Source organism: Hydrogenophaga taeniospiralis CCUG 15921 (assembly GCF_001592305.1).
In the GTDB taxonomy this organism is placed as follows: domain Bacteria; phylum Pseudomonadota; class Gammaproteobacteria; order Burkholderiales; family Burkholderiaceae_C; genus Hydrogenophaga; species Hydrogenophaga taeniospiralis.
Genome location: NZ_BCWR01000004.1, coordinates 1 through 447,320, shown reverse-complemented (window position 1 = coordinate 447,320; position 447,320 = coordinate 1). Strand labels below are relative to the sequence as shown.

Below are 447,320 nucleotides of genomic sequence, written 5' to 3'. Positions count from 1 at the left end.
GGGCGAAGTACAAGGGCATCGCGCCAAGACAGGCCAGCCAGACCAGGGCCGGAACCCATGGGTTGAGTTCGCGCAGCCGATCGCGCAGGTGAAAGGCCACGGCACCCAGGCCGAAGTACACCAGCTGGGCGGGGAAGGCGGCGCCCATGAGCACGTTCAATTGACTGGGCGACCAGGGCCGGGTCATGGCTTCCAGCGACGGTCGGTACAAGGCGTCGAGCCCGTGGTGGCGGGCCATCCAGGTCCAGGCCACGGAGAGCAGCAACAGCCCCCCGAGCATCCACCAGGGTCGGCGGAGCCCGATCACCAGCAGCAGGGGCGCCAGCGCGTACCAGATCATCTCGACCGTCAGCGTCCAGGAGACGCTGAGCACGTTGAACTCCAACAAGGCCACCGCGTGCAGCTGCTGAAGGTTGATCAGGTTGAGGAAAAAGGGGAACGGGCTCTCACCGATGCGCTCCAGATCGAGCCGCCCGAACACCGTCCCGATCAGCAGGTAGGTCACCCAGTACGCCGGGAAAATCCGCAACACCCGGTGCAGCCAATAGACCGACGTGGGGTGCCTGCTGGCGCTGTCGGTGATCAGATAACCGCTGAGGACAAAAAACAGCTGGACCCCCAGCAGGCCCCCATACGTGCCCAGCATGGGCACTGAAATGCCCGTGTGGGCGAAGACATGGTGGGTCATGACCGCCAGGATCGCCATGCCCCTCAGGATGTCGATGTTCGGCGAGTGGTGGTGGGGCGTCATGCAGGCCAGGCGGAATGAGGGGCCCCGATTCTGGCCGATCGCAGAACGCATGCCCGTTGTCTGCGGCGCGCCATGAGCCCTTGGTCCACGCCGGGCAAGCGGGTTGGCGCACAATCACGGCCTGCACCAACAGCCCCATGCCGGCCTCGGGTCGATCGGCCCGAGGGCCGGCGTTTTGATCGTGTCCTCCACCCCCGCTCCTGCCATTTCTTCCCCCGCTCCCGCCGCCGATGCCACCCGCATGACGCCCGAAGAGCGCCGTGCCAGCGGTGCGCTGGCGCTGGTGTTCGCGCTGCGCATGCTGGGGCTGTTCATCGTGCTGCCGGTGTTCGCGCTGGAGGCCGCGCGACTGCCCGGGGGCGACGATGCGGCCCGCGTCGGCATGGCGATGGGGCTGTACGGCCTGACCCAGGCCTTCCTGCAGATTCCATTTGGCCTGGCCTCCGACCGCTTCGGCCGCAAGCCCACCATCGTGGCCGGCCTGCTGGTGTTCGCGCTGGGCAGCGCCATCGCGGCCTGGGCGCCCGACCTCACCTGGCTCTCCATCGGCCGTGCGGTGCAGGGCGCGGGCGCCATTTCGGCCGCCGTCACCGCCTTCCTGGCCGACGTGACGCGCGACAGCGTGCGCACCAAGGCCATGGCGATGGTGGGCGCGAGCATCGCGCTCATGTTCGCGCTCTCGCTGGTGATCGCCCCGCTGCTGGCGGGATGGGTCGGCCTGGCGGGCATCTTCACCTTGACCAGCGCGCTCGCGCTGGCCGGCATCGCGGTGGTGATCTGGGTCGCGCCGCCCGAGCCGCGCGTGCACAAGCCGGCCGACATCGGGCAGGTGAAGGGTGCGGGGCTGGGGCTGGTGCTGCGCGACAAGGGCCTGCTGCGGCTGAACCTGGGTGTGTTCGTGCTGCACGCGGTGCAGCTCGCCATGTGGATGGCCGTGCCCGCGATGCTGGTGCAGGCCGGGCTGCCCAAGCCCGAGCACTGGCAGGTCTACCTGCCCGCGGTGGCGGCTTCGCTGCTGGTCATGGGCGGCGTGCTGTTCCCCATGGAGCGCAAGGGCCATCTGCGCACGGCCTTCCTGATCGCCATCGGGCTCATCGGCGCGGTGCAGATCGGCCTGTGGTGGCTGGCCGGCAGCGGCGCAGCGCCGGGTCTGTGGACGCTGGGCGGGCTGATGTTCGTGTTTTTCATCGGCTTCAACACGCTCGAAGCCAGCCAGCCCAGCCTGGTGTCGAAGCTGGCGCCGGCGCATGCGCGCGGCGCGGCGCTGGGGGTCTACAACACGCTGCAGTCGGTCGGTTTTTTCGTGGGCGGCGCGGTCGGAGGCTGGCTGTCCCAGGCGCACGGCGCCACCGGGCTGTTCGCCGCCTGCGCGCTGGCCATGCTGGTCTGGCTGGTGGTGGCCTGGCCGATGCGGGCACCCATCGCGCAGCGCTGAGCCTCATACGGCTTTGCATTCAAGCGTAGAACAAGGCGAAGCAACGAAGTTATACGTTTGAAGGCAACGCCGTATCAGCCCGGGCCGGTGGCCCGGCTGTGACAGGTGCAATGGCCGCGACGCCACAGGCCGGCGTTGTGCGCGAGCTGCAAGGCGCCCGTCTGCAGCCAGAGGCCCCAGGTGCGTCGTCGGCTGCCGAAGAAGCCACTGAGCAACACGCTGGCTTCGAGGTTCACAACCTCGTGCCACCAGCCACGGGGCACGTACAACGCATCGCCGGGGCCCAAGTCCACCACCTGAGGGGCGGCCAGGCCCTGGGCTTCGAGCCGCTGCGCCAGGGCATCCACCCCCAACACCGACAGCCTGGCCCAGCGGTCGAACTTGCGCGACACCAGCTGCGCCGCCTCCACGCTGCCCGGCGGCAACAGGTAGAACCGTTTGCGCCCGCGAAGGGTCAGGGCCACGTTGTCCAGCAGGTCGTGGTGCAGGCCGGTGCGCGCATGGGCGGGCCCGATCCACGCCTGGTGCGAGACCACCGACCCACGCGGGAACAGCGCGGAGGGGTCGAGGTCGTCGCGCAAGGCCGGAAAGTGCTTCAGGAGATCGAACTCTTTCAGATGGCCCACGGGTTCGTGGGTGGCGCGCGGGTCCTGATCCAGCCGGGCCAGATGCTCGCCCCAGGTGGTGTTGACCAGGTGGGCAGCGTCGATTTCGCGGTTGCCCTGCACCACCTGGACGGTTCGATGGGGGTCGAGAGCGCCCAGGTGCGCGAAGGTCCAGCGCTGCAGGGCGGGCCAGTCCCGTGCGGCACCGCGCCACAGCTGCGGTGTGCGGCCCCATTCGCGGTGCGGTGAGGAAGGTTGTGTCAGCTTAGTTGCTCCACCGCGCAGCGCGCGACCCACGACGCATGAAACGGTCCAGTCCAGTGGCACCGCCGGGCCGGCTTTGCCGGACGGCCAGTGCCGCCCCCTTGAGGGGGTGACGCGAAGCGGCGCGGGGGTGTTTCTAGCGTCACGGCAGCCTGAACAGCCAGCGCTGCATCGCCTGAATGTGGCTCAACGGCAGGCGGCGCCACAGCGGCGCCCAGCGGGCGCCCGGCACCTGGCCGCGCAGCAACACCCCGTGGTCCAGCGAGCGGGCATGCGGAAAGTAGTTCGGCAGCACCGCTTCGATGTGCCGAAACCCTTTGCCGTGGTAGTAGCGCAGTTGGGGATCCAGCGGCAGCCCGCGGCGCCGCTGTTGGACGTAGGCGTGGGCATTACCCTGGGGGTGGCTTTGCAGCCAGCTCTTCAGACCGGGGATCGGTGAGCCCAGAAAGATGTAGCGCCAACCGCCCTTGAGCGCGTGGGGCCAGAAGTACCCGAAGATCGCTTTCACGGCCTCGGGGTCGATGCTGCTCAGGCTGATGCCGAACAAGGCATTGCCGGGCCCCGTGGCGGTGTTCACCGCGCGCCCTTCGATGCAGTCGCGCCATGTTCTGGCCTGCGACATGGCGTGGGTGCTGCTGGGTTTCATGAACAGCGAGGCCAGGGCTTTGCCGGTGCGCGGGCAAAACGCGCCCAGGCAATATTCGGGATGGCGGCGCATGCGGTCGAGCAGGTCCGAGGCTTGTGCGGCTTGCTCCGGCGTCCAGCACGCGTGCTCCAGCGCCATCAGGGCCGGAATATCGGTGGGCCGCAGCTCACGAACGGTGATCGGCGTCGCAGCCGCGGCTTTCATCGACGAGCGCCTGGGCAGCAGGTACGAGGCCCAACCCACTGTGGTGGACCACAGGTCCGGGAGCGCTTGCACCGCGCCAGCGAGGCTGGCGGCCCAGAACCGGGGCGCGCTCAGGCGCCCCGTCCCCACGTCGTGCCGGTAAAAGGCCCGCATGTGGCGCAGCACATCGCCCAGCATGACGGCCGAAGCCACCAGGAACCAGCCCACCCGGGCGCCGTAGGACAGGTCCCGGGCCGCCATCAGCTCGACCGTGACCCCCAGGTGGGCCATCTCTTCGGCGCAATGCCAGCGCCACAGACGCGTTTGCGCGTTGGGGGTCTTGGTCAGCATGCGCTCGCTGCGCAAGGCCACCGCTGAAATGGTGGCCGTGACGTGCTCGAAAGCCGCCGCCAGGCACAGGCGCTGGTCCACTGACAGGCGGGTCTGGATGGCGCGCAGATCGTGGGCGATGCGCGCTTCCATGGCCGCCACGCCGTGGCCTTGTTGGCCGAGCCGTGCGTTGTAGAGCCGGTGCGCGCGCTGGTGGGCCTCTTCTTCCTGGACGAACCGGGCGCATTCAAGGCGCAGTTCGCAGCCCGGGGGCAGGTGCTGGGCGGCTTCCGACACCGCATCCATCACAAAAGCTTCCCCTTCCGGCAGCATCACGGAAAACGCGTCGAAGAGATAGGTGCGGGCGGCGGTCTGGTTCCAGAAAGTCGTGGGTGAATCGGTGGTGGGCGCCGGGGCAGTCGTTGGCGGTGAAGGCATGTGCAAGCTGAGAAGGGCAGACAGAGCCTGTCACCCTAGCGTCGCCATGTTTCATTGGCGTGACGGTACACACCGTCACCGCCGGACCCGCACCGGCCCGGGGCGGTTGACCTGCCCCCGGCCTACCGGTCCGCGGGGGGTGTGGGCGCTGGTGCCCCCGCCAGCGGTGAGGGGTCGGTGCCGCCCTGTGCCGCGTTCACGTCGCCGCGCAGCGGCCGCATCATGATGTGCGACAGCGTGCTGTACAGCGGACGGCTGATCAGGCGCGAGATCAGGCTGGCCAGCATGGCCGCGGCCATCAGGCTGAGCACCATCGGCCGGCCGTCGATCATTTCCATGACGATGATGAACGAGGTCAGCGGGGCCTGCGTGGTCGCGGCGAGGAAGGCGGCCATGCCCATGGCGATCAGGGCGGGCGCCAGCGCGCTGGCGTTGCTGCCCGCGACGATCTGGGCCACGTCGTGACCCACCCCCGCACCGATGGACAAGGAGGGCGCAAAGATGCCGCCCGGTACGCCGCTCCAGCTCGTGATCCAGGTGGCCACGAATTTCAGCAGCACGTACAGCCGCGAGATGTCGCTCTCGCCGGCGAGCATGTTGCGCACTTCTTCTGCGCCGGCGCCGAAGGTGGCGCCACCCGACACCAGGCCGATGATCGCCACCATCAGGCCGCAGGCCGCGGCAAAGCGCACCGGGAAACGTTTGCGAAAGGCGCTGAAACGGTCGGGCATGCCGGCCAGTGACGCGGTGAGCAACCGCGAGAAGAGCCCTCCGAGCACGCCGCAGATCACGGTGACCAATACACCCGGCAGGATCGCACCCCAGTCCAGACGGGGCACCTCGATGGAACCGAAATAGGTGAGGTTGCCGAAGGCCGAGATACTGACCAGACCGGCCAGCACGATGGCGGCGATGATGAGGCCGTTGTTGCGCGCTTCGAGCTTGTTGGACAGCTCCTCGATGGCAAACACCACGCCCGCCAGCGGGGCATTGAAGGCTGCGGCGATGCCGGCCGCGCCACCGGCCACCAGCAGCGCCCGTTCGCTCATGACGGAGCCCGGGCGCAGCCAGCGCCGCGCGTCGTGCATGACGCCCGCGGCCACCTGCACCGAAGGCCCTTCGCGGCCGGCCGACAGGCCGCCCAGCAGGCTCAGCGAGCCCAGAACAATCTTCGCGAACGTCAGCCGCAGCGACACGAAACGGTGCCGCGAGTCCCTGGGCAGCAACGGATCCAGTGCCGTCATGACCTGGGGAATGCCCGAGCCCGCCGCTCCCGGGAAATAGCTGCGTGTGCACCACACGATGAACGCCGTCAGGGCCGGGGTCCAGACCAGCACCACCCAGGGCGCCGCAGCGTGCAGGTGCATGAACCACTCGAACGCGGTTTCGCTCAGCAGCGTGAACAGGACCACGCACAGGCCGGCCAGGATGGCATAGCCCAGGACCACGGTGCGGTCCAGCCACGCGCGACCGTCGGACAGTTCGTCCTGCAGATTCTGGAAAAAGTCTGGTTCACCCCGCATGTGCCCACAGTGTAGGCCGCCGGAAAAGCCGATTGGGTTCACCCGGGCAATTGCGGCACAATGGTTGACCGTTTTGCGGCCCGGGTTCCCGGCGCCGCCCGCTAATTCCCCCAAGGGCATACACATGGCATCCGTCAACAAAGTCATCCTCGTCGGCAACTGCGGCCGCGACCCCGAAATCCGCTACCTGCCCTCGGGCCAGGCCGTCGCCAACGTGAGCGTGGCCACCTCCAGCCGTCGCAAAGACAAGAACAGCGGCGAAACCATTGAAGACACCCAATGGCACCGCGTCACCTTCTACGACCGCCTGGCCGAGATCGCCGGCGAGTACGTGAAGAAAGGCCGCCCGATCTACGTCGAAGGCCGCCTGAAATACGGTACCTACGTGGACAAGACCACCGGCGTGGAAAAGAACACCGTGGACATCATCGCCACCGAACTGCAGCTGCTCGGCGGCCGCGAAGGCATGGGCGGGGGTGACGAAGGCGGCGGCGGTGGTGGCGGCTATTCGCGCCCGGCCCCGGCTCCGCGCCAGGCTCCGCCCGCGGCCCGTCCGGCACCGGCGCCTGCTGCGGCCCGCCCGGCCAGCGGTTTCGACGACATGGACGACGACATCCCGTTCTGACCCTTCCCGATCCCTGACGCCACGTCGGTCCCTGTGGACGTGGCCTTGTCCCCGCCCGACCCCCGGTCCGGCGGGATTTTTTTGATCTCTGTGTTCAGGCGGCTTCGGCGCCACTTCTGACGGCGCAGAGTGCCGGCGAGCGCCACACCGCCAGTCCGTAGGGACTGGAGCAGATCGGGTGGTCGGGCGCCGCGCGGCGCAGCCATGCGGCCTGCCCCCAGGGCGTGCGCCGCACGCGGTCCAGCAGGATGGACACACCCTGGCAGCCCATGGCCGCTGCGTGGTCCAGCGCCAGCAGCCATTCGGCGGCGTCGGGGTAGAAGGGCGACAGGCTGCTCGCGCGGGTTTCGTCATCACCCGCCCAGTCCAGGGCGCGGTTCAGCAGGTCCATCGACTCACGCGCGCCCGGGATGCCCTCCAGCCCGGTCGCGGTCAGCAGCGCCAGCACATTGGTGATCACGGTGCAGTCGACCATGTCCTGTCCCCCGGCCGAACGGCTCCAGGTCGCGAACACGCCCGTGCGCAGCCACGGCGGGCGCAGGACGGGCAGACGGGCGATGCGCCGCGTGCCGACGCGCTGACAGGCGATGCGCCGTGTCTCGGTCCGGGTCAGACGCCCGGCCAGATACAGCTCCAGCGCCATGATGGCGGTGTCGTCGGCGTCGTCCGGCAGCGGTGGCGCCCAATGCGGGCGCAGGCCCTGCGGCCAGAACCCGAAACCGCCCTGCGCCGAGCGGCAGCGTTCGAGCACGGCCAGCAGGGAGGGTGGCGCTGTGTGGCCCTGCTGGCGCAGGGAGCGCACCGCCAGGGCGGTGGCGAAGCCGTTGCAGTCGGGCTGCCGCTGTGCGCGGGCGTGCATCTCGCTGGCGATCAGGCCAGGCATCGGTGCGGGGTCCGCTGTCATGTGGGACGCAGGCCGCACTGCAGCCAGTGGGATGCACTGGCGTCGACGCCAGCGCCCACCATGCCGTGCCGCCAGCGGCCATCGGGGGGGGCAGCGCTGAGGGCAGCATAGATCTCGGCAGGCGCACCGCTCACGGCGCAGAGCAGGGTCTGGCGGACCTGTTCGTCGTCGCGGAACACCGCCTTGGCGAAACAGAACCAGGTCAGGGCGCGGGGCCGCAGGTCGCCGTCGAAGACCACGCTCAGGCCGGAAGGCCGCGGCAGGTCCTGTCCGCCGCAGAGCAGATCCAGGTGCCGGGACAAGGCGGTGCCGGGTGCGGGCGTTCCAAAGAACCCCTGGCAAAGATCCAGCAGCCGGTGCCGGTCGAGGTCGGCGCTCTGCGCGTACAGCTCCAGGCTCCGGTCGGCGTTCAGGCCGGCCATGCGCCAGTGCAGGCTGGGGCTGCGCAGCCAGGGGTGCGCAGCGACCAGCGCCGAGGGCAAGGCCGCACCGGGCGGCACGTCGATGTACAGCTTGGTGGCCCGATCGGCGGACGAAAAACGCACCCCCAGCCAGGCGCCAAAGCGCAGGGTCTGGTCCTGCTGCAGTGCCTGCCAGGGCGCGAGCGCGGGCTGCGGGTCGTGCGGCCAGTCGAGTTGCCGGGCGGCCAGGTGCAGGCGCTCCGGGTCGGGGGCCTCGGGCGGCGCCACCTCCACCGTGTAACGCAGCGCCGTCTCGCGTGAAGACCAGGCGAACTCGATCGGCAAGCCGGTGTTGGTGAGCCGGCTGAAGCGCCACGCCACCTCCGGCCAGACCGAGCGGCCGACCGGGCCCAGCTGCGACACCAGTGCCACGCGGGCGGCCGCAACGGCCCCGGGCAGCCACGGTGCCAGGCGGTCCAGCGTGGCCTCCACCGCGGCTGGGATCGCGGGAGAGCGCTCGGCGGGTCTTGTGGCGGTCGCCTCAGCCTGGATCATGTCACCGCCTCACAGGCTCACCGGCTGGATTTCCTCTGCCGTGTCCACCCAGGCCCGCTGCTGGAACAGGTTCGGACCGATGAAGGTCAGGCGGAAGCGGTACTGGCGCAGGTTCTTGTCGCGCAAGGCCATGCGCAGCTTGATGGAGTCGGTCGCGGTGCCCGGGATTTCCAGCCGTTCAATGCGTTCGTACTGGTTGGCCGGGTCGCGGTACTCGACGTCGACCAGCACCCGGTTCACGACGGCCGGATTGACCGCCGGGATGAACTCGATCCGCAGCGCACCCACGAACAGGTCGTGCACCACGATCTGCGACACCGTCAGATCGGTGGCGGGCAGGCGCGTGACGCTACCGTCCTTGAGGCGTTGCACCAGCTCCATCTCGACGCCACGGTCGGCGGGCGCCGGCTTGGCCCCGCGCAGGCGCCAGATCTGTGGTGCGCTGTCGCGGCGCAGCGTGAGCACGGTGCGGGGTTCCGGGCTGGCGTATCCGCGGGCCTTCAGGTTGAGCTCCATGGACTCGACAACCTCCCAGTCGATGTCGCCGGCGATCGCGCTGATCTCGCGGAACTCGATGTGCTCGTAGGGGTTCACGAACAGTGTGCGGTCCAGCGTGGGCCGGGCCGGTATGTCGTAGGAATGCCGGTCGGCGGCCCAGCCCGACTGCGGATCGAAGTGGAACTGGAAGCCGGCCTGGTAGTCGATGTCGCGCGTGCTGTTGAGAAACACCTTGAAGGTCTCGACCTTGTTGTCACCCGGCAGGAACACGAAGTCGGCGTGTTTGTGGTCCTGGGGTTTGGCCGGATCGCCGTAGTCCAGTGCGACCTGGGCCGACGCCAGGCCGATGGGCGCGAAGTCGATCGGCATGCTGGCCTCGACCTTGAACTCCCGGAAGAACGGATCGTCGAGATCGATCTCCTTGAAGTAGCGGGACTTGTCGCGCAGGTCGCCCAGCATGAGGCCGAAGAAGCCCTGTGGCGCATAGGTGCGGCGTGTCGCTTCGGCGCGGTTGTAGCGCAGGGTGAGCTTCTTGCGCTCCTCCTGGCGCACGAACTTCAGCTTGAAGCTCGCCACCACCGGCAGCGAGCTGCCGCCCTGGGCCGGCGGGGGCGGTGGCGGAGGAGGTGGCGGGGGTGGCGGAGGAGGCGGCGGTGGGGGAGGGGGAGGCACCGTCGACGCCGGCCGTCGCAGCACGCCGCGCCAGCGCGAGGGCGTGGTGCCGGTGCTGCGGCCGATGATGTGCGCCACGCGGTTGTCGGGGTCGCCCCCCATCGGCGAGTGGGTGCCGGGGCGGCTGGAGGCGGGGTGGTCGCCGTTGGCGGTGCCGCCGCTGACCGTGCCGCCGGCGCGCTGCACGATGGCCAGGGCCACGTCGCGGCGCCGGGTGGACAGACGCAGGTTGTAGGCCTCCCGCTGGGCCTCGGGGACGCCGGCCGCGTGTTCATGGCTGGCGTAGGCTTCCACGCGCACGTTGCGCGGGGCGGGCAGGCGCTGTATCCACGCGCGCAGCCGTTCGGCACCGCGCTCCGGTCCGCTCCAGTTGCCGTCGCCTTCGATGCGCAGCGTCCCCGACGCGTTCTGGAACCGCGGGTCGGTGGTGCTGTTGTCCACGTAGGCGCGGTACTCGGGCGAGGGCGGGTTGACCCGCCAGTTGGCTTCGGCGGGCTTGTCGAAGTCGAAGAACAGGCCGAAGGTTTCCTCGGTGGTCTGTGCGGGCCACTCCACCTCGATGGTCTTCTGCGCCGCCGGGTTCACCGTCACGGTGATGCGCCCGGCGGAATCGGGTGTGACCGGCTGACCGTCCACGCGCACCGTGGCGCCGGTACCCGTGATGCTCAGGGTCTCCGCCAGGCCGCTGGTCGCGGGCGTGTGCGTGACGCCCTGGCCCGCCGGCAGCGGCGTCGGGCTTTGCTGCTCCACGGTGAGCGTGGCGGGCTGCGTCCCGCTGGCGCTGGTGCCCTGGCCTGGGTTGGTGTTGGTGCCGGTTCCCGTGCCCGTGGCCGGATTGGTGTTGGTGTTGTTGGCGTCACGCAGCAGGTCGCGCCCGACGGAGATCACATCGCTCAACGGGTCGCTGGTGGCCTGTTGGGCGGCGAGCTGGCCCGGCGTCAGGGTGGGCTCGAACCACTTGGACAGGAGATCGTCCTTGAAGAAATCCAGCGCCCATTTCTCCTGTTCGCGCTCGTCGGCTTCGTCGGTGAAGTTCAGCACCTTGATCTGGATCGCGCCGCTCTGCACCAGCGACTCGAACGCGGCATCGATGCCGCCCCGCACGAACTGGTACTGGGCTTCGATGCTGGCGCTGAAGTGGTTGAAGATGCGCTCGAAGTCGGCCGTGATCTCGACGTCGATCGACGGCCGCATCGCCAGGTACTTCATGTTGTAGATCACGCCGATCGGCGCCATGCCGTCGCCAAAGGCCTGCTCCAGGATGGTCGCACCTTCCTTGGACAGCGACAGGCTGAACGCCGCGCCGTTCTCGCTGTCCATCGACGGCACCGACGCGCCGAGGATCAGCTCGACGGCGTTGAAGGCTCCCTCGGGTGGCGCGGTCGCGGCGGTGCCGCCCGAACCCTGCAGGTTCAGCGCCAGGCACTGCACCGTGCCCTCTTCAAATGGCGCAGCCGCCAGGCGCACCGGAGGCGTCACGCCCGGTTCGGCGTTGATGCGGCCCACGATGCGCGACTCGATCTGCGGCGTGAGCTTGAGCGTGGTCTTGAACATGAGAAAACCGCCACCGGTCTTGCCCACGTCCACGCTCGCGGCCTTGTATTTCAGGAAGCTGAATTCGGCGAGGTTGTCCGGGCCCACGCGGCGCGCCAGGCCGACCGGTCCGGGCAGGTACCAGAACTGATTCACATCGGCATGGTCGCGGTAGACGGTGATGCCGTCCACGGTGAGCGGTTTTTCGAGGCTGAGCATGGGGAACTCCTCGGTGTGGGGATGTCGGTGGCAACGCAGGCACGGATCAGCGCGAATCGCGCCAGCCGTCCAGGAAGGTCTCTTCCATGCGGTTGGCCTGGCCGCGCAGCTGCGGCGTCTGCTGCTGACCCGGGAAGTGCTGCGTCATCAGGGCGGCCACCGAGGTGGTGAGCGAATCGATCAGGCCATGGTGATCGATGCTGAAATTGCTGGCGTTGACCAGGTCGAGGAACGACTTGGTCAGCAGACCGTGGCCGATGGCTTCGGTCTCCATCGCGACCTGGGCGGCCGAGCTGGCGGCGATCAGCGTGGACTTGGCCTGCTGCACCAGGCGGCGCGTGTTGTCTTCCTCCACCACCACGCCGGTGTTGCGGGTGGTCACGCTGCGGATGTTGTTGTCCAGCACCGAGCGGCTGGCCGGCGGCAGGCAGATGCCGCAGGGCAGCAGGGTCCGGCACTGGCCCAGGCGCTGCAGCAGGTCGGCGCTGAACTGCGGCGAGCGCGCGCGGCGCGCGATCTCGCTCTCGTCGTGCATGCCGCCCGAGTGGCAGCTGTCCAGGATGATGGTGAAGTTGGCGACCGAGGGTTCCAGCGTATCGGCGAGCGCGTAGATCTCGTGGTCGCTGATGTGCTGCCCCGAGAACGGGATGATGGTCTCGAACATCTGGGTTGGCACCACCGGGTGCGGGGTCCGCCCGCCGTGCCCCGAGTAGTAGAAGCAGATCACGTCGCCCGGCTGCGACTGGGTCGCGCAATAGCGCAGCGCCTGGCGGATGCGGGTCGAGGTGGCGGCGCCGTCGGTCAGGTAGAAGATGTCCTGCGGCGCGAAGTCGAAGGCGTCGACCAGCATGTGGTACATCGCGGCCGCGTCGGCCACACAGAAACGCAGGCTGTTGTAGCCCTGCACGGAATAGTCGTTCACGCCGACAACGACGGCTCGTTTGGTGGTCATGGCAATCTCCTGGGTGCGAAAGGGTGGGGTGCGGTCTCAGATCACCACGGTGATCACGTCGTCTTCGGTCTCTACCGGTGCCGGGCGCTCGGTGCGCCCGTCGGTGTGGACCACGGTGAGCTGGTGGCTGAAGCGCTTCTTGGTCGGGTCGGGGGTGGAGAAGCGCACCCGCGCCTCGGTCATCTCGGGCGTCAGGCGCACGCGCTCGTGGCGGGTGTATCGGTGGGCCGGATCGGCGTAGTTCACGTCCAGCATCGCGGCGCGCACCGTGCTGAAGTCGACGATCGGGAAGATGGTCAGGTCCAGCGAGCCCGGGTAGGGGTCGTCCACGACCACCGAGGTGGCGCGCGTGGTGACCGGGGGCTGTTCGACCACGCTGCCGTTCTTGAGGTGGTGGCGCACCTGGTAGCGCCAGCTGCGTGGGGAGGTCGGCGAGATCCGCAGTTTCCATTCCAGCGCGGCGGGGGTCGCGGCGACGATGCGGCCGCTCTTTTCGCGTTTCCAGCCGCTCGGGTCCTCGTAGGCCATGTCGACCTCGGCGAAGTCGATCACGCCGGGGTCGAGGCGACCGGGTTCGACGCGCAGGTGCAGGAAGCCGATCGACTCCATCGGGTTGAGCACCAGGGTGCGGTCTTCGCTGGCCGCCACGCGAGGGGCGTCGTAGCTGAAGTGCTCGCCCTCCCAGTCGCTGGTGGGGTCGAAGTGGTACTGCGCCTGCCAGGCATAGGTCTGGTCCTTGCGCAGGTTGACGACCAACTCCACCGACTTGGCCGCGTGGTCGTCCGCGCTGAACACGAAGTCCTGGCGCCGGTGGTTGGTCGGGTCGCCGACCGGTCCGTAGTCCAGTTGCAGGTGGATCTCTTTCAGGCCCAGGGTCTCGAACGCGAACGGGGCCTTGGCCTCGATCCTGAGCGTCCGGAAGAACGGGTCGTCGAGGTCGATCTCCACGAAGTACGGCGGCCGGTTCAGCTCGCGTGCCATCAGGCCGATGAAGCCCTGCGGGGCGTAGCTGCGCTGCTGGGCCTCGGCGCGGTTGTACTCGAAGGTCGCCGTGCGGCGCTCCTCCTGCCGGATCGAGCGCAGGCGGAAAGCGGCCACGGCCTCGTCGCGCCGCGGTGTGCCGGGCTCGCTGCGGTCGGCGGCCGCGGCAACCGGGCTGGCGCCGCCGCGCGAGCCGGCGCCGCCGGGTGGCGGGGTGCTGGTCGCCGGTTCGCCCGAGCCTTCGGTCGGGCTGCTGCTGGCGCTGGCGCCTTCGGCCGCGCCGGTGGCGCCCAGACCGGTTGTGGCCGGGCCGTGTCCAGTGCCTTCGGTGGGGCTGGGGCCGGGGTCGGTGGTGGCGGGCGCCGCGGGCGTGGCGTCCGGGCGTTCGGGGGCCGGCGGTTGCGGCGGGCGCAGCTGCTCGCCCAGGGCACGCACCTGGTCGAGCGAGGCGGCGGTGGCCGCGGTGGCGGCCAGGGTGCCGGGCGTGAGCACCGGGGTGAACCAGGTGTTGAGCACCTGGGCCTTGAAGAAGTCCAGCGCTTCCTTGATGCGGGTTTCGTTCTCGGGCGTGCCGGTCATGTCGGCGACCTCGATCTTGATCGCGCCGCTGCGCACCAGCCGCTCGAAACCGGTGTCGATGCCGGCCCGCACAAAGCCCCGCTGGCCGTCGGCCGAGGTGCTGAAGTGGGTGAACACCTGGTTGAAGTCGGCCGTGATCTTGACGTTGAAGGCTGGACGCAGGCCGGTGTACTTCAGGTCGTAGATCACGCCGATCGGTGTCGTGCCGTCCTTGAGGGCTTTCTCCAGGATGGTCGCGCCTTCGGCCGACAGCTCCAGGCTGAACACCGCCGTGTTGTGACCCGCCAGCGAAGGTTTCCCCGCGCCGAGGATGCTCTCGACCGCGTTGAACGAGCCTTCGGGCGCGGTGGCCGAGGTGGTGGCCCGCGTGCCGCCCGAACCCTGGAGGTTGAGCGCCACGCAGCTCACCGTGCCGTCGTCGAACGGCACCGGTGCCAGGCGGGGCCGGCCGCGGCTGATCGACGCCAGCCGCTCCAGCACGCGGCGCTCCAGGTCGGGGTCCAGCCGGAGCTGGGTCTCGATCATCAGGAAGCCGCCGCCGCGCCGTGCCGTGCCGGCGCGGTTCTTGTATTTGAGGTAGGTGAACTGGGTGCGCTGGTCGGCGTCGCGCCTGGCCAGTGTCACCGGTCCCGGCAGGTACCAGAACTGGGACGCGTCGGCGTGGTCGCGAAACACCGTGACGCCTTCGATCGAGATCGAACGTGAATCGAGTTGCAGCATGGGAGCCTCTCGGAAGGTCAGTTGGGGATTTGCAGCGGGAGCTCGGTCGCGTCGCTGGCGGTCCAGTCGGTGACCTTGTTGAGGCCGTTCTCGAACAGCCAGCGCACGCTGTACTCGAAGCGCATGCGGGCGGGGTCGAGGTAGTCGTACTCGAACTCGCCCGAGCTCTGGCCGTTCTCGAACACCATCTCGTCGGCGAACGACAGGCCGCCGGCGAAGTCCTCGAAGCGCAACGAGACGGTCGCCTTGCGCAGGTGGCGGCGCTCGAAGGCCGACGGTGCCCGCACGGTGACGATGCGATGTCCCTTGGTATCGGTCTTGATCGCGATGCGGGTGGCGTTGGTCATCGACTCGGGCAGCTCGACGAAGCGGCTGTCCTTGTATTGCAGGCTGATCCGGTAGAACACCGACTTCAGCGCCGGGTTGCGCAGGTCCACGGCGAAGGCTTTGGAGCTGGTGCCCTCGGTGAAGCTCATCGACTCCTCGACCAGCACGTTGTTGGCCGGGTCTTCATAGCGGAAGTCGACGAAGGCCTCCTGCACCTGCGTCCAGTCGACGCTGGGCACCACCTGCACCACGCGCCGCGTGGGAAACGGGTTGCGCACCGTGACCTGGGTCTCGTCGCAGGCCTGCCAGCCATGCTCGACATCGCGGTGGTCGATCGCGCGGAAGACCTTCTTCACCTCGAACGTGGTCTTGTCCGGGTCGAGCACGAACATCTTCCAATTGGCCGAAGGCGCCTCCTTGGTCAGGCGCAGGGTGTCGTGCTGGGCGATCTCGTGCGCATCGTCGGCGTAGCGCAGCTGCACTTCCACCGAGCTGTAGCGCTCCCAGGGAAAGTTTTCCGCCATCACCGGGACCGTGATCAGGCTGTAGAGGTCGCGCGGCACGATCTCGACGTTGTCGATGTCCACGGTCCACGGCGGGCTCTTGAGCCGGGCCGGTCGCTTGGTGGTATCGACGTTCTTGAAGGTGACCTCGTATTCCATGGCCACGTCGCGCAAGGGCTTGCCGGCGTCGATCTGGCTGAACCATTCGAACTTCGTCTCCAGCGCGGCCGGCGTCAGCAGCGCGTTCTGCGGCTTGTCGCCGTAGGCCGCCCGGACGTTGATGCTGGCGATGTCGTCGGCGGCCAGGTCGTTGCGCGCGGTCACGCGCAGCTTGCGCTTCTTGAACCATTCGTTGTCGAGCGAGACCTGCTTGACGAAATGGTCCATCGGCACGCGACCGTCGCGCAGGGTCTTGAACAGCGACTGCAGATGGCCCTGCGGGTGGATGTGCTTCTTCACCGCCACGCGCTCGGAGAAGTTGACGTTGAGCGCCTTTTTGTCCATGCGCGTGTAGTCCATGCGCTTGTAGCTGAAGCTGGGCATCAGGCCGGCGGCCGGCCCGCCGGCGGCCTGCGCCGACTGGGCGGTGGCGAAGCGGCCCACGGCGTCCATGGCGCGTTCCCAGTCGGGTTTCTTCTCGGGCGTCCAGGGTGGCAGGCTGACGTTGAAGAAGGCCTCGGTGATCATCGAGCGCACCTGGGCCAGCGCGGCGTCGCGCCGGTCGATGATGCCCTTGGTGTCGTCGCCTTCGGCCACGAAGGTGTCGGACTCAAGCACGATGGCGCGCTTGTCGATCAGTTCGTCGACCGCCTTGCCGATCTCGGTCGAGAACACCAGGATGCTGGCCGAGAAGCTCTCGTCCATGTGTTTCTGCACCCGGTCCCAGTCCACCTTCAGGCGGATGTTGTAGGCCGGTCGCAGGCCCAGGAATTCGAGCGAATAGACCACCGCGATGGGCAGGATCTCGCCGTCGAGCACCTGCTGCATCACGGTGAAGCCGTCCTGGTCCAGCTGCACCGAAAACGCCGCCTGGTTGTCGCCGTAGAGCGAGGGGTTGGCGCTGTGGTCCATCTTCAGCACGAACTGCGGCCCGGCGGGCGTGGCCGGTGTGCCGGTCGGCGCAGGGGCCGCACTGTCCTTGCCCAGCATCATCAGCCGCACCGTGCCGCCCTCGAGCGGGATCGGGGCGATGCGCGGCGCGTTGCGCAGGTTCTCGGCGTTGGCGATCTCGCGCGCCAGGTCGTCGATCTGGGCCTGACTCGCCCCCACGTTGCAGTCGAAGTTCAGGAAGCCGCCGTTGCCGGCGTCGCCCCGGAAGCCCAGCAGCATGAACTGCGGGATGTCCACGCCGAGCGCGCTGTCGCGCCGGGTGGTCAGGTGGGGAGCCGTGGGCATGTAGTACCACTGCTCCGGGTCGGCGTGGTCGGGGAACACCGACAGGCCGTTGATGATGCGTGAGCGGGCGTCGAGCAGGAGCATGGTCGTTCTCCTGCTGCTCAGGCGGGCACTTCGAGGAACAGCGACAGATCAGACTGCCGGGTCGGCCCCACCACCTTCTTGCTGCCGTCCTGGAGGAAATAGGTGGTGGTGGCCTCGTACTCGGTTTTCGCCGCGTCCTTGAGTGCCACTTTCCAGCTCTTCTCGGCGTCGCCCGCCTTGAAGCGCAGCTCGGTGCGGCTGTTCACGCTGTTGGCCGTGTCCTGGTAGCTGAGGGCCACGTTGACCAGCTTGGCCTTGTCCCAGTCCATCAGGTCGGGCACCACGCTGATCTGCAGGAACTCCACCGTGCCGCTGCCCAGGGTGATGGTGGAGCGCTTGGCCACCGTCTCGGGCAGCTCCTTCATCTTGCCGTCCATGAACAGCACGGTGGCCGTGTAGCGCACCTCGCCCAGGGCGTCGTCGATCACCGGGAAGGTCCAGTCGTCGGCGGGGTTGTCCTTGTTGAGGTTCTTGTTCACGCGCTGGCGGTAGTTGTTGCCGGCGTCCTCGTAGACGGCGTCGACCGTGATGCCGGCGACTTCGTTGACCAGATCGCCGACCGCGCGGAAGCTGATGGTCTTCATGGCGCTGAAGGGATCGTCGATGTAGAGCTGGTTCGCGGTCTGCTCGTGCACGGGTCCCTTGATCTCGCGCCCGTCGGTCATCTGGTAGACCACCTGCACCCGCACCGGGCCGGTGCGGCGCTGTTCGATGACCTGGCGCACGCTGAAGGTGTTGCTGTCCTTGGTCATGTTGAACTTGGCCTCGAAGGGCCGGGCGCCGCCGGCGTAGCTCACCGTGATCTGGGCGCGGTCGACCTGGCCGAAGTTGATGTCGCCGGGAGCGATGTCGAGGGCCAGGATGCCCAGGTCGTCGACGTTGATGGTGAGGTTGGTGTCGTCGGTCTCGACCTCGGGGCTCTTGAAGACGAAGGCGCTGCCCTTGTAGTTGACCGTGTACGAGTACTTGAACTTGCGGATGCCCTGGTGCACGAAGCACTCGAACTTGGCCACCGTGTCGGGGCTGGTGAAGGTGAACTCCTGCGTCTTGGCGTTGGGGCCGTGCGGGTAGCTGATCTTCACTTCCACGCTGTGGATCGGCAGGTCGGCGAAGCTGGCGTTGACGCGCATGTTGACCTGCACCGTCTTGAGGAACTCGTCGACGCTGAGCTTGCTGTAATAGTCCTCCCACTTCACCGGCTTGCCGTCGGCGCCCTTGAGCGAGGTCACCGTGGGCAGCTGGCCCTGTGGCGCCTTGTTGGTGATGATGGTCTTGGCTTCATGCCACTCCACCCGCACGTTGGCGATCTGACTCTTGTTGATGGTGCGGCGGATGTCCTCGATGTCCTGCCCTTCCTGCAGCGCTTTCACGTTCGGATCGACCTCGGCGATCTCCTTGAGCAGGTTGCGCTGCACGGCGGCTTCGAGCTGCTTGTTGATCAGCGCGCGCACGTCGCTCTCGAGCTTGGCGTTTTCCTCGGGCGAGAGGTTGGGCGCCTGGGTGAACTCGAAGTGGGTCTTGGTGACGTCGTTCTTGTAGCGGCTGGAGTTGACCACCTCGGTGTAGCTGTCCTCGCTCCAGAAGTTGTCTTCCGTGTTGATGTCCTGGAAGAAGCTGTAGAACTCCGAGGCGTTCCAGGTGCCCCAGGCGCTCATCTCGGGCAGGCGGATGTAGTGATCGAGCTTGTAGACCACGGTCACGGCGCTGGCCGATCCGGTGCTCAGGGTTTCCTTGAAGATGGCGGTGCCGAGTTCCGACAGCTCCATCATGAAAGACGCCACGTTGCGGCCATACAGCGAGGGTTTGCCGGCGCCGCGCACCTTCTCCACCAGGGCGCCGCCTTCGCTGAGCAGCAGCTCCACCGTGCCCCCGGTCCAGAGGATGGGCGCGATCTTGACCTTGGGCGGTGGCGTACCGCGGTTCTTGTATTTCGCGTCCACTTCCTTCTGCAGCTCCGCCGTGATCTTGGCCAGGGCGTCGTCGGGCACGGTGAGCTCGGCGTCGAAGGCAACGAAGCCGCCGAACTTCTTGCCGCCGTCTTCGCGCAACTGTCCGTACTCCACGAAGCGCAGCGCCAGTCCGCCGCTGTCCATGCGCGCGAAGGTCGGGCGGTTGGGGTAGACGTAGAAGGTGTGGTCGTTCTGGTGGTCGCCGTGGACCTGGAAACCCAGCAGTTGGCGCACGTTGTCGAGTTGCATCATGGTGAAAGTCCTCGGGTGGTTGGAGGGAATGTGAACGGGAGGCTCAGGGGGTCGGCAGTCCCCAGTGCGCGGCGTCGCCGAAGCTTTCTTCGACGGCGGGCGCGCTGGGGGTGGTGGTGTGGGTGGCGGAGAGGCTGGCGCTGGCTTCGGTGCCCAGGCTGGCCGAGAGGTCCTCGGGGTCGGTGCTGTTCAGGCGGGCCTCGGCGGTGAACGTCGACTGGGCGTCCAGCGTGCTGTGGCGCACCGGCGCACGCGCGAGCGACAGCCGGTAGGCGACGCCCATCCAGCCGGTCTCGCCGGCGGCGGCCTTGGCCAGGTGCTCGGCCTGTTCGGGGCTCAGCATCACGCTGAACGCGGCCTGGAAGGGTGCGACGCCCGACGATGCGGTGGTGGCGGTGGTGGTCCAGTGGCCATCACCGTCGCCCCAACGCAGTTCGGCGGGGCTGGCGATCAAGGGCTCGGGCACCAGCTCGATCTGTTCCGGTGGGCATGCTTGCTGTGACGCCAGTTCGGCACGGGCCTGGTCCAGCGCGGCCTGGGGCGCTTCCCACACCGCGGTGAACGACAGCATGTTCACGCTGCCGGCGCGGATGAAGCTGAATTGCGCCTGGCCGTCGTCGGTGCGCGCCAGCGAAGGCCGCGCGGGCCGGTAGGCGAAGGTCCTGGGGTCGGGCAGGGCGGTCAGGACGAGACCGTGCATTTCTGCGCTCATGGCGTGCTCCTGGTGGGTGCCTGGCTGCTGCGAAGCTGCAGTGCCTGAGCGGGTGAGAGGGCGGCTGACCAGTCGGGCTGCCCGGCCCAGCGCCAGCGATAGCCGCTGCGCAAGGGGGACAGCGCGGTCCAGCTCCAGTCCGCCGCGGGGGTCGCGGGCGTGAGGCGCCGCAGGCTGCGCCGGCCGGGCTCGTCGGACCGGTCTTCGGGCGCCAGTTCGATCAGCGCCTGCGGCGCGTCGTCGTCGAACTCGCAGACCAGTGACAAGTGGCGTGCGCCGCTGCCCTCGAAGCTGAAGGCGTCCAGGTACATGCCGTTGTCGGTGAGCGCCTGTGGGGACGAGGTGCAGCTGCGGTCGCCGGCCAGTGCGGTGGCGGTCGCGGTCAGCGTGCCGTCCTGCAGGTCGCGCGGCAGTGCCAGGGCCAGGCGACTGCGTTCGCTGTCGACCTGTCCCCGGACGGTCCAGGGCCTGCCGTCGCGCAGCCCCTGGCAGCTCAGCTCGATGCGCGCTTCGCGCAGCAGGGCCGCGTCGACCTCCACACACCACAACCGGATTCCCAAGGCATCCGGGCCGATGACGAGATGGCGCTGGTCGGCGGTCTGCAGCGGTCCCTGCACCAGCTCGGGCTGGCCGCCGTTCAGGACAAACGCGCTGGTCTTCCACTGGTAGCGCAGCGGTTCGTCGGGCGCGAGCCGCAGGTTCAGCGCAAACGGGGCGTCGTCGGCTGGCAGGGGCGCCGACGCACGGCTGCTGAAAGGCCGGGCCGGGGGATGGGGCGGTGCGATCAGTTCCAGCTGCGTGCGCAGCAAGCCCGCGCGCGGGCCCGGCAGGTTGGGCAGCGCCGTGATGGCGTGCCACCCACTCCCCAGGGCCGGCACGCTGTGGCGGCGCACCAGTTGTCCGTTCCACAGCTCGGGCGCCAGTTCTCGCAGCGGTGCCAGCGGGTCGGCCTCGATCGCCAGCAGTCGGGGGCAGAGCAGCGGCTCCGCGAGATTCCACGACACCTGGCCCGCCGGCATCCGGTCTGCGTCGAACACCAGCTGCGTCTCGCCCGCCGGTCCGTCGGTCGGGCCGGGGCACAGCGTGCCGAAGCGCTCGACCAGCCGGTCCAGCACGGCATCGCAGGCCTGCGACCGGTGGGAGAGCGGCACGTCCAGCAGGGCCTGCAAGCCCAGGGTTTCAGGCGCTTCCAGCAGCCGGTCGTGCAGCGCCTTGAGCGGTCCTTCGAGCGCAGGCAGCGCAGCGCGCAAGGCCGCCGGGTCGAAGCTCAGCCTCAGGGGCCAGCGCTCGGCGACGCCGCGCGTGCGCACCCAGGCCTGCGCACCCACCGCGAGCAGGCCGGTCCGCAACGCGCCTTCGAACAGCGTGGTGGAGGGGCCATCGAGGCGCAGCGCGAGACCCATGGCGCCCAGCCCGGCCATGTCCAGGGTCTGCAGGGCCATCACCTCGGGGGGCAGCGAGAGCGCGCTGGCCGCGTGCAGGCGCAGCCAGGCGGCTTCGGCGGGCAAGGCACTCAAACCGGCCGCCCCGTCCGGCGCCCCCTCCCGCAGCGCGTCCAGTCCGAAATCGGCCTCGAAACCCAGCTGCAGCAGCGAAAAGCGCTCCAGGCCGGCGTCGCCGCGGTCCTGCTCGTAGATGTCGAGCCGGAACGACGCGGTGCGCAGCCGCTGCGGCGCGGCCATGAAACGCCCGGGTTGTTCGAACACCGCATAGACCGGCCGCCCCGCCCAGTGGGTGGGTGCGTGCCAGTCGGGGCGGCCTGCGAACATCTCAGTTCCCGCCGGTGAAGGGCACAAAGAGCAGACCGAGATCGCTCTTGCGCCAGCCGTCGCTTTGCTGCGCGCCGGAGGCGAAGACCACGGTCTGGCGGAACTCGTACTGGCCTTCGGTGTCGCGCCGCAGCAGCACGTCCATCAAGGCCACTGGAACCTCCACCGTTTCCTCCAGCTTGCTGGCGCTCAGGCGCACGCTCTTGTTGCCGCGGAACTCGATGATCACCAGCCGGATGGCCTTATCGGGCGCCTGCGCGCTGGCCAGCACCTCGGCGTCGGTCATGACGGTGATGGCCCGTGCGGTCTCCTGCGCCACGCTGTTGTCGAAGGTCTGTTCGAACAGAGCCTTGGCATCGGGCACGGCGGTGATGGACGAGGTGTCGAACACCGCGTCGGGGACACTGGTGGGTGCGACGGTCGCGGGCCAGGGTTCGGTCGGAAGCACCCGGAAACCGAGCTGTCCATCGGCGGGCAGCTCGACCGGCTGGCTCAAGTCCAGGCCTTCGGTGCGGGCCGCCAACATGAGGCCGTCGCGGCTCAGCCAGACCGGCAACGCCGGGATGCGCAGCGCACCGCCGGTCTGGTTCAGCAACTGCACCGCCACCGATCCGGTGACCGGATCGGGGGTCTCGGTGGTCTGGAACAGCTCGCCTTCCAGCGTGTGGAAGTTCAGCTCCACCGGCACCAGGATCTCGCCACCCAGCCCGGTGGACACGGCCACATTGCCTTGCAGCAGGGCGGCCGACTGCGGCGCCATCAGGGCGGCGAACACGTCCTGGAAATCGTCGAGCGCGAACCGCTCGCTCAGTTGAAAGCCGTTGGCCAGATCGACCTGCGCGGCCACTTCGACCGTCTGCATGCGACCGCCGCGCGGCAGGCCCAGCCGCAACACCGACGGCGCGAGCAGCGGCTCCAGCGAGATCTCGCCCGGTGGCACACCGGTCGTGGGCAGCTTGCCCTTCAGAGCCTCTTTCGCGAGCAGCAGACGTTTGCCGTCGGTCACCGGGCGCACGTCGGCGATCAGCTCGACGGCCGATTTCGGCGGGGTGGCGGGGGTCGCGTTGGGGTCGGCCTGCGGAGCATCGGGCGACTGGTCGACCACGAAGGCCAGCGCGGGTTTGAACGGTGCGTGTTCGGTGCGGGCCAGCCGGAAGGCGTCGGGCAGGAAGTAGAAGCGGGTGGGGTTGCTGCTGCTTTGCAGATAGCTGTGGTGGCGCGTGCTGCGGCCCGGGGCGGTGTACGGCACGCTGTGCATCTGCAGGCTGGCCACCGTGCCGGTGCTGGGGCTGCCGTTGGGGTAGACGTAGCTGTGCAGTCCGCTGTCGAACCACAGCGCCATGTCCACCGCCTGGTTCTGCGACAGGGCGCGGAATCGCCGCGCGGGAGTCGGCGAGGTGGTGGCGCTGGCCACCAGCGCCGGATCGATCTCGAACCGGCGCCGGAGCAAGAGCTGGCGGTCCACGGCCACGGCCATGGGCGCGCTGGCGAGGTGCATGGCAACGGGCCGGGCTTCCATGAGCTGGGGACGGAACACCCCGCCCGGTCGCGGCGGGCGCACCGGTATCGGTCGGGGCGGCCGAGGGATCGGCGTTCGCGTCGGCGGAGGGGGCGGGGGCGGCGCCGTTGCCGGCATCTCGACCGACACCGTGTAGCTCCGCTGCAGCCTCAGGCAAGCGCCAGCGCTCTGCGCCATGAACGCGCCCAGCAGCTCGTCGCGTTCGGAAAGACCCACACGAACCACCGCGACCGGGCCGCGCGCGTCGTTGATCAACTCGCTCACGGGCAGGCGCCGCTCGACCGACGAGCCGGGCATGCGGAAGTGCACGGCGGCGTTGAGCTGGTGCGGCAGCACCTGGGCCGTGCGCGCGGCATCGCCCAGCTCGGGCGCGGGAAAGGCCTCCAGCCCCAGACTGACGACCCAGAGGCCACTGGCCTGCGGATCGGCCACGACGTTCACGTCGTAGCGCCCCGGGGCGGTGGTGCGCAGCCGGTAGCGCGGCAGGTAGTAGCGCACGTCGCCGACGGCGCTCTCGAACAGCGTGGTGTCGGTGGGTTGCGCGGCGGGGCTAATGGGATTGGGCGAGTCGGCGCGCTCAAAACCCAGCGACGCCACGACGCCGAACAGCTCGGGGCGGATGCGGTCCAGGCGCATGCGCGCCACGCCCGGGTCCAGACGCACGGCGTGCATCACACCGGCCTTCGGCCGCTGAGGCGTGACCATGACGTGCTGAAGGTCGACAAATCGATCGGTGGGCATGGCAACAACTCCTGTCGAGAGCACCGCGGTATCAAACGTGGGCGGATTCTGGGAGTCGTGCTGGTGCGTCACAACCCTACATTGGGGGATGCACGACGTTCCTTCGGGGCGCGGAAAACCACCTGCCTCAAAGGCATGCAGACTGCGTTTCTTCCTCTGTGCAACAGGGCGCTGGAAGCCCCGCAGGATCGCGAAATCGGCGCGTCATTTCCGATCGCGGTGCATCCACTGGTTGGAGGATGTGAGGCCTGTGCTTCGCGCCTAGAGTGGCCCCCATTCCTCAACGTTGGCGGGGTGCGACCCGTCCCCTACATGGAGGCAGCGACATGGAACTCTCGGACATGATTCGCGCGGTGCAGGGCGCCCTGAACATCCAGGTCGACGGCCGTGCCGGAGCGGAAACCTGGGGCGCGATCTACGCGGCCCTGGTCAAGCCCACTGGCCATGGTGTGGCGCCCGCGGTGGCGATCTCCCGCGTCGATCCGCGCAGCGAAACCAATATCGCCACCTTGCAACCGCAGGTGCAGGGACTGGCCCGTGCCCTGGTGCAGAAGGCCGCGGACAACGGCATCAGCATCAAGGTGCTGAGCGGCACGCGCTCATACGCCGAACAGGAGGCGCTCTACGCGAAGGGCCGCACCGCGCCGGGACCCAAGGTCACCAACGCGCGTGGGGGTTACTCGAACCACAACTTCGGCATTGCCTTCGACATCGGGGTCTTCAGCGGCGGCAAGTTCCTGACCGACTCGCCCAAGTACAAGGCGGTCGGCGTGCTGGGCATGGAGCTGGGGCTGGAGTGGGGCGGCAACTGGACCTCGATCGTCGACCAGCCGCACTTCCAGTTGCGTCCGTCCTGGGCGGCGGGCATGTCCGAGCGCAGCATGCTGGCCGAGTTGCGCGACCACCAGTCCAAGGGGTTGCCGGTGTTTGCCTAACGGTACTGGTACTGGCGTTCGATCGCCCACCGACGGAGCCGGCGCGTTTTTCTTTTTTTGAGCCACTGGGTGGCGCTGTGTCGAGGCCCGTGACGCGGTGTTTCGGCACAATCGGGCCATGAACGCCACGCCCTCCCTGCTGCCCGCCAGCGACCCGCAGCGCGAGCTGCTGCACAACGAAGTGCACGCGCGCCCACCCGCGCGCGTTCGCCTGCCCACGCTGGTCACCTATGTGGCGGTTTTCAACGAGGACGTGACGCGCGAGCAGGAGTGTGAGCAGCTGCGCCGGCTGCCCGGGCAGGAGGCGCTCACCGTGGACCAGCTGCAGGGCAACTTCCTGCGCCTGCGCCTGCCGGGCTACACGCTCAAGTGGGAGCGCCACACCGAGTTCACCCGCTACTCCATCGTGCAGGCGCTGCCCGAGGGCTGCGGCCTGGGTACCCGTGAGCCCGACCTGCTGTCGCACATCGCCACGCCCGCGGGCTGGCTGGCGACCATTCCCGGGCGCACCTTCGCTGCCATCCAGCTCGCCATGGTGGTGGGCGATCTCCACCCGCTGGGCGCCGGGCTGGCGCAGGCACGCACCTGGCTGGGCGAGCACACCGTGGTGGCGTCACTCATGGGCAACAAAGGCCACTCGGTGGCCGTGACCGACTTCTGGCTGCGGCCCTGCGGCTTCGAGCGCATGCTGGTGATCGCGCCCACGGACACCTCCGAGACGCGTGCCGGGCGCATCGTGTCGCGCCTGTTCGAGCTCGAAACCTACCGTCTCATGGCCCTGCGCGCCCTGCCCGTGGTCAAGCAGCTCGCGCCGCTGCTCGCGTCGTCCGAGCGGCAACTGGCCGACATCACGGCGCAACTGGAAAACAAGGGCGCGTCCGACCAGGCGCTGCTCGACACCCTGGTCTCGCTGGCCGGCGGCGTGGAGCGCGCCACCGCCGAAAACGTCTACCGATTCTCGGCCACCCGCGCCTACGACACCCTGGTGGCCCAGCGCATCGCCGAACTGCGCGAACAGCCCATCCAGGGCACGCAGACCCTGGGCGAGTTCATGCAGCGCCGGCTCTCGCCGGCCATGGCCACCGTGGCCGCGACGGCGCAGCGCCTGGCCTCGCTCTCCGAACGCATCACCCGCACCAGCGCGCTGCTGCGCACCCGCGTGGACATTGCCACCGAAGAGCAGAACCAGCAACTGCTGGCCAAGCTCACCAAAGGGCAGGAACTGCAGCTGCGGCTGCAGAGCACGGTGGAAGGCCTGTCCATCGCGGCGATCTCGTACTACGTGATCAGCCTGCTGCTCTACCTGGGCAAGGCCGGCAAGGCCGCAGGCCTGCCGATCAACCCCGAGATGGCCGCCGGGGCCTTGATTCCTCTGGTGTTGTGGGCCGTGTGGCGCACCACCAAGCGCATCCACGAGAAGCTGCACGCTGGACATTGACCCCCCGCCTGACGGCGTCACTCCCCAGGGGGCGGCACTGGCGGCCCGGCGAAGCCGGTTCCGCGGTGCCCTGGAACCGACTCCCCCTCCGGCGCGAGGTGACTTCATCCGAGGATGCGGTGGAACGGTTTTGCCGGGCCACTCGCATCGCCCCTTGAGGGGCGGAGCGGTTACGCGAAGCGAACAAGCGACGGGGGTGGGCTCAGCCACACCCGTTGTGCCGCTTCCAGGTCTCTTCGTGGCCGATCGCCTTGGCGAAGGCGGGCACCTGGCAGCGTTCGGCGTCGGCCGCGCTTGCCTGGCCGGGTGTGGGCTTGAGCCCCATCTCTTCCAGCGTCGCCATGTCGTCAAAGCCGCCCAGCGGACCGGTTGCGTCCACCCAGCCCTTGGCCAGGGTGAGGGTGCCCACGAACAGCACCAGCACGGCCGCCTGCGGCAGTGAGACGCCCCAGCCTTTTTGCGCCGGCATCTCGCACACGCCGCCCGGGCAGAGCTGGGCCTTTTCCCGGTTGAACACGTTGTAGAGCTTGCAGCCCAGGCAGATGCCGAAGGCGGTTTCGAAGAACATCAGCGTCAGACAGCTGGCGCAGACCAGCATGTTCACCGGGCCCATGAAGCGGTTAAGCACCATCAGGTAGAGCATGGCCAGGCCCAGCAACAGGCCCAGGCCCCAGGCGAAGCGCTTTTGCGGCGCGCCGACCCAGTCGGGCGTCTGTTTGCGCACGATCCAGCCGCCCACGATCATGCTCGGCGCCCAGCGCGGGTTGAGCATGCGCAGCGTCATGTCGATCAGGAACACGATGACGAACAGCCGCGTGGGCTGGTAGTTGGCGGTCAGCAACGCGTTCATGAACGACACCCCCGCCGGGAAGAACAGCAGGCCGGCGGCGGCGCGCACGGTGCGCTCGTTGACCACGCGCACCGGGTAGCCGGCGACGGTTTCGCCGAATTGGAATGCTTGATACATGCTTGTCTCCGAATATTCGGATTGTCATGTTATATGGGTCTGAGGCCGCTGTCGTGGGGACATTCCCGCAGGCCCCCCCCGATCCACTCAGCTCACACCGCTGGGAATGCCATCCCGAACAGCGCTCATGTGTCTGGTGTGTTGGACGGCGATAGTGAAGCCAGTGCCTTGAGCTTGCGGTAGAGCGAGCGCTCACTGATACCCAGGCGCTCGGCCAGTTCGGCACGACTGCCGGCGTGGCGCTCCACCATCTCGCGCAGCGCGGCGCGTTCCAGCGCCTTGAGGGCGGCGGGCCGCCCGTCCGCTGTCCCGCCCGGGCCGCTGGCGGCGGGGCGCGGGTCGGGTGAAACGGCGGAGCGCGGCGCCAGGCGGCGCCCGGTGGCGAGCGCCTCGCGCACGTGTTCGGCTTCGATGCGCTCGCCGTCGCAGAGCAGGGCGGTGCGCTCCAGCAGGTTGCGCAGTTCGCGCACGTTGCCGGGGAAGTCCTGCGCTTCCAGCACCGCGAGCGCGGCCGGGCTGAGTTGCAGGCGGCGCGGTTCGGCCACGCGCTGCAGCAGAGCGGGCGCGAGCAGCGCCACGTCGCCATGGCGCTCGCGCAGCGAGGGCAGCTGGATCGGGAAGGTGCACAGGCGGTAGTACAGGTCTTCGCGAAAGCGGCCCTCGGCCACCATGCGCTCCAGGTCGCGGTGTGTGGCCGAGACCACGCGGATGTCGGCGTGGCGCAGCTCGGTGCTGCCCACGCGCCGGTAGGTGCCGGTTTCCAGCAGGCGCAGCAGCTTGACCTGCATGGGCAGCGGGATGTCGCCCACCTCGTCGAGGAACAGCGTGCCGCCGCTGGCCGCTTCCACCAGGCCGCCCTTGGCCGTGCTCGCGCCGGTGAAGGCGCCGCGTTCGTGGCCGAACAGCTCGGACTCGAACAGGTTTTCCGGCAGGCTGGAGCAGTCCACCGCCACCAGGGGCTTGCCCGCGCGCGGGCTGGTCTCGTGGATGGCGCGCGCCACCAGCTCCTTGCCGGTGCCCGACTCGCCCAGCAGCAGCACGGTGGCGCGCGAGGGCGCCACACGCGCCACCAGCGCGAGCATGCGCTGGAAGGCCTCGGAGCGGCCGATCAGGCCCTGGGCCGCGGGCTGGCTGCGGGCCACGCGCAGTGGCTCCATCTTCTCGACATAGAACGCGGGCTCACCGTCCGGCCCAGGCAGGGGCACGAGCTCGATGTTCACGTATTCCTCGCCCTGGGGCGTGTGGTGCAGGTGCATCACGCGCTCGCGCTGGCCCGAGCTGCGCGATTGCGCCAGCGGGCAGGACTCGCCCGCCTGGTCGCAGGGCACGGCGAAGTGGTGCGACACCTCGTAGCAGCAGCGCCCGACCACGCTGCGTTCCGGGCTGTACTGGCGCCGGTAGGCCGCGTTGGCCGCCAGGATGCGGTAGCGCGCGTCGAACAGGATGTGCGGCTCGGGCAGGCCTTCGAGAAAGGCGGTGAGTTCGGGCAGGGGTTTCAAGCGGGTTCCTCGGACTGCCGGCGGGTGGAATGGCAACTGCCATTTTCTGCCAGAACTGGCAGTTGTGTCAGCGCCGTGGCGGCGGGGCCCTGAACCCTGATGGCGCAAGTGCCTGATATGTAACCACTTTTTCTATTGGTAACGGTGGCACGTTTCTTGGGATGCAGCAGGCATCCCGTTGCCAAGCCATGAACCTTCAAGACCGATCCCTGACGCGCAAGCTCGCCATCGCCCTGGCGATCAAGCTGCTCGTGCTCAGCGGTCTGTGGTGGGGCTTCGTGCGGGAGCAGCGGGTGCCGGTGGACAGCGACGCCGCCGCCACGCAAATGCTCGGGTCCGCCCCGATGAAGACCTTGACCCCACAGGAGTGATGCCGTGATTTCGGAACAGCTTGTTGACCTCTCCCGCCTGCAGTTCGCTGCGACGGCCATGTACCACTTCCTCTTCGTGCCGCTGACGCTGGGCATGGTCTGGCTGCTGGTGATCATGGAAAGCGTGTACGTGATGACGGGCAACGTCGTCTGGAAGGACATGACCCGCTTCTGGGGCAAGCTCTTCGGCATCAACTTCGCGCTCGGCGTGACCACCGGCATCACGCTGGAGTTCCAGTTCGGCACCAACTGGGCCTACTACTCGCACTACGTGGGCGACATCTTCGGCGCGCCGCTGGCCATCGAGGGGTTGATGGCCTTCTTCCTTGAGTCGACCATGATCGGCCTGTTCTTCTTCGGCTGGGACCGGCTGAGCAAGACGCAGCACCTGATGGTCACCATCCTGATGGCGGTGGGCACCAACCTCAGCGCGCTGTGGATCCTGATCGCGAACGGCTGGATGCAGAACCCGGTGGGCGCGGAGTTCAGCTTCGAGACCATGCGCATGGAAATGACGGACTTCTGGGCTGTGCTCTTCAACCCGGACGCGCAGGCCAAGTTCGTGCACACCGTCTCGGCCGGCTACGTCACCGGCGCGATGTTCGTGCTGTCCATCTCCAGCTGGTATTTGCTCAAGGGCCGCGACATCGAGTTCGCCAAACGCAGCTTCCGCGTGGCCGCGGCCTTCGGCCTGGCCTCGGTGCTGAGCGTGATCGTGCTCGGCGACGAATCGGGCTACACCGTGGGCGAGGCGCAGCAGACCAAGATGGCCGCGCTCGAAGCCATGTGGGAAACCGAGCCCGCGCCGGCCGGTCTCAAGCTCATCGCCGGCATCAACGAAGCCGAGCAGAAGAACGACTGGGAGATCGAGATCCCTTGGGTGATGGGCCTGATCGGCACGCGCTCGGTGAGCCAGCAGATCCCTGGCATCCACGAGATCAAGGCCAAGAACCGTGAACGCATCCAGAGCGGCATCCACGCCGTGACCGCGCTCGAAGCCCTGCGCGCCAACCGCGACGACGCGGCGGCCAAGGCCCTGTTCGAACAGCACAAGGCCGACCTCGGCTTCGGACTGCTGCTCAAAAAATACGTGGTGGATGTGCGTCAGGCCACGCCAGAGATGATCCAGCAGGCGGTGGACAGCACCGTGCCGCGCGTGACGCCCATGTTCTGGACCTTCCGCCTCATGGTCGGCCTGGGCTTCCTGATGCTGGCGCTGTTCGGCCTGGCGTTCTGGAGCTCGCTCAAACTCGAATGCGCCAAGCGCCCCTGGCTGCTCAAGTGGGCGCTGTGGATGCTGCCCGCGCCCTGGATCGCCTGCGAGCTGGGCTGGTACGTCGCCGAGTACGGCCGCCAGCCCTGGACCATCTACGGCGTGTTGCCCACACACCTGTCGGTGTCCACGCTCAGCGTGGGCAGCCTTTACGGCTCGCTGGCCGGCTTCATCGGCTTCTACACCCTGCTGCTGGTGGTCGAGATGGTTTTGATGGTCAAGTTCGCGCGCCTCGGCCCGGGCAGCCTGGGCACGGGTCGCTATGAGCACGAACCCGTTCACCACACTGTCCAGCACGCCTGAAGGAGGTCACCATGTTCGACTACGAAACCCTCAAACTGATCTGGTGGCTGCTGGTCGGCGTGCTGCTCATCGGCTTCGCCATCATGGACGGCCACGACATGGGCGTGGGCACGCTGCTGCCCTTCGTCGGCCAAAGCGACATCGAGCGCCGTGTCGTCATCAACACCGTGGGCCCGCACTGGGACGGCAACCAGGTCTGGTTCATCACCGGCGGCGGCGCCATCTTCGCGGCCTGGCCGCTGGTCTACGCCACCGCCTTCAGCGGCTTCTACTGGGCCATGCTGGCGGTGCTGTGGGCGCTGTTCTTCCGCCCGGTGGGTTTCGACTACCGCAGCAAGATCCACAACGCCACCTGGCGCAGCACCTGGGACTGGGGCCTGTTCGTTGGCGGTTTCGTGCCGCCGGTGATCTTCGGCGTGGCCTTCGGCAACCTGCTGCAGGGCGTGCCGTTCCAGTTCGACAACTATCTGATCTCCACCTACACCGGCACGTTCTGGCAGCTGCTCAACCCCTTTGCCCTGCTGGCCGGCGTGGTCAGCAGCGCCATGATCACGCTGCAGGGCGGCGCCTACCTGGCGCACCGCACCGAAGGCGTGGTGCAGGCGCGAGCGATCAAGGGCGCCGTGGGCGCGGCGCTGGTGATGGTGCTGGGCTTCGTCGCCGCCGGGATCTGGCTGCAGGGCATAGCCGGCTACCGCATCAGCTCGGTGATCGACCCCTCGGCCCTGCCCAACCCCATGGGCAAGACCGTGGTGCGCGAGGCCGGCGCCTGGATGGCCAACTACGCCGCCCAGCCCCTGCTGTGGCTGCTGCCGGCCTCCGGGGTGGCGGGGGCCCTGCTGGCGGCTTTGCAGCTGTGGCGGCGCCGCACGCTCAGCGCCTTCGTGGCCTCGTCGCTGGCCATCGTCGGCGTGATCGGCACCGCCGGCGCCTCCATGTTTCCGTTCGTCATGCCATCGAGCAGCCAGCCCGCGGCCAGCCTCACGGTGTGGGACAGCGTCTCCAGCCACCTCACGCTGGCCATCATGTTCTGGGCCACGCTGCTCTTCATGCCGCTGATCGTGCTCTACACGTCCTGGGCCTACCGCGTCATGCGCGGCAAGGTGACGGCGGCGTATGTACGGGAAAACGAGCACGGCGCGTACTGAGCCTTTTGAGCCAAAACAAGAGGGATTCAAATACCCATGGCGGTATTGATCGAACGCAAGGACGGGCTGCATCCGCTGCGGTGAGATGCACCTTCCGTTCGATTCCATCCACCCCACGAGCAGGAGACAAAACATGAATCAACACAGGCATCTGTACCCGCCACCACGACAGCGCCGCAGCCCCTGGCGGGCGCTGGCCGCGGGGCTGGCGTTCGCGCTGGCCGCGCCCCTGGCCGGCGCCACGGCCGCCGTCCCAGCGCCCGAGCTCAGCGCCGCTCAGGCACTGGCCGCGGCGCCCATGTCGTCGAAATCCACCGCCGACCACAGCAAGTTCAAGGAGCTGCAGGGCCCGTTCGCCAGCGGCTCCGAAGTCACCAAGGTCTGCCTGAGCTGCCACACCGAAGCCGGCAAGCAGGTCATGGGCACGCGCCACTGGACCTGGGAGTACACCAACCCCGACACCGGGCAGAAGCTGGGCAAGAAGACCATGCTCAACAGCTTCTGCATCGGCGACCGTTCCAACGAAGCCTTCTGCCAGGCCTGCCACATCGGCTATGGCTGGAAGGACAAGACCTTCGACTTCCACAACGAGAGCAAGGTGGATTGCCTGGCCTGCCACAACAGCGGCGGCTACAAGAAGCCACCGGGCATGGCCGGCGAGGTGCCCACCGAGCGCACCGAGCTGCCGCCCGGCTCGGGCAAGTTCATCGACCCGGTGGACCTCGCCATGGTGGCCCAGCACGTGGGCAAGACCCGCACGGCCAACTGCGGCACCTGCCACTACAACGGTGGTGGTGGCGACGGCGTGAAACACGGCGACCTCGATTCCTCGCTCAACAAGGCCAGCAAGGAACTGGACGTGCACCTGGCGAGCAAGGCCGGTGGTGGCGCGGGCTTCACCTGTGCCACCTGCCACCAGTCGGACGGCCACCAGATCGCTGGCAGCCGCATCAGCATGACCGCCTCCGACCCGCACGGCCCGATGCTGCGCGGCGACACGGTGCACGCCGGGCGCAACGCCGCCACCTGCCAGAGCTGCCACGGCGACAAGCCGCACAAGCAGCCTTCGCTGAGCGTGGAGCTGCTCAACAACCACACCAACAAGCTGGCCTGCCAGAGCTGCCACATCCCCGAGTTCGCGCGTGGCGGTGTGGCCACCAAGATGTCGTGGGACTGGTCCACTGCCGGCCGGCTCACGCCCGAAGGCAAGCCGATCCAGAAGAAGGACGAACACGGCCACGTGATCTACGACAGCAAGAAGGGCGACTTCAAGCTCGCCGAGAACGTGGTGCCCGAGTACCTGTGGTTCAACGGCACAGTGAACTACACCACGCAGGACATGAAGATCGACCCGACCCAGGTGGTCAAGATCAACAGCTTCATGGGCAGCCCCGACGATCCGAAGGCGCGCATCTGGCCGGTCAAACGCTTCCAGGGCCAACAGCCCTACGACAAGGTGCACCTGCAGCTGCTGGTGCCGCACACCGCCGTGCCCGACGACACCGCGTTCTGGTTCAACTTCGACTGGAACAAGGCCTTGCAGACCGGCGCCACCGCCACCGGCCAGCCCTACAGCGGGCAACACGGCTTCGTGAAGACCGAGATGCGCTGGCCCATCACCCACATGGTCGCGCCTTCCAAGAACGCGGTGGCCTGCGCCTCCTGCCACACCGGCGCAACCAAGAGCCGCCTGGGCAGCCTGCCCGGCGTCTACCTGCCAGCGCGCGACAGCCAGCCCTGGATCGACCGCCTGGGCTGGCTCGCCGTGGTGGGCGCTCTGGGTGGTGTGCTCGTGCACTCCATCGCTCGCATCGTCACCCGTCGTCGTTCAACCACCGGAGGCCACTGACATGGAACACGCAACCATCGCCCAGCCCGCCGGTGACACCGCGCCGGCCCGCATCTACATCTACAAACGCTACGAGCGCTTCTGGCACTGGTCGCAGGCGCTGCTGATCATCACCATGCTCATCAGCGGCTTCGAGGTGCACGGCAGCTATGCGCTGCTGGGCTTCGAGCCGGCGGTGCGCCTGCACACGCTGGCGGCCTGGCTGCTGCTCATCCTCTGGGCCTTCACCATCTTCTGGCAGTTCACCACCGGCGAATGGCGCCAGTACCTGCCAACGCACAAGCGGGTGATGGCGATGGCGACCTACTACAGCTGGGGCATGTTCCGAGGCGAGCCGAATCCGTTCCACAAGACGGTGCAGAAGAAGCACAACCCGCTGCAGCGCCTGGCCTACCTGGGTCTGCTGGCCATGATCTCGCCGCTGATCTGGGGCTCGGGCCTGCTCTACCTGTTCCGCGCCTTCTGGCCCTCGCTCGGCATTGACCAGTGGCTCACGCTGGCGTGGGTGGCCTGGGCGCACACGGCGGGGGCTTTCCTGATGCTCAGCTTCTTCATCGTGCACGTCTACCTGACCACCACCGGCCACACACCGACCGCGCACATCAAGTCCATGGTGACCGGCTGGGAAGAACTGCACGACGACGACACCCATTCCGCGGACACCCCGTCCGCCACGCCGCAAGGCTGAGGAGTTCACCATGTCACACGCCGCTGCATATCCCCTGCCACCCCAGCCCGGCATGGACCCCGAGCGCCGCACCTGGCTGCTGGCCACCAGCGCCATGGGCGTGGCGGCCACCGCCGCCGTGGCGGTGCCCTTCGTGTCCAGCTTCGCGCCCAGCGAACGGGCCAAGGCGCAGGGCGCGGCCGTGAGCATGGACCCGGCGACGGTCGCGCCCGGGGAACTGAGAACCGTGGAATGGCGCGGCCAGCCGGTGTGGGTGATGCGGCGCACGCCCGAGATGCTCGCCAGCCTGGAGGGCATGAGCGACCTGGCCGACCCGGCGTCGGAGAAGCCGCAGCAGCCCGGCTACGCCACCAATACCCACCGCTCCATCCAGCCCGAGCTGTTCGTGACGGTGGGCATCTGCACGCACCTGGGCTGTTCGCCCGTGACCCTGCCCAAGGGCACGGCCAATCCCAGCGTGCCGGCCGACTGGAAGGGCGGTTTCTTCTGTCCCTGCCACGGCTCCACCTTTGATTTCGCGGGCCGCGTGTTCAGGAACAAGCCCGCACCCACCAACCTGGTCGTGCCGCCGCACAAATACCTGGCCGACGGTCGCCTGCTGATCGGTGAAGACGACAGCGGAGCGGCCTGAACTTCACCTTTTTGACTGGAGAAACACATGTGGTACTTCGCCTGGATGCTCGGGGTCGGCTTCGCGGTCCTGCTGGCCATTCTCAACGCCATGTGGGGCGAACACGAAGAGGCCCGCGCCCTGGCGCGCGGGACACCCGAGTGACCCCTGCGCCCGCACCAGCACCAGCCTCGGGTGGTCTGCCTGCGGCCCCGGTGGCCAGCCGCGTGCATGTGCCCAGCCTGCTGGCGGCGCTGGCCATCATGCTGGTGGGCAGCGTCTACCCGCTGCTGTTCGCCAACGCCAGCGGCCAGGCCGACCACGGCCTGGCCATGGCCCTGTTCTGGGCCATGAGCGCCGGGCTGGTGCGTGGCGTGGGCTTCGTGCCGCGCTGGTTCGGTTGGCGTTGGCTGTTCTCGGGCTGGGCCTGCGCCGCCGGCCTGCTGCTCGCGGCCTGGTTGCGCTCGGGTGTCTAGGATGAAACATCCCCCGCGCCGCTTCGCGTCACCCCCCTCAAGGGGGGCGGCACTGGCCGTCCGGCAAAGCCGGCTCGGCGGTGCCTCTGGGTGGCGTTGTGACATGCGCCGCGGGTGGCGCTCCGGCGCTGTGGAAAACTGACATGCTGTTCCGAATACTGCACGACGAGCGCGGCGGCGATCTGAGCTATCTGCTGGCCGACACCGGCGCGCGCGAGGCCGTGGTGGTCGATCCGCACAGCCGCGACCTGCCGGTGCTGCAGGCCCTGCTGAACGAGCGCGATCTGCGCCTGCGCTGGGTGCTGCGCACCCACCAGCACGACCACCTGCAGGCGCCGGAGTTTTCGAGCCTGGCCCGGCTGGGTGCGCCGGTGGTGCAGGGCGAGGCGCGCGACGGCGTGTTCCAGCCCGCCGAGGGGGCCCTGCTGCCCTTCGGCCACGAGTTCGTGCGCGTGCTGGCCACGCCCGGCCACACCGTCGACTGCCTGAGCTTCGTCTGGCGCGACCGCGTGTTTTGCGGCGGCCTGCTCGCGGTCGATGCCTGCCCGCGGCAACCCCGGCCGGCCGATCCGGCGGCACTCTGGGACAGCGTGACCCAGCGCGTCTTCACCCTGCCCGACGAAACCCTGCTGTTTGCCGGCCACGAGAAACGCGCGCGCGCCGTGAGCACCGTGCTGGAGCAGCGGCGCTGGCACCCGTTCTTCGCGGGGCTCACCCGCGACGAATATCTGGCCCGCGTGGCGGCGCTGGGTTCCCCGGCCGTCCGTCACCGGCCGGTCAAGTTGTTCAATCCCTGACCCCCTCCTGCCCACCATGAATCCCCATTACGCCTTCATCGTTGAAATCGACCAGTCCATCGCCGCTGCCACGGAGACCCTGCGCACGGCGCTGGTCCGCGAACAGATGGGTATCGTCAGTGAGGTGGACGTGCAAGCCACGCTCAAGAACAGACTCGGCCTGGACAGCCACCCCCAGCGCCTGCTGGGCATCTGCTCACCCGGCATCGCACACGCTCTGATGGCGGCCGAACCCGACATCGGCGCGCTGCTGCCCTGCGGTGCCTCGGTGGCCGAAGCCGTCGCCGGTCGCACCCGCATCGCGCTGCAGGACCCGTTGGTGATCGCCGCGCAGAGCCAGAACCCGCAGGTGCATGAGGCCTGCGAGCGCGCGAGTGCGGCCTTGCGCCGGGTGGTGGATCGGCTGGGCCAGGCGGTGGTGGCATGAGCGCCGCCCGGCCGTTCCGAAAGCGCTCAGCCCCGCAGTGCGCAGCACGGAGGGTAGTCCAGTGAGCGGGCCGGCCCGCATCACCGTCATCGGCGCTGGTTTCGGGGCCTTGTCCACCGTGCGAGAAATCCGCCGGCGAGACCGCGCGGCCGAGATCACGCTGATCGCGCCGAGCGCCGAGCTGCACTACCTGCCCGGCATCATCTGGATTCCCTGCGGCCTGCGCACGCGCGATCAGTTGATCGTTCCGCTGGACAACTTCTTGCGGCGCATGAACGTGCGCCACGTGATGGGCGAAGTCACCGGTCTGCGTGAGGGCGGTCGGGTGGTGGACACCACGGCTGGCGAAGTGGCGAACGATGCGCTGGTCATCGCCAGCGGTGGGCGTTTCATCAAAAAGCTGCCGGGCATCGAGCACGCCATCACGCCGTGCGAAGGCATCGCGGCGGCGGAAGCGATCCGCGACCGCCTGCGTGCCATGACCGGCGGAACCATCGCCGTCGGCTTCGCCGGCAACCCCAACGAACCCAGCGCCGTGCGCGGCGGCCCGATGTTCGAATTCCTCTTCGGCGTCGACGAACAGCTCAAGCGAGAAGGGCGGCGTGAGCACTTCAATCTCGTGTTCTTCAACCCCTCGACCGAACCGGGAAACCGGCTCGGCCCGAAAGCGGTGACGCACCTGCTGGCCGAGATGGAGCGCCGTGGCATCCTGACGCATCTGGGCCACAAGATGGTCCGATTCGAGGCCGACCGCGTGGTCACCGAAGGCGGCGAGTTCCCGGCCGACCTGATCCTGTTCATGCCCGGCATGACGGGCAACGCCTGGTTCGACCAGACCGAGCTGGCCCGATCACCCGGCGGCCTGCTCCAGGCCGATGCCCAGTGCCGTGTCAAAGGCAGCCAGCAGGTGTACGTGGTGGGCGACTCGGGCAGTTTTCCTGGGCCTGACTGGATGCCCAAGCAGGCCCACATGGCCGACCTGCAGGCCGCCGCCGCGGCCGAGAACCTGCTGGCGGGTCTGCGTGGGCAGCCCCCATCGGCCACTTTCAAGGTCGAGCTTCTCTGCATCATCGATGCCATCGACCACGGCACGCTGGTGTTCCGCAATGCGCAGCGCCAGATCATCCTGCCGTCCTCGCGCCTGTTCCACTGGGCCAAGCGCTTCTTTGAAGGTTCCTACCTGAGGAAATACCGATGACCACCGCCACCGCTGTCTCACCCTACGACGCCCTGGGCGGCGCCGAAGGCCTGCACCGCCTCGTCGACCGTTTCTACGAGCTGATGGACGAACTGCCCGAGGCCTACGCCGCGCGCCGCATCCACCCCGAGAGCCTGGCCGGCGCCAATCAAGCCCTGTTCGAATTTCTCTCCGGCTGGTTCGGCGGCCCACCGCTCTACACCGAAAAGAAAGGCCACCCGCGCCTGCGCATGCGCCACCTGCCTTATGCCATCGGCCCCACCGAGCGCGACGAGTGGATGCTCTGCATGCGCACCACGCTGACCGAACAGGTGGCCGACGAGAACCTGCGCGCCGGCTTGCTCAACGCCTTCACCCAGATGGCCGACCACATGGTCAACACCGGGGACCGTGCAGGTTGCGGCCACGGCCAGGCGCAAGGCCAGCATTGCGAGACCGCATGAAAAAGTCCTTCGTCACCCTGGCGCTGGCCATGGCGCTGCCCCTGTGCGCGCTCGCCGCCCCTCCGCCGAGCCGCACACGGCTGGAATAAAACCGCGCCCCGAAGGGGGCCGTTTTTCTGGGGCGAAGCCGATCAGAAGGCCAGGCTGTTCACACCAGGCTTGAGCAGGTGGGCTGCCACGTCGGCCGGCTTGGCCGGGGTCACGCCGGGAATCAGGTCGGTGGGCTTGAGGCCGGTGTTGGGCAGGTACAGCGCACACAGCTCCACCTTGGCACCGGCCTTGATCACGCCTTGCAGCATCTGCTGTGTGCTCATGTCGCGCGGCTTGAGCTTGGGGCCTTCCTTGCCCACCACGGCCATGTCGCCCGCGGCGTCGCACAGCAGCACGCGCACCGTGGCTTTCTGCTCCAGCGCCTGACCGGCGAGCACCAGGCCCGCGCCTTGCGCCATGGCGCTGCCGCTGTGGATGTTGACGAACAGCTCTTCGGCCTGTGCTGCGCCAGACAGCAGCAGGGCGGCGGCGCCCAGGGTGATCAGCTTCTTCATGTGCGAATTCCTTGAAAGGGGATGACGGTGACGTCGGGGGACAGGCTCTGGCTTCCGCCAGAGAGAAGCCACCATTCTTTCTATACTCATCAGGGTATCCATGAGAAATCGCAAGCCCCTGATACTTTTTTCGGCCTTGAGCCCCGCTGCCATGACCACCACCCACCCGACGCCTTCCGATCTTTTGCCCCTGGTGCGCGACGAGCTCGACGTGCTCGCCGAGCTGGTGCCGCTGCGCCAGCAGGCCATCATCGAACTCGGTTGTGGCAACGCGCGCCTGGCGCGTGATCTGCTGCGGCGCTGGCCGCTGTGCCAGGTCACGGGGCTGGAGGTGGACGCCACCCAGCACGCGAAAAACCTGGAGCGCCCGCAGGCGGGCCTGCACTTCGTCGCCGCGAGCGCCGAGGCCGTGCCCTTCGACGGCGGGTCGTTCGACCTGGCGCTGATGCTCAAGTCGCTGCACCACGTGCCCATCCCGGCCATGGACACGGCGCTCGCCGAGGTCGCGCGCGTGCTGCGCCCGGGGGGCCTGTTTTATGTAAGCGAGCCCATCTACGGCGGCGCGCTCAATGAGGTGGTTCGCCTGTACAACGACGAGGGGGTGGTGCGTCCGGCGGCGCAGGCCGCGCTGGACCGCGCGCTGGCCCGTGGCGGGCACTGGGAGCCCGTGGCCGAACGGCGCTTCGCGCAACCGGTGCACTTCAAGAGCTGGGACGAATTTGCGCAACGCATGCTTTATCCCAGCTTCGCCGACCACGGCATCACGCCCGCCATCGCCCTGCGCGTGCGCGCCGCGTTTGATCCGCACTGCGGCCCCGACGGCGCGGACTTCGTGCGGCCCATGCACGTGCGGCTGCTGCGCCGCAAAGGCTGATCGGCGTTCAGGCGGGTGCGGTGGCCGCTTCGGTGGTGATCACGCCGCCGCCCAGACAGACCTCACCGTCGTACACCACGGCGCTCTGGCCGGGCGTCACCGCCCACTGGGGGTCGGCAAAACGCAGCGTGAAACCCGTGTCGCCGTCGGCTTCGAAGCGGCAGGGCGCGTCGGCCTGGCGGTAGCGCGTCTTGGCCGCCAGATCGCCCGCAGCGGGCGCGTGGCCCGCCACCCAGCTCGCATCCTGCGCGCGCAGCGCGGGCGAGAGCAGCCAGGGGTGGTCGTGGCCTTGCACCACCCAGAGGGTGTTTTTTTCCATGTCCTTGCGGGCGACGAACCAGGGCTCGTGTTCGTTGCCGCCCTTCTGCGCGCCCTTTTCGCGCACGCCGCCGATGCCCAGGCCCTGGCGCTGGCCCAGCGTGTAGAAGCTCAAGCCGACGTGTTTCCCGATGGTGCGGCCGTTGGGCTCCTTGATCGGGCCCGGTTCCTTGGCGATGTAGCGGTTCAGGAAATCGCGGAACGGCCGCTCGCCAATGAAGCAGATGCCGGTGCTGTCTTTTTTCTTCGCGTTGGGCAGGCCGATCTCGGCGGCGATGCGGCGCACCTCGGTCTTGGGCAGCTCGCCGACCGGAAACAGCGTCTTGGAGAGCTGTGCCTGGTTCAGCCGGTGCAAAAAGTAGCTCTGGTCCTTCAGCGGGTCCAGGCCCTTGAGCAGCTCGTGCTTTCCCGTTGCTTCGTTCTGGCGCACGCGCGCGTAGTGCCCGGTGGCGATCTTTTGTGCGCCCAGGCGCATGGCGTGGTCCAGAAACGCCTTGAACTTGATCTCGGCGTTGCAGAGGATGTCGGGGTTGGGCGTGCGCCCGGCCGAGTACTCGCGCAGGAATTCGGCGAACACGCGGTCCTTGTACTCGGCCGCGAAGTTGACGTGTTCGATCTCGATGCCCAGCACGTCGGCCACGCTGGCCGCGTCCACGAAGTCGATGTTCGACGAGCAGTACTCGCTGTTGTCGTCGTCTTCCCAGTTCTTCATGAAGATGCCGATGACCTCGTAGCCCTGCTCCTTGAGCAGGTACGCGCTCACCGCGGAGTCCACGCCCCCGCTCAAACCGACCACCACACGCTGTTTGTTTGCCATGGGTGGGATTATCCCAGCGGCGTGCCGGGGCTGCTGGCCTGCTGCATGGCATCGGGTCGAAAGCCGGCTTGCGTCCTTGTGGCCGGAGAGCCCGGGTCGGGGATGACCCGATTCCGGTCGTGGGTACGGCTTCATGGGATCGGCGCCGTGGCGTAAGGTCGCACCGGAGCGCTGCCCCAGGGCAGTTGTCCGTGCGCGCAGCGCGGCGGGTGTTTCATCTCAGGAGAATCCCCATGACCAGCAAGAACACGACTTGCCTCTGGTACGACGGCACCGCGCTGGATGCCGCGACGTTCTACGCCAAAACCTTCCCGGACAGCGCCGTGGGCGCGGTCTATCGCGCGCCCGGCGACTATCCCTCGGGCAAGCAGGGCGATGTGTTGACGGTCGAGTTCACGGTGATGGGCATCCCGTGCCTCGGCCTGAACGGGGGGCCGGCGTTCAAGCACAGCGAAGCCTTCTCGTTCCAGGTCGCGACCGATGACCAGGCCGAAACGGACCGTTTGTGGAACGCGATCGTCGGCAACGGCGGTCAGGAAAGCGCCTGCGGCTGGTGCAAGGACAAATGGGGGCTGTCGTGGCAGATCACGCCCCGCGCCCTGACGGCCGCGATCGCCGATCCCGATCCGGCGGCGGCCAAGCGCTCGTTCGACGCCATGATGGAGATGAGAAAGATCGACATCGCAGTGATCGAAGCGGCTCGGCGCGGCTGAGGCGCGCCGTTGCCGACAGTCGTTCCCTGGCAGGCCACCATCAACAAATTTGACGCCAACCTGCAAACGCCTCGAATCTCTGCGGCCGTCTCGCGATCTACAGTTTGGGTCATCGCCACCGCCTGGTGGCTCTGCGAAAGACCCCGATGCCCCGCCTGCCCACGCTCTTCGTCTCCCACGGCTCACCCACCTTCGCCATCGAACCCGGCCTGGCCGGTCCGGCGCTCACCGCGTTGGGCAAGACCTTGCCGCGCCCCAAGGCTGTGCTGGTCGTTTCGCCGCACTGGATGACGCGCGAGCCGCGCGTGTCCATCAGCGCCGCGCCGCAGACCGTGCACGATTTCGGCGGCTTCCCGCCCGCGCTCTACCAGTTGCAGTACCCCGCGCCGGGTGCGCCAGCGGTGGCGCAGCGCGCCATCGAGGTGCTGCACGCCGCGGGCTGGGTGGCCGAGGCGGCTCCTCAGCAGGGGCTGGACCACGGCGCCTGGGTGCCGCTGCTGTACCTGTTGCCGCAGGCCGATGTGCCGGTGTTCCAGGTGTCGCTGCCGGCGCGGCTGGACGGCGAGCGGGCCTATGCCTTCGGTCAGGCGCTGGCGCCGCTGGCGGACGAGGGCGTGCTCATCGTCGGTTCGGGCAGCCTCACGCACAACCTCTACGAAGTCCGCTTCGGTGAACCGGGCGCCGATGGGGAGGGCTACGCCGCCGAGTTCGCGGCCTGGGTCGCCCAGACCGTGGCCGACCGCGACCACGCGCGGCTGCAGCAGACCATGGTGGTGGCGCCCCACGCACAGCGCGCCCACCCCACGGCCGAGCACCTGTGGCCGCTGATGGTGGCCGCGGGCGCCGCCGGTGCGCAGGTGCCGGCCACGCGCGTGTACGGTGGCATCACCCACGGCGTGCTCGCCATGGACGCGTACCTGTTCGGCGCGGTGCCCGACGCGTCTGCCGCCACGCTGGCGGCCTGAAGCGGGCCGCCATGGCACAGCCCGCCACGTCAACCACCCTGCGGCTGGACGTCGGCGTGCAGGAAACCGGCGTCGTGCTGCAGCGGCCGGGCATGGCCGACGAACGCTTCGCCCTGCCCATCGGGCTGAGCACCTTGTGGCCCACGAGCGGGGCGGGTGGTGGCCCGTCGCCGTGGGCGATCGAGCACGCGATCCAGGTGGTGGAGGACCAGATCGAAGGGCTGCACCCCCGCGTGCCGCCTGGCGCCCGGCTCTGGGTGGCGCGCGATGCAGTGGCGCCCTTGCGACGCGATGGGGCCATTCAGGGGGTGGAGCATGAGGCCATTTCACTGGCCACGGTCGAGCAGTGGTACCAGGCGCTGGCGGCGCGCGCCATGGGGGCTCCGTCGGCGCGCGGCACGGGCTTCGATGACCCCACGGGCGATGCCCTGGTGCTGATCCTGCGCGAGTTCATGCACCACCTGGGCTTTGACGCCGTGCACCTCGCCGCTTGAGCGGCGGCGCGGCGGGTGCCTGTCACACCACTTTCACAGCCTTGACTTATTCTGACCTTTACCGGATTCTGCGTGCTGCACATCCGGTGGGCGCCCGCGGCACGGTTCATGGGCGCCTTTCAGTTCCGATCTGTCACACACCCACTCTGAAAGCGAGTTCCTCCATGAAGAACAAGTTGTCCACCCTCGTCCTGGCCACGCTGGTGCTGGCCGCCGGCGGCGCCCAGGCGCAAGACAAGACCCTGCGCCTGCTGACCTGGGGCGGTTATGTGCCCAAGGACGTGGTGGAACAGTTCACCAAGGAAACCGGTTTCAAGGTCGAGGTGACCACCTCCAACAACGAAGAGATGATCTCCAAGCTGCGCGCCACCGCCGGTGCCGGCTTCGACCTCGCCCAGCCCAGCCAGGACCGCATCGCCGGCCCGCAGACCGAGTTCAGGATCTACAAGCCGCTGGACCTGTCCAAGATCAAGGCCGATCTGTTCATCCCGTCCATGCTCGACGCGACCAAGAAAAACACCACGGTCGGCGGCAAGGTCTACGGCCTGCCGCACATCTGGGGCACCGACGGCCTGGTGGTGAACACCAAGACCTCCAAGGCCACCGACTACGCCGACCTGTGCGCCGCCGAAAACGCCGGCAAGGTCAGCATGCGCCTGAAGCGCCCCACGCTGATCGCCATGGCCTTCGCCTCCGGCAAGGACCCGTTCGCTCTTTACGGCGACGCCAAGGCCTACAGCGCGCTGATGGACGACATGGGCAAGAAGCTCACCGAGTGCAAGAAGAATGTGAAGTTCTACTGGGACGGCAAGGACCAGCTGCTCGCCGGCATCCGCTCGGGTGAACTCACCACGGCCATGATGTGGGACACCGGCGGCTGGGAGCTGAACAAGGCCAATCCCGACGTGAAGTTCGTGGCGCCGAAATCGGGCGCGCTGGGCTGGGTGGACACCTTCGCCATCCCCGCCAAGGGCAAGAACGACGCCGCGGCCTACGCCTGGATCAACTTCAATATGCGCCCCGAGATCGCCGCCAAGGTGGCTTCCTCGGCCGGCAACTTCACCGCCAGCAAGGGCGCCGACCAGATGATGGACCCGGTGCTCAAGAAGCAGTTTGCCGAGAGCTTCCCCGAAGCCGCGCTGAAGAACATCAAGTGGTACCCGGCCGTGCCGGCCGGCATCGAAGACATCGAAGGCCGCGTGCTCGACCGCGTCAAGGCCGCCCAGTAAGTCGTGGCGGTGCCGACACCGGCCGCGGGCGGCCCCGCCACGCACGATCTCGACATCCAGTCCGTGCGCAAACGCTATGGCGCGTTTGCCGCGGTGGATGACCTGAGCTTTTCCGTGCGGCGGGGTTCGTTTTTCTCCATTCTCGGGCCTTCGGGCTGTGGCAAGACCACGCTGCTGCGCATGGTGGCGGGCTTCATCGCCCCCGATGCCGGCGACATCGTGATCAAGGGCGCGTCGATGCGCGGCGTGGCGCCCAACCGGCGCCCGGTCAACATGGTGTTCCAGCACCTCGCGCTGTTCCCCATGATGAGCGTGGGTGAGAACATCGCCTACGGCCTGGAGCGGCGCGGCATCAAGGGCGCCGCCGCCAAGGCCAAGGTGACCGACATGCTCAGGCGCGTGGGCCTGCCGGGCAGCGAAGGCAAGCGCATCGACCAGCTCTCGGGCGGGCAGAAGCAGCGCGTGGCCATTGCCCGCTCGCTGGTGCTGGAGCCCGCGCTGCTGCTGCTCGACGAACCGCTGGGCGCGCTCGACCTCAAGCTGCGCGAGCACATGAAGGTGGAGCTCAAGCAACTGCAGGCCGAGGTGGGCACCACCTTCGTCTACATCACGCACGACCAGTCGGAAGCGCTGGTCATGTCCGACCAGGTGGCGGTGATGAACCACGGCCGCTTCGAGCAACTGGGCACGCCGCAGCAGCTGTATTACCAGCCGCAGACCGCGTTCGTGGCGGGCTTCGTGGGCAACAACAACCGCTTCGAGGGCACCATCGAATCGCGCAACGGTGAGCAGGTGCTGCTGCGCACGGCTGGCGGCATGGCTCTCTGGTCGCAGCGCGTGGGCACGCTGGACGTGGGCCAGCCGGCCACCGTGTTCATCCGGCCCGAGGCCATCGAGATCGGGCGCAGTCCGCGCGAGCTGCCCGAGGGCGCCCCGGCCTGGAGCGCAGGCGTGCAGAGCGTGCTGTTCGATGGCGGCAACTCCACCGTGCAGGTGCTGGAAGACCGGAACCAGACGCCGTTGCACATCGCGCTGCCCCTCACCGGCCGCCTGGCCGATCTGAAGCACGGCGAGACGGTGCACTTCGCCTACCAGCCCGCGCAGGCCTGGTGCTTTGCAGCCTGAGCCATGAGTGCCGCCACCCACCGCCGTTTCCTTCTCGGGGTGCTGCTCGCGCCGGCGCTGCTGTGGCTGCTGGGGCTGGTGATCCTGCCGCATGTGGAGCTGCTTTTCCTGTCGCTGCAGGCGCGCGTGGGGCCGGGCGAATACGCGGCCAGCCTCGACCAGTTCCGCACCTTCGTGGACGAGCCGCTGTACTGGAACACCTTCGTGCGCACGGCGGTGATGTCGGTGCTAGCCACGGGGGTCACGCTGCTGTTGGCGTTCCCGGCCGCCTGGTACATCGCCAAGGTGGCCAAGGGCCGGGCCCGGCTGGTGCTGCTGGTGCTGTGCCTGCTGCCGTTCTGGGTCAGCGAGATGGTGCGCACCCTGGGCTGGCTGATCCTGCTGCGCGAAACCGGCGTGGTCTCGGGCCTGCTGCAGGCCGTGGGCCTGGCCGACCAGCCGGTGGAGCTGCTGTACCACGACGCCACCATCCTGGTGGGTCTGGTGTACGCCTCGCTGCTGTTCATGGTGATCCCGCTGGTGAACAGCCTGGAGAGCCTGGACGACAGCCTGATCGAAGCCGCCTACGACCTCGGTGGCAGCACGGCCAACATCGTGCGCCGCATCGTCATTCCGCACGCCGCGCCGGGCATCGCCGCCGGTTGCATCGTGGTCTTCATGCTCTGCCTGGGCAACTACCTCACACCCACGCTGCTGGGGGGCAAGAACTCGCTCTGGTTCACCGAGCAGATCTACACCCAGTTCATCACCCGCTTCAACTGGAACCAGGGCGCGGCCTTCGGATTCCTGTTGCTGTTCCTCTCCAGCCTGCTGGTGTGGGCCGGGCTCAAGCTCACGGGCCAGCGCTTCGGCGCCGTCATGAAAGCGAGCTGACATGATCCCGAGCCTGCCTCGCCCCCCGCTTCAGCGCTACGGCCTCGGTGCCTTCGTCACCGGCTTCTTCGTCTTCCTGTTCGTGCCGCTGCTGGTGGTGGCGCTGTTCGCGTTCAACAACGCCGATTACCCCACGCCCCCCTGGATGGGCTTCACGCTGGACTGGTTCACCGCGAACAGCGATGCGCGCACCGGCCTGCTGCACGACGCCGAGCTGCTGCAGAGCATGGGCGTGAGCGCCTGGGTGGCGCTGTGGGTCACGCTGCTCTCGGTCGGCGTGGGCACCTGCAACGCCTTTCTGCTGGAGCGCTTCGAGTTCCCGGGCAAGAGCGCCATTGCGCTGCTGAGCATGCTGCCGCTGGTGATTCCCGGCGTGATCCTGGGCATCTCCATCCTCGCCTTCGCCAGCCGCATCGCCAACTTCGCCGACGAGACCTGGGGCCTGGAGCTGGACTTCCTGCGTCCGGGGCTGCCACTGGTGATCCTGGGGCAGTTCTGCTACATCGTGACCATCGCCACGCTCACCATCTCGGCCAGCCTGCGCCGATTCGACCGCACGCTCGAAGAGGCCGCCTACAACCTGGGCGCGAGCCGCCTCGCGGTGCTCTGGACCATCACCTTGCCCTACCTGCGCCCGAGCATGATCGGGGCCGCGGCCATGGCCTTCCTGATGTCGTTCGAGAACTTCAACACCACGCTGATGCTGGTGGGCTCGGACTCGCCGCTCACCGTGCTCATGTTCAGTCGCATGCGGGAGGGCGCCACGCCGGTGCTCAATGCGATCAGTCTCTTCCTCATGATCGCCTCGGCCCTGCTGGCGTTGATGCTGCTGTGGCGCAGGGGCGCTCAACGGCCCGCCGAAGACGCCTGATACGGTTTCTCCGGCCCACGGTCTGTGCCGGTTCCTGACGCACTGCCCACCTGTAACGGTGCTCACGGGTCGTCACACTTTCACACAAGCCTCTTAAGGCTCACTTCATGTGAAGTCCTTTCAATACCCGCACCAGCACTTGCTGGGGTGCTATTGAAAAAGGATGTTTCATGAAATCAGTTGTCGTCTCCGCCCTGTTGATCGCTGCCTCCGGTGTCGCCCTGGCCGGCCCCACCTGCAATGTGCCCAAAGAGAAGTGGATGCCTGAAGCCACGTTCAAGAAGGGCCTGGAAGACAAGGGCTACCAGATCAAGACCTTTAAAGTCTCCAAGGGCGAGTGCTACGAGATCTACGGCTTCGACAAAGCCGGCAAAAAGGTCGAGATCTATTTCGATCCCGCCACCGCGGCCATCCTCGAAACCAAGTAATCCCGATTGAGCGATGAAGTCCTCTGCCACCCTGGAAGCCAGCCGACCGGTCTGGGATCTTTTTGTCCGCGTTTTCCACTGGACCCTGGTGGTCTGTGTGCTGTTGAACAGCTTCGTGCTCGACGACGGCGAGACCATCCACCAGTGGGCGGGCTACCTCGCTGCGGCCCTGGTGCTGGCGCGGGTGGTGTGGGGTTTCATCGGATCGCGCCATGCGCGCTTCACCGATTTTTTCCCGACGCCGGGGCGCATCGTGCGCCACGTGCGTGGCCTGTGGTCGGGTCACGCCGAGTTCCACTGGGGCCACAACCCGCTGGGCGCGTTGATGATGCTGGCGCTCATGGGCCTGGTGCTCGCGCTGGGCGTGACCGGTTGGATGCAGGGGCTTGACGCCTACTGGGGCGAAGAGTGGCTGCAGGAACTGCACGAGGTGATCGGCGAGACGCTGATCATTCTGGTGGGCCTGCACGCGGTGGCCGCTCTGCTCATGGGCCGCATCGAGCGCGCCCGCCTGTTGAAGGCCATGGTCACGGGGGTCAAAGAGCGCTATTGATCGAGCCCCCGCACAGCGTGGCACACTGCCGCGCATGCCCCGCATCGATCCTTCCGACGTCGAGTTCACCGCCATCCGCGCGCAGGGTGCGGGCGGGCAGAACGTGAACAAGGTGTCCAACGCGGTGCACCTGCGTTTTGCCATCCACGCGTCTTCGTTGCCCGAGGCCATCAAGGAGCGGTTGCTGGCCTTGAGCGACCAGCGCATCACCACCGAAGGTGTGGTGGTCATCAAGGCGCAGACCAGCCGCAGCCTGGAGCAGAACAAGGCCGAGGCGCTGGAGCGGCTGCAGGCGCTGGTGGACAGCGTGGCCACCCTGCCCAAGGCGCGCAAGCCCACCAAACCCAGTTTCGGATCGAAACAGCGCCGCCTCGAAGGCAAGGCCACGCGCGGGCAGGTCAAGCAGTTGCGCGGTCGCGTGCGCGGTCTGGACTGACTGCCGGTCCTTGGTGCGCGCTTAAGATTTTTTTAGGGTTCCTTTAAGCGCTATTTAGCAGCGCGCCGAAGGGCCGGTTCCTAGACTGCTTTCCATGGCAGGCAACGCACGGTGCGTTGCCGCCACCCACGAAGCAGCCGGGCCTGGCCCGCGAAAGGAATCCCATGCAATCGAACACCCACGAACTGGCGCAGGTCGCCGCCACCGCCCAGGCCGTCGAGGCCGGCACAGGCCGCGTCAATCTCTACGCCGGCATCCACAAGGCCCTGCGCGCCTTCATGGCCGACACCCTGCTGGCCGTGGGCCGGACCGACCCGGCCGACGCACAGGAGGTGGCCGCCACCCGCGAGCGCCTGGGCACGCTGCTGGACCTGTGCGCCGCGCACGTGCGCCACGAGGACGGTTTCGTGCACCCGGCCATCGAAGCGCGCAGCCCCGGTGTGGTCGAGGGCGTGGCCGACGAGCACGCCGGGCATCTGGCGCAGATCGCACGGCTCCGCGCCATGGCCGACGGCCTGGATGGGCTGGCGCCGGCCGCGTGCGCGCTGGCGCTGCAGAACATGTATCTGGCGCTCGCGCTGTTCGTGGCCGAGAACCTGCAGCACATGCACACCGAAGAGACCGTGCACAACACGGCCCTTTGGCAGGCCTTCAGCGACGCCGAGCTGGTGGGCATCCACGACGGCTTGCTGGCCACCGTGCCGCCGGCCGAGATGATGCTGGTGATGCGCTGGATGCTGCCGCAGATGAACGCGCCGGAGCGGCTGGAGCTGCTGGGCGGCATGCGCCAGGGCGCGCCGGCCCCGGTGTTCCAGGTGGTGCTGGACGGGGCGCGTGCGCAGCTGGCGGAGCGTGACTGGGCCAAGCTGGCTCGGGGGCTGGGTCTGGCGCCGGTGGACGGTCTGGTGATGGCCTGAAGCCCTGGCTTCAGGCGGCGACGTCTTCGAGGTTTACGGGACCGGCGGTGTCGAAGCGGAAACAGCCGCGGCCGGTTTTTTCGATGCGCAGCTGAGGGCATTGTTCGGCCAGTCGGCGCTGCAGCAGCAACAGGCGCGCTTCGAGGTTGTCGGCCACGTCCGGCAGGCGCAGCGCGCGGTCCAGCCGCAGTTCGCGGTTGGTGAACTCGTGGCGGCCCTGGCACTGCCGGTCCTGCAGCAATTTCCACAGGATGGCGCCGGCCACGCCCTTGATCAGGTAGGCGTTGTTCACGAACACGCTGTCGTTGCTGCGGTAGTGGCGCACCTGCAGGGGCGGGCCGGCCGGGGCCCTCGTGGGTGCGGCCGGGTGGTCCGTGCCGGGCGCGTCGGGGCAGGGCTCGGCGCTTTCCTGCATGAGGTCGATGCCGGCGGCGAGTTGCCCGCCCAGCGTGACCAGCAGGTCTTCGTCCTCGTAGCTGAACTGCAGGTCCAGCGGGCTTTCCACGAACAGCACGCCCAGCACCCGGCCGGCCGAGAGCAGGGGCACCGCCAGCTGGCTGTGCGGTTCGGGCAGGCCGGGGTAGGGGATGTCGGTGCTGATCGCCGCGCCGCCCTCGCCCGCCAGACTGTCGCGCAGCGCCCGGCTGTACCGGTAGGCGCTGGTCATGTGCATGATGCGCACCGGCGTGCGCTCGCGCGCGGCCACGCCGATAACGCCGTCGCCCAGGGCAATCTCCGAGCCCACGCCCGAGATGGCGTAGCCCCGGCTGGCCACGGTGTAGAGCCGCTCGGTGAGCGGGTCGAGGATGAGCACCATGGCGTGGGCAATGCCCAGGTCCTGCTCCAGCGTCTGCAGGGTGGCGTCCAGCAGCGCGTCGAGCGTGGCGCAGGCCGCCAGCTTGGCGCTGCCCCGGCGCAGCGCGCCCAGCAGGTTGCAGCGCGGGGGCGCCTGCGGCAACGGTGTGGGCGAGGGGTCGCAGGGCACGCGCTCGATCTCGCACACCTCGTGGATGTCCGAGCCCAGCAGGCGAAACACGTGGGCCATGCCGCTGTGCGAGGCGATGCCCGCCAACTGGGCCTTCATGCTTTCAAACACCGGGCCGCTGTCTTCGGTGCGCAGGTAGTGCAGGTGCAGGCGGTAGAAGCGCGCCGTCAGCGGATGCAGCAGCAGCACCGTGGAGCGCGGCTGGGCCAGCAGGTTCTTGCGCGTCTTGTTGAAGAACTGGAACGACAGCGCCACATGCCGCTCGTCCACGTAGAAAACCTGGGACAGGTAGGCGACGTTGGGCGTGCCATCGGCGGCGCAGGTGGCCATCATGGCCGGTATGGCCCCCTCCAGGCAGGGGCGCACCTCGGCGAGGTCCACCGCGGTCTCTGGAGTACCCCCGCGCTGGGGGCTGCGGTGCGAGTTTGCTTGGAAGCGGCCCGGCTCGGCGCTCACGGGACTGCCCTCCGTGCTGCGCACTGCGGGGCTGGGCGCCTTCGGAGCGGCCGGGCGCTCATGCCTCCGCTCCGCCCAGGGGCTGGCCGGCGCGCGGCCCGGGCGTCTGGTCAAAGGCTTCGTCCGGGGTGAACTCGACCGCCACCACGTCGTCGAGCGGGTGCGCGAACATCGCCGAGACGAACGCCGGCCCGAAGCCGATGCGGTCCAGCTCCTGCTGCATGGCGAGCAGGTAACGCTGCAGCACGGTGGCGTCTTCCGGGCGCGCCTCGCGCAGCCGGGCGCGGCGGGTCTTGAGCTGCACCGTGCGGTGGGAGCTGGGTTCGCTGAACACCACCGCCATGCGGCCGCTGGCGGCCACGTCGCGCAGCAACTGTGCCGAGGGGCGCTGGCCGAGGTAGACGGTGACGAGGTCGCCCGAAGCGCTGACCTGGCTGCCCAGCGCCCGCATGACGCTGGGGCGCAGGTCGTGCCCGCAGGCGCTGACGATGACCGACACCCCGCGGGCCATCATGTCGAGCAGGTCACGGTTGAGCTGGGGCGGGGTGGCGGGGTGTTCCAAGGTGTGTGAGCCGGAGGCACCAAACGCCGTCGATCATATCGACGGCGTGGCCCGCGGCAAAGGGTCGACACCACCGGGGGCGTTCACGGACGGCTCGGTGTGCACCAGTTCCATCGGATAGCGCTGGCCCGCCAGGTGGTCCTCCACGCAGCGCAGCACCAGCGGGCTGCGGTGGCGTCCGGCGCTGGCGCGGATCTCGTCCGGCGTCATCCACAGCGTGCGCACGATGCCGGTGTCAAGATGCCGTTGCGCATCGAAGTCGCCCAGCTCGCCACAGTAGGCAAAACGCAGGTAGGTGATGTCTTCGCCGGTGCTGGCCCGCTGGAAACGCGAGAGGTACACGCCCACCAGGGCCGTGGGGGTGAAGTGGTGGGCGGTTTCTTCCAGCGTTTCGCGCGCCACGCCTTCGGTGGGGCTCTCGCCGGGGTCGAGGTGGCCGGCCGGGTTGTTCAGGCGCAGGCCCTCGGGCGTGTGTTCTTCGACCAGCAGGTAGCGGCCCTCGCGCTCGATGATGGCCGCCACGGTGACACTGGGTTTCCATCGGGTGTTCATTCGGGCATTATCCCGGCCAGATCGTCTGGCTGTCCCTTGAAGTGGTAGCTCTTGTCGCATGGTGAAATATTGGGGTGAAAACGCGCGGGCAAGCATCACGAGGCCAGGCCCAAACCCTTGCGCGACATGGGTTTGCGCAAGGCGGGGGCGTGGATGCCGTCGGTTAAGCTGGCGCGCAACCCACGGGCGGTGAATTCTTGTGGGTCCAACGAACAACGCATATGGAGGGGTCACGTGCAGATGAACGGACAACGGTGGGGGTTGGGATCAATGCTCAAGGTGCTGGCCTTGGGTTGGTTGGCCCTGGGCGCACTGGTCGCCCAGGCGGCCGACTTTTCAGTGGGGCGCGTGGAGGTCGAGTTCGCTGAGGAGGGCTGGCGAGAAGTGCCCTTGCCGGACACATCGCGCGCCTTTGGGGGCGACAGGAACGGGGTGTTGGCTGTGCAGTCGAAGCTGTATATCTGGGGTGCGCCCGACAGCGATGAGCAGTCGCTGGTGTTGGTGAGTGCCAACTCTCAAGGTCTGGGTGGCGGTCGTGGTGGCTATATGACCTATTCGCCCAACTGTCGGTCCGATGACCAGAACTACCGTGAAGGCAATGAGGGCTTCAAGGCGTCGTTCATGCAGTGCTTGATGGTGACGCCCCTGTACGGCAGCAAAGGGGTGTTCGAGGCTTTGGCGCCTCAGGTTCTGGATTTGCAGACCTCGGGGCAGGTGTCTGTTCAGGGCCCCATCTACACCGTGTGGAGCCGCCACGCCATTTCCACGGGCTCGTTTCTGGACGTCCGTGTTTTCGTGAGGTCCCCCCTGGGTGCGGCGGGTGCTGTGGTGGAAGAGACGCTTCCCACTGGCATTCGGCCCGAGCAGGTGGCCTGGGGTCGACAGCTGAAGGATGCCGTCAAGAGCAGTGTGTATTCCTTGTCCGGCCGCCTTGCCATCCCCCCGATCCGACCGGCCCCACTTGTTCAGAATACCCCCGTCGGTGGGGGCTGAGCGGTGGCCGCGCCACCCCTGTTTTCTTGTCCGATTTCCAACACCCCTGCATCGAGGACTCTCCCATGACATCTGGCGCATCGAACGAGACAGCCACAACAGCGCAGCGCATTGGCGTGCCGCGCGAGATCTTCCCTGGCGAGAAACGGGTGGCCACCGTGCCCGAGGCCGTGGTCAAGCTGATCAAGTTGGGTTTCAGCGTGGTGGTGGAGCGCGGCGCGGGCGAGCCCGCCAATCTCAGCGATGACGACTACCGCGAGGCCGGCGCCAGCATCGCCGACTCCGCCGCCGAGCTCTGGCGTGGCAGCGACATCGTCTTCAAGGTGCGCGCCCCGACGCCCGACGAAGTGGAGTTGATGCACGAAGGCCAGACGCTGATCGGCTTCATCTGGCCGGCCCAGAACCCGGAGCTGATGCAGCAGCTGGCCGCACAAAAGGTCACCGCGCTGTCCATTGACGCGCTGCCGCGCACGCTGAGCCGGGCGCAGAAGATGGACGCGCTGACTTCGATGGCCGGCGTCAGCGGCTACCGCGCCGTGGTCGAGGCGGCCAACGCCTTTGGCCGTTTCTTCAACGGCCAGATCACGGCCGCGGGCAAGGTGCCGCCGGCCAAAGTGTTCATCGCCGGTGCGGGCGTGGCCGGCCTGGCCGCCATCGGCGCCGCCGCCAGCCTGGGCGCCATCGTACGGGCCAACGACACGCGCGCCGAGGTGGCCGACCAGGTGGTCTCGCTGGGTGGTGAATTCGTCAAGGTCGACTACGAAGAAGAGGGCTCGGGCGGCGGCGGATACGCCAAGGTGATGAGCGAGGGCTTCCAGCAGGCGCAGCGCGAGATGTACGCGAAACAGGCGCGCGAGGTGGACATCATCATCACCACCGCCCTGATCCCCGGCAAACCGGCGCCCAAGCTGATCACCGCCGAGATGGTCAGGAGCATGAAGCCCGGCAGCGTGATCGTCGACATGGCGGCCGAGCAGGGCGGCAACTGCGAATTGACCGTGCCCGGCGAAGCGGTGGTGCGCCACGGCGTGACCATCGTCGGCTACACCGATCTGGCCTCGCGCATGGCGCGCCAGTCGTCCACGCTGTACGCGACCAACCTGTTCCGCCTGAGCGAAGAGCTGTGCAAGACCAAGGACGGCGTCATCAACGTCAACATGGACGACGACGCCATCCGCGGCCTGACCGTGATCAAGAACGGCGAGATCACCTGGCCGGCCCCGCCGCTGGTCGCTGCGCCCAAACCGGCGCCCAAGCCCACTGCCGCGCCGGTGGCCAAGAAGGGCCATGGCGAGCCTTCGGGGCCGATGCCGGCGGGCAAGCTGGCCATCGTGGCCGGCGTCACGGCGGTGTTGTTCGCGCTGGTGGGGGCCTACGCACCCGCCGAGTTCCTGTCGCACTTCACGGTGTTCGTGCTGGCCTGCTTTGTGGGCTACATGGTGGTGTGGAACGTCAAGCCCGCGCTGCACACCCCGCTGATGAGCGTGACCAACGCCATCAGCTCCATCATCGCCATCGGGGCCCTGGTGCAGATCTCGCCCATGGCCAATGCGGCCGAGCGGCCCAACACGCTGATCGTCGCCCTGGCCGCGCTGGCGCTGGTGCTCACCGCCGTCAACATGTTCGGCGGCTTTGCCGTCACCCAGCGCATGCTGGCGATGTTCCGCAAATAAGAAGGAGACCCTGAATGTCTGCAAGTCTGGCCACGGTCTCCTACATCGGAGCAACGATTCTCTTCATCCTCAGCCTGGGCGGCCTGTCCAACCAGGAAACCTCGCGCCGCGGCAACCTGTACGGCATGGTCGGCATGGCGCTGGCCGTGGCGGCCACGGTGTTCGGCCCGCAGGTCACCGCCGCCGGCATCCCCTGGATCGTCGGCGCCATGGTGGTCGGCGGGGCCATCGGCCTGTACGCCGCGCGCACCGTGCAGATGACGCAGATGCCCGAGCTGGTGGCGCTGATGCACAGCATGGTCGGCATGGCCGCCGTGCTGGTCGGCTACGCCACCTACGTCGATCCGGAGGCCACCAAGGGCTTCGAGGGCGCGGCGCACACCATCCATGCGATGGAGATCTACGTCGGCATCTTCATCGGCGCGGTCACCTTCTCGGGCTCGGTCATCGCCTTCGGCAAACTCTCGGGCCGTGTCGGCGGCAAGCCCATGCTGCTGCCCGGTCGGCACTGGATGAACCTGGCCGGCCTGATCGCGGTGATCGTTTTCGGCCGCCTGTTCCTGCAAGCTGAGACGCTGCAGGACGGCATGCTCCCGCTGTTCGTGATGAGCGCCATCGCGCTGCTGTTTGGCGTGCACATGGTGATGGCCATCGGTGGCGCCGACATGCCGGTGGTGGTGTCCATGCTCAACAGCTACTCGGGTTGGGCGGCCGCGGCCACCGGCTTCATGCTGTCCAACGACCTGCTGATCGTGACAGGTGCCCTGGTGGGCTCCAGCGGCGCCATCCTGTCCTACATCATGTGCAACGCGATGAACCGCAGCTTCATCAGCGTGATCGCCGGCGGCTTCGGCACCACCAGCGCCGCGCCCAAGGCGACCGGCGGTGCGGCGGCCGAGCCGGCGGGCGAGGTGAACCCCATCCTCGCAGTCGAAACCGCAGAGATGCTGCGCGAGGCCAAGAACGTGATCATCGTGCCGGGTTACGGCATGGCGGTGGCGCAGGCGCAGCACACGGTGTTCGAGATCACGCGCCATCTGCGCGAGAAGGGTGTGAACGTGCGCTTCGGCATCCACCCGGTGGCCGGCCGCATGCCGGGCCACATGAACGTGCTGCTGGCCGAGGCCAAGGTGCCCTACGACATCGTGTTCGAGATGGACGAGCTCAACGAAGACTTTCCCGACACCGATGTGGCGATGGTGATCGGCGCCAACGACATCGTGAACCCGGCGGCGCAGGACGACCCGACCAGCCCCATCGCCGGCATGCCGGTGCTCGAAGTCTGGAAGGCGCGCACCTCCATCGTCATGAAGCGCAGCATGGCCTCGGGCTACGCCGGTGTGGACAACCCGCTCTTCTACAAGGACAACAACCGGATGCTGTTCGGCGACGCCAAGAAGATGCTGGACGAGGTGCTGGTGGCTTTGAAGAGCTGACCGCGTCGGTTTCCGGCACCGGAACAGACCTTGAGCCGGTGGTGACACCGGCTCCTTGTTTCTGTAGCACCGAGGCAAGGACACCACAGGTTTTAGAGTAGGCTGTCAGTGGTTCGTAAGGGAAAAACACGAGGTCGCGAGCCTTCGGCCCGGACGACAATGCGCAGTTGCCAATAACCCACAAGATATCTGGAGATACCGCATGACCGAACCGACGGCCGATCGCCCCTGGCTGGGCGTCTATCCCGCAGGAGTGCCCGCCGACATCAATGTGGCGCAGTACCCGTCGCTGGTGCATCTGATGGAGGAGAGTTTTCAGAAACACGCCAGCCGCCCCGCCTACAGCTTCATGGGCAAGGAGCTCAGCTTCGCCCAGGCCGACAGCCTGTCGCAGGCTTTCGCGGCCTACCTGCAGGGGCTGGGCCTGGTCAAGGGCGACCGCGTCGCCATCATGATGCCCAACGTGCCGCAGTACCCGGTGGCGGTGGCGGGCATCCTGCGCGCGGGTTTCGTGGTGGTCAACGTGAACCCGCTGTACACGCCGCGTGAGCTGGAGCACCAGCTCAAGGACTCGGGTGCCAAGGCCATCGTCATCATCGAAAACTTCGCGCACACGCTGGAGCAGTGCATCGCGAACACGCCGGTCAAACACGTGGTGCTCACGGCCATGGGCGACCTGCTCGGCCTGCTCAAGGGCGCGATCGTCAACTACGTGGTGCGCAACGTCAAGAAGATGGTGCCGGCGTTCAGCCTGCCACAGGCGGTGCGATTCAACGACGCCATCGCCAAGGGCACCCGGGGCAGCTTCAAGCGCCCCGAGATCCAGTCCGACGACGTGGCCGTGCTGCAGTACACCGGCGGTACCACCGGGGTGAGCAAGGGCGCCGTGCTGCTGCACAGCAACGTGATCGCCAACGTGCTGCAGTCCGAGGCCTGGAACGATCCGGTGATGAAGACCGTGCCGGCCGGCGAGCAGCCCACCAGCGTCTGCGCCTTGCCGCTGTACCACATCTTTGCCTTCACGGTGAACATGATGCTGTCCCTGCGCACCGGCGGCAAGACCATCCTGATCCCCAATCCGCGTGATCTGCCCGCGGTGTTGAAGGAGCTGAGCAAACACACCTTCCACAGCTTCCCGGCGGTCAACACGCTGTTCAACGGCCTGGCCAACCACCCCGATTTCAACACCGTCAACTGGAGCAACCTGAAGGTGTCGGTGGGTGGCGGCATGGCGGTGCAAGGCGCGGTGGCCAGGCTCTGGCTGGAGAAGACCGGCTGCCCGATCTGCGAAGGGTATGGCCTGTCGGAAACCAGTCCTTCGGCCAGTTGCAACCCGACCACCAGCACCGAATACAGCGGCACCATCGGTGTGCCCCTGCCCAACACCTGGATGAAGTGCCTGGATGACGACGGCAACGAAGTGCCCCAGGGCCAGCCCGGCGAGATCGCCATCAAGGGGCCGCAGGTGATGGCCGGTTATTGGCAACGACCCGACGAAACCGCCAAGGTCATGACGCCCGATGGCTACTTCAAGACCGGTGACGTGGGCGTGATGGATGCACGTGGCTACTTCAAGATCGTCGACCGCAAGAAGGACATGGTGCTGGTCAGCGGTTTCAACGTGTACCCCAACGAGGTGGAGGACGTGGTGGCCCAGCTCGACGGTGTCATGGAGTGCGCCGTGGTGGGCGTACCCGACGAGAAGTCGGGCGAGGCCGTCAAGCTGGTGATCGTGAAGAAGAACCCGGAGCTGACCGAAGAGCAGGTACGTACCTTCTGCAAGGCCAACCTCACCGGCTACAAGCAGCCCAAAGTGGTGGAATTCCGCACCGAGATGCCCAAGACCCCGGTGGGCAAGATCCTGCGCCGCGAACTCAGAGAAAAGAAGTAGCCCCCGCAATAAGTAGCCCCCCGCGCCGCCTGCGGCGTCACCCCCCCCAGGGGGCAACGCGAGTGGCCCGGCAAAGCCGGTTCCACCGCGTTCTGGTTGGAGTCACGCGGTCCGGCCGGATTGTTCAGCCCGGCCGGCTTCGAGCTCTTCTGGTCCAATGGCGGGCATGAGTACCACCGCCCCTCGCACCGCCATCGTCTCGGCCCTGCACGATGAACTCGCCAGTGTGCTGGCGCTGATGCCCGATGAGCACAGGCAGACCGTGGCGGGGCGAGAGTTCTGGGTCGGTCACCTGCATGGGCAGGACGTGGTCGCCGTGCTGTCCGGCATCGGCAAGGTCGCCGCCGCCACCACGGCCACGCTGCTGATCCAGCGTTTTGGCGTGGACCGCATGGTCTTCACCGGCGTGGCTGGTGGGCTGGGCGCCGGTGTGAACGTGGGCGATGTGGTGCTCGCGCGCCAGTTCCTGCAGCACGACATGGATGCATCGCCCCTGTTTCCGCGCCACGAGGTGCCCGGCTACGGACGCGCGCGCTTCGGTGCCGATGCGGCGCTGACCGATGCGCTGGAACTGGCCTGCGACCGCATGCTGCGCACCCTGCCGCAGCAACTCGGCGCCGAGACGGTGGCCGTGTTCGGCCTGCACACCCCGCGCCTGCACCAGGGGCTGCTCATCAGCGGCGACCGCTTCGTGGCCACCACGCTGGAGAGCCAAACCCTGCAGCGCGATCTGCCCGAGGCCCTGGCGGTGGAGATGGAAGGTGCGGCCTTCGCGCAGGTGTGCCACGACTTCGGCGTGCCCCTGGCCGTGGTGCGCACCATCTCCGACCGCGCCGACGACGCCGCACACGTGGACTTCCCACGTTTCCTGCGAGAAGTCGCCAGCCGCTACAGCGGTGCATTGATGGACACCCTGTTGCGCGCATGAATGCTCCGCACATCCTGATTGCTGGCACTGGAAAGCTGGCGCGTGAACTGCTGACCGGTCTGGCACCGGCGGCGCACCCGTGGAGCGACCGGGAGGCTGTGAGTGCGCCTGTTGCACAGGCGGTGGTGCATGCAGGGTCGGGGCGTGAACTGCCGGATATCCTTCGGTTCTGCCTTGAGCGCTCGGTCCCGTTGATTGAACTGTCCACCGGGACGGACGTGGTCCGCCTGGCTCACGGCGTGCCGGTCGTGGTGTGCCCCAACGCCAACCTGCTGATGCTCAAGTTCATGGCCATGTTGAGTCGCAGTGGATCCTGGTTTCGTCACGAGTTCATCCGCCTGACCGAATCACATCAGGCTGGCAAGACGTCGGTGCCGGGAACTGCGGTCGCCATGGCTGCGTCACTGAGCCTGCCGCCACAGGCCATCGTCTCGGTCCGCGATCCCGGCCGGCAGTCGCTGGAACTGGGTATTCCCGCTGAGACCCTTGGCCGCCATGCCTTTCACCGTATCGAGATCGGTGAAGGCGACTGCCGCTTGCGGCTGGAGACCTTGGTGACGGGTGGTGCGCCCTATGTCGATGGCGTCCGGCGCATCGTCGAAGCGTCGCTGTCCCATCCCCTGGAGCCACGCTGCCACGACGTGGTGGAGTTCATCGAACAAGGCTGGCTGTAGCCGGCCTACCTCAACCAGCCGCGCTTGCGGAAGTACAGCATGGGAACGACGGCCGACAGCACCATCAGCGCCAGCGCGAACGGATAGCCCCACTTCTGGCTCAGCTCGGGCATGTACTGGAAGTTCATGCCGTAGAGGCTGGCGATCAGCGTGGGGGGCAGCAGAGCGACGCTGGCCACCGAGAAGATCTTGATGATCTTGTTCTGGTTGATGTTGATGAAACCGACTGTCGCGTCCATCAAAAAGTTGATCTTGTCGAACAGGAAGGCGGTGTGGCTGTCGAGCGAATCGAGGTCGCGCAGGATCTGGCGCGCGTCCTCGAACTGCTCGGCGCTGAGCATGCGGCTGCGCATCATGAAGCTGACCGCGCGGCGCGTGTCCATCACGTTGCGGCGGATGCGGCCCGACATGTCCTCGTGGCGCGCGATCGCCGAGAGCACCTCGCCGGCCTTGTTGTCCGTCACGTTGCCGGCGAGCACCTGGCGGCTGACTTCCTCCAGGTCGTCGTAGATGTCTTCGAGTGTGTCGGCGCAGTATTCGGCATCGGCGTCGAACAGCATCAGCAGCACGTCCTTGGCGTTCTCGATCAGGCCCGGCATGCGCCGCGCGCGCATGCGCAGCAGGCGGAACACCGGCACATCTTCGTCGTGGATGGAAAACAGGATGCCCTGGCTCTTGAGCGACTCGTTGTGCTCGTTGAGGATGAAGGCCACGCGAATGGCGCGCGGGTCTTCGTCGTCATCGATCAGGAAGTCGCTGCGCACATGCAGCTCGCCATTGTCTTCCTCGAAGAAGCGGGCCGATTCCTCGATGTCCTCGTCCATCGCGTCTTCGGGAATCGACAGACCGAAATGCTGCTTGACCCAGCGGCGCTCCTCGGGCGTGGGTTCTTCGAGGTCGACCCAGATGGGTTTGAACCGGGCCAGCTCTTCGAGCGACTCGATTTCTTCCTGGAACAGTCGGCCATTGGCCAGGGTGAATACGTTGAGCATGGTTGCGCTCCCGGCTGGGAATGTCTGAGGGGGGCGGGCCTGCGGGGCCTCGGGCGGTTCGGGCGGCGCTTTCAGCCGTCCTGCCACCGAATCTCAGGGGCTGCGGGGGCAGCGCTCAGACGGTCGCGGGGGAGGCTGAAAGCACACAACTGGGGGGTGTGCTTTCCATGGGGCTCTTTGTGGGTTGAAACTGGTGCCGATTATGGCACCGCGACCTGCGCGCCGGCCTCCATCGGGAGGCCGAAAAACCCCATCAACTCGTCCTTTCGTCGCCAGGCGTCGCCTTCGCCCAACTCGATCAGGGCGTTGACGAAATCGGGTTCGAACAACAGGTAGCTGGCGAGGGCCGCGGCACTGCCGGCGGCGCCTCGGCCGGTGTCGAGCGCGCCCAGGCCGGTGAGGGTGTTGCGCGTCGCCGCAGGCAGCGCGCCGATGTGCTTGCGCGCGAGTTCGTCGAGCGAAAAACTGGGCTGCACCGCCAGCACGCGCACCGGCCGGTAGGGGAGGCTGGCGGCCAGTTCGGGAGGGAGTCTGGCCAGCGTCTCGCTCACGCGCTGGGCCTGTTCCACGTCGGCCTGCAGGGTGTCGTGGAACACGCTGGCCATGGCGTGTCCGGCGATGGTGCCGGCCGTCGGCTCGTCGTTGGCGCGGGCGACCAGGCCCGAGCGCTGGGGTTGCCCCACGCCGATCACCAGCACCCGGCGCGCCCGAAAGTGGATGGCCGGCGACAGGGGCGAGAGCTGGCGCATGGAGCCGTCACCAAAATGCTCCTTGTGGCCGTTCACCCACAAGGGCACGGCCGGGAACAGGAAAGGAATGGCGCTGGAGGCCATCAGGTGCTCGATGGTGATGGGCTGGAAGTCGGCGCGCCGCCCGGGGCGGTGCCAGGGCTGCACCGGGTGGTCGGGCCGGGTCTGGCAGAAGGTCCAGTGTTCGCCCGTGGTGTAGCTCGATGCGGTGACCCCCAGCACATCGATGTGGCCTTGCTGCAGCGCGCGCTCCAGCCCGTCGAGGTCGATCGCGCGGTGCAGGCTGTCCACCAGGGGCAGGGTGTCGAGCAGGGCACGGTAGCGCCGCACCTGGCGCGCCAGCGTGAGCCCGGCGATGATGCGGTTGGCGCGCACCCAGCCCGGCGCTTCGAGCCGGTAGATGTGCTCCGAACGCAGGCCACCCCAGAACGCGGCCAGGCGGGGCAGGGCGTGCAGCCCGTCGGTGGCGTGGCTGGCGAGGTAGGCCGCGTTGAGCGCACCCGCCGAGGTACCGAACAGTCCCTGGAACGGGAAGGGGGTCGCCGACGAATCGGAGCTGGAGGGGGCCCGGCTTGCCAGCATGGACGCCACCGCCTTGAGCACGCCGGCCTGGTAGGCCGTGCGCGCGCCGCCGCCCATCAGCACCAGCGCACAATGGCCCGAGGCTTCTTCGGACAGTTGGGTGTCCAGCAGGTTGCGCGAGATCAGCGTATCGAGTGACACAGTCGGGACCTTGTGCCCAGGCGCTGGCGATGCCTGCGTTGACGTTGGGCGGTTGACCAAAATCATGACACAACCCTCTCGCGTTTCCCGGCGCTGGCCACGAATATGAAGGGGCTTGGGCCGCCAGTGCAGAAAGATTCCACCATGTTCAACGCCGTTCTGAGCCTCCCGCGCACCGTCTGGTTCATCGGGCTCATCAGCCTGGTCAACGACAGCGCGAGCGAGATGATCTACCCGCTGGTGCCGCTCTACCTCGCTTCGGTCTTGATGGCAGGGCCCCGTGCCCTGGGCATCATCGAAGGCATCGCCGAGGCCACCGCCAGCCTGCTTAAGCTGTTCTCGGGCGTCGTGGTGGACCGCACGCGCCGGTCCAAACCCTGGATCGTGTTCGGCTACGCCCTGGCCGGCTTCGGACGTCCCCTGATCGCCCTGGCCGGCAGTTGGCCCTTCCTGCTGGCCATCCGGTTCGCCGACCGGGTCGGCAAGGGCCTGCGCAGCTCTCCACGGGATGCCCTGCTGGCCGCCAGCGTCACGCCCGAGCGGCGCGGGCTGGCTTTCGGCCTGCACCGCGCCATGGACAACGCGGGCGCGGTCATCGGCCCCGGTCTGGCGTTTGCTTTGCTGGCCGCACAGGTGCCGCTCAAGGACATCTTCCTGTGGTCCGCCGTTCCCGCCGTCATCTGCGTCGGGCTCGCGCTGGCCATCCGGGAACCGAAGGCCGAGCCGCGCCAGGCGAGCGCGGCGTTCGACTGGCGGCTGGGCGACATGCCCGCGGTGTTCCGGCGCTACCTGCTGGTGGTGGCCCTGTTCACGCTGGGCAATTCCTCCAACATGTTCCTGCTGCTGCGCGCCAGCGAACTGGGCGTGCCCCAGGCGCAGGTGCCCTTGCTGTGGGCGGCGGTCTCGGCCATTGCCATGCTGTTCGCCACGCCCCTGTCCGCGCTCTCCGACCGGCTGGGCCGCGTCAGGCTGCTGGTCCTGGGGTATCTGGCCTACGCCGCCTTTTACGCCACGCTGGGTTTCATGCGCACCGACGGCTGGATGCTGTTTGCCCTGTTCGGTTTCTACGGCCTGTTCATGGCGGCCACCGAAGGGGTGGAAAAGGCGCTCGTCGCCGACCTGGCGCCGCAGGACCGATGTGGCACGGCCTTTGGCTGGTTCAACCTGATCGCCGGGCTCTTCCTGCTGCCCGCTTCCATCGTGTTCGGCTGGATCTACCAGGCCATCGCGCCCTGGGCGGCGTTCCTGTTCTCGGCCACCTGCGCGGCGTCTGCCGCGGTGCTGCTGCTGGCCACCGTCCAGGACGGCCGTCGCGATGCCCGGCCGGGCTGATCGCCGCTCAGTCCACCAGCGGCAGGATCACGCAGCCCTGTTCGTCCCATTCCACCTGGGTGATGCCGGGCTCCAGGGCTTCGAGCCGGCGCCGCTCCAGCTCTTCGGCACCGACCTGGCTGGCCACCCACTGCGTGGCCTGATGCCGTTGCGCGCGTTGCGCCAGGCTGAAGGCCATGGCCGAGGCCACGTGGTGGGCGAGTTCGTCGGGCTCCCAGGGTTTGGTGAGGTAGCGGTACAGGCCGAACTGGTTCACCGCCGCCTGGGCGGTCGCGAAATCCGCCGTTCCCGTCAGGATCATGCGCACGCACCCGGGCTGGATGTCCGCCGCCGCGGCCAGCAGCTCCATGCCGCCCATGTTGGGCATGCGCAGATCGCTCACGATGACGTCGAACCGCCGGGCCCGCAACTCGGTGAGCGCGTCCGCGCCGCTGCAGCAGGTGACGATCGTCACCAGGCTCCCCAGAGGGCCGCGCAATGCGCGGTGCAGGGCCCGAACGATGGGCGCCTCATCGTCGACCAGGAGAAGGCTGCCTTGAAGTGCTGGTTTCATGGATCGCTCCGACAACGTGATTCATGCACTGGACATGACGGCCAGCTCGCTGACGACCCGCTGCGTCAGACGGCGCAGCTGCTGCTCGCTCGCGCTCAGGGCGGACCACATCGGGTCCCTCAGGAGTTCCACATCCGCGTCGCCTTCCACGTCTGCGGCGGCGATGCCCTCCAGGCCATGCGCCATGTGGTTGGCCAGCAGCACCAGGTGCGAAAAATCCAGGCGCTCCGCCGTGGGCAAAGGGGTGGGGATATGGTGGGCGGCGATGGCCGCCACGAGCGTGGCCGGGAAGTTCCATTGGCTGGCCACGGTGGCGCCGACCTCGGCGTGAGACACCCCCAGCACCCGCTGCTCCGCTTCGTGCAGGGCGATGCCTTCGGCGGCGCACAGGCGCAGCGCTTGCGCCTCCAGCTCAGGACTGGTCATGGCCAGGATCAGCTTGCCCACATCGTGCAGCAGGCCCAGCAGGAAGGCTTCACCGGGATCCAGGGACACGATCCTGGCCAGCTCCCGGGCGGAAATGGCGGTGCACAGCGTGTGACGCCAGTAGGTGTCAAAGCAGAAACCCTCGCAGCGCACCGACCCGAAGGTGGCCCGCAGGGAAATGGCCGCCAAGGTGCTGGCCACGGTTCGCAGGCCCAGCATCTGGACGGCATCGCCCACGCTGGCAACCTGCCCCTGCGCTCCGTAGAACGCGGAGTTGGCCAGCCGCAGGAGGCGAACGGTCAAGGCCTGGTCGCGCTCGATCGCTTCGATGCAGGTCGAGGCCGGTGCGTCGTCCTGGCTCAGCGCCTCGACGGCCGCGATGAAGGCGCTGGGCAGCGAGGGCAGTTCCCCGATGCAGCGGGCCAGTGCGGCGGGTTTCAGATGTCGGGGCGGGGCCGCCGACTCAACAGCTTCCACATACATGATGAACTCTCCCTGAGGACACTTGTGTTGAATGGGTGGTTAAAACCGTGGCCGTGGCGCGCAAGCCCAGTGGCCGGGTGACACCGGTCGGGTTCTGGGTGCGCGGCCGCGGGTTCATGCGACCTTGTCTTCGTTGGTCATGGCGACGTCTTGCAGCAGCTGCACCAGCATCAGATGGCCCAGGGGCTTGGGTTGTCCCGGCATCTGACGGAGCCAGACGACAGCGTTGCGGCCCTCGATGGCGGTGCACACGCCCTCGGCATCGGCGTGCTGCGTGAGGGGCTGCTTGAGTGCGGCCAGCACCTGCAGCATCGAGGGCACGGGGTCCCCGCCCAGAGCGGACGACCATTCGGGCCACTGGTGCACGGCCAGGCGGTTGACGTACGCCAGCATGCCGTCTTCCCCGATACCGAAAACGGCCATCGGCATGCCGTCCAGGGCGTCCCGGGAGGCACCGGCGGCGTTCTGCATGGCCAGTCGGCGGGCGCTTTCGTCGCGCGCCATGTGGGAGAGCCGCTGGTTGGCGATGGTCAGCTCCCGGTTGGCCCGGTGGACCGCCCCGCCGAGACGGCAGTTTTCCGCGGCCAGTTCGCTCTGTTCAAAGGCCTTGGCCACGTGGCTGCGCAAGAGCTCGTCGTCCCAGGGCTTGGTGAGGAACTTGTATACCGAGCCCTCGTTGACCGCCTCGATGATCGACTGCAGATCGGTGTAGCCGGACAAGGTCATGCGCACCGTGTCGGGGTACAGGCGCTTGGCTTCGCGCAGGAACTCGATGCCCGTCATGCCCGGCATGCGCTGGTCCGAGACGATCACATCAACCGGCTGTTTGGCCAGCAGTTCCAGCCCCTGGCGGCCGCTGGTGGCGGTGAGCAGATGGTAACCATCGCGGCGGAACAGGCGTTTGAGCGAGGAGAGGATCGATTCCTCGTCGTCCACCAGCAGCAGCGTGCGACGGCGGGGGCGTGTGCCCAGCAGACCCTGGGGCAAGGCCGCGCCGGCGTGCAGCAGGGTCTGAAGACCTTCCGCGGTCTGGAGGGCGCCGAAGCAGTCGCCCAGCGCGAGGTCGCAGCCATGGTCCACCAGGCGCTGCAACTGGTCGTCGTTGGCCACGCCATCGGCCATGACGCGCATGTGCAACCCATGCGCGAGCTGGATCAGGGACCGGGTCAGCGAGGTGGTGTGGCTGTCGGTCACGATGTCCGGCACCACGCTGCGGTCGATACGGATCACGTCCAGCGGCAGCTCCCGCAGTTCGGACAGGCTCGACGCGCCTGCCCCGAAATCGCCCAGGATCGTCTCGGCACCCGCCGCGCGCAAGGGGGCCAGCGTGGTCGCCAGTGTCTTGTCGTCGGCCGCGGCCCGGCGCTCCGGAACCAGCACCGAGAGCAGCGGCGCCTTCAGACCCCATGCCGTCAGGGTGGCCAGCCAGTCGTCCGCCGTGCCGGGCAGCGCCCGCTCCAGCCATTCCAGGGGCAGGCACAGCCGCAGCTCGCCCATGCGCTCTGCCAGCAGGGCCGCCACCTGCCGGCAGGCGGCTTCCTGGCGCGCGCGAAGCGGCCGGCCCGAGGCATCCGGTTCGTCCAGGGACTCGCCTTGCCAGAGCAATTCCACACCGACCAGTTGACCGTTGACCAGGTTCCAGTGGGTCTGGAAGCGGGGCGCCGTCGCATGGCCCGGGTCACGCTCGTGAAGGTCTGGCGCGGGCGCGTCCGTTGGTTCCGTCTGCGACACGGCGCACTCAGGCAACATGTTCATTGTTGTGCTCCCACACGGGTGGATTGGTTTCTTTTCCCTGGGCGGCAGGCCCGGCGACCGGCAGCCAGACGCGGATGGCCGTGCCTTCCCCGACGACGGAGCGCACCTGGATCGTGCCGCCGTGTTTCTGAATGATGGAGAACGACAGCGACATCCCCAGCCCCGTTCCCTTGCCCACGTCCTTGGTGGTGAAGAAGGGCTCGAAGATCCGCCGCTGTACCTCGGCGCTCATGCCGCAGCCCGTGTCCTCCACCTGCACCCAGGCCCAGTCCTGCTCCACGCCGCTCAACAAGGTGATGGTTCCCTTCTCGGCAATGGCGTGCGCCGCGTTGACGATCAGGTTCATGAACACCTGGTTGAGCTGCGCCGCCAGGCACATGACGGGCGGCAGCGGCGCGAGCTTCTTGATCACCTCGGCCTTGTATTTCACCTCGTGCCGCACCACGTTGAGGGTGGACTCCAGGCCCACGTTCAGATCGGCTTCCTGCCAGTCCGAATGGTCCACACGCGAGAAGTCCTTGAGGTCCTGCACGATCTTCTTGACGCGCCCCAGGCCTTCGGCGCATTCGTCCAGCAGCAGTGGGAGATCCTCGCGCAGGAAGTCGATTTCGACTTCTTCCCGCTTCGTCGTCAGCGCCGCGGCCACGGCGGCGTCGCCCGGGGCGGCCAGCGCCGCGTCGCAGGCCGCGCTCAGGCCCAGCAGGCCGTCCACGTACTGGCGCAGGGTGTTGAGGTTGGAGCTGACGAAACCGATCGGGTTGTTGATCTCGTGCGCCACGCCGGCGGCCAACTGCCCGATCGACGCCATCTTGTCCTGTTGCAGCAGCTGGTTCTGCGCTTCCTCCAGCTGATGGTTCATCGCGTCGAGCTGGTTGATCCGCTCCTGCAACTGCTCCTGGGCGAACCGGATGTCGGAGCGGTCCTGCATCATCCACCAGGTGCCAAGACCCGGGTCGGCCGTGTTGGCCACGTACGCATCGACCTGCACCCAGATGGGCTGGCCATCGGCGCGGCGCATCCACATCTCCACGTGAATGGGTTCGCCTTTTTTGAACCGGGGAATGACATGGCTTTCAAAGTTGGCGAAGTCCTCTTCCGTCAGGTAGGTCGCACGTGCCGGCAGACCGGCCATGTCGGACGCGGCATAACCGAACATGTCGGCCATGGCGGGGTTGACGCGCTGGATCACGCCTCTCTTGGCATAGGCCACCCCGATGGGCGAATTGGCGATGAACAGTTCCAGGTCGCGTGCGGTGGCCGCCAGCTCGGCCGAGCGTTGCCGCACGATTTCCTCGAGCTCGTTGCGGTGCCGCAGCAGTTCGTCCTCCGAACTCCGGCGGGCGGTCACGTCTTGCAGGGTTTCGATGGCACCGATCACCGCGCCCTGGGCGTCGTAGAGCGGGGCGGCCGTGAAGAACAGCCACTTGCCCGATGGGCCGAACTGCGGAAAGAAGGCCTCGACCTCGACCCCGCCGGGGATCATGGATGACAGACTCATCTGCCCGCCGTAGAACGATCGCATGGTCGCTTCATCGACTCCGTCGACGATCATGTCCGCGAGCAAGGGGCGCTGTTCCGGGTAGAACGCCCGCCAGCCTTCCCGCGATCCGAGCACCTCGTTGCGCTTGATGCCGGTCATGCGTTCACAGGCCGTGTTCCAGTGCGTCACCCGGTGGTACTGGTCGATCACCAGCGAAGCCACCGAGGCCCCGTCGATGATCTGCGACAGCATCTCGGTCATGCCCAGCAGGCTGCTCTGCACATGCATCACGTCGCTGAGGTCCACGCAGGTCACCACCACCTGGACCCGGTCATCGAAACAGACCTGGCGGGCATGGATCTCCACCGGGCGCAGCCCGCCATCGGGCGTCATGATCGAACCCGAGACCACGGGCGGCACCTCGCCGTGCTCCGAGCAGGTCAGGATGGCGGCATGCAGTGGCGCTCGCGTGGCCTCGTCCACCAGATCGAGCAGTGGCAAGTCCATCAGGGCCGACGGACTGCGCGAGCCCAGCCGGCACAACGCATCGTTGGCCGCCACGATCCGTCCGTCCTCCAGCAAGGCCGACGGAACGGCCATGGCATCGACCATCTCCCTGGCCACCGTGGCATTCGATTTCTGCTGGTCCGCAACGTCCATCATGACTGGCTCCCCGGTATGTCGAGTCGCTTGGTGTCTTGCGGGATCGAGTTCTTCCGGACCCACAACGTGAGTCGAACGCCTTCCCTCGCGGAAAAGTCGCCTACCTGCTTGACCACGCGTTCGTCGAACACGTATCCCGCCGCCAGCAGGATGGCCCCGCGGGAAGACACCAGATCGCGTGCCAGCACCATGCCGGGACGCAGATCACGCACGTCCATGTGCACGTCCGCCTTGGCCGCGGCCGCCAGGTCGTCAACGACCTTGATCATGGTTTCGACCACGGAACGGTCGTAGCGCGTGTCGATGCCGCCATGAAGCATTCTCTGCGCGCGTTCCGCGGTGCTGCGCTGGTCCCCCAGGTTGCCGTGCATCATGTCGTCCAGATCGCTGGCCACCGCCACGATGCGCGCGCCCATCACGATCTCGGGCGCCGCCAGGCCATCGGGAAATCCTTTGCCGTCCATGCGTTCGTGGTGCTGGCGCACGATGCGCGCCACCCCTTGCAGTTGCGACAGCGCCATCAAGGTGGTTTCGCCGTCGATCGGATGGCGCCGATAGCGTTGGGTTTCTTCAGGGGTGTAGGCGGAGACCGGCTTGCCCAGCATGGCATCAGGAAAGCCGATGTTGCCCACGTCGTGGACCAGCGCGGCCAGATGGACATCGCGGATCTCGCGGTCCGACAGGCCCAGGCGTTTGGCGGTCTCGCGGCTCAGATCGGCCACGCGGCGCGAATGGCCGGAGTTGCCCACGCGCATTTCCATCAGACTGGAAAACACATTGACCGCGAGCACAAAGGTGTTGTCCAGATCCTCATACGCCGCGTCCAGCATGCCGTTGATCTGCTGGAGTTCGGCGGTTCGTGCGGCCACCCGCGACTCCAGTGTCTGATTGGCGTCGCGAAGCTGTTCGTTCTGCCGCTTGGTCAGTTCGGTCAGCTCGGCGTTCTGCTGCTCAAGGCCGCGCCGGATCAGGGCCTCCCGCACCACCAGAACGAGGTCCTGATCGTCCCAGGGCTTGGAGATGTAGCGGTGGATGGCGCCTTTGTTGATGGCCGCGATCGTGGCGGAAATGTCGGCGTAGCCGGTCAGCAGAATGCGCGCGATGCCCTCGTCGTGCGAGCGCACCAGTTCCAGGAAACGCGCACCGTCCATTTCGGGCATGCGCATGTCCGAAATCACCAGGTCCACCCGGTGGGTCTTGAGCAGCGCCAGGCCCTCGGCGGCACTCGTCGCCTGCAGGGTCGCGATGCCCTGCGTCCGGAAGACGCGGCGCAACGCGCTCAGCACGGAGGGTTCGTCATCGACGGTCAGAACCGTCGGGACAGCCAACGACCCGGCATTCGCGGTGGCGGATGATGGCTCTTGAAGGGCAATGCTGGTCATGGCGTCATGGACTCCGGGTGTGTCCAGGGTATTTCGACACCCTCGCAACACACTTGAGCCCCTTCGCGTCCGGCCCTCCGGACCGAGCGAAGTCAGGGCGGTCCATCAGGGCATTGGCGGTGTCCGGGGCGCGGGAGCGCCTTGCTGCGTATCCTCCACCGCTGGCCTCGCGGAGGCTCGCGTCTGACATTCCTCATGAACAACCCACCCATTGCCCTGTCACACCGCCGCGAGCTGTGGTTGCTGATCACCATCGCCGGCATCCAGTTCACCCACATCCTCGATTTCATGATCATGATGCCGCTGGGGCCGCAATTCACGCGGCTCTTCGGCATCAGCGATGCGCAGTTCGGGCTGCTGGTGTCGGCGTACACGCTGTCGGCCGGCGTCTCGGGCCTGGCGGCAGCCACCTATGTGGACCGCTTTGATCGCAAGCGCCTGCTGCTGACCCTGTACGGGCTGTTCGCCTTGGCCACGCTCGCCTGTGGCCTCGCACCCGGCTACGGTTTCCTGATGGTCGCGCGCGTGGCCGCCGGCATGTTCGGTGGCGTGCTCTCGGCGCTGTCGCAGACCATCGTGGCCGACGTGGTGCCCTTCGAGCGGCGCGGTCGCGCCATGGGCATCGTGATGTCGTCCTTTTCGGTGTCCACCGTCGCGGGCGTTCCCCTGGGGCTGTTCCTGGCGAGCCACTGGAGCTGGCAGGCTCCCTTCATCGGCATTGCCCTGCTCAGCGGCGTGCTGGCGCTGGGGGCCGCGCTGACCCTGCCCCAGCTCAACCACCACCTGCTGGTCAAGGACCGGCCTTCGATCTGGCGCGGCATCGGCATGGTGCTCGTGGAACCCAACCACCAGCGGGCATTTGCCTTTTCCGCCCTGCTGATGTTCACCGGCTTCACCATCCTGCCCTATCTCACCATCTACATGCAAACCAACGTGGGGGTGCAGGAGACCCAGATTCCCTATTTGTATCTGTGTGGTGGCGTGGCCACCCTGTTCACCGCGCGGCTGTTTGGCCGGCTGGCCGATAGGCTGGGCAAGGTGCGCACCTTCACCATGCTGGCGCTGGCCGTGATCGTGCCCATGCTCGCCACCACGCTGATGCCGCACTGGCCGCTGCGGGGCGTGTTGGTCGTGTCCACCCTGCTGTTCATCTGCATGAGCGGGCGCATGATTCCCGGCATGGCGCTCGTGACCGGTGCGGCCAACCCGGCCCTGCGCGGCACCTTCATGGCGCTCAATGCGTCGGTGCAATCCGCCGCGATGGGGCTGGCGTCGTTTCTGGGCGGGCTCATCATCAGCCGGGACGCGGCGGGGCTCGTTCAACATTACTGGGTGTCGGGTCTTTTGGGCGCCGGCGCTAGCCTGGCCGCGATCGCCATGGCGCGCCGCCTGCGCGTGCACGGGGCCGGCATGGGGCATCCTGCCGCACCCTGAGCCGTGCGCGCACGGTCAGTTGAGTGCCAAGGTTCGCGTTTTCACCCTTTGTTGCGGTGCGAGCTTGCGTCGCCCCGGTTTCATGGGCATAGTGGGTTCAAGACATCCCCGTTGCCGCCGGGCGGTCTGACCGCCCGGCGGCTTGTGTCAACCCGGAGCATTAGGAGGCTCTTCCATGAACTTGACGATCAGCGGTCACCACCTCGAGGTCACCCCCGCCCTGCGCGGTTACGTCACGACCAAGCTTGAACGCATATCCCGACACTTCGACCAGGTGGTCGATATCAAGGTGCTGCTGACAGTGGACAACCTGAAAGAGAAAGACATGCGCCAGAAGGCCGAATGCAACATCCATGTCAAGGGACGGGATCTGTTCGCCGAAAGCGTCCACGCCGATCTGTATGCCGCCGTGGACGAACTCGCCGACAAGCTCGACCGGCAGGTGTTGCGCTACAAGGACAAAACACAAGACCATGCTCACGAGAGTGCCAAACGTCTGATGTGACAAAAATCACGGGTCGCCCACCGGTGGCCCGGTCTTTATGTTGCGATGCAGCGAGCCGCTTCAAAAGTCAAGCGGCTTTTTTGTTTTCCCGGTCTAGCCAATGTCGCTCAACTCGGCATAATTTGCGGTCCAAGAGGCCCACATGAACCGACTCTCTGCCATATTGCCCGCCGCGCAAGTGCTCGTCAGCGTGGATGCGACCAGCAAAAAACGCGCCTTTGAAGAAGCGGGCCTGCTGTTTGAAACCTTGCATGGCCTCAACCGTGCGCTGATCACCGACAGCCTCTTCGCTCGCGAACGCCTGGGCTCCACCGGCCTGGGGCACGGCGTGGCCATTCCCCATGGCCGCATCAAAGGGCTGAAACAACCGCTGGCTGCGGTGTTCCAGCTCGCCAGCCCGATCGGTTTTGACGCCCCGGACGAGCAGCCGGTCCAGCTCATGATCTTCCTGCTGGTGCCCGAAGCAGCGACCCAGAAGCATCTGGAGATCCTGTCCGAGATCGCCGAGCTGCTCAGCGACAGTGCCTTGCGCGAGCAGATGAAGACGTCGAACGATGCCGCGGTGCTGCACGGCCAGATCACGTCCTGGCAGTCGGCGCACGCCGCCGCCTGAGCTTGTCCATCCCCTTGCGTTCCTTGCTGGCCAGTCCGTTCCGGGGCTTGTGCCGCTCGGGTCGCAGCCCTCAGCGGGATGAAGGAAGCTGGCGGCTGATCGTCAGGCCCGGCGCCGATTTCCGGAGTGCCCTCGCTTGAAACCCACCGTCGTCAGTGCCGACGTTCTGTTCGAGGATCACCGGGATGCCCTCAAGTGGCAGTGGATCGCGGGGCTCGGGGCCTCGGAGCGGCGGTTTGACGAGGTCGCGATCCGTGAGGCGCGCTCGGGGGCCGATCTGGTCGGTTATCTCAATTACATCCATCCGTACCGGGTTCAGGTGTTTGGCGAACGCGAGGTGGCCTACCTGACCAGTCCCAGCGAGGACGACAACCGCCGGCGGGTGGCGCGCATCGTGACGCTGGAGCCGCCGGTGCTTGTGGTGGCCGACGGGCAGACCGCGCCCGACGCGCTCATGGCCATGTGCGAGCGGGCACAGATACCGATGTTCGCTACCCAGGAGTCGGCGGCCTTCGTCATCGATGTGCTGCGCGCCTACCTGTCGCGCCATTTCGCCGATCGCGCGTCGATGCACGGTGTCTTCATGGACATCCTGGGCATGGGCGTGATGATCACGGGCGAATCCGGGCTGGGCAAGAGCGAGCTCGGTCTGGAACTCATTTCCCGCGGACACGGGCTGGTGGCCGACGACGCGGTGGACCTCTACCGCATCAACCAGACCAGCATCGAAGGCCGCTGCCCCGAGTTGCTGCAGAACCTGCTGGAAGTGCGCGGCATCGGCCTGCTCGACATCAAGGCCATCTTTGGCGAAACCGCGGTGCGCCGCAAGATGCGGCTGTCCCTGATCGTGCACCTGGTGCGCCGGGAAACCATGGAGCGTGATTTCGAGCGCATGCCCCACGAGCCGCTGTACCAGGACGTTCTTGGTGTGCCGGTGCGCAAGGCGGTTATCCAGGTGGTGGCTGGTCGCAACATTGCCGTGCTGGTCGAGGCCGCGGTGCGCAACACCATCCTGCAGTTGCGCGGGATCGATACCTACCAGGAATTCGTGGCACGCCACCGCGCGGCCATGGCGCGCGGCGAATAGGTGGAGCCGGATGGTCCGGCGTCCTGGCGTCAGCGGTGACCCGAGTTGTCGTGCCGGTGAGGGCAGTCGGGCTTGCTGCAGTTGGCGTACAGCGAGAGCGCGTGTTCCTGCAGGATGAAACCGCGGGTTTTCGCCACCATCTGCTGGCGCTTTTCGATTTCCGGATCAAAAAACTCCTCGACCCGGCCGCAGTCCAGACAGACCAAGTGGTCGTGGTGCTGGCCTTCGTTGAGTTCGTAGACCGCCTTGCCCGATTCAAAGTTGCTGCGCGTGAGCAGGCCGGCCTGTTCGAACTGCATGAGAACACGGTAGACCGTGGCCAGACCGATGTCGGAGCGTTCGTCCAGCAGGACGCGGAACACATCTTCGGCCGTCATGTGGCGCTGCTTGGCGTTCTGGAAGACCTCCAGAATCTTCAGCCGTGGCAGGGTGGCCTTGAGTCCCGTGCTTTTCAGTTCATCGATATTGGTCATGGGCGGTGTGCGGGGTTGAACGGGCCGGTTTCAGGGGATTGTGGTGCCGCCCTGGCAACACAGGGCAGCAACATGGACTGGCCTACCCCCGGGGCTACAATGAAGATCATATCGCCAGCGTGCGCAGGGGGCCAGATTGTCCCCCGCCGACGCACGCGAATCCGAGTGCCTTTCACGGTTTGCCCCTATGCACCAACTCACAGCCCTCCCACCGTCCCATCCGGGCCTGCGACAGAAGCCCAGCCGCCTGGTGCGGGTGCTGTGTGCGCTGGCGGGCGTCGCCGCGTTGTCCGCCTGTGGCAGCATTGGGGACAAGCTGCCCTCGGTGGGCAGTCTGGTCACGCCGTACAAGATCGACATCCTCCAGGGCAATGTGGTCACCCGCGAGCAGGCCCAGGCGCTGCAGCCGGGCATGACCCGTCCGCAGGTGCGCGATCTGCTGGGCTCGCCCTTGTTGACCAGCGTTTTCCATGCCGATCGCTGGGACTACGTGTTCACCTTCAGCCGGCAGGGGCAACCCCCCCAGCAGCGCAAGGTGGCGCTGTTTTTCAAGGGGGACTTGCTGGAGCGCTTTGAGGCCGATGAATTGCCCAGCGAGGCCGATTTCGTGTCTTCACTTGACGTGCGCCGCAAGTCCGACAAGGTGCCCGTGCTCCAGGCCACCGAAGAACAGTTGAAGAAGTTCCAGGAAAACAACCCCGAATCCAAGGACGCTGCCACACCCGCTTCGACGGGCGCCGCACCGGCCACCAGTTACCCGCCGCTGGAGACCCCGGGGGCTTCCCGGTGAGCGCCGTGTCGCAGGGTTCGCACCGCGTCTGTGTCGCCGGTGCCAGCGGACGCATGGGCCAGATGCTGGTCGAAGCGGTGCGTGACAGCACCGACTGTGTGCTCAGCGGGGCGCTGGACAGGGCTGGCAGCCCCGCCATTGGCCAGGATGCGGGGGCTTTCGCGGGACACACGACGGGCGTCGCCATCAACGCCGACCTGGGCGCAGGACTCTCGGGCAGCCGGTTCCTGATCGACTTCACGCGACCGGAAGGGACACTGGCGCACCTGCGCGAATGCGTGAAGCTCGGTGTGAACGTGGTGATCGGCACCACCGGTTTCAGCGAAGCGCAGAAGGCCGAGATCGCCGACGCCGCGAAGCAGATCGCCATCGTGATGGCGCCCAACATGAGCGTGGGCGTGAACGTTACGCTCAAGCTGCTGGAGATGGCGGCCAAGGCGCTGGCCACCGGCTACGACATCGAGATCATTGAGGCGCACCATCGGCACAAGGTGGACGCTCCCAGTGGCACCGCGCTCAAGATGGGCGAGGTGATCGCTGGCGCATTGGGCCGCGATCTGAAGGACTGCGCGGTCTATGCCCGCGAGGGCGTGACCGGCGAGCGCGATCCGTCGAGCATTGGCTTTGCCACCATCCGGGGTGGCGACATCGTGGGTGATCACACGGTGCTGTTCGCCGGGACGGGCGAACGCATCGAGGTCACGCACAAGTCAAGCAGCCGGGTCACTTACGCCCAGGGCAGCCTGCGCGCGGTGCGTTTCCTGGCCGACAAGCGCAGCGGTTTGTACGACATGTTTGACGTGCTCGGCCTGCGCTGAACACGGGATACCGGAGGACGATCTTGGGTGTTTGGCAAACCGTGATGCAGGGTGACGCTATCAGCCGCAGTGTGGCCCTGCTGTTGCTGGCCATGTCGGTGGCGAGTTGGGTGGTGATCCTCTGGAAGGCCTGGATGCTGCGCCGCGCCGTGGCCGACGTGAATCTCTCCACGGCGGCGTTCTGGCAGGCGGCCCATCTGGATGACGCGCAGCAGCGCCTGTCCACGTTTGATGCGCAGCGCCTGGTGCTGCCGCTGCTGCTGGCCGCGCGCACCATCGAGCAGGCCATGCCTCAGACACTGGCCGCCGCTGGCGATCGGTCGCAACAGCTCACCCGTGTGCTGCGCGATGCTTTGCACCGGGTGTTGCACCGCTTGCAGTTTGGTCAGGTGTTGCTGGCCACCGTGGGTTCCACCGCGCCCTTTGTGGGCTTGCTCGGCACGGTCTGGGGCATTTACAACGCCCTCGTCAGCATCGGGGACGAAGGCCGTTTCCGCATCGAGCAGGTGTCCGGTCCCGTGGGCGAAGCGCTGGTGATGACCGCGGCCGGTCTCGCGGTCGCGATCCCCGCTGTGCTGGCCTACAACGTGCTCGGCCGCCAGATCGCGCGCATCGAAGCCGATCTGGAAGGGTTTGCACGCGATCTGCGCGAATTGCTCCTGCACAAGGAGGCGCCCCTGTGAGTTTCGGGCGGCTGGAAAAACCCGCGGGCCACCAGCCCATGAGCGACATCAACGTCACGCCGCTGGTGGATGTGATGCTGGTGTTGCTGGTCATCTTCATCATCACCGCACCGCTGATGGCGAGCCGGCTGGAGCTGGAGTTGCCGAAAACCAGCGCGCCCACCGAGGCGGTGGAGCCCGAAGCCTTCGTCTCCGTCGGGCTGGACGCGCAGGGACAGATTTTCTGGGATGAGCAGCCGATCGACCTGGTCACCTTGCGCCAGCGCCTGCAGGAAACTGCCCGCCGCGATCCGGGCACCGAGCTGCAGCTGCGCGCCGATGCGGCCGTGCCTTATGGCAAGCTGGCCCAGCTCATTGGAGTGGCCCAGCAGGCCGGGTTGGCGCGGATCGGGTTCGTGACCGATGCCGAAACCGCCAAGGCGCTGCAACTCCCGGGTGCCGGCGCACAGCCCTGAACGCCGGTGGTTCCGGGCGTGGGTGCCGCCGGATCGCGCGCTTCGCTGTCGTTTTCTGTGCACCATCGGGCCCCGGCTTGGGGCTATGCTATAGGCCTTCACGAGCGGGGCGAGGGACATCATGCCAGAGCTCCATCGATCCATTCAGAATTCTTTTGAAACCCTAGGAGAGCGTTGATGAAGCAGGGACACAAGTCAGCCGGACGGCGGGCATTTGCACAATGGGCGCTGGCCGGCGCGGCAGCGCTGGTGTTGTCGGCCTGCGGTGGCAGCGACAGCGATGACGGTCTGGACAGGCAAGGTGTGCTCAACCTCGAGGGCGCCTACAACGCCATCGGGAGCGGGATGAGCAAGGCTCAGGTCATTGGCATCGTGGGCGAGCCGCCCCACCAGGAGTCCGACTTCATGCTGGGATGGTCGGACTATTCCTACGGCTCGACGCAGGGCCTGACGGTAAGGTTCCGCACGGTCGGCGGTCAACTCGTGACCAGCAGTGCATCCTGGTTCGTGCAGGCCAATGGAACGGTGAGCCGTTCTTTGAACAAAGGTCTCTGATCTGCCTCTTTGCTGATCGACGGGACGGTCGAGGCAAACCAGGCCTAGACCGATCTCCGACATCGTGGTGCGCCCGCTCGGCGTGAAAAAATGATGCCCGACGGGGTTGTCCGCGCGCGCAGCGGTCGGTTCCGTCCACCCCTTTCCCCGCAGCCCCATGCTGCCGCTGGCGACCGAACGTGGGCGCCGTGTCCGGCCCGGTGGGCCAAGCCCTAAAATCCAGGCTTTGCGACGCACCCGCCCTGGGTCATCCTTCCGGGCCATCGAGGCTGGTCCGCGCTGGCTCACACAACCCCTGCCGCCGGGCAACTGGCCCGCTGTTTCATGCAACCGACCTATCAGCACAAAGACGTCGAGCGCGCCGCGCACGCCCACTGGAACGCCAACGACGCCTACCGGGTGACCGAAGACGCGGGCAAGAAGAAGTTCTATGCCTGTTCCATGCTGCCCTACCCCAGCGGCAAGCTGCACATGGGCCATGTGCGCAACTACACCATCAACGACATGCTCACGCGCTACCTGCGCATGAACGGTCACAACGTGCTCATGCCCATGGGCTGGGACGCCTTCGGTCTGCCGGCCGAAAACGCGGCGCTGAAAAATGGCGTGCCGCCGGCCAAGTGGACCTATGAAAACATCGCCTACATGAAGCAGCAGATGCAGGCGATGGGCCTGGCCATCGACTGGTCGCGCGAAGTGGCCACCTGCGACCCCAGCTACTACAAGTGGAACCAGTGGCTGTTCCTGAAGATGCTGGAAAAAGGCATCGCCTACCGCAAGACCCAGATCGTCAACTGGGACCCAATCGACCAGACCGTGCTGGCCAACGAGCAGGTGATCGACGGCAAGGGCTGGCGCACCGGCGCCACGGTGGAAAAACGCGAGATCCCGGGCTACTACCTCAACATCACCGCCTATGCCGACGAACTGCTCGACCACGTGCAGATCGGCAACCCCAAGGCCACGCTCAACGGCTGGCCCGACAAGGTGCGACTGATGCAGGAGAACTGGATCGGCAAGAGCGAGGGCGTGCGTTTTGCCTTCCCGCACACGATCACAGGGACCGACGGTGCACTGATCGGCGACGGCAAGATGTACGTGTTCACCACGCGCGCCGACACCATCATGGGTGTGACCTTCTGCGCCGTCGCGCCCGAGCACCCGCTGGCACAACACGCCGCGGCCAACAACCCGGCGCTCGCCGCCTTCATCGAAGAGTGCAAGACCGGTGGCACGACCGAAGCCGAACTCGCCACGCAGGAAAAGAAGGGCATGGCCACCGGCCTGTTCGTCACGCACCCGCTGACCGGTGCTCAGGTCGAGGTCTGGGTCGGCAACTACGTGCTCATGAGCTACGGCGACGGCGCCGTGATGGGCGTGCCCGCGCACGACGAGCGTGACTTTGCGTTTGCATTGAAATACAACCTGAAGATTCAGCAGGTTGTGGCGGTGGCGGGCGAAGGCTTTTCCACCGAGGTCTGGGCCGACAGCTACGCTGACAAGCAGAACGGTGTGTGCGTGAACTCCGGCGTGCTCGACGGCCTGGGCCACAAGGCCGCCGTGGACAAGGTCGCCGAACTGCTGGCCGCCCAAGGCCTGGGCGAAAAGAAAACCACCTTCCGCCTGCGCGACTGGGGTGTGAGCCGCCAGCGCTACTGGGGCACGCCCATCCCCATCATCCACTGCGCCGAACACGGCGCGGTGCCGGTGCCTGAAAAAGACCTGCCGGTGGTACTGCCGCAGGACTGCATCCCCGACGGCTCGGGCAACCCGCTGCACAAGCACGAAGGCTTCCACGCTGGCGTCACCTGCCCCGTCTGCGGCCAGCCTGCGCGGCGCGAGACCGACACCATGGACACCTTCGTGGATTCGTCCTGGTACTTCATGCGCTATTGCGACCCCACCAACAGCGAGAAGATGGTGGCCGAGGGCGCGGACTACTGGATGCCGATGGACCAGTACATCGGCGGCATCGAACACGCCATCCTGCACCTGCTGTACGCGCGCTTCTGGACCAAGGTCATGCGCGACCTGGGCCTGGTGAAGGTGGACGAGCCCTTCAGCAAGCTGCTGACCCAGGGCATGGTGCTGAACCACATCTATTCGCGCCGCACCGAGAAGGGTGGCAAGGACTACTTCTGGCCGCACGATGTGGAGCACGTGCTCGACGAAACGGGCAAGGTGGTGGGCGCCAGGTTGAAGAACCCGGCCACCAGTGGCGATGGCCTGCTGCCGGTGGGCACGCCCATCGATTACGAGGGCGTGGGCACGATGTCCAAGTCCAAGAACAACGGCGTCGATCCGCAGGACCTGATCGAGAAGTACGGCGCCGACACCGCGCGCCTGTACACCATGTTCACCGCGCCGCCCGAAGCCACGCTGGAGTGGAACGACGCGGCGGTGGAGGGCAGCTACCGCTTCCTGCGCCGGGTCTGGGGTTTTGGCCACAAGTTGTCCACCCTCGGCGGCCTGGGCGCCCTGGCCGCTGGCGTGTCGGGCCAGGGCCTGTCCAAGGCCGCCAAGGCGTTGCGCCTGGAGATCCACACCGTGCTCAAGCAGGTGGATTACGACTACCAGCGCATGCAGTACAACACCGTGGTCTCGGGCGCGATGAAGATGCTCAACGCGCTCGAAGACTTCAAGCCCGATGGCTCCGCGGCCGACAACGCCGCGTTGGCCGAGGGCTTCGGCATCCTGCTGCGCTGCATCTACCCGGCCACGCCGCACGTCGCGCACGCGCTGTGGAGCGCGCTGGGCTACGCCGCGCAAAGCGGTGAGCTGCTCGACGCGCCCTGGCCGCAGGCCGACGAGGCCGCGCTGCAGCGCGACGAGATCGAGCTGGTGCTGCAGATCAACGGCAAGCTGCGTGGCTCGATCACCGTGCCGGCCAACGCCGACAAGGCCGCCATCGAGGCGGCGGCGTTGGCGAGCGAGGCCTTCGTGAAGCAAGCCAACGGCGCCACCCCGAAAAAGGTGGTCGTGGTGCCCGGCCGGCTGGTCAACCTGGTGGTATAAAACTCCGTGCCATGACGCCCATTTCAAACCCCCACTCCCTCATTTCCGGCCAGCCCCTGGCGGGCGCCACTGGCGTCGCTGCCGAAAGGCGTGCGCTCCTGCGTGGCCTGGCCGGGGCGGGTGTCGTGCTCTCCAGTGGTCTGCTCGCCGGATGTGGCTTCGCGCTGCGCCAGGCGCCCAAGTTCGCGTTTGACTCGGTGCGGGTGTCGAACTACGAAAACACGCCGGTGTCGCGCGCCCTGCAGCGCGCGCTCGCGGCGTCCGACATCCGGGTCCTGAACTCGTCCTCGCCGGCCGCCCAGGCGGCGGCCCAGGTGGTGCTGGCAGTGCTGGTCGACCAGCGCGAGCGCGCGGTGGTGGGACAGACCGCGGCGGGCCAGGTGCGCGAGCTGCAACTGCGCACCCGGTTCCGCTTCAGCCTGAGCACCGCGGCGGGCAAAAGCCTGATCGAGAGCACCGAGATGCTGCTGGAGCGCGACATCAGCTTCACCGAAACCGCCGCGCTCGCCAAGGCCTCCGAAGAATACATGCTATTCAACGACATGCAGGGTGACATCGTGCAGCAGGTCATGCGCCGCTTGGCTGCCGTGAAGTCGCTCTAGGCGCCGCCCCGCCATGCAGGTCGCTGCGCCGCAGCTCACCAGCCAGCTCCAGCGCGGCCTGCGCAGCCTCTACACCCTGCACGGCGACGAGCCGCTGCTGATCCAGGAAGCGGGCGATGCCATCCGCGCGGCCGCGCGCGAGCAGGGCTACACCGAACGCACGGTGCACACCGTGGCGGGCGCGCACTTCGACTGGAGCGAGGTGCTTGCCAGCGGCGGCTCGCTCAGCCTGTTCGCCGACAAACAACTGATCGAGATCCGGGTGCCCTCGGGCAAACCCGGCAAGGACGGATCGCAGGTGCTGCAGCAGCTGGCCGCCAGCGCCGAGGGCAACGACAGCGTGCTCACGCTGGTGGTCCTGCCCCGGCTGGATGCCGCGACGCAGAAGGGCGCCTGGTTTGCCGCGCTCGACAGCTTCGGGGTGACGGTGCGTGTGGACCCGGTGGACCGCAAGGCCCTGCCGCAGTGGATCGCGCAGCGCCTGCAGCAGCAGGGCCAGCGCGTGGCCGCGGGCGAAGAGGGGCAGCGCACGCTGCAGTTTTTCGCCGACCGGGTCGAGGGCAACCTGCTCGCCGCGCACCAGGAGATCCAGAAACTCGCGCTGCTGCACCCGCCGGGCGAGCTCGGTTTTGACCAGGTGGAGGCCGCCGTGCTGAATGTGGCGCGCTACGACGCCTTCAAGCTCGCCGAAGCGGTGCTGGGCGGCCAGAGCCTGCGTGTGCAGCGCATGCTCGATGGCCTGCAGGCCGAGGGCGAGGCCGCGGTGCTGGTGCATTGGGCCCTGGCCGAAGACATCCGCACGCTCAATCGCGTCCGCCACGCCATGGACGCGGGCCGCCCGCTGCCCATGGCCTTGCGCGAGAACCGGGTCTGGGGCGTCAAGGAAAAGCTCATGGAACGCGTGTTGCCGCAACTGGGCACCGCCACCCTGGCGCGCTGGCTGCGTGATGCCCACACGGTCGATGGCATCGTCAAGGGCCTCAAGCAACCCGACTGGCCGGCCGATCCCTGGGTGGCGCTGCAGCAGCTCGCGCAGCGTGTGTCCCAGGCCTGCGCGCTGCGGTAACGCCCCGCCGCGTCTGCGGCGCTCGCGGTGTTTCGAGGGTGGGGCAGTGCTTCCGGCCGGCGCTGCCGGTCACCGGGCTTCGGTGACCAGGGCCTGACGCAGCGCGGTGTCGCGAAAGTCGCTCGGCGTCAGGCCGGTGTGCTCGCGGAACACGCGGCTGAAATGCGCGCCGTTGTTGAAGCCCCAGGAAAACGCGATGTCGGTGATGGTGCGCTGCGCCTGCGCCGGGTTCTTCAGCTCGCGCATGCAGGCCTGCAGGCGCCGACGCAGGATGTAGTGGGCCAGGGTGTCGTCCTCGGCGCTGAAGGCGTTGTGCAGGTGGCGCTTGCTGCAGTTGAGCGACTGCGCGATGCGCTCGATCGACAGCCCGGGGTCGCGCAGGTGCTGGCCGATGTGCTCGCGGATGCGGTCGCGAAAGGCTTCGAGCTGGGTGGTGGCGCTCTCGCGGCCCGCCAGTTCCTGCAGCGACAGCCGCACCAGCTCGATGATCAGCTCACCGGCACCGCGGGCGGCGTGGTCGCTCATGGCGGGAAGCTCCTGGAAGGTGCTGCGCATGGTCTCCAGCGCCACCCGTGAAATGCCGCTGGCGCCGCCCACATGGCGCGCCATCAGGGGCGCCAGCTGCAGGCCCCGCTCGGCCACCTGCTCCTTGGGCAGCATCACGATGAGGTGTTCCACCCGCTCCGGGTTGGCGATTTCGTAGCTGCCGGTGGTGTCGTAGATCGCCCAGCCACCCGGGCGCACCCAGGCCTGGCGGCCCTGCTGCTCCACCGCGGCACTGCCCCGCCAGGGCGCCACGATCTTCAGGTAGCTGGTGTCGCCCGCGCGTGCCAGGCGCGGGCTGCGCACCACGCGGTGGCGGTTTGCTTCGAGCTTGGTCAGTACCACGTCGCCCGCGTGCGAGGCGCTCAGGTGGCCGTCGAAACCGGTGTCGCCGTAGAGGTCGGATTCGAGGCCGCCGAAGTGCTTCCAGATCCAGTCACGCCAGGCGGGCGCGCGTTCGCTGGGGGCGACGGCGTCGGTGCTCATCACGGAGGAGGGGGTCATGTCGGGGCTCCGGCACTGGGGTGCACAAATTATGGGCGGCGGTGCACGGCCCTGGGGGGCTCGGGGTTGAGGGTTATCCCGCATGCGCGTGCACGTTCCGGCAAGCAGCTTGTGCACAGGCAGCACAGCCGGGCAGGGGAGGCCTGCCTAGCATTCAGAGGTCCGCATCCCGAACACCACAGGAGACATGCCATGGTCCAGTCCACCCGCCGTCTGATCCTCAAGAGCGCCGCCACCACGGTGGGCGCGATGGCCGTCGCACCCCAGTTGCTGGCCCAGTCCGCAGCGGTGCGTGTGGGTTACGCCATCGCCCGCACCGGCCCCTGGACCGGGGGTGCCCAGGTCAGCCAGGAGCCCAACTACCTGCTCTGGGCCGAACAGCAGAACGCCGCGGGCGGCCTCAGCGTCAAGGGCGTGAAGCGCCCGATCGAGCTCGTCGGCTACGACGATCGCAGCGAAGTGGAAACCTGTGTGCGCACCTACGAAAAGCTCATGGGCAGCGACAAGGTGGACCTGGTGCTGCCGCCCTGGGGCAGCAACGCCAACTTCGCCGTGGCGCCGCTGGCCAACCGTTTTGGCTACCCCTTCCTGGCGCCCACCGCGCTCTCCAAACGGCTGGCGGAAATGAAGCTGCCGTATTTCTTTCTGCTGCTGCAGCAGCCCGCGCCCATGACCGGCGCGCTGGTGGACATGCTCAAGGCCAACGGCTGCAAGACCCTGGCCTGCATCTACGTGGACGATCTGTTCGGCCTGGAAAACTACGCCGCGCTCAAGGTGGCGCTGCAGGGCAGCGGCATCCAGATGGTGGAAGACAAGAGCTACCCCGGGGGGGTGAAGGACCTCTCGCCCGTGCTGCGCAGCATCAAGAACAAGAACCCCGACGCCTTCGTCGGTTTCACCTACCCGCCCGACACCATTCTGGCCAGCAAGCAGGCCAAGGAAGTGGGCTTCAACCCGAAGTTCTTCTACGCCTCGGTGGGCACGGCCTTCCAGCTGTACCGCAACGTGATGACGCCCGCCGGTGCCGAAGGGGTGCTGGGCATGGGTTCGTGGAATGCCAAGACCAGCCCGGCGGCCAAGGCCTACTTCGATGCCCACACCAAGAAGTTCGCCGGCAAGGAGCCCGACCGCTGGGCCAGTGGTGCCTGCTGGGCCGGTCTTGAAATCCTCACCGGCGCGGTGGCGCGCCACGGGCTGGACCGCAAGGCGATCCGCGACTACGTGGCCGGCACCACGCACAAGACCATCATCGGCGACATCCGGTTCAACGGCAGCGAGAACGTGGGCACACCGGGCACGGTGAGCCAGTGGCAGAACGGCGAGTTCGAGGTGGTGTGGCCCAAGCAGGTCGCCACCGCCGCACTGAACCCCGCCAAGCCGGCCTGGAGGTGATCTAACCCACCCCCGCGCCGCGCCTGCGGCGCGTCACCCCCTCAAGGGGGCAACGTCTGCGGCCCGGCAAAGCCGGTTCCGCGACGTTCTCGGCAACTTCCTCTTCACTCGTATGTCTTTCTCCGCCTGGCTCGAACTGCTCGCCTCCGGTCTCATCACCGGGGGCATCTACGCGCTCGTCGCGCTGGGGCTGAACCTGCAGTACGGGCTGATGCGCATCCTCAACATCGCGCACGGCGAGTTCCTGATGGTGGGGGCCTACCTGACCTGGATGGTGCAGACCTCGTTCGGCCTGTCGCCGCTGTGGATGGTGCCGGTGTCGTTCGGCCTGCTGATGGGGCTGGGGCTGGTGCTGCACTGGCTGTGCTTCCGGCGCCTGGGCGCCACCTCGCCCAACCTCGACATCTTCGAGGCGCGCGGCCTCATGGTGTCGTTCGGCCTGATGTTCCTGGTGCAGAACGTGGTGTCCTACGTCTGGGGCGGCGACCTGCGTGGCTACGACTTCCTGACCGATCCGGTGCCGGTGGGCAACGCGCAGTTCGCGGCCAACAAGCTGCTGGTGTTCGCGCTGGCCCTGCTGTTTTCGGGCGCGCTCATCGCGCTGTTGCGGCTCACCTTGCTGGGCAAGGGCGTGCGCGCGCTGATGCAGTCGCCGGTGGGCGCGCAGCTGGTGGGCATCGACACCCGGCGCCTGCACCCGCTGATGTTCGGCGTGGGCCTGGGACTCTCGGGCGTGGCGGGCTGCCTGCTCTCCATGGCCTACACCATCAGCCCTTCCATGGGCGAGCCCTACACCGTCACGGCCCTGATCGTCATCACGCTCGGTGGCTTCGGCAGCATGGGCGGCGCGCTCGCCGGTGGCCTGCTGCTGGGTGTGATCGAGGCACTGGGCATGCATTTCACCAACCCCTCCCTCAAGGCGCTGCTGAGCTACGTCGTGTTCATCGGCGTGCTGCTGCTGCGACCCGAGGGCCTGTTTGCCCGCAAAGGACGCAGGGCATGAGCCGTAGCGCAACCCCATGACCTCCCGACAACTCCTCGTGCGCGACCTGCTGGTGCTGTTCGGGCTCACCGGCTGGGCGCTGGCCATTCCCGGCTTCGGCAGCGAGTTCGCCGTCTCGATGGCGCTCACCTGCCTGATGTACATCGCGCTCTCGTCGAGCTGGGCGCTGTTCTGTGGCAGCACGCGCTACCTGTCGCTGGCCACTTCGGCGTTCTTTGGCATCGGCGCCTACACCGGCGCGCTGCTGCTGGAGCAGCTGGCCTGGCTGCCGGTGATCGCGCTGGGCGCGGCCGTGGCCGCCGCCGTGGCGGTGCTCATGGGGGCGGCCGTGCTGCACCTGCGCGGCACCTATTTCGCGGTGCTCACCTTCGGCATGACCGAGCTGATCCGCCACGCCATCAGCTACTTTGAAAAAAGCGTCACCGGCACCGTGGGCCGCGTGCTCATGGTGGTGCCCGAACGCGATACGGTGTACTTCACCATGCTCGCGCTGGCCGTGATCGCGGTGGCGCTGTCCATCGGCATCCGCCGCACGCGTTTCGGCCTGGCCATGCGGGGCATCGGCGCCGACGAGCAACGCGCGCAGACCCTGGGCGTGAACACCCGCTTCATCAAGATCGCCGGCTTCGTGCTCACCGCCGCCGTGGCCGGCGCGGTGGGGGCGGCCATGTCGGTGCGCTGGACCTACATCGACCCGCACACCGTGTTCAACCCCTTCATCGGTTTCCAGACCGTGCTGATCGCGCTCATCGGCGGCGCCATGACGCTCTGGGGCCCGCTGATCGCAGCCATCGTGTTCAGCGTGCTGGCCGAGACACTGCGCTTGCAGGTACCGCAGCTCTACATGGTGTCGCTGGGCCTGTTGCTGATCCTCTCGGTGCTGTACCTGCCGGGCGGTCTGGCGTCGCTGCGGGTCGAGACCTTGCGTGCCTGGCGGCGCGACCTCAAGGCCTGGTGGGTCGAGGTTCGCGACGACCTGAGTGGCGAGACGAAACGGCGTTCGCGGCGCGAGCAACAGCAACGGGAGCGGCGCCGTGTCTATTGAATGCCCGGGAGTTCTGCCATGAACCCGCCATTGCTCGACGCTCGCGAGATCACGGTGCGCTTTGGCGGCCTGACCGCGGTGGACGCGGTGAGCGCGTGCTTCATGCCCGGCGAGCTGGTGGGCATCATCGGCCCCAACGGCGCGGGCAAGACCACCTTCTTCAACGCCATCTCCGGCGTGACCCGGCCCACCAGCGGCCAGCTGCTCGCCAGCGGGCGCGACCTGAGCGGCCAGGCGCCGCACCGCTACGCCGCCCACGGCATCGCGCGCACCTTCCAGACCCCGCGCGTGTTCGGCGACATGCCCGTGCGCGACAACATCGCCTTTGGCCTGCAGTTCGCCGGGCGCCGGCCGCGCCAATACCTCTTCTGGGGCGACGAGGCCTCGGTGCCCTGGGTGCTGCGCACGCCCGAGAGCATCCTGGCGCTGATCGGTCTGCTGCCCCAGGCCGATCTGCCCGCCGCGGCCATCACGCCGTCGCAGCAGCGCCTGCTGGAGATCGGCATGGCGCTGGCCACGCGGCCCCGCCTGCTGCTGCTCGACGAAGTGGCCGCCGGCCTCACCGAGTCCGAGGTGGAGGCCATGGCGCAGCTGATCCGCCGCCTGCGCGACGAGCTCGACCTGTGCGTGGTCTGGATCGAACACGCCGTGACCACGCTGCTGCGCCACGTGGAGCGCGTGATCGTGCTGCATCAGGGCCGCAAGATCGCCGACGGCGCGCCCGCCGAGGTGGTGTGCAACGCGGAGGTGATCGAGGCCTACCTGGGCGACGAGATGGCCGAGGAGAGCCCCGCATGATGTGGCACCGCGACACCCCCTTTGCGCTGGGCGGCAGCGGGCGCGCCCACCTCCAGGTCGAAGGCCTGTCGGCCGGCTATGGCGCCTTCCTGGTGCTGCGCGAGCTGACGCTGGAGGTGCGCCCCGGCCTGACCGTGGTGCTCGGCCCCAACGGCGCGGGCAAGACCACGCTGCTCAAGGCGCTCAACGGCCTGATCCGCCGGGGCGGTGGGGTGTTGCTCGACGGCGTGGACCTGCCCGAGACCACGCACCAAGTCGTGCAGGCCGGCGTGGCCCTGGTGCCAGAGGGCCGCCAGCTGTTTCCGCAGATGAGCGTGACCGAAAACCTCGAACTCGGCGCCTGGCTCGCCAGCCGGGCCGAGCGCGCGCGCCGCCTCGAACAGGCCTTTGCCGACTTTCCAAAACTGCGCGAACGCGCCCAGCAGCTCGCCGGCACCATGAGCGGCGGTGAGCAGCAGATGGTGGCCGTGGCGCGCGCCATGATGAGCGCGCCGCGCCTGCTCATGCTCGACGAACCCTCGCTCGGCCTCGCCCCCCGCATGGTGGACGAATTGCTCGCCATCGTGCGCCGCATCGCCGACGCCGGCACCACCGTGCTCATGGTGGAACAGAACGTGAAGAAGGCGCTGGCCGTGGCCGACCGCGGCTACGTGATGGAGCGCGGCACGCTGGTGGCCAGCGGCCCCGCCAAGCTGCTCGCGCGCTCCAGCGTGATCCGCGAGGCCTACCTCGGTGCCGGCCAGGAGCCCGCCACCGGCACAACAACCGCGGCCGACGCCGCGCACCGGCGAAAGGCGGCGCTGGCCGCCTGAGGCCCGCTCGTCCCGAGCCCGAACGGTTTCATTGCAACCCTCCAGGAGAACCCCATGTCCGACCTGTCCATGCTCATCAACGGCCTGAAAGTCACGGCCGAAAAAGGCGCCACCTTCGAGCGCCGCAACCCGCTCGACGGCAGTGTCGCCACCCGCGCACCGGCGGCCTCGCCGGCCGATGCGGTGATGGCGGTGGAAGCCGCCGCCGAAGCCTTCAGGACCTGGAGCGAGACCGGCCCTGGCGAACGCCGCGCGCTGCTGCTCAAGGCGGCCGACGCGCTGGAGGCCAAGACGCCCAAGTTCGTCGAGGCCGTGCCGGCCGAGACCGGGGCCACCGCCATGTGGGCCGGCTTCAACGTGATGCTGGCCGCCGGCATGATCCGCGAGGCCGCCGCGCTCACCACCCAGGTGGCGGGCGAGGTGATCCCGTCCGACGTGCCCGGCTCGCTCGCCATGGGCATCCGCCAGCCGGCCGGCGTGGTGCTGGGCATCGCGCCCTGGAACGCGCCCATCATCCTGGGCGTGCGCGCCCTCGCCACGCCACTGGCCTGCGGCAACACGGTGGTCTTCAAGGGCAGCGAGAACTGCCCGCGCACCCACCAGCTCATCGTCGAAGCGTTTGAAGATGCGGGCTTTCCGCCCGGCGTGCTGAACTACATCACCAACGCCCCGGCCGACGCGGGCGCCGTGGTGGAGGCCATGGTGGCGCACCCGGCGGTGCGGCGCGTGAACTTCACCGGCTCCACCAAGGTCGGCAAGATCATCGCGGCGACCTGCGCGAAATACCTCAAGCCGGTGGTGCTGGAACTCGGCGGCAAGGCGCCCCTGGTGGTGCTGGACGACGCCAACATCGAAGACGCCGTCAACGGCGCGGCCTTCGGCTGCTTCGCCAACAGTGGCCAGATCTGCATGAGCACCGAACGCATCATCGTGGACCAGAAGATCGCCGACGAATTCGTGAAGAAGTTCAGCGACAAGGCGCGCAACCTGCCGCTGGGCGACCCGCGCAAGCCCGATCCCGTGGTGCTGGGCTCGGTGATCGGCATGGGCACGGTCAACCACTGCAACGCGCTCATCGACGACGCGCTGGCCAAGGGGGCCAAGCTGGTGTGTGGCGGCAAGGCCGACAGCACGCTCATGCCCGCCACCGTGCTCGACCACGTGACCCCCGCCATGCGCATCTACCACGAAGAAACCTTCGGGCCCGTGAAGTGCGTGGTGCGCGTCAATGGCGTGGAAGAGGCCATCGCCTGCGCCAACGACAACGAATACGGCCTGTCGGCCGCGGTGTTCGGCGGCGACATCGCGCGCGCCTTCAACGTGGCGCGCAAGATCGACTCGGGCATCTGCCACGTCAACGGCCCCACGGTGCACGACGAAGCGCAGATGCCCTTCGGTGGCGTGAAGGGCTCGGGCATCGGCCGCTTCGGTGGCAAGGCGGGCATCGCCGAGTTCACCGAGCTGCGCTGGATCACGGTGCAGACCACGCCGCGGCACTACCCGTTCTGAGCGCGGTGGTGTTCCGGTGAACGGCCGCGAAGGCAGGGCCTTCGTGGCTGATCGCTGCGGTGTCGCGTTCTCGCGACGCCCGCGGGGGGCTTCGTGCACGGAGGGTGCGGGTTAAACATCCCTTAAGTGTTCGCTCGGCAGCATGGTCGGCGATGCCACCGGCTGGGTGGACAAATCAGGGTTGTATTTCCTCCATCCATGCGCGCTCTCGCCACGGCATTCCTTCGCACGCCAACGCCCGCATTCGCGGTGCTGCGGGCTTTTGTGCTGGGCAGTCTGGTCGCGCTCTCGTTCTTTGCGCTGGAGAACCTCAACAAGGAGCTGAGGCTGTCGCTGTCGGTCTGGACCGAGGGGCGCTCCCCTTTGCAGATCTACCACGCGTTCCGCGACCAGACCTTTGACGAGCGGCAAGTGGTCACGAGGTCCGCTTTGAACGGCGGCTGGCAGCCGCACGTGGTCGAGTTCCGGGGTTACCGCGACGTGACCCTGTTCCGCATCGACCCGATGACGGCCCGCGGCGCGCTGCAGCTGGGTCCGGTGGTGCTGACCGGGCGCTGGAGCGAGGTGACACTGCGGGGCTCCGATCTGGAGCGCGCCCTGAGCGCCTGGAACGATCTGCGCGTCACATCGGTCGACCGCGAGACCCTCCGCCTGGAGGCCACCGGGCCCGATCCGCACTTCAACCTGGTGGTGCCCGACACGCTGTTCGACCCGCCGCTGGCCCGGCTGACCGCCGCGGCGGCCCTGCTGGGCGCCATGGCCGGGTTGGCCTGGCTGACCCTGGAAATCGTGGCCGCGTTCCTGCGCCGTTTTTTTCCGTTCGTCTACGTCCGCGCCCGCAGCGCTCTCATGTTCGGCTGGGTGCTGCCGGTGCTGGTCTGCGCCGGCCTCAGCTACCACGCCTCCGACAACATCACCGACAGTCCTGTCCTGGGTGACGCCATCCAGAACCTGCTGATCGCACGCAATGTGTACCAGCACAACACCTTTTCCATCGACAACAGCGCCCTCTACGCCCGGCCGAGCAATTTCCGGGAGCCCTTGCCCCCCCTGGTGGTGGGGCTGTACCTGAAGGCTCTGCTGCCCGCCGGTCAGCACCCTTCGTTTGCTCAACTCCGGGCCGGCGACAAGACGCGTTTCGTCAAACTGAGCAACCTGATCTGGGTCTTTGCCGGCCTGGTCGGTGTCTGGCTGCTGATGATCCGGCTGACACGCCACGGCGTCGCCGGATTGGCGGCCACACTGCTGGCGTACCTGTACTTCTTCCACGCGCCGGCCTACATCGACTCGCTCTACACCGAACTGCCCACCGCTACCTTGCTCATCTGGTGCACCTACGCGCTGTTCCGGGCGGTGCGCAAGCTGCAGGCGCGCTACTTCGCAGCGGCCGGCGTGTTGATGGGACTGCTGGCGCTGTGCAAGGCCTCCTTTTTCTACATTGGCTGGGCCGCGCTGCTGCTCCTGGTGCTGGTCATGCTGTTCAGCCGCCGCGATCCGAAAGCCACCCGCTGGCAGGTGTTGCGCTGGGGTGCGGTGGCCGGGCTGTGCATGAGCCTCACCCTGGCGCCCTGGATGTTGCGCAACCAGCTGCAATTCGGATACAGCCAGGTGTCCGACCGGGGTGGTCTGATTCTGGCGGGCCGTGCGACGCTCAATCACATGTCGGACGAAGAGGTGCTGGGCCTGCTCTATGAGAAGAGTCCCCAGCTCTACCGCCGTCTGGTGGAAGGCACCCGTTTCGCTGCAAAGCCTGGCGATTTTGAGCGGGGTGGCCGCTGGCAGCGCCTGAACCGGGGCGTCTCCTCGTTCTTTGAAAGCGACCGCCGCGCCGCCTATGAGGGACAACCGGATGGGGTGGTCAGCTTTCATTTCAAAGCGGGAGCCGAGGCCAAGCGGCGGCTCAATGCCTTGCGCGCCCAAGGGGTTCCCCACGCCGAGCAGGTGCTCGATCAGGCCATGAAGCGCGAGGCCATGGCCATGATCCAGGCGGATCCCTGGCGCCACATCTGGATGAGCGGCCCCTTCCTGTGGCACGGCTTCTGGAGTTTCCAGAAGTTCGAGATTCCGCTCATCGATCCCGATCTGCAGGAAGTGCTGGTCGAGTCGCTGAACCTGGCGGCCGGGGCGGCCCTGTTGGCGGCTTTCGTGTTCGGCTTGTTCGCCCAGCGTCCCCGCTTGATCGCCCTGACGGTCATGCCGGTGGGCCTGTTGCTGTTCTATGCCTTCCTGACGCACAACATCCCGCGTTATTCCACGCCCGCCCATCCCCTGATGCTGGTGGTGTTGGTGGTGGCCGCGCACCGGAGCCTGGCCTGGGCCCGCCATCGCGTGGGCCGGCTGGGCCTGCTGTCGGCTCCATGGGGCCGGGCGCTCCGGCGGCGGGCGCCGCTGGTCAGGGGATGACGTGGCATGGCTGTGGCGCGAGGGCCACGGCTTAAGGGGTACTTAACTTTGCCTTCCTAAGCTGCTGCACCACGACCCCCGAGCACCCGTGTGGACATGCGGCTCCTGCTCCTGCGCCGGTCGGTTGGCTTGGATCGGAACAACATGTTGCATCAGTGGCTCCGGATGCTGCCCTCGGACAGCTTTGACACGGTGTTGAAGCGCTACCGGGGCATCGGCCCGGGTTTTGACTTTTTGCGCATCTTTCTGGCGCTGGTGATCTTTGTGGGGCACGCCAAGTGGATCGCCGGGCTCAATGGCATGGCCATTGACAACGTGGCCCACCAGGCGAGTCTCGCGGCCGCTCACACCGCAGGGCTGGACGGCCTCTGGCACGTCACGCCCTGGGCCGGCCTGGGGCGACCGTTCAAGCTGGCCCTGGTGCCCATGTTCTTTGCCCTGAGCGGCTTTCTGGTCATGGGCAGTGCCGCGCGCCTGAAATGCACCTCGACCTTCCTCGCACACCGGGTGCTGCGGATCCTGCCCGCGCTGGTGGTCGAGGTGGCCCTGTCGGCCTGCGTGCTGGGCTGGTGGTTCACCAACGTGCCGCTGGAACAGTATGTGTCCGACCCCCAGTTCCTTCGGTACTTCCAGAACATCTGGGGCAACATCAGCTATTCGCTGCCGGGCGTGTTCGCCGCCAACCCGGTGCCCTACCTGGTCAACGTCAATCTCTGGACCCTGCCCAGCGAGTTCTACTGCTACCTCGCCATGGCGCTGCTGATGCTGACCCGGCTGGTCTACCACCGGGCTGTGTTCTCCGTGCTCATGCTGCTGGCCACTCTGGGCCTGGCCATGGCGCACGCGCTCACGGGCTTGTCCGCGCCCCAGGGTCCTTACCCCGCTCACGTGGTGGTGTATTACTTCTTCATGGGCGTGTTGTTCTTTCACTGGAAAGACCGCATTCCCGCCAGCCCGTGGCTGTTTCTGGCCAGCCTGCCGCTGAGCTATGCCTTGCTCATGTTCGACGCGCTGACCTATGTGGCGCCGGTGGTGGTGGCGTACATGACGCTGTTCGTCGGCCTGTTGCCGATCCCCAAGAGCCGGGTGCTGTCCAGCGGGGACTACAGCTACGGCCTCTACCTCTACGGCTTCCCGATCACACAGGCGCTGGTGGCCTGGCGCCCTCAATGGTTCTCGGGCAGTCTGCCGGCGTTCATGGGGTTGCTGCTGGCGGCCACCGCGTTGTCGTTTGCCTTTGCCGCGATCTCCTGGCACCTGATCGAGAAGCACGCGCTGGCGCTCAAGTCCTGGCTGCCGCCGCGCTGGTTTCCCGTGCCGGCCCGGGGTTCCAGGGCCTGAGCGTTGGGCCGCCTCGGGCGGTGGCGTGCCTGCTCAGGTGGTGTGTTCGCGCCGCTTCGGCTTCTTCAGGCCCGCGCGTCCAGCAGCGCGCCGAGCATGCGGTCTTCGGTCTGCACGGTGTGCAGGTTGGCGGCGAAGCTGTAGAGGCTCAGGCGTTCACCTACGAGATCGTCCGCCAGACGACCCAGCGGGGGCGGCGCCTCGGGTTCGCGGCCGATCTGCGCGTCCACGCCGCCCGCCTCGGGGCGGGCCGTCTGCACCGTGAGCTGGCGCCGGAAATCCGGGGTCTGTGCGTTGGCGATGTTGTGGGCGTGCGAGTCCAGCCGGCGCTGCGCCGCGCGCATGCCGCTGAGGCCAATGGCGGCGGCCGGGCTGCTGGAGGTGACGGGCATGGACATGGTGGGCGTGGCGCAGGTTCGCGGGATGCGCGGGATTTGTAGAGGTCTCCCAGCCCTATCGGCCCCTGGCGGGCCGGCTTGAGCCCTTTTCAACCCGCAAACCCGGTGCCTCTGCGAAAATCTCCCGCATGAACGCGACCAACACCACCGAACTCATGAACACCCTGGGGCTGCAGGCCAAGACGGCCTCGGCGCTCATGGCCAAGGCCAGCGCGGCCACCAAGCTGCGCGCGCTGCGTAGCCTGGCCGCGCTGCTGCGCGACAGCGTGGACGCGCTGCAGGGGGAGAACGCGAAAGACCTGGAGCGGGCCCGCGCCGCCGGCCTGAGCGAGCCCATGGTGGATCGCCTCAAGCTCACGCCCAAGGTGATCGAGACCTGCGCCCAGGGCTGCGAGCAGCTCGCGGCCATGCCCGACATCATTGGCGACATCTCCGGCCTGAAGCAGATGCCCAGCGGCATCCGTGTGGGCCAGATGCGCGTGCCCATCGGGGTGTTCGGCATGATCTACGAGAGCCGGCCCAACGTGACCATCGAGGCCGCGAGCCTGTCCATCAAGAGCGGCAACGCCTGCATCCTGCGCGGCGGCTCGGAGGCCATCGACTCCAACCGCGCCCTGGCCGCGCTGGTGCAGCAGGCGCTGGTGGCCGCCGGCCTGCCGGCCGACGCGGTGCAGCTCGTGCCCACCACCGACCGCGCCGCCGTGGGCCAGCTCATCGCCATGCCGCAGTACGTGGACGTGATCATCCCGCGCGGCGGCAAGGGCCTGATCGAGCGCATCAGCGCCGAGGCCAAGGTGCCCGTCATCAAACACCTGGACGGCAACTGCCACACCTACGTGGACGACCCCTGCGACGTCGCCATGGCCGTGACCGTGGCCGACAACGCCAAGACCCAGAAATACAGCCCCTGCAACGCCACCGAAAGCCTGCTGGTGGCGCGCGGCGTGGCCAAGGACTTCCTGCCGAAGATCGGCGCCATCTATGCCGCCAAGGGCGTGGAAATGCGCGGCTGCCCCGAAGCCATGGCGATCCTGGCCGCCGTGCCGGGTGCGAACGTGACCGCCGCCAGTGAGCAGGACTGGAGCGAGGAATACCTGGCGCCGGTGATCAGCGTGAAGATCGTCGACGGCGTGGACGAAGCCATCGCCCACATCAACCACTACAGCAGCCACCACACCGACGCCATCCTCACCACCAACCACATGCACGCCCAACGTTTCCTGCGCGAGGTGGACTCGGCCAGCGTCATGGTGAATGCGAGCACCCGCTTCGCCGACGGTTTCGAGTTCGGCCTGGGCGCCGAAATCGGCATCTCCACCGACAAATTCCACGCCCGGGGTCCGGTGGGGGTCGAAGGACTCACGTCCCTGAAATACGTTGTGTTGGGCGAAGGCGAAATCAGAAGCTGACCCCCCGCGTCGCCTTCGGCGCCACCCCCCTTGAGGGGGGCGACACCAGCGGCACGGCGAAGCCGGTTCCGCGTTGCCTTTGACATGGGGCACTTCGTTTGCCGAAGGCTTGTGGTGAACGATTGAATATCTTTGGCGCCTGCCTTGCAGGCGCGCCGATCGCCCCCATTTCCGCCTTTCGATCGCAACTTCCGGTCCCTACAATGGTCGCGGAAGCTCTCACATAAGGTCCACATGGTTCCGCACCTCGTCACCGCTCTCACCGGCCCCATCAACGAACTGGAACAGCGCATCCTGGAGTCCACCCCGGTGATTGAGCGCTGGTTCCGGCTGGAGTGGATGGAGCACACCCCGCCGTTCTATTCCTCGGTGGACGTGCGCAACGCCGGCTTCAAGCTCGCGCCGGTGGACACCAACCTCTACCCCGGCGGCTGGAACCACCTCACGCCCGAGATGCTGCCGCTGGCGGTGCAGGCGGCCATGGCCGCGATCGAGAAGATCTGCCCCGAGGCCAAGAACCTGCTGCTGGTGCCCGAGAACACGCGCGACACCTTCTACCTGAGCAACCTGGCCCAGTTGCAGCGCATCTTCTACATGGCCGGCCTCAACGTGCGCCTGGGCTCGCTGTCCAACGACATCAAGGCGCCCACCACGATCGACCTGCCGGGTGGCGAGTCGGTCACGCTGGAGCCGCTGATCCGCAGCAAGCGGCGCCTGGGCCTCAAGCATTTCGACCCCTGCACCATCCTGCTCAACAACGACCTGAGCGCGGGCGTGCCCGGCATTCTGGAAGACCTGCACGAGCAGTACCTGCTGCCGCCGCTGCACGCGGGCTGGGGCACGCGGCGCAAGAGCGCCCATTTCAAGGCGTATGAAGAAGTGTCCAAACGCTTCGGCAAGCTGCTGGGCATGGACCACTGGCTCATCAACCCCATGTTCAACCAGTGCGGCGAGGTGAATTTCGCCGAGGAACACGGGCTGGAGTGCCTGCGCAGCAACACCGACGCGCTGCTGGGCAAGATCCGCCGCAAGTACAAGGAATACGGCATCAACGAGAAGCCGTTCGTGGTGGTCAAGGCCGACAACGGCACCGGCGGCATGGGCATCCTGACCGTGCGCGACGCCAAGGACATCGACGCGTTGAGCCCCCAGGCGCGCGAGCGCATGGGCACGGTGCAGGCCGGTCAGCCGGTCACCGAGGTCATCATCCAGGAAGGGGTGTTGACCAACGAACGCATCAACACCGCGGTGGCCGAGCCGGTGGTCTACATGATGGACCGCTACGTGGTGGGCGGTTTCTACCGTGTGCACGCGCAGCGCGGCGCCGATGAAAACCTGAGCGCCCCGGGCTCGAGCTTCGTGCCGCTGGCGTTCGAGCAGAGCGCGCAGCTGCCGCAGCCCGGCGTGAAACCCGGCGCCAGCGTGCCCAACCGTTTCTACATGTATGGCGTGATCGGCCGGTTGGCCATGCTGGCGGCCAGCTACGAGCTGGAAGCGACCGATCCGGACGCAGAAGTCTACGAGTGACCCCCGCGCCGCGCCTGCGGCGCGTGCCTTGCAGGCCGCGTCATCGTCGGAGCCGATGACTCTTCGTCCCGTCCAAGCCTGCGCAGGCAGGCTTGGAGCCGCGGTCCTCAGCCCCCTCAAGGGGGCGATGCGAGTGGCCCGGCAGAGCCGGTTCCACCGCATCCTGGTTGTTGGCTCGCCGCTCCGGAAAGGTCGGGGTTCCGCGATGTTCTGGGTGGGGGTACCTCTCGCGTTTTGAGTTGCTGCACCGCAACATTTGTCACGCACTGGCCTTTTCGGCGATACCCCCCCACTGGCGGCGCGCGGCCTGCGGGCGCAGAATCGGCCCCATCCTGACAGCCGAGCCCGGGCAGACCAGTCCCGGGTATTTTTTTGTGTCCAGCAACAAGTCTTCGCTCGCCGCGCTCACCCTGGGCGCCATCGGTGTGGTGTATGGCGATATCGGCACCAGCGTGCTGTACGCCATCAAGGAAATCTTCGGGTCCGGCCATGTGCCCTTCACGCACGACAACGTCTATGGCGTGCTGTCCATCGTTTTCTGGACCCTCACGGTCATCGTCTCGCTCAAATACGTGGTGCTGGTGCTGCGCGCCGACAACGCGGGTGAAGGCGGCCTGATCGCCATGCTGGCGCTGGCCTCGCAGGCGGTGAAAGACCGGCCCGAGCTGCGCAAATGGCTGCTCGCCATCGGCATCTTCGGCACCTCGCTGTTCTATGGCGACGGCGTCATCACCCCGGCGATCTCGGTGCTCTCGGCGGTCGAGGGCCTGGAGGTGGTGTCGCCGGCCTTCAAGCAGTACGTGGTGCCGATCACGCTGGTGGTGCTGTTCGGCCTGTTTTTCGTGCAGAAACGCGGCACCGGCGGCATCGGCAAGTTCTTCGGCCCGATCACGGTGCTGTGGTTTCTGGCGATTGCGGTGCTGGGTGTGTCGCACATCATCGGCCATCCCGAGATCCTGGCGGCGCTGAGCCCGCACCACGCACTGCGCTTCATGTGGCAGCAGCCGGGCACCACCTTCATCATCCTCGGCGCCGTGGTGCTGTGCGTGACCGGTGGCGAAGCGCTCTACGCCGACATGGGGCACTTCGGCAAGAAGCCGATCCGCGTGGCCTGGTTCGCCATCGTCATGCCCTGCCTGACGCTGAACTACTTCGGCCAGGGTGCGCTGCTGCTGGCCGACCCCGCCGCGGTGAAAAACCCGTTCTACAACATGGCGCCCGACTGGGCGCTGCTGCCCCTTGTGGGGCTGGCTACCATGGCTACGGTGATCGCCTCGCAGGCGCTGATCTCGGGCGCCTTCAGCGTTACCAAGCAGGCGGTGCAGCTCGGCTACCTGCCGCGCCTGAACGTGCAGCACACCAGCGTGCACGACACCGGCCAGATCTACCTGCCCCTCGTCAACTGGGGCCTGTTTGCCGCCATCGTGCTGGCGGTGGTGATGTTCAAGTCGTCCACCAACCTGGCCGCGGCCTACGGCATCGCCGTGACGCTGGACATGCTGATCACCACCGTGCTCACCTTCTTCGTGATCCGCTACGGCTGGAAATACCCGCTGTGGCTGTGCCTGATGGCCACCGGGTTTTTCTTCATGGTCGATCTGGCCTTCTTCAGCTCCAACCTGCTCAAGCTGTTCGCCGGCGGCTGGTTCCCGCTGCTGATCGGTGGCGTGGTGTTCACGCTGATGATGACCTGGAAGCGAGGCCGCGAGCTGCTGTCGAAAAAGCAGCAGGCCGAATCCATCGCGCTCGACAGCTTTCTCGAATCGGTGTTCATGGCGCCGCCCACACGCGTCGAAGGCACGGCGGTGTTCCTCACGGCCGAGGCCGGCACCGTGCCCAATGCGCTGCTGCACAACCTCAAGCACAACAAGGTGCTGCACGAGCAGAACCTGTTCGTGACCGTGCGCAACCACGAAGTGCCCTGGATCGGGCTCGACAAACGGCTGGCCGTGGAGCCGCTGGGCCACGACTGCTGGCAGGTGGCGATCCACTACGGTTTCAAGAACGATCCGGATGTGCCCAAGGCGCTGCAGCTCATGAGCGGGCGGGGTTGTGAGCTCGAACCCATGGCCACCAGCTACTTCCTCTCCCGCGACCTGGTCGTGCCCACCCTGGGCAGCGGCATGGCGCCCTGGCGCGAAAAGATCTTCGCCCAGATGCACCACAACGCGGGCGCTGCGGCCGAGTTCCTGAACCTGCCGAGCAATGCGGTGATCGAGCTGGGTTCCAAAATAGAGATCTGAACGCGGTCCGTTTCAGGCCGCGGCCTACGGGATCGGGGCGCGCCTGCCGGCGCGTTGGCGCTGTTTGTGCAACAGTACGGGGCTGTCCGAAAAGCCACCCGACCATGCCCATGAACATTCTCTTCGTTGCCGACCCGCTCGCGTCTTTCAAGATCTACAAGGACACCACCTTCGCCATGATGCGCGAGTTGCAGCGGCGTGGCCACACCCTGGCCGCGACCGAGCCGCAGCACATGGCCTGGCAAAGCGGCCAGCCGGTGAGCGCCAAGGTACGCCACATCTCGCTCACGGGCGATGCCGAGGCATGGTTCCGGGTCAGCCGCGAAGCCATCGAACCGCTGCACGGTTTCAACGCCGTGATCATGCGCAAGGACCCGCCGTTCGACAGCGAGTTCTTCTACGCCACCCACCTGCTGGAGCAGGCCGAACGCGAAGGCGCACGCGTGTTCAACAGCCCGCGCGCGCTGCGCGATCACCCGGAAAAGCTCGCCCTCATGGAGTTCGCCCGCTTCGCGCCGCCCACGCTGGTGACACGTCAGGCCGAAGCGATCCGCGCTTTCCACGCCGAACACCGGGACATCATCCTCAAGCCGCTCGACGGCATGGGCGGCATGGGCATCTTCCGCGTCGGCCCCGACGGCATGAACCTGGGCTCCATCATCGAAACGCTCAACCAGGGCGGCGCCACCAGTGTGATGGTGCAGCGCTACCTGCCGCAGATCGTGGACGGCGACAAGCGCCTGCTGCTGATCGGCGGGAAGGTCGCACCCTTCGTGCTGGCGCGCATCCCGCAAGGCAACGAGGTGCGCGGCAACCTCGCGGCGGGCGGCAAGGGCGTGGCGCAGCCCCTGAGCGACGCCGACCGCGCGGTGGCCGAGGCCATCGCGCCCACGCTGGCCGCGCGCGGCCTGCTGCTCGTGGGGCTGGACATGATCGGCAACAGCGTGACCGAGATCAACGTGACCAGCCCGACCTGCTTCCAGGAGATCACCGAGCAGACCGGGTTCGACGTGCCGGCGATGTTTGTCGATGCGCTCGAGCATGCACTGACATGAGCGACATTGAAAAACCCGCAGAGCCGATCAAGCAGCCACGCAACCCGCTGCACGGCCTGACGCTGGAGGCCATCGTCACCGCGCTGGCTGAGCACTACGGCTGGGAAGAGCTGGGTCAGCGCATCCCGGTGCGCTGTTTCAACGTGGACCCGAGCGTGGGGTCGAGCCTGCGTTTCCTGCGCAAGACGCCCTGGGCGCGCGAGAAGGTGGAAGGCCTGTACCTGTTCATGCTGCGCGAGCGCAGTCGGGCGGCGGGCCGGCAGACCCGCTGACGGCGTGGCGGCGTCCGCCGGCAAGGCCTGTCGTGCGCGAACCACGCCAGGGCCGGCCCGCAGGCCGCGGCGGGGTCGGCGTTGTCAGTCGAAAGTGGTGCTTTTCGGGTCAGATCGGGCAAGCCCGCCTTGTGGTGGGGGCCGGGCTGCGGTACAAGCCATAGGGTAGGGGGTTCCCCATTTTTTGCGCCTTTTGCGATCTCTCATGCCCGATACCCTGGACCTGACCACCACCATTTTTGCCAAGACCACCCTCGGTCAACAGGAGATCCAGACCCGTTCGCTCGGCCTGTCACCTTTGGTGCGCCGCACGCTGGTGCTGGTCGACGGCAAACGCACGGGCGCCGAGCTGGGCGTGTTCCTGTCGGGCGGCGCCGACATTGCCGACGTGCTTGGCCAGTTGCTGGCGCTCGGTTGCGTGGAGGCCCGGGAAGCCCCGCAGCGAGCCGCGGCAAGGGTGCCGGCCACCGAGCCGCAGCCCGGACCTGAGTCGGTGGTGGATGTGGAGTTGGAGCCCGAGGGCGAACCCGCCGAGACGACCGGCTCGGATGCGCTCACCGCGCTGCCGCCCGCCGATGCGCGCGAGGCGAAAGACAACGAGATGGCGCGCAACTTCATGGTCAATTCGGTCAATTCCATCATCGGCCAGAACATGCGCATCTCGCTGGTGAGCGACATCTCCCGCGCCCAGACCACGGAGCAGTTGCGCGAGGTCTACCTGGCCTGGGAGAGCAGCATGTCGAACCACGGCATGGGCGCCAGGCGCCTGCCGGAGCTGCGCGAGAAGCTGTTCAAGGTGCTTTGAGCAGAACACCGCCCTCGCGCCCGTGCTTCAGTGGGCCGCCTTGGAAAACACGTTGAGCACCACCACGCCGGCGATGATCAGGCCCATGCCGATCAGGCCGGGCAGGTCGATCCTCTGGCCATAGATCACGAAGGCCGCCACGGTGATGAGCACGATGCCCAGACCCGACCAGACCGCATACGTGACACCCACCGGCAGCGACTTGAGCACCAGCGAGAGGCAGTAGAACGCCACCGCATAACCCACCACCACGATGGCCGATGGCCCCAGCCGGGTGAATCCGTCGCTGGCCTTGAGCGCGCTGGTGCCGACCACTTCGGCCACGATGGCCAGGCCCAGGGTGAACCAGGCGTTCACGCCACCTCCACCGGCAGCCCGTCCACGAACACCTTGAGTTCGTCGGGTTCGAAGGCGGTCCATTGTTCGTTGCGGGTCAGGGGGGTGGTGACGATCACCGCCGCCCGGTCGCCGGGCTGGTTGAGTTCGGCGAAATTCACCGTCCAGTCCTGGTCCATCAGCGTGGCCTGGGTGAACGGGTGCTGGCGCACCAGGTAGTGCAGCTTGGTGCTGCAGTGCGCCCAGAGTGCGTCGCCGTTGGAGAGCAGGAAGTTGATGCTGCCAAAGCGCCGCACCTGGGGCAGGAGCTCGCGCAGGGTCAGCGTGAGCTCTTCGACGCTGGGCAGGCCGGCGTGCGACTTTGCGAGCTCCTGCATCAGCCAGCAGAAAGCGCGCTCGCTGTCGGTGGTGCCCACCGGCTGGAACTGGCTGTGCAGCCGGGGCTGGTAGTCCTTGAGGTCGCCGTTGTGGGCGAACACCCAGTGGCGGCCCCAGAGCTCGCGCGAGAAGGGGTGGGCGTTTTCCAGCCGCACGTCGCCGATGGTGGCCTTGCGCACATGGGCAATGATGTTGCGGCTCTTGAGCGGGTAGCTGCGCAGGAACTCGGCCATGCGCGATTCGGCGGCGCACTGGTGGTCCACGAACAGCCGCAGACCGCGGCCTTCAAAGAAGGCGATGCCCCAGCCGTCGGCGTGGTGGTCGGTGGCGCCACCGCGCTGGCAAAAACCGGTGAAGCTGAACGAGGCGTCGGTGGGGGTGGCGCAGTTGAGACCCAGCAGTTGGCACATAGGAAGACCCCCCTGCGCCGCTGCGCGGCTTCCCCCCTGGAAGGGGGGACCACGCCCTGTGGCCCGGCAAAGCCGGTTCCACGGCGTGTGCTGGATTGGGGGATCCCTCTCCGGCGCCGTGCCTCGGTCGGGAGGCTTGGTGTTGATGGAACTCGTATTGTGCGGCGGACTGTTCGCTGTGGGGCGGGGCCGCTTGTGTCGGGTTGTGCAGGTCCACCCCTGGATCAGCTGGCCGCGGGCTGCGCCCGCAGCCGCCACGCGGCGACCACCGCCAGCGCGCAGATGGCCGCGAGCATCAGGAAGGTCTCGCCGAAGGCCGCCAGCCGCTCGGGGCTGGTGTTGGCGGTGTCCAGGCGGAAACCGTGGGCGGACACGCGCCATTCGAGCACGATGCCGCACAGGCTCACGCCGGCCGCGCCGCCGAGCATGCGCAGGAAGTTGATCACGCTCGACCCCTGCGGGATGTGGCTGCGCTCCAGGCCGCGCATGGCGCCGATGTTGAGCGAGGGCAGGATGAAGCCCAGGCCGATGCGCCCCAGGATCGCCCAGCTCACCAGCAGGGGAATGATCTGTGTGGGCTGGCGCAGGTCGATGGTCACCATCAGCGCGAACGAGGCCGCCAGCAGCACCAGGCCCACGCTCACCAGTCGGTGCGTGGGCTGCCGGTCGGCCAGGCGCCCGACGATGGCGATCGTGACCGCCAGCACCAGCCCGGCCGGCAGCAGGATGCTGCCCACGTAGGACGGCGACAGGCCCAGGCCCATCTGCATGTAGACCGGCAGCAGGTAGGTGGAGCCGAACAGCGCCATGCCGTAGATGAAGGCCACGATGCTGCCCATGGCGAAACGCCGGTCGGCAAACAGCGAGAGGTTCATCAAGGGGTCCACGCCCTCGTCGGGCCGGCGGTGGCGGGCCTTGAGCGTGCGCCGCTGCAGCCACACGAAGACCAGCAGCAGCGCCAGCGCGCCGCCCAGCAGGGCCAAGCCCTGGGCCGGGGTGTCGCCCTGCAACTGCACCAGGCCGTTGAGCAGGCACAGCGTGCCCGCGGCGGCCAGCAGCAGGCCGCGCCAGTCCAGCCCCGCGCCCTGCGGATTGGCCGCGCCGCCCCCGGGCGCGGTGGCTGGTACGAAACGCCGCCCCAGCCAGAGCGAGGCCAGGCAGAACGGCACCACCATGAAAAAGATCGAGCGCCAGCCAAAACCATCGACCAGCAGGCCGCCGATGCTGGGACCGATGGCCGGGGCCAGCACCACGCCCATGCCGAAAATGCCGCTGGCGCGGCCCTGCTCGTGCGGCTCGAAGGCGCGCAGGATGATGATGGCCGGAATCGGCTGCACCACCCCCGCGGCCAGGCCCTCGGCCACGCGCGCGGCCAGCACGAGCGGGAAGTGGTTGGCGATACCACCGGCCACGCCCCCGGCCATCAGCAGCCACATGCAGCCCGCGTAGGTGCGCCGGTAGCCGTAGCGAGCAAGCAGCCAGGGCGTGGTCAGCATGGACACGGTCATGGCCGCCATGAAGCCCGAGGTGGCCCACTGCGCGCGCTCCTGGCCCAGCGTGAAATGCTGGCTCATGTCGGGGATCGCCACGTTGATGATGGTCGACGACATGATGGCCGCCATCGTGCCCACCATCACCGACAGCAGCAGCAGCCAGCGGTAGCGCGCGCCATAGCGTTCGCGCAGCGCGGTGATGGAATGGTCGGTGGGCAGTGCCATGGCGGGGAGGATGGGACGCCGCAACGATAACCGCCCCGGCAATTCCCGGCATCGGGTGCGGCCTCAGTTTCGCCTAAGTCTGGCGCGGGGAGCGCTGGCAGAATGACCGTGTGGGCCGTTCGGCCCCGGACCTCCGAAGGAATCCTCCATGCGGCTGCTGCTGGTTGAAGACGACACCATGATCGGCGAGTCCGTGCTCGATCTGCTGCGCGCCGAACACTACGCGGTGGACTGGGTGAAAGACGGCGAGCTGGCCGACACGGCCCTGCGCACGCAGGACTACGACCTGCTGCTGCTCGACCTGGGCCTGCCCCGGCGCGATGGCCTGTCGGTGCTGCGGGCGCTGCGCGCGCGCAGGAACCGAATGCCGGTGCTGATCGCCACCGCGCGCGACTCGGTGCAGCAGCGCATTGAGGGGCTGGATGCCGGGGCCGACGACTATGTGCTCAAGCCCTACGACATGGACGAACTGCTCGCGCGCATCCGCGCCCTGCTGCGCCGCGCCGCCGGGCGCGCCGAGCCGGTGTACGAGCATCAGGGCGTGAGCATCGACCCGGCCACGCGCGAAGTCACGGTGAACGGCCAGCCGGTGGTGCTGTCGGCGCGCGAATGGGCGGTGCTCGAACCCCTGCTGGCGCGGCCCGGCCTGGTGCTCTCGCGCGCGCAGCTGGAAGAAAAGCTCTACGGCTGGAAAGACGAGGTCAGCTCCAACGCGGTGGAGGTCTACATCCACGGTCTGCGCAAGAAGCTCGGGGCCGAACTGATCCAGAACGTGCGCGGCGTGGGCTATATGGTGAAGAAGGTATGAATCCTCCCTGCGCCGCTTCGCGTCTTCCCCCCACTGGGGGGACGATGCCTGTGGCCCGGCGGAGCCGGTTCCACGGCATCCCTGGGCCAAGGAATGTCGTACCGGCGCTCGGGCGGGGAGCGCTGACGTGAAGAGGTACCTCTCATCCTTGCGCGCCCGGCTGCTGGTGTTCGTGCTGCTGGCCATCCTGGCCACCGCGCTGTTGCAGGCGGGGCTGGCCTGGCGGGCCGCGCGCGCCGAGACCGACGAGATTTTCGACTACCACATGCAGCAGACCGCGCTGTCGTTGCGCGCCGGCCTGCCGCAGGGCCTCGTCACCGGTGTGATCCCCGTGCCCGCCGAGGGGCAGGACTTCGACTTCGTGCTGCAGATCTGGACGCTCGATGGCGAGCTGGTGTTCGAGTCGGCCGCACGCGCCGAGCTGCCGCAGCGCGCGGTGCTGGGCTTCACCGACGTGCTCGCGCACGGCACGCGCTACCGCGTGTTCTCGGTGCAGGCGCGCAGCTTCGTGATCCAGGTGGCGCAGGACCTGGCGGTGCGCCAGCGCATGGCCGGCTCGCTGGCGCTGCGCACGGCGGTGCCGATCCTGCTGCTGGCGCCGCTGCTCATGCTGCTGGTGGGCTGGGTGGTCAGCACCTCGCTGGCGCCGGTGGCGCGCGCGCAGCGTCAGGTGGCACAGCGCCAGGCCGACGACCTGACCGAGCTCACCGAAACCGACCTGCCCGACGAGGTGCGCCCGCTGGTGCACGAGTTCAACGGTCTGCTGCGGCGCGTGGCCCAGGCCTTTGACGCGCAGCAGCGCTTCGTGGCCGACGCCGCGCACGAGCTGCGCTCGCCACTGGCCGCGCTCAAGCTGCAGGTGCAGGGCCTGCAGCGAGCGCCCGATGACGCCACGCGCGAGCGTGCGCTGGAGCGTCTGGGCTCGGGCATCGACCGCGCCACGCGGCTGATCGAGCAACTGCTGGTGCTGGCGCGCCAGCAGGCCAGCGCGGCGTCGGGCGTGCGGCCCGAGCCGGTGGCGCTGGACGAGCTGGTGCGCCTGGCCGTGGCCGATATGGCGCCTGCGGCCCAGGTGCGCAGCATCGACCTCGGCCTCGCACAGGCCGACGCCGCACGGGTGAGCGGCCACGCCGAGGCGCTGCGCATCCTGGTGCGCAACCTGCTGGAGAACGCGGTGAAGTACACCCCGGCGGGTGGGCGGGTCGATGTGGCGCTGCGCGCCGGCGCGGGCACGCTGGAGCTCAGCGTGGAAGACAGTGGGCCGGGCATTCCCGAGGCCGAACGCGGGCGTGTGCTGGACCGGTTCTACCGTGTGCCGGATGCGGCCTCTGCGGGCAGTGGCCTGGGGCTGGCCATCGTGAAGGCGGTGGCCGATCTGCACAGCGCCACGCTGCACCTGGATGCTTCGCCCACGCTGGGCGGCCTGCGCGTGCGGGTGGTTTTCCCGCCGGGTGCCATGGGGTGAGTGAGGTTTTGGGTCGGGCCGTTTGAGGCCCATATCTTCTTCTGGCTGACGTGTTCGCAGTTACGCATTTTGGAGAGAGGCCGTACCTCGCGGCTGCGGCAGGCGCTGTCCGGCGGGGGCTCATACTGAGGCGGTCGGCGCTTTGCGCCGACTCCGCTGCGCCCGCCAGCCTGGGGCCGGCGCGGCCAAACTCGCTACGTTCGCTTACGCTCTCTCCGCTCAAACAATGGCCGCGAGTCAGAAACGATGCGCGCACTGGCGCGCCCGGCCCCAGGCTGGCGGTCACAGCCGCCCCAGAAATCGCCCCCACCGGACAGCACCTGCCGCAGCAAAGAAGCGTCAGGGTATTCCTCCGGTGGAGAACCCACACCTTTTCTGCCAAGGCGTGTGCGGGCAGGCCGCAGCGCGCCTCGTGAGGCGCCGAGAAGCGCAGTGGCCGTGGCCGCGCGCGCAGCGCGCTTCGTTGACTGACTCGTCGCACTTGTTTGAGCGGAGAGAGCGCAGCGAACGCAGCGAGTTGTGCGACGGGCCACGGCCGCGAGCATCGCAGGGAAGTCGGCGCATCGCGCCGACCGCCTCACTGAAGCGCTGCGGCCTGCCCGCGCACGCCTTGGCCCGCGAGGTGCAACGAACGAAACCTGTGTTCCACCCACAGCGATCGGGCCAAGACCCCGCCCGCCGTGGTCCTTAAGCCCGGTCTAAGTGTTTGCTTCGACAGTGAAGCCATGTCCAACCCATGGCTTCACAAGGAGCACACATGAACACCCGAAACCTCACACCCGCCCGTCTCGTGCTGGCCCTGCTCACCGCTGGCGTGCTGGGTGGCGCCGGCGCCACCTACGTGGCCGGTGGCCTCGCGCGGGCCGAGGCGCCTGTCAGCGCCACGGTGGCCAGCAGCACCGCGCAGCCGCTCAGCCTGCAGGGCACGCCCGATTTCTCAAAGATCACCGATCGCTACGGACCGGCCGTGGTCAACATCAGTGTCAGCGGCGTGCGCCACGCCTCCGCCGAAAGCGAAGAGGCCGCGGCGGCGCGTGGCCTGCCGCCCGGCATCGACCCCAACGATCCGTTCTTTGAATTCTTCCGCCGTTTCCAGGGCCAGGGTGGTGGCATGCCCGACCAGCGCGACACCCCGGTGCGAGGCCAGGGCTCGGGCTTCATCGTCAGCGCCGACGGCCTGATCCTCACCAATGCCCACGTGGTGCGCGACGCCAGCGAAGTGATCGTCAAGCTCACCGACCGGCGCGAGTTCAAGGCCAAGGTGCTGGGCTCGGACCCGAAGACCGACGTGGCCGTGTTGAGGATCGACGCCAAGGACCTGCCCACCGTGCCGATGGGCAGTGCGCGCGACCTCAAGGTGGGCGAGTGGGTGCTGGCCATCGGCTCGCCCTTCGGCTTCGAGAACAGCGTGACCGCGGGCGTGGTCAGCGCCAAGGGCCGCTCGCTGCCCGACGACAGCTTCGTGCCCTTCATCCAGACCGACGTGGCGGTGAACCCGGGCAACTCGGGCGGGCCGCTGTTCAACAGCCGCGGCGAAGTGGTGGGCATCAACTCGCAGATCTACAGCCAGTCCGGTGGTTACCAGGGCCTGTCGTTCGCCATCCCCATCGAGCTGGCCACGCAGGTCAAGGACCAGATCGTGGCCACCGGCAAGGCCAGCCATGCGCGCCTGGGCGTGACGGTGCAGGAGGTGAACCAGGCCCTGGCCGACTCCTTCCAGCTCGACAAGCCCGAAGGCGCGCTGGTGTCCAGCGTGGAACCCGGTGGCCCGGCCGACAAGGCCGGCCTGAAGCCGGGCGACGTGATCCGCCAGGCCAACGGCCAGCGCATCGTGGCCTCGGGCGACCTGCCGGCGCTGATCGGCCAGTCCACGCCGGGCAGCCAGATGTCGCTGGAGGTGTGGCGCCAGGGCCAGCGCGAGACCCTCACCGCCAAGCTCGGCGACGCCAGCGACAAGAAGGCCCAGGTGGTGCAGGCCGACGGCGGTGTGGGCCAGGGCAAGCTCGGCCTGGCCCTGCGCCCGCTGCAGCCGCAGGAAAAACGCCAGGCCGGCGTGAACGCGGGCCTGGTGGTGGAGGGCGTGGGCGGCCCGGCCGAACGCGCGGGGGTGATGCCGGGTGACCTGCTGGTGGCCGTGAACGGTACGCCGGTGCAAAACGTCGAGCAGGTGCGCGCGGTGGTGGCGAAGTCGCCGAAGTCGGTGGCGCTGCTGATCCGGCGCGACGGCGACACGATCTTCGTGCCGGTGCGGATCGGTTGATGTCGGGCGCCGCAAACGCAGGGCCGGGCTCGGCGCCTCGCGGCACCGGCCTGTCGGCCCACATCCTGCCGACCTCGGCCACCATGATCGGGGTCTGCCTGACCGCGCTCTACATCAGCCTGCTCAGCCCCTTCAGCGGCGGGCGGATGGTGGTGGACAAGCTGCTCGCGGTGGACGCGCTGGTGTTCCTCGTCAGCGCGGTGTTGTCGTTCCTGTCCATGCGCGTGCACGGCCGGGCGGCGCGTTTCGAGTCGTTGGCCGAAAACGTGTTCATCGGCGCCCTGGGGCTGCTCGCCCTGGGGGCGCTGGTGCTGGCGTTTGCCGTGAGCTGAAGGCGGATCACGGCGCCGCGTCTGGCGTGGCCGGGCCGCTCGGGCTTGCGTTGAACGCCGTGAGGCAGGCGCCGCAGATGCAGGCCTTGCCCCGCGCCTCGCCGGGCAGGCGGGCCAGCAGCTCGGCGCTGAAGCGCTGCGAGGTGCACCAGCACGGCGCCTGGGACAGGCCGGTCTCTCGCTCGACCTCCATCGCGCAGCGGTTGTCACCGCCGCACAGGGGGCAGCGGGTTGGGTCGGGGTAGGGGGTGTCGAGGGGCATGGCTGCGGGCGGGGAATGGGCCAGTTTAGCGAGGCTGTGCAGTGGGCGGTGTGGTATTTTCGAGCCCCCCGAACCCTGTCCGCCACCGCGGCCCCCGACCCCCATTTGCACAAGGGGGGCCGCCTCCTCTGGAATGTCCATGCGCCCCATCTGCCCGCCGCACCGGCCTGCGCGCTCCTTCCGCCGGGGCCTGGCGCTGTGGGGTCTGTTGGGTCTGTGGTTTGGGCTGTGCAGTGCGCCCGCCCTGAGTCTGGCGGCCGACGCCCTCGCGCGCACCGTGCCCGACACCATGGCCCAGCGTGTGATGGCCTGCACCCTGTGCCACGGCAAAGAAGGCCGCGCCACCAGCGCCGGCTATTTCCCGCGCATCGCGGGCAAGCCCGCGGGCTACCTGTACAACCAGCTGCGGCATTTCCGGAACGGCCGGCGCCAGAACGAGGGCATGGCCACGCTGCTCGACAACCTGTCCGACAGCTACCTGCGCGAGATCGCCGAGCACTTCGCGGGCCTCGATCTGCCCTACCCGCCGCCACAGACGGTCAACGCGCCCCGCGATCAGCTCGCGCGCGGCGAGGCGCTGATCCGGCGCGGCGACCCGGCGCGCCAACTGCCCGCCTGTGCGGACTGCCACGGCGAAGCGCTCACAGGAAGGCAACCCGCCATCCCCGGCCTGCTCGGCTTGCCGCGCGACTACCTGATCGGACAGCTCGGCGCCTGGCAGACCGGCCTGCGCCACGCCAGCGCGCCCGACTGCATGGCGCAGATCGCCAAAGGCCTGACGCCCGACGACGTGGGCGCGCTCGCCACCTGGCTATCGGCCCAGTCGCTGCCCGCCGACACGCACGCCGTTGCACCCTCGGCCCAGCCCTTGCCGAAGCGTTGCGGGAGCGCGGTGCCATGAGCTGGCGCCGGGCCGCTCCCAAGCCAGCTCGCACCGCAGCCCGCAGGGCGGAGGTATTCCGATGAGCTGGCGCCGGGCCGCTCCCAAGCCAGCTCGCACCGCAGTGCGCCGCCTGCTCGCGGTCGCCCTGGGCGCGAGCGTGCTGCTGTTGATCGCGCTCGCGGTGCTGATCGGGCGGCAGCTCAGCGTCGAGGCCTTGCCACCGCTGGCCGCCCAGACCACGCCCACCGACCCGGCGCTCATTGCACGCGGCGCCTACCTGGCGCGGGCCGGCAACTGCGCCGCCTGCCACACTGCGCGCGGCGGCCAACCCTACGCGGGTGGGCGCGCCATCGAGACGCCGTTTGGCCAGGTGGTCGCCGGCAACCTCACGCCCGACCCTGAGCACGGCCTGGGCCGCTGGAGCGCCGACGCCTTCTGGCGCGCCCTGCACCACGGCCAGTCGCGCGACGGCCGGCTGCTCTATCCCGCCTTTCCCTACGCCAGCTTCACCCAGATCACCCGCGAAGACAGCGATGCGCTGCACGCCTTCCTGCGCAGCCTGCCGCCGGTGGCGCAGCCCAACCGACCCCATGCGCTGCGCTTTCCCTACCGCAGCCAGGCCGCGCTGGCGGTCTGGCGCGCGCTGTACTTCGAGTCGGGCAGTTTCCAGCCCGATCCCGCGCAGCCGGCCGACTGGAACCGCGGCGCCTACCTGGTGCGCGGGGTGGCCCATTGCGCGGCCTGCCACGCCCCGCGCGATGCGCTCGGCGGCGTGGCGGCGGGGCACGAGTTCGACGGCGGCTTCATGGCCGGGCAGGGCTGGTACGCGCCCTCGCTGCGCAGCCGCTTCGAAGCGGGCCTGGCCCACTGGGCGCCGCAGGACATCGTGGACCTGCTCAAGACCGGCGTGGCACACGGCAGCACGGGCGCGGCCATGGGGCCGATGGCCGAGGTGGTGTTTCACAGCACCCAGCACCTGAGCGACGCCGACCTGCACGCCATGGCCACCCACCTGAAGAGCCTGGGCCGCGATGCCGAGCCACCGCCGCCGCCCGCGCCGCGCGCCGACCCGGCGCAGCTGGCGCTCGGCCAGCGGGTCTACGAGGCGCAGTGCACCGACTGCCACGGCGCCCAGGGCGAGGGCGCGCGCCAGGCCTACCCGCCGCTGGCCGGCAACCGCGCGCTCACCCTGGCCTCGCCGGTCAACCCGGTGCAGGCCGTGTTGAACGGCGGTTTCGCCCCCGCCACCGCCGGCAACCCCCGGCCCTACGGCATGCCGCCCTACCGCACCCTGCTCAGCGACGCCGAGATCGCCGCCGTGATCACCTACGCGCGCCAGAGCTGGGGCAACCAAGCCGCGGCGGTGTCGCCGCTGGACGTGCAGCGGCTGCGCTGACAGCGTTTCACGCTAGGCGGCGTGCCCGCCGGCGATCCACTCTGCCCAGAAGTCGATGCAGGCTTTGATCTTCGGCAGCCGCTGGCGCGCGCTGGCGATGACGGCGTAGACCGGCACCGGCTCGTGGTCGATGCAGTCGGCCAGCACCGGCACCAGCCGCCCCTGCCGCACCAGCGGGTCGGCGGCCACGGTGGCGAGCCGGCCGATGCCCAGCCCTTGCAGCACCATGTTGGCCGCCAGCCCGGTGTCGCTGGTGCGCCAATAGCCTTCGGCCGTCAGCCGCACCGGGGCGCCGTCCACGATGAACGGCCAGTGGTTGAGGTGGGGGGCAGCGCTGTTGACGATGAGCCGGTGCTGGCGCAGCTCGTCCGGGTGGCGGGGCAGGCCGGCGCTGGCGGCGTAGGCCGGTGCCGCGTACAGCGCGCGGCCCAGCAGCCCGATCTGCCGCGCCACCAGAGTCTCGGGCAGTGAGGTGCTGGTGCGGATGGCGATGTCGATGCCGTCGCGCGCCAGGTCGGCCAGCTGGTCGCTCACCACCAGCTCCAGGCGCAGCTGCGGGTGCCGAGCGTTCAGGGCCTGCAGGCTGGGCAGCAGCAGGTACTGCGCGATCACGGTGCTGGCCGCCACGCGCACCAGCCCGCGCGCTTCGCCGGCCTGGGTGGCGAACTCGCTCTCCAGCTGCTCCAGCGTGCCGGTGATGCGGTGGCAGTAGTCCAGGAAGGTCTCGCCCTCGGCGGTGAGCGCGAGCCCGTGGGTGGAGCGGTGGATCAGGCGCGCCGCGCAGGTCTTTTCGATGCGGGTGAGCGCACGGGAAATCTGGCTCACCGGCACATCGCGTTCGCGCGCCACGGCCGACAGGCTTCGCAGCGCCGCGACGCGGGCAAACAGCTGGAGGTCGTCGAAGGCCAGATCGTTCATGACCGAGATGGTAGGCGAGCTGGTTTTGCGCCGGGTGCAAAACGCTTTTGAACCGCATGCCGTTTCCGCGACGACCGGCCTTGCCTAGAGTTCAGGCACCCCTTCAAAGGAGCGCAACCATGAACACCGAGCACCTCCACCAGACCCTTTCACCCCAGGCCTACGCGGTCCTGCAGGACGGCCTGCGGGCCCAGGCCGAGCGCCAGCGCCGGGCCGAGCAACGCACTTTCGGCGCCGGCGTGTGGCACCGCATCCGGCGGGCCGCTGCGCCAGTGCAGACGCCGACAGCGCCGTTCAGCGCCTGCGCCGCCGGGCCGAAGGCCTGAGCATGGCCTCCGCGCCGGCCGCCACCACGGTCAGGCGTTCGCCAGGCTCACCACGTGGGCCTCGCGCGGGTCGGTGCGGCCGGCATGCAACTCGACGATCACCGCGCTCGCAGCCGCGAACCCCTGGCCGTGCCGGATCCGCATCCACGGCTGCTGGGGGTCGCTGATCGTGCGCAGAAAAGCCGTCTGCGCGGACTGCAGGCGCTGCTCGAACCCCGCCACGCCCCACTCGGCCCGGCGTTTCTGTATCTGCGTCGGCGCGAAAAAGAACGCGGGGTGGGGCGCCGGCCAGCGCTGCTGCGGTTCCTGGGCGCTGTGCTGTGCGGAACCGACCACGCAGTCGTACACCAGGGCCGCCCCGAAATGCTGGCGCACGCGCTCGCGCAGATCCGGGCTGCCGGCGAAATCGAGGTAGAGCGTGGGCGTGGTGGCCGACAGGCTGGCCAGCTCGTCGTAGCCGACGACGCGGTCGTAACAGCCGAGCGAGCGCAGAAAGTCCTGGTGGCGCGGCGAAGTCAGGCCGATGCGCGCGATGCCCGGGTGGGCGCCCAGGCAGTGCGCGGTGCCATAGGCCGTCTTGCTCGACGCGCTGGATATCACCACTTGCCGCGCGCCGAAAAACGCCTGATCGGCCAGGAAATCCGCGCAGACGAAGGACGTGGTGAACAGCGGGCGCACCACCAGCAGCGGGTGTTCCAGCCCGGGCTGGTAGGCAGGGTCGGTGCTGCAGCGTTGGTAGTGGTTGTAGACCGGGGCCAGGGTCTGGCGGTGCTCGGCCCCGTCGAAGAAGCCGTGGGGCTTGATCCGGGTGGCCTGCACCTTGAGATGGCTGGCGATGGGGAAGAGCCCATAGAAGCGCTCGCCCACCGCCACGCCCTCGGCGCTGGACATCAGCACCTCGCCGAAGCCCCACACCGGCATCTGCCCCCAGCCGGCCTCGCCGGTGGGGAACAGGTCCCAGTAGTGCATGCGCTCGCCGAAGGCCGCGTAGGTGAGGTTGTTGGTGGTGAGCGCGAAGCAGTCCAGCCGCAACAACACCTCGCCGGCCTGCAGCGGCAACGGCAGGGGCACCGTGTCCAGGCGGCAGGTTCCGATCGCGTCTTGGCGCGTTCGCAGGCTCGTGACCGAGAGGGCATCGCGCATGGCGCGTCTCCTGGGAATGGTGGAGGGGCGAGTCTCCCCGCGATGGGCCGGTGGTGCTGAAACCTGGGTGACAGCGGCCCCCGCATAATCCTCAAAACCCAACAGAGCTACCGCCTTGCTGTCACGCCTGACCCCCTACCAATCCCAATACGTCGCCTGGCAGCTGTCGCGCCGCATGGGCGCCGATTCGGCCGACCTGCTGGCGTCCACGCTGGTGGATGCGCAAGTCGATCTGAACCCGCACCAGGTCGAGGCAGCGCTGTTCGCTTTTCGCAGCCCCTTGTCCAAGGGTGTGATCCTGGCCGACGAGGTGGGCTTGGGCAAAACGATCGAGGCCGGACTGGTCATCGCACAGCGCTGGGCCGAGCGCAAGCGCCGCATCCTCATCATCACCCCAGCCAACCTGCGCAAGCAGTGGCACCAGGAACTGCAGGACAAGTTCAGTCTGCAGGCGCTCATCCTGGAAAGCAGCAGCCACCGGCAGCTCAGGAAGGACGGCCACAAGTACCCCTTCGAGCAGGGCAACCGTGTGCTCATCTGCTCCTACCAGTTCGCCAAATCCAAGGCCGATGAACTCAAGCGAGTTCCTTGGGACCTCGTCGTCATGGACGAAGCGCACCGCCTGCGCAACGTCTACAAACCCAGCAACGTCATCGGGAAAGCACTCAAGGAAGCGCTCGCCCACGCGCCCAAGGTGTTGCTCACCGCCACCCCGTTGCAAAACTCCCTGCTGGAGCTGTATGGCCTCGTCAGCCTGGTGGACGAGCGCGTGTTTGGCGACCTCTCCAGTTTCCGCGACCAGTTCGGCGGCATCGGCCACCCGCCCACGCTGGAAAAGCTGCGCTCCCGCCTTCAATCCGTGTGCATGCGCACCCTGCGCCGGCAGGTGCAGCCCTACATCTCGTACACCAAGCGCATCCCCATGGTCGAGCAGTTCACGCCCTCGCAAGACGAGCAGGCGCTGCGCGACCTGGTGGCCGAATACCTGCGCCGCCCCCAGCTCAACGCACTGCCGTCCGGCCAGCGCCAGCTCATTTCGCTGGTGTTGTGGAAGCTGCTGGCCTCCAGCAGCTACGCCATCGGCGGCGCCTTGGGCACCATGGCCCAGCGCCTGCAAGACAGCCTGGCCCAGCAGCCCACGGAAGAACTCACCGACGCGCTGGACGAGGACTTTGAAACCCTCGATCAAATCGAGGAAGAGATCGAAAGCCAACCGGACGACAACGAAGAAGGCTCTGCCACCCAGCGTGCCAGCGTGGCCGATGAACTGGCCGAGCTGCGCAGCTTCCAGCAACTGGCCACCAACATCCTCGACAACGCCAAGGGCGAGGCTCTGCTCAAGGCGCTGGGCAAGGCCTTTGCCGAGCTGGCAAAGCTCGGTGCCAACCAGAAAGCCCTTGTTTTCACCGAATCGCGCCGCACACAGGACTACCTGCTCAAGCTGCTGGAGCAAAGCCCCTACGCCGGTCAGACCGTGCTGTTCAACGGCACCAACACAGGTGAAGAGGCCCAGCGCGTCTACGCCGCCTGGCTGCAGCGCCACGCCGGAACGGACCGCATCACCGGCTCGCGCACGGCCGACACGCGCGCGGCCCTGGTGGAGCACTTCCGCGACAGCGCCAAGATCATGATCGCCACCGAGGCCGGGGCCGAAGGCGTCAACCTGCAGTTCTGCTCGCTCGTCATCAATTACGACCTGCCCTGGAACCCACAGCGCATCGAGCAACGCATCGGCCGCTGCCACCGCTACGGCCAGAAGCACGACGTGGTGGTGGTCAACTTCATCGACCACACCAACCCCGCCGACCAGCGCGTGTACGAGCTGCTGGCGCAGAAATTTCAACTCTTTGAAGGTGTGTTCGGCGCCAGCGACGAGGTGTTGGGCAGCATCGGCAGCGGGGTGGACTTCGAGCGCCGCATCGCCGAGATTTACCAGACCTGCCGCAGCACGGAAGACATCGAAAACTCGTTCCAGCAACTGCAGCTGGACCTGTCAGCCGAGATCAACGCCGCCATGCTCAAGACCCGGCAACTGCTGCTGGAGAACTTCGACGAAGCGGTGCAAGACAAGCTGAAGCTCCGCCAGACCGAGAGCACCAGCGCCCGCAGCCGCTACGAGCGCCTGCTCATGGACCTGACCGAGGCCGAGCTGGAGGGGCATGCCGAATTCGACGACACCGGGTTCACACTTGAACAAACCCCGCCTGGTCTGAATGCCGAAGATGCACCCCCGGGCCGCTACGAGCTGCCACGCCGCAGCGGCGAGGCACACCTCTACCGCACCGGCCACCCGCTGGCCCAGGCGCTCATCGACCAAGCCCGCCAGCGCAGTCTGCCCACCGCGCGCCTGCGCTTCAGCTATGACGGCTATCGCTTAAAGGTCTCCACCCTGCAAGCCCTGCGCGGCGCCAGTGGCTGGCTGGCTTTGAGCGTGCTCACGGTCGAAGCACTGGGCACCGCTGAAGACCACCTGCTGCTGGCGGCCACCAACCAGGCCGGGCAAGCCCTGCACGAAGAAGACGCCGAAAAGCTGCTGCGCCTGCCCGCCGAACTGTTGAGCGATGCGCCTGCTGCGCCCCGCGCACCGGCTGGTCTGCAGCAAGCGCTACAAGCCCAGCAAGAGCAGCGCGTGCGCGAGGTGAACCAGCGCAACCTGGGCTACTTTGAGGCCGAGGTGCAAAAGCTCGACGCCTGGGCCGACGACCTCAAGGGCGGTCTGGAAAACGACGTCAAAGAGCTGGACCGCGAAATCAAGGACGTGCGGCGCACCGCGTCCGTGGCGGCCACGCTGGAAGAAAAGCTGCACTGGCAAAAGCGCCAGCGTGAACTGGAAGACAGGCGCAACCAGTTGCGCCGCCGCATCTTTGACCGGCAGGATGAAATCGACGCTCAACGCAGCGAGCTGATTGAAGAGTTGGACGGCTTGATGTCCAAAAAATCGGGCACTCGCACTGTGTTTACGATTCAATGGGAATTGACCTGAGCGTCCGTTACGGATACCTCGAAAGAATGCAGGTGTACACATGTATTTAAAGACCATTCAACTGACGAATATTCGAGGCTTTACTGACCTGAAGTTCGATCTCACCCGACCTGATGGGTCCTACGCGGGCTGGACTGTCTTCACTGGTGATAACGGGTCGGGCAAAAGCAGTCTGCTCAAGGCCATCGCAGTGGCGTTGACGGGGAAAGAAACCGCTCGCGCGCTTCAACCCAGCTTTCATCGGTGGGTCAGAGAAGGCTCAGCCGAAGGCCAAATTGAATTGACGGTGGTCCCTGAAAAAGGACTCGACGAGTTTTCTGCTGTCGGGAACACGTCGTACAAACCCTTCTCGGCCACCGTCATCCTGCGTTCGAGTGAACGAGACACCAGTCTGGATGTCGTCGAGTCGCAGAAGACGGCCGCTCGCCGCGGCCTGTGGTCGGCTGGGGCTCAAGGGTGGTTCTCATGTGGTTATGGCCCGTTCCGTCGGGTGTTTGGGGCGTCGTCCGAGGCCATGCGGTTGATGGTGGGCGCCAGCACTGAGCGTTTTGTCACCATGTTCCAGGAGGCCGCCTCGCTGGCAGAGGTAGATCAATGGCTACGCAACCTCAATCACAAGAAGCTCGAAGGCAAGTCCACTGAAACGGCGCATCTGGAGTTGCTGACGGAAATCCTGCGCGACGAATTGATGCCCAACCAGATCACCGTAGACCGTGTGGATTCCGATGGTCTCTGGTTGAAGGACCGCACCGGTCTTCAGCTTGCCTGGAACGATATGAGTGACGGCTATCGATCCGCACTGGCTTTGTTAGCTGACATTCTCAGGCACTTGATCAACGCTTACGGCATCGAAGGGCTCACGGAACGCGGGGCAGATGGCAAGTTGCGAATCGCCAAAGGTGGGGTGGTCATGATCGACGAAATTGACGCGCACCTGCATCCTGAGTGGCAACGAGAAATCGGTTTCTGGCTGAAGAGCCACTTCCCAAAAATCCAATTTCTGGTGACTACGCACAGCCCCATCATTTGTCAGGCGGCTGACGAAAACGGCCTGTTCGTGTTGCCTGAGCCCGGTGGCGAAGATCGACCGCGTGCGCTGACTTCGGCCGAATACAAAACAGTGATTTCGTCCCGCCCTGACACCATTCTTTTGACGCCGGCCTTTGGTCTGCAAAACACCCGGTCGCCTCGGGCTGTAGAGGGCCGTGCCGAATACGCCAAGTTGATGGCAAAGCAACGCGCCGGTGCCTCGCTTACCAAAGACGAAAAAAGTCGAGCCCAACAACTCCAGCTCTTTGCGGATACCGACGAGGAGCTGTGACCGATGAAACGCATCAAGAGGGAGGCTTTGCCAGCCGATGCGGCACGGTATCTGGCCAAGCGACAAGAGAGTGCTATCCAAAAACATGTCAATGGCACGCTGGACGCCACAGCAGATTGGAAAGGCGCCCGCCAAACCCAAAGCATGGGGAAGGTGCTTTCTACCCTTCATGCCATGGTGGGTGAGCGGCAGCGATGTATGTATTGCCTGGACTCGCATGGTTCAGACATCGAACACTTCAGGCCCAAGGATGTGTTCCACAAGCACATGTATCACTGGGAGAACCTGCTTTTGTGTTGCACGCATTGTGGGCGCCTGAAGGGCAACAAATTCCCGATGGCAGGCCGCCGGGTGTTGCTGGTAGACCCGACCAAGGAGAACCCATGGGACAGCCTGGATTTCGATCCATCGACTGGCAACATCTGCGCCCGCTTTGACGTTCAATTGAACAACTGGTCCGTCAAAGGCGAGAAGACGGTTGAAGTGCTGCACCTGGACAAGCGAGAGGCGCTTTCAAAGGGCTATTTGCAGACCCTGCGCCGACTGAGCGAAACCATACGGTCTGCGCTCGCGGCTGGCGCCATTGACTCGACCAACCTCGCTGAAAAACTCAAGTCTGAAGACGACCACGGTTTGCTGGGCTGGTGTTTCAGTGATCGAGGAAAGACGCTGGAACCGTTCAGCGAACTTCAAGCACAACACCCTGGCGTCTGGACGCTGTGCGCCAGAGCGCTGAAGGCTTGAGCACGGACATGGCATGAATCAGAACAAACAAAAACTCGAACTCACCTGGATCGGCAAGGACCAGCGACCGCTGCTGGAACCGCGCATCTTGCTGGAAGACCCGGCGCGCAGCTATCACGCGAAGCATCGGGTGACGGAGAACGACCTGTTCGACAACCGGCTGATCAAGGGTGACAACCTGCTGGCTTTGAAAGCGCTGGAGGCTGAGTTCACCGGCAAGGTGAAGTGTGTGTTCATTGACCCGCCGTACAACACGGGCAGCGCGTTCACCCACTACGACGATGGGCTCGAACATTCCATCTGGCTAGGCTTGATGCGGGACCGGCTGGAGATCATCCGGCGCTTGTTGGCTGAGGACGGCTCGCTGTGGATCACGATCGACGACAACGAAGTGCACTACCTCAAGGTGTTGTGCGATGAAATTTTTGGGCGATCAAATTTTGTTGCGAACATGATCTGGGAGAAGAGAAAGTCTCGTGAGAATCGTCGAGCTTTTTCCTTTAACCATGATCACCTACTCGTCTATGGACGGAGTAAGGCTCGCTTTGAAAGCGCTCGCAATCCACTTGGTCTCACCCAAGAGGTATTGGCGCGCTATAGGAATCCAGACAACGATCCGCGAGGAGCTTGGCAGTCTGTGTCAGTAAACGCGCAGGATGGTCACGCGACTGCCAGTCAGTTTTACTCGCTGACTCTGCCATCAGGGCGGAAGATTGACCCACCAAAAGGTCGATGCTGGCTTTATTCCGAATCAAGAATGAAAGAGGAGATTGCTGCTGGGAATATCTGGTTCGGCGTCGATGGTGACAATGCACCTAGAGCCAAAAAGTTTTTAACTGATTACGAAGATAAGGGGTTAACGCCAGAGACTATCTGGAACGCGTCTGACGTGAGCACTAATGACGAAGCCAAGAAAAGTCTGATCCAGTTGTTGCCCGACATCTCGGTTTTTGACAATCCGAAGCCAGAAGGGCTCTTGCAACGAGTTCTACACATCGCAACCAACCCTGGTGACCTCGTCCTCGACTCCTTCGCTGGCTCCGGCACCACCGGCGCCGTGGCCCACAAGATGGGCCGTCGATGGATCATGGTGGAGTTGGGCGAGCACTGCCACACGCACATCGTCCCGCGCCTTCAGAAAGTGATCGACGGGCAGGACCCCGGCGGTGTGACGCAGTCCACCGGCTGGCAGGGCGGCGGCGGCTTTCGCTACTACGAGCTGGCCCCTACGCTGCTGAGCACCGACCGCTGGGGCAACCTGGTGATCAACCCCGAGTACGACGCGGCCATGCTGGCGGCGGCCATGTGCAAGCTGGAAGGCTTCACCTACGCGCCCAGCGAGGTGTTGTGGTGGCAGCAGGGCTGCAGCAGCGAGCGCGACTTCATCTACGTGACCACGCAGACGCTGAGCGCCGAGCAACTGGAAGCACTGAGCAACGAGGTGGGCGAAGAGCGCTCGCTGCTGGTGTGTTGCGCGGCTTACCGGGGCGTGACGGCCACGCAGGCGGCCGAGCGCTGGCCCAACCTCACCATCAAGAAGATTCCCAAGATGGTGAAGGACCGCTGCGAGTGGGGCCATGACGACTACAGCCTGAACGTGGCCAACCTGCCCATGGCGCAGAAGCCGGCAGCCGAGGGGGCGGCGCAGGATGACCTGTTTGGTGGGGATGCCCCATGAGCGCAGCGCCGGGCCGCTCCCAAGCCAGCTCGCACCGCAGCCCGCAGGGCGGAGGTACGCCAGTGAGTGCGGCGCCCGCCCAGACCGAGCTGCTGGCGCGCATTCGCCAGATATGGGATGCGGCGCGGACGCAGGCGGCGCGGTCGGTCAACACGGCCCACGTGTGCGCCAACTGGCTGATCGGGCAACAGATTGTGGAGGCCGAGCAGGGCGGCGCGCGGCGGGCGGCCTATGGCAAGGCCTTGCTCAAGGCGCTGTCCGAGCAGCTGTCGGGCGACTATGGGGATGGGTTTTCGGTCAGCGCGTTGCAGTACATGCGCAGCTTTTTTCTGGGCTTTCCGGAGCTGCTGGCAAAACAACACGCGGTGCGTGTTGTTTTGGACCCGGCGCAGATTCAACACGCGGTGCGTGGTGCATCGGGCCAAGATGAAACGTGGAAGCCTGGCGCCTTGCACCCGGGGCTGTCCTGGACGCACTACCGCACGCTGCTGAAGGAAGAGCGCCGGGCCGTGCGGGATTTTTACGAAGTGGAGGCGGTGCGCAACGGCTGGTCGGCCCGGCAGCTGGAACGGCAGATGAGTGCCTTGCTGTTTGAGCGCCTGGCCAAGAGCCGCGACAAGAAAGGCGTGCTCGCGCTGGCCAATGAGGGCCAGGTGCTGGCCCGCCCGCGCGACGTGATCAAAGACCCCTACGTGCTGGAGTTCCTGGACCTGCCGGCGTCTCACCGGCTGGTGGAATCGCGCATCGAGGAGGCCTTGATCAATCAGTTGCAGTCGTTCCTGCTCGAACTGGGCAGCGGTTTTGCCTTTGTGGGCCGGCAGCGCCGCCTGACGCTGGATGGCGATCACTTCTACCCAGATCTGGTCTTCTATCACGTCAAGCTCAAGTGCTACGTGGTGATTGACCTGAAGGTGGGCAAGCTCACCCACGGCGACCTGGGGCAGATGCAGCTGTATGTGAACTACTACGACCGCGAAGTGATCACCCGGGACGACAACCCGACCATCGGCCTGGTGCTGTGCAGCGAGAAGAACGACGCCGTGGTGCGCTATGTGCTGGCCGACAAGGGCGAGCAGATTTTTGCCAGCCGCTACCAGTTTGCATTGCCGAGCGAGGCGGACTTGCGCGCCGAGATTCGCCGCGAGCTGGAGCAGTTTGAGTACGCGCTGCCCGCGGCAACCGAAGTACCGGCAGCCGGTCAACCGGATATGCCCGTGGCCCGGAAGAAAGCCACGACGACCAAAACGAGCAAGAGCCGGGCGAAGCCCGCATCGGCCAAGGGAAAACAAGCATGAGCCAGCGCGAAGTCAACGCCATCACGGGCCGCCTGAGCCTGCGGACACCCCAACACGAATCCTTGAAGCAACTGGCCAGCGCCATTGAGGCTGCGCCCGACATGCTGAAGCACGAGCGCGACGATGCCGAGGTGGCGGCGGTGCTGCAAGCGCTGAAGGGCCTGTTCCCCACGCTGCAGGACTTTGAGCGGGAATTCCCGTCGCTGTGTTTTGCACTGGCCACCGGTGTGGGCAAGACGCGGCTGATGGGCGCGTTCATCAGCTACCTGTTTCAGGCGCACGGCATCAAGCACTTCTTTGTGCTGGCGCCCAACCTGACGATCTACGACAAGCTGATCGCGGACTTCACACCCAACACGCCCAAGTACGTGTTCAAGGGCATTGCAGAGTTTTCTTCGTACCCGCCGGAAATCATCACCGGTGACAACTATGAGGAGCGTGCCCAGGCGCTGGGTGACCTGCTGTCGCCGGTGACGATCAACATCTTCAACATCTCGAAGATCAACTCCGAGGTGCGTGGGGGCAAGGCGCCGCGCATCAAGCGGCTGAGCGAATACATCGGCCAGAGCTACTTTGAATACCTGGCGGCGTTGCCCGACCTGGTGCTGCTGATGGACGAGTCGCACCGCTACCGCGCTTCGGCCGGGGTGCGCGCCATCAACGAGCTGAAGCCGCTGCTGGGTCTGGAGCTGACGGCCACGCCGTTTGTGGAAACCACCAAGGGGCCGGTGGCGTTCAAGAACGTGGTGGTGGACTACCCGCTGGCCCGCGCCATGGAAGACGGCTTTGTGAAAGAGCCGGCGGTGGTGACGCAGCGCAACTTTGACGCTAAGACCATGCCGCCCGAAGAGGTGGAGCGCGTGAAGCTGCAGGACGGTGTTCGCATGCACGAGGCCACCAAGGTGGAGCTGAAGACCTACGCTCGCACCCAGGGCGTGAAAGAGGTGAAGCCCTTCATGCTGGTGATCGCGCGCGACACCACGCACGCGGGTGTGCTGCTGGCTTACCTGCAGTCCGATGGCTTCTTTGCCGGGCGCTACCGCAACAAGGTGATCCAGGTGGACAGCAGCAAGACCGGCGCGGACGAGGAAGACATGATCCGCCGCCTGCTGGCAGTGGAAAGCGTGGACGAGCCGACCGAGATCGTGATCCACGTGAACATGCTCAAAGAGGGCTGGGACGTGACCAACCTCTACACCATCGTGCCGCTGCGCGCAGCGAACGCTCGCACGCTGGTGGAGCAGTCCATCGGCCGTGGCCTGCGCCTGCCGTATGGCAAGCGCACAGGTGTGGACGCTGTGGACCGGCTGAGCATCATTGCGCACGACCGGTTCCAGGAAATCATTGACGACGCAAACCGGGCGGATTCGCCGATCAAGCTCAAGAAGTTCTATCTGGATGCCCCCGACCACGACAACGCGGGGACGCGCAGTGTGACGGTGAGGTCGAACCTGACGCAGCGACTGGGCGGCGGAAATGAGACGACGACTGCCGTCTCGACCGGGGACGAGCCGGTGGCGCCCGTGTTTGCCACGGCGCGCGAGCGCCAGGTGGCGGGTGTGGTGATGGACGTGCTGGGCAAGTACGAAGTCATGACCGATGTGGCGCCGACCCGCCAGGCACTGCTAACGCCTGAGGTGCAGGCAAAGATTGCCGAGGCGGTGCGCGAACGCCTGCCGCCCGCTCAGACGGAGTTGGACGGCATGGAAACCGCACCCGAGGTGGACGTGGCTGCCGTGGTGAAGCGTGCCGTGGAAGAGACGGTCAAGCTGACCATCGACATCCCGCGCATTGCCGTGGTACCCAAGGGTGAAGTCACCAGCGGGTTCCACCCGTTCACGCTGGACGTGTCGGGCCTGCACCTGCAGCCCAAAGACCGCTCACTGGTGGGGCAAGACCTGCGCACCCACAAACAGTTCACGCTGTCTGCCCAAAGCGGGCGCACCGAGCGCCGGCTGGAGGACTACATCGTCCACGCGCTGATCGACTACGACGACATCGACTACACGGTGCACGCGGGGCTGCTCTACGACTTGGCGGGGCAGATGGTGAAGCACTTGCAGAGTTATCTGAGCGACCCGGAAGAGGTGCGCAATGTGCTGGACCTGGACCGCGTACTGATTGCCAAGAACATCCACGCCCAGATGGTGGAGCACTTTTATGAATCGGCATCTGGCGGTTATGACGTGGTGGTCAGCCGGGGTTTCACGGCGTTGAGGGAGCCGACTTACACGATCGCGGCAGGCCAGCCGGTGCGGAATTACCGTGAGACGGTGGAAGAACCGAGCCGCATCAAGCAGATGGTTTTCGGTGGTTTCAGCCACTGCCTGTATCCGCAGCAGAAGTTCGACTCGGACACCGAGCGGCGATTCGCCGTAGTGCTTGAACGTTATAAGCACAAGTGGTTCAAGCCGGCCAAGGGGCAGTTCCAGATGTACTACAGACTGGGTGCAGAGCAGCCGGAGTACGTGCCCGACTTCGTGGCCGAAACCGATCACTTCGTGTTGATGGTGGAGACCAAGGCACGCAAGGAGCTGGAGGATGACGACGTGGTGGCCAAGGCGGCGGCGGGTGCCCTGTGGTGCCGGCACGCCTCCGACCATGCGCGCAGTGCGGGTGTCAAACCCTGGAAGTACCTGCTGATTCCGCACGAGCAGGTGACGGATGACAAAGGGATGGCGGACTATCTGCGTTTTGAGAGGCTGCCCGTCTGACCGTTGCACTGGCTCGAAACAGTCCTGAGATTGAGGACTCCGTACAGTGTCGTATTTGGCGAGCTACCGGCAAGGCCTGCCCTCCGATTGTTCTTTGCAATCGCTTTATTGTGTGAGTCTCTCAACCAGCGCATCGCCCCAGCCCCAGGGCCCGGTGAGCGTGAGCGTCACCGTGGTCCAGTCGCCATCGGGCTGCACCTGCTGGTCGGCGTCCCAGGCACCGCCCTCGTCCAGCGGGGCACGCGGCCCGGGGCTGTGGCGTTCGGCCCAGTCCAGAACGGCCCGCACCTCGGCCAACACGGCGGGCACATCGGCCGCGCGCACGCTGGCCATGGCGTCCCAGGTGCCGGTGCCTTCGCCATCGTCGCTGGCGTCGAAGATCAGGTAGTGAAGCGTCATGCCGTGATTGTCTGCGGGCCGTGCCATGCAAAACGGCGCCCGAAGGCGCCGTTTGACTTTGTCCAGAACGCCGCGGAACTGGCTTTGCCAGGCCGCAGGCGTTGCCCCTTGAGGGGGTGACGCACCGCAGGTGCGGCGCGGGGGCTTTACTGCGCCGCTTTGACTTTCAACCGCCAGGCGTGCAGCAGCGGCTCGGTGTAGCCGCTGGGCTGGGCCAGGCCTTTGAACACTAGGTCGCAGGCGGCCTGGTAGGCCATGCTGGTGCCGAAGTTGCCGGCCATCTTCTTGTAGAACGGGTCGCCCGCGTTCTGCTGGTCCACCACGGCGGCCATGCGTTCAAACGTCTCGCGCACCTGGGCCTCGGTCACCACGCCGTGGTGCAGCCAGTTGGCCATGTGCTGGCTGGAGATGCGCAGCGTGGCGCGGTCTTCCATCAGGCCAACGTTGTGGATATCGGGCACCTTGGAGCAGCCCACGCCCTGGTCCACCCAGCGCACCACGTAGCCCAGGATGCCCTGGGCGTTGTTGTCCAGCTCCTGCTGCTTCTCGGCGGCGCTCCAGCTCGGGCTGGCGGCCACGGGGATGGTGAGCAGGCCGGTGAGCAGGGTGTCGCGCTCTTTGGCGGCGTCGATCTTTTCCAGCTCCTTCTGCACGTCCGACACCAGCACCTGGTGGTAGTGCAGGGCGTGCAGGGTGGCGCCGGTGGGGCTGGGCACCCAGGCGGTGTTGGCGCCGGCCTTGGGGTGGGCGATCTTCTGCTCCATCATGGCCTTCATCAGGTCGGGCATGGCCCACATGCCCTTGCCGATCTGGGCCTTGCCGCGCAGGCCGCAGGCCAGGCCCACCAGCACGTTGTTGCGCTCGTAGGCCTGGATCCAGGCGCTGGTCTTCATGTCGCCCTTGCGCACCATGGGGCCGGCGAGCATGGCGCTGTGCATCTCGTCGCCGGTGCGGTCCAGGAAGCCGGTGTTGATGAAGGCCACGCGGCTGGCGGCGGCGGCGATGCAGGCTTTGAGGTTGACGCTGGTGCGGCGCTCTTCGTCCATGATGCCGAGCTTGACGGTGCTCTCGGGCAGGCCCAGCACCTGTTCGACGCGGCCGAAGAGTTCGGCAGCAAAGGCCACTTCCTTGGGGCCGTGCATCTTGGGCTTGACGATGTAGACCGAGCCCTTGCGCGAGTTGCGGATGGCGTCTTTCTTCTTGCGCTGCAGGTCGTGCAGGGCGATGGTGGTGGTGACCATCGCGTCCAGGATGCCTTCGGGAATTTCTTTGCCTTCCTCGCCCCACAGCACGGCGGGGTTGGTCATGAGGTGGCCGACGTTGCGCACGAACATGAGCGAGCGGCCGTGCAGGCGCACACCCTTCTTCCCGGTGGGCGCGGTGTATTCGCGGTCGGCGTTCAGGCCGCGCGTGAGCGTCTTGCCACCCTTCTCGAACGACTCGGTCAGCGTGCCCTGCAGGATGCCCAGCCAGTTGCGGTAGGCCAGCACCTTGTCCTCGGCGTCCACCGCGGCCACGGAGTCTTCCAGGTCGAGGATGGTGGAGAGCGCGGCTTCCACCACGAGGTCGCTCACGCCGGCGGCGTCGCTCGCGCCGATGGGCGTGGTGCGGTTGATCTGGATTTCCAGATGCAGGCCGTTGTGCTTGAGCAGCACGGCGCTGGGCGCCTTGGCCTGGCCCTGGTAACCGATGAATTGCGACTTGTCGGCCAGCTTGCTGGTGCCGCCAACGGCGAGGCCGACCACGAGTTCACCGTCCTTGTTGACCTTGTAGCCGGTGGAGCCGACGTGCGAGCCCTTCTTCAGCGGGGCGCAGCGGTCGAGCACGTAGCGCGCGTACTCGATGACCTTGGCGCCGCGCTTGGGGTTGTAGCCCCCCTTCTTGCCGACCTTCTCGCAGCCCTTGTCTTCGCTCAGCACGTCGGTGCCGTAGAGCGCGTCGTACAGGCTGCCCCAGCGGGCGTTGGCGGCGTTCAGCGCGTAGCGCGCGTTCAGGATCGGCACCACCAGCTGCGGGCCGGCCTGCACGGCCAGCTCGTCGTCCACATTGCGGGCCGTGGCCTTCACCTTTTTGGGCTCGGGCACCAGGTAGCCGATGGACTCCAGGAACTGGCGGTAGGCCGCCATGTCGGTGATGGGGCCGGGGTGGGCGCTGTGCCAGGCATCCAGCTCGGTCTGCAGGCGGTCGCGTTCGGCCAGCAGGGCAGCGTTCTTCGGGGCCAGATCGGTCACGATGGCGTCAAAGCCTTTCCAGAACGTGGCGCTGGCCACGCCGGTGCCGGGCAGCACGCTGTTGTTGATGAACTCGTAGAGCTCGGTGGCGACCTGCAGGCCGTGGACGGGGGTGCGCGGGGTGGATGCGGACATGGCGAACCTCGAAGAAAAGAAAGAACAGGAAAGGGGCGAAAGGGCAAGGGCCTCAAGCCGTTCCGGCAGCGCCCGGCGCGGGCGGGCCAGCGCCGGGCGCACCGACCGTGGGCCACAGCAGCATGTTATTTGATACCTGGAGCGGTATTAAATAACTCTATACCGAAGAATAAATGACATTTATGAGGGTAATGGTCGCACCAGCTGGGTTCCCGCAGGGGCAGAAGGCGGCGCGCGCCGCCAACGGTGTGCCAGCCATCAGTACACGTCCACCGTCGTCACGCTCATCGCCGGCAAGCGCAGCGTCATCGACGACCCGGAGACGCCCTGTTTGCCCACCGCGGTCGGTGCGACCGTCGACTGCGCGGCGGCTGATGCGGCGGTGATCCGGTACACATGGGCCGTTCCTGTCAGCGCCAGCCCGGAGATCGCCACCGTCTGATCGGTGGTGGAGCGGTTGATGGCGACGACCACGACCCGACCGGGACGCAGGGAATCGAGACTGGCGTAGGCGGCGACCTTGGACGTGTCGCTGGAGCTTGCCGCCACCGAGATGTCACCGAAGTTGGAACCTTGACCATCGAACGCCCGGAAGGCCCGGAACCCGCCCGAGATGTATTTCAGTGTCGGTGAGGTCTGCCACAACGATGCGGCGAAGACCCCCTGCGCGCCGAAGATGCCCAGGTTGTCGGCCTGCGCGACGGTTCCCGCGATCTGGCCGCCGCCGCCGGTGCTGTATTCGGTGATCGCGATCTTCATTCCCGGGTTGGCCGCGGCGATCTTCTGCTGCATGCGCGTCAGCATCTTGATCGGCCCCGGCTGCTGCCCGCCCTTGTTGTTGTCCCAGTGGCCGACCATCCACAGTGAAATCCATGAATCCTCGATGTAGGTCGGGTCCCACAGGCTGCGCGGGTTCTGCACGATCGCCTGCACCTGCGCGTCCGTGAGGTTGGCATCGTTCAGGGAGGTGAGGCGGTTGCCGAGACCGTCCTGGGCTTCGGGGTACCAGTGGAAATCGTAGACGTCGACCAGCGGGCGCCCGAAGCTTTCCGACGCCGCACGGACCTGGGTGATGTATTTGTCCACGAACCAGTTGTTGCCGTCCGCCGTCGCGCCGAAGCCACTCTCGCCTCCCCAGTCATACATGCCCTGGAAGCCATAGTGCGCGGGGCCGAAGACCGTCATGTTCGGAAACTGTGTCTTCAGCGCCTGGGCGAGGGCGATCGTTTTTGCGATGTACTGGTCCGACGTGGCCCCGATCGGCCCTTGGATTTCGCGGTGGGTGGCGGCCCAGGCTTCCGGCTCGTTGTCGAGCGAGGCAAACACCGGCTTTCCGGTCGGCGCCGCGGAAAAGATGCCCTGGCCGCTGAAGTGCTGGTCGAGCGCCCAGGCGAACTCGTCCGTGTAGACATAGTCGTCGGTCGTCGAGGGCGTCACCGTGAAGGGTGCGGCCGTCTGGGTGCTCTTTTTGGGAATCACCGTCTTGAACCGGCTCATGTCCGGCTGATCGGGCGGGGGCGATGCGCAGCTTGAGCCGTTCATCACGCAGGTGGGCCCATCGTTGTCGGCGGCGACCAGACCCTGCATCGGGAACGTGATCAGACTCGCCATGCCGGCCGCGCGCTCCGAGGCAATGTAGTTCTTCACCCAGTTGGCTGGCGGCGCATTCAGGTTGCCGAACATGCTGTCGTTCTGATAGAGCCAGTCGGCGCCGGCGTTCGAAGCATTGTTCTCCCAGTTGTAGGCCGTGAAGCGGTTGCCACCGGCGCGGGAAAAGGTCAGTCCTTGGGCCGCGTCCTGGGTCATCGTCGCGAAGTTCATGCCATAGATGTACGGCGAAATCGGTCGCGTCGTGCCGGGGTCGATCGTGATCGTGACCGTGGCCGGCGACGGGTTGGGCACGGGTTGCGGGGCGTTGCGATACCACCCATGGGTGCGCAACTCCGGCGCAGAGCCGGTGGTCGCGCTCGGGCCGTGGGCGCCAAGACCCGGTGACGGCACATCCGGCGGCGTGTCGACTGCGGGGCTCCGTTCAAGAGAGTGGAAGACCGGTGCGGAGCTGGTCGTGGGCGAGATGTCTGCATCTGCGCCCGTTCCGTTCTGGCTGTTGCCCCCTCCGCAGGCGGTCAACAAGGCGGCAAGGGTCAGCACGGCGGGCAGGTAGGGGAGAAATCTCATGGGCATCCAACGTCGTTTGTATGAGAAACACGCCGTCGTTGGCGAGCTCCCGCACTGATTTCAACCCTGTCTTGTCGATGTGCTGATGCGCTCTGGGGCGCCAGCGCCCGGGATGATATCGGAAGGCTTCAACCCACCTGCCCGCTCAAGCTACGGGCGGCCGCCAGGACCGGCTTGACGTGCCGCTCTTCGAAACGGTGGGCCGGCATCGTCAGCGTCAAGGCGGCGGCGATGCGGCCGTCGGCGTGGAACACCGGCGCGGAGATGCCCGCCACCTCTGCCAGGCGGTCCCCTTCCGCGGTCCAGTAGCCCTGTTCGCGGATGGTCGCGCTGATGCGCTTGTCGCCCTGCGTCGGCCGGTGGCCGTCGTCGCCCGCGCCGAAGGCCGTGAGCACACGCCCGCCGGTGCCCCGGCTCAGCGGCAGCACGTCGCCGGCGCGGATGTGGTCGCGCACGGGCTGCGGTGAGTCCACCCGGTACAGGCACAGCCGGGTCTGTTTCGGGGCCTGGCCTTGCCGCACGTGGTAGGCCGCGCTCTCGCCGGTCTGGCGCACCAGCTCGCGCAACACCGGCAGCACGATGCGGTCGAGCGAAAACGAGGCGGCGTAGATGCCGTGCAGCCGCGCCAGCTCGCCACCCAGCGCGTACCGGCCATCGTCAAGCCGCTGCAGCAGCCGCGCGTGCTCCAGCGAGGCCAGCAGCCGCAGCGCCGTGCTTTTGTAGAGCCGTGTGCGCTCGGCCAGCTCGGCCAGGGTCAGCGCGGTGTCGCCGGAGCGGAACGCGCCCAGCAGCGAGAGCGCACGATCGACCGCCGCGGCACCACCGGGAGCGGCGTTGTCGTCGGCCATGGAATGGGTCTGGGCTTTGCGGGGCATGGGGTTGGATTGACACGGGGGCAGGGCTCTGCCATGATTCCAACAGAAAGAATACTGTTCTAACTTACAGAACGCAAGTCCCTTCATGACATTGTCCGACAACACCCCCGCGGGGCCCCAGGTGCTGATCAGCGAGGTCGGCCCGCGCGACGGCCTGCAGTCGGTCGGCGCCACCATGCCCACGGTCGACAAATGCCGCTGGATCGCCGCGCTGGCCGCCGCCGGCCTGCGCGAGATCGAGGTCGGCTCCTTCGTGCCGGCGAAGCTGCTGCCGCAGATGGCCGACGTGGCCGAAGTGGTGCGGTACGCGCTCACTCTCACCGATCCGTACCCCGGCCTCACCGTGATGGCCCTGGTGCCCAACCGGCGCGGCGCCGAGGCTGCCTTGGCCGCGGGCGTGCACAAGCTCACCCTGCCGGTGTCGGCCAGCGAGGCGCATTCGCTGGCCAATGTGCGCAAGACGCGCGAACAGATGTTGGGCGAGCTGCGCGAGGTGCTCGCGCTGCGGCGCGAGCGTGCGCCCGGTGTGGCGGTGGAGGTGGGGCTGTCCACCGCGTTCGGCTGCACGCTGCAGGGCGCGGTGGACGAAGACGAGGTGATCCGCTTGGCGGTGGCCTGCGCGCAGGCGGGCGTGGACGAGGTCGGCCTGTCCGACACCACCGGCATGGCGCACCCGGCCCAGGTGCGCCGCCTGTTCACGCGGCTGCGCGCCGAGCTGGGCGGGGGTGCCGGGTCGGCCCACATGCACAACACGCGCGGCCTGGGCCTGGCCAACTGCCTGGCTGCGTTCGACGTGGGCGTGCGCACCTTCGACGCCTCGCTCGGCGGCCTGGGCGGTTGCCCCTATGCGCCCGGCGCCTCGGGCAACGTGGTCACCGAAGACCTGGTGTTCATGTTCGAGGCCATGGGCGTGCGCACCGGCGTCGATGTGGAACAACTCATCGCCGCGCGCGCGCCGCTCCAGGCCGGCCTGCCGGGCGAGCCGGTCTACGGCATGATCCCCGAGGCTGGTCTGCCCAAGGGCTGGTTGGCGCGCCAGTCCCGTTGAAGCCCTCTCACGATTTCACGCATGAAAAAACTCCCCTACGAAGGCATCCGCGTCGTCGAATTCACCCACATGGTGATGGGCCCCACCTGCGGCATGGTGCTGGCCGACCTGGGCGCCGAAGTCATCAAGGTGGAGCCGCCCGCGGGCGACAACACCCGCCGCCTGCTCGGCTCGGGCGCGGGCTTCTACCCGCTGTTCAACCGCAACAAGAAAAGCCTGGTGCTCGACCTGCAGTCGCCCGAGGGCCGGGAAGCCGCGCTCAGGCTCATCGCCACCGCCGACGTGGTGAGCGAGAACTTCAAGCCCGGCACCATGAAGAAGCTCGGGCTCGACCACGAGAGCCTGCGCCAGCTCAACCCGCGCCTCATCTATGTGAGCCACAAAGGCTTCCTGCCCGGCCCCTACGACCACCGCACCGCGCTCGACGAGGTGGTGCAGATGATGGGTGGCCTGGCCTACATGACCGGGCGCCCCGGCGACCCGCTGCGCGCGGGCTCCAGCGTGAACGACATCATGGGCGGCCTGTTTGGCGCCATCGGTGTCATGGCCGCGCTCAGCGCGCGCGAGAAGACGGGCGAAGGCTGCGAGGTGCAGAGCGCGCTGTTCGAGAACAACGTGTTCCTGGTGGCGCAGCACATGATGCAGTACGCCGTGACCGGCCAGCCCGCCGCGCCCATGCCCGAGCGCATCTCGTCCTGGGGCATCTACGACGTGTTCAAGGTGCAGGGCGGCGAACAGATCTTCCTGGCGGTGGTGAGCGACACGCAGTGGGCCATCTTCTGCGACGCGTTTGGCTACGCCGATCTGCGCGACGACCCCCGCCTGCAGACCAACAACCACCGCGTGCGCGAGCGCGACTGGCTGATTCCGCTGCTGCGCGAGCGCCTGGGCGGTCGGGCCGCGAGCGAGCTGGCCGAGGTGTTCGAGCGCCATGGCCTGCCGTTCGCCCCCATCACGCGGCCGCACGACCTGCTGGACGACCCGCACCTCAAGGCCACCGGCGGCCTGGCGCCCATCACCCTGACCGACGGCGCGGCCGCGGGCCGGCAGGCGCAGACCGTGCTGCTGCCGTTCACGCTCGACGGCGAGCGCCCCGGCGTGCGCATGAGCCCGCCCCGGCTGGGGGAGCACAACGAAGAGCTGCTGCAGGCGCTGGGCTACGACGCGCAGGCCATCGACCGCCTCAGCGGGCGCTGAGCGGCGCAGCGTCTTTCGCTCCCCACGCCCCGCCGGGCATAAACTGCGCGCTGGCGGGTGGCCCGTGTGGCTGCTCCATGGGGTTCCTGGTGGTCTTTTTTTTCAAGGAGGTGGGTATGACGGTAGTTCGATCGATGCGGTGGGCGGCGGCGCTGCTGGTGTCTTTGACGGTGGTGGCCTGCGGCGGCAACGACGACGGTTACGGTGCCATTGCGGTGAGCACGTCCACGAACCGGGTGGCGATTGTTTCCGGGGAACTGACGCAGTCGGTTGCCAACGACGAGGCGCGCGACGAGTGCGACGCGAACGACTGCACGGTGGTGCTGCAGTTCGAGGAATGTGGGGCCGCGTCCGCCGGCACCATGGGCTCGACCCTGCTGATCGCAGTGGCGCAAGGCAGCTCGGCGTTTGACGCCCAGACGGCGGCCAACAACGCATGCACCGCCCAGGGCGCTGTGGGGTGTGGCGAGATCCCCAATCTGTCGGCGCAGTGCAACTGAGAAGCCGGGCCACCACGGCGGGGTTGCCGCCAATGTGGTGAATTTGGTAAAAAATGATCGCATGAGGGCCGTTGATTACCCCGCTTTGATGCGGTAATCTGCGGCCCCATGGACAAGCTCAAGCAGCTCGAAACCTTTGTGGCCGTGGCCACGCGCGGCAGCCTTACCGCCGCGGCCAAGGCCGAAGGGGTGGCGCCGGCCATCATCGGCCGCCGGCTCGACGGGCTGGAGTCCCGCCTGGGCGTCAAGCTCATGGTGCGCACCACGCGACGCATCACGCTCACCCACGAAGGCAGCGCCTTTCTGGAAGACTGCCAGCGCCTGTTGACCGACCTGGCCAACGCCGAGGCCAGCGTCAGCGCCGGCGGTGTGAAAGCCAGCGGGCATTTGCGCCTCACCGCACCGGCCGGTTTTGGCCGCCGCCACGTGGCGCCGCTGGTGCCGCACTTTCATGAGCTGCACCCCGAGGTGACGATCTCGCTCAACCTGAGCGACCGCGTGGTGGACGTGGCCGGCGAGGCCTACGACTGCGCGGTGCGTGTGGGCGATCTGGCCGACTCCTCGCTGGTGAGCGTGCGCCTGGCCGACAACCGCCGCCTGTGCGTGGCCACGCCGAAATACCTGCAGCAGCACGGCCGGCCCGCGAACCCGGCCGATCTGGTGCGGTTCGACTGCCTGACGCTGTCCTCCGACGCGTCCCAGACCCGGGGCTGGGCGTTTTCCCTGCCGGCTGCCGGTGGCGAAGGCGCCGAGATCGTTCACCTGCGCCCGGGCGGCCCGCTCGATTGTTCGGACGGGCAGGTGCTGCACGAATGGTGTCTGGCCGGCTACGGCATCGCCTGGCGCAGCGCCTGGGAGGTCGAGGCCGACATCGCGGCCGGGCGGCTGCAGAGCGTGCTCGAAGAGTTCGCCGCCCCGCCCAACGGCATCTTTGCCCTGTTTCCGCAACGCAAACACCTGGCATTGCGCGTGCGGTTGTGGATCGATTTCCTCAAGCACCACTACAGCCAGCCCGATTTCTGGTCGGCAGGGCGTGCCTGAATTGGCGCTACAGTGGTGCCCGGGCGAAAGCCCCTCCGCAAAGTGCGGAATCTGTTGAACACCACCCACCCATGGAAAGAGGGATCGATATGCGAGGGAGCGATATGCGGCGATGGATTCAAGGTCTGGGAATGGCACTGGTCATGGTGCTGTTGCTGGGCGGCTGTGGCGGCGGCGATGGCGACGGCGTCTCCAGCACCCCGTGTGGCAGCCTGGGGCTCTCGCCCAAGATCGTCAACGGCACCAACTGCGCCTCGCCCGAACTCTCGCCGGTGGTGCTGCTGTTCGTTGTGAACTCTGCCGGCGGTGTGGCCAGCTGCTCGGGCACCATGATCAGCAGCGACAAGATCCTCACCGCCGCCCATTGCGTTCGAGGCAGCGTGCGCCGGGTGGTGACCCCGGTCTGGCGTGCCGATGGCAGTGCCGCCGAGATGAACGCCCGGCGCTGGGTGGCTCACCCGGGCTTTGCGTCGACGGCGTCCGGTTATGTGAACGATGTGGCCGTGGTGTTCCTGCCCTCCGCGCTGCCCAACCCCACGATGCCGCTGCTGGTGAGTGAGCCCTCCGCCGCGAAGCAGTCGGTGTTTTTTGCGGGCTGGGGTGCGCCGGGCTTCCAGCTGGCCGTGGGGACCGCCGTTCTTGATCGGGTCAGCACCGAACAACTGGCCCACCATTTCAAGGGCGCCGGCAGCAACACCTGCGGCGGCGATTCCGGCGGCCCCATGTACCGGCAGACCGGGGCGGGCCAGGGCCTGATCGGTGTCACGTCCTTTGGCTCGACGCAGACCTGTGGCGCCGAGGACTTTTCCGTCTACACCAACCTGCAGAGCCCTGCGGTGCAGAGCTTCATCCGGGCCCAGGTGCCCGAGGCGGCCTCGATCTAAACCGGGGCTGACGGAGGGCTGCTGAGCGGGCCGTACAGCCCGCTGCGCCGGTTCTCCAGATAGGGGTGCCCGCGCGCCGCGGCCAGGGCGCCCGGGTCCAGCGTCACCCGCAGCAGTTCCTCACCGCGCCCGGCGCGCGCCAGCACCGCACCCGTGGCGCCGGCCACGGTGCTCAGGCCACCGTAGCGGATGCCGTTTTCCTGGCCGCAGGCGTTGGCGTAGGCCACGAACACCCGGTTTTCGCAGGCGCGCGCGGGCACCAACAGATTCGGCACCTCGTCGAACGCCGCCATGTTGGCCGTGGGCACCAGCACCGCGTCCACTCCCTGCAGCGCCAGCAGGCGCACGGTCTCGGGAAACTCCACGTCGTAGCAGATCAGCAGGCCCAGGTGCCAGCCGCGCCAGACGAACACCTGCGAGGCCGCGTCGCCCGCGCTGAACTGTGCGCGGTCCATGGCGCCGTAGAGGTGGGTCTTGCGGTAACGGGCGAGCGACTGACCATCGGGGCCGATGGCCTGCACGGCGTTGAAGGGCTTTCCTTGCGGGTGGTGCTCGGCGTAGCCGTAGACGATGGCGACGCCATGGCGCTGCGCGGTGGCCGCCACCGCCTGCGCCAGCGCGCCATCGGCCGGCTCGGCCAGGGCCTGCACACGTTCGGCGCCGATGGCGTAGCCGGTGAGGCCCATCTCGGGGCACACCAGGAGCTGTGCACCCTGCACGCGGGCCCGGGCTGCCGCGTCGTCGAGTCGTTGCAGCGCCTCGGCCGGGGTGGCTGCGTAGGGGGTTTGCCAGAGGGCAAGGGTGAGCGGTTCGGTGTTCATGGGATCAGCGGCTGGGGGCCGTCAGTCGGGCAAGGCCATGGGGCCGATCTGTGCGAAAACATCGCCCGGCCCCGGGTTGGCCGCGTGGCACCGTCCGCCCAGGTGGCGCACGATGCCCCAGACCGCGTTGAGCGAGGTCTGTACCGCGCCCTCGACCCAGGCCGGCGTCCACGACACATCGTCGCCCGCGATGAAGATGCCTCGCTCGGCCGCTGGAAAGGCGTCCTGCATGAAGTGGCTGTACATGCGGTGGTTGTAGCGGTAGTGGCCGGGCAGGGCGCCTTTGAAGGCACCGAGGAAATGCGGGTCGGCTTCCCAGGACACGCTGATCGGGTCGCCCACGATGTGGCTGGCGATGTCCACGTCGGGGTAGATCTTCTGCAGCGCCGAGAGCGCGAGCTGCACGCGTTTGTGTGTGTCGTGCGGCAGCATCTTGAGCGCGTCGCCCATCCAGGCGTAGGAGAGGCAGATCACGCCCGGCTTGTCCGGGCCGTTGTCGAACAGGTAGGTGCCGCGCGTGAGGCGGTCGGTGAGCGTCATGCCCAGGGTGGGCCAGCCGTTGGCCTTCAGGTCGTTCCAGAACGGGCGGTCGACCATGACGAAGGTCTTGCTCGACTGCATGTAGCGGGTGCGGTCCAGCGCCATCCAGTGCTTCTGCGAAAACAGGGTCTCTTCCACCGCGATCTGCGTGGTTAGCAGCCAGCTCTGGCAGGTGGTGAGCGCGGCCGGGTAGTGGCGCGTGTTGCTCCAGGTGTCGGTCAGCGCGAGCTGGCCGTCGGCTGCGCGTGCGATGGCGGTCACACCGTGTCGCGGCGCGCCCTGGTGCAGGCTGGCCAGCGTGGTTCCCGCCGGCCAGTGGCGCAGTTCGTGCGCGGCGGGCGCGTGGTGCCACAGGCCCACGGGCACTTGCTGGGCGCCGCCCACGATCAGGTGCTGGTTTTCATCGCAGCCGGTCAGCACCACGCGCAGGATCTCCAGCATGGAGTTGGGAAAGTCCGAGTCCCAGCCGCCGGTGCCGAAACCCACTTGGCCAAACACCTCGCGGTGGCGGAACGAGAGCGCGGCAAACGCCGGCGACTGCGCCACGAAGTCGTAAAACGTGCGGTCGTCCCACAGCGGCACCAGTCGGTCCCACAGGGCTTTGAGGCGCGGTACGTCGCGCTCGCGCAGCGCCTGCTGCAGGCCGCTGAAACCGGCGCCGTCTTCGAGCGCGCGGGCCCAGGCCTCGGCCACCTCGGCAAACAGCGGCGGCAGGTCGCTCAGGCCACGCGCCCAATGCGTCTGGCCTTCGAGATCGATCACGGTGCAGCCCGCGGCGGGGGTGAGCGGGTTGGGGAAGGGCCGGGTCTGCAGGTCGAGCCGGTTCACGTAGTGAAAAAACGCCGTGCTCGACGCCGGGAAGCGCATGCCGCCGAGTTCGGCCACCACACCCTGGCCGCCTTCGAACGGCTGCGAGCGCAGCCGCCCGCCCATGCGCGAGGCCTCGTAGACCACGGGCTTGAGGCCCAGCTTCATCAGCTCGTAGGCGGCCACCATGCCGGCCATGCCCGCGCCCACGATGGCGACCTCGCTGCCCAGCCGCTCGGGCGGCAGCTCGCCCAGCCCCTGCGGGTGGGTGATCCAGTCGTCGAAGGCAAACGGAAAGTCCGGGCCGAAGATGGTGACGGGGGCGTCGGCGGTGCGGGGGGCGGTCATGGGCAGTCTTTCGGATCGTCAGCGGGCAGTTTGGTCGGTCTTCGTCGGCGGTGCAACGGGTGGGCGCGCGGGCTGGGGCCGCGCGGCAAACTCTCAGCCTCTCAGAACAGCGACGCCAGCAGCCAGCCCGCCGTGCCCCACATCATGAGCGCGACCAGGCCGTCGAGCGCGCGCCAGACCTGCAGCGAGTTGAGCCGGCGGCCGAGCCAGAACGCGGCCGCGCCCAGCGCGAAGAACCACACCACCGAGCCCGCCGCGGCGCCCAGGCCGAACACGGCGCTGCGCTGCCCATAGGCCAGGGAAGCCGAACCGATCAGCACGGCCGTGTCGAGCCAGGCGTGCGGGTTGAGCCAGGAAAACGCCAGGGCCGACAGCACCGCCCGGCGGCGCGAGACCGGCTCGGCCGCCGGCGCGATGGGCCCTGCGGGGGTATCGCCCGGGGCGCCGGGCAGCGCGCCGGGGCGCAGAAACCGCTGGAACGCCTGCCAGCCGTACACCGTGAGGAACAGCATGCCGGCCCCCACCAGGGCGCCGTGCAGCTTGTCCGACAAGCCGCCGAGCTGGGCCAGACCGAGCACGCCCAGCGAGATCAACACCACGTCGGACAGCGCGCACACCGCCACGGTAAGCCACAGATGCTGGCGCTGCAGGCCCATGCGCAGCACATGGGCGTTTTGCGGGCCGATCGCCATGATCAGCGACATGCTCAGCACCATGCCGGCGGTGAAGGTGGGAAAAGCGAGGGACATAGCAATCTGCTCCGGAAACCGTGGATGGCCCACCCAGGCAGGGTCGGGATCAATGGTGCGGAGTGTGCTCGCCCCGGAGGGTAAATTAAACACAATCAATCAAAACTATGTTTGATCAATTAATTATTGAGTAATTGGGCGCTGAATTGGCCGTCTGAAACCTCCAGTCAGTGCACTGCCGAGAAAAATCAGATCGGCATAAAGCCTGATCACGGTCGAACCAGTTCGATTCTCACGGCAATCGCCCCTGTGCGCCGGATGGCATCCAGCCCTGAATCGATCCGCCCGAGACGGACCAGTCCGCTCGAGAGGTGGCCGTCCTTGTAGAAGATGGCGAGATTGCCCCAGGGTGCGTAGAAGCTGAGGTCGCCGGCCAAAGGCGTATAGGCCGCAGGGGCGCCTTTGAGCGACAGGGCTCGGGGCAGGTCTGCGATTTTCTCGGTCGCCGCGTAGTCCTTCAGCGTCAGGTTCAGCGGCAGCAGCGCCGCGAAATCACGGGCACTGTCGTTGTTGTCGAGTGTTGCGGTCGCCACCACGGAGCCGTCCGCGGTCATTTGAAGCTTCATGGTGGAGGCCTGTCTCGCGGGTGTTGCATTGAAAGATCCAGAGGCCGGCGTTCGGGTGCCTTGGCCGGCCGCATCGAGATCCACGGTGCTGGCCAACACGAGCATCCAGGCGGCGAACAACGCCAAGACGCCTCCCCGGCGGGCGGGCTTCGGCGCAACCTGGTGCTGGTCGCGCGCCGACTTCCGGGTCGCGGTGATCGTCTGGGTCGACATCAGGTGCTGGCCCGGGCGAGGTGCTTGTTGAAGAACGCGGTCAGCTTGTCAAACGGAATCAAGGGCACGCGGTCGTACAGGTCCACGTGACCGGCACCTGGAACGATGTGCAGTTCTTTCGGCTCGGCCGCGCGCTTGTAGGCGTCTTCGCTGAACTCTTTTGAGTGTGCCTGGTCGCCCGTGATGAACAGCATGGGCCGCGGCGAGATCGTCTCGATGTCGTTGAACGGGTAGAAGTTCATGAACTTCACGTTGCTGGTCAGCGTCGGTTGCGTGGTGGTTCGCGCCGATGCGCCCCTGGGTGTGAATTCTCCGCGTGGGGTGCGGTAGAAGTCAAAGAACTCGCGTTGGATGGGATGCGTGTCTGCGGTGAGCTGGAGCACCGTGCCGCCGGTGTACTGGACGGCGCCGCCATTGAACTCGATCTGGCGTTGCGCGGCGGCCGTTGCGATGATCTGTTTGCGTTGCTCGACCGTCTGCGAGTGGTTGAGCGCGTTGCGGTTGGCTGCACCCATGTCGTACATGCTCACCGTGGCAATGGCTTTCATGCGCGGGTCGATCTTGGCCGCGCTGATGACAAAACTGCCGCTGCCGCACACGCCGATGGCACCGATCTGCTGGGGGTCCACGAACGACTGGTTGCCCAGGAAGTCGACCGCCACGCTGAAGCTCTCGGCGTACATGTCGGGCGAGACCGCATTGCGTGGCTGGCCTTCGCTGCCGCCCCAGAAAGGCAGATCCAGCGAGAGGGTCACGAAGCCCTGTTCCGCCATCTTGGTGGCATACAGGTTGGCGCTTTGTTCTTTCACCGCGCCCATGGGGTGACCCACGACGATGGCTGGACTGCGCTTCTGGCGGTCCGGTGCCTTGGGAACGAAGAGGTTGCCCGCAACGGTCATCTGGTACTGATTCTTGAAGCTGACCTTGCGCACGGTGACCAGGTCGCTCGTGTAGAAGTTGTCGGCTCCATTGGCCAAGGGTTTGCTCTTCGGCGGCGCGGTTGCGAAGGCCTCGCCAGCGGTTGCGGACATCAAGCCCAGCGCGGCTACACCCGAGCCGGTGATCCTCAGAAACTGGCGGCGGCCAGAGGTCTTGCCTTCCTGCTCCTGCAATGCGTTGAGACCGATGTTGACAAGCGAGTGGGTTTTCATGGTTCGATGCTCCTGTGACGTTGAGTGGACCTTGGAGGGAAGTTTGCCGAGCCACATGGACATTGACTAGGTAATGGATGCTTAATGCATCTATTAACGGAGCTAATCAATCAGGAGCAGAAGTCGCCATGGCCCGACGCAACCTCAACGACTTGCTGGCATTTGTGACCGTAGCGCGTGAAGGCAGCTTCACCAAGGCCGCCGGCGCGCTGGGCGTGACGCAGTCGGCGCTCAGCCAGGCGATCCGTGGCTTGGAAGAAAGACTGGAAATCCGCCTGCTCACCCGCACCACGCGCAGCGTCGCAACGACGTCCGCTGGTGAGCGACTCATGAACGCCATTGGTCATCGGTTTGACGAGATCGAGGCCGAGCTCGACGCGTTGACCGAATTGCGCGACAAGCCTGCGGGCACGGTTCGTATCACATGCGGGGACCACGTGTTGCACAGTGTTTTGCTCCCTAGGCTCACGCCGCTGCTTCGCGAGTACCCGGACATCAAGCTGGAGTTCGACGTCAACTATGGTTTTCGCGACATCGTGGCCGACCGGTTCGACGCTGGCGTCCGAATGGGCGACACGATCGACAAAGACATGATTGCCGTGCCCATCGGCCCGCCCTTGCAGATGGCGGTGGTGGCCTCGCCCGACTACTTCACCGCCCATTCCGTTCCCAAGACGCCCGCGGACCTCACAGGGCATCAGTGCATCAACCAGCGCATGCCCACTTCTGGCGGGCTGTATGTGTGGGACTTCGCGAAGCGCGACCGCAAGCTCAATGTTCGCGTGGATGGGCCTTTGATTTTCAACACCACGCCGCCCCAGATCGACGCTGCGCTGGCTGGGTTGGGCATTTCTCTCCTACCGGAGGATGAAGTCATGACGCATGTGGCGGCCGGTCGACTCGTGCGCGTGCTGCAGGATTGGTGCCCCAGGTTTGCGGGCTACCACCTGTATTACCCGAGCAAGCGCCAGCCATCGCCGGCTTTCTCGTTGGTCGTGAGTGCACTGCGTTTCAGGGGATCAAGAGCGCAGTGAGTTCGACATGTGTCTTCGTCACATCACACCTGCTGTCGGGTCTGCGACGGTGTCTCGCCAAACAGGGCCTTGTATTCCTGCGAGAAGTGGCCCATGTGCCAGAAGCCCCAGCGCGCGGCGGTGTCGGCGATGGTGGTGGCGGGCGGTCCTTCGCGCAGGGCGCGCCGCACCGCGTTGAGCCGCACGGTGCGCAGGTAGCTCGCCGGGCTCATGCCCAGCGCTTCCTGGAAACAGTTCTGCAGGGTCCGCCGCGTCACGTGCAGGCGGGTGCACAGATCGGCCACGCTCAGCGGTTCGCCGGGCTGTTCGAACACCAGTTCCCGCACCCGGTGCACCAACTCCTGGCGCCGCTGTTGTCGGGGGTTGACGGCCTCGCTCAGCGTCTGTGGCATCACGATGTCGCTGAGCACCGTCAGCAAGGCTTCGCGCAGCGTGCGCCGGCTGGCCGCGTGGTGCAGCACTTCGGGCTGGCTCTGCAGGCTGCGCAGCACCTCGCGCACCAGCCCCACCAGCCGGTAGCGCTGCAGCGCCGTGAGTGCCTGCACCTGCGGCACACCGGCCCAGTCGTCGGGCCAAGGCCGGTGGTGCAGCGCCTGGGCGTGTTGCACCAGCTGCGCCTGGTCCAGCACCAGGCCGTAGAGGCCGTGGCCGGCCGGCACCTGGAGGTCAAAAGGCGTGTCGCCACAGGCCAGCATGAGTTGCAGGCTGCTGGTCGGGCGGCCCATGAACCGCAGCCCGCTGTCGGTTTCCGGCACGGCCAGGCCGATCCAGACCCCGCCGTGCCAGGGCCGGCAGCGCTGGTTGGTGGCGCAGTTGGCCACCTCCTCGAACACCTGCAGGTCGTGGTCGAGCAGCTCGCGCACCTCGCCGCTGAACACGCCCGCGGACGTCTGCTCGTAGTGCTGCTCCCAGGCGGCCAGGTTGCGGGCGTGGGTGTCCACATCCTGCGTGCGTTTGACGCGGAAGCAGGCGGCGGCGGTGTCGGACTGCACCAACATGGCGTGCTCCTTGGGGCGGGGTTCCAGCCGGGCCTGAGTATCAAGTTTCATGCCACCGGGCGCTCTGCAGGAAAACCCGACCTGGGCTATCCCGAATCGGAAAAAATGCAGGCCGGGCCCCGACGCTTTCCCAAACGGGATACCGCCGGGCGCACCGGATTGGACACACTGCGCCCCAGGCTGCCCGAGCCGTTTCGGGCGACTCTGGATGCGAGCAACAACATGTCAACCACCCCCAAACAGGTATCGCGCGAGCTCAAGCCCGTGCTGGGCGTCTTTTCCCTCTGGGGCATCGCCGTCGGTCTGGTGATCTCGGGCGAGTATTTCGGCTGGAGCTACGGCTGGGCCAGCGCGGGCACCCTGGGCTTCCTGGTGGCCACGGTGTTCGTGGCGCTGATGTACACCACCTTCATCTTCAGCTTCACCGAGCTGTCCACCGCCATTCCCCACGCCGGTGGCCCCTTCGCCTATGCCCGGCGCGCGTTCGGCCCCACCGGCGGCTTCATCGCGGGTTTCGCCACGCTGGTGGAGTTCGTCTTCGCGCCGCCGGCGATCTCGCTGGCCATCGGCGCCTACCTGGGGCTGCAGTTCCCCTCGCTCGACCCCAAGATGGCGGCGCTGGGCGCCTACGCCATCTTCATCACCCTCAACGCCCTGGGCGTGGGCATCGCCGCCATGTTCGAGCTGGTGGTGACCCTGCTGGCCGTGGCCGAGCTGCTGGTGTTCGCCGGCGTGGTCGCACCGGGCTGGTCGATGGCCAACTTCACCGCCAACGGCTGGGCCGGTTCCAGCGAATTCACCATGGGTACCTGGGCCGGCATCTTCGCCTCCATCCCCTTTGCCATCTGGTTCTTCCTGGCCATCGAGGGCGCGGCCATGGCCGCCGAAGAAGCCAAGGAACCGCGCCGCACCATCCCCGTGGCCTACATCACCGGTATCCTCACCTTGGTGGCACTGGCCTTCCTGGTGATGATCATGGCCGGTGGCGTGGGCGACTGGAAACTGCTGTCCAACATCAACGACCCGCTGCCCCAGGCCATGAAGATGGTGGTGGGCGAGTCCAGCACCTGGCTGCACATGCTGGTGTGGATCGGCCTGTTCGGCCTGGTGGCCTCGTTCCACGGCATCATCCTGGGCTACTCGCGCCAGATGTTCGCCCTGGCCCGCGCCGGCTACCTGCCCGCGTACTTCGCCAAGGTGCACCCGCGCTTCAAGACCCCGGTGCGCGCCCTGGTGGGCGGTGGCGTGATCGGCGTGATCGCCGTCTTCAGCGACGAGTGGGTCAGCTTCGGTGGCCTGCCGCTCACCGCCAACATCGTCACCATGGCCGTGCTGGGCGCGCTGGTGATGTACATCATCTCCATGGCCGCGCTGTTCAAGCTGCGCGCCAGCGAACCCCTGCTGGAGCGCCCGTTCCGCGCCCCGTTCTACCCGCTGTTCCCTGGCATCGCCCTGGTCTGCGGCCTGGTCTGCCTGTTCGCGGTGGTGTACTTCAACGCCATGCTCTCGGTGCTGTTCCTGGGCCTGATGGCGCTGGCCTACGGCTACTTCCGGCTCACCTCGGCGCAGCGCGACGCGGCCCCGGTGGATGCCATGCTGGGTGTACTGGAATAAAGTCCTGAACACCCCCGCCGCGCTGCGCGCGACCCCCTCAAGGGGGCGGCACTGGCCGTCCGGCAAAGCCGGCCCGGCGGTGCCCTGGGTTGGACCGTTTCATGCGTTGCGGGTGACGCCCCCGACGCCATGGACAACTGGAAGGAAGGATGCATTCGTGAGTCTGGGCACCACCCTGGGGCAGCGCGCCTACCGCTTCGAGAACCTGCGCGAGGTCATGGCCAAGGCCACGCCCTTGCGCTCGGGGGATTGCCTGGCCGGCCTGGCCGCCGCCACCGAGCAGGAGCGTGTGGCCGCGCGCTGGGTGCTGGCCGACGTGCCCCTCGCCCGCTTCCTCAACGAGGCGCTGGTGCCCTACGAAGACGACGAAGTCACCCGGCTCATCGTCGACAGCCACGACACCGCCGCCTTCGCCCCGGTGGCCTCGCTCACCGTGGGCGGTTTTCGCGACTGGCTGCTCGGCGAGCAGGCCTCGCCCGAGGCGCTGCGCCGGCTCGCCCCCGGCCTCACGCCCGAGATGGTGGCCGCCGTGAGCAAGCTCATGCGCAACCAGGACCTGATGCTGGTGGCGCGCCGCTGCGAGGTGATCACCCGCTTTCGCAACACCCAGGGCCTGCGCGGCCACCTCTCGGTGCGGCTGCAGCCCAACCACCCTACCGACGACCCCGCCGGCATCGTCGCCAGCATGATCGACGGCCTGATGCACGGCGCGGGCGACGCGGTGGTCGGCATCAATCCCGTGTCCGACAGCGTGCCCGACCTGGTGCGCCTGAACCACCTGCTGGCCGAGGTGCTGGCGCGTGGCGCCATCCCCACCCAGACCTGCGTGCTCACCCACGTCACCAATACCATGCAGGCCATGCAGCTGGGCGCGCCGGTGGACCTGGTGTTCCAGTCCATCGCCGGTACCCAGGCCGCCAACCACTCCTTTGGCATCGACCTGGCCCTGCTCGACGAAGCCCACGCCATGGCCCAGGCGCTGGGCCGTGGCACGGTGGGCCACAACGTGATGTATTTCGAGACCGGCCAGGGCAGTGCACTGTCGGCCAACGCCCACCACGGCGTGGACCAGCAGACCTGCGAGGCCCGCGCCTACGCCGTGGCGCGGCGCTACCAGCCGCTGCTGGTGAACACCGTCGTCGGCTTCATTGGCCCCGAATACCTGTACGACGGCAAGCAGATCTCCCGCGCCGGCCTGGAAGACCACTTCTGTGGCAAGCTGCTGGGCCTGCCCATGGGCTGCGACATCTGCTACACCAACCACGCCGAGGCCGACCAGGACGACATGGACAACCTCATGGTGCTGCTGGCCACGGCGGGGCTGAATTTCCTGATCGGCGTGCCCGGCGCCGACGACGTGATGCTGAACTACCAGAGCACCTCGTTCCACGACGCGCTGGTGCTGCGCGAGCTGCTGGGCCTGAAACGTGCGCCCGAGTTCGAGGCCTGGCTGCAGGGCGTGGGCGTGACCGGCGCCCAGGGCCAACTGCTGCCCGCGCCGCGCCAGCCCGCCTTGCCCACCACGCTGTGGGCGCTGCCGCAGACACCATGACCCAGCCCACACCCCCCGCGTTGCCCGTGCTCCCCGATGCGCCCGGCCCCGACCCCTGGGCTCACCTGCGCCGCCACACACCGGCGCGCATCGCGCTCGGTCGCAGCGGCGTGAGCCTGCCCACGCGCGAGGTGTTGGACTTCGCGCTCGCCCACGCGCAGGCGCGCGACGCGATCCACCTGCCGCTGGACACCGAGGCGTTGCAAACCGGTCTGCGCGCGGCCGGCTGGCCGGCCCCGCTGGTGCTGCAGAGCCAGGCGCGCGACCGGCACGAATATCTCTTGCGGCCCGACCTGGGCCGCCGCCTGGACCCGGACAGCACCGCCCGCCTGGCGCAGAGCCGGGCCGACGCTGAGCCTGCGGGCGGCGAACCCGATCTGGTGCTGGTGCTGGGCGACGGCTTGTCGGCGCTGGGCATCCAGCAGCACGCCGTGCCCTTGCTCGGCGCCATCCGCGACGCGCTCGACCCCGCTTTGCGCCTGGGGCCGCTGGTGCTGGTGCGCCAGGCCCGCGTGGCGGTGGCCGACGAGGTGGGCCAACTGCTGGGCGCGGCCATGGTGGCGATGATCGTGGGCGAACGCCCAGGCCTGAGTTCGCCTGATAGCGTGGGCATCTACCTCACCCACGCGCCCCGGGTGGGCTGCACCGATGCGCAACGCAATTGCATCTCCAATGTGCGGCCGGCCGGGCAGGATGTGGTCACCGCCGCGCGGCGTCTGGCCTGGCTGGTCGGTGAAGGCCGTCGTCTGGGTCTCACCGGCGTGGGCCTCAAGGACCACAGCGGCCTGCCCATGGTGAGCCCGGCGGCCATTGCTGGGGGGTGAGGGGCCTCTTCCGGGTTTTGCCGGATGCCGTGTGGGTGAACGGAAGGTCTCGTTCGTGGCACCTCGCGTGCCAAGGCGTGCGTGGGCAGGCCGCAGCGCTTCAGTGAGCCGGTCGGCGCGATGCGCCGACTTCCCTGCGATGCTCGCCGCCGTGGCCCGTCGCACAACTCGCTGCGTTCGCTGCGCTCTCTCCGCTCAAACAAGTGCGACAAGTCAGACAACGAAGCGCGCTGCGCGCGCGGCCACGGCCACTGCGCTTCTCGGCGCCTCACGAGGCGCGCTGCGGCCTGCCCACGCACGCCTTGGCAGAAAAGGTGTGGGTTCTCCACCGGTAGAGATCCACTTCATTTCTTTGCTGCGGTAGGCGCTGTCCGGTGGGGGCGATTTCTGGGGCGGCTGTGACCGCCAGCCTGGGGCCGGGCGCGCCAGTGCGCGCATCGTTTCTGACTCGCGGCCATTGTTTGAGCGGAGAGAGCGTAAGCGAACGCAGCGAGTTTGGCCGCGCCGGTCCCAGGCTGGTGGGCGCAGCGGAGTCGGCGCATCGCGCCGACCGCCCCAGTATGAGCACCCGCCGGACAGCGCCTGCCGCAGCCGCGAGGTGCAACGAACGACACCGCCCGTTCAGCGACAGAGCATCGAGGCAGACGATGAAAAGGAGGGAGCGAGCAGCGCCCCCCGGCTGGCTACTGACTGGCGAGGGAAAAGATGCGGTCCATGAACACCCACTTTTCTCCCGCCGGCGTCCAGGGCGTGGGAGCCTGATAGGTCCACATCAGCGTCTCCCAGCGCTGGATGACCGGGTCGGCCAGCGAAGCCTCGGCCATCCCTTGCACGCTGTACACGGCCGGGTCCACCTCCATCACCATGAACAGGCGCGTGCCCAGGCGGTAGATCTCCATGTCCAGCACCCCCTGCGCACGCAGATGGTCGCGCACCTCGGGCCAGATGCGTTGATGGGCCTGCTCGTACTCGGCGATGTGCTTGGGATCGTCCACCAGATCGAGTGCCAGGGCGTAACGCATGGGGGCTCCTTGGGTGTTGTTGTTCAGGACAGGGCCCGGTCCAGATGGGTGTAGCCCCCATCAACGAACACCCATTGCCCGGTGGTGTGGGACGAGGCGTCCGACAGCAGGAACACGCAGGTACGTGCCATCTCCTCGGAGGTCGTCATGCGTTGGCCCAGCGGAATCTTGCGCGTGATGCTGGCCAACCTTTCTTCGGGGTTCTCGAAGGACTGGATCCAGCGCGCGTACAGCGGCGTCATCACCTCGGCCGGGATCAGTGCATTCACGCGCACGCCGTCGTTCAACAGCGCCGCAGCCCACTCCCGCGTCAGGGACAGCTGCGCGCCCTTGGACGCGGTGTAGCCGCTGGTGTTGCCTTGTCCGGTGAGGGCGGTCTTGGACGACACGTTGACGATGGCGCCCTTCGTGGCCTTGAGGTGGGGCACGCAGTAATGCGCCATCACGTAGTAGTGGACCAGGTTGCGCTCCAGCGAGGCCATGAAGGCTTCGCGGCCCGCGTCCAGGCCGATGCCATCGTTCACCCCGGCGTTGTTCACCAGGCCATCGATGCGACCGAAGCGCGCCACCGTCTGCTCCACGGCCGCGCGGCAGGCCGTGTCGTCCGACAGCTCGACCTGTAGGAACAAGTGCTGCGCCGCCCTGGCCTGCAGCTGTTCCACAAATTCCGCCGACATGGGGCTCTTGCCCAGGATGACGGGAATGGCGCCTTCGTCGGCCAGGGTGAGCGAGATGGCGGCGCCGATGCCGCTGGCGCCACCGGTGACGATGACAACTTTGTCTTGAAGATGCAGATTCATAAGGCGATGCGTTGCTTGAAGGATTCAGTAATCGGACACCCCGGCAGAGAGGCAGCGTCCGGATGTGTGGGTCAGTCGTACCGTTTGTGGCGCAGGTGGTGTTTGATGTCCTGCATTCGCCGTTGCAGCGCTTCGCCGCCCAGCTGCAGTGCCACACCGATCACCAGCACATCGATCACCATCAGATGCAACAGACGCGAGAGCATGGGGCTGTACTGGTCAAGGTCCTGCCCATGGTCGATGGGGATGTGGATGTGACCGGCACTGGCCAGAGGCGACCCACTGGCTGTCATGACGATGGTGGTGGCGCCGTTCTTGCGTGCGATGTCGCAAGAGTCCATCAGTTCACGGGTGCGGCCCGAGTTGCTGATCAGCACGGCGCAGTCGCCGGGGCCCAGAACCGAAGCACCCATGACTTGCAGATGACCATCCGCATAGCTGTTGGTCCGGACACCCAGATGGAAGAACTTGAGTTGCGCATCTTGCGCCACTGTGCCGGAGTCGCCGATCCCGAAAAACTGGATCTGGCCTTGGGCCTGGCTGGCGGCGCTCAGCGCGGACACGGCCTTGTCGAGCGTGATCGCCAGGGCATGGTTGCGGTGCTTCAGGAAGGCGGAGACCGTGCTGTCAATGACCTTGACCAGGATGTCACCCGGCTTGTCGTCGGCATCGACGTGGGGGTGGATGAAGGGCACACCCTCCTGGGCCGTACCGATCAGCTTCGATTTGAAGTCCGTGAGACCGTTGTAGCCCACGCTGCGGCAAAAGCGCACCACGGTGGGGTTGCTCACCCGGGCGCGTCCGGCCAGTTCGCTCACCGGCAAGCTGGCGAATATCCGGGGGTTCTCCAGGCAGAGCCGGCCCACGCGTTGCTCCGACGGTGTGAGCGAGACCAGCGATGCCGCAATGCGGTCCAGCAGCGGAGCCTGTTGCCACGTCCCGTTGATATGGCCGTTGAACCCCCTGACCGAGACCGCGCTGCCGTGTGCATGCATGCTCATGGAATGTGCCTTTCTGAAACTGAAACAGCTCAGGTCGGTTGTGGGGCGTGTTGGATTCCGTAGCAGCGAATGGCATTGCCGCTCCAGAACGCCTCTTGCTCCGTGGCGCTCAGGCGCGAGCGCGCCCACTGCTCGGCCAGGCCGTGCACCACGTCGTAAGGCGAGGACAGTTGGCACACCGGCCAGTCGGAACCGAACATCAGGCGCAGCGGGCCGAACGCTTCCAGCGCCTGGTCGAAGCAGGCGAGGATGTGGCCGGTGTCTTGCGGCCTCAGGCCGTGGTGGTTCGGCCAGTCGGTTTCGGTCACCGCGCCGGAGAGCTTGCACATCACGTGCGGCATCGCCGCGAGCTCGCGCAGGCCACTGCTCCAGCGCGACGTGCTCGGAGCGCCATCGTCACCCCAGTCGCGCAACGCGGGTTTGCCCACATGGTCGAGCACCAGCCAGTGCGCGTCGTGGCGGGCGCACAGCGCCACCGCGGCGGGCATCTGGTGTTCGAACACCAGCACGTCGTACACGCGCTGGTGCCGCTGCAGCGCCCGCAGGCCACGCTGGTGGGCGCTCGCCTGCACCCAGGCCGATGCATCAACCTCGTCCTGCAGGATGTGGCGCAGGCCCTTGAAGGCCGGGTGCGCGCACCAGGCCTGCAGCCGTGGCTCCAGATCGGCGGCGCCCAGGTCGGCCCAGCCCACCACGCCGAGCACCTCGGGGTGCAGCTCGGCCAGCCCCAGCAGGAAATCGGTTTCCTGGGTCAGCGTGCGCGCCTGCACGGCCACCACGCCGTCCACGCCCGCCGCGCGCATGGCCGCTGCGTTGTCGGGCGGCAGGCAGTCGTGCTTTAGCGCTGGCATGGCCTCGCTGATCCAGGGAAATTCCGGCGCGCTGTAGTGCCAGAAGTGCTGGTGGGTGTCGATCTTCATGCGGCCCGGGGCTGGAATTGATACTGCTTCAGGGACTCAGGTTTCATCTCGATCGAGAAGCCCGGGGCCTGTGGCGGCATGTAGGCCGCGCCACGGATGACACAGGGGTCCTTGAAGTGCTCGTGCAGGTGGTCCACGAACTCGATGACCCGGCCCACGCGGGTGCTGGCGATGCACAGGTAGTCGATCATGGACAGGTGCTGCACGTACTCGCACAGGCCCACGCCGCCCGCGTGCGGGCACACCGGCAGCTTGTACTTGGCCGCCATCAGCATCACGGCCAGGATCTCGTTCACGCCGCCCAGGCGGCAGGAATCGATCTGCACCACGTCGATCGCGCCGCGCATGATGAGCTGCTTGAAGACGATGCGGTTCTGGCACATCTCGCCCGTGGCCACCTTGACCGGCGCCACGCCCTCGCGGATCACGCGGTGGCCTTCGATGTCGTCCGGGCTGGTGGGTTCTTCGATGAACCAGGGCTTGGCGAAGGCGAGCTCGCGCACCCACTCCACCGCCTGTTTCACCTCCCACACCTGGTTGGCGTCGATCATCAGGTGGCGGTCCGGCCCCAGCACCTCGCGCGCAATGCGCAGGCGGCGGATGTCGTCGGCCTTGTCGCGGCCCACCTTGAGCTTGATGTGGTTGAAGCCCGCGTCGATGGCCTCCTGGCACAGGCGGCGCAGTTTGTCGTCGTCGTAGCCCAGCCAGCCGGCCGAGGTGGTGTAGCAGGGGTAGCCCTCGCGCTGCAGCGTGGCCCAGCGCTCTTCCTTGCCCACGGCGCGCTCCTTGAGCAGCGCCAGCGCCTCTTCGGGCGTGATGCAGTCGGTGATGTAGCGGAAGTCGATCAGCTTGACGATCTCTTCCGGGCTCATGCGTGCCACCAGTTCCCACACCGGCACGCCTTCCTGCTTGGCCCAGAGGTCCCACACGGCGTTGACGACCGCGCCCGTGGCCAGGTGGATGGCGCCCTTGTCGGGGCCGATCCAGCGCAACTGGCTGTCGGACGTGATGTAACGCCAGAAGCGCCCCATGTCCTCGGCCACCCAGGCCATGTCCAGGCCCACCACCAGGTGGCGCATGGCTTCGATGGCGGCGCAGCAGATCTCGTTGCCACGCCCGATGGTGAAGGTCAGGCCGTGGCCTTCCAGCCCGGGCTGGTCGGTTTCCAGCACCACATAGGCCGCGGAATAGTCCGGATCCGGGTTCATGGCGTCCGAGCCATCCAGATGTTGGGACGTGGGAAAGCGCACGTCGATGACGCGCATGGCGGTGATCTTGCTCATGTCAGGCCTGTACGGTCGTCTGGGTCTGGATGCCCAGGCCGTCGATGCCCAGGCGCATGGTCTGTCCGGCGCGCAGGTAGACCGGCGGCTTCTGCCCCAGGCCCACGCCCGGAGGGGTGCCGGTGGAGATGATGTCGCCCGGCTGCAGGCTCATGAAACGGCTCAGGTAACTGATCAGAAAGGCCACGCCGTAGACCATGGTGGCGGTGCTGCCGTCCTGGTAGCGCTTGCCGTCCACCTCCAGCCACATCTTGAGTGCCTGCGGGTCGGGTACTTCGTCGGCCGTCACCAGCCAGGGGCCGGTGGGGCCGAAGGTGTCGCAGCCCTTGCCCTTGTCCCAGGTGCCGCTGCGGTCGAGCTGGTATTCGCGTTCGGACACGTCGTTCACCACGCAGTAGCCCGCCACGTGGGACAGCGCATCGGCCTCCTCGATGTAGCGCCCACCCTGGCCGATTACCACGCCCAGCTCCACTTCCCAGTCGGTCTTCACCGAGCCGCGGGGAATCTCCACCGCGTCGTCGGGCCCGACGATGGCGCTGGTCCATTTGTTGAACACCACCGGCTCGGGCGGCACGGGCATGCCGCTCTCGGCGGCATGGTCGGAGTAGTTCAGGCCGATGCAGATGAACTTGCCCACCTGGCCCACGCAGGCACCCAGGCGCAGGTCCTGTTGCGGCGTGCCGGCCACCAGCGGCAGGCTGTCGATGTCGAGGCTGCGCAGGCGCGCCAGGCTCTCGGGCAGCAGGGCCGCGCCGGCCACGTCGGCGATCTCGCCGGAGAGGTCGCGCACGCGACCCTGGGCGTCGAGCACGCCGGGCTTTTCCTGGCCGGGGGATCCGTAGCGCAAGAGTTTCACAGTTGATCCTTAGATGATCCCCCCCCGCCGCGCCCAGGGCGCGTCACCCCCCCAGGGGGCAACACGAGCGGCCCGGCGAAGCCGGTTCCGCCGTGTTCTGGGACGAAGCAGGAGTGAGTTGGTGGGTGGTGGTTGATCAGTCGTACAGAACCGCGGCGACCTTGGGGTCGTTCATGTTCGACTTGTCGTAGTAGTAGAAGCCGGTGTCGATGATCTTGGGCAGTTTCTCGCCCTTGAGCGCCTTGACCGCCGCTTCCACCGTCTTGTAGCCAATGCCCACGGGGTTCTGGGTGATGGAGCCGGCGATGGTGCCGTCGTTGATCATGTCCTTCTGGGCCTTGCCGGAGTCGAAGCCGATGATCACGATGCCGCTCTTCTTGGCTTCCTTGACGCCCTTGCCCGCACCGATGGCGCCGGGTTCGTTGGTGCCGAAAATGCCCTTGAGTTTGGGGTGCGCCTGCATCAGCGTCTTGGCGATCTCGGCCGACTTCAGCTGGTCGCCACCGTACTGCACGTCCACCACCTTGATCTTGGGGTACTTGGCCTTGATCTGGTTCAGGAAACCGTCGCGGCGGCCCACGCCGGTGGTGCTGGTCTGGTCGTGGGCGATCACGGCCACTTCGCCTTCGCCACCGATCTTCTCGGCCATCTTGTCGGCGGCCAGGGCAGCGGCCGCCACGTTGTTGGTGGTGGCCGTGGTCACGGGGATGTCGCTGTCCACGCCCGAGTCAAACGCGATCACGGGGATCTTGGCAGCCTGGGCCTTCTTCAGCAGCGGAATGGCGGCCTTGCTGTCCAGCGCGGCGAAGCCGATGGCGGAAGGCTTCTTGGCCATGGCGGCCGAGAGCATGTCAATCTGCTTGTCCACCTGCTGCTCGGTTTCGGGGCCTTCAAAGGTGACCTTCACCTTGTAGTCCTTGCCGGCCTGGTCGGCGCCCTGTTTCACGGCCTGCCAGAACTGGTGCTGGAAGCCCTTGGAGACCAGCGGAATGTAGATCTCTTGAGCCGATGCGAAGCTGGTGAAGCCAGCCAGTGCCAGGCCGGCGGTCAAGGCCAGCAGTTTTCTCTTTGCGTTCATGTTTGTCTCCAGTTCAGTTGAAAAAAAGTGCGTGTGAAACGGAATCACGGGAAGGAAAGGCAAGGGGCAAGTTGAAGGGCTTGGGGCGTGGCGCGGTCTCCTTATGGCTTGTTGCGGCGCAGGTTGTCGGTGTAGACGGCCAGGATGATGATCAACCCGGTGAGCACCATCTGCCACTCCTGCGCCACAGACATGATGCGCAAGCCGTTGATCAGCACGCTCATGATGAAGGCGCCGATGATGGTTCCCAGGATCGTGCCCACGCCACCGCTGAGCGAGGTGCCGCCGATCACCACGGCGGCGATGGCGTCGAGCTCGTAGCCCTGGCCCAGGGCCGGCTGGGCCGAGTTCAGGCGCGAGGCGATCAGCAGGCCCGAGATGCCGCAGATGCCACCGGCAAAGGTGTAGATGATGACCTTCCAGCGGTCCACGTTCACGCCCGACAGGCGCACCGCTTCCTCATTGCTGCCCAGGGCGAAGGTGTAGCGGCCCAGGGCCGTCTTGTTCAGCACCACCGCGCACACCGCGGCCACCAGGAACAGGATGAGCACGCCGTTGGGAATGGGCAGCGAGGGGAACACGTCGCCGATCAGCGAGCCCAGCGAGATCTGGTCGAAGCCTTCCACGTCGCTGAAGTAGATGGGGCGGGTCTGCGTGATCAGCAGCGACAGGCCCTTGAGCAGCATCATCATGCCCAGCGTGGCGATGAAGGGCGGCACCTTGAGCTTGGTGATGACCAGCCCTGAAATGCAGCCCGACAGCGCACCCATGGCCAGTGCACACGCGATGCCCAGCGGCAGAGGGAACCCCAGGTTCACGATGAACACGCCGGCCATCACGGCGCAGAAGGTCATCAGCACGCCCACCGAGAGGTCGATGCCCGAGGTGATGATGACGAAGGTGCTGGCGATGGCGAGCACGCCGATGACCGTGGTGGACTGCAGGATGCCGATGAAGTTGTCCTGTGTCATGAAGGCATCGGGCTTGAGCACGGAGAACACCGCGAGCAGCGCGATCAGGCTGGCGAAGGCCAGCAGCTTCTGTTTGGCCTGTACCCCGAAAAAGCGGGCCAGCCAGGAGAGGGGGGAAGTAGCTTGTGTCATGGAATGCCTTGTGGATCTCGGTCTTGGTCAGTCGCGGCGGGTGGCCAGCGCCATCAGGTTTTCCTGGGTCGCCTGGCTCCCCGGCACCTCGCCGGTGATGCGGCCTTCGCACATCACCAGCACGCGGTGGCTCAGCTGCAGCACCTCGGGCAGCTCGGAGGAAATCACCACGATGGCGCGGCCCTGCGCGGCCAGGTCGATCAGCAGTTTGTAGATTTCGCTCTTGGCGCCCACGTCGATGCCGCGCGTGGGTTCGTCGAAGAACAGGATCTCGCAGTCCTGCACCAGCCATTTGGCGATCACCACCTTCTGCTGGTTGCCGCCCGAGAGCAGGCGCGCGGTCTGGGTGAGCGAGGGCGTCTTGATGCGCAGCTTGTCCACCATCTGCTGCGACACCACGTGGATCGCCGCGCGGTTCAGGAACATGCCCCACTTCAGCCAGCGCTTGAGGCTGGGCAGGGTGATGTTGGATTCCACGTCCATGCCCGTGGCCAGGCCGAAGTGTTTGCGGTCCTCGGAGAGGTAGCCCATGCCCGCGCGCACCGCGTCCTGCGGCGAGCCGATGTGCACGCGCTGGCCGCGCACAAGAATCTCGCCCGAGTCCAGCGGGTCGGCGCCGAACACGGCGCGCGCCACCTCGGTGCGCCCCGCGCCCATGAGGCCAGCGAAACCGACGATCTCACCGCGGCGCACCGAGAAGCTCACGTCGCGGATCGCGCGGCCCCGGTTCAGGCCACGCACCTCCAGCAGCACCTCGTTGGCCGAGGTGTCGGGGATGTGTTTGTCGGCGTGCTCCAGGTAGCGCCCCACCATCATCGCGATCACCTGCTCCATGGGGGTGTCGGCGGGCACGGTGTCGATGGTAGTGCCATCGCGCATCACGGTGACGCGGTCGGCGATGCGCTGGATCTCGTCCATCTTGTGCGAGATGTAGACGATGCCCACGCCCTCGCTGCGGAGCTGGCGGATGATGCGAAACAGCTCGTCGATCTCGGCATTGTTCAGCGCGGCGGTGGGCTCGTCCATGATGAGCACGCGCGTCTTGAACGACAGCGCCTTGGCGATCTCCACCATCTGCTGGCGCGCCACCGTGAGTTCGCCCACGGGCGTGGTGGGCGCGAGCACCAGGTGCAGGCGGTCGAACAGCGCCTGGGTGTCGCGGTTGAGTTGGTCTTCGTCCAGCAGCAGGCCCGCGGCCTTGCGCGGCTCGCGCCCCAGGAAGATGTTCTGCGCCGCCGTGAGGTGCGCCATCAGGTGCAGCTCCTGGTGGATGATGCCGATGGCCAGCGACTGCGCGTGCGCCGGGCTTTGAATCTCCACCGGTTCGCCGTCGAGCCGCACCTCGCCGCTGTCCTTGCGGTAGACCCCCGCCAGGATCTTCATCAGCGTGGACTTGCCCGCGCCGTTTTCGCCCATCAGGGCGTGGACTTCGCCGGGGCGCAGATCGAACCGCACCCCGTCCAGCGCCTTGACGCCGGGAAAGGACTTGCTGAGGTTCTGGACCGAGATCAGAGGTGCCACGGCGTGACCTGGGCTGGGCATGCTGTCCATGGTCAGATCGTCACACCGCCGTCGACCAGCAGCGTCTGCCCGGTCACGAAGCGCGATTCGTCGCTGGCCAGGTACACCACCATGGGCGAGATGTCGTCCACCGTGGCCAGGCGACCCATGGGCTGGCGGGCGATGAAGTCCTTTTCGGCCTGCACCGGGTCGGCCGCGGAGGCGATGCGCCCGCGCAGCGACGGCGTGTCGACGGTGCCCGGGCACAGCGCGTTGGCGCGCAGGCCCTGCTTCACGTAGTCGGCCGCGAGCGACTTGGTCAACCCAATCACGGCCGCCTTGGTGGCCCCGTAGGCGCAGCGGTTGGCAAAGCCCTTGATGCTCGACGCCATGGATGCCATATTGATGATCGACACGCTGACGTCCTGCGTGCGGGCTTTCTCCAGCATGGCCGGCATGAAGGCGCGCGTCATGCGGAACATGCTCTTCACATTCAGATCGAAGCTCAGGTCCCAGTCGGCCTCGGAGCACTCCAGCACGCTGCCGTTGGCCACCATGCCTGCGCAGTTGAACAAGGCATCCAGCGCGGGGCTGCGCTGCGCCAACGCCTGCACGGCCTCGCTGTCGCGCACGTCCAGCCACACCGCCTCGATGCCCGGGTGCTCGGCGGCCAGCTGGTCCAGCAGCGGCTGGTTGATGTCGGTGGCGATCACCCGGGCGCCCTCGGCGGCGCAGGCCAGGGCGCTGGCGCGGCCAATGCCCTGCGCCGCCGCGGTGATGAGGATGGTTTTGCCTGCCAGACGACCTTCACGCATACGGGAAACCTCGGTTGAATAAATTCACAGATAAACAAAAAATCCATGTATGAATAAAATCATAGGTGCAATTCACCCCCAACCGGCTCGGTAGTTTCCCTAGCCGCAGCCTGCGGTACAAAGCAGCACGACCCGAGCCACCCCATTTCGAGACCCGCATGCCAGCCACTCCCCCCAAACCCCGCGGACGCCGCCCCAAGACCGACGCCCCGCCCGACACCGTAGCCACCTCCGCCGACGACCGCTACCGCGCTCCCGCGCTGGACAAGGGTCTGGACATCCTGGAGCTGCTGGCCACGCAGCCGCATGGCCTCACGCGCGCGGAAATCGTGAAAGAGATGGATCGCAGCGCCAGCGAGATCTACCGCATGCTCGAACGCCTGGTGGCGCGCCAGTACGTGATGCGCAACCCCTCGGGCGACCGCTATGCGCTCAGCCTCAAGCTGTTCGCGCTGGCCCATATGCACCCTCCCTTGAGCCGCCTGATCAACCAGGCGTTGCCCATCATGGACGACTTCACGCGCAAAGCCGAGCAGTCCTGCCACATGGGCGTGTACGACCGGGGCAATGTGTTGATCAGCGCACAGATCAACAGCCCCAGCGGCTGGAGCTTTGCGGTGCAGCGCGGCGCGCGCGTGGGCCTGCTGGACACGGCCTCGGGCCACCTGCTGCTGGCCTATGCCGACGAGGGCCGTTTCAACCGCATGCTGGCCGAGCACACCCCGCTCGATGGCGAGGTGCCCATCACCGAAGAGGCGCTGGCCGCCATCCTGGCGAGCGTGCGCCGGCAGGGCTACGTGGAACGCGAGAGTGCGCAGACCCTGGGCGTGGTGGACATCTCCTTCCCCATCCTCGGCCCCGACAACACCGCCCTGGCCACGCTCACCTGCCCCTACATCCGCCGCATCGACCGCCACGTGGGGCCGAACATGGAGCAGGTGCGCGAATATCTGCGCGACGCGGCCGCCGCGCTGTCGCTGACCCAGGGCATGAACGCGGTGTGAGCCTCGGCCGGGCGGCGCTCGCGCGGGCTCGCCGGGGTGTTCGACCGAATGGCATAGACTGGGTTGGCATCCCACCCGGTTCGGTTGAACTTTTCCAACATATGCTCGACGCCCGACAACTGGAGGCCCTGACCGCCGTGATCGAGCACGGCAGTTTCAGCGCGGCCGCGGCCTCCCTGCACCTGACCCTGGCCGCCGTGTCCCTGCGCATCAAGGCGCTGGAAGATGCCCTGGGTCAGCGTCTGCTGGTGCGTGGCAAACAGGTGCGGGCCACGCCGGCCGGGCAGGCCTTGCTCGGGCACGTGAAACAGTTGCGGCTGATGGAGGCCGATCTGCTGGACGGCCTGCGCACCGGCGGCCCGGGCACCCGCGACGGCGCGCGCTGGCAGAGCCTGAGCGTGGCGATCAACGCCGACTCGGTGGCGAGCTGGTTCCTGCCCGGGGTGGCGGCCATGCTGCAGCGCCACCGCCTGCTGCTCGACATCATGATCGACGACCAGGACCACACCCACGACGCGCTCAAGAGCGGCGACGTGATCGGTTGCGTGACCACCCTGGCCGAACCCATGCGCGGCTGCGTGGCCGAGCCGCTGGGCGTGATGCGCTACCGCTGCGTGGCCGCGCCCGAGGTGGTGCAGCGCTGCACCACGCCGCAGGGCGAGGTCTCGCCACACCAGTTGCTGGCCCTGCCGGCCATCATCTTCAACCGCAAGGACGCGCTGCAGGACAGCTTTCTGGAACAGCATTTCGGCCTGCGCCAGCCCAACTATCCGCGCCATTTCGCGCCCGCCGTGGACGCCTTCGAGACCGCCATCGAACTGGGGCTGGGCTGGGGCATGGTGCCCGAGCACCACCTCGCGGGCCGCCCGCGGCTGCAGGAAGTGCTGCCCGGATCGACGGTGGACGTGGCGCTGTACTGGCAGCATTGGGCGCGCGAACCGCTCAGCGCGCAGCGCCTGACCCAGGCGGTCAAGGCGGCGGCGCGGACCAGCCTGTCGCCGCTGGCCACTCCCTGGCGGCCTGACGGCGCCGTTCAGCGCCTCAGCCCTTGAGGCACTCGCTCATGAACTTCTTGCGTTCATCGCCCCGGAGCGACTGGGCGGTCGCGTCGGCGTTGCAGCGGGTCATCCGGGTCTGCGGGGTGTCGGGGGTCGCGGCGGCCTCGGTCGGCGCGGCGGCGCTCAGGCAGGTCTTCATGAACGCCTGACGCTCGTCTCCTTTGAGCGCCTTCTCCTGTGCCTGCCGGTTGCAGTCGATCATGCGGATCTGCTGGCGGGTCGCGGGCACGGTCTGCCCGCTGAGGCAGGCCTTCATGAAGGTTTTGCGCGCCTCGCCTTGCAAGGCCCGGTCGCCGGCGTCCTGGTTGCAGGTGACCATGCGGTTTTGCTGGGCGGTGGGCGCCGGTTCGTCGGCGGCATGGGCCACGCCCAGGGTCAGGACACAGGCCAGGGTCAACAGGGGCAACAGCGGTTTCATGAAAACTCCTTGTGAAAAGGTGGGCCACGGCCATGGGCAAACAGTGCCCGCCCGCGGGTGGAGCGACCATACCGCAATGGGCCGGCCGTGGCGCCGCCGCCCGCCCCCGTAAAATCCCGCCCCATGCTCTCTGTCAAACACGAACTGCTGGGCGGCCTCGCCGCCGAGCTGGAACTGCTCTCTCCTGGTGCGGGCAGCCGCGCCGCCTTCGAGTCGCCCAAGGTGGCCGCGCACGGCGACTTCGCCTGCACCGCCGCCATGCAGCTGGCCAAACCGCTCAAGCTCAACCCGCGCCAGCTCGCCGACACCCTGCGCGCGGCCCTGCTGGCGCAGCCGGTGTACCAGCGCTGGGTGTCCGACATCGACATCGCCGGGCCCGGCTTCATCAACATCCGCCTCAAGCCCGAGGCCAAGCAGCAGATCGTGCGCGAGGTGCTGCAGGCCGGCGAGGGCTTCGGGGTGGTTCCGCCCAACGGTCAGCGCCTGATGGTCGAATTCGTCTCGGCCAACCCCACCGGCCCGCTGCACGTGGGCCACGGTCGCCAAGCCGCGCTCGGTGACGCGATCTGCAGCCTGTACCAGACCCAGGGCTGGGACGTGCACCGCGAGTTCTATTACAACGACGCCGGCGTGCAGATCGGCACGCTTGCCACCAGCACCCAGCTGCGCGCCAAGGGCTTCAAGCCGGGCGATCCCGAATGGCCCGAGGCCGCCTACAACGGCGACTACATCCAGGACATCGCCAACGACTACCTGGCGAAAAAGACGGTGCACGCCGACGACCGCGACTTCACCGCCAGTGGCGACGTGGACGCGCTCGACGACATCCGCCTCTTCGCCGTGGCCTACCTGCGCCACGAGCAGGACCTCGACCTGCAGGCCTTCGCCGTCAAGTTCGACCACTACTACCTCGAGTCCAGCCTCTACACCAGCGGCAAGGTGGACGCCACGGTGCAGAAGCTGCGCGAGGCCGGCAAGACCTACGAGCACGACGGTGCGCTGTGGCTCAAGTCCACCGACTACGGTGACGACAAGGACCGCGTCATGCGCAAGGGCGATGGTTCCTACACCTACTTCGTGCCCGACGTGGCCTACCACATCAGCAAATGGGAGCGCGGTTTCACCAAGGTGATCAACATCCAGGGCACCGACCACCACGGCACCATCGCCCGCGTGCGCGCCGGCCTGCAGGCCGCGAACGTCGGCATTCCTCAGGGCTACCCCGACTACGTGCTGCACACCATGGTGCGCGTGGTGCGCGGGGGCGAAGAGGTCAAGATCAGCAAGCGCGCCGGCAGCTACGTCACGCTGCGCGACCTGATCGAATGGACCTCGAAAGACGCGGTGCGCTTCTTCCTGCTCAGCCGAAAACCCGACACCGAATACACGTTTGACGTGGATCTGGCGGTGCAGAAGAACAACGACAACCCGGTCTACTACGTGCAGTACGCGCATGCGCGCATCTGCTCGGTGCTCGCCGCCTGGGGCGGCGACGTGGCCTCGCTGAAAGACGTGGACCTGTCGGCACTCGACAGCCCGGCCGCGCAGGCGCTGATGCTGTTGCTGGCCAAGTACCCCGCCATGCTGGCCGATGCCGCGCGCGATTTCGCGCCGCACGACGTCACCTTCTACCTGCGCGAACTGGCCGCCAGCTACCACAGCTACTACGACGCCGAGCGCATCCTGGTGGACGACGAGGCGGTGAAAAAAGCCCGCTTGGCCCTCGTCGCGGCCACCGCGCAGGTGCTGCACAATGGTTTGAAGGTGCTGGGCGTGAGTGCCCCGCAGAAGATGTGATGACGAAAGCCCGTATGAAAACCCGTTCTCCTTCCGCCCGCTCACACGTGGGCGGGACCCTCATCGGCTTCGTGATCGGGGTGCTGGTGGGGCTGGCCGGCGCGCTGGCCGTGGCGATCTACGTCACCAAGGTGCCCATGCCCTTCGTGGACCGCGGGGTGTCGCGCAAACCGGCGCAGGATGCGGCGGAAGCCGAGCGCAACAAGGGCTGGAACCCGAACGCGGTGCTGGGCGGCAAACCCGCTCCCTTGCCCGGCGCGGGCAACGAAGCCGGGGCCATCGTGGTGCCCCCGGCCGATGGCAAGCCGCTGCCGCCGGCCGCTGCTCCGAAAGCGCCTGCGCCAGCCGCCCAACCGCAGGCAGACCCCATCGGCGATCTGTTGCGTTCGCGACCGGCGGCCGAGAGCGCCCCCGCAGCGCCTGCTGCTCCCACCGCAGCGGCTCCCGCCAGCGGTACCCAAAGCCCGGCCACGGCCGACGGTTTCCTGTATTTCGTGCAGGCCGGGGCGTTCAGGAACCCCGACGAGGCCGATGCGCAGCGCGCCCGGCTGGCCATGTTGGGCATGGCCGCCGACGTCAGTGAGCGCGAGCAGTCCGGGCAGACGGTGTACCGGGTGCGCGTGGGGCCGTTTGCGCAGAAGGCCATGGCCGACGCCACGCGTGAGCAGCTCGAAGCCAATGGTGTTGCCGCGGCCCTGGTGCGCGTGCAACGCTGAGAACCCGGAGCCGGGAGGGGCGGTGCTGCGGAACTTTTTTCCGCCAGACCAGCCCCAAGCAGGCCCATACAAGGAGTCCGATTTCATGCAACGCCGCGATTTTTCCCGTACCCTCCTGAGCGCTGGTGCCCTGAGCGCCGCCGGGGCCCTCCGTCCTGCGCTGGCCCAGCGCATCGGCTTCAAGGAAGGCACCGACTACCTGCGCCTGAGCAAACCCGCGCCCGTGGTCAGCCCGCCGGGGCAGGTGGAGGTGGTGGAGTTCTTTGCCTACAGCTGCATCCACTGCTTCAATTTCGAGCCTGTGTTCAACGACTGGATCGGCAAGAAGCCGGCCCACGTGACGGTGCGGCGCATGCCTGTGGCGTTCAGCCCGGCCTTTGTCCCGATGCAGCGCCTGTATTTCACGCTGGAAGCCATGGGACTGGTGGACAAGCTGCACCACAAGGTGTTCCAGGCCGTGCACGAGGAGCGCCTGCCCCTGACCACGCCCCCGGCGATTGCCGCCTGGATCGAAAAGCAGGGCGTCGACAAGGCCAAGTTCGCGGCCATCTACAACGGTGCCGCGATCCAGCAGTCCCGGGAGGCCACCGCGCTGCAGGAAGCCTATATGGTGGAAGGTACGCCCGCGCTGGGTGTGGCGGGCCGTTTCTACGTGAGCGGCCAAGGACCGCGCACCCTGCTGATCGCCGACAGCCTGATCGCCCAGGCGCGCAAGTCCTGAGGGGCCCGCAGCGGCGCAATCCAGGCCCGCTTCGGCGGGCCTTGTGTTTTCCGGGCCGCGACAAAGTCCGGTGAAGTGCCTGCGGGCGGAGTTTGCGCCGCTACAATGAATGCAAGATTTGTGCCCCTGGAAAGCCATGCCTCAAAACACCTTTGCCCTCCGATTGCTTTCGCGCTTCATCACCGCGGCCCTTGGTCTGTTGCTGGTTGCTACCGCTCACGCGGAGCTGGCCGACAAGGACAAGCCGATGAACATCGAGGCGGATGCGTTGCGCTACGACGATGCCCGGCAGAGCAGTGTGTTCACCGGCAACGTGGTCATCACCAAGGGCACCATCGTGATGCGGGGCGCGAAGATGGATGTCCGGCAGGATCCGCAGGGCAACCAGTTCGGCAACCTGTACGGCACGGCGGCCAAACCCGGGTTCTTCCGTCAGAAGCGCGAGGCGCTGGAGGAATGGATCGAGGGCGAGGGCGAGCACATCGAGTACGACAGCCAGGCCGAGACGGTGGTCTTCACCGGCAGCGCCGTGCTGCGCCGCTACCGTGGGACCCTGCTCAACGACGAGAGCGTGGGCAACCAGATCACCTACAACAGCCGCACCGAGGTCTTCACCGTCAAGGGCGGCGCGGGCAACCGCACGGCGTCCAATCCCTCGGGCCGGGTGCGCGCCATGCTCACGCCGATCCCCGACGCCGAGAAAGCGCCGGCCCAACCCGCCGCGCCGGCCGACCCGGCCAAGCTGCGTCCCAGCGAACAGCTCAACGAGAAAAACAAGTGACAGCAGCAGGTTTGGGCGAAGCGTCCGCCCCCATGGCCGTGCGCAGCCAGCTGGAGGTGCACGGATTGCAGAAGGCCTACGGCAGCCGCAAGGTGGTCAAGAGCGTTTCGCTCACGGTGAACAAGGGGGAAGTGGTGGGGCTGCTGGGCCCCAACGGCGCGGGCAAGACCACCTCGTTCTACATGATCGTCGGGTTGCTGCGCGCCGACGGCGGCGAGATCCTGCTGGACGGGCAACGCATCGAGGCACTGCCCATCCACCGGCGGGCCCGGCTGGGGCTGGGCTACCTGCCGCAGGAAGCCTCCATCTTTCGCAAGCTCACGGTGGAGCAGAACGTGCGGGCCGTGCTGGAGTTGCAGCGCGACCAGGATGGCAAGCCCCTGTCCACCACCGAGATCACGCGCCGGCTCGACGAACTGCTCAAGGACCTGCGGGTGGACCACCTGCGCGACTCGCCCGCACCCTCGCTCTCCGGCGGGGAGCGGCGTCGGGTGGAGATTGCCCGGGCGCTGGCCACCCGGCCGCGCTTCATCCTGCTGGACGAACCGTTTGCCGGTATCGACCCGATCGCCGTGATCGAGATCCAGCACATCATCGGCTTCCTGAAATCGCGTGGCATCGGTGTGCTGATCACCGACCACAACGTGCGCGAGACCCTGGGTATCTGCGATCACGCCTACATCATCAGCGACGGACAGGTGCTCGCCAGCGGCACCACGGCCGAGATCGTGGAGAACGCCGAAGTGCGCCGGGTGTACCTCGGCGAGCACTTCAGGATGTGATGCATGGGACGCCCGTGTGTCTCGTGCCCGCCGGCCCGACCCGCTCGCCGGGCCTGTGTCTTCTTGTCTTGCCGGCCTGACGCATGAAACAAGGCCTGTCGCTGCGCGTCTCCCAGCATCTGGCGCTCACGCCCCAGTTGCAGCAGTCGATCCGTCTGCTGCAGCTGTCCACGCTGGAGATGGCGCAGGAGGTCGAGCAGATGCTCGACGAGAACCCGTTTCTGGAGCGCACCGAAGAGATCGCCGAGCGCGAGGCTTTTGGTCTGGAGCAGATCGACACGCCGGTGAGCGCGGGCGAGCAGATTGCCGAGGCGACGGTGGCGGCGGCCAGCGACCTGCCACCGGCCACCGAATTCGACGGCCCGCTGTCGCCTGCGTCGTCCACCGTGTCGTCGGCCGACGGCGGCGAGGGGGCTGACGGCGAGGCGCTGGAGAGCCGTCTCGATGGCGCCACGCCAATGGAGGAGAGCTGGGAAGGCGACGGCACGGTCGAGATGGCACCCGACGACAGCGAGTGGGGCGGTGACGCGCCGCCGCGCAACAACAACTCGTCGGGTGACGACGACGAGACCGCTAGTGCCGCCGACCTCGCGCGCGTGCCCGTCAGCCTGCAGGACCACCTGCACGACCAGGCCCGCTGCCTGCGCCTGAGCGACGAGGACAGCGCCGCGCTGTATTTCCTGATCGAGTCGCTCAACGACGACGGTTACCTGGAAGAAGGCCTGTCCGACCTGGCCAGCGCCTGGTTGCGGCTCTCGGCCCCGCCGGGGGCGCCGTTCGATCCGCAGGACCAACTGGAAGAGCGCGAAGCGCTCGAACAGCGCCTGGGCGTGGCGCTGCAGCTGCTGCAGCACATGGAGCCTTCGGGCGTGGGCGCGCGCGATCTGGGCGAATGCCTGCGGCTGCAGATCCTGGAGTTGCGCAACAGCGCCGAGGCGCGGGCCGCGCTGGCCATCTGCAGCCAGCCGCTGGAGCTCATGGCCAAGCGCGACATCAAGCGCCTGTGCAACCTGTGTGGCCTGGACGAAGCGATGGTGCGCGCCGGCCTGTCGTTGATCGCCCGGCTGGAGCCCAAGCCCGGGCGCCGCTTCGTCGATGTCGAGCGCAACGTGGTCGTGCCCGACGTCATCGTCACCCGCGCCGGGCGGGGCTTCAAGGTTCAGCTCAACGCCGAGGTCATGCCGCGCCTGCGCGTGCACGACGTCTACGCCAATGCCATGCGGCAAAACCGGGGCGGCCGCGACAACGGCGGCGAAGCCGGCCACGCCGCCATGCAGCAGCGGCTGCAGGAAGCGCGCTGGTTCATCAAGAACATCCAGCAGCGTTTCGACACCATCCTGCGCGTGTCCTCGGCCATCGTCGAGCGCCAGCGCAACTTCTTCATGCACGGCGAACTCGCCATGCGCCCGCTGGTGCTGCGCGAGATCGCCGACGAACTCGGCCTGCACGAATCCACCATCAGTCGCGTGACCACCGCCAAGTACATGGCCACGCCCTTCGGCACCTACGAGTTGAAGTATTTCTTCGGCTCCTCGCTCGGCACCGAAACCGGCGGCAACGCGTCGAGCACCGCGGTGCGCGCGCTGCTCAAGCAGTTCATCGCCTCCGAAGAGCCGGGCAAACCACTGTCGGACAACCAGCTCTCCGACCTGCTGCGCGAACAAGGCATCGAGTGCGCACGCCGCACCGTGGCCAAGTACCGCGAGGCCTTGCGCATCGCGCCGGCGAACCTGCGAAAAGCTTTGTAACCCCCCGCGCCGCTGCGCGTCACCCCCCAGGGGGCCATGCCAGCGGCCCGGCGAAGCCGGTTCCGCGGCATGTGCTGGAGGTGGGGCGCCGCCGCTGGCTTCGACGATCTTTTTTCGGCACCGCACTTCGAAATTGCCATGAACCAACTCAAACTCTTCCTCCCCTGCGCCGCCGGCGTCGAGGACTTTCTCGCCGCCGAGGTGCAGCGCATCACCAACGAGCCGCTGGCCTTCAAGGCGCGTGGTGGCGTGGGTGTGCAGGCCTCGTGGCGTGACGCCATGCGCCTGAACCTGCACAGCCGCCTGACCCAGCGCGTCCTGGTGCAGCTCTGGCACGGCGAGTACCGCAACGAAAACGACCTGTACAACGCCGCGGGCGAGGTGGCCTGGGAAATCTGGTTCACCCCGGCGCAGACCATCAAGGTCGAGATCACCGCCCAGCACAGCCCGCTGACCTCGCTCAATTTCGCCGCGCTCAAGATCAAGGACGCCATCTGCGACCGCTTCCGCGCCAAACGCGGCGAGCGCCCCAGCGTGGACACCACCTGGCCCGACGTGCGCATCTACGCCCACCTCACCACCGACAGCGTCACGCTCTACATCGACACCTCGGGCGAGCCGCTGTTCAAGCGCGGCTGGCGCGAAGACAAGGGCGACGCGCCGCTGAAGGAAACCCTGGCCGCCGCCATGATCGCCGCCACCGGCTGGGACGCCTGCGCCGACCAGCCGCTCGACGACATTCCCCCGCTCTACGACCCCTGCTGTGGCAGCGGTACGGTGGTGATCGAAGCCGCGCAGATCGCGCTGAACATTCCGCCCGGCCTGCTGCGCCGTTTTGCGTTTGAAAAGATGCTGCCGTTCCAGGCCCACGTGTGGCAGGCCATCAAGGACGACGCCGTGCGCCAGCAGCGCGAGTGGCCGGTGGGCCACGCCCCCATCGTCTTCGGCAGCGACGTGTCGTTCCGCATGGTGGACTTCGCGCAGCGCAACGCCGAGCGCGCCGGCGTGGCCCAGGCGCTGGAGCTGCGCGGCGGCGACGCCCTGCAGCGCATGCCGCCCAGCCAGAAACCCGGCGTGATGCTGCTCAACCCGCCGTATGGCGAGCGCATCGCCGCCGCCGGCGTGGCGGGTGAAAACGCCAGTGCGCGCGCGCTGCGCCAGGCGCCGCGCACCTTCAGCGTCGGCCAGGGCCGTGCGGACCCGCAGGCCTCGCGGCTGGGCCGCGAGAGCGCGCAGATGGCCGATGGCGGCGACGGCAGCGAGTTCTTCCAGCAGCTCGCGGCCCACTGGAAGAGCCACTACGCCGGCTGGAGCGCCTGGCTGCTCACGCCCGACCTCAAGCTGCCGGGCAAGATGCGTTTCAAGGAATCGCGCCGCGTGCCACTGTGGAACGGCCCCATCGAGTGCCGGCTGTTCCGCTTCGACCTCGTGGCGCGCAGGACATGAACCCACCCCGCCGCGCGACGCGCTCAAGGCCCTTCGCTGCGGTGGTGCGGGAAGCGGGACGCTGAGCGATGCCCATGGACGTGCTGGTGCTCGACACCAACATCGTGCTCGACCTGTGGGTCTACGAAGACCCGGCCACCGAGCCCCTGCGCGCGGCGCTCGCCGAGCCACGCACGGTCTGGCTGGCCACGGACGCGATGCGCGAGGAACTCGCGCGCGTGCTGGCCTATCCGCAGATCGTCAAACGCCTGGCCGCCCGCGCCTTGCCCGCCGGCGAGGTGCTGGCCGCGTTCGACCGGCGCGTGCAGATCGTGTCCGACGCATCCAAAGCGCCCTACACCTGCAAAGACGCCGACGACCAGAAATTCATCGACCTGGCCGTGGCCCACGGCGCGGCGCTGCTGAGCAAGGACGCCCACGTGCTCTCGATGGCCCGGCGGCTGGACAGACTGGGCGTGCGTGTGAGCCGCCAGTGGCCGGGCGCCCTCAGCCCGGATGCAGTGTCGCGCTGATCTCTGCCGCGTCCAGCGGATCGGCAAACACCGTGTTGTGCCGCTCGGTCAGCGGCCCGCCGCCGGGGACCAGCTCTCCCCGCGCCGTATAGCCCACGGCCTTGAATTTCCACACCGCGCCGATGCGTTTGAGGTTGCCCACATGCCGGCCCTGCGCGTCCAGTACCGCGCAGGCGGTGTCGTTCAGGGGCTGGAGCGTGAAGGCGTTGTCGGTCATGGCGGCATGGTAGCGGGCCGGGCCAGGCGCGGGTCCATACTGGCGTGGTTGCCACCGTCTGCGACACGATCATCACCATGCACCGTCTGACGAAGTTGTTTCTGGGCGCCGTTGTCGGCGGCTCGCTGGTTCTGGCCTGGGGGTATTGGCACGCGCTCGGACACGCCAGTCTTCATCTGCAGGTGAACGACCACGCGCTGAAGTCGGCGAATGTCCTGTACGACAGTCCGCACCACGTGCGCCTGACGTTGCGCGACCGCGCCGGCGGTGTGCTCGCGATGGCGCAGTCTGTCGAGCCACAGGGCTACATCCTGGCGGTTCACCCGGACGCTTCCATCGGCAACTGCGAGCGCCGTGGTGACCCGGGGGCCGCGGTCCAAACCCCGCAGGCGGATTACGCGGCGTGCTACAGGCGGTACTCGGCCTGGTCTGCCAACTGGGCCCCCCGCGTTCACAGTGCGGACGTGGTGGTGGGGGCCTGCTCGCTGCGGGGCGTTCCGGTGGAGGTCCGCCGGTCCAACAGCGAATGGCTGCTCTGGTGGGTGCCGCTCCCCCATGTGGGCGGCGTGCCGCGGCAATACTTCGCCTTCTCGGTGGCCATCGACAGCGGCACCTGCACTTCCGTCGTGCGATGAGCGCCCAGTCCCGTGCGAGGGGCGCCGGTCAACGGGAGGGCGCTGCGACCCGATCTCCAGGGCTCGGGCTTGCGGACAGATCCAGCAGCCGAGCGAGTTCGGGTGTGTTCATCGGGAAGCGCTCCACCACACCGGTCACTGTGGCCCACAAGGCGGCATCGTGCTGGTGGGATTTCTGGTCAGACTCGCGCCAGTCGTAGGGCTGCCAGCCGTTCTGGCGTGACACGCGGTCGCCTTCCAGCGCCAGCGCTTCGAGCAGGACTTTCATGAACGCCGCGCCGTGCAGGCGAGGGTCTTCGAGTACGGGCCGGCCATCCGCATAGCGCATGGCCGGCAGGGTGTCGGGCACCGGCATCTCGCCGGCCGGGTCTAGCAAACGCGTCAACCGGTTCCAGAACGCCCCGGCCTGGTAGGACGAGGCCCACAGGGCGCTGAGCGCGGCAGGCGTGACCGGCAGGGCTCGGGCGGTATCGGTGTCCGGACCCAGCGCCGACTCGGCCCAGCGTGCGGTGCCTTCGGTGAACCAGCCCACCTTGAACGGGGTGTAGCCGTTCTGAAACAGGTGGAACAGTTCGTGGGCCGGGGTCTGATTCGGGGGGCTCCAGCGGGTGTCCAGGTCGATGCGCAGCGCGCAGCGCGCCGTGGGCCCATCGGCGCCGTGGGCGTACTGCCGGACCTCGTCGTAGGCCCGGCCGTGCGACACCGCGTCCGCCGGCCCAATGGCCAGCAGGTGGACGTCGATGCCCTGCGCTCGTGCGCGGTAGCGGGGCTGCTGCAGGGGATGCGCGAGGCCGATCGCCTCGACGAATATGCGCCGTGCCGAGATCAGCTGGCGGGCGGCGTCCTCCACTGCATCGGGCACGCCGTTGCCGTCCGCATCCTGGGTGTGGCGCAAGGCATGGGGCCCGCGCAGGGTGTAGAAGATCCGGAACTCATCGGCTTGGTGGACACGGTCCAGCGCGGCCAGCTCGGGCGGCTGGCGCACCGGACAGGCAACCGGGTCCGCGGCGCGCGCGGGCGTGCCGCTCCACAGCATCAGCCCCGCCATGAGCGCCCCCAGGCCCAGCCCGGTGCGCATGGGTGTGGGTGTGGGAGCTGCACCCACATGCGACCGCTGGGTTTGTGAGGCCCGGGCCCTCCGGAGGGTCGGGGTGGACCGGGGGTGATCCGTTGTGGCATTGAGCATGTGGGTCCCATCGCTTCGGAACGTGTTCGCGCGCTCCCGGGAGGCTGCGGACGTCCGAGGATGGAACGATAGCGGATCGGGCCCCGCCGCGGGGGCCCCGTCAGAGCGGCCGGGGCACCCCGGGCAGGCCGGCGTGGGACGCCGAAGCGGGCGGGTGGTCGGCGGCCATCAGTCGGGGGTGCGCGCCAAACACCTGCGGCAGCGATTTCTGTTCCGGCAGCACGTAGATCACGGCGCGGCGGGTGGCGAAGGTGGGGGCGATGTGCGCGTCGAAAAACGCCGCCGGCACGTTGATGCAGCCGTAGGAAATGCGCTTGTCGGCCACCGAGTTCGAGGCCAGGCGCTCCAGCCGGCGCTCGCGGGGCTGCGTGGTGCGCACCCGGTGCATGGAGACGGCGGCCTCGTGGTCCACCCACACCACGTCTTCGCCGGTGTGGTTGCGTCCACGGATGCCCAGGAAGCGCCCCGCGGGTGTGGTGCGCTCTTCGGGGCGCACGTCTTCGATGGGCCGCAGACCGATGCCGGGCACCGTGTCGTCGCCCTGGGCCGAGCCCAGCAGCACCGGCGTGGAGGCGCTCAATCGCGCCGCCGCGTCGAACAGGTAGAGCTGGGCCGCTTTCTTGTCGATCACGACGAAGGCCATGCCGGCGTTGTCGCCGGTCTCGACCACCCAGTGGGCGAGCAGGCGGGTGTCGTCGGAGGCGGCGGCGCTGCCCAGATCGGGCAGGCGAGGGGGCTGGCCGCTGGCGGCACTGGCCACGGCCGGTCCCTGCAACGGCGTCCGGTGGTGTGGCGGCAGCAGCAGCGCCAGCGCGGCGATGCCGACCAGCGCGCCGCGCCGGATGTCTTCGATACGGAACAGGCGGGTCGCGTCCCGTGGTTCGGATGGGGAATCTGGATGGGTGTGGACGTTCATGGTGTCACCCCGAAAGCCGCATGGCATGGAGCCTTCAGCAACGCCACCCCGGGGATGTCTTCGCCGGGGCGGCGCCGGGTCGAAGCGGGCCACCGATGGGGATCGGCCCGCTTCGGCCCCAGGGCATCAGTTGCGGTCGGCGCGCACCATGGGTTCGGTCATGCCGGTTTCGGGCGCGGTGGTGTCCGGCGCTGCGGGGGTGGCGGCCGGCGTGGTCGTCGTGTCCGCAGGCGGCGTCATGGGCTGCGCTTCGGTCGCGGGCGTCTGGGCCTCAGCCGGGCCCGGGGTGGACTGGGCGTAGGCCAGACTGACCGCACCGACGATGGCCAGGGCGGACAAGGAGGTGGTGACGAATTGTGTTGCCTTCATGATGGGTTTCCTTCAGCGTGACTGCACAGGGCAGGGGGTTGATGAATCCAGCCGGGAAATGCCGACCGGATTGCAGACTAGGGGGCGCGGTGTGATGCGTCTGTGCGAAAACACACACAAAACCGAGAGCGCTTGCTCTCCTCCCGCGGACGCCTCGCGAACGGACGTCTTCCCCTTTTGTTTCAGGGCCTGTATGTGCGGCAACGCACCGACCGGGTGGGGTCTGTTGGCGATGCTGAGGGTGTCACCCGGAGGAACCTCATGACACAGACCGCACGCATTGTTGGCACGGTGGAATACCGCGAAGGCGATGGCCCGAACATCGTGATCCGCCGCGGCCCGGTGACGCTGGAAATGGGGGCCAACGACGTCACGCTGAGCTGGGTCGACGAAGAAACCCACGGCTCGGCGGCCATGCCCTTGATCGACTTCAAGCGCTACGTGGCTGAAGGCGTGATCGTGCTGGACTCGTGAGCGGCTGAGGGCAGTTGGTCGGCGGCTTCTCGCAGCAGGTCGCGCAGCCAGATCAGGCCCGGATCGCGGCTGCGGTACTTGTGCCACTGCATGGCCTGGTGGAGGGTTTTCATCGGCATCGGCACAGGCCGTATCTCGATGGGCAGCAGGCCCTGAAGCTTGCTGGCGAGTCGCGAATGCACGGTGGCGATCAGGTCGGTGCCGACCACCAGATAGGGCATCGCGCTGAAGCTGTAGGTGGTGAGTCCGATCTCGCGGGTCAGCCCGTGGTCGTTGGCCAGCCAGGTGTCGAACACCGGCAGACTGCCATCGGGCGGGCGCATCGATACGTGGCGCGCCATCATGTAGCGCTCCATCGTCAGGCTACCCAGCGCCAGCGGGCTCTCCCGCCACACCACACACACGAAGCGGTCGTCGAACAGTTGGTCCAGCGGATGGTCCGGCGAACAGAAGTTCTCCGGAATGATCAGCAGGTCGGCCTCGCCGCGCTCCAGGTGGCGGTGGGGCTGGTTCACCTGGGGCTTGAGGTTGAAACGTGCCCGGCTGCCGCGCTGGCTGGTCAGCGCCAGCATGCCCGGCACCAGCACCTCCATCGAGTAGTCCGAGACAAACAGCGTGAACTCGCGGTCCGATGCCGTCGGGTCGAAGGCGGGTCGCGCGGCCACCGTCGTGTCGATGCGCACCAGCACATCGCGCACCGCCTCGTGCAGCAGCTCGGCACGCGGCGTCAGCTCCATGCGACCCCCCACCTGCACCAGCAGCTCGTCGTCGAAATACTGGCGCAACCGCGAGAGCGCGTTGCTCATGGTGGACTGGCTGAGGAACACGCGCTCGCCGGCCCGCGTGACGTTCTTTTCGGTCAGCAGGGCGTCCAGCGCAACGAGCAGGTTGAGGTCGAGTTTCTTGAATCGCATGGCGGGGTCGGCTGCTAGTGTGCATCAGCCTTGGCGAGGTGGCGGGCGGGGTCCACAGGGTTCTAGGGTTTGCCCTGATATTTCAAAAGCCGATGGAAAGGATTCGCACAACCCATTTCCCAGGGCATGTCCTTCTCCCTAAAGTCGCGGCTCGTCTGATCTGGATCAAGTTGCCTGGATCGACGAGGACCCCACACCTACAAGGAGACAAGCCATGCCCGTTCGAGCGAATGCCCGAAAAGCCCCTGCGCGCAGGTCCGCCGCACGCCCCGCGTTTTCCTGCCTATTTCTGGCGCTGTTGACGGCCCAGTCGGCCTCGGCGATCGAGATCGACACCGGCAACCCCGACTGGACCCTGCGCTGGGACAACACCGTCAAGTACAGCCTGATGCAGCGCCTCAAGAGCGCGTCGCCCACGCTGTCCGCGCAGATGCCGCTGACCGTCAACCAGGACGACGGCGACAACAACTTCAAAAAGGGCCTGGTCTCCAACCGGCTGGACCTGCTGACCGAGCTGGACCTCGCCGGCCCGGGCTACGGCGCCCGCCTCAGTGGCGCGGCCTGGTACGACAGCGTCTACAACGGCAAGACCGACAACACCGGCTTCACCGCCAACCACCGGCCGGGCACGGCGTTCGCGCCCGAGACCCGCGACCTCATGGGCCGCAAGGCCGAGCTGCTCGACGCCTTCGTCTACGGCAAGTTCGATCTGGGCGAGCGCCCGGCCTCGGCGCGGCTGGGCCGCCATACCCTGCTCTGGGGCGAGAGCCTGTTTTTCGGTGCCAACGGCATCGCGGGCGGCCAGGCGCCGCTGGACCTGATCAAGCTGCTGTCGGTGCCCAACGCCACCTTCAAAGAGGTCGCCATGCCCACCGGCAAGCTCTCCGGCCAGGTGCAGCTGACGCCCGACGTGTCCCTGGGCGCCTACCTCGCCTACGAATGGGAGAAGACCCGCCTGATGCCGGCGGGCGCCTACCTCTCGAGCAGCGACTCGCTCGGCCCCGGCGCCGAGCGCATCCTGGCCGGCCCCACGGCCAGCTTCGAGCGCCAGCCCGACCTGGACGCCAAGGACAGCGGGCAGGGCGGTGTGCAGCTGCGGTTCCGTGCGCCGTCGCTCGACACCGACTTCGGTCTCTACGCCATCCGCTACCACGCCACCACGCCCAGCAACATCAACACCGTGCTCACGGGTGTGCCCCCCGCCGTGATGCCCAGCAGCTACCGCTGGATGTACCACGAGGGCGTGCGCGCCTTCGGCGCCAGCTTTGCCAAGTCGGTGGGTGAGTGGGGTTGGGCCGGCGAGGTCTCGGTGCGCCAGAACACGCCACTGGCCAGCTCAGGGCAGAGCACGCTCTCGACCATCGGTGTCAACGCGGGACTGAACAACAACAGCAACCCCGGCTACGCCGTGGGCGAGACGGCACATGCGCAGGTCTCGTGGATTGCATCGCTCGGGCCGTCTTTCCTGTCGAGAGAGTCGTCGTTCGTGGGTGAAGTGGCGTGGAACACGCGGCTGAAAGTCACGCGCAACGAGCACATGCTCAACCCCAATGCCGACAAATCGGCGCTTGGCATGCGCATGGTCTTTTCGCCGACCTACCGCCAGGTGCTGCCTGGCCTGGATCTCTCGCCCAGCATCGGCCTGGGCTACGCCAAGGGCAAGTCTTCGGCCGTCGGGCCGGGCTTCGGCGTCGACGGCGGCGGCGACATCAGCCTGGGCCTGAATGCGGTCTACCTCGGGTCCTGGAACCTGGGCGTGAACTACGTGCATTTCCTGGGTAAGGCCGCGCCCACGCTCGACGCCAACAACAACGCCGTGTACCAGCAGGCACTGAAAGACCGGAACTACCTGACCGTGTCGCTGCGCACCACTTTCTGACCGAGGAGACCCCCATGAAACACATGTCCCATTGGGCCCCGGCGCTGTTGTGCGCCCTGGTGGCCACGACCGCCGCCCACGCCGGCGTGACCGCCCAGGAGGCCGCGCGCCTCAAGACCGACCTGACCCCCCTGGGCGCCGAGCGCGCCGGCAACAAGGACGGCAGCATCCCGGCCTGGACCGGGGGCTACACCACCGCGATTCCCGGCTTCAAGAACGGTGGCCGCCGCGGCGACCCGTTTGCGAGCGAGAAGCCGCTCTACAGCATCACCGCCGCCAACATGGCCGAGCACGCGGCCAAGCTGACCGAGGGCACCCAGGCCCTGCTCAAGAAGTACCCGCAGACCTTCCGCGTCGATGTCTACAAGACCCATCGCACCGCGGCCGCGCCGCAATGGGTCTACGACAACACCTTCAAGAACGCCACCAGCGCGAAGATCGACGGCGGCGTCGTCGCCGGCGCCTTCGGCGGCATTCCGTTCCCGATCCCCAAGACCGGTGAAGAGGTCATGGCCAACCACGAGCTGCACTGGCGCGGCGAGGCCTGGCAGGCCGACTTCCGGGGCTACCTCGGCACGGCCAGTGGCCAGCGTGTGCTGTCGGTCGAGGGCCGGGGCGACTTCCAGATGCCGTACTACGCCAACGGCGAGGCCGACAAATTCAATGGCGGGTACTGGGCGATCCGCCTGGTCAACAGCGGCCCGCCGGTGCGGGCCGGCGAAGCCATCACCGGGGTCCTGAACCTCGACCAGGACAAGAGCTCGTCCTGGGTCTACCTGACCGGCCAGCGCCGCGTGCGCAAGCTGCCCAACGCCTGCTGCGACACGCCCACCCCCGCCACCGCCGGCGTGGCCAGCTTTGACGAGGTTGACGTCTTTGCCGGCCGCAACGACCGCTTCGACTGGAAGCTCGTGGGCAAGCAGGAAATGCTGATTCCCTACAACAGCAACCGCCTGCACACCCCGGCCAAGGACAGCGACGTGCTGCTGGCCAACCACCTCAACCCGGACCATGTGCGCTGGGAGCTGCACCGCGTGTACGTGGTCGAGGCCACGCTGAAAGCTGGCCAGCGCCACCAGGCGCCCAAGAGCCGCTACTACGTGGACGAAGACACCTGGGTGGCCGTGCTGGGCGACCGCTGGGATGCCAAGGGCCAGCTGTGGAAGACCATCTGGTCGCACCCGGTGGTGATGCCCGATCTGCCGGCCACCACGCCGCAGCAGCAGTGGGGTTTCAACGACCTGATCTCGGGCGCCTGGTACGCCAGCGGCGTGGTCAACGAGCGCAACCAGCACTACAAGATCGTGCCGCGCCGTCCGGACAGTTACTTCACGCCCGACGCCATGGCCGGCGACGGCGTGCGCTGAGCGGACCCCACCATGCGTCTGTCGAAACCCCTCGCTGCGACCTTGCTCGTGACCACCCTCGCGGTGGCCGGGCCGGCCCTGGCCCAGACCCGGGTGGGCGATGCGCTGCAGCGGCCCGCCCTCGCGGTGAAGGCGCCGCAGCGCGCCGTGCTGCTCGCGGCGGCCCAGGCCGGCGCGCGCCTGGTGGCGGTGGGCGAGCGCGGCATCGTGGCCCTGAGCGACGACCGCGGTGCCCACTGGCGCCAGGCCCCCAGCCCGGTGAGCGTGACGCTGACCATGGTGCGCTTCGCCGACGAGCAACACGGCGTGGCCGTGGGCCACGGCGGCACGGTGCTGACCACCACCGACGCGGGCACCAGCTGGCGCCTGCGCCTCGATGGCCGGCGCCTGGCCGAGCTGGCCAAGGCCGCCGCCACCACGCCCGCTGCGCAGCAGGACGCCGAGCGCCTGCTGGCCGACGGACCCGACAAACCCTTCCTCGACGTGCTGCAGTGGGACGCCAAGCGCCTGCTCGCGGTCGGGGCCTACGGGCTGGCCTTCTACAGCGCCGACGGCGGCGAGAGCTGGGCGCCCTGGATGGACCGCCTGCCCAACCCCAAGGCCCTGCACTGGTATGTGGCGCGGCGCGCGGGCGACACCCTGCTGCTGGCCGGCGAACAGGGCCTGCTGGCCCGCTCCGGCGACGGCGGCCAGACCTTTCAGACCATGAATTCCCCTTACAAAGGCAGCTGGTTCGCCGGTGAGATCCGCGCCGACGGTCAGGCCGTGCTGGCCGGGCTGCGCGGCAATGTGTGGCGCTCCACCGATGGCGGCGCGCAGTGGACGCAGCTGGCCTCGCCGGTGCCGGCCACCATCACCGCCATGGCGGTCGACGCCAAAGGCGGGCTGCTGCTCGCCAGCCAGGCCGGCGTGGTGCTGCGCCTGCAGGGCGATGCGCTGCTGCCGCTGAAGGCGCCCCCGGTGCCCATGCCCTCGGCCCTGCTGCCGCTGCAGGACGGACCGCTGCTCACGCTCGGTGTGGCCGGTGTGGTGCCTGTTGACGCGGGAGCGCTTCAATGAGTACCCAGGCATTCGATCCCCGCTCGGGCTCGCTGATCGAGCGCGCGCTGTTCAACCACCGCGCCATCGTCGTGCTGCTGTGTGCGCTGGTCACGCTGCTGCTGGGCTGGCAGGCCACGCGCCTGCAGCTCAACGCCAGCTTCGAAAAGACCATCCCCACCAGCCACTCCTACATCCAGAACTACCTCGCGCACCAGGCCGAGCTGAGTGGCCTGGGCAACGCGGTGCGCATCGCGGTGGCGCGGCCCGAAGGGAGCATTTATGACGCGAAGTACCTCGACACCCTGCGGCGCCTGAGCGACGAGGTGTTCCTGCTGCCCGGCGTGGACCGCGCGCGCATGAAGTCGTTGTGGACTCCGACCACGCGCTGGGTCGGCGTGACCGAAGACGGCCTCGAAGGTGGGCCGGTGATCCCCGACGGCTTCGATGGCTCCCCGCCCAAGCTGCAGCAGCTCGCCGCCAACGTGGCGCGCTCGGGCGAGATCGGCCAGACCGTGGCGCGCGATGCGAAGTCCTCGGTGATCTTCGTGCCGCTGCTCGCCAGGGACGCCGAAGGCCAGGCCATCGACTACGCCCGGCTCTCGGGCCAGCTCGACGCGTTGCGCGCGACCTACGAAGCCGAAGGCGTCACGGTGCACATTACCGGCTTCGCCAAGATCGTGGGCGACCTGATCGACGGCGTGAAGGCGGTGCTGGTGTTCTTCGCCATCGCGGTCGCCATCGCCACCGCCATGGTGTTCTGGTACACGCACTGCGTGCGCTCCACGCTGCTGGTGGTCACGGCCTCGCTGATCGCGGTGGTCTGGCAACTGGGCCTGCTGCCGCTGCTGGGCTACGCGCTGGACCCGTATTCGATCCTCGTGCCCTTCCTGGTGTTCGCCATCGGCATGAGCCACGGCGCGCAGAAGATGAACGGCATCATGCAGGACGTGGGCCGCGGCGTGGACAAGCTGGTGGCCGCGCGCTTCACCTTCCGCCGGCTGTTCCTCGCCGGACTCACGGCCCTGCTGGCCGACGCGGTGGGCTTCGCGGTGCTGCTGGTGATCGACATCCAGGTCATCCGCGAACTGGCGACTGCCGCGTCCATCGGCGTGGCGGTGCTGATCTTCACCAACCTGATCCTGCTGCCCATCCTGTTGAGCTACACCGGCGTGAGCGCGAGCGCCGCCGCGCGCAGCCTGCGATCCGAACAGGCCGATGCGGCGGGTGCGGACAAGCACCCGATGTGGGCCTTCCTCGACCGCTTCACCCGGCGCCCCTGGGCCTCGGTGGCAGTGGCCGTGGGGCTGCTGATGGGCGTGGGCGGTTTCGTCGCGAGCACGCAGCTCAAGATCGGCGACCTCGACCCCGGTGCGCCCGAGCTGCGCGCGGACAGCCGCTACAACCGCGACGTGGCCTTCATGAACGCGGCCTACGGCGCGGGCAGCGACGTGCTGGCCGTGATGGTGAAGACGCCCGAGGGCCAGTGTTCGGCCTACGAGACGCTCAACAAGATCGACGCGCTCGAGTGGGAGCTGCGCCAGATCGACGGCGTGGAGAACACCAACACGCTCGCGCTGCTCAACCGCCGCGTGCTCTCGGGCCTGAACGAAGGCAACCCGCGCTGGTACGAGTTCCTGCCCAACCAGGACATGCTCAACACCGTGACGGCCAGCGCGCCGCGCGGCCTCTACAACGACGCCTGCGGCCTGCTCACGGTCTACGTCTACCTGCGCGACCACAAGGCCGACACGCTGAGCCGCGTGGTGGACCACGTCGAGGCCTTCGCCCGGGTCAACAACACGGCCGACACGCAGTTCCTGCTCGCCGCCGGCAGCGCCGGCATCGAGGCCGCGACCAACATCGTCGTCAAGGACGCCTGGCGCACCATGCTGCTGATGGTCTACAGCGCCGTGGTGCTGCTGTGCTTCATCACCTTCCGCTCCTGGCGCGCGGTGGTGGTGGCGGTGCTGCCGCTGGTGGTGACCTCGTTCTTGGCCGAGGCGCTGATGGTGGCGCTGGGCATGGGCGTCAAGGTGGCCACGCTGCCGGTGATCGCGCTGGGCGTGGGCATCGGCGTGGACTACGCGCTCTACATCCTGTCCATCACGCTGGCCCAGCTGCGCGAGGGCAAGAGCCTGTCGGACGCCTACTACCGCGCCCTGCTGTTCACCGGCAAGGTGGTGATGCTCACCGGTGTCACCCTGGCCATCGGCGTGATCACCTGGGTCGCCAGCCCCATCAAGTTCCAGGCCGACATGGGTCTGCTGCTGGCCTTCATGTTCCTGTGGAACATGCTGGGTGCCCTGCTGCTGGTGCCGGCGCTCGCGCATTTCCTGCTCAAGCCAAAAGCCGTGGCGCCGGACCTGGTGGTCGAGGCTTTCGGTGCACAACCGGCGGTTCGCTGAAGGGAGACCCCATGTATCAACATCTGCTGGTTCCTCTGGATGCAAGCCCGCTGGCCGCCGTGCTGATCGAGCGTGCCGTGGCCTATGCCCGGGCCACGGCGGCCCGCCTCAGTTTCCTGCACGTGCGCGACGACCTGAGCAGCCATGGCGACGGTGCCTTGCTGCACGCCCTGTCGCCCGAGCTGTTTGCCCAGGCGGCATCGGGCAACGCCGCCGTGCTGGTCGCCCGGGCCGAGACCGCCGCACGGGCCGCCGGTGTGACCGCCCATGCCTTGGTGGTCACCAGCGAACGACCGGCCGAGGCCATCTTGCGGACGGCCCATGAGCGAGGCGCCGACCTGATCGCGCTGGCCTCGCACGGACGCCGCAAGGGTCTCGGCGGTCTCAAGGGCGCGCTCGTCGGATCGGTCACTCGCCAGTTGCTGGAGCAGTCCGACCTGCCGGTGCTGGTGATGGCGGTGGAAACCCACCTGCCGCAATACAGCGACGAGCAGCGTGCGCTCATGGTGCTGCGTGATGAACACCGATCGCTGTCGGCCGTGCTCAACGCCTTGCTGACCGAAACACAGCGCCCTGCGCCAGCACAGGACCGGGCACTGCTGAGGGCCATGCTGTTCTACATCGAGCAGTTCCCCGAACGCCTGCACCACCCCAAGGAGGAGACACAGCTGTTCGCTCGCCTGCGCCAGCGCACCACGGCTTTTGACGGACTGCTGGATGAGCTGCAGGCACAGCACGCCCAGGGTGCCAGCGCTTTTGTCGCGCTGCAACGCAGCCTGCGGGCCGAGGAGCTGACGGACTTTGCCGCGCAGGCGCAGACCTTCGCACATCAGCAATGGCGCCACATGGACCACGAAGAAAAAGTGGTGCTGCCCGCCGCCAGCCAGCACCTGCTGCCCGAGGACTGGCGGGCCATCGCCGAGGCTTTCGAGGCCAACGCCGACCCACGCCTCGGAACCGGCGAGTCCTTCGATCGCCTGGCCTCGCGGCTGCTGGAACTGGCTCGCAGGGCCTGAAACGCTTCATCACAACGCTCTCACTTCATTGCTTCACACACGAACATGTTCAAGTATTTCCCCACCAACTACGTCTGGAACCTCTCGGTCGATCTCGCGATCGAGATGGGCGCGCGCATCGGCGAAATCGAGCAGATGTGCGCCCCCCTGCAGGAGGCCGCCAAGGCGCCGGACGCCGCCGGCACGGCCGCCTTCCGCGAGACCTGGGTGCGCATGGCCGACCGGCTCTGCGAACTGGCCGCCGAAGACGAGGCCATGGGCCGCCTGTTGTCGGCCGGCGAAAAATACCGCCGCGCGGCCAGCTACCTGATCACCGCCGAGCGGCTTCAGGCACACAATGCACCCGGCCGGCTGGCGATCTACCAGCGCGAGCTGGCGCTGTTCGAGAAGGGCTCGCGCCTGCTGGGCGACAAGGTCCAGCGGGTGGAGATTCCGTATGAAGGCAAGCACCTCTCGGCGTTGTACTACCCCGCCGATGGCCTGCAGCCCGGCGAGCGCGCGCCCCTGTGTGTGCAGCTCAACGGTCTGGATTCGACCAAGGAGATGAAGCATCTCGTCGGTCTGCCGCTCTGGCTGGCCAAACGCGGCGTGTCGTCCCTGGTGGTGGACCAGCCCGGCACGGGCGAGGCGCTGCGCCTGCAGGGCCTGACCGCACGCTTCGACACCGAGCACTGGGCCAGCCGCGTGGTCGACTGGCTGGAGCAGCGCGACGACGTGGACCCCAAGCGCATCGGCTGCGAGGGCGTCTCGCTCGGCGGCTACTACTGCCCGCGCGCCGTCGCGATGGAGCCGCGATTTGCCTGCGGCGTGGCCTGGGGTGCCAACCACGACTGGCGCGACGTGCAGAAGCGCCGGCTGGAGAAGGAAGGCGACTTCCCGGTGCCGCACTACTGGGCCCACGTCTGCTGGGTCTGGGGCGCCAAGGACATCGATGACTTCATGCGCATCGCCGAGGACGTGCACTTGGACGGCGTGGTCGAGAAGATCCGCGTGCCGTTCCTGGTGACGCACGGTGAAAAGGATTCGCAGATCCCGCTCAAGTGGGCGCACCGCACTTATGAGCAGCTGATCAACAGCCCCAAGCGCGAACTCAAGGTCTTCACCGACCGCGAAGGTGGCGCCCAGCACGCCAGCTTCGACAACTCCATCAACGCCGGCCACTACATCGCTGACTGGCTGGCCGAAACCCTGGGTGGCCGCACGGCCTGATCCTTGCCGACCGTTGAACCCTGCCATCAAACCCATTTCCCAAGAAACGACCTCCATGGACATCTCGATCGACCGGCGCAGGCTGCTGCTGGCCTCCATAGCGCTGGGCGCCGCCAACGGCGGAACGCCGGCCCAGGCCGCAGCCCCCGGCCAGAGCAGCCCCATCCACCCCGATCTGGCCGTGAAGCTCATCATCGTCGGGCGCCGTAGGCCCGGCACCACCCTGGCCGAGCACCGTCACCACATCCGCAAGGTCCATGGCGAGCTGGTGCTGCAGAACATCGCGGCCGACCCCGCCAACGCCCCGCGGCGCTATGTGCAGAACGCGGTGTTTGACGGCTCCTTCCGCGCCAGCGTCCCCGGTACCGACCCCTTTGCGCTGAACCGCGACTTCGTCACCCAGATCTGGGTGCCCGACCTGCAGACCTTGGGCCGCGCCCGGCAGTCGCCGTTCTACCTGCAGAAGGTCAAGCACGACGAAGACAACTTCGTCGACCAGGCCAACGTCGTCTTCATGCCCGTGCGCGAGCGCGTGGTGGCGGGCACTCCCGTGCCAGGCAACCAGCGCGTCAAGCTCTTCGGCTTCGTGCAACGGGCAGCCAACGCCGCCCCAGAAGACTTCCGCCGCGCCTGGGGCTCGACGGCATGGACCACGGGGGGCAGCGGCCCGTTGCGCCATGTGCAGAACGACACGCTGCCGACGCCCATGGGCCCAGCGCCCCTCGACGGCATCGATGAATGCTGGTTCGGCGACGAAGCCAGCGCCTACGAGTTCCTGGGGCGGTGGAACGCCTGGGTGAACGACACCCTGGTCCGTCCCGGCCTGGCGGCCGCCGGCAGCCATTTCGCGCTGCTGGCCCGCGAGGACGTGGTCCATGCCGGCCCCCAATGACCCCTTCACCCCACCTCCGATAGGACACACCATGAAAATCACCGGACTGGAAACCCTGGTATTTGGCGTCGAGGACCTCGACGGCTGCGCACAGTACCTCAAGGACTATGGCTTGATCGCGGCGCGCGAGGACGCCCGCGGTGGCCGCTACGAAGCGCTCGATGGCTCGGCGGTCGAACTCGCCCTGGCTAGCGACAGCGCCCTGCCCCCGGCCATGCCCAACGGCTGCCTGCTGCGCAAGACGGTACTGGGCGTGACCGATGCCGCCACGCTGGACGCCATCGCGGCCGAGCTGGGCAAGGACCGCGACGTCAAGCGCCTGGCCGACGGCAGCCTGGAGTCGGTCGACGACGCCGGCTTCACGCTGGGCTTCCAGATTTCCCGCAAGCGCGACCCGGGCCTGCCAGGCGAAATCGCCAACGTGCCTGGCTCACCGTTCCAGCGCCGCGCCAACCAACTGGGGGTCGATCCCGCCGCCGGGCCGATCCGTGCGCGCACGCTCTCGCACATCGTCTACTTCGTGCCCGATGTGGCCAAGGCCGAAGCCTTCTACGTGAACCGCCTGGGCTTTCGTTGCACCGACCGTTTCACCGGCGTCGGCCCGTTCCTGCAACCCGGCGGCTCGCTCGAACACCATTCGCACTTCCTGATCGGCGCGCCGGAGTTCATGAAGGGCGTGGAGCACTTCACCTTCCACTTCAACGGACCGACCGAAGTGATGCGCAACGGCAGCCAATTCATCGAAAAGGGCTACCAGGCCTTCTGGGGGCCGGGTCGCCACTGGTTTGGCTCCAACTGGTTCTGGTACTTCAACAGCCCGTTTGCCTGCCACGTGGAGATGGACGCGGACATGGACCTGCACGACAGCACCTGGACCGCGCGCGAGGTGCCGATGAGTGCCGACGCCTCACAGGCCTTTTTGCTGCGCTCCCGGGAAACGTGGATCCCCGGCCCCGGCTCATCCGCCAACGGCGACTACGCATGAATGCCATGGGCACGCACCGCTGGCCGCTGTGTCACGACCACGAACTGGCGGAAGGGCAGGTGCGCGGCTTCGACCCTGAGGGAGAAGGGCAGGACACGCTCTTCGTCCTGCGGCATGAAGGCCGGTTGCACGCCTGGGCCAACGCCTGTCCGCACATGGGGGTGCCCATGGCCTGGAGACGGCACGCGTACCTGAACGCGAGCGGCACCCATGTGCAGTGCCATGCGCACGGCGCGCTGTTCGACAAAGCCAGCGGGCTGTGCGTGCAGGGGCCATGCCTGGGGCAATCCCTGAGGCGGCGCGAGCTGGTGGTGGACCAGGATGGCCAGGTGAAGGTGCTGGCCCTGATGAACAAGATTTGAAAAACTATCCTACGAGGTGACAACATGACAGCAGTGAACAAGGTATTGGTGATCGGCGGCGGCTTCTCCGGCATGGCGGCCGCGATCCAGTTGCGCAAGGTCGGCGTCGCCGTCGACCTGGTGGAGATCGATCCGCACTGGTGCCCACTGGGCGCAGGCATCACGGTCAGCGGGCCGACGCTGCGCGCCCTGCAGACACTGGGCGTGTACGAGGCCGTGGTCGAGCATGGCATGGTGTCCGACGGGCTGGAGCTCTGCACACCCAACGGCCACAAGATGGCCGACATCCCGACGCCGTCCCCCATGGGCTCCAGCGTGGGCGGCGGAGGAGGGATCATGCGACCGGTCCTGGCCCGCATCCTTTCGGAGGCGACACGCCAGGCCGGCGTCGAGGTGCATCTGGGCTGCACGCACACGGCGATCGCACAGGATGCCGATGGCGTGGACGTCACCTTCACCGACGGACGCAGCGGTCGTTATGACCTGGTGATTGGCGCCGACGGCGTGCACTCGGCGCTGCGTGCGGCCTTCTTCCCGGAGGTCAAGCCACCCGAATACATCGGCCAAGGCGTCTGGCGTGCCGTGATGCCCCGCCCCGACACCGTCATCCGCCCGCGCATGTGGCTCGATGAGCACATCAAGATCGGCGTCAACCCGGTCTCGAAGACGCACATGTACATGTTCATCACCGAAGACCGGCCGACCAAGGAACACATCGACACGACCACCTGGCCGCAGGTGTTCGCCGACCTGATGGGCGCCTTCCCCGATCCGCTGATCCAGTCCTTGATTCCGCACGCGCTCACCCCCGAGGCCGCCATCGACTACCGCCCGCTGGCCAATCTGCTGGTGCCCGCCCCCTGGAACCGGGGCCGCGTGGTCCTGATCGGAGACACCGTGGCCGCCACCACGCCGCACCTGGCCTCGGGAGCCGGCATCGGCATCGAGAGCGGTATCGTGCTGGCCGAGGAACTGGGCGCCGCCGACGATCTGCAGACGGCGCTGGACCGGTTCCACGCCCGCCGCTTCGGCCGCTGCGAACTGGTGATCCGCAACTCCGAACGCCTGTGCCGCATCGAGATCGAGGGCGGTGACAAGCAGGAGCACAGCCGCATCATGCGCGAGTCGCTGATGGCGCTGGCCCAGCCCATCTGACCCGGAGAGCACGATGAACACACACTCCACCAGCACCTTCGGCCACGTGGCCCTGATCGTCGCCCACTGCGCCGGCATGATCGACCTGGTTGCGCTGCCTGTCTGGGTCGGCACCCTGATCCAGCACTACCAGCTCGACCCGCAGCAGGCCGGCGGCCTGGCCACGCTGTTCCTGATCGGCGCGGTGGTCTCCAGCGTCTTCCTGGCCTCGCGTTTCCAGCGGGTCAAGGGGCGCTGGGTGGCCGCGGGCGGCTACGCCCTGGCGGCCGCCTGCTTCGGCGCGCTGTCGCAGCCGCAGGACTACGCCACCATGGCGGTGCTCCACGCGGTTGGCGGCCTGGCCGCCGGGGCCGCGCTGAGCGTCACCCACGGCACCATCGCGCGCAGTTTCAACCCGCACCTGAAATTCGCCATCGTCGGTATCGGCCTGGGGGTGTTCGCGGTGCTGTTCCTCGGTGCTTCACCCAAAGTGATCGAGGCGGCCGGTGGCTACATGCTGTTCGCCATCTTTGGTGCGGTGATGCTGCTGGCCTCACTGGTTTGTGCGGTCGGCTTTCCGCAGCCCGAGCGCGAGGCCATGGCGGTGGGCACGCCCGCCACCCGCATTCCACGCGCCGTCTGGTTCGGTATCGTGGGCATCAGCGCCATGGCCCTGGTGCAGTCGATGACCTTCAGCTTTCTGGAGCGGGTCGGCTCCGACCGGGGCTACAGCCTGACCCTGATCACGGGCGTGCTGGTGGTGCTGGGCATGGTCAACCTGTTGCCTGCCGGATTGGCGGCGATGCTGGAAAAACGCTGGCATGCGCGCCGCGTGCTGCTGGCCGGCCCGGTGATCCAGGCGCTGCTGGCCGCGACGATCATGAACGCGCCCAGCTTCTACGCCTACGCCGCGGCGGCCTCGGTGTTCGCCGCCGTGATGATCTTCACCCACACCTTCGCCTTCGGATTGATGGCGCGGCTGGAACCCAGCGGCCGCGCCATGGCCGCCACGCCCGCGATGCTGATGGTGGGCGCCGCCATCGGCCCGGTGTTCGGCGGCACCCTGGTGAAGACGGCCGGCTACGGCAGCCTGGGTCTGGCCGCGGTGCTGATCGGTGGCGTGGCGGTGTTCTGCATGTCGCGCTTGCCGGGACAGGTCCCCACTGCTGTCGCACAGGTGCCCGCATGAAACCACAACGCCGCTTTGTCGATCTCTCGATCTACCTGGAAAACGACGTGCTCTCCGATCCGCCGCCGCTGGCGCCGAAGATCACCTACCAGAAACACGCCGACACCCTGCCCGAATTCATGGCCATGCTGCCGGGCACCGCGCCCGAGGACTACCCCGACGGCGAGGCCGCGGCCGCCGAGTGGGTGACGCTGACCACGCACAACGGCACCCACCTCGACGCACCCTGGCACTTCCACTCCACGCAGGACGCGAAGAACGGCGGCAGCAGGCCCTCGATCACCATCGACCAGGTGCCGCTGGCGTGGTGTTTCCAGCCGGGCGTGAAGCTGGACTTCCGCCACTTCCCCGACGGCTACGTGGCCACCGCGGCCGATGTCGAAGCCGAACTTCAACGCATTGGCCACACCCTGGAGCCGCTGGACATCGTGGTGGTCAACACCCGCGCCGGCTCGCGCTACGGCCAGCCCGACTTCCTGGGCGCGGGCTGTGGCATGGGCTACGAGGCCACCATGTACCTGCTGGAGCGCGGCGTGCGCCTCACGGGCACCGACGCCTGGAGCTGGGACGCGCCCTTTTCCTACACCGCTCAGCGCGTGGCCGAGACCGGCAACAAGGCGCTGATCTGGGAAGGCCACAAGGCCGGCCGCGACATCGGCTACTGCCACCTGGAAAAGCTGCACAACCTCGAAGCCTTGCCGCCTACGGGTTTCACCATCAGCTGTTTCCCGCACAAGATCCGCGGCGCCTCGGCCGGCTGGACACGCGCGGTGGCGATTTTTGAAGACTGAACTGAAAACCGATTTGAAGACGGACACGCCATGAGCTTCCCACCCATCCACCGCGTCGTCACCGGCCACGACGCCGACGGCAAAGCCATCGTCGCGAGCAGCGGCCCGCTGCCCACCGTGGTCGAGATCACCGCGATCCCAGGCACGGTGTTCCACGAGGTCTGGAGCACCGCCGCCACCCCCGCCCCGGTGGACAACGCCGCCGACCCGACGCTGGGCCCGCTGATGCTGCCGCCGCCCAAACAGGGCACGCGCATCCGCTTCGTCGACATCCCGCCCGACACGGCCGAGTTCCTGGCCCAGGGCGCCGGCAAGATGAAGGACGCCTTTGCCCAGATCGGCGACGAGGAGGCGTCGACCGTGAAGGCCCATTCCCCCCACCCGCTGATGCACCGCACCGAGTCGGTCGACTACGGTATCGTGATCGAGGGTGAGCTGACCCTGGTGCTCGACGACAGCGAGGTGCAACTCAAGCCCGGCAGCGTGGTCGTGCAGCGCGGCAGCAACCACGCCTGGGCCAACCGCTCGGGCCAGCCCTGCCGCGTGCTGTTCGTGCTGGTCGACGGCGCCTACGAGCCCTCCCTGGCGGCCGCGCTGGCCGCGCGCTGACACCACCCCCATTGCCGGGAACACCCCCATGAAATTCGCCACCCTCAAAGACGGCACGCTCGACGGCTGCCTCGCCCTGGTCTCGCGCGACGGGCAGCGCGCCGTGCGCGCCAGCGCCGTCGCGGCCAGCCTGATTGACGCCCTGCAACGCTGGGACGAGGTCCACCTGCCGCTGTGCGATCTGTACGAGTCGCTCAACGCCGGCAGCGCGCCCGGCGCCTTCGCCTTTGACCCCGCCGCCTGCGCGGCCCCCTTGCCGCGTTGCCCACAATGGCTCGACGGCTCGGCCTTTCTGAACCACGGTCGCCTGATGGAGGAGGCCTTCAACGCTCCGCCCATCCCGCTGTTCGACACCGTGCCGGTGATGTACCAGGGCGCGAGCGACGACTTCCTGGGCCCGCACGACGACGTGCCGCTGCCCAGCGAGGCCGACGGCATCGACTTCGAGGGCGAGTTCGGTGTGGTCACCGGGCCGGTGCCGATGGGCGTGTCGCCCGAGGCGGCACTGGCCTGCGTGCGCCTGGTGGTGCAGATCAACGACTGGAGCCTGCGTGCGCTGGGCCCACACGAAATGAAGACCGGCTTCGGCTTTCTGCAGGCCAAACCCTCCACCGCCTTCGCGCCCGTGGCGGTGACGCCCGACGAACTGGGCGAGGCCTGGCGCGACGGCCGGGTGCAGATGCGGCTGCAGGTGCAGTGGAACGGCGAGCGCTTCGGTGAGCCGCACGGCGGCGAGATGAACTTCCACTTCGGCCAGCTCATCGCCCACGCGGCGCGCACGCGCCGGCTCACGGCCGGCAGCATCGTCGGCTCGGGCACGGTGTCCAACGTGTCGCGTGCGGCCGGTTCGGCCTGCATCGCCGAACGACGCGTGATCGAGAAGATCGACCAGGGAGAGATCCGCACCGGCTTCATGCGATTCGGCGACCGCGTGCGCATGCAGGCCCGCTTCGACGGTGGCGCGGACGGACCGTTTGGCGTGATCGACCAGCGCGTGGTCGCCATGGCCGCCACAGCAGGCGCTGCCTGAGCGTGGGTGGGTATGCCATGCACGTGCTGATCACCGGCGCCGCCGGATTCCTCGGTCGCGCCCTGGCGCAGCGCCTGATGCCGGGCCGCCCGCTGGGCAGGCGGGCCGTCGGCCAGCTCACGCTGATGGACCTGGCCTTCGAGCGCGCGGCGGGAGCGGGCGTGTGCCAGCGGGCGATCGACATGGGCGACGCGACGGCCTTGCGCGCGGCATTGGCCGAGCGACCGCCCATCGACCTGCTGTTCCACCTCGCCAGCGTTCCCGGTGGCACGGCCGAACAGCATTACGAGCTGGCGCGTCGCGTCAACCTGGACGCCACCCAGACCCTGCTGGAGCAGGGGCGTCAGCAGGTGGTGCGGGGCGGAGCGGCGCCGGTGTTCGTATTCGCCAGTTCCATTGCGGTCTTTGGCACCATGCCCGCCAAGGTGGACGACGACACGCCCGCGCGGCCGCAGCTGAGCTATGGGGCGCACAAACTCGTGGGCGAGGTGCTGGTCAACGACTTCAGCCGTCGCGGCTGGGTGGACGGGCGCTCGGTGCGCATCCCCGGCGTGCTGGCCCGCCCCCCCGAGCGCACCGGACAGCTCTCGGCCTTCCTGAGTGACCTGATCCGCGAGCTGGCGGCGGGCCGTCCCTTCACCTGCCCCACCTCGCCCCAGGCCACCACCTGGGCCTCCTCGCTGCCCTGCGTGGTGGAACAACTGCTGCACGCGGCCCGCTTCGACCCGGCCCTGATCGGCGGCGAGCGCGTGCTGACCCTGCCCACGCTGCGTTTTGCCATGGCCGAACTGGCGCAGGCGGTCGGCCGCGTGCACGGCACGCCCGTGGACGATCTGGTGCGCTGGGCCCCCGATGCCCGCATCGAGGCACTGTTCGGCCGCTTTCCCCCACTGCGCACGGCCCGCGCGCAGGCCGCGGGGTTCCGCGGGGATGCCGACCTGGAGGCGCTGGTGCGCGGGGCGCTGGCGCCGCCCGAGCCGCCGGGGCAGGGCGCCTGAGCCTCAGTCCGGCAGCACCGCCGTGACCTCGATCTCCACCTTGGCCCGCGCTTCCACCAGGGCCGCGATCTGGACGCAGGTCATGGCCGGGAAGTGTTTGCCCATCACCTCGCGGTACACGCCGCCGAGTTCGCGCAGCCGGGCGTTGTATTCGACCCGGTCCACGATGTACCAGGTCATGCGCACCATGTGCTCGGGGCCGGCGCCGGCGCAGGCCAGCACCTCGCGGATGTTGAGCAGGGTCTGGCGGGTCTGCGCGATGAAGTCGTCGCTCTCGAACTGCTGGGCGCCGTTCCAGCCGATCTGGCCGCCGACGAAGACCATCGTGCCGCGCGCGGCGATGCCGTTGGCGTATCCCTTGGGGGTGGCCCAGCCGGGAGGTTGCAGGTGTTTCATGTGAGAGCCGTCATTCAAAGAAAAAAGCAAGGGTGGTGGACACTGCCAGCCCACCCGCGAGCGCCACAGACCAACCCAGGGACACCGAGGGTCCGGCTCCGCCGGCCCCAGGTGTCGCCCCCCTCCAAGCCGAAGGCGCCAGAGAGGGGGGTGGCGCCGTGAGGCGACGCGGGGGGTGTCATGTCCTGGCCCGCTGGCGCAGCGCGAAACGCTGCAGCTTGCCGGTTTCGGTGCGCGGCAGCTTGTCCACGAAGACCACGTCGCGTGGGTACTTGTAGGGTGCCAGGGTGTGTTTCACGTGGTCCTGCAGGGCCTTGACCTGGGCGGCATCGGCGGCCTCGCCGGGCTTGAGCACCACGTAGGCCACGATGACCATGCCGCGCTCGTCGTCGGGGCGGCCGACCACGCCGCACTCGGCCACCGCCGGGTGCAGCAGCAGCGAGGCCTCCACCTCCGGGCCGGCCACGTTGTAGCCGGCGGTGATGATCATGTCGTCGGTGCGCGCCTGGTAGAAGAAGTAGCCGTCGGCGTCCTGGCTGAAGGCGTCGCCGGGGAAGTTCCAGTCGTCCTTCACGTACTGCGCCTGGCGTGCGTCGTCCAGGTACTTGCAGCCGGTGGGGCCTTTCACGGCCAGCCGGCCCACCTGGCCGTGCGGCACGGGCTGGCCTTGTTCGTCCACGATCCGGGCCTCGTAGCCCGGCACCACCTGGCCGACCGCGCCGCGGCGCACCGCCTCGGGTGGCGAGGAGATGAAGATGTGGAACATCTCGGTGGCGCCGATGCCGTCGAGCATCTCCAGCCCACTGGCTTCTTTCCAGAGCTGACGGGTCGCATCGGGAAGGCCCTCGCCCGCGCTCACGCTGATGCGCAGTTTCCCGATGCCGTGCTGCTTCGCGAACGCAGCCATCTGGCGGTAGAAGGTGGGCGCGGTGTAGCAGATGGTGGCGCCCACCTGGCCAATGAGCTTGACCATGGCCTCCGGCGTGTACGGAATGCTGGGGAAATACACCGAGGCGCCCGCCCACATGGGAAACACCAGCAGGCCGCCCAGGCCGAAGGTGAAGGCCAGCGGGGGCGAGCCCATCACGATGTCGTCGGGTGTGGCGCGCAGCACGTGGCGCGGCCAGGTCTCGCAGGCGGCGATCAGGTCGCGGTGCGTGTGCACGGCGGCTTTCGGGCGACCGGTGGTGCCCGAGGTGAAGGCCAGCAGGGCGATGTCGTCGGCGCTGGTGGGGCAGGGCGTGGCCTGGTCGCTGGCATGGCGCGCCAGGGCCTCCAGCGAGTCGGGTAACACAATCGCCGCGTCGCCGGTGTTGAACACGCGCATGGGCATGCTCGCGGTGTCTGGGTCGGCCGCGAGCGCGGTCTTGAGTTCGTCCTGCAGCTTCACGTCGCACAGCGCCGCTGAAGGCTTGGACTTGTCGATGATGGACTGGAGCTCGGTGGCGCGCAGCAGCGGCATGGTGGCCACCGCGATCAGGCCGGCCTGCACCACGGCCAACCAGGCCAGCGCCATGGCGACCGAGTTGCCGCCGCGCAGCAGCACCCGGTTGCCGGGCACCAGGCCCATGTCGCGGGTGAGCACGTTGGCGATGCGGTTCACCTCGGCGCGGGCCTGCGCGTAGCTCAGCGTGCGCTCGTCGCTGCGCAGGAACGGCCGGTCGGCATGGCCGTTGGCCAGCGCACGATCCAACAGCGCCTGCACGGCGTTGAGCTGCCCGGGCAACTGCTGCAGCTCGGGCAGGTCGTAGCGCAGCTCGGGCCACTGCTCGCGCGGCGGCAAGCGGTCGTGGACGAATCGATCAACTTGAGCGGATGGCATGGGGGGCTCCTTCATTCAGTCTGCGTTCGCTGCCGGCCCGACACGCTCCGGACCGTGATCCGCAACGCATGAAGCGGTCCAGCCGAGGGGCACCGCCGGGCCGGCTTTGCCGGACGGCCAGTGCCCGCCCCCTTGAGGGGGGCGCGCGGAGCGCGGCGGGGGTGTGTCATCTCAAAGCCTGTTTGCCCAGAATGAGCAACTGCACCTCGCTCGCGCCCTCGTAGATGCGCAGCGAGCGGATGTCGCGGTACAGGTGTTCGATGGGCTGGCCCACCTGCACGCCGCGCCCACCGAACATCTGCAGCGCCATGTCGATCACGCGCTGCGCGTTTTCGGTAGCGGTGAGTTTGGCGCTGGCCGCCGCGGCCGTGTAGGCGGGGGTGCCCGCGCCGTTGGCGCTGCTGCGGTCGCGCATCCAGGCGGCGCGGTAGGTGAGCATGGCGGAGGCGTCGATCAGGGCGCTCATCTCGCCCAGCTTCGCTTGCGTGAGCTGGAAGTCGGCCAGGGTCTGGCCGAACATCTTGCGCGTCTTGGCATGGGCCACGGCTTCGGCGAAGGCGCGGCGCGCCATGCCCAGCGCGGCGGCGGCCACCGAGGCGCGGAAGATGTCCAGCGTCTGCATGGCGAGCTTGAAGCCGCCGTTGACGCTGCCCACCAGGGCATCGCTGCCGACGTGGCAGTCCATGAACGTGAGCGTGGCCAGCGGGTGCGGCGCCATCACCTGGATGTGGGCGCTGCTGTCCAGGCCCGGCGCGTCGGCGTTGACGATGAAGGCGCTGATGCCGCGCGCGCCGGCGTCCGGCTCGGTCTTGGCGAACACCACGTAGAAGTCGGCCATACCGCCGTTGCTGATCCAGGTCTTCTGGCCGTTGAGCGTCCAGCCGCTCGCCGTTGGCGTGGCGCGCAGCGCCATGGCCGCCACGTCGGAGCCGGCCTCGGGTTCGCTCAGCGCAAAGGCCGCGATCTGGTCGCCGCTGGCCACGGCGGGCAGGTGGTGCGCCCGCTGTGCCGGCGTGCCCGCGAGCGTGATGGCGCCGCTGCCCAGGCCCTGCATGGCGAACGCGAAGTCGGCCAGCGGGGAGTGGTAGGCCAGGGTCTCGCGCAGGATCACCAGGGCGCGCGAGTCCAGCGCGGGCAGCGCGCCGCCGTGGGCCTCGGGCACGCAGTAGCGCAGCCAGCCCGCCGCGCCCAGGCGTTGTACCCACTCTTTGCAGGCGGCGCGGTCGTCGGACTCGTCCACGTGTTGTTCGCGTGCCCAGGCCACGAGGCCGTTGGCCAGTGCGCGGTGGGCGTCGTCGAAGAAGGGCAGTTCGAGGTGCGCGGTCGGCGCCAGCGCGCCGTGTGGATGGGGGTGTTCAAAGGCAACCACATCAGTCTCCCTGGAACTGCGGGCGCTGCTTGGCCGCGAAGGCTTCGTAGGCGCGCCGGAAGTCCTGCGTCTGCATGCAGATGGCCTGGGCCTGGGCTTCGGCTTCGATGGCCTGGTCCAGCGTCATGGCCCATTCCTGGTGCAGCATGGTCTTGGTCATGCCGTGGGCGAAGGTGGGGCCTTGTGCCAGCTGGGCCGCGAGCTTGTGGGCGGCGGGCAGCAGCGCGGCGCTCTCGTGCAGCGCGTTGAAGAAGCCCCAGGCCTGGCCTTCGGTGGCCGACATGGCGCGGCCGGTGAACAGCAGCTCGCTGGCGCGACCCTGGCCGATCATGCGCGGCAGCAGGGCGCAGGCGCCCATGTCGGCACCGGCCAGGCCCACGCGGGTGAACAGGAACGCGACCGTGGCCGCGGGCGTGCCCAGGCGCAGGTCCGAGGCCAGCGCCATCATCGCGCCAGCCCCGGCGCACACGCCGTCAAGCGCGGCCACGATGGGCTGCGGGCAGGCGCGCATGGCGCTCACCAGCGCGCCCGTCATGCGGGTGAAGGCCAGCAGCTCGGGCATGCTCATCTTGGTGAGCGGGCCGATGATCTCGTGCACGTCGCCGCCCGAGCAGAAGTTGTCGCCCGCACCGGTGAGCACCACGGCCTTGATGTCGGTGGCGCGCTGCAGAGCCAGGAACCAGTCGCGCAACTCGGCGTAGGAATCGAACGTCAGCGGGTTCTTGCGCTCGGGGCGGTTGAGCGTGACGGTGGCCACGCCCTCGTTGACGCTGAGGGCGAAGTGCTGGGGCTGGTTGTTGGCCATGGCGCTGTACTGGCCGCGCATGGGGTTGTGGTCGGGGATGGGGTGTTTCATTTTCTTTACTCGCTGGCTTCGCCCATGCGTTGATTGATGTCGAGCTGGTGTTGTTTGACCTTGCCCAGCAGTTTGTGCAGGTTGTCCAGATCGCGTGGGCTGAGGCCCTCGAAAGCGTCGACGATCCACTGTTCGTGTTGCGTGGCCATGTGCTCGAAGGCGCTGCGGCCCTCGGGCGTGAGCCGCACCAGGAAGGCGCGACGGTCGCCTTCGACGCCCATGCGCTCCACCAGGCCTTCGGCCACCAGCTGGTCGGTGATCCCGGTGACGTTGCCGCCCGTGACCATGAGCCGGTGCGACAACTCCTTCATCTTCAGGCCCTCGGGGTGGCGCTCCAGCTGGGCCATGAGGTCGAAGCGTGGCAGCGTGGTGTCGAACTGCTCGCGCAGCCCGGCGCGCACGCGCTTTTCGATCAGTTGCGAACAGGTCAGCAGCCGCAGCCACAGCCGCAGCGACTGCGCGTGTTCGCTGTGGGCGCGGGCTTCGAGGTCGAGCGGGATGTTCATGCGGTTTCCTCGGGGGCGGCCTGGGCCAGGGGGGTGGCCGCCTGCAGGCTCTGCTGGCGCGCGATCTCGCGGTAGAGCTGGTCGCGCCCGCTTTCGTAGGGCCGCGGCCATTGAATGGCGCGGGTTTGCAGCTTGGCGGCTTCGTGCAGCGTCCAGGCCGGGTCGGCCAGGTGGGCGCGGGCCACGGCGCAGAGGTCGGCGCGGCCGGCGCCGATGATGCTGTTGGCGTGGTCGGCTTCGGTGATGGCGCCCACGGCCATGGTGAGAATGCCGGCCTCGTTGCGCACACGGTCGGCGAACGGCGTCTGGTACATGCGGCCGTAGACCGGCTTGGCCGCGCGCGTGGTCTGGCCCGAGGACACGTCGATCACGTCGCAGCCCGCGGCCTTGAACAGGCGGGCCATGGCCACGGCGTCGTCGGGGGTGTTGCCGCCGGGCGCCCAGTCGTGGGCCGAGATGCGCACGCTCATGGGCTTGTCGGCCGGCCACACCGCGCGCACGGCGGTGAACACTTCGAGCGGGTAGCGGCAGCGGTTCTCCAGCGAGCCCCCGTATTCGTCGGTGCGCTGGTTGGTGAGCGGGCAGATGAAGGCCGAGAGCAGGTAGCCGTGGGCGCAGTGCAGTTCGAGCCAGTCGAAGCCCGCGGCGGTGGCGCGCCGGGTGGACTCGACGAAGGCCGCCGTCATCGCGTCCATGTCGGCCCGGGTCATGGCGCGCGGCACCTGGTTCTGCGGCCCGTAGGGCAGGGCGCTGGCCGAGAGCAGCGGCCAGTTGCCGCTGGGCAGCGGCTCGTCGATCTGTTCCCAGCCGAGCTGGGTGGAACCCTTGGCACCGCTGTGGCCGAGCTGCAGGCCGATCCTGGCGCTGCTGCTGTTGTGCACGAAATCCACGATGCGGCGCAGCGCGGTTTCCTGGGCGTCGTTCCACAGGCCGGTGCAGCCCGGGGTGATGCGGCCCTCGGGCGTGGGGCTGGTCATCTCCACCATCACCAGCGCCGCGCCACCCAGGGCGCGCGCGCCCAGGTGCACCAGGTGGTAGTCGCCGGCCACGCCATCGGTGGCGCTGTACTGCGCCATGGGCGAGACGATGATGCGGTTCTTCAGCGTGAGGCCCCGCACGGTGAGCGGCAGCAGCATGGGCGGGGTGGGGTGTCGTGCCACACGATCCGGCGCCGGGCCGCCCCTAGCCGGATCAGCCCCCTCGGGGGGCAGCGACCCGCGCAGCGGCGGAGCGTGGGGGTAGCGAGCCTCCAGCCACGCCTCGTAACCCTCCAGCCACTGCGGGTCGCGCAGGCGCAGGTTTTCGTGGCTGATGCGCTGGCTGCGGGTGAGCAGCGAGTAGGCAAACTGTTGAATGTCCATGCCGGTGTAGCGGTCCACGTTCTCGAACCACTCGGTGGAGTTGCGCGCCGCGTTCTGGATCTTCAGCACCTCCACACTGCGGCGCGCTTCGTAGCCCTGCAGCACCTCGGCCATGTCGGCGTTGGCGTGGCGCGTGAATTCGTCGGCCAGGTCGATCGCGTCTTCCAGCGCGAGCTTGGTGCCGCTGCCGATGGAGAAGTGGGCCGTGTGGGCGGCGTCGCCCATGAGCACGATGGGTGTCTTTTTGCCTGCAATGTCTTGCCAATGCACCCAGGTCTGGCAGATCACGCGCGGGAAGCGGATCCAGTTGGCCGAGCCGCGCAGGTGTTTGGCGTTGCTGATGAGGGCGTTGCCGTCGAGGTATTTCGCGAACAGCTTTTCGCAGAAGGCCACGCCGTCTTCCTGGCTCATCTGCTCGATGCCGTGGGCCTGCCACACGTCTTCCGGGGTCTCGACGATGAAGGTGGAGGTCTCGCCGTCGAACTTGTAGGCGTGCGCCTGGAACCAGCCGTGTTCGGTCTGTTCAAAAGCGAAGGTGAAGGCGTCAAAGGTCTTCTTCGTGCCGAGCCAGACGAAGCGGCATTTGCGGGTGTCGATGTCGGGCCGGTAGGTGGCTTCGTAGCGCGTGCGGATGCGGCTGTTCAGACCGTCGCTGGCGATCACGAGGTCGGCGTTGTACTGCTGGGCGAGCGCCTGATCGTCGGTCACGTCGGTTTCGAACACCAGGTCCACACCCAGTGCGAGGCAGCGCTCCTGCAGGATGTTGAGCAGGCGTTTGCGGCCGATGCCGATGAAGCCGTGGCCGGTGGAGCGCACGTGCCCGCCCTTGTAGAACACCTCGATGTCGTCCCAGTGGTTGAAGGCGTCGGCCATCTGTTGGGCCGACTCCGGGTCGGCCACTTTCAGGTTCTGGAGTGTCTGGTCGGAGAACACCACGCCCCAGCCGAAGGTGTCGAACGGGCGGTTGCGCTCGACCACCGTGACGGTGAGCGAGGGGTCGCGCCGCTTCATGAGCAGGGCGAAATACAGGCCCGCGGGGCCGCCACCGATGCACAGGATGCGCCGCAGCGCCGGGATAGAGGTGTTCATGTCTAATTAGTTTAGACCTGAAATATATCGCGCCAACCGGGAAAACCCGTATGTCGTTGACCCAACCGGTGGCCCGGCCGCACCGTTGGTGCAAGAATGAACCATCAACCCTAGGAGGCGATCATGTCCCTGTACCGCTTTAAATCACGTGAAACCGGCGATCTCGTCATGCTGCAACCGCATGGCAAACGCATCCTGGAAATCCTGGGCAAGGATCCCTCGGGCCCCGGTGTGGTGCAGCCCGATCAGATGGCCGCCGCGGTGCGGGCGTTGCAGGACGCGATCGTGGCCGAAGAAGCCGAGCACCAGCGGCTGAAGGAAGAGGCCGCTGCTCAGGGCGAGCTGCCGCCGGAATTCGAGACGGTGAGCCTGCGCATGCGCTGTGCCCCGTTCATCGAGATGCTCAAGCGCTGCGAGCAGGCCAAGGTGGACGTTGTCTGGGGTGTGTGAAGCTGTAGCCCCCACGCTCCGCCGCTGCGCGGGTCGCTACCCCCCGAGGGGGCTGATCCGGCTTGGGGCGGCCCTGCGCCGGATCGTGTCGCCCCCACGCTCCGCCGCTACGCGGGTCGCTACCCCCCGAGGGGGCTGGGCCTGCCTTGGGGCGGCCCGGCGGCTGGCCCTGTGGCCCCCACGCTCCGCCGCTGCGCGGGTCAGTCCACCTTCGCGCCCGAGGCTTTCACCACCGGGGCCCATTTGCTGATCTCGGCTTCGATCTGGCGGGCGAATGCTTGCGGTGTGTCGCCGCCGGGGATGGCCCCGAGCGACAGCAGGCGGGCTTTCACCGCGGGCAGGTTGAGCGCCTTCGTGGTCTCCTGCTGCAGGCGGTTGACGATGTCGGGCGGCGTGCCCGCGGGCGCGAGCAGGCCGAACCAGGAACTGGCTTCGAAACCTGGCAGGGCACCGGCTTCGGCCACCGTGGGCAGCTCGGGCATGCTGTCCGAGCGCACCGCGCTGGTCACCGCGAACGCCTTGAGGTGGCCCGATTGGATGTGGGGCATGGCCGAGGGCAGGTTGTCGAACATCACGTCCATCTGCCCGCCGATCAGGTCCTTCAGGGCCGGGCCGGACCCGCGGTAGGGGATGTGGGTCATGAAGATCCCGGTGCGCGCCTTGAACAGCTCGCTCGCGAGGTGGATGGAGGTGCCGTTGCCACTGGACGCCATGTTGAGCTGGCCCGGATGGGCCTTGGCGTAGCGCACGAAATCCGGTACCGACTGGATGCCCAGTTCCTGCGCTCGTTTGGCGTTCATGACCATCACGTTGGGCACACCGGCCACCAGGGTGATGGGGGCAAAGTCTTTTTGCGGATCGTAGGGCAGACTGGCGTAGAGCGACTTGTTGATGCCGTGCGTGCCGACGGTGCCCATGAGCAGGGTGTAGCCATCGCCGGGCGCCTTGGCCACCAGGTCGGCGCCGATGTTGCCGCCGGCACCTCCCCGGTTGTCCACCACGACAGGCTGACCCAGGGCCTTGCTGAGCTCGGGCGCCAGCACGCGCGCGAGGATGTCGGTGGTGCCGCCCGGGGCAAAGGGCACCACGATGCGCACCGGCTTGGACGGCCACGCGCCCTGCGCCGCGACCAGGCCCGGCAGCAGCGCGGTGGCGCCAAGGGTGGCGAGCGCGATCAGTTGTCGGCGCCGGGTGCGAGGGCTGGGTGGTCGGGGGCTGGCGCGCATGGGTGTTTCCTGGTGAGGGTCTGCAACTGCGGCCGCAGGGGCTGGCCCGTCACGATGCCCAGCGCGCGCGCCGCTTCGTTGGCGTGGCTGACCACGCCGCAGGCGAGTGTAGAAGCGGCCTGCCCGATGCAGGCGCTCGTATGCGACACGGTGCAGGCGGCCAGCCCCTGGGCCTGCAAGAGCGTCAGACCGGCGACACCCGCCGCGTCCTTGCCCACGCCCGCATCGTTGAACACCGACAGCAGCGGCCGCACGGCCAGCGCATAGCGGGCGGCGCTCAGGCCCCCGTGTGAACCGCTCAAGGCAATGCAGCCCGCGTCGGCGGGCTGCAGCTCGGCGATGGAATCCACCACCCGGGTCGGGATCATGTCGGCCTCTCCCCTCGCTGGCGCGCGTGCCTTGGCCGAGTGGATGCCGTGGAACCGGCTCCGCCGGGCCACTGGCATCGTCCCCTTGAGGGGACGGCGCGCAGCGCCGCAGGGGTGGTCAACGGTCAGTCTGCGAACTGACCGGCCGCGTCGATGGCGGTTTTAAGCTTGGTGATCTCGCCGGCCACGTAGGCCTTGTGACCGGCCGGGGTCACGCGGTTGTCGTTCACCACCACGGCGCCCAGCGCTTCCTGGCGCTTGATGAACTCGGGGTCCTTCAGAGCGACCTGCAAAGCGTCATTGAGCTTCTTGGTCACGTCGGCCGGCGTGCCCTTGGGGGCATACATGGCGTGCCAGATGGTCAGGTTGAAGCCCTTCAGGCCCATCTCCTGCAGCGAGGGGTAGTCCTTGAGCAGCTTGTGGTTGGACAACGGCTTGGCCGTGGTCACGGCAAAGGCCTTGACGCGGCCGGCCTCGATCTGGCTGGTGGTGTTGGTGGTCTGGTCACACATCACGTCCACCTGGCCGCCGATCAGGTCGTTCATGGCCGGGCCGGTGCCGCGGTAGGCGATGGTGGTCATGGACTTGTCCAGCTTCACGGCCGACTGCCACATCAGGCCGCACAGGTGCGAAGCGGAGCCCAGGCCGGCGTGCGCCAGGTTGAGCTTGCCGCCGTTGGCGCGGATGTAGTTCTCGAAGTCGCGGTAGGTCTTGGCCGGCAGCTTGGGCGCGCCCAGCAGGGTCATGGGCACGTCGTTGATCATGCCCAGGTACTCGAAGTCTTCCAGCGGCTTGAACTGCTGCTTGCGGTACAGACTGGTGGTGGCGGCCATGCCGATGTGCCAGACCAGCAGGGTGTGGCCGTCGGGCGTGGCGCGAGCGACCTTGGTGGCGCCGATGGTGCCGCCGGCACCGGCTGCGTTTTCCACCACCACAGTGGCGCCGCCCAGGGGCTTGCGCAGGGCTTCGGCCAGTTGGCGGGCCACCAGGTCGGTGGGGCCGCCTGCAGCGAAGGGCACCACCAGGGTGATGGGCTTGCTGGGGAAGTCCTGGGCGAAGGCGCCCGACGAGACGGCAGCGGTCAAGGCAAAAGCCAGGATCTTGTTCATGCAGATGCTCCTATGGGTTGAATATTCGACGCTGAATCGTAGTCCCTGGACACAAGACAAAAATCGCGGGAAGTACGTATCCGGCACTCGGGGGAAACCCTGTGTTTGAGCGATGTCATGGCCGGTCAGGCGGGCTACTGATAACTCCGCGCGTCCTCGATCACCTTGCCGTCGTTGGGCAGGCTGCCCGGGCTCACCACCTGGATCTCGCCGCGCAGCTTGGTGACCTCGCGCACCGCCGCTTCCAGCTGCGCTCGCAGGCCGTCGGTGGTGTCCGTGGTCTCGACCAGCAGGTTCATCCGGTCGTTGGCCATTTCGCCGCTGACCACCAGCCGGGCCTTCTGCACCTGGGGGAAACGCCGCACGATCTCGGCCACCTGCGAGGCGTGCACGAACATGCCCTTGATCTTGGTGGTCTGGTCGGCACGCCCCATCCAGCCCTTGATGCGCGGCGCGGTGCGCCCGGTGGGGCAGGTGCCGCTCAGGATCGCGGACAGGTCGCCGGTGCCGAAGCGGATCAGCGGGTAGGCCGGGTTCAGGCTGGTCACCACCAGCTCGCCCACCTCGCCCTCGGGCACCGGGTCGCCCGTGCCCGGGCGCACGATCTCCACGATCACGCCTTCTTCCAGCACCAGGCCCTGGCGCGCGCGGGTCTCGTAGGCCACAAGGCCGAGGTCGGCGGTGGCGTAGGTCTGGTACACGTCCACGCTCTGTTCCTTGAACCAGGCCGTCAGGCTCGGTGGGCAGGCCTCGCCACCGACCGAGGCCTTGGTCAGGCTGCGGATGTCGGCACCGCTCTCGGCCGCCTTTTCCAGCAGGATGCGCAGAAAGCTGGGCGTGCCGGTGTAGCCGTCGGGCTGGAGCGCCAGCATGGCGTCGAGCTGCTGTTCGGTCTGGCCGGTGCCGGCGGGGAACACGGTGCAGCCCACCGCGTGCGCGCCCGACTCCAGGATGAAGGCGCCCGGTGTCATGTGGTAGCTGAAGCTGTTGTGCACCAGTTCGCCCGCGCGAAAGCCGGCGGCATACAGGGCGCGGCCGGCGCGCCAGTAGTCCTTGGAGGCGCCCTCGGGTTCGTAGATCGGGCCCGGCGAGGCGAACACCCGCGACATCGCGGGGCCACGTAGCAGGGTCGAAAACCCCCCGAAGGCATCGCCGCCCGCGGTGCGCGAGGCCTTCTGCTTGTCCAGCAACTCGTGCTTGCGGATCACCGGCAGGCGCGCGAGCGCTTCGCGGCTGTTCACGCCAGCCGCGTCCACCCCCTTCAGCAGCTCGGCAAACGCAGGGCTGTTCGCCTGCGCATGCGCGATCTGCACCGACAACGCAGCCATCTGCGCCGCCTCACGCTCGTCAGGGGAGCGGGTTTCCAGGGCATCAAAGAATTGGGTCATGGCTGAAAACTACAGAAGTGGTGTGAGGGGGAGTAATCTCAGAACGCGGTGGAACCGGCTTCGCCGGGCCAGGAGCAAAGCCCCCTTGAGGGGGTGACGCCGAAGGCGGCGCGGGGGTTGGCCATCAAGCGAGCCAACGCTTTCTGCGCTTGTACGACTTCACGTCCTTGAACGACTTGCGCTCACCGCCGCCCATGCCCAGGTAGAACTCTTTCACGTCCTCGTTGTTGCGCAGGTCGGCCGCGGCGCCGTCCATCACGATGCGGCCCGATTCCATGATGTAGCCGTAGTCGGCATAGCGCAGCGCCATGTTGGTGTTCTGCTCGGCCAGCAGGAAGGTGACTTTCTCTTTGGTGTTGAGGTCTTTCACGATCTCGAACACCTCTTCCACGATCTGCGGCGCCAGGCCCATCGAGGGCTCGTCGAGCAGCATCACGCTGGGGTTGGTCATGAGCGCGCGCCCGATGGCGCACATCTGCTGCTCGCCGCCCGAGGTGTAGGCCGCCTGCGAGGTGCGGCGCGTCTTCAGGCGCGGGAAGTAGTTGTAGACCTTCTCCAGATTCGCCGCGATCTCGCCCTTGTCGGTGCGCGTGTAGGAGCCGGTGAGCAGGTTTTCCTCGATGGTCAGGTGGGCAAAACAATGCCGCCCTTCCATCACCTGTACCACGCCCCGGTTCACCAGGTCGGCCGGCGTGAGGTTTTCGATGCGGTCGCCGCGCAGCTCGATGCTGCCCTTGGTGACCTCACCGCGCTCGGCCTTGAGCAGGTTGGAGATGGCGCGCAGCGTGGTCGTCTTGCCCGCGCCGTTGCCACCCAGCACGGCAGCGATCTTGCCCTCGGGCACGTTGAGCGAAACGCCCTTCAGCACCAGGATCACATGGTTGTAGATGACCTCGATGCCGTTGACGTTGAGAACGATGTTGGGAGTGGTGCTCATGGTGTGTTCCTCGTGAACCATTCACAAGACGCGGCGCGCCGGTCTTGTGGATGGCGGCTGAAGTCAGCCGCCGAGACCCGCCGCAAGTGAGGTGACCCCATCCGGGGACACCGCGGAACCGGCTTTGCCGGGCCGCAGGTGTCGCCCCCTTGAGGGGGTCGCCGCGCAGCGGCGGCGGGGGTGGGTCAAGACTGACAGTCTTGACCCGTCCTGCGGGTCAGCTTCTTCTCGGCGGCGTACTTGTCGGCCGCGGCCTTGACCATGGGCTTGATGATCTGTTCATCGGCCTGGTACCAGTCGCTGCTGAACGCCCACTTGCTGCCGTCCCAGGTGTGGATGCGGGCCCAGGCCGCGCCCATGTGGTCCTGGCAGCTGGTGGAGATCGGGCGCATCACGCCCTTGAAGCCCAGCGCGTCGAGCTTGGCCTGCGTGAGGTTGAGGTTTTCATAGCCCCAGCGCGCCTGCTCGCCGGTGACCACTTTGCCCTTGCCGTACTTTTCCTGTGCGGCGCGAACACCCTCCACCGCGAACATGGCGCTCATGAGACCGCGCATGTAGAGCACCTGGCCCACTTCTTCCTTCGGCCCTGTGCCTTCGCCCTTGGCGTGCACCTTGTCCAGGATCTCCTTGACCACGGCCGAGCCGGTTTCGGTGCCGTGCTGCATGGTGATGGCGTTGTAACCCTTGGCGCCCGCACCCACGTCCTTCACGTCGGGTTCGGCACCGGCCCACCACACGCCGTACATCTTCTCGCGCGGGTAGCCGGTGGCCTGCGCTTCCTTCAGCGCGGTGGAGTTCATCACGCCCCAGCCCCAGTTCAGCACGTAGTCGGGGCGGCTCTGGCGGATCTGCAGCCAGGTGGCCTTCTGCTCCACGCCGGGGTGGGTCACGGGCAGCAGGCTCAGCGAGAAGCCGTGCATGGCGGCGCGCTCCTGCAGCAGCGGGATCGGCTCCTTGCCGTAGGGGCTGTCGTGGTAGACCAGCGCGATCTTCTTGCCCTTGAGCTTGTCGTAGCCACCTTCCTTCTTGGCGATGTGCTGGATCAGCACGTCGGCCGCCACCCAGTAGGTGCCGGCGATCGGGAAGTTCCACTTGAACACGCCACCATCGGCCGACTCGCTGCGGCCATAGCCGGCGGTGATCAGCGGAATCTTGTCGCCCGGGGCCTTTTCGGTCAGAGCGAAGGTGATGCCGGTGGACAGCGGCTGGAACACCGTGGCGCCACCGTTCTTGCCCTTCAGGCGTTCGTAGCACTCCACGCCGCGGTCGGTGGCGTAGCCGGTTTCGCACTCTTCAAACGAGACCTTCACGCCGTTGATGCCGCCACGGGCGTTGGTGAGCTTGAGGTAGTCGGCATAGCCGTTGGCGAAGGGCACGCCGTTGGGCGCGTAGGCGCCGGTGCGGTACACCAGTGAGGGAAAGAACTGCTCCTTGGCCTGGGCCATGGCAGCCGTCGGGACCACGGCACCCGACAGGGCGGCACAGGCCAGCGACACGGAGAGAACCAGATTACGCATTTTCATCACTTGTCTCCTAAAGGAACGTTCAAACACACACGCAAGAAATCGTTGAAACCGCAGCGAAAGGGGGGAGCCATAACTAGTGTGGAAAGGGCCAGAGGCGAAGCTTCTGCTTGCCGATGCTCCAGAGCTTGGCCAGCCCGTGCGGCTCCACGATCAGGAACCACACGATCAGCGCGCCAAACACCATGAACTCCGTGTGGGACACGGCGGCGGTGGAAATCTCCACGCCGAACAGCGCGCCCAAGGCCGGCAGGAACTGGTTCAGGAAAATGGGCAGCACCACGATGAAGGCCGCGCCGAAGAAGCTGCCCATGATGGAACCCATGCCGCCGATGATCACCATGAACAGCAGCTGGAACGAACGGTCGATGGAGAAGGCCGCCGGTTCCCACGAGCCCAGGTGCACGAAGCCCCAGAGCGCACCGGCCACGCCCACGATGAACGAGCTGACCGCGAAGGCGCTGAGCTTGGCGTACATGGGGCGGATGCCGATCACCGCGGCGGCCACGTCCATGTCGCGGATCGCCATCCACTCGCGGCCGATGGCCGAACGCACCAGGTTTTTCGCCAGCAGCGCGAACACCACCAGGAAGGCCAGGCAGAACAGGTATTTCTGCAGCGGCGTTTCGATGGACAGGCCGAACACCTGCAGGTTGGACACCGAGACCGAGCCCGAGGCGTTGTTGTTGGTGAACCAGCCGATGCGCAGGAAGGCCCAGTCGCAGAAGAACTGCGCCGCCAGCGTCGCCACCGCGAGGTAGAGCCCCTTCACCCGCAGGCTCGGGATGCCGAAGAACATGCCCACCAGCGTGGCGAAGAAGCCGCCCGAGAGCAGGGCGATGATCAGCGGCATGCCCTCGATGCGGATGTAGGTGTTGTAGGCCATGTAGGCCCCCACCGCCATGAAGGCGCCCGAGCCCAGCGAGATCTGGCCGCAGTAGCCCACCAGGATGTTCACGCCCAGGGCGGCCAGCGCCAGGATCAGGAACGGGATCAGGATGGCGCGGAACATGTATTCGTCGGCCAGCATCGGCACGCCGATGAAGGCGAACGCGATCAGCACGAGGATGGCCCAGCGGTCCTGCGCGATCGGGAAGATCTGCTGGTCGGTGCGGTAGGAGGTCTTGAATTGACCGTTTTCACGATAGAACATCTGTCAATTTCCTTAGTTGTTCACCATCACCCGACCCGGCGGGAAATGTCTTGCCCAGAGCTCCCGTGGAACCGGCTTTGCCGGGCCACTGGGAGCATCCCCCTCCCGCCGAAGGCGAGAGAGGGGGAAGACGCGAAGCGGCGCAGGGGGTGCTTCATGTCACACGCGGTCAATAATTTTTTCGCCGAACAGACCTTGCGGCCGGAACAGCAGGAACACCAGCGCCAGCACGTACGCAAACCAGATCTCGATGCCACCGCCTACGTAAGGGCCGAGGTAGACCTCGGAGAGCTTCTCGCCCACGCCGATGATCAGGCCGCCGATGATGGCGCCGGGCACCGAAGTGAGGCCGCCCAGGATGATCACCGGCAGGGCGCGCAGGGCCACCGTGGTCAGCGAGAATTGCACGCCCAGCTTGGAGCCCCAGATGATCCCGGCCACCAGCGCGGTGATGCCGGCCACGAACCACACGATCACCCAGATGCGGTTGAGCGGGATGCCGATGGACTGCGCCGCCTGGTGGTCGTCGGCCACCGCGCGCAGGGCCCGGCCAGTGCCGGTCTTCTGGAAGAACAGCGAGAGCACGGCCACCAGCAGCGCGGCCACGCAGGCGGCGTACACGTCTTCCAGGTTGACCAGCACGCCGCCCTCGAAGGTGCTCTCGAACAGGAACACCGGGTCCTTGGGCATGCCCACGTCGATCTGGTAGATGTCCGAGCCGAAGAGCGTCTGGCCCAGGCCGTCGATGAAGTAGGTGATGCCCAGCGTGGCCATGAGCAGGGTCACGCCTTCCTGGTTCACCAGATGGCGCAGCACCAGGCGCTCGATCAGCCAGGCCAGCGCGAACATGAGCACCGCCGCCAGCGCGAAGGCCAGCACGTTGCCGAGCAGCTTGTTCTCCAGGCCCAGCCACTGCGGAATCCAGCCGGAGAAGCGGGCCATGGCCAGCGCGGCGAACAGCACCATCGCGCCCTGCGCGAAGTTGAACACGCCCGAGGCCTTGAAGATCAGCACAAAGCCCAGCGCCACCAGCGAATACAGCATGCCGGCCATGAGGCCACCGAGGAGAGTCTCTAAAAAGAATGCCATCTTGTTGTCTCCGTGTTCAGTGGCTTGTACCGAGGTACGCGCTGATGACTTCTTCGTTGTTGCGAACCTCGTCGGGCGTGCCGTCGCCGATCTTCTTGCCGTAGTCGAGCACCACCACGCGGTCGCTGATGTCCATCACCACGCCCATGTCGTGTTCGATCAGCACGATGGTGGTGCCGAACTCGTCGTTCACGTCGAGGATGAAGCGGCTCATGTCCTGCTTCTCCTCCAGGTTCATGCCGGCCATGGGTTCGTCCAGCAGCAGCACCTGCGGCTCCATCGCCAGCGCGCGGCCCAGGTCCACCCGCTTCTGCAGGCCGTAGGGCAGCTGGCCCACGGGGGTCTTGCGGTGCGCCTGGATTTCCAGGAAGTCGATGATGTGTTCGACGTACTCGCGGTGCTGCTCTTCCTCGCGCTGGGCCGGGCCGATGCGCAGCGCCTGCAGGAACAGGTTGCTTTTGATGCGCAGGTTGCGCCCGGTCATGATGTTGTCGATCACGCTCATGCCCTTGAACAGCGCCAGGTTCTGGAAGGTGCGCGCAATGCCCATCTCCGCCACCTGGCGGCTGTTCATGTGCTTGAAGGTCTTGCCGCGGAAGTTGATCGAACCTTCCTGCGGCTGGTACACACCGTTGATGCAGTTGAGCATGGAGCTCTTGCCCGCGCCGTTGGGGCCGATGATGGCGCGCACCTCGTGTTCCTTCACGTTGAAGGAGATGTCGGTCAGCGCCTTCACGCCGCCAAAGCGCAGGCTGATGTTTTGAACGTCGAGGATGACGTCGCCGATCTTTTTCTGGCTCATCGTGCCCCCACGCTGGTCATTTCATGTACTGCGCTGCCCCCCGAGGGGGTCATCGCCACTTGGAGCGGTCCGGCGTGTCTCATGCGGCTGCTTTCACGGGTGCAAAGGTCCTGGCGTCGTCCACCTTCAGCGTGGCGCTCACGCTGCCGGTGCGGCCGTCTTCGAACTTCACCTGGGTTTCGATGTACTGCTCGGTCTTGCCGCCGTAGAGGGCGTCTACCAGCACGCTGTATTTGTCGGCGATGAAGCCGCGGCGGACCTTGTTGGTGCGGGTCAGTTCGCCGTCGTCGGCGTCGAGTTCTTTGTGCAGCACCAGGAAGCGGCTGATCTGGCTGCCGGCCAGCAGCTCGTCGCGGCTCAGGTCGGCGTTGACCTTCTCCACACACTCGCGGATCAGCTCGTACACCTCGGGTTTCTGCGCCAGGTCGGTGTAGCCGGCGTAGGGCAGGTTGCGCCGCTCGGCCCAGTTGCCCACGGCCTCGAAGTCGATGTTGATCATCGCGCAGACCTTCTCGCGCTGGTCGCCGTAGGCCACGGCCTCCTTGATGTGCGAGAAGAACTTGAGCTTGTTCTCCACGTACTTGGGCGCGAACATGGCGCCATCGTTGGCACCGCCCTTGATGCGGCCCACGTCTTTCACGCGGTCGATGATCTTCAGGTGGCCCGAGGCGTCGATAAAGCCCGCGTCGCTGGTGTGGTACCAGCCATCGGCCGTCAACACCTCGGCCGTGGCCTCGGGGTTCTTGTAGTAGCCCTTGAGCAGGCCGGGCGACTTCACCAGGATCTCGCCGGTGTCGCTGAGCTTGATCTCCACGCCCTCGCAGGGCACGCCCACGGTGTCGGCGCGCGCTTCGTTGTCGGGCTGCAGGCAGACGAACACGGCGGTCTCGGTGGACCCGTAGAGCTGCTTGAGGTTGATGCCGATGGAGCGGTAGAAGCTGAACAGATCCGGGCCGATGGCCTCACCGGCGGTGTAGGCCACCCGCACGCGGGAGAGCCCCAGGCTGTTGCGCAGCGGGCCGTAGACGAACACGTTGCCCAGCGCGTACTTGATCGAGTCCAGCAGGCCCACCGGCTTGCCGTCGAGCTTGTCCGGGCCGACGCGGCGCGCCACGTCCATGCAGGTGTGGAACATCTTGCGCTTGATCGCGCCCGCGTCTTCCATGCGGATCATCACCGTGGTGAGCAGGCCCTCGAACACGCGCGGCGGCGCGAAGTAGTAGGTGGGCCCCACTTCCTTCAGGTCGATGGTGACGGTGGCGCCCGACTCCGGGCAGTTCACCACGTAGCCGGCCACCAGCCACTGCGCGTAGGAAAAGATGTTCTGCCCGATCCAGGCCGGCGGCAGATAGGCCAGCACCTCGTCGTTTTCGGTCAGCTTGTCGAAGCGCGCGCCCACGGCCGCGCGGTCGATCAGCGTGTTGTGCGTGTGCACCACGCCCTTGGGGTTGCCGGTGGTCCCGCTGGTGAAGAACATCGCGGCCACGTCGTCGGGCTGTGCCATGTCCACCTGCTGCTGGAACAGCTGGGGGTGGATCTTCGCGAACGCCTGGCCCGCGCCCATCAGTTCTTCGAGCGCGCCCAGGCCGGGTTGGTCGTAGTTGCGCAGGCCGCGCGGATCGTCGTAGTAGATGTGCGAGAGCTGCGGGCAACGGTCGCGGATTTCGAGCATCTTGTCCACCTGCTCCTGGTCTTCCACCACCGCGAAGCGCACCTCGGCGTTGTTGATGGGGAACACGCATTCGGCGCCCACCGCGTCCTGGTACAGCGGCACGGGGATCGCGCCCAGCGACTGCGCGGCCAGCATGGTGGCGTAGAGCCGGGGCCGGTTGGCGCCGATCACCACCATGTGCTCACCACGCCGCAGACCGGCCTGGTGCAGGCCGCAGGCGATCGCTTCCACTAGCTGCGCCATGCCGGCCCAGGTGGTGGTCTGCCAGATGCCGTATTCCTTCTCACGCATCGCCGCCGCGCCCGGGCGGCGTTTCGCGTGGTCCAGCAAGAGCCGGGGGAAAGTCGTTTGCATTGCCGAAGTCTCCTGGGGCTGGGCCGTGGGGGCGCTCACTGTGAAGGCAGCGCGACCCCACCACGGTCGATTCATTCTGGTGCGGATGGTAGGCCGACGTTTGACGTTATGTTGTCCGTGCGACGACAATTGACGGGTCTACCCTCCTAGGACTTTCCCTAGGATTTGCACCCCATCCGATCGCTCGCCATGACCCCTGTGACGCCCGGCCGCACCGGCACCGCGCTGCGCGAACGCGCCCGCCCACCCACCGCCCAGGAGCTGGCGGAAATCCCCTGGCTGCACAGCCTCACCGCGAGCGAGAGCGCGCGTGCGCGCGATGCGCTGGTGGTCAGCGAAGTGCTGGCCGGCGAATACATCTGCCGCATCGGACGACCCGTCACCTACTGGTTCGGCCTGGTCGATGGTCTGCTCAAGATGAGCAACGACGACTCCATGGGGCCGGTCATCACCTTCACCGGCGTGGCGCCCGGCGGCTGGTTCGGCGAAGGCACCGTGCTCAAGCACGAGCACTACCGCTACAACATCCAGGCGCTGCGCAAGAGCCGTGTGGCCGGCCTGCCGGTTGAGACGTTCGACTGGCTGCTCGACCACTCGCTCGGCTTCAACCGCTTCGTCATGCACCAGCTCAACGAACGGCTCGGCCAGTTCATCGCCGCGCGCGAGATCGACCGCATCAACAACCCCGACCTGCGCGTGGCGCGCAACCTTGCCGCGCTGTTCCACCCGCTGCTCTCGCCCAACGTGGGCGGCATCCTGCGCATCACCCAGCAGGAGCTGGCCTACCTGGTGGGCCTGTCGCGCCAGCGGGTCAACGAAGCGCTGTCCACGCTGTCGGCCAAGGGCTGGATCCGGGTGGAATACGGTGGCCTGCGCGTGCTCGATCTGCCCGCGCTGCGCGCGGGCGCGCTCGATGGCTTGCCTGACTGACGGGCAGCGCTTGGCGGTGGTGTGTGATCTGGGATGATCCCCCCATGACCACCGACAAAAAGCCCAGCACGCTCAAGCTCAACCCGGGCGCTGCGAAGAAAACCCCGGCCGACCCCTTCGCGCCGCGCCGCGCCCCGGTGCGCCCGCCCGGCCCGGCCCGCGCCAAGAGCGTGTCCGCCTCCGCGCCCAAGCCCCCGCGTGAACCCTCGCCGGGCTTTGGCGCCAAGCGCGCCGGCCCCGAAGGCGAGCGCAACGAGCGTCCGCGCTACGGCGCAGACCGTCCGGGCAGCGACCGGCCCACAGGACCACGCCCCACCGGCGACCGCCCGCGCTCCGGCCCCGCCGCCGGCGCGCGCGGCGACGATCGCGGCTGGAGCGAGCGCCCGGCGCCGCGCCGGGCCGACCCGCGCGACCAGCCCTACGGTGCTGCCGACCGCCCACAACGCGGCCCGTCCCCCGCACCGCGCCCGCCGCAGCCGCACCGGCCCGACCTCGCCCGCGTCGGCAATGTGCGCGGCGAAATCCGCCTCAACAAACGCATGGCCGACCTTGGCCTGTGCTCGCGCCGCGAGGCCGACGAGTGGATCGCGCGCGGCTGGGTGCTGGTCAACGGCGAGCCCGCGGTCATGGGCATGCCCGTGGCGCCCGACGCCAAGGTGGAGGTGCTGCCCCAGGCGCGCCACCAGCAGGCCGGGCAGGTCACCATCCTGCTGCACAAGCCCATGGGCTATGTGAGCGGCCAGCCCGAAGACGGCCACGAAGCCGCCGCCACACTGATCGGCGCACCCAGCCAGTGGCGCGGCGACGCACGCCACCCGGCGGACAACCGCCGCTTCGCCCCCGAACACACCCGCGGCCTCGCGCCCTGCGGCCGGCTCGACATCGACTCCGTCGGCCTGCTCGTGCTCACGCAAGACGGCCGCATCGCGCGCCAGCTCATCGGCGAGAGCAGTGGCATCGAAAAGGAATACCTGGTGCGCGTGCACTGGGCGCCCAACGGCCCGCAAGGTGCAGACGTGGTCACACAGAATGTGCAGGCCGTCTTCCCCGCCGACAAACTCGCCCTGCTGCGCCACGGCCTGAGCCTGGACGACCAGCCCTTGAAACCCGCCCAGGTCGACTGGATGAACCCCGAGCAACTGCGCTTCATCCTCAAGGAAGGCAAGAAGCGCCAGATCCGCCGCATGTGCGAACAGGTGGGCCTGCACGTGGTGGGCTTGAAGCGCATCCGCATCGGCAACGTGGTGCTGGGCAATCTGCCGGTGGGGCAGTGGCGGTATCTGGGGGCTGGGGAGTCGTTTTGATGCGGATATCGCAACGGGATCGAAGGAGCGCGCCCCGTTGGCGGGCCTGTCGCGGCCGCTGCTCCGTGACATTTCTCTTGCGCTGAAGCAATAAGTCCTGGGCCGCGGCATTGTGTAACAAAGCCGGCAGGAGGATACTGCCACTGTAAGAAAATGAAACGGTGCCTTGCAGTGCCGCCAAGGTGAGGATCCGAGCTTCTGGGTTGATGCTGACCAAACCGTACCGAGGAGATCGACCATGCCTGATTTGAAGGCAGCGCGTGTGGCGGCTGTCGTCTTGACGCCGGGCTTGTGGCTGTGGCCGCTGTCGGATGCCATGGCGGGCAACGCCGTCAGGCTCGCGTCATCGGGGCCTCCGACGCTGGACGTGGCCGGCATGGACATCTTGGAGCTGGTCAACGTCAGGGTCTCGCCCTTCGAGGTTTCCACCCATCTGGACCAGGGCTACCGCGCCTCGAACTCGGTGTCCGGCTCGCGCTTCGACGCGCCGATCCGGGATCTGCCCTTCGCCATCCAGGCGTTCACCGAATCCTTCATCCAGGACCAGAAGCCGCAGAACCTCTTTGATGTGGCGCGCTACTCGCCGGGCGTCACCTACCGCAGCAACGACTTCAACGAGGGCAACGCCAACCTCGCGATCCGTGGCTTCGCGGTCAGCGCCACGCCCGGCCACGTTCAGGTGTTGCGCGACGGTTTCCACGGCCCCTCGATCTTCGATTTCACCAACATCTCGCGCGTGGAAGTCGTCAAGGGGCCGGCTTCCTTCCTTTATGGGCAAGTGGCTCCCGGCGGCATCGTCAACGTCATCACCAAGACCCCGCAGCCGACCTTTGCCGCCTCCGCCGGCGCGCGCTATGGCTCCTATGGCCAGCACCGGCTGGATGCCGACGTGACCGGGCCGGCGTCGACAACGCTTTTCTACCGGCTCGCGGCTTCCTACGACCAGGACCTGCGCTACTGGAAGCCCTACGACGCCCATTCCCGGAACATCTCGCCCTCCCTGCTCTGGCAGCCCAGCGACCGTGTCAGTGTGTCGCTCAAGTACGAAGCATTCGACAAGGTCGAAACGCCGCAGGTCATGCAGAAGCCCGGCTACAACGTCCAGGCCGGCGTCGTGCCGACCCCGGCCGACCCCAACCTGTCCGGCGTCGACGTGCCCGGCCTGCCGGACAACTGGAACAGCATGTCCTACGCGGACTACCGTCGCAGCAAGACCCGGGGCCTGAGCGCCTGGCTCGACTTCAAGGCGAATGACCGCTGGAATCTGCGCGCGGGCTACGCCCGCCAGTCCTACGAGGTGGATGCGCTGTTCTCCGGCAACCTCGGCATGGCCAACAACGCCACGCTCCTGCAGGGCCGCCGCCTGAGGGGCCAGACCTACACCAATGCCGACGACAGCTTCGGGGCCCATGGCGTCGGTAAATACCAATGGGGCAAGACCAGCCTGCGCCTGCTGCTGGGTGGGCAATACAGCCGCCGCCGGTTCGACAACTGGGCCGCACAGGCACCCAACGACCCGGCGCTTGGCAGCGACCCCACCGCGTCGCCGCTGCCGCTGTGGGACTTGAGCGATCCCGCCACCTGGAACCGCCATGTCTCGATTCCGCTCGCCGCGCTGACGGAAAACGCGACCGACACCACCACCGACTATGTCGACAAGTCGGTCTATGGTGGTTCGACCTTCGGTTTCTTCGACGACCGTCTGCTCGTGCTCGCCGGCTGGCGAAAGACCGCGACGCAAAGCCAGCTCGACAACCATCTGACGGGTTTTTCCCAGGCAAGGATCAAGGCCAGCGCGGTGACGCCGCAGTACGGGGTGTTGTACAAGTTCACCCCGGGTCTCGCGGCGTTCGCGTCCTACGCCGAGTCCTTCGTGCCCGGCACGCAAATCCTCAGGAACCCCGATGGAACGAGCCGGGCTGCCGAACCCACCCAGGGGCGCGGTCACGACATCGGCCTCAAGGCCGATCTGCTCGGCGGTCGCCTCTCGGGCACGCTGACGTTCTTCGACATCCGCAACAAGAACATCGTCAACGACCTGGCCGTCACGGACGCACAAGGCAACGTGGCCATCTACAACGTGCAGAGCGGCGAACAGCGCTCGCGAGGCTTCGAGCTGGACACCACGGCCGCGCTGACCGACAACTGGCAGCTGTATGTCTCCTACAGCCGCATGAAAGCCCGCATCACCGAGTTCAGCGGTAACGACGCGGCCATCCTCGCCCAGGACCCGGCCACGCTCGACGCCTCCGGGCTGGCGAACTACAGGAACGTGCTGCGCTTCCACAACGCGCCCTTGCAGATGAGCGCGCCCCACCTTGCCAACCTCTGGACACGCTACAACTTCACGCAGCCCGGACTGCAGGGGCTCTACCTCGTGGGTGGCGCCAACTTCGTGCGCGACCAGACCCTCCTGCCCGACGGGCCGGCCTCGTCCCGCCAGACCTACACGCTCATCAACGCCGGCATCGGCTACGCCTGGCGGTCGAACGGCCGACGGATGAGCATCGACCTCATGGGCAAGAATCTCAGGGACGAGAAGTACCGGCCCTCGCAAAGCACGCGCGGACGCCCGCGCGAATTCCAGCTCACCTTCGTGGCGGGGTTCTGATGCGGACCACATCCATGAAAACCCATCTCCGTTTGTGGACCATCGCACTGCTGTGGATGCTGCATCCGCTGGGTCTGGTCGCCAGCCAGGAGCTGGCGCCGACCAACCCGAACCGGGTCAAGGCCGCTTTCCTGCGCAACTTCGCCCACTACGTCAATTGGCCGGTCGATGCGTTTCCCGACAGCAGAACGCCCTGGCACATCTGCGTCCTGGGGCCGGATCCTTTCGGCGACATTCTGGAAACGAGCCTGAAGGGCCGCACGGAGCAGGGCCGCTCGTTTGAAGTCTTCCGCGCCGAAACGCTGGATCAGTTGCCGGCGTGCCAGATCGTCTTTCTCACCTACAAGGACGATGCCAGGCGCCGTGCTGTGCTCGACAAGTTGAAGAACAAGCCGATCCTGACCGTGGGCGACGCTCCGGAATTCCTGCGCGAAGGGGGCACCATCCGCTTTCAGGTCGATGACCGCGTGCGCCTGAGCATCAACCTGGACCAGGCCCGGATCGCGGCGCTGGTCATCCAGACCCGCATGCTGGAGGTCTCCAGCGAGGTGCTCGACAACGGCATCGTGCGGAAGATGAGGTAGCCGATGTTTCGTCACCTGAGCATCCACCAGCGACTCACGTTTGTGCTCTGGGGAACGGCCCTGCTGGCCTTCATCGCGGCGGGCGCCGGCCTGCTGCTCTATCAGACCCTGACCCTGGAATCCCGCGCCCGGCAGATCATGGAGCCCTATGCGCAGATGGTCGCCGTCGGCACCGACGCGGCCGTGGCCTTCGCCGACCCCCTGCGGGCACAGGAAATCCTCGACACCTTGCGGGCCAACTCGCAGATTCTGGCGGCGGAAATCACCCTGGACGACGGGCGCAGCCTGGCCAGCTTCAGCAACGTGCGCGATGCCGGGCCGCAGCCGCGGGCCGACCAGCCGGACGGCATCTACCTCGGTGCCGATGCCGCGCAACTGCTGCAAGGCCTGCCCAAAGGCGGGCGCCTGCGCATCAGCATGGGCCTGGAGCAACTCAGCGCGCAGACGCACCAGGCCCTGTGGATCTTTGGCGCTGGCATGCTCATTCTGCTGGCCGCCACGCTGGTCCAGATGGCGGTGCTGCGGCGGACGATCGTGCGTCCCATCGCCTCGCTGACCGAAGCGACCGAACGGGTTCGCGACCGGGCGGACTACATGCACCGCATACCGGTCTCCGGCGCCGACGAGCTGGCCCGGCTCGGCCAGAGCTTCAACGCCATGCTCGATGGCATCCAGCAGCGGGAAGACGACTTGCGCCGTCTGGCGGCCTTCCAGCGCGCGATTCTGGCCAACGCGGCCTACGGCATCATCTCGGTCACACCCGAGGGAACCGTCACCAGCTTCAACCCGGCGGCCGAGCGCCTGCTGGGCTACACCGCCGACGAAGTCGCCGGAAAGCAGACGCCGGTGCTGTGGCACGACCCCCAGGAGGTGGCGCAGCGTGCCCAGCATCTGTCGGCGGAATTCGGCGAGACGATCGCGCCGGGATTCGAGGTGTTCGCGGCCCGCCCGCGCCGCGGCCTGCCCGAGGAACGGGAATGGATCGTCACCCGCAAGGACGGGACGCGCGTGCCGGCCAATCTTTCCGTCACCGCGTTGCGAGACGAGGGCGGCCGCATCACCGGATTCGTGGGACTGATCTACGACCTTACCGAGCGCAAACAGGTGGAAGCGGAAATCCACCAGCTCAACCAGGAACTGGAGCAGCGCGTCGCCATGCGCACCGCTCAGCTGACCGAGGCCAACAAGGAGCTGGAAGCCTTCGCCTACTCCGTTTCGCACGATCTGCGCTCGCCGCTGCGGCACATCGACGGATTTCTCGGCCTGCTCAAGGAGGAGTTGGCCGCCACGCTCGATGCGCAGAGCGAGCACTACATGGACACCATCTCCAAGGCGGTCAAACGCATGGGCGAGCTGATCGACGACCTGCTGTCCTTCTCGCGCATGGGTCGCCAGGAGATGACCAAGGGCCCCGTCGATCTGGGCGCCCTGGTGAAGGACGTCATCCACGAATTCGAGCCGGAGGCCAAAAACCGGGCCATCCACTGGCGCATCGGGGAGCTGCCGGTGGTCGTCGGCGACTGCGCCATGCTGCGGGTCGTGCTGGCCAACCTGATCTCGAACGCCCTGAAATTCACCCAGACGCGTGAGCAGACCGTCATCGAGATCGGCTGTCTGCCCGACCCGTCCGGTCACGAGAACGAAACGGTGGTCTTTGTGCGCGACAACGGTGTCGGCTTCGACATGCGCTACGCCAACAAGCTCTTTGGCGTCTTCGAGCGCCTGCACAGCGGCAAGGATTTCGAAGGCACGGGGATCGGCCTCGCCAACGTGCACCGCGTCGTGTCACGCAACGGCGGCACCACCTGGGCCGAAGGCAAGGTCGACGGCGGCGCGACCTTCTTCTTCTCGCTCCCGCGGAACAAGCCGATGGCAGCACCCCAGACCGCCCCCTGCAAGACGACGGTGTCACTCCCCTGTCCCTCGCGCGAGGGCCTGGTGGCACCCGTCGAAAGCGAGACGAGATGACCCCAGCCTCCCCACCCAACACCCCCAAGCGCGCCGTGCTGCGCCACCTGCGCCCGTCCGACCTGCGGGCCGCCGCGCAGCTGGCCTCGCAGGCCACGCAGGGCGTGATCAACATCACCGAGGGGGTGCACCAGTCGGTGCGGCGCCGGCTGGGACTGTCCAGCGGGGCGTCGGACGAGCAGGCCAGCGGCCTCACGGGACAGATCTACCAGGGCATCCGTGGCGTGGCGCACATCGTGGGCCACGGGCTGGACGGGGCGCTGGCCAAGCTGCTGCCGCTGGTGGACGACCCGGCCACGCACCCCGAGGCTTCGCCCGCGCGCGAGGCGGTGCTGGCCGCGTTGAACGGCGTGCTGGGCGACCGGCTGCAGAGCTTTGGCAACCCGCTGGCCCAGCCCATGCAGTTGCGCCACCACGGGGCCACGCTGTCGCTGGAGGCGGGTGCGCTGAAGGCTCAGCTGGGCGAACAGGCCAGCCCGCACCTGCTGCTGCTGGCGCACGGCCTGTGCATGAACGACACCCAGTGGCGCCGCAGCGGCCACGATCATGGCGAAACCCTGGCCCAGGCGCTGGGTTGCACGCCGGTGTACCTGCGTTACAACTCCGGCCTGCACACCTCCACCAACGGGCGCGAACTGGCCGCCCTGCTGGAGCGGCTGGTGGCGGCCTGGCCGCTGCCGCTGGAGCGCATCAGCATCGTGGGCCACAGCATGGGCGGGCTGGTGGCACGCTCGGCCGTGCAGGTGGCGCGCGAGGCGGGCCAGTGCTGGCCGGGGCTGCTGCGCGAGCTGGTGTTCCTGGGCACGCCGCACCACGGCGCGCCGCTGGAGCGCGCGGGCCACGGGGTGGACCTGCTGCTCGCGTCGTCGCCACACACAGTGCCGTTTGCCCGGTTGGGCAAGATCCGCAGCGCTGGCATCACCGACCTGCGCCATGGCCATGTGCAAGACGCGGACTGGCGGGGCCGAGACCGTTTTGAATCGCCCGACGATCACCGCGTGCCGCTGCCCTTGCCCGAAGGCGTGGCCTGCTTCGCCGTGGCGGGTACGTTGGCCGGCCAGCGCGGTTTGCTGGCCGACCGGCTGATGGGCGATGGCCTGGTGCCGCTTCACAGCGCGCTGGGGCAACACGATCAGCCGGCGCGCCGGCTGGTCTTTGCCAAGGACAGCCAGCGCATCGTCTACCGCACCGGCCACCTGGATCTGCTCTCCAGCCCGGTGGTGGCGCAGCAGTTGCTGCGCTGGCTGGCACCCACGGTCTGAGCGCTGACCGGGCGGGGAAGGCTGAAAGGCCCGGCGCCCGGGCCCACGGCGTCAGAACGTGACCACGATCTTGCCAAAGGCGCCACGGGCCAGATGGTCCAGCGCGGCGGGCAGCTCGCTGGCGGCATAACTGGCGGCGATGGTGGGCGTGAGCCGGTTCACGTCGATGGCGCGCACCAGGTCTTCCAGGGCCCGGCGGTGCCCCACGTTGATGCCTTGCAGCACGCTCTGGTGGCGGATCAGCGGGTAGGCGGAGGTGCCGATGCGGTCACCGTCCAGCACGCCAATGACCGACAGCCGCCCACCCGGCGCCAGGGCTTGCACCGAGCGTTCCACGTTGGCCCCGCCCACCAACTCCAGCACGTGGTCGGCGCCGTGGCCCTGGGTCAGTGCGCGAAGTTCGGCGACCCAGTCGCCATCGCGCGCCAGGGCATGGGTGGCGCCCAGCGCCAGCACCTGCTCACGTTTGGCCGGGTCGCCCGAGACCACCACCGTGCGCGCGCCGTGCAGGCGCGCCAGTTGCAGACCGAACAACGCAACGCCGCCGGTGCCGTGGATCAGCACGGTTTGGCCGGCGTGCAGCCCGCCCTGTTCGATCAGCGCGAACCAGGCGGTCAGGGCCGCGCAGGGCAGGGTGCTGGCCTGGGCGGGGCTCAGCGTGGCGGGCGCGGCCGCGACCCATTGGGCGTCGAGCAGCACGTGCGTGGCCAGCATGCCCGGGCCGGGGCCGCCCAGGGGGAAGACCTCGGGCGAGGGCCTGCCGTCGATCCAGCCCGCATAGAACGTGCTGATCACCTCATCCCCGGCCTGCCAACGCTTCACACCGTCGCCCACGGCGAGCACGCGGCCGGCCATGTCGGAGCCCGGTGTCCAGGGGGCCGTGAAGGGCGCGCCCATGCCGTTGTCGATCATCAGCAGATCGCGGTAGTTGAGCGACGCGGCGGCCACTTGCACCAGGATCTGGCCCGGCCCCGGGGTGGGCATGGGGGCTTCGACGTAGGCCAGGTGCTGGCGGCCGTAGGCGCTGAGTTGCCAGCGGGAAAGGGTGTGGTGGGTGTCGTTCATGTGAACCATTTCTGTGAGGGTTGAAACCAGCGACCGATGCTATTGGTTCCAAATACGTTGGTGTGGTGGATAATTTTCAACACAATGGTGATCAAAGGTTGTCAATGAGCGAGCAGTTTCGCGGAGTGGAAGAGTTCGTGGCCGCGGTGGAGGCCGGCAGCTTTGCGCAGGCGGCGCAGCGCCTGCACATCACGCGCTCGGCGGTGGCCAAGAGCATTGCGGTGATGGAGTCGCGCCTGGGCGTGCGGCTGTTCCACCGCACCACCCGCAGCCAGAGCCTGACCGACGAGGGCGCCGCCTGTTACGAGCGCTGCCGCCGCGCGCTGCAGGAGCTGGAGGCCGCGCGGCAGGACATCGACGCGGGCCGGCTGGTGCCCACCGGCCGGGTGCGCGTGTCGATGCCCGACGTGGTGGGGCGCCTCTGCGTGGTGCCCCTGCTGCTGGAGCTGGCGCAGCAGCACCCTGAGCTGGTGCTGGAGGTGTCGCTGAACGACCGGCGCGTGGACCTGGTGGAAGACGGGGTGGACGTGGCGCTGCGCAGCGGCGCGCTGCCCGACAGCGCGGTGCTGTCGGCGCGCTCGGTCGGGCACCAGTGGATGGGCGTGTACGCCGCGCCGGCCTACCTGGCGGCCCGGGGCCGGCCCGCTGACCTGGCCGGGCTGCGCGCGCAATTCCCGGCGCACCGCTTCATCGTCTATGGCCGCGCCGGGGCCTCCGGCCTGTGGCGGTTCGGCCAGGGCGAACGGCCCGAAGACACCCTGCCCATTCCCGCGCCGGCCCTGGTGTTCGACAGCATCGAAGCCATGTGCGCCGCGGCCGTGGCCGGGCTGGGCCTGGTGCGTCTGCCGAAATGGCTGGTGGCGCCGGCCGTGGCATCCGGGCAACTGCTGCCGGTGTTCGACGAGCCGGTGCCGTTCGGCTTCCCCATGCACCTGCTGTGGCCGCACAGCCGGCGCCTGCCCTTGAAGACCCGGGTGGTGCTGGACCTGCTCGGGCAACGGCTGCCCGGCCTGCTGGCGGCCTCTTGAAACCGCGCCGGCCGCCGCCATCTGGGTGCCGGCCCGGGCGGTGCAAAATCCCCGGCCAGCGTGCCAGTGCCAGAATGCCGGTCCGCGCCATGCGCTCTTCGATCCGGTGTCTGCCGGTCAGTCGTTCTTCAGCCCATTCACATCATGAGCAAACAAACCCTCTCCTTCCAGGCCGAGGTGTCGCAACTGCTGCACCTCGTCACCCATTCGCTGTATTCCAACCCCGACATCTTCCTGCGCGAGCTGGTCTCCAACGCGTCGGACGCCTGCGACAAGCTGCGCTTCGAGGCGTTGAACGACGCGGCCCTGTTTGAGGACACGCCCAACCTGGAGGTGCGGGTGGCCTTCGACAAGGACGCCAAGACCCTCACCATCACCGACAACGGCATCGGCATGAGCCTGGCCGAAGCGGTGGAGCACCTGGGCACCATCGCCAAGAGCGGCACCAAGGACTTCATGAGCCGCCTCAGTGGCGACCAGAAGCAGGACGCCCAGCTCATCGGCCAGTTCGGCGTGGGCTTCTATTCGGGCTTCATCGTGGCCGACAAGATCACCGTGGAAAGCCGCCGCGCCGGCCTGCCGGCGGCCGAGGGCGTGCGCTGGATCAGCGGAGGCTCGGGCGACTTCGAGGTGGAAAACATCGAGCGCCCCGCGCGTGGCACCAGCGTCATCCTGCACCTGCGCGAGGACAAGAGCGAGTACCTGAGCCACTGGAAGCTCAAGTCCATCATCGGCAAATACTCCGACCACATCAGCCTGCCCATCCTGATGCAGAAGGAAGAGTGGGACGCCGAGAAGAGCGAATACGTGCAGCAGGACGCCTGGGCGGCCGTGAACTCGGCCAACGCGCTGTGGGCACGCAGCAAGAAAGACATTTCCGACGAGCAGTACGCCGAGTTCTACAAGAACCTCAGCTACGACCAGGAGGCCCCGCTGGCCTGGAGCCACAACCGTGTGGAGGGCAGCACCGAATACACGCAGCTGCTCTACATCCCGGCCAAGGCGCCCATGGACCTCTGGAACCGCGACCACAAGGCCGGCATCAAGCTCTACGTCAAGCGCGTCTTCATCATGGACGAGGCCGAGGCGCTGATGCCCTCCTACCTGCGCTGGGTCAAGGGCGTGGTGGACTCGGCCGACCTGCCGCTCAACGTGAGCCGCGAGCTGCTGCAGGAAAGCCGCGACGTGAAGGCCATCCGCGAAGGCAACACCCGCCGCGTGCTGGCCATGCTGGAAGACCTGGCGAAGAAGGACGCGGCGCCCAAAGCCGCAGAGGGCGCCGACGGCGTGACCGATGTGGTCAGCGAAGAAGACAAGGCCGCCGCCGAGAAGGATGTGGGCAAGTACTCGGCCTTCTACGCCGAGTTCGGCGCCGTGCTGAAGGAAGGCCTGGGCGAAGACTTCGCCAACCGCGAGAAGCTGGCCAAGTTGCTGCGCTTCGCTTCCACCCAGAGCGACGTGGTCAACGTGGGCCTGGCCGACTACAAGGCGCGCATGAAAGAAGGCCAGCAGGCCATCTACTACATCACCGCCGACAACCTGGCCGCCGCGAAGAACAGCCCGCAGCTCGAGGTGTTCCGCAAGAAGGGCATTGAAGTGCTGCTGATGACCGACCGCGTGGACGAGTGGGCGCTGTCACACCTGCACGAGTTCGATGGCACACCGCTGCAAAGCGTGGCCAAGGGCGCGGTCGATCTGGGCGAGCTGCAGGACGAGGAAGAGAAGAAGGCCGCCGAAGCCGCCGCCGAAACCTTCAGGCCGGTACTGGAGCGGCTCAAGGAAAGCCTGAAAGACAAGGCCCAGGACGTGCGCGTGACGACCCGTCTGGTGGATTCGCCGGCCTGTCTGGTGGTGGAAGACCACGGTATGAGCACGCAGCTGGCCCGCCTGCTCAAGCAGGCCGGCCAGAAGGCGCCCGAGAGCAAGCCGATCCTGGAAGTCAACGCCGAACACCCGCTGGTGAAAAAGCTCGACGCCAGCGCGCATTTCGACGACCTGGCCCACATCCTGTTCGACCAGGCGCTGCTGGCCGAAGGCGGCCTGCCGGAAGACCCGGCGGCCTATGTGAAGCGGGTCAACACACTGCTGGTCTGAGCCCGGCTCCCCAAGAAAGAAAAACCCACCAGCACGGCCCCGCTGGTGGGCGGGCGTCTGGTGCCCACAGGACGCCCTGATGAAACACTCCAAACGCCTGTTCAAGGCCCTCATGTACGCGGCGGTGCTCGCTTCGTGCGTGTATTTCGGTCTGGCCTTCAAGACCCACGTCGAGCAACTGCCGGCGATTCCCCTCAACGCCCAGACGGTGCTCGTGGCGTTGCTCAGCATGCTGGCCGTGGTGGTCACGCACTTTTTCGGCACCAACGTCTGGCGCCTGCTGATGTCCGACCAGGGCCACCGCGTGCCGCTGGGCATCGCCCTGCAGGTGTTCTACATCTCCCAGATCGGCAAGTACCTGCCGGGCAACGTGGGGCAGTTCCTGGGTCGTGGCGTGCTCGCCAAGTCCACCGGCATTCCGATGGGTGTGGCGGTGGGCACGGCGGTCTTTGAAGGCATCTGGAACCTGGTGATCAGCATGGCACTGGCCCTGCTCTCGACCTGGGTGCTCTGGGACCTGGCCACGGTGCAGTCGGTGAGCACCCGTTTCACCCAGCAGGCGGTCTGGATGCTGCCTGCGGCCCTGGTGCTGCCCTGGCTGGGCATCAAGGTCGTGAACACCGTGCTGCCCGGTCTGAGCCGCAAGATCGGCGGCGGCCAGTTGCTGCGCCTGCCGCGCCTGCGCACCTCGCTACTTGTATCTCTCTTGATCTTGATCAACTTCATGCTGCTGGGGTGGGTGCTCCAATTGCAGGCTGAGTACTTCTTCATGCATTCCGGCGTGGATTGGTTCAGTGTCACCCTGCTGTTCAGCAGTGCCTGGGTGGTGGGGTATGTGGTGCCGGGGGCACCCGGTGGGCTGGGTGTGCGCGAGGCCATGATGGTGGTCCTGCTCACGCCGCTCACGGGTGCGCCCGTGGCCGCGGGCCTTGCCGTCAGCATGCGCCTGACCACGCTCCTGGGCGACGCGTTGACGGTCCTGTTCGGCGTGCTGATCCGCAGCTTCTACCCCCATCGCCTGGGAGGAGCGCCTGTCTGAATTTGAATGAAGTGCGTTGAGTCTTGTGCTTTCAAGGAGTTCCGAGCATGCCGCTGCGCGATTTTGGCGACCGCTTCATTTTTGACGACCCCAAATACGAAACCCTGGCCGCCGAAGGCGCCGCCAAGTACCGACTGGGTACGCCGTTCAACCACATGGCCTTCGACAACTTCCTGCCACTGGACGTGGCCGAAGCCATGCTCGCCGAGTTCCCCAAGGCGCAGGACATCGAGTGGCACAACTACAACCGCCCGGCTGAGCAGAAGCTGGTCTGCGTGGACGAGAGCAAGTTCGGCCCCGTCACGCGCAGCATGCTGTACCAGTTCAACTCCGCGCCCTTCCTGCGCTTCCTGGAGAAGGTCACGGGCATCGACAACATGATCCCCGACCCCACGATGCGCGGAGGCGGCCTGCACCAGACCCCCAAGGGCGGCCTGCTCAAGCTGCACGCCGACTTCAACAAGCACGACGCCAACTTCCTCGACCGCCGCATCAACGTCATCTTCTACATGAACAAGGACTGGAAGGAAGAGTACGGCGGCAGCCTGGAGTTGTGGGACCAGGAGGTGACGAAATGCGAGGTCAAGATCCTGCCCGTCTTCAACCGCCTGGCGATCTTCTCGCCGACCAGCAAGACCTTCCACGGCCACCCCGACCCGCTGACCTGCCCCGATGGTGACTCGCGCAAGTCGCTGGCACTTTTCTATTACACCAACGGCCGGCCCGCCAACGAAACCAACCAGTCCCACACGACGATCTTCGCTGAGCGGCCGCACGAAAGAATCGGTGGCATGCGCTGGCGCGTCTCGCAGGACTACATGCCCCCGGTGCTGTTCCGGGTGATGCGCCGTTTCCGGGAACGCCATCTGGCCAACACGATCCAGAAGCGCGGCTGATCCAGGCCGCCAGAGCGGCGCTCAGCCTCTGAGCCCATGCGTGCCCTTGCCGGCCCGCATGGGCTTTTTTCATGGGCCCGGGCGCATGGCCCACACGATCGGTGGCCAATGGAGGGGTTGACGCGCGCTGGCGTTTCAGATGACTACACTGGGGTTCGGGGAGTCCTTCCAGGGGCGGCGTCCAGGCACCGTCTCTCCACCTGATCAAATGGTTCCAACGTGTACCTCCAGCGTCCTTTCGATCACGTCGTCACCTTCCGCAACAGCCAGGGCGAGAGCGCTCGCGGATCCCTGACCAGCCTGCAGCGCCGCTCGCTGGTGATGGAGATCTACAACCCGTACTCCATCGTGCAGGTGAGCGAAGTGCTCAGCGAGCTGACCATCCGCTCGGGCGAACGCAACATCTACAAGGGCAAGGCCGTGGTGGTCAGCTTGCTGAACACAGGGCTCATGGCCGTGGTGTCGGTAGCCCTGATCGACGAGTGGTCCGACCTCAACGCGATCCGCGGCGACATTCGCCAAGTGCGCGGCGAGGCGGAGCGTTTCGTGTCCGACTGGGAGGGACGCTTCAAGATCAGGCAGAGCTACCAGGTCATGATCAGCGAGTTTCGTGCCTTTCTGGCTGACACCGCACGCTGGGCGGATCAGGCCGACTTGTCATCCTTCCTGCCGCGCGAGGCCGATGGCCGTATCCGCTCGGATGTGTTCGACGAGCTGTCCGCGCCCATCATGGAGAAGAGCGCGGAGTACCTGGTCTGGCTCGAAGACGAAGGCCGGCGCGTGCCACTGGAGGACGCGGTGGCGCACCGCAACTTCGCACAGACCTCGCTGCACCCCTTGCTGCTGCGTGCGCCCTTCGTCTACCGCACCTTCACCAAGCCGCTGGGCTATGCGGGCGACTACGAAATGGTCAATCAGATCCTGGGTGACCCGCGCCAGGGCCCCAACACCTACTTCCAGATCGTCAACGCCGCATTTCTGAAGGCAGGCGTCGCCCAGGCACATCGCAACCGCATCGATATTCTGGTCGAGTCGCTGTTGCGAGTCGCCCAGCAAGCGCGGCGCGAAGGCCGCCAGGCACGCGTGCTGAATGTGGGCTGCGGACCGGCCGTCGAGATTCGACGCTTCATCGCCCAGGACGAAAATCCGGACAGCATTGCCTTCACGCTGATGGACTTCAGCGAACCGACGATCGAGTACACGCGGAACAAGATCGCCGAGGCTGCCCGCGAGACTGGTCGACGGGTGCAGGTCGAGTTCGTCAATGAGTCCGTGCACGACCTGCTGAAGCGCACCAGCCGGCTGGCGCCTGTTCGCGAAAGCGAAACCATCGATTTCGTGTACTGCGCGGGCCTGTTTGACTATCTTTCGGACAAGGTCTGCTCTCGACTGCTGCAGTATTTCGTTTCGCGCACGCAAGCCGGAGGGCAGGTTCTCGTGACCAACGTGCATTCGAACAATTCGCAGAGGGTTCTCATGGAACATCTGCTGGAATGGCACTTGATCTACCGCGACGAGGTGGGGCTGGAGTCTGTCCTGCCGCCGGAGCGGCAGGACACTTCGATCTACACGGACGCCACGGGTCTCAACGTCTTCGCCGAGTTCCGCGTCCCAACGATATGAGGACCCGATGATGCTCAGTTTTCCGCGTTTCCAGGTACCTGGGCTGTCGCCCTACCACGAAGAGCAGAACGAATATCGTCGGGCCTTTTCCAAGGGCACCGCGCTGGTGGCGTCGCTGCTGATCGTGCTCGGCTTGGGACTCGATTTCTCGCTCTACAACGAGCTCTTTGAGGTGCTGGCGCCGGTGCGTATCGGGACTGCGCTGGCCATCCTTCTGGTCTACCTGGTATTGCGGTCGCACGTAGGCGCTGCCTGGGTCAGTCCGCTCACAATGCTCTGGCTTTCGATGCCGCAGTTGATGATCAGCTGGATGATCTGGCGCACGGAAGGTGATGGGTCGATCTACTTCGTGGGTCTGCACCTGGCGCTCTATGCCACAGGCATCATCCTGCCGGTGCGTTTTTTCGAAAGCCTGGCTTTCGGACTGGGCACGCTGGCCATATACGTTGCCGCCTGCGTATTGCATCCGGGCGGCATCCAGGACGCGTACCGATTTATCGGTTACTCGTTGTTTCTCCTCACAGCGGCCATCCTGAGTTCCTTCTGCACGTATTTCAACGAGCGCGGTCGATTCACCTTGTTCGCGCTGCGCCGCGAGGTCGCCGAGCAGAACACGGTCTTGATGGAGACCAATCGCACCTTGGCCGAACTCAAGGGCCAACTGCTGCAGCGCGAAAAGATGGCCGCCATCGGCACCCTCTCGGCCGGCCTGCTGCACGAGCTCAACAACCCGGTGAACTACAGCCTGATGGCGATCAACATGGGGCTGGCCATGCCGGCCGTTGCCGCCGATGCCCTGCTCAAGGAAAGCCTGGAGGATGCCCGCGAGGGCATGCAGCGCATCCAGAACATCGTCTCCGACCTCAAGACCTTCGCCTACCAGAAGCCCGGTGAAAACAGCCAGCGCCCCTTCCTGCTGGAAAACGCCATCCGCTCGGCGCTGCGGCTGGCCGGCTACGAGCTCAAGGGCATCGACGTGCCGGTCGAGATGCCGCAGGACACGCACGTGCTGGGCGATGAGCCGGCCATCATTGGCGTGTTGATCAACCTGCTGAGCAACGCCGCGCACGCGGTGCAGAAGGCCCAGCGCGAGCAGCCGCAGATCGCGCTGCGCGTGCAGGCGCGCGAGGGCCGCCTGTGGGTGTCGGTCCGCGACAACGGCCTGGGCATCGAGCCGGCCAACATCGGGCGCGTGTTCGAGCCCTTCTTCACCACCCGCGACGTGGGCGCCGGCCTGGGGCTGGGTCTGAGCATGAGCTACGGCATCGTGCAGCGACATGGAGGCACCCTGATGGTCGAGAGCGAGCAGGGTGCCTGGACCGAGTTTGTTTTTGATTTACCGAGGCCACCCGCATGAATTCCAACCCCGCAGGTGATTCGCCCGCACCGATGGGCACGCACGCCATCCTGATGGTGGACGACGAGCCGCAGGCCTGCAAATGGTTTGCCCGCATGTACGGCGACGAGTTCACCGTCCTCACGGCCGGCAGCGTGGACGAAGCGCTGGCCCTGCTGGAGCAGCGTGGGCAGGAGGTGGCCGTGCTGCTCACCGACTACGCCATGCCGGTACGCGACGGTGTGACCTTGCTCAGCGAGGTGCGGCAACGCTTTCCCCACGTGGCGCGGCTGCTGGTGTCGGCCTATGCCGACAAGGACGTGGCCATGTCCGCGGTCAACCAGGGGCATGTGGAGGCGATCCTGGAGAAGCCGCTGGACGAGGCCCTGACGCGCCAGGTGTTGCGCGAGGCGCTGGCCTCCAGCGTGCGCCGCGCGCGCGAGCAGGCGCTGATCGAGCGCCGCGCGGCCACCCTGCGCGAGACCCTGGGTTTTCTGGCGCACGAAGTCACCACGCCGCTGGCGACGGTGCGCGGCTACCTCGCGGCGATGCGCGAGCGACACCGCGACCTGCCCGAAGGGGAGGCCGGCATGGCGCACATCGCGCAGCAAAAGCCCGGCGAAGTGCTCAAGATGATCGAGGCGGCGCAGCGCCGCGCCGATTACGCGCAGTCCCTGGTGTCCACCTTTGTCCTGACCGCGCGCGACGCCTACCGCCGCGACGCCTCCGAGAGCCTGCTCGCCAGCGATCTGGTGGGGGCCGTGCGCGACGAATACCCGTTCGACGGCGACGAGGCGCAATGGCTGACCTGTGACCTGGCTGCCGATTTCCGCCTGCCGGGTCGCCGTGACCTGCTCTACCTGGTGCTGTGCACCCTGGTCAAGAACGCGCTGCTGGCGCTGCGCTCGGACTTGCCCGGGGAGCCCGGGGTGCTCATCGCGCTGCTGCGGGCGGTGCCCGCGCCGGGCCTGCCCGAGCAGGCCGCCATTTGCGTGAGCGACAACGGCCCGGGTGTGCCACCCGATGTGTTGCAGCGCCTGACCAAGGAGCCCGTGACCACGCGGGCCGATGCCGGTGGCAGCGGCATGGGCCTGTTGTTCTGCCGGCGTGTGATGACCACCCTGGGTGGCTCCATCGACGTGCGGTCCGAACCGGGTCAGGGCACAGCGGTGACGCTGTATTTCCCATCCACCGACGACTCCAAACCCGAGGAGGCTCCATGAAGCCCACCAAGATCCTGTATGTCGACGACGAGGCGATGGCCTTGAAGTATTTCGAGCGCCTTGTCGGCCCGCTCGCCCCGGTGCTCACCGCTGGCTCGGTGGAAGAGGGGCGCGCGATGCTGCGCGACCATGGCGACGAGATCGCCGTGCTGGTGTGCGACCAGCGCATGCCCGGTGAGCGGGGCAACGAACTGCTGCGCCACGCCCGCGAGTACTACCCCGGCATCGTGCGCATGCTGACCACCGCCTACTCCGAGCTGGGTGAGGCCATCGAGGCGATCAACACCGGCGAGATCTACCGCTACATCAACAAGCCCTGGGAACTGGACAGCCTGCGGGCCGACCTGCGCAACGCGCTGGAGCTGGCGGACTTGCGCGGTGAGCGCGACGACCTGCTGCGCGACAAGCTGCTGGCGCAGCAAAGCCAGTTGCTGGGCAACCGGCTGGCGGCGCTGCTGATGGTGGGCGCGGCCGTGCACGGCGAGGGCGCCGAGCCGGCCCTGTACTGTTTTGCCCAGACCGCGCTGGCCGTGGGCTTCGAGGCTCCCGCGCTCGACTGGAACCACTGGGACCACGCCGATCTGTTGCAGGCCGAGGCGCGGCGCGGTGCGTCGATCGCCGTGCAACTGCGGCTGTGGCTGGAGCGTTTCGGCCCGCGGCGCGAGGGCGCCGAGGCACTGTCTGCGCTGGCGCAGGCGGTGGGGGGTGAGGTGCGGGGAGACGGCGTGCGGTTGAGCGATGTAGCGCCCTTGACCGCCTTGCTGTCGGCGCCGGCTGGCACTGCTGCCAGCGAAGCGCAGTGCGGCTGGCTGGCCTGGTTGCTCTGGCAGGGTGGCGGTGCGCGGGTCGAACTGGTGGACGGGGCCTGGCTCCTGCAGCCCGCGAGCGCCGAGGCGCCGCCGACAGACTGGCTGGCCGACGCCATGGAGCGCGTGGGCGGCCAAGCCCCGGGCGGGTGATCCGGGCCGCAGCGGGCGGCCCCAGAGGGAGCCGCCCGCTGCCGTGAGCCCGGGGCCGATCAGTCGGCCAGGGCGATGGTCACGTCGATGTTGCCGCGCGTGGCGTTGGAATACGGGCACACCTGGTGCGCGGTGTCCACCAGGTCCTGCGCCACGGCGCGGTCCATACCGGGCAGGCTCACGGTCAGGCGGGCGGCAATGCCGAAACCGGCCGGGATAGGGCCAATGTCCACTTCGGCGTCGATCGACGCGTCGGCCGGAACGGCCACCTTTTTCATGCCCGCGACGTGCTTGAGCGCGCCCATGAAGCAGGCCGAATAGCCCGCGGCGAACAGCTGTTCGGGGTTGGTCGCGTTGCCGGCACCACCCATGACCTTGGGCGGGGACAGTTTGATGTCGAGCAGACCGTCGTCGGTGCGCGAGCTGCCTTCGCGACCGCCGGTGGTGTGGGCGCGGGCGGTGTAGATCACTTTGTCGAGAGAGGTGGCCATGGTGGTTCCTTTGAGGGTGGTTGCTTCAGCGAAGCGGGTGAAAAAAGAGGGTCAGGCGACGAGCCGGTTGCGCAGCGCCTGGATCTGGTGGGTCAATGCCATGGCGTCGGCCACTTCGCATTGCGTGGCCTGCAGCACGCAGCCCGGCAGACGCACGGCGCGGGTCTTGAGCTTGCGGCCCGCCGCGGTCAGGCGGATCAGTACCCGGCGCTCGTCGGTCGCATCACGCAGCCGCGACAGCAGGCCGGCGGCTTCCATGCGCTTGAGCAGCGGGGTGAGCGTGCCGGAGTCGAGGTAAAGGCGCTCGCCGAGTTCGGACACGGTCACGCCATCCTGCTCCCACAGCACCAGCAGGGCGAGGTACTGCGGGTAGGTCAGGCCCAGTTCGTCCAGCAGGGGCTTGTACAGCTTGGTCATCGCCAGCGATGCGGAATACAGCGCGAAGCAGAGCTGGTTGTCCAGCCGCAGGGCCTGGTCGGGGTTGAGAGCGGGTGTTGCCATGGGGTGAACTGTAGGGTTGATTTAAGTTGTGTGCAATTTAATTGCTAGAAACCTTTTTGAGGAGAAGGTCTTTTCGGAGCGCGGTACGCGTCGTGCGAAGGGGTTCGGCCGGGGCCAGCGCGGAACCGGCTTTGCCGGGTCGCTGCTGGCGCCCTCTTGAGGGGGTGACCGGCGCAGCCGGGCGCGGGGGAGGCCCTTTACGCCATCAGCGGCTCGCCCTGCATTTCCTCGATCTGCTCGACCAGCATGTCGACCTGGCTTTGCCAGTAGTCGCGGCTGCCGAACCAGGGAAAGTTGACCGGGAAGGCCGGGTCCTGCCAGCGCCGCGCCAGCCAGGCGCTGTAGTGGATCAGGCGCAGGGTGCGCAGCGGTTCGATCAGGGCGAGTTCGCGCCGGTCGAAGGGTCGGAACTGTTCGTAGCCGTCGATCAGCGCGCCGAGCTGCTGCGTCTGCTGGCGGCGGTCGCCGCTGAGCAGCATCCACAGGTCCTGCACCGCCGGGCCGGTGCGCGCATCGTCCAGGTCCACGAAATGCGGGCCGGCGCCGGGCTGGCCTTCGGGGGTCCAGAGGATGTTGCCGGGGTGGCAGTCGCCGTGCAGCCGGATGCGGGCGATGCCGCCGCCTTCAGCGTCTACCTTCGCTGCGTCAGCTGCCTGCGGGCGCAGCGCCGGGTGCGCCTCGATCAGCGCCAGGGCCTCCTGCAGGGCTTCGGTCCAGGCGGTGCGCACCTCGGGCGCGATGGCCTGGTGCTGCAGCAGCCAGTCGCGCGGCTCGTGCGCGAAGGTGGCAGCGTCGAGCGCCGGGCGGCAGACAAAGGGGCGCGATGCGCCCACCGTGTGGATGCGCGCCAGAAAGCGGCCGATCCATTCGAGCACCTCGAAGTCGTCCAGCTCGGGCCGGCGTCCGCCGCGGCGCGGGCTCACCGCAAAGGCGAAACCACCGAAGTGGTGCAGCGTGGCCCCCTGGACCACCAGCGGCGGCACCACGGGGATTTCGGCCGCCACCAGTTCGGCCGCGAAGGCGTGCTCTTCGGCGATCTGTTCGTCGCTCCAGCGTTCGGGGCGGTAGAACTTGGCGACCACCTGCTCGTGCCCCTCGTGCGGCGTTTCCAGATGGATCTGGTAGACCCGGTTCTCGAAGCTGTTGAGCGCGGCCATGCGCCCGTCGCCCCACAGGCCGATCTGGCCCAGCGCGTCCTGCACCACGTCGGGGGTGAGGGCGGTGTAGGGGTGGAGGTGGGGGGCATCGGAGGTCATGGGCGATTGTCGCCGGGGCGAGGGGGCGCCGCCATAGGCCTCGCCTATGATCGGCGCATGTCCAAAGCCGCCCTGAAAAAACGCCCGCCCCAGACCCTGGAGGAGCAACTGCCCGAGCTGCGGCCGGGCCAGTCGGTGGAGCTGCTCAAGGAGCTGCACATCCTCACCCGCGAGGGCAAGCTCAACCAGGACACGCGGCGCAAGCTCAAGCAGGTCTACCACCTGGTGCAGTTCATCGAACCGCTGTTGGCCGAGGTGCTGAAAGAGCGTGGCGACGTGACCCTGGCCGACCACGGCGCGGGCAAGTCCTACCTGGGCTTCATCCTCTACGACCTGTTCTTCAAGGACAAGCCGGTGGGCCACGTGTACGGCGTGGAGTCGCGCGCCGAGCTGGTGGCGAAATCGCAGGGACTCGCGGCCCGGCTGGGTTTTGATCGCATGGCCTTCCTGGCCACCACGGTGCAGCAGGCGCTGAGCCACCCCGACCTGCCGCCGCGCATCGACGTGGTGACCGCGCTGCACGCCTGCGACACCGCCACCGACGACGCCATCGCCTTCGGTCTGGCCAAGCAGGCGCGCTTCATGGTGCTGGTGCCGTGTTGCCAGGCCGAGGTGGCGGGCGTGATGCGCAGCACCAAGGCGCTGAACCTGGCGCGCACACCACTGGCCGAACTGTGGCGCCACCCGCTGCACACGCGCGAGTTCGGCAGCCAGATCACCAACGTGCTGCGCTGCCTGCAGCTCGAAGCGCACGGCTACGGCGTCACTGTGACCGAGTTGGTGGGCTGGGAGCACTCCATGAAGAACGAACTGATCCTGGCCCGCAAGGCCGGGCCGGACCACAGCGCACAACAGGCCCGGGCCCGCGCGCGCCTGCAGCAGGTGCTCGATGAGCTGGGGCTGCAGGCCTTGAACGACCGGTTTCTGGGCGGCTTGCAGGCTTGACTATTTGCCGGCGGGTTTGGCGGGCGCGCTGGCCGGTGTGGCGGGGCCGCCCAGGCGCTTGCTGATCGATTGTTCGAGCTGCTTGACTTTGGGTTCGACGGTGCCGCGCGTGTCGGCCAGCAGCTTTTCCTGCAGGGCCTTCTGCATGCTGCCCGTGAGCTGCATGTACTTGGCGTAGACCGGGGACTCCAGCAGGGTCACGATCTGGAGCAGTTCGGCTTCGCTGAACTTCTCTTCCAGCAGGCTGCCGACGGTGGTGGGCGCGAGCTTGACGGCGCGGGTGGTCACCAGCGGCACGGTCTCGTTCAGGTATTTGGCGGTGTCGGCCTGGATCTCCTTGGCCACGGTCTCGCGCCGGTCGGCGCTCACCGCGTTGGGCAGGATGACGTCGGCGCGGTCGAGCAACTGGGCCGCGGGCTGTTCGGCCATGGCGCGCGCCAGGGCTTCGATGCCGGGTTGCTGGAGCTTGAGCAGGCGGGCCACCAGCTCCTTCTTGGTGGCGGGTGCCGCCGGGGTCTGGGCGCTGGCGCCGGTGGCGGCGATCAACAGGGCCAGGGTGAGGGTCAGGGTGTGTAAGGGTTTTTTCAGCATGGCGGATGGTACCTACATCGCCGGAGCGCGGATGTAACCAGCCATGTGCGCAGCCGCAGGCCTCCGGACTACCATGGCGCCATGGTTCGTTTCTCAATCCTGTGGATGTCCAACCGTCTGCGCCGCTTTGCTATAGGGCTGGCGATGTCGCTGGGGCTGGGCGGCTGTGCCGTGATGGACGGCGCCGGCCCGCAGGTGTTGTGGCCCTCGGACCCGGCCGCGCAGCAGTGCCTGCAGTGGTTCGAGCGCCTGGACGCGGTGATCGACGCCCACCATGTGCGCGACGGCGGCGCAGCGCCCATCGCGGGCTTCCCGTTTCTGCGCACCGACCGCCTGCTCGCTTCGTTTCGTGACGACGCCGCGCGCAGCGACGCGGCTTTCCAGGCCTGGGGCACGCGCCTGCGGGCGCTGGACGCGCAGGCGCGTGCGTTCGAGCGCGCCCACCTGCCCGCGGCGGCGCTGGCCGAACTGGGCGTGCAGGACGTGGCCAGTGCCGGCGCGCGCACGCAGCGTTGTGCCGATACGCTGTGGGCCGAGGTGGGGGCCCGCCCGGCGCTGCGGAGCACCCTGGCGCAGCGCGCATGGGTGCCCGACGACTACAGCGACTGGCGGCGCGCACTGGGGCTGTACCCGCTGACCCGGGTGCCATTTTTTGCCGGCGTCGAGCGCTGGCAGCAGCGCTGGAGCGCTACCTTTGCTCACACACGCGGGCGAATCGATACAGCTGCGGGCTGGCAGCGCCATGTGCCGGCCGCCGTTTCAGGCGCTGCCGGTGGCGCCGATGTGGCGGCCCTGCTCGGCGCCGTGCCCCACGACGCGCTGGGCATCCCGTCGCCCGACGCGGCCACCACCCAGCGCCTGCTGCAGGCCTACGCCCCGGTGCTGGTGATCGAGAACCGGGGCGCACACGACCGGTTCGGCCGCCTGCACTGGGGCGACGGCCCGGCGCCGCAGGTGGACGCTGGCCAGCCCGTGGTGTACCAGCGCCTGGCGCACACGCGGTTCGGCGAGCAGACCCTGCTGCAACTGGTCTACAGCGTGTGGTTTCCACAGCGCCCGCCCGAAGGCTCGCTGGACCTGCTCGCGGGCGCCGTGGACGCGGTGGTGATGCGCCTGACCCTGGCGCCCGACGGCCGGGTGTGGCTGTTCGACAGCATCCACGCCTGCGGTTGTTACCACCTGTTCGTGCCCACGCCCGCGTTCGTGCCCCGGCCGGCGCCCGAGGCGCGCAGCGAGTGGGCCTTTGTGCCCACCACGCTGCCGGTCATGCGCGTGGGCGAGCGGCTGCGGGTGGTGATCGAATCGGGCAGCCACATGGTGGTGGGCGTCGCCCCCGAACCCGCGGCCACAGTGGCGTCCGATGCCGCACCGGACCAGACCTATGCCTTGGCCGATGAAGACGGCCTGCGCAGCCTGCCCGGCGCCGACGGCCGGCGCCGCAGCGCGTTCTGGCCGCATGGCATCATGCCCGGCACCGAGCGCGGCGAGCGCCTGCTGTTCTGGCCCATGGGTATCGAGAGCCCGGGTGCGATGCGACAATGGGGCCGCCAGCCGACGGCCTTTGTCGGACGGCGGCATTTCGACGATGCACGGCTGCTGCAAGAGCGGTTCCTGTTGCAGCCGTCACTCGGCGCACCCTGAGGCCCGGTTCCCGGGCGGTCTTTCAGGCTGTGAACTGTTTCAACCGTCGCACGCCGCTGCGACCCACTCGCCCGATGGCCGACGGGGTGTGTTACACCCGCCATCCGGAACTTTGTCCCCATTCAGGAGAGCCTGCTTATGGTCACCGATTTCCCGTTTCTGCTGCAGTCCATGGCCTGGCCGCTGGTGCTGTTGATCGCCTGGTTCCTGGGTGAACGGCTGCACGAAACTTGGCAGGTGCCGCGCGTGTCGAGCTACGTGGCGGTGGGCCTGCTGGGCAGCCTGGTCAACCTGCCCGGCCTGACCGATGCCGTGCCCGGCCTGCCGTTCCTGGCCAATGTGGCGCTGTCGCTGGTGCTGTTCGAGCTCGGCTACCGCATCAACCTGCGCTGGTTCCGCCACAACCCCTGGGTGATGGCGCTGGGCCTGGTGGAGTCGGCCCTGACCTTCGCCGCGGTCTACCTGGCCAGCGGCTGGTTCGACCTGGCCACCGACACCCGCCTCATCTTCGCTTCCTTGTCCGTCTCGGCTTCGCCGGCGGGCATCGTGCGCGTGGCCAACGACCTGCGCAGCGCCGGCCAGGTGACCGAGCGCGTGCTGCACCTGTGCGCCATCAACTGCCTGGTCTCGGTGCTGGCCTTCAATCTGGTGGTGGGCTACTGGCACCTGAGCACCTCGGGAGACCTGGTGCTGGCGGCGTTCGGCAGCGTGCACGTGCTGGTCACTTCGGTGGCGGTGGGCGCGCTGCTCGGTGTGGCCGCTCCGTGGCTGTTGCGCGCCCAGCGCGTGCAGGCGCGTGACGTGACCGTGGTGTTCGCGCTGGCGGTGGTGCTGCTCACCACCATGGCCTACGGCCTGAAGCTCTCGCCCCTGCTGGCCGCGCTCACCTTCGGCATCGTCGCGCGCGAGCGCCGCGTGCACCTGACCAATGCGCAGCGCGGCTTCGGCACCGCGGGCGACCTGCTCACCGTGTTCCTGTTCGTCTACATCGCCTCGCTGCTGAACTGGGCCGACGTCTGGACCGGCATGCTGCTCGGCCTGGCGCTGATCGTGGTGCGGACCGCCACCAAGGTGGGCTGCAGCGTGGCGGCGGCGCGCCTCTCGGGCAGCACCGAGCGCAAGGGCCTGCTCACGGGCCTGGCGCTCACCCCCATGTCGGCCTTCGCCATCCTGTTGCTCGAACAGAGCCGCCTCTACGGGTTCGAGCCCGCGGCACACGTGCTCTCGTCCATGGCCGCGATGATGCTGGTGCTGGAACTGTTCGGGCCCGTGGTCACCCAGCGCGCACTGCTGGCCGCCCACGAAACCCACGTGACCAAGGAATAGGAGCTCTCTCATGCCACTGGAAACCTTCAAAGCCTCCGACTCGCTGACCATGGGCGTGGAGCTGGAACTGCAGCTCGTCAACACCTACGACATGGACCTTTCCAGCAGCGCCAACGACCTGCTCGAACTGCTGCGCCGCAAGCCCTTCCCCGGCGTGGTCACGCCCGAGATGACGCAGAGCATGATCGAGATCGCCACCGACGTGCAGCGCGAACATGGCCCGCTGCTGGCGCAACTGCAGCAGATCCGCGACACGCTGGTGCACGCCGGCGACCGGCTCAACATCGAGATCGCCGGCGGCGGCACCCACCCGTTCCAGCGCTGGTTCGAGCAGCGCATCTTTTCCAAGCCGCGCTTCCAGCAGCTCTCGGGCCTGTACGGCTACCTCGCCAAGCAGTTCACCGTGTTCGGCCAGCACGTGCACATCGGCTGCGCGTCGGCCGACGAGGCGCTGTTCCTGCTGCATTCGCTCAACCGCTATGTGCCGCACTTCATCGCGCTCTCGGCCTCGTCGCCGTTCTCGCAGGGGGTGGACACCCTGTTCGACTCGGCGCGCCTGAACTCGGTGTTCGCCTTCCCCTTGAGCGGGCGCGCGCCCTTCGTGCTGAGCTGGGAAGAGTTCGCCAACGTGTACTTCACCAAGATGGAGAGCACCGGCGTGGTCAAGTCCATGAAGGACTTCTACTGGGACATCCGGCCCAAGCCCGAGTACGGCACCATCGAGCTGCGCGTGTGCGACACGCCGCTAACCGTGGAGCGCGCCGCCGGCCTGGCCTGCTACCTGCAGGCGCTGTGCCGCCACCTGCTGGAACGCCGCGAGCCGCCGCCCGAAGAGGACGACTACCTCGTCTACACCTATAACCGTTTCCAGGCCTGCCGCTTCGGGCTGGACGGCATGATGGTCAACCCCAAGACGCGCGAGCAGATCAGCATCCGCGAGGACATCCTGGCCACGCTGCGCCACCTCACGCCGCACGGCGTGGCCCTGAACTCGCTGGCCGCGCTCGACGAGATCGAACGCACCGCCGCGCGCGACGGCAACCACGCCACCTACCTGCGCAAGCAGTACGCCGAGAGCGGCAGCGTGCAGGGCGTGGTGCGCGCCAGCGTGGAGGCGCTGCGTTTCGGTCCGAAGCCCTGAGCGGCTGAGCGGTTTTGAGGCCGGGGTGGCGGTTGCGGTTGCACGGCTGAGAACTGGGGGGTGAAAACCGGTCAGTTCCGGGCTTGTCAGGCAACTTCCTACAGCCTGAATGGCGGTGCGCCGACTTAACCAATTGATACAGGCTGAATACAGTTTGTCACATCGACAAACGTTTCATCACCAGCCCCTTTTCAGCCAGGACACCGCCATGAACTCCATCCACCGCCGCCTCAATCCCTTCGTCCTCATGCTCGATCCGGAAGCCGTGATCACCGCCATGGAGAGCAGCATGAACCTGCGGAGCCTGCGCCAGCGCGTCTGCCGCCCGCTGGACAAGCCGCTGATTCCCAAGACCCACGGCATCGACCGCATCGCCGTGCGCGACTACGACGCCGTGATCGACGCCGAAGAGTTCATGGACAGCGGCATCGACAACTACGTCGAAGCCCAGCCGGCGCTGCAAGCCGTGCACTGAGCCCACCCCCATCGCTTGCCCACTGCGTGTGGCCGCTCAGCCCCTCAAGGGGCAACGCGAGCGGCCTGGCAAAGCCAGTTCCGCCGCGTTCTCGACTGGGTAACATGCGCCGGAGAGGGGAAGTCGGTCCAGGGCACCGCGGAACCGGCTTTGCCGGGCCGCCAGTGCCGCCCCCTTGAGGGGGTGACGGGCAAAGCCCGGCGCGGGGGTGGACTTATCTAGAAAATCGCTTGCGGGTTAGGGCCAGCGCCAACCAGAAGGCGGCCACGGTGTAGACCAGCAGGACCAGGACGTGCAACCAGGGCTGTTCGGGCCACTGGTCCATGAACAGGGGGCGCACCAGCTCCACCGCGTTGGTCAGCGGCAGCCAGTCGGAAATGGCGCGCACCACCCCAGGCAGTTGTTCCCGTGGAAAGAACACCCCGGAGAGGAACATCATCGGGGTCAGGAACAGGGTGAAGTAGTAGGTGAAGAAGTCGTAGCCCTGGGCCAGGGCGTTGAACACCAGGGCGATGCACGAAAACGTGATGCCCACCCCCAGCAACACCGGCCAGGCCAGCAGGAGTTTGGGCGAATGGCTGATACCCAGGCCCAGCATCACGGCCATGATGGCCGTGACCGAAAACAGCGCCTTGAAGCCGGCCCACAACATCTCGGCCAGCACCACGTCGTCCAGGCTCACCGGCGCGTTCATGATGCCGTCCCAGGTCTTTTGCACGTGCATGCGCGAAAACGCCGAGTACAGCGCCTCGAAGCTGGCCGCGTTCATCGCGCTCATGCAGATGCTGCCGCTGGCCAGGAACAGGATGTAGGGCACGGCCGTGTCGCCCTGTGGCGTGGTGATGGTCACCTGGCCCACCAGCGCGCCCATACCGTAGCCGAACGCCACCAGCCACATCAGCGGCTCGGCGATGTTGCCCACCAGGCTGGGAATGGCGAGCTTCTTCCAGACCAGCAGATTGCGCAGGAAAACCGGCCACCAGCGGGTGGAAAGCCGGGGAATTGCCCAGTGCGAAGGGGGTGTGGTCACGGTGCTTGTGTTCATGTTCATCCGTCCTCCCGGATTTGCCGACCGGTGAGTTTCAGAAACAGGTCTTCCAGGTTCGCCGGCCGGTGCAGCGTGCGCAACTGGTGGTGTTGGCCCAGCGCGGCCAGCAGGGGCATGGCTTGCGCGGTGTAGAAAAACACCGTCTCACCGCTCACCTCCACGCGTGCCGCCAGCGCGCGCAGGGCGGCGTGTTCGGGGGCCTGGGCCAGTGCGAGCGCGCCGTTGCCGTAGACCTCCACCACGTCGGGTTCCAGGTGTTGCGCGATCAGTTCGCGGGGGCGGCCTTCGGCGATCTTGCGGCCGTGGTCCAGCACCAGCAGGCGCGAGCACAGGCGCTCGGCCTCGTCCATGAAGTGCGTGGTCAGCAGGATGCTCTTGCCTTGCTGCAGCAGTTGCTGCAGGCGTTCCCACATCAGGTGGCGCGCCTGCGGGTCCAGCCCGGTGGTGGGTTCGTCCAGCATCAGCAACTGCGGGTCGTTCACCAGCGCGCGCGCCAGCGACAGGCGCCGCTTCATGCCGCCCGAGAGTTCACCCGGCTTGGCGTCAGCCTTGTGCGAGAGGGCGGCGAACTCCAGCAACTGCGGGATGCGGGGCCGGATCTGCGCGGCGCCCATGCCGAAATAGCGGCCATAGACCAGCAGGTTTTCGGCGCAGGAAAAGTCCGGGTCCAGCGTGTCGATCTGGCTCACCACGCCCAGCTGCGCCTTGATGGCCAGCGCATCGCGCGGCATGTCCAGGCCGAAGGCGGTGATGCTGCCCGCGTCCGGGGTGGTCAGGCCCAGGCACATGCGGATGGTGGTGGTCTTTCCCGCGCCGTTGGGGCCGATCACGCCCAGGCATTCGCCCGGCGCGATGCGGAACGACAGGTCGTCCACCACGGTGGTGTCGCCATAGCGCTTGGCGAGGTGCTGGCATTCGAAGAGGGGTTTGTTCACGGGAGTGCCTTCGCCCTGCGGGCTGCGGTGCGCGCTGGCCGGGGAACGGCCCGGCGCTGCGCTCATGGATGGGATTGTGCCCGCTGGCACCCCACCTACAATGTCGGCCAGCCTGACCAGCGGTCACCCAGCAGCCCACGCGAGCCACCAGACGTGTCCTTATCCCCAGCCGTTGTTCTGCAATACCTGTTGCCCAAGCGGGCGATCACCGTGTTCGCCGGCTGGTGCGCCGGCTCCCGCGCCACCTGGTGGACCCACAACGTGATCCCCTGGTTCATCCGCCGCTACGGGGTCAACATGGACGAGGCGGTCAATCCCGATCCGCGCAGCTACGCCACCTTCAACGCCTTCTTCACCCGCGCGCTCAAGCCCGGTGTGCGGCCGCTGGCGCGCTCGGCCTTCGTCTGCCCGGTGGACGGCGCGATCAGCCAGTACGGCGCCATCGAACGCGACCAGATCTTCCAGGCCAAGGGCCACCACTACAGCACGCGCGCCCTGGTGGGCGGCGACGCCGAACTGGCCGCGCAGTTCGACGACGGCGCCTTCGCCACCATCTACCTCAGCCCCAAGGACTACCACCGCATCCACATGCCCAGCGCCGCGCGCCTGCGCCGCATGATCCACGTGCCGGGGGATCTGTTCTCTGTCAACCCGACCACGGCGCGTGGCGTGCCCGGCCTGTTCGCGCGCAACGAGCGCGTGGTCTGCGTGTTCGACGTGCCCCACGGCGAGAGCGGCGAGACGCGCCCCTTCGTGCAGGTGCTGGTGGGCGCCACCATCGTCGGCAGCATGGCCACCGTGTGGCACGGCGTGGTGAACCCGCCGCGCCCGGGCCAGGTGCGCGAATGGCGCTACGACGACCAGCAGTACATGTTGCGCCAGGGGGAAGAAATGGGCTGCTTCCTGCTCGGCTCCACCGTGGTGCTGCTCTGGCCCAAGGACACCATTGACTTCAACCCGCAGTGGCTCGCCGGGCAGGGCGTGCGCATGGGCGAGGCCATGGGCGAGGCCGTGCTGGGCGGGCGCCGCCCCTGAACCCCTTGAACCGACCACCCCTCCAGGACACCCCATGACCACCCTCGGCACCCCCCTGTCTCCCTCGGCCACCAAAGTGATGCTGCTCGGCTCCGGCGAGCTCGGCAAAGAGGTGCTGATCGCGCTGCAGCGCCTGGGCGTGGAGACCATCGCCGTGGACCGTTACGACAACGCGCCGGGCCAGCAGGTGGCGCACCACGCCCGCACCATCACCATGAGCGATCCGGCCCAGCTCCAAGCGCTGATCGAGGCTGAGCGCCCGCACCTGGTGGTGCCCGAGATCGAGGCCATTGCCACGCCCATGCTGGAGCAACTGGAGGCCGAGGGTGTGGTGCGTGTGATCCCCACTGCGCGCGCCGCGCGCCTGACCATGGACCGCGAAGGCATCCGCCGCCTCGCCGCCGAGACCCTGGGCCTGCCGACCAGCCCCTACCAGTTCTGCGATTCGCTGGACGAGCTGCAGGCGGCCATCGACGGGGGGATCGGTTACCCCTGCATCGTCAAGCCGGTGATGAGCAGTTCGGGCAAGGGCCAGAGCAAGATCGACGGCCCGGCCGATGTGCAGAAAGCCTGGGACTACGCGATGGCCGGTGGCCGGGTCGGCCCGGGGCGGGTGATCGTGGAAGGCTTCATTGCCTTCGACTACGAGATCACCCAGCTCACCGTGCGCGCGCTGGATGCCCAGGGCCAGGTGCAGACCCATTTCTGCGATCCCATCGGCCATGTGCAGGTGAGCGGCGACTACGTGGAGAGCTGGCAGCCGCACCCGATGACGCCGGCCGCGCTGGCCGAGTCGCGCCGCATCGCGAAGACCGTGACCGACAACCTCGGCGGCCAGGGCCTGTTTGGCGTGGAGCTGTTCGTCAAGGGCGATCAGGTCTGGTTCAGCGAAGTCAGCCCACGCCCGCACGACACCGGCATGGTGACCATGATCACCCAGTGGCAGAACGAATTCGAGCTGCACGCCCGCGCCATCCTGGGCCTGCCGGTGGACACCACGCTCAAGAGCCCGGGTGCCAGCGCCGTGATCTACGGTGGCGTGGAGGCCCGGGGCATCGCTTTCGACGGGGTGGACGACGCTCTGCGCGTGCCCCACAGCGAGATCCGCCTGTTCGGCAAACCCGAGAGCTTCGTGAAGCGCCGCATGGGCGTGGCGCTGGTGTTTGACGCCGACGTGGAAGTGGCCCGCACGCAGGCCAAGCTGGCCGCGTCCAAGGTCAAGCCCCGGGTGGCTTGATTCAGCGGGCGGGCGCTATGCGCGCGAGCTGCGCGTCGTGCCAGCGCGCCAGCAGCCACTGCGCCGCGATGGCGCCGATGAAGGCTAGCGCCATGTCTTTTTGCGTGTCCCAGGGGTCGCCCTGCGTGCCCAGGAAGGCCTCGGCCCCGGCGCCGATCGCGGCGGCCGCGCTCCATTCGATGAGTTCGTAGAGCGCGCTGATGGCGCCACAGACCGCCACCACCAGGGTGAACAGCCAGGCGCCCGGGCGCAGCGGGGTGTGGCGCAGCAGCAGCTCGCGCGCCACCATGGCGGGCACGAAACCCTGGGCCAGGTGGCCGATGCCGTCGTAGGGATTGCGCGCCAGGCCCATCAGCTCCTGCATCCAGAAGCCCAGCGGCACCTGGGCATAGGTGTAGTGGCCGCCCAGCATCAGGACCAGCGCGTGCACGAAGATCAGCGCATAGACCAGCGGCGTGAGTGGAAAGCGCCGCCAGGTGAGCCAGAGCAGGGGCAGGGCGATGAACACCGGCGCCACCTCCATGGCCCAGGTGTCCAGTTCCAGCGGCCGGATGCCCGAGAGGGCCAGCAAGGCCAGCAGGGCCACGGAATAGACGGCCAGGCCGCGCGCGCTCAGGGAGGGGTGTGGGGTCGGCATGCGCGCATGTTAACGGGGCGGTTCGAGTCGCCGGGGGGCTCAGCGGCGCTGCCGGAACATCCAGTCGCGGATGCCTTCGATGCCGTAGGCGATGCGCCACGTGTTCACGTGGTGGCTGCCCGCGTCGTCGGCCTGGCCGGGGGGCACCACGCTGCCTTTCTCCAGCGCGACGTAGTGGATGGTCGCGCCCTGTGCTTCGAGCTGGCGCACGGCGGCGGCGAACTCGGCCGGGGTGGAACGGCCGTTCCACACGGCGCGCGCCACCTGGGCGCCGGCCTGCTCCAGCACCGCGGTGATGGCGTTCTGACCCGGGTAGGCCTTGGGGTCGCCCTGCGAGACGACGATCCACAGCTTCTGGCGCGCCAGCGGCTTCACCAGCGCCGGGTCCCACTGGCCGGCCACCAGGAACGACGCCGCGAACAGGTCGGGGTACTTGATGTTCATGGCGATGCCCATCATCGCGCCGCCCGACTGGCCGGTGGCGTAGATCCGGCTCTTGTCGATGTTGTACTGGTCGGCGAGCTGGTGCACCAGATCCACCGTCAGATCCAGGTACTCCGTGGCCTCGGACCGGTCGGTGACGATGGGTTCGGGGTACTGCGGCGCCAGCACAAAGGCCTCGCGCCGGGCCTGGTCGGCCGGGCTGGCCCAGCAGACCGCGCCCAGGCCCTGCACCAGCGTGGTGTCGGTCACGGTGCTGCTGGCGCCCGCGTCGTGCATGAAGAGCACCAGCGGGTAGCGTTTGGCCGGGTCGTGGTTGCGCGGCACGAACAGGTTGTATTTCAAGGTGTCACCGGTCCTGGCATCCACATACTCCAGGGGCCGGAACCCGTCCACGACCTGATCGATCACGGCGTTCGTCTGCACCGCTTGCGCACTGGGCGCGAGCCTGCGCTGGTCGGCGCTGAGCACGGGGGCCATCTGGGTGATGGTGGCCTTTGCCGGTTTGCGTGTGATGGTGCGCCTGTCCTGCAGGTAGAGCAGGGCCTGCGGGTCGTCGGGCGACAGTTCCACGATCACGAAGCGGCCGTTGCGCCCCTGTTCGGCCGTTGCCGCCTGGGTGTTGGCGTAGACGCGGGTGATGGTGCGCCCGTCCACGCGGTAGCTGGCGGGGCCGAGGCTGGTGGTGTCGATGTCGGCGTCGTAGGCCAGGGCGATGGCGGTGAGCTTCTGGCCTTCACCGAACACTTGTGTGATGGCGGTGGCGCCGCGCAGCGGCACGGCGGTGTCGGCGCGGGCCGACAGGCCGGGGGCCATCCACACGGTGATGCCGGCGCTCAGACCGGCGGCCAGAAAGCGACGGCGTGATGGGAGTCGGGCCTGGGCTGTCCTGTGCATCCAGGCCTCACTCGTGCCGCAGCGCGTCGATCGGATTCAGCCGTGCCGCGCGCCGCGCCGGGAAGTAGCCGAACAACACACCGATCGCCGCTGAAAACACGAAGCTCAACAGGTTCACGCTCAGGTTGAACTGGTAGGGCACGTTCATCAGCGCCGAGAGGCCGAGCGAGGCGCCGGTGGCCAGCACGATGCCGATGAGTCCGCCGAGTGCGGCCAGCACCACGGCCTCAATCAGGAACTGCAGCAGCACCTCGCGCTCCAGCGCGCCGATGGCCAGGCGCAGGCCGATCTCGCGCGTGCGCTCGGTCACGCTCACCAGCATGATGTTCATGATGCCGATGCCGCCCACCAGCAGGCTCACCGCGGCCACCGCGCCGAGCAGCATGGTCATGATCTTGGTGGTGCCCGAGAGCGTTTCGGCGAGTTGTTTGGTGTCGAGCACGTTGAAGTTGTCTTCGTCGGTCTCGGCCAGCTTGCGGCGTTCGCGCAGCAGCTGGGTGATGGTCGCGGTCACGCGCGAGGCGTCCGCTCCGTCGCTCATGGACACCAGCAGGGTGTTCACCCGCGTGTGGCCGACGATGCGGCGTTGCAGGGTCTTGATCGGCATGAGCACCAGGTCGTCCTGGTCGTTGCCGAAAGCGCCCTGGCCTTTCGAGGCCAGCGTGCCGACAACCTCGCAGCTCATGGCCTTGACGCGCAGTTGCGCGCCCACCGCGCTGGTGCTGCCGAAGAGCTCGCGCTGCACGGTCTGACCGATCAGGCAGACCGCGCCGCCTGCGCGCAATTCGTCGTTGCTGAACGCGCGGCCGTCGGCGATCTTCCAGTTGCCGGTGGTGAGCCATTCGTTGGTGCTGCCGATCACGCTGCTGCTCCAGTTGCGGCCGTTGGCCACAAGCACGGAGCCGGTGCGCGCTTCGGGCGCGACCGCGGCGATGCCGCCGATCTGCGCGGCGATGGCTTCGCCGTCGCTTTCCTTGAAGGCGGGCGCACCGCCACCACCGCCACCCGGCCCCATGCGTTGGCCGGGGCGCACCTGCAGCAGGTTGGTGCCCAGGCCCGAAATCTGGTTCTGCACCGCGGCCGTGGCGCCATTGCCCACCGTGACCATGGTGATCACCGCGCTCACACCGATCACGATGCCAAGGATGGTGAGGAAGGAGCGCAGCAGGTTGCGGCGGATGGAGCGCAGCGCGAGCAGCAGCGTGTTAAGCCACATGCGGAGCCTCCTCGCCGGCGGTGCCCGAGACTTCCGCGTCGCTCACGGTCTGGTGCGCCGCGCCCGTCTGCAGCGCCACAGGATGCGGGTTGGGCTCGTCGCTCTCGACCACGCCGTCCACGAAGCGCACCATGCGTTTGGCATACGCCGCCATGTCGGGTTCGTGCGTGACCATCAGCACGGTGATGCCCTGTTCGGCGTTCAGGCGCCAGAGCAGTTCCATGATCTCCTGGCTGCGGTGGGTGTCGAGGTTGCCGGTGGGTTCGTCGGCCAGCAGCACCTGCGGCTCGGTGACGATGGCTCGCGCGATCGCCACGCGCTGTTGTTGCCCGCCCGAAAGTTCACCCGGCGTGTGGTGCTCCCAGCCCTTGAGGCCCACCTTTTCCAGCGCGCGCTGGGCCAGGCTGTGCCGCGAAGCCGCGGGCTCGCCACGGTAGATCAGGGGCAGTTCCACGTTTTCCTGCGCCGAGGTGCGCGCCAGCAGGTGGAAGCCCTGGAACACGAAGCCGAAATAACGCCGCCTCAGGCGCGCACGCTCGTCGCGCGAGAGCGCTTCCACGTGCACGCCGCGAAACAGGTAGTCGCCGGTGGTGGGCACGTCCAGGCAGCCCAGGGTGTTCATGGCGGTGGACTTGCCCGAGCCGCTGGGACCCATGATGGCGACGAATTCGCCCTGGTGGATGTCCAGGTCCACGCCTTTCAAGGCCTGGAAGGCTGTGTTGCCTTCGCCGTAGGTCTTGGTGATGCCGCGCAGGCGGATCAGGGGGGGGCCGCTCACAGCGCGATCCGGCGCCGGGCCGCCCCAAGCCGGATCAGCCCCCTCGGGGGGCAGCGACTCGCGTAGCGATGGAGCGTGGGGGTTCATGGTGTCGGACTGCGTTGTTCGGTGATCACGGCCATGCCCTCGGAGAGCCCTTCGCCGCTGACCTCGGTGTTGCGGCCATCGCTGATGCCGGTCTTGACCGACACCGACACCGGCTGGCCGTCCTGCAGCACCCAGATCTGGCGCGGACCGCCGCCACGGCGGTCGGTGCCGGCGGTCTTGGTGCCCGAGCGCGGCGGGCGTGGCATCAGCTTGGACAGGATGCTGGTGTTGGCCGCCGCCGCGCCGTTGCCATTGGCCGGTGAAAAGCGCAAGGCGGTGTTGGGCACCAGCAGCACGCCCTTCGCTTCCTTGGCCACGATGGTGGCGGCCGCCGTCATGCCCGGGCGCAGGCTCAGGTCGCTGTTGTCCACGTTGAGCGTGGTGGTGTAGGTGACCACGTTGTCGGTCTTGGTGGAACCGAAGGCCACGCGGTGGATGGTGGCCGGGTAGCGGCGCGCCGGGAAGGCGCTCACGGTGAAGGTGGCCTTCTGGTCCACCTTGACCGCGCCCACGTCGGCCTCGTCCACCGCCACATCCAGCTTGAGCTGTGCGAGGTCTTCGGCCACGGAGAACAGCGTCACCGCCTGCAGCGAGGCGGCCACGGCGTTGCCCGGGTCCACCGTGCGGCTGAGCACCACGCCGTTGATGGGCGAGCGGATCGAGGCCTTGGACAGGTTGGTTTCGGTGGTGGCGAGGGCCGCGCGCGATTCGGTGACCGAGGCACGCGCGGCGGCCTCGCTGGCCACGGCACGCTCCACGGCCGCCTTCGCGCTGTCCAGCTCGGTGGCCGAGGGCACCTTGCCGCCCGAGAGGCGCGCCACTTCCTCGAACCGGGCCAGCGTGGCTTGCGCTTCCTTGGTCGTGGCGAAGGCCTGCGCCAGCTGTGCCTGGGCCGAGGCCAGACCGGCGCGCGACTGCGTCACCTGGTCCACCAGCTTGGCGGTGTCAAGCTCCACCAGCACCTGGCCGGTCTTGATGCGGTCGTTCACGTCCACATGCACCCGCTTGACGGTGCCCGAGAGCTCACTGCCGATGTTGACCGAGCGCGTGGGCTGCAGCGTGCCGTTGGCGGCCACGGTGAGCGTGATGTCGCCCTTCTTCAGGGGCTCGGTCACGTAGACCGGTGCGGCCTTGGCTTTCTGCTGCGCCTGCCAGTAGGTGAGGCCACCGGCCACGACGATGATCGCGGCGATGCCGATCCACAGCGAGCTGCGCTGCCACCAGCGCGGCGGGTGGTCGCTGCCCAGAAGGTCTTGCAGGTCGGCGGGGGTGGCGTCTTTTTTGGGGCTCATGGCGGTTCGGGTTCTGTGGTCGGGGTTCAGCGGGTGGTGGTTTCAACCGGCTGCGCATCGGGCGACCAGCCGCCGCCCAGGGATTTGTACAGGCGCACCAGGTCCGCGCTCAGGCTGGCCTGGGTGCTGGCCACGCTGTCCTGGGTGGAGAGCAGGGTGCGCTGGGTGTCGAGCACCGAGCGGAAATCGATCAGGCCGCTTTCGTAGCGCTGGCGCGCCAGCAGCTCGGCGTTGGCCGCCGCGCTGCTGGCGGCTTGCAGCCGTTCCAGGCGCTCGCGGTTGCCCTGCAGCGACACCAGCGCGTCTTCCACGTCTTTCAAGGCGGTCAGCACGGTGGCCTCATAGTCCACGCGCGCCGATTCCAGCGCGGCCTCCTGAGCCCGCACCTGGGCGCGCGCCGCCCCGCCATCGAACAGCGGCGCCGACACGCTGGCCAGCAGCGAATTGACGACCGAGGCACCGTTGGTCAGCGTGCCCAGGGTCAGCGCGGAGAGGCCCAGCGAGCCGCTGAGGCGAAAGCTCGGGTAACGCGCGGCGTCGGCCTGCGAGACCCGGGCCAGCGCGGCGCGGATGCGCAGCTCGGCGGTGCGCACGTCGGGGCGCTGGCGCAGCGTCTCGGCGGGAAAGGCCAGTGCCAGATCGGACGGCCCTTGCGGGATCGCCGCGGCCTGGCCGAGCGAGGCCTGCAGCGCCCCGGGCGCCTGGCCGGTCAGCACCGCCAGGCTGCTGATGGCCTGGGCGATGCTGGTCTGCAGCGCCGGGATCTGGGCCGCGGTCTGTTCGCTGGATGCAATGGCCTGTTCCAGATCGAGCGACGAGGCCAGGCCGGCCTGGACGCGCCAGCGGGTGATCTGCAGGGTTTCGGTCTGCGCGGCCAGGTTGCTGCGCGCGATCGCCAGCCGCGCCTGCAGGCCACGCAGTTCGACATAGGTCACCGCGACCTCGGCCGCCAGCGACACCCGCACGTCGGCCAGGCTGGTTTCGGAGGCCTGGGCGTCGGCCTCGCTGGCGTTGAGCGCGCTGCGGTTGCCCCCGAACACGTCGGGCTCCCAACTGGCGTCAAAGCCGGCCTGGAAGCGGTTGCTGGTACCGGTGCTGCCCGACTTGCTGCGCTGGGCCGAACCCGAGGCGTCCACCGTGGGCCCCAGGCCGGCCTGTTGCACATCGCGCTGCGCGCGCGCCTGCCGCAACGCGGCCTGGGCGCTGCGCACGCTGGTGTTGGCCTGCAGTGCCTGCGTGACCAGGGCGGTGAGGGTGGGATCGTTGAAGCGTTGCCACCAGTCCGCCAGCGCGGTGGCCGACTGGCCCGGCGTGGCCTGGCCGCCGGGGCCGGACCAGGCGGCGGGCACCGGAGTGTCGGGCAGCGCGGTGCCGGTGGGCGCCAGGCTGGCGCAGGCGGACAGCAGCAAGGCGGCGGCGAGGGCGGTCAGGGCAGCCGGGTGGTGGGCCGGTCGGGAGAGCGGTGGGGTGGGGTTCATGGTGTTCATTCAGCATACTGTGTATGCCTGTGTGCCATTGTGCGCAAGCCCAACCCACCGGGTGTGACCTCTCGGTGAAGTTCGTGTAAAGAATGTTGTCGAGCCGCGCCTACTGGAACGCCACCTCGGCAAAGCTGCGCAGCTTGCGGCTGTGCAGTTGGTCGGGACCGCCCTCACGCAGGATGTCGACGGCGCGGATGCCGATGCGCAGGTGCTGGTCCACGCGCTCGCGGTAGAAGTGGTTGGCCATGCCGGGCAGCTTGATCTCGCCGTGCAGCGGCTTGTCGCTCACGCACAGCAGGGTGCCGTAAGGCACGCGGAAGCGGAAACCGTTGGCCGCGATGGTGGCGCTTTCCATGTCGAGCGCGACCGCGCGCGATTGCGAGAACCGGCGCTGGGGTTTGTTGTCGGGCAGCAGTTCCCAGTTGCGGTTGTCGGTGCTGGCCACGGTGCCGGTGCGCATGATGCGCTTGACCTCGGCCGGCGGCACGCCGGTCACGTCGGCCACGGCGGCTTCGAGCGCGAGCTGGATTTCGGCCAGCGCGGGGATCGGCACCCACAGCGGCAGTTCTTCGTCCAGCACGTGGTCTTCGCGCACGTAGGCGTGGGCCAGCACGTAGTCGCCGAGCTGCTGGGTGCTGCGCAGGCCGGCGCAGTGGCCGATCATGAGCCAGGCGTGTGGGCGCAGCACGGCGATGTGGTCGGTGATGGTCTTGGCGTTGGCCGGGCCGACACCGATGTTGACCATGGTGATGCCGGTGCGGTCGGCGCGGACCAGGTGGTAGCCCGGCATCTGCGGCAGGCGCGGCGGCGGGTGGCCCAGCTCGTCGCCCACTTCCGGCGGCAGGCCGGCGCGGCGCATCACCACGTTGCCCGGCTCCACGAAGGCGATGTACTCGCTGTCGGGCCGGGCCATCTCGGCGTGGCCCAGGCGGATGAATTCGTCGATGTAGAACTGGTAGTTGGTGAACAGCACGAAGTTCTGGAACCACTCGGGGGCGGTGCCGGTGTAGTGGCGCAGGCGCTGCAGCGAGTAATCCACGCGCGGCGCGGTGAACAGCGAGAGTGGGTGTGCTTCACCGGGGCGCGGCTCGTGCGTGCCGTTGGCGATGCCGTCGTCCATCACGGTGAGGTCGGGCAGGTCGAACACGTCGCGCATGAGCGCGCGGCGCTCCGGGCCCATGCTGCCTTCCACGTGGTCGTGCTCGGCGAACGAGAAGTGGATGGGAATGGGCTGCGCGCTGGTGCCCACCTCCAGCTCGCCGCCGTGGTTGGCCAGCAGCAGGCGGAACTGTTCCAGGTAATAGTCGCCATACAGGTCGGGCCGGGTGAGCGTGGTCTCGAAGCGGCCGGGGCCGGCCACGAAGCCGTAGCTCAGCCGGTTCATCGGCGGGCTGTGGGGCGCGCTGCTCTTGCGTGAGACGCTGTGGGTGTGCAGCCGGACGTAGGGGTAGCAGGCCCGCACGTGGGCGTGCGAGAAGTCGCCGCCGGTGACGAAATCGCGCATGGCCTGGCGCAGAAAGTCCACGCTGTCCTGGTAGATGCGTTGCACCTGGGCCAGCGCCTGGGCCGGGTCGCGGTAGAACATCGGGGCGGTGAAGTCGGGTGTCTTGTGCATGGCGTGTATTGTGAACACCCCCTGCGCCGCTGTGCGGCTTCCCCCTCTTTTGCCCCGCCTTTGGCGGGGAGGGGGACGCTCCCAGTGGCCCGGCACAGCCGGTTCCACGGGAGCCCAGAAAGGGGTGCGCGCTGGCCGGTGAGCCCCTACGGTTTCACCGGCTCGCGCATGGTCACGAACTCTTCGGCCGCCGTGGGGTGGATGCCGATGGTGCTGTCGAACACGGCCTTGGTGGCGCCGGCCTTCATGGCCACCGCAAATCCCTGCACGATCTCGCCCGCCTCCGCGCCCACCATGTGCAGGCCCACCACGCGGTCGCTCGCGCTGTCCACCACCAGTTTCATGAGCGTGCGCTCGCTGCTGCCCGACAGCGTGTGCCTGAGCGCCTTGAACTCGCTGCGGAACACCGTGATCTGGCCGAACGCCTCTCGCGCGGCGGCTTCGGTGTAGCCCACGGTGCCGATGTTGGGGTGGGTGAAGACGGCGGTGGGGATGAACTCGTAGCTCATCTCGCGCGCGGGCTTGCCGGCCACCGGGCCGAACAGCTGGTCCACCACCACCATGGCCTCGCCCAGCGCCACCGGCGTGAGCTGCACCCGGTTGGTCACGTCGCCCACGGCATAGATGGAGGGTACGTTGGTCCGGTAGTGCGCATCGACCACGATCTCGCCTTGCGCGCCCTGGGCCAGGCCCACGGTTTCCAGCCCCAGACCGGTCACGTTGGGCACGCGGCCGGTGGCGTAGAGCACGGCGTCGGCCAGCACCTCGCCGCCGCCTTCGAGTTCCACGCGCAGGCCGTCGGCCGTGCGCTGGACGTCCACCACGCCGGCGTTCAGGCGCAGGTCCACACCGGACTTGACCATTTCGGCCGCGACGAAATGGCGGATCTCGTCGTCAAAACCGCGCAGCACCTGCTCGCCCCGGTAGAGCTGGGTCACGTGCGAGCCCAGGCCGTTGAAGATGGAGGCGAATTCGCAGGCGATGTAGCCACCCCCCACCACCAGCAGGCGCTGGGGGAACGGCTCCAGGTCGAAGATGTCGTTGGAGGTGATGACGTGTTCGCGGCCCACGAAGTGCGGCACGTGGGGCGTGCCGCCGGTGGCGATCAGGATGTTCTTGGCCGTGAAGTTCTGGTGGCCGGGGCTGCCGTCGGCGTTGATCGTGGCCAGGCCCACGCCGTGTTCGCCCTGCACGCGCGCAAAGCCGTCGAACACCGTCACGCCCGCGCCGCGCAGCAGGCTGCCGTAGACACCGTTGAGGCGGCCGATTTCCTGTGCCCGGTTGGCCTTGAGCGTGGCCCAGTTCAGCGTCGGCAAGGCGGGCTGGCCGCTCGGATCGACGGCGCCGAACTCCCAGCCGAAGCCCAGGGACTCGTGGAACGCGTCAGCGTAGTGCGCGGCGAAGCTGTAAAGCTTTTTCGGAATGCAGCCCACGTTGACGCAGGTGCCGCCCAGGCCATCGGTGCCCAGGGTTTCGGCCAGGGCCACGCGCGCGCCGCGCTGCGCGGCCATGCGCGCGGCGCGCACGCCGCCACTGCCTCCACCAATCACGAAAAGGTCAAAGTCGAACGCACTCATCGGTCAAACATCCCCGCATCAAGACGGCCCGGGCGCCCCGGGCCTGGAGCCATCTTACGTCCGGCCGTGGGTGGCCGGGGGCATGCCGGTGGATCGCCCGTGCTCAGGCCCGGGCCATCACCTCGGGGCGCAGCAACGTGCGGCGCCGGGCCATTTCCCGGCCCATGCCCGCGGTGTCGTGGGAGGCCAGCCGCTGTCTGGCCTCCGGGTAGGCGATGGCCTCTTCCAGCACGATGTGATCGAGGTACAGGGCCTCGAACACCTCCAGCGCATGGCGCAGTTCCTGGGTGTCGAACCAGAGGTTGCCGTTGGCCGCGGCCTCCAGCGAGGGCGCAATCTGCAGCCAGTTTTCTTCCAGCCAGCCGTGGTCCTGCGTCAGGTGTTCGGCGGCCTGCACCACCTCGGGGTTCGGGCTGGTCCGCAAGGAGGGAAAGATGTGCTTTTCTTCGTCCAGGTGGTGCTGCCGGGCTTCGCCGTTGAAGTAGGTCAGCACCCGGCGCGCCTTGTCGCGCGCGGCCTGGTTCAGACCACCGCGTTCAATCGCATCCACCAGCTGGTGCAATTGCCGCAACTGCTGCTGGATCTCCCGGTGGGTGCTGTCGAGGAACTCGAAAACGGCGATGACGGCGGACGTGGAGGCGGCGCACATATGAAACTCCCCAGAAAAGGTGCTTCCATTATGAAAATGCGGCGTTGCCGCAACTTGATTTGGCGCAAACAAAAAGCCCGCCGAAGCGGGCTTCCGATGAACTGCAGAAGCAAGACAGGCATCCGGCCCACGTGCCCAACAACCAAGCCTCCGGCGCACGTGCCCGAACCCAGGATGCCGTGGAACTGGCTTTGCCAGGCCACAGGCATCGCCCCCTGGGGGGTGACGCCGCAGGCGGCGCGGGGGGTTAATAGGTGTATACCCCGCGCCCCGTCTTGCGACCCAGCCAGCCCGCGGCCACCATTTCCTTCAGCAGCGGCGCCGGGCGGTACTTGCTGTCGTTGAACTCGGCCATGTAGACGTTCATCACCGCCAGGCACACGTCCAGCCCGATCATGTCGGCCAGGGCCAGCGGGCCGATGGGCTGGTTGCAGCCCAGCTTCATGCCCGCGTCGATGTCTTCCGGCGTGGCCAGGCCTTCGGCCAGCACGAAGAAGGCCTCGTTGATCATGGGCACCAGGATGCGGTTGACCACGAAGCCGGGCGCGTTCTTCACGGTGATGGGCGACTTGCCCAGGGCCTCGGCCAGCGCCTTGACGGCATCGTGCGTGGCGTCGCTGGTCTGCAGGCCGCGGATGATCTCCACCAGCGCCATCATGGGCACGGGGTTGAAGAAGTGCATGCCGATGAAGCGGTCGGGGCGCTGGGTGGCGGCGGCCAGCTTGGTGATGCTGATCGAGCTGGTGTTCGTGGCCACGATCACCTCGGGCGCGAGCAGGCCGTCGAGCTGCTGCAGGATCTTGACCTTGAGGCCTTCGTTTTCGGTCGCGGCCTCGATCACCAGCTGCGCGCCCTTGAGGTCGTCGTAGTTCGTCGAGCCCTGGATCAGCGCGAGCGCCGCGTCCTTGTCGGCGGCGGTCATCTTTTCCTTCTTGATCAGGCGGTCCAGGCTGCCGGCGATGGTGGCCAGGCCCTTGTCGACCGCGGCCTGCGCGATGTCGATCATGACGACGCGGATGCCACAGGTGGCGCAGGCTTGCGCGATGCCGTTGCCCATGGTGCCCGAGCCGATGATGCCCACGGTTTGAATGCTGCTCATGTGGTGTTCACTCCTGAAATGGCGAAAAAAGCCATTGTCGGTCCTTCGCCGCCCGGGTTCCGGGGCGGGGCGGTCACCCAGGTGTCTGGTCTAGGCTGGCACGCCTACCCGCGCGCCCGGGGCCTGTGCTACCTTGCCGCCAGTCGCTAGGCGCGGCGGTCCGCGTGACCCGCCGTTTCCGCGCCGGCCCCAGGAGACCCAACAACATGTACGACTACCTTATCGTGGGCGGCGGTTCCGCCGGCTGTGTGCTGGCCTCGCGCCTGAGCGAAGACCCGCAGGTCCGCGTGGCCCTGCTCGAAGCCGGCCCCGCCGACAAGAACGTGCTCATCCACTGCCCGGCGGGGCTGGCCGTGATGGCCAAGTACGAGCTCAACGGCTGGGGCCTGGCCACCGTGCCCCAGCCGGGACTCAACGGCCGGCGCGGTTACCAGCCCCGTGGCAAGGTGCTGGGCGGCTCCAGTTCCATCAACGCCATGATCTACGCGCGCGGCCACGCCAGCGACTACGACGCCTGGGCCGCCGAAGGCAACCCGGGCTGGTCCTTCGCCGACGTGCTGCCGTACTTCAAACGCGCCGAACACAACGAGCGCGGCGCCGACGCGCTGCACGGCCAGGGCGGGCCGCTGAACGTGATGGACCTGCGTTCGCCCAACCCATTTCTGCCCGCCTTCATGGAAGCCGGCCAGCAGGCGGGCTACCGGCTGAACAACGACTTCAACGGCCCCGAGCAGGAGGGTATCGGCCCCTACCAGGTGACGCACAAGAACGGCGAACGGTTCAGTGCCGCCAAGGCCTACCTGACGCCGCACCTGAACCGGCCGAATCTGAACGTGATCACGGGCGCGCTGACCACGCGGGTGCTCACCGAGGTGGTGGACGGCCGGCCCTGTGCCGTGGGCGTCGAATACCGGCCCGATGCCGGGCGCGGCGCCTTGCAGAGCCTGCGCCTGAAACCCGGTGGCGAGGTGGTGCTGAGTGCCGGCGCGTTTGGCTCGCCGCAGCTGCTCATGCTCTCGGGCATCGGCCCGGCGGCGCACCTGCGCGAACACGGCATCGGTGTGGTGCACGACCTGCCCGGTGTGGGCGCCAACCTGCACGACCACCCCGACGTGGTGATGGTGGTTAACGCGCCCAAGCTCACCGAGCTGTTCGGTCTGTCCTGGACCGGCGTGGTGAACATGGTCAAAGGCCTCTTCGAGTGGCGGCGCCAGCGCAGCGGCCCGCTCACCACCAACTTCGCCGAAGCCGGCGGTTTCATCAAGAGCAGCCCCGAGGAACCCATCCCCGACCTGCAACTGCACTTCGTGGTGGGCAAGCTGGTGGACCATGGCCGCAAGACGGTGCTGGGCCATGGGTATTCCTGCCACGTCTGCCTGCTGCGCCCCAGGAGCCGCGGCACGCTGCGCCTGGCCAGCGCCGATCCGCAGGTGGCGCCGCTGATCGACCCGGCCTTTCTGCAGGACGCGGACGACACGGCACGCCTGGTGCGGGGCTTCAAGTGCATGCGCGAGCTGCTGCAGCAACCCGCGCTCGCGCGCCACGGCGGCATGGAGTCCAAGGCGTCGGCTGAAGCGCAAAGCGACGCGCAGATCGAGCAGTTCATCCGCAACCACGCCGACACCATCTACCACCCGGTGGGCACCTGCCGCATGGGCCCGGACGGCGCGGCGGTGGTGGACGCGCGCCTGCGGGTGCACGGCGTGGCGGGCCTGCGGGTGGTGGACGCCTCCGTCATGCCCAGCGTGGTGGGTGGCAATACGAACGCGCCGGTGATCATGATGGCCGAGAAGGCGGTGGACATGATGCACGAGGACCACCCCCCGCGCCGCTTCGCGCCACACCCCTGAGGGGGGCAACACCTGCAGTCCGGCAAAGCCGGCCCTGCGGTGTTCTGGGTTACGCTCTCCCTCCCATGTTTTCAAACCTCTTCCCCGGCGCGCGTGCCTGAACCGAGGATGCCGTGGAACCGGCTTTGCCGGGCCACCGGCATCGCCCCCCTGGGGGGTGACGCGAAGCGGCGCAGGGGGAGCCTCCACCACATGATTCTTGAACACGCCGACCTCCGCATCGACCCCGCCCGGGCCGCCGACTTTGAAGCCGCCATCACCCGTGCCGCCAGCACCGTGATCGCCCTGTCCAAGGGCTTTCAGGGCTACAAGGTCAACCGCAGCATCGAGAGCCCGGGGCGCTACATCCTCACCATCTACTGGGACACGCTGGAAGACCACATGGTGGGTTTCCGCCAGTCGCCCGCGTTCGCCGAATGGCGCGCCATCGTCGGCCCGTTCTTTGCTCAACCACCCGTGGTCGAGCACCTGGAGCTTGTGAGCAAGAGCTGAGTCACATCCCACCCCCATCGCTGGCTCACTGCGTGTAGCCAGCTCAGCCCCTCAAGGGGCAATGCCTGTGGCCCGGCGAAGCCGGTTCCACGGCATTCTCGGTTGGGGTCAGGCGCGCCGGATTCAGGCAGGCGCTCGGCGCAATCCGGCCAGCACCAGGCCGAAGCCTATGAACACGCTGCCCGCGACGCGGTTGATCCACAGCGCGGCGCGCGGCCGCTGCAGCCAGCGCCGTGCGCGGCTGGCCAGCCACACGTAGGTGAGCAGGCACGACACCGAGGCGCACACGCTGAGCGACACCAGCGTGGCGAACTGTGGCAGCAGGGGCTGTTCGGGCTGCACGAACTGCGGGAACAGCGCGCCAAAGAACAGGATGGCCTTGGGGTTGGTGAGCGAGACCCACAGGCCCAGGCGCAGCATCTGCGCGTCGCTGGCCGGTGGCGCGTCGCCCTGGGTTGCGCTGCCCAGGTCCAGCCCGTCGCGCGAGCGCAGCATGCGCCAGCCCAGGAACACGAGGTAGGCCGCGCCCACCCATTTCACCAGCGTGAACAGCCAGGCCGAGGTGTGCAGGATCACACCGAGACCGAGGATGGAGGCACCGGCCAGCAGCAACAGCCCGATCTGGTTGCCCAGGGTGGAGTACAGCCCGGCGCGAAAACCGCGCGTGGCGCCGTTGCGCAGTGCCAGCAGCACGGCCGGCCCCGGCGTGGCGGCGGTGAGCCAGGTGATGAGGCTGTAGGCCAGCAGCAGTTGCAGGGTCATGGTGGGTGCCGGTGTGCCGTCAGGCGCGGGGCGCGGTCTTGCGCATCAGCGTCGATTTGCCGAACAGGCTTTCGATCAGGTCGACCGCGAGTTCGGCCGTGCGGTTGCGCACATCCAGCGCCGGGTTGAGCTCCATCACGTCGAGGGAGGCCAGGCGTCCGGTGTCGGCGATCATCTCCATGCACAGCTGCGCTTCGCGGTAGGTCGGGCCGCCGGGCACGGTGGTGCCCACGCCGGGGGCGATCTCGGGGTCAAGGAAATCCACGTCGAAACTCACGTGCAGGTGGGTGTTGTGATCCATGCCCATGAGCGCCTGCTCCATGGTGTGGCGCATGCCCATCTCGTCGATGTAGCGCATGTCGAACACTTCCAGGCCGGCCTCGTGGACCAGTCGTTTTTCGCCCGCGTCCACGCTGCGGATGCCGATCTGGCGCACCACGCCGGCGTCGATGGCGGGCGTGGTGCCGCCGATGCCGGTGAGTGGCGCCGGGCCATGCCCACACAGCAGCGCCACCGGCATGCCGTGGATGTTGCCGCTGGGGGTGAGCGCGGCGGTGTTGAAGTCGGCGTGCGCGTCGAGCCAGAGCACGCGCAGCTTTTTGCCGGTCTCGCGGCAGTGCCGGGCCACCGCGCTGATGGAGCCCAGGCCCAGGCAGTGGTCACCGCCGAGCACGATGGGCATGCGGGCCTGCGCCAGCTCCGCCCGCACGGCCTCGTGCAGGGTCTGGTTCCATTCGACCACCTCGGCCAGATGCCGGTAGCCCTCGGCGGGCGCCAGCCAGGGGTTGGGCGGACCGCTCAGGTTGCCCCGGTCGAGCACGTCCAGGCCGTGGCTCTCCAGCACGCTGCGGATACCCGCCACCCGCAGCGCTTCGGGGCCCATGGAAGCGCCGCGCGCGCCCGCACCAATGTCGGTGGGCACGCCGATGAGGCTGATGTGGTGTTGCATGGCGCTATTCTGCCGCCAACAGGTCAGCCCCCGCGTGTGCAGGGGTGCTGTGCCGCAGCGCGCGTCAGCGCATCGAGGACACGTAGGCCACGACCGCGCGCAGGTCGGCGTCTGTCATCTGCCGTGTGTTGGCGGTCATGAGCGGGTTGACGCGGGTGCCGACGCTGCCGCGGTAGTTCTTCAGGGTCTGGGTGAGGTAGTCCGTCTGCTGTCCGGCCACACGGGCGAAGGACTCGCTGCCGCGGCCCTGTTCACCGTGGCAGCGCCAGCAGACCTTGTCGTAGTACTTCTTGCCCTCGGCCACCAACGCCGCATCGTGCACCGGCTGGGGTTTGACGGACTGGCGCGCGTAGTACACCGCCACGCCCAGCCGTTCGTCCACCGACATGGCTTTGATCAGCCGTTCCATGAATTCGTAGCGGCGGCTGCCGTCGGCGAACTGGCGCACCTGGGTCAACAGGTAGGTCGGGTTCTGGCCGGCGAGGTTGGGCACGTCGCTCTTGACGCTGTTGCCCCCGTCGCCGTGGCAGTTGGCGCAGAACAGCGAAACCTTCTGCCCCATGCGGGCATAGGTTTCCACTTGCTGTGGGTCCTGCAGGATGACGTTCAGGCGCTCTTCGAGCGTGCCGGCGGGCGGGGTGCCAGGGCTTGCCTGGGCCACCGCCGTGCCACAGACCAGGGCGAGCACCATGCCGAGGGCGGCGTGAAGGGATGGGGTGATGTTCATGTATTGAAGATGCTATCCACCCGGCCGGCGGGCCACTTGACCCCGGTCAATCAACCCGCTGAAAGCGGCAAAGCCTCACATATTGCGCCGGTATTGACCGCCCACGGCGAACAGCGCGCCGGTGATCTGGCCGAGCGAGCAGCAGCGTACGGCGTCCATCAACACCTCGAACACGTTCCGGTTCTCGATCACCGCCTGCTGCAGGCGCTGCAGCATGGCCGGGGCTTCGGCCGCGTGGCGGGCGTGGAAGCCGGCCAGGCGCTGGAGCTGGCTTTGTTTTTCTTCGTCGGTGGAGCGCGCGAGCTCCAGCTTGTCCATCACCGCGTCGCCGTGCGGGTTGCGGAAGGTGTTGACGCCGATGATGGGGTATTCGCCCGTGTGCTTGAGCATCTCGTAGTGCATGCTCTCGTCCTGGATCTTGCCGCGCTGGTAGCCGGTTTCCATCGCACCCAGCACGCCGCCGCGTTCGGCGATCTTCTCGAACTCGGCCAGCACCGCTTCCTCCACCAGCTCGGTCAGCTGCTCGATGATGAAACTGCCCTGGTTGGGGTTCTCGTTCTTGGCCAGGCCCCATTCGCGGTTGATGATGAGCTGGATCGCCATCGCGCGGCGCACCGAGTCTTCCGTGGGCGTGGTGATGGCCTCGTCGAACGCATTGGTGTGCAGCGAGTTGCAGTTGTCGTAGATCGCGATCAGCGCCTGCAGCGTGGTGCGGATGTCGTTGAACTGGATTTCCTGCGCGTGCAGGCTGCGGCCGCTGGTCTGGATGTGGTACTTCAGCTTCTGGCTGCGCTCGTTGGCGCCGTACTTTTCCTTCATCGCCACGGCCCAGATGCGGCGCGCCACGCGGCCGAGCACGGTGTACTCCGGGTCCATGCCGTTGCTGAAGAAGAAGGAGAGGTTGGGCGCGAAGTCGTCGATGTGCATGCCGCGCGCGAGATACGCTTCTACGAAGGTGAAGCCGTTGCTCAGCGTAAAGGCCAACTGGCTGATCGGGTTCGCGCCGGCTTCGGCGATGTGGTAGCCGCTGATCGACACCGAGTAGAAATTGCGCACGTCGTGGTGCACGAAATACTCCGCGATGTCGCCCATGACCTTGAGCGAGAACTCGGTGCTGAAGATGCAGGTGTTCTGGCCCTGGTCCTCTTTCAGGATGTCGGCCTGCACTGTGCCGCGCACGTTGGCCAGCACCCACTCGCGGATCTTCTGCGCTTCGGTGTCGGTCGGCTCGCGGCCGTTGTCGGCCTTGAACTTCTCGACGTTCTGGTCGATGGCGGTGTTCATGAACATCGCCAGGATGCTCGGCGCCGGGCCGTTGATGGTCATGGAAACCGAGGTGGCCGGGTGGCACAGGTCGAAGCCACCGTAGAGCACCTTCATGTCGTCCAGCGTGGCGATGCTTACACCCGAGTTGCCCACCTTGCCGTAGATGTCGGGCCGCGGGTCGGGGTCGTTGCCGTAGAGCGTGACCGAGTCGAATGCGGTGGACAGGCGCTTGGCGGGCATGCCTTCGGACAGCAGCTTGAAGCGGCGGTTGGTGCGGAAGGCGTCGCCCTCGCCCGCGAACATGCGGGTCGGGTCTTCGCCTTCGCGCTTGAAGGCGAAGGTGCCGGCGGTGTAGGGGTAGCTGCCGGGCACGTTGTCCAGCATCAGCCACTTGAGGATCTCGCCGTGGTCTTCGTACTGCGGCAGGGCTACCTTGCGGATGGAGGTGCCGCTGAGCGACTTCGTGGTGAGCGCGGTGCGGATCTCCTTGTCGCGGATCTTCACCACGTACTCGTCGCCCGCGTAGGCCTTCTGCATGTCGGGCCACTGGGCCAGCAGCTTGCGCGCGGCCGGGTCCTGCGCCAGCTCGCGTTCCTGGGCCAGGTCGATGGCGGCTTCGGCGGCCTTGGGCCGGTGGGGCTTGGCCACGCTGAGCATGCGCGCGGCCTCGCGCAGTTGCTGGATTTCGCGCGCGAGCGCGGCCTGTTCGCGCGCCTTCTTCTTGTAGCCCCGCAGCGTGTCACTGATCTCGGCCAGGTAGCGCGTGCGCGCGGCCGGCACGATGGGGCTCTGGTTGGTGCTGTGGCGCACCGCGACCTGGGGCAACCGGCCCTCACGCAGCGGCAGGCCCAGCGCCATCAGACGGGGCTTGAGCGCCTGGTAGAGCGCGGTCACGCCGTCGTCGTTGAAGCGCGCGGCCATGGTGCCGAAGACCGGCATCTGCTCGGCCGGCGTGGTCCAGGCCTCGCGGTTGCGCTGCACCTGCTTGGCCACGTCGCGCAGCGCGTCGCTGGCGCCCTTGCGGTCGAACTTGTTGATGGCGATGAACTCCGCGAAGTCGAGCATGTCGATCTTTTCAAGCTGGCTGGCGGCGCCGAACTCGGGGGTCATCACATACATGGGCACGTCCACGTGCGGCACGATGGCCGCGTCGCCCTGGCCGATGCCGGAGGTCTCGACCACGATCAGGTCGAAGCCCGCCACCTTGCAGGCCACCACTGCGTCGGGCAGGGCCGCGCTGATCTCGCTGCCGAAATCGCGTGTGGCCAGCGAACGCATGAACACGCGTTGGCCGTTGTCCGGGTTGCCACCGGGCAGTGCGGCGCGCGTGGCGCCCGGCGTGGTGGCCCAGGGCGCGATCGCGTTCATGCGGATGCGGTCGCCGAGCAGGGCGCCGCCGCTTTTGCGGCGCGAGGGGTCGATGCTGATGAGGGCCACGCGCAGGCGGTCTTCCTGGTCCAGCCGCAGGCGGCGGATCAGCTCGTCGGTCAGGCTGGACTTGCCCGCGCCGCCGGTGCCGGTGATGCCGAGCACCGGCACTTTTTTGTGGGCGGCTTCGGTGCGGATCGCTTCGACCAGCGCCGGGTCGATGCGTGGTGCGCTGTCGCCCCGCCGGCCCGGCTTGCCTTCGTCCGGCGCCTCCCGGTTTTCCAGCGCCGTGATCAGCTGCGCCAGCGCGCGCCAGTGCATTTCGCCGTGGCCCTGGATGGCGCCCAGCGTGGTGGGCGCGTAGGGCGTGAGGTCCCGGTCGCAGCGCATCACCATCTCGCCGATCATGCCGGCCAGGCCCATGCGCTGGCCGTCTTCGGGGCTGTAGATGCGCGCCACACCGTAGTCCTGCAGTTCCCGGATTTCGCTCGGCACGATCACGCCACCGCCGCCGCCGAACACCTGGATGTGTTCGCCGCCGCGGCTCCTGAGCAGGTCCACCATGTACTTGAAGTACTCCACATGGCCGCCCTGGTAGGAACTGATGGCGATGCCCTGCGCGTCTTCCTGCAGCGCGGCGGTGACCACCTCATCCACCGAGCGGTTGTGCCCCAGATGGATCACCTCGGCGCCCATGCCCTGCAGGATGCGGCGCATGATGTTGATGGCCGCGTCGTGCCCGTCGAACAGGCTCGCGGCGGTGACGAAGCGCACCTTGTGCGTGGGGCGGTAGCGGGCCAGGGCCTGGTAGTCGGCGCTGAGTTGGGTCATGGCTTGTCTCTTGGTTTCTGGTCTTGTGGGGAATGGGGGCTCACCGGATGCGCAGCCCGGCCAGTGCCGGCTCTTCGGGGGGATAGCGCAGGTCCAGCGCCTTGAGGGTGTCGCGAACCAGGGTCGCGATCATCAGGTTGCGGTGGGTTTTGGAGTCGGCCGGCACCACCGTCCAGGGCGCCCAGGGCGTGCTGGTCTCGTGCAGCAGCGATTCGTAGGCTTTCTGGTATTCGCCCCATTGCTTGCGCACCTCCAAGTCGCCCAGACTGAACTTCCAGTGTTTGGTGGGGTCGTCCACCCGGTCCTGCAGGCGCTGGCGCTGCTCTTCGAAACCGATGTGCAGCATGCACTTGAGGATCACGGTGCCGGTCTCGGCCAGCAGGCGCTCGAAATCGTTGATGTGGCGGTAGCGCTGGCGGGTCTGTTCGGGGCTGATCCAGCCATTGACCACCGGCACCAGCACGTCTTCGTAATGGCTGCGGTTGAACACCATGATCTCGCCCGCGCCGGGCACCTTCTGGTGGATGCGCCAGAGGAAGTCGTGATCGCGTTCGGCCTCGGTGGGCGCCTTCCAGCCCACGGTGTGCACGCCCAGCGGGCTGGTGCGCGCGAACACGCCACGCACGGTGCCATCCTTGCCGGAGGTGTCCGTGCCCTGCAGGACCAGCAGCAGCTTGTAACGGCCGTCGGCGAAGAACAGGTTCTGCAGCACATCCAGCTCCTGCGTGAGCACATCGAGTGCGGCCCGGTCGGCGACCTTGTTGCCCCCCGAGTAGGGCTTGGCGCCGGTGTCCAGGGAATCGAGCGCCTTGGGCCGGTCGTTCTTGCCGTTTTTGCCTGGGGTCTGGGGCTCGATCTGCCAGTCCTGCCAGAGGCTGCCCCGGGTGGCGCGGATCGCGGCGGCGGGAAAAGGCAACGGGGCATCGCTCGGGCTGGGCATGGCGTCTCCGGTGGGTGAGCAGGCAGGGTGCAACAGCAGCAACCCCACGTCAATTGTGTCTAGTTGACGTTTACGTAAACGTAATAGTAACCCGGTTTGTGTGGAGGAGGGTGATGCGGCCGAGGCATCACCTGCTGCGGGCTGGCTCACTACAATACTTGTTGGGGTATGCCAGCGACCGTTTTGCCCGTGCGGCCGGTGTGTGCAGTGCCTTGTTTCATTCACAGGAAAACCCGATGTCCACCGTCCACGATCCCGAACGCAAGCGAGCCCTGGTCCTGCGCCTCAAGCGCGTGGAAGGCCAGTTGCGGGGTATTCAGAAGTTGATCGAAACCGACGCGGACTGCGAAAAAGTGGCGCAGCAACTCGCCGCCGCCCGCAAGGCGCTGGACAAGACCTTCTTCACCATGGTGGGCTGCGTCATCGCGCAGGGGGATGTGCCGGCCGACGATGTGGCCGACATGCTGGCCCGTTTTTCCTGAGCGGCGCCGGCCCGGCCAATCCAGAAGGGAACACCATGAAACCGATCCAGCTGTTCGATCCCGATTCCAGCACCTATACCTATGTCTTGTTTGACCAGGTCACGCGCGACGCGCTCATCATCGATCCGGTGGACGAGCAGATCGAGCGCGACCTGGCGACCCTGCGCGAGTACGGCCTGAAACTGGTCTGGGCGGTGGAGACCCATGCCCATGCCGACCACATCACCAGCGCGGGCAAACTGGCAGAGCTCGCCGGCGCCCGAACCGCCGCGCCCCAGGGCTGCGGGATCGGTACCGCCGCGGTGCAGCTGCGGCACGGCGACACGCTGCCGTTCGGGCAGGAAGTGCTGCAGGCCCTGCACACCCCGGGCCACACCGCCGGCAGCATGAGCTACCTGTGGCGCGACCACGTCCTCACCGGCGACACCCTGCTCATCAACGGTTGCGGCCGCACCGATTTCCAGTCCGGCAGCGCCAGCGACCTGTACCGCAGCCTGACCCAGGTGCTGTTCGCGCTGCCGGACGACACCACCGTCTGGCCCGGGCACGACTACCAAGGGCGCACGCACTCCAGCATCGGCCACGAGAAGAAGAGCAATGCCCGTGTGGCGGGCAAGACCGAGGCCGAGTTCGTGGCCCTCATGGACGCGCTGAATCTGCCCAAGCCGCGCCGCATCGACGAAGCCGTGCCGGCCAACCTCAGCTCCGGCATTCGCCACGACGCGGACGGCGCGCTGCTCATGCACCCGCGTCGGGCGCAGGCGGGCTACGCCGGTGACGTGTCGCCTCAGCTGGCCTGGCAGTGGGTGCAGGCGGGCGAGGCGGTGCTGGTGGATGTGCGTACCGATGCCGAGCGCGAGTGGGTGGGTTTTGTGCCCGGTGCGGTGGCCGTGGCCTGGAAGCAGTGGCCGGGCATGGCGATGAACCCGGCGTTTGACCAGCTGGTGAGCCAGGCGGCCAACGGCAAGAAGGTGGTGCTGTTGTGCCGCAGCGGGGTGCGCTCCATTGCCGCGGCCAAGCGTGCCACCGAGCTGGGCCTGGAGGCCTACAACGTGCTGGAGGGGTTTGAGGGCGATCCCGATGAGAGCGCGCACCGGGGCCGCAAGGGCGGTTGGCGCTACCACGGTCTGCCCTGGCGCCAGAACTGAAGAGGGGGTGGCGCCCACGCCAGGGTGCTGGTGAGTTCGCGTTGGCCGACTGTCGGCAGAACATCACGAAACGTGAGAATAAAGCGTAACAAGACCTGTCAGGGCTGACAGGTGTGTTGTGAATTCTTCACAGATTTCTTTTTTCAATGGGATTTCCCATTCTCAAAGGAGATCTCGATGGAAACGCTTCAACCCGTCCGCGAAACATCCCCGGTCAATCCGCCCCTGTCCGCCGCGTTGCAGGCCCGCATCGGGCGCGAGTTCACGCCCCGATGGCGAGACACCTGGGGCGGTCGATTCGTTCTGCATGGGCGTCCGCCCGGGCCCAACGCCGTGCGTCTGGATGGTAACGACTACCTGAACGTCACCGGGCATCCGACCATCGTCGCGGCGCAGGTCGAGGCGGTGACGCGCAGCACGGAGTTCGTGGTCCAGTCGGGAGTGTTCCTGCTCCAGCAGCACCCGACGCGCGCGCTGGAAATGGCGCTGGCCGACTGGGTCGGGAAAGAGGACGGCTTCGTCTGCCAGTCGGGCTACGCCGCCAACGTCGGTCTGCTGCAGTCCATCGCGGACGCCAGCACGCCGGTCTACCTCGACACCCTGGCCCACACCTCGCTCTGGGAGGGCGCGCATGCGGCCCGGGCGCCCGCGCATGCGTTCCGGCACAACGACCCGGATCACCTGGACCGGATGCTGGAGAAGAAGGGCGCAGGCATCGTGGTGGTGGACTCGGTTTACAGCACGACGGGCGCGCTTTGCCCTTTGAAGAACATGGTGGAGGTCGCGGAAAAACACGGCAGCATGATTCTGGTGGACGAATCGCATTCGCTGGGAACCCATGGGCCGGAGGGCGCGGGCCTGTGCGCCGAACTGGGGCTGACGGACCGGGTGCATTTCATCACCGCCAGCCTGGCCAAGGCGGTCGCGGGACGGGCCGGGTTCTTCAGCGCGCCCGCCAGCATGCGCTACTACATCCTCAGCTCCAGCTACCCCAACATCTTCAGCTCCTGTCTGCTGCCGCCCGAGGTGGCCGGGCTGCAAGCCACGGTGGCGGTGCTGCGGGCGGCCGACGCCGAGCGCAGCCGGCTGCGCGAGGTGACCCGCAGGCTGAGGGACGCGTTCACTGGCCTGGGGTATCCCATTCACCAAGGCACGGAGCAGATCATTTCCCTGGAGGCGGGCACCGAGCCCGAGACCATGAAGCTGCGCGATGCGCTGGAGGAACGTGGGGTGTTCGGCGCCATCTTCTGCGCGCCCGCGACCAGTCGCAATCGCGCCATGGTCAGGCTCACGCTCAACGCTTCCCTGGCCGACGCCGAACTGGATCACGTGGTCGATGTGGCGCGTGAGATCGCGCCGCTGGTCCGGCCGTGGGACTGGCCGATCGCACGGCGGGCCAGGGCCGTTGCCGCGGGCGCTCAGGCGTCCTGAATCACCCGGGCCCCCTGCGCGTCCAGGAAGTGGCGGTAGGGATAGATGGGTTGCGGCAGATCGGCTTCTTTCAGGGGAAAGAGGGCCGCAGTCAGCACCGCGTCGTCGCCCATCGACACCGTGCGCGCCGTGCGGATAGGGCCGCGCAGGTTCAGCTGCTGGTGCAGTTCCACGGCGGGCAGTTGTTGCCCGGCCTGCACCGCGCGCGCGACGTCAAAACCCAGGCCGGCTGAACTCGCCAGTTCCGCCAGGTCCGTCAGGCCGGTGGTGGGTTCCAACTGCAACCATTCGCAACCGCCCAAGGCGTCCAGACCCAGGAGGCCGAAGGGCTCGCCCAGCACCACGTATTCCACCCAGCGCTTCTGGGTGTACGCCTGCAGGGCCTGCGCCACCGAAGGAATCTGCAGTATCGACTGCTGGGTGGGGCGCAAGGCCGCGCGCCAGAGCGTGTTCAGGCGCGGGTGCGGCGCGTTGGCCAGCTTGGCCAGGGCCGTCAGCAGACGACCTGAGATGTCGGCGGTCTGCTTGGGGATGAACTGGTCGATCAGGCCGTGGTTGAACGCCTGGATGGCGATCTGTTCGTCGGCCGCGCCCGTCAGCAGCACACGCGAGCCTGGCCAGTCCAGCAGGGTGTTGAGCACTTTGAGGCCGTCGGTGCCGGGCATGGCGTAGTCGACCACGCAGATCTGCGCCAGCTCGTAGCGCGACGGGTTGTTGGCCCAGTACCGCAGGACCTGGGGCATCAGGGGTTGTCCCTGACGCCAGCGCTCGATCATCTGGATATGCTGCCCCGCGTCGGCCTCCCAGCGAGCCGGTTCCTCCCGCATGCGTTCGACAAAACTGGCCGGCCGTGAGTACAGCTCCATTTGTAAGTGAGCGGGCACGACCATGCCAAGCATTTCGAGGTAGTCGATGTCGTCGTCGAGAAACAGAATGCCGCCCGGACGGTGGAAGAGGGGGATTTTGATGGCCATGGGTGGGGTGTGGGTGTGAGACGTTTCAAGCGTCTTTGGGGGTGTCGAGCGGGAGGTCGATCATGAAGACCGCTCCCTCGTTGGGTTCGGAGTGCACGCTGATCTGGCCATGGGCGGCTTCCACCACGTTCTTGCAGAAGGTCAGGCCCAGGCCGCTGCCGGCGCCCACCTGGGTGGAGAAAAAGGGTTCAAAGATGCGATGCAGCTTCTCGTATGGAATGCCCACGCCGTTGTCGGAGACGGCAATGCGTCCCTTGCCATGGTGCAGACCCACCTGTACGCGCAAGTCGCCCGGTTGGGGCGCAGTCCCCCCGGAGGCCAGCGAATGCAGGGCGTTCTTCATCAGATTGGTGAGTACCTGGGCAAACAAGGGCCGAGAACCCAGAAAACAGAAGTCCTGCTGAATAAACACCTGCACGCAGTCGCGTTCACGGGATGAGCGGTAAGGGTAGTGGCCAACCAGCTCGTTCACCAGCTCGGCGGCCATGATGGCGGACTGCTCGCGCGGCAGGCGCAGCAGCTGAGCGTTGGAGATCTGGGTGTCGATCTGGCGGTTCATGCTGCGCACCAGGTTCTGCAGCCGCCCGGAGAGTTCTTCGATCTTCTTGCGCTTGTTTTCGGGCACGTCGTGCTGCACCAGGTTGCGCAACACATCGCCCATCAGATTCACGGTGGCCAATGGCGTGCGCAGTTCGTGCGCCATCACGCCCATGGTGCTGAGCGTGTTGAACAGGCGCGCGCGACGCAGGTTGGCGCTGGAAAACCCCAGCATCACGCCCATGACGCTTCCGAAGGCGATCACGACGATGTTTGCGAGGGGCTCGCGCCAGGGGGCACTGTTCGCATGCATCAGCCCCGCGGTGGCCCAGCCCGCGAGCCCGCCCGTGATCAGGCCCAGCGAGGCAATGCGCCAGTCGGTCGCGTGGTAATAGATCAGGATCATGGCGGTCAGGCTGGCCAGCCAGACCTGGTTGCCGCTGTTCATGCAGTACATCCAGGTGAAAAACCAGGGCAGCTGGATCCAGGTCGCCACACTGAACAGCCAGCCGCTTTGCTGGGAGGCCGGCTCTTTGTAAATGGCGGGCAACAGATACAGCAGAGCCAGCAGCGCCATGGTGGCACGCACGCCGAAGTTCTCATAGGGCTGGGGCAACCACCGTCCCCATATCCAGGCAAAAATGACATGCCCGAAGAAGGTGAACGCGCCGATCCAGATCAACCGGTTGCTGGATGGGTGCAAAATAGGCTCCAGCGGGGCGCGGATGATCTCGTCCAGCACCCACTGCCAGAGTCGGGCTCTGGCACTTTGAACCCACAAACGGTCCATCGGCAACATGTACTCCTTCAGCAAAGACAGCCAACAGGCCGTGACATTCCCCCCACTGTCACTGTTGCAATGCATTGTCCGTGCAACAGCGTGCAACGCGCCATGACGTTGCCTGTCAACTTTGACAGTGTTGGCGTAGACGCCATTCTGGCCGATTGGGTCTGCGCGCTGCAGGAGCAGGGCGTGGAAGCGGTGGTGGTGTTGGGCCCCAATCCCATGGCGGGGAGCGACGAGCGCGATGTGCTGGCGGTGCATCCTCCACGGCTGCTCGGACCCGCCACTGCGCTGGCCGAGAGCCAGGACTTTGGCGCCAGCTGGCGTGAAAGCGACGCGCCGCTGGTGGCTTGGCAAGACATTTCCAAATCGGCCTTTGAACAAAGCGGCCGCTGGCGCCGCCTTTGGCTGGCCCATGGGCACCAGACCCTGGTGCGGGTGGCCTTCAGCCTGCCCGCCGGTCGGGCCTTCGAATGCTTCATGTTCAGCCCACGCGCCTTTGCCGATCGCTCGGAAGCTGCGGTGCTGGCCTGGTCGGCCTACAACGTCTGGCCCATGCTCCGGCGCGCCATTGCCGAGCAGCGGGTCAGCCTGAGTCCACGCGAGCTGGAAAGCCTCAACCTGGCGTTTGAAGGGCTCACGGCGCGCGAGACCGCGCAGCGGATGGATTGCTCCGAGCGCACCGTGAACTACCACCTGGCCAATGCCATGGCCAAGCTGCAGACCGACAACAAGCTGGCGGCCGTGCAGCGCGCCTGCTGGATCGGCCTGATCTGAGCCCCTGGTCGCAGCCCGGTCGGATGCTGCACCGCCACAAGTTCACGGTTGTCGCGTGGTCATAATGCGACCATGACTTTTCTGGCCCTGGACGTTGGGAACACCCGCCTGAAATGGGCACTCTACGACGCACCCCGTGTGGGCGCGCGGCTGTTGGCCCATGGTGCGCAGTTCCTGGAGAACATCGAAAAGCTGGCCGAAGGTGACTGGCACGCACTGCCCGCACCGCAATGGGTGGTGGGCTGCATCGTGGCGGGGGACGCGGTCAAGCGCCGGGTGCAGGAGCAACTGGAACTGTGGGACGTGGCGCCGCAGTGGGTGGTCTCCAGCCTCAGCGAAGCGGGCGTGATCAACGGATACGACCACCCGGCGCGCCTGGGGTCGGACCGCTGGGTTGCCATGATCGGTGCGCGCCAGCGCCTGCTGGCCCGGGGGCCGGCGCGTCCCTGTGTGGTGGTGATGGTGGGCACGGCGGTCACGGTCGAGGCCATCGACGCCGAGGGCCGCTTCCTGGGCGGCATCATTCTGCCGGGGCACGGCATCATGCTGCGCGCACTGGAGTCGGGCACGGCTGGCCTGCATGTGCCCACCGGCGACGTGCGCGACTTTCCCACCAACACCAGCGACGCGCTCACCAGTGGCGGCACCTTCGCCATCGCGGGCGCCGTGCAGCGCATGGTGGAGAACCTGCAGCGCCACTGCGGCGAGCCGCCGGTGGTGTTCATGACCGGCGGTGCGGGCTGGAAAATGGCGCCCAGCATGTCCACCCCCTGCGAGCTGGTGGACAGCCTGATCTTCGACGGCCTGCTGGAAATCGCGAGTAGAAGAGTGGGGTGACTTCACCCCACCCCCCCCGCGCCGCTTGAGGCGTCACCCCCCAAGGGGGGCGATGCCTGTGGCCTGGCAAAGCCAGTTCCACGGCATCCTGGGCTGAGCTTCCCCTCCGGCGTGAAGTGCCCTCAATCAGGGCACCGCGGAACCGGCTTTGCCGGGCCGCCAGTGCCGCCCCCTGGGGGGTGACGCCGCAGGCGGCGCGGGGGGAGGGTCAATCCCGTCCCCAAGGCAACATCAGCGTCAGCGTGAGCAGCCGGGCAAATTCCGGCGTGAACTGGTCAATGATGCGCTGCGGGTCGGGGCACAGGGTGGTGTCGGCGATCACGCCGAATTGCACACCACCGCCATAGCTGAGGATGGACACGCCCAGACCCACCGTGCCGGACTGCGGCACCCAGAACATGGTCTGCTCCAGCGTGGCGCCGCACAGCTTCATCTTGTGGGCCGGGCCGGGCACGTTGGTCATGACGGCCGTGGTCTTGCGCCCAAACAGGCTGAGCATCGCGTCCTGCGCGGGTTTGACCAGCAGGCCGGCCACCGACAGCAGGCCAAAGGTCAGCAAGGGTTGCAGGCTGCCCTTGAGGTCGTTCATGCGCTCACGCACGGCGAACACGCGCTCGATCGGGTTGTCGATGCCGATGGGCAGCACCAGCGGCACCAGCCCAAAACGGTTGCCCAGCTTCCAGGCGTCTGCCATCGGGCGCAGATTGATCGGCACCATGGCGCGGATTTCCTGGCCCTGGGTGTTGTCGCCGTGGGCGCGCAGGTAGGCGCCGATGGCGCCGGCCACGCAGCTGAGGAGCACGTCGTTGACCGAGCAGTTCAAGGCCTTGCCGATGGCCTTGACCTCGTCGAGCGGGATGGGCTCGCACCAGGCGACGCGCTTGGCGCGTCCAGGCTGGCCCTTGAGGCGGGTCGGCGAGTCGTCGGGCATGAGCGCCAGTGCGGCCAGATCGCTGGCGAGCTGGCCGCCCATGCGGGCCAGTTCCATCGCCTGCCCGAGGGTGTCGTTCAGACCCTGCTGGGGCGCGGCCAGCAGCGCCAGTGACTTGGCCGCGCCGCCGCCCGCCACTTCCAGCGCTCGCGCGGTCAGATCGCCCAGGGGACGGATCAGCGTGTCGGCCACCCAGTCCTCGGCCGCGTCCAGGCCCGCCCTGGGCGGCTTGGTCTTCTTGCGCTGCGGAGGCAGGGCGCCGCCGTCGACCAGACTCATCATCACGCTGATCAAGGCAATGCCGTCGGCGATGCAGTGGTGGATGCGTGCGATCAGCGCCGAGCCGCCGTCGTACTGCTCGATCAGTTCAAACTGCCACAGCGGGTACTGGTGGTCCAGTGGCTGCATCGCGAGCTCGGCCACCCGGTCCTGCAGCGCGTCCTGTTCGCTCTGGCCGCGTTGGCGCGTGAGGGTGTGGGTGACCACATGGCGCTCCAGGCGGAAGTCGGTGTCGTCCATCCAGTGCGCGCCCGCGGCGTCTTCGCGGGCCACTTGCACAAAGCGGCGGTAGGGCAGCAGGCGCTCGCGCACGCGCTCGGCCAGCGCCGCGTGGGTGATGCCGGGGCGCAGGATCCAGACCCCGACGATCATCATCAGGTTGGATGGCGAGTCCATGCGCAGCCAGGCGGTGTCGACCTTGCTCATGCGCTCACCCTCCAGCCCCAGCGTGCTGGCCAGTGTCTGCACGGCGCTGCGGGTGATGAGGGGGGGTGACTTCTTTCGGGGACTTTTCCGTGCCGCGGACGGCGGGACCACCGCCGAGGCAGTGGCGGCTGGGGCAACGCGCTGGACCATGTCATCTCCGGTGGCCTGGGGCCTCACGGCGCCGCCAGGGGCGGGTGTGGGCTCGGCATGTTGTGGGTGTTTATGTCTATTTTGCCGGGAGGGCAACCCGTAAGATACCGGGCCAGCCCTGATGCCGCGTGGTATTTGCGACGCATCGGGCGCCTTCAGCCCACCACCAGGAGACCCTGCATGTCCGATCTCAAGACCCGTTTCGATGCCGCCGTGGCCAACTCCAAGAACCTCAGCGAGCGCCCTGATAACGCCACGCTGTTGAAGATCTATGCGCTGTACAAGCAGGCCACCGCGGGCGACAACGCCGAGAAGAAACCCGGCTTCGGCGACATGGTGGGGCGCGCCAAATGGGACGCGTGGAACGGGCTCAAGGGCACTTCGGGCGACGACGCGATGCAGCAGTACGTCGACCTGATCGAATCACTGAGCTGAAAATCACCCCCGCCGCGCTGCCTATGAGCGCGCTCAGGCCTTTTTCTTTTTGGCCGCTGATTTGCTTGCGGGTTTTTTCGCGGCCAGCAGTTCGTCGAGGTTTTTCACGATCTCGCCTTCAATGCGGTCCTTGAAGGCTCCGAGCAGAAAACCCAGTTTGGCGTCGAGTTCGAAGTGGTCGTCCGACACCCGAAGCGTGCCGCTCACACCGGTGCGGCTGAATTGCACTTCGTCGCAGTCGCCGCCTTCTTCGTAGGTGCAGCTCATGTCGAACTCGGCTTCGGCCTGTTCGGCCCATTTCCAGGCCACCTTGCGTGCGCCGGCCAGGCCCAGGTGGTGATCGCGTCGGATGTGGATGTCGGCCATGAATAGTTCCGTGGATGTGAATCGTCAGGGGCGGTCGGCCGGGGCGGGGACCGCTTGTCCCGCCGCTACCGTTGCCTCGCTCGGGGTGGACAGTTGTCGCAGCGCCGCGTGCCGCTCTTCCAGCGGTTGTTGCGCCAGCGCGCGCACCGCATCATAAAACCGACGGAAGTCCCGGCCCTGGTGCTCGAACAGGGCTTCAAAACCCGGCACCAGGGTGTCGTACGCGGCCTGGGCGCCAAAACTGGCGTTGTTGGCGCGAGCGACCCAGGCGTCGTAGCCGGCGTAACCGTTCCAGCGCTGCCGGAGTGTCTGGTAGGTCTGGCGGAAGTCGTCCATCGTCGCGGACTTGCGGCGCGCCTTTTCGGCGTCGTCGAGGGCGGTGTCGGCATAGATGCCTTCCAGCCGTTGCCGCACCGCGAAGGTGAGGGCACGGAACTCGCGCCTCCGCGCATCGAAGGCCGCGTATTCGCGGCGCGCAGCGTCGCTGGCATGGTGCGTCAGCCAGCGCTCGCCGCCCAGGCGTTCGACCGCGGTGGCGAACGACTCGTTGAACACCATGTCGCCTTTTGCATAGAGCACCTGATGGGCCAGCTCGTGGAACACGATGCGCGCCAGTTCACCTTCGGGGTAGCCGATGAAGGTGTTGAGCAACGGATCGCCGCCGGCCCAGTTCATCCAGCCCAGCGTGGAGTAGGCCGGCACCGGATACACCACGGACTCCAGTTCCTCGGGCAGGCTTCGGGCGAAGGCCTGCGCCTGGGCTTCGTCGAAATAGCCACGGTAGCCCACACAGCCGACCACGGGGAAGCACCAGCTCTGTAGCGTCAGCGACAGCGCAGGGGCGGCCACCACGTTGTAGACGGCGGCGCGGCGGTGCAGATCGGCGTAGCGGTGGTAACTGGCGTTGTCGGGCAAGGCCAGTTCGGCTGCGGCGAAGTGCCGGATGCGCTGGGCCAGGGCCAGCCGCTGGCGCAGCGCGGGTGGGGTCTGTGCATCGTCGAGCCAGTCCTGCAGCGGGCGGGCGGCCCGCATGATCTGCAGATGGCCCGAGACCGATTGCCAGTAATAGCCCACGCCGGTGCCGGGGCTCGCGCAGCCCGACAGGCCGGGTGCCAGCACGACCAGCAGACCGACGAGGCTGAACAGGGCGCGCACGGACGACACGGGCGCCGCTTTCAGGAGCCGGTTGCGACGCCGGCCACTTCCACCAGACAGTCGTAGAACACCGGGCCGCGGCCCAGGTCGGTCAACCGCTGGCTGGTCACCTGGTTGACGTTGGTGCCGGCCGGGCCGAGCTTGCGCCACCAGATGCCCAGGCCATTGACCACGCCGGGGCGCGCGCGTGGCGACACCTTGGCCTTGCAGCGGTACTCCCCCCGGTCGTTGAAGATGCGCACCATCTGGCCGCTGGCGATGCCGCGGGCCTGGGCATCGTCGGCGTGGATCTCCAGCACCGGTTCGCCTTCGATGTCGCGCAGGCTTTTCACGTTGACGAAGCTGGAGTTGAGGAAGTTGCGTGCGGGCGGCGAGATCATGGCCAGCGGGTAGCGCGCGCTGCTGCCGGCGACCTCGTGGTTGGGCAGGTGGTCGGGCAGACCGTCCAGGCCCTGGGCCGCCAGTCGAGCGCTGAAAAACTCGCAGCGACCCGACGCCGTCGGGAAACCGCCCTGGGCGAACGGTGCCTCGGGCAGGGGCAGGGTGGCGAAACCGTGTTCCAGCAATTGATCGAAGTCCACCGCGTCGCCGAACACGGTGCGGCACAGGGCCTCATCGCTGTCCTGGAAGCAGGGCTCGTCGAAGCCCATGCGCCGCGCCAGCTGGCGGAACACCTCGGTGTTGGGCCGCGCCTGCCCGACCGGAGCGATGGCGGGCCGGTTGAGCAACACGTCGGTGTGGCCGTAGCTGGTGTGGATGTCCCAGTGCTCCAGCTGGGTGGTGGCGGGCAGGATGTAGTCCGCCAGGTCGGCGGTGTCGGTCTGGAAATGCTCCAGCACCACGGTGAACAGGTCTTCGCGCGCGAAGCCCTGCACCACCTGGCCCGACTCGGGCGCCACCGCCACCGGGTTGCTGTTGTAGACGATCAGCGCCTCGATCTTCGGGCCGAAGGCTGCCGAGGTCTCGCGCAGCAGGTCGTCGCCGATGGTGACCATGTTGATGGTGCGCGGGGTGCGGCCCGCCAGCAGGTCGGGCCGGTGCAGCGCCGCCCGGTCCACCGGGAAATGGCCCGAGGCCGACAGCAGCAGGCCACCCGCCCGGTGCCGCCATGCGCCCACCAGCGCGGGCAGGCAGGCGATGGCGCGCACCGCGTTGCCGCCACCGCGCACGCGCTGCATGCCGTAGTTCAGCCGGATCGCCGCGGGTTTCGTTGTGCCATAGGCGCGCGCCAGGTCGGTGATCTGTTGCACCGGGATGCCGCAGACCTCGGCGGCGCGCTCGGGTGGCCACTGCAGGGCGCGTTCGCGCAGGCCTTCCCAGCCCAGGGTGTGCTGTTCGATGTAATCGTGGTCCAGCCAGTCGTGCACAATCAGTTCATGCATCAGCGCCAGCGCCAGCGCGGCGTCGGTGCCCGGGCGCAGGGCGATGTGTTCGTGGCACTTGTCGGCGGTTTCGGAGCGGCGCGGGTCGATGCAGACCAGCCGCGCGCCGTTGCGTTTGGCCTGCTGCGCCAGGCGCCAGAAGTGCAGGTTGCTGGCGATGGAGTTGCTGCCCCAGATCAGGATCAGTTGGGCTTCGGCGAAAAACTCGACCTTCATGCCCACCTTGCCGCCCAGGGTGTGGGTCAGGCCTTCGCCGCCCGCGGTGGCGCAGATGGTGCGGTCCAGGTGCGAGGCGCCGAGCCGGTGGAAAAACCGCGCGGCCATGCCCTCGCTCTGCACCTGACCCATCGTGCCCGCGTAGCTGTAGGGCAGGATGGCCTGCGGGTCGCGTGAGGCAATGATCTTGAGCCGGGCAGCGATGCCGTCCAACGCTTCGTCCCAGCCCACGGGTTCAAACCGGCCGCTGCCCTTGGGACCGACGCGCCTGAGCGGTTGCAGGATGCGCTCGGGGTGGTAACTGCGCTCGGTGTAGCGCGAGACCTTGGTGCACAGTGCACCATCGGTGTGCCGGTGCGCCGGGTTGCCCTGAACCCGCAAGGCCACGCCGTGGTTGACCGTGGTCAACAGGGCGCAGGTGTCGGGGCAGTCGTGTGGACAGGCGCCGCGCACCACGGAGTCCATCGGGTTCGTCGGGCCGCCGCCGCCGGGGGTCGGGGTGTCGATCATGGGTGTAAAAAAATGTTGTACGCTGGGCACTCCGTTGAGCACGGTTTTTGCAGAGCAGAAATCCGTCCCAAATCAGCATAGCAGGAGATTCAGTATGCAACGTCGCCAGGCACTTTCAACCGTGTGCAAGCTCGTGGGTTCATCGGCCTTGGGGGTGTGGGGAGGGGTGGCGCAGGCGCAAAGTCAGGGGGTGAGCGATACCGCCATCGTGCTGGGGCAGTCGGGGCCGTTCACGGGTCCGTCGGCCCAGCTGGGGCTGCAGTTCAACATCGGGGCTCAGCTGTATCTGGATCAGGTCAACGCTCAGGGCGGTGTGCATGGACGGCGCATCGAGATCCAGCGCCTGGACGATGGCTACGAGCCCGAGCGTTGCGTGGCCAACACCAAGCAGTTCATTGCCGACGGCGTGTTTGCCCTGTTCGGCTACGTGGGCACACCCACCAGCCTGGCCGCCCTGCCGCTGGCGACCGCAGCCAAGCTGCCCTTTTTTGCACCGTTCACCGGCGCGCAAGCCTTGCGTGAACCCTTCAACCGATACGTCATCCACGTGCGCGCCTCGTATTTCGAAGAAACCGCCGCCATCGTTCGCCAGGTCACTTCGGTCGGCATCAAGAAGGTGGCGGTGTTCTACCAGAACGATGCCTATGGCCAGGCCGGTCTCGAAGGTGTGCAGCGCGCGCTCAAGGCGCTGGACCTGGCCCCCACCGTGGTCGGAACCGTGGAGCGCAACAGCACCGACGTGGCCCAGGCGCTGAAGGCCATCCTGGCTGCCAAGCCCGAAGCCATCGTGCAGATCGGCGCCTACAAGGCCTGCGCCACCTTCATCCGTTTGGCGCGGCAGCAAGGGTACGGCGGCAATTTCTACAACGTCTCATTTGTGGGCACCCAGGCATTGCTCGACGAGCTGGGCTCCGTGGCGAAAGGGGTGTCGGTCAGTCAGGTGATGCCATTCCCCTATTCACCGGCCACCCCGCTGTCGGGCGAGTACCTGGCCGCGCTCAAGGACAAGCGGGGCCTGTCGCCGAACTACACGGGCATGGAGGGTTTCGTGGCGGCCAAGGTGCTGGTCGAGGCGCTCAAGCGCGCAGGTCGCGGCGTCACCCGTGAGGGCTTCATCGACGCCATCGACGGTTTGAAGAACGTGAACCTGGGCGGTTTTCCGATCGATTTCGGCCCGCAGAAGCACACTGGATCGCACTTCGTCGAGCTCACCCTGCTGACCGAAGACGGCCGCGTGCGGCGCTAGGGCGTCTGCCCCGCCGGGCAGCAGGGTTGTCGCCCGGCGGACCACCCGGTTGTGTTGCTTGGGTACCATGAGCGTCTGATTCATCGCCCTCAAGGTCCCCATGAAACTGATCGACTCCATCCTCACGCAGGCCGCCGGTATCGCCACCCTGCGGCGCGACATCCACGCCCACCCCGAGCTCTGTTTCGAGGAGGTGCGCACCGCCGACGTGGTGGCGCAGAAGCTGACCGAATGGGGCATACCGGTGCATCGCGGCATGGGCACGACCGGGGTGGTGGGCATCGTGCACGGCCGCGACGGCGGCGCCAGTGGGCGGGCGATCGGTCTGCGCGCGGACATGGACGCTTTGCCCATGCAGGAACACAACCACTTCGCCCATGCGAGCCAGCATGCCGGCAAGATGCACGCCTGCGGCCACGACGGCCACACCGCCATGCTGCTGGCCGCCGCACAGCATTTCGCGAAACACCGGAATTTCGATGGCACGGTCTACCTGATCTTCCAGCCGGCCGAAGAGGGCGGAGGCGGTGCGCGCGAGATGATCAAGGACGGCTTGTTCGAGCAGTTTCCGGTGGAGGCGGTGTTCGGCATGCACAACTGGCCGGGCCTGCCGGTGGGCAGTTTCGCCGCCAGCGCGGGGCCGGTGATGGCGTCGAGCAACGACTTTCGCATCGAGATCCGTGGCAAGGGCGCGCACGCCGCGTTGCCGCACAACGGCATCGACCCGGTGCCCGTGGCCTGCCAGATGGTGATGGCCTTCCAGACCATCATCACGCGCAACAAGAAGCCCTTGGACGCGGGCGTGATCTCCGTGACCATGATCCACACCGGCGAGGCCAACAACGTGGTGCCCGACCACTGCGTTATCCAGGGCACGGTGCGCACCTTCACCTACGAGGTGCTGGACCTGATCGAGCGCCGCATGCGGGAGATCGCCGAACACACCTGCGCGGCCTTTGGCGCGGGCTGCGAGTTCCACTTCCACCGCAACTACCCACCCACCGTCAACGACGCGGCGCAGACCGCGTTCGCGCGCGGCGTCATGGCCGACATCGTGGGCGCCGACCGGGTGCTGGACCAGGAGCCCACCATGGGCGCTGAGGATTTCGCCTACATGCTGCAGGCGCGGCCGGGCTGCTACGTCTTCATCGCCAACGGCGACGGCGTGCACCGCGACATGGGCCATGGCGACGGGCCCTGCATGCTGCACAACCCGAGCTACGACTTCAACGACGACCTGATTCCGCTGGGCGCGACCTACTGGGTGCGGCTGGCCGAACAGTGGTTGGGCCAGCCGCGCACCGAAGGCGCCGCGTGATCGGCCCGCAGCAGGGGTTTTCGCCCTCCTACGCCCGGGCGCGCGTGCAGTTCCTGGAGGGGGCCGCTGCGGCCGGCATGGCCATTCGCAGCCACAACCACCCGCTCCCGGGCCGGGATGGTGAAACGCTGGCGATGGACGTGGCGCTCGACGGCCCGGCCGATGCCCGGCGGTTGCTGATCGTCAGCAGCGCCTGCCACGGGGCCGAGGGCTATTGCGGTTCCGGCGTGCAGGTGTTTGCCACCCACGATGCCGAGTGGCGCGAGCACGCGCGGGCGGCCGGCGTGGCCGTGCTCTATATCCATGCGCTCAACCCCCATGGCTTCTCCTTCGTGCGCCGCGTGACGCATGAGAACGTGGACCTGAACCGCAATTTCCAGGATTTCTCGGGGCCCTTGCCCGGCAACCCGGCCTACGCGGACCTGCACGCCCTGCTGCTGCCCGAGACCTGGCCGCCCGGGCCCGACAACCAGAGCGCCATCGGCGCCTATATCGAGGCGCACGGGCTGTCGGCCTACCAGGCGGCGGTGACGCAGGGGCAGCACCGGTTTCCCGGCGGGATGTTCTTCGGCGGCACCTCGCCCACCTGGAGCAACCAGACCCTGCGCCAGGTGCTGCGCCAGCACGGCGGCCGGGCCCGGCACATCGCCTGGATCGATCTGCACACCGGCCTGGGGCCCAGCGGCGTGGGCGAGCGCATCTTCGCCTGCCGCGATGACGCTACCGCGCTGGCGCGTGCACGGGCCTGGTGGGGCGGTGGCGGGCAGACGCCGGTGACCTCCATCTACGACGGCTCCTCCACCTCGGCCCGGCTCAGCGGCCTGATGTGGGGCGCGGTCTACGAAGAGTGCGCGCAGGCCGAGTACACCGGCATCGCCATGGAGTACGGCACGGTGCCGATCATGGAGGTGATCGACGCCCTGCGGGGAGACCATTGGCTGCACCTGCACCCCGAGGCCCCGGCCGAGTTGCAGCGGGCCATCCGCCAGCGCATGAAGGAGGCGTTCTACGTGGACACCGACACCTGGCGCGCCCAGATCGTGGTGCAGGCGCGGCAGGCGCTGTTTCAGGCGGTCGATGGCTTGAAGGCGTCTACCCAGGGTTGACCGGATCGGGGTGGGTTGTCCGGGCGGCTGGGGCGTTGGCGGCCCTGCGTCCGAGAGGCGTTGGCCGGAAGCGCCCGGCCTCTCAGCCTTCCAGCGCCATGCGGGCCGAATCGGCGTACAGGTGCTCCATGGCGTCCAGCGGTTCGATGGCGGCCGCGCGCGCCATCAGCCGGGTCGCTTCCTCGCTGGCCCGATCACCGGCCAGCATCAGCAGGCCGTTGGCGTATTCGGCCAGTGTGATCGCCGAGCCGGGGTTCAGGGCCAGAGCGGTCTGGTACATCGAGAGCCCGGTGTCCTTACGCGCGCCGTAGGTCATGCCACCGATGAGCTCGCCCACCTTGTCGATCACCTCGGCGTGGAAGTTGGCCAGCGCCAGGTGGGCGTCGGCGTGGCGCGGGTTGAGCGCGATGGCGGTTTCGAGCGCGCGGCGCACCTTGCCGCCCAGGCCCCGGGCCAGTGCCTTGGCCACGCTGATGCCCTGGCTGTAGCGCCCGACCGCATAGGCCTGCCAGTACCAGGCGTTGGGATTGCGGGGTGCCGCCTTCTGCTGGGCTTCGGCCCGTTCGGCCGCGCCCAGCAGCAGGTCGAGCCGGGTCTGCTCCCGGGGTTCGATGTAGTGGGCGTAGATGCAGGTCGCCTTGTTGGCCAGCGTCCAGCCGGCGTCACCGAGCCGCAGACCGGCCTGCGCGGCCTGTTCGAATTCGCCGTTGTGAAAGTGCACCCAGGCGTCCAGCAGCGCCGGGTCTTCGGGCAGGGGTTCCGCGTCGCCCTGGTGCAGCCGGCCCCAGTGGGGCGTCAGGCTCGCGCTGTCGAATCGGTATGCACCGGCGTGGGGGCAACGGGTCCATTGGGCCATGGGATCTCCTTGCGCCGCGGTCACGCCGGGCTGTTGTAGGGACCGCTGAGCTGCAGCAGGTGCTGTCGCTGGTCGGCATCGAGGTAGGGGGCCAGCAGGTTGAGCACATGGTGGGCGCCGCGCATGAGCGCCTGCTGGGCCTGTTCGGGCTCCAGGGCGTGGCGTGGATCGCGCACGTATTCAAAGCTCAGCCAGTAGGTGAGCACCACCACCATGCAGTTGGCCGTGGGCTCCAGTTCGCGGGCGTCGATGTCCAGCCCCCCATGCCGGCTCATGCCGGCGAGCAGGGTGCGCACCGCGCGGGTCTTGTTCTTCAGCACGGTCTGGAAATGGGTTTCGAGCAGCCGGTTCTTGGACAGCAGGTCGTTGAGGTCCCGGTACAGGAAACGGTATTCCCAGATGAGCTCGAACAGCGAGTGCATGAAGAACCAGGCGTCCTCCACGTTGCGCACTCCATCGGAGGCGCCCAGCAGGTCGCCGAGCGCGCGCTCGTAGCGCTCGAACAGCGAGTTGATCAGCTCGTCCTTGGCCGGGTAGTGGTAGTACAGGTTGCCTGGGCTGATGCCGAGCTCGGACGAGATCAGCGTGGTCGAGACGTTGGGCTCACCGAAGCGGTTGAACAACTCCAGCGTGACCTCCAGGATGCGTTCGGCGGTGCGGCGGGGGGCTTTTTTCACCATGGGTCAGGCCCGCCTGGGCAGGGTCTGCAGGTGCTGCTGCAGGCGGTCGAGGGTGGCATGCAGTTGGTCCACCGCCCTTGGGGGTGAGGTCGCCGCCGGCAGGGCAGGGATCAGATGGCGCCCGGTGTCGTTGAGCGCCACCGGGTCCAGGGTCACGCCATGCCGGAGCAGGCGCGGTGCCAGTTCGGCCTGCCGCTCGCGCAGCATCTGTCGGGTCTGCTGGTAGGCATGTTCGGCCAGCTCGCGGCGCTGCCGGTAGCTGAAGGTGTTGGCGAAAAACAGTTCGGCGTCCCGCTGGTCGGGTTCGATGAGCACGATGTCCGTGTGCGGGTACGCGCGTTCGTAGTGCTTCATGCCCAGCGCCAGCCGCGAATGGATCATGGAGCGGAAGGTCTGGCTCATCACCGTGGGCAGGCCGCCTTCGACCAGCGACGGGATGCGGCGGGAGCGGCCTTCCTGGGGCGCCGCATGGAAGGGCACCAGCGGGTTCAGGCACAGCAGCAGGTCCACCCCTTCGTCGAGCGCCACGGTGGCGTGCAGGGTCTTCTTGAGCGCGCCGTCCACGTAATGCTTGCCCTCGATGTTCACCGGCGGAAACAACCCAGGCAGGGCAGCACTGGCCTGGATGGCGCGAGAGATCGGAACGTGGTCCCAGCCGGGCCGTCCGAATGGCGCCGCTTCGCCGGTGTCGAGCTGGGTGGCCACCAGGGTCAGGCGCGCGCGCAGCTGGCGAAAGTCGTTGCTGCGGCCGGGCTTGTTGAACAGGTGCTCGATCTGGCGGTGGATGTCTTCGTTGTCGAGCACGCCGGTGGGCAGCACCGCACCCAGCGGTTCGAAGGCATTGGTCAGCGACCGGCCCTGCACTCCCCAGGCCCACAAGGCCTCGCCCAGCAGACCGGGCAGGCGCCGCAGTCGGCCCCCCATCTCGGCCCAGGCGGGTTTCAGGAGCAGCGAGGGGTCGAAGCTCTCTTCCGTGGGGCGGTCTTCGATAAAGGCGTGGCAGAGCTGGTGCGGCGTCAGGCCATTGGCCAGCCCGGCGGCGATGAAGCCGCCCGCCGACACGCCCACGTAGTGATCAAAACCGTTGAAGTCGATCCCCTGCAGGCAGTCGTCCAGGGCGCACAGGGCGCCGATTTCGTAGATCGCGCCGAGCGGGCCGCCGCCTGCGAGCGCCAGCGCGGTGCGGGGGCGGGTGGGCTGGGACGCGTGGGGGCGCGCCGCTTGCGCGGCAGATCGGCCAGGGGCTTTGCGGGGAGGCGTCATGCGTTCGAGTGTAGACCGCAGGGGTGGGTGGGATTGCTGCGTCGCAGCAAATGTGACAGGCATGAAAAAGGGGCGCCTGGCGCCCCTCGGGTGGCGGCGCGATACGCCGCCCATTCAGCTCTCAGATGCTCAGGCGGCCTTGGCGCGGCTGGGGGTCTTGCGTGCGGCGGGCTTGGCCACCTTGGCCGGGGCCGCCTTGCGTGCCGTGGGTTTCGCCGCCGCCTTGGGGGCTGCCGGCGTCTTGGGGCTCAGGCGTTGCACATGCTGGTTCAGCGTATCGATGCGCTCCATCAGGGTCTCGATGTCGCGCGCCGACGGCACGCCCAGCTTGTTCAGCGCTTTGGCCACGCGGTCTTCAAAGAGATTCTCCAGCTTGTCCCACTGGCCCGCGGCCTTGGCGGAAATGTCGGTCGCCATGCTGCTCATGCGGTTGGAGGCTTCGGAGATGCGCTCTTCGGCCACGGCCTGGGTCTTGCGCTGGATCGACAGGCCTTCCTTGACCAGGGACTCAAAGGCCTTGCCGCCTTCGGCCTGGGCCTTGGAGAACGCGCCCAGACCGGCGAGCCAGATTTGCTGGGCCGAATCCTTGATCGCGCCCGACAGCGGCGAGTTGAAGGGGGTGCCGGCTTTGGCGGCGGTGCTGGACTTCTGGATTTTCTTGACCATGTGGGACTCCATTGATGGGAAAAGAGGGATGCGGGGCATGGGCTCGGCCCACGGCGTGAAAGCACTGTACGTGCCGCGTGCGGGGGCTGTGTAGGGGCGCGCGACTAATCCTCGGGCGGCCAAACACGGGTTTCTGCGGAATCGTTTGCACCTGCCGTTGGGGAAGAATGGCGGGTTGTTGAAAACCCCGAACCACACGCTCAGGAGAACCTCGATGCATTACTTCGTCACCGGTGCCACCGGTTTCATCGGCAAACGCCTTGTCAAAAAACTGCTGGAGCGCAAGGGCTCGGTGGTGCATTACCTGATCCGCCAGGAGAGTGCGGGCAAGGTGACCGGGCTGCGCGAATACTGGGGTGTGAGCACCGCGCGCGCCGTGCCGGTGTACGGCGACCTGACCGCGAAGAAGCTGGGGGTGAGCGCTGACGCGGTGAAGGCCCTCAAGGGGCAGATCGACCACTTCTACCACCTCGCCGCCGTGTACGACTTGGAGGCCGATGCCGAGAGCCAGATCGCGGTCAACATCGATGGCACGCGCAACACGGTGGAATTCGCCCGGACCATCGGGGCCGGCCACTTCCACCACGTGTCGTCCATTGCCGCCGCGGGTTTGTACGAGGGCGTGTTCCGCGAGGACATGTTCGAGGAAGCGGAGAACTACGAGCACCCGTACTTCATGACCAAGCACGAGAGCGAGAAGATCGTGCGCACCGAATGCAAGCTGCCGTGGACGGTGTACCGCCCGGCCGCGGTGGTGGGCGACAGCCGCACCGGTGAGATGGACAAGATCGACGGCCCGTACTATTTCTTCAAGCTGATCCAGCGCATGCGCCAGATCCTGCCGCCGTGGATGCCCAGCGTGGGCCTGGAGGGCGGGCGCATCAACATCGTGCCGGTGGACTTCGTGGTCGATGCGCTGGACCACATCAGCCACCAGAAACGCAGCAGCGGCGCCTGCTTCCACCTGGTCGACCCAATGGGCTACCGCGTGGGCGATGTGCTGGACATTCTGAGCAAGGCCGCGCACGCGCCCAAGATGAACCTGTTCATCAACGCCGCGCTGATGGGCTTCATCCCCAAGAGCGTGAAGAAGGGCCTGATGGCGCTGGCGCCGGTGCGCCGCGTCTACCGCGCGGTGATGCAGGACCTCGGGCTGCCCGAAGACATGATGACCTTCGTCAACTACCCCACGCGCTTCGACTGCCGCGACACGCTGGCCGCGCTCAAGGGCAGCGGCATCGCCTGCCCCAACCTCAAGGACTACGCCTGGCGGCTCTGGGACTATTGGGAACGCCACCTCGACCCCGATCTGCACATCGACCGCAGCTTGAAAGGCACGGTGGCGGGCAAGGTGGTGCTGGTCACCGGCGGCAGCTCGGGCATCGGCCTGGCGGCGGCGCACAAGTTCGCCGAGGCCGGCGCGGTAACGATCATCTGCGGGCGCGATCAGGACAAGCTCGACGAGGCCTGCAAGGAGGCCAAGGACAAGGGCTACCAGTTCATCGCCTACCCGGCCGACATCGCCGACATGGCCGATGCCGACCGTTTCGTGAAGCTGCTGATCGAGAACCACGGGGGCGTGGACTTCCTGATCAACAACGCCGGCCGCTCGATCCGCCGCGCCATCGAAGGCAGTTACGACCGCTTCCACGATTTCGAGCGCACCATGCAGCTCAACTACTTCGGCTGCCTGCGCGTGACCATGGGCCTGCTGCCGGGCATGGTGGCCAAGCGCAAGGGGCATGTGGTCAACATCAGCTCCATCGGCGTGCTGACCAACGCACCGCGTTTCAGCGCCTACGTGGCCAGCAAGGCCGCGCTGGACGCCTGGACCCGTTGCGCCAGCAGCGAGTTCGCCGACCAGGGCATCAGCTTCACCACCATCAACATGCCGCTGGTGCGCACGCCCATGATCGCGCCGACGCAGATCTACAAGAACGTGCCCACGCTCTCGCCCGAAGAAGCGGCCGACATGATCGCGCAGGCCTGCATCTTCAAGCCGGTGCGCATCGCCACGCGCCTGGGGGTCACCGGCCAGGTGCTGCATGCCTTCGTGCCACGCATCGCGCAGATCGTGATGAACACGAGCTTTCGCATGTTCCCGGACTCGTCGGCGGCGAAAGGGGAAAAAGGCGCGAAGTCGCAGCTGTCGCCGGAGGCGGTCGCCATGCAGCAGATGATGCGGGGGATTCACTTCTGAGGATATTCACCCACCCCTGCGGCGCTTTGTGCCACCCCCTCAAGGGGGCAACACCAGCGGCCCGGCAAAGCCGGTTCCGCAGTGTTTCTGGATTGAGGGGTTGGCGGGCGGTGCGACCTACAATTTGGTGGCCATCGTTTTTCACCAGCCCACCCGCCATGACCAGCACCCACCACACCCCCGTCGACGTTTCCCACGTCAAGCCCCGCGAAAAGGCCGAGCTGCTCGCCCAGGCCCTGCCGTACATCCGCAAGTACCACGGCAAGACCATGGTCATCAAGTACGGCGGCAACGCCATGACCGACCCGGCCCTGCAGCAGGATTTCGCCGAGGACGTGGTGCTGCTGAAGCTGGTCGGCATCAACCCGGTGGTGGTGCACGGTGGCGGTCCGCAGATCGAAACCCTGTTGCAGCGCCTGGGCAAGAAGGGGCAGTTCATCCAGGGCATGCGCGTGACCGACGCCGAAACCATGGAGGTGGTGGAGTGGGTGCTGGCCGGTGAGGTGCAGCAGGACATCGTGGGCCTGATCAACGCCGCGGGCGGCAAGGCCGTGGGCCTGACCGGGCGCGACGGCGCCATGATCCGCGCACAGAAACTGCGCCTGGCAGACCAGAAAGACCCGAACCTGGAACACGACGTGGGCCAGGTGGGCGACATCGTCAGCATCGACCCCAGTGTGGTCAAGGCGCTGCAGGACGACGCCTTCATCCCGGTCGTCAGCCCGATCGGGTTCGGCGAGAACAACGAGAGCTACAACATCAACGCGGACGTGGTGGCGGCCAAGCTGGCCACGGTGCTGCAGGCCGAAAAGCTGCTCATGCTCACCAACATCCCCGGCGTGCTCGACAAGGCCGGCCAGCTCCTGACCGAGCTCACGCCGCGCCGCATCGACGAACTCGTCGAGGACGGCACCATCTCCGGCGGCATGCTGCCCAAGATCGCGGGCGCGCTGGACGCGGCCAAGAGCGGCGTCAACGCGGTGCACATCATCGATGGGCGCGTGCCGCATGCGCTGCTGCTCGAAGTGCTCGGCAACGAACCCTTTGGCACCATGATCCGGTCGCACTGAAATGGACGCTCACACGCTCCTTTCCGGAGCCAGGTACCTGTTCCAGGGCACCCGAGGATCCGGCTTCGCCGGTCCCAGGGTGCGTCCCCCTCGGGGGGAACGCGCGCAGCGCGGCAGGGGGAGTCACTAGATGAGACTTCTCCTGGTCGAAGACGACGTGATGGTCGCCAGCGGCATCAAGCTGGGGCTGTGCAACGCCGGCTACACGGTGGACTGGGTGGGCAGCGCCGAGCGGGCCGAGCAGGCGCTGGAGAGCGACAGCTTCGACCTGGCCATCGTCGACATCGGCCTGCCGCTGATGGACGGGCTGGAGCTCACGCGGCGCTTGCGCACGCGTGGCCTGGCCATGCCGGTGCTGATCCTCACCGCGCGCGATGCGCTGCAGGACCGGGTGCACGGGCTGGACCTGGGCGCCGACGACTACATGCTCAAACCGTTCGAGCTGCCCGAGCTGCTGGCGCGGTTGCGTGCCCTGCTGCGGCGCTCGCAGGCCGCCACGTCGGCGGTGCTGGGATTCGGCCCGCTGGAGATGGACACCGCCCACCGGCGCGTCACCCTCTCGGGTCAAGTCATGGAGCTGGGTCCGCGCGAGTGGACGGTGCTGGAATACCTGCTGCTGCAGGCGCCCAAGCCCGCGGCCAAGGACAAGCTGCTGCAGGCTCTGACCGGCTGGGACAAGGAGATCACGCCCAACGCGATCGAGGTCTATGTCTCGCGTCTGCGCGCCAAGCTCGACCCCGCCGGCGTTGCCCTGCGTTCCATCCGCGGTTTCGGCTACCGGCTGGAGCTGGCCAAGCTGCCCGACCATGCGCCACGGGCCTGACGGCCGCACCACCGAGGGCATGATCTGGGGCCTGCAGCGCCGCCTGCTGGTGCTGCTGATGCTGCCGCTCGGCCTGGTGGGCCTGGTCAGCGTGTTCTTCCACTACCAGAGCGCGGGCACCGCCGCCTTGCAGCAGGACCAGCAACTGCTGCGGCTGGTGCCCCTGCTGGCCGACTCGGTGGTGGTCACGCGCGCCGGCGAACAACGCCGGGCGCCCGACTCCCCGATGGCGGCACCCGGCGTGGCGGGGCTGGACGGTGGGCCGGGGCTGGCCCTGTTGCTGGCGCCGCCGGTGGAGGAGTTTCTCAAGGAGCGCGAGGGGTTTTCCGCCTACGGTCTGCAGGACGCCAGTGGCCGGCCCCTGCTGGGCGACGGCTGGCTGCCCACCGTGCTGCCGGCGACCGATGGCGCGGAGTTCCTGAGCGTGGTCGAAGGCGGCGTCACCTACCGCGTGGTGGCGCAACGCTACCGCACCGCCGCTGGCGAACTCATCGTCATGCTGGCCGACGGCTCGGACGCGCGTCAGAACTGGCTCGAGTCGGTGCTCACGCGGGTGCTGCTGCCCAACCTGCTGCTGCTGGTGCTGGCCGGCATGGCGGTGACCTGGGCCGTGGCGCGCGCGCTGCGCCCCCTGATCGATCTCAAGCAGGCCGTGGAGCACCGTTCGCCGCGCGACCTCAGCCCCATCGACACCGACAGCGCACCCACCGAGGTGCGTCCCCTGGTGTCCGCGCTCAACCGGCTGTTCTCGCTCGTCAACGCCCAGAGCGAAGCCCAGCGCCGCTTCGTGGCCGACGCGGCGCACCAGCTGCGCACACCCCTGGCCGGGTTGCAGGCGCAGGTGGAGGCCTGGGCGCAGGCCGCGCGCCGCATGGACGCCGACGAACAGATCAGCCTGCGCGTGGACCAGGTGCGGCGTCTGCGCGACGCCACTCGCCGCACCTCGCAACTGGCCAACCAGTTGCTGGCGCTGTCGCGGGCCGACACCGTGAGCGCTGACAGCCAGCCGCTGCAGCAGGTCGATCTGAAAGAGCTGTGCGAGACCATCCTGTCGCTGTTCCTGGACGCGGCGGGCGACAAGCACATCGACCTGGGGCTGGAAAGCCATCCGGCCCAGACCCAGGGCCACGCTTGGTTGCTGCGTGAGCTGCTCATCAACTTGGTGGACAACGCCGTGCGGTACACCCCCGATGGCGGGCGCATCACGCTGCGTTGCGGCGAGGAGGACACCCCATCGGGTCCGAGCGCGTGGATCGAGGTGGAGGACGATGGCCCCGGCATCCCCGCCGAGGAACAGGCGCACGTGCTGCAGCGCTTCTACCGGGTGCCCGGCACCGCGGGCGAGGGCAATGGTCTGGGGCTGGCCATCGCAGACGAAATCGCGCGGGCACACCACACCCACTTGCAACTGGGCTCGGGCGCCCAGGGCCGCGGTCTGCGCGTGCGTGTGGTTTTCGTGGCGGTGGCGCCGATCCAGGGGCCGCATCCGGCGCCCGCGGCCGCCTGAGGGATCGAGCCCAACTGTAACGGGCTGTGTCGCTGTGCGAGAATCAAAAAGGGATGACAACCAACGGGCCCCGAACGGCGCCCACCCGCTGACCACCGACGGACCGACTGCCCATGACCTCCAGCGCACCCGAGCCTCTGCCCATGGCGGGCCCTTCTGCCGATGCCGCCCACGACGATGGAGGCCACACGGAGGGCAACGGTCGCAAACGTCCCAAGCCCGGTGAGCGCCGCGTGCAGATCCTGCAGGCCCTGGCCACCATGCTGGAACAGCCTGGGGCTGAACGGGTCACCACCGCCGCGCTCGCTGCGCGGCTGGAGGTGAGCGAAGCCGCCCTGTACCGCCATTTCGCCAGCAAGGCCCAGATGTTCGAGGGCCTGATCGAATTCATCGAACAGGCGGTGTTCGGCCTGGTCAACCAGCTGGGCGAACGCGAACCCGATGCCATGGCCCGCTCGCGCAAGCTGGTCACCCTGCTGCTGCAGTTCGGTGAAAAGAACCCCGGCATGACGCGCGTGATGGTGGGCGACGCCCTGGTGTTCGAAAACGAGCGCCTGCAACAGCGCATGAATCTCTTTTTCGACAAGATCGAATCGGCCCTGCGGCAAAACCTGCGCGAAGCCGCCGTGGTGGCCGGCGCGACCACGCCCACGGTAGACGCGCAGGCCGACGCCTCGGTGGTCACGGCCTTCTGCGTGGGCCGGCTGCAGCGCTTCGCGCGCAGTGGCTTCAAGCGCTCGCCCAGCGAAAGCCTGGAGCACAGCCTGGCGCTGCTGCTGCCCGGCGCTCATCTTTAAACACCCCCGCAGCGCTTCGCGCTACCCCCTCAAGGGGGCGGGCACTGGCCGTCCGGCAAAGCCGGCCCGGCGGTGCCCCTCGGCTGGGCGGTTTCATGCGTTGCGGGTCACGCTCCGGCTGGTGGAAGCGGATGCCGTTTCGCTGCGGGTTAACCCGCTGAGTGATTAGGGCTGCGGCCCTAATAAATTTCTGGAAATTTGGGTGCCAACCGATCGCGGGCCGGCTTTTGCGGTAAAAATAGCACGACCGTTCGATTTATCGAGCGGTTTGCTTTTGAACCCACCTTGTCCGGTGCCGCCGGACCCGCCGCATGAGCCCAACCACTCCGACCAAGCGCCAGCGCAGCGACGCCGCCCGACCGCTGCAAAAAGGCCAGCAAACCAAAGCCGCCATCGTCGATGCCGCGCTCGGGCTGGCCACGCAGATCGGTCTGGAGGGCCTGTCCATCGGCGCGCTGGCCGAGGTCATGCAGATGAGCAAGTCGGGCGTGTTCGCCCACTTCGGCTCGCGTGAAGAGCTGCAGATCTCGGTGGTGCGCGAGTACCACGCCCGGTTCGAGGAAGAGGTGTTCTACCCGGCCATGAGCGCGCCGCGTGGCCTGCCCCGCCTGCGCATGCTGTTCGACAACTGGATGAAGCGCACCTCGGTCGAGATCGATTCGGGTTGCATCTACATCAGCGGCGCGGTGCAGTTCGAGGACCGGCCCGGCCCGGTGCGCGACGCGCTGGCCAGCTCGGTCAACACCTGGCTCAGCGCGGTGCGCCGCTCGGTGGAGATCGCGGTGGAAGAAGGTCATTTGCGCGCCGACACCGACGCAGCCCAGATGGGCTTCGAGATCCACGCCCTCATCCTGGCGCTGCACTACGAAGCGCGTTTCCTGCGCAGCCCCGACTCGCTGCGCCGCGCGCTGCAGGCGTTCGAAGGCATCGTTCACCGCTTCAGCAGCGCCACCACACCCGGCCTGCCCCCCACCCCGCAGCCCGCGCCCCGCGCGCGGGCGCGCAAACCCGCCAGCACCGCCGCCCGGAGCTGACGACTTTCGCCTTTTTGCCCATTCCCACCACAGGAGACCGATCCATGCCCGTCTACAACCCGCCCCTGCGCGACATGCAGTTCGTGATGCACGAAGTGCTCAACGTGAGCGCCGAATTCCAGAGCATGCCCCAGCACGCCGAGGTGGACGCCGAGACCATCAACGCGGTGCTCGAAGAAGCCGGCAAGTTCGCATCGCAGGTGATCTTCCCGCTGAACATCAGCGGTGACACCGAAGGCTGCACGCTCGACAAGACCACCCACGAGGTCAAGACCCCGACCGGTTTCAAGGCGGCCTACAAGACCTACGTGGAAGGCGGCTGGGCCGCACTGAGTTGTGACCCGGCCTACGGCGGCCAGGGCCTGCCGCTGGTGGTCAACCAGTGTCTGTACGAGATGATGAACTCGGCCAACCAGGCCTGGACCATGTACCCCGGCCTCACCCACGGCGCCTACGCCGCGCTGCATACCTACGGCACCGACGCGCAGAAAGACACCTACCTGCCCAAGATGACCAGCGGCGAGTGGACCGGCACCATGTGCCTGACCGAGCCGCACTGCGGCACCGACCTGGGCCTGATGCGCACCAAGGCCGAACCCCTGGCCGACGGCACCTACAAGATCACCGGCAACAAGATCTTCATCAGCGCCGGTGAACACGACATGGCCGACAACATCATCCACCTGGTGCTGGCCCGCCTGCCCGACGCGCCTCCCGGCATCAAGGGTGTGAGCCTGTTCATCGTGCCGAAATTCCACGTCAAGGCCGACGGCAGCCTGGGTGAGCGCAATGGCATCTATTGCGGTGGCCTGGAGCACAAGATGGGCATTCACGGCAACGCCACCGCACAGATCGTGATCGATGGTGCTATCGGCACCATGGTGGGCCAGCCCAACAAGGGCATGCAGGCCATGTTCGTGATGATGAACGCGGCGCGCCTGGGCGTGGGCAACCAGTCGCTGGGCCTGACCGAAGTGGCTTACCAGAACGCCCTGGCCTACGCCAAGGACCGCATCCAGATGCGCAGCCTGACCGGACCCAAGGCCAAGGACAAGCCGGCCGATCCGATCATCGTGCACCCCGACGTGCGCCGCATGCTGCTCACGGCCAAGGCCTACGCCGAAGGCGGCCGCGCACTGGCCATCTACAGCTCGGTGTTGCTGGAAAAGGCGCACAACCACCCGGACGAAAAAGTGCGCAAGGACAGCGACGAGATGCTCTCGCTGCTCACGCCCATCACCAAGGCCTTCCTGACCGACAACGGCTACAACGCCGCCACGATGTGCCAGCAGGTGTTTGGCGGTCACGGCTACATCAAGGAATGGGGCATGGAGCAGTTCGTGCGCGATGCCCGCATCAACATGATCTACGAAGGCACCAACACCATCCAGAGCCTGGACCTGCTGGGCCGCAAGGTGCTGGGCAACAACGGCGCCACGCTCAAGAAGTTCGGCAAGCTGGTGGGCGCGCTGGTGATGGAAGAGGGCGTCAACGAGAAAATGGCCGAGTTCATCAACCCGCTGGCCGTGCTCGGCGAGCAGATCACCAAGTTCACCACCGAGATCGGCTTCAAGGGCCTGCAGAACGCCGACGAAGTGGGCGCCGCCGCGGTGGACTACCTGCGCGTGGCCGGCCACTTGGTGTTCGGCTACTTCTGGGCCCGCATGGCACAGGTGGCGCTGCGCGAGATCGCCGCTGGCAACACCGACCCGTTCTACGTGGCCAAGCTGCAGACCGCGCGTTTCTACTTCGCCAAGCTGTTCCCCGAGACCGCGACGCTGATGCGCACGGCGCGTGCGGGCAGCAAGGTGCTCATGGACACGGACGCGGCACTGGCATGACCGCCATGAAGAAGACGACCCTGATCGCATCGCTGAGCCTGGCCGCCGTGTCTGCCTTCGCGCAGACGACGCCGGTGGGCCTGTGGAAAACCATCGATGACGACACCAAGAAGGAGAAGTCGCTGGTTCGCATTACGGACAACAACGGTGTCTTCTCCGGCCACATCGAAAAACTGCTCGACCCGGACACCAAGCCCGATGCGGTCTGCGAAGACTGCACCGACGAACGCAAAGGCAAGCCGGTGCTGGGCATGACCATCCTGCGCAACCTCAAGCAGAACGCCGACGACAAGGCCATTTACGACGGTGGCGACATCGTCGACCCGAACAACGGCAAGGTCTACCGCACGCGCCTCAAGCCGGTCGACGGCGGCAAGAGGCTGGAGATGCGCGGTTACATCGGCCCGTTCTACCGCACGCAAGTCTGGCTGCGCGTGGAGTGAACGCGAGTCCTTTCCCTTTCATGGAAAACCAATGAACCGATTTCAAGTGAAAAAAGTCGCCGTGCTCGGCGCGGGCGTGATGGGTGCGCAGATTGCCGCGCACCTGGTCAACGTCAAGGTCCCCGTGGTGCTGTTCGATCTTCCTGCCAAGGAAGGCCACAAAAACGGCATCGTCACCCGCGCGGTCGAGAACCTCAAGAAGCTCAAGCCCTCGCCCTTGGGCGTGGCGGCCGACGCCGACCTGATCGGCCAGGCCAACTACGAAGAGCACATGGAGCAGTTGAAAGACTGCGACCTGATCATCGAGGCCATCGCCGAGCGCATGGACTGGAAACTCGACCTGTACACCAAGATCGCGCCCTTCATCGCGCCGCACGCCATCGTCGCGTCCAACACCTCGGGCCTGTCGATCACCAAGCTGTCCGAAGTGCTGCCCGAAGCGATCAAGCCGCGCTTCTGCGGCATCCACTTCTTCAACCCGCCGCGCTACATGACGCTGGTGGAGCTGATCGCCACGCCCACCACCGAGCCGCAGATCCTCGACGATCTCGAAACCTTCGTCACCAGCGGTCTGGGCAAGGGCGTGGTGCGCGCCAAGGACACGCCCAACTTCGTGGCCAACCGCATCGGCATCGCCGGCATGCTGGCCACGATGAAAGAGGTGGAGAACTTCGGCCTCACCTACGACGTGGTGGACGACCTCACCGGCAAGCGCCTGGGCCGTGCCAGCAGCGGCACCTTCCGCACCGCCGACGTGGTGGGTCTGGACACCATGGCCCACGTGGTCAAGACGCTGCAGGACAACCTGGACGACAGCACCGACCCGTTCTACGGCAGCTTCGGCACGCCGCCTGTACTGAAGAAGCTGATCGAGATGGGGAACCTGGGCCAGAAGGCCAAGGCCGGCTTCTTCAAGAAAGTGGGCCGCGACATCCAGCGCTTCGATCTGGCCAGCGGCGAATACGTGCCCGCCGGCGAGAAGGCCGACGAGGTCTACGGCCGCATGCTCAAGCGCCCGGCCGCCGAGCGCCTGAAGCTGCTGCGCAACGCCGAAGGCCCGCAGGGCCAGTTCCTCTGGGCGATCCTGCGCAACAGCTTCCACTACGCCGCCGTGCATCTGGCCACCATCGCCGAGACCGCGCGCGATGTGGACCAGGCCATGCGCTGGGGCTTCGGCATGAAGCAGGGTCCGTTCGAACTCTGGCAGGAAGCCGGCTGGCTCGAAGTGGCAAAGATGATTCAGGAAGACATAGCCGCGGGCAAGGCGCTGAGCACAGCGCCGCTGCCCGAGTGGGTGTTCAAAGGCCCGGTGGCCGAAGCCGGTGGCGTGCACACCGCGCAGGGTTCTTGGAACCCCTCCAAGGGCGAGTTCCAGGGCCGCCTGCAACTACCGGTGTACCAGCGCCAGCACTTCCCCGAGCTGCTGCTGGGCGAGGCCGGGCCGAAGTTCGAGACCGCTGGCACCACCATCGAAGAGAACGACGCCATCCGCATCTGGTCACTCGACGGTGACGTGCTGATCGCCAGCATCAAGACCAAGATGCACGCCATCAGCCCCGACGTGTGCGAGGGCCTGATGGCCGCCATCGACCTGGCGGAAAAGGAGTACCAGGGCCTGGTCGTGTGGTCGGGCGACGAGCCCTTCAGCGCCGGCGCGGACCTGCAGGCCATGTTGCCGGCCTTCATGGCGGTGGGCGTGAGCGCCATCGAAGACGCCGAAGGCTTCATGCAGCAGACCATGCTGCGCCTGCGCTATGCGAATGTGCCGGTGGTGTCGGCCGTGCGTGGCCTGGCCCTGGGCGGTGGCTGCGAACTGGCCGTGTACAGCGCGCGCCGCGTGGTGCACATGGAGAGCTACATCGGTCTGGTGGAAGTGGGTGTGGGCCTGGTGCCCGGTGCCGGTGGTCTCACCTACATCGCCCGCCGCGCGGCCGAAAACGCCGAGACCTCGACCGGCAAAGACCTGCTGCCCTTCCTGACCGAAGGCTTCACCGCCGCGGCCATGGCCAAGGTGGGCACGAGCGCTCTGGAATCCCGCAAGCTGGGCTACGTGCTGCACTCCGACGTGATCGTGCCGCACAAGGACGAGCTGCTGTTCGTGGCCATCAGCGAAGCGAAGAGCCTGTTCAACGGCGGCTACCGCGCACCGCACAAGCGCCTGTTCCCGGTGGCCGGTCGCGACGGCAAGGCGACGATCCTCGGTAGTTTGGTCAACATGCGCGACGGCGGCTTCATCAGCCAGCACGACTTCCACATCGCTTCGCTGATCGCGAACGTGGTGACGGGCGGCGACGTGGAGCCTGGCACGCTGGTGAACGAGGACTACCTGATGACGCTGGAGCGCCGCGCGTTCTGCTCGTTGATCGTGCATGCGAAGACGCAGGAGCGGATTCTGGGGATGCTCAATACCGGCAAGCCGGTACGGAATTGACCCACCCCCGCCGCGCTTTGCGCAACCCCCTCCAGGGGGCAACACCAGCGGCCCGGCCAAGCCGGTTCCGCGGTGTTCTGGACAAGACACTTTTGGAGTCAACATGAAACAGATTCAAGACGCCTACATCGTCGCCGCTACCCGCACCCCCATCGGCCGTTCCCACAAGGGTTCGTTCAAGCACCTGCGCCCGGACGACCTGCTGGCCTACGCCCTGCGTTCGGCCATGGCCCAGGTGCCGGGCCTGGATCCGAAGGCCGTGGAAGACGTGATCTGCGGTTGCGCCATCCCCGAGGCGCAGCAGGGCCTGAACGTGGCGCGCATTGGCGCCATCCTGGCCGGCCTGCCCAACTCGGTGGGTGGCATCACCGTCAACCGCTTCTGTGCCTCTGGCCTGTCGGCCGTGCAGATGGCGGCCGACCGCATCCGCGTCGGCGAGGCCGACGTGATGATCGCCGCCGGCACCGAGAGCATGAGCATGGTGCCCATGATGGGCAACGCGCCCAGCCTCTCGCCCGCGATCTTTGCCAACACCGACGATGTCGAGAAGTACGGCATCGCCTACGGCATGGGCCTGACCGCCGAGAAGGTGGCCCAGCAGTGGAAAGTCTCGCGCGACGCGCAGGACGCGTTTGCGGTGCAGTCGCACCAGCGCGCCGTGCTGGCCATGAAGAACGGCGAGTTCACCGACGAGATCACGCCGGTGGAAGTGACCGAGCGCAGCGTGGACCTGGAGACCGCCGAGGTCGCCACCCGCAGCCGCATCATCAGCCTGGACGAAGGCGCGCGCCCCGACACCTCGCTCGAAGGCCTGGCCAAGCTGCGCACCGTGTTCGCCGCGCGCGGCTCGGTGACCGCCGGCAACAGCTCGCAGACCAGCGACGGCGCCGGCGCGCTGATCCTGGTGAGCGAGGCCGCCTTGAAGCGCTACAACCTCACGCCGCTGGCCCGCTTCGTGAGCTACGCCTCGCGCGGCGTGCCGCCCCACCTCATGGGCATCGGCCCGGTGGAAGCGATCCCGGCCGCGCTGAAGAACGCGGGCCTGAAGCAGGACGACATCGACTGGTTCGAGCTCAACGAGGCCTTCGCGGCCCAGTCGCTCGCGGTGATGAATACCCTGGGCCTGGACCCGGCCAAGGTCAACCCCATGGGTGGCGCCATCGCGCTGGGTCATCCGCTGGGCGCCACCGGCGCCATCCGCTCGGCCACGGTGGTGCATGCGCTGCGTCGCCACAACAAGAAGTACGGCATGGTCACGATGTGCGTGGGCATGGGGCAGGGCGCCGCGGGAGTGTTTGAAAGGGTCTGACGACCCACCCCCGCGCCGCGCTGGCAGCGCGTCACCCCCTTCAAAGGGGGCGGACACCAGCGGCCCGGCAAAGCCGGTTCCGCGGTGTCCCTGGGTTGGGGCACTGCGCTCCGCCAAGCGTTCTCAACGCAGTGCTAGCCGCTGTACCACCAGTGCTTCGGCCCTACGGCCTCCCCAGCAGCAGGTACAGCCCGGTGTAGCCGCGCGCGGCGTGCACCAGGCTAAGGTAGAACGGGCCGACGCCGGTGTCCGCGCCCACGAACAGGCTGGAGCCGGTGCGCAGGCCCTTGAGGCCGATGTCGTGCCGGTCGGCCCAGGCGTTGCCCACTTCCAGCGAGCCGCCCGCGAACAGCGCACGCGCCACCCCGACGTTCCAGGGCATGCGGCGGTAGTAGGTCAGGCGGCCAAACAACAGGTAGTTGCCGGTCACCTGGCCCACGCGATAGCCCGAGAGCTGCTGGAAACCGCCGAGCGAATATTCGTCGAGCGCGCCCAGCGGGATCTGGTTGGCGTAGCCCAGGCGCGCACCGGCGTTCAGGGTGTGGGGGCCCCACGAACCCACCGCGTTGAACGTGCTGTCGAGCCGGACGAAATCGGTGCCGACGACGCCTTCGGCGTTGCGCCGGCCCACCATCAGGTCGCCCTTGATCCGGTGCCCGGCCGAGGGGAAGTTGGCGTGGTCCAGCTGGTCGGAGATCAGCGCCATGCGCACGCCCCCCTCGCGCCAGCGCTGCGTGCTCAGGCCGGTGGTCTGGTCCACCACGCTGGCGCTCACCAGCTCCGGTTCGGCGCGCCGGGCACTGCCGGTCAACCCCAGCCGGAACTCGCCCAGGTGGCCTTGCAGACCGATCGGCCATCCGACGTCGACACCGGCCTGCACCCCGCGGCGCTTGCCGGTGGCCACCGCGTCGCCATGGGTGTCGTAGAGTTCGACGCGCTTCAGGCTGGCGTCGGCCCAGGTCGCCACGAACCAGTTGGCCCGGCGGTCCAGCGGCTGGTAGAACTCGGTGAACGCGCCCAGCGTCTCGCCCAACTGGAAGCGGTTGCGCCACTCGGCGCCGCCACTGTTGACCCAGTGGCGGTTGTGGCTCAGGCGCAGGTTGAACGCGCCCTGGCCGTCGAAATCGGTGCGCAGGTCCAGCCCGAGCCGCACGTAGTTCGGGCCCCAGCTGTTCTCGCGCAGCTGGATCACCAGCGCCTCGTCGACGCGGCTGCCGATGCGCTCCAGCCGGTAGTCCACCTGCTCGTAGTCGCCGGTGGCCGCGAGCTGCTGCAGGTCGCTCTCGATCTGCGGCAGGTCGATGCCCTGATCGGGTCCGCTCTGCACCAGCCGCGACAGGCGCTGCGCGCGCATGGCGTCCACGCCCTCGAAGCGCAGTGCGCCCACATGGCCACCATGGGTCAGGCCGGTGTCGGCGATGGCCTGACGCTGGGCGGCCCAGGCGGCGTACTGCGCCGGGGGCACGGCGAAACGCTTCAGCGCCTCGCGCACCGACTGTGCGTAGTCGTGGCCGATCTTCACCAGCTCGGGCGCGCGGTTGAAGTCGGCCGAGGTGATCTTGCCCAGGGGCGGCAGCAGCAGCAGGTCGTCCTTGGTCAACGTGGCGATGCTGGCCTGCACGTTCTGTTCGGTCAGGATGTTGACCATCTGGGTGGTGATGCCCAGCAGGTTGCCCAGGGTTTCGCGCCCGGCCAGCGGTGTGCCGATGTTCACCGCGATCACCACTTCCGCGCCCATGCGCCGCGCCACGTCCACGGGCAGGTTGTTCACCAGCCCGCCGTCGCCCAGGATGCGGCCGTCGAGCTCCAGCGGCGCGAACACCCCGGGCACCGACATGCTGGCGCGCAGCGCGGCGGCGAGGTCGCCGTGTTCCATCACCACGGCCTGGCCGGTCTCCATGTCGGTGGCCACGGCGCGAAACGGGATCGGCAGGCCGTCGAAGCTGGCCTTGTGGCGCGTGGGCAGGGTGTAGCGGCGCAACATGGCCTCCAGCGCGCGGGTGGACACCGCGCCGCTGGGCAGGCGGAACTCGCCATTGCGAAAGCCCAGCCGCAGCACCGGCGAGAACTCGAAGTCCTCCTCTTTGCGGCGCTGCGACAGCAGTTGCCTTGGCTCGCGCGGGTCGAACAGGTCGCCCCACTCCAGCGCCAGAATCTCGTGTTCGAGCTCGTCGGCGCTCATGCCGCTGGCGTACAGCCCGCCGATGATCGCGCCCATCGAGGTACCCACGATCAGGTCCACCGGCACCTGCGCCTGTTCCAGTACCTTGAGCACGCCCACGTGCGACAGGCCGCGCGCGCCGCCGCCGGAGAGCACCAGACCCACCGTGGGCCGCTTGGGGGTGGGGGCGGCCTGGGCCGCCGGCTGCGGATCGGCCGCGTGGGACAGCGTGGGCAGCCACAGGCACAGGCCCAGGGCCAGCAGGCCGGCGCTCAGGCAGCGGAACAAGGAGGGTGGACGGGGGGGCGGCATGGATGACACCTATCGTGAAAGGCACGGCCTGCGAGAGGCCCGGGCAGCGGTGTGAACCCGCCTGCGCGAAGTGTAGGCCGCGGCCATGGGCCTTGTCGCGCAGTGGGCAGCGCACTCCAGACATGGCGGGCGGTTCGTGGTAATTTGGCGGCCCTGCGCACCCGCCCGGGCCGTCGGCCCACCGACCCCGGGCCCGCGATTTCCCGCACAACCCATCCAGGCCCCTCATGAGCGACATCCTCGTCCACACCGAAGACGGCGTCACCACGCTGACCTTCAACCGCCCCGACAAAAAGAACTCCATCACCGCCGCCATGTACGCCGCGCTGGCCGATGCGCTGGCAGCCACCGAGGCCGACCCGGCCGTGCGCTGCGTGGTGTTCCAGGGCCACGAAGCCATCTTCAGTGCCGGCAACGACATCGCCGATTTCCTCAACGCCCCACCGGCCACGCAGGACTCGCCCGTGTTCCGTTTCCTGCGCGGCATCGCGCTGTTTCCCAAGCCCGTCATCGCCGCCGTCTGCGGCCCGGCCGTGGGCATCGGCACCACCCTGCTGTTCCACTGCGATCTGGTCTACGCCGGCGACAACGCCGCGTTCTCCATGCCCTTCGCGAACCTGGGCCTGTGCCCCGAGGCGGCCTCCAGCCTGCTGGTGCCGCAGATGCTGGGTTACCACCGCGCCGCAGAAGCCCTGCTGCTGGGCGAGCCCTTCATGGCCGAGGCCGCGCTGGAGGTGGGGCTGGTCAACCGTGTGCTGCCGCCGCTGGAAGCCGCGGGCTACGCCCAGGCCGTGGCGCGCAAGCTCGCCGCCAAGCCCCTGAGCTCGCTCATCGAGACCAAACGGCTCATGAAAAAAGGCCAGACCGAACAGGTGCTGGCGCAGGTGGCCGAAGAGGGCGCCAGCTTTGGCCGCATGCTGCGCGAGCCGGCGGCCAAGGAGGCCTTCACCGCCTTCATGGAGCGCCGCAAGCCGGACTTCTCGAAGGTGTGAGCGCATGGCCGCCACCCGTGCGGCCTCCACGACACCCCACCCCAGCTCGCCCACCACGGCGTGAACCCGCGCCGCCATGAAGCGGTTGGCCTCCGGTCGAGTGGCGGACCTCAGTTTTTCCCTCTGACTGGTAAAAACCCCTAGGCCACTTTTGAGGTGCGTACCTCAAACTGCCGCCATGGACGCCAAAGCCGCTCCAAAAGTGCGCGCCACGCTGGAAGACGTGGCGCAGGAGGCACAGGTCAGCCTGGCGACCGCTGATCGGGCGGTGAACAAGCGTCCTGGGGTGCGCGCGGCCACCGTCGCCAAGGTCAACGAGGCGGTGCGACGCCTGGGCTACCGGCCCGACCCCTCCGCCGCCAAACTGGCGCGTGCGCGCCTGCGCCGGGTGGCCTTCCTGCTGCCCGCCGGCGCCAACCGCTTCGTTGGCTTGCTCAGTGAACAGATCCAGGCCAACGCGGAGTGGATGCACGATCAGCGCATCCACGCCGACGTGCTGGCGGTCAACGTGTTCAACCCGGTCGAGCTGGCCAAGGCCCTGCTGGCCCAAGTTGGCCAGCGCGATGCCGTGGTGGTCATGGCGCTGGACCATCCGGTGGTGCGTTCGGCCATCGACCAGCTCACGCAGGCCGGTACCGTGGTCATCACGCTGGTGTCGGACGTGCCGTCCTCCACGCGCCAGCACTATGTGGGCATCAACAACACCGCCGCGGGCCGCACCGCCGCCACGCTCATCGGCCGCTTCGTCGGTCGGCATCCCGCCAAGGTCGCCATCATCCTGGGCAGCCTGTCGCTGCGCGACCACGCCGAACGCTACTTCGGCTTCAACCAGGTGATGGCGCAGGAACACCCGCACCTGACCGTGCTGCCACCGCTCGAAGGGCAGGACGACGCCGCCCGCAATGAAGCGCTGACCACCCAGCTGTTCGCCCTCCACCCGGACCTGGCGGCGATCTACAGCGTAGGGGCCGGCAACGGGGGCATCAGCACGGCACTGTGCAGCCTCGGCCGCGCGCAGGACACGGTTTTCGTCGGCCACGAGCTCACCCCCGCCGCTCGCGCGGACCTGCTCAACGGCACGATGGACGCGGTCATCAACCAGGACGCGGGCCACGAGATCCGCTCTGCCCTGCGCCTCGCGCTCGCGCAGTGGTCGCAAGAGCCGGTGATCGCGGACCAGGAACGCATTCGCATCGACATCTACCTGAAGGACAACCTCCCATGACCCGATCCACCTGACGCACAGGAGCGCTTCCATGACGCAGACCCTGGTCCCCGCCTCCATGGACACCGCCCCGCGCGGCGCCTACTTCTCGTTCCGCGAACCCCTGGCCTTTCGCGGCGAAGGCTTCGTGCCCACGGCAGAAGAGCCTTTTGCCTACCGCTTCTACGACAAGAACCGCCTGGTGCTGGGCCGGCGCATGGAAGACCAGTTGCGTTTTGCCGCCTGCTACTGGCACAGCTTCGTGGGCGATGGCACCGACCCGTTCGGCGATGCCAGCTTCCTGCGGCCCTGGCACGGCGCGGGCGACCCGATGGCACAGGCGTTGCACAAGGCCGACGTCGCCTTCGACCTGTTCCGCCTGATCGGCACGCCGTTCTTCACCTTCCACGACCGCGACGTGGCCCCCGAAGGCGCAACGCTGCGCGAATCGAACGAGCGCCTGCGCCGCATCGAAGCCGTGTTCGAACGCAAGATGGACCAGACCGGCGTGAAGCTGCTCTGGGGCACGGCCAACCTGTTCTCCAACCGCCGCTACATGGCCGGCGCCGCCACCAACCCCGACCCCGACGTGTTCGCCTACGCCGCTGCGCAGGTGAAAAACGTGCTGGAAATGACGCACCGACTGGGTGGCCACAACTACGTGCTGTGGGGCGGGCGCGAAGGCTACGAGACCCTGCTCAACACCGACCTGAAACGCGAGCTGGCGCAGCTCGGCCGTTTCCTGAACCTGGTGGTGGAGCACAAACACAAGATCGGCTTCAAGGGGCAGATCCTGATCGAACCCAAACCGGCCGAGCCGACCAAGCACCAGTACGACCACGACGTGGCCACGGTCTACGGTTTCCTGAAAGCGAACGGCCTGGAAACCGAGGTGAAGCTCAATCTGGAGCAGAACCACGCGCTGCTGGCCGGCCACAACTTCGAACACGAAATTGCACTGGCCAGCGCTTTAGGCATCTTCGGCTCGATCGACATGAACCGCGGCGACGAGATGCTGGGCTGGGACACCGACCAGTTCCCCAACAACCTGCCGCAGGTCGCGCTCACGCTGTACGAGGTGCTCAAGGCCGGCGGTATCGGCCAGGGCGGCCTGAACTTCGACGCCAAGCTGCGCCGCCAGTCCATCGACCCCGACGACCTGGTCTGGGCCCACGCCAGCGCCATGGATCTGTGTGCGCGCGCGCTGCTGGTGGCAGAAAAGATGGTGCAGGACGGTGCGCTGCAGCGCCACGTGCAGACGCGCTACCAGGGTTGGGATTCACCGCGCGGCCGCGCCATCTTGCAGGGAGAGTGCTCGCTGGAGACGCTGGCGCGTGACGTGGAGGCCGAAGGCCTTGAGCCCCAGCCGCGCTCGTCGCAGCAGGAACGGCTGGAGCACCTGGTCAACGGCTACATCTGAAACCCCCACGCGGTACCGCAGAACCGCAGATTCGCCAACAAGGAGACACACATGGCCACCAACATCAAGGGTCCGGGCATCTACCTCGCGCAGTTCGCCAGCGACACCGCACCGTTCGATTCCTGGGCATCGATCACGAAATGGGCCGGCGGCCTGGGCTTCAAGGGCGTGCAGATCCCTTCGTGGGACAAGCGCATCTTCGACCTGGACAAGGCCGCCGAATCGCAGACCTATTGCGACGAGATCGCCGGCGTGGCGCGCGAGCACGGCATCGCCATCACCGAGCTGGGCACCCACTTGCAAGGGCAGCTGGTGGCGGTGCACCCGGCCTACGACGAAGCCTTCGACGGATTCGCCCCCGAAGCCGTGCGCAAGAACCCCAAAGCCCGCCAGGCCTGGGCGGTGGAGCAGATGATCTTGTCCGCCAAGGCTTCGCAGCGCCTGGGCCTCAAGAGCAACGTGAGCTTCCCGGGTGCGCTGGCCTGGCCGTTTCTCTACCCCTGGCCACAGCGACCCGCCGGGCTGATCGAAGCGGCGTTTGACGAACTCGCGAAACGCTGGATGCCCATCTTCGACGCCTTTGAAGACGCCGGCTGCAACGTGTGCTTCGAACTGCACCCGGGCGAAGACCTGTTCGACGGCACCACCTTCGAGATGTTCCTGGAGCGCGTGAACAACCACGCGCGCTGCTGCATCAACTACGACCCCTCGCACTTCCTGCTGCAGCAGCTGGACTACCTCGAGTTCATCGACATCTACCACGAGCGCATCAAGGCGCTGCACATCAAGGACGCCGAGTTCCGCCCCACCGGCCGCCAGGGCGTGTATTCCGGCTACCAGCCCTGGGTACAGCGCGCGGGCCGCTTCCGCTCGCTGGGCGACGGGCAGGTGGACTTCGGCGCCATCTTCTCCAAGATGGCGCAGTACAACTACGACAGCTGGGCGGTGCTGGAATGGGAGTGCTGCCTCAAGCACCCCGAGGCCGGTGCGGCCGAAGGCGCGGAGTTCATCCGCCGCCACATCATCCGCGTGACCGAAAAGGCCTTTGACGACTTTGCCGGCGGCGACACCGACCCTGCCCAGTTGCGCCGCATGCTGGGCCTGCAGGGGGGCGGGCAATGACCATCGAAGCCGGCTCCACAGCAGAAGGTGCAGGCCGCCGCATCCGCCTGGGCATGGTGGGCGGTGGCGAAGGCGCCTTCATCGGCGCCGTGCACCGCATCGCCGCGCGGCTGGACGACCACTACGAGTTGCTCGCCGGTGCGCTCTCGTCCACGCTGGAGAAAGCCCTGCGCTCGGCGCAGGCGCTGGGCCTGGCGCGCGCCTACCCCGACTACCGCACGATGGCGCGTGAAGAAGCCGCGCTCGGCGCCGACGGCATCGAGGCCGTGGCCATCGTCACGCCCAATGACCAGCACGCGCCCGCCGCCGAGGCTTTCCTCGAAGCGGGCATCCACGTCATCTGCGACAAGCCCGTGACCACCACGCTGGCCCAGGCGCAGCGCCTGCGTGAACTCGCCCGGTCGAAAGGCCTGGTGCTGGCCGTGACCTACAACTACAGCGGCTATCCCATGGTGCGCCACGCCCGCCAACTGGTGCGCGAAGGCGCACTGGGCACGCTGCGCGTGGTGCAGGTGGAGTACGCGCAGGACTGGCTGACCGAAGCGCTGGAGTCCAGCGGCCAGAAGCAGGCCGCCTGGCGCACCGATCCGGCGCGCGCCGGCGCGGGGGGCTGCATTGGCGACATCGGAACACACGCCTACCAGCTCGCGGCCTTCGTGAGCGGCCTGCAGACCGAGTCGCTCTGTGCCGAGGTCAGCGCCTTCGTGGCCGGCCGCGCGCTGGACGACAACGTGCAGGTGATGCTGCGCTTCGCCGGTGGCGCACGCGGCATGCTCTGGGCCAGCCAGGTGGCGCCCGGCAATGAAAACGGTCTGCGCCTGCGCGTGTACGGCGACAAAGGCGGCCTGGAATGGCGGCAGGAACATCCCAACCAGCTGCACTGGTCGCCGTTTGGCCAACCCACCCAGATCATCTCTCGCGGCACCGGCGCGGCCAAACCGGATGCGGCGCGTGTGACCCGCCTGCCATCCGGCCACCCGGAGGGCTACCTGGAAGGCTTCGCCACCGTCTATGCCGAGATCGCTCAAGCCCTGCGCGCCGCGCGCGACGGGTCGGCCATCGCGCCCGACGTGGTGTTCCCCACCATTGAAGACGGCGTGCACGGCATGGCCTTCATCGAGGCGGCGGTGCGTTCGTCTTCGCAAGGTGGCCAGTGGGTGGAGGTGGCCGGGTGAGCCTGAGCGTGTGCTTCAACGACGTCGTCAAGGACTTCGGATCGGTGCGCGTGCTGCACGGCGTGAGCTTTGATCTCGCGCCCGGGCGCATGGTTGGCCTGCTGGGCGAAAACGGTGCGGGCAAGTCCACGTTGGTGAAGATCCTCTCGGGCTACGAGCAGCTCTCCGGCGGCAGCCTGGAGGTGGATGGCGTTGTGCGGCACTTCGCCAGCTCGCGCGAGGCCGAGGCGGCCGGCATCGTGCTGATCCACCAGGAGTTCAACCTGGCCGACGACCTCACCGTGGCGCAGAACATCTTCCTGGGCCGAGAGCTGCGGCGCGGCTGGCTGCTCGACGAGGCCGGCATGCGCCGGGCGGCGCGCGACGTGCTGCAACAGGTGGGCCTGGACATCGACCCCGACACGCGGGCGCGCGACCTGATCGTGGCCGAAAAGCAGCTGGTGGAAATCGCCAAGGCCCTGTCGCGCCACGCGCGCCTGCTGGTGATGGACGAGCCCACCGCCACGCTCACACCCTCCGAAACCCAGCGCCTGTTCGAACTGATTGCCCGGCTGCGCAGCCAGGGCGTGACCATCGTCTACATCTCGCACAAGCTCGAGGAAGTGGAACGCGTGACCGACGAAATCGTGGTGATGCGCGACGGCCGCTTCGTTGCGCGTGGCCCCACCGCCGATCACACGCGCCAGCAGATGGCCAACCTGATGGTGGGCCGCGAGCTCTCCGACATGTTTTCGCCCCGCATCACGCCACCCCCGGCCGAACCGCTGCTGTCGGTGCGGCATGTATCGGTGCCGGGCTGGGCGAAGGACGTCAGCTTCGACCTGCGTCCGGGTGAAATCCTGGGCTTCGCGGGCCTGGTGGGCGCAGGCCGCACCGAACTGTTCGAAGGCCTGCTGGGCCTGCGCCCGCGAAGCGCCGGCGAGATGTGGCTCGCCGGGCGCACGGTGAGCTTTCACACCCCGCGCGAGGCGGCGCATGAAGGCATGACCTACCTGAGTGAGGACCGCAAGGGCTGCGGGCTGCATACCCGCATGTCGCTGCAGGAGAACCTCACGCTCATGGACCTGGACCGCCACGCCAGGCCCCGGCTCGACCCGCGCTCGGAGCGCCGCGCGCTGGAGAAGGCCGTGGCCGAATTCGGCATCCGCACCGGCTCGCTCGACGCACCGGCGGGTTCGCTCTCCGGCGGCAACCAGCAGAAGCTGGCCATGGCCAAGGTGCTGCAGCCCAACCCGCGCGTGGTGGTGCTGGACGAGCCCACGCGTGGCGTCGACGTGGGCGCCAAACGCGACATCTATTTCCTGATCCAGCGCCTGGCGGCCGAGGGCCGCGGCGTGGTTGTCATCTCGTCGGAGCTCATCGAGCTGATCGGCCTGTGCCACCGCGTCGTGGTGATGCGTGCCGGCGTCGTACAGGCCACGCTGGACGCCGACCACCTGACCGAAGAGGCATTGATCGCCCACGCCACTGGTACTCACTGACACCATGCAAGAACTCACACAATCCTTGAACACCACCACGGCTCCGATGCGATCCGGCAAGCCGCTGCGCCAGCACCTGCTCGACGCGGGGCCCATCGTCGGCCTGGTGCTGCTGTGCATCGTCGGCACGCTGCTCAACCCGGACTTCGCCACCTGGGACAACGCGATGAACGTGCTCACCCGCACCGCCTTCATCGGCATCATTGCGGTGGGCATGTGTTTCGTCATCATCTCCGGCGGCATCGACCTGTCGGTGGGCTCGATGGCGGCGCTGATCGCGGGCTGCATGATCATGGTGATGAACTGGGTGGCCCCGCTGTTGGGCAACCCGGTGGCGGCGGTGCTGGTGGGCATGGCCATCGCGCTGGTGCTGGGTGCGGCGTTTGGACTGGCCCACGGCGTGCTCATCACCAAGGGCCGCATCGAACCCTTCATCGTCACGCTTGGCACGCTGGGCATCTTCCGCGCCTACCTCACCTACTTCTCCAACGGCGGCGCGCTCACACTGGACAACGCCCTGGGCGACGCCTACGGCCCGGTCTACTACGGCGCCTGGCTGGGCATTCCGATCCCGATCTGGGTCTTCCTCGCGGTGGCCGTGGCCGGCGCAGGGCTGCTCAACCGCACGCGCTACGGCCGCTACGTGCAGGCCATCGGCTCCAACGAACAGGTGGCGCGCTACGCGGCCGTGGCGGTGGACCGCATCAAGATCCTCACCTACGTGCTGCTGGGCATCTGCGTGGGCATCGCCACGCTGCTGTACGTGCCGCGCCTGGGCTCGGCATCGCCGTCCACCGGGCTGCTCTGGGAGCTCGAGGCGATTGCCGCCGTGATCGTCGGCGGCACCGCGCTCAAGGGCGGGCAGGGCCGCATCGTGGGCACGGTGGTCGGCGCTGTGCTGCTCTCTGTCATCGGCAACATCCTCAACCTCACCAGCATCATCAGCGTCTATCTGAACGCGGCGGTGCAGGGTTTCGTGATCATCGTCGTGGCCTTCCTGCAACGAGGGCGGCGATGAACGTCCGGCAGCGCAGCCCCCGGGCCGGCGAGCCATTTCTGCCTGAAGAAGCCAACAAGGAGACATTTATGAACAGACGTCTTTTTTCTGCCATTTCGCTGGCCATCGCCACCCTCGTGACGGCGCCGGCCTTCGCCCAGAACAAGCTGGTGATGGGGGTTTCCGTTCCCGCGGCCACCCACGGCTGGACGGGCGGCGTGGTGTACTGGGCCAACCGCACCAAGGGTGAGCTGGAGAAGCAGTACCCCGGCGCGTCGATCATCGTCAAGACCGCCAGCTCCGCCGCCGAGCAGGCCAACCAGGTGCAGGACCTGCAGACCGTCAACAAGATCGACACGCTGGTGATCCTGCCGTTCGAATCCGCGCCACTGACCAAGCCCGTGGCCCAGGTGAAGGGCAAGGGCGTGTACGTGACGGTGGTCGACCGGGGGCTCACCGACCCGAGCGCGCAGAACGCCTACGTGGCGGGCGACAACCCGGGCTTTGGCAAGGTGGCCGCAGAGTACATGGCCAAGGCCATGGGCGGCAAGGGCAATGTGGTGGTCCTGCGCGGCATCCCGACCGTGATCGACAACGAGCGCGTCGACGCCTTCAACGCAGTGATGAAGAGCCACCCGAACATCAAGGTGCTCGACGCCAAACACGGCAACTGGAACCGCGACGACGCCTTCAAGGTCATGCAGGACTACCTCACCCGCTTCAAACAGATCGACGCCGTGTGGGCCTCGGACGACGATATGGCGGTGGGTGTGCAGAAGGCCATCACACAGGCCAAGCGCAGCGACGTGAAGCTGGTGCTGGGCGGTGCGGGTTCCAAGGACTACATCAAGAAGGTGATGGACGGCGACCCGGTGGTGACCGCCGACGTGACCTATTCGCCCAGCATGATCGCCGACGCGATGAAGCTCACCGCCGAGGCGCGCATCACCGGCAAGGCGATGCCGGCCACGACCATCATTCCCTCGGTGCTGATCACCAAGGAGAACGCGTCGAAGTACTACGTCCAGGACTCACCGTTCTGAGCGGGCACTGATTCAACGTGGCGCACTGCGAGCTGCCACAGAGCAGACCGGTGCGCGGCGCCGCCCGACCGTAGCAACCGCTGCTGCGCGCCTTGCGCGGGTAGGCAGGTACCAAGCATCAAGCTTCCCTACCCCTATGCGTCCAGCAACTCCGCAGTTTCGTAAAGATAACCGCGCCCAGTGCCTGGATGCGGAATGTGTGTGCCAGCAAGACGGAGGTATTGCAAGGGTACTGGTGCTGCCGGCTCAGGGGGCGGGCACTGCGTCTTGCGCTTTACTTGCAAGAGGAAAGGCCCTTCTAAAGGCGAATCGAAGAACTGGTCCCGGATCGCACGTGCCAGAACTTCAGCGAGAAGGCTTGGAACAGCATTTCCGACTTGCCTCTGTACTTCAATTCTGCTTCCAGTAATGTGTAAATTGGTTGGAAATGTCTGAAGTCGCGCCAGCTCCTCTCCACTCAGACGGCGATTGTTCCAATGGAAGGGTCCAGTGGCAGGCCCAGGCTGCGCTTGGATGGTCCACGCTGGTCGATTTTTCGCGAGCTTCAAGAGGAAGTTCCAGTAGCGTCTGCGCCACCCGAACAACGGCGCTCCGCCCATGCGATCCGTATGCCACAGATAGTTCAGTCCTTCGGGTATGGACGGCAACAGGGCAGCCCACTTTCCGGTCAGCTGAAGGTCTTCCGACTTTGGCTCCCGCAATCCTCCAATCGCGTCCCAAGAACTCACCCATGGCTCGCCAATCCTACTGGGATCATTCAAATCATGATGGGTGGGTTGCGGGGGAACAAAAACACGTCCGTCTCGCGCTCCGATGACAAACACTCTGCTGCGTGTCTGGGGCACTCCGTAGTCTGCTGCATTCAATGTGACCACTACCGGCTGATAGTTTGTGTCCTTGGTTTCATTGATGCGTTTCACGGCCGCAAGCAGTAACTTGAGACCTTCGTCCTTGCCGCCAAAAGCGAGGCCTTCGACATTCTCGAGAAGAAACGCGCGAGGACGGGCTTCCTCCAGAACCCGTAGATAGCCCCCTAAAGTGCTCGAGCGAGGGTCGTCCAAACGCAAACTATCCCCAGACTTCCACCATCCGCTCTTGGAAAAGGGCTGGCAGGGCGGTCCACCTATAAGCATGTCGACGGAGCCCTCACGCAAACGACCCGTTTTCAGGATTTCCTTGGTCGGGGTGGCAAGGAGGTCGCCCTCTATCAGAGGCCAGTCGCGACTTGCCCGAAGGCTTTCGCAGCATTGGTGGTCCCATTCGAGTGCTACGCGAGTCTGAAATTGAGCGGCCTCGAACCCGTAGTCCAGTCCGCCAACTCCGGTAAACAAGCTCAGTACAGAAAAACGCTTGGTCATGATCTCTCTACGCCAGTGCTATGAATGCATCAGCAGGATTTCTGTACCAACCGGCATCAACGCGAAGGTTGCTTTGTATCCGTCCGGTGCACTTCAGGTGTGCCGGCAGTTGAATCGTGGGGATGAAGCGGTATTCCCAGTTCTCGGTGACGGCATGCAGGCAGGCAGCAAGCACATGGAAATCGCCAGGTTTGTAATACCGTGAGCAAGGGTCCGCTTTTGAGGCCCGGGTTCTTTGAAAGTCCACGCGAGGTATGCCACCTTTGGCAGTTACACGCAACACGTTCTTGCACTCAATAAGTAGCGGGCCGCTTCGCTTGAACCGCAGTTCAATGTCGGGACGACCCTCTTGATCCAAGCGTCGGCAATCTTTTACGCCTGGAATCGTTTGCAAATACTGCTCCAAGTGGTGTTCCGCAACCCATCCACGCACGGCCATCTTCAGGCGGCTGGCTCTCTGAATCAAATTTAGGACTTCGTCGGCCGGCATCTTTAGTTCAGCCGTCAATGCGTGGGGTGCGGTCACTGCAGCGTTGAGTCTTGGATTTCCAAGTAGCTGTTCTGCAATGAGTTGTCGGTGTCCTGCGTCAAGACCGAGGGCATGTCGCTCGAAAGTGATGAACTCCAGAACATGCTTCTGCTGAACACCCACCAAGACTTCCACGGGCTCACTTTTCGACTTGCTGCTCTCCCGTTCCCAAGCATGCCACCCTACCTCAAGTACCTTCTTAACGTGCGAGCGCTTGAACTCCAAGCTGATGAACATCTTTGTTCCGTCGTGGAGAACCGGGTCAGCACCTACCATCATCTTTCGCACGGGGTCTATACCAACGAAGATGGTCGTCAATAGCTGGGCCGAATCGCGTTCGAGGGGTAGCGTGGCATGAGGGTCACTGCCGTACTTGATTTGGAACCGGTGTTCGTCCTCTGGGCGATTTCTTGTGATCTGGGAGTTGGCCAAAAAGGCATATGCCAGCACACCCTGCCGCTCCCCCATGGGTGTCTCATACGAAATCAGGAACGGAGCGTGAGACGGGTCACTGACGGAAAGAACCGTGCAGCCCCCAGCCTTCAAACCGTCGACGAGAAAGTCGAGCAACGGTTGCTTGGCGCTCCGTTGCACGGACCACTTTTTGTACTCAAAGCTTGCCATTGGGTCGTATTTATTTGCCGTGGGAGCATCTGCCGTAGCGGCTCTCTTTTTCGGTCGACAAGACCGATGAAGTGGTGGATGAATATACAGTATTTTGAGATGAATAACACATCGGTGCGCTCCGGTGCTGCAGTAAAGACGTTGCTGCCCATGGGCGGCCTGTCCTTGCTCGACGCCCCCAGCCAGCCCTTTCACAACCCGGCTGCCGATGCGGTGCTGTTCGACACGCTGGACGCCTGTTCGTGGTGAGCGACACGCACCGGCTGATCTGGCTGCCCCAGCACATCAACGACCCCGCGTTCGCGGTGGCAGTGGCTGAACAGGTGAGGGCAGTCATGCGGCTAGCCCCTCCGTCCCGCAAATAGTTGCATGAATGAACCGATGGATTCGCGCCCAGGGCAAGGCGCAAACCGCAGCGATAGCTTGTGCTACCGCGAGGATTTGCAACGCCGCCATGGGTGTGAAGACGCGGTTTCAGATGCAAGTGATTTATGGGACAGGACACTATGGGACTGAACGCAAAACGGCATGAGCGGGTACCGATTCGGCGATGCGCACCGCGAGCTGCCACAGTGCCAGGCGGTGCGCAGCGGCCAGCGCGTCGACCGATGCGCTGGCCAGCGGGATGTCGATGTCGGCCTGACCCAGCGCTGGCGCGGCGGCGCCTGGTCGGGAGTCGGTCAGCCACCAGCGCGCCTGCAGGCGCAGCGTGTGGCGCCCCGCGTCGGCCATCAGGCTGACGATCTCCACCCGCAGGCGCCGGGCGGGGTTCACCCCGGGCGGCACGGGGGCCCGCCAGACCAGGCCCGGCCCGCGCAACACCGCCAGGTCGGCCACCAGCAGGCGCGGAATGGCGTCGCGCAGCGGCTCCACCCAGCGGTGGCCGGTCAGCGGCTCCAGGCCGGCCGCGCCGCTGGCGACCACCAGCGTTTCGCGGTCCAGGGCACCCGGCAAGCCCACCGTGCTGGCCACTTCCCACAGCGCCCCGTCGCCCGCCCGCGCTGCGGGCACCGGCACCGGTGGCTGGCTGCGCAGTTCGTACCAGTGCGTGGCCACCGGTGGACGGGCGCATGCGGTCAACAGCCAGGGCGCCACCCCCAGACCCGCGAAACCTGCCAGTGCGATCCGGCGCTTCATGGCTTCACCTCCTCACGGCCACGCAGCAGCGCGTCCGGCTGCTGCTCCAGTGTTTCGGCCAGGTCGCGCAGCGCGCGGGCGGCGCGGGACAAATCCTCCAAGGCCCGATCGGCCCCGACCATGAGGCTGGAGTCGCCCGCGGTGGCTTCGCGCAGCGCCGCCGCGGTGCGCCCCACCTCGTCGGCGGCGCGCTGCAGGTTGCTCACCAGCGGCGCGTCGGGCGCCAGCAGGTCGGACACACGGTCCGACGTGCGGCCCACCCCGGCGGCGGTCTGGTTCACCGATCGTGCGGCCTCGCCCACGCCGTCCATGGCCTTGCGCGTGGCGGCCAGCGAGCGTTGAAGTTCATCGGCCAGCGGGTCCATGCGCTGGTCCAGGCGCGACGACATGCGTTTCATGGACGCGGTGATCGCGGCCAGGTCGTCCAGGGCCTGCTTGAGCTGCGGGCCCGACACGATGGCCCGGGCCGACGACGCAATGGCCGCCAGATCGTCGGCAATGGCCCGGAAGTCCATGCCTTCGAGCTGCGCCCGCAGGTTCTGGATGGCGGTGGCCGTGGTGGGGATTTCGGTGACACCCTGGTAGGTGCCGCGCACGCTGCTCTCGCGTTGCGGTCGCAGATCGAGGTCCACGTACAGCAGGCCGGTGAGCAGGCTCTGCGTGGCCAGCTGCGCGCTCAGCCCGCGCTTGACGAGGGCAGGCAGGGCCAGGCCCACGTCCACGTCGGCGCGCTTGCCGTCGAGTCCGCCGACGGCATTGCTGTCGAGCGCGGCGACCACGGGAATGGAGAAGCTGTCGGTGGCGCGGTCGTAGAACACCTCGATCGACTCGACGCTGCCGACCCGCACGCCGCGGAACACCACGGGCGCTCCCACTTGCAGGCCATAGACCGATCCGCTGAAATGCATGACGACACGTTCCTGGCTGGTGAAAAAGCGGTTGCCCGCCAGGGCAATGATGGCGGTGGCGATCAGGGCCAGACCGGCCACCACAAAGCCGCCGATCAGTGTGGCGTTGACCTTGCGTTTCATGCGCGGTCCTCCGCGGCGCCGCGGCGCAGGAACAACCGAACGCCCTCCGGACCGTCGCGCATGAGATCGCGCGGCGGTCCCAGCGCGGTCATGGTGCGCGTCTGGGCGTCGAGGAACAGCAGGCGATCGGCCAGGGCAAAGATGCTGTCCAGCTCGTGGCTGACCATCACGACCGTGGTGCCCAGGTCGTCGCGCAGGTGCTGGATGAGCTCGTCCAGGTTCGCCGAGGTCAGCGGGTCCAGGCCGGCAGAGGGTTCGTCCAGAAACAGCAGCGGCGGGTTCAGGGCCAGCGCTCGCGCAATGGCGGCGCGTTTCTTCATGCCGCCGCTGAGCGCGGCGGGCTCCACGTCGAAGCTGCCGGCCAGCCCCACGAGCGCCAGCTTGAAGCGGGCCTCCTGCTCGCATTCGGCGGCGCTTCTGTCGGTGAACACCTGCATCGGCAGCATCACGTTTTCGCCCACGGTCATGCTGCTCCACAAGGCGCCCGCCTGGAAGGTCACGCCGAAGGCCTGCATCAGTGTGCGCTTCGATGCGTCGTCCGCCGCGTACAGGTCGTGGTCGCCGTAGAGCACCTGGCCCGCCGCCGGCACCTGCAGGCCGATGAGGTGGCGCATCAGCGTGCTCTTGCCGCAGCCGCTGCCGCCGGCAATGGCCAACACCTCGCCGGGCAGCACGTCGAACGTCAGGTCGTGCTGCACCACGTTGTCGCCGAAGGCCATGGTGAGATCGCGTACCCGCACCAGCGGGGCCTGCGCGGGGGCCTGATCAGCGCGGGCCGGTTCTGTGGCGGGGGGCGGGTGGGCGATTTCGGTCATCAGACATCCAGTCGTTGAAACACCACGGTGAGCACGGAGGCGGCCACGACGATCCAGACGATCGCCTGTACCACCGATGCGGTGGTGGCGTCGCCCACGGCCTGCGCGCTGCGCCCGGCCGCCATGCCCTGGCGGCAGCCGGCCAGCGCCACCAGCACGGCGTACACCGTGCCCTTGATCAGACCCACCAGCACATGGGGCAGGGTCAGCGAATCCACGCTGGCGTACACGTATTCCAGCGGCGTGACACCGTAGATGAGCACGGCCACCAGCCAGCCCACCCCCATGCCCACCAGTGCACCAAAGGCGGTGAGCATGGGCCCCACGATGAGCAGCGCCAGCACGCGCGGCAGCACCAGAAAGTCGAAGGCGTTCACGCCGAGGGTGGTGAGGGCATCGATCTCTTCGTTGGCGCGCATGCTGCCGATCTGCGCCGCGAAAGCCGCCCCCACGCGCCCGGCCAGCACGATGCCCACCAGCAAGGCCGCCACTTCGCGCACCACGCCCACGGTGACCAGGTCGGCGATGTAGGTCTGGGCACCAAAGCGCTGCAGTTGCGCGGCGCCCATGTAGGCCACGATCAGGCCCACGAGAAAACACACCAGCGCCACGATGGGCAGGCTGCGCGGCCCGGTCTGTTCGATCTGCCACAGCAGGTCCGACGCCCGCATGTCGCTCGCCCCGCGCAGCCAGCGGCCCAGCGAGAACAGCACCTCCCCCACGAAGCTCAGCGACTCGCGGCGCGTGTCCCAGGCGCCCAGCGCGCGCGCACCCACGCGCGTCACGGGCCCGGGCGGCGGGCTGTCCGGGGCCTCTTCGGCCGGTGGCGCGGCATTGAGGGCCAGCGCCAGGATCTCCTGCAAGCCTTGCGGCAGGCTCTTCAGATCCACCGGCACCGCGCGGCGCACCAGCGGCTCGAGCTGTTGCCACAGGCGCCCGGCGAGCACGGCGTCCCACGAGTGCAGGGCGGTGGCGTTCACCTCCACCGGGCCCGCGATGTCCGGGGCGGGAAGCTCGGGCAAGGCGCCGGAATGCCCCCGCCATGCACCGCTGAGTTCAAGCACCCATGCCTCACCGCTCGAGAGCCAGCGGGCACCAGGGGGCCGTGTCTCGTCATGGACCTCCATCGTGTCCGAAGAGGCGTTTCCAAGGGGGGCATGGCGCATGAAAGGACCGGCTCATCGTTGGAGTTTTGGATTCTATCGACGGCGCCGTCTGTGCGTTGGCGAACGAAGAGAAGACGCCCCGGCTTCTATCATCAAACCGGAACTGCGCACTGTGGGCTCCGTTCCAACACCACGTGAACACATCACCTCACGCCCCCCCTCCGCCGCCATCCGCCCCCGCGCGGGAGCGGTCGGCCTGGGCCCGCCGGCCCGTCCTGTGGGCATCGGTGGGTGTGCTCGGTCTGCTGGCCGCCATGGTCGTTGTCGGCGAAGTGGCCGGGTGGCCGTTCCTGCGACAGCCGCTGGAACGCGCCATGGCGCGTGGGGCCCAGGTGCCCGTGCAGTTGCAGGGCGCGGTGAAGCTGCGCCTCATCTGGCGGCCGCGCCTGGAAGTCGAACACCTGCGCATCGCCTCCGATCCCCGCTTCGAGGCGCCGCACCTGCTGGACGCGCAACGCGTCACCCTCGCCTGGCGCTGGGGCGATGTGTGGCGCTGGCGACGCGGTGGCACCCTGCACCTGCAAGCGCTGCGTGCGGACGTGCTCGACGCGCACCTGGTGCGCACCGCCGACGGTGCGGCCAACTGGCAACTGGGTGCCCAAGAAACGCCTCCGCCTGCGGTCGACGCCCCCGGCAGGAGCGCGCTGCCCAGCTTCGGCAACCTGACCGTGGGCCAGGGACAGATCGCCTGGGTCGATGCCGTGCAGGACGCGGACGTGGCCGTGCAGGTGCGGGGCAGCGAAGGCCGTGCCGCGAGCGGCCCCGGCACGGGCTACCAGGCCTCGCTCACCGGGCGCTACCGCGCCTTGCCGCTCAAGCTGGCGGTACGCGCCGGCAGCACGCTGCCCTTGCTGCAGGATCCGGACACCGCTTCCGACGCGCCGTGGGTGCCGGTCCGGATCGAGGGCACGGTCGCGGCCACACGCGTGCTGTACGACGGCCAGGCCGCATCGCTGCTGGGCATGCCGCGCATGCAAGGCACGGTGGAGGTGGCCGGCCCCTCGCTGGCGGACGTGGCCAGGCCCCTGGGGCTGACCTTGCCGCAGACACCGCCATTCGATCTGCGCGGCGAACTGCGGCAGGACGCCGGCGTCTGGCGGCTGAAGACGACACGCGCCCACATCGGCAGCAGCCGCCTCCAGGGCGATCTGCAGTACGAGCAGCGCACCGAGCCACCGCGCCTCTCGGGCACGCTCACCGGCCCCAAGCTCGCCCTGGCCGATCTGGGGCCGGCCATAGGCGGTGACAGAAAGACCGGTGCGGCGGCGCCCGCCGACACGTCCGCGGGCCGTGCCCTGCCGCAGCGTCGCTTCAACCTGCCATCGCTCAAAGCCATGGACGCCGACGTGCAAATGGCCATCCAGGAGCTGGACTTCGGCACCCAGGCCATGGCGCCCCTGCGGCAGCTGAAAACCCGGGTGTTTCTGGACGAGGGTGTGCTGCGACTGGAGTCCTTGCAGGCCGATGTGTCGGGCGGGCAGTTCAAGGGCATGACCTCGCTGGACAGCAACGCCAGTCCCGCGAAATGGGAAGCCCGGCTGGCGTTCGAAGGCATCGACATGGCCGGCTGGATACGCGGTCTACGTCCCGATTCGGCAGAGGGCAAGGCCCCGCCGGCCACCGCCACGACCGCGCTCAAACGCGAGCGTCAGGCGGCCCGCCAGGGTGGAGAGCAGCCGGTGCAGGCCTACCTCACCGGCGAGCTGTTCGGTAACCTGCACCTGCGCGGTGCCGGCAACTCGACCGCCGATATCCTGGGCTCGGCAGACGGCCCGTTGCAGCTCAGGCTGCGCGAAGGCACCCTGTCGCACCTGGTCACCGAAGCCATGGGCATCGACCTCGCGCAGGCGCTGCAAGTGGTGATCACAGGGGACCGGCCCCTGCCGCTGCGCTGCGCCCGGTTCGATCTGGTGGCTCGCGACGGCGTCGTGCGACCCTCGCTGGCCGTGATCGACAACCGGGACAGCACGGTGTGGACCACCGGCCAGGTCAGCCTTCGCGACGAATCGCTGAACCTGCACGTGGTCACGCGGCCCAAGGACTGGTCCTTGCTGTCCCTGAGAACGCCCGTCACCGTGACCGGCACGCTCTCGGACCCGGTGGTGGGCATCGAGCCCAAACGGCTCGCAGGGCGTGTGCTCGGTGCGCTGGCCCTGGGGGCCGCGGCGGGCCCCGCGGCGGCCATCCTGCCGTTGCTCGAATCGGGCAGCGCCAACGCCAAGGACCCGTGCAACCCGCCCGCTGCCGCGGGCTCGAACCGCTCGGCTTCGCCGCCGACCCAGAAGCCGCGCTGAGGGGCGTCGCGCCCCACCCGGTCTCACAGGCGCTGGAACATCACCAGCGCGTCGGTGTACCCATGCACGGGGTGAAGAAACGCACCAGGCAGGCGGCCCACGGTCTCGAAGCCCATGCCGGTCCAGAGCTTCACGGCCCGGTGGTTGCTCGCGATCACGAAGTTGAACTGCATCGCCCGAAAACCCTGGGCCCGCGCCGTGTCCAGCGAGTGCGCGCACATGGCGCGCGCCACCCCTTGGCCCGTGGCATCGGCCGCCGTCATGTAGCCGCAGTTCGCCACGTGCGACCCACCACCCTGGCGGTTCGGGTGCAGCACATAGGTGCCCAGCAGCCGCTGCCCGTCGTCGGCCACAAAACACTGGAAACCCGGCGCCAGCCAGGCGGCCAGGGCGGCAGCCCGGGTGGTGTCGCGCGGGAAGTCGTAGGTTTCACCCGCACGGATGATCGGCTCCATGATCTGCCAGAGGCTGTCATCGTCGGCAGGGGTAGCTGGGCGGATCGTCAGCATGGGGATGTGTCCGGGTTGGGTGTTGAAGGAGGGACATTCTCTCTGTGAGCGGCGTGACCCGGCTTGCCGGAGCACGCCTTTCGACGCAAGGGTTTCACTGGTCGATGATGACCAATGTGCCTTGGCTTCCGGCGGCGACGGCGTGGGGTTGGCCCGCGGGAACGATGAAGACCTCACCGGCCTGAACACAGACCGTCCTGCCTTCGATCTCCAGGTTCATGTGGCCTTCGAGCACGAGCAGGGCCTCTGCAAAACGGTGCACTTCGTTCGGATAGGAGGAGGCGTCCATTCGCAAGACCTTGACGTTCGCACCGGCAGCTGTGCCGACGATCTTGGACATCCAGGGATGGGAAATGGCACGGGCCTCCTGGGTGAGGTTGACTGGTTTCATGCGCTGATGGAAAGGAGGTGGATGGGGAGGAAACGGACTGATGGGGCGTGCCTTGAAACCGGCATTGCCGTGCTGAAGACCATGGCGCGTAGGTTTTACGAGAGCGCCGATTGGAACGCATTGTCCTGGCGTTCCGTGTCAGCAACGCGTGGACGGAGCGACGATGCGCCTTCAGACGCATGGCATTGGGCAGGGGGCAGGCCCTGACCGCATGGGCTCAATCCCGCTCGGGTGCGCCCAGCGGGAAGAGGGGGCGGTACGGGCGGGCTTCGTCGACGGCCCGGGCGAACGATGGGCGCGCCAGCAGGCGCGCGCGGTACGCGCGGAGCACGGGGTAGGCGTCGGAGATGCGGTGCGTCCAGTCGGCATAGAAGAGCGACGGCGCCGCCGCGCAGTCGGCGAGCGTGAAGTCTGCGCCCGCGGCCCACGGCCTGTCGGCCAGCTGTCCTTCCAGCCAGCCGTAAGCACGCTCCAGCTTCTCCACCGCGGCCGCCAGAGCGTCCTGGCGCTTGGTTGCGTCGCCCGTCAGCGCTCCGGCGACCGCCTGTTGCATCGGGCTCATCACGTGCAGGTCGAAGAAGCGGTCGAGGAAACGAACGTCGAGGGCTGCGATCGGTTCGGTCGGCAGCAGACGCACCGGTCCGTCGTGCGCGAGCTGCAGGTACTCGATGATGATGCTCGACTCGGCCAAGCTGCGCTGCCCGTCGAGCAGCACGGGGAACTTGCGCAGCGGCCAGCGCTGCAGCCAGTCCGCCGTGTGCTGCGGCATGTCTGGCCCGATGCCACGGAATTCGAACGGCGTGTGGTTCTCATACAGCGCGATGAGGACCTTCTGCGTGTACGAAGAAAAGGGATGACCGTAGAGCGCGAGCGACATGGCGAAACCTCCATGGGTTGACTGCTGACAACGAGCGAGCCGTCGCACGATACACCGGCCAACATACCCCTTGCACTGGGGCCGGGGCCGGCCGGGCATGGGCGCTCGCACGCATCACCGCAGCGTCTCCTCAGTCATGGATCAACGATCTGTCGGTTGCCACCAGGCGCATGCTCTGGGTCGGGCCCGTCAGCCAGGGTTCGAGCGCTGGCTGCACTTCACGTGCCCACAGGCCGCTGCGGGCAAAGGTCTCGAACGCTGCCGGCGCAGCGAACATCGCGAAGCCCACCAACACATGTTCGCCCTGGCGCACCGGAAGGCGCGGGAAGTTGTTGGGTGCGTTTTCCGTGACATACCAGCCCAATACCTCGGCCCCGCCTCGAAGCAGCGCCTGCGTCATGGGCCCTTGGCAGAACCGCAGCAGTGCCGCGGACGCCGGCTCGTGCAGATGGAAGACGCTCACGTCGAGAACGCCCGGTAGCGAGGTGCGCACCGGTCCGGTTGGCCGCTTGCGCCCGCCCATGGGGATGCCTGCGCCAGGCCAGGCGGGCCGCAGCAGCAGCACGTTGTCGGAGTCGATCATGGTGGCGTTGGCCGCGTCGCGGTGCCGCCGCCACACCGGGCCGTCGTAGAAAGCGGTCAAGCCCTGTGCGCGGCTGTCCATGGAGGCAAAGCCGCGCAGCCAGACGAAGCGGTCCGGGGCGTCCAGGTCGCGGAACTGGCCCATGACGGCCATGCCCACCGCTTCCTGCGGTTCCACGAACGCCCGGTCGAACAGTTCGATCAGCACGTCGCGCTGGCCGGGACGCAGGGTGTACTGGCGCAGTTCGACCACGTTGCAGTCGATGTCGATCGCTGGCGGCGTTTCGGCCTGCGCGGGTTGGGTCGCGCTGGGCGGTTGGGTGGATGAAGCTTGCATGGTGGGGGCTCCTGGATGGCTGTCGATGCGTGCATCCTGGCATGCATAAGATGACACCTGATGTCATGATTTGGCCCGTGCCCGAGAAAAACCGGCCGTATGGCGAGACCCGGGCTGTCTGTGTAGCATCGCCCTTTCGTTCACCGAAAGGCTCCGCCATGTCCTACATGCTCCTGATCCACGAACCGGTCGGCCAGCGCGCCACCCGCACCGAGGCCGAAGGCCGCGCCGCCTATGCCGCCATGCAGGCCTTCGGCGAGGGCCTGGCAGCCGTTGGCAAGCTCAAGGCGGTGGAGTCGCTTGCCGGCCTGTCCAGCGCGGTGCGTGTGAGCCAGGCCGGGGGACGTCCGCAGGTGCTGGACGGCCCGTTCGCCGAAGCCAAGGAAATGATCGGCGGTTTCTTTCTGTTGCAGAACGTGGACCGCGAAGAAGCCATCGCCATCGCCCAGCGCTGCCCCGCCGCGCAGTGGGCCACCGTCGAAGTGCGCCCGCTCGCACCCTGTTTCGACGAGAGCCAGGCCTGATACCTGGGTCTAGGGTTTCTACCTAGGTCGGTGCTGTCGAAAACGCCCCGCCTGTTTCGTCGTACCCACAGAAGCCGCTGAAACGGTTTCGCGCGAGGCCCGGCAAGTCCGCCGCCGGCCCTCGAACGCGCCGACGCAGGCGAACCGTGAACCACCGACAGGAGACCCTCATGAAAACCCAGCATTTCGACCTCTTGATCAACGCGCCGCGCGAACACGTGTGGCGCACCATGTTGCAGTCGCCCACCTACGAGCGGTGGACCGCCGCCTTCTGCGAAGGCTCGCGCTTCGAAGGCTCGTGGGACCAGGGTCAGAAGATCCGTTTCCTCGACCCCAAGGGCATGGGCATGGTGTCCGAGATCGCCGTGCACCGCCCGGCCGAGTTCGTGTCCATCCAGCACCTCGGCATGATCGACAACGGCGTGGAAGACACCACCAGCGAAGCGGTGCGCGCCTGGGCGCCGTGTTTTGAAAACTACACCTTCAGCGACGAGGCGGGTGGCACCCGCGTGCGCGTCGACTGCGATGTGTTCGGCACCTACGAGGACTGGATGGCGCAGACCTGGCCCAAGGCGCTGCAGTCCCTCAAGACCCTCTGTGAAACCCCGGCCTGAGGAGAAAACCATGAGCACCACCACCGTCCCCATGTGTGCCGTCGTGCACTTTGAAATGCCCTACAGGGACCGGGAGCGCGCCGCGCGTTTCTACGCCGCCGCCTTCGGCTGGACGCACCAGATGCTCGGCCCCGAGATGGGCGAGTACATGCTGGTGAACACCGCGCCGCCAGGTGCCCGTCCGCCCATGCCCCCCGAAGCGGCCTTGGGCTCGATCAATGGCGGTCTGTTTCCCTTCAAGGCCGACTGGCCCATGCAGCATCCATCGGTGGTGATCGGCGTCGACGATATCCGCGCCGCAATGCAGCGCGTGCGCGGGGCCGGTGGCGAGGTGATCGGCGAGCCGATGAGCATTCCCGGTGTGGGCGACTACGTGGTCTTCCGCGACACCGAAGGCAATCACAACAGCATGATGCAACCCACGATGCCCGGCACCGATTGCCCGGCCTGAAGCCCTCCAGGAGAACCTCATGCGATTCATGATCATCGTCAAGTCCTGCCCGGAGTTCGAGGCCGAAGTCACGCCCGAAGCCCCTGAGGAACTGATGGCCGAGATGGCCGCGTACCACGAGGAACTGGCGCGCGCCGGCGTGCTGCTCGACGCCAGCGGCCTGCACCCCAGTCGCACCGGCTGGCGCGTGCACTACGACGCCTCGGGCCAGCGCGTCGTGGACGGCCCCTTCGCCGAGGCCAAGGAACTCATCGCCGGCTACACCCTGATCCAGGTGCGCAACCGCGAGGAAGCCCTGGAATGGAGCCGCCGTTTTCCCAACCCCGCCGGGCGGGGCAAAGAAGCCGTGATCGAGCTGCGCCAGCTCATCGAGCTTGACGAGTTCCCGCCCAGCGAGGCGCTGGACAAGTTCAAGCAGATGGAAGCGAAGCAGATAGCCTGATCGCACGCCCACACCACCAGCCAACGAACCCCACAACGAACCCGCTTCCAAGGAGAACCCTCATGTTCCGCCAGATCTTCGTCAACCTGCCCATCAAGGACATGGCCCGCTCGCAGGCCTTCTTCAAGGCCCTGGGCCTCACCTTCAACCAGCGTTTCACCAACGAGCAGGGCGCCTGCCTGGAAATCGGCGAAAACTTCTACGCCATGCTGCTGGTCGAGCCCTTCTTCCAGGGCTTCACCAAAAAGCCCATCAGCGATGCGCACAAGAGCACCGAAGTGCTGATCGCCCTGTCGGTGGGCAGCCGTGCCGAGGCAGAAGAGGTGGTGCGCAAGGCCGTGGCCGCGGGCGCCACCACGCCCAACCCGCCGCAGGACCACGGCTTCATGTTCCAGCACGGCTTCGCCGATCTCGATGGCCACCAGTGGGAAGTGTTCTGGATGGACGAGGCCGCGGCACCTGCGCAGATGTGAGTGCGAATCCCCCTCTCCCGCGCGCGGGAGAGGGCCGGGGTGAGGCCCTTTTCGTGACCCCCGCAGTAAGCTCCCGTCCGTGCATTCCGCCGTCCACCAAAGCATCGCCGCCGTCTGGCGCATCGAGTCCGCCCGCATCGTCGCCGCGGTGGCGCGGCGCGTGCGCGACCTCGGCGTGGCCGAGGAACTGGCGCAGGACGCGCTGGTCGCTGCGCTGGAACACTGGCCGAAAGACGGCGTGCCGAACAACCCCGGCGCCTGGCTCATGACCACCGCGAAAAACCGCGCGCTCGACTGGCTGCGTCATCGCCAGATGGCCGACGCGCGGCACGAAGACATCGTGCGCGACCTCGACGCGCTGGGTGCGCTCACCGTGCCCGACTTCGTGGACGCGCTTGATGCCGCGCGGCAGGACGACATCGGCGACGACCTGCTGCGCCTCATCTTCACCGCCTGCCACCCCGTGCTCTCCACCGACGCGCGCGTGGCCCTCACGCTCAAGCTGCTCGGCGGTCTCACCACGCACGAAATCGCGCGCGCCTTCCTGGTGCCCGAAGCCACCATCGCCCAGCGCATCGTGCGCGCCAAGCGCACGCTGGCCGACGCGAGCGTGCCTTTCGAGGTGCCGCGGGGCGAGCAGCTGGCCGAGCGCCTGGGCTCGGTGCTCGAAGTGGTCTACCTGGTGTTCAACGAAGGCTACACGGCGACCAGTGGCGGCGACTGGATGCGCCCCGAACTCTGCAACGAGGCCCTGCGCCTGGGCCGCATGCTCGCCGAGCTGGCGCCCGACCAGTCGGAGGTGCATGGCCTGGTGGCGCTGATGGAAATCCAGGCTTCGCGCACCGGCGCACGCACCGATGCCCAGGGCAACCCCGTGCTGCTGACCGAGCAGGACCGCGGCCGCTGGGACCACCTGTTGATCCGCCGCGGCCTGGCCGCGCTGGCGCGTGCCGAGGCGCTGGGCCAGCCCGTTGGCAGCTACCGGCTGCAGGCCAGCATCGCCGCCTGCCATGCCCGCGCGCCCACCGCCGCGGACACCGACTGGGCGCGCATCGCCGCGCTCTACGCCGAGCTCATGCGCGTGGCGCCGTCGCCCGTGGTCGAGCTCAACCGCGCGGTGGCCGTGTCCATGCACGAAGGCCCGTCCGCGGGCCTGGCCATCGTCGAAACCCTGCTGCAGGACAAGGCCCTGCAGCGCTACCACTGGCTGCACGCGGTGCGGGGCGATCTGCTGGAAAAGCTGGGGCGCCAGGAAGAGGCCCGGGCCGCGCTGCGCCAGGCCGCGGCGCAAGCGGGGAACGAGAAAGAGCGGGCCTTGCTGGAGCGGCGGGCGCAGCGGTAGGGCGGCTCAGGGGTTGTCCTTCGGCAGTGCGAAAGAGAACGTGGCGCCCTGGTCGACCTGGCCTTGCGCCCATACCTTGCCGCCATGGCGCGCGATGATGCGCGCGACGTTGGCCAGCCCGATGCCGGTGCCCTCGAACTCGTCGACGCGGTGCAGGCGCTGGAAGACGCCGAAGAGCTTGTCCTTGAACCGCATGTCGAACCCGGCGCCGTTGTCCCGAACGAACACCACCGTCTCGCCAGCTTCACCGGGCTGCGTGCCGATCTCGATCCTGGCCTGTGGACGTTTGCTGGTGTATTTCAGAGCGTTCGATATCAGGTTGAACAGCACGATGCGCAGCATGGCGCGATCACCCGCCACCACGGGCAGATCGGCGATCCGCCAGTCGATGTCCCGGCCAGCGGCCTCGGGCGCCAGCCCCCGGATCACGTCGGCCACCAGGGCGTTCAGGTCCACCGGGGTCTTGCTCATGTCCTGGCGGCCCATGCGCGAGAAGGCCAGCAGATCGTCGATCAGCGTGCTCATGCGGCGGGCCGCGTCGGCGATGGTGCTCATGTAGTGCAGGCTCTGGTCGTCGAGCGATGGCTCCACGCTTTCCTTGAGCAGTGCCAGAAAGCCGTCAATGTGGCGCAGCGGGGCGCGCAGGTCGTGCGAGACGGAATAGGCAAAAGATTCCAGTTCCTTGTTCGCCTGTTCCAGCGCGCTGGTGCGCTCGGCCACACGCTGTTCAAGGGCCTGGTTGAGCGCGCGGACCTGCTCCTCGGAGCGTCGACGCTGCAGCACCGCGATGACCAGCGACGCGCTCACGCCGAGCAGCAGCACGAACGAGACCCCGGCGATCCAGGCGGCCTCCCTCGAAATGCTGAGCGTGCTCTGCGGCGAAAAGCGGACCACGGCGCCCGACGGCAGCTCAGACGCCGGGATGTCGAAGCGCACCAGTTGCCGGTGGTCGAAGAGCAGGGTCTTGCCGGCCCCGCGACGCACCGGGATGGCTTCCGGGCGCACCCCGTGCATCACCTGCACCGCGATCTCCGCCGCCAGGCGCCCCTGCTCGACGCCGCTGATGACGCTGCCCCCCACGGCGCCGTGGCCGACCAGGAAGTCCCAGCTTGTGAACAGCGGCACGGAGGCCGTGGATGACATGAGTTCGGCGGCGCGCTGGCTGCTGATGCCCAGGCCGTCGCGCGTGCGCATGTTGCCGATGGTGAAGAGGGCCGAGTCGGGCGGCAGGGTCTTGAGGTCCTCCAGGAGCGCGTCCACATGGGGGTACTCGCGGAACTCGGCCTCGACCTGCGCGGGGAGCGTCGCCAGATCCTTGGTGAGGGTGGCCCGGATGCCGCGGTAGGTGAGGTCGTCGGCCATGCCCGGGAACACGATGCGCCGGGTCTGCGGCGCGAGCCGCAGCAGCACCTGCAGGGTGCCGAACATGTCGCCGTCCTCGGCCACGCCGGTGATGCCGCTCTCGCCCTGGAGCATCGCGTCGTCGTAACCATTGAGACCCATGAACACGATGGGCACCCCGGGGAACAGCTCGGCGCGGTGCGCGCGGGCGAAATCGAACGCCGCGTTGTCCGAGGTCAGCACGACCTGGAACTTCTGCGTCGAGAGCTTGGCACGGAGCAGCTCCAGGAGCAGCGGTTCCTTGAGCAGGCCCGGGTTGTGCACCGCGTCCAGGTACTCGATCCGCAGCTCGTACTCGGCGGCCAGCGGGCTGAAGACGGCGTCGACGCCCTCCTGTTGTGAACGGGTCCAGGTGAAGTCCGGGCCGTAGGAGTGAAGAACGAGCACATGGCCGCGCTCGTGGATATGGGTGTCCGCGCGAGCGGTGAGCGGGGCCAGCGCCAGAAGCACGCACCAGATCAGCAGCGCGACCAGCGTGGCAACGGAGCAGCGCGGTGGGCACAAGCTGTGTGGGCCTTCCTGTCGCCTGAAAGTCATCGCGTGCCTCGGTCGGGTGCCTGGACGGGGAAAGGTGGAAATTGCAACGAATGGCTTACAAGTATCGATGAGCCCCACTCGCACCGTCAATCGCGAAATGCCCTTTGGCCTGTGCCAGAACGCACGGAAAAGTCCTTCGGTGACATCGGCGCGGACGAAAAAAACCCCGGCGCGCAGGCCGGGGCAATGAGGAGACTCGGAAACGGGGGGGGCGGATCGGTCAACGCATGAAACAACGCCACCCGGAGGCACCGCCGGGCTGGCTTTGCCAGACGGCCAGTGCGCCTTGCAGGCCGCAGCCCCCCCCAAGAAGGGGTGACGCGAAGCGGCGCGGGGGGTGATTCACTTCAGGCGCTTTGCTGAATGCCGGCCAGCACCCAGCCGCCGCTGCCCTGGCGGGGCTTGGTCAGGTGCCAGACTTCGTTGATGTCTTCGGGATCGGCGCCGTCTTCCTGCACGCGGCCGGTGAAGTGCGTGCTGACCACGTAGAGCGGGCCTTCTTCGGCCACTTCCAGCACGCTGGCTTCGAGGTCGAGCACGCGGGTTTCCTGCGTGGCGCCGTTGCGTTCGCGGATGTCCATCTGGATCTCGGCAAACATCTCGGGCGAGGTGAAAGCGCGGATGTCGTCCAGGTTGCCGGCGTCGTTGGCGGCCTGCAGGCGGATGAAGTTGACCTTGGCGTTGCGCACGAAAGCCGCGACGTCGAAGTCGGCCGGGATGGTGTTGCCGGCCTGCGGCTGGCCGCCGAGGGCGGAGCCGATCATGGAACCGCCCTGGCTGGCGGCTGGCGTGGGCGTCTTGAAGGCCGAAGGCGCCTGCGGACGCGAACCGGCAGCGCCGGCACCCGCGTAGGCCATGCTCCCTGCACCGCCCTGGGCGGCCGCAGCGCGCTTGCGCATGATGAAGCCGATCACCGCGATGGCGGCCATCACCAGCAGACCGATCATCAGCATGTTGGCCAGGCCTTCGCCAAAGCCCAGGTGCGAAGCGAGCGCGGCCAGGCCCAGGCCGGCGGCGAGGCCGGCGATCGGGCCCATCCACTTGCTGCGGGTGGACGCGGCGGCCGCCGCGGGTGCTGCCGCCGTGGCGGCGCCGGGCGTGGCCGCAGGCGTTTGCGCCGGCGTGGTGGTGGGGGCCTTGGCGGGCGGCGCGCTCTGGCGCTGCATGCCAAAGGACTTGCCGCCGCCGATGCGCCGGGCTTCGGCGTCCATGGCCACGGACGACAGGCCGATGGCGAACACCATGGCCAGCAGGGAAAGGGTCTTTTTCATGGGGTCTCCAGCAAAAGGGATGGGAACGCATGGAGGGTAGGGGGTAACTTCATCAAGAAAAAGCAGATATATAGAGATGATCTATTCGGTAAATAGGGATGATTCGAGGGTGAACACGCCATCGGTGCTTTCCTGCGCACAGCCATTGGCGCTATGGTGCGGATTTTGGGGAGAGCTCATGATCCAGCTCCGTGAAATCGACCACCTCGTGCTGCGCGTCGTTGATCTCGACGCCATGCTGCGTTTCTATTGCGACGTGCTGGGCTGCCGCGTCGAGCGCCGCCAGGACGGCATCGGGCTGGTGCAGCTGCGCGCTGGGCGCTCGCTGCTCGATCTGGTGCCCGTGGACGGGCCGCTCGGTCGCGCCGGCGGGGCGGCGCCGGGAGCGCAGGGGCGCAACCTCGACCATTTCTGTTTCCGGGTGGAGCCGTTCGACGAGGCGCAGATCCGTGCTGAGCTCCGGGCGCACGGCGTCGAAGCCGGCGAGCTGGCCTCGCGTTACGGCGCCGAGGGCGAAGGCCCCTCGCTCTACCTCACCGATCCTGAAGGCAATGGGGTGGAACTCAAGGGGCCGCCCGATGGCGTGTCCGTGGGCCAGGCGGGCGCGGTACAGTGAGGTCGCCCGCCATGCGGTCCGCGCCCGGCGGCGCATGAGGCATCCCACCGGCTCGACGGTTGCGCAGCTTCGGCGTTTGGAGGCGCCTGGACATGAAACAACAGATCGCTCGTTTGTCCCCCCACCAGAACGGCAAGGTCTTCGCGGTGCTCATGGCCGTGGCCTCGCTGGTCTTCCTGATCCCGTTCCTGCTGTTCATGGCCGCGGTCATGCCCGCGGGCCAGCGCCCGCCCATGTTCATGATGGTGATCGTGATGCCGGTGATGTACCTCGTGATCGGCTACCTCAGCGTGGCCGTCGGTTGCCTGCTGTACAACGCCCTGTTCAAGTTCATCGGCGGCATCGAGTTCGAGACGACGTCCGACCCGGCGCCCTGAGGCGGCGTCCGCCAGCGCCGCAGTGCGCGGCGCTGGTCGTCAACCTGTCCGGCCCTGTTGCAGCACCTCGCGCAGGCCCGCGAAGCGCCTGCGGTACTGGGCGGGCGTGAGGTTGACCTCGCGCTTGAACAGGCGCGCGAAATAGCCCGCGTCTTCATAGCCCACCTGGCCGGCGATGGCCTCGATCGGGTCCTCGCTGCCTTCCAGCAATTGTTTGGCCTCTTCGAGCCGCACGTGGTGCACGTACTGCAGCGGTGACAGACCCGTGGCTTGCTGGAAGCGGCGCACGAAAGAGCGTTCGGCCAGCCCCGAGAGCCGCGTCATCGCCGCCACCGGGCTGGGCTCGCCGTAGTGATCGGCGACCCAGAGCTGGCAGCGCGTGATCACCGCGTCGTCCGACTGCCGGCTCGCCGAGAGCCGCGCAAACGGCTGCTGGCCACTCTCGTGCCAGTCGATCAGGTACAGGCGCGCCATCTGCATCGCGGCCTCCAGGTTCACCAGCCGGGCGATCAGGTACAGCGCCAGGTCCTGCCAGGAGGTGCCACCGCCGGCCATCACCAGGCGCTGACCTTCGCCCGCCGTCACCAGCGCCCGCCGGCGGTGCAGGCGGATGCCCGGGTGGCGCTGCGCCAGCACGTCGCAGTAGGCCCAGTGGGTGGTGGCGTCCTCGCCTTCGAGCAGGCCGGCTTCGGCCATCAGCAGCGCGCCCGAGCAGGCCGCCGCGATGATGGCACCTCGCGCATGGGCCTCGCGCAGCCAGGCCGCTTCGGCCGGGAAACGGCCGCGGATCTCGGCGTCCGGCAGCAGGAACACCTCCGGGATGCAGATGACCTGAGGGGGCGCCGCGTCAGCGATGGAGGCGTCGGGCACCACCTGCACCCCGTTGGCGATGGTCAGCGGGCGGCCATCGGCCGAGACGATCTGCACGTGCAGCGAAGAGGTGCCCGGGCGGCCCTCGACCACCAGGGGCCAGTCCCGTCCCACGCCCACAAACATGTCGCTCAGGCCAAACAACACCGAGGCCGTGACCTCGGGCAGCGCCAGGATGGCCACGGTGGCGAGCGCCGGGGCGTCGTCGGGGTTGGACATGGCGGTTTTGTCGGGTGGCTGTCGGATTTGACTGCAGGTGAAAACGGTCCGTCTGCCTACAGTGCCTGATCGATTCTAGAACCGTCAAACCCCTTTCAACCCCTCACTGGAAACACCATGTCCTGGCCCGAAATCTTCACCCTGGCGGTGCTGCCCGCCTTCCTTCTGCTCGATGCCGTCACCCACGCCCGCCTCGGTCGCGTGCGCGGCTGGCGCGTGCGGGCCCTTTCCATCACCGTGGTCAACGCCGGGCTGGCGCTGGTCGTCGGCCTTCTCTGGAGCCGCTTCTTCGGGAGTCTGCACGTCTTCGACGGGGCCGCGCTCGGCACCGCCGGTGGCGCGGCGCTGGGCGTGCTGGTGTACCAGCTCTTCCACTACGGGTACCACCGCAGCGCGCACCGCTTCGACACCCTCTGGCGCCTGGGCCACCAGATGCACCACAGCGCCGAATCGCTCGACGCCTGGGGTGCCTTCTACCTGCACCCGCTGGACACGGCGCTGTTCACCACGCTCTCCAGCCTGGTGCTGTTTCCGCTGCTAGGCCTGAGCCCCGAGGCGGGGGCCTGGGCGGTGGCGGTGCTGACCTTTCTCTCGGTGTTCCAGCACGCCCGCGTGCGCACACCGACCTGGCTGGGCTACCTGATCCAGCGGCCTGAGAGCCACGCCATCCACCACCAGCGCGGCGTGCATGCGCACAACTACGCCGACCTGCCGCTGTGGGACCTGCTGTTCGGCACCTTCCGCAACGGACCGGCGAACGCGCCCTGGCCCGAACTGGGTTTCCATGACGGCGCCTCCGCGCGCATTCCCGAAATGCTGGTGTTCCGCGACGTGTCGCGCGCCAGACATTGATCCCCTCTCTTTTTCCTTTTTCCTCACCCCAACCCCGGAGCAATCCCATGACCACGAAAGACACCGTCGGCTACACCCTCTCGGGCGGCAACGCCCACGCCCTGGACCTGCTGGAGCAGGCCCTGCACCAGTTCCGCTGCTTTGCCGACAACCCCCTGGCCACCGCTGAAGCGGCGCTGGCCGAAGCCCCCGACCTCGTGATGGCCCAGGTGCTGCGCGCCTGGCTTTACCTGCTGTCCTCGGAAGCAGCAGCCGTGGCGCCGGCCCGCGAGGCCTTGGCCGCCGCGCGCGAGCTGCCGCACAACGAACGCGAGGCCTGGCACCTGCGGGCCATCGCGCAGCTGTGCGATGGCCAGTGGCGCGCCGCCGCGCTCACGCTGGAAGACCTGAGCGTGCACTACCCGCTGGACGCGCTGGCCCTGCAGGCCGGCCAGCAGCTCGACTTCTTCGTGGGCGACTCGCGCATGCTGCGCGACCGCATCGCGCGTGCGCTGCCCGCATGGTCGGCCACCCTGCCCGGCTGGCACGCGGTGCTGGGCATGCAGGCCTTCGGGCTCGAAGAAACCGGCGACTACGCCCGCGCCGAACGCCTGGGGCGCCAGGCCGTGGACCTGCAGCCCCGCGACGCCTGGGCGCAGCACGCGGTGGCCCACGTGCTGGAGATGCAGGGCCGGCGCGACGAGGGCATCGAGTGGATGCGGGGCAACGAAGGCTGGCAGACCGACAACTTCCTGGCCGTGCACAACTGGTGGCACCTCGCGCTGCACCACCTCGCGCAGGGCGACCTGCCCGAGGTGCTGGCGCTGTACGACGGGCCGATCCACGGCCACCGTCCCGAGATCCATGTGGAACTGGTGGACGCGAGCGCCTTGCTGTGGCGGCTGGACCTGCAGGGGGCGGACGTGGGCGCACGCTGGGAGCGCCTGGCCGAGCGCTGGGCGCCCTTCGCGGGCGACGGCCACTACGCCTTCAGCGACTGGCACGCTGCCATGGCGTTCGTGGCCGCCGGGCGTGATGACCTGCTGCAGACATTGCTGCAGGCCCAGCGCAACGCGATGGCCAACGAGGGCGACAACGCGGCCTTCACGCGCGAGGTCGGCTCGGCGGTCACGCAGGCTTGCATCGCCTTCGGCCAGCAGGACTGGGCGCGTGCGGTGGCCCTGCTGCGCCCGGTGCGCAGCCAGTCGCACCGGTTCGGTGGCAGCCATGCGCAGCGCGACCTGATCGACCTCACGCTGATCGCGGCGGCCCAACGCAGCGGCCACAAAGCCCTGGCGCGCGCCCTGGAGCAGGAGCGCCTGGCCCTGGCCCGGCAGCGCATGCCCGCGCGGCGCGAGGCGCTGACCGCCTGACTCCCGTTCCTTCCCACCTTTCGCTGGCCCCGCCGGCCTTGATCCATGCACACCGTACAGCTGTCCCTGCCTTCCACCCTGCGCCTGTCGCGCCGGCCGCACCCGGCCGCCAGCTCGCGCCCCGCCACCGACACCTGGGTGCTGCCCCGGGGGACCCTGCACCGCATCACGTGGCCGTTGGGCTGCCGCATCCAGTGCATTGCCGGCCGGGCCTGGATCACCCACGACCGTGACCCGCGGGACATCGTGCTGGAGGCGGGTGAAAGCCACACCTGTGACCGGCCCGAGCGCGTGATCGTGCAGGCCCTCGAAGCGCTCACCCTGCGGGTGCTCCCGCCCGCCGGGTGAGCCGTGGCCTCGGAGCTTTGCGCAGACTGTACGGTCGCCTTCCGTCTGTGCGCTACACGACAGACCACCCCCCGCGCCGGGCGCACACTGGGAAGATCCTGGGTCTGTGCCGCGGTCATGTGGCCGTGTTGGGCCCCAGGGAAAAGGATCTGTCATGACCGCACTCTCCGCACCGCCCCCGCCTTCTTCGCCACCGCCGCTGGTCGCTCCGGTGCGCGGTTATCTGCGGCCCATGGTGTTGTTCAGCTTCCTGGGCGTGCTGCTCCTGTTGGCGTTTCGCCTGTCGGACCTGCTGCCGCTGCTGTTCGGGGCGGTCATCGTTGCGGTGGCGTTGCACGCCCTGGCCGCGCCCTTGGGGCAGTTCCTGCGCCTGTCGCCGCGGGTGGCGGTGGGCGCGGCGGTGGCGCTCGTGATGGTGGTGGTCGCGCTGGTGGTCTGGCTGATCGGCGACCGCCTGGTCACGCAGCTGGACGATCTGGGGCAGAAATTGCCCGCCGCGCTCAATGCGCTGGTGCGCTGGGCCCGGGGCCATACCCTGGGGGTGACGCTGCTCAAGATGTGGGGCAATGCGGACGCGGGCGATCTGCCGCTGGCCAGCGTGGCCATCGCCGCGACCCAGGCCCTGAGCGCCGTGGGCGGCATCGGCCTGATGCTGGTGGTGGGGGTGTACATCGCGGCCGACCCGGTGCTGTACAGCGAAGGCCTGGTCCGGCTCATACCCCTGGCTTACCGCGAGCGTGTGAGCGAGGCCATGCGGGCCAGCGGTTACGCCTTGTCGCGCTGGCTGATGGGGCAGGGCATCTCGATGCTGTTCGTGGGGCTGTCCACCACCGTGGGGCTGGCGCTGCTGGGCATGCCGCTGGCGCCCACGCTGGGGCTGCTCGCGGGGGCGCTGGCGTTCATCCCGTTCTTCGGTCCGATCGCTTCGGGCGTGCTGGCGGTGCTGATCGCCTTCATGGAGGGGCCCACGCTGGCGCTGTCCGTGGCCGGCCTGTGCGTGGCGATCCAGGTGATCGAAGGCAACCTGCTGATGCCCCTGGTGCAGCGCTGGGCGGTGGAGCTGCCGCCGGTGCTGGGCATCACGGCGGCCATCATCTTCGGCCTGCTGTTCGGCCTGCCGGGTGTGATCCTCGCGTCGCCCCTGATGGTGGTGGCCATGGTGCTGGTGCGCAAGCTCTACGTGGAAGGTGTGCTGGAGGCGTAGGCGGGCGTTTCCTGGTGGGGGTGTGCGCTGCTGCACAGACCCACGCCCATCCCCTGCCTATGCTGAATGTCCAGCGGCCGGCGGGTGCATCCCGTACCTTGCGGCGGACTCGCTGGTGACACCAAGGGCACCTCATGAACTACCAAGAGCAAGACACCTACGGCATGTACAAGAACCGATCCAGCGACGGCCCCGGCCCCGGGCTGATGGGCGCGAACACGCTGGACGGCAACGACGTCTTCAACCGCCAGGACGAAGACCTGGGCGACATCAAGGAAATCATGCTCGACATGGGCACCAGCCGCGTGGCCTACGCGGTGCTGTCGTACGGCGGCTTTCTGGGCATGGGCAACAAGCTGTTTGCCGTGTCCTGGAACGCCCTGACGCTGGACACCGCCAACAAGCGCTTTGTGCTCGACGTCGACAAGGACCGGCTGGAGAACGCACCCGGTTTCGACAAGGACCAGTGGCCCGACATGGCCGACGCGACCTGGAGCAAGGAAATCCACGACTACTACGGCGTGACCCCGTATTCGGACGGCAGGGTTTAACCCCACCCCCGTCGCTTGCCCGCTGCGCGTGGCCGCATCCCCCCTCAAGGGGGCGACACCAGCCGTCCGGCAGAGCCGGCCCGGCGGTGTCCCTGAGAGCGACCGTTGCAGCCGATCACGCGTTGCCAAAAAAAAGGAGGGCTGCAGCCGACAGGTTGCGGCCCTTTCGCCCGTCCTGTCGTCGCTCAGCCCGCGCGCGCCAGAAAGGTGAGCAGGTCGCCGGTCAGGCGTTCCTTGTCGGTGGCGAACAGGCCGTGGGGTGCGCCGTCGTATTCGATCAGGGTGCTGTGCGCGATGCCCTGCGCGGCGACGCGGCTGGACGCGGCGATCGGCACGGTCTTGTCGGCCGTGCCGTGGATGATCAGGGTGGGCACGGTGAAGGCGGCCAGGTCGCCCCGGAAGTCGGTCGACGAGAACGAACGCATGCATTCGATGGTGGCCTTCAGGCTGGCCTGCAGGGCGATGCCGCGCGCCCACTCCCGCAGCTCGGCGCTGACGGGGCGTTCTTCCGAGTCTTCACCGAAGAAGGTCTTGAAGAAGCCGGTGAAGAACTGCGCCCGGTCGGCCTTCAGGCCCTCGGCCGTCTGGTCGAAGGCCGCCTGTTCGGTGCCTTCCGGGTTGTCGCCGGTCTTCAGGCGGAAGGGCAGGATGGACGACAGCAGTGCGCATTTCGCGACCGACTTCCCGCCATGGCGCGCCATGTAGCGCGCCACCTCGCCACCGCCCATGGAGAAGCCGACCAGGGTCGCGTCCCGCGCGCCGGTCTGCTGGATCACGGCGGCCAGGTCGTCTGCCAGGGTGTCGTAGTCGTAGCCGCTCCAGGGCTGGGTGGAGCGGCCAAAACCGCGCCGGTCGTAGGCGATCACGCGGTGGCCCGCTTCGGCGATGGCCATGGCCTGGTCGTCCCAGCTGTCGGCCGACAGCGGCCAGCCGTGGATCAGGATGACTGGCGGGCCTTCGCCCCAGTCCTTGACGTAGAGGCGGGTCTTGTCGGGGGTCTCGATGGTGTTCATGGCAGGGCCTTTCACGCTGGAAAAACCGCAGTGTTGTCAGGCGCGCGGTCAGCGTCTGTCTGCTGACGAACAGTCCGCGCTGCTGGAGGTTCGCTACCGCACCGACGGACACCCCCCCGGGTGGGACATTGCGCTCTCGGTGGCGCCACCGCGCTGTCCGCCCAACCAAGGGTTTCACCATGTCCAAGCCGTCCGATCCAATGCCTGGCCAGAGTGCGAAGCAGCAGGCGATGGCGCCGTCGCTGGCCGCCCCGCTCGACCGCCTCACCACCAACCAGGGCCTGTTGCTGAGCGACAACCACAACTCGCTCAAGGCCGGCGCACGCGGGCCCACGCTGCTGGAAGATTTCATCCTGCGCGAGAAGATCACCCACTTCGACCACGAGCGCATCCCCGAGCGCGCGGTGCACGCGCGCGGCGCGGGCGCCCACGGCTTCTTTCAGGTCTACCAGAGCGAAGCCGCGATCACCCGTGCCGGCTTCCTGTGCGACCCGTCGGTGCAGACGCCGGTGTTCGTGCGCTTCTCCACCGTGGCCGGCTCGCGCGGCTCGGCCGACACGGTGCGCGACGCGCGCGGCTTCGCGGTGAAGTTCTACACGCCCGAAGGCAACGTCGACCTGGTGGGCAACAACATCCCGGTCTTCTTCATCCAGGACGCGATCAAGTTCCCCGACCTGGTCCATGCCGTCAAGCCCGAGCCCGACAGCGAAATGCCGCAGGCGGCCAGCGCGCACGACACCTTCTGGGACTTCGTCACGCTCATGCCCGAGACCACGCACATGCTGATGTGGGTGATGTCGGACCGCGGCATCCCGCGCAGCCTGCGCATGATGGAAGGCTTCGGCGTGCACACCTTCCGTTTCGTGAACGCGCACGGCGAGTCGAGCTTCGTGAAGTTCCACTGGAAGCCCAAGCTCGGCGTGCACGCGCTGACCTGGGACGAGGCGCAGACGCTGGCCGGGCAGGACGCCGACTTCCACCGCCGCGACCTCTGGGAAGCCATCGCCAGCGGCCAGTTCCCCGAGTGGGAACTGGGCGTGCAGGTGGTGCCCGAGGCCGATGAACACCGCTTCGCTTTCGACCTGCTCGACCCCACCAAGCTGATCCCCGAAGAGCTGGTGCCGGTGCGCCGCATCGGCCGCCTGGTGCTCAACCGCAACCCCGACAACTTCTTTGCCGAGACCGAGCAGGTGGCTTTTCACCCGGGCCACCTGGTGCCAGGCATCGACTTCTCCAACGACCCGCTGCTGCAGGGGCGGCTGTTCTCGTACACCGACACCCAGCTCTCACGCCTGGGCGGCGCCAACTTCCACGAGTTGCCGATCAACAAGGGCGTGTGCCCGATGCACAACTTCCAGCGCGACGGCATGCACCGCCAGTCCATCGCGAGCGGTCGCGTGGCCTACGAGCCCAACACGCTGGCCAACGGCGAGGAGTTCCGCGTCGATGGCCGCAGCTTCGACCCGGTGGGTCCATCCGGCTTCACCAGCCACCCCGAGGCGCTGGAGCCGCCCAAGCTGCGGGCGCGCAGTGCCTCGTTTGACGAGCACTATGCGCAGGCCCGGCTGTTCTGGGTCAGCCAGTCGGCACCTGAGCAGGACCATCTGGTCGCTGCGTTCCAGTTCGAGCTCTCCAAGCTGCAGACCCCCGGGATTCGCCAGCGCATGGTGGACACACTGGCGCATGTGGATGCGGACCTGGCCCAACGTGTCGCCGCCCCGCTGGGCACCAATCCACCCGACAAGGCCGCGGCCACCGCCTGGCCGGGCTTTCGCGAAGGACCGGTGATCGCCGACCTGGCGCCGTCACCGTCGCTCCGCATGGCCGTGGACAAGAGCGCCGGTATCGCCACGCGCAAGGTCGCGATCCTGGTGGCCGATGGCGTGAACGGCGCCGCGGTGCGGGCCGTGCAGCAGGCGCTGGCGGCGGCGGGTGCAATGTCCAAACTGGTCGGGCCGACGCTGTGCCCCGTGCGGTGCGCTGGCGGCGAGACCCTGGCGGTGGACGCCACGCTGGACAACGCGCCCTCGGTGCTGTTCGACGCGCTCTACCTGGCGCCCACGGAGGCGGAGGCCGATGGCCTGGCTGGCGATGCGCGGGCGCTGCGTGCGGTGGAGCAGGCCTGCCGCCACGGCAAGACCGTGGCCGCGTCGGGATCGGGCGCGCGGCTGATCGCCGCGGCCGGCGTGGACCCGGCGTTGCCCGGTGTGCTGGTGGACGCCTCGGACGAGGTGAGCGCGGATTTCTCGGCGGCCTTCGTCACCGCCATGGGCCGGCATCGGCATTGGGGCTCCTGAAAGGTGAGCCCAGGAGACACACCATGACCTTCGCGACTCCCACGGTTCGCGCAGCCTGGGCTGCCGCAGGCACCGCCTGCCTGCTGTTGCTGGGCGCCTGCGCCGAGCCCGCCCGCTTCACCGTGGCCGAGGGCTCGGGCAACAACCCCGCGCTGCCGGCGCCCAGCCGGGCGCTGATCCCCATGGTGAACATCGCGCCGGCCCGGGGCTGGCCGGCCGACGCCATGCCCACCCCGGCGCCGGGCCTGCGGGTGCAGGCGTTCGCCCGCGACCTGGACCACCCGCGCTGGCTGCTGGTGCTGCCCAACGGCGATGTGCTGGTCGCGGAAAGCAACGCGCCGCCCAAGGCGGACCCGCCCACGGGCATCAAAGCCTGGGTGATGGGGCGGGTGATGAAGCGCGCGGGCGCCGCCGTGCCCAGCGCCAACCGCATCACCCTGCTGCGCGACACCGATGGCGACGGTGTGGCCGACCTGCGCTCGGTGTTGCTCAGTGGTTTGAACTCGCCCTTCGGCATGGCGCTGGTGGGCGAACGCCTGTTCGTGGCCAACGCCGACGCGGTGCTGGCCTTTCCGTACCGCCGTGGGGACACGGTCATCAACGCGACCGGCACCCAGTTGCTGGCCCTGCCCGGCGGACCGATCAACCACCACTGGACCAAGAGCCTGCTCGCCAGCCCGGACGGCCAGCGGCTCTACGTGGGCGTCGGTTCCAACAGCAACATCGGCGAGAACGGCATGGCGGCCGAAGCAGGCCGGGCTGCGGTCTGGGAAGTGGACATCCGCACCGGCGCGCACCGCGTCTTTGCCTCGGGCCTGCGCAACCCGGTCGGCCTGGCCTGGGACGCCAGCGGCCGCACGCTGTGGACCGTGGTCAACGAGCGCGACGAGCTTGGCAGCGACCTGGTGCCCGACTACCTCACCTCGGTGCGCGACGGCGCCTTCTACGGCTGGCCCTACAGCTACTACGGCCAGCGGGTCGACACCCGCGTCAAGCCGCCCGCGCCAGACCAGGTGGCCAAGGCCGTGGTGCCCGACTTTGCTTTGGGTGCCCACGTCGCGCCCCTGGGTCTGGCGTCCGCCGTTGGCAGTCGCCTGCCCGCGCCGTTCACCAACGGCATGTTCATCGGCCAGCACGGTTCGTGGAACCGCCGCCCGCACAGCGGCTACAAGGTGGTCTTCGTGCCCTTCAGCGGTGGGCAGCCCTTGGGACCGGCACGCGATGTGCTGGGCGGCTTTCTCAGCGCCGACGGAGAGGCCTTCGGCCGGCCGGTGGGCGTGGCGATCGACACGCAGGGGGCGCTGCTGGTGGCCGATGACGTGGGCAACGTGGTCTGGCGCGTCAGCGCCTCGCCTTGACGCAGCGGTGGGCTGGGCGCTCAGGACCCCAGCAGCGCGCGCCAGGCCTGGCGCGTGGGGGACGACACCGAGTCCAGTACCTGTTCGTAGGGCGTCTTGTGCCGGGTCAGCAGCCGGGCCGAGGCTACCATCTTGGAGCGGCAGAACCAGTGGCAGGTGTGCTGGAACAGGAACAGCTCGGCCGACAGCATGTAGGCCTTGTCCTTGGGGCTGAGGTCCTGCGTGTTCTGCGCCACGAAGGCGATGCCCTTGGCGTGGATGGCCAGCGCCTCGCGCAGATCGAAGGTGGCGCCGGCGGCCAGCCGGGTGGCCCAGGGCAGCGCCAGCGGCCAGGTGCTGACACGGGTCTGCACCTCGCCCAGGCGCGCCACGTCGGCGGCCAGGCGGTCGAACTGCCGGCACAGCGTCTGTTCGGTGGTGGCCAGCAGGTTCCAGATCTGTTGGCGCCGCTCGGGATCGGCTTCGCCCAGGGCGCGCAGGTAGCCCTCGGTGAGCTGCTCCATCAGCTTTTCCAGCTGGTACGGCTGCAGGCAGTGCCCCAGCAGCGCGATGCGCTGGCGTTGTTCACGGTTCTTCGCGGCGTACACGCCCAGGCCGATCAGGATCAGCGTCACATAAATGTCCATGCCGCTATTGTCCGGCCCTTTTGCGGGCCGCCCGGCGCCGGGGTGAGCGCGACGGATATTTATACAAAGCAAATGCTTGCTATAAATAGGGCGGCCTGCTATGGTTCCAAGCCATGAGCACCGCCAGCCTCCCTTTGCCCGCCCCCGCCGCGCCGCGCCGCGCCCGGGGCCGCCCGCCCAAGACCGCCGACGAACGCGACGACGGCAACCGCCGCCAGGCCCTGCTGCGTGCGGCGGCGCGCCTGTTTCGCCAGCAGGGTTTTGCCGCCACCAGCACGCGCGACATCGCCGCCGCGGCGGGCATGCGCTCGGGCTCGCCCTTCTACCACTTCGACAGCAAGGAAGCCCTGCTCGCGGCTGTGATGCAGGAGGGCATGCAAAGCGCGCTGCGCCGCCAGACCGCCGCCATGGCCGCCGCGGCGAGCGCGCAGCCGCTGAGCGCGCGCGACTGCCTGCAAGTGCTGGTGCGCAACCACTACGAGGTGCTGCTTGGGCCCGACAGCGACTTCATCCCCGTGATGCTGTACGAATGGCGTTCGTTGTCCGAGGCGCAGCGCAGCGAGGTCAACCACCAGAAGGCCGACTACGAAGCCGCCTGGGTACCGGTGTTGCAGGCCCTGCACGCCAGCGGCGAACTGAGCGGCGACCCGGGGCTGGCGCGGCTGATGCTGTTTGGCGCGCTGAACTGGTCGGTGCAGTGGTACGACCCGGCGCGCCAGGCCTCGCTGGACGACCTGACCCAGACCACGCTGCAGCTTTTTCTGAAAGACCCGGTCGCTCCGAAGGGAGCCCGCACCGCAACGCGCCGCTCGGAGGTGCTCGAATGAGTGCACTGACGCAAAAACCACCCGGTTACCGCTCGGTGTTCGCGCCGGGTCTGCTGGCCGGGCGGGTGGTGGTGGTCACGGGCGGGGGCTCGGGCATCGGGCGCTGCACCGCGCACGAGCTCGCCAGCCTGGGCGCGCACGTGGTACTGGTGGGGCGCAAGCCCGACAAACTGCAGGCAACGGTGGACGAGATCGCGTCCGATGGTGGGCGCGCCAGCTTCCACGCCTGCGACATCCGGCAGGAAGACGCGGTGCGTCACATGGTCTCGGCCATCGTGGCCGAACACGGCCGCATCGATGGCCTGGTGAACAACGCGGGCGGCCAGTACATCACGCCGCTGGAACAGATCAGCGCCAAGGGCTGGCAGGCGGTGATCGACACCAACCTCACCGGCGGTTTTTTGGTGGCGCGCGAGTGTTATCTGCAGAGCATGCAGGCGCAGGGTGGTGCCATCGTCAACATCGTGGCCGACATCTGGGGTTCCATGCCCGGCATGGGCCACAGTGGCGCGGCGCGCGCGGGCATGGTGAGCTTCACCGAAACCGCGGCCGTCGAATGGGCGCGCAGCGGCGTACGCGTGAATGCGGTGGCGCCGGGCTACATCGCCTCCAGCGGCATGGACCATTACCCGCCCGAGGCCGGCCCCATGCTGCGCGAGATGCGCGACACCGTGCCGGCCGGGCGTTTCGGCAACGAGGCGGAAACGTCGGCGGCCATCGTGTTCCTGCTCTCGCCAGCGGCCAGTTTCATCAGCGGCACGGTGTTGCGCGTGGACGGCGCACGGCCGCAGGTGCGCATGGGCTGGGGCCAGGTGGCCGCGCCGGTGGAGGCGCAGGGGCGCGACGCGGTGAAGCCGTTTGAAGGGTTTCACCGGTATGTGGCGCCGAAGGTGTTCCAGGCATGAGCTTTCAATCCAGCTTCAACCCCCACAGCGAGCAGGCCCAGCAGCGCCGCGAAGCCATGCTGGCGCGCATCGCGCAACTGCGTGCCCTCGAAGACCGTGCCGCCCAGGCCTCGGCGAAATCGAAGCCGGTGTTCGACAAGCGGGGTCAGCTGTTGCCGCGCGAGCGCATCGGCCTGCTGCTCGACCCGGGCGCGCCGTTCCTGCCGCTGTGTTCGCTCGCCGGCTTTCTGCAGGACTGCAAAGACCCCGAGAAATCCGTGCCCGGTGGCGGCGTCGTGGCCGGCATCGGCTTCATCAACGGCGTGCGCTGCATGGTGGTGGCGAGCGACTCGGGCATCGAGGCCGGGGCGATCCAGCCGCGTGGGCTGGAGAAGATCCTGCGCGTGCAGGCCATCGCGCTCGAACAGAAGCTGCCCTTCGTGCACCTGGTGGAAAGCGCAGGCGCCAACCTCACCAAATACCAGGTCGAAGGCTTCGTGCTCGGGGGGGCGCTGTTCCGCAACCTCGCGCGCCTCTCGGCCGCGGGCCTGCCGGTGATCACGGTGCAGCACGGCTCGGGCACGGCGGGTGGGGCCTACATGCCGGGCCTGAGCGACGTGGTGATCATGGTGCGTGGGCGCTCGCGGGCATTTCTCGCCGGCCCGCCGCTGTTGATGGCCGCCACCGGCGAGGTGGCGACCGAAGAGGAGTTGGGTGGGGCGGAGATGCACACGGGTGTGTCGGGGCTGGGGGAGTACCTGGCGGAGGATGACCGGGAGGCGCTGGGCATTGCTCGGCAGGTGTTGGGGCAGTTGGACTGGTTGTCGCGGGCCCCAACCCCAGCCCCCCCGCCCCTCCACGAAGCCGACGACCTGCTCGCCCTCATGCCCCCGCACCACCGCGAACCGGTCGACATGCGCGAAGTCCTGCTGCGCATCACCGACGCCTCCGACATCCTCGAATTCAAACCCCTTTACGGCGCCGCCACGGTCTGTGCCCAGGCCCGCATCGGCGGCCACGCGGTGGGCCTCATCAGCAACAACGGCCCCATCGACGTGGCGGGCGCCAACAAGGCCACGCACTTCATCCAGTGGATGTGCCAGCTCGGCCACCCGCTCATCTACCTGCAGAACACCACCGGCTACATGGTCGGCAAGGAGAGCGAGCAGGCCGGCATGATCAAACACGGCAGCAAGATGATCCAGGCCGTGACCAACGCCACCGTGCCGCAGATCACCATCCAGTGCGGCGCCAGCTTCGGCGCCGGCAACTACGGCATGTGCGGCCGCGGCTACGCGCCGCGTTTCCTGTTCAGTTGGCCGAATGCACGCACCGCGGTGATGGGCGGCGAGCAGGCCGCGCGCACCATGCGCATCGTGGCCGAGGCCGGCTTGGCGCGCAAAGGCATCGCGCCCGACGCGCTTCAGATGCAGGCGCAGTTTGATCAGATCGTCCACGTGTTCGAAAGCCAGGCCGACGCGTTCTACACCAGCGGCCTGGTGCTCGACGACGGCGTGATCGACCCGCGCGACACGCGCGCCGTGCTGAGCTTCTGCCTCGACACCTGCGCCGAAGCGGCGGCGCGCCAGCCCAGACCCATGCAGTTCGGCGTGGCGCGGATGTGACCTCACACCACAGGAGACAAGACATGCAGTTCACCCACGAACACCGCGAGATCCAGAACACGCTCAAGCGCTACATCGACGAGCACATCAACCCCCACGTGGACGAGTGGGAAGCGGCCGAGATCTTCCCGGCGCACGAGGTGTTCAAAGGTCTGGGCCAGCTCGGCCTGCTGGGCCTGACCAAGCCCGAGGCCTTCGGCGGTGCGGGGCTGGACTATTCGTACAGCCTGGCCATGGCCGAGACGCTGGGCCACATCCACTGCGGTGGGGTTCCCATGGCCATCGGCGTGCAGACCGACATGGCCACACCCGCGCTGGCGCGCTTCGGCAGCGACGAGTTGCGCGCCCAGTTCCTCGCGCCGGCCATCGCGGGCGACATGGTGGGCTGCATCGGCGTGAGCGAACCCGGCGCGGGCAGCGACGTGGCCGCCATCAAGAGCGTGGCGCGCAAGGACGGCGACGACTACGTCATCACCGGCCAGAAGATGTGGATCACCAACAGCCTGCAGGCCGACTGGATGTGCATGCTGGTCAACACCAGCGACGGCCCCGCGCACAAGAACAAGAGCCTGGTGATGGTGCCCATGCGCGAGAAGGGCCAGTTGGTCAAAGGCATCGAGGTGGCGCAGAAGATCAAGAAGATCGGCATGAACAGCAGCGACACCGGCCTGATCTATTTCGACGAAGTGCGTGTGCCCCAGCGCTACCGCATCGGCGCCGAGGGCGCGGGTTTCATCTACCAGATGCAGCAGTTCCAGGAAGAGCGCCTGTGGTGCGCGGCGAGCACGCTGCAGAGCCTCACCAACTGCATCGAATGGACCATCGAATGGGCGCAGGAGCGCAAGCTGTTTGGCGCCACGCTGGCCGACCAGCAGTGGGTGCAGTTCAAGCTGGCCGAGCTCAAGACCGAGGTGGAAAGCCTGCGCGCGCTCACCTACCTGTCCTGCGAACACTACGTGGCCGGCGAGGACGTGACCGAGTGGGCCACCATGGCCAAGCTGAAAGCCGGCCGGTTGAACCGGCTGGTGCCCGACACCTGTCTGCAGTTCTGGGGCGGCATGGGCTTCACCTGGGAGAACCGGGTCTCGCGCATGTACCGCGACGGGCGGCTCGCCTCGATTGGCGGCGGCGCCGACGAGGTGATGCTCGGCATCCTCACCAAGATGATGGGCATCGCCAAGCGCCCGGCGCACTGAAGGGGCGCGGCATGAGCAACTTCCTGGTAGTGCGGCAGGGTGACACCGAGCGCTGGACGCTCAACGACCCTGCTTCGCGCAACGCCCTCTCCGACGCCATGGTGCTCGGCCTGTTCGAGGCCTGCCTGCGCGCCAAGCAGGACACCAGCTTGCGCGGCATCGTGCTCACCGGCGCGAGCGGGGCCTTCAGCGCCGGCGGCAGCCTGGGCGGTTTCGCCAGCGCCATCGGCCAGCCGCTGCAGCCCGGGGAAGACGACCCGCTGATTGACATGAACCGCGGCTATGGCGACGTGTTGCACGCACTTACCGAGCTGCCGCAATGGCTGGTCTGTGCGGTGGACGGCCCGGCCATGGGCGGGGGCTTCGGCCTGGTGTGCTGTGCCGACCTCGTGATCGCCACCGACCGCTCGGTCTTCGCCACGCCCGAGGTCACGCTGGGCCTGCCGCCGGCGCAGATCGCGCCCTTCGTCTGGCAGCGGCTGGGCGACGCGGTCGCGCGGCAGTGCCTGCTGAGCGGTGCGCGCTGGAGCGCCGCGCAGGCGCAGGCCGCCGGCCTCGTGAACACCGTGGTGGCCGACGACGCGCTCGGTGCCGCCGTGGCGGAAACAGAGCGGGCCTTGCGTGCCGCCGCCCCAGGCGCGGTGGCCGCCACGAAACAGCTGCTGCACCGCCTGCGCGCCAAGGCGCCCGACCTGCGCACTGAAGCCGCCATCGCCTTCGCCGCCGCGCTGCGCGGCCCCGAAGCCGCGGCCGGCCTTGCCGCCTTCGCGAAGAAGCAGCCCGCGCCGTGGGTGGATGTACCCCCGCGCTCGACGGAGGGCGACTCGTGAGACGCCTGCTGATCGCGAACCGGGGAGAGATCGCCCGCCGGGTGATCCGTACAGCCCACGCCATGGGCATCGCCACCGTGGCCGTGTACTCCGACGCCGACCGCGACGCGTTGCACGTGCGCGAAGCGGGCACCTCGTTCGCGCTCGGTGGCCTGGCCTCGGCCGATTCCTACCTGCGCGTGGACAAGCTGCTCGAAGCCGCGCGCGCCACCGGCGCCGACGCGGTGCACCCCGGCTACGGCTTTCTGAGTGAAAACGCCGACTTCGCCCAGGCCGTGCTCGACGCGGGCCTCATCTGGGTCGGCCCGCCGCCCGCCGCCATCCGCGCGCTGGGCAGCAAATCGGCCGCGAAAGCCCTGGCGCTGGCGCAGGGCGTGCCTTGCCTGCCCGGCTACTTTGGTGAGGACCAGCGTGATCAGATCTTCATCGCCGAGGCACAGCGCATCGGCTTTCCGCTCATGGTCAAGGCCGTGGCGGGGGGCGGCGGGCGCGGCATGCGGCTGGTGCACGACGCCGCGCAGTTGCTGCCCGCCCTGCACGGCGCGCGTTCGGAAGCGCTGGCCGGTTTTGGCAACGGCGACCTGCTGATCGAGCGCGCCCTGCTGGCGCCGCGCCACGTCGAGGTGCAGGTGTTTGCCGATGCACACGGCCACTGCATCCACCTCGGCGAGCGCGACTGCTCGGTGCAGCGCCGCCACCAGAAGATCATTGAAGAAGCACCCAGCCCGGCTGTGTCGCCGGCACTGCGCGCCGAACTCGGCCGCTGCGCTGTGGCGCTGGCCCAAGCGGCGGGCTATGTGGGGGCGGGCACGGTGGAGTTTTTGCTGGAGGATGGGTGTGGGCAGAGCCCTCACCCCGGCCCTCTCCCGCAGGCGGGAGAGGGGGAAACTCCCTTCTTCTTGATGGAGATGAACACGCGCCTGCAAGTCGAACACCCGGTCACGGAGATGATCACCGGCCTCGACCTCGTCGAATGGCAGCTGCGCATCGCGCGCGGCGAGCCGCTGCCGCTCAGCCAGGACCAGGTGCGCTTCAGCGGCCACGCCGTCGAAGTGCGCCTGTGCGCCGAAGACGAACACCACACGCCGCACACCGGCGTGGTGCGCCACTTCGCCGAGCCCGCGCTGTCCGCGCCCGGCCTGCGGTTCGACCACGCGCTGGAAACCGGCAGCGCCGTCACGCCGCACTACGACGCGATGCTGGGCAAGCTCATCGCCCACGCGCCCACCCGCGCCGAGGCTATGCACCGCCTGGCCCACGCGCTGGATCACACCCGCGTGCTCGGCCTGCCCACCAACCGCGCCTTTCTAGCCGCCTGCCTGCGCCACCCGGTGTTTGGCGCGGGCGGAGCGCGCATCCCGTTCCTGGCCGAACACGGCGACGCGTTGCGCGAAGGGCTGCGACCCGGTGCCGACGCCCAGCGGGTGGCCGCGCTGGCGTTGCTGTACGCGCAGCAGCCACCGGCCCGCACCCTGGCCTGCCCGTTCCCGCGAGCCTTGCGGCTGGGTCTGGGTGCCGAGGTGCTGGAGTTCGGCGTGCGCGAAACCGGGGGCAGCCATCTGGTGCTGACGCAGGGCGAGCAGACCTGGCGCGCCCTGCTGCGGGCCGACGCGGGCGGCCTGTGCATCACGCAGGGCGGCGTGGGCTGGGTGGCGCACGCCGTGCCCGTTGCGGGCGCCGGCGGCGTTGCGCCGCGCTGGCAGGTGCAGCTGAGCGGCGGTGGGGCGGGCGAGGCCACCCGCGCCGAACTCTGGCTCGACGACCTGAGCCACACGCCGCGCGAGCGCGCTGCCGGCGCGGGCGCCCTGCGCGAGCTGCGCGCGCCCTTCAACGGCAAGCTGATCGCCCTGCATGTGCAGACCGGGCAGACGGTGGCGCGCGGCGCGCCGCTGCTGGTGATCGAGTCCATGAAGCTGGAGCACACCCTGCATGCGCTACACGACACCGTGATCGAAAGTCTGAACGTGGTGCCGGGCCAGCAGGTGGCTCCCGGCCAACTGCTCGCAACCTTTCTGTGATGAACGCTGACCCGACCCCGAATTTCACCCCCGAAGACCGCCGCGCGCTGCTCGACACCGTGCAGCGCTTCGCCACCCAGGCCATCGCGCCCCATGTGAACGCCTGGGACGAGGCGGGCGAATTCCCGCGCGTGCTCTACACGCAGGCCGCCGGGCTGGGCCTGCTCGGTCTGGGCTACCCCGAGGCCCTGGGCGGCACGCCCGCGCCGTGGTCGGTGCGCAACGCCATGTCGCAGACGCTGGCGCGCCATGGCGGCAGCGGCGGCGTGATGGCCAGCCTGTTTTCACACAACATCGGCCTGCCCCCGGTGCTCGCTCACGGCACGGCCGAGCAGCAGGCCGAAATCGTTCCACCGGTGCTGCGCGGCGAGCAGATCGCGGCGCTGGGCATCACCGAACCCGGCGGCGGCTCCGACGTGGCGAGCCTGCGCACCACCGCGCGGCTCGACGGCGGCGACTACGTGATCGACGGCGAAAAGGTGTTCATCACCTCAGGCATGCGCTGCGACTGGATCACGCTCGCCGTGCGCACCGACCTGCAAAGCAAAGGCGCCAGCGGCCTTTCCATGATCGCCGTGCCGTGCGACGCGAAAGGCCTCTCGCGCACGCCGCTGCAGAAGATGGGCTGGCTCTGCTCCGACACCGCGCACCTGCGCTTCGACGGCCTGCGCGTGCCCGCGCGCTACCGGCTGGGCGAAGAGGGCGCGGGTTTTCGCATGGTCATGAGCAATTTCAACGGCGAGCGGCTGGCGCTGGCCGCGATGGCGCTGGGCTTTGCCGAGGCCTGTTACGACGAGGCCCTGGCCTGGGCGCGCCAGCGCCAGACCTTTGGCGCGCCGCTGATCGAGCGCCAGGTGATCCGCCACAAGCTCATGGACATGCAGATGCGCATCGCATCCACCCAGGCCTGGGTCGATGCAGTGGGCGCGCGGGCGGACGCTGGAGACCAGGGATCGGAATGGGTGGCGCAGGTCTGCCTGCTGAAAAATCATTCAACGCAGACCATGCAGTTCTGCGCCGACGCCGCCGTGCAGATCCTCGGCGGCATGGGCTTCATGCGCGGCACCGTGAGCGAGCGCCTTTACCGCGAAGTCAAGGTCCTGATGATCGGTGGCGGCGCCGAAGAGATCATGAAAGAACTGGCCGCGCGCCAACTTGGAATCTAGAACGACAAAACCCCGCTCATCGGAGCGGGGTTCCTGGTCGGGAGTCTGCGCGCAGCGCAGGGCGCGCGGGCTTAGCGCGTGGCGGTGAAGCTGCCGCCCATGGTGGGGGCGGGGTAGCGGCTGGGGTACAGCTCTTTCAGCTTCTTGCCCGACTCGCCATCGGCCACCACGTCGCCGGTGCGAATGGCTTCGGCCAGTTCGGCTTTCACCTGTTCACGGGTCTTGCCGGCCGACTGCGCTTGGGCGGGGTACAGATCGGGGCGGACCTGGTTGAGCATGAGGCCGCTTTCGTTGTTGGCGATCACATTGCCGGTGCGAACGGCTTCGGCCAGTTCGGCCTTCACTTGTTCGCGGGTTTTGGGGCCGTCGGCGGCGAACACCTGGCTGGCGGACAGGGCGAGGACGGCGACGGCGATGGCGGAGAGGTGCTTGCGGTTCATGGTGAAACTCCTTGGAGGGCTGTGGAACGGTGGGTCGAATTCCCTGGTCGGGCTTCGATGGGAAAGCCGTTGTGCCTTCCCTGGGGATGAATTCTTGACAACCAAAACCACGTTTTCCGAACCGCCAGATTACAAAGTTGTCATCCCGCGTTGGCACGGCATATGCGACCATTCCCGCCTGATCGGTCAACCCCTCTGTGAGCTCAGCGATGCGTGTCCTTGTCGTCGAAGATGAACCCAAACTGGCGCAGTACCTGCACCAGGGCCTCAGTGAAAACGGCTACGTCGTGGACGTGGCGCGCGACGGCATCGAAGGCCGCCGCCTGGCCACCGGCGGCAGCTACGACCTGATGCTGCTCGACGTGATGCTGCCCGGCGTTGACGGCTACGGCGTGCTCGCCGCCCTGCGCGCCGAAGACAGCAAGACGCCCGTGCTCATGCTGACCGCTCGCGACAAGATCGAAGACCGCGTCAAGGGCCTCGAAGGCGGGGCCGACGACTACCTCGTCAAACCCTTCGCTTTCTCCGAGCTGCTCGCGCGCATGGGCGCGCTGCTGCGCCGCGGCGCCTTCGCCAGCCCGCAGGCCGCCACCGTGCTGCGCCTGGCCGATCTGGAGGTGGACCTCGTCTCGCGCCGCTGCACGCGGGGCGCGCAGCGGCTGGACCTCACCGCCAAGGAGTTCAACCTGCTCGCGTTGCTCACGCGCCGGCGTGGCCAGATCCTGTCGCGCACCACGCTGGCCGAGCAGGTGTGGGACATGCACTTCGACTCCGACACCAACGTGGTGGAGGTGGCGGTGCGCCGCCTGCGCGCCAAGCTCGACGACCCTTTTCCCACCCGCTTGCTGCACACCGTGCGCGGCATGGGCTACGTGCTGGAAGAGCGCGCCGCATGAACCCCGCCACCCTGCTCTCCGAGCCCACCGACCCGCCGGCCAGCGGGTCCACTGCGCGGTGCCTGCCCCTGCCGTGCGGGCCGTCCATCGCGCGCCGCCTCTCGCGCGCCATGGCCCTGCTCATGTTCGTGGCCCTGGGCGTGCTCAGCGTGGCCAAGTATTCGGCCATCGCCATGCGCATGGAGGTGGACCAGCAGACCACGCTGGACGACAAACGCGAATACCTGTCGCATGCGATCGGAGTCGCCTGCGAAAACGGTGAGGCCGGTCTGCTGCAGCGCATGACTCTGTTCGACCCCGTGCGTTCGTCCACCCGCCTGCAGATGTGGCGCGGCGACGGCAGCGTGCTCTTTCGCGACGAGGTGCCCCCGTTCGCCCACAGCCGCAGCCTGGCGTTCGACGTGCCTGCCGAGCGCGTGGCCGGCGGCAAGGTGCGCGTGCAGCTGGAGATGGACACCACGCACGACCACCGCATCCAGCGCGAAGCCGCCATCACCCTGTTCATGACCACGCTGTTCGGCTCGGCCGCGGCCGGCTTTGCGATCCAGTGGCTGGTGCGCCGCGAGCTGCGCCCGTTGCGCTCGCTGACGCGGCAGATGAACGGCATCTCGCCGCGGCGGCTTGACCAGCGCCTGGTGGTGGAGCGCTCATCCGAAGAGCTCGACCCCTGGGTGGCCCAGTTCAACGCCCTGATGGATCGACTGCAGAAAGCCTACGAACAGCTCGAAGCCTTCAACGCCGACGTGGCGCACGAACTGCGCACGCCGCTCACTGCCCTGATCGGCCAGACCGAGGTGACCCTCTCGCGCGAACGCAACGTCGAGTCGCTGCGCGACACGCTGGCGTCCAACCTGGAAGAAATGCAGCGCCTCTCGGCCATCGTCAACGACATGCTCTTCCTCTCGCAGGCCGACCGCGGCGCCACCGCCCGGCGCAGCGAACCGGTGAGCCTGGCCGAGCTGGCGCACCAGGTGGCCGAGTTCCACGAAGGCGTGCTCGACGAAGCCGGCCTGCACTTCACGGTGGAGGGCGATGCCCGGGTCGCCGTGGACGCGGCCCTCGTCAAGCGCGCCATGTCCAACCTCATGGGCAACGCTTCGCGCTTCGCCGAGCCCGGTTCCACCGTGCGGGTGAAGATCGAGTCCGGCACCGACGGCGCCGCCAGCAGCGAGGTGCAGGTCGTGGTGGAAAACCAGGGCCCCGCCATCGAACCGCAGCACCTGCCCCATCTGTTCGACCGCTTCTTCCGCGCCGACGCGGCGCGCTGTTGCCCCGATGAAACCCACCACGGCCTGGGTCTGGCCATCGTCGCCGCCATCGCCCGCATGCACGCCGGCAACACCTTCGCCCGCTCGCACAACCGCGTGACGCAGATCGGTTTCACCCTGGGGCCGCAAACCGCTTGATGGGCCCCCGCCGCGCTGACCTGTGCGCGACACCCGGGCCCGCTCGCCGCGCGGCCGGGGGCTGTGGCCGCAAGCCGCATCAGCCACAATGGCTCGATGCGCACCCCACCCCCGATCCCCGTCGAATTCGAGCCCGATTTCGTGGCCGGCCTCAAAACCATCTTTGAGGAAAAAATCGTCTTCAACCAGGTGCTCGGCCTGAAGATCACCAGCCTCAAACCCGAGCGCGTGACCGCGCGCATCGACATGCGGCACGAGCTGGTGGGCCACTACAGCTACAACCGCATCCACGGCGGCGTCATCAGCGCCGGGCTCGACGCCATGGGCGGCCTGGCCTGCATGGCCGCCATTGGCGCGCGCCACATGGACGAAGCGCCCGAGCAGCGCCTGCACCGCTTCGCCAAGCTCGGCACCATCGACCTGCGCATCGACTACCTGCGCCCCGGCATCGGCGAACACTTCGAACTGCGCGCCGAAGTCATGCGCCTGGGCTCGCGCGTGGCGAGCACGCGCATGGAGTTCCTGGGTGCCGACGGCAAGCTGCTGTCTTGCGGATCGGGCGCGTACATCGTGTCGTGAGGCCATGAAAAGGAGCCGCCTCACGCGCTGGGCGCTGTGGCTCTGGGCCTCGCCCAACACCTTCGTCGGCCTGGTGCTCGGGCTGCTGCTGATCCCGGCCGGTGCGCGCTTCAGCCGTGTCGACGGCGTGCTCGAAATCGCCGCCTTGCGCAGACAGCCCAGGCACCGCTGGCCCTTCGCCGCCATCACCTTCGGCCACGTGATCCTGGGCACCCATGCGTTGGAACTGGAGCGCCTGCGCGCGCATGAGCGGGTACACGTGCGGCAGTGCGAACGCTGGGGGCCGCTGTTTCTGCCGGCGTATCTGCTGGCTGGGGCCTGGCAGTGGGCGCGGGGGCGGCGCGCCTATTGGGACAACCCGTTTGAGGTGGAGGCTCGGCGGGTTGGGGGCGGTTGAGAGGTAGGTTTCGGCCGGTTGCGGATGCTCGTGCCATTCGCTTCCAAGTTAAGCTACCGCTCGATCCGGCCCGATGAAATTTTTGTTTCGCTGGGCTGTGCGCCGTCGAATACCTTCGAAAAGCTCTTGGCGAGTGGGTTACCACGCTGATTCAAACAAACAAAATGTCCTCCAACGGCCTCTCGTTTCATCACCCGTTTGCCTTTTGGCTGGGTTGCGCTGCCATCATCGCGGGTGTGTTGTCGCACATCCCCATGTTTGTCTGTGCCGCAGACATGGGTTACCAAATGGCCGGTATGCCGATGGATACGGCGATGTTGGTCGGCATGGGGCTGATCCCCGTCGGGCTGCTGTTTGCCGCCTACGGCCTGATGCCACGGCTCGGTCAGATGCGGCAGAGCCTGCATGGCAGCTCACCGCTTCACTTTCACATTGCCGATGGCGTCGCACTGAACCGCGAACACTGGAAGCTGGTCATCGTGCTGATCATCGCGCTGACCGTCGATGTGATGAAGCCGGCAACGCTCGGCTTCGTCATGCCGGGCATGACCCTCGAATACGGCATCAGCAAGGAACTCGCGGGTTATTTACCGCTGGTCGCCCTGACCGGCACCACGGTGGGGTCTATCGTGTGGGGCTACCTGGCCGATACCTTCGGTCGGCGCGCGGCGATTCTTCTGTCTGCGCTGATGTTCATCGGCACTGCCATCTGTGGGGCAATGCCGTCGTTCGAATGGAATCTGGTGATGTGCTTTTTGATGGGCGCGTCTGCCGGCGGTCTGCTGCCGATCACGTTTACCTTGATGGCCGAGATGATTCCGGCTACCCATCGCGGCTGGCTGCTGGTCGCACTGGGCGGCATCGGTACATCGGCCGGCTACCTGGTGGCCGCTGGTGCTGCCAGCGTACTTGAACCGCTGTTCAGTTGGCGCGCGCTCTGGCTGCTGGGATTGCCTACAGGCGCTTTGATCATATTTCTGGACCGCTTCATTCCCGAGTCGCCGCGATTCCTGGCCAATGCCGGGCTGACCAACCAGGCGCGCGCGGTGCTGGCCAGGTTTTCTGGCGTCATTGATCAGGAATCGGGTGCCGAGGCGCAGTCTGCGACGGCAAATGCACCGCGAGAAACCACAGGCATGCGGCAGTTGTTGCGCGGCGGCCATGCCGGCATCAGCTATGGCCTGATCGTCGGCGGCGTTGCATGGGGACTGGTCAACTTCGGATTCCTGCTTTGGCTTCCGACCAATTTGCGCCAAATGGGCATGGATGCGAGCACAGCCAGCGCGCTGCTGGCGCGCTCCGCGTTTCTCGCCTTGCCTGGCATTGCGCTGGTGATCCTGCTGTACCACCGCTGGAGCAGCATCAAGACGCTGGTACTTTTCATCGCCTTGACGACCCTGACGCTGCTGGCGTTTGTGGTGATGAGCATGACCGGAACGCAATCGGCGACCGCGATGGTGATCGCCACCGCGCTTTTGCTGGTCAGCGCCAGTGGCGTGATTGCCATCTTGATTCCCTATGCCGCAGAGATCTATCCGGTACATCTGCGCGCCACCGGCTCCGGCATGATCGCCGCCAGCTCCAAGCTGGGCGGCATTCTCGGTGCGGCCTTCGGCGTGCTCGGGGTGTTCAGCAATATGGCGGTGTCGGCCGCGCTGATTGCGATACCGCTGACGATCTCGGCAGTCATGTTGCTCAGGAGCGGCATCGACACGCGCGGACGCCGTCTGGAAGACATTCAAGACGCGGTGTCGCGCAAGAGCGTGTCGGCGTGATGGTCGAATGGGTGACGTGTACCTTCGTTCCCGAGACTTGGACTGGCAGGGCTTGGCCGAGCAACCGGTCCGGGGGGGCGGTTGTGGTGCTCTCGAAAGCTCAGTCATCAAAGTCGCATGACCGCACCCAGCCTGCAGTTCGTTCCGTTCCCTCACAGGGGCCGGCATTTGCCCAATGACCATGGAACACAAGCGGGCAACACTGCCCGGAATTGTGATGGTACATAAAGATGCATATACTATGAATCTTTAAAAAAGAGGGGTCAGTTCGAGTACACCGAAGCCACTTCGGTCGTGCATCGTTCCCCCCGGCCAGTCTCTTCTTCCACGGAGCATTCCATGAACATTGACAAGTTCAAACACCAGCACGTAGACATCATGGGCAACATCTCGGCCCTGCGGCGTCTGGCGCAGGCTGGGGTGGCGCAAAACGCTGCTGGCATTGCAAGACTCGTCGTCAGCATGAGCTCCACCATCAAGCTGCACCTGGCCGTGGAAGACCAGGCGCTGTACCCGGCTCTGCAGCGTGGCGACAACCCCGAACTGGCGCGCATGGGCCAGCAGTACCAAAATGACATGGGCCCCATCGCCCAGGCCTACGAGGCCTTCGCTCGGCGTTGGAACCGGCCCGAGAGCGTGTGTCGCGACGAACAGGGCTTCCGCGACGACGCCAACCGCGTGCTGCGCATGGTGCACGAGCGCATGCAGCGCGAGAACCGCGACTTCTACCCGCGCATCGAGGCTGCGTGATCGGCTGCAAACCCCGCGGCACCCATCGCATGCAGGGACACAGAATGCCCGAAGCGGTTTAACAATCAAACGGGCAATCGTCCACCGAAGTGGGTCCACTCCAACTCCAAGCCATGAAAGCCGCACCCGCGAAAGCAAAAGCGCTGTTCTCGCATCGCCAGCTCTACCTGGCTTGGGCTGTGGTGTCGGCCGTCGGACTCACCGTGGCGCGATACATCGACCCGTATGTGTTCGGCTTCTCCGCTTTCGGTGCGGCCTTTGTGTCGGGCTTTCTCATCCTGGGCGCCGTGGTCCTGAGCTGGCGTCTTTGGCCTTGGGCCGTCTTGAGCGCCATCCCCACGGTGTTGGCGTTCATGCTGCTGTCCACCTACCGGTGGGCATAGCCGGCAGCGAGCGCTGGGGTGCGATGCATGGCGCCGGGGTTTCGACTTCAGGCCGGCTTTCGGCCAGCCAGGAAACACAGGATCGCAAGCCCCTGAACCACCACCCTGGCCAGCTGCCAAAGCGCAAGCTCGCACGGTAGCGCGATCGAACGCCGTCGTGTGAGCTGCGCGATTTCCACGCGGGCTCTGGCCATGCTGGTGGCCGTGACGATGCACCAATGCATATGCCACTGTTCAGCGAACCGTGCTGGCTCTCATGCGGCACACTTCATACGATGCCCGCCGCCAAATCCGCCATCCAAGCCGACTCCTCCCCGACCTTGTTCGAGAGCGCCAAGGCTTTCGAGACTTGGTTGAAGAAGAATCACGCCACCTCCGACGGACTCTGGGTCAAGCTCGCCAAGCGGGGCGCCAATCTACCTAGCCTGACCTACCCTGAGGCGGTGGAGATCGCGCTCTGTTGGGGCTGGATCGATGGCCAGAAGAAGGGCCTCGACGACCAGCACTTTCTTCAGCGTTTCACGCCGCGGCGCACACGCAGCATTTGGTCGAAGATCAACGTCGACAAGGTCGCGGCGCTCATCGCGGCGGGGCGCATGCAGGCGCCGGGCTATAAGCAGATTGAGGACGCCAAGGCCGACGGACGTTGGGCGCGGGCCTACGACGGAGCGCGCACGTCCGAGGTGCCCGAGGACTTGTTGGCGGCGCTGGAAGCCGAGCCAAAGGCCAAAGCCTTCTTTGCAACGATCAATGCGGCCAATCGCTACGCGGTACTGTGGCGTGTACAGACGGCCGTGAAGGCCGAGACGCGCGCAAGGCGTATTGCCCAACTGGTGGAGATGCTGGCGCGCGGCGAGACCATCCACATCTTCAAGCCAAGGACCAAGGCGTGATCAGCCGCAAAGCCGGAACACCCGTGTAAGCGCGCGGTGATCCCATGAGACGCTGCATCACCGGGCGATCTTGCGTTCGATCTCAGCGACCCGGCCTGCGTGGAACCGGATGATCGTAAGCGTCTGAGGGTCCCGGGCGTGGGGGAAGTAGGTCCAGCTCTTCTCTTCGGGTTGGCCCCTGACCGCACGGTGGAAGGCTTCGTGGTCGGGCTTGCCGATCTTCAGCACCACCTCCCCTTCGCCCATGCCCTTGCGGATGAACTTGCGCTCCCCGGCGTCTGGCTTTGTGGACAGGGCGGATGCGCTGGCCAGCGAGAGCAGGGCCAGTGCGGTGAATTTTTTGAAATCCATCGGTCGCTCCTTCGTCAGCTTCAGCAACGCCCGGCCGCGCGCAGCAAGGCGTTGCACGCTGCGCCAGAGTCCTTCGCGGCAGGGGCTGGCTGGCCGCCCTTGCCCGCTCCCCCCGCCATGGCGGTGCAGATGGCGTCGGAATGCGGTGTCTGCCCAAAGCTCATGGCCTTCTGGAAACCGGTGGCACCGTACAGGTAGCAGCGGTAGGCCTTGCCGTCGCGGGTGTTGGCGGTGTAGTTGATGCGCCCGCCGGTTTCCTCGCTGCGGTCGGTGATGGTGAACTGGCCGGCGGGTCGCCCGATGGCCTGAGCGGTGCGCTGCTCCAGGCCATCCTGGTCGATGGTGGCGGCGCATCCGGACAGAAGGGCCAGGGCCGCGGTCAGGGGCGCAACGCGTGTGACGAAGGAACGAATGTGCATGAAAAGCTCCGTGGTGTGCATGGGTTCATCGGCCGAAGCAGTTGTCCGCGGGCACGGTGGCCAGGCTGGCCGACACCGTTGACAGCGAGGGCTGGATGCTGGGAATTTCATCGCCCAGCAAGCACAAGCGGTCGCCGGTGCGCAGGGTCCAGATGGCACCGAAGCGTGTGCCGGTCACGGTCAGGAAGGTGCCCCAGTGCGCGGCCAGGCCTTGGTGGGCCTCGGATCGCGCGAAGGTCACGGTGCCCAGCTTGGAGGGGCCGGCCAGCACCGATGCACCTTCGCACCCGTTGCCGCCAAAGCTCAGCACGCCCTCGAAATAGTCCAGCGTGTTGGGGCCGGTGATGCGTGCCCGGAGGAACTTCTTGAACGATTGCGCTCCGGTTTTCACGCAGCCTTTTTGCACCCAGTCGCCCTTCAGCGCCTCGATGGACGCCGAAGGGCCGGTGCCCCCCGAACCGTCGTCCGGGGGCGCATCGCTGCCGCCACCGCAGGCGCTCAGGCCCAGAGCGGTCGCGGTGATCAGGGCCAGGGTAGAGCGGCGCACGGGGCCTTGCAACCTTGAGAAAACCGGCATGGAAAACTCCTGTGTCAATGTGGAAAAAAAGGGATGGAACCAAGGGGCACAAACGGACGACAGCCGGCCGACGGGCGCCGACCCGGGCCTTGTGCACATGCGGAGGTCGCGGCGGGGAAACTCAGGCTGGCTTGCGGGCCACGATGAAGACGCGGATGTCTTTGCCCCGGGTGCCGTGCCGCTCGACCGAGACGATCTCCAGACCCTGCCGCTCCATGGCCGAGGCCAGCGTTTCCCCGTTGAAGCACAGCACGTGGGGCGCCTTGCCGATGGCGCGCATCAGGGGAATGGCCAGCCAGGGAATCAGCGGGTTCATCTCGCTGATGCACGCCGTCTTTGAAATCAGCAGGCCGCCCGGGCGCAGGGCCTGCACCGCGAGCGACAGGGCCTGATCGAGATCGCTCACGAGGTGCAGCAGGTTGAAGGCCAGCACCCGGTGAAACTTTTCCTGGCCGAACACAGGGGCGTCGGCGTCGGCGTCGGCCATCGTGAAGCTCAGGTGCGGCACCGGCTGGGCCGCCAGCTTCTCGCGGGCGATGTCGATCATGCGAGCCGAGACATCGGTCGCCAGCAGGCGCCGGGTGTGCGGCGCCAGCCGCAGCGCGGTGCTGCCGGTGCCGCAGCCGATCTCCAGCACGTCCTGATCGGTCGACAGCAGGCTCTGCACGCGCCGCAGCGTGGCTTCGTAGCCCGCCATGTCGGCGATCGGGTCGGCGGCGTATTGGCGGGCGATGCGGTCCCAGAAGCGGGCCTTGCGGGCGGCCGAGGCACTCGCTTTGGTCAGAGGCGATGCGTCGGTGCGCTGTTGGACGGTGGAGAGCGGCATGGGGTGGGTGGAAGGTGGATTGAGGCCCATGCGTTGGGCGACAGGTGGATGCTATCCATGCACATTGCCGCAGGGAACTGCGCTAAATTGCAGTGAACATATACATAAACGCATGAATCAACTCGACTGGAACCAACTCAAGGCGTTTCTGGAGACCGCTGAAACCGGCTCACTGTCGGCGGCCGCGCGCAAGCTGGGCCTGACCCAGCCCACCCTGAGCCGCCAGGTGGCCGCCATCGAGCGGCAGATGGGCGTGACCCTGTTCGAGCGCGTGGGCAAGGCGATGGCGCTCACCCCCACCGGGCTGGACCTGCTGGAACACGCGCGCGCGATGGGCACGGCCGCCGAGGCCCTTGGGCTGGCCGCCACCGGCCGCTCGACGGCCGTGGGCGGCGTGGTCTCGGTCTCGGCCACCGATGCGGTCGCTGCCCACCTGCTGCCCCCGCTGGTGCAGCGGCTGCGCGAGCAGGAGCCGGGCATCACCATCGAGGTGATCCCGTCCAACGCGCTGAGCGACCTGCTGCGGCGCGAGGCCGACATCGCGATCCGCCATGTCAAGCCCGAACAGCCGGACCTGATCGCCCGGTTCATCCGCGAGGCCACGGCCTATTTCTACGCGTCAGAGGACTGGGTGAAGACCCATGGCCACCCGCGCAGTAGCGAAGACGCCGCACATGTTCCCTTTGTCGGCTCCGACCGCACCGGCCAGTACCTGGGCTACCTGCGGGCGCACGGCCTGCCCGTGAGCGAAGCGAACTTCAGTTGCTATTGCGACCACACCGTGGCGCACTGGGCGCTGGTGCGCCAGGGCATGGGCATTGGAGCCATGATGGAAGAGATCGCCCGCGACACGCCGGGCATCGTGCGGGTGCTCGACGAGGTACCGGCGGTTCGCTTCCCGATCTGGTTGGTCACCCACCGCGAACTGCGCACCTCGCGACCGATGCGGGTGGTGTTCGAGGCGCTGGCGCAGGGGCTGGCTTGAGGCGCTTGAACTCGGTCTGGTTCAGGCTTGGCCCACGGTCCCGGTCTCAATCCAGCTTCAAGCTCGCCGCCAGATGCCCATACACCGCCGCCACGCGCCGCAGGTGCCGTGACTCCGGGTGCGTCAGCAGCCAGAGCTCGGTCTGGGCGTCGTCGAGCGGTTCGGTGAGTCGCACCAGGTCCGTTCTCGTCCGGGCCAGAAACAGGGGCAGGATGCCCACGCCCAGCCCGAGCGCCACCAGCTCTGCCACGGTCAGGATGCTGTTGACGCGGTAGGCCGGCACGGCCTTGGGGTAATGGCGCTTGCGCCAGACCACCGAGGGGTGGTCGGGCAGGGCGTCGTCCGGTGCGATCCATGCCGTGTGGCCGGCCTCCACGTCGGCGAGCCGCTGGGTGCCGCCCTTTTTGGCCGTGTACAGCGCGACCCGGATGGGGCCCACGCACTTGCCCACCAGGTGCTGTGGTGGCCGCTTCGTCGCCCGCACCGCGATGTCGGCGTCGCGCCGGGTCAGGCTGGCCAGTTCGTTGCCGGTCTGCAGCTCGTAGTGCAGCTGCGGGTGCGCGGTTTTCAGGGCCTTGAGCGCCGGGGCGACCAGGGCGTGCAGCACCGTGTCGGTCGTGGTGATGCGCACCCGGCCCGACACCAGCTCGGGCCGCAGCTGGGCCGCCGTGCGGGCCGCTTCGATCGAGGCTTCCATCTGCTCGGCGTGTTCGACCAGCGTCTGGGCGAGTTCCGTGGGCAGGTAGCCGGCGCGTGTGCGCTCGAAGACGCGTTGGGCCAGGCCGCGTTCCAGCCGCTGCAGCGAGCGGAAGACCGTGGACGCGTCCACCCCGAGCCGCTCGCCGGCGTCGGCCAGCGTGCCGGCACGGGCCAGCGCGAGCACGGTCTGCAGGTCGGCGGCGCTCAGGCTGTATTGCGTGGGTGCATGCATGGTTTGTCCGTTAGCCATTGTTGATGCGTCATTGCAATCCTACAGTGCAGCCTTCCTGGCTTCACTTCGTTCATCGCATGCACACCACCACGCTCCCGGTTTCCGGCGCCCACCGCGTCACTCCCCAGCGCACCGGCCTCGTCCTGGTGTCCCACGCGCTTTGCCCGTATGTGCAGCGCGTCGCCATCGTCCTGGCGGAAAAGGGGGTTCCCTTCGAGCGCCGCGACATCGATCTCGCCAACAAGCCGGCCTGGTTTCTCGAAGTCTCCCCGCTGGGCAAGACGCCGGTGCTGCTGGTGGATGGCGAGCCGGTGTTCGAGTCGGCGGTGATCTGCGAGTACCTCGACGACACGCTCTTGCCCCGGCTGCACCCCGAAGACCCGTTGCAGCGGGCGCGCGAGCGGGCCTGGATGGAGTTCGGCTCGGCCGTGTTGAACGCGATTGCGGGCTTCTACAACGCCGCGGACGAGGCCGCGCTGCAGGCCAAGGCCCGCGAGATCCGTGGGCGGTTCGAGCAGCTGGAGCAGGCGCTGGGGGCCGGGCCGTTTTTCCGGGGTGAGGGCTTTTCGGTGGTGGACGCCGTTTTCGGCCCGGTGTTTCGTTATTTCGACACCTTCGACGCCATCGCCGATTTCGGTTTCATGGACGGGCTCCCGCGCGTGCTGCGTTGGCGTGGCGCGCTGGCGGGCCGGGCTTCGGTCCGCGATGCGGTGTGGCCGGACTACCCCGAGCGGCTGATGGCCTTCCTGCGGCGGCGCCCATCGGTGCTGGCCGCGCGGGTGCCGGCCCATCCCCTCTGACGCGGGATCAGCGCCGGGGTCGCACCCACCACCAGGCCCCCGCCACCAGCAGTGCAAACCCGGTGTACGCCGCCACGAACACCGACCAGGGCGCGTCCCAGTACAGCAGCCGCGAGAGCCAGTGTTCGATGAAGCCCTCGCGGTAGCCGCCTTGCCCGGCCTGGCGCCGCAGGCCCTGTTCCCACACGGTCAGCGGGCAGAGCTGGCCCAGCCAGGTCTGCGCGGCGATGAAGCCCATCAGGCCCAGGTGGGTCGCGCGCAGGCCGAAGTGGCGCACCCAGCGCCAGCCCAGCGCGCCCCCGATCAGGATCAGCGGCAGCAGGCCGACCACGAACAGCACCACGCCCACGTGCAGCGCGAGCAGGGCGTCGGCGAGCAGGGTCGCCGACGTGGGGCTGAAGACGCTGGTGGGGCTCATCCGGCCATGGTACGAGGACGCAAAAAAACCGCCAGCACACAAGGCACTGGCGGCTGCTGCGCATGGCCTGCCGAGGCAGGCGGCGCGACATCAAACCCTGGCTTTATTTGGCGGCGTCGATCTGCATGTAGTCCGAGACCACTTTCCAGCGGTTCTCCTGCAGTTGCGACAGGCGCGTGGCGTTGCTGCCCAGGCGCTTGGTGGGGCTGAAGGTCATCTCGGCGCTGCCGAAGATGTCGGGCGGGATCTTCATGGTGTCCATGGCCTTGATGAAGCTCTCGGTGCTGAGGTTGGGGCCGGCCTTGCCGGCGGCTTTCAGGAAGGTGTCCACCAGGCTGTAGCCGTAGACGGAGAACACGGTGGGGTCTTCGTTGAATTTGGTCTTGTACTTGTTGGCCCAGAAGCGGATCGGCTGTGAAGCTTCGTCGGTGTAGGGGTTCTGCACCGTCATGGTGGCGTACAGGCCATTCATGGCCGGTCCGCCGAGCTTGTGGATCAAGTCGGTGTAGGCGGCGCTGGAGCCGATGAAGACGGGGTTGAAGCCCAGGCGCTTGGCGGTGGCGATGCCGCCAATGGTCTCGCGGATGATGGTGCCCATCACCACCATGTCGCACTGGCTGGCCTGCAGCTTCTGCATCTGCGAGGAAAAGTCGGTGGCGCCGCGCTTGTAGCTGGTTTCTTCGGCCAGCGTCATGCCGATGGACTTCAGGCCCTCTTCGGCGCCGCGTTTCACTTCCAGGCCGAACTCGTCGTCCTGGTACATGGTGCAGACCTTCTTGGCGCCCTTGTCTTTCGCCAGCTTGGGCACGGCGATCTTCATCTGGTCGAAGTAGGGGGCGGCGAAGCTGTACTTGAGCTTGTGGAAGGGCTCGTACATCTCACGCGCGGCGGTCACGGGGAAGAAGTTGATCACGTTCTTCTGGAACTGCACGGGCATGGCGGCCATGTTCTGCGCGGTGCCGATGTGGCCCACCATGGCGAAGATCTTGTCCTGGTTCACCAGCTTCTGCGCGGCCAGCACGGCGCGGCGCGGGTCGTAGGCAGAGTCTTCCACCAGCAGCTTGATCTTGCGCCCGTTGATGCCGCCCTGCTCGTTGGCTTCGTCCACGCGCAGCATCATGCCCAGGCGCACCTGCTTGCCAAAGCCGGCGATGGGGCCGGACAAGTCCTGTATGGAGCCCAGCACGATTTCGTCTTTGCTCACGCCCTGCGACTGGGCAAACGCGGTGCCGCCGGCCAGCGCCAGCGCGGCGCCGATCAATGAGAGTCTGGCTTTCATGGGGGAGGTCTCCTGGGGTTGTTTCGGGTGGTTGTTGTGGTGACAGGCTGAGTCGGTCTGCGGGGCGCGTTAGCGGTACATGGCGTCGATCTGCTCGGCGTATTTCTGTTGCACCAGCTTGCGCTTGAGCTTCATGGTGGGGGTGAGTTCTTCGTCTTCGGCGCTGAGCTGGGTGTCGAGCAGGAAGAACTTCTTGATCTGTTCCACGCGGGCAAATTTTTTGTTCACGCGGTCGATCTCGGCCTGGATCAGGGCCTGCACCTCGGGCGCGCGGGTGAGGCTGGCGTAGTTCGAGAACGGCACGTCGTGGTCCTGCGCATACTTTTCCACGTTCTCCTGGTCGATCATGATGATCACGGTGAGGTAGGCCCGCTGGTCGCCGATCACCACCGCGTCGGTCACGTAGGGCGAGAACTTCAGCTCGTTTTCGAGTTCGCTCGGGGTGATGTTCTTGCCGCCTGCGGTGATGATGATGTCTTTCATGCGGTCGGTGATGCGGAAAAACCCTTCCTCATCGACCGTGCCCACGTCACCGGTGTGCAACCAGCCGTTCTTGTCGATGGTCTCGGCGGTCTTCTCCGGCTGGTTCAGGTAGCCCATGAACACGTTGGGGCCGCGCACCAGGATCTCGCTGGTGAGCGCGTCCAGCCGCACCTCGTTGTACGACGCGGCCGGCCCAATGGAGCCAGGTTTGATGTGGCTGGCCGGGATGCCGGTGGCAGCGCCGCAGGTCTCGGTCATGCCCCACACCTCCAGCATGGGCACGCCCAGCGCCAGGTACCAGCGCACCAGATCGGGCGAGATGGGCGCGGCGCCCGTGACGAGAAAGCGCGCGCGGTGGATGCCGATGATCTTGCGCACGTTGTCCAGCACCAGCAGGCGCGCCAGCCGGAACTGCAGACGCAGGCCGCCGGGTACCTCCTGCCCCGCCATCACGTGCTCGGCCACGCGCTGGCCCACGCCAATGGCCCAGGCGTAGGCCGCCTGCTGCAGCGCGCTGGCTTCCTTGAGTGCGATCATTACGCCCGAATAGAACTTCTCCCACACGCGGGGCACGGCGGTGAACACCGTGGGCGCGATCTCGCGCACGTTCTCGGGCACGGTCTCGGGGTTCTCCACGAAGTTGAGCTTGGCGCCGGTGTAGAGCGAAAAATACTCACCGCCCAGGCGCTCGGCGATGTGGCACAGCGGCAGGAAGCACATGCACTCGTCGCGCTCGTCGCGCGCGATCAGCGTGTTGTAGCCACGCACGGTGTAGACCAGCCCCTGGTGGCTGTGCATCGCGCCCTTCGGTTTACCGGTGGTGCCCGAGGTGTAGACCAGGATCGCGAGGTCGGCGGGGTGGCAGCCGGCCACGCGCTCTTCCAGCAGGCCGGCGTGGGTGCTGGCGTGCTCGCGGCCCAGGGCGCGCAGGGCATCGAGGCTGATCACCTGCGGGTCGTTCAGCTCGCGCAGGCCCTCCATGTCGAACACCACGATCATCTTCAGCCGGGGCAGCCGCTCGCGCACCTCCAGGGCCTTGTCGAGTTGTTCGTCGTCTTCCACGAACAGCACGGTGGTGCCCGAGTCTTCGCAGAGGAACTGCACTTGCTCGGCCGCGTCGGTGGGGTAGATGCCGTTGGACACACCGCCCGCGCTCAGCACGGCCAGATCGGCCAGCACCCATTCCACGGTGGTGTTGGAGAGCACGGACGCCGTCTCGTGCGGCGCAAAGCCCAACGCCATCAGCCCGTGGGCGATCTCGCGCACCGCTTCGGCGGTCTGGTCCCAGGTCCAGCTGCGCCAGATACCGAACTCCTTCTGCCGCATCCACACATTGGGGCCGCGCTTCTGCACCGCGTTCCAGAACATCGCGGGAATGGTGTCACCGGGCAGCACAATCTCGGGCTGCGGCTGGATGTGAGACAAATCCCAGAGGTAGCTCATGTCAACTTTTCTCCGGCGCGAAGTGCACGAAATCAGAACGCGGCGGAACCGGCTTTGCCGGGCCGCACCGCGTTGCCCCCTTGAGGGGGTAGCGCGAAGCGCTGCGGGGGTGTTCCAAAGTCATCTCCAATTCTTCTTCTTTTTCCAGCGCCGGTCCGCGCGCACGCCCGCTTCCTTCATCCCCAGGTAGAACTCCTTGATGTCGTCCTTCTCGCGCAACCGCGCGCAGGTGTCTTCCATCACGATACGGCCGTTCTCCAGCACGTAGCCGTAGTCGGACGCGTTGAGCGCCATGTTGGCGTTCTGCTCCACCAGCAGGATGGTGGTGCCGCGCTCGCGGTTGATGCGCACGACGATCTCGAAGATCTCCTTGGTCAGCTTCGGCGAAAGCCCCAGGCTGGGTTCGTCGAGCAGGATCAGGTCGGGGTTGGCCATGAGGGCGCGGCTGATGGCGAGCATCTGCTGCTGCCCGCCGGAGAGCAGGCCGGCGTCCTGCGTGGCGCGCTCGCGCAGGATGGGGAAGTAGTTGAACACCGCCTCCATGTCGCGCGCCACGCCGTCGCGGTCCTTGCGGGTGTAGGCGCCCATGAGCAGGTTGTCGCGCACCGAGAGCAGCGGGAACACCTCTCGCCCCTCGGGCACGTGGGAGAGGCCCTGCTGCACGATGGCGGCCGGGTCCTGCGCGGTGATGTTCTCGCCCTTGAACTCGATGCTGCCCTTGCGCGGGTCGATGATGCCGCTGATGGTCTTGAGAATCGTCGTCTTGCCCGCGCCGTTGCTGCCCAGCACGGTCGCGATCTCGCCGCGGCGCACCTGCAGGCTCACGCCCCGGATCGCCTTGATGGGGCCGTAGGCGCTCTCGACGTTGAGCAGCTTCAACACGGCGTTGTCGGTGACCGGGGCGGTCATGGTGATGTGACCCCCACGCTTGTCGCTGCGCGTACTGCGCTGCCCCCCGTAGGGGCTTTCGAACCTTGGGGCGGCCCGGCGGTTCTCATGTCAGCTCCTTCGCATGGTTTTCGCGGCGCAGGCTGGACACGTCGTCCACCGTGCCCAGGTAGGCCTCGATCACGCCGGGGTGGTTCTGCACCTCGGCCGGTGTGCCGGTGGCCAGCTCTTCGCCCATGCTCATGGCCAGCACGCGGTCGGACACCTTGGACACCAGCGTCATGTCGTGTTCGACCATCAGCACCGTGATGCCGAGCTCGTTCTTGATGTCGGCGATCCAGAACGCCATGTCTTCGGTCTCCTCCACGTTCAGGCCGGAAGAGGGTTCGTCGAGCAGCAGCAGCCGGGGCTCGGTGCACAGCGCGCGTGCCAGTTCCACCACCTTGCGCACGCCATAGGGCAGGCCGGCGATCATGGATTCGCGGTGGTGCTGCAGGTTCAGGAAGTCGATCACCTGCTCGACCTTGGCACGCGCCTCGATCTCGGCCGCGCGTGTCCTGCCGGTGAAGAAGATCTCGCTCCACAGGCCGGTGCGGCGGTGCGTGTGGCGCCCGATCAGAAGGTTCTGCAGCACGGTGGCGTGTTCGAACAGTTCGATGTTCTGGAAGGTGCGCGCGATGCCCAGGCCGGCGATGCGGTGCGGCGGCTGTTCGGTCAGGCGCAGCGTGCCGTGTGGGCCGGCGTAGTCGATGCTGCCGGTGGTGGGCGTGTAGATGCGGCTGATCAGGTTGAACACCGTCGTCTTGCCCGCGCCATTGGGCCCGATCAGCGTGAACACCTCGCCGCGCTTCACGTCGAAGCTCACGTTGTTCACCGCCAGCACGCCACCGAAGCGCACGCTCAGATTTTGGGCAGACAGGAGGATGTCGTCGGTCATTTCAGTCTGTCCGATTTCTGGAAGGTCTTCTGGCGCTTGAACAGGCCGCGCCGGTAGAACGGGAACAGCTGGCTCAAGGTGCGCACCTTGAGCCAGCGGCCGTACAGGCCCATGGGCTCGAACAGCACGAAACCGATCAGCACCAGGCCATACACGGTGCCCTGCAGGCCGGCGGCTTGGCCGATGGCGTCGGGCAGGTAGTCCTTGCCGAGGGCGATCAGCTGCGGCATCACGATGAGGAAAATCGCGCCGAGGAAGGCGCCGTGGATCGAGCCCAGCCCGCCGATCACCACCATGAGCAGCAGGTCGATCGACTGGATGATGCTGAACTGCTCGGGCGAGAGGAACTGGATCTTGTGCGCGTACAGCGCGCCGCCGATGCCCGCGAGCGCGGCCGACAGCGCGAACGACAGCGTCTTGTAGCGCGCAAGGTGGATGCCCATGCTCTGGGCCGAGATCTCCGAGTCGCGGATCGCCACGAAAGCGCGCCCGGTGCTGGAGCGCATGAGGTTGACGATGGCCAGCGTGGCGCCCACCGTGACCACGAGGCAGAGGAAATAGAACTCGTTGGTGGACTCCAGCTCCCAGCCGAACAGGGCGGGCGGGTTCACCGACAGGCCCGAGTTGCCACCGGTCACGCTTTCCCAGCGCGCGAGCGCTTCTTCCACGATGAATCCGAAGGCCAGCGTGGCCATGCCCAGGTAGATGCCCTTGACGCGCAACGCCGGCAGCCCCACCACCATGCCCACGGCCGCGGACAACAGGCCGGCGCAGGCCAGCGCCAGCGGAAACGGCAGCCCGGCGTTGACCATCACGGCCTGGGTGTATGCGCCCACGCCCAGGAACGCCGCATGGCCCAGCGAAAACAGGCCGGTGAAGCCCGCCAACAGCATCAGCCCCAGGCCGACCACCGCGTAGATCAGCACAAAGGTGAGCTGGGCCAGCCAGTATTCCTCGATCACCCAGGGCGCCGCCAGCAGGAACAGGCCCAGCAGGCTGTACCAGAACACATGCCCGCCGTGTTTGGCGAGCTGGATGTCCTGGTTGTAGTCGGTCTTGAAAATGAATCTCATCGAATCCCCCCCGAAGCGCCTGCGGCGCCTCCCCCCCAGGGGGGCGCCACCAGCGGCCCGGCAAAGCCGGTTCCGCGGTGGCCTCGGCTTGGGTGTGGGCGCGCGTTGCTCTTTGGCTTTGTCATACTTTTTTTCTTAACTTCTCGCCAAAGAGGCCGTTCGGTTTCAGCACCAGCATGACCAGCACCACGATGTAGGGCGCGATGTCCTTGAAACCTTCGGGCAGATAGAAACCCGACAGCGCTTCCACGATGCCGATCACCAGCCCGCCGACGATGGCGCCGGGTAGGCTGCCGAAGCCGCCCACCACGGCGGCGGGGAAAGCCTTCAAGCCGATGAAGCCCATGTTGGCGTGCACGAAGGTGATGGGCGCGAGCAGCAGGCCGGCGATGGCCGCCACACCAGCGGCCAGGCCCCACACCAGGCCGTTGAGCCGCTTGACCGGAATGCCCATGTAGTAGGCCGCGAGCTGGTTTTGCGACGAGGCCTGCATGGCCAGACCGAGCCGGGAGTAGCGGAACATGGCGAACAGCCCGGCGCACAACACCCCGGTGACCCCGATCACCACGATCTGCTCGGCCGACACCACCAGCGCGCCCAGGCGCAGCACCTCGCCCGCGTAGGGCACGGCCAGGGTGTGCGTGTCGGTGCCGATGTTGGGGATCATGGTGATGGCGCCGCGCAGCACGTAGCCCACACCGATGGTGAGCATGACGATGGAAAACGCGGGCTGGCCCAGGATGGGGCGGATGACCACGCGCTCCAGCAGCACACCGAACCCGCCCATGACCACGATCGCCGTGGGCACCGACAGCCAGAAGGGAAAGCCCAGCACCGTCATGGCCGCCAGGCCGCCGAACGCGCCCACCATCATCAGGTCACCCTGGGCGAAACTGACCGTTTCCGTGGCCTTGTAGATCAGCACGAAACCCAGGGCGATCAGACCATAGATGCAGCCCTGGGCCACACCGCTGATGAGCAGTTGCAGCAGTTGCACGCTTGTCTCCTGTGGAGCCCCGGACACGCTGGCCGCTGCTGCTGGCTGTGTGGCGGGATGTCCTGTTGTTGTGGGCCGTTTATAGCCGGCCCACCCCGCACTGGCGCTAGGGGTTGACCCCCATCCGCAGTCGCCCAGGTTCCAGCGCCGGGTGTGTCGGCTTGTATTTATAAAAAGCAAACGCTTGGCAAAAATAGACCAGGGCCGTATCCTGTCGCTTCCACTTTGTTGGGCATGTCATGAAGTCCATCCGCATCGGCGCCGGCCTCGGTTTTTACGGCGACAACTGGGAGCCCGTGGCCGCGAGCATGGAGCGCGGCGGCGTGCAGTTCATCGCCAGCGACCACCTGGCCGAACTCACGCTGGCCATCCTGCAGAAAGACCGCCAGCGCGACCCGGCGCTGGGTTACGCGCGCGACGTGGTGCCCATGCTGCTGCGGCTGTGGCCACTGATGCGCGAGCGCGGCGTGCGCTTCGTCTGCAACGCGGGCGGCCTGAACCCGATGGGTGCGGCGCAGGCGGTGCTGGCCGCGTTCGAGGCCAAGGGCTGGCCCGCGCGCATCGCGGTGGTGACGGGGGACGACGTGTTGCCGCGCCTGCAGGACGCTTCGACGCCTGCCGATGAACTGGCCCACCTGTTCACGGGCCAACCGGTTTCACAGGTGCGCGAACGGCTGGTGTTCGGCAACGCCTACCTGGGCGCGGCGCCCATCGTGCAGGCGCTGGACGCCGGGGCCGACATCGTGATCACCGGCCGCGTGGCCGACGCCGCGCTCTTCCTCGGGCCGCTGGTGCACGGCCTGGGCTGGAAGCTCGGCGGCGCCACCGAGCCGCAAGACCTGAACCGCCTCGCGCAGGGCCTCACCGTGGGGCATCTGCTGGAGTGTTCGGGCCAGGGCAGCGGCGGCAACTTCGGCAGCCAGGGCGCCTGGAAAGACATTCCCGACCTGGCGCACATCGGCTACCCGATCGCCGAGGTCTGGGAAGACGGCACGGCCCTGATCACCAAGGCGCCGGGCACGGGCGGGCGCATCAACTTCGACACCGTGCGCCAGCAACTGCTTTACGAAGTGCACAACCCGCACGCCTACCACTCGCCCGACGTGGTGCTGGACATGGGCGGCATCGTGCTGCACGACGAGGGCCACGACCGCGTGCGCCTGACCGGCGTGCGCGGCCAGGCGCCGGGGCCGATGCTCAAGGTGGTGGCCGGCTACCGCGATGGCTTCAAGGCCGAAGTGACCTGGGGCTTCTCGTGGCCCGACGCCTGGGACAAGTCGCAGGCCGCCACCGCCACCATTCGCCAGTTGCTGCAGGACAAACGCATCCCGCACGACGAGCTGTTCGTGGAGTACCCGGGCCTGAACTCGGCCCACGGCGAGCTGGCGCCGCTGCCCGATGTGGCGGCGCTCAACGCCATGAACGAGATCTGGACGCGGCTGGTGCTGCGCACGCCGTCGAAAGCCGCCGCCGACGGTTTCGGCCGCCTGTTCCCCTGGCTGGCCCTGAGCGGCCCGGCCTACACCTGCGGCTTCAACGGCCTGCACAACACCAGCGAACTGCTGGGTATCTGGCCCACGCTGATTCCGCGGGCGCTGGTGGAGCCGCAGGTGCGCGTCGAACTGTTGGGAGAACAGGCATGAACTCTGTCCGCATCCCCCTGGCCCGTATCGCCCACGCCCGCAGCGGCGACAAGGCCGACTGGGTGGATTTCGGTCTCTTCGCCTGGAACCTGGCGGGCTACCGCCTGATCGAGCGCGAAGTCACGGCCGAGCGCGTGCGCGCGCACTTCGCACCCTGGCTGCCGGGCGAGGTGGACGCCTGGGCGCTGCCCAACATCCTCGCGCTGAAGTTCGTGCTCAAGGGCGCGCTGCAGGGCGGCGGCGCGCGCAACCTGCGGCTGGACAACCTCGGCAAGGCCATGGCGGGCGCGCTGCTGCGGCTGGAGATCGCGGTGACGGAGGCCGAGTTGGCCGAGGCATTGGAGGCGCCGCGCGTGGGCTGGTGGGGCGATGTTCCTCTCGCCAACCCGTTGGAAGGAATGAAGTGAATCCATCCCCCGTCACCACCGAACAACAGGCCGACATCTGGATCGTCACCCTGGACCGCCCCGACGTGCGCAACGCCGTGGACAGTCCGACCGCGCAGGCCCTGCACGCCGCCTTCCTGGCTTTCGAAGACGACCCGGTCGCAAAGGTCGCGGTGTTCCATGGTGCCAGCGGCCACTTCTGTGCCGGCTGGGACTTGCAATACGGCGCGCGCCTGGCCGCGTCGGGCGAGTCCGGCGGGCTGGGCCAGTTGGACTTCGATGCGCAAGACCCGCGCGCCCTCGGCCCCATGGGGCCGTCGCGCCTGCGCCTGTCCAAACCGGTGATCGCCGCGGTGAGTGGCGCGGCCGTGGCCGGTGGCATGGAACTCGCGCTCTGGTGCGACCTGCGCGTGATGGAAGCCGACGCCTACTTCGGTGTTTATTGCCGGCGCTTCGGCGTGCCGCTGATCGACGGCGGCACCGTGCGCCTGCCGCGCCTGATCGGCATGGGCCACGCCATGGACCTGATCCTCACCGGCCGCCAGGTGGACGCCGCCGAAGCGCTGCAGATGGGCCTGGCCAACCGCGTGGTGCCCACCGGCCAAGCGCGCGAAGCGGCCATCGCCCTCGCCCAGCAGCTCGCCGCCTTCCCGCAGGCCACGATGCGCGCCGACCGCGAGAGCGCCTACGCCCAGTGGGATCTGCCGCTGGGCGAGGCCCTGCAGTAGGAATGGCAACGCGGCAAGGCCCGCATCCCCGACGCGCTGGAGGGCGCCACGCGCTTCGCGCAAGGGCAGGGCCGCTACGGCAGGTTCTGACGGCCCCGGCGCTTCGGCGGCTCCCGCCAACCCCACCCGATTGGTCCCCCACACGCTCCCTCGCCAGCCCATCATCAAGCCCATGAACGCTTCCCCGAATGACGGCACCGAGGTGCTGGTGCTGCAGCACCTGAACGAGGACGGCCCGGGCTACCTGGGCCAGTGGCTCGACGAGCAAGGTGTGCGCTGGCAGCTGCGGTGCACCGAAGCCGGCGACGCCTACCCCGCGTCGGTGCAGGGCTTCCAAGGCCTGGCGGTGCTGGGCGGCGCCTGGAGCGCCAACGACGATCGCCCCTCGCTGCGGCAGGCCGAAGCGTTGATCCGCGAGGCCGACGCGCTGGGCATCCCGGTGATCGGCCATTGCCTGGGCGGCCAGCTCATGGCGCGCGCTTTCGGTGGACGGGTGGAGCGCCAAACACAGCCCGAGATCGGCTGGCTGCCGATCCGCCACAACAGCAGCGCCACCGCCCGCGCCTGGCTGGGCGAAACCCCCGAGGCCACGGTCTACCAGTGGCACCACGACAGCTTCGTCGAGCTGCCACCCGGCGCCGAGCTGCTCGCCGGCTCACCGGCCTGTGCCCACCAGGCCTTTGCCCTGCGGCAGCACCTGGCCATGCAGTTCCACATCGAGATCACGCCGGCCAAGATCGCCGACTGGCTGGAACACCCGGGCCAGGCCTATCCGGTGCAGGTGCTGCTGCACCGCGACAGCGTGCAGGACCCGGCCGGCATGCACGCCGCCACGGCCCGGCACCAGGCGACAAGCGAAGCGCTGGCCCGGCGCATCTACGAGACCTGGCGCGCCCGCTGGCGGGGCTGATCCGGCTCAGCCCCTCAGACCACCAGACCCGGAATGTTCAACCCGTCCCGGGGAATCGGCCGGGGTTTGCCTTCCTTGTCGATCGCCACGTAGGTCAGGCTGGCCTCGGTCACTTTCACGTACTGGCCCTGGGCCGAGAAGCGTTCGGCGAACACTTCCACCTGTACCGTGATCGACGTGTTGCCCACGCGCGTGACGTGCGAAAAGAAGCTCAGGATGTCGCCCACGCGCACCGGCTGCTTGAAGATGAACTGGTTCACCGCGACGGTCGCCATGCGCCCGCGCACGTAGCGCGCCGGCAGCACGGCACCGGCCAGGTCGACCTGGGCCATGACCCAGCCGCCAAAAATGTCGCCGTTGCCGTTGGTGTCGGCCGGCATGGGAATCACCTTGAGCACCAGTTCACGGTCTTGCGGCAGGGCGCTTTGCGGGCGGGGGCTTGTTTCGTCGGACATGGGCACAATCTCTGAAGTCACTGTCGTCCGATTGTCCCGCATGCGCCACGCCCATTCCTCCCAAGCCACCATTCCCCTGCCGGCCAGCGGGCCCGCCGCGGGCGCCCCCGTGGCGCGCCGTTCCGACTGGGCCACGCTGGCCCGCCTGCTGCCCTATCTGTGGCAGTACAAATGGCGCGTCGTGCTGGCGCTGGGTTTCATGGTGGGCGCCAAGATGGCCAACGTGGGCGTGCCGCTGCTGCTGAAAGAGCTGGTGGACGCGATGACCATCCAGCCCGGCAGCGTGGAGGCGATGCTGGTGGTGCCGCTGGGCCTGCTGCTGGCCTATGGCGGACTGCGCCTGTCCACCACGGTGTTCACCGAGCTGCGCGAACTGGTGTTCGCCAAGGCCACCGAGGGCGCCACGCGCAGCATCGCGCTGCAGGTGTTCGGCCACCTGCACGCGCTTTCCCTGCGCTTTCACCTGGAGCGCCAGACCGGCGGCATGACGCGCGACATCGAGCGCGGCACGCGCGGCGTGCAGTCGCTCATTTCGTATTCGCTCTACAGCATCTTTCCCACGCTGATCGAAGTGATCATGGTGCTCACGCTGCTGGGCACCAAGTTCGACATGGGTTACGTCTGGATCACCCTGGTGGCGCTGGTGCTGTACGTGGGCTTCACCGTGACGGTGACGGAATGGCGCACCAAGTTCCGCCGCCAGATGAACGAGCTGGAGTCGGTGAGCCAGACGCGCGCCATCGACTCGCTGCTGAACTATGAAACCGTCAAGTACTTCAACAACGAGGCCTTCGAGGCGAGCCGTTACGACGAGGCGCTGGAGAAGCTGCGCCGCGCCCGTATCAAGAGCCAGACCACGCTCTCGCTGCTCAACGCCGGGCAGCAACTGGTGATCGCGATCGCGCTGGTGTTCATGCTCTACCGCGCCACCCAGGGCGTGGCCGAGGGTCACATGACGCTGGGCGACCTGGTCATGGTCAACGCCTTCATGATCCAGCTCTACATCCCGCTGGGTTTCCTGGGCGTGCTCTACCGCGAGATCAAGCAGAGCCTGACCGATCTGGACAAGATGTTCGTGCTGATGGAGAAAGAGCGCGAGATCGCCGACGAACCGGGCGCGCAGGACCTGGTGCTCGATGGCGCACCGGCGGTGAAGTTCGAGAACGTGCGCTTTTCCTACGAGCCGGCGCGCGAGATCCTGCACGGCATCAGCTTCGAGATCCCGGCCGGCAAGACGGTGGCGGTGGTCGGGCCGTCGGGTTCGGGCAAGAGCACGCTGGCGCGGCTGCTCTACCGCTTCTACGACGTCACGAACCATGAGCCCCCAGGTTCGCCCGCCACCTCGAACACACAGGCGCGGCCCGGTGCCGACTTCGGCCGCATCACGATCGACGGCCAGGACATCCGGCAGGTGACGCAGTCCAGCGTGCGCCAGGCCATCGGCATCGTGCCGCAGGACACGGTGCTGTTCAACGACACCATCGAATACAACATCCTCTACGGCCGGCCCGACGCGGGCCACGAGGCTGCCGTGCAGGCCGCCCAGGCCGCGCACATCCACAGCTTCATCCAGCGCCTGCCGCTGGGCTACGCCACCATGGTCGGCGAGCGTGGCCTGAAGCTCTCGGGCGGCGAAAAGCAGCGCGTGGCGATTGCGCGCACGCTGCTGAAGAACCCGCCCATCGTGATCTTTGACGAAGCCACCTCGGCGCTGGACTCGGCCAACGAGCGCGCGATCCAGGCCGAACTCAGGAGCGCCGCGCGCAACAAGACCACGCTGGTGATCGCGCACCGGCTGTCCACGGTGGTGGACGCGCACGAGATCCTGGTGCTGGTGAACGGCGAGATCGTCGAGCGGGGCACGCACGCCCAGCTGGTGGCGCTGGGTGGCGTCTACGACGGCATGTGGGCGCTGCAGCAGTCCGGCGTGGACTGATCCCTCGTTGGCGTTGCGCCAACGACCCCGCCAATCCTCAAACCGTCAGCATCTTCCCCGTCTGCTCATACCGGCTGTGCCACGACAGCGCCTCGTCCAGCAGGTGCGGCGTATGCATGCCGCCGTGCCCGGCGCGGGCGTTGGCCTCGCTGCGTTCCACATAGTCCAGCAGGGCGGGCCGGAAGTCCGGGTGGGCGCAGCGCTCGATGATCAGGCGCGAGCGCTGGCGTGGTGACAGGCCGCGCAGGTCGGCCAGGCCTTGTTCGGTCACGATGATCTGCACGTCGTGTTCGGTGTGGTCCACGTGGCTGACCATGGGCACGATGCAGCTGATGCTGCCGCCCTTGGCGGTGGACGGCGTCATGAAGATGGACAGGTAGGCGTTGCGCGCGAAGTCGCCCGAGCCGCCGATGCCGTTCATGATGCGTGTGCCCATCACGTGGGTGGAGTTCACGTTGCCGTACAGGTCGGCCTCGATCATGCCGTTCATGGCGATCAGGCCCAGGCGGCGGATCACCTCGGGGTGGTTGCTGATCTCTTGCGGCCGCAGCACGATGCGCTCGCGGTAGAAGTCCAGGTTCTCCACGAACTCCTTCATCACCTCGGCCGAGAGCGAGATCGCGGTGGACGAGGCCATGCGCATCTTGCCGGACTTGAGCAGCGCGAGCATGCCGTCCTGCAGCACCTCGGTGTAGCCCTGCAGATCCTCGAACGGGCCGTCGTTCAGGCTCTCCAGCACGGCATTGGCGATGTTGCCCACGCCCGACTGCAGCGGCAGCAGCTCGGGCGGCAGGCGCCCCTGTTTCACTTCTTCCTGCATGAAGGCCATGAGGTGGCCGGCGATGCGGCGCGAGGCCTCGTCGGGCGCCGAAAAGCGCGTGTCGCGGTCGGGCAGGTGGGTCTCGACGATGGCGACGATCTTGTCCGGGTCGCAGCGCAGGTAGGGCTCGCCGATGCGCTCGCCCGCGTGGGTCATGGGGATCGGCCTGCGATGCGGCGGGCGCTCGGTGCCGTAATAGATGTCGTGCATGCCCTCCAGGCCCAGCGTGTGCCCGTGGTTGACTTCCAGGATCACCTTGTCGGCCTGGTCCAGCCAGGTCTTGTTGTTGCCCACCGAGGTGGCCGGGATCAGGCGGCCATCTTCCAGGATGCCTGCGACCTCGATCACCGCCACGTTGAGCTTGCCGAGGAAACCGAACCACACGTACTGCGCCACGTGCGAGAGGTGGATGTCGATGTAGGCCATCTCGCCGTCGTTGATGCGCGCGCGGCAGGTCGGGTCCGACTGGTAGGGCAGGCGCATGTCCATGCCGCCGACCTTGGCCAGCGCGCCGTCGAGCTCGGGCGCGGTGGAGGCGCCGGTCCACACGCCGATGCGGAACTCTTTGCCGGCGTCGTGGTGCGTCTGGATGTGCCGGGCCAGCGCTTGCGGAATCGCTTTCGGGTAGCCGGCGCCGGTGAAGCCGCTCATGCCGACATGGTCGCCGTGCTGGATCAGGGCCGCAGCGGCGTCGGCCGACATGACTTTCTGGCGCAGGCCGGCGTGGGCGATGCGGGAGGGGAGGATGGGGGGCGGGTTCTGGGTCATGGGGTGATGGATTAGGGTTAACCCTAGGTTTTCGCTATCGTAACGGATGGCCGTGTCGGCAAAGCGCCAAAAAGCACCGTTTTTGGCGGGCGCGCATAATCCGCCGCCATGGAAACCAAGTGGCTGGAAGACTTTGTGAGCCTGGCTGAAACCCGCAGCTTCAGTCGTTCGGCGCAGCTGCGCCATGTCACCCAGCCCGCGTTCTCGCGGCGCATCCAGTCGCTTGAAGCCTGGGCCGGCACCGATCTGGTGGATCGCTCCTCGTACCCCACGCGCCTCACGCCCGCGGGCAAGACCCTGTACGAGCAGTCGCTGGAGATGCTGCAGGCCCTGCAGAGCACGCGCGCCATGCTGCGCGCCCACACCGCGGCTGCGCAGGACGTGATCGAGTTCGCCGTGCCGCACACGCTGGCCTTCACTTTCTTCCCCTCCTGGCTGTCGGGCCTACGCGAAACCTGCGGACCGATCAAGAGCCGCCTGATCGCGCTCAACGTGCACGACGCGGTGATGCGCCTGGTGGAAGGCAGCTGCGACCTGCTGATCGCCTACGACCACCTGGCGCAGCCGATCCAGCTCGACGCCGAGCGCTACGAAATGCTGCCCCTGGGGCGCGAACTGCTCGCGCCCTACGTGCGGCCCAACGAACAGGGCGGGCCGCTCTACGCCCTGCCGGGCACGGTCGGGCAGCCCCAGCCTTATTTGGCCTATGCGCCGGGCGCCTACCTCGGCCGGGCGGTGGACCAGATGCTCAAGCAGAGCAAGACGCCGGTGCACCTGGACCGGGTCTACGAAACCGACATGGCCGAGGGCCTCAAGGCCATGGCGCTGGAAGGCCACGGCATCGCCTTTCTGCCCTCCAGCGCGGTGCGCAAGGAAGTGCGGGCGAAAAAGCTGGTGTCTGCCGGCGGCGGGCTGGAGACCGAGCTGGACATCCGCCTCTACCGCGCCCGCCCGCAGGACCCTCTGAAAGGCAAACGGGCGGTGCAGCAGTTCTGGAACCGCCTGAGCGAGACTCTGGCCAGCCGCCCGGTTTGAGACAATCGGGGCATGAACGCCACAGCCCCCGCCGCCCTCCACACCCTGACCCTCACCCGCCCGGACGACTGGCACCTGCACGTGCGCGACGGTGAGGCGCTGCACACCGTGGTGCCGCACACCGCCGCCCAGTTCGGGCGCGCGATCATCATGCCCAACCTCAAGCCGCCGGTGACCACTGCGGCGCAGGCCTTGGCCTATGCCGAGCGCATCCGCGCCGCCGTGCCCGAGGGCATGGCCTTCGAGCCGCTGATGACGCTCTACCTCACCGACCGGCTGCCGCCCGACGAGATCGCCCGCGCGAAAGACGCTGGCGTGGTCGCCGTCAAGCTCTACCCGGCCGGCGCTACCACCAACAGCGACGCCGGCGTGACCGACATCCGCAAGACCTACCCCACGCTGGAGGCCATGCAGCGCGCCGGCATGCCGCTGCTGGTGCACGGCGAAGTCACCAGCCCCGAGATCGATCTGTTCGACCGCGAGGCCGTGTTCATCGACCAGCAACTGATCCCGCTGCGCCGCGACTTCCCCGAACTCAAGATCGTGATGGAACACATCACCACCCAAGAAGCTGCGCAGTACGTGGCCGAGGCCGGCCGCTTCACCGCCGCCACGCTCACCGCGCACCACCTGCTGTTCAACCGCAACGCCATCTTCACCGGCGGCATCCGCCCGCACTACTACTGCCTGCCGGTCCTGAAGCGCGAAACCCACCGCCTGGCCCTGCTGGCCGCGGCCACCAGCGGCAGCGACCGCTTCTTCCTGGGCACCGACAGCGCGCCGCACCCGGCGCACCTGAAAGAACACGCCAGTGGCTGCGCCGGCTGCTACACCGCCCACGCCGCGATCGAGATGTACGCCGAGGCCTTCGACAACGCTGGCGCGCTGGACCAGCTCGAAGCCTTCGCCAGCTTCCACGGCCCGGCGTTCTACGGCCTGCCGCGCAACACCGGCACCATCACCCTGAAGCGGGAAAACTGGACGCCGCCCGAGAGCTTTGCCTTTGGCGAAGCCGAGTTGAAGCCGCTGCGCTCGGGCGAGGCGCTGCCCTGGAGGCTGGTGTGAGCGCGCGCGAGGCGCTGCGGGCCGAACCGCACATCGCCCTGCTGATCGATGCCGACAACTCGCCCGCGGCCAAGATCGACGTGATCCTGACCGAGCTCTCCACCTTTGGCGTGACCAACGTGCGGCGCGCCTACGGCAACTGGAAAAAGAGCGAACTCAAGGGCTGGGAAGAGAAGCTGCACGAACACGCGATCCGGCCCATGCAGCAGTTCGACTACTCCAAGGGCAAAAACGCCAGCGACATGGCGATGGTGATCGATGCGCTGGAGCTGCTCTACACCGACCGCCCCGATGCCTTTGGCATCGTGTCCTCCGACGCCGACTTCACCCCGCTGGTGATGCATCTGCGCGCCAAGGGCGCTGCGGTGTACGGATTCGGCGCGCAAAAGACGCCCGAGCCCTTCGTGAACGCCTGCTCGCGTTTTCTATACCTCGACAAGCTCGGCGCCGACGTGGTCCCGGAGACGGGCGAGGCCGTGCCGGCGGCGCCACTGCGTGTGCCCACGGCCCAGCTCAAGCAGGACGCCAAACTGGTCGGGCTGCTGCGCAACGCGGTGCAGGCGGCGGCCGACGAGACCGGCTGGGCGCGCGTCGGCGCGGTGGGGCAGCAGATCGGCAACCAGGCCTCGTTCGACTCGCGCAACTACGGCTATTCCACGCTGACCAAACTGCTGGCGGCTTCGCAGCTGTTCGAGCTGGCCCACGAAGGCACCTCCCAGGTCGCGGTGCGCGACAAGCGGCAAGGCAAGGCGGCCCGCGCCGGATGAGCACCGGGTTGGCCCACATCGACTGGCGGGCGCCCTGGCTGGCACCGTGCCGGACGCTGGGCGAACCCCTGGCACAGCAGGTGCTCACCGGGCATTGCGGCCACGAGACGCTCAACGTGGCCGGCGCCGCCCCCGTGCGTTTCGTGCCCCAGACCGATCTGCCTCCCGGCATGGCCTACGAGCAGTTCATCCACGACACCGGCTGCGTGCCCACGCGCGACGGCCTGCACGACTTCTTCAACGGCCTGTGCTGGATGCGTTTCCCGCGCACCAAGCGCCTGCTCAACCGCCTGCAGGCGGCCGAGATCCAGGCCGCTGGCGTGGGGCCGGTGCGGGGGCCGGTACGGGATGCCCTCACCCTGTTCGACGAAAACGCCGCGCTGCTGCAGGCGCCCGATGCGCTCTGGGACGCGCTGCTGGCGCGCGACTGGCAGCGTCTGTTCATCGACCTGCGGCCGCTCTGGGCGCAGGCGCGGCTGGACCTGTTTGGCCACGCTCTGCTGGAAAAACTGGTGGTGCCCTACAAGTCCATCACCGCCCACGTCTACCGCGCACCCGTGCCCACCGGGCTGGGCGACGACCCGGCCGGATGGGACGCCTGGCTGGCGGGCCGCCTGAGCGCGGCCGAGCTGGGCACCAAGCCCTTCACGCCGCTGCCGGTGCTGGGTGTGCCCGGCTGGTGGCCGGCCAACCAGGACCCTGCGTTTTACGCCGATGCCGGCGTGTTCCGGCCCGCGCGCGTGAGCGCCTGACCCTTCCCCTGACTCCCTTCACCGTCCGGCGACGGCCTCGCCCGCACCATCTCCTTGCAGGAATCCCATGACCTTGCCCGCCTCGCCCTCGTGGTCCCACCTGAACCTGTCGCAGGACGCCGACCGCGCCCAGCTCGCCGCGCATTTCAAGGCCGCCGGTGTGCGCGACGTGGAGTGCCTGTTCGCCGACGTCACCGGCTACCCGCGCGGCAAGCTCATGCCCGCGGCCAGCTTCGCGGCGGGCGGCGAACTGCGCATCTGCCAGGCCATCCCCATGCAGTGCGTGACGGGCGAGTACAGCTACGACCCGATCTTCCCGGACAGCGACCCGGACGTGCGCCTCGTCCCGGATCTGGCCACGCTCAAGCCCACGCCCTGGGCCAGCGTGCCGCGTTATCTGGCGGTGCACGACTGCTTTGAGCTCGACGGCAGTCTGTGCGAGTTCGCACCGCGCTCGGTGCTCAAGCAGGTGGTGGCGCGGTACCGGGCGCGCGGCCTCACGCCGGTGATCGCGCCCGAGATCGAGTTCTACCTGACCGCGGCGATGACCGACCCGGCCCAGCCGCTGGCCTATCCGGTGGGCCGGGGCGGCCGTCCCGAAGTGGGGCAGTCGGCCTTCAGCATGAACCTGCTCAACGAGCTGGCGCCGTTCTGGGACGCCTTGCACGCCGCCATCGACGGCCTGGGGATCCGCGCCGACACCTGGCTGCACGAGGTGGGCCAGAGCCAGTACGAGATCAACCTGCTGCACGGCGACCCGGTGGCCGTGGCCGACCAGGCCTTTCTGTTCAAGACGGCGGCGCGCGAGATCGCGCTGCAGCACGGGTTGAACGCCGTCTTCATGGCCAAGCCCATCAGCGGCCAGGCCGGCAGCTCCATGCACCTGCACCAGAGCGTGGTGGACGCGCAGGGCCGCAACATCTTCAGCCAGGCCGATGGCTCGGCCAGCGAAGCTTTCCTGCACTACCTCGGCGGCCTGCAGGCCTACACGCCCGACCTGGCGCTGGTCTACGCGCCGTCGGTCAATTCCTACCGCCGCTACGTGGCGGGCAGCCAGGCGCCGATCAACGTGGCCTGGGGCCACGACAACCGCACCACCGGCCTGCGGGTGCCCGACAGCCCGCCCGCGGCCCGCCGGGTAGAAAACCGCCTCGCCGGTGCCGACGCCAACCCCTACCTGGCCATGGCCGCCACGCTGGCCGCCGGGCTGGCGGGGATTGATGAGCGCCTGCCGCCCAGCGAGCCGGTGCAGGGCAACGGCTACGACCTCGCGCGCGGCCTGCCGCGAACTTTTTCCACCGCCCACGACCAAATGGCGCACAGTGAGCACGCGCCGCGCCTGCTGGGCGAACGCTTCGTTCGGGGCTACCTGGCGGTGAAGGCGCTGGAGCACGACCACTACCTGAACGAAGTCAGTGCCTGGGAACGGCGTTACCTGCTGCCACAGGCTTGAAATACACCCCGTTCACCCTCACTATGATCTGGCCGTTTTTCCTACCTTCGGAGACTTCATGAAACGCATCCTGCTGTTCGTTCTGACCAACTTTGCCGTCATGGCGGTGCTGTTGATCACCACCCGCATCCTGGGCGTGGACCGTTTCCTCACGGCCAACGGGTTGAACATGACGGCACTGGCCGGGTTCTCGCTGGTGATCGGTTTTGGCGGCGCCATCATTTCGCTGCTCATCAGCAAGCCCATGGCCAAGTTCAGCACCGGCGCGCGGGTCATCAACCAGCCCCAGACCGCCGACGAGGCCTGGATCGTGCACACGGTGCAGAACTTCGCCAGCAAGGCCGGCATCGGCATGCCCGAGGTCGCCATTTACGAGGGCGCGCCCAACGCCTTCGCCACCGGCGCCTTCAAGAACTCGGCCCTGGTGGCCGTGTCCACCGGCCTGCTGCAGAACATGACCAAGGAAGAAGTCGAGGCCGTGATCGGCCACGAGGTGGCCCACGTGGCCAATGGCGACATGGTCACCATGACGCTGATCCAGGGCGTGATGAACACCTTCGTGGTGTTCCTCAGCCGCGTGATCGGTTACGCCGTCGACGCCTTCCTGCGCCGTGGCAGCGACAGCCACTCCGGCCCCGGCATCGGCTACATGGTCACCACCATCGTGATGGACATCGTGCTCGGTTTCCTCGCCGCCATCATCGTGGCCTGGTTCAGCCGCCAGCGTGAGTTCCGCGCCGACGCCGGCGCCGCCAGCCTGATGGGCCGCAAGCAGCCCATGATCAACGCCCTGGCCCGCCTGGGCGGCCTCACCCCCGGCGAACTGCCCAAGACCATGCAGGCCATGGGCATCACCGGTGGTCTGGGCAAGCTGTTTTCGACCCACCCGCCGATGGAAGAGCGCATCGACGCGCTGCAAAAGCTCTGAAGCTGAGTGCTGAAGGCACAAAAAAGGGCGACCCGAGGGTCGCCCTTTTTTGTGGTCCGATGCCCAGGCGCTTCAGCGCCAGTCGCGGTCCCAGTGCTCGTCCATCATGCGGCGGCGGTTGTCTTCTTCATAGGCGATCTGCGCCTCGACCGGTTCGGCCTGGTAGACGCGGGAGCCGCTCACCACACGCGTCATGACGGGCTGCAGGTCTGGCCGTTGATAGCGGCCGTATCCGTCGTAGCGCTGGTGCGAGCTGGCCATGGCTGGCGTCACATTCACCCGCACATGGCGCCCCGGTTCTTCCGGCATCTGCACCTTGTATTTCACGCCGGCATATTTGTAGACCACGTCGTAGCCCACGGTGCGGCTCTGGTACTCGGTCTGGGTGTGGCACTGGCGCACCACCTGCGTGCTGGGCTGGCCATGGCCTTCGATGCGGTTGCCCACCACGGCGCCGCCCACCAGTCCGATCACGGTGGCCAAGGCGCGGCCGTTGCCGTCACCGATCGCGTTGCCCATGGCGCCACCGGCGATGCCGCCGATCACCGCACCGGCACCCGTCTTGCGTCCGGGCACCACAACGGTCTCGTCGCGGCAGACCTCGCGCGGCACGGCGATGCGCTCGACCAAGGGTGTGCTGCTGAGCACGCGGGCCCGTTCTTGCCGGGCTTGGGCCAGGCCGCTGGCGCTCACGCCGATCAGGGCGGCAAGGACGGGAATCAGGACGGGCTTGTTCAGAGACTTCATGGAGAGCTCCTGTGTTGAGGTGCCTCCATGGTGCGTTGCCCGTGTCAAGCCCACTTGGGGCCTGTGTAAAGCTGCCCGGCCACTTGTAACGACCGGTGTCCGCCGCGGTTTCGGTCTCAGGCGGCCGGCTGCAGGCCGAGCAGATCGCGTGCCAGCGCCTCGGCCACCTTGAGGCCGTCCACCCCGGCTGAGAGGATGCCGCCGGCGTAGCCCGCGCCTTCGCCCGCGGGGTACAGGCCGCGCGTGTTCAGACTCTGCAGGTCGGGGCCGCGCGTGATGCGCAGCGGTGACGAGGTGCGCGTTTCCACGCCGGTGAGCACGGCGTCGGCCATGTCGTAGCCCTTGATCTTGCGGCCGAACACGGGAATGGCTTCGCGCATGGCCTCGATGGCGTAGGCGGGAAGGGCGGGGGCGAGGTCGCCGAGCTTCACGCCCGGCTTGTACGAGGGCTGCACGCCGCCCCATGCGGTGGACGGCCGCTGCGTCACGAAGTCGCCCACCAGCTGGCCGGGCGCGTCGTAGGTGGCGCCACCCAGTTCGTAGGCCCGGGCCTCGAGCTGGCGCTGCAGCACGATGCCGGCCAGCGGATGCGTCTGGCCCCGCGCCGCCAGCGCCTGGGCCTGCTCGGCGTAGCGTGTGCCGTCGGCGTCGCCGAAGGCGGCGGTCCACTGCGGGGTGTCTTGCGGGAACTGCTGTGGAAAGTCGGCCGGCTCGATGCCCACCACCAGGCCCGCGTTGGCGTTGCGCTCGTTGCGCGAATACTGGCTCATGCCGTTGGTGACCACGCGGCCCGGCTCGGAGGTGGCCGCCACCACGGTGCCGCCCGGGCACATGCAGAAGCTGTAGACCGCGCGGCCGTTCTGGGCGTGGTGCACCAGCTTGTAGTCGGCCGCGCCCAGCAGCGGGTGGCCGGCGTGGCGGCCCCAGCGCGCACGGTCGATCACGCTTTGCGGGTGTTCGATGCGGAAACCGACCGAAAACGGCTTGGCTTCGAGGAACACACCCGCATCGTGCAACAGGGCGAAGGTGTCGCGCGAGCTGTGGCCCAGGGCCAGCACCACGCGCCGCACCGGCATCTCCAGCGTATCGCCGCTGTCGAACCGGCGCACCCGCAGCGCCGCGATGCGCTGTTGGCCGTCGCTGTCGGGCGCCAGCGTGAGGCCGCAGACCTGGTGCTGGAAACGGATCTCGCCACCGAGCGCGACGATCTTGTCGCGCATGGCCTCGACCACTTTCACCAGCTTGAAGGTTCCGATGTGCGGGTGGGCCTGGTACAGGATCTCGGGCGGCGCGCCGGCCTCCACGAATTCGTTCATCACCTTCCGGCCGAGGAAACGCGGGTCCTTGATCTGGCTGTAGAGCTTGCCGTCGGAGAACAGGCCGGCGCCGCCCTCGCCGTACTGCACGTTGCTCTCGGGGTTGAGCTGGTGCTTGCGCCACAGGCCCCAGGTGTCCTTGGTGCGCTCGCGCACGGGTTTGCCACGCTCCAGCACGATGGGCTGGAGGCCCATCTGCGCCAGCGCCAGCGCGGTGAACAGGCCGCAGGGCCCCAGGCCCACCACCACCGGCCGGTCGGCTTCGTCAGTCGGCCAGCCCGCTGGCGCTTGGCCGGGTGGCTGCCAGGCCATGTCGGGCGTGGGCTGGATGTGCGGGTTCTTGTCGTGTTGTGCCAGCAGGGCCGCTTCCTGCGCCGGGTCCACCAGCCTCAGGTCCACGATGTAGACGGCGAGCAGGTCGGCCTTGCGGGCGTCGAAGCTGCGCTTGAAGACGTGCAGATGGGCGATGGCGGCGGTGTCCACACCCAGTGCCTGTGCGGCCAGCCGCGTCAGGGCCTCGATCGGGTGGGGCGGCGGCTCGCGGTCGGCGTCGGTTTCGGTGGGCGCGTCGGCGGCGCGGCGGTGTTCGGCCGGCACCTCGGCCAGGGGCAGTTTCAGTTCGGCAATGCGGATCATGGCGTTGGCTTGTGTTTATCAAGCAGCGGGGGCGTTATTGTCGCCGTTCCACCGGCGCGCTTGCGTCGGTAAATATACCCGGGTAGAATAATTTAATCCGGGTAAAACAAAGCCATGCCTCCTTCTCAATCCTCTTCGCTGTCCGCCGTGCCACCACGGGTCCCCGCGCTGTGGCGCGTCTACCTGATGTTCCTGGCGCCCATGGTGCTGTCCAACATCCTGCAGGGCCTTTCGGGCACGCTCAACGGCATCTTCATCGGGCAGATGCTCGGCACCCACGCGCTGGCGGCGGTCTCGGGCATGTTTCCCATCGTGTTTTTCTTCATTTCGCTGGTGATTGGGCTGGGCGCGGGCGCCTCGGTGCTGATCGGCCAGGCCTGGGGGGCGCGCGAGCCGCACAAGGCGAAAGCCATCGCCGGCAGCGCCCTCACGCTGGGCGCGCTCATCGGGCTCGTGGCCGCGGTGCTGGGCACCGCCTTCGCACGCGAGGCCATGGTGGCGCTGGGCACCCCGGCCGACGTGCTGGCCGACGCCGTGGCCTACGCGCGGATGATGATGCTCTTCATGCCACTGCTGCTGGTGTTCATCCTGCTCACGCAGCTGCTGCGCGGCGTGAGCGACACCATCTCGCCGCTGCTGGCGTTGCTGCTGTCCACCACCGTGGGGCTGGTGTTGACGCCGGCGCTCATCCAGGGCTGGCTGGGCCTGCCCCGGCTGGGCATCCAGAGCGCGGCGGTGGCCGGTTTCGTCTCCACCGCCGCCGCCCTGATTTTCCTGGCGCTGCGCCTGCGTCACCTGGGCCATGTGCTGGCGCCCGACCGCGAGCTGCTCAAGGCCCTGCGGCTGGACCGCGCCATCGTGGGCAAAGTGATGCGCATCGGCCTGCCCACGGGCCTGCAGATGGTGGTGATCTCGTTGTCGGAACTGGTGATCCTGGCGCTGGTCAACGGCCACGGTTCGCAGGCCACCGCGGCCTATGGCGCGGTCACGCAGATCGTGAATTACGTGCAGTTTCCGGCGCTCTCGATCGCGATCACGGCCTCCATCCTGGCGGCGCAGACCATCGGCGCGGGCCGGGTCGAGCGCCTGGGCGCGATCCTGGGCACGGGCCTGTGGCTCAACGCCGTGCTCACCGGCGGCCTGGTGCTGCTGGGTTACGCCCTCTCGCACACGGTGCTGGGCCTGTTCCTCACGCAGGCGCCGGTGCTGGCGCAGGCCGAGCACCTGCTGCACCTGATGCTCTGGAGCATTCTGGTGTTCGGCTTCCAGGCCGTGATCGGCGGCGTCATGCGCGCCAGCGGCGACGTGCTGGTGCCCATGGCCATTTCGGTGTTCTGCATCCTGGGGGTGCAGCTGCCGGTGGCCTACGCGCTGAACGCCCGCCTGGGGCTGGAAGGCATCTGGATCGCGTTCCCCGTGGCCTATCTGGCCATGCTGGGCCTGCAGACGGCGTACTACCGGGGCATCTGGCGCCACCGGAAGATCCGACGCCTGGTGTGACGCGTGGTGGAGTGCGGGATAATCGCGTCCGTGAAGCGCGCCAGGCCGTCGCTGGCACAGCCCGCAAGGGAACCCGAAAGGGAGTGCTGGAGGAACGTCCGGACTGCACAGGACAGCGTAGGAGGTAACACCTCTCCACCGACAAGCCCGACGAGTTCGCTCGAAGGGCCCTAAGGTGAGGATCAGAGCAACAGAGACGAGCCGCTTCAGTGCGGGTGAAACGGGCAATCTCTACGCGCAGCAATACCAAATAGGCCAGCGTTGACGTGGTTCCGCGGAGCTGGCGGGTAGGTAGCACCGAGCCGATTGGGCGACCATCGGCCCAGATGAATGGCGGTCACACCGGGGGCAACCCCGGTGCACAGAATCCGGCGTAACGGCGCGCTTCACACTATTTTTTCCCCCCCACGCTCCGCCGCTGCGCGGGTCGCTGCCCCCCGAGGGGGCTGGGCCTGCCTTGGGGCGGCCCGGCGGCTGGCCCGTTTGCGGCCCCTTCCCGTGTCTGCTGGGCGGGTCAGCATCGCGGCATGTAGCCCGTGCGCAGGGCAAACGCCCAGTCGGGGCGGTTCCGTTGATCGGCCAGCAAGGCCATGGACTCATGGTCGTACGGCACGCTGATCAGGTCACAGATCCAGCGCCCGTTGCGCTTCTCGACCACCGCATAACGCGCGTCCGGGCTGCCGTTTTCGATGCGGTGGTAACTCGACAGTGGGTACGGGTGGTCGTCGTCGTAGGCGGGCAGGCCCACGCTGCCCGGGTTGACGATCAACAGGCCCCGGCCAAGCCTCACGGATCTGGGCACATGGGTGTGTCCGCAGACGAGCAGGCCGATGTGCGGCGGAATGCGCCCGTCCAGCCGCTCCTCGATGTCCGCCGACGTCGCCAGCCGAGCCTCTTCACCCACCGGCGTTTCCAGCAAATACTCGATGTCGCTGCGCGGGCTGCCGTGGCACAGGGCCACGTCGCTGCCCAGTCGGTCGGGCCACATCGCTCCCTGGTGCAACCGGGGGTCGCAGGGGTCCGCGTGGCTGGCCAGCCAGGCCTTGTCGGCGTCGGTCAGCTGGCTGCTGGTGTAAGCGTCCGTCGGGCTCTGGCGCGGCAGGGGCAGGCGCAAGACCTGCCGCTCGTGGTTGCCCGCGACGTGCAGCCAGGGCAGGGTGCTCACTGGGCTACCCTCCGTGCTTCGCACTGCGGGGCTGAGCGCCTTCGGAACGGCCGGGCGGCGCAGGCGCTGAGCGGTCTCCACCGGCAGCAAAGGGCCGCTGAGGGTGTCGCCCAGGTTGACGACCTGGTGCACCTGGCGGCGTTCGATGTCTTGCATGACGGCCTCCAGGGCGGCCAGATTGCCGTGGATGTCGGATACCAGTGCCAGGCGCATACGTCCTCCCGTTGCTTCAGAGATTGAAACCGCCCAGGCTCTGGAGGCGCTCCACGTGGGCCAGCAGCGAGCGTTTGGCCACCGGCCACAGGCGTTCGGGCACGTCGTCGTAGGCGAGCTTCACCCAGTCGTCCATCGTGCCCTCGGGTTGGTGTTGCATGGCGCGCGCCACCTTGGCTTCGCGCGCGAGACGGTGGGCTTTCAGATGCGCAATCGCTGCGCGGGCGCCGCCGTGTTCCGGTGCACTCGGGTTGTCCGCGGTTCGCTTCAGGTCGCCCAGCACGTAACCGTGCGCCGGCAGGATGAAGTCAACGCCATGTGCCTCGCACAGCCGGTCCAGCTTGTCCAACGAGTCGAGGTAGTCGCCCATGTGGCCGTCGGGTGGGTCGATCACGGTGGTGCTGCCGTTGAGGATGTGGTCGCCGCTGAACAGCAGGCCGTCTTCTTCGAGCAGCAGGCAGAGGTGGTTGGCCGCGTGGCCGGGGGTGTGGACCACCTGCAGCGTGTGTGTGGCGCCGTCCTGACCCTGCAAGACGAGGCGTTCGCCATCGGCCAGCGCGCGTTCGGGCGTGAAGCGGCTGTTCTCGCGCGAGGTGGGCGCGCTGGGCAGGCCGAGGATGGGCGGTTTCTCCGCGCACAAGGCTTGCAGCCGCGCGGCGCCCGGTGAATGGTCGGGGTGCGAGTGGGTGCAGACGATGGCGCGGATGTCGCCGCCCGCGGCGCGCCACAGGCGCTCAATGTGTTCAGGAATGTCCGGTCCGGGGTCGATGGCGATGTGGCCGCTCACCGGGTCGCCCACCAGGTAGCTGTTGGTGCCCGGGCCGGTCATGAAGCCGGGGTTGGGCGCGGTGAGCCGTTGCACGTTCTTGAGCAGCGGCACCGGGCGCCCGGTCTGCCAGGCCAGCTCGTGCACGATCTGGCCGTGGGGGCTGACCAGGGCCAGCTCGCCAAACGGGCCGTCGTGTTCCATGTGGCGCGACTCGTGGCCGTTCAGCAGCCCGGCGCGCGGGCAACTGGTGAACAGCGGTTCATCGTTGACCGCACAGGCTTTCAGAACATCGTCCACGGTTTCGTACGCCTGCAGCCGCTCCAGCGTGCGGACGGTCGGAAAAATGATGAAGAAGCCGCCTGCCGCGTGGCGTGCCAGTGCGTCGGCTGGGCGCACCCAGACCGGCTCGAACTGCTCGGTTTCGTCGGCCACCGGCTCCTGGCCTTCGGGCATGCGCGCGACGAGAAAGGGCACGTCGAAGCGGCGCGGCAGGTCGCGGTCGGTGATCCAGTGGGCGAGCACGAAGACCTCGGCGCCCGCGAGCGTGAGGCCCTGCGCCGCGCATTGGGCGGCGAACGGGGCCTGGCGGTCGAGCGCCGCGATCTGCGCGGTACCCAGGTGCGAACCGTCGGCGCGCCGGGCGAGCAGGATGCCGAGTTCTTCAAAGCTCTCGCGGATGGCGGCGATGGCCTGCGTCAGGTGCAGGTCGCTTTGTGTCGCGCGGCGGGTGGACTGGCCGTGCGATTGCGCGTCGGCAGCGTCGATGCCACCGCCGGGGAACACGTAGGCGCCGGGCGCGAAGCTCGCCGTCATGGAGCGGCGTGTCATCAGCACTTCGACGCCCGGGTTGGCGGGGTCGACGCTGTCGCGCAGCAGCAGCACGGTGGCGGCGGGGCGCAGGGCAGCGGGCGTGCGGACGGGGTGCAGGAGTTGGGATGAGCGGACCATCCGCACATTGTGCTGCGACCGCCAGTCCGTCGCTGTCGCCGGGGTCTTGGGGCTAGGCAACGCTGAACAAGTCCCTCGTGGCGCGGGCATCCTGCTCTCGGGCGGTCTGCGGCGTTGCAAAGCCTCGCTGGGCCGCCCGGCCCGTCTGCGTTTTGCGCCTTGCAGCCCATCCCGACTGCAGGCGCCCGCATCCACGGGGACTTATTCAGCGTTGCCTTACGAGGTGGGCCCGAGGGCGATCATTTCGGGCGACAGGCCCTGCCACGCCATATCGAAGCCCGCCGTGCGCCGGGCCGGCGGCAGCGGCGGCGTGCGCAGCGCCCAGTGGGTGCCGGCGGTCACGCTGTCGATCACCGGCACCGGTACGTCGGCCTGCACCGCCGCGGCCATGCCGGCCAGGCCCGCGCCACCCAGGATGACCGCCTGCACGCCAAGCTGGTGGGCCGCGTCGCGGCAGGCCTGGGCCAGCAGGCGGTGGGCGGCGGCCGGATCGGCGGCCAGCTGGGCGCCCGTGGGCACCACGGTGTGGATGCCGGCGAGCTGTTGCGCCTGGCCCAGCGCCTGCGCCAGCCGCTGCAGCATCGGGCCCCAGCGCTCTCCGCCGGTGACGATGGCGTAGCGGCCGTGGCGGGCTGCTTCGATGAAGGCCGCTTCGGCGAGGCCGGTGACCGGCGCCGGGCTGGACTCGCGCAAGGCCATCAGGCCCGGGTCGCCGAAGCAGCCGATCAGCACCGTGTCGGGTGGGGGTTCGGGGCTGGCCAGTGCGGCGGCCCAGGCGTCGAGCGCGGCGTGGGCGGCCACGGCGTAGCTGGCTTCGTCGGCGATGTAGGGGGCGCCGAAGCGCGCGGTCACGGTGCGGACCTGCACGTGCGAACCGGCGGCAGCCTGCACATGGGTCTGCAGCAGCGCGCTCACGCGCTCCGAGGTGTTGGGGTTGATGACCAATAGGCGCTTCATGAGCCGAACAGTTCCAGCAGATCCGGCGCGGCTTCGGGCGTCGCGGAAAAGCTCAACTGCGACTCCAGCCGCTCCAGGTGCTCGCGCATCAGGCGCGCCGCTTCGCGTGCATCGCGCAGCTTGATGGCCGAGAGCAGGGCGCGGTGCTCCTGGCAGCCGCAGGCGGTGGCGTCTTCGCGCGCCTGGTGGTGCGGCGCGCTGTAGGTCATGAGGATCAGCGAGGTGCGCGAGACCAGTTCGCGCAGGATGCGGCCGAGCGTGTCGTGTCCGGCGTGGTCGGCGATGTGCAGGTGGAAGTCGCCCGAGAGCCGGATCGCGCGGCGCATGTCGCCTGCGGCCCGTGCCGCCTCTTCGTCGCGGATGCAGCGGGTGAGGGTCTGGATGTCGGCCGTGGTGGCCGAGGCGATGAAGCGCTCCACCAGCGTGGGTTCGATCATGCACCGCACCTCGAACACCTCGCGCGCCTCCTGTTCGCTGGGCTGGGCGATGGAGGCGCCGCGGTTGGGCGTGAGCGTGACCACCTGCTCGTTGGCGAGCCGCACCAGCACCGGGCGGATACGCGTGCGCGAGACACCGAAGGCCTCGGCCAGCCGGTCCTCCACCAGCTTGGTGCCGGGCGGCAGCCGGTGGTCGAGGATGGCCGAGATCATGCGCTCGTAGATGTCTTGATCGGACAGTGATGTCATCGCTTCCTCAGCAGCATGGCCAGGCCCACGGTGATGCCGATCACCGCGAAAGACACCACGGTGGTCACGGTGCCGAGCGCGTAGATGGCCGGGGTGGTGACGGTGGAGGTGAGGCCCTGCAGCTCCAGCGGCAGGGTGTTGACGTCGCCAATGGCCTGCGAGGTGCGGGCGATCTCGTCCCAACTGAGCGTGAAGCCGAACATGCCGATGCCGACCACCGAGGGTCCGATCAGCGGCAGCACCACGTGGCGGAAGGTCTGCCAGGGCGTGGCGCCGAGGTCGCGCGCGGCTTCCTCGTAGGCCGGGTTGAAGCGGTTGAACACCGCGAACATGATCAGCAGGCCAAACGGCAGGGTCCAGGTGAGGTGCGCGCCCAGGGCCGAGGTGAACAGGCCCAGCGCCGTGCCATATTCCTCCAGCGTCGTGGTCGCGCCCACCGCTTCGAGCAGCCACTTGAGCGCGCCGTCGAGTAGGCGGAACTGCAGGCCGATGCCCAGCGACACGATGATGGACGGCATGATCAGGCTGGCCACGGTGACGTAGAACAGCACGTTGCCGCCGCTCAACTTCTTGCGGAACGCCAGCCCTGCCAGCACCGAGAGCAGCACGGTCAGTAGCATGACGATACCGCCCAGCGTCAGCGAGCGCAGGAACGCCGCACCGATGTCCACTGTGCCCAGTCCCTCGGCGAGTTGACGGAACCAGTGCAGCGACACGCCGCGCAGCGGGAAGGTGAGGCCGCCTTCCGGCCCCTGAAAGCTCAGAACGAAGATCACGAACATCGGGCCGTACATGAACAGCACGAAGAGCGCGAAGATCAAAGCCAGTGGCCAGAAGCCAGGGGCGCGCGATTCGGAGGAATGGGCCATGCTCAGAGTTCCTTGCGAATGTCCACGAGCCGCGTGAGGCCCCAGATGATCATCAGGACGACCGCGAGCAGAATCACCGCGTTGGCCGCGGCCAGCGGGAACTGCAGGTAGCTGGTCTGCACCTGGATGATCTTGCCGACCGAGGCGATCTGTTGCCCGCCCATGACGCCGATGGTCACGAAGTCGCCCATGACGATGGTGATGACGAAGATCGAGCCGATGATGATGCCGGTCTTGCACAGCGGCACGATCACGTTCCACAGCGTCTGCCAGGCGCTGGCGCCGGCGTCGCTGGCGGCTTCGAGCAGGCTGCGGTCGATGCGCATCATGCTGTTGAAGATGGGCACGATCATGAACATGGTGTAGAGGTGCACGAAGGCCAGCACCACCGAAAAGTCGGAGAACAGCAGCCACTCGATCGGCGTCTCGATCAGGCCCAGGCCCTGCAGCGTCTGGTTGACCAGGCCATTGCGCCCGAGCAGCGGCACCCAGGAAATCATGCGGATCACGTTCGACGTCCAGAACGGCACGGTGCACAGGATGAAGAGAGCCGTCTGCATGCCCGAGGACCGCACGTGAAACGCCAGGAAATACGCCACCGCAAAACCCAGCACCAGGGTGATCAGCCAGACCAAGAAACTGAACTTGAGCGTGGACAGGTAGGTGGACAGCGAAACACAGAAATCACCGTGTTCGGTGAGCGTGGAGCAGCCTTCGAAGATGGCGAAGTAATTGCGCAGCGTGAACGCCGGCAGCAGCTCGTACTCGTTGAAATCCCAGAAGCTGACCATCAGCACTAGGCCCAGCGGGATCAGGAAGAACAGCACAAACACCAGCGTGAACGGCGCCGCCTGCCACCAGGCGTGCAGCGTGCGGTTCGGGCTGTCGGCGACAGGACCGGCGGTGGCGGTGGATGTGCTGCTCATGGGTTCAAAAAATCAGATGAAGAGCGGAAGACGGAGGGCGAAGCAACACGGCGAGCGCAGCGAAGCCCCCTCCAGGCTTTGCCGGGCCGCCAGTGGCGCCCCCCTGTGGGGGGCTGAGGACCGCGGCTCCGAGCCTGCCTGCGCAGGCTTGGACGGGACGAAGGGTCATCGCCTCTGGCGATGACGCGGCCTGCAAGGCACGCCGCAGGCGGCGCGGGGGGCGAGTTCGTGGCCGCTTACGCGGCCACGAACTCGTTCCATTTCCTCACCATGTACTCGTTCTCATCCATCACCGCGTTCCAGCAGGCGATGCCACCCATGCGCGCCTCGTAGCTGCCGCCGTCGCGCACCGCACCGGCCTTGGCCAGCACGTCGCCATTCGGGCTCTTGATGTCCTGGGTGGCGGCCTTGCCTTCCATCCAGTAGGCCCATTCGTAGGCTTCCATCTTGGATTTGGCGGTGTCGAGCACGGCGCTGTAGTAGCCCTGGCGGTTGAGGTAGGCGCCGGCCCAGCCGTCGAGGAACCAGTTGATGAACTCGTAGGCACCGTCGAGCTTGCGGCCCGACAGCGTGGCGGGCAGGCCGAAGCCGGCGGCCCAGGCGCGGTATCCCTCTTTCAGCGGCTGAAAGTTGCAGGCGATGCCCTTGGTGCGCACGGCGGTCACGGCCGGGCTCCACATCGACTGGATCACCACTTCGCCCGAGGCCATCAGATTCACCGACTCGTTGAAGTCTTTCCACAGCGCGCGGAACTGGCCGGCCTTTTTGGCTTCGATCAGGGTCTTGATCGTGAGGTCGATCTCGGCCTTGGTCATGTTGCCCTTGTCGGGGTACTTGTAGAGGCCCATGGCTTCGACCACCATGGCCGCGTCCATGATGCCGATCGAGGGGATGTTCAGGATCGCGGTCTTGCCCTTGAACTCGGGGTTCAGCAGTTCGGCCCAGGAGTTGATGGGGCGCTTGATCAGGTCGGGGCGGATGCCCAGCGTGTCGGCGTTGTAGACCGTCGGGATGAGCGACATGAACTGCGTCGGCGATTTGGCGAACACCTTGCTCTTTTCGCCTTCGAGGAAGATCACCTTCTTGGGCGCCGTGCCCTGGTCGCCCACGGCCTTGCCGGCCACGGTGCCGGTGGTGAACAGCGGGGTGATCTTGTCGGCGTTCTTGATCTTCTTGACGTCGATGCCCTTCAAGTTGCCGGTGGGCACGATCTTCTTGAGCGAGAAGTATTCGGTGTCGATCAGGTCGAAGCTGTTGGGCGCGGTGACGGCGCGTTTGGTCACGTCGTCCGTGGTCACGGCCACGTACTGGATCTTGATGCCGGTGTCCTTCTCGAACTTCTCGGCGATGGTCTTGTCCTGGTTCACCGCGGTGCCCAGGTAGCGCAGGGTGATCTTTTCCTGGGCGATGGCCGGCGAGATGCCGCTGGCCAGGATGCCGGCCATGCCGGCGGTGCCCTGCAGCAGGCTGCGGCGCGAGAGGCCCGTGGCGGGCGTGGCGGAAATGGGATCGATCGGATCGGACATGGTGAAGCTCCTGTGGCTGGGGTTGGAACGGGGAAAGGGATGCGGGAACGTTGGTGTGGGTGGCGGGCCGTCAGGCAGCGCCGAAGCTGTGGGCCTGTTCGGGTGCCCAGGTCAGGCCGACGCGGTCGCCCGGGTGGTAGGGGGTCTGCACGAAATCGGCCTCGGACAACATCACCGACACCTTGTCGCTGGCTTCGGCCTGATCCAGCTGCAGGCCCAGCAGCACGTAGCTGCCCTGGTACTCGACATCGCTCACGGTGGCGGGCCAGCCCGCACCTTCGACCGGTGCGAGGCGGATGTGGTCGTTGCGCACGGCGACCTTGCCCACGGTGGTGTCCAGCACGTTGTGGCCACCCATGAAGCGCGCCACGAACTCGCTGGCTGGGCGGTTGTAGACCTCGTGCGGCGAGCCGACCTGTTCGATGCGGCCGTGGTTCATCACCACCATGGTGTCGGCCAGGGCCATCGCCTCTTCCTGCGAATGGGTGACATGGATGAAGGTCAGGCCGAGCTCGCGCTGCCAGTGGCGCAGTTCGGCACGCATCTGGATGCGCAGGAAGGGGTCGAGCGCGGAGAGCGGCTCGTCGAGCAGCAGCACGCGCGGCTGGGTGATGAGCGCGCGCGCCAGCGCCACGCGCTGCTGCTGGCCGCCGGAGAGCTCGCCCGGTTTGCGCGCGCTGAGGTGGCCCATGGCCACGCGCTCCAGAAGGTTCTGAGCCTGGCCGTGGCGCTCGACCTTGTCCACGCCCTTCATCTTCAGGCTGAAGGCCACGTTGTCCAGCGCCGAAAGGTGCGGAAACAGCGCGAAGCTCTGGAACATCATGGCCGTGCCGCGCGCGGCGGCGGGCAGGCCGGTGATGTTGCGGTTCTCCAGCAGGATGTCGCCGCTGGTGGTGCTCTCGTGGCCGGCGATCATGCGCAGCGTGGTGCTCTTGCCGCAGCCCGAGGGGCCCAGCAGGCAGCAGTAGCTGCTGGCGGCGATGCGCAGGTCGATGCCGTCCACCGCCACGCTGCCCTGGGCGTAGCGTTTGGTGAGGGCGATCAGTTCGATGGCGGCGGGCGTGGGGGAGGAAGCGTCCATGCCGCACCGTGATGCACGAGGCGTGCCAGGCTTTTTGTACGCAATGCGCACAAGATTGTGTACAAAATGGCACGCTTCTTGTGCGCAAAGCGGTGTCGCGGAGCCGTCTATGGGCCGCGCCGGTGCGCGCGCACCGCCGTGAGGCGCGCCACGGTGCGCGGCCCACGCGCCGCCGGGCGGCTTGATGGGCGGATAATTCCGCCCATGCACATCCGCTTCACCAAAATGCAGGGCGCGGGCAACGATTTCGTCGTGCTCGACGAGACACGCGGCCCCCTGGGGCTCAGCCATGCGCAGTACCGCTGGCTGGCCGACCGCCACTTCGGCGTCGGTGCCGACCAGATCCTGAGCGTGCGGCCCTCGCCCGGGCCCGGGCTGGACTTTGAATACCTGATCCACAACGCCGACGGCGGCGAGGTCGAGCACTGCGGCAACGGCGCACGCTGCTTCGTGCGCTACGTGCACGACAAGGGGCTGACCACCCTCAACCCGGTGCGCGTGAAGGTGAAGCAGGGCGAGATCAGCCTGGCGCTGAATCACGACGGCCGCGTCACCGTGGACATGGGTGCGCCCGTGTTCGCGCTGGAGCGCGTGCCGTTCGACGCGAGCGGCCTGGTCTCAACGACGATGGGCAATGTCGAGCGCTGGCCGCTGGCCTTGCCGGACGGCGATGAGGCGCTGGTCTGTGTGCTGTCCATGGGCAACCCGCACGCCGTGCAGCTGGTGGACAACGTGGACACCGCCCCGGTCCTGGTCCAAGGCCCGCAGATTGAATGGCACCCGCGCTTCCCCGCGCGCGTCAACGCCGGCTTTCTGCAGATCGTCAACCGCGGCCAGGTGCGCCTGCGCGTGTACGAGCGCGGCGCCGGCGAGACGCTGGCCTGCGGCACCGGCGCCTGCGCCGCCGTGGTGACCGGCATCCGCCTGGGCCTGCTGGATGCGAAGGTCGACGTGCACACGCACGGCGGCGTGCTCACCATCGAATGGGTCGACACGCCGGCCCACGACGCCCCGGTTTTCATGACCGGCCCGGCCACCACCGTGTTCGAGGGCGAGATCGACGTGCCCGACCTCGACTGATCGCGCGCTTTTCGCGCCTGGCCTGCCTCCTTTTCCGCCCGACCATGACCCCGAACACCATTCCTCCGATCACTGAAGACGACATCGCCAACTACCTGGCCAACACCCCCGACTTCTTCGTGCGCCACGCCAGCCTGCTGGGCACGGTGCAACTGACCAGCCCGCACGGCAGCCGCGCGGTGAGCCTGCAGGAGCGCCAGGCCGAGTTGCTGCGCGACAAGATCAAGGGCCTGGAGCAGAAGGCGGTCGAGATGATCCGCCACGGCAATGAAAACTCGGCCATTGCCGATAAGCTGCAACGCTGGACCACCGAACTGCTGCTCACGCGCGACCCGCGCGAGCTGCCCTGGGTCGTGGTGCGCGAGATCGCCTCGCAGTTCCAGGTGCCGCAGGTGGCCGTCAAGGTCTGGGGGGTGTCGCCCGAGTTTGCCGGCGAGCCCTACGCCCAGGGCGCCAGCGAGGATGTGATGGCGTTTGCCGCCTCGCTCACGCTGCCCTACTGCGGGGGCAATCCCGGGCTGGAGGCCGCGCAGTGGCTGGACGACCCCAAGGCCGTGGCCTCGCTGGCGCTGATTCCCCTGCGCAGCGTGGCCGAGCCCCAGGCCTTTGGGCTGCTGGTGCTGGCCTCGAACGACGAACAGCGTTTCGCGGCCGACATGGGCACCAGCTTCCTGGAGCGCATCGGTGAGCTCACCAGCGCCGCGCTCTCGCGGCTGCGCCCCGAGTTCTGAGAGACTGAGAGTCTTTCGATCATGCCCGCTCACCACGCCAAAACGCACCCACTCCGCGTTGCAAATGCGCGCCATAGCCCGAGCTATGGCTGTGCTTTGCGCCTTGATTGGGCACGTTTTGACGCGTTGCTCGGACACGCCCGAAAAACTCTCAGCCTCTGAGACCCGAGCACCGCATGAACGGCCCGCTGTTGCCCACGGACGTGGCCCTCGGGCAGGCCGACGATGCCGCGCTGGTGCAGGCCTATCTGGCGCACGTACGGGTCGAAAAGCGCCTGGCCGAGCGCACCGTGGTGCTCTACACCGCCGACCTGGACAAGCTCGTCGGGCAGGCGGGTTCGGCCGGGGTGGCGTTGCGCCAGGTGCAGAACGCCCACATCCGCCGCTGGGTCGCGCAGATGCACAGCGGCGGGCGCAGCGCACGCGGCATCGCCCTGATCCTGTCGGGCTGGCGCGGTTTCTACGTGTGGCTGGGCCGCCAAGGCCTGGTGGAACACAACCCGGTGCAGGACGTGCGCGCGCCCAAGGCGGGCAAGCCGCTGCCCAAGGCGCTGGGCGTGGACGAATCGGTGCAACTCGCTTCGCACGTGGAAGAAGCCGACGACCCGGCGCTGGAGGCGCGCGACGCCTGCATCACCGAGCTGCTTTACGGCTGTGGTCTGCGCATCGGCGAGCTGGTGGGGCTGGACGTGGCGGCCAGCGCCAGCGCACGCGGCTGGATCGACGCGCCGGCCGGCGAGGCCCATGTGCTTGGCAAAGGGTCCAAGCGGCGCAGTGTGCCGGTGGGCCGCGCGGCGCTGGCGGCCTTGGCCCGGTGGCTGGAACTGCGCACCGCCTGGGTGGGCCACAAGCCACAGGCCTCCGCAGCCCTGTTCGTCGGGGCCGGTGGCCAGCGCCTCACGCCGCAGCACATCCGCGTTCGGCTCAAACGCCGCTCGCTGCTGGCCGGCCTGGCCACACCGGTGCACCCGCACATGCTGCGCCACTCGTTCGCCAGCCACGTGCTGCAGTCCAGTGGCGACCTGCGCGCGGTGCAGGAGTTGCTGGGCCACGCCAGCATCAGCACCACGCAGGTCTATACCCGGCTCGATTTCCAGCATCTGGCACAGGTGTACGACGCGGCCCACCCGCGGGCGCAGGCCCGTGCCAGGGACGCGGGCGGCGATGGCCCGGCCCGCCCACCGGCGGCGGGGGTGGTGCCGGCGCGCAAGCCCGGGCGCTGACCGGTCCGGGGCGCGGGGTCCGGATGCCCGGGCGTGAGAGCAGGGGCGGGTTATCCCTGTAGGATTTGCCGGCCCAGCCCCGACAATCGTTTCATAAGCAATTGCTTCTTAATATCAGGAGACCCCCATGTTCAAGTTCCTCATTGCCCTCAAGTCGCTGCTGCTCGCGGGGCTCGTGGCCACCTCGTTGTCGGCGCAGGCGGCCGACGACGCGATCAAGGTCGTCTATCACATGAGCGAAGGCATTCCCCAGGCTTCGCGCGCCATCAACAACATCCGCAACCACCTGGCGGCCGACCCCAAGACCAAGATCGTGGTCGTGACCCATGGCCTGGGCATCGACTTCCTGCTGGACGGCGCCACCAACCAGATGGAACAGCCCTTCGCAGGCGCCATCGGTGAACTGGCGGCCAAGGGCGTGGAATTCCGCGTCTGCAACAACACCCTGGTCTCGCGCAAGATCGACCCGGCCCGGGTGGCGATGGAAGCCAAGATCGTTCCGTCGGGCGTGGCCGAGGTGGCCCGGCTGCAGGCCCGCGAAGGGTTTGTTTACCTGCGACCTTGAACAGGAGCACCCCCGCGCCGCCTGCGGCGTCACCCCCTCAAGGGGGCGGCACTGGCCGTCCGGCAAAGCCGGCCCGGCGGTGCCCTGGAACCAACTGCCCCTTGTTCGACCGCAGCCTCTCCCGCGCGAAGTGACTTCGATCGAGGATGCGGTGGAACCGGCTTCGCCGGGCCACTCGCATCGCCCCCCTCCGGGGGGGTGACGCCGCAGGCGGCGCGGGGGGAGGGGCCTCCTGCGGCGCGGGGGGGACAATAGTCCTCATGAAAATTATTCGACTGAGAGCCGGTAAAGAGCGTTCGCTGCTGCGCCGCCATCCCTGGGTGTTTGACGGCGCCGTCGCCAAAGGCGGCGGGGACGCGGGCGAAACCGTGCGCGTGGAAAGCGCCGAAGGCCAGTTCCTGGCTTGGGGTGCGTTCTCCCCGGCCTCGCGCATCCGCGTGCGGGCCTGGAGCTTTGACGAGGCGCAGCGCATCGACGCCGCTTTTTTCCGCGACACGCTGGCGCGTGCCATCGCCCTGCGCGAGCGCCTGGGCATCGAAAGCAACGGCGTGCGCCTGGTGCACGGCGAGTCCGATGGTCTGCCGGGCCTGATCGTGGACCGCTACGGCGACACGCTGGTGGCCCAGTTCACCGCCTGCGGCGTGGAGCGCTGGAAGGCCCCGATCGCCGACGCCCTGATCGAACTCACCGGTTGCCCGCGCCTGTACGAGCGCTCCGACACCAGCAGCCGCAAGCTCGAAGGCCTGCCCGATGCCACCGGCTGGCTGCGCGGCAGCGGCGAGACATCCCTGGAGCTGCAGGAACACGGCTGGCGCCTGGGGCTGGACATCGCGCACGGTCACAAGACCGGCTATTACCTGGACCAGCGCGACAGCCGGCGCGTCTGTCATGAATACACCAAGCGCCTGTGTTTTGCCCACGTGCTCAACTGCTTCAGCTACACCGGCGGCTTCAGCGTGGCCGCGCTGGCCGGCGGGGCAGGGCACGTGACCAGCATCGATTCGTCCGGCCCGGCGCTGGAGCAGGCGCGCGCGAACCTGCTGCTCAACGGGCTGGACCCGGCACGGGCGACCTTCATGGACGCCGACGTCAACACCGCGCTGCGCCAGTTCGTGGCCGAGGGGCGCAGCTTCGATGCCATCGTGCTCGATCCGCCCAAGTTCGCACCCACAGCGGCCCACGCCGAGCGCGCCGCCCGTGCCTACAAGGATCTCAACCGCCAGGCCTTCAAGCTGCTCACGCCCGGTGGCGTGCTGTTCACCTTCTCCTGTTCGGGTGGCATCGGGGTGGAGCTGTTCCACAAGATCGTGGCGTCGGCTGGGCTGGACGCCGGCGTGGACGGCGCGATCCTGCAGCGCCTGGGCGGCGCCTGCGACCACCCGATGACCATCAACTTCCCCGAAGGCGAATACCTCAAGGGCCTGGTGGTGATGAAAAAGGCGTAGAACGCGTGGGTCGCATACACTCCCCCGCTGTTTCGTTCCCCGCCACCCCGTTGCCGGAGTCTTTCCCGCCATGTCCCTGATCCCCGCCACCATCCTCACCGGCTTCCTCGGTTCGGGCAAAACCACGCTGCTCAAGCGCGTGCTGACCGAGGCGCACGGCCAGAAGATCGCGGTGATCGAGAACGAGTTCGGCGAGGAGAACATCGACAACGAAATCCTGGTGGCCGACACGCAGGAAAACATCATCCAGATGAGCAACGGCTGCATCTGCTGCACCATCCGCGACGACCTGCGCGCCACGCTGCACGATCTGGCCGAGAAAAAGCGCAAGGGCGAACTCGATTTCGAGCGCGTGGTGATCGAGACCACCGGCCTGGCCGACCCCGGCCCGGTGGCGCAGACCTTCTTCATGGATGACGAGGTCGCCGAGCAGTATTTGCTCGATTCCATCCTGACCCTGGTGGATGCCAAACACGCGGCCGACCAGCTCAACGACCGCCAGGAGGCGCGCCGTCAGGTGGGCTTTGCCGACCAGATCTTCATCAGCAAGGCCGACCTGGTGAGCCAGGACGAGCTCGACGCGCTGATCCACCGCCTGAAACACATGAACCCGCGCGCGCCCATGCGCCCGGTGCATTTCGGCGAAGTGGCGCTGAGCGAAGTGTTCGATCTGCGCGGCTTCAACCTCAACGCCAAGCTCGACATCGACCCGGACTTCCTCAAGGTCGAGGATGACCACGACCACCACGATCATGAGCACGGCGAGCACTGCAACCACCCCTCGCACCAGCACGGTCACGAAGGCCAGGGTCACCACCACCATCACGACGACGATGTGAAGAGTTTCGTCTACCGCGCCACCCGGCCCTTCGACCCGGCCAAACTGGAAGACTTCCTGGGCGCCATCGTGCAGGTCTATGGCCCGCGCATGCTGCGTTACAAGGGGGTGCTCGACATGCAGGGCACCGACCGCAAGGTCATCTTCCAGGGCGTGCACCAGCTCATGGGCAGCGACCTCGGCCCACCCTGGGCCGCGGGTGAGGCCCGCGAAAGCAAGATGGTGTTCATCGGCCTGGACCTGCCACGCGACATCCTGGTCCAGGGGCTGGACCAGTCGCTGGTCTGACCCGATCCGCCGGCACGTGATGGCATGACGATCGAATGAACAGGATCTGATCGTGCTCTTTGTCTCGCTTCTCCAACGATTGGGATTTCGATCCAACCCGGCGACGGTTCCTGCGGAACCACCGTCGTTACAATCGCGCCCCAAGTCGATTGCCCGACGGCCCGCGCTGAAAGCGGATCGAGGCGCTCAGAAGCGGGACCGTAATAAGGGTATAACAACGAATCCGTCGGCACAGCCGGCGCAAGATGGCGTACCGTTGGCCCCGGCCAGCGGCGATGTCCCGCCCCTAGACCACGCATCGTCAGGTACTGAGAGGAGACCCGTTGTGAAAGCCCCGGCCACCAGGACAGCGAAAAAAGGCAAGCCCGCCGCAACGGGTGTCAAGGCCAGCTCGTCCGCCACCGCCTCCAGGGTGCCCGCAACCAGCAAGTCAGCCGCCAAGGTGGCACCGAAGCCCCCAGCCAAGACCGTGGTCAAACCCGCGGCCAAGACCGGGAAGACGTCCTCCGCCCCCAAATCCGTGGCGCCGGTGAAAGCCGGCCCATCCAGCAAGCCCAGCAGGACCGCGGCAAAAACCGCCGCTGTCAGCGCCACACGACCGGTCAAGCCGGTCAGCAAAACCATGGCAAAAACTGCTGTCAAACCTGTCGCAAAACCCGCCGCCCCGGCACCGGCCAAACCGGTTGCGAAGTCCGCTGTCGCCAAGCCGGCGGTCAAAGCAGCTGTCAAGCCCGCCCCGGCGCCTGTGTCCAAAGTCCCCTCCAGAACTGCACCGGCCACCGCCTCGGCGTCTGCCACCAAAACCTCCAGCACCCGTTCGCCCGCCGCCCCGGCCAAGGCCGCGACGCCCATGCCCGTCGTCGAGCCCACGCCAAGGCCTTTGGGCAAGCGGGCCGCGAAGAAGGTCATGATGGAACAGATGACGCAGGCGGCGGTGATTCCTACCCACGCACCCGATGCCGCCAAGGCGACTTTTTCCACCATGAACGAACGTGCCGTAATGACCCCTCCCGTGCCATCCTCCATCCAGAAAGACCCCAAGCGGGCCAACAACTGGAAAACCGTGCCGGTCGAGCAACTGACCGACCAGGATATTCAGGCCATGCCGGACAGTGAATACATGAGTGAACTGCAGCTCAGCTACTTCCGCCGCAAGCTGTCCCAGCTCAAGGCCGACATGCTGGCCAACGCGGGCGAAACCACCGAGCACCTGCGTGAAGACACCGTGGTGGTACCCGATCCTGCCGACCGCGCCACCATTGAAGAAGAGCACGCCCTCGAACTGCGCACCCGTGACCGCGAGCGCAAGCTGCTCAAGAAAATCGAGCAGGCCATCGCCCGCATCGATTCGGGCGACTACGGCTATTGCGAAGAAACCGGCGAAGCCATTGGCGTCGGCCGCCTCATGGCACGGCCTACCGCCAGTCTCTCGCTGGAAGCGCAGCAGCGCCGCGAGCTCAAGCAGAAGATGTTCGGGGACTGAGTCTTCGCGGTCCATCCCATCTGCAGCCCCTTCCCCGACAACGACCCGACATGTCCAAGGACGAATCCAACGGCGGTTTTCTGTCCAAGGTGGTGAAATTCGTGCGCCATCCGACCACCAGCTGGTCGGACCTGGACACACGATCCGCCGATCGCGAAAGCGAGTACAGCAAGGCGGCGCTCAAGGAAATGATCGAGCGCAAGCGGCGCAACGACTTCGTGCGCAAGCGCGAATTCGACATGCTGCGCAAAATCCGCAGCCGCGAAGCCTCCGGGGGCGAGGGGCAGGGGGTGAGGCCCTCGTTCTTCCAGAGCAGCCTGCCGTCGAAACCCGACGACCGGGCGATGACGCTCAAGAAGATCGATGAGATCGAAGCCCAGATGTCGATGCAGTGGTGGAAGACCAAGGGACCCGACTCCCAGGCCACCGCGAGCTCCAGTCTGGGTTCGGGTACGCATTCCACGGGGGGCACGCCTCTGGAGCGCAAAGCCGAAGCCCACGACAAATCGGTCGCCGGGGTCGAAGCCAAGCGGCGTACCGCACAGTACACCGAAACCGAAGCCTCTCCCTTGCCCGAGAGTACGGCGCCCGCGCCCAAACCCGCTCCACCTCCAGCGCCTTCCCCGGTGCCGGCCGCCACCCCGGCTGCCGCTGCTGTGGGTCCGAAGGAAAAAACCGAGAAGGGGCGCAAGCTGTGGGGGCCATCCCGTGAGCAGGAGTTGTCGCGCGACCTGCACCAACCCTCGTCGTCGCCGGCCCGTACCGGTTTGATGGCGCCCTCCGGAAACAGTGTGCAGCCGAGTGCCAGCTCCGGGTTTTCGGCCTCGCACTTTTTTGCGCTGGATGTGCAGGAGATCGCCCAGGACCCCGAAGTCGAAGAGGCTTCCATCCGGTTTGCCAACGGCGACGATGCCGGCGCGGAACAGGGGCTGCTCGACGGTCTGGTCGATGGAGGCGCGCGGGCCCAGCAGGTGGACGACTGGCTGGCCCTGTTCGATCTGTACCGCGCCACTGGTCAGCTCGCGCCCTTCGAGAGCCGGGCGGTCGATTTCGTCAACCGCTTCAACCGGTCGGCGCCGCAGTGGTACGACATGCCTGAGATCGTGTCCAGCATGAGCGGAAAGACCTTCACGCCTTCGTCCGGACCGAACCGGGCGGTCTGGGTCTGTGAGGCGGACGTCGACGCGCACGCGGTGGGCACGTTGCAGAACGTGTTGCTGCGCGCCAGCAAGCCCTGGGTGCTGGACTGGTCGCCGATCGAGAGCATCGATGTGAAGGCCGCGCGGGCGCTGCTGGGCGTGTTCACGCTCTGGGGCGACCAGGACGTGGAGCTGCGCTTTTATGGCTCGTCGAACCTGCGGGATCTGCTCAAGTCCCTGACGCCCTCCGGTCGGCGCGACGTGGAGCAGCTCTGGTGGGAGTTGCGCATGGCCGTGCTGCGGGTCATGAACCTGGTCGATGAGTTTGAGCTGGCCGCTCTGGACTTCTGCGTGACCTACGAGGTGTCCCCGCCGGGCTGGGAGAAGCCCCGCTGCCATTTCCTCGGACTGTCGACGGATGCCTCGGACGAGGTCGGCCAGTCGGTGTTGGGCGAGGTGGTGCTGGAGCAGGCGCCCTCGACCTACCCGGGCGAGTCGGTGCTGGAAAGCCAGAGTTCCGAACTCAACCAGCTGGGCCTGGTGGAGCTGTCGGGTGAAATCCGCGGTGACCCGCAGGCCACGCTGGAGACGCTGGAGCGACGTCTTCAGGGGGCGGACGTGATGATCATTTCATGCCGCAACCTGATCCGCGTCGATTTTTCGGCCGCGGGCACCCTGCTCAACTGGGTCTCGGGCCATCATGCGCAAGGCCGCCTGATCCAGTTTGTCGATGTCCATCGACTGGTATCCGCCTTCTTTCACGTCATCGGAATCACCGAATACGCCAAGGTGGTGGTTCGGAACGATTGAGGTTGAGCTCCCCCGCGCCGCAAGGGTCTGACCGACCCCCACCGCGCTGCGCGCTGCGCCCTCAAGGGGGCGGCACTGGGGGCCCGGCAAAGCCGGTTCCGCGGTGCCCTTGGAAACATTTCCTTGCCTCGACACGGGGCTTGAGCTTGGTCTGATCATCCCCACTTGCTAGCCACCTATGGAAAATTTTCACGGAACCACCATTGTTTGCGTGCGTCGGGAGACGCCGCAAGGCGTGCAGGTCGCCATCGGCGGCGACGGCCAGGTGACCCTGGGCAACATCGTTGTGAAGGGCACTGCGCGCAAGGTGCGCAAGCTGCACCACGATCAGGTGCTGGCCGGTTTTGCCGGCGCCACCGCCGATGCCTTCACCTTGTTCGAGCGTTTTGAGGCCAAGCTGGAAAAACACCAGGGACACTTGGTGCGCGCCGCGATCGAGCTCACGCGCGACTGGCGCACCGACCGGGTGCTGCGCCGGCTCGAAGCCATGCTGGCCGTGGCCGACCGCAGCGCCGCGCTGATCATCACCGGCAATGGCGACGTGCTGGAGCCCGAGCACGGTGTGGTGGCCATCGGCTCGGGAGGAGCCTACGCCCAGGCCGCCGCCCGCGCCCTGATCCAGCACACGGCATTGAATGCGGAAGAGGTGGTGCGGCAGTCGCTCGCGATCGCGGGCGAGATCTGCATCTACACCAACATGAATCACACGATCGAAACCCTGGAGTGAAACACATGAGCGCAGCGCCGGGCCGCCCCAAGCAAGCTCGCACCCCCTTGGGGGGCAACGAAGTACACGCAGTGACGAGTGTGGGGGCCCTATGTCTTCCATGACGCCCCAGGAGATCGTCTCCGAACTCGACCGCTTCATCATCGGCCAGAAAGGCGCGAAGCGCGCCGTGGCCATTGCTCTGCGCAACCGCTGGCGCCGTCAGCAGGTGGACGAAAAACTGCGGCCCGAGATCACGCCCAAGAACATTCTCATGATCGGCCCCACCGGCGTGGGCAAGACCGAGATCGCGCGCCGCCTGGCGCGGCTGGCCGACGCGCCGTTCATCAAGGTCGAGGCCACCAAGTTCACCGAGGTGGGCTATGTGGGCAAGGACGTCGACAGCATCATCCGCGACTTGGCCGACATCGCGATCAAGCAGACGCGCGAGATCGAGATGCGCAAGCAGCGCGCCCGTGCCGAGGACGCGGCCGAGGAGCGCATCCTGGACATCCTGATTCCACCCCCGCGCGCATCGGGCGCCGAGCCGTCCACCGTCCTGACCACCGAAAGCACCGCACGCCAGGCTTTTCGCAAGAAGCTGCGCGAGGGCCAGCTCGATGACCGTGAAATCGAAATCGATCTGGCCGAGCCCCGCCCGACCATGGAGATCATGGGGCCGGCCGGCATGGAAGACATGGCCGAACAGCTGCGAGGCATGTTCAGCCAGCTCGGACAGGACAAGCGCCGCACCCGCAAGCTCAAGATCGCCGAAGCCATGCAACTGCTGATCGAAGAGGAGGCGGGCAAGCTGGTCAACGAAGAAGAGATCAAGATCCGCGCGCTGCAGAACGCCGAGCAGAACGGCATCGTGTTCATTGACGAGATCGACAAGGTGACCTCGCGCAGCGACTCGGGCAGTGCCGAGGTGTCGCGCCAGGGGGTGCAGCGCGACCTGCTACCGCTGGTCGAGGGGACCAACGTGTCCACCAAGTACGGCGTCATCAAGACCGATCACATCCTGTTCATTGCCAGTGGTGCGTTCCATCTGGCCAAGCCCAGCGACCTGATTCCCGAGTTGCAAGGGCGTTTCCCCATCCGGGTGGAACTGCAGTCGCTGTCGGTGGACGATTTCGAGGCCATCCTGACCCAGACCCATGCCTCGCTGGTGCGCCAGTACCAGGCGCTGCTGGCCACGGAGGGCGTGACGCTGGCGTTCACGCCCGAAGGCATCCGGCATCTGGCGCAGATCGCCTGCGATGTGAATGAACGCACGGAAAACATCGGCGCGCGCCGACTGGCCACGGTGATGGAGCACCTGCTCGACGAAGTCAGCTTTTCCGCCACCGGTTTGCAGGGCCAGACCATCACGGTGGACGCGGCCTACGTGGACGGCCGTCTGGCCGAGCTCAGCCGCAACGAGGATCTGTCGCGCTACATCCTCTGAACAACCCCGCCTGAGCTGTGGAAACCGCGTGCTGCCTCGGGCGGGCGCGGTTTTTTCGTTGGACGGGACACCGGTAGCACCTGCCATCGCCTGGGGGATCGCTCTGCCCCTGAGCGGGGTTCAAACGTAACAGCGTTTTCAAGCATCACATTCAGAGGCCGTTCTAAGTACTTGCTTTTGCTGCTTTTTTAAGCGGTAAATTGTTTCAAAGTATGTTCTAAGTGCTTGATTTTATTGAAAAAATAAGTAGCCGTGCGTTGCAGTTCCTGATTTTCCTGATAAAGTGGGAAAATGTGCAATTAAGTGGTGAAAAGTGTTTTTCAAGGAATGACAGCGGTGTTTCAGGGTGCCTCATCTCTCAGTCTCGATGCCAAGGGTCGGCTCTCCATGCCGACCCGGCACCGTGACGCCCTGAGCGCCGCCGCCAGCCAGCTCACCATCACCAAGCACCCACACGGCTGCCTCATGGTATTTCCTCGCAATGAGTGGGAACTGTTCCGCGAGCGCATCGCGGCGCTGCCCATGCAGGCGCAGTGGTGGAAGCGCATTTTCCTGGGCAATGCCATGGATGTGGACATGGACGGGTCCGGCCGTGTGTTGATCTCGCCGGAGCTGCGCGCGGCCGCCGGCATCACCAAGGACGCGGTGCTGCTGGGCATGGGCGCCTATTTCGAGCTCTGGGATGCGCAGGTGTACGCAGCCCAGGAGGCCGAAGCGATGAAGGCCGACATGCCCGATGTCTTCAAGGACTTTTCTTTCTAAGGGCAGCGGTGCAAGGCGCATGGAACCACCAAACCGTCCTGTTGACCGAAGCCGTGGCGGCACTGGCGATCAACCCGGACGGACACTATGTCGACGCGACCTTCGGCCGCGGTGGGCATTCGCGCCTGATCCTGCAGCAGCTCTCCACGCGGGGGCGTCTGACGGCCTTCGACAAGGATCCGCAGGCCGTGGTGGCCGCGCAGGAACTGGCGGCCAGCGATGGCCGCTTTTCCATCCGGCACCAGGGCTTCTGCCACCTGGGCGAACTGGGGGCGGCGAGCGCGGACGGGGTGTTGATGGACCTGGGCGTGAGTTCGCCCCAGATCGACGACCCCGAGAGGGGTTTTTCTTTTCGCCACGATGGGCCTCTGGACATGCGCATGGACACCACGCGCGGCCAGAGCGTGGCGCAGTGGCTGGAAACGGCCGAAGTCTCCACCCTCGCGGAGGTGATACGTGAATATGGCGAAGAACGGTTTGCTCAACCGGTTGCAAAGGCGATTGATCGTCGCCGACAGGAACGGGGCCCTATTCGAACCACCCGCGAGCTGGCCGAAGTCGTGGCTGGCGCGGTCAAAACCCGCGAGCCGGGCAAGGACCCTGCAACGCGCACATTTCAGGCTTTTCGGATTTTCATCAACGCCGAGCTTGAAGAGCTGCAACAGGCGCTAGAGGCCAGTCTGCATGTCTTGCGTCCCGGAGGGCAACTGGTGGTGATCAGCTTCCATTCATTGGAAGACCGCATGGTCAAGCAGTTCATGGCGCGCCATTCGCGCGCCGTGGTGGACCGCCGCGTGCCTTTCGCCGAGCCCGCGCCCATGCAACTGATCCACGTGCGCCGCGTCATGCCATCGGACGCCGAAGTGCAGGGCAACCCGCGCTCGCGCAGCGCGGTGATGCGCGTGGCCGAGCGCACGGAGGCGGGCGCATGATCCGCCTCAACCTGGTTCTGCTGATGGCGGTGCTGGCCAGCGCTTTCTATCTGGTGCACACGCAGTACGAGTCACGGCGCCTGTACACCGCGCTGGACCGCGCGCAGGCACAGTCGCGCAAGATCGATGCGGAACACGAGCAGCTGCAGGTGCAGAAGCAGGCCCAGGCCACCTCGGCGCGTGTGCAGCTGATCGCCACCCGGCGGCTGCAGATGCGTCCGGTCAACCCCGCCATCACCGAATACGTGACGCTGTACGCGCCGCAGGCGCCCGGCCTGGCGCCCGATCAGGGAGGCCGACCATGAGCCGGCGGGCCAGTCGCAGTGTCAGCTACAGCGCAAGCCCGCTGCTGGCGAGCAAGACGCCGGTCTGGCGCAGCAAGTTCATCGTGGCGGCGCTGGCGCTGGCCTTTGCCGGGTTGGGCGCCCGCGCGGCTTACGTGCAGGTGTTTGGCAACGAGTTCTTCCAGCGCCAGGGTGAAGTGCGCTTCGCGCGCACGCTGGAACTGCCCGCCAACCGTGGCCGGGTGTTGGATCGCAACGGCCTGATCCTCGCCTCCAGCGTCGTGGCGCAGAGCATCTGGGCGATTCCGGAGGATGTGGACAAGAGCGAGCCCAAGCTGCGCGAGTTGGCCAAGCTGCTCGGCATGCCCTTGTCTGCGCTCAAGAAGCGCCTGGCCAACGAGGACAAGACCTTTGTCTGGGTCAAGCGCCAGGTCGACGAACCGGTGGCCAACGAGATCGCCGCGCTCGGCATCAAGGGCATCTACCTGCGGCCCGAGTACAAGCGCAAGTATCCCGAAGGCGAGGCCGCGGCCCATGTGGTGGGCTTCACCAACGTGGAAGACCGGGGGCAGGAAGGGGTCGAGCTGGCCTTCAACAAGGAGCTCTCGGGGCGCAATGGCTCGCGCCGGGTCATCAAGGACCGGCTCGGCCGTGTGGTCGAAGACGTGCGCGACGTCGTGCCACCGGTGGACGGCCCGGATCTGCAGCTTTCCATTGACAGCAAGGTGCAGTACTTCGCCTACCAGAAGCTGCGCGAAGCGGTGCAGATGCACAAGGCGCGGGGGGGCAGCGTGGTGGTGCTCGACACCCGGACCGGCGAAGTGCTGGCGCTGGCCAACTACCCGAGCTACAACCCCAACCTGCGTCTGAACCTCAGTGGCGAACAGCTGCGCAACCGGGTGTTGACCGACAGTTTCGAGCCGGGCTCGACCATGAAGCCCTTCATCGCGGCGCTGGCGCTGGACAAGGGCCTGGTCACCCCGACCACGCAGATCCAGACCGCGCCGGGGCACATGACCATCGGTGGCTCCACCATCAACGACGCGCATCCGAACGGCCTGCTCACGGTCAACGAGATCATCCAGAAGTCGAGCAACGTGGGCGCGGTCAAGATGGCCATGCAGATGTCGCCGCGCGAAATGTGGGAGACCTTCGCCCAGGCCGGATTCGGCCAGAAGCCACAGGTGCCGTTCCCGGGCGCGGTCAGCGGGCGCCTGCGCCCCTACAAGACCTGGCGCCCGATCGAACAGGCCACCATGAGCTACGGCTACGGCCTGTCGGTGTCGCTGTTCCAGCTGGCGCAGGCCTACACCATCTTCGCGCGCGATGGCGAACTGATCCCGGTGAGCATGGTCAAGACCGACGGGCCCACGGATGGCGTGCGGGTGTTCAGCGAAAAGAACGCGCTGGCGGTGCGCAAGATGCTGGAGATGGCCACCGGCCCAGGCGGCACGGGCCAGCGTGCACAGACCATGGGCTATTCGGTGGGCGGCAAGTCGGGCACCGCGCGCATGCAGGAAGGCAAGGGCTATGCCGAGAAGAAATACCGCAGCTTCTTCGTGGGGCTGGCGCCGGTGGAGCAGCCGCGCATCGTGGTGGCGGTGATGGTCGACCAGCCGAACAACGGCGCCTATTACGGCGGGGTGGTGGCCGGCCCGGTGTTCAGCGAGACGGTGCAGCAGACCTTGCGCATCCTGGGGGTGCAGCCCGACATGAGCGTCAAGCCGCAGATCTTCAGCGAAGTGGTGGAGGAGCCGTTTTGAACCCCCCCCGTTGCTTGCTCACTGCGTGTAGCCGCATCCCCCCCCAGGGGGGCAACACCTGCGCCCCGGCTAAGCCGGTTGCGCGGTGTTCTGGGATGGAGCCCTCTTCCATCGTGCGGAGTCTGGTTGTTGGGGGTGGTGCTTGATGCTCACACTCCAAACCCCTCAAGCCGTGGCCGACTGGCTGCGTGAGCGTGTGCGCGGGCAACTGCACTGCGACAGCCGCCGCGTGCAGCCGGGAGACGGTTTCGTGGCCTGGCCGGGCGCTGCCACGGACGGGCGCCGCTATGTGGCCGGCGCGCTGCAGGCTGGTGCCGCTGCGGCGCTGGTGGAGCGCGACGGTGCCGAGGCGTTTGATGTCGGCGACGACCGCGTGGCCGCTGTGCCGGGGCTCAAGGCGCAGGCCGGTCCGATCGCCAGCGCGTTCTACGCCGACCCCAGTGCGGCGCTGGACCTGGTCGCCATCACCGGCACCAATGGCAAGACCTCCAGCGCCTGGTGGGTCGCTCAGTTGCTCTCGGCCGCCGGAAAGCCCTGCGCGGTGGTGGGCACGCTGGGCATCGGACAACCCCCGCTGGCGGGCGACCAGGGCCATGCGCTGGTGCCGACCGGCCTGACCACCCCCGACCCCGTGCTGCTGCAGGCGCGCCTGCGCGGCATGGTGGACGCCGGCCTGACAGCCTGTGCGATCGAGGCCTCGTCCATCGGTCTGATCGAAGGCCGGCTCAACGCCTGCCGCATCCGCGTGGCGGTGTTCACCAATTTCACCCAGGACCACCTGGACTTCCACGGCAGCATGGCCGACTACTGGGCGGCCAAGGCCGCGCTGTTCGACTGGCCCGGCCTGGCCAGCGCGGTGCTCAACCTGGACGATCCCCGGGGCGCGGAACTGGCGCAGACCCTGGCCCCACGCGGCCTCGACCTCTGGACCGTGGCGCTGGACGACGGCACGCCAGCCGCCCCGTCGGCGCGCCTGTGCGCGCGCGACATCGCTTTCACCCACAACGGCATGCGCCTGACCGTGGTGGAGCGGGATGCATCGGGGGCCGAGGTGCAAAGCCATGCCCTGAGCCTGCCCATGGTGGGGCGCTACAACGTGTCCAACCTGCTGTGCGTGCTGGCCACGGCACGCGCGCTCGGTGTGCCGCTGGCCGACGCCGTGCGCGCCTGCCAGGCCCTTACCCCGGTGCCCGGCCGCATGGAGCAGGTGCCCGCGGTGGTGGGTCAGCCGCTGGTGCTGGTGGACTACGCCCACACCCCCGATGCGCTGGAAAAGGCCTTGCAGGCCCTGCAGCCGCTGGCGCGGCAACGCGGCGGCGCGCTCTGGGCGGTGGTGGGCTGTGGCGGCGACCGCGACGCGAGCAAACGCCCCCTCATGGCTGCCGTGGCCGAGCGCGAGGCGCAGCACGCCGTCTTGACCAGCGACAACCCGCGCAGCGAAGACCCGCTGGCGATCCTGGCGCAGATGCGGGCCGGCCTGTCGATGCCCGCCCGCGCCGTGGTCGAAGCCGATCGGGCGCTGGCGATCGCGCAGGCGGTGCAGCGTGCCGGCGCCGACGACGTGGTGCTGATCGCTGGCAAAGGACACGAGGACTACCAGGAAGTGAAGGGCGTGAAGAAACCGTTTTCCGATCTGGCGCAGGCACAGGCCGCGCTGCAGCAGCGCGCCGCCGCGCAGGGAGCGCAGGCATGAAGACCATCACCGAGCTGTTGACCCGACTCACCGGCGCACGGGCCGTGGGCACGGTGGACGCGCCCATCGGCCGCGTGCACTCCGATACCCGCAGCCTGCAGCCGGGCGATCTGTTCGTGGCGCTCAAGGGCGAGCGCTTCGATGCGCACGACTTTCTGCCGCAGGCACGCGCGCAAGGCGCTGTGGCCGCCATCGCCCACGCGGGGTTGGCGCAGGCCGGTCTGCCAGGTGTGGAAGTGCCCGACACGCGGCTGGCCCTGGGTGAGCTGGCGCGCCTGTGGCGAGAGCAGTTCCAGCTGCCGCTGATCGCCGTGACCGGCAGCAACGGCAAGACCACGGTGACGCAGATGGTGGCGTCCATCCTGCGCGCGGCCGCTGGTGACGCCGCCCATGCCACGCAGGGCAATCTGAACAACGACATTGGCGTGCCGCTCACGCTGCTGCGCCTGCGCGAGGAGCATCGCCTCGCGGTGATCGAACTGGGCATGAACCACCCCGGCGAAATCGCCTACCTCGCCGCGCTCACCCAGCCCACCGTCGCGCTGGTGAACAACGCCCAGCGTGAACACCAGGAATTCATGGCCACGGTGGAAGCGGTGGCGCGCGAAAACGGCCAGGTGATCACGGCCCTGCGCGGCGAGGGCGTGGCGGTGTTCCCCAGCGACGACGACTACACCGGGGTCTGGCGCGAACTGGCCGCGGGTCGGCGCGTGATGAGCTTCAGCGACAGCGATGCGGCGGCCGACGTGCACGCCCTGCAGGCCGACTGGCGCGACGGCGCCTGGGCTTTGTGCCTGGCCTCCCCCGCCGGGGAACTGGCCTGCCGCCTGCGCATCGCCGGGCGGCACAACGTGCGCAACGCGCTCGCGGCCACCGCGTGTGCCCTGGCCGCGGGTGTGGCGCTGGCCGACATCGGTCGCGGGCTCGACGCCTTCGAGCCGGTGGGCGGACGCTCGCGCGCGCTCTCGCTGCCGCTGGCCGATCGCAGCGTGACCCTGATCGACGACACCTACAACGCCAACCCGGACTCGGTGGTCGCGGCCATCAACGTGCTGGCCGAGCTGCCCGGCCCGCGTCTGCTGGTACTCGGTGACATGGGCGAGGTCGGTGAACAGGGTGTGGCGTTTCATCTGGAGGTGCTGCGCCATGCGCAGGCCCGCGGCATTGAGACCGTGCACTGCGCCGGTGACTGGATGCGCAAGGCCTGCGCCGCGTTGCGCGCCGCTGGCGAGCCCGTGCCCACGCACTGGGACGACGTGGCCGCCCTGGCCAGCCATGTGAGCGCTGCCGTGGCCGCGCCCGGCGCATCGGCGCTGTGCAGCGTGCTCGTCAAAGGCTCGCGCTTCATGCGCATGGAACGCGTGGTACAGGCCCTGCAGGCGCTGGCCAGCGCACACCCAACACAAGAACACAAGGACGCATCGCATGCTGCTTAGCCTGGCCCTGTGGCTGCAAAGCCTGGGACCCGAGTTCGGGTTCCTGCGGGTATTCCAGTACCTCACCTTCCGTGCGGTCATGGCCGCCATGACGGCGCTCATCGTCGGGCTGGTGGCCGGTCCGTACTTCATCCGCCGCCTGGCCGCGCTCAAGATCGGCCAGCCGATCCGTGAGTACGCGATGCAGACCCACCTGAGCAAGGGGGGCACGCCCACCATGGGCGGGGTGCTGATCCTGTTCTCGATCGCGCTGTCCACCCTGCTGTGGTTCGACCTGTCCAACCGCTTCGTCTGGATCGTGCTGCTGGTCACCCTGGGCTTTGGCGCCATCGGCTGGGTAGACGACTGGCGCAAGGTGGTGCGCAAGGACCCGGAAGGCATGCGCTCGCGCGAAAAATACCTCTGGCAATCCGTCATCGGGCTGGTGGCGGCGTTCTACCTGGTGTTCAGCGTGTCCGAAACCAGCAACCTGCGTGTGCTGGGCCTGTTCGTCGACTGGGTGGCCTCCGGGTTCACCGTGGACCTGCCGCCCCAGGCCGGCCTGATGGTGCCGTTCTTCAAGGAAATCAGCTACCCGCTGGGGGTGTTCGGCTTCGTGGTCATGACCTACCTGGTGATCGTGGGGTCGAGCAACGCCGTCAACCTCACCGACGGCCTGGACGGTCTGGCCATCATGCCGGTGGTGATGGTGGGTTCGGCGCTGGGCGTGTTCGCCTACGCCACCGGCAGCGCCGTGTTCTCGCGCTACCTGCTGCTGCCGCACATCCCCGGGGCGGGCGAACTGCTGATTTTCTGCGCGGCCATGGCCGGCGCGGGTCTGGCCTTCCTGTGGTTCAACACCCACCCGGCCCAGGTCTTCATGGGCGACGTGGGCGCCCTCGCATTGGGCGGCGCGCTCGGCACCATCGCCGTGATCGTGCGCCAGGAAATCGTGCTCGCCATCATGGGCGGCATCTTCGTGGTCGAAGCCCTGTCGGTGATGCTGCAGGTGACGTATTTCAAGTACACCAAACGCCGTTTCGGCCAGGGCCGCCGGCTGTTCCAGATGGCGCCGCTGCACCACCATTTCGAAAAAAAGGGCTGGAAGGAAACGCAGGTCGTGGTGCGCTTCTGGATCATCACCATGCTGCTGTGCCTGATCGGCCTGTCGACCTTGAAACTCCGTTGACCCCATGTTGAACCTGAAAGACCAACACGTTCTCATCCTGGGCCTGGGCATCTCCGGCCTGGCGATGGCGCGTTGGTGCGTGCGCCACGGCGCCCTGGTGACCGTGGCCGACACGCGCGACAACCCGCCGCACCGGGCGGCGCTGGGGGCCGAGTGTCCGCAGGCCACCTTCGTGGCCGGCCCGTTTGACGAGGCCCTGATCGCGCGCGGTGCCTGGAACCTGATCGCCCGCAGCCCGGGGCTGGCGCCCGACCAACTGGCCACGCTGCGTGAGTGGGCTCAGGCGCAGGCGGTGCCGTTCGTGGGCGAACTCGATCTGTTTGCCCAGGCGCTGCGCGACCTGTCGGCACGCGAACCACTGCCCTACCAGCCCAAGGTGCTGGCGATCACCGGCACCAACGGCAAGACCACCGTGACATCGCTCACCGGTCTGCTGATGCAGCGCTGCGGCCTGCGCGTCGCCGTGGCAGGCAACATCGGCCCAGCCCTGCTGGACGTGCTGGCCGCAGCGCTGGACGCCGAAGCGCAGGCCGAAGCCCAGGCGCAGGCTGAAGCCGAAGCGCTGGCCCAAGCCGAGGCGGCGCAACGGGCCGAGGCGGCGGCGGAACAACCGCCGGTTGCCGTCGTGGCGGAACCGCCGTCCGCGCCGGACGAGAGCGGCGGACAGCCCGCGGACGCCCAGGCCGAACTGTTGCCCGCCGACGAAGACGAGCCGCTGCCCGTTTCCGACGAGGACGGCGCACCCACCCTGCTGGTGCCGCCGCCCCCCGAGCCGCCCCAGCCACCGCATCTGCCGGCGGTATGGGTGCTCGAACTCTCCAGCTTCCAGCTCGACGGCGTGGCCGGTGGTGCCTGGGACGCCGTGCCCACGGCCGCCACGGTGCTCAACATCACCGAAGACCACCTGGACTGGCACGGCTCGATGACCGCCTACCACCAGGCCAAGGCCGCCGTGTTCGGCAGCCGTGCGCTGATGCTGCTCAATCGCGACGATGCCCAGGTCATGGGTATGAAGCCGGGCGACGTGACGGTGAAGATCGGTGGCCGCAACCGACAGCAGCCGGCCCGGCCCTACGCCACGTTCGGGCTGGATGCGCCATCGCGAGCCGGCGACTGGGGCATCGAGACGGTCAACGGCATGAGCTGGCTGGTGCGTGCGCTCGCGCTCGATGAGACCCGCAAGAGGGGACGGGCTGCACTGGAAGAGGAAGAGATCTATTACCAGCGCCTGATGCCGGTCGATGCGCTGCGCATCCGGGGCCGCCACAACGCGGCCAACGCGCTGGCCGCGCTGGCCCTGGCCACCTCCACCGGAGCCGCGCTGGCGCCCATGCTGCACGGGTTGCGCGAGTACCGCGGCGAGCCGCACCGGGTGGAGCCGGTGGCCATCATCGACGAGGTTGAGTATTTCGACGACAGCAAGGGCACCAACGTGGGCGCCACGCTGGCCGCCGTGCTCGGGCTCGGTGCCGAGCGGCGCCTGGTGGTGATCCTGGGTGGCGACGGCAAGGGGCAGGACTTTGCACCGCTGGCCGAGCCGCTGGCACGCCATGCGCGCGCCGTGGTCTACATCGGTCGCGACGCGGCCCGCATCCGCGAAGCGGTGGGCGCAGCGCTGGAGCAGGCCCAGGTGCCGCAGCTGGGCGCGGCCACCCTGCCCGAGGCGGTGGGCCTGGCCTGCGCGCAGGCCCGCCCGGGCGACGCGGTGCTGATGTCGCCCGCCTGCGCCAGCCTGGACATGTTCGACAACTACGTGCACCGTGCCCGGGTGTTTGTCGAAGCGGTGGCGCAACTGGCCTGCGAACGTGGCATGAGCCTGGAGGTGGGTGCATGAAGAAGGCCCAATCGCTCACGCCCTGGCAGCGTCTGCGCGCTGGCCTCGCCTCGGTCATGCCGCGCTTGATCGGCCGCGACCTCGCGGGCGCGCTCGCTGGTGGGTCGGCGCGCGACGGCCTGCCGGTGCGCCTGTCCAACCGCACCTACGCCGGCACCCGCAACGTGGCGGTGCGCGAACTCGGCTTCGACCAGCCGCTGCTGTGGGTGGTGATGGCCCTGATGGCCTGGGGTCTGGTGATGGTGTATTCGGCCTCGATCGCCTTGCCCGACAACCCGCGCTTTGCCAACTACGCCCAAACCCACTTCGTGTTGCGCCACGGCCTGTTCATCCTGATCGGCCTGGTGGCTTCACTGATTGTGTTCCAGGTGCCCATGCAGAGCTGGGAGCGGTTCGCGCCCTGGCTCTTTGCTCTGTCGCTGCTGCTGCTGGTGCTGGTGCTGCTGCCTTTCATCGGCAAGGGCGTCAACGGCGCCCGGCGGTGGTTCTCGCTGGGGCTCATCAGCTTCCAGCCCTCCGAGCTGGCCAAGCTCACCGTGTTGCTGTACGCCGCCAATTACATGGTGCGCAAGATGGAGGTCAAGGAGCGCTTCTTCCGCGCCGTGGCGCCGATGGCCGTGGCCTTGGCCGTGGTGGGCATGCTGCTGCTGGCCGAGCCCGACATGGGGGCCTTCATGGTGATCGTCGTGATCGCCATGGGCATCCTGTTCCTGGGCGGCGTGAACGCGCGCATGTTCTTCCTGATCGCGCTGGTGGTGGTGGGCGCGTTCTCGCTCATGGTCATGATGAGCGAGTGGCGCCGCGAGCGCATCTTCGCCTACCTCGACCCCTGGAGCGAGGCCTATGCGCTCGGCAAGGGTTACCAGCTCTCGCACTCACTCATCGCTTTTGGTCGCGGCGAGATCTTTGGCGTCGGCTTGGGTGGCAGCGTGGAAAAACTGCACTGGCTGCCCGAGGCCCACACCGACTTCCTGCTCGCGGTGGTGGGTGAAGAGTTCGGCCTGATCGGGGTGCTGATCGTGATCGGTCTGTTCCTCTGGCTCACGCGCCGCATCATGCACATCGGCCGCCAGGCCATTGCCCTGGACCAGGTGTTCGCCGGCCTCGTGGCCCAGGGGGTCGGGCTGTGGGTAGGCTTTCAGGCCTTCATCAACATCGGCGTGAACCTGGGAGCTCTGCCCACCAAAGGCTTGACGCTGCCGCTCATGAGCTACGGCGGATCGGCCATCCTGCTCGAACTCGTCGCCCTGGCCATCGTGCTGCGCGTGGACTATGAAAACCGCCAGATGATGAAAGGGGGCCGCGCATGAGCAAGCGGTTTCATCAAAATCGCCAGGCAGACGCGCAGCGGCTGCAGATGCGGAACGCATCGGTGATGAAGGGGGGCGGGTCATGAGCAAACAACCCTGCGCCCTCATCATGGCCGGCGGCACCGGGGGCCACATCTTCCCCGGCCTGGCCGTGGCCGAAGCGCTGCGCGAGCGCGGCTGGCGCGTGCACTGGCTGGGCGCGCCCGACAGCATGGAAAGCCGGCTGGTGCCACCGCGCGGCTTCACGCTGGAGACCATCGCCTTCGGTGGCGTACGCGGCAAGGGTGTGCTCACGCTGGTCCTGCTGCCGTTGCGGCTGCTGCGCGCGTTCTGGCAGGCGCTGCAGGTGGTGCGCCGCGTGAAGCCCGATGTGCTGGTGGGCCTGGGGGGCTATATCAGCTTCCCCGGCGGCATGATGGGCGTGCTCGCGGGCAAGGCCCTGGTGCTGCACGAGCAGAACTCGGTGGCCGGCATGGCCAACAAGGTGCTCGCGGGCGTGGCCGACCGCGTCTTCACCGCATTCCCCAATGTGTTCAGGAAGGCCCAGTGGGTAGGCAACCCGCTGCGCGCGCCGTTCCTGCGGCAGCCGGCGCCCGAGGCCCGTTTCGCCGGACGCAGCGGGCCGCTGCGCCTGCTGGTCGTGGGCGGCAGCCTGGGCGCCCGGGCACTCAACGACACCGTGCCCCAGGCGCTGGCCCTGATCCCCTCGGCGCAGCGCCCGCAGGTGATCCACCAGAGCGGGGAAAAACAGATCGAGGCGCTGCGTGCGAACTACGCCGCGGCCGGGGTGCGGGCCGAGCTCACGCCCTTCATCGACGACACGGCCCAGGCCTTCGCCGACGCCGATCTGATCGTCTGCCGCGCCGGCGCCAGCACCGTGACCGAGATCGCCGCCGTGGGCGCGGCCGCGTTGTTCGTGCCCTTTCCTTCGGCGGTGGATGACCACCAGACCACCAACGCGCGCTTTCTGGTCGACGCGGGCGCGGCCTGGCTGGTGCCGCAACAAGAACTCACGCCGCTGCAGTTGGCGCAGACGCTGCAGACCGTGCGGCGCGAAACCCTGATGGAGATGGCGAGCAAAGCCAAGACGATGGAAAAAACAGAAGCCGTGGCGGCCGTGGTGTCCGCCTGTGAAACCCTGGCCAAGGTGGGTCAACCATGAAGCATGCCATTCGCCATATTCACTTCGTCGGCATCGGCGGCAGCGGCATGAGCGGCATCGCCGAGGTGCTGCTCAACCAGGGCTACCGCATCTCGGGCAGCGACCTGGGCGAGAGCACGGTCACGCGCCGGCTGGTGGCGCTGGGTGCCGAGGTGTTCATCGGCCACGATGCGGCCCACATCGGCGGGGCCGACGCCATCGTCACCTCCACCGCGGTGAAGGACGACAACCCCGAGGTGATCGCCGCGCACGCCAGGCTGGTGCCGGTGGTGCCGCGCGCGGTGATGCTGGCCGAGCTCATGCGCATGAAAAAAGGCGTGGCGATTGCCGGCACGCACGGCAAGACCACCACCACCAGCCTGGTGGCCAGCGTGCTGGCCGCGGCGAACCTGGACCCCACCTTCGTGATCGGCGGGCGCCTGAACAGTGCGGGCGCCAACGCGCAACTGGGGTCGGGTGAGTACATCGTGGTCGAGGCCGACGAGTCCGACGCCTCGTTCCTGAACCTGCTGCCGGTGCTCTCGGTCGTGACCAACATCGACGCCGACCACATGGACACCTACGGCCACGACTTCGGCCGCCTCAAGGCCGCTTTCGTGGAGTTCCTGCACAAGATGCCGTTCTACGGCGCGGCGGTGGTTTGCGTGGACGACGCTTCCATCCGCGAGATCCTGCCGCAGATCGCGCGGCCCATCACCAGCTACGGCTTCTCCGAAGACGCGCAGGTGCGCGCCACCCAGGTGCGTGCGGTGGGCGCTCAGATGCATTTCACCGTGCAGCGCCGCAACGGCGTGCAGCTGCCCGACCTGGACGTGGTGCTGAACCTGCCGGGTGAACACAACGTGCTCAACGCGCTGGCCGCCATCGGCATCGCGGTGGAGCTGGGCGTGCCGGACGCCGCCGTGCTGCAGGCGCTGGCCGAGTTCAAGGGCGTGGGCCGGCGCTTCCAGCGCTACGGCGACGCCGCGCTGCCCGGCGGCGGGCACTGCACCGTGGTGGACGACTACGGCCACCACCCGGTGGAAATGGCGGCCACGCTGGCCGCCGCGCGTGGCGCCTTCCCGGGCCGCAGGCTGGTGCTGGCCTTCCAGCCCCACCGCTACAGCCGCACGCGCGACTGCTTCGAGGATTTTGTGAAGGTGATCAACCAGGCCGACGCCGTGCTGCTGGCCGAGGTGTACGCCGCGGGCGAGGCCCCCATCGTGGCGGCCGACGGGCGTTCACTGGCCCGCGCGCTGCGCGTGTCCGGCAAGCTCGAGCCGGTGTTCGTGGACGACATCGCCGCCATGCCGCAGGCGATTCTGGACAACGCGCGCGACGGCGATGTGGTGCTGTGCATGGGCGCGGGGTCCATCGGCGCGGTGGCGGGGCGGGTGGTGGAGATGGCTCAGGAGGTTCGGACATGAATGCGATGGTGAACACGGCCCCGGCGGCGCAGGCCCTGGGCAAGGTGGCGGTGCTGATGGGCGGGCGCTCGGCCGAGCGCGAGGTCTCGCTGATGTCGGGCACCGGCGTGCTGGCCGCCCTGCGCTCCAAGGGGGTGGACGCGCACCCCTTCGACCCCGCCGAGCGCGACCTCGACGAGCTCAAGCGCGAAGGCTTTGCGCGCTGCTTCATCGCGCTGCACGGCCGCTTTGGTGAAGACGGCACGGTGCAGGGCGCGCTGGAACTGCTGGGCATTCCCTATACCGGGCCGGGCGTGATGGCCTCGTCGGTGGCCATGGACAAGCTCATGACCAAGCGCATCTGGATGGCCGAAGGCCTGTCCACCCCGGCCTGGCGCCAGGTGCACAGCGTGGAAGAAACGCAGGCGGCCTTTGCCACGCTGGGCTCGCCCATGATCGTCAAGCCCGTCCGCGAGGGCTCCACCATCGGCCTGACCAAGGTGACCGAACTCGCCCAGTGCGCGGACGCCTACGAACTGGCCGCGCGGCAGGACCCGCTGGTGATGTGCGAGCAGTTCATCGCGGGCGACGAAGTCACCTGCCCGGTGCTGGGCACCGGCGACGAGGCCCGGGCGCTGCCGGTGATCCGCATCGTGGCGCCCGACGGCAACTACGACTACCAGAACAAGTACTTCACCGACGACACCCAGTACCTGGTGCCCTGCGGGCTGCCCGCGGGCGAGGAAGAGCGCATCCAGGCGCTGGTGCTCAAGGCCTACCTGACGCTGGGCTGCCGCGGCTGGGCCCGCGCCGACGTGATGATCGACGCGACCACGCGCCGGCCCTACCTGCTGGAGATCAACACCTCACCGGGCATGACCGGGCATTCGCTGGTGCCCATGTCGGCCCGCGCCACCGGCCTCTCGTACGAAGACCTGTGCCTGACCCTGCTCGCCAGCGCAGCGCTGGACAACCCGGCCGGAAAAGCCTGAGCGCCCCACCATGCCGCACACCGACCTGCCCCTGGACGTCAAGCTCATGACCGTGGTCACCCACGTCCTGGTCGTGCTGTTTGCCGCCCTGTGCCTGGGCGCGTTCGGGACCTGGCTGGTCCGCCACCCGGTGTGGACGGTCCGCGCGATCACGGTGCATGGCGACGTGGCGCACCAGAACGCGGTGACGTTCCGCGCGCAGCTGGCCTCGCAGATGAAGAGCAGCCTCTCGGGCAGTTTCCTCACGCTCGACCTGCAACAGGTGCGCCGCCTGTTCGAGTCCGTGCCCTGGGTGCGCCAGGCGGTGGTGCAGCGCGAGTTCCCCAACCGCCTGCGCGTGACGATCGAAGAGCACCAGCCCGTGGCCTGGTGGGGTCCGTCGGGTTCGGGGCAACTGGTCAACCGGCTCGGCGAGGTGTTCGACGCCAGCCCGGACGACAGCGATGGGCTGCCCGAGCTGATCGGCCCGGCGGATCACGCGCCCCAGGTCTGGGCGCTGTACCAGCTGCTCAGCGCCGAGTTCTCGCGTCTGGAGCTGGTGGTGGAGCGGCTTGAACTCAACGAACGCGGCAGCTGGCGGGCGGTGCTCGACAGCGGTGCGCGCATCGAGCTGGGGCGCGGCAGCCCGGACGAGCTGCTGGAGCGCGCGCGGCGCTTCACCGGCACCCTGAGCCAGCTCACCGAACGCTACCCCGGCGCGCTGCAGTCCGTGGACCTGCGCTACCCCAACGGCTACGCGCTGCGCATGCGGGGCGTGACCACGCTCTCCGAAGACAGCCCCGGCAAAGTCACCAACACAAGGTAATCAAGAAGCAATCATGGCCAAGGAATACAAGGATTTGGTGGTCGGACTCGACATTGGAACCGCCAAGATCATGGTGGTGGTGGCCGAGGTCCAGGCCAACGGCGAACTCAAGCTCGCGGGCCTGGGCGTGTCGGCCAGCCACGGCCTCAAGCGCGGTGTGGTGGTCAACATCGACGCCACGGTGCAGAGCATCCAGCAGGCGCTGAAAGAGGCCGAGTTGATGGCCGACTGCCGCATCGCCCGCGTCTACACCGGCATCACCGGCAGCCACATCCGCGGCATCAACTCCAGCGGCATGGTGGCCATCAAGGACCGTGAAGTCACGCCGGCCGACGTGGCGCGCGTGATCGAAACCGCCAAGGCCATCAACATCTCGACCGACCAGCGCCTGCTGCTGGTGGAGCCGCAGGAATTCGTGATCGACGGCCAGGAAGTGAAAGAGCCGATCGGCATGAGCGGCATCCGCCTCGAAGCCAAGGTGCACATCGTCACCGGCGCGCAGAGCGCGGCCGAGAACATCATCAAGTGCGTGCGCCGCTGCGGCCTGGAAGTGGACCAGCTCATGCTCAACCCGCTGGCGTCGAGCCAGGCGGTGCTGACCGACGACGAAAAAGAACTGGGCGTGGCGCTGGTGGACATCGGCGCGGGCACCACCGACGTGGCCATCTTCGCCGGTGGCGCGATCCGCCACACGGCGGTCATTCCGATCGCTGGCGACCTGATCACCAGCGACATCGCCATGGCGCTGCGCACGCCGACCAAGGACGCCGAAGACATCAAGGTCGAACACGGCTGCGCCAAGCAGCTGCTGGCCGACCCGGACCAGCAGGTCGAGGTGCCCGGTCTGGGCGACCGTGGCCCGCGCATGCTCAGCCGTCAGGCGCTCGCCGGCGTGATCGAGCCGCGGGTGGAAGAGATCTTTGCGCTGGTGCAGCAGGTGGTGCGCGATTCCGGCCACGAGGAGGTCCTGTCCTCGGGCATCGTGCTCACCGGTGGCAGCGCCGTCATGCCCGGCATGGTGGAACTGGGGGAAGACATCTTCCTGAAACCGGTGCGCCGGGGCATTCCGAACTACGCCAGTGCGCTCTCGGACATGGTGGCGCAGGCCCGCGCCGCCACGGTCATGGGCTTGCTGGAAGAGGCGCGCATGGCGCGGGTGCGGGGCCACAAGGTGGCCCAGAAAGCGGGTTCCATGCAAAGCGCACTGGAACGCATCAAAAACTGGTTTGTGGGGACATTCTGATGAATCCATTGATCACCCCTGCGCCGTGCTTTCTGCGCTTCTTCTCCTCAAGGGGACGGCAGCGGTCGCCTGGCGAAGCCAGTTCGACGGTGCCCTGGACCCCACGCACCCGGCCCAGACCACGATCCCGATGTCGGGTCTGCACTGGACCGCCTGGCTGAGGCACCTCACAGCACAACGAACCGAATCCGATTTTTAAATGAAAACCGCCCCGAACCTCAGGTTCAGGGCAACAACAGGAGAGAGCCATGAGCATCGAAATGATTGAAGTGGAAGAATTCAACCAAGGCACCCAGATCAAGGTCATCGGCGTTGGCGGTGGCGGCAGCAACGCGGTGGAACACATGATCTCGCGCAGCGTGCAGGGCGTGGAGTTCATCTGCGCCAACACCGACGCGCAGTCCCTGGCCCGCAGCGCGGCCAGCCGCACCATCCAGCTCGGCACCACCGGCCTGGGCGCTGGCAGCAAGCCCGAGAAAGGGCGCGAAGCCGCCGAGCTCGCCCTCGATGAGATCCGTACCGCCATCGACGGCGCGCACATGCTCTTCATCACCGCCGGCATGGGCGGCGGCACCGGTACCGGCGCCGCACCCGTGATTGCCCGTGTGGCCAAGGAAATGGGCATCCTCACCGTGGGCGTGGTCACCAAACCCTTCGACTGGGAAGGCGGTCGCCGCATGACCAACGCCGACAACGGCCTGGCCGAGCTCGAAGCCAACGTGGACTCGCTGATCGTGGTGCTGAACGAGAAGCTGCTCGAAGTGCTGGGCGACGACGTGACGCAGGACGAGGCCTTTGCCCATGCCAACGACGTGCTGAAGAACGCCGTGGGCGGCATTGCCGAGATCATCAACGAGTACGGCAACGTGAACGTTGACTTCGAAGACGTGCGCACCGTGATGGGTGAACCCGGCAAGGCCATGATGGGCACGGCGGTCGCCGCCGGTCCGGACCGCGCGCGCATCGCTGCCGAGCAGGCCGTGGCTTGTCCGCTGCTCGAAGGCATCGACCTCTCCGGCGCCAAGGGCGTGCTGGTGCTGGTGACCGCGGCCAAGGGGTCGCTCAAGCTGTCTGAATCCAAGCTGGCCATGAACACCATTCGAGCCTACGCTTCGCCGGACGCGCACGTGATCTACGGCGCGGCCTACGACGACAGCCTGGGCGACGAGATGCGCGTCACGGTGGTGGCCACGGGTCTGAGCCGCCAGGGCGTGCGCCGCACCGCGCCGCCGCTGCAGGTGCTGCGCACCGGCACCGACAACGTGCCGTTCAACGTGCCCACCGTCAACGCCGCCGTGGGTGGCCCGGGCGCGGGCATGGCCCAGCCCGACTACAACTCCATGGCCGTGCCCAGCGTCTGGCGCACCAACCGCACCCAGGCCGCGGCCAAGGTGGATGCGTTGGCCTCGGGCGGCATGGACGACTTCGAGATTCCTGCTTTCTTGCGCAAACAAGCTGACTGACGTTTGTCGGGTTTTGTGTCTGGCGTGTTTCGTGCCTGCACCTCGCGGGCTCGCGGACGCCGGGCGCTCTGCTCCGCGGGTGTTCCCCGACGGCTGGTGCCGTCTCCTCCTTTACCCCGCTGCGCAGAACGCCCGACGCCCGCGGCCTGAGCAAACGCTTGCGGGCCAATGGTTCGCGCCCCACGTAGGTCAGCGGTGACCGGGGTGTCCGGCGCAGCGGGGTAAAGGAGGAGGGGCGGCGAAGCCGACCCGGGGGACACCCGCGGAGCCGGGCGCTCCGGTCGCCACTGACCGGTGCAGCCGGAGAAAAAGAAGAGAACCCAGCCTATCGCGGTCATCACGATTCCTCAAAGCGCTCTGGCGCCGCAAAACTTAAAATCACCGCATGCTCGCGCAACGCACTCTCAAATCCCTGACCAAGGCGGTCGGCGTCGGCCTGCACAGCGGTCAGCGTGTGGAGCTGACGCTGCGCCCGGCCGCGCCGGACACCGGTATCGTGTTTCGTCGCGTCGACCTGCCCGAGCCGGTGGACATCGCCGTGACGGCCGAGTCGGTGTCGGACACCCGGCTCGCCTCCACCATCTCCAACGGCGGCGTCAAGGTGCACACCGTGGAGCACCTGATGAGCGCCTGCGCCGGCCTGGGGCTGGACAACCTGTACGTGGACATCACCGCCGAAGAGGTGCCGATCCTCGACGGCTCCTCGGCCTCGTTCGTTTACCTGCTGCAAAGCGCCGGTATCGTGATGCAGAAGGCGCCCAAGCGCTTCATCCGCCTGATCAAACCGGTGGAGGTGCGCGAGGGCGAGGGGCGCAGCCTGAAGTGGGCGCGGCTGGAGCCGTACCACGGCTACAAGCTCAGCTTCGAGATCGAGTTCGACCACCCCGCCGTGAGCTCCACGGGCCAGCGGGTCGAGTTCGATTTCGGCAGCGGCCAGTATGCGCGCGAGATCGCGCGGGCACGCACCTTCGGCTTCACGCGCGACGTGGAGATGATGCGTTCGCACGGCCTGGCCATGGGCGGCGGGCTGGACAACGCCATCGTCATGGACGATGTGAAGGTGCTCAACGCCGACGGCCTGCGCTACCAGGACGAATTCGTCAAACACAAGATCCTCGACGCCATCGGCGACCTGTACATCGTGGGCAAACCGCTGCTGGCGGCCTACACGGCGTTTCGCAGCGGCCACGCCCTGAACAACCAGCTGCTGCGGGCTCTGCTGGCCCGCCCCGATGCCTACGAGGTGGTGAGCTTCGAGCAGGAGCGCGAGGCCCCGAAAGGCTTCGCCCAGCTCGCACCTGCCTGGTAGGTGCGCGCCCATGCTGCTGTTCCGCTTCGCCGTCTTCTTTCTGCTGCTCGCGGCCGGCGCGTGTTTCGCCTTCTACATCGGCACCGGCCAGCAACGCTACAGAATCTGGGGCATCAAGATCCTGAAGTGGACCCTGATCGCAGCGCTGGGCTTCTTTGGCGTTCTGTTCCTTGAACGTCTCCTCTGAATACCGCCTCCACCGGGCGCAGCCGAAGCGCGTGACATCGTCGAGGTCGCAGTGGAACCTACTTCCCCTCGTCAACCGCAGCGCTCTCCGGCGCGACGTGACTTCCATCGAGGATGCCGTGGAACCGGCTTTGCCGGGCCACAGGCTTAGCCCCCTGGGGGGCTGAGGGCTGCGGCTCCAAGTCTGCCTGCGCAGACTTGGACAGCCCGAAGTGACACCGGCTCTGATGGTGGCGCGGCCTGCAAGGCACGCCGCAGGCGGCGCGGGGGGGTCAATAGTTCCTTCCGCCCTTGTAAGCCGCGTGTGTCTTCGCCTGCAAAGGTGAAACCTTGTTGATGGCCGCTACCGAGCGCGCCACCTGGGCGTGGGTGATGGCCAGACCCAGGGCGTCTGCGGCGTCCTTGCCGGGCAGGCCAGGCAGCTGCAGCAGGCGCTTCACCATTTCCTGCATCTGGGCCTTGTCGGCCCGACCGTAGCCGACCACGGCCTTCTTCAGTTGTAGCGCGGTGTATTCGGCCACGGGCAGCCCGTTGGCCACCAGCGCGGTCAGGCAGCAGCCGCGCGCCTGGCCCAGCAGCAGCGTGGCCTGTGGGTTGACGTTGACGAACACGATCTCGCAGGCCGAGGTTTCGGGCTGGTAGCGCTGGACCACCTCGCTGATGCCGTCGAACAGGATCTTCAACCGCTCGGGCAGCAGGGCGCCGTCTTTCGGGCTGGTCTGGATGGTGCCGCTGGCCACGTAGTGCAGCGCCGCGCCCTCGGTGTCGATCACGCCGAAGCCGGTGCATTGCAGGCCGGGGTCGATGCCGAGGATTCTCATAGGTTGAAGGTCCAGCGCACCGAATGGAAGAACACGGGCGCGGCGAAACACAGCGCGTCCACCCGGTCGAGCAGGCCGCTGGCCCCGGTGACCGAGCGGCTGGCCGACCCCCAGTGCGTTACACCACGGTCGCGTTTGATGGCCTTCATGACCAGGTGTCCGAACGAGCCGGCCGCGCAGGCCACCAGCGCCATGGCCATGGCAGGCAACGGTTTGAACGGGGTCAGGCCGGCCAGCGCCGCGCCCAACAGGCCGCCAGCGGCCAGTCCCAGGGCCCAACTGCGCCAGTGAAAGCTGCCGCTGATGGCCGGGGCCACGGGCCGGTGCGGGCGCCGCGCCGCCAGATGCTGCACCAGCATGCAGGTCTGCACCACCAGCACCAGGAAGAACACCAGGAACGCGGTCTTGCCGGCGAAGCGCGGGAAGTTCAGCAGCAGCAGGGCCGGCACATGGCTCATGCCGTAGACGCAGACCATGATGCCCCATTGCAGCTTGGCGTTGCGCTCCAGGAAGCGTTGTGGATCGTTGCCCAGCGCACTCACCACCGGGATGGCGAGAAACACATAGACCGGGATGAACACGGTGAAGAGGTTGAAGCGCTCGGTCCACACCAGGGCGTACTGCAGGGGCAGCACAACGAAGAAGGCCAGCACCAGGCTGCGGTGGTCGCCGCGGCGGGTGGGCGAGAGGCTGATGAACTCGCGCAGGATGAAGAACGACACCAGACCGAACAGCACGATGGCCACGCCTTCGCCCATGACCCAGCCGACCCAGAACACCAGCGCCATCACCCACGAACTGCGCAGCAGCGCCTGGTTGTCCCGCAGCCGCAGGGCGCGCGCGGCCTGGGCCTCGTCGTCGCCCGCTCGGCGTTCGTGCAGTGACAGCAGCACGCCCACACCGCTGGTGATCAGCAGCAGGCCGAACAGCAGCACAAACACCAGGCTGACCTGCTGATCGGGGCTGAGGCTGCGCAGGAACGAGGTCATGCGCGCGGCCTCCGGGCCGCAGGTACTGGGCGGGCGCAGGTGTCGGCGGGCTGGTTCATACGTCCCTCAGTGCCATGACGGCATCCCGCGCACGGCTCAGGAAAGCGGTACGCGGTTCGTCGGCCTCCAGGGCCAAAGGGGCGCCAAAGGTGACGGAGCACAGCACCGGCACCGGCACCACCTCGCCCTTGGGCATCACGCGCTGCACGTTGTGGATCCAGGCCGGCACCAGCACCACACCGGGAAAGCGCTGGGCCAGGTTGTACAGGCCCGACTTGAACGGCTGAGGATCTTCCTCATGGCCACGCGTGCCCTCGGGGAACAGGATCAGCGAGTCGCCACTGTCCAGCGCGTTGATGAGTGGCTGCAGCGGGTCCTCGTCGCCCTTGCGTTCGCGTTCCACGTACACCGCGTTGAACACCTCGGTGGTGATCCAGCGCTTGAACGGCGAGGCGGTCCAGTAGTCGCGCGCGGCGATCGGGCGGGTGATGCTGCGCAGCTCCTGGGGCAGCGCGGCCCAGATCAGTACTAGATCGGCGTGGCTCTGGTGATTGGCGAAATAGATGCGCTGCTCCGCCTTGGGCGGGCAGCCGTACCAGCGCGCCTGGGCGCCGGTGAGCAGGCGCACCAGCCAGAGCAGGAAGGTGCTCATCGCTTGGGCTGTGATTCTCACAGAGCTTGCTCCTGTCTAGATGAATGCGTCACGAGCGCGATGCCCGAACCCGGGGACACCGCGGAACGGGCTTCGCCTGGCCCCAGGTGTCGTCCCCCTGGGGGGGAAGCCGCGCAGCGGCGCAGGGGGGCACATCACGGCGCCTGCACCGCGCCCATGCGTGCGACGATGGTGCCGGCACGCCGCGCGAGGTAGGCCGAGCCCTGGCGGGTCTCGAAAAACTTCGGCGACGGCAGCATCACTGCCAGCCGCGCCGCTTCGTAGGCGCTGAGTTTTGCCGCGGGTTTCTGGAAGTAGCGCTGCGCCGCGGCTTCCGCGCCGAACACGCCTTCGCCCCATTCCACGCTGTTGAGATAGATCTCCAGGATGCGCTGCTTGCTCAGCAGGGCCTCAAGCGTGAGCGTGAGCACCAGCTCCTGCCCCTTGCGCATCAGGTTGCGTTCGCCCGAAAGCAACAGGTTCTTGGCCAGCTGCTGGGTGATGGTGGAGCCGCCGATGATCTTGGGGGGCTTGACGGCCTTGAGCGCAGCCTCGGCCACCTCGGGCTTCTTGGCCAGACGACGTTCGAGTTGTTCGATGCGCTTTTCGGCCAGTTGCTGGCGCCGTTCGTTCTTGGCCCAGGCCGACTCGATGGCCTCCCAGTCCACACCGCCGTGGTCGGCGAACCCCGCGTCTTCCGACGCCATCACCGCGCGCTTGAGGTGCGGGCTGATCTGGTCGTAGTCCACCCACTGGGCCGACCAGTGCCAGCCCTTTTCAGAGGTCAGGCTCCCGCGGGCGACCTGCCAGGCCTCGGAGCGCATGAACGCCGTGCTCTGCGGATCGATCACCACCATGAGCGCGATGCGCAGCACGAAAAACAGCTGCAGCGCCAGACCGGCCAGCAGCACCCACAACAACCAGCGACCAACGGATTTCATCACTGGCTGGTCATTTGCGTTTGCAAGGTCGCGTCGCGCGTGAAGCGAAAGCGCGACACCACCACGATCTGGTCGGCCCGGCGGCGCATGGCTTCGTTGAAGCGCCCAAAGCCCAGGCTGCGCACGATGGCCTCGGCCCGGCGATCCAGCGTCGGGGTGCCCGAAGACTGCACCACCTCGGTGTCGAGCACGGAGCCGGTGTGGTTGACGGTGATGACCATCGTCAGTTCCCCGTAGAGCTTGCGCCCGCCGGCCTCGGGAAAGTTGCTGGTGCCCCGGTCTTCGATCTTGCGGCGCAGCCCGTCGTAGTAGATCGCGTAGACCTCTTCGCGCGTGGCCGGGCTGATGTAACGTTTCTTGGGCCGGGCGTTTTCTTCGTTGATGCGCTTTTCGATCTCGGCCAGGACCTTCACCAGGGCCTGGCGCTTCTGTTCGCGCTCGACCGCCGCCTGGCTGGGGTTGAGCGCCTCCAGGTCGGGCGGGGGCAGGTTGGCCAACTGCTGCCGCACCTGGGCCAGAATCTGTTGTTGCTTCTCTTTGAGGGCCTCGATCCGTCGCTCGTCTTCCTCAGGCGTGTCGCCCACGCGGGCCACCATGTTGGGGGGCAGGGGTGAGGTGGCACGGATTTTCTTGTCGGATTCGCCCCCGCCGGCCAACGAGGCCTGGGCGATCGCCTGTGCCTTGTCGGGACGCTGGTCGCTGCGGGCGTTGACCAGGATGACCTCCAGCGGTGTGTCCTGGAACACCCGGTCGAAGCTCTGCGGGGCGACGAAACGCACGGTCAGCAGTGCGGCGTGCACGGCCACCGACACGCCCAGCGCCAGCTGCAGCGTGCTCAGGTTCTTGAAGAAGGTCAGGGCGGTTTTCACGCGCGCATTATCCGGGCTGCCGGCTCATGCCGCCGGGGCGGCCTTGGCCGGCTCGGGGTTCTCGTCGGCGGAGGCTGCAGACGCATCCGCACCGTCGTCCAGATCGATCGCCAGCGCCAGCGGCGCGACCAGTTCGCCCTCGTCGCCATCGCCTTCGTCGGCGCTGTCGTCGCTCACCTCGTCCACCGGCAGGTCCAGGCGCTCGATCACCGTGCCGCCCACTTCCAGCGTCATTTCGTCGATGTCACCCAGGCGCACCCGCACGTGCGCACCGCGCGGCAGGCCCTCGGTGCCAAGCACCGGCAGCACCAGCGGCAGGCTGTCGGCGCGCACCAGGTTGTCCTTGATCAGGGTGGCGGTCAGCTCGGAGATGCCCGCCTGCTGCAGGTGCTTGAGCGTCCAGTAGCGTTCCATGCCGTTCTGGAAACCGTTGTAGGCGGTGTAGGCGGCGTCGAAGCTGCTGATGATGGCAAACAGGTTGGCGTCCTTGGGCTTGAAAGGCGCGGCGAGCGCGGCGGTCTTGCCGTGGCGCGCGCAGGCGATGATCTGCCACTGGTTGACCATGTCCACATAGCGGCGCAGGGGCGAGGTGCTCCAGGCGTAGCTCTTCACGCCGATGCCCGCGTGCGGCTGTGCCTTGGTGCCCATGCGCACCTTCACGCCGGGCGCCAGGCTGGCCTGGCTGCGGTAGATGCCGGGCACGCCGCATTCGGCCAGCCACTGGCCCCAGCTGCTGTTGGCCAGGATCATGGCCTCGGCCACCATCAGGTCCAGCGGCGCGCCGCGCTGGCGGGTGCCGATCACCACGGTTTCGCTGCCGTCGGGCTCGCCGCCCGCCACGCCTTCGAGTTTGAAGGTGTAGTCGGGCCGGTTGAAGTTCTCCGGCTTGCCGCGCACGACCTCGCGCTGCGCCTTGAGGTGGCGGGCCAGGCGGAAGATGAAGGCCAGCGTGGGCTGGAGGGCGGCGATCTCGGGCGCCGCGCCACCGGCACTGGCACCGTCGCTCAACCAGTCTTCGGTGATCACGGTGTCGAGCTGGTCGTGGCGCAGGTTCAGCGCGATCGGCACGCGTTCCAGCGCGGTGCGGCTGTCCCTGGGTTCGAGCGTGGCTTCGTCGAACGTGACGTAGAGCGACACGGCGGGGCAGTCGCGCCCGGCCATCAGGGTGTAGGTCTGCACCACCTCGTCGGGCAGCATGGTGATCTTGTGGCCCGGCATGTAGACCGTGGACAGGCGGTGGCGCGCCACCTGGTCGATGGCGCTGTCGGGCACGATGGCCAGGCCGGGCGCGGCAATGTGCACGCCCAGCGTGACCGTGCCGCTGCCCAGACCCTGCAGCGAGAGCGCGTCGTCGATCTCGGTGGTGTGCGAGTCGTCGATGGAAAAGGCCTGCACGGCGGCCAGCGGCAGCTCGTCGGCGATGGCGGGCGCCTGCAGCGCCGGGAAACCCGTGCCCTTGGGAAACTGGTCGAACAGGAAGCGCTGCCAGTGGAACTGGTAGGCGCTGGTGATGGCGCCGGCGTTGCGCAGCAGCGCCAATGGCGCCGTGTGGCTGTTGCGCGCGGCCTCCACCACGGCCTTGTACTCGGGCCCGTTCTTGTCGGGCTTGAACAATATCTTGTAAAGCTGCTCGCGCACGGGCTGCGGGCATTGGCCGCTGGTGAGTTCGGCGGCCCAGGTCTCGATCTGCGCCTGCACCTGCTTTTTCTTCTCGATCGCGGCCAGCGCCTGCGCCAGGATCTCGGGCGGCGCTTTTTTGTAGCGCCCTTTGCCGGCACGGCGGAAATAGTGCGGCGCGCCCTGCAGGCAGAGCAGGGCGGCGACCTGTTCGGTGGTGCCCGCGCTGGCGCTGAAGTACTCGCGCGCCAGCTCGGCAAAGCCGAACTCGTCCTCGGGCGCGAACTCGTAGGCCAGCTCCAACTCCATGCTCTCGGCCAGCGTGCTGGCGGCCGGCATGAGCTGGGCGGGGGCGGGTTTGTCAAAGCGCAGCAAGGCGTTGGCGGCCTTGACCTTCACGCGTTTGCCCGAATCGAGCTCCACCTGCAGGGAACTTTCGGCTTCGGACAGCAGGCGGCCGGTCATCAATTTGCCGGCTTCATCGAACAGAATGTGCATGGGCTCGATTGTCCCATGCGCACGGACGGGCCCCGCCGGATTCAGCTCGCCACGGCCAGGAAGTCGAACAGCGCGCCGATGTGCTCGTCGAAGTCGCTGATGGCGTGGTCGCTGCCGGGCAGCAGGCGAAGCGCGCCACCGGCGCAGAAGGCCTGCATCTCGCGCCAGTCCAGCACCTCGTCACCCTGCGCCACGATGGCGAACTGCCGCCCTGGCGAGACCGGGTGCTGCGGCGACAGGCGGGCGATGTCGGCCTCCAGCGTGCGGAGCTCCCCCACGAAGCCGGGCTGGAAGAAAAAGCGCTCCTGCGGGTCGTGCCAGGCGGTCTGTTCGCCGATGTACTTCGCCAGATCGCGCGCCGGGAACACCGCCGGGTTCAGCAGCGCGGCGCGGCAACCGGTCTGCAGCGCCAGCCAGCGCGCGTAGAACCCGCCCAGCGAAGACCCCACCACGGCCATGGTGTTCCGGGGCCAGTTGGCGGTGCCTTGCGTCACCAGGGCCATGGCTTCGCGCGGCGAGGGCGGCAGCTGGGGACACCACCAGGTCACACCCGGGTGCCGCTGCCGCACGCGCGCCGCCACTTTCTGTGCCTTCATGGATCGGGGCGACGAACGGAAGCCGTGCAGGTAGAGCAGGTGGGTGGTGGGGGCCGATGCGGTCATGGGGCGAAGGATAATCGGGCTTCATGGCCGCGTCCTTCGACAAACCCACCCTGCTGCAACGCATCGCCCCGATCTTTCAGGGCTTTGACGGCCCGCTCGCGCTGGCCGTGCTGCTTATGGCCGCGGCCGGCCTGGTGACCATGTATTCGGTGGGCTTCGACCACGGAACCCGTTTCGCCAGCCACGGCCGCAACATGCTGCTGGCCGCGGGCGTGCTGTTCCTCGTGGCCCAGGTGCCCCCGCAGCGCCTGATGGCGCTGGCCGTGCCCCTGTACACGGTGGGCGTGCTGTTGTTGCTGGCGGTGTTTCTGTTCGGCATCGAAAAGAAGGGCGCACAGCGCTGGCTCAACGTGGGCGTCGTCATTCAGCCCAGCGAACTCATGAAGATCGCCATGCCGCTGATGCTGGCGTGGTGGTTCCAGCGCCGCGAAGGCCTGCTCAAGCCGCTGGACTTCGTGGTGGCCGTGGTGCTGCTGGCGGTTCCCGCCGCGCTCATCCTCAAGCAGCCCGATCTGGGCACCACCCTGCTGGTGCTGGCCTCGGGCATCTTCGTCATCTTTTTTGCCGGTCTGAGCTGGAAACTGATTGTGCCGCCGGTGGTCATCGGCGTTATCGGCATCGTCACGCTGATCGCGATGGAGCCGCAATGGTGTGCCCCCGGGGTGGACTGGCAGGTGTTGCACGAGTACCAGCGCCAGCGGGTCTGCACGCTGCTGGACCCGTCCAAAGATCCGCTGGGCAAGGGCTTTCACATCATCCAGGGCATGATCGCCATCGGCTCGGGAGGCGTCTGGGGCAAGGGCTTCATGCAGGGCACACAGACCCACCTGGAGTTCATTCCCGAGCGCACCACGGACTTCATCTACGCGGCTTTCTCGGAAGAGTTCGGCCTGATGGGCACGCTGGCACTGATGGCGGGTTTCATCTTCCTGGTCGTGCGCGGTCTGCTGATCGCGGTGGAGGCGCCCACGCTGTTCGCCCGCCTGCTGGCCGGGGCCGTCACGCTCAACATCTTCGTCTATGCCTTCGTCAACATGGGCATGGTCAGCGGCATCCTGCCGGTGGTGGGTGTGCCGCTGCCGTTCGTGAGCTATGGCGGCACCGCCATGGTGACGCTGGGCGTGGGGCTGGGCATTCTGATGTCGATCGCCAAGTCCAAGCGTTTGATGCAGTCATGAGCACGAGCATGGGCCCCCACGCTCCGCCGCTGCGCGGGTCGCTGCCCCCCGAGGGGGCTGACCTGGCTCGGGAGCGGCCCTTCGCTGCGGTCGATGGCCCCCACGCTGCGCTGCTGAGCGGGTCGCTGCCCCTGGTTCAGGTGGCCGTGGTCGGCGCCGGCAACATGGGCGGCGCCATGGCGGCGCGGCTGTGCGAACAGGGCTGGACCGTGGTGGTGTGCGACGTTGACCCGCTGCGGCAGCAGCAGGCGCTGGACGCTGGCGCCCACCTGGCCGACACGCCCGAGACGGCCGCCCGCGCGTTGGTGCCCGACGGCGTGCTGATCGTCTGTGTGGTCGATGCCGGGCAGTCGTCCGAGGTGCTGCTGGGTGAGCAAGGCGCCGCGCCGGCGCTGCGCTCCGGTCAGGCCGTGATGCTGTGCCCGACCATCGCCCCACAGGACACCGAAACCCTGGCGTCGGCGCTCGCCGCGCGTGGGGTGGACTGCATCGACGCCCCCATGTCCGGTGGCCCGGCGCGCGCGCGCGACGGCAGCATGAGCCTGATGCTGGCCGCGCCGGACGCCGTGCTCGCGCGCCACGCCGCATTGCTCGACGCCCTGTCATCGAAGCAGTTTCGCATCAGCGAGCGGGTGGGCGATGGCGCACGCACCAAGCTGGTCAACAACCTGCTGGCGGGTATCAACCTGGTGGGCGCGGCCGAGGTGCTGGCGCTGGCCGAGCGCCTGGGGCTGGACATCGGCACCACGCAGGCGGTGATCGAGCAGTCCAGCGGCCAGAGTTGGATCGGATCGGACCGCATGCGCCGGGCCATGGTGGGGGACTTTGCACCGCGCGCCCACGTCACCCTGCTGGAAAAAGACACCAGGCTGGCGGTGGACGCCGCCACGGCGGCCGGCTTCACCGGCCCTCTGGGGGCGCGCGCCGCCGCCGTGTTCGCCCAGGCCCACGCGGCCGGGCTGGCCGAGCAGGACGATGCGTCGCTGCTGGCCTTGCTGCGCCGACCGGCGGGCGACGGTTCGGCGAGCTGACACCGCCGTCCACAACAGGGGGGGCGACGACCACCGGTCGGTTGACCCCGGCCCATGACCTTGCCGCCAGCGTGCGGACCCGCTCCTTCTTACAATGTCCCCATGATTGCTCGCGAACCCACACTGGCCCGTCTGGCCACCGCACAGACCCTGCTGCTCGAACCCTTTGGTCTGAGTCCGTCCCACCTGCAGCGTGCGCTCGGCGAGATCATGTCGCATGGCGTGGACGACGCCGACCTGTATTTCCAGACCACCCGCAGCGAAGGCTGGAGCCTGGAAGAGGGCATCGTCAAAACCGGCAGTTTCAGCATCGACCAGGGCGTGGGCGTGCGCGCCGTCAGCGGGGAAAAGACCGCTTTCGCCTATTCGGACGACCTGTCCTGGGACTCGTTGATCGATGCCGCCCACACGGTGCGCTCCATCTCGGCTCAGGGGCAGGGCCGCAAGGTGCGGGTGCCCGCGGTCAAGGTGTCGAAATCGCGCTCGCTCTACCCGGGGCTGGACCCGATCGGCACCATGGACAGCACCGCCAAAGTCGCGTTGCTGGAAAAGGTGGAACGTCTGGCCAAGGCCAAAGACCCGCGCGTGGTGCAGGTCATGGCCGGTCTGGCGGCCGAACACGATGTGGTGCTGGTGGCCCGTGCCGACGGCACCCTGGCCGCCGACGTGCGCCCCCTGATCCGTTTGTCGGTCACCGTCATCGCCGAGCAGAAGGGGCGGCGTGAAATCGGTTCCTCGGGTGGCGGTGGCCGTTTCGGTCTGGCGTATTTCGACGACGCCATGGTGCAGTCCTACGTGGACGAGGCCGTGTCCTCGGCGCTGACCAACCTCGACGCCCGTGAGGCGCCCGCGGGTGAGATGACCGTGGTGCTGGGCCCCGGCTGGCCCGGTGTGCTGCTGCACGAGGCCGTGGGCCACGGCCTCGAAGGTGATTTCAACCGCAAGGGCTCCAGCGCGTTCGCTGGCCGCATTGGCCAGCGCGTGGCCGCCAAGGGCGTGACCGTGCTCGATGACGGCACCATCGCCGACCGCCGCGGCTCGCTCAATGTGGACGACGAAGGCCACACCTCGCAGAAGAACGTGCTGATCGAAGACGGCATTCTGCGCGGCTATATCCAGGACGCCATGAACGCCCGCCTGATGGGGGTGAAGCCCACCGGCAACGGCCGGCGCGAGAGCTATGCCCACGTGCCCATGCCGCGCATGACCAACACCTACATGCTCGGTGGCGACAAGAGCGCCGACGAGATCGTGGCCAGCATCAAGAAAGGCCTGTACGCCACCAACTTCGGTGGTGGCCAGGTGGACATCACCAGCGGCAAGTTCGTTTTCTCCGCCAGCCAGGCCTACTGGGTGGAAAACGGCCAGATCCAGTACCCCGTGAAGGGCGCCACGCTGGTGGGCAGCGGTCCGGAGTCGCTCAAGAAGGTGAGCATGATCGGCAACGACATGCGCCTGGACAGCGGTGTGGGCACCTGCGGCAAGGAAGGCCAGAGCGTGCCGGTGGGCGTTGGCCAGCCCACGCTGCGCATCGACGGCCTGACCGTCGGCGGCACGGCTTGAAGGGCGACTGCCCCTCCGCGCTGTGCTACATTCCGATCCCATGACCTCGCGCTTCGCCTTCTTTGCCTTTTATTTTTGGTTCTCTGTCCCTGGCGGACGAGAGGCGAGGCTGTAAGCGCATCACCGAATCTCGAACCAACCGCCGGAGCCCACAGCCCGGCGGTTTTTTTTGGCCCAGTCTTTTCATTGCAACCCACTTCCGAGGAGCCTCACGATGAATGCCAAGACCCACCCCGCCAGCAGCGATGCCTGGCATGCGCGTCCTGTCGACAAAACCAGCCAGACCGACGACGAACGCATCAAGGACATCACCGTGCTCCCGCCTCCCGAACACCTGATCCGTTTTTTCCCCATCGGCGGCACGCCGGTGGAGGCCCTGATCACCCAGACGCGCCAGCGCATCCACAACATCCTGCGCGGGCAGGACGACCGCCTGCTGGTGGTGATCGGCCCCTGCTCCATCCACGACCCGGCCGCAGCGGTGGACTACGCCCGCCGCCTCCAGCCCTTGCGCGAGCGCTACGCCGACACGCTGGAGATCGTGATGCGCGTGTATTTCGAAAAGCCGCGCACCACGGTGGGCTGGAAGGGGCTGATCAACGACCCCTACCTCGATGAAAGCTACCGCATCGACGAAGGGCTGCGCATCGCGCGCCAGCTGCTGATCGAGATCAACCGCCTGGGCATGCCCGCCGGCAGCGAGTTCCTGGATGTGATCTCGCCGCAATACATCGGTGACCTGATCGCCTGGGGGGCGATCGGCGCGCGCACCACCGAGAGTCAGGTGCACCGCGAGCTGGCCTCGGGGCTGTCGGCGCCGATCGGCTTCAAGAACGGCACCGACGGCAACATCCGCATCGCCACCGACGCCATCCAGGCCGCCGCGCGCGGCCACCATTTCCTCTCGGTGCACAAGAACGGTCAGGTCGCCATCGTGCAGACCAACGGCAACAAGGATTGCCACGTGATCCTGCGGGGAGGCAAGGCACCCAATTACGACGCCACCCATGTGGCCGCGGCTGTCAAAGACCTGGAGGCGGCTGGGCTGGTCCCCCGTCTGATGGTGGACTGCAGCCACGCCAACAGCAGCAAACAGCATGAAAAGCAGCTGGAGGTGGCGCGTGACATCGCCGCACAGATCGCTGGTGGATCCCGCAGCGTGTTTGGCGTGATGATCGAAAGCCACATCGAAGCCGGCGCCCAGAAGTTCACCCCGGGCAAGGACCGGGTGGACCAGCTCACCTACGGCAAAAGCATCACCGATGCCTGCCTGGGCTGGTCCGACTCAGTGCAGGCACTGGAGGTCCTGTCCCAGGCGGTGCAGGCCGCGCGTCAGCGCGGCAAATAGGGCCCCGCGCGGCACGCCCCGCAAATCGGTGCTTCATAATCTGTAACAGAGGCCGATACCACCGCTGTGGCGGCCTGCCATGTCCATGGTCGTCGTGGGCACGGTGCACTGGATTGGTCGCCGATCGCTGGAGCGTGTGTGGAGCAACCTGTATTGCGTTTGGGTCTGCTCGGGTTTCCCGAGCCGGATCAGTTGCGCCTGTTGGCCTGGGCCGGTCAGGCCCAAGCCGGCTGGCCCGAGTGGTGCGGTTGCGACCCGCATCTGGCCGATGCCTGGATGATCCGCGGGGAGTCGGTCGAGGTGCTGGGGCGGGATGCGGTGGTCATCCGCCATCCGCACGGGGGTGACGAGCGTCTGGCGCTCAACCGCGCCGAGGTGGATCGTCCGCTGGCGTTTGCCACGCCGCTGCCCGAGGGCTTTGCCTCGGCCGAGTTTTTCGAATCCGACGACGAGAAGAGCGTGCGCCAGCGGCTGCAACGCTTTGAGGCCTGGCTGCGCCCGCTGCGAAGCCAGTTTGCGCTGGGATCGCTGCTGGTGGAGCGCATGGGGCAGTTCAAGGGGGGCGTGATCCACGTGACCCACGAAGGGCGCTTGCTGGCCGTGATCGATCTGGATCGCTGGCAGTCCGGCCTGTTCATCCCCGCGCGTCCCGTGGACCTGGCGATGGCCGAATGGGTGCGCCGCCCGCCGGGTGCGGCCGACATTCCTTCCTCGTTCATTCGCCTGCCCTTGCACCGCGTCATGTGGACCTATGCTGTGCGCACCCTGCGCGACGTGCTGCCCGCGCGGTACCGCGAACGCACGATGTATCTGCGGCGTGTTCCCCGTGTGCCTGCACGCTGGTTTGACGAGGTGCACCTGACGCTGATGCGCGAACTGATGGTGCGCCCCGCCGCCTTCAACGACCTGTGTCGACGCACCGGCGTTGCCGAGAAGGAGCTGGCGCATCACCTGGCGTCGCTGTACCACGCCGGGGGGCTGACCACCGATGCCGACAGCGCACGGCGGGCCGAGCCCGCGGCCAGGCGCGCGTTGGTGGCGCTGCATTTTGATCAGGCTGATCCCAATCCCGAGGCTCTGTTGCGCACCGGTCACTCCGATCAGTCCGACCCGTTGGTGCCGCCGTCGAGCATCCTGCGCGAGATGCCCCATTCGCCGCTGCGCACGGTTGCGGGGAAATCCGCCGGGCCGCTGGTGCCCGACCCAGGGTGACGCTGGGGCGTGCTGGCAGGCGCGCAGCACCCGATGCACAATGGTCAGGTACCCACTACCGTATCCAAGGAGTCCGCAAGATGCGCAGCCAAGTCACTGTGAGTTGGGGTGAACCGTCCATCTACCGCTTTGATCTGGAGGAGGTGCAGCCCATGCCGCACGAGCTGGCGCGCTCCTGGCTGGACGAGCAGTTCACCTTTTTTGGCTGTGAGCCCATCCGCCTGACCGGCAAGGTGCTCACCGCGGACAAGATCCTCGGGGTTGCGCAGGCGGCGGGCGAAGAGCGTTTCCGCGACCCGTCCCACCGCGCCTGGGCGTTGGCATTTGCCCGTGCCACCAGTGCCGCACTGGCCAAACCCGTGGTCACGGTGGACATTCCCACACAGACCCTGGGCTACTGAAGCGCCCGTCGCCCGGGTCAGTCGCTGGTGGAGTACCGCTCCAGGGCGGCCAGCAGCCGCGCGTGCACGCCGCCGAACCCGCCATTGCTCATGCAGACGATGTGGTCACCGCCACGTGCCGCCGCGCTGACCTGTGCCACCAGCTCGTCGATGGAGCGGGCCACGCTGGCCCGTTCACCCATGGGCCGCAGCGCCTCGACCGCGTCCCAGTCCAACCCTCCGGTGTGGCAAAACGCCAGATCGGCCGCCTCCAGGCTCCAGGGCAGCTGCGACTTCATGGTGCCCAGCTTCATCGTGTTGCTGCGCGGTTCGAACACCGCCAGGATGCGCCCGCCGTTGCCGGTGGAAGGGCTGCCCAGACGCCGGCGCAGACCATCCAGCGTGGTACGGATGGCAGTCGGGTGGTGGGCGAAATCGTCGTAGACGGTGACCGGTCCTCCGTTGATCGGCACCGTGCCCCGGACCTCCATGCGGCGGCGTACGTTCTCGAACTGTGCCAACGCCCGCGCCGCGTCGGCGGGCGAAACCCCCACGTGCTCGGCCGCCGCGATGGCGGCCAGCGCGTTCAGCTGATTGTGCACGCCGGTGAGCGCCCACTCCACGCGCGCGACAGGCTGGCCACGTTCCAGCACGTCAAAGGCATGTGGCTCGCCCTCGGCGGTGAAATCGCTCACCGCGGCCCCGAAGCTGCGCAGTTCGCTCCACAGGCCCTGGTGCAGCACGCGCTCCAGGCTTTCTTCCAGGCCGTTGGCCACCACCCGGCCGGTGCCGGGCACGGTGCGGATCAGGTGGTGGAACTGGCGTTCGATCGCGGCCAGGTTGTCAAAGATGTCGGCGTGGTCGAACTCCAGGTTGTTCAGGATGGCCGTGCGCGGGCGGTAGTGCACGAATTTGCTGCGCTTGTCGAAAAACGCCGTGTCGTATTCATCCGCTTCAATCACGAAGAGTGGGCTGCGGGGCGGCTGCGCGGGCTCCTCCTTCACCTGCGCAGAGCGCACAGCCGCCCCGCAGCCCAGTCTTGCCGATACCCCGAAATTCATGGGCACACCGCCGACCAGAAAACCCGGGTTCAGGCCGTTGGCCTCCAGGATCCAGGTCAGCATGGCGGTGGTGGTGGTTTTGCCGTGGGTGCCCGCCACAGCCAGCACGTGGCGGCCCTGCAGCACGTGTTCGGCCAGCCATTGCGGGCCGCTCGTGTACGCGGCACCCGCGTCCAGAATGGCCTCCATCAGCGGGAACTTGGGCGTGCCGTCGGGCAGGCGCGTGCGGCTGACCACGTTGCCCACCACGAACACGTCGGGTCGCAGCGCCATCTGGTCGGCGCCATAGCCTTCGATCAACTCGATGCCCAGGGCCCGCAACTGGTCGCTCATCGGGGGGTAGACGCCGGCATCGCAGCCGGTGACGCGGTGGCCGGCCTCGCGGGCGAGCGCGGCCAGACCGCCCATGAAAGTGCCGCAAATGCCCAGTATGTGTATATGCATCGGGCGATTTTAGGCGGCGGTCCCGGCCGTCGGCCCTGTGCCCGTGGCGGACTCTGGCCGGGCGGGCGAATGGCCCGGTGCACAATCCCCCGATGGATGTTTTTCGAGTGAACCAGAGCGCCGAGATCGCTGCCACCGCCGCCCGCTTCGTGGTGGAGGAGGGGCTGGAATACGCCGCGGCCAAGCGACGGGCTGGCCGCCAGTTGGGCCTGTCGGCGCGTGTGCCCTGGCCCGACAACGCGGCCATGGACGAGGCGGTGCGTGAATACATCGACATCTTCTGCTCCGATACCCAGGCCGTGGAATTGCGGGCCTTGCGCGAGGTGGCTTTGCTGTGGCTGGAACGGCTGGACGATTTCCGCCCGCACCTGGGTGGCGCGGTCTGGCACGGCACGGCCACCCGCCACAGCGACATCTATATCCAGTTGTTCTGCGAGGACCCCAAGACGGCGGAATGGGCCCTGCTGGATCGCAAGGTGGATTACCACCCGGGCACGGTGACGGGCTGGCGTGGCGACCCGGTCGATGCCTTGACCGTGCGGGTGCGTTGCGAGGCGCTGAACGGCTGGGTGCTGGTGCATCTGATGGTGCACGACCTGGACGACCTGCGCGGCGCCCTCAAGCCCGACGGCCAGGGCCGCAGGCCGCGTGGGGATGCTCAGGCCTTGCGGGCGCTGCTCGCCTGCGACAACACACAACACCCGGACGACCAAACATGAAACGACGCACGCTGTGGATGGGAGGCGTCGCGGCGGCGGCGGGTGCTGCCGGCGCCGCCGTGGCCTGGTGGCGGCTGCGGCCCGGCGACCTGGCCAGCGAAGCCGAGGCGGCGTTCTGGGCGGGTCGGTACGAAGGACCCGCTGGTGAGCCCGTGGCGCTGGAACCATTTCGGGGGCGGCCGCTGCTGGTCAACTTCTGGGCCACTTGGTGCCCCCCCTGTGTGGAAGAGCTGCCGCTGCTCAACGCCTTTTACCAAGCCCATGCCCGCGAAGGCTGGCAGGTGCTGGGGCTGGCGGTGGACCAGCCCGCTGCGGTGCAGCGCTTCCTGCGGAAACTGCCCCTGGCGTTCCCGGTGGCCATGGCCGGGTTCGCGGGCATTGAAACCAGCCGCTCACTGGGCAACCTCGGTGGTGGTCTGCCGTTCACAGTGGTTTGGGGGCGTGATGGGACGGTGCGGCACCGGAAGATAGGGCAGGTGTCAGAAGCCGATCTGTCCCAGTGGTCCGGTCTCGGATGAGTCCGCGGGGTCTCGTCCTCGGCGGTTTTCGGTCAGAAATGGGGCGCTCGGTGCCGTTGGTCCAATCGCGGCGAACAACGCCAGAAAGCGGGTAAAGTTCGCCCATCTTGCGTCAGGTAGTGGGTTTTCAGACGAAGCATGGCCTCTTCTCGGGAGGGTCGTTTCAATGCACAAAACACCTGTGTCATCGTGTACACTGCGCACCCCGGCGGGTTGGCATGCTCCGACTTCAATGAAGTTGTCTGCATTTGAGTCAATTTGACCGATATTCGTTGGAGAAATCATGGATTTGAGAAAACTGAAGACCCTGATCGACCTGGTGTCCGAGTCGAACGTGTCCGAGCTGGAAATCACCGAGGCCGAGGGCAAGGTCCGCATCGTCAAAAGCGCGCCCATGGGCATGGCCGCGCCGGTGACCTACACCATGGCACCCAGCCCGGCGCCCATGGCCGCACCGGCGGCGGTTCCTGCGGTCGACGCCACGCCGTTGGCGGCGGCTCCCGCTGGGCCGGTCGGTCACACCGTCAAATCTCCCATGGTGGGCACCTTCTACCGCGCGGCCAGCCCCGGTGCCAAGCCCTTCGTGGAAGTGGGCGACACCATCAAGGAAGGGGAAACCATCTGCATCGTCGAGGCGATGAAGATCCTCAATGAAATCGAGGCCGACAAATCCGGCACGGTGACCCAGATTCTGGTGCAGAACGGCCAGGCGGTGGAATACGGCCAGCCCCTCTACGTCATCGAATAACCAGCACAGTCCTCCATGTTCAAAAAAATCCTGATCGCCAACCGGGGGGAGATCGCGCTGCGCGTGCAGCGCGCCTGCCGCGAAATGGGCATCAAGGCGGTGATGGTGTATTCCGAAGCCGACCGCGACGCCAAATACGTGCGGCTGGCCGACGAGTCGGTCTGTATCGGGCCGGCGCAGTCGTCCCTCAGTTACCTTAACATGCCGGCCATCATTTCGGCGGCCGAGGTGACCGACGCCGAGGCGATCCACCCAGGTTACGGTTTCCTGTCGGAGAACGCCGATTTCGCCGAGCGGGTGGAAAAGAGTGGTTTCACCTTCATCGGTCCCACGCCCGAGTCGATCCGCCTCATGGGCGACAAGGTGTCGGCCAAGCAGGCCATGATCCGCGCTGGCGTGCCGTGCGTGCCCGGCTCCGAGGGCGCCCTGCCCGATGATCCGGCCGTCATCAAGCGCACCGCCAAGGCCGTGGGGTATCCGGTGATCATCAAGGCCGCAGGCGGCGGCGGTGGGCGTGGCATGCGTGTGGTGCACACCGAGGCGGCCTTGCTGCACGCGGTGCAGACCACCAAGGCGGAAGCGGGTGCGGCCTTCGGCAATCCCGAGGTGTACATGGAGAAGTTTCTCCAGAACCCGCGCCACATCGAAATCCAGATCCTTGCCGACACCCACCGCAACGCGGTCTATCTGGGCGAGCGCGACTGCTCCATGCAGCGTCGCCACCAGAAGGTGATCGAGGAAGCGCCGGCGCCGGGCATCCCGCGTCGCCTGATCGAGAAGATCGGCGAGCGCTGCGCCACCGCCTGCAAGAAGATCGGCTACCGCGGTGCCGGCACCTTCGAATTCCTGTACGAAAACGGCGAGTTCTATTTCATCGAGATGAACACCCGTGTGCAGGTGGAGCACCCGGTGACGGAATGGATCTCGGGCGTGGATATCGTGCGCACCCAGATTGCGGTGGCGGCGGGTGAAAAACTGCCGTTCACCCAGCGCCAGATCCAGCTGCGCGGCCACGCCATCGAGTGCCGCATCAACGCGGAAGATGCCTACAAGTTCACGCCTTCGCCCGGGCGCATCACCACCTGGCATGCGCCAGGCGGCCCCGGGGTGCGCGTGGACTCGCACGCATACACCAACTATTTCGTGCCCCCCCACTACGACTCGATGATCGGCAAGATCATCGTGCACGGCGACACGCGAGAGCAGGCGCTGGCCCGCATGCGCACCGCGCTCGCCGAGACGGTGATCGAGGGCATCAAGACCAACATCCCGCTGCACCGCGAGTTGATGGTGGACGCCAGCTTTGTCGCTGGTGGCACCAACATCCACTACCTCGAAGAGTGGCTTTCCCAGCGTGAAAGATAAAGCCCTCCCCCGAAGCGCCTGCGGCGCCTCCCCCGCATGGGGCAACACCTGCGGCCTGGCAGCGTCGGTTCCGCGATGTTCCGGGATCGTTCTCTCTTCTCGTGTAGCGGCGCGCTGACCGCGGGAATTCATTCATGTCTTCATTGTTCGAGTTGGTGCTGCTGGTGCCCGAAGCGGCCGTGGAGCCGGTGAGCGACGCGCTGGACGCGCTCGATGCGCTGAGCACCTCGGTCGAAGACGCCGACGCCCTGACCCCGGCCGAGCAGGCGCTGTTTGGTGAACCCGGCATGCCGCCACCCAAAGAGGGCTGGCAGCGTTCGCGGGTGGTGGCCCTGTTCCCGGCGGAGGCGGCCGCGCGCGACGCGGCCGATCTGTTGACTGCGCAGGACTTTTTCGAAGGCTGTGAGGTGCTGGGCGTGCAGGCCGTGCCCGAGCAGGACTGGGTGCGGCTGACGCAGTCGCAGTTTGCGCCGGTGGAGATCACCCCCAGTTTCTGGATCGTGCCGAGTTGGCACGAGCCGCCCCCGGCCGCGCAGCAGGTGATACGGCTCGACCCGGGGTTGGCCTTTGGCACCGGAACCCATCCGACCACCCGCATGTGCCTGCGCTGGACCGCCTCCCACCCCGTGGCCGGCCAGCGCGTGCTGGACTACGGCTGCGGATCGGGCATCCTGGCCATCGGTGCGGCCAAGTTCGGCGCAAGTGAGATCGTCGCGGTGGACATCGATCCCGCCGCGGTGGAGTCGACCCGGCTCAACGCCGCGGCCAACCACGTGGCCCTGCAGACCGGCCTGCCCGAGCTCGCCAGCGGTGTCTTTGATCTGGTGTTGGCCAACATTCTGGCCACACCGCTCAAGGTGCTGGCGCCCTTGCTCTGTGCCCACGTCGGCCGGGGGGGGCATCTGGTGATGGCGGGCATCCTGGCGCGCCAGGCCGATGAGCTGCGCGAGGCCTATGCGCCCTGGTTGGCGCTGGAGGTCAGCGATGAAGAAGACGGCTGGATTCTGATGACCGCCGCCCGGGCCTGAGCGGCTCGTTCGGCCCGTGGGCGATGCCGCTTCGTTGGCCCTGCTGCCGTGGACCGAACGTGCTGCGGACCGCCTGGGGGCGGCCCGATGGCCTGCAATAATCGCCGCATGAGTTTCACCACCCGCTGTCCAGCCTGCGGAACGATGTTCAAGGTCGTTCCCGACCAGCTCAAGATTTCCGATGGCTGGGTGCGTTGTGGTCATTGCGCCGATGTGTTCGACGCCACGCTGTATCTGGACACCTGGAAGCCGCCGGTTTCCGCAACAGAGGCGGATGAATCGCCGCGCGAGCGGGTGCCAGTGCCGGCGCCTGAACGCCAGGTGGCCCAACCACCAAGCCCGCCGCCTGCGGAAGATCAAGCCGAGGATGACGAAAAGGGCGACTGGCTTTCGGGTCCGGCGCCGCTGGAGGAGCCGATGGCCGAGGAGACGCGTGACGCGAGGCCGGGTGCGGCTCTCCCTGAGCCGCCCATCGCTTCCGGTGGCAGCGTCATCCGGACGGATCGGGTGGTTGCTCCACGACCCAGGAACGGTCTGGTGGCTGGTTCGCACTCCTTGCTGCTCACCGAAGAAGACGAGGAGGCCGACTTTCATGCCGAGTTGCGGCGCTTTGCCGCCGCATCCTCTGCCGCCGCGGCTGCGGCTGAACCGACGGTGGCTCCGGCACCTGTTCAGGCGCCTGCCCAAGAGACAAAGCCGAAGCCGAAGCCAGCGCGCACCCCGACACGTCCCGTGGTGACCACCGCACCACCGGTTGCACCACCGGTCACCAAACCGCTCGCACCCAAGCCGGAGATATCTCCCAAGAAGGACGAGGATGCTGCAGAGGCTCCACTCGAGCCCGGTTTCATGCGGCAGGCGCGGCGGCGCGCGTTCTGGCAGACGCCAGGCATGCGCGCTCTGCTGGCGGCGCTGGTCCTGTCGATGGCGATTGTCCTGGTGGCGCAATGGTCCTTGCACAACCGGGACCAACTGGCTGCCCGGCAGCCGGCGCTGGTGCCGCTGTTGTCCCTGCTGTGCGAACCGATCGGCTGCGAGGTGGGGCCGGTGCGGCAGATCGATGCCGTGGTGATCGACAGCTCGACCCTGGTGCGCCGGCTCGGCAACTTCTATTCCTTTGATCTGGTGCTCAAGAACAATGCGTCCATGCCCGTGGCGGTGCCCGCGCTGGAGCTCAGCCTCACCGACGCGCGCGATGCCGTGCTCTCCCGGCGGGTGTTCCTGCCCGAGGAACTGCCCGGTGCCCCCGTGTTGCTGTCGGCGAAGGGCTCGCTGCCGGTGAGCCTGCGCCTGTCCATCAACGATGCGGGCGCTTCACCCATGGCCGGATACCGTGCGCTGGTTTTTTATCCCTGACTGTTTGAAACACACCCATGTCCATCCTCATTTGTGGTTCCCTGGCGTTCGACACCATCATGACCTTCGAGGGTCGCTTCGCCGAGCAGATCCTGCCCAGCCAGTTGCACATCCTCAATGTGTCGTTCCTGGTGCCGGGCCTGCGTCGCGAGTACGGGGGGTGCGCGGGCAACATCGCCTACGGCCTGCGTCAGCTGGGGGCCCAGGCCGTGCCACTGGCCACGTTGGGCAGCGATGGGCAGGAGTACTTGGCGCGGCTGCGGTCGCTGGGGGTGGACACCGGGCATGTGTTCACGTCGACCGACAGCTACACCGCACAGGCCATGATCATGACCGACCGCGACAACAACCAGATCACCGCGTTCCACCCCGGGGCCATGTCCCAGGCGCATGAGAACCCGGTGCCCCAGCGCAGCGACATCGCCCTGGCCATCATTGCACCCGATGGCCGTGAGGCCATGCTGTCCCACGCGCAGCAGCTGCACGCGGCGGGCGTGCCGTTCGTGTTCGATCCGGGGCAGGGGCTGCCCATGTTCAATGGCGAAGAGCTGACCCGATTCATCGAGCTGGCCAGCTGGGTCGCGGTCAACGACTACGAGGCGCAGATGCTGTCGGACCGCACCGGGCTCACGCTGCAGGCCGTGGCGGCCAAGGTGCGGGGTCTCATCGTGACCCTGGGTGAACAAGGTTGCGAGGTCTGGACGGACGGGCAGAAGACGGTGATTCCCGGGGTGCCCGCGACCGAAGTGCTGGACCCGACCGGTTGCGGGGATGCGTTCCGGGCAGCCCTGCTGCACGGGCTGGAGCAGGGGTGGTCACTGCAGCGTTGTGCCGAGTTGGGCAACCGCATGGGTGCCACCAAGATTGCCAGTCGCGGGGGGCAGAACTACACGCTGCCGTCGGTCAACAGCTGAACACACAAGATCTGCTGCGGCTCACAGGGGCCTGTCGCGGCCGGGCATAAAAAAGCCCGACGCTCGCGCGTCGGGCTTGCCAAGTCATCGTCGGGAGGACGACTTCAGGGCTTGCTGGACGTCGGAAACGGCCAGGCAGCCTGAGGGTTGAGCTTGGTTTGGGCCGCAGGGGCAGCTGGGGCTGCCGGCTTTTTAGCCGGCTCAGCTTTTTTTGCGGGGGCTGCCTTCTTGGCCGGAGCTGCGGCTTTCTTG

The 447,320-nt window shown here is 67.5% G+C and carries 407 protein-coding genes, 1 other RNA gene and 2 pseudogenes (1 of these 410 running past the window's edge); 249 read left to right on the top strand and 161 right to left on the bottom strand.

Annotated elements, in window-relative coordinates:
• Positions 1 to 802, bottom strand: partial view of an acyltransferase family protein gene (locus tag HTA01S_RS06015; RefSeq protein WP_084235887.1) — the 5' portion only. Its footprint begins 314 nt before the window's first position; the window shows 802 of its 1,116 coding nt (coding positions 1-802); its start codon is at positions 800 to 802; the stop codon falls past the left edge of the window.
• A gap of 190 nt (positions 803 to 992) precedes the next feature.
• Between HTA01S_RS06015 and HTA01S_RS06010 the strand changes: the two genes are divergently transcribed.
• Positions 993 to 2,186 carry an MFS transporter gene (locus tag HTA01S_RS06010; protein WP_068167765.1) on the top strand — a complete coding sequence of 398 codons (1,194 nt, stop codon included), beginning with the start codon at positions 993 to 995 and terminating at the stop codon, positions 2,184 to 2,186.
• 74 nt (positions 2,187 to 2,260) lie between these two features.
• Here HTA01S_RS06010 and HTA01S_RS06005 read toward each other — a convergent pair whose 3' ends face one another.
• The 3 genes from HTA01S_RS06005 to HTA01S_RS05995 all read right to left on the bottom strand — a co-directional run bounded on the left by HTA01S_RS06005 (position 2,261) and on the right by HTA01S_RS05995 (position 6,175).
• Positions 2,261 to 3,088, bottom strand: a complete 828-nt coding sequence (locus tag HTA01S_RS06005; RefSeq protein WP_169804744.1) for a cupin-like domain-containing protein — start codon at positions 3,086 to 3,088, stop codon at positions 2,261 to 2,263.
• Positions 3,089 to 3,197: 109 nt separating this feature from the next.
• Positions 3,198 to 4,652, bottom strand: a complete 1,455-nt coding sequence (locus tag HTA01S_RS24590) for a metal-dependent hydrolase (RefSeq protein ID WP_084235885.1) — start codon at positions 4,650 to 4,652, stop codon at positions 3,198 to 3,200.
• 122 nt (positions 4,653 to 4,774) lie between these two features.
• Positions 4,775 to 6,175, bottom strand: a complete 1,401-nt coding sequence (locus tag HTA01S_RS05995; protein ID WP_068167761.1) for a chloride channel protein — start codon at positions 6,173 to 6,175, stop codon at positions 4,775 to 4,777.
• A gap of 124 nt (positions 6,176 to 6,299) precedes the next feature.
• On the opposite strand from HTA01S_RS05995, the gene ssb reads away from it, so the two are divergent.
• A complete protein-coding gene (gene ssb, locus HTA01S_RS05990) occupies positions 6,300 to 6,800 on the top strand; it encodes a single-stranded DNA-binding protein (RefSeq protein ID WP_068167759.1) in 501 nt (166 codons plus the stop codon).
• 94 nt (positions 6,801 to 6,894) lie between these two features.
• Here ssb and HTA01S_RS05985 read toward each other — a convergent pair whose 3' ends face one another.
• From HTA01S_RS05985 to HTA01S_RS05940, 10 genes are read right to left on the bottom strand one after another with little or no spacing between them, the layout of a single operon-like run.
• Positions 6,895 to 7,704 carry a hypothetical protein gene (locus HTA01S_RS05985; protein ID WP_157571982.1) on the bottom strand — a complete coding sequence of 270 codons (810 nt, stop codon included), beginning with the start codon at positions 7,702 to 7,704 and terminating at the stop codon, positions 6,895 to 6,897.
• Positions 7,701 to 8,660 (bottom strand): hypothetical protein, encoded by a 960-nt coding sequence (locus HTA01S_RS05980; protein WP_068167754.1) that lies wholly within the window; start codon positions 8,658 to 8,660, stop codon positions 7,701 to 7,703. The genes HTA01S_RS05985 and HTA01S_RS05980 overlap by 4 nt, the downstream gene beginning before the upstream one ends.
• A 9-nt stretch (positions 8,661 to 8,669) precedes the next feature.
• On the bottom strand, positions 8,670 to 11,582 hold the full coding sequence (locus HTA01S_RS05975; protein WP_068167753.1) for a hypothetical protein: 2,913 nt from the start codon (positions 11,580 to 11,582) through the stop codon (positions 8,670 to 8,672).
• Positions 11,583 to 11,628: 46 nt separating this feature from the next.
• Positions 11,629 to 12,534 carry a caspase family protein gene (locus HTA01S_RS05970; protein WP_068167750.1) on the bottom strand — a complete coding sequence of 302 codons (906 nt, stop codon included), beginning with the start codon at positions 12,532 to 12,534 and terminating at the stop codon, positions 11,629 to 11,631.
• Between the two features lie 36 nt (positions 12,535 to 12,570).
• Positions 12,571 to 14,814 carry a hypothetical protein gene (locus HTA01S_RS05965; protein ID WP_068167748.1) on the bottom strand — a complete coding sequence of 748 codons (2,244 nt, stop codon included), beginning with the start codon at positions 14,812 to 14,814 and terminating at the stop codon, positions 12,571 to 12,573.
• A 17-nt stretch (positions 14,815 to 14,831) separates the two neighbouring features.
• The gene (locus HTA01S_RS05960) at positions 14,832 to 17,123 is read right to left on the bottom strand and encodes a hypothetical protein (protein WP_068167747.1); all 2,292 of its coding nucleotides are present in this window, start codon (positions 17,121 to 17,123) and stop codon (positions 14,832 to 14,834) included.
• A gap of 17 nt (positions 17,124 to 17,140) precedes the next feature.
• A complete protein-coding gene (locus tag HTA01S_RS05955) occupies positions 17,141 to 19,324 on the bottom strand; it encodes a hypothetical protein (RefSeq protein ID WP_068167745.1) in 2,184 nt (727 codons plus the stop codon).
• A 43-nt stretch (positions 19,325 to 19,367) separates the two neighbouring features.
• Entirely contained in the window at positions 19,368 to 20,036 is a 669-nt protein-coding gene (locus tag HTA01S_RS25125) for a hypothetical protein (protein ID WP_157571981.1), read from the bottom strand.
• On the bottom strand, positions 20,033 to 21,805 hold the full coding sequence (locus HTA01S_RS05945) for a hypothetical protein (RefSeq protein ID WP_068167742.1): 1,773 nt from the start codon (positions 21,803 to 21,805) through the stop codon (positions 20,033 to 20,035). Before HTA01S_RS05945 ends, HTA01S_RS25125 begins: the two co-directional genes overlap by 4 nt.
• A 1-nt stretch (position 21,806) precedes the next feature.
• The gene (locus tag HTA01S_RS05940; RefSeq protein ID WP_068167740.1) at positions 21,807 to 24,065 is read right to left on the bottom strand and encodes a hypothetical protein; all 2,259 of its coding nucleotides are present in this window, start codon (positions 24,063 to 24,065) and stop codon (positions 21,807 to 21,809) included.
• A 326-nt stretch (positions 24,066 to 24,391) separates the two neighbouring features.
• Here HTA01S_RS05940 and HTA01S_RS05935 point away from each other — a divergent pair, with 326 nt between their 5' ends.
• Both HTA01S_RS05935 and HTA01S_RS05930 read left to right on the top strand, forming a co-directional pair.
• Positions 24,392 to 25,000, top strand: coding sequence for a M15 family metallopeptidase (locus tag HTA01S_RS05935; RefSeq protein WP_068167738.1), 609 nt, complete (start codon positions 24,392 to 24,394; stop codon positions 24,998 to 25,000).
• Positions 25,001 to 25,118: 118 nt separating this feature from the next.
• Complete coding sequence (locus HTA01S_RS05930) at positions 25,119 to 26,438, top strand: DUF3422 family protein (RefSeq protein ID WP_068167736.1); 1,320 nt, start codon at positions 25,119 to 25,121, stop codon at positions 26,436 to 26,438.
• A 202-nt stretch (positions 26,439 to 26,640) separates the two neighbouring features.
• Here HTA01S_RS05930 and HTA01S_RS05925 read toward each other — a convergent pair whose 3' ends face one another.
• Positions 26,641 to 27,405, bottom strand: a complete 765-nt coding sequence (locus tag HTA01S_RS05925; RefSeq protein ID WP_068167734.1) for a DUF4395 domain-containing protein — start codon at positions 27,403 to 27,405, stop codon at positions 26,641 to 26,643.
• Between the two features lie 125 nt (positions 27,406 to 27,530).
• On the bottom strand, positions 27,531 to 28,904 hold the full coding sequence (locus HTA01S_RS05920) for a sigma-54 interaction domain-containing protein (RefSeq protein ID WP_068167732.1): 1,374 nt from the start codon (positions 28,902 to 28,904) through the stop codon (positions 27,531 to 27,533).
• 188 nt (positions 28,905 to 29,092) lie between these two features.
• Between HTA01S_RS05920 and cydP the strand changes: the two genes are divergently transcribed.
• From cydP to HTA01S_RS05865, 12 genes are all read left to right on the top strand, one after another.
• On the top strand, positions 29,093 to 29,275 hold the full coding sequence (cydP, locus tag HTA01S_RS05915; protein WP_084235907.1) for a cytochrome oxidase putative small subunit CydP: 183 nt from the start codon (positions 29,093 to 29,095) through the stop codon (positions 29,273 to 29,275).
• Positions 29,276 to 29,279: 4 nt separating this feature from the next.
• Positions 29,280 to 30,851: a cytochrome ubiquinol oxidase subunit I gene (locus HTA01S_RS05910; RefSeq protein ID WP_068167728.1), complete on the top strand. Its 1,572-nt coding sequence runs from the start codon at positions 29,280 to 29,282 to the stop codon at positions 30,849 to 30,851.
• An 11-nt stretch (positions 30,852 to 30,862) separates the two neighbouring features.
• Positions 30,863 to 31,999 carry a cytochrome d ubiquinol oxidase subunit II gene (gene cydB / locus HTA01S_RS05905; protein ID WP_068167726.1) on the top strand — a complete coding sequence of 379 codons (1,137 nt, stop codon included), beginning with the start codon at positions 30,863 to 30,865 and terminating at the stop codon, positions 31,997 to 31,999.
• 133 nt (positions 32,000 to 32,132) lie between these two features.
• A complete protein-coding gene (locus HTA01S_RS05900; protein WP_084235883.1) occupies positions 32,133 to 33,848 on the top strand; it encodes a tetrathionate reductase family octaheme c-type cytochrome in 1,716 nt (571 codons plus the stop codon).
• A 1-nt stretch (position 33,849) separates the two neighbouring features.
• Complete coding sequence (locus tag HTA01S_RS05895) at positions 33,850 to 34,536, top strand: cytochrome b/b6 domain-containing protein (protein ID WP_068167723.1); 687 nt, start codon at positions 33,850 to 33,852, stop codon at positions 34,534 to 34,536.
• A gap of 10 nt (positions 34,537 to 34,546) precedes the next feature.
• The gene (gene petA / locus HTA01S_RS05890) at positions 34,547 to 35,167 is read left to right on the top strand and encodes a ubiquinol-cytochrome c reductase iron-sulfur subunit (protein WP_068167722.1); all 621 of its coding nucleotides are present in this window, start codon (positions 34,547 to 34,549) and stop codon (positions 35,165 to 35,167) included.
• 27 nt (positions 35,168 to 35,194) lie between these two features.
• On the top strand, positions 35,195 to 35,311 hold the full coding sequence (cydX, locus tag HTA01S_RS24580; protein WP_084235882.1) for a cytochrome bd-I oxidase subunit CydX: 117 nt from the start codon (positions 35,195 to 35,197) through the stop codon (positions 35,309 to 35,311).
• Positions 35,308 to 35,622 carry a cyd operon YbgE family protein gene (locus HTA01S_RS05885; RefSeq protein ID WP_068167720.1) on the top strand — a complete coding sequence of 105 codons (315 nt, stop codon included), beginning with the start codon at positions 35,308 to 35,310 and terminating at the stop codon, positions 35,620 to 35,622. The genes cydX and HTA01S_RS05885 overlap by 4 nt, the downstream gene beginning before the upstream one ends.
• 143 nt (positions 35,623 to 35,765) lie before the next feature.
• Positions 35,766 to 36,419, top strand: coding sequence for an MBL fold metallo-hydrolase (locus HTA01S_RS05880; RefSeq protein WP_068167719.1), 654 nt, complete (start codon positions 35,766 to 35,768; stop codon positions 36,417 to 36,419).
• A gap of 16 nt (positions 36,420 to 36,435) precedes the next feature.
• Positions 36,436 to 36,846 carry a DUF302 domain-containing protein gene (locus tag HTA01S_RS05875; RefSeq protein ID WP_068167717.1) on the top strand — a complete coding sequence of 137 codons (411 nt, stop codon included), beginning with the start codon at positions 36,436 to 36,438 and terminating at the stop codon, positions 36,844 to 36,846.
• Positions 36,847 to 36,907: 61 nt separating this feature from the next.
• Entirely contained in the window at positions 36,908 to 38,044 is a 1,137-nt protein-coding gene (locus tag HTA01S_RS05870; protein WP_068167715.1) for an NAD(P)/FAD-dependent oxidoreductase, read from the top strand.
• Positions 38,041 to 38,487 carry a group II truncated hemoglobin gene (locus HTA01S_RS05865; protein ID WP_068167713.1) on the top strand — a complete coding sequence of 149 codons (447 nt, stop codon included), beginning with the start codon at positions 38,041 to 38,043 and terminating at the stop codon, positions 38,485 to 38,487. Before HTA01S_RS05870 ends, HTA01S_RS05865 begins: the two co-directional genes overlap by 4 nt.
• 131 nt (positions 38,488 to 38,618) lie before the next feature.
• On the opposite strand, the gene HTA01S_RS05860 is transcribed toward HTA01S_RS05865, so the two are convergent.
• Positions 38,619 to 39,032: a hypothetical protein gene (locus HTA01S_RS05860; RefSeq protein WP_068167711.1), complete on the bottom strand. Its 414-nt coding sequence runs from the start codon at positions 39,030 to 39,032 to the stop codon at positions 38,619 to 38,621.
• Between the two features lie 151 nt (positions 39,033 to 39,183).
• Between HTA01S_RS05860 and HTA01S_RS05855 the strand changes: the two genes are divergently transcribed.
• The gene (locus HTA01S_RS05855; protein ID WP_084235881.1) at positions 39,184 to 39,906 is read left to right on the top strand and encodes a class I SAM-dependent methyltransferase; all 723 of its coding nucleotides are present in this window, start codon (positions 39,184 to 39,186) and stop codon (positions 39,904 to 39,906) included.
• A gap of 7 nt (positions 39,907 to 39,913) precedes the next feature.
• On the opposite strand, the gene mnmA is transcribed toward HTA01S_RS05855, so the two are convergent.
• Positions 39,914 to 41,041: a tRNA 2-thiouridine(34) synthase MnmA gene (gene mnmA, locus HTA01S_RS05850; RefSeq protein WP_068167710.1), complete on the bottom strand. Its 1,128-nt coding sequence runs from the start codon at positions 41,039 to 41,041 to the stop codon at positions 39,914 to 39,916.
• 233 nt (positions 41,042 to 41,274) lie between these two features.
• On the opposite strand from mnmA, the gene HTA01S_RS05845 reads away from it, so the two are divergent.
• The 11 genes from HTA01S_RS05845 to HTA01S_RS05795 all read left to right on the top strand — a co-directional run bounded on the left by HTA01S_RS05845 (position 41,275) and on the right by HTA01S_RS05795 (position 49,645).
• Entirely contained in the window at positions 41,275 to 41,754 is a 480-nt protein-coding gene (locus HTA01S_RS05845) for a VOC family protein (RefSeq protein ID WP_068167708.1), read from the top strand.
• A gap of 146 nt (positions 41,755 to 41,900) precedes the next feature.
• Complete coding sequence (locus tag HTA01S_RS05840; RefSeq protein WP_068167705.1) at positions 41,901 to 42,719, top strand: dioxygenase family protein; 819 nt, start codon at positions 41,901 to 41,903, stop codon at positions 42,717 to 42,719.
• Positions 42,720 to 42,730: 11 nt separating this feature from the next.
• Positions 42,731 to 43,213, top strand: coding sequence for a hypothetical protein (locus HTA01S_RS05835; RefSeq protein WP_068167703.1), 483 nt, complete (start codon positions 42,731 to 42,733; stop codon positions 43,211 to 43,213).
• Between the two features lie 164 nt (positions 43,214 to 43,377).
• Positions 43,378 to 44,442 (top strand): extracellular solute-binding protein, encoded by a 1,065-nt coding sequence (locus tag HTA01S_RS05830; protein ID WP_068167701.1) that lies wholly within the window; start codon positions 43,378 to 43,380, stop codon positions 44,440 to 44,442.
• Between the two features lie 3 nt (positions 44,443 to 44,445).
• The gene (locus HTA01S_RS05825) at positions 44,446 to 45,567 is read left to right on the top strand and encodes an ABC transporter ATP-binding protein (protein ID WP_245638009.1); all 1,122 of its coding nucleotides are present in this window, start codon (positions 44,446 to 44,448) and stop codon (positions 45,565 to 45,567) included.
• A 3-nt stretch (positions 45,568 to 45,570) separates the two neighbouring features.
• Positions 45,571 to 46,440 carry an ABC transporter permease gene (locus HTA01S_RS05820; RefSeq protein ID WP_068167700.1) on the top strand — a complete coding sequence of 290 codons (870 nt, stop codon included), beginning with the start codon at positions 45,571 to 45,573 and terminating at the stop codon, positions 46,438 to 46,440.
• Position 46,441: 1 nt separating this feature from the next.
• On the top strand, positions 46,442 to 47,311 hold the full coding sequence (locus HTA01S_RS05815; protein ID WP_068167697.1) for an ABC transporter permease: 870 nt from the start codon (positions 46,442 to 46,444) through the stop codon (positions 47,309 to 47,311).
• Between the two features lie 170 nt (positions 47,312 to 47,481).
• Complete coding sequence (locus HTA01S_RS05810) at positions 47,482 to 47,739, top strand: PepSY domain-containing protein (protein ID WP_068167695.1); 258 nt, start codon at positions 47,482 to 47,484, stop codon at positions 47,737 to 47,739.
• 13 nt (positions 47,740 to 47,752) lie between these two features.
• Positions 47,753 to 48,292: a cytochrome b/b6 domain-containing protein gene (locus HTA01S_RS05805; RefSeq protein ID WP_068167693.1), complete on the top strand. Its 540-nt coding sequence runs from the start codon at positions 47,753 to 47,755 to the stop codon at positions 48,290 to 48,292.
• A gap of 34 nt (positions 48,293 to 48,326) precedes the next feature.
• Positions 48,327 to 48,728 (top strand): alternative ribosome rescue aminoacyl-tRNA hydrolase ArfB, encoded by a 402-nt coding sequence (arfB, locus tag HTA01S_RS05800; protein WP_068167692.1) that lies wholly within the window; start codon positions 48,327 to 48,329, stop codon positions 48,726 to 48,728.
• Between the two features lie 164 nt (positions 48,729 to 48,892).
• Positions 48,893 to 49,645: a hemerythrin domain-containing protein gene (locus HTA01S_RS05795; RefSeq protein WP_068167689.1), complete on the top strand. Its 753-nt coding sequence runs from the start codon at positions 48,893 to 48,895 to the stop codon at positions 49,643 to 49,645.
• Between the two features lie 10 nt (positions 49,646 to 49,655).
• Here the strand turns inward: HTA01S_RS05795 and HTA01S_RS05790 are convergent, their stop codons facing one another.
• The 3 genes from HTA01S_RS05790 to HTA01S_RS05780 form a co-directional block, all read right to left on the bottom strand.
• A complete protein-coding gene (locus tag HTA01S_RS05790) occupies positions 49,656 to 51,011 on the bottom strand; it encodes a GAF domain-containing protein (RefSeq protein WP_084235880.1) in 1,356 nt (451 codons plus the stop codon).
• A 133-nt stretch (positions 51,012 to 51,144) separates the two neighbouring features.
• The gene (locus HTA01S_RS05785) at positions 51,145 to 51,648 is read right to left on the bottom strand and encodes a hypothetical protein (RefSeq protein ID WP_245638008.1); all 504 of its coding nucleotides are present in this window, start codon (positions 51,646 to 51,648) and stop codon (positions 51,145 to 51,147) included.
• 33 nt (positions 51,649 to 51,681) lie between these two features.
• Positions 51,682 to 52,200: an NUDIX hydrolase gene (locus HTA01S_RS05780; RefSeq protein WP_068167688.1), complete on the bottom strand. Its 519-nt coding sequence runs from the start codon at positions 52,198 to 52,200 to the stop codon at positions 51,682 to 51,684.
• Positions 52,201 to 52,470: 270 nt separating this feature from the next.
• Between HTA01S_RS05780 and HTA01S_RS05775 the strand changes: the two genes are divergently transcribed.
• From HTA01S_RS05775 to HTA01S_RS05750, 6 genes are all read left to right on the top strand, one after another.
• Positions 52,471 to 53,193, top strand: a complete 723-nt coding sequence (locus HTA01S_RS05775) for a hypothetical protein (RefSeq protein ID WP_068167686.1) — start codon at positions 52,471 to 52,473, stop codon at positions 53,191 to 53,193.
• Positions 53,194 to 53,258: 65 nt separating this feature from the next.
• Positions 53,259 to 54,866, top strand: coding sequence for a Re/Si-specific NAD(P)(+) transhydrogenase subunit alpha (locus HTA01S_RS05770; protein WP_068167684.1), 1,608 nt, complete (start codon positions 53,259 to 53,261; stop codon positions 54,864 to 54,866).
• A gap of 14 nt (positions 54,867 to 54,880) precedes the next feature.
• Positions 54,881 to 56,302 (top strand): Re/Si-specific NAD(P)(+) transhydrogenase subunit beta, encoded by a 1,422-nt coding sequence (pntB, locus tag HTA01S_RS05765; RefSeq protein ID WP_068167682.1) that lies wholly within the window; start codon positions 54,881 to 54,883, stop codon positions 56,300 to 56,302.
• A gap of 202 nt (positions 56,303 to 56,504) precedes the next feature.
• A complete protein-coding gene (locus HTA01S_RS05760; protein WP_068167680.1) occupies positions 56,505 to 58,193 on the top strand; it encodes a long-chain-fatty-acid--CoA ligase in 1,689 nt (562 codons plus the stop codon).
• Between the two features lie 166 nt (positions 58,194 to 58,359).
• Positions 58,360 to 59,121 (top strand): 5'-methylthioadenosine/adenosylhomocysteine nucleosidase, encoded by a 762-nt coding sequence (locus HTA01S_RS05755; protein WP_068168162.1) that lies wholly within the window; start codon positions 58,360 to 58,362, stop codon positions 59,119 to 59,121.
• Positions 59,118 to 59,795, top strand: a complete 678-nt coding sequence (locus HTA01S_RS05750) for a dihydrodipicolinate reductase (RefSeq protein ID WP_068167678.1) — start codon at positions 59,118 to 59,120, stop codon at positions 59,793 to 59,795. The genes HTA01S_RS05755 and HTA01S_RS05750 overlap by 4 nt, the downstream gene beginning before the upstream one ends.
• 5 nt (positions 59,796 to 59,800) lie before the next feature.
• Here HTA01S_RS05750 and corA read toward each other — a convergent pair whose 3' ends face one another.
• Together corA and HTA01S_RS05740 are read right to left on the bottom strand one after the other, a co-directional pair.
• Positions 59,801 to 60,787, bottom strand: coding sequence for a magnesium/cobalt transporter CorA (gene corA, locus HTA01S_RS05745; protein WP_068167676.1), 987 nt, complete (start codon positions 60,785 to 60,787; stop codon positions 59,801 to 59,803).
• 200 nt (positions 60,788 to 60,987) lie between these two features.
• A complete protein-coding gene (locus HTA01S_RS05740; RefSeq protein WP_068167674.1) occupies positions 60,988 to 62,259 on the bottom strand; it encodes a patatin-like phospholipase family protein in 1,272 nt (423 codons plus the stop codon).
• A 144-nt stretch (positions 62,260 to 62,403) separates the two neighbouring features.
• Here HTA01S_RS05740 and HTA01S_RS05735 point away from each other — a divergent pair, with 144 nt between their 5' ends.
• Positions 62,404 to 63,591 carry an MFS transporter gene (locus tag HTA01S_RS05735; RefSeq protein ID WP_068168159.1) on the top strand — a complete coding sequence of 396 codons (1,188 nt, stop codon included), beginning with the start codon at positions 62,404 to 62,406 and terminating at the stop codon, positions 63,589 to 63,591.
• A gap of 7 nt (positions 63,592 to 63,598) precedes the next feature.
• Here the strand turns inward: HTA01S_RS05735 and HTA01S_RS05730 are convergent, their stop codons facing one another.
• From HTA01S_RS05730 to HTA01S_RS05710, 5 genes are all read right to left on the bottom strand, one after another.
• A complete protein-coding gene (locus HTA01S_RS05730) occupies positions 63,599 to 64,144 on the bottom strand; it encodes a response regulator (protein ID WP_068167671.1) in 546 nt (181 codons plus the stop codon).
• Between the two features lie 21 nt (positions 64,145 to 64,165).
• Complete coding sequence (locus tag HTA01S_RS05725) at positions 64,166 to 65,053, bottom strand: HDOD domain-containing protein (RefSeq protein WP_068167669.1); 888 nt, start codon at positions 65,051 to 65,053, stop codon at positions 64,166 to 64,168.
• A 114-nt stretch (positions 65,054 to 65,167) separates the two neighbouring features.
• Positions 65,168 to 66,808, bottom strand: coding sequence for an EAL domain-containing protein (locus HTA01S_RS05720; protein WP_084235879.1), 1,641 nt, complete (start codon positions 66,806 to 66,808; stop codon positions 65,168 to 65,170).
• The gene (locus tag HTA01S_RS24575; protein ID WP_084235878.1) at positions 66,792 to 68,951 is read right to left on the bottom strand and encodes a PAS domain-containing protein; all 2,160 of its coding nucleotides are present in this window, start codon (positions 68,949 to 68,951) and stop codon (positions 66,792 to 66,794) included. The genes HTA01S_RS05720 and HTA01S_RS24575 overlap by 17 nt, the downstream gene beginning before the upstream one ends.
• The gene (locus HTA01S_RS05710; protein ID WP_084235877.1) at positions 68,948 to 70,333 is read right to left on the bottom strand and encodes an HD domain-containing phosphohydrolase; all 1,386 of its coding nucleotides are present in this window, start codon (positions 70,331 to 70,333) and stop codon (positions 68,948 to 68,950) included. Before HTA01S_RS05710 ends, HTA01S_RS24575 begins: the two co-directional genes overlap by 4 nt.
• A 195-nt stretch (positions 70,334 to 70,528) precedes the next feature.
• Between HTA01S_RS05710 and HTA01S_RS05705 the strand changes: the two genes are divergently transcribed.
• The 4 genes from HTA01S_RS05705 (at position 70,529) to hprK (ending at position 73,972) form a co-directional block, all read left to right on the top strand.
• The gene (locus tag HTA01S_RS05705) at positions 70,529 to 71,767 is read left to right on the top strand and encodes an MFS transporter (protein WP_068167663.1); all 1,239 of its coding nucleotides are present in this window, start codon (positions 70,529 to 70,531) and stop codon (positions 71,765 to 71,767) included.
• Between the two features lie 175 nt (positions 71,768 to 71,942).
• A complete protein-coding gene (gene hpf / locus HTA01S_RS05700) occupies positions 71,943 to 72,272 on the top strand; it encodes a ribosome hibernation-promoting factor, HPF/YfiA family (protein ID WP_068167662.1) in 330 nt (109 codons plus the stop codon).
• Between the two features lie 142 nt (positions 72,273 to 72,414).
• Positions 72,415 to 72,885, top strand: a complete 471-nt coding sequence (locus tag HTA01S_RS05695; RefSeq protein WP_068167659.1) for a PTS sugar transporter subunit IIA — start codon at positions 72,415 to 72,417, stop codon at positions 72,883 to 72,885.
• Positions 72,886 to 73,021: 136 nt separating this feature from the next.
• On the top strand, positions 73,022 to 73,972 hold the full coding sequence (hprK, locus tag HTA01S_RS05690; RefSeq protein WP_068167658.1) for an HPr(Ser) kinase/phosphatase: 951 nt from the start codon (positions 73,022 to 73,024) through the stop codon (positions 73,970 to 73,972).
• Positions 73,973 to 74,001: 29 nt separating this feature from the next.
• On the opposite strand, the gene fur is transcribed toward hprK, so the two are convergent.
• Complete coding sequence (gene fur / locus HTA01S_RS05685) at positions 74,002 to 74,445, bottom strand: ferric iron uptake transcriptional regulator (protein WP_068167656.1); 444 nt, start codon at positions 74,443 to 74,445, stop codon at positions 74,002 to 74,004.
• A 187-nt stretch (positions 74,446 to 74,632) separates the two neighbouring features.
• Here fur and HTA01S_RS05680 point away from each other — a divergent pair, with 187 nt between their 5' ends.
• From HTA01S_RS05680 to holA, 8 genes are all read left to right on the top strand, one after another.
• Complete coding sequence (locus HTA01S_RS05680) at positions 74,633 to 75,235, top strand: outer membrane protein assembly factor BamE (protein WP_084235876.1); 603 nt, start codon at positions 74,633 to 74,635, stop codon at positions 75,233 to 75,235.
• Positions 75,232 to 76,053: a 4-hydroxy-tetrahydrodipicolinate reductase gene (gene dapB, locus HTA01S_RS05675; RefSeq protein ID WP_068167655.1), complete on the top strand. Its 822-nt coding sequence runs from the start codon at positions 75,232 to 75,234 to the stop codon at positions 76,051 to 76,053. Before HTA01S_RS05680 ends, dapB begins: the two co-directional genes overlap by 4 nt.
• A gap of 23 nt (positions 76,054 to 76,076) precedes the next feature.
• Entirely contained in the window at positions 76,077 to 76,736 is a 660-nt protein-coding gene (locus HTA01S_RS05670; RefSeq protein ID WP_407656094.1) for a MotA/TolQ/ExbB proton channel family protein, read from the top strand.
• Complete coding sequence (locus HTA01S_RS05665; RefSeq protein ID WP_068167652.1) at positions 76,733 to 77,191, top strand: ExbD/TolR family protein; 459 nt, start codon at positions 76,733 to 76,735, stop codon at positions 77,189 to 77,191. Before HTA01S_RS05670 ends, HTA01S_RS05665 begins: the two co-directional genes overlap by 4 nt.
• A gap of 177 nt (positions 77,192 to 77,368) precedes the next feature.
• A complete protein-coding gene (locus HTA01S_RS05660) occupies positions 77,369 to 77,746 on the top strand; it encodes a hypothetical protein (RefSeq protein ID WP_068167650.1) in 378 nt (125 codons plus the stop codon).
• A gap of 324 nt (positions 77,747 to 78,070) precedes the next feature.
• Complete coding sequence (gene leuS / locus HTA01S_RS05655) at positions 78,071 to 80,761, top strand: leucine--tRNA ligase (RefSeq protein WP_068167648.1); 2,691 nt, start codon at positions 78,071 to 78,073, stop codon at positions 80,759 to 80,761.
• An 11-nt stretch (positions 80,762 to 80,772) separates the two neighbouring features.
• Positions 80,773 to 81,363 carry an LPS-assembly lipoprotein LptE gene (locus HTA01S_RS05650; RefSeq protein WP_084235875.1) on the top strand — a complete coding sequence of 197 codons (591 nt, stop codon included), beginning with the start codon at positions 80,773 to 80,775 and terminating at the stop codon, positions 81,361 to 81,363.
• A gap of 13 nt (positions 81,364 to 81,376) precedes the next feature.
• The gene (gene holA, locus HTA01S_RS05645) at positions 81,377 to 82,429 is read left to right on the top strand and encodes a DNA polymerase III subunit delta (protein WP_068167645.1); all 1,053 of its coding nucleotides are present in this window, start codon (positions 81,377 to 81,379) and stop codon (positions 82,427 to 82,429) included.
• Positions 82,430 to 82,498: 69 nt separating this feature from the next.
• Here the strand turns inward: holA and HTA01S_RS05640 are convergent, their stop codons facing one another.
• Positions 82,499 to 83,476 (bottom strand): AraC-like ligand-binding domain-containing protein, encoded by a 978-nt coding sequence (locus HTA01S_RS05640; protein WP_068167644.1) that lies wholly within the window; start codon positions 83,474 to 83,476, stop codon positions 82,499 to 82,501.
• Between the two features lie 192 nt (positions 83,477 to 83,668).
• On the opposite strand from HTA01S_RS05640, the gene HTA01S_RS05635 reads away from it, so the two are divergent.
• The 8 genes from HTA01S_RS05635 (at position 83,669) to HTA01S_RS05600 (ending at position 93,779) form a co-directional block, all read left to right on the top strand.
• Positions 83,669 to 84,868: an amino acid ABC transporter substrate-binding protein gene (locus tag HTA01S_RS05635; protein WP_068167642.1), complete on the top strand. Its 1,200-nt coding sequence runs from the start codon at positions 83,669 to 83,671 to the stop codon at positions 84,866 to 84,868.
• A 112-nt stretch (positions 84,869 to 84,980) separates the two neighbouring features.
• Positions 84,981 to 85,871, top strand: a complete 891-nt coding sequence (locus tag HTA01S_RS05630; protein ID WP_068167640.1) for a branched-chain amino acid ABC transporter permease — start codon at positions 84,981 to 84,983, stop codon at positions 85,869 to 85,871.
• 16 nt (positions 85,872 to 85,887) lie between these two features.
• The gene (locus HTA01S_RS05625; protein WP_068167639.1) at positions 85,888 to 86,916 is read left to right on the top strand and encodes a branched-chain amino acid ABC transporter permease; all 1,029 of its coding nucleotides are present in this window, start codon (positions 85,888 to 85,890) and stop codon (positions 86,914 to 86,916) included.
• An 18-nt stretch (positions 86,917 to 86,934) separates the two neighbouring features.
• Positions 86,935 to 87,714 (top strand): ABC transporter ATP-binding protein, encoded by a 780-nt coding sequence (locus tag HTA01S_RS05620; protein WP_068167637.1) that lies wholly within the window; start codon positions 86,935 to 86,937, stop codon positions 87,712 to 87,714.
• Positions 87,711 to 88,526: an ABC transporter ATP-binding protein gene (locus HTA01S_RS05615; protein WP_068167634.1), complete on the top strand. Its 816-nt coding sequence runs from the start codon at positions 87,711 to 87,713 to the stop codon at positions 88,524 to 88,526. Before HTA01S_RS05620 ends, HTA01S_RS05615 begins: the two co-directional genes overlap by 4 nt.
• A 54-nt stretch (positions 88,527 to 88,580) precedes the next feature.
• Positions 88,581 to 90,035: an aldehyde dehydrogenase gene (locus HTA01S_RS05610; RefSeq protein ID WP_068167633.1), complete on the top strand. Its 1,455-nt coding sequence runs from the start codon at positions 88,581 to 88,583 to the stop codon at positions 90,033 to 90,035.
• Between the two features lie 198 nt (positions 90,036 to 90,233).
• Complete coding sequence (locus HTA01S_RS26145) at positions 90,234 to 92,438, top strand: glycosyltransferase family 39 protein (RefSeq protein ID WP_068167631.1); 2,205 nt, start codon at positions 90,234 to 90,236, stop codon at positions 92,436 to 92,438.
• Positions 92,439 to 92,582: 144 nt separating this feature from the next.
• Entirely contained in the window at positions 92,583 to 93,779 is a 1,197-nt protein-coding gene (locus HTA01S_RS05600; protein ID WP_169804743.1) for an acyltransferase family protein, read from the top strand.
• 65 nt (positions 93,780 to 93,844) lie between these two features.
• Here the strand turns inward: HTA01S_RS05600 and HTA01S_RS05595 are convergent, their stop codons facing one another.
• Positions 93,845 to 94,171 carry a flagellar basal body protein gene (locus tag HTA01S_RS05595; RefSeq protein ID WP_084235905.1) on the bottom strand — a complete coding sequence of 109 codons (327 nt, stop codon included), beginning with the start codon at positions 94,169 to 94,171 and terminating at the stop codon, positions 93,845 to 93,847.
• 71 nt (positions 94,172 to 94,242) lie between these two features.
• On the opposite strand from HTA01S_RS05595, the gene HTA01S_RS05590 reads away from it, so the two are divergent.
• The 6 genes from HTA01S_RS05590 (at position 94,243) to HTA01S_RS05565 (ending at position 101,488) form a co-directional block, all read left to right on the top strand.
• Positions 94,243 to 95,586 (top strand): glutamate-5-semialdehyde dehydrogenase, encoded by a 1,344-nt coding sequence (locus tag HTA01S_RS05590; RefSeq protein ID WP_279338477.1) that lies wholly within the window; start codon positions 94,243 to 94,245, stop codon positions 95,584 to 95,586.
• Between the two features lie 234 nt (positions 95,587 to 95,820).
• Positions 95,821 to 97,113: a glutamate--cysteine ligase gene (gene gshA / locus HTA01S_RS05585; protein ID WP_068167621.1), complete on the top strand. Its 1,293-nt coding sequence runs from the start codon at positions 95,821 to 95,823 to the stop codon at positions 97,111 to 97,113.
• 374 nt (positions 97,114 to 97,487) lie between these two features.
• Positions 97,488 to 99,356 (top strand): potassium transporter Kup, encoded by a 1,869-nt coding sequence (locus tag HTA01S_RS05580; protein ID WP_068167619.1) that lies wholly within the window; start codon positions 97,488 to 97,490, stop codon positions 99,354 to 99,356.
• A 110-nt stretch (positions 99,357 to 99,466) separates the two neighbouring features.
• Positions 99,467 to 100,411, top strand: coding sequence for a glutathione synthase (gshB, locus tag HTA01S_RS05575; RefSeq protein ID WP_068168149.1), 945 nt, complete (start codon positions 99,467 to 99,469; stop codon positions 100,409 to 100,411).
• Positions 100,408 to 100,683 (top strand): VF530 family protein, encoded by a 276-nt coding sequence (locus tag HTA01S_RS05570; protein ID WP_068167617.1) that lies wholly within the window; start codon positions 100,408 to 100,410, stop codon positions 100,681 to 100,683. Before gshB ends, HTA01S_RS05570 begins: the two co-directional genes overlap by 4 nt.
• 205 nt (positions 100,684 to 100,888) lie before the next feature.
• Entirely contained in the window at positions 100,889 to 101,488 is a 600-nt protein-coding gene (locus HTA01S_RS05565; RefSeq protein WP_068167616.1) for a hypothetical protein, read from the top strand.
• Positions 101,489 to 101,515: 27 nt separating this feature from the next.
• Here HTA01S_RS05565 and HTA01S_RS05560 read toward each other — a convergent pair whose 3' ends face one another.
• From HTA01S_RS05560 to HTA01S_RS05550, 3 genes are all read right to left on the bottom strand, one after another.
• A complete protein-coding gene (locus HTA01S_RS05560) occupies positions 101,516 to 101,845 on the bottom strand; it encodes a DMT family transporter (protein WP_068167614.1) in 330 nt (109 codons plus the stop codon).
• Positions 101,842 to 102,612 (bottom strand): class II glutamine amidotransferase, encoded by a 771-nt coding sequence (locus tag HTA01S_RS05555; protein ID WP_068167612.1) that lies wholly within the window; start codon positions 102,610 to 102,612, stop codon positions 101,842 to 101,844. The genes HTA01S_RS05560 and HTA01S_RS05555 overlap by 4 nt, the downstream gene beginning before the upstream one ends.
• A 224-nt stretch (positions 102,613 to 102,836) precedes the next feature.
• Positions 102,837 to 104,330, bottom strand: a complete 1,494-nt coding sequence (locus tag HTA01S_RS05550; protein WP_068167610.1) for an MFS transporter — start codon at positions 104,328 to 104,330, stop codon at positions 102,837 to 102,839.
• A gap of 148 nt (positions 104,331 to 104,478) precedes the next feature.
• Between HTA01S_RS05550 and HTA01S_RS05545 the strand changes: the two genes are divergently transcribed.
• The 4 genes from HTA01S_RS05545 (at position 104,479) to HTA01S_RS05530 (ending at position 109,195) form a co-directional block, all read left to right on the top strand.
• Positions 104,479 to 105,138 (top strand): response regulator, encoded by a 660-nt coding sequence (locus HTA01S_RS05545; protein ID WP_068167608.1) that lies wholly within the window; start codon positions 104,479 to 104,481, stop codon positions 105,136 to 105,138.
• Between the two features lie 127 nt (positions 105,139 to 105,265).
• On the top strand, positions 105,266 to 106,603 hold the full coding sequence (locus tag HTA01S_RS05540; RefSeq protein WP_068167606.1) for an ATP-binding protein: 1,338 nt from the start codon (positions 105,266 to 105,268) through the stop codon (positions 106,601 to 106,603).
• A gap of 757 nt (positions 106,604 to 107,360) precedes the next feature.
• Positions 107,361 to 108,863, top strand: coding sequence for a DegQ family serine endoprotease (locus HTA01S_RS05535; protein ID WP_068167604.1), 1,503 nt, complete (start codon positions 107,361 to 107,363; stop codon positions 108,861 to 108,863).
• Complete coding sequence (locus tag HTA01S_RS05530) at positions 108,863 to 109,195, top strand: hypothetical protein (RefSeq protein ID WP_068167602.1); 333 nt, start codon at positions 108,863 to 108,865, stop codon at positions 109,193 to 109,195. Before HTA01S_RS05535 ends, HTA01S_RS05530 begins: the two co-directional genes overlap by 1 nt.
• A 7-nt stretch (positions 109,196 to 109,202) precedes the next feature.
• Here the strand turns inward: HTA01S_RS05530 and HTA01S_RS05525 are convergent, their stop codons facing one another.
• Complete coding sequence (locus HTA01S_RS05525) at positions 109,203 to 109,457, bottom strand: cysteine-rich CWC family protein (RefSeq protein ID WP_068167600.1); 255 nt, start codon at positions 109,455 to 109,457, stop codon at positions 109,203 to 109,205.
• Positions 109,458 to 109,596: 139 nt separating this feature from the next.
• Here HTA01S_RS05525 and HTA01S_RS05520 point away from each other — a divergent pair, with 139 nt between their 5' ends.
• Complete coding sequence (locus HTA01S_RS05520; protein ID WP_169804742.1) at positions 109,597 to 110,358, top strand: c-type cytochrome; 762 nt, start codon at positions 109,597 to 109,599, stop codon at positions 110,356 to 110,358.
• Between the two features lie 61 nt (positions 110,359 to 110,419).
• The gene (locus HTA01S_RS05515; RefSeq protein WP_084235872.1) at positions 110,420 to 111,736 is read left to right on the top strand and encodes a cytochrome c; all 1,317 of its coding nucleotides are present in this window, start codon (positions 110,420 to 110,422) and stop codon (positions 111,734 to 111,736) included.
• Between the two features lie 12 nt (positions 111,737 to 111,748).
• Here HTA01S_RS05515 and HTA01S_RS05510 read toward each other — a convergent pair whose 3' ends face one another.
• Positions 111,749 to 112,654, bottom strand: coding sequence for a LysR family transcriptional regulator (locus HTA01S_RS05510; protein ID WP_068167596.1), 906 nt, complete (start codon positions 112,652 to 112,654; stop codon positions 111,749 to 111,751).
• A 119-nt stretch (positions 112,655 to 112,773) separates the two neighbouring features.
• Here HTA01S_RS05510 and HTA01S_RS05505 point away from each other — a divergent pair, with 119 nt between their 5' ends.
• Positions 112,774 to 112,980: a hypothetical protein gene (locus HTA01S_RS05505; RefSeq protein ID WP_068167594.1), complete on the top strand. Its 207-nt coding sequence runs from the start codon at positions 112,774 to 112,776 to the stop codon at positions 112,978 to 112,980.
• A 30-nt stretch (positions 112,981 to 113,010) separates the two neighbouring features.
• On the opposite strand, the gene HTA01S_RS05500 is transcribed toward HTA01S_RS05505, so the two are convergent.
• Positions 113,011 to 114,123, bottom strand: coding sequence for a DUF2855 family protein (locus HTA01S_RS05500; protein ID WP_068167592.1), 1,113 nt, complete (start codon positions 114,121 to 114,123; stop codon positions 113,011 to 113,013).
• A gap of 175 nt (positions 114,124 to 114,298) precedes the next feature.
• Between HTA01S_RS05500 and HTA01S_RS05495 the strand changes: the two genes are divergently transcribed.
• The 6 genes from HTA01S_RS05495 to HTA01S_RS05470 are packed head-to-tail and all read left to right on the top strand — an operon-like array spanning position 114,299 to position 124,858.
• A complete protein-coding gene (locus HTA01S_RS05495; protein WP_245638018.1) occupies positions 114,299 to 117,106 on the top strand; it encodes an SNF2-related protein in 2,808 nt (935 codons plus the stop codon).
• A 40-nt stretch (positions 117,107 to 117,146) separates the two neighbouring features.
• The gene (locus HTA01S_RS05490) at positions 117,147 to 118,427 is read left to right on the top strand and encodes an AAA family ATPase (RefSeq protein WP_068167590.1); all 1,281 of its coding nucleotides are present in this window, start codon (positions 117,147 to 117,149) and stop codon (positions 118,425 to 118,427) included.
• 3 nt (positions 118,428 to 118,430) lie between these two features.
• Complete coding sequence (locus HTA01S_RS05485) at positions 118,431 to 119,171, top strand: HNH endonuclease family protein (protein ID WP_157571979.1); 741 nt, start codon at positions 118,431 to 118,433, stop codon at positions 119,169 to 119,171.
• Positions 119,172 to 119,184: 13 nt separating this feature from the next.
• Positions 119,185 to 120,849: a site-specific DNA-methyltransferase gene (locus HTA01S_RS05480; RefSeq protein ID WP_068167586.1), complete on the top strand. Its 1,665-nt coding sequence runs from the start codon at positions 119,185 to 119,187 to the stop codon at positions 120,847 to 120,849.
• On the top strand, positions 120,846 to 122,144 hold the full coding sequence (locus HTA01S_RS05475; protein ID WP_084235871.1) for a PDDEXK nuclease domain-containing protein: 1,299 nt from the start codon (positions 120,846 to 120,848) through the stop codon (positions 122,142 to 122,144). Before HTA01S_RS05480 ends, HTA01S_RS05475 begins: the two co-directional genes overlap by 4 nt.
• Positions 122,141 to 124,858, top strand: coding sequence for a DEAD/DEAH box helicase (locus HTA01S_RS05470; protein ID WP_068167582.1), 2,718 nt, complete (start codon positions 122,141 to 122,143; stop codon positions 124,856 to 124,858). Before HTA01S_RS05475 ends, HTA01S_RS05470 begins: the two co-directional genes overlap by 4 nt.
• Before the next feature lie 105 nt (positions 124,859 to 124,963).
• Here HTA01S_RS05470 and HTA01S_RS05465 read toward each other — a convergent pair whose 3' ends face one another.
• From HTA01S_RS05465 to HTA01S_RS05450, 4 genes are all read right to left on the bottom strand, one after another.
• Complete coding sequence (locus HTA01S_RS05465; RefSeq protein ID WP_068167581.1) at positions 124,964 to 125,257, bottom strand: hypothetical protein; 294 nt, start codon at positions 125,255 to 125,257, stop codon at positions 124,964 to 124,966.
• Positions 125,258 to 125,403: 146 nt separating this feature from the next.
• Positions 125,404 to 127,623 carry a malate synthase G gene (locus tag HTA01S_RS05460; protein ID WP_068167579.1) on the bottom strand — a complete coding sequence of 740 codons (2,220 nt, stop codon included), beginning with the start codon at positions 127,621 to 127,623 and terminating at the stop codon, positions 125,404 to 125,406.
• Positions 127,624 to 127,881: 258 nt separating this feature from the next.
• Positions 127,882 to 129,801: a glycoside hydrolase family 44 protein gene (locus HTA01S_RS05455; protein ID WP_169804741.1), complete on the bottom strand. Its 1,920-nt coding sequence runs from the start codon at positions 129,799 to 129,801 to the stop codon at positions 127,882 to 127,884.
• A gap of 128 nt (positions 129,802 to 129,929) precedes the next feature.
• On the bottom strand, positions 129,930 to 130,676 hold the full coding sequence (locus tag HTA01S_RS05450; RefSeq protein ID WP_068167575.1) for an IclR family transcriptional regulator: 747 nt from the start codon (positions 130,674 to 130,676) through the stop codon (positions 129,930 to 129,932).
• An 85-nt stretch (positions 130,677 to 130,761) separates the two neighbouring features.
• Here HTA01S_RS05450 and HTA01S_RS25890 point away from each other — a divergent pair, with 85 nt between their 5' ends.
• From HTA01S_RS25890 to HTA01S_RS05425, 5 genes are all read left to right on the top strand, one after another.
• A complete protein-coding gene (locus tag HTA01S_RS25890) occupies positions 130,762 to 131,724 on the top strand; it encodes a hydroxymethylglutaryl-CoA lyase (RefSeq protein WP_068167573.1) in 963 nt (320 codons plus the stop codon).
• A 21-nt stretch (positions 131,725 to 131,745) separates the two neighbouring features.
• The gene (locus HTA01S_RS25885; protein ID WP_068167571.1) at positions 131,746 to 132,921 is read left to right on the top strand and encodes a CaiB/BaiF CoA transferase family protein; all 1,176 of its coding nucleotides are present in this window, start codon (positions 131,746 to 131,748) and stop codon (positions 132,919 to 132,921) included.
• Positions 132,922 to 133,037: 116 nt separating this feature from the next.
• Entirely contained in the window at positions 133,038 to 133,421 is a 384-nt protein-coding gene (locus HTA01S_RS05435) for a DUF4189 domain-containing protein (protein ID WP_169804740.1), read from the top strand.
• Between the two features lie 108 nt (positions 133,422 to 133,529).
• Positions 133,530 to 134,462 (top strand): LysR family transcriptional regulator, encoded by a 933-nt coding sequence (locus tag HTA01S_RS05430; RefSeq protein WP_068167564.1) that lies wholly within the window; start codon positions 133,530 to 133,532, stop codon positions 134,460 to 134,462.
• Between the two features lie 131 nt (positions 134,463 to 134,593).
• Positions 134,594 to 135,346, top strand: coding sequence for a S1 family peptidase (locus HTA01S_RS05425; RefSeq protein ID WP_068167563.1), 753 nt, complete (start codon positions 134,594 to 134,596; stop codon positions 135,344 to 135,346).
• On the opposite strand, the gene HTA01S_RS05420 is transcribed toward HTA01S_RS05425, so the two are convergent.
• From HTA01S_RS05420 to HTA01S_RS05400, 5 genes are all read right to left on the bottom strand, one after another.
• A complete protein-coding gene (locus HTA01S_RS05420; protein ID WP_068167561.1) occupies positions 135,343 to 136,167 on the bottom strand; it encodes a carbon-nitrogen hydrolase family protein in 825 nt (274 codons plus the stop codon). The genes HTA01S_RS05425 and HTA01S_RS05420 overlap by 4 nt on opposite strands.
• A 21-nt stretch (positions 136,168 to 136,188) precedes the next feature.
• The gene (locus HTA01S_RS05415; RefSeq protein WP_068167559.1) at positions 136,189 to 137,862 is read right to left on the bottom strand and encodes a flavin monoamine oxidase family protein; all 1,674 of its coding nucleotides are present in this window, start codon (positions 137,860 to 137,862) and stop codon (positions 136,189 to 136,191) included.
• Positions 137,863 to 137,963: 101 nt separating this feature from the next.
• Positions 137,964 to 138,611: a LysE/ArgO family amino acid transporter gene (locus HTA01S_RS05410; RefSeq protein ID WP_068167557.1), complete on the bottom strand. Its 648-nt coding sequence runs from the start codon at positions 138,609 to 138,611 to the stop codon at positions 137,964 to 137,966.
• A 209-nt stretch (positions 138,612 to 138,820) separates the two neighbouring features.
• Positions 138,821 to 139,390, bottom strand: coding sequence for a cyclophilin-like fold protein (locus HTA01S_RS25880; protein ID WP_245638007.1), 570 nt, complete (start codon positions 139,388 to 139,390; stop codon positions 138,821 to 138,823).
• Complete coding sequence (locus tag HTA01S_RS05400; protein WP_084235904.1) at positions 139,390 to 140,421, bottom strand: alpha/beta hydrolase; 1,032 nt, start codon at positions 140,419 to 140,421, stop codon at positions 139,390 to 139,392. Before HTA01S_RS05400 ends, HTA01S_RS25880 begins: the two co-directional genes overlap by 1 nt.
• 248 nt (positions 140,422 to 140,669) lie before the next feature.
• Between HTA01S_RS05400 and HTA01S_RS05395 the strand changes: the two genes are divergently transcribed.
• Positions 140,670 to 141,575 (top strand): LysR family transcriptional regulator, encoded by a 906-nt coding sequence (locus tag HTA01S_RS05395; RefSeq protein WP_068167555.1) that lies wholly within the window; start codon positions 140,670 to 140,672, stop codon positions 141,573 to 141,575.
• Positions 141,576 to 141,598: 23 nt separating this feature from the next.
• Here the strand turns inward: HTA01S_RS05395 and HTA01S_RS05390 are convergent, their stop codons facing one another.
• The gene (locus HTA01S_RS05390; protein WP_084235867.1) at positions 141,599 to 142,624 is read right to left on the bottom strand and encodes a helix-turn-helix domain-containing protein; all 1,026 of its coding nucleotides are present in this window, start codon (positions 142,622 to 142,624) and stop codon (positions 141,599 to 141,601) included.
• A 171-nt stretch (positions 142,625 to 142,795) separates the two neighbouring features.
• Here HTA01S_RS05390 and eat point away from each other — a divergent pair, with 171 nt between their 5' ends.
• The 3 genes from eat to eutC all read left to right on the top strand — a co-directional run bounded on the left by eat (position 142,796) and on the right by eutC (position 146,563).
• Entirely contained in the window at positions 142,796 to 144,187 is a 1,392-nt protein-coding gene (gene eat / locus HTA01S_RS05385) for an ethanolamine permease (RefSeq protein WP_068167552.1), read from the top strand.
• A gap of 157 nt (positions 144,188 to 144,344) precedes the next feature.
• Positions 144,345 to 145,739, top strand: coding sequence for an ethanolamine ammonia-lyase subunit EutB (locus HTA01S_RS05380; RefSeq protein ID WP_279338470.1), 1,395 nt, complete (start codon positions 144,345 to 144,347; stop codon positions 145,737 to 145,739).
• Positions 145,736 to 146,563, top strand: coding sequence for an ethanolamine ammonia-lyase subunit EutC (gene eutC / locus HTA01S_RS05375; RefSeq protein ID WP_068167550.1), 828 nt, complete (start codon positions 145,736 to 145,738; stop codon positions 146,561 to 146,563). The genes HTA01S_RS05380 and eutC overlap by 4 nt, the downstream gene beginning before the upstream one ends.
• A 683-nt stretch (positions 146,564 to 147,246) precedes the next feature.
• Here the strand turns inward: eutC and HTA01S_RS05370 are convergent.
• From HTA01S_RS05370 to HTA01S_RS05325, 10 genes are all read right to left on the bottom strand, one after another.
• Positions 147,247 to 147,585, bottom strand: coding sequence for an L-rhamnose mutarotase (locus tag HTA01S_RS05370; RefSeq protein ID WP_068167548.1), 339 nt, complete (start codon positions 147,583 to 147,585; stop codon positions 147,247 to 147,249).
• Positions 147,586 to 147,608: 23 nt separating this feature from the next.
• The gene (locus HTA01S_RS05365; RefSeq protein WP_068167547.1) at positions 147,609 to 148,385 is read right to left on the bottom strand and encodes an L-fucose dehydrogenase; all 777 of its coding nucleotides are present in this window, start codon (positions 148,383 to 148,385) and stop codon (positions 147,609 to 147,611) included.
• 71 nt (positions 148,386 to 148,456) lie between these two features.
• Positions 148,457 to 149,305, bottom strand: coding sequence for a MurR/RpiR family transcriptional regulator (locus HTA01S_RS05360; protein WP_068168127.1), 849 nt, complete (start codon positions 149,303 to 149,305; stop codon positions 148,457 to 148,459).
• A gap of 110 nt (positions 149,306 to 149,415) precedes the next feature.
• Positions 149,416 to 150,306 (bottom strand): L-fucono-1,5-lactonase, encoded by an 891-nt coding sequence (locus tag HTA01S_RS05355; RefSeq protein WP_068167546.1) that lies wholly within the window; start codon positions 150,304 to 150,306, stop codon positions 149,416 to 149,418.
• Positions 150,303 to 151,589 (bottom strand): L-fuconate dehydratase, encoded by a 1,287-nt coding sequence (locus tag HTA01S_RS05350; RefSeq protein ID WP_068167544.1) that lies wholly within the window; start codon positions 151,587 to 151,589, stop codon positions 150,303 to 150,305. Before HTA01S_RS05350 ends, HTA01S_RS05355 begins: the two co-directional genes overlap by 4 nt.
• Position 151,590: 1 nt before the next feature.
• Positions 151,591 to 152,445: a fumarylacetoacetate hydrolase family protein gene (locus HTA01S_RS05345; RefSeq protein ID WP_068167541.1), complete on the bottom strand. Its 855-nt coding sequence runs from the start codon at positions 152,443 to 152,445 to the stop codon at positions 151,591 to 151,593.
• 136 nt (positions 152,446 to 152,581) lie between these two features.
• A complete protein-coding gene (locus HTA01S_RS05340; RefSeq protein WP_068167538.1) occupies positions 152,582 to 153,523 on the bottom strand; it encodes an ABC transporter substrate-binding protein in 942 nt (313 codons plus the stop codon).
• A gap of 101 nt (positions 153,524 to 153,624) precedes the next feature.
• Positions 153,625 to 154,626, bottom strand: a complete 1,002-nt coding sequence (locus HTA01S_RS05335; RefSeq protein ID WP_068167537.1) for an ABC transporter permease — start codon at positions 154,624 to 154,626, stop codon at positions 153,625 to 153,627.
• A 27-nt stretch (positions 154,627 to 154,653) separates the two neighbouring features.
• Positions 154,654 to 156,177 (bottom strand): sugar ABC transporter ATP-binding protein, encoded by a 1,524-nt coding sequence (locus HTA01S_RS05330; protein WP_068167536.1) that lies wholly within the window; start codon positions 156,175 to 156,177, stop codon positions 154,654 to 154,656.
• Between the two features lie 2 nt (positions 156,178 to 156,179).
• Entirely contained in the window at positions 156,180 to 156,941 is a 762-nt protein-coding gene (locus HTA01S_RS05325) for an SDR family oxidoreductase (RefSeq protein ID WP_068167535.1), read from the bottom strand.
• A gap of 158 nt (positions 156,942 to 157,099) precedes the next feature.
• Here HTA01S_RS05325 and HTA01S_RS05320 point away from each other — a divergent pair, with 158 nt between their 5' ends.
• Positions 157,100 to 157,945: an IclR family transcriptional regulator gene (locus HTA01S_RS05320; protein ID WP_084235865.1), complete on the top strand. Its 846-nt coding sequence runs from the start codon at positions 157,100 to 157,102 to the stop codon at positions 157,943 to 157,945.
• A gap of 101 nt (positions 157,946 to 158,046) precedes the next feature.
• Complete coding sequence (locus tag HTA01S_RS05315) at positions 158,047 to 158,997, top strand: HTH-type transcriptional regulator ArgP (protein WP_068167534.1); 951 nt, start codon at positions 158,047 to 158,049, stop codon at positions 158,995 to 158,997.
• Here HTA01S_RS05315 and HTA01S_RS05310 read toward each other — a convergent pair.
• Entirely contained in the window at positions 158,987 to 159,421 is a 435-nt protein-coding gene (locus HTA01S_RS05310; RefSeq protein WP_084235864.1) for a PsiF family protein, read from the bottom strand. The two genes, HTA01S_RS05315 and HTA01S_RS05310, sit on opposite strands and share 11 nt — an antisense overlap.
• 123 nt (positions 159,422 to 159,544) lie before the next feature.
• Between HTA01S_RS05310 and argS the strand changes: the two genes are divergently transcribed.
• The 8 genes from argS to HTA01S_RS05270 all read left to right on the top strand — a co-directional run bounded on the left by argS (position 159,545) and on the right by HTA01S_RS05270 (position 167,924).
• Positions 159,545 to 161,218: an arginine--tRNA ligase gene (argS, locus tag HTA01S_RS05305; RefSeq protein ID WP_068167533.1), complete on the top strand. Its 1,674-nt coding sequence runs from the start codon at positions 159,545 to 159,547 to the stop codon at positions 161,216 to 161,218.
• 14 nt (positions 161,219 to 161,232) lie between these two features.
• A complete protein-coding gene (locus HTA01S_RS05300; RefSeq protein ID WP_068167532.1) occupies positions 161,233 to 161,934 on the top strand; it encodes an SPOR domain-containing protein in 702 nt (233 codons plus the stop codon).
• A gap of 85 nt (positions 161,935 to 162,019) precedes the next feature.
• Positions 162,020 to 162,655, top strand: a complete 636-nt coding sequence (locus HTA01S_RS05295) for a thiol:disulfide interchange protein DsbA/DsbL (RefSeq protein WP_068167531.1) — start codon at positions 162,020 to 162,022, stop codon at positions 162,653 to 162,655.
• A gap of 136 nt (positions 162,656 to 162,791) precedes the next feature.
• Positions 162,792 to 163,436: a lipopolysaccharide transport periplasmic protein LptA gene (gene lptA, locus HTA01S_RS05290; RefSeq protein ID WP_068167530.1), complete on the top strand. Its 645-nt coding sequence runs from the start codon at positions 162,792 to 162,794 to the stop codon at positions 163,434 to 163,436.
• 32 nt (positions 163,437 to 163,468) lie between these two features.
• Positions 163,469 to 164,218, top strand: a complete 750-nt coding sequence (lptB, locus tag HTA01S_RS05285) for an LPS export ABC transporter ATP-binding protein (protein ID WP_068168124.1) — start codon at positions 163,469 to 163,471, stop codon at positions 164,216 to 164,218.
• 83 nt (positions 164,219 to 164,301) lie between these two features.
• Positions 164,302 to 165,966: an RNA polymerase factor sigma-54 gene (gene rpoN / locus HTA01S_RS05280; RefSeq protein ID WP_068167529.1), complete on the top strand. Its 1,665-nt coding sequence runs from the start codon at positions 164,302 to 164,304 to the stop codon at positions 165,964 to 165,966.
• A gap of 138 nt (positions 165,967 to 166,104) precedes the next feature.
• Positions 166,105 to 167,412: a THUMP domain-containing class I SAM-dependent RNA methyltransferase gene (locus HTA01S_RS05275; protein WP_068168121.1), complete on the top strand. Its 1,308-nt coding sequence runs from the start codon at positions 166,105 to 166,107 to the stop codon at positions 167,410 to 167,412.
• A 74-nt stretch (positions 167,413 to 167,486) separates the two neighbouring features.
• The gene (locus HTA01S_RS05270; RefSeq protein ID WP_068167528.1) at positions 167,487 to 167,924 is read left to right on the top strand and encodes a putative toxin-antitoxin system toxin component, PIN family; all 438 of its coding nucleotides are present in this window, start codon (positions 167,487 to 167,489) and stop codon (positions 167,922 to 167,924) included.
• Here the strand turns inward: HTA01S_RS05270 and HTA01S_RS05265 are convergent.
• Positions 167,899 to 168,141 carry a hypothetical protein gene (locus HTA01S_RS05265; protein ID WP_068167527.1) on the bottom strand — a complete coding sequence of 81 codons (243 nt, stop codon included), beginning with the start codon at positions 168,139 to 168,141 and terminating at the stop codon, positions 167,899 to 167,901. The two genes, HTA01S_RS05270 and HTA01S_RS05265, sit on opposite strands and share 26 nt — an antisense overlap.
• Before the next feature lie 44 nt (positions 168,142 to 168,185).
• Here HTA01S_RS05265 and HTA01S_RS05260 point away from each other — a divergent pair, with 44 nt between their 5' ends.
• Positions 168,186 to 168,776 (top strand): hypothetical protein, encoded by a 591-nt coding sequence (locus tag HTA01S_RS05260; protein ID WP_068167526.1) that lies wholly within the window; start codon positions 168,186 to 168,188, stop codon positions 168,774 to 168,776.
• A gap of 28 nt (positions 168,777 to 168,804) precedes the next feature.
• On the opposite strand, the gene HTA01S_RS05255 is transcribed toward HTA01S_RS05260, so the two are convergent.
• From HTA01S_RS05255 to HTA01S_RS05245, 3 genes are all read right to left on the bottom strand, one after another.
• The gene (locus HTA01S_RS05255; RefSeq protein ID WP_068167525.1) at positions 168,805 to 169,854 is read right to left on the bottom strand and encodes a hypothetical protein; all 1,050 of its coding nucleotides are present in this window, start codon (positions 169,852 to 169,854) and stop codon (positions 168,805 to 168,807) included.
• Between the two features lie 208 nt (positions 169,855 to 170,062).
• Positions 170,063 to 170,878, bottom strand: coding sequence for a hypothetical protein (locus HTA01S_RS25120; RefSeq protein WP_157571978.1), 816 nt, complete (start codon positions 170,876 to 170,878; stop codon positions 170,063 to 170,065).
• 126 nt (positions 170,879 to 171,004) lie between these two features.
• The gene (locus tag HTA01S_RS05245) at positions 171,005 to 171,247 is read right to left on the bottom strand and encodes a hypothetical protein (RefSeq protein ID WP_068167524.1); all 243 of its coding nucleotides are present in this window, start codon (positions 171,245 to 171,247) and stop codon (positions 171,005 to 171,007) included.
• 261 nt (positions 171,248 to 171,508) lie between these two features.
• Between HTA01S_RS05245 and HTA01S_RS05240 the strand changes: the two genes are divergently transcribed.
• The gene (locus HTA01S_RS05240) at positions 171,509 to 171,721 is read left to right on the top strand and encodes a hypothetical protein (protein ID WP_068167523.1); all 213 of its coding nucleotides are present in this window, start codon (positions 171,509 to 171,511) and stop codon (positions 171,719 to 171,721) included.
• Here the strand turns inward: HTA01S_RS05240 and HTA01S_RS05235 are convergent.
• Positions 171,685 to 172,635, bottom strand: coding sequence for a LysR family transcriptional regulator (locus tag HTA01S_RS05235; protein ID WP_068167522.1), 951 nt, complete (start codon positions 172,633 to 172,635; stop codon positions 171,685 to 171,687). The two genes, HTA01S_RS05240 and HTA01S_RS05235, sit on opposite strands and share 37 nt — an antisense overlap.
• Before the next feature lie 214 nt (positions 172,636 to 172,849).
• Here HTA01S_RS05235 and HTA01S_RS05230 point away from each other — a divergent pair, with 214 nt between their 5' ends.
• Genes HTA01S_RS05230 through HTA01S_RS05160 form a run of 15 tightly spaced genes read left to right on the top strand, consistent with a single transcriptional unit; the run spans position 172,850 to position 189,542 of the window.
• The gene (locus HTA01S_RS05230) at positions 172,850 to 174,514 is read left to right on the top strand and encodes a DUF1302 domain-containing protein (RefSeq protein ID WP_068167521.1); all 1,665 of its coding nucleotides are present in this window, start codon (positions 172,850 to 172,852) and stop codon (positions 174,512 to 174,514) included.
• 14 nt (positions 174,515 to 174,528) lie between these two features.
• Positions 174,529 to 175,881, top strand: a complete 1,353-nt coding sequence (locus tag HTA01S_RS05225) for a DUF1329 domain-containing protein (RefSeq protein WP_068167520.1) — start codon at positions 174,529 to 174,531, stop codon at positions 175,879 to 175,881.
• 12 nt (positions 175,882 to 175,893) lie between these two features.
• Complete coding sequence (locus HTA01S_RS05220) at positions 175,894 to 176,940, top strand: WD40/YVTN/BNR-like repeat-containing protein (protein WP_157571977.1); 1,047 nt, start codon at positions 175,894 to 175,896, stop codon at positions 176,938 to 176,940.
• On the top strand, positions 176,937 to 179,327 hold the full coding sequence (locus tag HTA01S_RS05215; protein ID WP_068167519.1) for an efflux RND transporter permease subunit: 2,391 nt from the start codon (positions 176,937 to 176,939) through the stop codon (positions 179,325 to 179,327). The genes HTA01S_RS05220 and HTA01S_RS05215 overlap by 4 nt, the downstream gene beginning before the upstream one ends.
• Positions 179,328 to 179,338: 11 nt before the next feature.
• On the top strand, positions 179,339 to 180,343 hold the full coding sequence (locus tag HTA01S_RS05210; RefSeq protein WP_068167518.1) for a universal stress protein: 1,005 nt from the start codon (positions 179,339 to 179,341) through the stop codon (positions 180,341 to 180,343).
• Between the two features lie 45 nt (positions 180,344 to 180,388).
• Positions 180,389 to 181,552: an alpha/beta hydrolase family protein gene (locus HTA01S_RS05205; RefSeq protein ID WP_068167517.1), complete on the top strand. Its 1,164-nt coding sequence runs from the start codon at positions 180,389 to 180,391 to the stop codon at positions 181,550 to 181,552.
• 55 nt (positions 181,553 to 181,607) lie between these two features.
• On the top strand, positions 181,608 to 182,444 hold the full coding sequence (locus tag HTA01S_RS05200; protein ID WP_068167516.1) for an EthD domain-containing protein: 837 nt from the start codon (positions 181,608 to 181,610) through the stop codon (positions 182,442 to 182,444).
• Between the two features lie 31 nt (positions 182,445 to 182,475).
• Positions 182,476 to 183,429, top strand: coding sequence for a VOC family protein (locus tag HTA01S_RS05195; RefSeq protein ID WP_068167515.1), 954 nt, complete (start codon positions 182,476 to 182,478; stop codon positions 183,427 to 183,429).
• The gene (locus HTA01S_RS25115) at positions 183,426 to 183,791 is read left to right on the top strand and encodes a Rieske (2Fe-2S) protein (RefSeq protein ID WP_157571976.1); all 366 of its coding nucleotides are present in this window, start codon (positions 183,426 to 183,428) and stop codon (positions 183,789 to 183,791) included. The genes HTA01S_RS05195 and HTA01S_RS25115 overlap by 4 nt, the downstream gene beginning before the upstream one ends.
• A gap of 24 nt (positions 183,792 to 183,815) precedes the next feature.
• Positions 183,816 to 184,946: an FAD-dependent oxidoreductase gene (locus tag HTA01S_RS05185; protein WP_068167513.1), complete on the top strand. Its 1,131-nt coding sequence runs from the start codon at positions 183,816 to 183,818 to the stop codon at positions 184,944 to 184,946.
• A gap of 13 nt (positions 184,947 to 184,959) precedes the next feature.
• Positions 184,960 to 186,114, top strand: coding sequence for an MFS transporter (locus tag HTA01S_RS05180; protein WP_068167512.1), 1,155 nt, complete (start codon positions 184,960 to 184,962; stop codon positions 186,112 to 186,114).
• Complete coding sequence (locus HTA01S_RS05175; RefSeq protein WP_068167511.1) at positions 186,111 to 186,905, top strand: cyclase family protein; 795 nt, start codon at positions 186,111 to 186,113, stop codon at positions 186,903 to 186,905. Before HTA01S_RS05180 ends, HTA01S_RS05175 begins: the two co-directional genes overlap by 4 nt.
• Positions 186,906 to 186,935: 30 nt before the next feature.
• Positions 186,936 to 187,514 carry a cupin domain-containing protein gene (locus HTA01S_RS05170; RefSeq protein WP_068167510.1) on the top strand — a complete coding sequence of 193 codons (579 nt, stop codon included), beginning with the start codon at positions 186,936 to 186,938 and terminating at the stop codon, positions 187,512 to 187,514.
• Between the two features lie 28 nt (positions 187,515 to 187,542).
• Positions 187,543 to 188,544: a fumarylacetoacetate hydrolase family protein gene (locus tag HTA01S_RS05165; protein ID WP_068167509.1), complete on the top strand. Its 1,002-nt coding sequence runs from the start codon at positions 187,543 to 187,545 to the stop codon at positions 188,542 to 188,544.
• Between the two features lie 17 nt (positions 188,545 to 188,561).
• A complete protein-coding gene (locus HTA01S_RS05160) occupies positions 188,562 to 189,542 on the top strand; it encodes an NAD-dependent epimerase/dehydratase family protein (protein WP_068167508.1) in 981 nt (326 codons plus the stop codon).
• Positions 189,543 to 189,545: 3 nt separating this feature from the next.
• Here HTA01S_RS05160 and HTA01S_RS05155 read toward each other — a convergent pair whose 3' ends face one another.
• The 6 genes from HTA01S_RS05155 to HTA01S_RS05130 form a co-directional block, all read right to left on the bottom strand.
• Positions 189,546 to 189,938, bottom strand: a complete 393-nt coding sequence (locus HTA01S_RS05155) for a RidA family protein (protein ID WP_068167507.1) — start codon at positions 189,936 to 189,938, stop codon at positions 189,546 to 189,548.
• A gap of 178 nt (positions 189,939 to 190,116) precedes the next feature.
• Complete coding sequence (locus HTA01S_RS05150; RefSeq protein WP_068167506.1) at positions 190,117 to 191,760, bottom strand: AMP-binding protein; 1,644 nt, start codon at positions 191,758 to 191,760, stop codon at positions 190,117 to 190,119.
• A gap of 166 nt (positions 191,761 to 191,926) precedes the next feature.
• Positions 191,927 to 193,129 carry an acyl-CoA dehydrogenase family protein gene (locus tag HTA01S_RS05145; protein ID WP_084235863.1) on the bottom strand — a complete coding sequence of 401 codons (1,203 nt, stop codon included), beginning with the start codon at positions 193,127 to 193,129 and terminating at the stop codon, positions 191,927 to 191,929.
• 1 nt (position 193,130) lies between these two features.
• On the bottom strand, positions 193,131 to 193,985 hold the full coding sequence (locus HTA01S_RS05140; protein ID WP_068167505.1) for an enoyl-CoA hydratase family protein: 855 nt from the start codon (positions 193,983 to 193,985) through the stop codon (positions 193,131 to 193,133).
• Positions 193,986 to 193,990: 5 nt separating this feature from the next.
• Positions 193,991 to 194,491 (bottom strand): MarR family winged helix-turn-helix transcriptional regulator, encoded by a 501-nt coding sequence (locus HTA01S_RS05135; RefSeq protein WP_068167504.1) that lies wholly within the window; start codon positions 194,489 to 194,491, stop codon positions 193,991 to 193,993.
• The gene (locus tag HTA01S_RS05130; protein ID WP_068167503.1) at positions 194,488 to 196,941 is read right to left on the bottom strand and encodes a bifunctional salicylyl-CoA 5-hydroxylase/oxidoreductase; all 2,454 of its coding nucleotides are present in this window, start codon (positions 196,939 to 196,941) and stop codon (positions 194,488 to 194,490) included. Before HTA01S_RS05130 ends, HTA01S_RS05135 begins: the two co-directional genes overlap by 4 nt.
• 123 nt (positions 196,942 to 197,064) lie before the next feature.
• Here HTA01S_RS05130 and HTA01S_RS05125 point away from each other — a divergent pair, with 123 nt between their 5' ends.
• Positions 197,065 to 197,391, top strand: a complete 327-nt coding sequence (locus tag HTA01S_RS05125) for a DUF1840 domain-containing protein (protein ID WP_068167502.1) — start codon at positions 197,065 to 197,067, stop codon at positions 197,389 to 197,391.
• 200 nt (positions 197,392 to 197,591) lie between these two features.
• On the opposite strand, the gene HTA01S_RS05120 is transcribed toward HTA01S_RS05125, so the two are convergent.
• From HTA01S_RS05120 to HTA01S_RS05075, 10 genes are all read right to left on the bottom strand, one after another.
• Positions 197,592 to 198,617, bottom strand: coding sequence for a Bug family tripartite tricarboxylate transporter substrate binding protein (locus tag HTA01S_RS05120; protein WP_068167501.1), 1,026 nt, complete (start codon positions 198,615 to 198,617; stop codon positions 197,592 to 197,594).
• Complete coding sequence (locus HTA01S_RS05115; protein WP_174545176.1) at positions 198,566 to 198,985, bottom strand: hypothetical protein; 420 nt, start codon at positions 198,983 to 198,985, stop codon at positions 198,566 to 198,568. Before HTA01S_RS05115 ends, HTA01S_RS05120 begins: the two co-directional genes overlap by 52 nt.
• Before the next feature lie 125 nt (positions 198,986 to 199,110).
• Complete coding sequence (locus tag HTA01S_RS05110; RefSeq protein ID WP_068167500.1) at positions 199,111 to 200,094, bottom strand: tripartite tricarboxylate transporter substrate-binding protein; 984 nt, start codon at positions 200,092 to 200,094, stop codon at positions 199,111 to 199,113.
• A 134-nt stretch (positions 200,095 to 200,228) separates the two neighbouring features.
• Positions 200,229 to 201,482: a phenylacetate--CoA ligase family protein gene (locus tag HTA01S_RS05105; protein WP_068167499.1), complete on the bottom strand. Its 1,254-nt coding sequence runs from the start codon at positions 201,480 to 201,482 to the stop codon at positions 200,229 to 200,231.
• 124 nt (positions 201,483 to 201,606) lie between these two features.
• Positions 201,607 to 202,419 (bottom strand): ABC transporter ATP-binding protein, encoded by an 813-nt coding sequence (locus HTA01S_RS05100; protein WP_068167498.1) that lies wholly within the window; start codon positions 202,417 to 202,419, stop codon positions 201,607 to 201,609.
• 185 nt (positions 202,420 to 202,604) lie between these two features.
• The gene (locus tag HTA01S_RS05095) at positions 202,605 to 203,942 is read right to left on the bottom strand and encodes an ABC transporter substrate-binding protein (RefSeq protein WP_068167497.1); all 1,338 of its coding nucleotides are present in this window, start codon (positions 203,940 to 203,942) and stop codon (positions 202,605 to 202,607) included.
• A gap of 76 nt (positions 203,943 to 204,018) precedes the next feature.
• Positions 204,019 to 205,095, bottom strand: coding sequence for a branched-chain amino acid ABC transporter permease (locus HTA01S_RS05090; protein WP_068167496.1), 1,077 nt, complete (start codon positions 205,093 to 205,095; stop codon positions 204,019 to 204,021).
• Positions 205,096 to 205,254: 159 nt separating this feature from the next.
• The gene (locus HTA01S_RS05085) at positions 205,255 to 206,184 is read right to left on the bottom strand and encodes a branched-chain amino acid ABC transporter permease (protein ID WP_068167495.1); all 930 of its coding nucleotides are present in this window, start codon (positions 206,182 to 206,184) and stop codon (positions 205,255 to 205,257) included.
• 16 nt (positions 206,185 to 206,200) lie between these two features.
• Complete coding sequence (locus HTA01S_RS05080; RefSeq protein WP_068167494.1) at positions 206,201 to 206,986, bottom strand: ABC transporter ATP-binding protein; 786 nt, start codon at positions 206,984 to 206,986, stop codon at positions 206,201 to 206,203.
• A gap of 79 nt (positions 206,987 to 207,065) precedes the next feature.
• Complete coding sequence (locus HTA01S_RS05075; RefSeq protein ID WP_068167493.1) at positions 207,066 to 209,012, bottom strand: AMP-dependent synthetase/ligase; 1,947 nt, start codon at positions 209,010 to 209,012, stop codon at positions 207,066 to 207,068.
• A gap of 189 nt (positions 209,013 to 209,201) precedes the next feature.
• On the opposite strand from HTA01S_RS05075, the gene HTA01S_RS05070 reads away from it, so the two are divergent.
• The 6 genes from HTA01S_RS05070 (at position 209,202) to HTA01S_RS05045 (ending at position 217,671) form a co-directional block, all read left to right on the top strand.
• A complete protein-coding gene (locus tag HTA01S_RS05070) occupies positions 209,202 to 209,942 on the top strand; it encodes a Crp/Fnr family transcriptional regulator (RefSeq protein ID WP_068167492.1) in 741 nt (246 codons plus the stop codon).
• Positions 209,943 to 209,986: 44 nt separating this feature from the next.
• Positions 209,987 to 211,246: a pseudouridine synthase gene (locus HTA01S_RS26250; RefSeq protein WP_084235862.1), complete on the top strand. Its 1,260-nt coding sequence runs from the start codon at positions 209,987 to 209,989 to the stop codon at positions 211,244 to 211,246.
• 238 nt (positions 211,247 to 211,484) lie between these two features.
• Complete coding sequence (locus tag HTA01S_RS05060; protein ID WP_068167491.1) at positions 211,485 to 213,857, top strand: TonB-dependent siderophore receptor; 2,373 nt, start codon at positions 211,485 to 211,487, stop codon at positions 213,855 to 213,857.
• 14 nt (positions 213,858 to 213,871) lie between these two features.
• A complete protein-coding gene (locus HTA01S_RS05055) occupies positions 213,872 to 214,441 on the top strand; it encodes a YfiR family protein (RefSeq protein WP_068167490.1) in 570 nt (189 codons plus the stop codon).
• Positions 214,442 to 214,444: 3 nt separating this feature from the next.
• Complete coding sequence (locus HTA01S_RS05050) at positions 214,445 to 216,409, top strand: HAMP domain-containing histidine kinase (protein WP_068167489.1); 1,965 nt, start codon at positions 214,445 to 214,447, stop codon at positions 216,407 to 216,409.
• Positions 216,406 to 217,671 carry an esterase/lipase family protein gene (locus HTA01S_RS05045; RefSeq protein WP_068167488.1) on the top strand — a complete coding sequence of 422 codons (1,266 nt, stop codon included), beginning with the start codon at positions 216,406 to 216,408 and terminating at the stop codon, positions 217,669 to 217,671. Before HTA01S_RS05050 ends, HTA01S_RS05045 begins: the two co-directional genes overlap by 4 nt.
• Positions 217,672 to 217,722: 51 nt before the next feature.
• On the opposite strand, the gene HTA01S_RS05040 is transcribed toward HTA01S_RS05045, so the two are convergent.
• A complete protein-coding gene (locus tag HTA01S_RS05040) occupies positions 217,723 to 218,736 on the bottom strand; it encodes a zinc-dependent alcohol dehydrogenase family protein (RefSeq protein WP_068167487.1) in 1,014 nt (337 codons plus the stop codon).
• A 104-nt stretch (positions 218,737 to 218,840) separates the two neighbouring features.
• Between HTA01S_RS05040 and HTA01S_RS05035 the strand changes: the two genes are divergently transcribed.
• From HTA01S_RS05035 to HTA01S_RS05000, 8 genes are all read left to right on the top strand, one after another.
• On the top strand, positions 218,841 to 219,764 hold the full coding sequence (locus tag HTA01S_RS05035) for a LysR family transcriptional regulator (protein WP_068167486.1): 924 nt from the start codon (positions 218,841 to 218,843) through the stop codon (positions 219,762 to 219,764).
• Positions 219,765 to 219,908: 144 nt separating this feature from the next.
• Positions 219,909 to 221,858, top strand: coding sequence for a molecular chaperone HtpG (htpG, locus tag HTA01S_RS05030; protein WP_068167485.1), 1,950 nt, complete (start codon positions 219,909 to 219,911; stop codon positions 221,856 to 221,858).
• A 79-nt stretch (positions 221,859 to 221,937) separates the two neighbouring features.
• The gene (locus tag HTA01S_RS05025; RefSeq protein WP_068167484.1) at positions 221,938 to 222,897 is read left to right on the top strand and encodes a lysylphosphatidylglycerol synthase transmembrane domain-containing protein; all 960 of its coding nucleotides are present in this window, start codon (positions 221,938 to 221,940) and stop codon (positions 222,895 to 222,897) included.
• A 47-nt stretch (positions 222,898 to 222,944) separates the two neighbouring features.
• Positions 222,945 to 223,793, top strand: a complete 849-nt coding sequence (locus HTA01S_RS05020) for a 2OG-Fe(II) oxygenase (RefSeq protein ID WP_068167483.1) — start codon at positions 222,945 to 222,947, stop codon at positions 223,791 to 223,793.
• A gap of 219 nt (positions 223,794 to 224,012) precedes the next feature.
• Positions 224,013 to 225,416 carry a class I SAM-dependent methyltransferase gene (locus HTA01S_RS05015; RefSeq protein ID WP_068167482.1) on the top strand — a complete coding sequence of 468 codons (1,404 nt, stop codon included), beginning with the start codon at positions 224,013 to 224,015 and terminating at the stop codon, positions 225,414 to 225,416.
• Positions 225,417 to 225,426: 10 nt separating this feature from the next.
• Positions 225,427 to 226,773, top strand: a complete 1,347-nt coding sequence (locus HTA01S_RS05010) for a sensor histidine kinase (RefSeq protein ID WP_068168108.1) — start codon at positions 225,427 to 225,429, stop codon at positions 226,771 to 226,773.
• Positions 226,770 to 227,975 (top strand): hybrid sensor histidine kinase/response regulator, encoded by a 1,206-nt coding sequence (locus tag HTA01S_RS05005; RefSeq protein ID WP_068167481.1) that lies wholly within the window; start codon positions 226,770 to 226,772, stop codon positions 227,973 to 227,975. The genes HTA01S_RS05010 and HTA01S_RS05005 overlap by 4 nt, the downstream gene beginning before the upstream one ends.
• On the top strand, positions 227,972 to 228,934 hold the full coding sequence (locus tag HTA01S_RS05000) for a response regulator (protein ID WP_068167480.1): 963 nt from the start codon (positions 227,972 to 227,974) through the stop codon (positions 228,932 to 228,934). Before HTA01S_RS05005 ends, HTA01S_RS05000 begins: the two co-directional genes overlap by 4 nt.
• 59 nt (positions 228,935 to 228,993) lie before the next feature.
• Here HTA01S_RS05000 and HTA01S_RS04995 read toward each other — a convergent pair whose 3' ends face one another.
• The 3 genes from HTA01S_RS04995 to HTA01S_RS04985 form a co-directional block, all read right to left on the bottom strand.
• A complete protein-coding gene (locus HTA01S_RS04995) occupies positions 228,994 to 229,425 on the bottom strand; it encodes an organic hydroperoxide resistance protein (RefSeq protein WP_068167479.1) in 432 nt (143 codons plus the stop codon).
• A 51-nt stretch (positions 229,426 to 229,476) separates the two neighbouring features.
• Positions 229,477 to 229,926, bottom strand: a complete 450-nt coding sequence (locus HTA01S_RS04990) for a MarR family winged helix-turn-helix transcriptional regulator (RefSeq protein ID WP_068167478.1) — start codon at positions 229,924 to 229,926, stop codon at positions 229,477 to 229,479.
• 197 nt (positions 229,927 to 230,123) lie between these two features.
• Positions 230,124 to 231,182 (bottom strand): serine/threonine protein kinase, encoded by a 1,059-nt coding sequence (locus HTA01S_RS04985; protein WP_068167477.1) that lies wholly within the window; start codon positions 231,180 to 231,182, stop codon positions 230,124 to 230,126.
• Positions 231,183 to 231,239: 57 nt separating this feature from the next.
• Between HTA01S_RS04985 and HTA01S_RS04980 the strand changes: the two genes are divergently transcribed.
• Positions 231,240 to 232,127 carry a class I SAM-dependent methyltransferase gene (locus HTA01S_RS04980; protein WP_068167476.1) on the top strand — a complete coding sequence of 296 codons (888 nt, stop codon included), beginning with the start codon at positions 231,240 to 231,242 and terminating at the stop codon, positions 232,125 to 232,127.
• Here HTA01S_RS04980 and HTA01S_RS04975 read toward each other — a convergent pair whose 3' ends face one another.
• Positions 232,128 to 232,718, bottom strand: a complete 591-nt coding sequence (locus HTA01S_RS04975; RefSeq protein ID WP_068167475.1) for a hypothetical protein — start codon at positions 232,716 to 232,718, stop codon at positions 232,128 to 232,130.
• Between the two features lie 81 nt (positions 232,719 to 232,799).
• Between HTA01S_RS04975 and HTA01S_RS04970 the strand changes: the two genes are divergently transcribed.
• The 4 genes from HTA01S_RS04970 (at position 232,800) to HTA01S_RS04955 (ending at position 237,301) form a co-directional block, all read left to right on the top strand.
• Positions 232,800 to 234,359, top strand: coding sequence for a hypothetical protein (locus tag HTA01S_RS04970; RefSeq protein ID WP_157571975.1), 1,560 nt, complete (start codon positions 232,800 to 232,802; stop codon positions 234,357 to 234,359).
• A 138-nt stretch (positions 234,360 to 234,497) separates the two neighbouring features.
• Positions 234,498 to 235,685 carry a cation:proton antiporter gene (locus HTA01S_RS04965; RefSeq protein ID WP_068167473.1) on the top strand — a complete coding sequence of 396 codons (1,188 nt, stop codon included), beginning with the start codon at positions 234,498 to 234,500 and terminating at the stop codon, positions 235,683 to 235,685.
• Between the two features lie 10 nt (positions 235,686 to 235,695).
• Positions 235,696 to 236,826 carry a YbdK family carboxylate-amine ligase gene (locus HTA01S_RS04960; protein WP_068167472.1) on the top strand — a complete coding sequence of 377 codons (1,131 nt, stop codon included), beginning with the start codon at positions 235,696 to 235,698 and terminating at the stop codon, positions 236,824 to 236,826.
• A 208-nt stretch (positions 236,827 to 237,034) separates the two neighbouring features.
• On the top strand, positions 237,035 to 237,301 hold the full coding sequence (locus HTA01S_RS04955; protein ID WP_157571974.1) for a hypothetical protein: 267 nt from the start codon (positions 237,035 to 237,037) through the stop codon (positions 237,299 to 237,301).
• A 214-nt stretch (positions 237,302 to 237,515) separates the two neighbouring features.
• On the opposite strand, the gene HTA01S_RS04950 is transcribed toward HTA01S_RS04955, so the two are convergent.
• On the bottom strand, positions 237,516 to 238,346 hold the full coding sequence (locus tag HTA01S_RS04950; protein WP_068168105.1) for an ABC transporter permease: 831 nt from the start codon (positions 238,344 to 238,346) through the stop codon (positions 237,516 to 237,518).
• 2 nt (positions 238,347 to 238,348) lie between these two features.
• Positions 238,349 to 239,350, bottom strand: a complete 1,002-nt coding sequence (locus HTA01S_RS04945) for an ATP-binding cassette domain-containing protein (RefSeq protein WP_084235860.1) — start codon at positions 239,348 to 239,350, stop codon at positions 238,349 to 238,351.
• 87 nt (positions 239,351 to 239,437) lie between these two features.
• Between HTA01S_RS04945 and asd the strand changes: the two genes are divergently transcribed.
• Entirely contained in the window at positions 239,438 to 240,319 is an 882-nt protein-coding gene (gene asd / locus HTA01S_RS04940; RefSeq protein WP_068167470.1) for an archaetidylserine decarboxylase, read from the top strand.
• 34 nt (positions 240,320 to 240,353) lie between these two features.
• On the top strand, positions 240,354 to 241,556 hold the full coding sequence (gene purT, locus HTA01S_RS04935; RefSeq protein ID WP_068167469.1) for a formate-dependent phosphoribosylglycinamide formyltransferase: 1,203 nt from the start codon (positions 240,354 to 240,356) through the stop codon (positions 241,554 to 241,556).
• Position 241,557: 1 nt separating this feature from the next.
• Here the strand turns inward: purT and HTA01S_RS04930 are convergent, their stop codons facing one another.
• The 10 genes from HTA01S_RS04930 to HTA01S_RS04885 form a co-directional block, all read right to left on the bottom strand.
• Positions 241,558 to 242,193, bottom strand: coding sequence for a DUF2238 domain-containing protein (locus HTA01S_RS04930; protein WP_068167468.1), 636 nt, complete (start codon positions 242,191 to 242,193; stop codon positions 241,558 to 241,560).
• 39 nt (positions 242,194 to 242,232) lie between these two features.
• Complete coding sequence (locus HTA01S_RS04925; protein WP_084235859.1) at positions 242,233 to 243,531, bottom strand: alpha/beta hydrolase-fold protein; 1,299 nt, start codon at positions 243,529 to 243,531, stop codon at positions 242,233 to 242,235.
• Between the two features lie 7 nt (positions 243,532 to 243,538).
• Positions 243,539 to 244,747 (bottom strand): ABC transporter permease, encoded by a 1,209-nt coding sequence (locus HTA01S_RS04920; protein WP_068167466.1) that lies wholly within the window; start codon positions 244,745 to 244,747, stop codon positions 243,539 to 243,541.
• Positions 244,737 to 245,525, bottom strand: coding sequence for an ABC transporter ATP-binding protein (locus HTA01S_RS04915; protein WP_068167465.1), 789 nt, complete (start codon positions 245,523 to 245,525; stop codon positions 244,737 to 244,739). The genes HTA01S_RS04920 and HTA01S_RS04915 overlap by 11 nt, the downstream gene beginning before the upstream one ends.
• Before the next feature lie 83 nt (positions 245,526 to 245,608).
• Entirely contained in the window at positions 245,609 to 246,904 is a 1,296-nt protein-coding gene (locus HTA01S_RS04910) for an efflux RND transporter periplasmic adaptor subunit (protein ID WP_068167464.1), read from the bottom strand.
• Between the two features lie 26 nt (positions 246,905 to 246,930).
• Positions 246,931 to 248,382, bottom strand: coding sequence for an efflux transporter outer membrane subunit (locus HTA01S_RS04905; RefSeq protein WP_068168104.1), 1,452 nt, complete (start codon positions 248,380 to 248,382; stop codon positions 246,931 to 246,933).
• A 109-nt stretch (positions 248,383 to 248,491) separates the two neighbouring features.
• Positions 248,492 to 250,000 (bottom strand): AMP nucleosidase, encoded by a 1,509-nt coding sequence (locus HTA01S_RS04900; protein ID WP_068167463.1) that lies wholly within the window; start codon positions 249,998 to 250,000, stop codon positions 248,492 to 248,494.
• A gap of 146 nt (positions 250,001 to 250,146) precedes the next feature.
• Positions 250,147 to 251,577 carry a glutathione-disulfide reductase gene (gene gorA, locus HTA01S_RS04895; RefSeq protein WP_068167462.1) on the bottom strand — a complete coding sequence of 477 codons (1,431 nt, stop codon included), beginning with the start codon at positions 251,575 to 251,577 and terminating at the stop codon, positions 250,147 to 250,149.
• Positions 251,578 to 251,680: 103 nt separating this feature from the next.
• A complete protein-coding gene (locus HTA01S_RS04890) occupies positions 251,681 to 252,226 on the bottom strand; it encodes a hemerythrin domain-containing protein (RefSeq protein WP_068167461.1) in 546 nt (181 codons plus the stop codon).
• A 247-nt stretch (positions 252,227 to 252,473) separates the two neighbouring features.
• A complete protein-coding gene (locus HTA01S_RS04885; protein WP_068167460.1) occupies positions 252,474 to 253,325 on the bottom strand; it encodes a 3-hydroxybutyryl-CoA dehydrogenase in 852 nt (283 codons plus the stop codon).
• 206 nt (positions 253,326 to 253,531) lie between these two features.
• On the opposite strand from HTA01S_RS04885, the gene HTA01S_RS04880 reads away from it, so the two are divergent.
• The gene (locus tag HTA01S_RS04880; RefSeq protein ID WP_068167459.1) at positions 253,532 to 255,175 is read left to right on the top strand and encodes a GMC family oxidoreductase; all 1,644 of its coding nucleotides are present in this window, start codon (positions 253,532 to 253,534) and stop codon (positions 255,173 to 255,175) included.
• 192 nt (positions 255,176 to 255,367) lie between these two features.
• Positions 255,368 to 255,667 carry an antibiotic biosynthesis monooxygenase family protein gene (locus HTA01S_RS04875; RefSeq protein ID WP_068167458.1) on the top strand — a complete coding sequence of 100 codons (300 nt, stop codon included), beginning with the start codon at positions 255,368 to 255,370 and terminating at the stop codon, positions 255,665 to 255,667.
• A gap of 123 nt (positions 255,668 to 255,790) precedes the next feature.
• Here the strand turns inward: HTA01S_RS04875 and HTA01S_RS04870 are convergent, their stop codons facing one another.
• The 5 genes from HTA01S_RS04870 to HTA01S_RS04850 form a co-directional block, all read right to left on the bottom strand.
• A complete protein-coding gene (locus tag HTA01S_RS04870) occupies positions 255,791 to 256,429 on the bottom strand; it encodes a LysE family translocator (protein WP_068167457.1) in 639 nt (212 codons plus the stop codon).
• A 19-nt stretch (positions 256,430 to 256,448) separates the two neighbouring features.
• Positions 256,449 to 257,378, bottom strand: coding sequence for an arginase (rocF, locus tag HTA01S_RS04865; protein WP_068167456.1), 930 nt, complete (start codon positions 257,376 to 257,378; stop codon positions 256,449 to 256,451).
• Between the two features lie 64 nt (positions 257,379 to 257,442).
• On the bottom strand, positions 257,443 to 258,105 hold the full coding sequence (locus HTA01S_RS04860) for a c-type cytochrome (RefSeq protein WP_068167455.1): 663 nt from the start codon (positions 258,103 to 258,105) through the stop codon (positions 257,443 to 257,445).
• A 75-nt stretch (positions 258,106 to 258,180) separates the two neighbouring features.
• On the bottom strand, positions 258,181 to 261,570 hold the full coding sequence (gene icmF, locus HTA01S_RS04855) for a fused isobutyryl-CoA mutase/GTPase IcmF (protein WP_068167454.1): 3,390 nt from the start codon (positions 261,568 to 261,570) through the stop codon (positions 258,181 to 258,183).
• Positions 261,571 to 261,610: 40 nt separating this feature from the next.
• Entirely contained in the window at positions 261,611 to 262,510 is a 900-nt protein-coding gene (locus tag HTA01S_RS04850) for a PPK2 family polyphosphate kinase (RefSeq protein ID WP_084235857.1), read from the bottom strand.
• Between the two features lie 236 nt (positions 262,511 to 262,746).
• Between HTA01S_RS04850 and HTA01S_RS04845 the strand changes: the two genes are divergently transcribed.
• The 4 genes and pseudogenes from HTA01S_RS04845 (at position 262,747) to cqsA (ending at position 265,571) form a co-directional block, all read left to right on the top strand.
• Entirely contained in the window at positions 262,747 to 262,992 is a 246-nt protein-coding gene (locus tag HTA01S_RS04845; RefSeq protein WP_068167453.1) for a metal-sensitive transcriptional regulator, read from the top strand.
• Between the two features lie 35 nt (positions 262,993 to 263,027).
• Positions 263,028 to 263,528 (top strand): annotated as a pseudogene (locus HTA01S_RS26245) (MBL fold metallo-hydrolase); the annotation flags it as partial.
• Between the two features lie 204 nt (positions 263,529 to 263,732).
• A complete protein-coding gene (locus HTA01S_RS25860) occupies positions 263,733 to 264,140 on the top strand; it encodes a rhodanese-like domain-containing protein (protein ID WP_245638016.1) in 408 nt (135 codons plus the stop codon).
• A 177-nt stretch (positions 264,141 to 264,317) separates the two neighbouring features.
• Complete coding sequence (gene cqsA / locus HTA01S_RS04835) at positions 264,318 to 265,571, top strand: alpha-hydroxyketone-type quorum-sensing autoinducer synthase (protein WP_068167451.1); 1,254 nt, start codon at positions 264,318 to 264,320, stop codon at positions 265,569 to 265,571.
• On the opposite strand, the gene HTA01S_RS04830 is transcribed toward cqsA, so the two are convergent.
• Positions 265,559 to 266,545 carry a response regulator gene (locus HTA01S_RS04830; protein ID WP_068167450.1) on the bottom strand — a complete coding sequence of 329 codons (987 nt, stop codon included), beginning with the start codon at positions 266,543 to 266,545 and terminating at the stop codon, positions 265,559 to 265,561. The two genes, cqsA and HTA01S_RS04830, sit on opposite strands and share 13 nt — an antisense overlap.
• 25 nt (positions 266,546 to 266,570) lie before the next feature.
• On the bottom strand, positions 266,571 to 267,872 hold the full coding sequence (locus HTA01S_RS04825) for a sensor histidine kinase (protein ID WP_245638006.1): 1,302 nt from the start codon (positions 267,870 to 267,872) through the stop codon (positions 266,571 to 266,573).
• A 102-nt stretch (positions 267,873 to 267,974) separates the two neighbouring features.
• On the opposite strand from HTA01S_RS04825, the gene HTA01S_RS04820 reads away from it, so the two are divergent.
• Positions 267,975 to 268,643, top strand: coding sequence for a helix-turn-helix transcriptional regulator (locus tag HTA01S_RS04820; protein ID WP_068167449.1), 669 nt, complete (start codon positions 267,975 to 267,977; stop codon positions 268,641 to 268,643).
• 72 nt (positions 268,644 to 268,715) lie between these two features.
• Positions 268,716 to 269,480: a type III pantothenate kinase gene (locus HTA01S_RS04815; protein WP_068167448.1), complete on the top strand. Its 765-nt coding sequence runs from the start codon at positions 268,716 to 268,718 to the stop codon at positions 269,478 to 269,480.
• 208 nt (positions 269,481 to 269,688) lie between these two features.
• On the opposite strand, the gene HTA01S_RS04810 is transcribed toward HTA01S_RS04815, so the two are convergent.
• A complete protein-coding gene (locus tag HTA01S_RS04810; RefSeq protein ID WP_068168094.1) occupies positions 269,689 to 271,116 on the bottom strand; it encodes a wax ester/triacylglycerol synthase family O-acyltransferase in 1,428 nt (475 codons plus the stop codon).
• 330 nt (positions 271,117 to 271,446) lie between these two features.
• Here HTA01S_RS04810 and HTA01S_RS04805 point away from each other — a divergent pair, with 330 nt between their 5' ends.
• The gene (locus HTA01S_RS04805) at positions 271,447 to 271,701 is read left to right on the top strand and encodes an acyl-CoA-binding protein (protein WP_068167447.1); all 255 of its coding nucleotides are present in this window, start codon (positions 271,447 to 271,449) and stop codon (positions 271,699 to 271,701) included.
• A gap of 33 nt (positions 271,702 to 271,734) precedes the next feature.
• On the opposite strand, the gene HTA01S_RS04800 is transcribed toward HTA01S_RS04805, so the two are convergent.
• From HTA01S_RS04800 to HTA01S_RS04790, 3 genes are read right to left on the bottom strand one after another with little or no spacing between them, the layout of a single operon-like run.
• Positions 271,735 to 272,067: a polyhydroxyalkanoic acid system family protein gene (locus tag HTA01S_RS04800; RefSeq protein ID WP_068167446.1), complete on the bottom strand. Its 333-nt coding sequence runs from the start codon at positions 272,065 to 272,067 to the stop codon at positions 271,735 to 271,737.
• Positions 272,068 to 272,091: 24 nt separating this feature from the next.
• A complete protein-coding gene (locus HTA01S_RS04795) occupies positions 272,092 to 273,222 on the bottom strand; it encodes an aminopeptidase (RefSeq protein WP_068168090.1) in 1,131 nt (376 codons plus the stop codon).
• Between the two features lie 20 nt (positions 273,223 to 273,242).
• Positions 273,243 to 275,330, bottom strand: coding sequence for a molybdopterin-containing oxidoreductase family protein (locus HTA01S_RS04790; protein WP_245638005.1), 2,088 nt, complete (start codon positions 275,328 to 275,330; stop codon positions 273,243 to 273,245).
• Positions 275,331 to 275,424: 94 nt separating this feature from the next.
• Here HTA01S_RS04790 and HTA01S_RS04785 point away from each other — a divergent pair, with 94 nt between their 5' ends.
• The 3 genes from HTA01S_RS04785 (at position 275,425) to HTA01S_RS04775 (ending at position 279,000) form a co-directional block, all read left to right on the top strand.
• On the top strand, positions 275,425 to 276,576 hold the full coding sequence (locus tag HTA01S_RS04785) for an ABC transporter substrate-binding protein (RefSeq protein ID WP_068167445.1): 1,152 nt from the start codon (positions 275,425 to 275,427) through the stop codon (positions 276,574 to 276,576).
• A gap of 100 nt (positions 276,577 to 276,676) precedes the next feature.
• Positions 276,677 to 277,894 carry a M20 aminoacylase family protein gene (locus HTA01S_RS04780; RefSeq protein ID WP_068167444.1) on the top strand — a complete coding sequence of 406 codons (1,218 nt, stop codon included), beginning with the start codon at positions 276,677 to 276,679 and terminating at the stop codon, positions 277,892 to 277,894.
• Positions 277,891 to 279,000 carry a M14 family metallopeptidase gene (locus HTA01S_RS04775; protein ID WP_068167443.1) on the top strand — a complete coding sequence of 370 codons (1,110 nt, stop codon included), beginning with the start codon at positions 277,891 to 277,893 and terminating at the stop codon, positions 278,998 to 279,000. The genes HTA01S_RS04780 and HTA01S_RS04775 overlap by 4 nt, the downstream gene beginning before the upstream one ends.
• Before the next feature lie 82 nt (positions 279,001 to 279,082).
• Here HTA01S_RS04775 and HTA01S_RS04770 read toward each other — a convergent pair whose 3' ends face one another.
• From HTA01S_RS04770 to HTA01S_RS04755, 4 genes are all read right to left on the bottom strand, one after another.
• The gene (locus HTA01S_RS04770) at positions 279,083 to 279,856 is read right to left on the bottom strand and encodes a tetratricopeptide repeat protein (RefSeq protein ID WP_068167442.1); all 774 of its coding nucleotides are present in this window, start codon (positions 279,854 to 279,856) and stop codon (positions 279,083 to 279,085) included.
• Positions 279,857 to 279,876: 20 nt separating this feature from the next.
• The gene (locus tag HTA01S_RS04765) at positions 279,877 to 280,536 is read right to left on the bottom strand and encodes a TetR/AcrR family transcriptional regulator (RefSeq protein WP_068167441.1); all 660 of its coding nucleotides are present in this window, start codon (positions 280,534 to 280,536) and stop codon (positions 279,877 to 279,879) included.
• A gap of 3 nt (positions 280,537 to 280,539) precedes the next feature.
• Positions 280,540 to 281,799: a patatin-like phospholipase family protein gene (locus HTA01S_RS04760; RefSeq protein WP_084235855.1), complete on the bottom strand. Its 1,260-nt coding sequence runs from the start codon at positions 281,797 to 281,799 to the stop codon at positions 280,540 to 280,542.
• A 129-nt stretch (positions 281,800 to 281,928) separates the two neighbouring features.
• Positions 281,929 to 282,465 carry a phasin family protein gene (locus tag HTA01S_RS04755; RefSeq protein WP_068167440.1) on the bottom strand — a complete coding sequence of 179 codons (537 nt, stop codon included), beginning with the start codon at positions 282,463 to 282,465 and terminating at the stop codon, positions 281,929 to 281,931.
• Positions 282,466 to 282,679: 214 nt separating this feature from the next.
• Between HTA01S_RS04755 and HTA01S_RS04750 the strand changes: the two genes are divergently transcribed.
• The 10 genes from HTA01S_RS04750 (at position 282,680) to HTA01S_RS04705 (ending at position 295,920) form a co-directional block, all read left to right on the top strand.
• Entirely contained in the window at positions 282,680 to 284,665 is a 1,986-nt protein-coding gene (locus HTA01S_RS04750; protein WP_068167439.1) for an SDR family oxidoreductase, read from the top strand.
• Between the two features lie 158 nt (positions 284,666 to 284,823).
• Complete coding sequence (gene argB / locus HTA01S_RS04745) at positions 284,824 to 285,735, top strand: acetylglutamate kinase (protein ID WP_068167438.1); 912 nt, start codon at positions 284,824 to 284,826, stop codon at positions 285,733 to 285,735.
• Between the two features lie 130 nt (positions 285,736 to 285,865).
• Positions 285,866 to 286,558: a response regulator gene (locus tag HTA01S_RS04740; RefSeq protein ID WP_068167437.1), complete on the top strand. Its 693-nt coding sequence runs from the start codon at positions 285,866 to 285,868 to the stop codon at positions 286,556 to 286,558.
• Positions 286,542 to 288,065, top strand: coding sequence for an ATP-binding protein (locus HTA01S_RS04735; protein WP_407656093.1), 1,524 nt, complete (start codon positions 286,542 to 286,544; stop codon positions 288,063 to 288,065). The genes HTA01S_RS04740 and HTA01S_RS04735 overlap by 17 nt, the downstream gene beginning before the upstream one ends.
• Positions 288,066 to 288,208: 143 nt before the next feature.
• On the top strand, positions 288,209 to 288,862 hold the full coding sequence (gene slmA / locus HTA01S_RS04730; RefSeq protein WP_068167436.1) for a nucleoid occlusion factor SlmA: 654 nt from the start codon (positions 288,209 to 288,211) through the stop codon (positions 288,860 to 288,862).
• Positions 288,863 to 289,173: 311 nt separating this feature from the next.
• Complete coding sequence (locus tag HTA01S_RS04725) at positions 289,174 to 289,896, top strand: TetR/AcrR family transcriptional regulator (protein WP_068167435.1); 723 nt, start codon at positions 289,174 to 289,176, stop codon at positions 289,894 to 289,896.
• Between the two features lie 44 nt (positions 289,897 to 289,940).
• Positions 289,941 to 291,737 (top strand): acyl-CoA dehydrogenase C-terminal domain-containing protein, encoded by a 1,797-nt coding sequence (locus HTA01S_RS04720; RefSeq protein ID WP_068167434.1) that lies wholly within the window; start codon positions 289,941 to 289,943, stop codon positions 291,735 to 291,737.
• 5 nt (positions 291,738 to 291,742) lie between these two features.
• Complete coding sequence (locus HTA01S_RS04715) at positions 291,743 to 292,180, top strand: DUF2147 domain-containing protein (protein WP_068168076.1); 438 nt, start codon at positions 291,743 to 291,745, stop codon at positions 292,178 to 292,180.
• A 31-nt stretch (positions 292,181 to 292,211) separates the two neighbouring features.
• Complete coding sequence (locus HTA01S_RS04710; RefSeq protein ID WP_068167433.1) at positions 292,212 to 294,611, top strand: 3-hydroxyacyl-CoA dehydrogenase/enoyl-CoA hydratase family protein; 2,400 nt, start codon at positions 292,212 to 292,214, stop codon at positions 294,609 to 294,611.
• Between the two features lie 103 nt (positions 294,612 to 294,714).
• A complete protein-coding gene (locus tag HTA01S_RS04705; protein WP_068167432.1) occupies positions 294,715 to 295,920 on the top strand; it encodes an acetyl-CoA C-acyltransferase in 1,206 nt (401 codons plus the stop codon).
• Between the two features lie 163 nt (positions 295,921 to 296,083).
• Here HTA01S_RS04705 and HTA01S_RS04700 read toward each other — a convergent pair whose 3' ends face one another.
• Positions 296,084 to 298,393, bottom strand: coding sequence for a patatin-like phospholipase family protein (locus HTA01S_RS04700; protein ID WP_068167431.1), 2,310 nt, complete (start codon positions 298,391 to 298,393; stop codon positions 296,084 to 296,086).
• 227 nt (positions 298,394 to 298,620) lie between these two features.
• Here HTA01S_RS04700 and HTA01S_RS04695 point away from each other — a divergent pair, with 227 nt between their 5' ends.
• From HTA01S_RS04695 to HTA01S_RS04660, 8 genes are all read left to right on the top strand, one after another.
• Entirely contained in the window at positions 298,621 to 299,385 is a 765-nt protein-coding gene (locus tag HTA01S_RS04695; protein WP_068167430.1) for an enoyl-CoA hydratase, read from the top strand.
• A 178-nt stretch (positions 299,386 to 299,563) separates the two neighbouring features.
• Positions 299,564 to 300,610, top strand: coding sequence for a LacI family DNA-binding transcriptional regulator (locus HTA01S_RS04690; RefSeq protein ID WP_068167429.1), 1,047 nt, complete (start codon positions 299,564 to 299,566; stop codon positions 300,608 to 300,610).
• 58 nt (positions 300,611 to 300,668) lie between these two features.
• Positions 300,669 to 302,009 (top strand): xylose isomerase, encoded by a 1,341-nt coding sequence (gene xylA, locus HTA01S_RS04685; protein ID WP_068168073.1) that lies wholly within the window; start codon positions 300,669 to 300,671, stop codon positions 302,007 to 302,009.
• A gap of 51 nt (positions 302,010 to 302,060) precedes the next feature.
• Entirely contained in the window at positions 302,061 to 303,131 is a 1,071-nt protein-coding gene (locus tag HTA01S_RS04680; protein WP_068167428.1) for a sugar phosphate isomerase/epimerase family protein, read from the top strand.
• Positions 303,128 to 304,306, top strand: coding sequence for a Gfo/Idh/MocA family protein (locus HTA01S_RS04675; RefSeq protein ID WP_068167427.1), 1,179 nt, complete (start codon positions 303,128 to 303,130; stop codon positions 304,304 to 304,306). Before HTA01S_RS04680 ends, HTA01S_RS04675 begins: the two co-directional genes overlap by 4 nt.
• The gene (locus HTA01S_RS04670) at positions 304,303 to 305,787 is read left to right on the top strand and encodes a sugar ABC transporter ATP-binding protein (RefSeq protein WP_068167426.1); all 1,485 of its coding nucleotides are present in this window, start codon (positions 304,303 to 304,305) and stop codon (positions 305,785 to 305,787) included. Before HTA01S_RS04675 ends, HTA01S_RS04670 begins: the two co-directional genes overlap by 4 nt.
• A gap of 46 nt (positions 305,788 to 305,833) precedes the next feature.
• On the top strand, positions 305,834 to 306,805 hold the full coding sequence (locus HTA01S_RS04665; protein ID WP_068167425.1) for an ABC transporter permease: 972 nt from the start codon (positions 305,834 to 305,836) through the stop codon (positions 306,803 to 306,805).
• Positions 306,806 to 306,873: 68 nt separating this feature from the next.
• Positions 306,874 to 307,827, top strand: coding sequence for an ABC transporter substrate-binding protein (locus HTA01S_RS04660; protein WP_068167424.1), 954 nt, complete (start codon positions 306,874 to 306,876; stop codon positions 307,825 to 307,827).
• Between the two features lie 134 nt (positions 307,828 to 307,961).
• Here the strand turns inward: HTA01S_RS04660 and HTA01S_RS24560 are convergent, their stop codons facing one another.
• Together HTA01S_RS24560 and HTA01S_RS04655 are read right to left on the bottom strand one after the other, a co-directional pair.
• A complete protein-coding gene (locus HTA01S_RS24560) occupies positions 307,962 to 309,185 on the bottom strand; it encodes a DNA cytosine methyltransferase (protein WP_084235852.1) in 1,224 nt (407 codons plus the stop codon).
• 7 nt (positions 309,186 to 309,192) lie between these two features.
• Positions 309,193 to 310,338, bottom strand: coding sequence for a hypothetical protein (locus HTA01S_RS04655; protein ID WP_068167423.1), 1,146 nt, complete (start codon positions 310,336 to 310,338; stop codon positions 309,193 to 309,195).
• Positions 310,339 to 310,437: 99 nt separating this feature from the next.
• Here HTA01S_RS04655 and HTA01S_RS25735 point away from each other — a divergent pair, with 99 nt between their 5' ends.
• Complete coding sequence (locus tag HTA01S_RS25735) at positions 310,438 to 310,587, top strand: Tm-1-like ATP-binding domain-containing protein (RefSeq protein ID WP_218017308.1); 150 nt, start codon at positions 310,438 to 310,440, stop codon at positions 310,585 to 310,587.
• Positions 310,588 to 310,842: 255 nt separating this feature from the next.
• On the opposite strand, the gene HTA01S_RS04650 is transcribed toward HTA01S_RS25735, so the two are convergent.
• The 4 genes from HTA01S_RS04650 to HTA01S_RS04635 are packed head-to-tail and all read right to left on the bottom strand — an operon-like array spanning position 310,843 to position 314,343.
• Positions 310,843 to 311,475 carry a PqiC family protein gene (locus HTA01S_RS04650; protein WP_068167422.1) on the bottom strand — a complete coding sequence of 211 codons (633 nt, stop codon included), beginning with the start codon at positions 311,473 to 311,475 and terminating at the stop codon, positions 310,843 to 310,845.
• The gene (locus HTA01S_RS04645) at positions 311,472 to 312,506 is read right to left on the bottom strand and encodes an MlaD family protein (protein WP_068167421.1); all 1,035 of its coding nucleotides are present in this window, start codon (positions 312,504 to 312,506) and stop codon (positions 311,472 to 311,474) included. The genes HTA01S_RS04650 and HTA01S_RS04645 overlap by 4 nt, the downstream gene beginning before the upstream one ends.
• A complete protein-coding gene (locus HTA01S_RS04640; protein WP_084235851.1) occupies positions 312,503 to 313,321 on the bottom strand; it encodes an ABC transporter ATP-binding protein in 819 nt (272 codons plus the stop codon). The genes HTA01S_RS04645 and HTA01S_RS04640 overlap by 4 nt, the downstream gene beginning before the upstream one ends.
• Positions 313,321 to 314,343, bottom strand: coding sequence for an MlaE family ABC transporter permease (locus HTA01S_RS04635; protein ID WP_245638003.1), 1,023 nt, complete (start codon positions 314,341 to 314,343; stop codon positions 313,321 to 313,323). Before HTA01S_RS04635 ends, HTA01S_RS04640 begins: the two co-directional genes overlap by 1 nt.
• A gap of 278 nt (positions 314,344 to 314,621) precedes the next feature.
• Between HTA01S_RS04635 and HTA01S_RS04630 the strand changes: the two genes are divergently transcribed.
• Positions 314,622 to 316,781: an AsmA family protein gene (locus HTA01S_RS04630; RefSeq protein ID WP_157571972.1), complete on the top strand. Its 2,160-nt coding sequence runs from the start codon at positions 314,622 to 314,624 to the stop codon at positions 316,779 to 316,781.
• A 23-nt stretch (positions 316,782 to 316,804) separates the two neighbouring features.
• Here the strand turns inward: HTA01S_RS04630 and HTA01S_RS04625 are convergent, their stop codons facing one another.
• The 4 genes from HTA01S_RS04625 to HTA01S_RS04610 all read right to left on the bottom strand — a co-directional run bounded on the left by HTA01S_RS04625 (position 316,805) and on the right by HTA01S_RS04610 (position 319,477).
• Complete coding sequence (locus HTA01S_RS04625) at positions 316,805 to 317,290, bottom strand: GNAT family N-acetyltransferase (protein WP_174545175.1); 486 nt, start codon at positions 317,288 to 317,290, stop codon at positions 316,805 to 316,807.
• A gap of 94 nt (positions 317,291 to 317,384) precedes the next feature.
• Positions 317,385 to 317,681, bottom strand: coding sequence for a cupin domain-containing protein (locus HTA01S_RS04620; RefSeq protein ID WP_068167418.1), 297 nt, complete (start codon positions 317,679 to 317,681; stop codon positions 317,385 to 317,387).
• 217 nt (positions 317,682 to 317,898) lie between these two features.
• Positions 317,899 to 318,558 carry a glutathione S-transferase family protein gene (locus tag HTA01S_RS04615; protein ID WP_068167417.1) on the bottom strand — a complete coding sequence of 220 codons (660 nt, stop codon included), beginning with the start codon at positions 318,556 to 318,558 and terminating at the stop codon, positions 317,899 to 317,901.
• A 130-nt stretch (positions 318,559 to 318,688) separates the two neighbouring features.
• Positions 318,689 to 319,477: an NIPSNAP family protein gene (locus HTA01S_RS04610; protein ID WP_084235850.1), complete on the bottom strand. Its 789-nt coding sequence runs from the start codon at positions 319,475 to 319,477 to the stop codon at positions 318,689 to 318,691.
• Between the two features lie 158 nt (positions 319,478 to 319,635).
• Here HTA01S_RS04610 and HTA01S_RS04605 point away from each other — a divergent pair, with 158 nt between their 5' ends.
• The 6 genes from HTA01S_RS04605 (at position 319,636) to HTA01S_RS04580 (ending at position 323,323) form a co-directional block, all read left to right on the top strand.
• On the top strand, positions 319,636 to 320,001 hold the full coding sequence (locus tag HTA01S_RS04605) for a YciI family protein (protein WP_068167416.1): 366 nt from the start codon (positions 319,636 to 319,638) through the stop codon (positions 319,999 to 320,001).
• A 170-nt stretch (positions 320,002 to 320,171) separates the two neighbouring features.
• A complete protein-coding gene (locus HTA01S_RS04600) occupies positions 320,172 to 320,615 on the top strand; it encodes an SRPBCC family protein (protein WP_068167415.1) in 444 nt (147 codons plus the stop codon).
• Positions 320,616 to 320,625: 10 nt separating this feature from the next.
• Entirely contained in the window at positions 320,626 to 321,066 is a 441-nt protein-coding gene (locus HTA01S_RS04595; RefSeq protein ID WP_218017305.1) for a VOC family protein, read from the top strand.
• Positions 321,067 to 321,085: 19 nt separating this feature from the next.
• Positions 321,086 to 321,508, top strand: a complete 423-nt coding sequence (locus HTA01S_RS04590; protein WP_068167414.1) for a YciI family protein — start codon at positions 321,086 to 321,088, stop codon at positions 321,506 to 321,508.
• A 62-nt stretch (positions 321,509 to 321,570) separates the two neighbouring features.
• Positions 321,571 to 321,981 (top strand): VOC family protein, encoded by a 411-nt coding sequence (locus HTA01S_RS04585; protein ID WP_068167413.1) that lies wholly within the window; start codon positions 321,571 to 321,573, stop codon positions 321,979 to 321,981.
• Between the two features lie 79 nt (positions 321,982 to 322,060).
• A complete protein-coding gene (locus HTA01S_RS04580; protein ID WP_068167412.1) occupies positions 322,061 to 323,323 on the top strand; it encodes an RNA polymerase sigma factor in 1,263 nt (420 codons plus the stop codon).
• 6 nt (positions 323,324 to 323,329) lie between these two features.
• Here HTA01S_RS04580 and HTA01S_RS25730 read toward each other — a convergent pair whose 3' ends face one another.
• Together HTA01S_RS25730 and HTA01S_RS04570 are read right to left on the bottom strand one after the other, a co-directional pair.
• Positions 323,330 to 325,228: a sensor histidine kinase gene (locus tag HTA01S_RS25730; protein WP_068167411.1), complete on the bottom strand. Its 1,899-nt coding sequence runs from the start codon at positions 325,226 to 325,228 to the stop codon at positions 323,330 to 323,332.
• A gap of 380 nt (positions 325,229 to 325,608) precedes the next feature.
• A complete protein-coding gene (locus HTA01S_RS04570) occupies positions 325,609 to 326,532 on the bottom strand; it encodes a Tim44 domain-containing protein (RefSeq protein ID WP_068167410.1) in 924 nt (307 codons plus the stop codon).
• Positions 326,533 to 326,710: 178 nt separating this feature from the next.
• On the opposite strand from HTA01S_RS04570, the gene HTA01S_RS04565 reads away from it, so the two are divergent.
• Entirely contained in the window at positions 326,711 to 327,148 is a 438-nt protein-coding gene (locus tag HTA01S_RS04565; protein WP_068167409.1) for a VOC family protein, read from the top strand.
• A 92-nt stretch (positions 327,149 to 327,240) separates the two neighbouring features.
• Positions 327,241 to 327,525, top strand: coding sequence for a hypothetical protein (locus HTA01S_RS04560; RefSeq protein ID WP_068167408.1), 285 nt, complete (start codon positions 327,241 to 327,243; stop codon positions 327,523 to 327,525).
• A 39-nt stretch (positions 327,526 to 327,564) separates the two neighbouring features.
• On the opposite strand, the gene HTA01S_RS04555 is transcribed toward HTA01S_RS04560, so the two are convergent.
• Positions 327,565 to 328,614 (bottom strand): GlxA family transcriptional regulator, encoded by a 1,050-nt coding sequence (locus tag HTA01S_RS04555; RefSeq protein WP_068167407.1) that lies wholly within the window; start codon positions 328,612 to 328,614, stop codon positions 327,565 to 327,567.
• A gap of 117 nt (positions 328,615 to 328,731) precedes the next feature.
• Here HTA01S_RS04555 and HTA01S_RS04550 point away from each other — a divergent pair, with 117 nt between their 5' ends.
• The 5 genes from HTA01S_RS04550 to HTA01S_RS04530 all read left to right on the top strand — a co-directional run bounded on the left by HTA01S_RS04550 (position 328,732) and on the right by HTA01S_RS04530 (position 332,921).
• Entirely contained in the window at positions 328,732 to 329,466 is a 735-nt protein-coding gene (locus tag HTA01S_RS04550) for a sterol desaturase family protein (protein WP_068167406.1), read from the top strand.
• 47 nt (positions 329,467 to 329,513) lie between these two features.
• Entirely contained in the window at positions 329,514 to 330,818 is a 1,305-nt protein-coding gene (locus tag HTA01S_RS04545) for a tetratricopeptide repeat protein (protein ID WP_068167405.1), read from the top strand.
• A gap of 45 nt (positions 330,819 to 330,863) precedes the next feature.
• Positions 330,864 to 331,166, top strand: coding sequence for a DUF2917 domain-containing protein (locus HTA01S_RS04540; RefSeq protein WP_068167404.1), 303 nt, complete (start codon positions 330,864 to 330,866; stop codon positions 331,164 to 331,166).
• A 154-nt stretch (positions 331,167 to 331,320) separates the two neighbouring features.
• Complete coding sequence (locus tag HTA01S_RS04535; protein WP_068167403.1) at positions 331,321 to 332,370, top strand: AI-2E family transporter; 1,050 nt, start codon at positions 331,321 to 331,323, stop codon at positions 332,368 to 332,370.
• A 134-nt stretch (positions 332,371 to 332,504) separates the two neighbouring features.
• Positions 332,505 to 332,921 (top strand): PRC-barrel domain-containing protein, encoded by a 417-nt coding sequence (locus HTA01S_RS04530; RefSeq protein ID WP_068167402.1) that lies wholly within the window; start codon positions 332,505 to 332,507, stop codon positions 332,919 to 332,921.
• A gap of 185 nt (positions 332,922 to 333,106) precedes the next feature.
• Here HTA01S_RS04530 and HTA01S_RS04525 read toward each other — a convergent pair whose 3' ends face one another.
• Complete coding sequence (locus tag HTA01S_RS04525) at positions 333,107 to 333,934, bottom strand: alpha/beta fold hydrolase (RefSeq protein WP_068167401.1); 828 nt, start codon at positions 333,932 to 333,934, stop codon at positions 333,107 to 333,109.
• Positions 333,935 to 334,113: 179 nt separating this feature from the next.
• Between HTA01S_RS04525 and HTA01S_RS04520 the strand changes: the two genes are divergently transcribed.
• Both HTA01S_RS04520 and HTA01S_RS04515 read left to right on the top strand, forming a co-directional pair.
• Positions 334,114 to 336,231, top strand: a complete 2,118-nt coding sequence (locus HTA01S_RS04520) for a catalase (RefSeq protein WP_068167400.1) — start codon at positions 334,114 to 334,116, stop codon at positions 336,229 to 336,231.
• Between the two features lie 23 nt (positions 336,232 to 336,254).
• Entirely contained in the window at positions 336,255 to 337,589 is a 1,335-nt protein-coding gene (locus tag HTA01S_RS04515; protein ID WP_084235848.1) for a PQQ-dependent sugar dehydrogenase, read from the top strand.
• Positions 337,590 to 337,609: 20 nt separating this feature from the next.
• Here HTA01S_RS04515 and HTA01S_RS04510 read toward each other — a convergent pair whose 3' ends face one another.
• A complete protein-coding gene (locus HTA01S_RS04510) occupies positions 337,610 to 338,215 on the bottom strand; it encodes a hypothetical protein (RefSeq protein ID WP_068167399.1) in 606 nt (201 codons plus the stop codon).
• Between the two features lie 113 nt (positions 338,216 to 338,328).
• Here HTA01S_RS04510 and HTA01S_RS04505 point away from each other — a divergent pair, with 113 nt between their 5' ends.
• The 7 genes from HTA01S_RS04505 to HTA01S_RS04475 are packed head-to-tail and all read left to right on the top strand — an operon-like array spanning position 338,329 to position 346,761.
• Positions 338,329 to 339,042, top strand: coding sequence for a TetR/AcrR family transcriptional regulator (locus HTA01S_RS04505; protein ID WP_068167398.1), 714 nt, complete (start codon positions 338,329 to 338,331; stop codon positions 339,040 to 339,042).
• Positions 339,039 to 339,947, top strand: a complete 909-nt coding sequence (locus HTA01S_RS04500) for an SDR family oxidoreductase (protein ID WP_068167397.1) — start codon at positions 339,039 to 339,041, stop codon at positions 339,945 to 339,947. Before HTA01S_RS04505 ends, HTA01S_RS04500 begins: the two co-directional genes overlap by 4 nt.
• Entirely contained in the window at positions 339,944 to 341,551 is a 1,608-nt protein-coding gene (locus HTA01S_RS04495) for an acyl-CoA carboxylase subunit beta (protein WP_068167396.1), read from the top strand. Before HTA01S_RS04500 ends, HTA01S_RS04495 begins: the two co-directional genes overlap by 4 nt.
• Before the next feature lie 23 nt (positions 341,552 to 341,574).
• Positions 341,575 to 342,747 (top strand): acyl-CoA dehydrogenase family protein, encoded by a 1,173-nt coding sequence (locus tag HTA01S_RS04490; protein WP_068167395.1) that lies wholly within the window; start codon positions 341,575 to 341,577, stop codon positions 342,745 to 342,747.
• 11 nt (positions 342,748 to 342,758) lie between these two features.
• A complete protein-coding gene (locus tag HTA01S_RS04485; RefSeq protein WP_068167394.1) occupies positions 342,759 to 343,577 on the top strand; it encodes an enoyl-CoA hydratase/isomerase family protein in 819 nt (272 codons plus the stop codon).
• Positions 343,574 to 345,595: an acetyl/propionyl/methylcrotonyl-CoA carboxylase subunit alpha gene (locus tag HTA01S_RS04480; RefSeq protein WP_068167393.1), complete on the top strand. Its 2,022-nt coding sequence runs from the start codon at positions 343,574 to 343,576 to the stop codon at positions 345,593 to 345,595. Before HTA01S_RS04485 ends, HTA01S_RS04480 begins: the two co-directional genes overlap by 4 nt.
• Entirely contained in the window at positions 345,595 to 346,761 is a 1,167-nt protein-coding gene (locus HTA01S_RS04475) for an acyl-CoA dehydrogenase family protein (RefSeq protein WP_068167392.1), read from the top strand. Before HTA01S_RS04480 ends, HTA01S_RS04475 begins: the two co-directional genes overlap by 1 nt.
• A 71-nt stretch (positions 346,762 to 346,832) precedes the next feature.
• Here HTA01S_RS04475 and HTA01S_RS04470 read toward each other — a convergent pair whose 3' ends face one another.
• A complete protein-coding gene (locus tag HTA01S_RS04470) occupies positions 346,833 to 347,201 on the bottom strand; it encodes a DUF4148 domain-containing protein (protein WP_068167391.1) in 369 nt (122 codons plus the stop codon).
• Positions 347,202 to 347,410: 209 nt separating this feature from the next.
• Here HTA01S_RS04470 and HTA01S_RS04465 point away from each other — a divergent pair, with 209 nt between their 5' ends.
• The 8 genes from HTA01S_RS04465 (at position 347,411) to HTA01S_RS04430 (ending at position 354,280) form a co-directional block, all read left to right on the top strand.
• Positions 347,411 to 348,097 (top strand): heavy metal response regulator transcription factor, encoded by a 687-nt coding sequence (locus HTA01S_RS04465; RefSeq protein WP_068167390.1) that lies wholly within the window; start codon positions 347,411 to 347,413, stop codon positions 348,095 to 348,097.
• Positions 348,094 to 349,503: a heavy metal sensor histidine kinase gene (locus HTA01S_RS04460; protein ID WP_084235847.1), complete on the top strand. Its 1,410-nt coding sequence runs from the start codon at positions 348,094 to 348,096 to the stop codon at positions 349,501 to 349,503. The genes HTA01S_RS04465 and HTA01S_RS04460 overlap by 4 nt, the downstream gene beginning before the upstream one ends.
• A gap of 96 nt (positions 349,504 to 349,599) precedes the next feature.
• Positions 349,600 to 350,082, top strand: a complete 483-nt coding sequence (locus tag HTA01S_RS04455; protein WP_068167389.1) for a thioesterase family protein — start codon at positions 349,600 to 349,602, stop codon at positions 350,080 to 350,082.
• A gap of 4 nt (positions 350,083 to 350,086) precedes the next feature.
• Complete coding sequence (locus tag HTA01S_RS04450) at positions 350,087 to 350,479, top strand: hypothetical protein (protein WP_068167388.1); 393 nt, start codon at positions 350,087 to 350,089, stop codon at positions 350,477 to 350,479.
• A gap of 164 nt (positions 350,480 to 350,643) precedes the next feature.
• Entirely contained in the window at positions 350,644 to 352,254 is a 1,611-nt protein-coding gene (locus HTA01S_RS04445; RefSeq protein ID WP_068167387.1) for an MFS transporter, read from the top strand.
• Between the two features lie 339 nt (positions 352,255 to 352,593).
• Entirely contained in the window at positions 352,594 to 353,004 is a 411-nt protein-coding gene (locus HTA01S_RS04440) for a hemerythrin domain-containing protein (RefSeq protein ID WP_068167386.1), read from the top strand.
• 113 nt (positions 353,005 to 353,117) lie between these two features.
• Positions 353,118 to 353,387, top strand: coding sequence for a hypothetical protein (locus tag HTA01S_RS04435; protein WP_068167385.1), 270 nt, complete (start codon positions 353,118 to 353,120; stop codon positions 353,385 to 353,387).
• A gap of 275 nt (positions 353,388 to 353,662) precedes the next feature.
• Positions 353,663 to 354,280 carry a YdeI/OmpD-associated family protein gene (locus HTA01S_RS04430; RefSeq protein ID WP_068168052.1) on the top strand — a complete coding sequence of 206 codons (618 nt, stop codon included), beginning with the start codon at positions 353,663 to 353,665 and terminating at the stop codon, positions 354,278 to 354,280.
• A 57-nt stretch (positions 354,281 to 354,337) separates the two neighbouring features.
• Here HTA01S_RS04430 and HTA01S_RS04425 read toward each other — a convergent pair whose 3' ends face one another.
• From HTA01S_RS04425 to HTA01S_RS04410, 4 genes are all read right to left on the bottom strand, one after another.
• Positions 354,338 to 354,631, bottom strand: a complete 294-nt coding sequence (locus HTA01S_RS04425; protein ID WP_068167384.1) for a hypothetical protein — start codon at positions 354,629 to 354,631, stop codon at positions 354,338 to 354,340.
• 20 nt (positions 354,632 to 354,651) lie between these two features.
• Positions 354,652 to 355,050 (bottom strand): hypothetical protein, encoded by a 399-nt coding sequence (locus HTA01S_RS04420; protein ID WP_068168050.1) that lies wholly within the window; start codon positions 355,048 to 355,050, stop codon positions 354,652 to 354,654.
• A 25-nt stretch (positions 355,051 to 355,075) separates the two neighbouring features.
• A complete protein-coding gene (locus HTA01S_RS04415; RefSeq protein ID WP_157571971.1) occupies positions 355,076 to 355,627 on the bottom strand; it encodes a hypothetical protein in 552 nt (183 codons plus the stop codon).
• Between the two features lie 121 nt (positions 355,628 to 355,748).
• Entirely contained in the window at positions 355,749 to 356,453 is a 705-nt protein-coding gene (locus HTA01S_RS04410) for a class I SAM-dependent methyltransferase (RefSeq protein ID WP_068168049.1), read from the bottom strand.
• 112 nt (positions 356,454 to 356,565) lie between these two features.
• On the opposite strand from HTA01S_RS04410, the gene HTA01S_RS04405 reads away from it, so the two are divergent.
• Positions 356,566 to 357,438 (top strand): LysR family transcriptional regulator, encoded by an 873-nt coding sequence (locus tag HTA01S_RS04405; protein WP_068167382.1) that lies wholly within the window; start codon positions 356,566 to 356,568, stop codon positions 357,436 to 357,438.
• Positions 357,439 to 357,484: 46 nt separating this feature from the next.
• Here HTA01S_RS04405 and HTA01S_RS04400 read toward each other — a convergent pair whose 3' ends face one another.
• Positions 357,485 to 358,369, bottom strand: coding sequence for a LysR family transcriptional regulator (locus HTA01S_RS04400; protein ID WP_068167381.1), 885 nt, complete (start codon positions 358,367 to 358,369; stop codon positions 357,485 to 357,487).
• A gap of 77 nt (positions 358,370 to 358,446) precedes the next feature.
• On the opposite strand from HTA01S_RS04400, the gene HTA01S_RS04395 reads away from it, so the two are divergent.
• The gene (locus HTA01S_RS04395) at positions 358,447 to 359,169 is read left to right on the top strand and encodes a glutathione S-transferase family protein (RefSeq protein WP_084235846.1); all 723 of its coding nucleotides are present in this window, start codon (positions 358,447 to 358,449) and stop codon (positions 359,167 to 359,169) included.
• Positions 359,170 to 359,176: 7 nt separating this feature from the next.
• Here the strand turns inward: HTA01S_RS04395 and HTA01S_RS04390 are convergent, their stop codons facing one another.
• The 7 genes from HTA01S_RS04390 to HTA01S_RS04360 all read right to left on the bottom strand — a co-directional run bounded on the left by HTA01S_RS04390 (position 359,177) and on the right by HTA01S_RS04360 (position 366,687).
• Positions 359,177 to 359,587 carry a DUF2784 domain-containing protein gene (locus HTA01S_RS04390; RefSeq protein WP_068167380.1) on the bottom strand — a complete coding sequence of 137 codons (411 nt, stop codon included), beginning with the start codon at positions 359,585 to 359,587 and terminating at the stop codon, positions 359,177 to 359,179.
• 103 nt (positions 359,588 to 359,690) lie between these two features.
• Positions 359,691 to 360,866: an ABC transporter substrate-binding protein gene (locus HTA01S_RS04385; RefSeq protein WP_068167379.1), complete on the bottom strand. Its 1,176-nt coding sequence runs from the start codon at positions 360,864 to 360,866 to the stop codon at positions 359,691 to 359,693.
• Between the two features lie 69 nt (positions 360,867 to 360,935).
• Positions 360,936 to 362,792 (bottom strand): AMP-dependent synthetase/ligase, encoded by a 1,857-nt coding sequence (locus HTA01S_RS04380; RefSeq protein WP_068167378.1) that lies wholly within the window; start codon positions 362,790 to 362,792, stop codon positions 360,936 to 360,938.
• Positions 362,793 to 362,912: 120 nt separating this feature from the next.
• Entirely contained in the window at positions 362,913 to 363,701 is a 789-nt protein-coding gene (locus HTA01S_RS04375; protein ID WP_068167377.1) for an ABC transporter ATP-binding protein, read from the bottom strand.
• 85 nt (positions 363,702 to 363,786) lie between these two features.
• Entirely contained in the window at positions 363,787 to 364,617 is an 831-nt protein-coding gene (locus tag HTA01S_RS04370) for an ABC transporter ATP-binding protein (protein WP_068167376.1), read from the bottom strand.
• Entirely contained in the window at positions 364,614 to 365,690 is a 1,077-nt protein-coding gene (locus HTA01S_RS04365; protein WP_068167375.1) for a branched-chain amino acid ABC transporter permease, read from the bottom strand. The genes HTA01S_RS04370 and HTA01S_RS04365 overlap by 4 nt, the downstream gene beginning before the upstream one ends.
• A 121-nt stretch (positions 365,691 to 365,811) precedes the next feature.
• Positions 365,812 to 366,687 carry a branched-chain amino acid ABC transporter permease gene (locus HTA01S_RS04360; protein WP_068167374.1) on the bottom strand — a complete coding sequence of 292 codons (876 nt, stop codon included), beginning with the start codon at positions 366,685 to 366,687 and terminating at the stop codon, positions 365,812 to 365,814.
• 239 nt (positions 366,688 to 366,926) lie between these two features.
• Here HTA01S_RS04360 and HTA01S_RS04355 point away from each other — a divergent pair, with 239 nt between their 5' ends.
• The 4 genes and pseudogenes from HTA01S_RS04355 to HTA01S_RS04340 all read left to right on the top strand — a co-directional run bounded on the left by HTA01S_RS04355 (position 366,927) and on the right by HTA01S_RS04340 (position 370,354).
• Positions 366,927 to 368,330, top strand: a complete 1,404-nt coding sequence (locus HTA01S_RS04355; RefSeq protein ID WP_068167373.1) for an acyclic terpene utilization AtuA family protein — start codon at positions 366,927 to 366,929, stop codon at positions 368,328 to 368,330.
• Positions 368,327 to 368,737, top strand: coding sequence for an AtuA-related protein (locus HTA01S_RS04350; RefSeq protein ID WP_068167372.1), 411 nt, complete (start codon positions 368,327 to 368,329; stop codon positions 368,735 to 368,737). The genes HTA01S_RS04355 and HTA01S_RS04350 overlap by 4 nt, the downstream gene beginning before the upstream one ends.
• Positions 368,734 to 369,534: pseudogene (locus HTA01S_RS04345) on the top strand (crotonase/enoyl-CoA hydratase family protein). Before HTA01S_RS04350 ends, HTA01S_RS04345 begins: the two are co-directional and overlap by 4 nt.
• A gap of 82 nt (positions 369,535 to 369,616) precedes the next feature.
• Complete coding sequence (locus HTA01S_RS04340; protein WP_068167371.1) at positions 369,617 to 370,354, top strand: type 1 glutamine amidotransferase; 738 nt, start codon at positions 369,617 to 369,619, stop codon at positions 370,352 to 370,354.
• 14 nt (positions 370,355 to 370,368) lie between these two features.
• Here HTA01S_RS04340 and HTA01S_RS04335 read toward each other — a convergent pair whose 3' ends face one another.
• Positions 370,369 to 370,809, bottom strand: a complete 441-nt coding sequence (locus HTA01S_RS04335) for an acyl-CoA thioesterase (protein ID WP_068167370.1) — start codon at positions 370,807 to 370,809, stop codon at positions 370,369 to 370,371.
• 40 nt (positions 370,810 to 370,849) lie between these two features.
• On the opposite strand from HTA01S_RS04335, the gene HTA01S_RS04330 reads away from it, so the two are divergent.
• Positions 370,850 to 372,745, top strand: coding sequence for an ABCB family ABC transporter ATP-binding protein/permease (locus HTA01S_RS04330; protein ID WP_068167369.1), 1,896 nt, complete (start codon positions 370,850 to 370,852; stop codon positions 372,743 to 372,745).
• Between the two features lie 37 nt (positions 372,746 to 372,782).
• On the opposite strand, the gene HTA01S_RS04325 is transcribed toward HTA01S_RS04330, so the two are convergent.
• The gene (locus HTA01S_RS04325; protein WP_068167368.1) at positions 372,783 to 374,333 is read right to left on the bottom strand and encodes an acetyl-CoA hydrolase/transferase family protein; all 1,551 of its coding nucleotides are present in this window, start codon (positions 374,331 to 374,333) and stop codon (positions 372,783 to 372,785) included.
• A gap of 108 nt (positions 374,334 to 374,441) precedes the next feature.
• Here HTA01S_RS04325 and HTA01S_RS04320 point away from each other — a divergent pair, with 108 nt between their 5' ends.
• The 6 genes from HTA01S_RS04320 (at position 374,442) to htpX (ending at position 380,333) form a co-directional block, all read left to right on the top strand.
• Complete coding sequence (locus HTA01S_RS04320) at positions 374,442 to 375,368, top strand: LysR substrate-binding domain-containing protein (RefSeq protein ID WP_068167367.1); 927 nt, start codon at positions 374,442 to 374,444, stop codon at positions 375,366 to 375,368.
• Positions 375,369 to 375,380: 12 nt separating this feature from the next.
• Positions 375,381 to 376,433 carry a dihydroorotase gene (gene pyrC, locus HTA01S_RS04315; RefSeq protein ID WP_068167366.1) on the top strand — a complete coding sequence of 351 codons (1,053 nt, stop codon included), beginning with the start codon at positions 375,381 to 375,383 and terminating at the stop codon, positions 376,431 to 376,433.
• Positions 376,430 to 377,200, top strand: a complete 771-nt coding sequence (locus HTA01S_RS04310; protein ID WP_407656092.1) for an NYN domain-containing protein — start codon at positions 376,430 to 376,432, stop codon at positions 377,198 to 377,200. The genes pyrC and HTA01S_RS04310 overlap by 4 nt, the downstream gene beginning before the upstream one ends.
• Positions 377,197 to 377,952, top strand: coding sequence for a DUF3025 domain-containing protein (locus HTA01S_RS04305; RefSeq protein WP_068167364.1), 756 nt, complete (start codon positions 377,197 to 377,199; stop codon positions 377,950 to 377,952). The genes HTA01S_RS04310 and HTA01S_RS04305 overlap by 4 nt, the downstream gene beginning before the upstream one ends.
• Positions 377,953 to 378,019: 67 nt before the next feature.
• Positions 378,020 to 379,405, top strand: coding sequence for a glutamine synthetase family protein (locus tag HTA01S_RS04300; RefSeq protein WP_218017304.1), 1,386 nt, complete (start codon positions 378,020 to 378,022; stop codon positions 379,403 to 379,405).
• A gap of 58 nt (positions 379,406 to 379,463) precedes the next feature.
• The gene (gene htpX / locus HTA01S_RS04295; RefSeq protein ID WP_068167363.1) at positions 379,464 to 380,333 is read left to right on the top strand and encodes a protease HtpX; all 870 of its coding nucleotides are present in this window, start codon (positions 379,464 to 379,466) and stop codon (positions 380,331 to 380,333) included.
• A 72-nt stretch (positions 380,334 to 380,405) separates the two neighbouring features.
• On the opposite strand, the gene HTA01S_RS04290 is transcribed toward htpX, so the two are convergent.
• Both HTA01S_RS04290 and HTA01S_RS04285 read right to left on the bottom strand, forming a co-directional pair.
• Complete coding sequence (locus HTA01S_RS04290) at positions 380,406 to 381,080, bottom strand: glycine zipper 2TM domain-containing protein (protein ID WP_068167362.1); 675 nt, start codon at positions 381,078 to 381,080, stop codon at positions 380,406 to 380,408.
• A gap of 116 nt (positions 381,081 to 381,196) precedes the next feature.
• A complete protein-coding gene (locus HTA01S_RS04285; protein ID WP_068167361.1) occupies positions 381,197 to 383,032 on the bottom strand; it encodes an NAD(P)/FAD-dependent oxidoreductase in 1,836 nt (611 codons plus the stop codon).
• 114 nt (positions 383,033 to 383,146) lie between these two features.
• Between HTA01S_RS04285 and HTA01S_RS04280 the strand changes: the two genes are divergently transcribed.
• Both HTA01S_RS04280 and rnpB read left to right on the top strand, forming a co-directional pair.
• Positions 383,147 to 384,532, top strand: coding sequence for an MATE family efflux transporter (locus HTA01S_RS04280; RefSeq protein WP_068167360.1), 1,386 nt, complete (start codon positions 383,147 to 383,149; stop codon positions 384,530 to 384,532).
• A 32-nt stretch (positions 384,533 to 384,564) separates the two neighbouring features.
• Positions 384,565 to 384,924: RNase P RNA component class A (rnpB, locus tag HTA01S_RS04275), an RNA gene on the top strand.
• Between the two features lie 122 nt (positions 384,925 to 385,046).
• Here the strand turns inward: rnpB and HTA01S_RS04270 are convergent.
• From HTA01S_RS04270 to HTA01S_RS04235, 8 genes are all read right to left on the bottom strand, one after another.
• Positions 385,047 to 385,910 (bottom strand): metallophosphoesterase family protein, encoded by an 864-nt coding sequence (locus HTA01S_RS04270; RefSeq protein ID WP_068167359.1) that lies wholly within the window; start codon positions 385,908 to 385,910, stop codon positions 385,047 to 385,049.
• A 16-nt stretch (positions 385,911 to 385,926) separates the two neighbouring features.
• The gene (locus HTA01S_RS04265; RefSeq protein WP_068167358.1) at positions 385,927 to 387,627 is read right to left on the bottom strand and encodes an MBL fold metallo-hydrolase; all 1,701 of its coding nucleotides are present in this window, start codon (positions 387,625 to 387,627) and stop codon (positions 385,927 to 385,929) included.
• A 216-nt stretch (positions 387,628 to 387,843) separates the two neighbouring features.
• Positions 387,844 to 388,584, bottom strand: coding sequence for an aspartate/glutamate racemase family protein (locus tag HTA01S_RS04260; protein ID WP_068167357.1), 741 nt, complete (start codon positions 388,582 to 388,584; stop codon positions 387,844 to 387,846).
• Complete coding sequence (locus HTA01S_RS04255) at positions 388,581 to 389,270, bottom strand: GntR family transcriptional regulator (RefSeq protein ID WP_068167356.1); 690 nt, start codon at positions 389,268 to 389,270, stop codon at positions 388,581 to 388,583. The genes HTA01S_RS04260 and HTA01S_RS04255 overlap by 4 nt, the downstream gene beginning before the upstream one ends.
• Positions 389,267 to 390,139: an ABC transporter permease gene (locus HTA01S_RS04250; protein WP_068167355.1), complete on the bottom strand. Its 873-nt coding sequence runs from the start codon at positions 390,137 to 390,139 to the stop codon at positions 389,267 to 389,269. The genes HTA01S_RS04255 and HTA01S_RS04250 overlap by 4 nt, the downstream gene beginning before the upstream one ends.
• 2 nt (positions 390,140 to 390,141) lie before the next feature.
• Entirely contained in the window at positions 390,142 to 391,065 is a 924-nt protein-coding gene (locus HTA01S_RS04245; RefSeq protein ID WP_068167354.1) for an ABC transporter permease, read from the bottom strand.
• A gap of 236 nt (positions 391,066 to 391,301) precedes the next feature.
• On the bottom strand, positions 391,302 to 392,591 hold the full coding sequence (locus HTA01S_RS04240) for an ABC transporter substrate-binding protein (RefSeq protein ID WP_068167353.1): 1,290 nt from the start codon (positions 392,589 to 392,591) through the stop codon (positions 391,302 to 391,304).
• Positions 392,592 to 392,661: 70 nt separating this feature from the next.
• Positions 392,662 to 393,672, bottom strand: coding sequence for an ABC transporter ATP-binding protein (locus tag HTA01S_RS04235; protein WP_068167352.1), 1,011 nt, complete (start codon positions 393,670 to 393,672; stop codon positions 392,662 to 392,664).
• 204 nt (positions 393,673 to 393,876) lie between these two features.
• Here HTA01S_RS04235 and dapF point away from each other — a divergent pair, with 204 nt between their 5' ends.
• The 6 genes from dapF to HTA01S_RS04205 all read left to right on the top strand — a co-directional run bounded on the left by dapF (position 393,877) and on the right by HTA01S_RS04205 (position 399,842).
• Complete coding sequence (gene dapF / locus HTA01S_RS04230; protein ID WP_068167351.1) at positions 393,877 to 394,752, top strand: diaminopimelate epimerase; 876 nt, start codon at positions 393,877 to 393,879, stop codon at positions 394,750 to 394,752.
• A 44-nt stretch (positions 394,753 to 394,796) separates the two neighbouring features.
• Positions 394,797 to 395,483: a DUF484 family protein gene (locus HTA01S_RS04225; RefSeq protein ID WP_068167350.1), complete on the top strand. Its 687-nt coding sequence runs from the start codon at positions 394,797 to 394,799 to the stop codon at positions 395,481 to 395,483.
• Positions 395,484 to 395,659: 176 nt separating this feature from the next.
• Positions 395,660 to 396,706, top strand: coding sequence for a tyrosine recombinase XerC (locus HTA01S_RS04220; protein WP_068167349.1), 1,047 nt, complete (start codon positions 395,660 to 395,662; stop codon positions 396,704 to 396,706).
• A gap of 127 nt (positions 396,707 to 396,833) precedes the next feature.
• Complete coding sequence (locus HTA01S_RS04215) at positions 396,834 to 397,271, top strand: DsrE family protein (RefSeq protein ID WP_068167348.1); 438 nt, start codon at positions 396,834 to 396,836, stop codon at positions 397,269 to 397,271.
• Positions 397,272 to 397,531: 260 nt separating this feature from the next.
• Positions 397,532 to 398,716, top strand: coding sequence for a class I SAM-dependent rRNA methyltransferase (locus HTA01S_RS04210; RefSeq protein WP_068167347.1), 1,185 nt, complete (start codon positions 397,532 to 397,534; stop codon positions 398,714 to 398,716).
• Positions 398,717 to 398,786: 70 nt separating this feature from the next.
• Positions 398,787 to 399,842: a CobW family GTP-binding protein gene (locus HTA01S_RS04205; RefSeq protein WP_068167346.1), complete on the top strand. Its 1,056-nt coding sequence runs from the start codon at positions 398,787 to 398,789 to the stop codon at positions 399,840 to 399,842.
• Positions 399,843 to 400,028: 186 nt separating this feature from the next.
• On the opposite strand, the gene HTA01S_RS25855 is transcribed toward HTA01S_RS04205, so the two are convergent.
• Complete coding sequence (locus HTA01S_RS25855) at positions 400,029 to 400,751, bottom strand: hypothetical protein (RefSeq protein ID WP_245638002.1); 723 nt, start codon at positions 400,749 to 400,751, stop codon at positions 400,029 to 400,031.
• On the opposite strand from HTA01S_RS25855, the gene dksA reads away from it, so the two are divergent.
• From dksA to HTA01S_RS25490, 21 genes are all read left to right on the top strand, one after another.
• Positions 400,750 to 401,325, top strand: a complete 576-nt coding sequence (dksA, locus tag HTA01S_RS04195) for an RNA polymerase-binding protein DksA (RefSeq protein ID WP_245638001.1) — start codon at positions 400,750 to 400,752, stop codon at positions 401,323 to 401,325. The two genes, HTA01S_RS25855 and dksA, sit on opposite strands and share 2 nt — an antisense overlap.
• Before the next feature lie 50 nt (positions 401,326 to 401,375).
• A complete protein-coding gene (locus HTA01S_RS04190) occupies positions 401,376 to 403,274 on the top strand; it encodes an STAS domain-containing protein (RefSeq protein WP_068167343.1) in 1,899 nt (632 codons plus the stop codon).
• 178 nt (positions 403,275 to 403,452) lie between these two features.
• Complete coding sequence (gene hslV / locus HTA01S_RS04185; RefSeq protein ID WP_068167342.1) at positions 403,453 to 404,001, top strand: ATP-dependent protease subunit HslV; 549 nt, start codon at positions 403,453 to 403,455, stop codon at positions 403,999 to 404,001.
• 91 nt (positions 404,002 to 404,092) lie between these two features.
• Entirely contained in the window at positions 404,093 to 405,427 is a 1,335-nt protein-coding gene (gene hslU, locus HTA01S_RS04180) for an ATP-dependent protease ATPase subunit HslU (protein WP_068167341.1), read from the top strand.
• 336 nt (positions 405,428 to 405,763) lie between these two features.
• Positions 405,764 to 406,189, top strand: a complete 426-nt coding sequence (gene mraZ, locus HTA01S_RS04175) for a division/cell wall cluster transcriptional repressor MraZ (RefSeq protein ID WP_068167340.1) — start codon at positions 405,764 to 405,766, stop codon at positions 406,187 to 406,189.
• An 8-nt stretch (positions 406,190 to 406,197) separates the two neighbouring features.
• Positions 406,198 to 407,121 carry a 16S rRNA (cytosine(1402)-N(4))-methyltransferase RsmH gene (gene rsmH, locus HTA01S_RS04170; RefSeq protein ID WP_068167339.1) on the top strand — a complete coding sequence of 308 codons (924 nt, stop codon included), beginning with the start codon at positions 406,198 to 406,200 and terminating at the stop codon, positions 407,119 to 407,121.
• On the top strand, positions 407,118 to 407,426 hold the full coding sequence (gene ftsL, locus HTA01S_RS04165) for a cell division protein FtsL (RefSeq protein ID WP_068167338.1): 309 nt from the start codon (positions 407,118 to 407,120) through the stop codon (positions 407,424 to 407,426). The genes rsmH and ftsL overlap by 4 nt, the downstream gene beginning before the upstream one ends.
• The gene (locus HTA01S_RS04160) at positions 407,423 to 409,168 is read left to right on the top strand and encodes a peptidoglycan D,D-transpeptidase FtsI family protein (protein WP_068167337.1); all 1,746 of its coding nucleotides are present in this window, start codon (positions 407,423 to 407,425) and stop codon (positions 409,166 to 409,168) included. Before ftsL ends, HTA01S_RS04160 begins: the two co-directional genes overlap by 4 nt.
• Before the next feature lie 145 nt (positions 409,169 to 409,313).
• Positions 409,314 to 410,861: a UDP-N-acetylmuramoyl-L-alanyl-D-glutamate--2,6-diaminopimelate ligase gene (locus tag HTA01S_RS04155; protein WP_068167336.1), complete on the top strand. Its 1,548-nt coding sequence runs from the start codon at positions 409,314 to 409,316 to the stop codon at positions 410,859 to 410,861.
• Positions 410,858 to 412,297 (top strand): UDP-N-acetylmuramoyl-tripeptide--D-alanyl-D-alanine ligase, encoded by a 1,440-nt coding sequence (locus HTA01S_RS04150; RefSeq protein WP_068167335.1) that lies wholly within the window; start codon positions 410,858 to 410,860, stop codon positions 412,295 to 412,297. Before HTA01S_RS04155 ends, HTA01S_RS04150 begins: the two co-directional genes overlap by 4 nt.
• Positions 412,287 to 413,465, top strand: a complete 1,179-nt coding sequence (gene mraY / locus HTA01S_RS04145) for a phospho-N-acetylmuramoyl-pentapeptide-transferase (RefSeq protein ID WP_068167334.1) — start codon at positions 412,287 to 412,289, stop codon at positions 413,463 to 413,465. The genes HTA01S_RS04150 and mraY overlap by 11 nt, the downstream gene beginning before the upstream one ends.
• Positions 413,466 to 413,469: 4 nt before the next feature.
• The gene (gene murD / locus HTA01S_RS04140; RefSeq protein WP_068167333.1) at positions 413,470 to 415,299 is read left to right on the top strand and encodes a UDP-N-acetylmuramoyl-L-alanine--D-glutamate ligase; all 1,830 of its coding nucleotides are present in this window, start codon (positions 413,470 to 413,472) and stop codon (positions 415,297 to 415,299) included.
• A 56-nt stretch (positions 415,300 to 415,355) separates the two neighbouring features.
• Positions 415,356 to 416,609, top strand: a complete 1,254-nt coding sequence (gene ftsW, locus HTA01S_RS04135; protein WP_068168040.1) for a putative lipid II flippase FtsW — start codon at positions 415,356 to 415,358, stop codon at positions 416,607 to 416,609.
• 82 nt (positions 416,610 to 416,691) lie between these two features.
• Entirely contained in the window at positions 416,692 to 417,771 is a 1,080-nt protein-coding gene (murG, locus tag HTA01S_RS04130) for an undecaprenyldiphospho-muramoylpentapeptide beta-N-acetylglucosaminyltransferase (protein ID WP_068167332.1), read from the top strand.
• The gene (gene murC / locus HTA01S_RS04125) at positions 417,768 to 419,177 is read left to right on the top strand and encodes a UDP-N-acetylmuramate--L-alanine ligase (RefSeq protein ID WP_068167331.1); all 1,410 of its coding nucleotides are present in this window, start codon (positions 417,768 to 417,770) and stop codon (positions 419,175 to 419,177) included. Before murG ends, murC begins: the two co-directional genes overlap by 4 nt.
• Complete coding sequence (locus tag HTA01S_RS04120) at positions 419,174 to 420,148, top strand: D-alanine--D-alanine ligase (protein ID WP_407656091.1); 975 nt, start codon at positions 419,174 to 419,176, stop codon at positions 420,146 to 420,148. Before murC ends, HTA01S_RS04120 begins: the two co-directional genes overlap by 4 nt.
• A gap of 10 nt (positions 420,149 to 420,158) precedes the next feature.
• Positions 420,159 to 420,953 carry a cell division protein FtsQ/DivIB gene (locus HTA01S_RS04115; protein WP_068167330.1) on the top strand — a complete coding sequence of 265 codons (795 nt, stop codon included), beginning with the start codon at positions 420,159 to 420,161 and terminating at the stop codon, positions 420,951 to 420,953.
• A gap of 13 nt (positions 420,954 to 420,966) precedes the next feature.
• Entirely contained in the window at positions 420,967 to 422,196 is a 1,230-nt protein-coding gene (gene ftsA / locus HTA01S_RS04110; RefSeq protein WP_068167329.1) for a cell division protein FtsA, read from the top strand.
• 248 nt (positions 422,197 to 422,444) lie between these two features.
• Positions 422,445 to 423,659: a cell division protein FtsZ gene (ftsZ, locus tag HTA01S_RS04105; RefSeq protein ID WP_068167328.1), complete on the top strand. Its 1,215-nt coding sequence runs from the start codon at positions 422,445 to 422,447 to the stop codon at positions 423,657 to 423,659.
• Between the two features lie 385 nt (positions 423,660 to 424,044).
• Complete coding sequence (lpxC, locus tag HTA01S_RS04100) at positions 424,045 to 424,968, top strand: UDP-3-O-acyl-N-acetylglucosamine deacetylase (RefSeq protein ID WP_068167327.1); 924 nt, start codon at positions 424,045 to 424,047, stop codon at positions 424,966 to 424,968.
• A 10-nt stretch (positions 424,969 to 424,978) separates the two neighbouring features.
• Positions 424,979 to 425,155 carry a hypothetical protein gene (locus tag HTA01S_RS25490; RefSeq protein ID WP_169804739.1) on the top strand — a complete coding sequence of 59 codons (177 nt, stop codon included), beginning with the start codon at positions 424,979 to 424,981 and terminating at the stop codon, positions 425,153 to 425,155.
• 271 nt (positions 425,156 to 425,426) lie between these two features.
• Here the strand turns inward: HTA01S_RS25490 and ruvC are convergent, their stop codons facing one another.
• The 7 genes from ruvC to HTA01S_RS04065 all read right to left on the bottom strand — a co-directional run bounded on the left by ruvC (position 425,427) and on the right by HTA01S_RS04065 (position 432,203).
• On the bottom strand, positions 425,427 to 425,975 hold the full coding sequence (gene ruvC, locus HTA01S_RS04095; RefSeq protein WP_068167326.1) for a crossover junction endodeoxyribonuclease RuvC: 549 nt from the start codon (positions 425,973 to 425,975) through the stop codon (positions 425,427 to 425,429).
• Positions 425,972 to 426,964, bottom strand: coding sequence for a phosphatidate cytidylyltransferase (locus tag HTA01S_RS04090; RefSeq protein ID WP_068167325.1), 993 nt, complete (start codon positions 426,962 to 426,964; stop codon positions 425,972 to 425,974). Before HTA01S_RS04090 ends, ruvC begins: the two co-directional genes overlap by 4 nt.
• Positions 426,965 to 427,019: 55 nt before the next feature.
• Positions 427,020 to 427,616, bottom strand: a complete 597-nt coding sequence (locus HTA01S_RS04085) for a lysophospholipid acyltransferase family protein (protein ID WP_068167324.1) — start codon at positions 427,614 to 427,616, stop codon at positions 427,020 to 427,022.
• A gap of 155 nt (positions 427,617 to 427,771) precedes the next feature.
• On the bottom strand, positions 427,772 to 428,557 hold the full coding sequence (locus HTA01S_RS04080; protein WP_068167323.1) for a transglycosylase domain-containing protein: 786 nt from the start codon (positions 428,555 to 428,557) through the stop codon (positions 427,772 to 427,774).
• Positions 428,557 to 429,426, bottom strand: coding sequence for an energy transducer TonB (locus tag HTA01S_RS04075; protein ID WP_245638000.1), 870 nt, complete (start codon positions 429,424 to 429,426; stop codon positions 428,557 to 428,559). Before HTA01S_RS04075 ends, HTA01S_RS04080 begins: the two co-directional genes overlap by 1 nt.
• Positions 429,427 to 429,450: 24 nt before the next feature.
• Positions 429,451 to 431,541, bottom strand: coding sequence for a ribonuclease catalytic domain-containing protein (locus HTA01S_RS04070; RefSeq protein WP_068167322.1), 2,091 nt, complete (start codon positions 431,539 to 431,541; stop codon positions 429,451 to 429,453).
• A gap of 41 nt (positions 431,542 to 431,582) precedes the next feature.
• Positions 431,583 to 432,203, bottom strand: a complete 621-nt coding sequence (locus tag HTA01S_RS04065) for a YqiA/YcfP family alpha/beta fold hydrolase (RefSeq protein ID WP_068167321.1) — start codon at positions 432,201 to 432,203, stop codon at positions 431,583 to 431,585.
• Between the two features lie 23 nt (positions 432,204 to 432,226).
• Here HTA01S_RS04065 and rodA point away from each other — a divergent pair, with 23 nt between their 5' ends.
• From rodA to HTA01S_RS04035, 6 genes are all read left to right on the top strand, one after another.
• The gene (gene rodA / locus HTA01S_RS04060) at positions 432,227 to 433,381 is read left to right on the top strand and encodes a rod shape-determining protein RodA (protein WP_068167320.1); all 1,155 of its coding nucleotides are present in this window, start codon (positions 432,227 to 432,229) and stop codon (positions 433,379 to 433,381) included.
• Positions 433,378 to 434,412 carry an NAD(P)-dependent oxidoreductase gene (locus HTA01S_RS04055; RefSeq protein WP_084235842.1) on the top strand — a complete coding sequence of 345 codons (1,035 nt, stop codon included), beginning with the start codon at positions 433,378 to 433,380 and terminating at the stop codon, positions 434,410 to 434,412. The genes rodA and HTA01S_RS04055 overlap by 4 nt, the downstream gene beginning before the upstream one ends.
• A gap of 102 nt (positions 434,413 to 434,514) precedes the next feature.
• Positions 434,515 to 435,975: a metalloprotease TldD gene (tldD, locus tag HTA01S_RS04050; RefSeq protein WP_068167319.1), complete on the top strand. Its 1,461-nt coding sequence runs from the start codon at positions 434,515 to 434,517 to the stop codon at positions 435,973 to 435,975.
• 214 nt (positions 435,976 to 436,189) lie between these two features.
• On the top strand, positions 436,190 to 437,323 hold the full coding sequence (locus HTA01S_RS04045; RefSeq protein ID WP_068167318.1) for a 3-deoxy-7-phosphoheptulonate synthase: 1,134 nt from the start codon (positions 436,190 to 436,192) through the stop codon (positions 437,321 to 437,323).
• A gap of 138 nt (positions 437,324 to 437,461) precedes the next feature.
• Entirely contained in the window at positions 437,462 to 438,535 is a 1,074-nt protein-coding gene (locus HTA01S_RS04040; protein WP_157571970.1) for a helix-turn-helix domain-containing protein, read from the top strand.
• Between the two features lie 80 nt (positions 438,536 to 438,615).
• Positions 438,616 to 438,936 carry a hypothetical protein gene (locus tag HTA01S_RS04035; RefSeq protein WP_068167316.1) on the top strand — a complete coding sequence of 107 codons (321 nt, stop codon included), beginning with the start codon at positions 438,616 to 438,618 and terminating at the stop codon, positions 438,934 to 438,936.
• Positions 438,937 to 438,953: 17 nt separating this feature from the next.
• Here HTA01S_RS04035 and mpl read toward each other — a convergent pair whose 3' ends face one another.
• Positions 438,954 to 440,420: a UDP-N-acetylmuramate:L-alanyl-gamma-D-glutamyl-meso-diaminopimelate ligase gene (gene mpl, locus HTA01S_RS04030; RefSeq protein WP_068167315.1), complete on the bottom strand. Its 1,467-nt coding sequence runs from the start codon at positions 440,418 to 440,420 to the stop codon at positions 438,954 to 438,956.
• 92 nt (positions 440,421 to 440,512) lie between these two features.
• Here mpl and HTA01S_RS04025 point away from each other — a divergent pair, with 92 nt between their 5' ends.
• The 7 genes from HTA01S_RS04025 to HTA01S_RS03995 all read left to right on the top strand — a co-directional run bounded on the left by HTA01S_RS04025 (position 440,513) and on the right by HTA01S_RS03995 (position 447,068).
• Positions 440,513 to 441,139 (top strand): hypothetical protein, encoded by a 627-nt coding sequence (locus HTA01S_RS04025; RefSeq protein WP_068167314.1) that lies wholly within the window; start codon positions 440,513 to 440,515, stop codon positions 441,137 to 441,139.
• Complete coding sequence (locus HTA01S_RS04020; protein WP_068167313.1) at positions 441,136 to 441,657, top strand: TlpA family protein disulfide reductase; 522 nt, start codon at positions 441,136 to 441,138, stop codon at positions 441,655 to 441,657. Before HTA01S_RS04025 ends, HTA01S_RS04020 begins: the two co-directional genes overlap by 4 nt.
• Before the next feature lie 283 nt (positions 441,658 to 441,940).
• Positions 441,941 to 442,405 (top strand): acetyl-CoA carboxylase biotin carboxyl carrier protein, encoded by a 465-nt coding sequence (gene accB, locus HTA01S_RS04015; protein WP_068167312.1) that lies wholly within the window; start codon positions 441,941 to 441,943, stop codon positions 442,403 to 442,405.
• A 15-nt stretch (positions 442,406 to 442,420) separates the two neighbouring features.
• On the top strand, positions 442,421 to 443,770 hold the full coding sequence (accC, locus tag HTA01S_RS04010; RefSeq protein WP_068167311.1) for an acetyl-CoA carboxylase biotin carboxylase subunit: 1,350 nt from the start codon (positions 442,421 to 442,423) through the stop codon (positions 443,768 to 443,770).
• 143 nt (positions 443,771 to 443,913) lie between these two features.
• On the top strand, positions 443,914 to 444,798 hold the full coding sequence (gene prmA, locus HTA01S_RS04005; RefSeq protein WP_068167310.1) for a 50S ribosomal protein L11 methyltransferase: 885 nt from the start codon (positions 443,914 to 443,916) through the stop codon (positions 444,796 to 444,798).
• A 108-nt stretch (positions 444,799 to 444,906) separates the two neighbouring features.
• Complete coding sequence (locus HTA01S_RS24555) at positions 444,907 to 446,154, top strand: DUF3426 domain-containing protein (protein WP_169804749.1); 1,248 nt, start codon at positions 444,907 to 444,909, stop codon at positions 446,152 to 446,154.
• A 17-nt stretch (positions 446,155 to 446,171) separates the two neighbouring features.
• On the top strand, positions 446,172 to 447,068 hold the full coding sequence (locus HTA01S_RS03995; protein ID WP_068167308.1) for a carbohydrate kinase family protein: 897 nt from the start codon (positions 446,172 to 446,174) through the stop codon (positions 447,066 to 447,068).
• The last annotated feature ends 252 nt before the right edge of the window (positions 447,069 to 447,320 follow it).

Excerpts from the sequence above, each read along its gene's own strand:
- HTA01S_RS05755 (WP_068168162.1), top strand. The coding sequence starts at position 58,360 with ATGAGTACCACCGCCCCTCGCACCGCCATCGTCTCGGCCCTGCACGAT.
- HTA01S_RS05620 (WP_068167637.1), top strand. The coding sequence starts at position 86,935 with ATGAACCCGCCATTGCTCGACGCTCGCGAGATCACGGTGCGCTTTGGC.
- HTA01S_RS05430 (WP_068167564.1), top strand. The coding sequence starts at position 133,530 with ATGGACAAGCTCAAGCAGCTCGAAACCTTTGTGGCCGTGGCCACGCGC.
- HTA01S_RS05780 (WP_068167688.1), bottom strand. The coding sequence starts at position 52,200 with ATGAACACCCGATGGAAACCCAGTGTCACCGTGGCGGCCATCATCGAG.
- mpl (WP_068167315.1), bottom strand. The coding sequence starts at position 440,420 with ATGCATATACACATACTGGGCATTTGCGGCACTTTCATGGGCGGTCTG.
- HTA01S_RS05640 (WP_068167644.1), bottom strand. The coding sequence starts at position 83,476 with ATGACCCCCTCCTCCGTGATGAGCACCGACGCCGTCGCCCCCAGCGAA.
- HTA01S_RS05045 (WP_068167488.1), top strand. The coding sequence starts at position 216,406 with ATGACCCCAGCCTCCCCACCCAACACCCCCAAGCGCGCCGTGCTGCGC.
- HTA01S_RS05295 (WP_068167531.1), top strand. The coding sequence starts at position 162,020 with ATGCAACGCCGCGATTTTTCCCGTACCCTCCTGAGCGCTGGTGCCCTG.
- HTA01S_RS05845 (WP_068167708.1), top strand. The coding sequence starts at position 41,275 with ATGACCAGCAAGAACACGACTTGCCTCTGGTACGACGGCACCGCGCTG.
- HTA01S_RS04595 (WP_218017305.1), top strand. The coding sequence starts at position 320,626 with ATGAGCACCACCACCGTCCCCATGTGTGCCGTCGTGCACTTTGAAATG.
- HTA01S_RS04425 (WP_068167384.1), bottom strand. The coding sequence starts at position 354,631 with ATGGATTTCAAAAAATTCACCGCACTGGCCCTGCTCTCGCTGGCCAGC.
- HTA01S_RS04495 (WP_068167396.1), top strand. The coding sequence starts at position 339,944 with ATGAGCTTTCAATCCAGCTTCAACCCCCACAGCGAGCAGGCCCAGCAG.
- HTA01S_RS05555 (WP_068167612.1), bottom strand. The coding sequence starts at position 102,612 with ATGTGCCAACTGCTGGGTCTCAACTGCGCCACCCCCACCGACGCCTCG.
- HTA01S_RS04870 (WP_068167457.1), bottom strand. The coding sequence starts at position 256,429 with ATGACCCTGCAACTGCTGCTGGCCTACAGCCTCATCACCTGGCTCACC.
- HTA01S_RS04490 (WP_068167395.1), top strand. The coding sequence starts at position 341,575 with ATGCAGTTCACCCACGAACACCGCGAGATCCAGAACACGCTCAAGCGC.
- HTA01S_RS05105 (WP_068167499.1), bottom strand. The coding sequence starts at position 201,482 with ATGACCCAATTCTTTGATGCCCTGGAAACCCGCTCCCCTGACGAGCGT.
- HTA01S_RS24555 (WP_169804749.1), top strand. The coding sequence starts at position 444,907 with ATGAGTTTCACCACCCGCTGTCCAGCCTGCGGAACGATGTTCAAGGTC.
- murC (WP_068167331.1), top strand. The coding sequence starts at position 417,768 with ATGAAGCATGCCATTCGCCATATTCACTTCGTCGGCATCGGCGGCAGC.
- gshA (WP_068167621.1), top strand. The coding sequence starts at position 95,821 with ATGGTTCCGCACCTCGTCACCGCTCTCACCGGCCCCATCAACGAACTG.
- HTA01S_RS04890 (WP_068167461.1), bottom strand. The coding sequence starts at position 252,226 with ATGTGCGCCGCCTCCACGTCCGCCGTCATCGCCGTTTTCGAGTTCCTC.
- accC (WP_068167311.1), top strand. The coding sequence starts at position 442,421 with ATGTTCAAAAAAATCCTGATCGCCAACCGGGGGGAGATCGCGCTGCGC.
- HTA01S_RS04900 (WP_068167463.1), bottom strand. The coding sequence starts at position 250,000 with ATGCACAAGACACCCGACTTCACCGCCCCGATGTTCTACCGCGACCCG.
- pyrC (WP_068167366.1), top strand. The coding sequence starts at position 375,381 with ATGAACGCCACAGCCCCCGCCGCCCTCCACACCCTGACCCTCACCCGC.
- HTA01S_RS04355 (WP_068167373.1), top strand. The coding sequence starts at position 366,927 with ATGAAGTCCATCCGCATCGGCGCCGGCCTCGGTTTTTACGGCGACAAC.
- HTA01S_RS04770 (WP_068167442.1), bottom strand. The coding sequence starts at position 279,856 with ATGGCCCAATGGACCCGTTGCCCCCACGCCGGTGCATACCGATTCGAC.
- HTA01S_RS05310 (WP_084235864.1), bottom strand. The coding sequence starts at position 159,421 with ATGAAACCGCTGTTGCCCCTGTTGACCCTGGCCTGTGTCCTGACCCTG.
- HTA01S_RS05185 (WP_068167513.1), top strand. The coding sequence starts at position 183,816 with ATGACAGCAGTGAACAAGGTATTGGTGATCGGCGGCGGCTTCTCCGGC.
- HTA01S_RS05505 (WP_068167594.1), top strand. The coding sequence starts at position 112,774 with ATGAACACCGAGCACCTCCACCAGACCCTTTCACCCCAGGCCTACGCG.
- HTA01S_RS04395 (WP_084235846.1), top strand. The coding sequence starts at position 358,447 with ATGCACACCACCACGCTCCCGGTTTCCGGCGCCCACCGCGTCACTCCC.
- HTA01S_RS04820 (WP_068167449.1), top strand. The coding sequence starts at position 267,975 with ATGACGTTGCCTGTCAACTTTGACAGTGTTGGCGTAGACGCCATTCTG.
- HTA01S_RS05730 (WP_068167671.1), bottom strand. The coding sequence starts at position 64,144 with ATGAAACCAGCACTTCAAGGCAGCCTTCTCCTGGTCGACGATGAGGCG.
- HTA01S_RS04720 (WP_068167434.1), top strand. The coding sequence starts at position 289,941 with ATGCCCGTCTACAACCCGCCCCTGCGCGACATGCAGTTCGTGATGCAC.
- HTA01S_RS05060 (WP_068167491.1), top strand. The coding sequence starts at position 211,485 with ATGCCTGATTTGAAGGCAGCGCGTGTGGCGGCTGTCGTCTTGACGCCG.
- HTA01S_RS05350 (WP_068167544.1), bottom strand. The coding sequence starts at position 151,589 with ATGAGCAAGATCACCGCCATGCGCGTCATCGACGTGCGCTTTCCCACG.
- HTA01S_RS25115 (WP_157571976.1), top strand. The coding sequence starts at position 183,426 with ATGAATGCCATGGGCACGCACCGCTGGCCGCTGTGTCACGACCACGAA.
- HTA01S_RS04800 (WP_068167446.1), bottom strand. The coding sequence starts at position 272,067 with ATGGCCGACATCCACATCCGACGCGATCACCACCTGGGCCTGGCCGGC.
- HTA01S_RS04780 (WP_068167444.1), top strand. The coding sequence starts at position 276,677 with ATGAAACTGATCGACTCCATCCTCACGCAGGCCGCCGGTATCGCCACC.
- HTA01S_RS04750 (WP_068167439.1), top strand. The coding sequence starts at position 282,680 with ATGCATTACTTCGTCACCGGTGCCACCGGTTTCATCGGCAAACGCCTT.
- HTA01S_RS05020 (WP_068167483.1), top strand. The coding sequence starts at position 222,945 with ATGCCGCTGCGCGATTTTGGCGACCGCTTCATTTTTGACGACCCCAAA.
- HTA01S_RS05180 (WP_068167512.1), top strand. The coding sequence starts at position 184,960 with ATGAACACACACTCCACCAGCACCTTCGGCCACGTGGCCCTGATCGTC.
- HTA01S_RS04150 (WP_068167335.1), top strand. The coding sequence starts at position 410,858 with ATGAAGACCATCACCGAGCTGTTGACCCGACTCACCGGCGCACGGGCC.
- mnmA (WP_068167710.1), bottom strand. The coding sequence starts at position 41,041 with ATGGCAAACAAACAGCGTGTGGTGGTCGGTTTGAGCGGGGGCGTGGAC.
- HTA01S_RS04350 (WP_068167372.1), top strand. The coding sequence starts at position 368,327 with ATGAACTCTGTCCGCATCCCCCTGGCCCGTATCGCCCACGCCCGCAGC.
- HTA01S_RS05005 (WP_068167481.1), top strand. The coding sequence starts at position 226,770 with ATGAATTCCAACCCCGCAGGTGATTCGCCCGCACCGATGGGCACGCAC.
- murG (WP_068167332.1), top strand. The coding sequence starts at position 416,692 with ATGAGCAAACAACCCTGCGCCCTCATCATGGCCGGCGGCACCGGGGGC.
- HTA01S_RS05455 (WP_169804741.1), bottom strand. The coding sequence starts at position 129,801 with ATGAGATTTCTCCCCTACCTGCCCGCCGTGCTGACCCTTGCCGCCTTG.
- argB (WP_068167438.1), top strand. The coding sequence starts at position 284,824 with ATGACCAGCACCCACCACACCCCCGTCGACGTTTCCCACGTCAAGCCC.
- HTA01S_RS05365 (WP_068167547.1), bottom strand. The coding sequence starts at position 148,385 with ATGAATCTGCATCTTCAAGACAAAGTTGTCATCGTCACCGGTGGCGCC.
- HTA01S_RS04700 (WP_068167431.1), bottom strand. The coding sequence starts at position 298,393 with ATGCCGCCCCCCCGTCCACCCTCCTTGTTCCGCTGCCTGAGCGCCGGC.
- HTA01S_RS04850 (WP_084235857.1), bottom strand. The coding sequence starts at position 262,510 with ATGCCCAGCCCGAGCGATGCCCCGTTGCCTTTTCCCGCCGCCGCGATC.
- HTA01S_RS04455 (WP_068167389.1), top strand. The coding sequence starts at position 349,600 with ATGCGCACCCCACCCCCGATCCCCGTCGAATTCGAGCCCGATTTCGTG.
- HTA01S_RS04515 (WP_084235848.1), top strand. The coding sequence starts at position 336,255 with ATGACCTTCGCGACTCCCACGGTTCGCGCAGCCTGGGCTGCCGCAGGC.
- HTA01S_RS04440 (WP_068167386.1), top strand. The coding sequence starts at position 352,594 with ATGAACATTGACAAGTTCAAACACCAGCACGTAGACATCATGGGCAAC.
- HTA01S_RS04120 (WP_407656091.1), top strand. The coding sequence starts at position 419,174 with ATGAATGCGATGGTGAACACGGCCCCGGCGGCGCAGGCCCTGGGCAAG.
- HTA01S_RS04380 (WP_068167378.1), bottom strand. The coding sequence starts at position 362,792 with ATGAGCTACCTCTGGGATTTGTCTCACATCCAGCCGCAGCCCGAGATT.
- HTA01S_RS04945 (WP_084235860.1), bottom strand. The coding sequence starts at position 239,350 with ATGAGCGCAGCGCCGGGCCGTTCCCCGGCCAGCGCGCACCGCAGCCCG.
- HTA01S_RS05230 (WP_068167521.1), top strand. The coding sequence starts at position 172,850 with ATGCCCGTTCGAGCGAATGCCCGAAAAGCCCCTGCGCGCAGGTCCGCC.
- HTA01S_RS04270 (WP_068167359.1), bottom strand. The coding sequence starts at position 385,910 with ATGCGCCTGGCACTGGTATCCGACATCCACGGCAATCTGGCCGCCCTG.
- HTA01S_RS24560 (WP_084235852.1), bottom strand. The coding sequence starts at position 309,185 with ATGACCAAGCGTTTTTCTGTACTGAGCTTGTTTACCGGAGTTGGCGGA.
- HTA01S_RS25125 (WP_157571981.1), bottom strand. The coding sequence starts at position 20,036 with ATGAGCGCAGAAATGCACGGTCTCGTCCTGACCGCCCTGCCCGACCCC.
- HTA01S_RS05110 (WP_068167500.1), bottom strand. The coding sequence starts at position 200,094 with ATGAACAAGATCCTGGCTTTTGCCTTGACCGCTGCCGTCTCGTCGGGC.
- HTA01S_RS05035 (WP_068167486.1), top strand. The coding sequence starts at position 218,841 with ATGAGCGAGCAGTTTCGCGGAGTGGAAGAGTTCGTGGCCGCGGTGGAG.
- HTA01S_RS05965 (WP_068167748.1), bottom strand. The coding sequence starts at position 14,814 with ATGCTGCAACTCGATTCACGTTCGATCTCGATCGAAGGCGTCACGGTG.
- HTA01S_RS04300 (WP_218017304.1), top strand. The coding sequence starts at position 378,020 with ATGACCTTGCCCGCCTCGCCCTCGTGGTCCCACCTGAACCTGTCGCAG.
- HTA01S_RS05025 (WP_068167484.1), top strand. The coding sequence starts at position 221,938 with ATGAAACACTCCAAACGCCTGTTCAAGGCCCTCATGTACGCGGCGGTG.
- HTA01S_RS05130 (WP_068167503.1), bottom strand. The coding sequence starts at position 196,941 with ATGAACACCTCTATCCCGGCGCTGCGGCGCATCCTGTGCATCGGTGGC.
- HTA01S_RS04245 (WP_068167354.1), bottom strand. The coding sequence starts at position 391,065 with ATGAGCAGCACATCCACCGCCACCGCCGGTCCTGTCGCCGACAGCCCG.
- HTA01S_RS05525 (WP_068167600.1), bottom strand. The coding sequence starts at position 109,457 with ATGCCCCTCGACACCCCCTACCCCGACCCAACCCGCTGCCCCCTGTGC.
- HTA01S_RS04430 (WP_068168052.1), top strand. The coding sequence starts at position 353,663 with ATGCCCGCCGCCAAATCCGCCATCCAAGCCGACTCCTCCCCGACCTTG.
- purT (WP_068167469.1), top strand. The coding sequence starts at position 240,354 with ATGACCACCCTCGGCACCCCCCTGTCTCCCTCGGCCACCAAAGTGATG.
- HTA01S_RS04405 (WP_068167382.1), top strand. The coding sequence starts at position 356,566 with ATGAATCAACTCGACTGGAACCAACTCAAGGCGTTTCTGGAGACCGCT.
- HTA01S_RS04885 (WP_068167460.1), bottom strand. The coding sequence starts at position 253,325 with ATGAGCAGCATTCAAACCGTGGGCATCATCGGCTCGGGCACCATGGGC.
- HTA01S_RS05970 (WP_068167750.1), bottom strand. The coding sequence starts at position 12,534 with ATGACCACCAAACGAGCCGTCGTTGTCGGCGTGAACGACTATTCCGTG.
- HTA01S_RS06010 (WP_068167765.1), top strand. The coding sequence starts at position 993 with ATGACGCCCGAAGAGCGCCGTGCCAGCGGTGCGCTGGCGCTGGTGTTC.
- HTA01S_RS04830 (WP_068167450.1), bottom strand. The coding sequence starts at position 266,545 with ATGGCCATCAAAATCCCCCTCTTCCACCGTCCGGGCGGCATTCTGTTT.
- HTA01S_RS05570 (WP_068167617.1), top strand. The coding sequence starts at position 100,408 with ATGAGCGACATTGAAAAACCCGCAGAGCCGATCAAGCAGCCACGCAAC.
- HTA01S_RS05705 (WP_068167663.1), top strand. The coding sequence starts at position 70,529 with ATGAACAACCCACCCATTGCCCTGTCACACCGCCGCGAGCTGTGGTTG.
- HTA01S_RS04905 (WP_068168104.1), bottom strand. The coding sequence starts at position 248,382 with ATGAACCCCACCCCACCGCTCTCCCGACCGGCCCACCACCCGGCTGCC.
- gorA (WP_068167462.1), bottom strand. The coding sequence starts at position 251,577 with ATGAGTGCGTTCGACTTTGACCTTTTCGTGATTGGTGGAGGCAGTGGC.
- HTA01S_RS04555 (WP_068167407.1), bottom strand. The coding sequence starts at position 328,614 with ATGTCCAACCCCGACGACGCCCCGGCGCTCGCCACCGTGGCCATCCTG.
- HTA01S_RS25855 (WP_245638002.1), bottom strand. The coding sequence starts at position 400,751 with ATGACCTTCTTCGCGGCCCGCTTGCCCAAAGGCCTTGGCGTGGGCTCG.
- HTA01S_RS05335 (WP_068167537.1), bottom strand. The coding sequence starts at position 154,626 with ATGACACAAGCTACTTCCCCCCTCTCCTGGCTGGCCCGCTTTTTCGGG.
- HTA01S_RS04420 (WP_068168050.1), bottom strand. The coding sequence starts at position 355,050 with ATGCACATTCGTTCCTTCGTCACACGCGTTGCGCCCCTGACCGCGGCC.
- argS (WP_068167533.1), top strand. The coding sequence starts at position 159,545 with ATGCTCTCTGTCAAACACGAACTGCTGGGCGGCCTCGCCGCCGAGCTG.
- HTA01S_RS04335 (WP_068167370.1), bottom strand. The coding sequence starts at position 370,809 with ATGTCCGACGAAACAAGCCCCCGCCCGCAAAGCGCCCTGCCGCAAGAC.
- dksA (WP_245638001.1), top strand. The coding sequence starts at position 400,750 with ATGATGGAACAGATGACGCAGGCGGCGGTGATTCCTACCCACGCACCC.
- HTA01S_RS05235 (WP_068167522.1), bottom strand. The coding sequence starts at position 172,635 with ATGCGATTCAAGAAACTCGACCTCAACCTGCTCGTTGCGCTGGACGCC.
- HTA01S_RS05995 (WP_068167761.1), bottom strand. The coding sequence starts at position 6,175 with ATGCGGGGTGAACCAGACTTTTTCCAGAATCTGCAGGACGAACTGTCC.
- HTA01S_RS04085 (WP_068167324.1), bottom strand. The coding sequence starts at position 427,616 with ATGAGCACCTTCCTGCTCTGGCTGGTGCGCCTGCTCACCGGCGCCCAG.
- HTA01S_RS04160 (WP_068167337.1), top strand. The coding sequence starts at position 407,423 with ATGAGCCGGCGGGCCAGTCGCAGTGTCAGCTACAGCGCAAGCCCGCTG.
- HTA01S_RS04520 (WP_068167400.1), top strand. The coding sequence starts at position 334,114 with ATGTCCAAGCCGTCCGATCCAATGCCTGGCCAGAGTGCGAAGCAGCAG.
- rocF (WP_068167456.1), bottom strand. The coding sequence starts at position 257,378 with ATGCAACACCACATCAGCCTCATCGGCGTGCCCACCGACATTGGTGCG.
- HTA01S_RS05865 (WP_068167713.1), top strand. The coding sequence starts at position 38,041 with ATGACCACCGCCACCGCTGTCTCACCCTACGACGCCCTGGGCGGCGCC.
- cydX (WP_084235882.1), top strand. The coding sequence starts at position 35,195 with ATGTGGTACTTCGCCTGGATGCTCGGGGTCGGCTTCGCGGTCCTGCTG.
- HTA01S_RS25880 (WP_245638007.1), bottom strand. The coding sequence starts at position 139,390 with ATGTCGACCCAGACGATCACCGCGACCCGGAAGTCGGCGCGCGACCAG.
- HTA01S_RS05660 (WP_068167650.1), top strand. The coding sequence starts at position 77,369 with ATGAAGCAGGGACACAAGTCAGCCGGACGGCGGGCATTTGCACAATGG.
- HTA01S_RS25490 (WP_169804739.1), top strand. The coding sequence starts at position 424,979 with ATGCTGCTGTTCCGCTTCGCCGTCTTCTTTCTGCTGCTCGCGGCCGGC.
- HTA01S_RS04285 (WP_068167361.1), bottom strand. The coding sequence starts at position 383,032 with ATGATCCGCATTGCCGAACTGAAACTGCCCCTGGCCGAGGTGCCGGCC.
- HTA01S_RS04565 (WP_068167409.1), top strand. The coding sequence starts at position 326,711 with ATGATCCAGCTCCGTGAAATCGACCACCTCGTGCTGCGCGTCGTTGAT.
- HTA01S_RS05615 (WP_068167634.1), top strand. The coding sequence starts at position 87,711 with ATGATGTGGCACCGCGACACCCCCTTTGCGCTGGGCGGCAGCGGGCGC.
- HTA01S_RS05770 (WP_068167684.1), top strand. The coding sequence starts at position 53,259 with ATGACATCTGGCGCATCGAACGAGACAGCCACAACAGCGCAGCGCATT.
- HTA01S_RS05875 (WP_068167717.1), top strand. The coding sequence starts at position 36,436 with ATGAATCCCCATTACGCCTTCATCGTTGAAATCGACCAGTCCATCGCC.
- HTA01S_RS05140 (WP_068167505.1), bottom strand. The coding sequence starts at position 193,985 with ATGAAACACCCCATCCCCGACCACAACCCCATGCGCGGCCAGTACAGC.
- petA (WP_068167722.1), top strand. The coding sequence starts at position 34,547 with ATGTCACACGCCGCTGCATATCCCCTGCCACCCCAGCCCGGCATGGAC.
- HTA01S_RS05515 (WP_084235872.1), top strand. The coding sequence starts at position 110,420 with ATGAGCTGGCGCCGGGCCGCTCCCAAGCCAGCTCGCACCGCAGTGCGC.
- HTA01S_RS05215 (WP_068167519.1), top strand. The coding sequence starts at position 176,937 with ATGAGTACCCAGGCATTCGATCCCCGCTCGGGCTCGCTGATCGAGCGC.
- HTA01S_RS04710 (WP_068167433.1), top strand. The coding sequence starts at position 292,212 with ATGAACCGATTTCAAGTGAAAAAAGTCGCCGTGCTCGGCGCGGGCGTG.
- HTA01S_RS04025 (WP_068167314.1), top strand. The coding sequence starts at position 440,513 with ATGGATGTTTTTCGAGTGAACCAGAGCGCCGAGATCGCTGCCACCGCC.
- HTA01S_RS04995 (WP_068167479.1), bottom strand. The coding sequence starts at position 229,425 with ATGGCCACCTCTCTCGACAAAGTGATCTACACCGCCCGCGCCCACACC.
- HTA01S_RS04435 (WP_068167385.1), top strand. The coding sequence starts at position 353,118 with ATGAAAGCCGCACCCGCGAAAGCAAAAGCGCTGTTCTCGCATCGCCAG.
- HTA01S_RS04465 (WP_068167390.1), top strand. The coding sequence starts at position 347,411 with ATGCGTGTCCTTGTCGTCGAAGATGAACCCAAACTGGCGCAGTACCTG.
- HTA01S_RS05815 (WP_068167697.1), top strand. The coding sequence starts at position 46,442 with ATGATCCCGAGCCTGCCTCGCCCCCCGCTTCAGCGCTACGGCCTCGGT.
- htpX (WP_068167363.1), top strand. The coding sequence starts at position 379,464 with ATGAAACGCATCCTGCTGTTCGTTCTGACCAACTTTGCCGTCATGGCG.
- HTA01S_RS05205 (WP_068167517.1), top strand. The coding sequence starts at position 180,389 with ATGTTCAAGTATTTCCCCACCAACTACGTCTGGAACCTCTCGGTCGAT.
- HTA01S_RS04960 (WP_068167472.1), top strand. The coding sequence starts at position 235,696 with ATGCCACTGGAAACCTTCAAAGCCTCCGACTCGCTGACCATGGGCGTG.
- HTA01S_RS05550 (WP_068167610.1), bottom strand. The coding sequence starts at position 104,330 with ATGGCACTGCCCACCGACCATTCCATCACCGCGCTGCGCGAACGCTAT.
- HTA01S_RS04505 (WP_068167398.1), top strand. The coding sequence starts at position 338,329 with ATGAGCACCGCCAGCCTCCCTTTGCCCGCCCCCGCCGCGCCGCGCCGC.
- HTA01S_RS04325 (WP_068167368.1), bottom strand. The coding sequence starts at position 374,333 with ATGACCCAGAACCCGCCCCCCATCCTCCCCTCCCGCATCGCCCACGCC.
- HTA01S_RS05810 (WP_068167695.1), top strand. The coding sequence starts at position 47,482 with ATGAAATCAGTTGTCGTCTCCGCCCTGTTGATCGCTGCCTCCGGTGTC.
- HTA01S_RS04055 (WP_084235842.1), top strand. The coding sequence starts at position 433,378 with ATGAGCACGAGCATGGGCCCCCACGCTCCGCCGCTGCGCGGGTCGCTG.
- HTA01S_RS04985 (WP_068167477.1), bottom strand. The coding sequence starts at position 231,182 with ATGACCTCCGATGCCCCCCACCTCCACCCCTACACCGCCCTCACCCCC.
- HTA01S_RS05175 (WP_068167511.1), top strand. The coding sequence starts at position 186,111 with ATGAAACCACAACGCCGCTTTGTCGATCTCTCGATCTACCTGGAAAAC.
- HTA01S_RS04210 (WP_068167347.1), top strand. The coding sequence starts at position 397,532 with ATGAAAATTATTCGACTGAGAGCCGGTAAAGAGCGTTCGCTGCTGCGC.
- HTA01S_RS05340 (WP_068167538.1), bottom strand. The coding sequence starts at position 153,523 with ATGAACGCAAAGAGAAAACTGCTGGCCTTGACCGCCGGCCTGGCACTG.
- HTA01S_RS03995 (WP_068167308.1), top strand. The coding sequence starts at position 446,172 with ATGTCCATCCTCATTTGTGGTTCCCTGGCGTTCGACACCATCATGACC.
- HTA01S_RS04625 (WP_174545175.1), bottom strand. The coding sequence starts at position 317,290 with ATGCTGACGATCCGCCCAGCTACCCCTGCCGACGATGACAGCCTCTGG.
- hslV (WP_068167342.1), top strand. The coding sequence starts at position 403,453 with ATGGAAAATTTTCACGGAACCACCATTGTTTGCGTGCGTCGGGAGACG.
- leuS (WP_068167648.1), top strand. The coding sequence starts at position 78,071 with ATGCAACCGACCTATCAGCACAAAGACGTCGAGCGCGCCGCGCACGCC.
- HTA01S_RS05410 (WP_068167557.1), bottom strand. The coding sequence starts at position 138,611 with ATGTCCCTCGCTTTTCCCACCTTCACCGCCGGCATGGTGCTGAGCATG.
- HTA01S_RS04610 (WP_084235850.1), bottom strand. The coding sequence starts at position 319,477 with ATGCAAGCTTCATCCACCCAACCGCCCAGCGCGACCCAACCCGCGCAG.
- HTA01S_RS05960 (WP_068167747.1), bottom strand. The coding sequence starts at position 17,123 with ATGCTCCTGCTCGACGCCCGCTCACGCATCATCAACGGCCTGTCGGTG.
- HTA01S_RS04045 (WP_068167318.1), top strand. The coding sequence starts at position 436,190 with ATGAATGCCAAGACCCACCCCGCCAGCAGCGATGCCTGGCATGCGCGT.
- HTA01S_RS05120 (WP_068167501.1), bottom strand. The coding sequence starts at position 198,617 with ATGCGCGCCAGCCCCCGACCACCCAGCCCTCGCACCCGGCGCCGACAA.
- HTA01S_RS04620 (WP_068167418.1), bottom strand. The coding sequence starts at position 317,681 with ATGAAACCAGTCAACCTCACCCAGGAGGCCCGTGCCATTTCCCATCCC.
- HTA01S_RS05415 (WP_068167559.1), bottom strand. The coding sequence starts at position 137,862 with ATGACCGCCCCCCGCACCGCCGACGCCCCCGTCACCATCTTCGGCCCG.
- HTA01S_RS04705 (WP_068167432.1), top strand. The coding sequence starts at position 294,715 with ATGAAACAGATTCAAGACGCCTACATCGTCGCCGCTACCCGCACCCCC.
- lptA (WP_068167530.1), top strand. The coding sequence starts at position 162,792 with ATGCCTCAAAACACCTTTGCCCTCCGATTGCTTTCGCGCTTCATCACC.
- HTA01S_RS04205 (WP_068167346.1), top strand. The coding sequence starts at position 398,787 with ATGTCCCTGATCCCCGCCACCATCCTCACCGGCTTCCTCGGTTCGGGC.
- HTA01S_RS05055 (WP_068167490.1), top strand. The coding sequence starts at position 213,872 with ATGAAAACCCATCTCCGTTTGTGGACCATCGCACTGCTGTGGATGCTG.
- HTA01S_RS04825 (WP_245638006.1), bottom strand. The coding sequence starts at position 267,872 with ATGGACCGTTTGTGGGTTCAAAGTGCCAGAGCCCGACTCTGGCAGTGG.
- HTA01S_RS05680 (WP_084235876.1), top strand. The coding sequence starts at position 74,633 with ATGCACCAACTCACAGCCCTCCCACCGTCCCATCCGGGCCTGCGACAG.
- tldD (WP_068167319.1), top strand. The coding sequence starts at position 434,515 with ATGATTGCTCGCGAACCCACACTGGCCCGTCTGGCCACCGCACAGACC.
- HTA01S_RS04600 (WP_068167415.1), top strand. The coding sequence starts at position 320,172 with ATGAAAACCCAGCATTTCGACCTCTTGATCAACGCGCCGCGCGAACAC.
- rodA (WP_068167320.1), top strand. The coding sequence starts at position 432,227 with ATGGCCGCGTCCTTCGACAAACCCACCCTGCTGCAACGCATCGCCCCG.
- HTA01S_RS04560 (WP_068167408.1), top strand. The coding sequence starts at position 327,241 with ATGAAACAACAGATCGCTCGTTTGTCCCCCCACCAGAACGGCAAGGTC.
- HTA01S_RS04090 (WP_068167325.1), bottom strand. The coding sequence starts at position 426,964 with ATGACCTCGTTCCTGCGCAGCCTCAGCCCCGATCAGCAGGTCAGCCTG.
- HTA01S_RS05720 (WP_084235879.1), bottom strand. The coding sequence starts at position 66,808 with ATGAACATGTTGCCTGAGTGCGCCGTGTCGCAGACGGAACCAACGGAC.
- dapF (WP_068167351.1), top strand. The coding sequence starts at position 393,877 with ATGCACATCCGCTTCACCAAAATGCAGGGCGCGGGCAACGATTTCGTC.
- HTA01S_RS05895 (WP_068167723.1), top strand. The coding sequence starts at position 33,850 with ATGGAACACGCAACCATCGCCCAGCCCGCCGGTGACACCGCGCCGGCC.
- HTA01S_RS05450 (WP_068167575.1), bottom strand. The coding sequence starts at position 130,676 with ATGCCCCGCAAAGCCCAGACCCATTCCATGGCCGACGACAACGCCGCT.
- hpf (WP_068167662.1), top strand. The coding sequence starts at position 71,943 with ATGAACTTGACGATCAGCGGTCACCACCTCGAGGTCACCCCCGCCCTG.
- ftsZ (WP_068167328.1), top strand. The coding sequence starts at position 422,445 with ATGAGCATCGAAATGATTGAAGTGGAAGAATTCAACCAAGGCACCCAG.
- HTA01S_RS05355 (WP_068167546.1), bottom strand. The coding sequence starts at position 150,306 with ATGAAGATCGACACCCACCAGCACTTCTGGCACTACAGCGCGCCGGAA.
- HTA01S_RS24590 (WP_084235885.1), bottom strand. The coding sequence starts at position 4,652 with ATGCCTTCACCGCCAACGACTGCCCCGGCGCCCACCACCGATTCACCC.
- HTA01S_RS05080 (WP_068167494.1), bottom strand. The coding sequence starts at position 206,986 with ATGAGCCAGAAAAAGATCGGCGACGTCATCCTCGACGTTCAAAACATC.
- HTA01S_RS04650 (WP_068167422.1), bottom strand. The coding sequence starts at position 311,475 with ATGAAGCGCCGGATCGCACTGGCAGGTTTCGCGGGTCTGGGGGTGGCG.
- HTA01S_RS04065 (WP_068167321.1), bottom strand. The coding sequence starts at position 432,203 with ATGACCGCATCGGCCCCCACCACCCACCTGCTCTACCTGCACGGCTTC.
- HTA01S_RS04080 (WP_068167323.1), bottom strand. The coding sequence starts at position 428,557 with ATGAAATCCGTTGGTCGCTGGTTGTTGTGGGTGCTGCTGGCCGGTCTG.
- HTA01S_RS05000 (WP_068167480.1), top strand. The coding sequence starts at position 227,972 with ATGAAGCCCACCAAGATCCTGTATGTCGACGACGAGGCGATGGCCTTG.
- HTA01S_RS05735 (WP_068168159.1), top strand. The coding sequence starts at position 62,404 with ATGTTCAACGCCGTTCTGAGCCTCCCGCGCACCGTCTGGTTCATCGGG.
- HTA01S_RS25885 (WP_068167571.1), top strand. The coding sequence starts at position 131,746 with ATGAAAAAACTCCCCTACGAAGGCATCCGCGTCGTCGAATTCACCCAC.
- HTA01S_RS05980 (WP_068167754.1), bottom strand. The coding sequence starts at position 8,660 with ATGATCCAGGCTGAGGCGACCGCCACAAGACCCGCCGAGCGCTCTCCC.
- HTA01S_RS05070 (WP_068167492.1), top strand. The coding sequence starts at position 209,202 with ATGACCCCTGTGACGCCCGGCCGCACCGGCACCGCGCTGCGCGAACGC.
- HTA01S_RS05635 (WP_068167642.1), top strand. The coding sequence starts at position 83,669 with ATGGTCCAGTCCACCCGCCGTCTGATCCTCAAGAGCGCCGCCACCACG.
- HTA01S_RS04475 (WP_068167392.1), top strand. The coding sequence starts at position 345,595 with ATGAACGCTGACCCGACCCCGAATTTCACCCCCGAAGACCGCCGCGCG.
- HTA01S_RS05315 (WP_068167534.1), top strand. The coding sequence starts at position 158,047 with ATGCTCGACGCCCGACAACTGGAGGCCCTGACCGCCGTGATCGAGCAC.
- HTA01S_RS05200 (WP_068167516.1), top strand. The coding sequence starts at position 181,608 with ATGGACATCTCGATCGACCGGCGCAGGCTGCTGCTGGCCTCCATAGCG.
- HTA01S_RS04410 (WP_068168049.1), bottom strand. The coding sequence starts at position 356,453 with ATGCCGCTCTCCACCGTCCAACAGCGCACCGACGCATCGCCTCTGACC.
- ssb (WP_068167759.1), top strand. The coding sequence starts at position 6,300 with ATGGCATCCGTCAACAAAGTCATCCTCGTCGGCAACTGCGGCCGCGAC.
- HTA01S_RS04525 (WP_068167401.1), bottom strand. The coding sequence starts at position 333,934 with ATGAACACCATCGAGACCCCCGACAAGACCCGCCTCTACGTCAAGGAC.
- HTA01S_RS05510 (WP_068167596.1), bottom strand. The coding sequence starts at position 112,654 with ATGAACGATCTGGCCTTCGACGACCTCCAGCTGTTTGCCCGCGTCGCG.
- HTA01S_RS05150 (WP_068167506.1), bottom strand. The coding sequence starts at position 191,760 with ATGCCATCCGCTCAAGTTGATCGATTCGTCCACGACCGCTTGCCGCCG.
- HTA01S_RS04370 (WP_068167376.1), bottom strand. The coding sequence starts at position 364,617 with ATGACCGACGACATCCTCCTGTCTGCCCAAAATCTGAGCGTGCGCTTC.
- HTA01S_RS04805 (WP_068167447.1), top strand. The coding sequence starts at position 271,447 with ATGTCCGATCTCAAGACCCGTTTCGATGCCGCCGTGGCCAACTCCAAG.
- HTA01S_RS04545 (WP_068167405.1), top strand. The coding sequence starts at position 329,514 with ATGACCACGAAAGACACCGTCGGCTACACCCTCTCGGGCGGCAACGCC.
- HTA01S_RS05420 (WP_068167561.1), bottom strand. The coding sequence starts at position 136,167 with ATGAACACCGAACCGCTCACCCTTGCCCTCTGGCAAACCCCCTACGCA.
- HTA01S_RS04340 (WP_068167371.1), top strand. The coding sequence starts at position 369,617 with ATGAACGCTTCCCCGAATGACGGCACCGAGGTGCTGGTGCTGCAGCAC.
- HTA01S_RS04810 (WP_068168094.1), bottom strand. The coding sequence starts at position 271,116 with ATGAGCAAGGTCGACACCGCCTGGCTGCGCATGGACTCGCCATCCAAC.
- HTA01S_RS04450 (WP_068167388.1), top strand. The coding sequence starts at position 350,087 with ATGAAAAGGAGCCGCCTCACGCGCTGGGCGCTGTGGCTCTGGGCCTCG.
- fur (WP_068167656.1), bottom strand. The coding sequence starts at position 74,445 with ATGACCAATATCGATGAACTGAAAAGCACGGGACTCAAGGCCACCCTG.
- HTA01S_RS05880 (WP_068167719.1), top strand. The coding sequence starts at position 35,766 with ATGCTGTTCCGAATACTGCACGACGAGCGCGGCGGCGATCTGAGCTAT.
- HTA01S_RS04755 (WP_068167440.1), bottom strand. The coding sequence starts at position 282,465 with ATGGTCAAGAAAATCCAGAAGTCCAGCACCGCCGCCAAAGCCGGCACC.
- HTA01S_RS05855 (WP_084235881.1), top strand. The coding sequence starts at position 39,184 with ATGACCACCACCCACCCGACGCCTTCCGATCTTTTGCCCCTGGTGCGC.
- HTA01S_RS05500 (WP_068167592.1), bottom strand. The coding sequence starts at position 114,123 with ATGCGCGATGCCCTCTCGGTCACGAGCCTGCGAACGCGCCAAGACGCG.
- HTA01S_RS05220 (WP_157571977.1), top strand. The coding sequence starts at position 175,894 with ATGCGTCTGTCGAAACCCCTCGCTGCGACCTTGCTCGTGACCACCCTC.
- HTA01S_RS04640 (WP_084235851.1), bottom strand. The coding sequence starts at position 313,321 with ATGACCGAAATCGCCCACCCGCCCCCCGCCACAGAACCGGCCCGCGCT.
- HTA01S_RS05100 (WP_068167498.1), bottom strand. The coding sequence starts at position 202,419 with ATGAGCACCACTCCCAACATCGTTCTCAACGTCAACGGCATCGAGGTC.
- HTA01S_RS04320 (WP_068167367.1), top strand. The coding sequence starts at position 374,442 with ATGGAAACCAAGTGGCTGGAAGACTTTGTGAGCCTGGCTGAAACCCGC.
- HTA01S_RS05465 (WP_068167581.1), bottom strand. The coding sequence starts at position 125,257 with ATGACGCTTCACTACCTGATCTTCGACGCCAGCGACGATGGCGAAGGC.
- HTA01S_RS05625 (WP_068167639.1), top strand. The coding sequence starts at position 85,888 with ATGACCTCCCGACAACTCCTCGTGCGCGACCTGCTGGTGCTGTTCGGG.
- ftsW (WP_068168040.1), top strand. The coding sequence starts at position 415,356 with ATGCCGCGCTTGATCGGCCGCGACCTCGCGGGCGCGCTCGCTGGTGGG.
- HTA01S_RS04615 (WP_068167417.1), bottom strand. The coding sequence starts at position 318,558 with ATGTCGCTCGCGCTCTACGGTCATCCCTTTTCTTCGTACACGCAGAAG.
- HTA01S_RS04265 (WP_068167358.1), bottom strand. The coding sequence starts at position 387,627 with ATGGTCCGCTCATCCCAACTCCTGCACCCCGTCCGCACGCCCGCTGCC.
- HTA01S_RS04470 (WP_068167391.1), bottom strand. The coding sequence starts at position 347,201 with ATGAACCGCAAGCACCTCTCCGCCATCGCCGTCGCCGTCCTCGCCCTG.
- HTA01S_RS05195 (WP_068167515.1), top strand. The coding sequence starts at position 182,476 with ATGAAAATCACCGGACTGGAAACCCTGGTATTTGGCGTCGAGGACCTC.
- HTA01S_RS04715 (WP_068168076.1), top strand. The coding sequence starts at position 291,743 with ATGAAGAAGACGACCCTGATCGCATCGCTGAGCCTGGCCGCCGTGTCT.
- HTA01S_RS04530 (WP_068167402.1), top strand. The coding sequence starts at position 332,505 with ATGAACTACCAAGAGCAAGACACCTACGGCATGTACAAGAACCGATCC.
- HTA01S_RS05650 (WP_084235875.1), top strand. The coding sequence starts at position 80,773 with ATGACGCCCATTTCAAACCCCCACTCCCTCATTTCCGGCCAGCCCCTG.
- HTA01S_RS05820 (WP_068167700.1), top strand. The coding sequence starts at position 45,571 with ATGAGTGCCGCCACCCACCGCCGTTTCCTTCTCGGGGTGCTGCTCGCG.
- HTA01S_RS04190 (WP_068167343.1), top strand. The coding sequence starts at position 401,376 with ATGTCCAAGGACGAATCCAACGGCGGTTTTCTGTCCAAGGTGGTGAAA.
- HTA01S_RS05775 (WP_068167686.1), top strand. The coding sequence starts at position 52,471 with ATGCTCAAGGTGCTGGCCTTGGGTTGGTTGGCCCTGGGCGCACTGGTC.
- HTA01S_RS25890 (WP_068167573.1), top strand. The coding sequence starts at position 130,762 with ATGACATTGTCCGACAACACCCCCGCGGGGCCCCAGGTGCTGATCAGC.
- HTA01S_RS05945 (WP_068167742.1), bottom strand. The coding sequence starts at position 21,805 with ATGTTCGCAGGCCGCCCCGACTGGCACGCACCCACCCACTGGGCGGGG.
- HTA01S_RS04220 (WP_068167349.1), top strand. The coding sequence starts at position 395,660 with ATGAACGGCCCGCTGTTGCCCACGGACGTGGCCCTCGGGCAGGCCGAC.
- HTA01S_RS04260 (WP_068167357.1), bottom strand. The coding sequence starts at position 388,584 with ATGAAGCGCCTATTGGTCATCAACCCCAACACCTCGGAGCGCGTGAGC.
- HTA01S_RS05425 (WP_068167563.1), top strand. The coding sequence starts at position 134,594 with ATGGCACTGGTCATGGTGCTGTTGCTGGGCGGCTGTGGCGGCGGCGAT.
- HTA01S_RS04950 (WP_068168105.1), bottom strand. The coding sequence starts at position 238,346 with ATGAACACAAGCACCGTGACCACACCCCCTTCGCACTGGGCAATTCCC.
- HTA01S_RS04970 (WP_157571975.1), top strand. The coding sequence starts at position 232,800 with ATGGTTCGTTTCTCAATCCTGTGGATGTCCAACCGTCTGCGCCGCTTT.
- HTA01S_RS05170 (WP_068167510.1), top strand. The coding sequence starts at position 186,936 with ATGAGCTTCCCACCCATCCACCGCGTCGTCACCGGCCACGACGCCGAC.
- HTA01S_RS05320 (WP_084235865.1), top strand. The coding sequence starts at position 157,100 with ATGCCAGCCACTCCCCCCAAACCCCGCGGACGCCGCCCCAAGACCGAC.
- HTA01S_RS05600 (WP_169804743.1), top strand. The coding sequence starts at position 92,583 with ATGTTGCATCAGTGGCTCCGGATGCTGCCCTCGGACAGCTTTGACACG.
- eat (WP_068167552.1), top strand. The coding sequence starts at position 142,796 with ATGTCAACCACCCCCAAACAGGTATCGCGCGAGCTCAAGCCCGTGCTG.
- HTA01S_RS24575 (WP_084235878.1), bottom strand. The coding sequence starts at position 68,951 with ATGATGGACGTTGCGGACCAGCAGAAATCGAATGCCACGGTGGCCAGG.
- ftsL (WP_068167338.1), top strand. The coding sequence starts at position 407,118 with ATGATCCGCCTCAACCTGGTTCTGCTGATGGCGGTGCTGGCCAGCGCT.
- HTA01S_RS04485 (WP_068167394.1), top strand. The coding sequence starts at position 342,759 with ATGAGCAACTTCCTGGTAGTGCGGCAGGGTGACACCGAGCGCTGGACG.
- HTA01S_RS04250 (WP_068167355.1), bottom strand. The coding sequence starts at position 390,139 with ATGGCCCATTCCTCCGAATCGCGCGCCCCTGGCTTCTGGCCACTGGCT.
- HTA01S_RS04785 (WP_068167445.1), top strand. The coding sequence starts at position 275,425 with ATGCAACGTCGCCAGGCACTTTCAACCGTGTGCAAGCTCGTGGGTTCA.
- HTA01S_RS04910 (WP_068167464.1), bottom strand. The coding sequence starts at position 246,904 with ATGAGCCCCAAAAAAGACGCCACCCCCGCCGACCTGCAAGACCTTCTG.
- HTA01S_RS05135 (WP_068167504.1), bottom strand. The coding sequence starts at position 194,491 with ATGAACATCCCGCTCGACCTCGAAGCCCGCGCCCACAGCGAACACGCG.
- HTA01S_RS05940 (WP_068167740.1), bottom strand. The coding sequence starts at position 24,065 with ATGCCCACCGATCGATTTGTCGACCTTCAGCACGTCATGGTCACGCCT.
- HTA01S_RS05125 (WP_068167502.1), top strand. The coding sequence starts at position 197,065 with ATGTCCCTGTACCGCTTTAAATCACGTGAAACCGGCGATCTCGTCATG.
- HTA01S_RS04765 (WP_068167441.1), bottom strand. The coding sequence starts at position 280,536 with ATGGTGAAAAAAGCCCCCCGCCGCACCGCCGAACGCATCCTGGAGGTC.
- corA (WP_068167676.1), bottom strand. The coding sequence starts at position 60,787 with ATGCTCAACGTATTCACCCTGGCCAATGGCCGACTGTTCCAGGAAGAA.
- HTA01S_RS04965 (WP_068167473.1), top strand. The coding sequence starts at position 234,498 with ATGGTCACCGATTTCCCGTTTCTGCTGCAGTCCATGGCCTGGCCGCTG.
- HTA01S_RS05245 (WP_068167524.1), bottom strand. The coding sequence starts at position 171,247 with ATGAAGGCAACACAATTCGTCACCACCTCCTTGTCCGCCCTGGCCATC.
- holA (WP_068167645.1), top strand. The coding sequence starts at position 81,377 with ATGCAGGTCGCTGCGCCGCAGCTCACCAGCCAGCTCCAGCGCGGCCTG.
- HTA01S_RS05160 (WP_068167508.1), top strand. The coding sequence starts at position 188,562 with ATGCACGTGCTGATCACCGGCGCCGCCGGATTCCTCGGTCGCGCCCTG.
- HTA01S_RS05835 (WP_068167703.1), top strand. The coding sequence starts at position 42,731 with ATGGCACAGCCCGCCACGTCAACCACCCTGCGGCTGGACGTCGGCGTG.
- HTA01S_RS25120 (WP_157571978.1), bottom strand. The coding sequence starts at position 170,878 with ATGAACGTCCACACCCATCCAGATTCCCCATCCGAACCACGGGACGCG.
- HTA01S_RS25860 (WP_245638016.1), top strand. The coding sequence starts at position 263,733 with ATGCACCCGCGTCGGGCGCAGGCGGGCTACGCCGGTGACGTGTCGCCT.
- HTA01S_RS04655 (WP_068167423.1), bottom strand. The coding sequence starts at position 310,338 with ATGGCAAGCTTTGAGTACAAAAAGTGGTCCGTGCAACGGAGCGCCAAG.
- HTA01S_RS05830 (WP_068167701.1), top strand. The coding sequence starts at position 43,378 with ATGAAGAACAAGTTGTCCACCCTCGTCCTGGCCACGCTGGTGCTGGCC.
- HTA01S_RS04070 (WP_068167322.1), bottom strand. The coding sequence starts at position 431,541 with ATGCACATTCTGTTCGATGAAGCCGGCAAATTGATGACCGGCCGCCTG.
- HTA01S_RS04255 (WP_068167356.1), bottom strand. The coding sequence starts at position 389,270 with ATGACATCACTGTCCGATCAAGACATCTACGAGCGCATGATCTCGGCC.
- HTA01S_RS04115 (WP_068167330.1), top strand. The coding sequence starts at position 420,159 with ATGCCGCACACCGACCTGCCCCTGGACGTCAAGCTCATGACCGTGGTC.
- HTA01S_RS05565 (WP_068167616.1), top strand. The coding sequence starts at position 100,889 with ATGCCCGATACCCTGGACCTGACCACCACCATTTTTGCCAAGACCACC.
- HTA01S_RS04740 (WP_068167437.1), top strand. The coding sequence starts at position 285,866 with ATGAGACTTCTCCTGGTCGAAGACGACGTGATGGTCGCCAGCGGCATC.
- lptB (WP_068168124.1), top strand. The coding sequence starts at position 163,469 with ATGGCCGTGCGCAGCCAGCTGGAGGTGCACGGATTGCAGAAGGCCTAC.
- HTA01S_RS05050 (WP_068167489.1), top strand. The coding sequence starts at position 214,445 with ATGTTTCGTCACCTGAGCATCCACCAGCGACTCACGTTTGTGCTCTGG.
- HTA01S_RS26250 (WP_084235862.1), top strand. The coding sequence starts at position 209,987 with ATGACCACCGACAAAAAGCCCAGCACGCTCAAGCTCAACCCGGGCGCT.
- HTA01S_RS04400 (WP_068167381.1), bottom strand. The coding sequence starts at position 358,369 with ATGCATGCACCCACGCAATACAGCCTGAGCGCCGCCGACCTGCAGACC.
- HTA01S_RS05925 (WP_068167734.1), bottom strand. The coding sequence starts at position 27,405 with ATGTATCAAGCATTCCAATTCGGCGAAACCGTCGCCGGCTACCCGGTG.
- HTA01S_RS04605 (WP_068167416.1), top strand. The coding sequence starts at position 319,636 with ATGTCCTACATGCTCCTGATCCACGAACCGGTCGGCCAGCGCGCCACC.
- cydB (WP_068167726.1), top strand. The coding sequence starts at position 30,863 with ATGTTCGACTACGAAACCCTCAAACTGATCTGGTGGCTGCTGGTCGGC.
- HTA01S_RS26145 (WP_068167631.1), top strand. The coding sequence starts at position 90,234 with ATGCGCGCTCTCGCCACGGCATTCCTTCGCACGCCAACGCCCGCATTC.
- hslU (WP_068167341.1), top strand. The coding sequence starts at position 404,093 with ATGTCTTCCATGACGCCCCAGGAGATCGTCTCCGAACTCGACCGCTTC.
- HTA01S_RS04385 (WP_068167379.1), bottom strand. The coding sequence starts at position 360,866 with ATGAAAGCCAGACTCTCATTGATCGGCGCCGCGCTGGCGCTGGCCGGC.
- lpxC (WP_068167327.1), top strand. The coding sequence starts at position 424,045 with ATGCTCGCGCAACGCACTCTCAAATCCCTGACCAAGGCGGTCGGCGTC.
- HTA01S_RS05090 (WP_068167496.1), bottom strand. The coding sequence starts at position 205,095 with ATGTTCTATCGTGAAAACGGTCAATTCAAGACCTCCTACCGCACCGAC.
- HTA01S_RS05370 (WP_068167548.1), bottom strand. The coding sequence starts at position 147,585 with ATGCGTTACGCCCTGGCACTCGATCTGGTGGACGATCCCAAGCACATC.
- HTA01S_RS05325 (WP_068167535.1), bottom strand. The coding sequence starts at position 156,941 with ATGCGTGAAGGTCGTCTGGCAGGCAAAACCATCCTCATCACCGCGGCG.
- HTA01S_RS05115 (WP_174545176.1), bottom strand. The coding sequence starts at position 198,985 with ATGATCCCGACCCGGGTGGTGGATTCCATCGCCGAGCTGCAGCCCGCC.
- HTA01S_RS04875 (WP_068167458.1), top strand. The coding sequence starts at position 255,368 with ATGATTCTTGAACACGCCGACCTCCGCATCGACCCCGCCCGGGCCGCC.
- HTA01S_RS04155 (WP_068167336.1), top strand. The coding sequence starts at position 409,314 with ATGCTCACACTCCAAACCCCTCAAGCCGTGGCCGACTGGCTGCGTGAG.
- HTA01S_RS04690 (WP_068167429.1), top strand. The coding sequence starts at position 299,564 with ATGGACGCCAAAGCCGCTCCAAAAGTGCGCGCCACGCTGGAAGACGTG.
- HTA01S_RS05805 (WP_068167693.1), top strand. The coding sequence starts at position 47,753 with ATGAAGTCCTCTGCCACCCTGGAAGCCAGCCGACCGGTCTGGGATCTT.
- HTA01S_RS04920 (WP_068167466.1), bottom strand. The coding sequence starts at position 244,747 with ATGTGGCTTAACACGCTGCTGCTCGCGCTGCGCTCCATCCGCCGCAAC.
- HTA01S_RS04955 (WP_157571974.1), top strand. The coding sequence starts at position 237,035 with ATGAACTCCATCCACCGCCGCCTCAATCCCTTCGTCCTCATGCTCGAT.
- HTA01S_RS05040 (WP_068167487.1), bottom strand. The coding sequence starts at position 218,736 with ATGAACGACACCCACCACACCCTTTCCCGCTGGCAACTCAGCGCCTAC.
- HTA01S_RS04415 (WP_157571971.1), bottom strand. The coding sequence starts at position 355,627 with ATGCCGGTTTTCTCAAGGTTGCAAGGCCCCGTGCGCCGCTCTACCCTG.
- HTA01S_RS04930 (WP_068167468.1), bottom strand. The coding sequence starts at position 242,193 with ATGCCGACCCCACACCCCTCCCTGAGCGCGCGCGGCCTGGCCGTCTAT.
- HTA01S_RS05470 (WP_068167582.1), top strand. The coding sequence starts at position 122,141 with ATGAGCCAGCGCGAAGTCAACGCCATCACGGGCCGCCTGAGCCTGCGG.
- HTA01S_RS05535 (WP_068167604.1), top strand. The coding sequence starts at position 107,361 with ATGAACACCCGAAACCTCACACCCGCCCGTCTCGTGCTGGCCCTGCTC.
- HTA01S_RS04590 (WP_068167414.1), top strand. The coding sequence starts at position 321,086 with ATGCGATTCATGATCATCGTCAAGTCCTGCCCGGAGTTCGAGGCCGAA.
- icmF (WP_068167454.1), bottom strand. The coding sequence starts at position 261,570 with ATGACCCAACTCAGCGCCGACTACCAGGCCCTGGCCCGCTACCGCCCC.
- HTA01S_RS05395 (WP_068167555.1), top strand. The coding sequence starts at position 140,670 with ATGGCCCGACGCAACCTCAACGACTTGCTGGCATTTGTGACCGTAGCG.
- HTA01S_RS05630 (WP_068167640.1), top strand. The coding sequence starts at position 84,981 with ATGTCTTTCTCCGCCTGGCTCGAACTGCTCGCCTCCGGTCTCATCACC.
- HTA01S_RS04365 (WP_068167375.1), bottom strand. The coding sequence starts at position 365,690 with ATGAGATTCATTTTCAAGACCGACTACAACCAGGACATCCAGCTCGCC.
- HTA01S_RS04020 (WP_068167313.1), top strand. The coding sequence starts at position 441,136 with ATGAAACGACGCACGCTGTGGATGGGAGGCGTCGCGGCGGCGGCGGGT.
- HTA01S_RS04290 (WP_068167362.1), bottom strand. The coding sequence starts at position 381,080 with ATGAAGTCTCTGAACAAGCCCGTCCTGATTCCCGTCCTTGCCGCCCTG.
- HTA01S_RS05955 (WP_068167745.1), bottom strand. The coding sequence starts at position 19,324 with ATGATGCAACTCGACAACGTGCGCCAACTGCTGGGTTTCCAGGTCCAC.
- HTA01S_RS05860 (WP_068167711.1), bottom strand. The coding sequence starts at position 39,032 with ATGAAGAAGCTGATCACCCTGGGCGCCGCCGCCCTGCTGCTGTCTGGC.
- HTA01S_RS05610 (WP_068167633.1), top strand. The coding sequence starts at position 88,581 with ATGTCCGACCTGTCCATGCTCATCAACGGCCTGAAAGTCACGGCCGAA.
- rpoN (WP_068167529.1), top strand. The coding sequence starts at position 164,302 with ATGAAACAAGGCCTGTCGCTGCGCGTCTCCCAGCATCTGGCGCTCACG.
- HTA01S_RS05595 (WP_084235905.1), bottom strand. The coding sequence starts at position 94,171 with ATGCCCGTCACCTCCAGCAGCCCGGCCGCCGCCATTGGCCTCAGCGGC.
- HTA01S_RS05225 (WP_068167520.1), top strand. The coding sequence starts at position 174,529 with ATGAAACACATGTCCCATTGGGCCCCGGCGCTGTTGTGCGCCCTGGTG.
- HTA01S_RS05210 (WP_068167518.1), top strand. The coding sequence starts at position 179,339 with ATGTATCAACATCTGCTGGTTCCTCTGGATGCAAGCCCGCTGGCCGCC.
- HTA01S_RS05240 (WP_068167523.1), top strand. The coding sequence starts at position 171,509 with ATGACACAGACCGCACGCATTGTTGGCACGGTGGAATACCGCGAAGGC.
- mraY (WP_068167334.1), top strand. The coding sequence starts at position 412,287 with ATGCTGCTTAGCCTGGCCCTGTGGCTGCAAAGCCTGGGACCCGAGTTC.
- xylA (WP_068168073.1), top strand. The coding sequence starts at position 300,669 with ATGGACACCGCCCCGCGCGGCGCCTACTTCTCGTTCCGCGAACCCCTG.
- HTA01S_RS05475 (WP_084235871.1), top strand. The coding sequence starts at position 120,846 with ATGAGCGCAGCGCCGGGCCGCTCCCAAGCCAGCTCGCACCGCAGCCCG.
- HTA01S_RS05390 (WP_084235867.1), bottom strand. The coding sequence starts at position 142,624 with ATGAAACTTGATACTCAGGCCCGGCTGGAACCCCGCCCCAAGGAGCAC.
- ftsA (WP_068167329.1), top strand. The coding sequence starts at position 420,967 with ATGGCCAAGGAATACAAGGATTTGGTGGTCGGACTCGACATTGGAACC.
- HTA01S_RS05270 (WP_068167528.1), top strand. The coding sequence starts at position 167,487 with ATGGACGTGCTGGTGCTCGACACCAACATCGTGCTCGACCTGTGGGTC.
- HTA01S_RS04645 (WP_068167421.1), bottom strand. The coding sequence starts at position 312,506 with ATGAAACGCAAGGTCAACGCCACACTGATCGGCGGCTTTGTGGTGGCC.
- HTA01S_RS04665 (WP_068167425.1), top strand. The coding sequence starts at position 305,834 with ATGCGATCCGGCAAGCCGCTGCGCCAGCACCTGCTCGACGCGGGGCCC.
- HTA01S_RS04510 (WP_068167399.1), bottom strand. The coding sequence starts at position 338,215 with ATGGACATTTATGTGACGCTGATCCTGATCGGCCTGGGCGTGTACGCC.
- HTA01S_RS04585 (WP_068167413.1), top strand. The coding sequence starts at position 321,571 with ATGTTCCGCCAGATCTTCGTCAACCTGCCCATCAAGGACATGGCCCGC.
- HTA01S_RS05840 (WP_068167705.1), top strand. The coding sequence starts at position 41,901 with ATGCCCCGCCTGCCCACGCTCTTCGTCTCCCACGGCTCACCCACCTTC.
- pntB (WP_068167682.1), top strand. The coding sequence starts at position 54,881 with ATGTCTGCAAGTCTGGCCACGGTCTCCTACATCGGAGCAACGATTCTC.
- HTA01S_RS05935 (WP_068167738.1), top strand. The coding sequence starts at position 24,392 with ATGGAACTCTCGGACATGATTCGCGCGGTGCAGGGCGCCCTGAACATC.
- HTA01S_RS04390 (WP_068167380.1), bottom strand. The coding sequence starts at position 359,587 with ATGAGCCCCACCAGCGTCTTCAGCCCCACGTCGGCGACCCTGCTCGCC.
- HTA01S_RS25735 (WP_218017308.1), top strand. The coding sequence starts at position 310,438 with ATGAATAACACATCGGTGCGCTCCGGTGCTGCAGTAAAGACGTTGCTG.
- HTA01S_RS04925 (WP_084235859.1), bottom strand. The coding sequence starts at position 243,531 with ATGCACAGGACAGCCCAGGCCCGACTCCCATCACGCCGTCGCTTTCTG.
- cydP (WP_084235907.1), top strand. The coding sequence starts at position 29,093 with ATGAACCTTCAAGACCGATCCCTGACGCGCAAGCTCGCCATCGCCCTG.
- HTA01S_RS04235 (WP_068167352.1), bottom strand. The coding sequence starts at position 393,672 with ATGGACGCTTCCTCCCCCACGCCCGCCGCCATCGAACTGATCGCCCTC.
- ruvC (WP_068167326.1), bottom strand. The coding sequence starts at position 425,975 with ATGAGAATCCTCGGCATCGACCCCGGCCTGCAATGCACCGGCTTCGGC.
- HTA01S_RS05300 (WP_068167532.1), top strand. The coding sequence starts at position 161,233 with ATGAAAACCCGTTCTCCTTCCGCCCGCTCACACGTGGGCGGGACCCTC.
- HTA01S_RS04880 (WP_068167459.1), top strand. The coding sequence starts at position 253,532 with ATGTACGACTACCTTATCGTGGGCGGCGGTTCCGCCGGCTGTGTGCTG.
- HTA01S_RS04570 (WP_068167410.1), bottom strand. The coding sequence starts at position 326,532 with ATGAAAAAGACCCTTTCCCTGCTGGCCATGGTGTTCGCCATCGGCCTG.
- HTA01S_RS04240 (WP_068167353.1), bottom strand. The coding sequence starts at position 392,591 with ATGTCCGATCCGATCGATCCCATTTCCGCCACGCCCGCCACGGGCCTC.
- HTA01S_RS05165 (WP_068167509.1), top strand. The coding sequence starts at position 187,543 with ATGAAATTCGCCACCCTCAAAGACGGCACGCTCGACGGCTGCCTCGCC.
- HTA01S_RS04990 (WP_068167478.1), bottom strand. The coding sequence starts at position 229,926 with ATGGCAACACCCGCTCTCAACCCCGACCAGGCCCTGCGGCTGGACAAC.
- cqsA (WP_068167451.1), top strand. The coding sequence starts at position 264,318 with ATGGAAACGCTTCAACCCGTCCGCGAAACATCCCCGGTCAATCCGCCC.
- HTA01S_RS04500 (WP_068167397.1), top strand. The coding sequence starts at position 339,039 with ATGAGTGCACTGACGCAAAAACCACCCGGTTACCGCTCGGTGTTCGCG.
- HTA01S_RS04790 (WP_245638005.1), bottom strand. The coding sequence starts at position 275,330 with ATGATCGACACCCCGACCCCCGGCGGCGGCGGCCCGACGAACCCGATG.
- HTA01S_RS04225 (WP_068167350.1), top strand. The coding sequence starts at position 394,797 with ATGACCCCGAACACCATTCCTCCGATCACTGAAGACGACATCGCCAAC.
- HTA01S_RS04695 (WP_068167430.1), top strand. The coding sequence starts at position 298,621 with ATGAGCGACATCCTCGTCCACACCGAAGACGGCGTCACCACGCTGACC.
- HTA01S_RS05330 (WP_068167536.1), bottom strand. The coding sequence starts at position 156,177 with ATGGACAGCATGCCCAGCCCAGGTCACGCCGTGGCACCTCTGATCTCG.
- HTA01S_RS04815 (WP_068167448.1), top strand. The coding sequence starts at position 268,716 with ATGACTTTTCTGGCCCTGGACGTTGGGAACACCCGCCTGAAATGGGCA.
- HTA01S_RS05725 (WP_068167669.1), bottom strand. The coding sequence starts at position 65,053 with ATGTATGTGGAAGCTGTTGAGTCGGCGGCCCCGCCCCGACATCTGAAA.
- HTA01S_RS04535 (WP_068167403.1), top strand. The coding sequence starts at position 331,321 with ATGACCGCACTCTCCGCACCGCCCCCGCCTTCTTCGCCACCGCCGCTG.
- HTA01S_RS04675 (WP_068167427.1), top strand. The coding sequence starts at position 303,128 with ATGACCATCGAAGCCGGCTCCACAGCAGAAGGTGCAGGCCGCCGCATC.
- HTA01S_RS05710 (WP_084235877.1), bottom strand. The coding sequence starts at position 70,333 with ATGACCAGCATTGCCCTTCAAGAGCCATCATCCGCCACCGCGAATGCC.
- HTA01S_RS05975 (WP_068167753.1), bottom strand. The coding sequence starts at position 11,582 with ATGCTCAGCCTCGAAAAACCGCTCACCGTGGACGGCATCACCGTCTAC.
- HTA01S_RS04975 (WP_068167475.1), bottom strand. The coding sequence starts at position 232,718 with ATGCTGAAAAAACCCTTACACACCCTGACCCTCACCCTGGCCCTGTTG.
- HTA01S_RS04035 (WP_068167316.1), top strand. The coding sequence starts at position 438,616 with ATGCGCAGCCAAGTCACTGTGAGTTGGGGTGAACCGTCCATCTACCGC.
- HTA01S_RS05075 (WP_068167493.1), bottom strand. The coding sequence starts at position 209,012 with ATGCAAACGACTTTCCCCCGGCTCTTGCTGGACCACGCGAAACGCCGC.
- HTA01S_RS05545 (WP_068167608.1), top strand. The coding sequence starts at position 104,479 with ATGCGGCTGCTGCTGGTTGAAGACGACACCATGATCGGCGAGTCCGTG.
- HTA01S_RS04550 (WP_068167406.1), top strand. The coding sequence starts at position 328,732 with ATGTCCTGGCCCGAAATCTTCACCCTGGCGGTGCTGCCCGCCTTCCTT.
- HTA01S_RS05485 (WP_157571979.1), top strand. The coding sequence starts at position 118,431 with ATGAAACGCATCAAGAGGGAGGCTTTGCCAGCCGATGCGGCACGGTAT.
- murD (WP_068167333.1), top strand. The coding sequence starts at position 413,470 with ATGTTGAACCTGAAAGACCAACACGTTCTCATCCTGGGCCTGGGCATC.
- HTA01S_RS05400 (WP_084235904.1), bottom strand. The coding sequence starts at position 140,421 with ATGTCCGCAACCGCTGGCGAGGCCTTCGCAACCGCGCCGCCGAAGAGC.
- accB (WP_068167312.1), top strand. The coding sequence starts at position 441,941 with ATGGATTTGAGAAAACTGAAGACCCTGATCGACCTGGTGTCCGAGTCG.
- HTA01S_RS05480 (WP_068167586.1), top strand. The coding sequence starts at position 119,185 with ATGAATCAGAACAAACAAAAACTCGAACTCACCTGGATCGGCAAGGAC.
- HTA01S_RS05750 (WP_068167678.1), top strand. The coding sequence starts at position 59,118 with ATGAATGCTCCGCACATCCTGATTGCTGGCACTGGAAAGCTGGCGCGT.
- HTA01S_RS04860 (WP_068167455.1), bottom strand. The coding sequence starts at position 258,105 with ATGAACATCACCCCATCCCTTCACGCCGCCCTCGGCATGGTGCTCGCC.
- HTA01S_RS05010 (WP_068168108.1), top strand. The coding sequence starts at position 225,427 with ATGCTCAGTTTTCCGCGTTTCCAGGTACCTGGGCTGTCGCCCTACCAC.
- HTA01S_RS05795 (WP_068167689.1), top strand. The coding sequence starts at position 48,893 with ATGCAATCGAACACCCACGAACTGGCGCAGGTCGCCGCCACCGCCCAG.
- HTA01S_RS05265 (WP_068167527.1), bottom strand. The coding sequence starts at position 168,141 with ATGACCGACAACGCCTTCACGCTCCAGCCCCTGAACGACACCGCCTGC.
- HTA01S_RS05255 (WP_068167525.1), bottom strand. The coding sequence starts at position 169,854 with ATGCGCACCGGGCTGGGCCTGGGGGCGCTCATGGCGGGGCTGATGCTG.
- HTA01S_RS04845 (WP_068167453.1), top strand. The coding sequence starts at position 262,747 with ATGTCCACCGTCCACGATCCCGAACGCAAGCGAGCCCTGGTCCTGCGC.
- HTA01S_RS05760 (WP_068167680.1), top strand. The coding sequence starts at position 56,505 with ATGACCGAACCGACGGCCGATCGCCCCTGGCTGGGCGTCTATCCCGCA.
- HTA01S_RS04215 (WP_068167348.1), top strand. The coding sequence starts at position 396,834 with ATGTTCAAGTTCCTCATTGCCCTCAAGTCGCTGCTGCTCGCGGGGCTC.
- HTA01S_RS05275 (WP_068168121.1), top strand. The coding sequence starts at position 166,105 with ATGAACCAACTCAAACTCTTCCTCCCCTGCGCCGCCGGCGTCGAGGAC.
- HTA01S_RS04680 (WP_068167428.1), top strand. The coding sequence starts at position 302,061 with ATGGCCACCAACATCAAGGGTCCGGGCATCTACCTCGCGCAGTTCGCC.
- HTA01S_RS05930 (WP_068167736.1), top strand. The coding sequence starts at position 25,119 with ATGAACGCCACGCCCTCCCTGCTGCCCGCCAGCGACCCGCAGCGCGAG.
- HTA01S_RS04330 (WP_068167369.1), top strand. The coding sequence starts at position 370,850 with ATGCGCCACGCCCATTCCTCCCAAGCCACCATTCCCCTGCCGGCCAGC.
- HTA01S_RS04540 (WP_068167404.1), top strand. The coding sequence starts at position 330,864 with ATGCACACCGTACAGCTGTCCCTGCCTTCCACCCTGCGCCTGTCGCGC.
- HTA01S_RS05155 (WP_068167507.1), bottom strand. The coding sequence starts at position 189,938 with ATGAAACACCTGCAACCTCCCGGCTGGGCCACCCCCAAGGGATACGCC.
- HTA01S_RS05900 (WP_084235883.1), top strand. The coding sequence starts at position 32,133 with ATGAATCAACACAGGCATCTGTACCCGCCACCACGACAGCGCCGCAGC.
- HTA01S_RS04305 (WP_068167364.1), top strand. The coding sequence starts at position 377,197 with ATGAGCACCGGGTTGGCCCACATCGACTGGCGGGCGCCCTGGCTGGCA.
- HTA01S_RS05435 (WP_169804740.1), top strand. The coding sequence starts at position 133,038 with ATGACGGTAGTTCGATCGATGCGGTGGGCGGCGGCGCTGCTGGTGTCT.
- HTA01S_RS05530 (WP_068167602.1), top strand. The coding sequence starts at position 108,863 with ATGTCGGGCGCCGCAAACGCAGGGCCGGGCTCGGCGCCTCGCGGCACC.
- HTA01S_RS04375 (WP_068167377.1), bottom strand. The coding sequence starts at position 363,701 with ATGACCGCCCCGGTCACCGACAACGCCGTGTTGAAGCTGCTCAACGTC.
- HTA01S_RS05460 (WP_068167579.1), bottom strand. The coding sequence starts at position 127,623 with ATGTCCGCATCCACCCCGCGCACCCCCGTCCACGGCCTGCAGGTCGCC.
- HTA01S_RS05490 (WP_068167590.1), top strand. The coding sequence starts at position 117,147 with ATGTATTTAAAGACCATTCAACTGACGAATATTCGAGGCTTTACTGAC.
- HTA01S_RS04445 (WP_068167387.1), top strand. The coding sequence starts at position 350,644 with ATGTCCTCCAACGGCCTCTCGTTTCATCACCCGTTTGCCTTTTGGCTG.
- slmA (WP_068167436.1), top strand. The coding sequence starts at position 288,209 with ATGGCGGGCCCTTCTGCCGATGCCGCCCACGACGATGGAGGCCACACG.
- htpG (WP_068167485.1), top strand. The coding sequence starts at position 219,909 with ATGAGCAAACAAACCCTCTCCTTCCAGGCCGAGGTGTCGCAACTGCTG.
- HTA01S_RS05985 (WP_157571982.1), bottom strand. The coding sequence starts at position 7,704 with ATGACAGCGGACCCCGCACCGATGCCTGGCCTGATCGCCAGCGAGATG.
- HTA01S_RS05095 (WP_068167497.1), bottom strand. The coding sequence starts at position 203,942 with ATGAAAATGCGTAATCTGGTTCTCTCCGTGTCGCTGGCCTGTGCCGCC.
- HTA01S_RS04725 (WP_068167435.1), top strand. The coding sequence starts at position 289,174 with ATGAGCCCAACCACTCCGACCAAGCGCCAGCGCAGCGACGCCGCCCGA.
- HTA01S_RS05495 (WP_245638018.1), top strand. The coding sequence starts at position 114,299 with ATGGGCGCCGATTCGGCCGACCTGCTGGCGTCCACGCTGGTGGATGCG.
- HTA01S_RS04760 (WP_084235855.1), bottom strand. The coding sequence starts at position 281,799 with ATGACGCCTCCCCGCAAAGCCCCTGGCCGATCTGCCGCGCAAGCGGCG.
- HTA01S_RS04735 (WP_407656093.1), top strand. The coding sequence starts at position 286,542 with ATGCGCCACGGGCCTGACGGCCGCACCACCGAGGGCATGATCTGGGGC.
- HTA01S_RS04460 (WP_084235847.1), top strand. The coding sequence starts at position 348,094 with ATGAACCCCGCCACCCTGCTCTCCGAGCCCACCGACCCGCCGGCCAGC.
- eutC (WP_068167550.1), top strand. The coding sequence starts at position 145,736 with ATGACCCAGCCCACACCCCCCGCGTTGCCCGTGCTCCCCGATGCGCCC.
- gshB (WP_068168149.1), top strand. The coding sequence starts at position 99,467 with ATGAACATTCTCTTCGTTGCCGACCCGCTCGCGTCTTTCAAGATCTAC.
- HTA01S_RS04280 (WP_068167360.1), top strand. The coding sequence starts at position 383,147 with ATGCCTCCTTCTCAATCCTCTTCGCTGTCCGCCGTGCCACCACGGGTC.
- HTA01S_RS05695 (WP_068167659.1), top strand. The coding sequence starts at position 72,415 with ATGAACCGACTCTCTGCCATATTGCCCGCCGCGCAAGTGCTCGTCAGC.
- HTA01S_RS04980 (WP_068167476.1), top strand. The coding sequence starts at position 231,240 with ATGTCCAAAGCCGCCCTGAAAAAACGCCCGCCCCAGACCCTGGAGGAG.
- HTA01S_RS05520 (WP_169804742.1), top strand. The coding sequence starts at position 109,597 with ATGCGCCCCATCTGCCCGCCGCACCGGCCTGCGCGCTCCTTCCGCCGG.
- HTA01S_RS04660 (WP_068167424.1), top strand. The coding sequence starts at position 306,874 with ATGAACAGACGTCTTTTTTCTGCCATTTCGCTGGCCATCGCCACCCTC.
- arfB (WP_068167692.1), top strand. The coding sequence starts at position 48,327 with ATGCCCCGCATCGATCCTTCCGACGTCGAGTTCACCGCCATCCGCGCG.
- HTA01S_RS05085 (WP_068167495.1), bottom strand. The coding sequence starts at position 206,184 with ATGGCATTCTTTTTAGAGACTCTCCTCGGTGGCCTCATGGCCGGCATG.